Annotated in this window: 391 protein-coding genes, 17 tRNA genes, 1 other RNA gene, 26 pseudogenes and 2 riboswitches (1 of these 437 only partly in view); of the genes and pseudogenes, 237 read left to right on the forward strand and 198 right to left on the reverse strand. The window is 69.6% G+C overall.

Annotated elements, in window-relative coordinates:
- The 5 genes and pseudogenes from M2266_RS15900 to M2266_RS15920 form a co-directional block, all read left to right on the forward strand.
- Positions 1-209, forward strand: the 3' portion of a protein-coding gene (locus M2266_RS15900) for a hypothetical protein (RefSeq protein ID WP_277438791.1). 214 nt of this gene lie to the left of the window's left edge; only the last 209 of its 423 coding nucleotides appear in the window; its start codon lies beyond the left edge, outside the window; its stop codon occupies positions 207-209.
- A 230-nt stretch (positions 210-439) separates the two neighbouring features.
- A complete protein-coding gene (locus tag M2266_RS15905) occupies positions 440-613 on the forward strand; it encodes a hypothetical protein (RefSeq protein WP_277438792.1) in 174 nt (57 codons plus the stop codon).
- Between the two features lie 609 nt (positions 614-1,222).
- Positions 1,223-1,408 carry a hypothetical protein gene (locus M2266_RS15910; protein WP_277438793.1) on the forward strand — a complete coding sequence of 62 codons (186 nt, stop codon included), beginning with the start codon at positions 1,223-1,225 and terminating at the stop codon, positions 1,406-1,408.
- 271 nt (positions 1,409-1,679) lie between these two features.
- Positions 1,680-2,678 (forward strand): annotated as a pseudogene (locus M2266_RS15915) (IS5 family transposase).
- A 79-nt stretch (positions 2,679-2,757) separates the two neighbouring features.
- A complete protein-coding gene (locus M2266_RS15920) occupies positions 2,758-4,197 on the forward strand; it encodes a DNA phosphorothioation-associated putative methyltransferase (RefSeq protein ID WP_277441229.1) in 1,440 nt (479 codons plus the stop codon).
- Between the two features lie 4 nt (positions 4,198-4,201).
- Here the strand turns inward: M2266_RS15920 and dndA are convergent, their stop codons facing one another.
- Positions 4,202-5,344, reverse strand: a complete 1,143-nt coding sequence (dndA, locus tag M2266_RS15925) for a cysteine desulfurase DndA (protein WP_277438794.1) — start codon at positions 5,342-5,344, stop codon at positions 4,202-4,204.
- 77 nt (positions 5,345-5,421) lie between these two features.
- Here dndA and dndB point away from each other — a divergent pair, with 77 nt between their 5' ends.
- From dndB to M2266_RS15965, 8 genes and pseudogenes are all read left to right on the forward strand, one after another.
- A complete protein-coding gene (dndB, locus tag M2266_RS15930) occupies positions 5,422-6,549 on the forward strand; it encodes a DNA sulfur modification protein DndB (protein ID WP_277438795.1) in 1,128 nt (375 codons plus the stop codon).
- On the forward strand, positions 6,546-8,039 hold the full coding sequence (gene dndC / locus M2266_RS15935; RefSeq protein ID WP_266805340.1) for a DNA phosphorothioation system sulfurtransferase DndC: 1,494 nt from the start codon (positions 6,546-6,548) through the stop codon (positions 8,037-8,039). The genes dndB and dndC overlap by 4 nt, the downstream gene beginning before the upstream one ends.
- Complete coding sequence (dndD, locus tag M2266_RS15940) at positions 8,026-10,017, forward strand: DNA sulfur modification protein DndD (protein ID WP_277438796.1); 1,992 nt, start codon at positions 8,026-8,028, stop codon at positions 10,015-10,017. Before dndC ends, dndD begins: the two co-directional genes overlap by 14 nt.
- A complete protein-coding gene (dndE, locus tag M2266_RS15945) occupies positions 10,007-10,384 on the forward strand; it encodes a DNA sulfur modification protein DndE (protein ID WP_266805336.1) in 378 nt (125 codons plus the stop codon). Before dndD ends, dndE begins: the two co-directional genes overlap by 11 nt.
- Before the next feature lie 360 nt (positions 10,385-10,744).
- Entirely contained in the window at positions 10,745-11,215 is a 471-nt protein-coding gene (locus tag M2266_RS15950; protein WP_277438797.1) for a hypothetical protein, read from the forward strand.
- Positions 11,216-11,600: 385 nt separating this feature from the next.
- Positions 11,601-13,343, forward strand: coding sequence for an ATP-binding protein (locus M2266_RS15955; RefSeq protein ID WP_277438798.1), 1,743 nt, complete (start codon positions 11,601-11,603; stop codon positions 13,341-13,343).
- Between the two features lie 220 nt (positions 13,344-13,563).
- Positions 13,564-15,732, forward strand: coding sequence for a DNA sulfur modification protein DndB (locus M2266_RS15960; protein ID WP_277438799.1), 2,169 nt, complete (start codon positions 13,564-13,566; stop codon positions 15,730-15,732).
- A 640-nt stretch (positions 15,733-16,372) separates the two neighbouring features.
- Positions 16,373-16,831 (forward strand): annotated as a pseudogene (locus tag M2266_RS15965) (hypothetical protein); the annotation flags it as partial.
- A gap of 202 nt (positions 16,832-17,033) precedes the next feature.
- On the opposite strand, the gene M2266_RS15970 reads toward M2266_RS15965, so the two are convergent.
- On the reverse strand, positions 17,034-17,780 hold the full coding sequence (locus M2266_RS15970) for a site-specific DNA-methyltransferase (protein ID WP_277438800.1): 747 nt from the start codon (positions 17,778-17,780) through the stop codon (positions 17,034-17,036).
- Positions 17,781-18,358: 578 nt separating this feature from the next.
- Between M2266_RS15970 and M2266_RS15975 the strand changes: the two genes are divergently transcribed.
- The 32 genes and pseudogenes from M2266_RS15975 to M2266_RS16130 all read left to right on the forward strand — a co-directional run bounded on the left by M2266_RS15975 (position 18,359) and on the right by M2266_RS16130 (position 48,274).
- A complete protein-coding gene (locus M2266_RS15975; protein WP_277438801.1) occupies positions 18,359-19,504 on the forward strand; it encodes a C40 family peptidase in 1,146 nt (381 codons plus the stop codon).
- A gap of 86 nt (positions 19,505-19,590) precedes the next feature.
- On the forward strand, positions 19,591-19,899 hold the full coding sequence (locus M2266_RS15980; protein ID WP_266805323.1) for a DUF6112 family protein: 309 nt from the start codon (positions 19,591-19,593) through the stop codon (positions 19,897-19,899).
- Complete coding sequence (locus M2266_RS15985) at positions 19,899-20,588, forward strand: hypothetical protein (protein WP_277438802.1); 690 nt, start codon at positions 19,899-19,901, stop codon at positions 20,586-20,588. Before M2266_RS15980 ends, M2266_RS15985 begins: the two co-directional genes overlap by 1 nt.
- Before the next feature lie 27 nt (positions 20,589-20,615).
- Positions 20,616-22,004, forward strand: a complete 1,389-nt coding sequence (locus M2266_RS15990) for an ATP-binding protein (protein WP_277438803.1) — start codon at positions 20,616-20,618, stop codon at positions 22,002-22,004.
- Between the two features lie 143 nt (positions 22,005-22,147).
- Positions 22,148-23,620, forward strand: a complete 1,473-nt coding sequence (locus M2266_RS15995; protein WP_266805317.1) for an SCO6880 family protein — start codon at positions 22,148-22,150, stop codon at positions 23,618-23,620.
- Positions 23,621-23,654: 34 nt separating this feature from the next.
- On the forward strand, positions 23,655-24,107 hold the full coding sequence (locus M2266_RS16000) for a DUF6238 family protein (RefSeq protein WP_277438804.1): 453 nt from the start codon (positions 23,655-23,657) through the stop codon (positions 24,105-24,107).
- A 26-nt stretch (positions 24,108-24,133) separates the two neighbouring features.
- Positions 24,134-25,639 carry an ATP-binding protein gene (locus M2266_RS16005; protein ID WP_277438805.1) on the forward strand — a complete coding sequence of 502 codons (1,506 nt, stop codon included), beginning with the start codon at positions 24,134-24,136 and terminating at the stop codon, positions 25,637-25,639.
- Between the two features lie 33 nt (positions 25,640-25,672).
- Positions 25,673-26,143, forward strand: a complete 471-nt coding sequence (locus M2266_RS16010; RefSeq protein ID WP_266805313.1) for a hypothetical protein — start codon at positions 25,673-25,675, stop codon at positions 26,141-26,143.
- Between the two features lie 91 nt (positions 26,144-26,234).
- Positions 26,235-26,867 carry a hypothetical protein gene (locus tag M2266_RS16015; RefSeq protein WP_277441230.1) on the forward strand — a complete coding sequence of 211 codons (633 nt, stop codon included), beginning with the start codon at positions 26,235-26,237 and terminating at the stop codon, positions 26,865-26,867.
- 134 nt (positions 26,868-27,001) lie between these two features.
- On the forward strand, positions 27,002-27,583 hold the full coding sequence (locus M2266_RS16020) for a hypothetical protein (protein WP_277438806.1): 582 nt from the start codon (positions 27,002-27,004) through the stop codon (positions 27,581-27,583).
- 97 nt (positions 27,584-27,680) lie between these two features.
- Positions 27,681-28,451 (forward strand): hypothetical protein, encoded by a 771-nt coding sequence (locus tag M2266_RS16025; RefSeq protein ID WP_277438807.1) that lies wholly within the window; start codon positions 27,681-27,683, stop codon positions 28,449-28,451.
- A 105-nt stretch (positions 28,452-28,556) separates the two neighbouring features.
- Entirely contained in the window at positions 28,557-28,778 is a 222-nt protein-coding gene (locus tag M2266_RS16030) for a hypothetical protein (protein ID WP_277441231.1), read from the forward strand.
- A gap of 193 nt (positions 28,779-28,971) precedes the next feature.
- Entirely contained in the window at positions 28,972-30,114 is a 1,143-nt protein-coding gene (locus tag M2266_RS16035) for an AAA family ATPase (protein ID WP_277441232.1), read from the forward strand.
- On the forward strand, positions 30,111-31,910 hold the full coding sequence (locus M2266_RS16040) for a hypothetical protein (protein ID WP_277438808.1): 1,800 nt from the start codon (positions 30,111-30,113) through the stop codon (positions 31,908-31,910). Before M2266_RS16035 ends, M2266_RS16040 begins: the two co-directional genes overlap by 4 nt.
- 208 nt (positions 31,911-32,118) lie before the next feature.
- Entirely contained in the window at positions 32,119-32,610 is a 492-nt protein-coding gene (locus M2266_RS16045) for a hypothetical protein (protein ID WP_277438809.1), read from the forward strand.
- A gap of 59 nt (positions 32,611-32,669) precedes the next feature.
- Positions 32,670-33,179, forward strand: coding sequence for a hypothetical protein (locus M2266_RS16050; RefSeq protein ID WP_277438810.1), 510 nt, complete (start codon positions 32,670-32,672; stop codon positions 33,177-33,179).
- 115 nt (positions 33,180-33,294) lie between these two features.
- Complete coding sequence (locus M2266_RS16055; protein ID WP_277438811.1) at positions 33,295-34,572, forward strand: hypothetical protein; 1,278 nt, start codon at positions 33,295-33,297, stop codon at positions 34,570-34,572.
- A 5-nt stretch (positions 34,573-34,577) separates the two neighbouring features.
- Positions 34,578-35,837, forward strand: a complete 1,260-nt coding sequence (locus M2266_RS16060) for an MFS transporter (RefSeq protein WP_277438812.1) — start codon at positions 34,578-34,580, stop codon at positions 35,835-35,837.
- A gap of 70 nt (positions 35,838-35,907) precedes the next feature.
- The gene (locus M2266_RS16065) at positions 35,908-37,140 is read left to right on the forward strand and encodes an ATP-grasp domain-containing protein (RefSeq protein WP_277438813.1); all 1,233 of its coding nucleotides are present in this window, start codon (positions 35,908-35,910) and stop codon (positions 37,138-37,140) included.
- A 128-nt stretch (positions 37,141-37,268) separates the two neighbouring features.
- Positions 37,269-37,934 (forward strand): hypothetical protein, encoded by a 666-nt coding sequence (locus M2266_RS16070; protein ID WP_277438814.1) that lies wholly within the window; start codon positions 37,269-37,271, stop codon positions 37,932-37,934.
- Between the two features lie 108 nt (positions 37,935-38,042).
- Positions 38,043-39,831, forward strand: a pseudogene (locus M2266_RS16075) (TraM recognition domain-containing protein).
- Between the two features lie 222 nt (positions 39,832-40,053).
- Positions 40,054-41,224 (forward strand): annotated as a pseudogene (locus M2266_RS16080) (DnaB-like helicase N-terminal domain-containing protein).
- A 629-nt stretch (positions 41,225-41,853) separates the two neighbouring features.
- Positions 41,854-42,027 (forward strand): annotated as a pseudogene (locus M2266_RS16085) (hypothetical protein); the annotation flags it as partial.
- A 121-nt stretch (positions 42,028-42,148) separates the two neighbouring features.
- Positions 42,149-42,415 (forward strand): annotated as a pseudogene (locus tag M2266_RS16090) (DNA cytosine methyltransferase); the annotation flags it as partial.
- A gap of 291 nt (positions 42,416-42,706) precedes the next feature.
- Positions 42,707-43,051 carry a hypothetical protein gene (locus M2266_RS16095; RefSeq protein WP_277438815.1) on the forward strand — a complete coding sequence of 115 codons (345 nt, stop codon included), beginning with the start codon at positions 42,707-42,709 and terminating at the stop codon, positions 43,049-43,051.
- A gap of 93 nt (positions 43,052-43,144) precedes the next feature.
- The gene (locus M2266_RS16100) at positions 43,145-43,744 is read left to right on the forward strand and encodes a DUF4913 domain-containing protein (protein ID WP_266805294.1); all 600 of its coding nucleotides are present in this window, start codon (positions 43,145-43,147) and stop codon (positions 43,742-43,744) included.
- Positions 43,741-44,508, forward strand: a complete 768-nt coding sequence (locus tag M2266_RS16105) for a glycosyl hydrolase (protein WP_277438816.1) — start codon at positions 43,741-43,743, stop codon at positions 44,506-44,508. The genes M2266_RS16100 and M2266_RS16105 overlap by 4 nt, the downstream gene beginning before the upstream one ends.
- Positions 44,505-44,987 (forward strand): hypothetical protein, encoded by a 483-nt coding sequence (locus tag M2266_RS16110; protein WP_277438817.1) that lies wholly within the window; start codon positions 44,505-44,507, stop codon positions 44,985-44,987. Before M2266_RS16105 ends, M2266_RS16110 begins: the two co-directional genes overlap by 4 nt.
- Positions 44,984-45,652, forward strand: coding sequence for a hypothetical protein (locus M2266_RS16115; RefSeq protein ID WP_277438818.1), 669 nt, complete (start codon positions 44,984-44,986; stop codon positions 45,650-45,652). The genes M2266_RS16110 and M2266_RS16115 overlap by 4 nt, the downstream gene beginning before the upstream one ends.
- Positions 45,649-46,476 (forward strand): large ATP-binding protein, encoded by an 828-nt coding sequence (locus M2266_RS16120; protein ID WP_277438819.1) that lies wholly within the window; start codon positions 45,649-45,651, stop codon positions 46,474-46,476. Before M2266_RS16115 ends, M2266_RS16120 begins: the two co-directional genes overlap by 4 nt.
- 23 nt (positions 46,477-46,499) lie before the next feature.
- Positions 46,500-47,042, forward strand: a complete 543-nt coding sequence (locus M2266_RS16125; RefSeq protein ID WP_277438820.1) for a hypothetical protein — start codon at positions 46,500-46,502, stop codon at positions 47,040-47,042.
- 56 nt (positions 47,043-47,098) lie between these two features.
- A complete protein-coding gene (locus M2266_RS16130; RefSeq protein WP_277438821.1) occupies positions 47,099-48,274 on the forward strand; it encodes a winged helix-turn-helix transcriptional regulator in 1,176 nt (391 codons plus the stop codon).
- A gap of 163 nt (positions 48,275-48,437) precedes the next feature.
- Here the strand turns inward: M2266_RS16130 and M2266_RS16135 are convergent, their stop codons facing one another.
- The gene (locus tag M2266_RS16135; RefSeq protein ID WP_277438822.1) at positions 48,438-48,704 is read right to left on the reverse strand and encodes a hypothetical protein; all 267 of its coding nucleotides are present in this window, start codon (positions 48,702-48,704) and stop codon (positions 48,438-48,440) included.
- A 219-nt stretch (positions 48,705-48,923) separates the two neighbouring features.
- On the opposite strand from M2266_RS16135, the gene M2266_RS16140 reads away from it, so the two are divergent.
- The 8 genes and pseudogenes from M2266_RS16140 to M2266_RS16175 all read left to right on the forward strand — a co-directional run bounded on the left by M2266_RS16140 (position 48,924) and on the right by M2266_RS16175 (position 52,899).
- Positions 48,924-49,271: a DUF317 domain-containing protein gene (locus tag M2266_RS16140; RefSeq protein WP_277438823.1), complete on the forward strand. Its 348-nt coding sequence runs from the start codon at positions 48,924-48,926 to the stop codon at positions 49,269-49,271.
- 30 nt (positions 49,272-49,301) lie between these two features.
- Positions 49,302-49,562 (forward strand): hypothetical protein, encoded by a 261-nt coding sequence (locus M2266_RS16145; RefSeq protein ID WP_277438824.1) that lies wholly within the window; start codon positions 49,302-49,304, stop codon positions 49,560-49,562.
- Between the two features lie 52 nt (positions 49,563-49,614).
- The gene (locus tag M2266_RS16150) at positions 49,615-49,827 is read left to right on the forward strand and encodes a hypothetical protein (protein ID WP_266805277.1); all 213 of its coding nucleotides are present in this window, start codon (positions 49,615-49,617) and stop codon (positions 49,825-49,827) included.
- Positions 49,828-50,097: 270 nt separating this feature from the next.
- Complete coding sequence (locus M2266_RS16155) at positions 50,098-50,241, forward strand: hypothetical protein (protein WP_277438825.1); 144 nt, start codon at positions 50,098-50,100, stop codon at positions 50,239-50,241.
- Between the two features lie 104 nt (positions 50,242-50,345).
- Positions 50,346-50,564, forward strand: a complete 219-nt coding sequence (locus M2266_RS16160; protein ID WP_277438826.1) for a MarR family transcriptional regulator — start codon at positions 50,346-50,348, stop codon at positions 50,562-50,564.
- Positions 50,565-50,629: 65 nt separating this feature from the next.
- A pseudogene (locus M2266_RS16165) lies at positions 50,630-51,835 on the forward strand (ISAzo13 family transposase); the annotation flags it as partial.
- A 481-nt stretch (positions 51,836-52,316) separates the two neighbouring features.
- A complete protein-coding gene (locus M2266_RS16170; protein ID WP_266805271.1) occupies positions 52,317-52,640 on the forward strand; it encodes a hypothetical protein in 324 nt (107 codons plus the stop codon).
- Between the two features lie 28 nt (positions 52,641-52,668).
- The gene (locus M2266_RS16175; RefSeq protein WP_266805269.1) at positions 52,669-52,899 is read left to right on the forward strand and encodes a hypothetical protein; all 231 of its coding nucleotides are present in this window, start codon (positions 52,669-52,671) and stop codon (positions 52,897-52,899) included.
- A 73-nt stretch (positions 52,900-52,972) separates the two neighbouring features.
- Here M2266_RS16175 and M2266_RS16180 read toward each other — a convergent pair whose 3' ends face one another.
- The 9 genes from M2266_RS16180 to M2266_RS16220 form a co-directional block, all read right to left on the reverse strand.
- Positions 52,973-53,377 carry a hypothetical protein gene (locus tag M2266_RS16180; protein ID WP_124284364.1) on the reverse strand — a complete coding sequence of 135 codons (405 nt, stop codon included), beginning with the start codon at positions 53,375-53,377 and terminating at the stop codon, positions 52,973-52,975.
- Between the two features lie 103 nt (positions 53,378-53,480).
- On the reverse strand, positions 53,481-55,250 hold the full coding sequence (locus M2266_RS16185) for a relaxase/mobilization nuclease domain-containing protein (protein ID WP_277438827.1): 1,770 nt from the start codon (positions 55,248-55,250) through the stop codon (positions 53,481-53,483).
- A complete protein-coding gene (locus M2266_RS16190; RefSeq protein WP_266805263.1) occupies positions 55,250-55,717 on the reverse strand; it encodes a MobC family plasmid mobilization relaxosome protein in 468 nt (155 codons plus the stop codon). Before M2266_RS16190 ends, M2266_RS16185 begins: the two co-directional genes overlap by 1 nt.
- Positions 55,718-55,911: 194 nt before the next feature.
- Entirely contained in the window at positions 55,912-56,136 is a 225-nt protein-coding gene (locus M2266_RS16195) for a hypothetical protein (protein ID WP_266805261.1), read from the reverse strand.
- 101 nt (positions 56,137-56,237) lie between these two features.
- Entirely contained in the window at positions 56,238-57,299 is a 1,062-nt protein-coding gene (locus tag M2266_RS16200) for a DUF2637 domain-containing protein (protein WP_277438828.1), read from the reverse strand.
- The gene (locus M2266_RS16205) at positions 57,296-57,862 is read right to left on the reverse strand and encodes a WhiB family transcriptional regulator (protein WP_266805257.1); all 567 of its coding nucleotides are present in this window, start codon (positions 57,860-57,862) and stop codon (positions 57,296-57,298) included. The genes M2266_RS16200 and M2266_RS16205 overlap by 4 nt, the downstream gene beginning before the upstream one ends.
- Before the next feature lie 117 nt (positions 57,863-57,979).
- Positions 57,980-58,687, reverse strand: a complete 708-nt coding sequence (locus tag M2266_RS16210) for an ATP-binding protein (protein WP_277438829.1) — start codon at positions 58,685-58,687, stop codon at positions 57,980-57,982.
- Positions 58,687-59,706: a hypothetical protein gene (locus M2266_RS16215; RefSeq protein ID WP_277438830.1), complete on the reverse strand. Its 1,020-nt coding sequence runs from the start codon at positions 59,704-59,706 to the stop codon at positions 58,687-58,689. The genes M2266_RS16210 and M2266_RS16215 overlap by 1 nt, the downstream gene beginning before the upstream one ends.
- A gap of 1 nt (position 59,707) precedes the next feature.
- Complete coding sequence (locus M2266_RS16220) at positions 59,708-60,034, reverse strand: transcriptional regulator (protein ID WP_277438831.1); 327 nt, start codon at positions 60,032-60,034, stop codon at positions 59,708-59,710.
- 568 nt (positions 60,035-60,602) lie between these two features.
- Between M2266_RS16220 and M2266_RS16225 the strand changes: the two genes are divergently transcribed.
- A complete protein-coding gene (locus tag M2266_RS16225; RefSeq protein WP_277438832.1) occupies positions 60,603-61,478 on the forward strand; it encodes a helix-turn-helix transcriptional regulator in 876 nt (291 codons plus the stop codon).
- Positions 61,479-61,700: 222 nt separating this feature from the next.
- Here the strand turns inward: M2266_RS16225 and M2266_RS16230 are convergent, their stop codons facing one another.
- Both M2266_RS16230 and M2266_RS16235 read right to left on the reverse strand, forming a co-directional pair.
- Entirely contained in the window at positions 61,701-62,327 is a 627-nt protein-coding gene (locus M2266_RS16230) for an HAD-IA family hydrolase (protein WP_266805247.1), read from the reverse strand.
- Positions 62,328-62,574: 247 nt separating this feature from the next.
- The gene (locus tag M2266_RS16235) at positions 62,575-63,810 is read right to left on the reverse strand and encodes an MAB_1171c family putative transporter (RefSeq protein WP_277438833.1); all 1,236 of its coding nucleotides are present in this window, start codon (positions 63,808-63,810) and stop codon (positions 62,575-62,577) included.
- A gap of 340 nt (positions 63,811-64,150) precedes the next feature.
- Between M2266_RS16235 and M2266_RS16240 the strand changes: the two genes are divergently transcribed.
- The 3 genes from M2266_RS16240 to M2266_RS16250 all read left to right on the forward strand — a co-directional run bounded on the left by M2266_RS16240 (position 64,151) and on the right by M2266_RS16250 (position 66,223).
- Entirely contained in the window at positions 64,151-64,486 is a 336-nt protein-coding gene (locus M2266_RS16240; protein ID WP_266805244.1) for a hypothetical protein, read from the forward strand.
- Positions 64,487-64,963: 477 nt separating this feature from the next.
- Positions 64,964-65,470, forward strand: a complete 507-nt coding sequence (locus M2266_RS16245; RefSeq protein WP_277438834.1) for a restriction endonuclease — start codon at positions 64,964-64,966, stop codon at positions 65,468-65,470.
- 237 nt (positions 65,471-65,707) lie between these two features.
- Complete coding sequence (locus tag M2266_RS16250) at positions 65,708-66,223, forward strand: hypothetical protein (RefSeq protein ID WP_277438835.1); 516 nt, start codon at positions 65,708-65,710, stop codon at positions 66,221-66,223.
- A 17-nt stretch (positions 66,224-66,240) separates the two neighbouring features.
- Here M2266_RS16250 and M2266_RS16255 read toward each other — a convergent pair whose 3' ends face one another.
- From M2266_RS16255 to M2266_RS16345, 19 genes and pseudogenes are all read right to left on the reverse strand, one after another.
- Positions 66,241-66,624 carry a hypothetical protein gene (locus M2266_RS16255; RefSeq protein ID WP_277438836.1) on the reverse strand — a complete coding sequence of 128 codons (384 nt, stop codon included), beginning with the start codon at positions 66,622-66,624 and terminating at the stop codon, positions 66,241-66,243.
- A gap of 49 nt (positions 66,625-66,673) precedes the next feature.
- A pseudogene (locus M2266_RS16260) lies at positions 66,674-67,671 on the reverse strand (IS5 family transposase).
- A 65-nt stretch (positions 67,672-67,736) separates the two neighbouring features.
- Entirely contained in the window at positions 67,737-68,126 is a 390-nt protein-coding gene (locus M2266_RS16265) for an NTP transferase domain-containing protein (protein ID WP_277438837.1), read from the reverse strand.
- Between the two features lie 38 nt (positions 68,127-68,164).
- Positions 68,165-68,716 carry an NUDIX domain-containing protein gene (locus M2266_RS16270; RefSeq protein WP_277438838.1) on the reverse strand — a complete coding sequence of 184 codons (552 nt, stop codon included), beginning with the start codon at positions 68,714-68,716 and terminating at the stop codon, positions 68,165-68,167.
- Between the two features lie 6 nt (positions 68,717-68,722).
- Complete coding sequence (locus M2266_RS16275; protein ID WP_277438839.1) at positions 68,723-69,844, reverse strand: adenosylhomocysteinase; 1,122 nt, start codon at positions 69,842-69,844, stop codon at positions 68,723-68,725.
- 31 nt (positions 69,845-69,875) lie between these two features.
- Entirely contained in the window at positions 69,876-70,874 is a 999-nt protein-coding gene (locus M2266_RS16280; RefSeq protein ID WP_277438840.1) for an NAD-dependent epimerase/dehydratase family protein, read from the reverse strand.
- 37 nt (positions 70,875-70,911) lie between these two features.
- Positions 70,912-71,748 carry an aminoglycoside phosphotransferase gene (locus M2266_RS16285; RefSeq protein WP_277438841.1) on the reverse strand — a complete coding sequence of 279 codons (837 nt, stop codon included), beginning with the start codon at positions 71,746-71,748 and terminating at the stop codon, positions 70,912-70,914.
- On the reverse strand, positions 71,745-72,392 hold the full coding sequence (locus M2266_RS16290) for a histidine phosphatase family protein (RefSeq protein ID WP_277438842.1): 648 nt from the start codon (positions 72,390-72,392) through the stop codon (positions 71,745-71,747). The genes M2266_RS16285 and M2266_RS16290 overlap by 4 nt, the downstream gene beginning before the upstream one ends.
- Positions 72,389-73,150: a phosphotransferase gene (locus M2266_RS16295; RefSeq protein ID WP_277438843.1), complete on the reverse strand. Its 762-nt coding sequence runs from the start codon at positions 73,148-73,150 to the stop codon at positions 72,389-72,391. Before M2266_RS16295 ends, M2266_RS16290 begins: the two co-directional genes overlap by 4 nt.
- Entirely contained in the window at positions 73,147-73,995 is an 849-nt protein-coding gene (locus M2266_RS16300) for a class I SAM-dependent methyltransferase (protein WP_277438844.1), read from the reverse strand. The genes M2266_RS16295 and M2266_RS16300 overlap by 4 nt, the downstream gene beginning before the upstream one ends.
- A gap of 31 nt (positions 73,996-74,026) precedes the next feature.
- On the reverse strand, positions 74,027-74,536 hold the full coding sequence (locus tag M2266_RS16305; protein WP_277438845.1) for a topology modulation protein: 510 nt from the start codon (positions 74,534-74,536) through the stop codon (positions 74,027-74,029).
- Between the two features lie 96 nt (positions 74,537-74,632).
- A complete protein-coding gene (locus tag M2266_RS16310; protein ID WP_277438846.1) occupies positions 74,633-75,685 on the reverse strand; it encodes a hypothetical protein in 1,053 nt (350 codons plus the stop codon).
- Positions 75,682-77,400: a carbamoyltransferase C-terminal domain-containing protein gene (locus M2266_RS16315; RefSeq protein ID WP_277438847.1), complete on the reverse strand. Its 1,719-nt coding sequence runs from the start codon at positions 77,398-77,400 to the stop codon at positions 75,682-75,684. The genes M2266_RS16310 and M2266_RS16315 overlap by 4 nt, the downstream gene beginning before the upstream one ends.
- Positions 77,401-77,408: 8 nt before the next feature.
- Complete coding sequence (locus M2266_RS16320) at positions 77,409-78,359, reverse strand: thymidylate synthase (protein ID WP_277438848.1); 951 nt, start codon at positions 78,357-78,359, stop codon at positions 77,409-77,411.
- Positions 78,356-80,206 carry a hypothetical protein gene (locus M2266_RS16325; RefSeq protein WP_277438849.1) on the reverse strand — a complete coding sequence of 617 codons (1,851 nt, stop codon included), beginning with the start codon at positions 80,204-80,206 and terminating at the stop codon, positions 78,356-78,358. Before M2266_RS16325 ends, M2266_RS16320 begins: the two co-directional genes overlap by 4 nt.
- Positions 80,203-80,925, reverse strand: a complete 723-nt coding sequence (locus tag M2266_RS16330) for an HAD family hydrolase (RefSeq protein ID WP_277438850.1) — start codon at positions 80,923-80,925, stop codon at positions 80,203-80,205. The genes M2266_RS16325 and M2266_RS16330 overlap by 4 nt, the downstream gene beginning before the upstream one ends.
- Positions 80,926-80,971: 46 nt before the next feature.
- Positions 80,972-81,454, reverse strand: a complete 483-nt coding sequence (locus M2266_RS16335) for a DUF6082 family protein (protein ID WP_277438851.1) — start codon at positions 81,452-81,454, stop codon at positions 80,972-80,974.
- 44 nt (positions 81,455-81,498) lie between these two features.
- A complete protein-coding gene (locus M2266_RS16340) occupies positions 81,499-81,753 on the reverse strand; it encodes a hypothetical protein (protein WP_277438852.1) in 255 nt (84 codons plus the stop codon).
- Positions 81,754-81,882: 129 nt separating this feature from the next.
- A complete protein-coding gene (locus tag M2266_RS16345) occupies positions 81,883-82,506 on the reverse strand; it encodes a hypothetical protein (RefSeq protein WP_277438853.1) in 624 nt (207 codons plus the stop codon).
- Positions 82,507-82,865: 359 nt separating this feature from the next.
- Here M2266_RS16345 and M2266_RS16350 point away from each other — a divergent pair, with 359 nt between their 5' ends.
- Positions 82,866-84,104, forward strand: a complete 1,239-nt coding sequence (locus M2266_RS16350) for an IS256 family transposase (protein WP_277438854.1) — start codon at positions 82,866-82,868, stop codon at positions 84,102-84,104.
- A gap of 196 nt (positions 84,105-84,300) precedes the next feature.
- Here M2266_RS16350 and M2266_RS16355 read toward each other — a convergent pair whose 3' ends face one another.
- Positions 84,301-84,843, reverse strand: coding sequence for an ATP-binding protein (locus tag M2266_RS16355; protein ID WP_277438855.1), 543 nt, complete (start codon positions 84,841-84,843; stop codon positions 84,301-84,303).
- Between the two features lie 324 nt (positions 84,844-85,167).
- Here M2266_RS16355 and M2266_RS16360 point away from each other — a divergent pair, with 324 nt between their 5' ends.
- Positions 85,168-85,977, forward strand: a complete 810-nt coding sequence (locus M2266_RS16360; protein WP_277438856.1) for an SDR family oxidoreductase — start codon at positions 85,168-85,170, stop codon at positions 85,975-85,977.
- Between the two features lie 9 nt (positions 85,978-85,986).
- On the opposite strand, the gene M2266_RS16365 is transcribed toward M2266_RS16360, so the two are convergent.
- Positions 85,987-87,372, reverse strand: a complete 1,386-nt coding sequence (locus M2266_RS16365; RefSeq protein WP_277438857.1) for a hypothetical protein — start codon at positions 87,370-87,372, stop codon at positions 85,987-85,989.
- Between the two features lie 211 nt (positions 87,373-87,583).
- On the opposite strand from M2266_RS16365, the gene M2266_RS16370 reads away from it, so the two are divergent.
- The 7 genes from M2266_RS16370 to M2266_RS16400 all read left to right on the forward strand — a co-directional run bounded on the left by M2266_RS16370 (position 87,584) and on the right by M2266_RS16400 (position 93,316).
- Entirely contained in the window at positions 87,584-89,104 is a 1,521-nt protein-coding gene (locus tag M2266_RS16370; RefSeq protein WP_277438858.1) for a radical SAM protein, read from the forward strand.
- Positions 89,085-89,798 carry a hypothetical protein gene (locus M2266_RS16375; protein ID WP_277438859.1) on the forward strand — a complete coding sequence of 238 codons (714 nt, stop codon included), beginning with the start codon at positions 89,085-89,087 and terminating at the stop codon, positions 89,796-89,798. Before M2266_RS16370 ends, M2266_RS16375 begins: the two co-directional genes overlap by 20 nt.
- Positions 89,795-90,619, forward strand: coding sequence for a hypothetical protein (locus tag M2266_RS16380; protein WP_277438860.1), 825 nt, complete (start codon positions 89,795-89,797; stop codon positions 90,617-90,619). Before M2266_RS16375 ends, M2266_RS16380 begins: the two co-directional genes overlap by 4 nt.
- A complete protein-coding gene (locus M2266_RS16385) occupies positions 90,612-91,454 on the forward strand; it encodes a PfkB family carbohydrate kinase (protein WP_277438861.1) in 843 nt (280 codons plus the stop codon). The genes M2266_RS16380 and M2266_RS16385 overlap by 8 nt, the downstream gene beginning before the upstream one ends.
- Before the next feature lie 25 nt (positions 91,455-91,479).
- Positions 91,480-92,433, forward strand: a complete 954-nt coding sequence (locus M2266_RS16390; protein ID WP_277438862.1) for a nucleoside 2-deoxyribosyltransferase — start codon at positions 91,480-91,482, stop codon at positions 92,431-92,433.
- Entirely contained in the window at positions 92,430-92,930 is a 501-nt protein-coding gene (locus M2266_RS16395; RefSeq protein ID WP_277438863.1) for a hypothetical protein, read from the forward strand. The genes M2266_RS16390 and M2266_RS16395 overlap by 4 nt, the downstream gene beginning before the upstream one ends.
- 80 nt (positions 92,931-93,010) lie before the next feature.
- Positions 93,011-93,316 (forward strand): MazG-like family protein, encoded by a 306-nt coding sequence (locus M2266_RS16400; protein ID WP_277438864.1) that lies wholly within the window; start codon positions 93,011-93,013, stop codon positions 93,314-93,316.
- A gap of 91 nt (positions 93,317-93,407) precedes the next feature.
- Here the strand turns inward: M2266_RS16400 and M2266_RS16405 are convergent, their stop codons facing one another.
- Positions 93,408-93,695, reverse strand: coding sequence for a hypothetical protein (locus tag M2266_RS16405; RefSeq protein WP_277438865.1), 288 nt, complete (start codon positions 93,693-93,695; stop codon positions 93,408-93,410).
- A 94-nt stretch (positions 93,696-93,789) separates the two neighbouring features.
- On the opposite strand from M2266_RS16405, the gene M2266_RS16410 reads away from it, so the two are divergent.
- A complete protein-coding gene (locus M2266_RS16410) occupies positions 93,790-94,449 on the forward strand; it encodes a helix-turn-helix transcriptional regulator (RefSeq protein ID WP_277438866.1) in 660 nt (219 codons plus the stop codon).
- Positions 94,446-96,059 (forward strand): tyrosine-type recombinase/integrase, encoded by a 1,614-nt coding sequence (locus M2266_RS16415; protein WP_277438867.1) that lies wholly within the window; start codon positions 94,446-94,448, stop codon positions 96,057-96,059. The genes M2266_RS16410 and M2266_RS16415 overlap by 4 nt, the downstream gene beginning before the upstream one ends.
- 616 nt (positions 96,060-96,675) lie before the next feature.
- Here the strand turns inward: M2266_RS16415 and M2266_RS16420 are convergent.
- From M2266_RS16420 to M2266_RS16440, 5 genes and pseudogenes are all read right to left on the reverse strand, one after another.
- Positions 96,676-96,749: transfer RNA gene (locus M2266_RS16420), tRNA-Thr, on the reverse strand.
- Positions 96,750-96,862: 113 nt separating this feature from the next.
- Positions 96,863-98,458: an alpha/beta hydrolase gene (locus M2266_RS16425; RefSeq protein ID WP_277438868.1), complete on the reverse strand. Its 1,596-nt coding sequence runs from the start codon at positions 98,456-98,458 to the stop codon at positions 96,863-96,865.
- A 160-nt stretch (positions 98,459-98,618) separates the two neighbouring features.
- Positions 98,619-99,365: a hypothetical protein gene (locus M2266_RS16430; protein ID WP_277438869.1), complete on the reverse strand. Its 747-nt coding sequence runs from the start codon at positions 99,363-99,365 to the stop codon at positions 98,619-98,621.
- Between the two features lie 554 nt (positions 99,366-99,919).
- Positions 99,920-101,141 (reverse strand): annotated as a pseudogene (locus tag M2266_RS16435) (DNA polymerase III subunit delta').
- Positions 101,142-101,437: 296 nt separating this feature from the next.
- Positions 101,438-103,777: pseudogene (locus M2266_RS16440) on the reverse strand (asparagine synthase-related protein).
- Positions 103,778-104,759: 982 nt separating this feature from the next.
- Here M2266_RS16440 and M2266_RS16445 point away from each other — a divergent pair.
- From M2266_RS16445 to M2266_RS16470, 6 genes are all read left to right on the forward strand, one after another.
- Positions 104,760-106,175 carry an MFS transporter gene (locus tag M2266_RS16445; RefSeq protein WP_277438870.1) on the forward strand — a complete coding sequence of 472 codons (1,416 nt, stop codon included), beginning with the start codon at positions 104,760-104,762 and terminating at the stop codon, positions 106,173-106,175.
- A gap of 378 nt (positions 106,176-106,553) precedes the next feature.
- A complete protein-coding gene (lhgO, locus tag M2266_RS16450; RefSeq protein WP_277438871.1) occupies positions 106,554-107,801 on the forward strand; it encodes an L-2-hydroxyglutarate oxidase in 1,248 nt (415 codons plus the stop codon).
- A gap of 106 nt (positions 107,802-107,907) precedes the next feature.
- Entirely contained in the window at positions 107,908-108,774 is an 867-nt protein-coding gene (gene trmB / locus M2266_RS16455; RefSeq protein ID WP_277438872.1) for a tRNA (guanosine(46)-N7)-methyltransferase TrmB, read from the forward strand.
- A 108-nt stretch (positions 108,775-108,882) separates the two neighbouring features.
- Positions 108,883-110,355, forward strand: a complete 1,473-nt coding sequence (locus M2266_RS16460; protein WP_277438873.1) for a PrsW family intramembrane metalloprotease — start codon at positions 108,883-108,885, stop codon at positions 110,353-110,355.
- A gap of 92 nt (positions 110,356-110,447) precedes the next feature.
- Complete coding sequence (locus tag M2266_RS16465) at positions 110,448-111,467, forward strand: hypothetical protein (RefSeq protein ID WP_277438874.1); 1,020 nt, start codon at positions 110,448-110,450, stop codon at positions 111,465-111,467.
- A gap of 85 nt (positions 111,468-111,552) precedes the next feature.
- Positions 111,553-111,960 carry a hypothetical protein gene (locus M2266_RS16470; RefSeq protein WP_277438875.1) on the forward strand — a complete coding sequence of 136 codons (408 nt, stop codon included), beginning with the start codon at positions 111,553-111,555 and terminating at the stop codon, positions 111,958-111,960.
- 138 nt (positions 111,961-112,098) lie between these two features.
- Here the strand turns inward: M2266_RS16470 and M2266_RS16475 are convergent, their stop codons facing one another.
- The gene (locus M2266_RS16475) at positions 112,099-113,016 is read right to left on the reverse strand and encodes a M23 family metallopeptidase (RefSeq protein ID WP_277438876.1); all 918 of its coding nucleotides are present in this window, start codon (positions 113,014-113,016) and stop codon (positions 112,099-112,101) included.
- A 90-nt stretch (positions 113,017-113,106) separates the two neighbouring features.
- Positions 113,107-113,252, reverse strand: a riboswitch (cyclic di-AMP (ydaO/yuaA leader).
- Between the two features lie 405 nt (positions 113,253-113,657).
- Here M2266_RS16475 and M2266_RS16480 point away from each other — a divergent pair.
- The 9 genes from M2266_RS16480 (at position 113,658) to M2266_RS16520 (ending at position 124,746) form a co-directional block, all read left to right on the forward strand.
- Positions 113,658-114,308: an N-acetylmuramoyl-L-alanine amidase gene (locus M2266_RS16480; RefSeq protein ID WP_277441233.1), complete on the forward strand. Its 651-nt coding sequence runs from the start codon at positions 113,658-113,660 to the stop codon at positions 114,306-114,308.
- 571 nt (positions 114,309-114,879) lie between these two features.
- Positions 114,880-117,117 carry a hypothetical protein gene (locus M2266_RS16485; RefSeq protein ID WP_277438877.1) on the forward strand — a complete coding sequence of 746 codons (2,238 nt, stop codon included), beginning with the start codon at positions 114,880-114,882 and terminating at the stop codon, positions 117,115-117,117.
- 174 nt (positions 117,118-117,291) lie between these two features.
- Positions 117,292-118,848, forward strand: coding sequence for a GT4 family glycosyltransferase PelF (gene pelF, locus M2266_RS16490; protein ID WP_277438878.1), 1,557 nt, complete (start codon positions 117,292-117,294; stop codon positions 118,846-118,848).
- Complete coding sequence (locus M2266_RS16495; protein ID WP_277438879.1) at positions 118,845-120,266, forward strand: hypothetical protein; 1,422 nt, start codon at positions 118,845-118,847, stop codon at positions 120,264-120,266. Before pelF ends, M2266_RS16495 begins: the two co-directional genes overlap by 4 nt.
- A 50-nt stretch (positions 120,267-120,316) precedes the next feature.
- Positions 120,317-121,309 (forward strand): SDR family NAD(P)-dependent oxidoreductase, encoded by a 993-nt coding sequence (locus tag M2266_RS16500; RefSeq protein WP_277438880.1) that lies wholly within the window; start codon positions 120,317-120,319, stop codon positions 121,307-121,309.
- A gap of 73 nt (positions 121,310-121,382) precedes the next feature.
- Entirely contained in the window at positions 121,383-122,096 is a 714-nt protein-coding gene (locus M2266_RS16505; protein WP_277438881.1) for a sugar phosphate nucleotidyltransferase, read from the forward strand.
- A 9-nt stretch (positions 122,097-122,105) separates the two neighbouring features.
- Complete coding sequence (locus M2266_RS16510; protein ID WP_277438882.1) at positions 122,106-123,122, forward strand: NAD(P)-dependent oxidoreductase; 1,017 nt, start codon at positions 122,106-122,108, stop codon at positions 123,120-123,122.
- Positions 123,119-123,823: a spherulation-specific family 4 protein gene (locus M2266_RS16515; RefSeq protein ID WP_277438883.1), complete on the forward strand. Its 705-nt coding sequence runs from the start codon at positions 123,119-123,121 to the stop codon at positions 123,821-123,823. The genes M2266_RS16510 and M2266_RS16515 overlap by 4 nt, the downstream gene beginning before the upstream one ends.
- Positions 123,820-124,746, forward strand: a complete 927-nt coding sequence (locus tag M2266_RS16520; protein ID WP_277438884.1) for an endo alpha-1,4 polygalactosaminidase — start codon at positions 123,820-123,822, stop codon at positions 124,744-124,746. Before M2266_RS16515 ends, M2266_RS16520 begins: the two co-directional genes overlap by 4 nt.
- A gap of 168 nt (positions 124,747-124,914) precedes the next feature.
- Here M2266_RS16520 and M2266_RS16525 read toward each other — a convergent pair whose 3' ends face one another.
- The 10 genes from M2266_RS16525 to M2266_RS16570 all read right to left on the reverse strand — a co-directional run bounded on the left by M2266_RS16525 (position 124,915) and on the right by M2266_RS16570 (position 132,621).
- Positions 124,915-125,211: a hypothetical protein gene (locus M2266_RS16525; protein WP_277438885.1), complete on the reverse strand. Its 297-nt coding sequence runs from the start codon at positions 125,209-125,211 to the stop codon at positions 124,915-124,917.
- 256 nt (positions 125,212-125,467) lie between these two features.
- Positions 125,468-125,962, reverse strand: a complete 495-nt coding sequence (locus M2266_RS16530) for a hypothetical protein (protein WP_277438886.1) — start codon at positions 125,960-125,962, stop codon at positions 125,468-125,470.
- Positions 125,963-126,138: 176 nt separating this feature from the next.
- The gene (locus M2266_RS16535; protein ID WP_277438887.1) at positions 126,139-126,411 is read right to left on the reverse strand and encodes a ribosomal protein L7/L12; all 273 of its coding nucleotides are present in this window, start codon (positions 126,409-126,411) and stop codon (positions 126,139-126,141) included.
- 135 nt (positions 126,412-126,546) lie between these two features.
- A tRNA-Lys gene (locus M2266_RS16540) sits at positions 126,547-126,619 on the reverse strand.
- Positions 126,620-126,859: 240 nt separating this feature from the next.
- Positions 126,860-126,932, reverse strand: a tRNA-Lys gene (locus M2266_RS16545).
- A gap of 115 nt (positions 126,933-127,047) precedes the next feature.
- Positions 127,048-128,568 (reverse strand): amino acid permease, encoded by a 1,521-nt coding sequence (locus M2266_RS16550; protein WP_277441234.1) that lies wholly within the window; start codon positions 128,566-128,568, stop codon positions 127,048-127,050.
- 63 nt (positions 128,569-128,631) lie between these two features.
- Positions 128,632-128,799 (reverse strand): hypothetical protein, encoded by a 168-nt coding sequence (locus M2266_RS16555; RefSeq protein ID WP_277438888.1) that lies wholly within the window; start codon positions 128,797-128,799, stop codon positions 128,632-128,634.
- A gap of 175 nt (positions 128,800-128,974) precedes the next feature.
- Positions 128,975-131,281 carry a DEAD/DEAH box helicase gene (locus tag M2266_RS16560; protein ID WP_277441235.1) on the reverse strand — a complete coding sequence of 769 codons (2,307 nt, stop codon included), beginning with the start codon at positions 131,279-131,281 and terminating at the stop codon, positions 128,975-128,977.
- Between the two features lie 334 nt (positions 131,282-131,615).
- A complete protein-coding gene (locus M2266_RS16565; protein WP_277438889.1) occupies positions 131,616-132,080 on the reverse strand; it encodes a hypothetical protein in 465 nt (154 codons plus the stop codon).
- A 190-nt stretch (positions 132,081-132,270) separates the two neighbouring features.
- On the reverse strand, positions 132,271-132,621 hold the full coding sequence (locus M2266_RS16570; protein ID WP_277441236.1) for a metallopeptidase family protein: 351 nt from the start codon (positions 132,619-132,621) through the stop codon (positions 132,271-132,273).
- Positions 132,622-132,830: 209 nt separating this feature from the next.
- Here M2266_RS16570 and M2266_RS16575 point away from each other — a divergent pair.
- The 6 genes from M2266_RS16575 (at position 132,831) to M2266_RS16600 (ending at position 138,006) form a co-directional block, all read left to right on the forward strand.
- Positions 132,831-132,903, forward strand: a tRNA-Glu gene (locus tag M2266_RS16575).
- 38 nt (positions 132,904-132,941) lie between these two features.
- Positions 132,942-133,016: transfer RNA gene (locus tag M2266_RS16580), tRNA-Asp, on the forward strand.
- Between the two features lie 4 nt (positions 133,017-133,020).
- A tRNA-Phe gene (locus M2266_RS16585) sits at positions 133,021-133,094 on the forward strand.
- A gap of 312 nt (positions 133,095-133,406) precedes the next feature.
- On the forward strand, positions 133,407-137,366 hold the full coding sequence (gene hrpA / locus M2266_RS16590) for an ATP-dependent RNA helicase HrpA (RefSeq protein WP_277438890.1): 3,960 nt from the start codon (positions 133,407-133,409) through the stop codon (positions 137,364-137,366).
- A 206-nt stretch (positions 137,367-137,572) separates the two neighbouring features.
- Positions 137,573-137,647 (forward strand) — tRNA-Asp (locus M2266_RS16595).
- Positions 137,648-137,823: 176 nt separating this feature from the next.
- Positions 137,824-138,006 carry a DUF6274 family protein gene (locus M2266_RS16600; protein ID WP_277438891.1) on the forward strand — a complete coding sequence of 61 codons (183 nt, stop codon included), beginning with the start codon at positions 137,824-137,826 and terminating at the stop codon, positions 138,004-138,006.
- 437 nt (positions 138,007-138,443) lie between these two features.
- Here M2266_RS16600 and bldC read toward each other — a convergent pair whose 3' ends face one another.
- The gene (bldC, locus tag M2266_RS16605; RefSeq protein ID WP_003949541.1) at positions 138,444-138,650 is read right to left on the reverse strand and encodes a developmental transcriptional regulator BldC; all 207 of its coding nucleotides are present in this window, start codon (positions 138,648-138,650) and stop codon (positions 138,444-138,446) included.
- 557 nt (positions 138,651-139,207) lie between these two features.
- Entirely contained in the window at positions 139,208-140,053 is an 846-nt protein-coding gene (locus tag M2266_RS16610; protein WP_277438892.1) for a hypothetical protein, read from the reverse strand.
- A gap of 397 nt (positions 140,054-140,450) precedes the next feature.
- On the opposite strand from M2266_RS16610, the gene M2266_RS16615 reads away from it, so the two are divergent.
- Both M2266_RS16615 and M2266_RS16620 read left to right on the forward strand, forming a co-directional pair.
- Entirely contained in the window at positions 140,451-141,563 is a 1,113-nt protein-coding gene (locus tag M2266_RS16615; RefSeq protein WP_277438893.1) for a Glu/Leu/Phe/Val dehydrogenase dimerization domain-containing protein, read from the forward strand.
- A gap of 407 nt (positions 141,564-141,970) precedes the next feature.
- Positions 141,971-142,228: a DUF3073 domain-containing protein gene (locus tag M2266_RS16620; protein WP_269278924.1), complete on the forward strand. Its 258-nt coding sequence runs from the start codon at positions 141,971-141,973 to the stop codon at positions 142,226-142,228.
- A 111-nt stretch (positions 142,229-142,339) separates the two neighbouring features.
- Here the strand turns inward: M2266_RS16620 and purM are convergent, their stop codons facing one another.
- From purM to M2266_RS16640, 4 genes and pseudogenes are all read right to left on the reverse strand, one after another.
- Positions 142,340-143,407: a phosphoribosylformylglycinamidine cyclo-ligase gene (purM, locus tag M2266_RS16625; protein ID WP_277438894.1), complete on the reverse strand. Its 1,068-nt coding sequence runs from the start codon at positions 143,405-143,407 to the stop codon at positions 142,340-142,342.
- A 153-nt stretch (positions 143,408-143,560) separates the two neighbouring features.
- Positions 143,561-145,078 (reverse strand): amidophosphoribosyltransferase, encoded by a 1,518-nt coding sequence (purF, locus tag M2266_RS16630; RefSeq protein WP_277438895.1) that lies wholly within the window; start codon positions 145,076-145,078, stop codon positions 143,561-143,563.
- Between the two features lie 165 nt (positions 145,079-145,243).
- Positions 145,244-146,049 (reverse strand): annotated as a pseudogene (locus tag M2266_RS16635) (sterol carrier family protein).
- Positions 146,050-146,132: 83 nt separating this feature from the next.
- On the reverse strand, positions 146,133-146,336 hold the full coding sequence (locus tag M2266_RS16640; RefSeq protein ID WP_269278912.1) for a DUF4177 domain-containing protein: 204 nt from the start codon (positions 146,334-146,336) through the stop codon (positions 146,133-146,135).
- A gap of 220 nt (positions 146,337-146,556) precedes the next feature.
- Between M2266_RS16640 and M2266_RS16645 the strand changes: the two genes are divergently transcribed.
- Positions 146,557-147,507, forward strand: a complete 951-nt coding sequence (locus tag M2266_RS16645; protein ID WP_277438896.1) for a VCBS repeat-containing protein — start codon at positions 146,557-146,559, stop codon at positions 147,505-147,507.
- 854 nt (positions 147,508-148,361) lie between these two features.
- Here M2266_RS16645 and M2266_RS16650 read toward each other — a convergent pair.
- From M2266_RS16650 to purS, 4 genes are all read right to left on the reverse strand, one after another.
- The gene (locus tag M2266_RS16650) at positions 148,362-149,183 is read right to left on the reverse strand and encodes a PIG-L family deacetylase (protein WP_277438897.1); all 822 of its coding nucleotides are present in this window, start codon (positions 149,181-149,183) and stop codon (positions 148,362-148,364) included.
- 62 nt (positions 149,184-149,245) lie between these two features.
- Positions 149,246-151,495, reverse strand: a complete 2,250-nt coding sequence (gene purL / locus M2266_RS16655) for a phosphoribosylformylglycinamidine synthase subunit PurL (RefSeq protein ID WP_277438898.1) — start codon at positions 151,493-151,495, stop codon at positions 149,246-149,248.
- Positions 151,492-152,172: a phosphoribosylformylglycinamidine synthase subunit PurQ gene (purQ, locus tag M2266_RS16660; RefSeq protein ID WP_277438899.1), complete on the reverse strand. Its 681-nt coding sequence runs from the start codon at positions 152,170-152,172 to the stop codon at positions 151,492-151,494. The genes purL and purQ overlap by 4 nt, the downstream gene beginning before the upstream one ends.
- Positions 152,169-152,414, reverse strand: coding sequence for a phosphoribosylformylglycinamidine synthase subunit PurS (purS, locus tag M2266_RS16665; protein WP_277438900.1), 246 nt, complete (start codon positions 152,412-152,414; stop codon positions 152,169-152,171). The genes purQ and purS overlap by 4 nt, the downstream gene beginning before the upstream one ends.
- 353 nt (positions 152,415-152,767) lie before the next feature.
- Between purS and M2266_RS16670 the strand changes: the two genes are divergently transcribed.
- The 8 genes from M2266_RS16670 (at position 152,768) to M2266_RS16705 (ending at position 157,488) form a co-directional block, all read left to right on the forward strand.
- Positions 152,768-153,085, forward strand: a complete 318-nt coding sequence (locus M2266_RS16670) for an Lsr2 family protein (RefSeq protein ID WP_269275772.1) — start codon at positions 152,768-152,770, stop codon at positions 153,083-153,085.
- A 186-nt stretch (positions 153,086-153,271) separates the two neighbouring features.
- Positions 153,272-153,343, forward strand: a tRNA-Gly gene (locus tag M2266_RS16675).
- Between the two features lie 58 nt (positions 153,344-153,401).
- A tRNA-Gly gene (locus tag M2266_RS16680) sits at positions 153,402-153,474 on the forward strand.
- Between the two features lie 173 nt (positions 153,475-153,647).
- Complete coding sequence (locus tag M2266_RS16685) at positions 153,648-154,574, forward strand: ABC transporter ATP-binding protein (RefSeq protein ID WP_277438901.1); 927 nt, start codon at positions 153,648-153,650, stop codon at positions 154,572-154,574.
- Positions 154,575-154,651: 77 nt separating this feature from the next.
- On the forward strand, positions 154,652-155,440 hold the full coding sequence (locus tag M2266_RS16690) for an ABC transporter permease (RefSeq protein ID WP_277441237.1): 789 nt from the start codon (positions 154,652-154,654) through the stop codon (positions 155,438-155,440).
- Positions 155,441-155,460: 20 nt separating this feature from the next.
- The gene (locus M2266_RS16695; protein WP_277438902.1) at positions 155,461-156,732 is read left to right on the forward strand and encodes a histidine kinase; all 1,272 of its coding nucleotides are present in this window, start codon (positions 155,461-155,463) and stop codon (positions 156,730-156,732) included.
- Positions 156,729-157,382, forward strand: a complete 654-nt coding sequence (locus M2266_RS16700) for a response regulator transcription factor (RefSeq protein WP_277438903.1) — start codon at positions 156,729-156,731, stop codon at positions 157,380-157,382. The genes M2266_RS16695 and M2266_RS16700 overlap by 4 nt, the downstream gene beginning before the upstream one ends.
- Before the next feature lie 33 nt (positions 157,383-157,415).
- A tRNA-Gly gene (locus M2266_RS16705) sits at positions 157,416-157,488 on the forward strand.
- Positions 157,489-157,585: 97 nt separating this feature from the next.
- Here the strand turns inward: M2266_RS16705 and M2266_RS16710 are convergent.
- From M2266_RS16710 to purD, 4 genes and pseudogenes are all read right to left on the reverse strand, one after another.
- Entirely contained in the window at positions 157,586-158,485 is a 900-nt protein-coding gene (locus M2266_RS16710) for a phosphoribosylaminoimidazolesuccinocarboxamide synthase (RefSeq protein WP_277438904.1), read from the reverse strand.
- A 104-nt stretch (positions 158,486-158,589) separates the two neighbouring features.
- Positions 158,590-160,130 (reverse strand): annotated as a pseudogene (locus M2266_RS16715) (N,N-dimethylformamidase beta subunit family domain-containing protein).
- 166 nt (positions 160,131-160,296) lie between these two features.
- The gene (locus M2266_RS16720) at positions 160,297-162,036 is read right to left on the reverse strand and encodes a hypothetical protein (protein WP_277438905.1); all 1,740 of its coding nucleotides are present in this window, start codon (positions 162,034-162,036) and stop codon (positions 160,297-160,299) included.
- A gap of 228 nt (positions 162,037-162,264) precedes the next feature.
- Positions 162,265-163,524: a phosphoribosylamine--glycine ligase gene (gene purD, locus M2266_RS16725; protein WP_277438906.1), complete on the reverse strand. Its 1,260-nt coding sequence runs from the start codon at positions 163,522-163,524 to the stop codon at positions 162,265-162,267.
- Between the two features lie 208 nt (positions 163,525-163,732).
- On the opposite strand from purD, the gene M2266_RS16730 reads away from it, so the two are divergent.
- Positions 163,733-164,476: an SLATT domain-containing protein gene (locus M2266_RS16730; protein WP_277438907.1), complete on the forward strand. Its 744-nt coding sequence runs from the start codon at positions 163,733-163,735 to the stop codon at positions 164,474-164,476.
- A gap of 73 nt (positions 164,477-164,549) precedes the next feature.
- On the opposite strand, the gene M2266_RS16735 is transcribed toward M2266_RS16730, so the two are convergent.
- The 3 genes from M2266_RS16735 to M2266_RS16745 form a co-directional block, all read right to left on the reverse strand.
- Positions 164,550-165,200 carry a hypothetical protein gene (locus M2266_RS16735; RefSeq protein WP_277438908.1) on the reverse strand — a complete coding sequence of 217 codons (651 nt, stop codon included), beginning with the start codon at positions 165,198-165,200 and terminating at the stop codon, positions 164,550-164,552.
- Positions 165,201-165,259: 59 nt separating this feature from the next.
- Entirely contained in the window at positions 165,260-165,961 is a 702-nt protein-coding gene (locus M2266_RS16740) for a GntR family transcriptional regulator (RefSeq protein ID WP_277441238.1), read from the reverse strand.
- 162 nt (positions 165,962-166,123) lie between these two features.
- Positions 166,124-167,497 (reverse strand): aspartate aminotransferase family protein, encoded by a 1,374-nt coding sequence (locus tag M2266_RS16745; RefSeq protein ID WP_277438909.1) that lies wholly within the window; start codon positions 167,495-167,497, stop codon positions 166,124-166,126.
- A gap of 221 nt (positions 167,498-167,718) precedes the next feature.
- On the opposite strand from M2266_RS16745, the gene M2266_RS16750 reads away from it, so the two are divergent.
- On the forward strand, positions 167,719-169,392 hold the full coding sequence (locus M2266_RS16750; RefSeq protein ID WP_277438910.1) for a serine/threonine-protein kinase: 1,674 nt from the start codon (positions 167,719-167,721) through the stop codon (positions 169,390-169,392).
- Between the two features lie 85 nt (positions 169,393-169,477).
- On the opposite strand, the gene M2266_RS16755 is transcribed toward M2266_RS16750, so the two are convergent.
- Positions 169,478-170,761 carry an adenylosuccinate synthase gene (locus tag M2266_RS16755; RefSeq protein WP_277438911.1) on the reverse strand — a complete coding sequence of 428 codons (1,284 nt, stop codon included), beginning with the start codon at positions 170,759-170,761 and terminating at the stop codon, positions 169,478-169,480.
- A gap of 137 nt (positions 170,762-170,898) precedes the next feature.
- On the opposite strand from M2266_RS16755, the gene M2266_RS16760 reads away from it, so the two are divergent.
- Positions 170,899-171,828, forward strand: coding sequence for a diacylglycerol kinase family protein (locus tag M2266_RS16760; protein ID WP_277438912.1), 930 nt, complete (start codon positions 170,899-170,901; stop codon positions 171,826-171,828).
- A 15-nt stretch (positions 171,829-171,843) separates the two neighbouring features.
- Here the strand turns inward: M2266_RS16760 and M2266_RS16765 are convergent, their stop codons facing one another.
- The 5 genes from M2266_RS16765 to M2266_RS16785 form a co-directional block, all read right to left on the reverse strand.
- Positions 171,844-173,085 carry a cytochrome P450 gene (locus tag M2266_RS16765; RefSeq protein ID WP_277438913.1) on the reverse strand — a complete coding sequence of 414 codons (1,242 nt, stop codon included), beginning with the start codon at positions 173,083-173,085 and terminating at the stop codon, positions 171,844-171,846.
- Positions 173,082-173,921 (reverse strand): MBL fold metallo-hydrolase, encoded by an 840-nt coding sequence (locus M2266_RS16770; protein ID WP_277438914.1) that lies wholly within the window; start codon positions 173,919-173,921, stop codon positions 173,082-173,084. Before M2266_RS16770 ends, M2266_RS16765 begins: the two co-directional genes overlap by 4 nt.
- Positions 173,918-174,922 (reverse strand): NUDIX hydrolase, encoded by a 1,005-nt coding sequence (locus M2266_RS16775; RefSeq protein ID WP_277438915.1) that lies wholly within the window; start codon positions 174,920-174,922, stop codon positions 173,918-173,920. Before M2266_RS16775 ends, M2266_RS16770 begins: the two co-directional genes overlap by 4 nt.
- Positions 174,923-175,059: 137 nt before the next feature.
- Entirely contained in the window at positions 175,060-175,521 is a 462-nt protein-coding gene (locus M2266_RS16780; RefSeq protein WP_277438916.1) for a RidA family protein, read from the reverse strand.
- A complete protein-coding gene (locus tag M2266_RS16785) occupies positions 175,518-175,679 on the reverse strand; it encodes a DUF4177 domain-containing protein (protein WP_138358698.1) in 162 nt (53 codons plus the stop codon). Before M2266_RS16785 ends, M2266_RS16780 begins: the two co-directional genes overlap by 4 nt.
- Before the next feature lie 197 nt (positions 175,680-175,876).
- Here M2266_RS16785 and M2266_RS16790 point away from each other — a divergent pair, with 197 nt between their 5' ends.
- Positions 175,877-176,887, forward strand: a complete 1,011-nt coding sequence (locus tag M2266_RS16790; RefSeq protein WP_277438917.1) for an ArsA-related P-loop ATPase — start codon at positions 175,877-175,879, stop codon at positions 176,885-176,887.
- A gap of 51 nt (positions 176,888-176,938) precedes the next feature.
- Positions 176,939-178,303 (forward strand): ArsA family ATPase, encoded by a 1,365-nt coding sequence (locus tag M2266_RS16795; protein WP_277438918.1) that lies wholly within the window; start codon positions 176,939-176,941, stop codon positions 178,301-178,303.
- On the opposite strand, the gene M2266_RS16800 is transcribed toward M2266_RS16795, so the two are convergent.
- Entirely contained in the window at positions 178,285-178,668 is a 384-nt protein-coding gene (locus M2266_RS16800) for a WhiB family transcriptional regulator (protein ID WP_277441239.1), read from the reverse strand. The genes M2266_RS16795 and M2266_RS16800 overlap by 19 nt on opposite strands.
- A 333-nt stretch (positions 178,669-179,001) precedes the next feature.
- Here M2266_RS16800 and M2266_RS16805 point away from each other — a divergent pair, with 333 nt between their 5' ends.
- Positions 179,002-181,287, forward strand: a complete 2,286-nt coding sequence (locus M2266_RS16805; RefSeq protein ID WP_277438919.1) for a transglycosylase domain-containing protein — start codon at positions 179,002-179,004, stop codon at positions 181,285-181,287.
- 91 nt (positions 181,288-181,378) lie between these two features.
- Here the strand turns inward: M2266_RS16805 and M2266_RS16810 are convergent, their stop codons facing one another.
- A complete protein-coding gene (locus tag M2266_RS16810) occupies positions 181,379-181,846 on the reverse strand; it encodes a GatB/YqeY domain-containing protein (RefSeq protein WP_277438920.1) in 468 nt (155 codons plus the stop codon).
- Positions 181,847-182,082: 236 nt separating this feature from the next.
- Here M2266_RS16810 and M2266_RS16815 point away from each other — a divergent pair, with 236 nt between their 5' ends.
- The 8 genes and pseudogenes from M2266_RS16815 to M2266_RS16850 all read left to right on the forward strand — a co-directional run bounded on the left by M2266_RS16815 (position 182,083) and on the right by M2266_RS16850 (position 193,950).
- Entirely contained in the window at positions 182,083-183,027 is a 945-nt protein-coding gene (locus tag M2266_RS16815; protein WP_277438921.1) for a hypothetical protein, read from the forward strand.
- Positions 183,024-183,857, forward strand: coding sequence for an alpha-L-glutamate ligase (locus tag M2266_RS16820; protein ID WP_277438922.1), 834 nt, complete (start codon positions 183,024-183,026; stop codon positions 183,855-183,857). The genes M2266_RS16815 and M2266_RS16820 overlap by 4 nt, the downstream gene beginning before the upstream one ends.
- Positions 183,824-184,773: pseudogene (locus M2266_RS16825) on the forward strand (metallophosphoesterase). The gene M2266_RS16820 and the pseudogene M2266_RS16825 overlap by 34 nt, the downstream one beginning before the upstream one ends.
- Before the next feature lie 78 nt (positions 184,774-184,851).
- Positions 184,852-184,925, forward strand: a tRNA-Pro gene (locus M2266_RS16830).
- A 189-nt stretch (positions 184,926-185,114) separates the two neighbouring features.
- Entirely contained in the window at positions 185,115-186,020 is a 906-nt protein-coding gene (locus M2266_RS16835; protein WP_277438923.1) for a nucleotide-binding protein, read from the forward strand.
- A 1-nt stretch (position 186,021) separates the two neighbouring features.
- Positions 186,022-186,486 (forward strand): hypothetical protein, encoded by a 465-nt coding sequence (locus tag M2266_RS16840; protein ID WP_277438924.1) that lies wholly within the window; start codon positions 186,022-186,024, stop codon positions 186,484-186,486.
- Between the two features lie 380 nt (positions 186,487-186,866).
- A complete protein-coding gene (locus M2266_RS16845) occupies positions 186,867-191,894 on the forward strand; it encodes an ATP-binding protein (protein WP_277438925.1) in 5,028 nt (1,675 codons plus the stop codon).
- Positions 191,895-192,636: 742 nt separating this feature from the next.
- A complete protein-coding gene (locus tag M2266_RS16850) occupies positions 192,637-193,950 on the forward strand; it encodes a PE-PGRS family protein (RefSeq protein WP_277438926.1) in 1,314 nt (437 codons plus the stop codon).
- Here the strand turns inward: M2266_RS16850 and M2266_RS16855 are convergent.
- From M2266_RS16855 to M2266_RS32360, 3 genes and pseudogenes are all read right to left on the reverse strand, one after another.
- Positions 193,936-195,140 (reverse strand): IS3 family transposase gene (locus M2266_RS16855; RefSeq protein WP_277438927.1). Its coding sequence is split into 2 segments (ribosomal slippage): positions 193,936-194,900 and positions 194,900-195,140, totalling 1,206 coding nucleotides; the frame shifts between segments, so codons are not numbered across the junction. The two genes, M2266_RS16850 and M2266_RS16855, sit on opposite strands and share 15 nt — an antisense overlap.
- A 412-nt stretch (positions 195,141-195,552) precedes the next feature.
- A complete protein-coding gene (locus M2266_RS16860) occupies positions 195,553-196,395 on the reverse strand; it encodes a PE-PGRS family protein (protein WP_277438928.1) in 843 nt (280 codons plus the stop codon).
- Between the two features lie 62 nt (positions 196,396-196,457).
- Positions 196,458-197,235: pseudogene (locus M2266_RS32360) on the reverse strand (restriction endonuclease).
- A gap of 317 nt (positions 197,236-197,552) precedes the next feature.
- On the opposite strand from M2266_RS32360, the gene M2266_RS16870 reads away from it, so the two are divergent.
- A complete protein-coding gene (locus M2266_RS16870; RefSeq protein ID WP_277438929.1) occupies positions 197,553-198,899 on the forward strand; it encodes a hypothetical protein in 1,347 nt (448 codons plus the stop codon).
- 67 nt (positions 198,900-198,966) lie between these two features.
- Here M2266_RS16870 and M2266_RS16875 read toward each other — a convergent pair whose 3' ends face one another.
- The 3 genes from M2266_RS16875 to M2266_RS16885 form a co-directional block, all read right to left on the reverse strand.
- Positions 198,967-200,481 carry a LacI family DNA-binding transcriptional regulator gene (locus tag M2266_RS16875; protein WP_277438930.1) on the reverse strand — a complete coding sequence of 505 codons (1,515 nt, stop codon included), beginning with the start codon at positions 200,479-200,481 and terminating at the stop codon, positions 198,967-198,969.
- 30 nt (positions 200,482-200,511) lie between these two features.
- Entirely contained in the window at positions 200,512-200,862 is a 351-nt protein-coding gene (locus tag M2266_RS16880) for a helix-turn-helix domain-containing protein (protein WP_277438931.1), read from the reverse strand.
- A 184-nt stretch (positions 200,863-201,046) separates the two neighbouring features.
- Positions 201,047-201,316 (reverse strand): helix-turn-helix transcriptional regulator, encoded by a 270-nt coding sequence (locus M2266_RS16885; protein WP_164607290.1) that lies wholly within the window; start codon positions 201,314-201,316, stop codon positions 201,047-201,049.
- A gap of 616 nt (positions 201,317-201,932) precedes the next feature.
- Between M2266_RS16885 and M2266_RS16890 the strand changes: the two genes are divergently transcribed.
- The 8 genes and pseudogenes from M2266_RS16890 to M2266_RS16925 all read left to right on the forward strand — a co-directional run bounded on the left by M2266_RS16890 (position 201,933) and on the right by M2266_RS16925 (position 209,587).
- Positions 201,933-202,850, forward strand: coding sequence for a hypothetical protein (locus tag M2266_RS16890; RefSeq protein WP_277438932.1), 918 nt, complete (start codon positions 201,933-201,935; stop codon positions 202,848-202,850).
- The gene (locus M2266_RS16895; protein WP_277438933.1) at positions 202,847-203,545 is read left to right on the forward strand and encodes an ATP-binding protein; all 699 of its coding nucleotides are present in this window, start codon (positions 202,847-202,849) and stop codon (positions 203,543-203,545) included. The genes M2266_RS16890 and M2266_RS16895 overlap by 4 nt, the downstream gene beginning before the upstream one ends.
- Before the next feature lie 95 nt (positions 203,546-203,640).
- A complete protein-coding gene (locus tag M2266_RS16900; RefSeq protein ID WP_277438934.1) occupies positions 203,641-204,936 on the forward strand; it encodes a hypothetical protein in 1,296 nt (431 codons plus the stop codon).
- A gap of 534 nt (positions 204,937-205,470) precedes the next feature.
- On the forward strand, positions 205,471-205,758 hold the full coding sequence (locus tag M2266_RS16905) for a mobilization protein (RefSeq protein ID WP_277438935.1): 288 nt from the start codon (positions 205,471-205,473) through the stop codon (positions 205,756-205,758).
- The gene (locus M2266_RS16910) at positions 205,755-207,494 is read left to right on the forward strand and encodes a relaxase/mobilization nuclease domain-containing protein (protein WP_277438936.1); all 1,740 of its coding nucleotides are present in this window, start codon (positions 205,755-205,757) and stop codon (positions 207,492-207,494) included. Before M2266_RS16905 ends, M2266_RS16910 begins: the two co-directional genes overlap by 4 nt.
- Positions 207,495-207,607: 113 nt before the next feature.
- Positions 207,608-207,988, forward strand: coding sequence for a hypothetical protein (locus M2266_RS16915; protein ID WP_277438937.1), 381 nt, complete (start codon positions 207,608-207,610; stop codon positions 207,986-207,988).
- A gap of 426 nt (positions 207,989-208,414) precedes the next feature.
- Positions 208,415-208,534, forward strand: a pseudogene (locus M2266_RS16920) (helix-turn-helix transcriptional regulator); the annotation flags it as partial.
- A gap of 72 nt (positions 208,535-208,606) precedes the next feature.
- On the forward strand, positions 208,607-209,587 hold the full coding sequence (locus M2266_RS16925) for an XRE family transcriptional regulator (protein ID WP_277441430.1): 981 nt from the start codon (positions 208,607-208,609) through the stop codon (positions 209,585-209,587).
- A 104-nt stretch (positions 209,588-209,691) separates the two neighbouring features.
- Here M2266_RS16925 and M2266_RS16930 read toward each other — a convergent pair whose 3' ends face one another.
- Positions 209,692-211,047, reverse strand: a complete 1,356-nt coding sequence (locus M2266_RS16930) for an IS110 family transposase (protein WP_277438938.1) — start codon at positions 211,045-211,047, stop codon at positions 209,692-209,694.
- Between the two features lie 435 nt (positions 211,048-211,482).
- Here M2266_RS16930 and M2266_RS16935 point away from each other — a divergent pair, with 435 nt between their 5' ends.
- The 4 genes from M2266_RS16935 to M2266_RS16950 all read left to right on the forward strand — a co-directional run bounded on the left by M2266_RS16935 (position 211,483) and on the right by M2266_RS16950 (position 217,138).
- Positions 211,483-212,691 (forward strand): hypothetical protein, encoded by a 1,209-nt coding sequence (locus M2266_RS16935; protein WP_277438939.1) that lies wholly within the window; start codon positions 211,483-211,485, stop codon positions 212,689-212,691.
- Positions 212,688-215,300 (forward strand): hypothetical protein, encoded by a 2,613-nt coding sequence (locus M2266_RS16940; protein WP_277438940.1) that lies wholly within the window; start codon positions 212,688-212,690, stop codon positions 215,298-215,300. The genes M2266_RS16935 and M2266_RS16940 overlap by 4 nt, the downstream gene beginning before the upstream one ends.
- 8 nt (positions 215,301-215,308) lie before the next feature.
- A complete protein-coding gene (locus M2266_RS16945) occupies positions 215,309-215,989 on the forward strand; it encodes a hypothetical protein (protein ID WP_277438941.1) in 681 nt (226 codons plus the stop codon).
- 171 nt (positions 215,990-216,160) lie between these two features.
- Entirely contained in the window at positions 216,161-217,138 is a 978-nt protein-coding gene (locus tag M2266_RS16950; protein ID WP_277438942.1) for a DUF3962 domain-containing protein, read from the forward strand.
- On the opposite strand, the gene M2266_RS16955 is transcribed toward M2266_RS16950, so the two are convergent.
- Both M2266_RS16955 and M2266_RS16960 read right to left on the reverse strand, forming a co-directional pair.
- The gene (locus M2266_RS16955) at positions 217,072-217,989 is read right to left on the reverse strand and encodes an IS3 family transposase (protein WP_277438943.1); all 918 of its coding nucleotides are present in this window, start codon (positions 217,987-217,989) and stop codon (positions 217,072-217,074) included. The genes M2266_RS16950 and M2266_RS16955 overlap by 67 nt on opposite strands.
- Positions 217,986-218,294: a transposase gene (locus M2266_RS16960; protein WP_277438944.1), complete on the reverse strand. Its 309-nt coding sequence runs from the start codon at positions 218,292-218,294 to the stop codon at positions 217,986-217,988. The genes M2266_RS16955 and M2266_RS16960 overlap by 4 nt, the downstream gene beginning before the upstream one ends.
- Before the next feature lie 69 nt (positions 218,295-218,363).
- Between M2266_RS16960 and M2266_RS16965 the strand changes: the two genes are divergently transcribed.
- Positions 218,364-220,394 carry an RNaseH domain-containing protein gene (locus M2266_RS16965; protein ID WP_277438945.1) on the forward strand — a complete coding sequence of 677 codons (2,031 nt, stop codon included), beginning with the start codon at positions 218,364-218,366 and terminating at the stop codon, positions 220,392-220,394.
- A 128-nt stretch (positions 220,395-220,522) separates the two neighbouring features.
- Here the strand turns inward: M2266_RS16965 and M2266_RS16970 are convergent, their stop codons facing one another.
- The 8 genes from M2266_RS16970 to M2266_RS17005 form a co-directional block, all read right to left on the reverse strand.
- Positions 220,523-221,344 carry a DUF317 domain-containing protein gene (locus M2266_RS16970; RefSeq protein ID WP_277438946.1) on the reverse strand — a complete coding sequence of 274 codons (822 nt, stop codon included), beginning with the start codon at positions 221,342-221,344 and terminating at the stop codon, positions 220,523-220,525.
- Between the two features lie 329 nt (positions 221,345-221,673).
- Entirely contained in the window at positions 221,674-222,480 is an 807-nt protein-coding gene (locus tag M2266_RS16975) for a hypothetical protein (protein ID WP_277438947.1), read from the reverse strand.
- Between the two features lie 194 nt (positions 222,481-222,674).
- Positions 222,675-223,697, reverse strand: coding sequence for a glycosyltransferase (locus M2266_RS16980; protein ID WP_277438948.1), 1,023 nt, complete (start codon positions 223,695-223,697; stop codon positions 222,675-222,677).
- Position 223,698: 1 nt separating this feature from the next.
- A complete protein-coding gene (gene serS, locus M2266_RS16985) occupies positions 223,699-224,991 on the reverse strand; it encodes a serine--tRNA ligase (protein ID WP_277438949.1) in 1,293 nt (430 codons plus the stop codon).
- Positions 224,984-225,700, reverse strand: coding sequence for a histidine phosphatase family protein (locus M2266_RS16990; protein ID WP_277438950.1), 717 nt, complete (start codon positions 225,698-225,700; stop codon positions 224,984-224,986). The genes serS (M2266_RS16985) and M2266_RS16990 overlap by 8 nt, the downstream gene beginning before the upstream one ends.
- Positions 225,697-226,623 (reverse strand): aminoglycoside phosphotransferase family protein, encoded by a 927-nt coding sequence (locus tag M2266_RS16995; protein WP_277438951.1) that lies wholly within the window; start codon positions 226,621-226,623, stop codon positions 225,697-225,699. The genes M2266_RS16990 and M2266_RS16995 overlap by 4 nt, the downstream gene beginning before the upstream one ends.
- A complete protein-coding gene (locus M2266_RS17000) occupies positions 226,623-227,873 on the reverse strand; it encodes a methionine adenosyltransferase (protein WP_277438952.1) in 1,251 nt (416 codons plus the stop codon). Before M2266_RS17000 ends, M2266_RS16995 begins: the two co-directional genes overlap by 1 nt.
- Positions 227,874-227,952: 79 nt before the next feature.
- A complete protein-coding gene (locus M2266_RS17005; protein ID WP_277438953.1) occupies positions 227,953-228,846 on the reverse strand; it encodes an aminoglycoside phosphotransferase family protein in 894 nt (297 codons plus the stop codon).
- 273 nt (positions 228,847-229,119) lie between these two features.
- On the opposite strand from M2266_RS17005, the gene M2266_RS17010 reads away from it, so the two are divergent.
- Positions 229,120-230,394, forward strand: coding sequence for a transcriptional regulator (locus M2266_RS17010; RefSeq protein ID WP_277438954.1), 1,275 nt, complete (start codon positions 229,120-229,122; stop codon positions 230,392-230,394).
- Here the strand turns inward: M2266_RS17010 and M2266_RS17015 are convergent.
- Positions 230,375-231,034 (reverse strand): HAD family hydrolase, encoded by a 660-nt coding sequence (locus M2266_RS17015; RefSeq protein WP_277438955.1) that lies wholly within the window; start codon positions 231,032-231,034, stop codon positions 230,375-230,377. The two genes, M2266_RS17010 and M2266_RS17015, sit on opposite strands and share 20 nt — an antisense overlap.
- A gap of 104 nt (positions 231,035-231,138) precedes the next feature.
- Here M2266_RS17015 and M2266_RS17020 point away from each other — a divergent pair.
- From M2266_RS17020 to M2266_RS17055, 8 genes and pseudogenes are all read left to right on the forward strand, one after another.
- A pseudogene (locus M2266_RS17020) lies at positions 231,139-231,303 on the forward strand (IS30 family transposase); the annotation flags it as partial.
- Positions 231,304-231,459: 156 nt separating this feature from the next.
- Positions 231,460-234,450 carry a helicase-related protein gene (locus tag M2266_RS17025; RefSeq protein WP_277438956.1) on the forward strand — a complete coding sequence of 997 codons (2,991 nt, stop codon included), beginning with the start codon at positions 231,460-231,462 and terminating at the stop codon, positions 234,448-234,450.
- A gap of 13 nt (positions 234,451-234,463) precedes the next feature.
- The gene (locus tag M2266_RS17030; protein ID WP_277438957.1) at positions 234,464-234,637 is read left to right on the forward strand and encodes a hypothetical protein; all 174 of its coding nucleotides are present in this window, start codon (positions 234,464-234,466) and stop codon (positions 234,635-234,637) included.
- A 5-nt stretch (positions 234,638-234,642) separates the two neighbouring features.
- Positions 234,643-235,404, forward strand: a complete 762-nt coding sequence (locus M2266_RS17035) for a DUF4391 domain-containing protein (RefSeq protein WP_277441240.1) — start codon at positions 234,643-234,645, stop codon at positions 235,402-235,404.
- A gap of 49 nt (positions 235,405-235,453) precedes the next feature.
- On the forward strand, positions 235,454-236,632 hold the full coding sequence (locus tag M2266_RS17040) for a site-specific DNA-methyltransferase (RefSeq protein ID WP_277438958.1): 1,179 nt from the start codon (positions 235,454-235,456) through the stop codon (positions 236,630-236,632).
- Complete coding sequence (locus tag M2266_RS17045) at positions 236,587-237,438, forward strand: DNA methyltransferase (protein ID WP_277438959.1); 852 nt, start codon at positions 236,587-236,589, stop codon at positions 237,436-237,438. The genes M2266_RS17040 and M2266_RS17045 overlap by 46 nt, the downstream gene beginning before the upstream one ends.
- Positions 237,439-240,540 (forward strand): DEAD/DEAH box helicase family protein, encoded by a 3,102-nt coding sequence (locus M2266_RS17050; protein WP_277438960.1) that lies wholly within the window; start codon positions 237,439-237,441, stop codon positions 240,538-240,540.
- 1,051 nt (positions 240,541-241,591) lie between these two features.
- Positions 241,592-241,972 (forward strand): hypothetical protein, encoded by a 381-nt coding sequence (locus tag M2266_RS17055; protein WP_277438961.1) that lies wholly within the window; start codon positions 241,592-241,594, stop codon positions 241,970-241,972.
- A 93-nt stretch (positions 241,973-242,065) separates the two neighbouring features.
- Here the strand turns inward: M2266_RS17055 and M2266_RS17060 are convergent, their stop codons facing one another.
- From M2266_RS17060 to M2266_RS17070, 3 genes are all read right to left on the reverse strand, one after another.
- Positions 242,066-243,364, reverse strand: a complete 1,299-nt coding sequence (locus M2266_RS17060) for a site-specific integrase (protein ID WP_277438962.1) — start codon at positions 243,362-243,364, stop codon at positions 242,066-242,068.
- Positions 243,361-243,579 carry an excisionase family DNA-binding protein gene (locus tag M2266_RS17065; RefSeq protein ID WP_277438963.1) on the reverse strand — a complete coding sequence of 73 codons (219 nt, stop codon included), beginning with the start codon at positions 243,577-243,579 and terminating at the stop codon, positions 243,361-243,363. The genes M2266_RS17060 and M2266_RS17065 overlap by 4 nt, the downstream gene beginning before the upstream one ends.
- A gap of 122 nt (positions 243,580-243,701) precedes the next feature.
- The gene (locus M2266_RS17070; RefSeq protein WP_277438964.1) at positions 243,702-244,241 is read right to left on the reverse strand and encodes a helix-turn-helix transcriptional regulator; all 540 of its coding nucleotides are present in this window, start codon (positions 244,239-244,241) and stop codon (positions 243,702-243,704) included.
- A 273-nt stretch (positions 244,242-244,514) separates the two neighbouring features.
- On the opposite strand from M2266_RS17070, the gene M2266_RS17075 reads away from it, so the two are divergent.
- The 4 genes from M2266_RS17075 to M2266_RS17090 all read left to right on the forward strand — a co-directional run bounded on the left by M2266_RS17075 (position 244,515) and on the right by M2266_RS17090 (position 249,846).
- Positions 244,515-246,044, forward strand: a complete 1,530-nt coding sequence (locus tag M2266_RS17075) for a DnaB-like helicase N-terminal domain-containing protein (protein ID WP_277441241.1) — start codon at positions 244,515-244,517, stop codon at positions 246,042-246,044.
- 247 nt (positions 246,045-246,291) lie between these two features.
- The gene (locus M2266_RS17080) at positions 246,292-247,233 is read left to right on the forward strand and encodes a DUF2637 domain-containing protein (protein ID WP_164607323.1); all 942 of its coding nucleotides are present in this window, start codon (positions 246,292-246,294) and stop codon (positions 247,231-247,233) included.
- A 340-nt stretch (positions 247,234-247,573) separates the two neighbouring features.
- A complete protein-coding gene (gene mobC / locus M2266_RS17085; RefSeq protein ID WP_277438965.1) occupies positions 247,574-248,134 on the forward strand; it encodes a plasmid mobilization relaxosome protein MobC in 561 nt (186 codons plus the stop codon).
- Positions 248,131-249,846, forward strand: coding sequence for a mobilization protein (locus M2266_RS17090; protein ID WP_277438966.1), 1,716 nt, complete (start codon positions 248,131-248,133; stop codon positions 249,844-249,846). Before mobC ends, M2266_RS17090 begins: the two co-directional genes overlap by 4 nt.
- Positions 249,847-249,910: 64 nt before the next feature.
- On the opposite strand, the gene M2266_RS17095 is transcribed toward M2266_RS17090, so the two are convergent.
- Positions 249,911-251,236, reverse strand: a complete 1,326-nt coding sequence (locus M2266_RS17095; protein WP_277438967.1) for a tetratricopeptide repeat protein — start codon at positions 251,234-251,236, stop codon at positions 249,911-249,913.
- A 252-nt stretch (positions 251,237-251,488) separates the two neighbouring features.
- Here M2266_RS17095 and M2266_RS17100 point away from each other — a divergent pair, with 252 nt between their 5' ends.
- Complete coding sequence (locus M2266_RS17100) at positions 251,489-251,818, forward strand: DUF6415 family natural product biosynthesis protein (protein ID WP_277438968.1); 330 nt, start codon at positions 251,489-251,491, stop codon at positions 251,816-251,818.
- Between the two features lie 459 nt (positions 251,819-252,277).
- On the opposite strand, the gene M2266_RS17105 is transcribed toward M2266_RS17100, so the two are convergent.
- Both M2266_RS17105 and M2266_RS17110 read right to left on the reverse strand, forming a co-directional pair.
- The gene (locus M2266_RS17105) at positions 252,278-252,730 is read right to left on the reverse strand and encodes a hypothetical protein (protein ID WP_277438969.1); all 453 of its coding nucleotides are present in this window, start codon (positions 252,728-252,730) and stop codon (positions 252,278-252,280) included.
- Positions 252,731-252,823: 93 nt separating this feature from the next.
- Positions 252,824-253,072, reverse strand: a complete 249-nt coding sequence (locus M2266_RS17110; RefSeq protein WP_277438970.1) for a hypothetical protein — start codon at positions 253,070-253,072, stop codon at positions 252,824-252,826.
- A 382-nt stretch (positions 253,073-253,454) separates the two neighbouring features.
- Here M2266_RS17110 and M2266_RS17115 point away from each other — a divergent pair, with 382 nt between their 5' ends.
- Genes M2266_RS17115 through cyaB form a run of 3 tightly spaced genes read left to right on the forward strand, consistent with a single transcriptional unit; the run spans position 253,455 to position 255,981 of the window.
- Positions 253,455-254,294, forward strand: coding sequence for a hypothetical protein (locus tag M2266_RS17115; protein ID WP_277438971.1), 840 nt, complete (start codon positions 253,455-253,457; stop codon positions 254,292-254,294).
- A 10-nt stretch (positions 254,295-254,304) separates the two neighbouring features.
- A complete protein-coding gene (locus M2266_RS17120; protein ID WP_277438972.1) occupies positions 254,305-255,381 on the forward strand; it encodes an aldo/keto reductase in 1,077 nt (358 codons plus the stop codon).
- A 30-nt stretch (positions 255,382-255,411) separates the two neighbouring features.
- Positions 255,412-255,981, forward strand: coding sequence for a class IV adenylate cyclase (gene cyaB, locus M2266_RS17125; protein ID WP_277438973.1), 570 nt, complete (start codon positions 255,412-255,414; stop codon positions 255,979-255,981).
- 415 nt (positions 255,982-256,396) lie between these two features.
- Here the strand turns inward: cyaB and M2266_RS17130 are convergent, their stop codons facing one another.
- A complete protein-coding gene (locus M2266_RS17130) occupies positions 256,397-257,464 on the reverse strand; it encodes a helix-turn-helix domain-containing protein (protein WP_277438974.1) in 1,068 nt (355 codons plus the stop codon).
- A gap of 414 nt (positions 257,465-257,878) precedes the next feature.
- On the opposite strand from M2266_RS17130, the gene M2266_RS17135 reads away from it, so the two are divergent.
- Together M2266_RS17135 and M2266_RS17140 are read left to right on the forward strand one after the other, a co-directional pair.
- Complete coding sequence (locus M2266_RS17135; RefSeq protein ID WP_269275686.1) at positions 257,879-258,388, forward strand: hypothetical protein; 510 nt, start codon at positions 257,879-257,881, stop codon at positions 258,386-258,388.
- A 71-nt stretch (positions 258,389-258,459) separates the two neighbouring features.
- Positions 258,460-259,890 carry a flotillin family protein gene (locus M2266_RS17140; protein WP_269275684.1) on the forward strand — a complete coding sequence of 477 codons (1,431 nt, stop codon included), beginning with the start codon at positions 258,460-258,462 and terminating at the stop codon, positions 259,888-259,890.
- Positions 259,891-260,540: 650 nt separating this feature from the next.
- On the opposite strand, the gene M2266_RS17145 is transcribed toward M2266_RS17140, so the two are convergent.
- Complete coding sequence (locus tag M2266_RS17145) at positions 260,541-260,963, reverse strand: hypothetical protein (protein ID WP_277438975.1); 423 nt, start codon at positions 260,961-260,963, stop codon at positions 260,541-260,543.
- A 34-nt stretch (positions 260,964-260,997) separates the two neighbouring features.
- Between M2266_RS17145 and M2266_RS17150 the strand changes: the two genes are divergently transcribed.
- Positions 260,998-261,669: an LAETG motif-containing sortase-dependent surface protein gene (locus M2266_RS17150; RefSeq protein ID WP_269275680.1), complete on the forward strand. Its 672-nt coding sequence runs from the start codon at positions 260,998-261,000 to the stop codon at positions 261,667-261,669.
- 216 nt (positions 261,670-261,885) lie between these two features.
- Here M2266_RS17150 and M2266_RS17155 read toward each other — a convergent pair whose 3' ends face one another.
- The 5 genes from M2266_RS17155 to M2266_RS17175 form a co-directional block, all read right to left on the reverse strand.
- Positions 261,886-262,263 (reverse strand): STAS domain-containing protein, encoded by a 378-nt coding sequence (locus tag M2266_RS17155; protein WP_269275678.1) that lies wholly within the window; start codon positions 262,261-262,263, stop codon positions 261,886-261,888.
- A gap of 45 nt (positions 262,264-262,308) precedes the next feature.
- Positions 262,309-262,620 carry a hypothetical protein gene (locus M2266_RS17160; RefSeq protein WP_269275676.1) on the reverse strand — a complete coding sequence of 104 codons (312 nt, stop codon included), beginning with the start codon at positions 262,618-262,620 and terminating at the stop codon, positions 262,309-262,311.
- A 73-nt stretch (positions 262,621-262,693) separates the two neighbouring features.
- Positions 262,694-263,992 (reverse strand): ArsB/NhaD family transporter, encoded by a 1,299-nt coding sequence (locus tag M2266_RS17165; RefSeq protein WP_269275674.1) that lies wholly within the window; start codon positions 263,990-263,992, stop codon positions 262,694-262,696.
- Positions 263,989-264,456: a CBS domain-containing protein gene (locus M2266_RS17170; RefSeq protein ID WP_269275672.1), complete on the reverse strand. Its 468-nt coding sequence runs from the start codon at positions 264,454-264,456 to the stop codon at positions 263,989-263,991. The genes M2266_RS17165 and M2266_RS17170 overlap by 4 nt, the downstream gene beginning before the upstream one ends.
- On the reverse strand, positions 264,443-265,768 hold the full coding sequence (locus M2266_RS17175; protein ID WP_269275671.1) for a cation:proton antiporter: 1,326 nt from the start codon (positions 265,766-265,768) through the stop codon (positions 264,443-264,445). The genes M2266_RS17170 and M2266_RS17175 overlap by 14 nt, the downstream gene beginning before the upstream one ends.
- Before the next feature lie 245 nt (positions 265,769-266,013).
- Between M2266_RS17175 and M2266_RS17180 the strand changes: the two genes are divergently transcribed.
- The 4 genes from M2266_RS17180 (at position 266,014) to M2266_RS17195 (ending at position 269,570) form a co-directional block, all read left to right on the forward strand.
- Entirely contained in the window at positions 266,014-266,166 is a 153-nt protein-coding gene (locus M2266_RS17180; protein WP_277438976.1) for a hypothetical protein, read from the forward strand.
- A gap of 589 nt (positions 266,167-266,755) precedes the next feature.
- Complete coding sequence (locus M2266_RS17185) at positions 266,756-267,406, forward strand: hypothetical protein (RefSeq protein WP_277438977.1); 651 nt, start codon at positions 266,756-266,758, stop codon at positions 267,404-267,406.
- A 452-nt stretch (positions 267,407-267,858) separates the two neighbouring features.
- Positions 267,859-268,596 carry a type ISP restriction/modification enzyme gene (locus M2266_RS17190; protein ID WP_277441242.1) on the forward strand — a complete coding sequence of 246 codons (738 nt, stop codon included), beginning with the start codon at positions 267,859-267,861 and terminating at the stop codon, positions 268,594-268,596.
- A 536-nt stretch (positions 268,597-269,132) separates the two neighbouring features.
- The gene (locus tag M2266_RS17195) at positions 269,133-269,570 is read left to right on the forward strand and encodes a hypothetical protein (RefSeq protein ID WP_277438978.1); all 438 of its coding nucleotides are present in this window, start codon (positions 269,133-269,135) and stop codon (positions 269,568-269,570) included.
- A gap of 4 nt (positions 269,571-269,574) precedes the next feature.
- Here M2266_RS17195 and M2266_RS17200 read toward each other — a convergent pair whose 3' ends face one another.
- The 5 genes from M2266_RS17200 to M2266_RS17220 all read right to left on the reverse strand — a co-directional run bounded on the left by M2266_RS17200 (position 269,575) and on the right by M2266_RS17220 (position 277,806).
- On the reverse strand, positions 269,575-271,086 hold the full coding sequence (locus tag M2266_RS17200; protein WP_277438979.1) for a hypothetical protein: 1,512 nt from the start codon (positions 271,084-271,086) through the stop codon (positions 269,575-269,577).
- A 301-nt stretch (positions 271,087-271,387) separates the two neighbouring features.
- Entirely contained in the window at positions 271,388-274,966 is a 3,579-nt protein-coding gene (locus tag M2266_RS17205) for a DEAD/DEAH box helicase family protein (protein ID WP_277438980.1), read from the reverse strand.
- A gap of 191 nt (positions 274,967-275,157) precedes the next feature.
- Complete coding sequence (locus M2266_RS17210) at positions 275,158-275,961, reverse strand: restriction endonuclease subunit S (protein ID WP_277438981.1); 804 nt, start codon at positions 275,959-275,961, stop codon at positions 275,158-275,160.
- Entirely contained in the window at positions 275,867-276,286 is a 420-nt protein-coding gene (locus M2266_RS17215) for a hypothetical protein (RefSeq protein WP_277438982.1), read from the reverse strand. Before M2266_RS17215 ends, M2266_RS17210 begins: the two co-directional genes overlap by 95 nt.
- A complete protein-coding gene (locus M2266_RS17220) occupies positions 276,283-277,806 on the reverse strand; it encodes a class I SAM-dependent DNA methyltransferase (RefSeq protein ID WP_277438983.1) in 1,524 nt (507 codons plus the stop codon). The genes M2266_RS17215 and M2266_RS17220 overlap by 4 nt, the downstream gene beginning before the upstream one ends.
- Before the next feature lie 494 nt (positions 277,807-278,300).
- Here M2266_RS17220 and M2266_RS17225 point away from each other — a divergent pair, with 494 nt between their 5' ends.
- From M2266_RS17225 to M2266_RS17240, 4 genes are all read left to right on the forward strand, one after another.
- Positions 278,301-279,290: a DUF3800 domain-containing protein gene (locus tag M2266_RS17225; protein ID WP_277438984.1), complete on the forward strand. Its 990-nt coding sequence runs from the start codon at positions 278,301-278,303 to the stop codon at positions 279,288-279,290.
- A gap of 573 nt (positions 279,291-279,863) precedes the next feature.
- Entirely contained in the window at positions 279,864-280,109 is a 246-nt protein-coding gene (locus M2266_RS17230; protein ID WP_277438985.1) for a DUF397 domain-containing protein, read from the forward strand.
- A 133-nt stretch (positions 280,110-280,242) separates the two neighbouring features.
- A complete protein-coding gene (locus tag M2266_RS17235; RefSeq protein ID WP_277438986.1) occupies positions 280,243-281,055 on the forward strand; it encodes a class I SAM-dependent methyltransferase in 813 nt (270 codons plus the stop codon).
- Positions 281,056-281,104: 49 nt separating this feature from the next.
- Positions 281,105-281,440 (forward strand): DUF6191 domain-containing protein, encoded by a 336-nt coding sequence (locus tag M2266_RS17240; RefSeq protein WP_277438987.1) that lies wholly within the window; start codon positions 281,105-281,107, stop codon positions 281,438-281,440.
- Here M2266_RS17240 and M2266_RS17245 read toward each other — a convergent pair whose 3' ends face one another.
- The gene (locus tag M2266_RS17245; protein WP_277438988.1) at positions 281,441-282,118 is read right to left on the reverse strand and encodes a methyltransferase domain-containing protein; all 678 of its coding nucleotides are present in this window, start codon (positions 282,116-282,118) and stop codon (positions 281,441-281,443) included.
- Between the two features lie 84 nt (positions 282,119-282,202).
- On the opposite strand from M2266_RS17245, the gene M2266_RS17250 reads away from it, so the two are divergent.
- Entirely contained in the window at positions 282,203-283,987 is a 1,785-nt protein-coding gene (locus M2266_RS17250) for a prolyl oligopeptidase family serine peptidase (protein ID WP_277438989.1), read from the forward strand.
- A 24-nt stretch (positions 283,988-284,011) separates the two neighbouring features.
- Here the strand turns inward: M2266_RS17250 and M2266_RS17255 are convergent, their stop codons facing one another.
- The 10 genes from M2266_RS17255 to ffs form a co-directional block, all read right to left on the reverse strand.
- Positions 284,012-284,857 (reverse strand): SURF1 family protein, encoded by an 846-nt coding sequence (locus M2266_RS17255; protein ID WP_277438990.1) that lies wholly within the window; start codon positions 284,855-284,857, stop codon positions 284,012-284,014.
- Positions 284,858-284,989: 132 nt separating this feature from the next.
- Positions 284,990-286,192 (reverse strand): hypothetical protein, encoded by a 1,203-nt coding sequence (locus tag M2266_RS17260; protein ID WP_277438991.1) that lies wholly within the window; start codon positions 286,190-286,192, stop codon positions 284,990-284,992.
- Complete coding sequence (locus tag M2266_RS17265) at positions 286,189-286,752, reverse strand: SigE family RNA polymerase sigma factor (protein WP_277438992.1); 564 nt, start codon at positions 286,750-286,752, stop codon at positions 286,189-286,191. The genes M2266_RS17260 and M2266_RS17265 overlap by 4 nt, the downstream gene beginning before the upstream one ends.
- 451 nt (positions 286,753-287,203) lie before the next feature.
- Positions 287,204-288,307: an aspartate-semialdehyde dehydrogenase gene (locus M2266_RS17270; RefSeq protein WP_277438993.1), complete on the reverse strand. Its 1,104-nt coding sequence runs from the start codon at positions 288,305-288,307 to the stop codon at positions 287,204-287,206.
- Complete coding sequence (locus tag M2266_RS17275) at positions 288,304-289,578, reverse strand: aspartate kinase (RefSeq protein WP_277438994.1); 1,275 nt, start codon at positions 289,576-289,578, stop codon at positions 288,304-288,306. Before M2266_RS17275 ends, M2266_RS17270 begins: the two co-directional genes overlap by 4 nt.
- Positions 289,579-290,031: 453 nt before the next feature.
- The gene (locus M2266_RS17280; protein WP_277438995.1) at positions 290,032-290,724 is read right to left on the reverse strand and encodes a DUF5063 domain-containing protein; all 693 of its coding nucleotides are present in this window, start codon (positions 290,722-290,724) and stop codon (positions 290,032-290,034) included.
- Positions 290,717-291,316, reverse strand: a complete 600-nt coding sequence (recR, locus tag M2266_RS17285; RefSeq protein ID WP_277438996.1) for a recombination mediator RecR — start codon at positions 291,314-291,316, stop codon at positions 290,717-290,719. The genes M2266_RS17280 and recR overlap by 8 nt, the downstream gene beginning before the upstream one ends.
- 50 nt (positions 291,317-291,366) lie before the next feature.
- The gene (locus M2266_RS17290; RefSeq protein ID WP_277438997.1) at positions 291,367-291,699 is read right to left on the reverse strand and encodes a YbaB/EbfC family nucleoid-associated protein; all 333 of its coding nucleotides are present in this window, start codon (positions 291,697-291,699) and stop codon (positions 291,367-291,369) included.
- 118 nt (positions 291,700-291,817) lie between these two features.
- Positions 291,818-294,055, reverse strand: a complete 2,238-nt coding sequence (locus M2266_RS17295) for a DNA polymerase III subunit gamma and tau (RefSeq protein WP_277438998.1) — start codon at positions 294,053-294,055, stop codon at positions 291,818-291,820.
- A gap of 47 nt (positions 294,056-294,102) precedes the next feature.
- Positions 294,103-294,199, reverse strand: an RNA gene (ffs, locus tag M2266_RS17300) — signal recognition particle sRNA small type.
- Between the two features lie 72 nt (positions 294,200-294,271).
- On the opposite strand from ffs, the gene M2266_RS17305 reads away from it, so the two are divergent.
- A tRNA-Ser gene (locus M2266_RS17305) sits at positions 294,272-294,356 on the forward strand.
- A gap of 115 nt (positions 294,357-294,471) precedes the next feature.
- Here the strand turns inward: M2266_RS17305 and M2266_RS17310 are convergent.
- The 8 genes and pseudogenes from M2266_RS17310 to M2266_RS17345 form a co-directional block, all read right to left on the reverse strand.
- Positions 294,472-294,690: pseudogene (locus M2266_RS17310) on the reverse strand (site-specific integrase); the annotation flags it as partial.
- Between the two features lie 187 nt (positions 294,691-294,877).
- Entirely contained in the window at positions 294,878-295,336 is a 459-nt protein-coding gene (locus M2266_RS17315; protein ID WP_277438999.1) for a hypothetical protein, read from the reverse strand.
- A 3-nt stretch (positions 295,337-295,339) separates the two neighbouring features.
- Positions 295,340-296,224: an ABC transporter permease gene (locus M2266_RS17320; protein WP_277439000.1), complete on the reverse strand. Its 885-nt coding sequence runs from the start codon at positions 296,222-296,224 to the stop codon at positions 295,340-295,342.
- Positions 296,221-297,183 carry an ABC transporter ATP-binding protein gene (locus M2266_RS17325; protein ID WP_277439001.1) on the reverse strand — a complete coding sequence of 321 codons (963 nt, stop codon included), beginning with the start codon at positions 297,181-297,183 and terminating at the stop codon, positions 296,221-296,223. The genes M2266_RS17320 and M2266_RS17325 overlap by 4 nt, the downstream gene beginning before the upstream one ends.
- A 134-nt stretch (positions 297,184-297,317) precedes the next feature.
- Positions 297,318-298,811 (reverse strand): HAMP domain-containing sensor histidine kinase, encoded by a 1,494-nt coding sequence (locus tag M2266_RS17330; RefSeq protein ID WP_277439002.1) that lies wholly within the window; start codon positions 298,809-298,811, stop codon positions 297,318-297,320.
- 1 nt (position 298,812) lies between these two features.
- Complete coding sequence (locus M2266_RS17335) at positions 298,813-299,490, reverse strand: response regulator transcription factor (protein WP_277439003.1); 678 nt, start codon at positions 299,488-299,490, stop codon at positions 298,813-298,815.
- A gap of 114 nt (positions 299,491-299,604) precedes the next feature.
- Entirely contained in the window at positions 299,605-300,066 is a 462-nt protein-coding gene (locus M2266_RS17340) for a hypothetical protein (protein ID WP_277439004.1), read from the reverse strand.
- Positions 300,067-300,225: 159 nt separating this feature from the next.
- Positions 300,226-301,335: pseudogene (locus M2266_RS17345) on the reverse strand (ATP-binding SpoIIE family protein phosphatase); the annotation flags it as partial.
- Positions 301,336-303,229: 1,894 nt separating this feature from the next.
- Here M2266_RS17345 and M2266_RS17350 point away from each other — a divergent pair.
- The 8 genes from M2266_RS17350 (at position 303,230) to M2266_RS17385 (ending at position 311,510) form a co-directional block, all read left to right on the forward strand.
- The gene (locus M2266_RS17350) at positions 303,230-305,443 is read left to right on the forward strand and encodes a HAMP domain-containing protein (RefSeq protein WP_277439005.1); all 2,214 of its coding nucleotides are present in this window, start codon (positions 303,230-303,232) and stop codon (positions 305,441-305,443) included.
- A 72-nt stretch (positions 305,444-305,515) separates the two neighbouring features.
- Complete coding sequence (gene pgsB, locus M2266_RS17355; RefSeq protein ID WP_277439006.1) at positions 305,516-306,751, forward strand: poly-gamma-glutamate synthase PgsB; 1,236 nt, start codon at positions 305,516-305,518, stop codon at positions 306,749-306,751.
- The gene (locus tag M2266_RS17360) at positions 306,748-307,230 is read left to right on the forward strand and encodes a poly-gamma-glutamate biosynthesis protein PgsC/CapC (protein WP_138352320.1); all 483 of its coding nucleotides are present in this window, start codon (positions 306,748-306,750) and stop codon (positions 307,228-307,230) included. The genes pgsB and M2266_RS17360 overlap by 4 nt, the downstream gene beginning before the upstream one ends.
- A 25-nt stretch (positions 307,231-307,255) precedes the next feature.
- Positions 307,256-308,359, forward strand: coding sequence for an NlpC/P60 family protein (locus M2266_RS17365; protein WP_277439007.1), 1,104 nt, complete (start codon positions 307,256-307,258; stop codon positions 308,357-308,359).
- Positions 308,360-308,399: 40 nt separating this feature from the next.
- Entirely contained in the window at positions 308,400-309,359 is a 960-nt protein-coding gene (locus tag M2266_RS17370) for a hypothetical protein (protein WP_277439008.1), read from the forward strand.
- A gap of 319 nt (positions 309,360-309,678) precedes the next feature.
- Positions 309,679-310,275: a heavy metal-binding domain-containing protein gene (locus M2266_RS17375; protein ID WP_277439009.1), complete on the forward strand. Its 597-nt coding sequence runs from the start codon at positions 309,679-309,681 to the stop codon at positions 310,273-310,275.
- Position 310,276: 1 nt separating this feature from the next.
- Positions 310,277-311,113 (forward strand): heavy metal-binding domain-containing protein, encoded by an 837-nt coding sequence (locus tag M2266_RS17380; protein WP_277439010.1) that lies wholly within the window; start codon positions 310,277-310,279, stop codon positions 311,111-311,113.
- A complete protein-coding gene (locus M2266_RS17385; RefSeq protein WP_277439011.1) occupies positions 311,106-311,510 on the forward strand; it encodes a hypothetical protein in 405 nt (134 codons plus the stop codon). The genes M2266_RS17380 and M2266_RS17385 overlap by 8 nt, the downstream gene beginning before the upstream one ends.
- Positions 311,511-311,582: 72 nt before the next feature.
- Here M2266_RS17385 and dacB read toward each other — a convergent pair whose 3' ends face one another.
- From dacB to M2266_RS17420, 7 genes and pseudogenes are all read right to left on the reverse strand, one after another.
- The gene (dacB, locus tag M2266_RS17390) at positions 311,583-313,184 is read right to left on the reverse strand and encodes a D-alanyl-D-alanine carboxypeptidase/D-alanyl-D-alanine-endopeptidase (protein ID WP_277439012.1); all 1,602 of its coding nucleotides are present in this window, start codon (positions 313,182-313,184) and stop codon (positions 311,583-311,585) included.
- 198 nt (positions 313,185-313,382) lie between these two features.
- Entirely contained in the window at positions 313,383-316,070 is a 2,688-nt protein-coding gene (locus M2266_RS17395; protein WP_277439013.1) for a SpoIIE family protein phosphatase, read from the reverse strand.
- A 156-nt stretch (positions 316,071-316,226) separates the two neighbouring features.
- A pseudogene (locus tag M2266_RS17400) lies at positions 316,227-317,342 on the reverse strand (ATP-binding SpoIIE family protein phosphatase); the annotation flags it as partial.
- 231 nt (positions 317,343-317,573) lie between these two features.
- Positions 317,574-318,053: pseudogene (locus M2266_RS17405) on the reverse strand (ATP-binding cassette domain-containing protein); the annotation flags it as partial.
- A 246-nt stretch (positions 318,054-318,299) separates the two neighbouring features.
- Positions 318,300-319,643 carry a mannosyltransferase family protein gene (locus tag M2266_RS17410; RefSeq protein WP_277439014.1) on the reverse strand — a complete coding sequence of 448 codons (1,344 nt, stop codon included), beginning with the start codon at positions 319,641-319,643 and terminating at the stop codon, positions 318,300-318,302.
- 642 nt (positions 319,644-320,285) lie between these two features.
- On the reverse strand, positions 320,286-320,846 hold the full coding sequence (locus tag M2266_RS17415) for a SigE family RNA polymerase sigma factor (protein ID WP_277439015.1): 561 nt from the start codon (positions 320,844-320,846) through the stop codon (positions 320,286-320,288).
- Between the two features lie 130 nt (positions 320,847-320,976).
- Complete coding sequence (locus tag M2266_RS17420) at positions 320,977-322,662, reverse strand: helicase HerA-like domain-containing protein (protein WP_277439016.1); 1,686 nt, start codon at positions 322,660-322,662, stop codon at positions 320,977-320,979.
- 98 nt (positions 322,663-322,760) lie between these two features.
- Here M2266_RS17420 and M2266_RS17425 point away from each other — a divergent pair, with 98 nt between their 5' ends.
- From M2266_RS17425 to M2266_RS32365, 3 genes are all read left to right on the forward strand, one after another.
- Positions 322,761-323,057 carry a type II toxin-antitoxin system VapB family antitoxin gene (locus M2266_RS17425; protein WP_188284476.1) on the forward strand — a complete coding sequence of 99 codons (297 nt, stop codon included), beginning with the start codon at positions 322,761-322,763 and terminating at the stop codon, positions 323,055-323,057.
- A 174-nt stretch (positions 323,058-323,231) separates the two neighbouring features.
- Positions 323,232-323,690 (forward strand): LytR C-terminal domain-containing protein, encoded by a 459-nt coding sequence (locus tag M2266_RS17430; protein ID WP_346780898.1) that lies wholly within the window; start codon positions 323,232-323,234, stop codon positions 323,688-323,690.
- 43 nt (positions 323,691-323,733) lie between these two features.
- The gene (locus tag M2266_RS32365; protein WP_346780899.1) at positions 323,734-323,877 is read left to right on the forward strand and encodes a hypothetical protein; all 144 of its coding nucleotides are present in this window, start codon (positions 323,734-323,736) and stop codon (positions 323,875-323,877) included.
- 91 nt (positions 323,878-323,968) lie between these two features.
- Here M2266_RS32365 and upp read toward each other — a convergent pair whose 3' ends face one another.
- Positions 323,969-324,604: a uracil phosphoribosyltransferase gene (gene upp / locus M2266_RS17435; RefSeq protein ID WP_277439017.1), complete on the reverse strand. Its 636-nt coding sequence runs from the start codon at positions 324,602-324,604 to the stop codon at positions 323,969-323,971.
- A gap of 275 nt (positions 324,605-324,879) precedes the next feature.
- Between upp and M2266_RS17440 the strand changes: the two genes are divergently transcribed.
- The 9 genes from M2266_RS17440 (at position 324,880) to M2266_RS17480 (ending at position 330,041) form a co-directional block, all read left to right on the forward strand.
- On the forward strand, positions 324,880-325,059 hold the full coding sequence (locus M2266_RS17440) for a hypothetical protein (RefSeq protein WP_277441243.1): 180 nt from the start codon (positions 324,880-324,882) through the stop codon (positions 325,057-325,059).
- A 221-nt stretch (positions 325,060-325,280) separates the two neighbouring features.
- The gene (locus M2266_RS17445; RefSeq protein ID WP_277439018.1) at positions 325,281-325,820 is read left to right on the forward strand and encodes a hypothetical protein; all 540 of its coding nucleotides are present in this window, start codon (positions 325,281-325,283) and stop codon (positions 325,818-325,820) included.
- A gap of 62 nt (positions 325,821-325,882) precedes the next feature.
- On the forward strand, positions 325,883-326,338 hold the full coding sequence (tadA, locus tag M2266_RS17450; protein ID WP_346780900.1) for a tRNA adenosine(34) deaminase TadA: 456 nt from the start codon (positions 325,883-325,885) through the stop codon (positions 326,336-326,338).
- Between the two features lie 10 nt (positions 326,339-326,348).
- Positions 326,349-326,435 (forward strand) — tRNA-Ser (locus M2266_RS17455).
- 242 nt (positions 326,436-326,677) lie between these two features.
- On the forward strand, positions 326,678-326,842 hold the full coding sequence (locus M2266_RS17460; RefSeq protein ID WP_277439019.1) for a hypothetical protein: 165 nt from the start codon (positions 326,678-326,680) through the stop codon (positions 326,840-326,842).
- 28 nt (positions 326,843-326,870) lie between these two features.
- Positions 326,871-327,164 (forward strand): Dabb family protein, encoded by a 294-nt coding sequence (locus M2266_RS17465; protein ID WP_277439020.1) that lies wholly within the window; start codon positions 326,871-326,873, stop codon positions 327,162-327,164.
- A gap of 304 nt (positions 327,165-327,468) precedes the next feature.
- Positions 327,469-328,224, forward strand: a complete 756-nt coding sequence (locus M2266_RS17470; protein WP_277441245.1) for an RNA polymerase sigma factor SigF — start codon at positions 327,469-327,471, stop codon at positions 328,222-328,224.
- A 168-nt stretch (positions 328,225-328,392) separates the two neighbouring features.
- Complete coding sequence (locus M2266_RS17475) at positions 328,393-329,223, forward strand: RNA polymerase sigma factor SigF (RefSeq protein ID WP_277439021.1); 831 nt, start codon at positions 328,393-328,395, stop codon at positions 329,221-329,223.
- A gap of 44 nt (positions 329,224-329,267) precedes the next feature.
- Positions 329,268-330,041 (forward strand): hypothetical protein, encoded by a 774-nt coding sequence (locus M2266_RS17480; RefSeq protein ID WP_277439022.1) that lies wholly within the window; start codon positions 329,268-329,270, stop codon positions 330,039-330,041.
- A 36-nt stretch (positions 330,042-330,077) separates the two neighbouring features.
- On the opposite strand, the gene M2266_RS17485 is transcribed toward M2266_RS17480, so the two are convergent.
- Positions 330,078-330,266, reverse strand: coding sequence for a hypothetical protein (locus M2266_RS17485; RefSeq protein ID WP_269274867.1), 189 nt, complete (start codon positions 330,264-330,266; stop codon positions 330,078-330,080).
- A 139-nt stretch (positions 330,267-330,405) separates the two neighbouring features.
- Here M2266_RS17485 and M2266_RS17490 point away from each other — a divergent pair, with 139 nt between their 5' ends.
- The 4 genes from M2266_RS17490 to M2266_RS17505 all read left to right on the forward strand — a co-directional run bounded on the left by M2266_RS17490 (position 330,406) and on the right by M2266_RS17505 (position 335,675).
- Entirely contained in the window at positions 330,406-331,347 is a 942-nt protein-coding gene (locus M2266_RS17490; protein ID WP_277439023.1) for an aldo/keto reductase, read from the forward strand.
- 229 nt (positions 331,348-331,576) lie between these two features.
- The gene (locus tag M2266_RS17495; protein WP_346780901.1) at positions 331,577-332,116 is read left to right on the forward strand and encodes a MarR family transcriptional regulator; all 540 of its coding nucleotides are present in this window, start codon (positions 331,577-331,579) and stop codon (positions 332,114-332,116) included.
- Positions 332,117-332,127: 11 nt separating this feature from the next.
- On the forward strand, positions 332,128-334,590 hold the full coding sequence (locus M2266_RS17500) for an MFS transporter (RefSeq protein ID WP_277439024.1): 2,463 nt from the start codon (positions 332,128-332,130) through the stop codon (positions 334,588-334,590).
- A gap of 257 nt (positions 334,591-334,847) precedes the next feature.
- Positions 334,848-335,675, forward strand: a complete 828-nt coding sequence (locus M2266_RS17505; RefSeq protein ID WP_277439025.1) for a YceI family protein — start codon at positions 334,848-334,850, stop codon at positions 335,673-335,675.
- 5 nt (positions 335,676-335,680) lie between these two features.
- Here the strand turns inward: M2266_RS17505 and M2266_RS17510 are convergent, their stop codons facing one another.
- The 6 genes from M2266_RS17510 to M2266_RS17535 form a co-directional block, all read right to left on the reverse strand.
- Positions 335,681-336,145 carry a PPOX class F420-dependent oxidoreductase gene (locus M2266_RS17510; protein ID WP_277439026.1) on the reverse strand — a complete coding sequence of 155 codons (465 nt, stop codon included), beginning with the start codon at positions 336,143-336,145 and terminating at the stop codon, positions 335,681-335,683.
- A 123-nt stretch (positions 336,146-336,268) separates the two neighbouring features.
- On the reverse strand, positions 336,269-336,898 hold the full coding sequence (locus tag M2266_RS17515) for a TetR/AcrR family transcriptional regulator C-terminal domain-containing protein (protein WP_277439027.1): 630 nt from the start codon (positions 336,896-336,898) through the stop codon (positions 336,269-336,271).
- A gap of 329 nt (positions 336,899-337,227) precedes the next feature.
- Positions 337,228-339,492: a glycosyltransferase family 39 protein gene (locus tag M2266_RS17520; RefSeq protein ID WP_277439028.1), complete on the reverse strand. Its 2,265-nt coding sequence runs from the start codon at positions 339,490-339,492 to the stop codon at positions 337,228-337,230.
- Positions 339,489-340,856 carry a bifunctional glycosyltransferase family 2/GtrA family protein gene (locus M2266_RS17525; protein WP_277439029.1) on the reverse strand — a complete coding sequence of 456 codons (1,368 nt, stop codon included), beginning with the start codon at positions 340,854-340,856 and terminating at the stop codon, positions 339,489-339,491. Before M2266_RS17525 ends, M2266_RS17520 begins: the two co-directional genes overlap by 4 nt.
- A 25-nt stretch (positions 340,857-340,881) precedes the next feature.
- On the reverse strand, positions 340,882-342,609 hold the full coding sequence (locus M2266_RS17530; protein WP_277439030.1) for a HAMP domain-containing sensor histidine kinase: 1,728 nt from the start codon (positions 342,607-342,609) through the stop codon (positions 340,882-340,884).
- On the reverse strand, positions 342,606-343,352 hold the full coding sequence (locus M2266_RS17535) for a response regulator transcription factor (RefSeq protein WP_277439031.1): 747 nt from the start codon (positions 343,350-343,352) through the stop codon (positions 342,606-342,608). Before M2266_RS17535 ends, M2266_RS17530 begins: the two co-directional genes overlap by 4 nt.
- A 185-nt stretch (positions 343,353-343,537) precedes the next feature.
- On the opposite strand from M2266_RS17535, the gene M2266_RS17540 reads away from it, so the two are divergent.
- Positions 343,538-344,431 carry an LLM class F420-dependent oxidoreductase gene (locus M2266_RS17540; protein ID WP_277439032.1) on the forward strand — a complete coding sequence of 298 codons (894 nt, stop codon included), beginning with the start codon at positions 343,538-343,540 and terminating at the stop codon, positions 344,429-344,431.
- Between the two features lie 228 nt (positions 344,432-344,659).
- A complete protein-coding gene (locus M2266_RS17545; protein WP_277439033.1) occupies positions 344,660-345,535 on the forward strand; it encodes an MEDS domain-containing protein in 876 nt (291 codons plus the stop codon).
- A gap of 36 nt (positions 345,536-345,571) precedes the next feature.
- On the opposite strand, the gene M2266_RS17550 is transcribed toward M2266_RS17545, so the two are convergent.
- The 4 genes from M2266_RS17550 to M2266_RS17565 all read right to left on the reverse strand — a co-directional run bounded on the left by M2266_RS17550 (position 345,572) and on the right by M2266_RS17565 (position 346,598).
- The gene (locus tag M2266_RS17550; RefSeq protein WP_277441246.1) at positions 345,572-345,934 is read right to left on the reverse strand and encodes an MmcQ/YjbR family DNA-binding protein; all 363 of its coding nucleotides are present in this window, start codon (positions 345,932-345,934) and stop codon (positions 345,572-345,574) included.
- 99 nt (positions 345,935-346,033) lie between these two features.
- Positions 346,034-346,107: transfer RNA gene (locus M2266_RS17555), tRNA-Met, on the reverse strand.
- Positions 346,108-346,239: 132 nt separating this feature from the next.
- A tRNA-Arg gene (locus M2266_RS17560) sits at positions 346,240-346,312 on the reverse strand.
- Between the two features lie 195 nt (positions 346,313-346,507).
- Positions 346,508-346,598: transfer RNA gene (locus M2266_RS17565), tRNA-Ser, on the reverse strand.
- 188 nt (positions 346,599-346,786) lie between these two features.
- Here M2266_RS17565 and M2266_RS17570 point away from each other — a divergent pair.
- Together M2266_RS17570 and M2266_RS17575 are read left to right on the forward strand one after the other, a co-directional pair.
- The gene (locus tag M2266_RS17570) at positions 346,787-347,584 is read left to right on the forward strand and encodes an SSI family serine proteinase inhibitor (RefSeq protein WP_277439034.1); all 798 of its coding nucleotides are present in this window, start codon (positions 346,787-346,789) and stop codon (positions 347,582-347,584) included.
- A gap of 228 nt (positions 347,585-347,812) precedes the next feature.
- Positions 347,813-351,574, forward strand: a complete 3,762-nt coding sequence (locus M2266_RS17575; protein ID WP_277439035.1) for a PAS domain-containing protein — start codon at positions 347,813-347,815, stop codon at positions 351,572-351,574.
- Positions 351,575-351,630: 56 nt separating this feature from the next.
- Here the strand turns inward: M2266_RS17575 and M2266_RS17580 are convergent, their stop codons facing one another.
- The 8 genes and pseudogenes from M2266_RS17580 to M2266_RS17615 form a co-directional block, all read right to left on the reverse strand.
- A complete protein-coding gene (locus M2266_RS17580) occupies positions 351,631-353,295 on the reverse strand; it encodes a long-chain fatty acid--CoA ligase (protein ID WP_277439036.1) in 1,665 nt (554 codons plus the stop codon).
- Positions 353,296-353,364: 69 nt separating this feature from the next.
- Complete coding sequence (locus tag M2266_RS17585; protein ID WP_277439037.1) at positions 353,365-353,880, reverse strand: SigE family RNA polymerase sigma factor; 516 nt, start codon at positions 353,878-353,880, stop codon at positions 353,365-353,367.
- Positions 353,881-354,140: 260 nt separating this feature from the next.
- Positions 354,141-354,986, reverse strand: a complete 846-nt coding sequence (locus M2266_RS17590) for a DUF1906 domain-containing protein (protein WP_277439038.1) — start codon at positions 354,984-354,986, stop codon at positions 354,141-354,143.
- A 62-nt stretch (positions 354,987-355,048) separates the two neighbouring features.
- Positions 355,049-356,233 (reverse strand): lipid-transfer protein, encoded by a 1,185-nt coding sequence (locus tag M2266_RS17595; protein ID WP_277439039.1) that lies wholly within the window; start codon positions 356,231-356,233, stop codon positions 355,049-355,051.
- Positions 356,230-356,679 (reverse strand): MaoC family dehydratase, encoded by a 450-nt coding sequence (locus M2266_RS17600; protein WP_277439040.1) that lies wholly within the window; start codon positions 356,677-356,679, stop codon positions 356,230-356,232. The genes M2266_RS17595 and M2266_RS17600 overlap by 4 nt, the downstream gene beginning before the upstream one ends.
- Positions 356,676-357,698, reverse strand: a complete 1,023-nt coding sequence (locus M2266_RS17605; RefSeq protein WP_277439041.1) for an acyl-CoA dehydrogenase family protein — start codon at positions 357,696-357,698, stop codon at positions 356,676-356,678. Before M2266_RS17605 ends, M2266_RS17600 begins: the two co-directional genes overlap by 4 nt.
- Position 357,699: 1 nt before the next feature.
- Positions 357,700-358,595: pseudogene (locus M2266_RS17610) on the reverse strand (OB-fold domain-containing protein).
- A 32-nt stretch (positions 358,596-358,627) separates the two neighbouring features.
- Positions 358,628-359,788, reverse strand: a complete 1,161-nt coding sequence (locus M2266_RS17615) for an acyl-CoA dehydrogenase family protein (protein ID WP_277439042.1) — start codon at positions 359,786-359,788, stop codon at positions 358,628-358,630.
- 171 nt (positions 359,789-359,959) lie between these two features.
- On the opposite strand from M2266_RS17615, the pseudogene M2266_RS17620 reads away from it, so the two are divergent.
- Both M2266_RS17620 and M2266_RS17625 read left to right on the forward strand, forming a co-directional pair.
- Positions 359,960-360,821 (forward strand): annotated as a pseudogene (locus tag M2266_RS17620) (bifunctional DNA primase/polymerase).
- A 165-nt stretch (positions 360,822-360,986) separates the two neighbouring features.
- Entirely contained in the window at positions 360,987-361,217 is a 231-nt protein-coding gene (locus M2266_RS17625) for a hypothetical protein (protein WP_277439043.1), read from the forward strand.
- A 91-nt stretch (positions 361,218-361,308) separates the two neighbouring features.
- Here M2266_RS17625 and M2266_RS17630 read toward each other — a convergent pair.
- Both M2266_RS17630 and M2266_RS17635 read right to left on the reverse strand, forming a co-directional pair.
- Positions 361,309-361,395, reverse strand: a tRNA-Ser gene (locus M2266_RS17630).
- Positions 361,396-361,460: 65 nt separating this feature from the next.
- Positions 361,461-363,185 (reverse strand): trypsin-like peptidase domain-containing protein, encoded by a 1,725-nt coding sequence (locus M2266_RS17635; protein WP_277439044.1) that lies wholly within the window; start codon positions 363,183-363,185, stop codon positions 361,461-361,463.
- A 180-nt stretch (positions 363,186-363,365) separates the two neighbouring features.
- On the opposite strand from M2266_RS17635, the gene M2266_RS17640 reads away from it, so the two are divergent.
- The 3 genes from M2266_RS17640 (at position 363,366) to M2266_RS17650 (ending at position 366,036) form a co-directional block, all read left to right on the forward strand.
- Positions 363,366-364,196 (forward strand): glycerophosphodiester phosphodiesterase, encoded by an 831-nt coding sequence (locus tag M2266_RS17640; RefSeq protein ID WP_277439045.1) that lies wholly within the window; start codon positions 363,366-363,368, stop codon positions 364,194-364,196.
- A gap of 143 nt (positions 364,197-364,339) precedes the next feature.
- Positions 364,340-364,912: an ATP-binding protein gene (locus M2266_RS17645; protein ID WP_277439046.1), complete on the forward strand. Its 573-nt coding sequence runs from the start codon at positions 364,340-364,342 to the stop codon at positions 364,910-364,912.
- A gap of 161 nt (positions 364,913-365,073) precedes the next feature.
- Complete coding sequence (locus tag M2266_RS17650; RefSeq protein ID WP_277439047.1) at positions 365,074-366,036, forward strand: DUF5926 family protein; 963 nt, start codon at positions 365,074-365,076, stop codon at positions 366,034-366,036.
- A 280-nt stretch (positions 366,037-366,316) separates the two neighbouring features.
- Here the strand turns inward: M2266_RS17650 and M2266_RS17655 are convergent, their stop codons facing one another.
- Together M2266_RS17655 and M2266_RS17660 are read right to left on the reverse strand one after the other, a co-directional pair.
- Positions 366,317-366,946 (reverse strand): hypothetical protein, encoded by a 630-nt coding sequence (locus tag M2266_RS17655; RefSeq protein WP_277439048.1) that lies wholly within the window; start codon positions 366,944-366,946, stop codon positions 366,317-366,319.
- A gap of 247 nt (positions 366,947-367,193) precedes the next feature.
- Positions 367,194-367,880 (reverse strand): bifunctional DNA primase/polymerase, encoded by a 687-nt coding sequence (locus tag M2266_RS17660; RefSeq protein ID WP_277439049.1) that lies wholly within the window; start codon positions 367,878-367,880, stop codon positions 367,194-367,196.
- A 570-nt stretch (positions 367,881-368,450) separates the two neighbouring features.
- Between M2266_RS17660 and M2266_RS17665 the strand changes: the two genes are divergently transcribed.
- The 3 genes from M2266_RS17665 (at position 368,451) to M2266_RS17675 (ending at position 372,148) form a co-directional block, all read left to right on the forward strand.
- Entirely contained in the window at positions 368,451-369,914 is a 1,464-nt protein-coding gene (locus M2266_RS17665) for a PP2C family protein-serine/threonine phosphatase (RefSeq protein ID WP_277439050.1), read from the forward strand.
- A 108-nt stretch (positions 369,915-370,022) separates the two neighbouring features.
- Positions 370,023-371,504 (forward strand): aminopeptidase P family protein, encoded by a 1,482-nt coding sequence (locus M2266_RS17670; RefSeq protein WP_277439051.1) that lies wholly within the window; start codon positions 370,023-370,025, stop codon positions 371,502-371,504.
- Between the two features lie 68 nt (positions 371,505-371,572).
- Complete coding sequence (locus tag M2266_RS17675) at positions 371,573-372,148, forward strand: winged helix-turn-helix domain-containing protein (RefSeq protein ID WP_277439052.1); 576 nt, start codon at positions 371,573-371,575, stop codon at positions 372,146-372,148.
- Here the strand turns inward: M2266_RS17675 and M2266_RS17680 are convergent.
- Positions 372,135-372,578: an ATP-binding protein gene (locus tag M2266_RS17680; protein ID WP_277439053.1), complete on the reverse strand. Its 444-nt coding sequence runs from the start codon at positions 372,576-372,578 to the stop codon at positions 372,135-372,137. The genes M2266_RS17675 and M2266_RS17680 overlap by 14 nt on opposite strands.
- 205 nt (positions 372,579-372,783) lie before the next feature.
- On the opposite strand from M2266_RS17680, the gene M2266_RS17685 reads away from it, so the two are divergent.
- The 10 genes from M2266_RS17685 to M2266_RS17730 all read left to right on the forward strand — a co-directional run bounded on the left by M2266_RS17685 (position 372,784) and on the right by M2266_RS17730 (position 383,928).
- Positions 372,784-373,566, forward strand: coding sequence for a hypothetical protein (locus M2266_RS17685; RefSeq protein WP_277439054.1), 783 nt, complete (start codon positions 372,784-372,786; stop codon positions 373,564-373,566).
- 105 nt (positions 373,567-373,671) lie between these two features.
- On the forward strand, positions 373,672-374,394 hold the full coding sequence (locus tag M2266_RS17690; RefSeq protein ID WP_277439055.1) for a YcnI family protein: 723 nt from the start codon (positions 373,672-373,674) through the stop codon (positions 374,392-374,394).
- Positions 374,395-374,544: 150 nt separating this feature from the next.
- Positions 374,545-375,189: an SCO family protein gene (locus M2266_RS17695; protein ID WP_277439056.1), complete on the forward strand. Its 645-nt coding sequence runs from the start codon at positions 374,545-374,547 to the stop codon at positions 375,187-375,189.
- Positions 375,190-375,209: 20 nt separating this feature from the next.
- Positions 375,210-375,671, forward strand: a complete 462-nt coding sequence (locus tag M2266_RS17700) for a copper chaperone PCu(A)C (protein ID WP_277439057.1) — start codon at positions 375,210-375,212, stop codon at positions 375,669-375,671.
- A gap of 12 nt (positions 375,672-375,683) precedes the next feature.
- Positions 375,684-377,567 carry a copper resistance protein CopC gene (locus M2266_RS17705; protein ID WP_277439058.1) on the forward strand — a complete coding sequence of 628 codons (1,884 nt, stop codon included), beginning with the start codon at positions 375,684-375,686 and terminating at the stop codon, positions 377,565-377,567.
- Complete coding sequence (gene efeB / locus M2266_RS17710; protein WP_277439059.1) at positions 377,564-378,865, forward strand: iron uptake transporter deferrochelatase/peroxidase subunit; 1,302 nt, start codon at positions 377,564-377,566, stop codon at positions 378,863-378,865. Before M2266_RS17705 ends, efeB begins: the two co-directional genes overlap by 4 nt.
- Before the next feature lie 27 nt (positions 378,866-378,892).
- Positions 378,893-379,819: a prephenate dehydratase gene (gene pheA, locus M2266_RS17715; RefSeq protein WP_277439060.1), complete on the forward strand. Its 927-nt coding sequence runs from the start codon at positions 378,893-378,895 to the stop codon at positions 379,817-379,819.
- Positions 379,820-380,382: 563 nt separating this feature from the next.
- Positions 380,383-381,660 (forward strand): serine--tRNA ligase, encoded by a 1,278-nt coding sequence (gene serS / locus M2266_RS17720; RefSeq protein WP_277439061.1) that lies wholly within the window; start codon positions 380,383-380,385, stop codon positions 381,658-381,660.
- On the forward strand, positions 381,657-382,475 hold the full coding sequence (locus M2266_RS17725) for an HAD family hydrolase (RefSeq protein ID WP_277439062.1): 819 nt from the start codon (positions 381,657-381,659) through the stop codon (positions 382,473-382,475). The genes serS (M2266_RS17720) and M2266_RS17725 overlap by 4 nt, the downstream gene beginning before the upstream one ends.
- A gap of 7 nt (positions 382,476-382,482) precedes the next feature.
- A complete protein-coding gene (locus M2266_RS17730) occupies positions 382,483-383,928 on the forward strand; it encodes a PLP-dependent aminotransferase family protein (protein WP_277439063.1) in 1,446 nt (481 codons plus the stop codon).
- On the opposite strand, the gene M2266_RS17735 is transcribed toward M2266_RS17730, so the two are convergent.
- Both M2266_RS17735 and M2266_RS17740 read right to left on the reverse strand, forming a co-directional pair.
- On the reverse strand, positions 383,873-384,673 hold the full coding sequence (locus tag M2266_RS17735) for a rhomboid-like protein (RefSeq protein ID WP_277439064.1): 801 nt from the start codon (positions 384,671-384,673) through the stop codon (positions 383,873-383,875). The two genes, M2266_RS17730 and M2266_RS17735, sit on opposite strands and share 56 nt — an antisense overlap.
- 45 nt (positions 384,674-384,718) lie before the next feature.
- Positions 384,719-385,345: a YceI family protein gene (locus M2266_RS17740; protein WP_277439065.1), complete on the reverse strand. Its 627-nt coding sequence runs from the start codon at positions 385,343-385,345 to the stop codon at positions 384,719-384,721.
- A gap of 124 nt (positions 385,346-385,469) precedes the next feature.
- Between M2266_RS17740 and M2266_RS17745 the strand changes: the two genes are divergently transcribed.
- Complete coding sequence (locus M2266_RS17745) at positions 385,470-386,183, forward strand: FadR/GntR family transcriptional regulator (protein WP_277439066.1); 714 nt, start codon at positions 385,470-385,472, stop codon at positions 386,181-386,183.
- Between the two features lie 55 nt (positions 386,184-386,238).
- Positions 386,239-387,498 carry an MFS transporter gene (locus M2266_RS17750; RefSeq protein WP_277439067.1) on the forward strand — a complete coding sequence of 420 codons (1,260 nt, stop codon included), beginning with the start codon at positions 386,239-386,241 and terminating at the stop codon, positions 387,496-387,498.
- A 30-nt stretch (positions 387,499-387,528) separates the two neighbouring features.
- Here M2266_RS17750 and M2266_RS17755 read toward each other — a convergent pair whose 3' ends face one another.
- From M2266_RS17755 to M2266_RS17770, 4 genes are read right to left on the reverse strand one after another with little or no spacing between them, the layout of a single operon-like run.
- The gene (locus M2266_RS17755; RefSeq protein ID WP_277439068.1) at positions 387,529-388,248 is read right to left on the reverse strand and encodes an ABC transporter permease subunit; all 720 of its coding nucleotides are present in this window, start codon (positions 388,246-388,248) and stop codon (positions 387,529-387,531) included.
- 30 nt (positions 388,249-388,278) lie between these two features.
- Entirely contained in the window at positions 388,279-389,196 is a 918-nt protein-coding gene (locus tag M2266_RS17760; RefSeq protein WP_277439069.1) for an ABC transporter ATP-binding protein, read from the reverse strand.
- A complete protein-coding gene (locus M2266_RS17765) occupies positions 389,193-390,125 on the reverse strand; it encodes an ABC transporter permease subunit (protein ID WP_277439070.1) in 933 nt (310 codons plus the stop codon). Before M2266_RS17765 ends, M2266_RS17760 begins: the two co-directional genes overlap by 4 nt.
- Positions 390,115-391,158, reverse strand: a complete 1,044-nt coding sequence (locus M2266_RS17770; protein ID WP_277439071.1) for an ABC transporter ATP-binding protein — start codon at positions 391,156-391,158, stop codon at positions 390,115-390,117. The genes M2266_RS17765 and M2266_RS17770 overlap by 11 nt, the downstream gene beginning before the upstream one ends.
- Before the next feature lie 250 nt (positions 391,159-391,408).
- Between M2266_RS17770 and M2266_RS17775 the strand changes: the two genes are divergently transcribed.
- From M2266_RS17775 to M2266_RS17790, 4 genes are all read left to right on the forward strand, one after another.
- Positions 391,409-392,236: a M24 family metallopeptidase gene (locus M2266_RS17775; RefSeq protein ID WP_277439072.1), complete on the forward strand. Its 828-nt coding sequence runs from the start codon at positions 391,409-391,411 to the stop codon at positions 392,234-392,236.
- A complete protein-coding gene (locus M2266_RS17780) occupies positions 392,233-394,032 on the forward strand; it encodes an SDR family oxidoreductase (RefSeq protein ID WP_277439073.1) in 1,800 nt (599 codons plus the stop codon). Before M2266_RS17775 ends, M2266_RS17780 begins: the two co-directional genes overlap by 4 nt.
- Positions 394,033-394,056: 24 nt before the next feature.
- Positions 394,057-394,998, forward strand: coding sequence for a MerR family transcriptional regulator (locus M2266_RS17785; protein ID WP_277439074.1), 942 nt, complete (start codon positions 394,057-394,059; stop codon positions 394,996-394,998).
- A gap of 107 nt (positions 394,999-395,105) precedes the next feature.
- Positions 395,106-395,972 carry a Cof-type HAD-IIB family hydrolase gene (locus M2266_RS17790; RefSeq protein WP_277439075.1) on the forward strand — a complete coding sequence of 289 codons (867 nt, stop codon included), beginning with the start codon at positions 395,106-395,108 and terminating at the stop codon, positions 395,970-395,972.
- A 28-nt stretch (positions 395,973-396,000) separates the two neighbouring features.
- Here the strand turns inward: M2266_RS17790 and M2266_RS17795 are convergent, their stop codons facing one another.
- The 5 genes from M2266_RS17795 to hisC all read right to left on the reverse strand — a co-directional run bounded on the left by M2266_RS17795 (position 396,001) and on the right by hisC (position 405,127).
- Positions 396,001-397,695: a GAF domain-containing protein gene (locus tag M2266_RS17795; RefSeq protein ID WP_277439076.1), complete on the reverse strand. Its 1,695-nt coding sequence runs from the start codon at positions 397,693-397,695 to the stop codon at positions 396,001-396,003.
- A 64-nt stretch (positions 397,696-397,759) separates the two neighbouring features.
- Entirely contained in the window at positions 397,760-401,224 is a 3,465-nt protein-coding gene (cydD, locus tag M2266_RS17800) for a thiol reductant ABC exporter subunit CydD (protein ID WP_277439077.1), read from the reverse strand.
- A 53-nt stretch (positions 401,225-401,277) separates the two neighbouring features.
- Entirely contained in the window at positions 401,278-402,279 is a 1,002-nt protein-coding gene (gene cydB / locus M2266_RS17805) for a cytochrome d ubiquinol oxidase subunit II (protein ID WP_277439078.1), read from the reverse strand.
- Between the two features lie 17 nt (positions 402,280-402,296).
- Positions 402,297-403,811, reverse strand: a complete 1,515-nt coding sequence (locus M2266_RS17810) for a cytochrome ubiquinol oxidase subunit I (RefSeq protein WP_277439079.1) — start codon at positions 403,809-403,811, stop codon at positions 402,297-402,299.
- A 242-nt stretch (positions 403,812-404,053) separates the two neighbouring features.
- Entirely contained in the window at positions 404,054-405,127 is a 1,074-nt protein-coding gene (hisC, locus tag M2266_RS17815) for a histidinol-phosphate transaminase (RefSeq protein ID WP_277439080.1), read from the reverse strand.
- A 293-nt stretch (positions 405,128-405,420) separates the two neighbouring features.
- Here hisC and M2266_RS17820 point away from each other — a divergent pair, with 293 nt between their 5' ends.
- From M2266_RS17820 to M2266_RS17840, 5 genes are all read left to right on the forward strand, one after another.
- Entirely contained in the window at positions 405,421-406,521 is a 1,101-nt protein-coding gene (locus tag M2266_RS17820) for a LacI family DNA-binding transcriptional regulator (protein WP_277439081.1), read from the forward strand.
- A gap of 484 nt (positions 406,522-407,005) precedes the next feature.
- Positions 407,006-408,064: a metallophosphoesterase gene (locus tag M2266_RS17825; protein ID WP_346780902.1), complete on the forward strand. Its 1,059-nt coding sequence runs from the start codon at positions 407,006-407,008 to the stop codon at positions 408,062-408,064.
- Positions 408,065-408,212: 148 nt separating this feature from the next.
- Positions 408,213-409,112, forward strand: coding sequence for a hypothetical protein (locus tag M2266_RS17830; protein ID WP_346780903.1), 900 nt, complete (start codon positions 408,213-408,215; stop codon positions 409,110-409,112).
- 723 nt (positions 409,113-409,835) lie between these two features.
- Positions 409,836-410,792: a hypothetical protein gene (locus M2266_RS17835; protein WP_277439083.1), complete on the forward strand. Its 957-nt coding sequence runs from the start codon at positions 409,836-409,838 to the stop codon at positions 410,790-410,792.
- Positions 410,793-410,947: 155 nt separating this feature from the next.
- On the forward strand, positions 410,948-412,402 hold the full coding sequence (locus M2266_RS17840) for an amino acid permease (protein ID WP_277439084.1): 1,455 nt from the start codon (positions 410,948-410,950) through the stop codon (positions 412,400-412,402).
- A gap of 143 nt (positions 412,403-412,545) precedes the next feature.
- On the opposite strand, the gene M2266_RS17845 is transcribed toward M2266_RS17840, so the two are convergent.
- The 3 genes and pseudogenes from M2266_RS17845 to thiC all read right to left on the reverse strand — a co-directional run bounded on the left by M2266_RS17845 (position 412,546) and on the right by thiC (position 415,517).
- On the reverse strand, positions 412,546-412,677 hold the full coding sequence (locus M2266_RS17845; RefSeq protein ID WP_277439085.1) for a thiamine biosynthesis protein ThiC: 132 nt from the start codon (positions 412,675-412,677) through the stop codon (positions 412,546-412,548).
- Between the two features lie 52 nt (positions 412,678-412,729).
- A complete protein-coding gene (locus M2266_RS17850) occupies positions 412,730-413,470 on the reverse strand; it encodes a DUF4241 domain-containing protein (protein ID WP_277439086.1) in 741 nt (246 codons plus the stop codon).
- A 141-nt stretch (positions 413,471-413,611) separates the two neighbouring features.
- Positions 413,612-415,517, reverse strand: a pseudogene (thiC, locus tag M2266_RS17855) (phosphomethylpyrimidine synthase ThiC).
- Positions 415,511-415,623, reverse strand: a riboswitch (TPP riboswitch). (Overlaps the previous pseudogene by 7 nt.)
- A 61-nt stretch (positions 415,624-415,684) precedes the next feature.
- On the opposite strand from thiC, the gene M2266_RS17860 reads away from it, so the two are divergent.
- A complete protein-coding gene (locus tag M2266_RS17860) occupies positions 415,685-417,025 on the forward strand; it encodes a YibE/F family protein (protein ID WP_277439087.1) in 1,341 nt (446 codons plus the stop codon).
- Between the two features lie 88 nt (positions 417,026-417,113).
- Here the strand turns inward: M2266_RS17860 and M2266_RS17865 are convergent, their stop codons facing one another.
- Positions 417,114-417,332, reverse strand: coding sequence for a DUF5326 family protein (locus M2266_RS17865; RefSeq protein WP_269273576.1), 219 nt, complete (start codon positions 417,330-417,332; stop codon positions 417,114-417,116).
- Between the two features lie 153 nt (positions 417,333-417,485).
- A complete protein-coding gene (locus tag M2266_RS17870) occupies positions 417,486-417,803 on the reverse strand; it encodes a cupin domain-containing protein (protein WP_277439088.1) in 318 nt (105 codons plus the stop codon).
- A 58-nt stretch (positions 417,804-417,861) separates the two neighbouring features.
- Here M2266_RS17870 and M2266_RS17875 point away from each other — a divergent pair, with 58 nt between their 5' ends.
- The 4 genes from M2266_RS17875 to M2266_RS17890 all read left to right on the forward strand — a co-directional run bounded on the left by M2266_RS17875 (position 417,862) and on the right by M2266_RS17890 (position 421,317).
- On the forward strand, positions 417,862-418,239 hold the full coding sequence (locus M2266_RS17875) for a phage holin family protein (RefSeq protein ID WP_277439089.1): 378 nt from the start codon (positions 417,862-417,864) through the stop codon (positions 418,237-418,239).
- Between the two features lie 126 nt (positions 418,240-418,365).
- Positions 418,366-419,550 carry a cystathionine gamma-lyase gene (locus M2266_RS17880; RefSeq protein ID WP_277439090.1) on the forward strand — a complete coding sequence of 395 codons (1,185 nt, stop codon included), beginning with the start codon at positions 418,366-418,368 and terminating at the stop codon, positions 419,548-419,550.
- A 211-nt stretch (positions 419,551-419,761) separates the two neighbouring features.
- Complete coding sequence (locus M2266_RS17885; protein WP_277439091.1) at positions 419,762-420,661, forward strand: LysR family transcriptional regulator; 900 nt, start codon at positions 419,762-419,764, stop codon at positions 420,659-420,661.
- A 143-nt stretch (positions 420,662-420,804) separates the two neighbouring features.
- Positions 420,805-421,317: an NUDIX hydrolase gene (locus M2266_RS17890; protein WP_277439092.1), complete on the forward strand. Its 513-nt coding sequence runs from the start codon at positions 420,805-420,807 to the stop codon at positions 421,315-421,317.
- Positions 421,318-421,475: 158 nt separating this feature from the next.
- On the opposite strand, the gene M2266_RS17895 is transcribed toward M2266_RS17890, so the two are convergent.
- The 5 genes from M2266_RS17895 to M2266_RS17915 form a co-directional block, all read right to left on the reverse strand.
- Positions 421,476-422,255, reverse strand: coding sequence for a pyridoxamine 5'-phosphate oxidase family protein (locus M2266_RS17895; protein WP_277441248.1), 780 nt, complete (start codon positions 422,253-422,255; stop codon positions 421,476-421,478).
- Between the two features lie 37 nt (positions 422,256-422,292).
- Entirely contained in the window at positions 422,293-423,741 is a 1,449-nt protein-coding gene (locus M2266_RS17900; protein ID WP_277439093.1) for a globin domain-containing protein, read from the reverse strand.
- 324 nt (positions 423,742-424,065) lie between these two features.
- Positions 424,066-424,710: a haloacid dehalogenase-like hydrolase gene (locus M2266_RS17905; protein ID WP_277439094.1), complete on the reverse strand. Its 645-nt coding sequence runs from the start codon at positions 424,708-424,710 to the stop codon at positions 424,066-424,068.
- Positions 424,711-424,890: 180 nt separating this feature from the next.
- Complete coding sequence (locus M2266_RS17910; protein WP_277439095.1) at positions 424,891-425,532, reverse strand: DUF4097 family beta strand repeat-containing protein; 642 nt, start codon at positions 425,530-425,532, stop codon at positions 424,891-424,893.
- Positions 425,533-425,750: 218 nt separating this feature from the next.
- A complete protein-coding gene (locus tag M2266_RS17915) occupies positions 425,751-427,169 on the reverse strand; it encodes a serine hydrolase domain-containing protein (RefSeq protein WP_277439096.1) in 1,419 nt (472 codons plus the stop codon).
- 98 nt (positions 427,170-427,267) lie between these two features.
- Between M2266_RS17915 and M2266_RS17920 the strand changes: the two genes are divergently transcribed.
- Positions 427,268-428,092: a MerR family transcriptional regulator gene (locus M2266_RS17920; RefSeq protein ID WP_277439097.1), complete on the forward strand. Its 825-nt coding sequence runs from the start codon at positions 427,268-427,270 to the stop codon at positions 428,090-428,092.
- 72 nt (positions 428,093-428,164) lie between these two features.
- Here M2266_RS17920 and dnaB read toward each other — a convergent pair whose 3' ends face one another.
- Positions 428,165-429,661, reverse strand: a complete 1,497-nt coding sequence (dnaB, locus tag M2266_RS17925; protein ID WP_277439098.1) for a replicative DNA helicase — start codon at positions 429,659-429,661, stop codon at positions 428,165-428,167.
- A gap of 503 nt (positions 429,662-430,164) precedes the next feature.
- Here dnaB and M2266_RS17930 point away from each other — a divergent pair.
- A complete protein-coding gene (locus M2266_RS17930; RefSeq protein ID WP_277441249.1) occupies positions 430,165-431,451 on the forward strand; it encodes an MATE family efflux transporter in 1,287 nt (428 codons plus the stop codon).
- Here M2266_RS17930 and M2266_RS17935 read toward each other — a convergent pair.
- From M2266_RS17935 to rpsF, 8 genes are all read right to left on the reverse strand, one after another.
- Positions 431,429-432,499 (reverse strand): hypothetical protein, encoded by a 1,071-nt coding sequence (locus tag M2266_RS17935; RefSeq protein WP_277439099.1) that lies wholly within the window; start codon positions 432,497-432,499, stop codon positions 431,429-431,431. The two genes, M2266_RS17930 and M2266_RS17935, sit on opposite strands and share 23 nt — an antisense overlap.
- Positions 432,496-433,611 (reverse strand): hypothetical protein, encoded by a 1,116-nt coding sequence (locus tag M2266_RS17940; RefSeq protein WP_277439100.1) that lies wholly within the window; start codon positions 433,609-433,611, stop codon positions 432,496-432,498. Before M2266_RS17940 ends, M2266_RS17935 begins: the two co-directional genes overlap by 4 nt.
- Positions 433,608-434,165 (reverse strand): DUF4188 domain-containing protein, encoded by a 558-nt coding sequence (locus tag M2266_RS17945; RefSeq protein WP_277439101.1) that lies wholly within the window; start codon positions 434,163-434,165, stop codon positions 433,608-433,610. Before M2266_RS17945 ends, M2266_RS17940 begins: the two co-directional genes overlap by 4 nt.
- Positions 434,166-434,168: 3 nt before the next feature.
- Positions 434,169-435,770 (reverse strand): phenylacetate--CoA ligase family protein, encoded by a 1,602-nt coding sequence (locus M2266_RS17950; RefSeq protein WP_277439102.1) that lies wholly within the window; start codon positions 435,768-435,770, stop codon positions 434,169-434,171.
- A gap of 212 nt (positions 435,771-435,982) precedes the next feature.
- Complete coding sequence (gene rplI / locus M2266_RS17955) at positions 435,983-436,429, reverse strand: 50S ribosomal protein L9 (RefSeq protein ID WP_277439103.1); 447 nt, start codon at positions 436,427-436,429, stop codon at positions 435,983-435,985.
- 17 nt (positions 436,430-436,446) lie between these two features.
- Entirely contained in the window at positions 436,447-436,683 is a 237-nt protein-coding gene (gene rpsR / locus M2266_RS17960; protein WP_031512678.1) for a 30S ribosomal protein S18, read from the reverse strand.
- Between the two features lie 43 nt (positions 436,684-436,726).
- Positions 436,727-437,335, reverse strand: a complete 609-nt coding sequence (locus tag M2266_RS17965; protein ID WP_277439104.1) for a single-stranded DNA-binding protein — start codon at positions 437,333-437,335, stop codon at positions 436,727-436,729.
- A gap of 65 nt (positions 437,336-437,400) precedes the next feature.
- Positions 437,401-437,691 carry a 30S ribosomal protein S6 gene (gene rpsF / locus M2266_RS17970; RefSeq protein WP_138351152.1) on the reverse strand — a complete coding sequence of 97 codons (291 nt, stop codon included), beginning with the start codon at positions 437,689-437,691 and terminating at the stop codon, positions 437,401-437,403.
- A 255-nt stretch (positions 437,692-437,946) separates the two neighbouring features.
- On the opposite strand from rpsF, the gene M2266_RS17975 reads away from it, so the two are divergent.
- The 3 genes and pseudogenes from M2266_RS17975 (at position 437,947) to M2266_RS17985 (ending at position 440,537) form a co-directional block, all read left to right on the forward strand.
- A complete protein-coding gene (locus M2266_RS17975; RefSeq protein WP_277439105.1) occupies positions 437,947-438,249 on the forward strand; it encodes a hypothetical protein in 303 nt (100 codons plus the stop codon).
- 97 nt (positions 438,250-438,346) lie between these two features.
- Positions 438,347-439,469: pseudogene (locus M2266_RS17980) on the forward strand (peptidoglycan bridge formation glycyltransferase FemA/FemB family protein).
- A gap of 36 nt (positions 439,470-439,505) precedes the next feature.
- Complete coding sequence (locus tag M2266_RS17985) at positions 439,506-440,537, forward strand: alanine racemase (RefSeq protein WP_277439106.1); 1,032 nt, start codon at positions 439,506-439,508, stop codon at positions 440,535-440,537.
- Between the two features lie 18 nt (positions 440,538-440,555).
- Here the strand turns inward: M2266_RS17985 and M2266_RS17990 are convergent, their stop codons facing one another.
- Both M2266_RS17990 and M2266_RS17995 read right to left on the reverse strand, forming a co-directional pair.
- Complete coding sequence (locus M2266_RS17990) at positions 440,556-442,085, reverse strand: glycosyltransferase 87 family protein (RefSeq protein ID WP_277439107.1); 1,530 nt, start codon at positions 442,083-442,085, stop codon at positions 440,556-440,558.
- 93 nt (positions 442,086-442,178) lie between these two features.
- Positions 442,179-444,941, reverse strand: coding sequence for a transglycosylase domain-containing protein (locus M2266_RS17995; protein WP_277439108.1), 2,763 nt, complete (start codon positions 444,939-444,941; stop codon positions 442,179-442,181).
- Positions 444,942-445,322: 381 nt separating this feature from the next.
- Here M2266_RS17995 and M2266_RS18000 point away from each other — a divergent pair, with 381 nt between their 5' ends.
- The 4 genes and pseudogenes from M2266_RS18000 (at position 445,323) to M2266_RS18015 (ending at position 449,328) form a co-directional block, all read left to right on the forward strand.
- Entirely contained in the window at positions 445,323-445,973 is a 651-nt protein-coding gene (locus tag M2266_RS18000) for a PadR family transcriptional regulator (protein WP_164295679.1), read from the forward strand.
- A gap of 20 nt (positions 445,974-445,993) precedes the next feature.
- A pseudogene (locus M2266_RS18005) lies at positions 445,994-447,074 on the forward strand (inositol-3-phosphate synthase).
- A 91-nt stretch (positions 447,075-447,165) separates the two neighbouring features.
- Positions 447,166-448,455, forward strand: coding sequence for an MFS transporter (locus M2266_RS18010; RefSeq protein WP_277439109.1), 1,290 nt, complete (start codon positions 447,166-447,168; stop codon positions 448,453-448,455).
- A gap of 48 nt (positions 448,456-448,503) precedes the next feature.
- Entirely contained in the window at positions 448,504-449,328 is an 825-nt protein-coding gene (locus M2266_RS18015; RefSeq protein ID WP_277439110.1) for a hypothetical protein, read from the forward strand.
- A gap of 124 nt (positions 449,329-449,452) precedes the next feature.
- Here M2266_RS18015 and M2266_RS18020 read toward each other — a convergent pair whose 3' ends face one another.
- Positions 449,453-450,868, reverse strand: a complete 1,416-nt coding sequence (locus M2266_RS18020; RefSeq protein ID WP_277439111.1) for a CCA tRNA nucleotidyltransferase — start codon at positions 450,866-450,868, stop codon at positions 449,453-449,455.
- Between the two features lie 121 nt (positions 450,869-450,989).
- Between M2266_RS18020 and M2266_RS18025 the strand changes: the two genes are divergently transcribed.
- The 8 genes and pseudogenes from M2266_RS18025 to trxA all read left to right on the forward strand — a co-directional run bounded on the left by M2266_RS18025 (position 450,990) and on the right by trxA (position 460,466).
- Positions 450,990-453,239, forward strand: a complete 2,250-nt coding sequence (locus M2266_RS18025; RefSeq protein WP_346780904.1) for a DUF6049 family protein — start codon at positions 450,990-450,992, stop codon at positions 453,237-453,239.
- Entirely contained in the window at positions 453,148-453,435 is a 288-nt protein-coding gene (locus tag M2266_RS32370; RefSeq protein WP_346780905.1) for a hypothetical protein, read from the forward strand. Before M2266_RS18025 ends, M2266_RS32370 begins: the two co-directional genes overlap by 92 nt.
- Before the next feature lie 43 nt (positions 453,436-453,478).
- Positions 453,479-455,591, forward strand: a pseudogene (murJ, locus tag M2266_RS18030) (murein biosynthesis integral membrane protein MurJ).
- Between the two features lie 124 nt (positions 455,592-455,715).
- Positions 455,716-457,419 (forward strand): protein kinase family protein, encoded by a 1,704-nt coding sequence (locus M2266_RS18035; protein ID WP_277439112.1) that lies wholly within the window; start codon positions 455,716-455,718, stop codon positions 457,417-457,419.
- Between the two features lie 21 nt (positions 457,420-457,440).
- Positions 457,441-458,118, forward strand: a complete 678-nt coding sequence (sigM, locus tag M2266_RS18040) for an RNA polymerase sigma factor SigM (RefSeq protein ID WP_277439113.1) — start codon at positions 457,441-457,443, stop codon at positions 458,116-458,118.
- The gene (locus tag M2266_RS18045; RefSeq protein WP_277439114.1) at positions 458,115-459,026 is read left to right on the forward strand and encodes a hypothetical protein; all 912 of its coding nucleotides are present in this window, start codon (positions 458,115-458,117) and stop codon (positions 459,024-459,026) included. Before sigM ends, M2266_RS18045 begins: the two co-directional genes overlap by 4 nt.
- Before the next feature lie 101 nt (positions 459,027-459,127).
- Complete coding sequence (trxB, locus tag M2266_RS18050; protein WP_277439115.1) at positions 459,128-460,078, forward strand: thioredoxin-disulfide reductase; 951 nt, start codon at positions 459,128-459,130, stop codon at positions 460,076-460,078.
- Between the two features lie 49 nt (positions 460,079-460,127).
- Positions 460,128-460,466 (forward strand): thioredoxin, encoded by a 339-nt coding sequence (trxA, locus tag M2266_RS18055; protein ID WP_138351167.1) that lies wholly within the window; start codon positions 460,128-460,130, stop codon positions 460,464-460,466.
- Positions 460,467-460,565: 99 nt separating this feature from the next.
- Here the strand turns inward: trxA and M2266_RS18060 are convergent, their stop codons facing one another.
- On the reverse strand, positions 460,566-461,183 hold the full coding sequence (locus tag M2266_RS18060) for a GNAT family N-acetyltransferase (RefSeq protein WP_277439116.1): 618 nt from the start codon (positions 461,181-461,183) through the stop codon (positions 460,566-460,568).
- Between the last annotated feature and the right edge of the window lie 190 nt (positions 461,184-461,373).

The raw sequence follows: 461,373 nt of genomic DNA on the forward strand, positions 1-461,373 counted from the left end.
AGGCCCCGGACCACCCCGCCTACCAGCAGATTCTCGCGGCCTTCACCGACACCGGCCATCCGATGCGGGCCCGGGACCTGTGCGAGGCACTCGACCTGCCGATCCTCCCGAAGAACACCGAAGGCATCCGGTCCAAGCTGAAACGCCTGGTCACACGAGGCATTCTCACCGAACCCGAACCCGGCCTGTTCGCTCAGCCCCGCACCTGACTACCAGTCCGACCCGCCGACCAGGACTCCTCACCCAACCCCAAGCACCAACCGGACATCAGGTCACGTACCGCACTCTCAGACTCCTACACACCGCACCAGGCACTTCTCCTCCGGCAAGACCCGTACCTGCTTGTGCTACTGCCAGCAGGAGCGGCGGGCGAGACAAGGGTCATCCAGGTAGGAACGCCCCAGGGATCCGGGGCGACTATCAGACGTTTTGGCAGGCCGTGATCCGGGCCCTCGCGTTGTGCGGATACACGCTGATGCGGCTGCGGCTGACGGTTCAGCCGTGGGAGGCGTTGGGCGAGGTGCCGGATCCTGCCCTGGATGGTGGGATGGCTGCAGCGAAGGCGGAAGGCTGGGGGCTGCGGCAGATCGGCGCGCAGGCGGTTGCGCTCTGATCGCGTTCTGTCGGACCGTGCGCGCGGCGGCGAAGCATCACGAGGCGGGTGCCGGGATGGAGCCAGAAGCATGCCCTTCTCGACGAGAAACAGTCGCTCGGGGTGCCCGTGCCGACGCCAGATAGGAGCTCGATCCCCGGGAGGCGTAGGCCGAGGGTCGCCGACCGGGAGACCGGTGCCACGCTTTGACGGTCGAAACCGTGGTCAAGACCATCACGGGCTGCAGCGGCACGACCATGACGCCGTCGCGCGCTCCGCAACTTCTGGCGGAATATGCGCCACGCGTTCAGGCGGCAAGGATGCGTACGAGGTCGAGTTCCACGCCAGCATCCCGTGCCTGCTTCAGGGCGACTTGGTTGAGGTGGCGGCCGCAAGCGTGGAACCAGTTTCGGTCCAGAGAGTCGCCTTTCCATCGGACCCTCCAGATCGGCCACGCTCGGCAGCCATGCGGCACCCCACCCTCGCAACTCGGGCGAAGACTCATTGGATCCCCTTGTCCGTGGTCAGAGGCAATTAATGTTTAACAACAATGGCAAAGCCCGCCTTTCTTGTCAATCCATCTACACAGGTGAGTGCTAGGTTCTGTTAAACAAAAATCGAAGGGGCGTCATGGTCGGCAGGCCACGCACAGGACAGACGAAGGTCATGGGCTTCCGCCCGCCCAAGCAGCTCCGCGAGGAGTTCGAAGCGCTCGCCGCGAGCGAGAAGCGCAGCCCGTCCGACGCGCTGATCGAGGCTATGCACGACTGGATTGCAAAGAAGCGCCGCGAGCGTCAGACCGTCAAGAAGGAATAGCCGGCGCGGTTCGACTACCGGCGCACAAGAGCGAAGCAGTGGAACTGACCGAACAGGACGTCAGCCAGGTTGTGGCTGTCCACCTGGGGTGACGGCAGCAGCACCGGGGCAGCCACTGCACAACTTCGTGGGACCGGCCCCGGCTGGTTCGGGATCACGCAGCTCATCCGTTGAGCTTCCTCGAAGAGCTTCTAGGTCCTGTCTGAGATTCAGATCATGAGTTAGGTGGATCGCCTGCGTGCGGAGGCTCGGTCTTGATAGGTCATGAGTCATGGCGCGAGGCGATCTCACCGATGAGCAGTGGTCCCTGGTTGAACCCCATCTCCCGTATGCCGCGGTCGGGCCCATCCCCGACCTGCGGAAGTACTTCAACGCGGCGATGTGGCGGTTCCGCACCGGGAGTCCCTGGCGTGATCTGCCGACTGAGTTTGGGCCCTGGCAGAGTGCGTACGACCGCTTCCGGATCTGGGCGAAGCGGGGCACCTTCCAGCAGGTGATGGAAGCGATGATCGCCGAGGCCGCCGCCCGTGACCAGGTCGACATGGGTCTGGTCAGCGTGGACTCGGCAACCTCCCGTGCTCACCACCATGCCGCCGGGATGGTCCTCGATCCCGAGCAGCTGGCGGCCCTTGAGGCCGCCGCCGAAGCGGAAAAGGGGGCGGCAAGGAGGGACAACAGCCGCAGGACGGACAAGGTGACGCCCAAGGCGAAGACGAGGCGCGCACCGAGCGGCGACGGATCCGCAGACGGCGCCGGGCCCGGTTGAAAGCCGCTGCACTGGGACGTTCCCGAGGCGGACTGACCAGCAAGATCCATGTTGCGGCCGATCGCCGGTGCCGACCGCTGGTGTTCGTCCTCACCCCCGGACAGGCTGGTGACAGCCCGCAGTTCACCGCGGTCCTCAAGCGGATTAAGGTCCGCGGCCCCCGCCGGACGCCCCCGGACCCGGCCGGATGCCGTGGCCGGGGACAAGGCGTACTCCTCCCGGAAGAACCGCCGCTACCTGCGCATACGCGGGATCAAGGCGGTCATTCCGGAGAAGGCCGACCAAGCCGCGAACCGCAAGAAGCGCGGCAGCGCCGGCGGCCGACCCGTTTCCCACGACGCCGAGCTGTACAAGGACCGCAACACCGTGGAGCGCTGTATCAACCGGCTCCGCAACTGGCGTGGCATCGCGACCCGCTATGACAAAACCCCGCAGAGCTACGAAGCCGGACTCCACCTCTGCGGCGCGATGCTCTGGATTCGCAGCATCACACCGCACTCATGATCCGAATCCCAGACAGCGCCTAGCTCTGGAGCAGCCACCGCTACCCTCGTTTGTCACCAAGTTGTGCGAGGGCGTGAGCATGGTAGAGAAGGCTTGGAGCAGTGACCGCAGACTGACTGCGATCAGTCGAGCGGGCCTCTCGGTGCCGGCCAGGCAGGCGATGATCGACAAACAGCTGGCCCCCGGGCGCACGGTCCTTGACTACGGCTGTGGCCGAGGCGGCGACGTACGCGCCCTCCAGCAGCTGGACGTTCAGATCGCCGGATGGGACCCGTTCTACCAACCCGGCACCGCGCTGGAGTCAGCAGACGTTGTGCTCCTCACCTACGTACTCAACGTCATCGAAGACCCACACGAGCGACGCAATGCGTTAAAGGAAGCGTGGGACCTTGCTGGCAAAGTGCTCGTCGCTTCTGCGCGACTGACGTGGGAGAAGCCGAAGGTCAAGGGAGAGGCGTTCGGTGACGGGCTACTCACCAGTCGGCGAACATTCCAACACCTCTATGCAACAGGCGAACTACGTTCGTACGTTGAGGCCGAAACTGGCGTGCGGACGGTCTCTGCGGCACCCGGGATTGTCTACGCATTCAAAGATGAGCGGGAACGGCTTCGCTACCTTGCTCAGCGCATCATCCCCGACGCGGAGTGGCTTGCCTCCGATGACACGACTTCAGCGATCGCTGCGGTTGTGGATCATGCTGAACGGCGAGGCCGCCTACCGCGCATGGAAGAAGTCCCCCAGCCGATGGCCGAGCTACTCGGCCACCTGCGCCCAAACGAGGTCCGCCGGCTCGTTCGCGACTCCGCCAACCACGCCAAGATGCAACAGGGCTCCAAGCGGACGACGCTGAACACGCTGCTCTTTCTCGCCGTCGAACTCTTCAACGGCCGCTGCCCGTTCAGCAGCCTCCCGCTCAGCATCCAATTCGACGTCCGGGCATTCTTCGCCTCATACAAGGAGGCCTGCCAGCGATCCGATCGGCTGCTGCTCAAGCTGCGCGACGACGCATACATCCGCGGGGCCATGAACGCTTCAGCAGTCGGAAAGCTGACGCCGTCCGCGTTGTACGTACACCGCCGGGCTCTCGACCGCATGCCCACAGTGCTACGCCTCTACGAGCACTGTGCCTCGATCGCAGCCGGCCGCCCTCAAGCATGGACTCTCGCCAAGCTGCATCATCAGGGCCGGGCAGTGAGCTGGCTGGACTATCCGGACTTCGACCGCGATCCGCACCCCCGTATCCTGTCCTCCTACCAGGTGCAACTAAGAACTCTCGACACGTCCCACACTTCCTACGCCGACGCCAAGAACCGACCGCTGCTCCACCGTAAGCACGAGTTCCTCAGCCACGACGATCCGGATGCGGATCGGTACAGGCGCTTGACAGCCGCAGAGGTGAGGGCGGGGCTGTACGAGCACCCTCACCTCATCGGCACAGAGGAGGGGTGGGAAGCAGAGCTCATCCGCTGCTGCCGCGCTCTTCGAGGGCATCGGCTGGTGCGCCGACCGTCAGGTTGAAGTGTCAGACGGAGTCAGGCTGCATCCTCGCGATTCGGGCCGCCAGTTCCTCCACATCAAGGTCGACTGCTTGGCTCGGGAACCAGGACAGCCGGAGCCCATTCTCGGCCACCTCCTCGGGCAGCCCCATCGCAGTGAGAACATGGCTAGGGGTGTACGACGCGCTCGTGCACGCAGAGCCTGTCGCGACAGCTACCTGCTGCTTCAGCATGACGATGAGCGCTTCAGCGTCCACACCGTCGAAGGACAGGTTGAGGATGTGTGGAACGGCATGATCCTGGTCCCCGTTGATCCGGAATCGCGTCTTCGCGAGGGCCTCCAGAAGCCGGTAGCGGAGGCTCTCCGCGTTCCTACTCCACTCAGCATGGCCCTTCTCGAAGATCTTCGCTGCTTCAGCAAGTCCCATGATCAACGGCACCGGCAAAGTCCCCGGCCGCAGCTTACGTTCCTGACCGCCACCAAACATGATCGGCTGCAGCGGCAGCCTCTCCCAGCCCCGGCGGCGCATAACCAACATCCCCACACCCTTGGGAGCTCCGATCTTGTGGCCGCTGACGCTCATCATGTCGATCGGTGCGGTCAGATCGTGAGGGACCTTCCCGTATCCCTGCGCTGCATCCACATGCAGGTATGTCGGGGTCTCCCTCAGAAGCTCAGCAAGTTCGGCCACCGGCTGGACGACACCCGTCTCGTTGTTCACGTGCATCAGTGACACAAGGAGCGTGTCCGGACGCAGACGCTCCTTCACTGCCTCGAGAGAGACCCGACCCGACGAGCCTGGCTTGATGAATTCGACCTCGAAACCGCGAGACTGCAGGTGCTCCAGGGGCTCGATCACCGCCTTGTGCTCGATTGCCGAGGTGATGATGTGACGCCGACCACTCTGCTCTCCGTGGGGGGCAAGGCCAAGCAAGGCGATGTTGTTGCTCTCGGTTGCCCCACTGGTGAAGATCAACTCGTCTGGTTCGGCACGTACGGTGCCGGCGAGGTACTCCCGCGCCTGTTGCACCGCACGCTTCGCGCGGGTCCCGTACTCGTGCGTTCGGGACCCCGCGTTACCAAAGTCCTCAGTCATCCAGTGCATCACCACGTCGGCCACACGTGGGTCCACACGCGTCGTCGCCGCAACATCGAGATAGGTCACCACGAGTCCCACCACACCTCTGCACGCTAATTGGGCACATCCTGTACGTCATTTACCTGACGTACGATACCGTTGCGCGTGTGGGATCATCCTCTTCGCAGCTCGCTGACACCGCCACCTCCGCTGGCTTCGACTACATCTTTCCGGCCATCCGGGGCGTACAGGCGGGGCGCGAGTTCTACGTGTCCATGTGCCCCTTGCGCCTCATCCCGAAAATCTTCCTCTTCGACGAGGACGAACTGGGGCCAGAGGTTCGTGCCCAGCGCACCCTGAACAAGGGGCGCCTCCCCGCGCTTACTCGCTACATCGTTGAGAATCCGGACGACTACGTCTTCAGCGCGCTCACCGCATCCGTCGATGGAGAGATGCACTTCGAGAGCATCTCCGACTCCGGCATGGGGATGCGCGCCGGCCAGGTCCGCATCCCCATGGCCGCTCGCTTCTTGATCAACGACGGGCAGCATCGGCGCGCAGCCATCGAGCAGGCGCTGAAGGAGAATCCCGACCTCGGCGAGGAGACGATCGCCGTCGTGTTCTTCCATGACGCTGGACTCGCCCGCTGCCAGCAAATGTTCGCGGACCTCAACCGGCATGCCGTGCGTCCACAGCGTTCAATTGGCGTTCTGTACGACCACCGCGATGAACTAGCCATCATGACCCGTTTCTTGGCCATGACGTCCCCAGTCTTCAAGGGGCACATCGACTTGGAAAACAGCAACCTCGCTCAACGTTCACGCAGGCTCTTCACTCTCAGCGCCCTCTGCTCTGCCACCCAGTCGCTTCTCCAGGGACTGGACGTCGAGAAGGACAAGGCCCAACAGCTGGCCGAAAAATACTGGGAGGCAGTCGACGCAGTCGTGCCCGAGTGGGGGATGGTGCGGCGCCGCGAGCTCGTAGCTCGGGAGGCACGCAAGGACTATATCCACAGCCACGGGATCGCCTTGCATGCCCTCGGGCGGATCGGTAATTCACTCCTGCGCAACTCCGACTCTCCCAAGGTGTGGCAATCGAAGCTGAAGCCCTTGACTTCGGTTGACTGGTCACGCACAAACCCGGACTGGGAAGGTCGCGCGATGATCGGCGGTCGCGTGTCGAAGAGCCATCAGAACTTGACCCTGACTGTGAACTACCTGCGTCATCACATGAAGCTCGAGCTCAGTCCGGAAGAGCAGCGTGTAGAGGACGCATACCTGCAAGGAGTTTCATGAGCACCCCAAAGCCGACGGCGCCCTTCCAGGGCAAGGTCCTCGCTGAAGTGGTCAGTGAACTCACGGCAGAAATCCGTGAGCTCTATACAGCTGACGAAGTGCCTTGGGTCATCGGTTACAGCGGTGGCAAGGACTCCACTGCCGTGCTGCAACTCGTCTGGCTGGCCCTTCAGGGGCTGCCGGCTGAGCAGCGCACCAAACCAGTGCATGTGATCAGCACGGACACACTTGTCGAAAATCCCGTCGTGGCTGCCTGGGTCACTCAGTCTCTCGACACCATGGGGAAGGCTGCGTCGGAGCAGCAGCTCCCCATCGAGCCGCACCGACTGATTCCGGAGGTCAAGGACACCTTCTGGGTAAATCTCATCGGCCGCGGTTACCCAGCCCCTCGCCCCAAGTTCCGTTGGTGCACAGAGCGATTGAAAATCAAGCCGTCGAATGCGTTCATCCGCCGCGTCGTACGGCGTCACGGGGAGGCGATCCTCGTTCTCGGTATTCGAAAGACGGAGAGCCAGGCACGCGCCCGGTCAATGGAGAAGCACGAGAAGCGCCGGGTTCGGGACCGCCTCTCGCCCAACGGGAACCTGCCGAACTCACTCGTCTACAGCCCCATCGAAGCGTGGGGTACTGATGAGGTGTGGATGTTCCTGATGCAGTACTCCAACGCGTGGGGACATCGGAACAAGGATCTACTGACCATGTACCAGGGTGCCTCTGAGGACTCCGAGTGCCCTCTGGTTGTGGACGACACCACCCCTACCTGCGGTGACAGCCGCTTCGGGTGCTGGACCTGCACTCTCGTGGACAAGGACAAGTCCATGACTGCCATGATCCGCAACGACGAGGAGAAGGAGTGGATGCGGCCCCTGCTCGATCTCCGCAATGAGCTCGACGATGTGTCCAAGGAACGGGAGACCAGGGACTTCCGCCGTATGAACGGTAGTGTCCAGCTCTTCAACGACGGCGTCATCCACGGGCCCTACACGCAAGAAGCGCGACAGACATGGCTCAGGAAGCTTCTTGAAGCGCAGACTCTCGTGAGGCGGATCGCCCCAGAGAGCGTACGTGGCATCGAGTTGATCACGATGGAGGAGCTGCACGAGATCCGCCGCATCTGGGTCTTCGACAAGCACGAGGTCGAGGACACGTTGCCAGCAATCTATGAGAAGGCCACGGGTGAGACGTTCCCGGGGCGGCCCCTCGATGAGCAGCTTGTCCTTGGGGCGGAGGAGATTGACCTCCTCAAGGAAGTATGCGATGGCGACGATATCCACTTCACGATGACTCGTGAACTTCTCGCGGTCGAGCGGCAGCATCGAACGATGACTCGACGCTCGGGACTGTTCAAGGAGCTGGAGAAGACCATCAAGAAGGGCTTCTACGAGAACGAGGATGATGCCCTGGCGTTCGCGAAGCGTAAGCGGGAGATGCGTGAGACCGCCCCGACCTATCTGACGCTGAACGAAGAGATTACTGATGCACCTTCATAACATCGAACTCCGCGACTTTGGCGCCTACCGCGGCAAGCAGTCCCTTGATCTGAGAGTTCAACCGGGGCGGCCGATCATCCTGATCGGTGGCCTCAACGGATGCGGCAAGACGACCTTGCTCGACGCCATCCAGCTGGTTCTCTATGGTCCGAGGGCACGCTGCAGCGGTCGGGGGAGTCGCTCATACGACTCCTACCTGCGCGAAAGCATCAATCGTAAGGCGGACGCTGCCGAGGGCTCGGAGATCGCTCTGGAGTTCTCCGTGGTCGTGGATGGCCACGAGAGGCATTACCGCGTAGTCAGGAGCTGGCGTCTGAGCGGCAAGCAGCTCAAGGAGCACTTGAACGTCCTTGTCGACGGCCAGTATGACCGGATTCTCAGCGATGGCTGGCCGGATCACGTCGAGGACATCCTCCCGCTAGAGGTGGCCTCACTTTTCTTCTTTGACGGGGAAAAGGTTGAGTCTCTCGCGGACCCCGAGCGTGCAGCCGCCGTGATCGAGTCCGCAGTCCATTCCCTCCTGGGCGTGAACACGGTTGAGCAACTCCGCACTGATCTCCTGGCGCTACAGCGCCGACAGCGGTTGTCCAACGAGGACCAGGCCCTCATCGACCAGATCCGAGCCCAGGAAGCCGAGCACGAAGCGGCGACGGTGTACGTCGCGGACCTCACTCAGACGCTCGGCAGCACACGGTCCAGGTGCGATCGCCTGCAGGTTCGCCTTAACAAGGTAGAGAAGTCATTCATGCGGGCAGGCGGGAAGCTCTTCGAGCGGCAGAAGGAGCTGGAAGGTGATCGAGCAGCCGTGGCCGATCGCCTCACGTCAGAGCGCCAGGCCCTGCGCTCTCTTGCTCAAGGTCCTCTTCCTCTCCTCATGCTCCCGCAGCAGCTTGCCACGCTCCGGGACCAGGCAGAGCGCGAGAAGGAAGCTGACGATGCCACCCGAGTCGTCGGCGTTCTAGAAGAGCGCGATGCCTGGCTCCTTGACCAACTTCCTGCGTCCGTTCCGGCTGCTGCCCGCACGGCCTTGAAGCGGAAAATGACCGCTGACCGCAACAAGCGCGAGAGTTCAGCCGAGCTCAAGCACAGCCTTGACCTGCCCCCGGACATGCTCCAGCAACTCTCGGCGCTGAATGAAGCACTCACCCGAGACGCGTCCCGCGCGCGAGAGCTCCTCAGAGAGTCTGCAGGCACAGCCGATCAGCTTGACACCGCCGATCGCCTCCTAGCGAGTATTCCAGACCAGGGGCTCATCAAGGACCTTGTCGAAGAGCGCAGCGAGGCCATGGATGCGCTCGCAGTAGCCAAGGATGAACTCAGGCGCGGTGAAGAACAGTTGGCGGAGGCGAGGGGCCGACGCGATCGGATTGCCGCCGACCTGGAACGAGCACAGCAGAAGCGGATTAAGACGCTGATCGAGGTCGAGGAGCTGGAGCGCATCGTGACCTATGCCGACAAGGCACGGGACACACTGGAGAAGTTTGGCGCTGCTCTGCTGCGGCGGCACATCAGCCGTCTGGAAGTTGCCGTCCTTCAGAGCTTCAAGGCATTGATGCGCAAGACTGGCCTCATCCACGACCTGCGGATCGACACGGATAAGTTCAACCTCACTCTTGCGGACTCGGACGGAGAGGCCATCGACCCCGCACGACTCAGCGCCGGCGAGCGGCAGCTACTGGCCATCTCTCTGCTCTGGGGTCTGGCCAAGGTTGCCGGTAACCGGCTGCCGAGTGTGATCGACACGCCCCTGGGCCGCCTCGACAGCCGACACCGTCAACATCTGGTTGATCGCTACTTCCCCAACGCTGGACGGCAGGTACTCCTGCTGTCCACAGACGAAGAGATCGATGAGAAGCTTCTGGCTCGATTGAAGCCGTCCCTCGCGCACACCTACACCCTTGTTCACGACGACACGACGTTCACCACCACCGTTGAGCCTGGATACTGGTGGACAGCAGGAGTCCCGCATGCCGCTTGAGACGGTTCGCCTTTCACAAACGGCGAAAGAGCAGCTCATCTGGCTGAAGCGCAACACTGGTCTGACCCAGTGGAATGAGCTGTGCAGGTGGGCACTTGCCCTGTCACTACGCGACTCATCCACACCACTGGTCAAGGAAGTCACCACCGACTCCAACGTCGAGATGTCGTGGAAGACGTTCTCCAGTCCCTATGGAGACATCTACCTCGCTCTCCTCAAGCAGCGGTGCCTGATGGACGGTGAAGAGCTGACGGACGAGGCGATCTCCAGGACGCTCACAGTCCACCTTCACCGCGGTGTCGGCTTCCTGGCCGGCCGTAGCGATCTGCGTTCCATCGAGCAGCTCGTCTCCACGGCCACAGGGTAGCCGCCTAGCATGCATGCACGAGGGCCCGCTCTTCCTCCTCGGAAGAGCGGGCGGCCCTCGTGCATGCATGCTAGGAACTCCGCCAAAATCCGGCGGCTCCCACCAACTCAGATCTGCGATCAGCCCTGGCTGTAGCACCTCGCGACAGGGTGAAGAAAACTCCCCAGGCCGCTGCAACAACGAGGACTGCCACCCGACCATTACAGGTGAGGCGCCGTCACATGCCGTTCGTGAAGCGTGGGTTCGCCCCGCGCTCGCCGGCGTCGTCGAGTATCCTCACAGGACAACCGCACAAGCACTGCTTCACCTTCGGACGCGAGCCACCGTATGGGGCTCGCCGCCAGACAAGACGGAGCGAACATGATCAGCCACCCCGTCGAGGGGGCCGTTATTGCGCTGCAACTCCGCGCCCTCGGCACCCGCGATGCCTATCAGCTCGACAGGATCGACCGCGCACTCGACGAACTTCTGCGCAACCCCTCTGACGAGTCCACGCCTGCGGAGTACCGCGTACGGTCAGCCATGGGTCATGCTTACGAAACGTTGGAGCGCCGCAAGGCCATCACCCCCTGCGTCGCCCTCGAAGGGGACTACTCCGAACATGGAGTCGTGGACCAGGGCTATCCAGTCGTCGAGTTCCGTGAGTGGCTCCGCATGGAGCCTGGCATCTCACCAGCCCACCGCGCCGTCCTCCAGGCACTCGCGCAGGGAGATGACGCCGAGATCCTGGCCACTCGACAGGGGCTGCCAGTGACGCGCATGCGGGAGAGAATCAGTCGTGCACGAAAGAGCGCCCGTCAGCTCTGGACCGCATCGGCGGGAGTAGCGTGAGGGCCCGACTCGTGCGTATGAGCCCCTGGCTCATACGGTCGCTCATCCCGGCCCGCGTAGTCGGCACCTACGTGCTCTACACGGCCACGGGTGTGCCCCGCTATGTCGGGCGCAGTGACACAGACATCCGGCGGCGCCTGCTTCGGCACTGCACCGATCGGACCGGGGCCTACTTCACCTACGACGTGCACCACAACCCCGCGAATGCCTTCGAGGTGGAGTGCGCTCTATTTCATTCACTCTCACCCCAACTGGCAAACCGCATCCATCCGGATCGCCCCAACTTTCATGAGACCGCTTGTCTCTTCTGCCTACCCACACGACGAGCAGCACAGAACTTTCGGTGTCTGCCCGAGAATGCCATCCTGAGGAATGAGGCCGCACGATGACGAATCCCATTTTCCTGGCGCCCGACAATCAGCGTGCCAACATCATCCAAATTGACCGCGCCCTGGAATCAATGCGCGATGCTGGCTTCGACCTCACGGCGGCTATCGGCGAACCGCTAGATAACTCGATCCAGGCCGAGGCAACACTGATGCGGGTTCTCCCGCTCTACGGGCCGAAAAAGAAGTCGATCCACAGCTTCATCATCGCTGACAACGGCGTGGGAATCGATCCGTCGATCATGCACAATGTCCTGTCAATGGGCTACAGCGCCCGCTACAACCAGCGGGATGGTCTAGGTCGCTTCGGGATGGGCCTCAAGCTCGCCGGGCTCAGCCTGGGTGAACGCATCGACGTCTACAGCAAACGTGCCGGCGACCCCCAGATCCATCACAGTTACATTGACCTTGAGGAGGTACGCGCCGGCAAGCAGCAGTACATTGCAACCCAGGAGGTCTCGGACTGGCCCGAAGAAGCAGGCAAGCTCATGGTCGGCCGGGATGGACGGCCGCTGGCCTCTGGCACTGTGGTCATTTTCGGCAAAGTCGACCGCCTGCAGAGCGGAGGAACCTACGGAACTTCCCTGGATGAGAAGCTCTCGGACCTGCGTAAGTTCATCGCGCGCGCCTATCGCACCTACATCGACACGGGACGCACTTTCGAGCTTGAGAACAAGGTAGTCACATTGCACGACCCGCTGTTCCTCCGGGACAACCCTCGTATCATTTCCAGGTACAAGTCTCAGAAGCTTGACCCTCGTGGCCATCTTATCGAGGAAGGCGACTTGGACGTCGAGGGTCACAAAGTACATGTTGCCGTCGCGCTGGTTCCGGCAGAATTCCGCCCCTGGAAAGGCGCTGGTGGCGAATGCGACCACCGAGGCGAGGATATCCGAGAGTTCCAGATCAACGCCGAAAATGCGGCTAGGGTCAGCATTCTGCGCAATGGTCGGGAAATTTACTACGACGTCGTTCCGCGGCTTCTCGACTCAGTAAGCCGTAACGACAAGGTTGGCCGATACATCGGTATCGAGGTGACCTTCCCGGCCGACCTGGACGACTACTTCCAAGTGCGAAACGTCAAGCGTGGTGCCGAGCCTGTGACGAAGCTTCGCAACCAACTGCACGACTGGCTCAAACGCCCGATGTCTCAAGCTCGCATGCAGATTCGCCAGTACTGGGGAGACGTTGAAGCTCGCGAGCGCCTCAGCAAGGGCGAGCACAGCAGCAGCATGGCCGTAGCAGAGCGCACGGATCCCAGCCTCCCCCGGGGTCTTGCAGGCCGGGACGTCACGGCAGAGCAGGAAGAGGAGGTTGTCCAGCACGCGGCGGAAGACATGGGTCTGAGCCCCGAGACAGACGCGACCAAGATCGCTGAGCTCCGAGAGCAGATCCGTACCAAGCCCATCACACTGCTTGACGGTAGCTGGCCCGGTAAGGAGTTCCTTGAGGTCCATCACCTCAACGGCAAGTCGGTTGTGAAGTTCAACCACCGGCATTCGTTCTTCCGCGATGTGTATGGACCGCTCAAGAAGATCGCCGACGATGGCGCCGAGGGCATGAGTCCGGAGGACGTCCTCGACCTGGCACGCCGAGCCGAGGCTGCGATCGACCTCCTGTTCATGGGCTACGCGCGTGCCGAAGCCCAGCACCCTAGCCCCGACGAGCAGTACAGCGAACTGCGCACCTACTGGGGCATGTTCACCGGTGCCATGCTCAAGGAAGAGCTGAAGGACGAGTGATTTGCGGTTCGCGCCGGGGCGCAGTTCCCCGGCGCGGTCGCGCTAAATCAAGCCGCTGTGGCTCGTTTTGCCAGCCGCAACAGCATCAATTGCTGTATCGAGCCCCATAAGAACCTCGTGACCTGCAAGATGTCGTCAGAAGACTTGACGTCACCCCATCGCGATCGGGCAGCCGAAGCTGCCGACGCGCAACTGGTACAGCGTAGGAAGGCAGTGAAGAATGTTCGGCTCGGGTAGCAGGCTCACGTTCCGTGATTACGTGCAGGGGACGTGGGGCAGCTTCGACACTCCTGCGGGACGAGTCGACTACATCATGACGAAGGCGCGTCTCGGCGGTGAAGCAGACACGCCAGAGCGTCAACTCACCAAGAGCCTCGCTCCCGTCCGCGAAGTCATGGACGCCGGCGACCTGGACTTCAACCAGCTTCTCCAGCGCGACCTCGACGATCACCGCGTGGCGGTTAACCTGATCCCCTACCTGCTCAAACCTCAGACGACAGGCCCCGCCTTCTTCCCTCCGATCGTGGCCGTTCTGCTTCCCTTCCGTAGCAAACGACCCACCTCCTTCCCAGCGCTCGGGGAGCTGGCGTCTGTCAATGCCGACGAGGCCAGCTGGCAGGAGCAACGTGCAGGCAGCGCCTTCCAAGTCCATCGCCTACTCGCCTCCGACGGACAGCCGCACGGTGCGAACGTGGGCAAACTATGGTGGAACCGTTCTGAGTCGAGCCTGGTTGTCCTTGACGGCCAGCACCGCGCAATGGCTCTCCTTGCAATTGAGCGCACTCTGACCAACTCATGGCAGGACACGTCTGCGGTCAAATACCGCTCCTTCTACGAGCATCAGGTCCGGCGAGTGCTGGAGCAGCACGGCGCCGGTGAGCCCGACCTCTCGAAGGTGGAGGTCCCGGTCACCGTGTGCTGGTTCCCGGAGCAGACCGGAGAAGGTTCCCGGCCTCACGAAGCTGCCCGAAAGCTCTTTGTTGACGTCAACAAGGAGGCCCGGCCCCCTAGCGAGTCCCGCATCATCTTGCTCTCAGATGCTGAACTCTCCAATGTTCTTACTCGGAGCATGCTCAGCGAGCTTCGAAGCCGCAGCGACGAATCTTACCTTCCCCTTTACGCCGTGGAGTACGACAACCCCGAAGTCAACAGCCACAGGCCTGCGCGGTGGTCGGTCCTTACAAACATCAACCTTCTCAAGATGGCCGTGAACCGCTGCATCTTCGGTCCCTCGAAGTACCTCACCAACGTCGCACAAGGCATCTCGGGGAAAGAGAGCGAACTGCAGCGCGATGAGTTCATGCGCAACCAGCTCGACCTCGCAACCCTTTTCGAAAGGTACTTCGAGGACGGCGGCATTCCCTTCGATCGGGACACTCTCGGGGACAAACAGTTCCCTCTCGGTAGGATGGAGGCAATCAGCGCACGATTCAAGGAGACGTGGGGCAGGGCAATCCTGACACTGCTCTCTAAGACCACGCCCTATGCAGCACATGCCAGTGCCTTGACCAAGCTCAAGGACGACTGGCATGTCGCCGATACCTTTGCGGCGCTGGCTCACGATGCTCTGTTTGGTGGCGTGGGAGTTTTCTGGACGCTCCGAGACAGCCACGATCACTACCTGGAGCACAGAGATAACACTGAGCGCCGGCTACCCAAATCGGACGTCATCCGGGCCTGGGAGGCACTCAAGGGGAAAGAGGAAGACTTCGATCAATACCGTGCTCAGGAGTATCTGGCGTCGACTCGCCCTGAACGCGTCAAGCGTTGCAAGGATGCCTACAACGTGCTCAACACCCACGCGTGCCAACTCGGGCTTGTTATGACGATGGGCTCACTGTGGGAAATGCGGAAATCGCAGCCGGGCGGCGTGGATCTACAGGATCTTCCAGCCTTCGCTGAATCTCTCGTAGACGCCTGGAACTCATTCTTCCAAATCGAGCACAGCCGCGCACGTGACCGAAAAGCCGCCTTCAACAAGACCGGCATCACAAACCCGATCAATCAGATCGGGAACATGGAGTCAGCTCAGGCTGTCTACTTTCGCTATTTCTGGATGCAGGCGTTGGCGGTTTCCACGGCATGGTCGCACGTGGCCTCGTGGGTACCGGACCGTGGCGAGTTCGACAGGAAGCTCGGCGAGGCCCGGCGCATGTACCTGGATCTATGCATTAAGCAGCAGCTCAGAGCCCTGAAGACGAACCAACCGACAGCGAAGGATGAAGATCTCCGCCCTGTTGCGGAGAAACACGCGAATACTGCACTGAAGAAGGCTCTCAAGGACTGGTTTTCCGTGTCGGACAACGACTTCGATGCCTGGCTCAGCCAGCCGATCCGCCGCAGTAAACAGGGGGAACTTAGCCTCGATGACGCGGTAGCTGGATCGTAGCGGACCTCTACGAAACCGGAGAAAACACAGGTGCGGTGGTTTACGATCGGCGCTGTTCTGCCGGGGCGGTGATCACGGCATCTACGCTGATCTCCGGGATACTGGTGCACCGCTGCTGGGTTACCGTCGATGCTGTCGACCAGTCAAAGGTATGAGCATAGGTCACTACGAAACTCATAGCGGCCACTGGCACTTTCGCCCCGGCCACGGAATATTCGCGGGCCGCCGTCGATTGTCTCTCCTGTAGTGATCGCGGGAGGGGATGTCGGTGATTGACCTAAAGTTGTTTCGGCTGGATGCCGCTGGCCGGGACATCGAGCTTCGGAGTTCAACGGTGGCCCTGGAGGTGGAGCTGCAACGCCGCGTCGAGACTGGGATGGAGTCCATGCTCGGGATCCGCTTCCTGGCTTCGGAGTACCCGACGGGACCGTGGCACCGGGGGCGGATCGACACGTTGGGGTTGGACGAGAACGGCGCCCCGGTGGTGATCGAGATGAAGAAGGGCTCCGACAGCGGGGTGCTGTCGCAGGCCGTGTCGTACCTGTCCTGGCTGGAGTCGGCGCACCACGAGTTCGAGGCGCTCGTGCGGAAGGTGCTGGGCGCGGAGGCTGCCGGGTCGATCGACTGGCGTCGACCGCGGATGGTCTGCATCGCGGCTAGCTTCTCCCACCACGACCGTGTGGCCGTGCAGCGACTGCCCGAGCGGATCGATCTGGTGCGCTACCGGATCTTCGAGGGCGGCCTGCTGAGCTTGCTGCTCGTCGACTCCTCGCCCGGCTTCCCGACCGCCGCTTCCTCCCGGCGAACTCGGGTGCGGGAGACCACGGTCGACGTCGCGGCGGCGGTCCCTGTGGCTCCTTCGCCGACGGATGCCGGCCTGGTACCGCAGTGCCTGCGGGACCTGTACGCGGAGGTGGACGACGCGCTCACGGCATGGGGCGAGGTCGAGGTGGCACCGCTGCGCCACTACATCGCCTACCGGCGGCTGGTGAACGTAGCAACGGTGATCTTCCGCCCCAAGCACGAGGCGATCCTGGTCTATCTCAGACTCGACCCGGACACGGTCGAGTTGGAGGAGGGCTACACCCGGGACATGCGCGGCATCGGGCACCTCGGGACCGGGGACCTGGAGGTACGCCTCGCTTCGGCAGCCGACCTGGAGAAGGCGGCCCCCGTTGATCCGGCGGGCCTTCGAGGCGGCTTGACGCAAACAGAAGGGCGGCTGGAGCATCGGTTACTCGATACTCCAGCCGCCCTTTGGCGTCTGCGGGGCGCGGACCCCGGGCTCCCCGCTCTCATGCTCACACCTCCGGACCGGCCAGCTCGAAGTCGTCCTTCGTCAGTTCGGCGCGCAGCCGCTCCTCGGCGACATCGGCGTAGTGCGCGGACAGCTCGACGCCCACGAAACGGCGTCCCTCGCGCAGGGCCGCGACCCCCGTGGAGCCGCTGCCGGTGAACGGATCGAGCACGGTGCCGCCCTCGGGGCAGACCTGGACGAGCTGCTGCATCACCTCGACCGGCTTCTGGGTGATGTGGACACGGCCCTTGCGGGGCTGGGAGGCGATGTAGTGCCCCGGCAGGTAGAGGTCGCGGGTGTTGTCGAGGGAGCCCTTGACGCCCCAGACGATGAACTCCGAGTCCTGCTTCGGCCCGCCCTTGCGGGGCCGGCTGGAGGGCTTGATCCACGGGATGGTGCCACTCCAGGTCCACCCGGCCATCTGCAGGGCGTCCGAGGTGGTCGGTTCCTGGCGCCAGTCGGTGAAGACCATGGCGACCGCGTGCTCGGTCGAGGCCCGGTACGCCTCGGTGAGCAGTTCGGTCAGCCAGGATCGGTAGGAACGCTGGTCGCGGTTCTCTCCGGGGAAGTTCTGCAGGTCGTGCGCACTGTTGCTGGTGACGTACTTGGCTCGCGCGGTGCGACCCGTGCGGTCCGAGCTGGTACGTCCGCCGGAGTTGTACGGCGGGTCTGTGATGACGGCGTTGACGCTCTCGTCCGGGAGGGTCTTCAGCACGGTGAGGGCATCGCCTCGGTGCAGCGTGTAGCTCATGTGCGGGGCCTCTTTCAGGGCACGGTGGGACTGAACCCGCTCCGGACGTCGCTCAACAGCGGTCGTTTCGAGCGGGGTTGCGCCGGACGTTAACCGCGAATTCCGGCCGCACCTAACGAGCCGTGTCTCTGTCCGGGGCCGGGCCCGAGAGCCGTTTGGTGCGGCCGGATTCCCGGTCTACTGTCTCGCCATGTCACCGGGGCAGAGCAACGCTCCACCCCTGCTGACCTGTGCTTATCCGTGTTGTCTCGTCCGAATGGGCAGCACGGCGGGCCCGTTAGCCCTTCGTCCGAAAAGCCGTGAGGAGAACCGGTGCTCTGCCTGAGATTACGAGCGCGGCTGGCTGCCGCGCTTGACCCAAAACCGGCGTCTGGGAGCTACCAACTCCCCTGACCCGGGCTCGCCCTGAGAGGCGGATTCACATCGGTGCGGTGCCGACGGCTTTGCACGAGAAGTCGGCACCGCGCCTCCTACGAACCACGAGGAGCCGCTGCGATGCAGCATGCCCTGACACCCCCACGCCCCGACCCAACACCGCTGTCCGTCGGCCACCGCCGAACCGGTGAACGGCAGCGGCGATGAAGAAGACCACCGGAGCCGTCGTCGGTCTCTTCGCATCCGGCCCGCTGCTGCTGGCCGTTCCCATCCTCGCCATCGGTGCGGGTTCGGCTTCGGCCTCCTGCTCGACCGGCGGTGCACAGTCTGTGGATACCGCTGCCGTTGCTTCACAGGTGAAGGCCATCCTGGACGGTGGCGACAAGGGCGCGGTCTCCGTCGCGGGGCTTGATGACCCTGCCGACCAGGTCCCCAACGCCAAGACGATCCAGGCCACCGGCGTCGCGATGAACATTCCGGCCCGGGGGCAAGTCGTGGCCCTGGCAACCGCGCTACAGGAAAGCGGCCTGCGGAACCTGACCTACGGCGACCGCGATTCGCTGGGACTGTTCCAGCAGCGGCCGTCGCAGGGATGGGGCACGGCGAACGAGATCCTCGATCCGGTGCACTCCTCGACCAAGTTCTACGAGGGGCTGCAGAAGGTCTCGGGCTGGCAGTCCCTGTCCGTCACCCAGGCCGCTCAGGCCGTACAGAGGTCGGGCTTCCCGGAGGCGTATGCCAAATGGGAGCCGCTGGCCACCGCCTTGCAGAAGGCCATCGCCCCCCTGCTGTCGAAGTCCGGCGGCGGGTCGCCGAGCCCGTCTCCGTCTGGCTCTGCTGCCACCGAGACCGCTCCGTCCGATACCGCGGGCGGTTGTACGGCCGGCGGGGACGGAACCGACTTCGGGACCATCCCTCCGGGCGCGGTGCCTGCCGAGTACAAGATCCCAGCCGATGCTCCGGCGAAGGTCCAGACGGCGATTCGCTGGGCCCTCGGCCAGCTCAAGACGCCGTACCAGTGGGGCGGGAGCTGCACCGACTCCCACGGGCCCGACCCCATGGGCCGGTGCGACTGCTCCTCTCTCATGCAGCAGGCGTACAAGGCCGCCGGAGTCACCCTGACGCGCACCACGTACACGCAGGTCAAGGAGGGCAAGGCGACGTCGGCCGATGCCCTCAAGCCGGGTGACCTCGTCTTCACCGAGGGAACGGCCGAAGTCCCCGAGCACGTCGGGATGTTCATCGGCCAGGGCCTGATCGTCAACGCCCCGCACACCGGTGACGTGGTGCGTATCGCGACGCTCGCGTCCTGGAAGTCGCAGATTCTCGCGGCCCGCCGAGTCGTCTGACCGGCCCTTCTCCCTCCCCCTTCTTCACGCACCGCCGCTCCGCCCTCTCGGGCTTCAGCGTGCAATAAATAGAACTGGAGTTCGTAATGTATCTCGCCGACAAGGTCATCCAGCTCGCCTACGACCCCGGGATCAAGCCGAACGAGGGCGGGCTTCCTGGCCTCGCCGTCCTCAAGCAGGTGATGGGCTCGATCAACCTCTTCGGGATCATCGCCGTGGTCGGTGCGCTCGCCGTCAGCGCGGGCGTGTGGGCGTGGGGCCACCACTCTGGTGGCCACCAGGCCGAGGCCAACGGCAAGAAGGGTGTGCTGGTCAGCGCTGGTGCGGCCCTTCTGCTGGGCGCCGCAAACGGCGTGGTCGCGTTCTTCAGCACGCTGGGGACGCAGGTCCACTGATGCCCTCCCACTCCTCGAACCCCGGCGGCGCATCTCGCGTGCGCCGCCGGGCGCTGCTCGGCACTGCCGTTCTGGTGGTGCTCGTCGCCCTCGCCGGCCTGGCTGCCTACCTCACCCGCGACGGCAGGGGCTCCTCCAAAGCTGAAACCCCACCCGCGAGTTCGCCTTCTCCTTCCTCGTCGGCCACTTCGCCGTCCGGATCGTCCTCGCCGAGGTCGCGCCCTCACTCCCTCCCGACTCCACCGGGCACCCACGATCCGATCGCGTTCGGGAAGGCAGCCGCCGAAGCGTTGTGGTCGTACGACACCCGTGCGTACTCCCAGGCAGAGCTGCTGACCGCCCTGCATGGGTGGCTGACCACCGAGACCAAGTACGCCGATCCCGCCTCGGTCGACGCGATCGTTCCCTCGCCCGTGCTGTGGAAGGAAATGGCCGCCAACGGCCAGTTCGCCACCGCCAAGGTCAACGAGGGGCACTTCCCGGACTCGTTCACCCAGGCCCTTCAGGCGAATCCCGGAACGATCACGCAGGCGTACGTATATGCCGTGACCGTCTCCGGCAAGCAGTCGATCGCTTGGAAGGGCTCGCCTGCCGGTGGTGCGGAGAACCGCGTCACCACCCTCGCGGTCCAGTGCCGCCCTTCCCACCCGTGTGCCCTGGCCGGCGTCATGCCGTCCGTCGCGCCCTGACCACCAACCCAGAAAGGAGGTATCGCCATGGGAGTCTGCGACTTTCCGCTGATGGACAAGGTGTGCGGTGCTGTCGACTTCGCCACCAACCCCGCCGGGGCCGTCACCGACGGCATCGGAGCGTGGATCGCGAAGTCGGCGGGCGAATTGGCCGCCAGCGCCGCTGATCTCGCTGCGAAGGCCGTCAACCAGACCACCGCCATCGATCTCAACGCCGGATGGTTCCGGGACAACTACGAACTTCTGCTGCCCATCGGGCTCGCGTTGACCGTCGGCACGTTCTGCATCCAGTTGATGTTCGCGGCCTGGCTGCGAGATGAACGCGCCCTCGCTCAGGCAGCCATCGGCACTATGACCGGCATCCTCTTCAGCTTCTGCGCCATCGCCTTCACGACCGTCGCCATCACCGTGGTCGACGCCCTGTCCGACGGCCTGTTCCAAGCAGCGAACAGCTCAGTCGACGATGCGATCCGCCGTGTGGTGAAGGTCAACGAACTGGGGGCGATGTACGGCCTCGGCTGGGGAGTCCCAGCCATGGTCGCCCTAGGATGCGCGATCGGCGCGTTCATGTACTGGGGCGTCATGGTCGCCCGCAAGGTCGGCGTCCTGGTGCTGGTCGCTCTCGCCGTCTTCGCCGGAGCTGGCGGAGGCTGGGAGGTCGCCAAGCGGTGGCGACGTGGCTGGATCGAGGCCACCGCCACCCTGGTCGTCTCGAAACTCCTGATGACCGTGGTCTTCCTCATCGGCGTCTCAGCGATGGGCAAGTCGGATGCCCACGACGGCATGGCCGCGCTGTCCGACGCGATGGCAGGCATCGTCGTGATGGTGCTGGTCCTGCTGTGCCCGTACGCCACGTACAAGTTCGTCCACTGGGCCAGCGACGGCGGGGGCCACGACGACCTGCACCGCACCGGCGTCGCGGGCATGGCGGTCGCCGCTGGAGCTGCCAAGACTGCGGGCAGTCTGGCGATGCGGGCCAGCAGCGGTGCACCGGCACCGCAGGGGCCGAGCCAGGTCCCCGGCGCGGGCAGCGACGGCGTTGCCTCCGGCATCAGCCCCTCCGGCGGCACCCTCAGCAAGGAGGGCATCGACTCCGGACCGCCCAAGCCGCAGACCAGCTTCCGGTACGGCGAAGACCCGAACGCCTCCGGCGACAAGGGTCGGGCCCTGATCCAGCGCCCCGGTATCCCGCCGCTCATCAACCGACCCGACGAGGGCGAATCGGGAGGCGCCGAAGGAGAAGCGGGCGGCCAGTTCGTTGCCGCTCAGGCTGGAGGCGGCAACATGACCCGCGCTGGCGCCGCGCCGCCGCCGGCCCCCGCTGCAGCGCCGCCGTCCTCCACGGGGCCTTCGGCAACCGGTTCCCCGACACCGACGAACTGGGTGTATCCCAGCCAGTCGCCGTCGGATTCCTGACACATCACATCCGGGGGCGGGCTGTTACGGCAGCCCGCCCCCCGCGCCCCGCGCAACCGATCCCCAGAAACGAGCCCCGCCATGACCTCCAGAAGAGCGTCGCGCGCCCCGCCCCCGCCCGCTCCCACCGTCTGGAACCCACCATGTCCAACAAGCACCAGGCCGAAGCCACCACGGCCAGCGTCAAATTTCCTCACCGCTCGCGGCGCGGCATCCTGCTCGGCCTGACAGCCTCGCAGTTGATCGTCGTCAGCCTCACCGGTCTTCTTCTGCTCGCCGTGATCCTCACCCGCGGCGTGGTCGGCGCCCTCGAACTCATCCCGGTCTGGGCGGCCATCGCCCTCCTCGTGTTCGTCCGCTACCGGGGCCGCGCCCTGGCCGACTGGGCTCCGATCGTCACCCGGTACGCCCTGCGCCGCATGCGGGGCCAGTTGGTCTGGCTCACCCGGCCTTCCCGCCGCCCGATCCGCGAAGGTCTGCTTCACCTGCCCGGCACAGCGGCGAGCCTGCGCGTGGTCACCGCTCCCGACCGTCGATACGGCGCGGTCCACAACCCCCACACCGGCACCCTGACCGCCGTCGTCAAGGTCTCCTCCCGCGCCTACGCGCTGCTCGACCCGGGCACCCAGAACGCCAACGTCAACGGATGGGGACGTGCGCTGGCCGCACTCGCCCGCACGGGCCAGGTCGCCCGGATCCAGGTGATCGAGCGCACCGTTCCGGACTCCGGCGACGCGCTGCGCCGGTACTGGGAGGAGCACGGCCAGCCCCACGCCCCCATGGCGGGTGCGATCTACAGCGAGCTGATCCAGAGCGCCGGCCCTGCTGCTGCACCGCACGAGGCGTACGTCGCGGTATCCCTGGACGCCAAGGCCGCACGACGGCTGATCAACCAGGCCGGTGGCGGCCTCACCGGATCCTTCAGTGTCCTGGCACAGCTCACCTCGACCTTCGATCAGGCCGCGCGAACGGCCGGACTCAACCCCACCGGCTGGCTCACCGCCCGCGAGATCGCGGCCGTCGTGCGCACCGCGTACGACCCCAAGGCCCTTGCAACGCTTGACCGTTGGTCCACGGCAGGGCATCCCGAGGCTGATCCTGCTGCTGCTGGTCCGGTCGTGGTGGTCGAGAAGGCCGACCACATCGCGACCGACTCGGCCGTGCACGCCACGTACTGGGTGGAGAACTGGCCCCGCACCGAAACGTCGGCCGGCTTCCTGCACCAGCTCCTGTTCACCGCCGGGGTCCGGCGCACGCTGTCACTGTCGTACGAGCCGAAGGGGCTGGACGCAGCCCTGCGCGACGTCCAGCGGAAGAAGTCCAGCGTGATCGCCGACGCTGCCGAGCGAGCCCGGCGGGGCCAGGTCGACTCCGAGGCGGACTCGATCGAGTACCAGGACATCAAGTCCCGGGAGCGCCAGCTCATCGCGGGCCACGCGGATGTCGCCCTGACCGGGCTGCTGACCGTCTCGGCCGACTCGGAGGACGAACTCCGCTCCGCCTGCGCGGTTGTGGAGACCGCGGCCGTCGGCGCCCAGCTCGACCTCCGGCCGCTCACCTGGCAGCAGGCCGAAGCGTTCACGGTCGCCGCCATGCCGCTCGCCCTCGCCGCCTGATGCCGGCCCTCCCTCCCCCTGAAAGAGCACCCCCATGTCCCGCACCGCCAGCCCGCCCGCGCAGGACTTCGTGCCCTTCGCCACCGCCGCGCTCGACTTCCACTGCTCGCTCAACATTCCGGGCGGCCCCCTTGTCACCACCCGGGCCGAACTGGACACCCTGCACGCCCACCTCGTCTCGCTGCACGGCCTGCTCGACGCGCATGCCGCCCGCACCGGCCAGCTCGTGCCGGTCGAAGGCGACCAGCTTCGCGCCACCCGCACCCGGATCTGGCAGGCCGCCGATCACATCCACGCCGCGTACCACGCAGCACCCCGGCCGGACTCCGGCGAGGTGCCTGACCGCGAGGGATGCCAGGCGGGCCTGCCCGAGGGGGCACCGGAGCTGACCATCTGCCAGCGCCACCAGCGCACTGCGCATCTGGTGCGCCGCCGCACCACCCCGGCCGACCTGCACTCGCCCTTCACGGGCCTCGTCCGCCGCTGACCCGCCTTCCGTCTGGAGAAACGTTCATGCCCCGCACCCGCGCCAGCGCCTCCCACCTGTTCGTCCCCCGCAAGGCATCACGCGCCGAGCAGCGTGCCGCCCGCGAAGGCTTCGCCGAGGCCCGCCGCCAGGCCCGCCACGCCGGAGCCCCGCCAAAGCGCCGCGCCGAGGAGCACCTCGACCCGGAACTGCGGCCGATCTACCCGCCCTCCGGACGCCCCGGTCCCTCCTCGGCTCGGGGCGGCAAGCTCAGCCTCCCCTCCCACCGCATGACCACCGCAACTGTCAGCGGCGCCTATCCGTTTCTCGCCGAGGGCGGCCTGGGCGCCGAGGGGATCTTCATCGGCCGTGACGTGCACGCGGAGGCGGCGTTCTGCTACGACCCGTTCTCGCTGTACAGCAGCGGGCGGATCGAGGGCTTCACCAATCCGAACGCCGTCCTGGCCGGGATCATCGGCATGGGCAAGTCCGCGCTGGCCAAGTCGATAGCCACCCGGGCGATTGCCCACGGCTACCGCATCTACGTGCCCTGCGATCCCAAGGGAGAGTGGACGGCCGTCGCCCAGGCCCTCGGCGGCTACAGCATCGCGCTCGGGCCGGGGCTTCCGGGTCGGCTGAACCCTTTGGATGCTCCGGCCCGGCCCGCTTCGGTGAGCGAGGGCGACTGGTCGACCGAGGTCCGCAAGCGCCGCCTCCTGCTCCTGGCGGCCCTGGCGCGCACCGTGCTGAAGCGCGATCTCCTGCCGATGGAACACACCGCCCTGGACCTCGCTCTCGACCTGGTGGTCGCCGAGGCCGACGCCGGGGGCACGGTGCCGCTGCTCGGCGAGATCGCGCACGCCCTCGGCTCGCCCGAGCGCCTCGACCGGGCCCTCGGCGACCAGGCCGGACACATGGGACCGGCCGCACAGGACCTCGCGCACGCCCTTCGCCGACTGGTCCACGGCGATCTGAGCGGCATGTTCGACGCCCCCTCGACGGTGGCCTTCGACCCGACCACGCCGATGCTGTCCATCGACCTTTCCCGCCTCGGCGGCTCCGGTGACGACACCGCCTTGGTGCTGGCAATGACCTGCGCGTCGGCGTGGATGGAGTCCGCGCTCGCCGACCCGGACGGAGGCAGGCGCTGGGTGATCTACGACGAGGCGTGGCGGGTGATGCGGCACGTCGGCCTGCTGGAGCGCATGCAGTCGCAGTGGAAGCTCTCTCGCGGGCTTGGCATCGCGAACCTGATGGTCATCCACCGCCTCAGCGACTTGCTCAGCGCAGGCGATGCCGGCTCGCGCGGCCGGGTGCTGGCCGAGGGCCTGCTGGCCGACTGCTCCACCCGCATCATCTACCGGCAGGAACCCGACCAGCTCGCTGCTGCCGCTTCGCTGCTCGGCCTGACCGGCGTCGAGACCCAGGCGGTGTCCGCCCTGACCAAGGGCCGGGGCCTGTGGAAGGTCGCGGGCCGGAGCTTCATCACCCAGCACATCCTGCACCCCGCCGAGCGAGAGCTGTTCGACACCGACGCCCGAATGTCGGCCTAGCTCAACTGGCCTATAGATAAAGAGAGTTGAGCAATGTCGTCAACCGTACCGCGACCAGACCTCCGAGGCTACGGGGGAGGCGCCGCCTCGGGCCTGAGCCCGCGCACCGCGGCATCGGCCAGCAACTGGATCGACCGCCTTGCCGCCGCCCATCCCGAGGAGTTCGCCGGGCTGTTCCACGAGGCACTCACGGACGACCTTGGCGCGGTGGCCCGGCTGCACCAGCTCCTCGAAACCGCTTCGGAGTGGTGCCGCACACACGAAGCCCGTGACAGCGCCTCCGAGTTGGACGCCCTGGCGGAACGCCTGACCGATCTTGGCGAGGAGCTGCACCTCGTGGGGGAGGGCCTGGACGACGAGATCCACTCCCGCTCCCGACGACCGGCAGCGGCGGCTCGCGTCTCCCCGGCCGTGGCACTCAGCGGGCTTCCCGGCGATCGGCAAATCCCGGCCCCTGCCCCCATCCCGCCCTCCGCCGTCCGCGCACTGCCGCGCTCGCGATGAGCAAAGGCACAAGCACACGAAGCAAGAAGGATCTACCGTGCCCGAAATATCCGCACCCCATGAAGACCAGCCATCCTCGACCTCCGATCACCTGGCGTGGCGCCAGCACATCCCGGCCCTGGCTGCTGCCGCCGCCGGCATCCGCCAGGCGTCCGACGACTGGGATGCGGTCTCGGATTCCTTCTGCGACCGCGACGGCTGGCCCATCGATGACGGCTACGACGACGGCAAGGTGAAACGTGACGCCGAAGCGTGGAAACACGTGGAGGTCTTCCTCGCTCACGGCCCCGAGGTACTGGCTGGTGTGCGGGCCGCCGCCGTCGGTGCCGACTACGTCGAGGGGCCGATCAGCGAGGACCTCCGGCGGCTGCGCGGCATCGACACCAACCTGGAACGAGCAGGCCAGATCCGGCACGAGTGGGATGACGTGTTGGCGCTCATGGACGCCTCGCAACCCGGTTCGCGAGAGCTGTACGTGAGCCGCGCGGAGGAGATCCGCAACGCCGACGGATGGCACTACGCGGACGAATTGTCATACCAAGGTCCGGCGCTCGCGCGGGCTGGCGACTACTTGGTCCGGCGGGCGGACACCGACCAGTCTCCGCAGACCGAACGCACTCAGGTAGCCCTCGCACGGTCCTCACCGGGCAACCGCAGCACTCCTGCTGCTTCGCCTCCTGCACCGCCCGCTCCGAATCTGCCTCCCGCTCATCGTTCTCGCTGACGCCGCTAACACAGAGTTCCGGCGACGCCAAACCGGCCAATCTCCGGATCCTCGTGGAACACCAATACTTCTGCCGTCCCACGGTCTGCGGCTCGCGCCGTCGGCTGCTGGGGCGCCGGGCCAAGGAGAGGTCCATGCAATCCGACCAGCCTTTGGTCTCCCTCAAAAGCGAGAGCACTCGCATCACCGCGCGCGCCAGCGATCCTCCGCCGCGTTTCACAGCGGCATCCGTGGAACGGGAGCACGGGTACGGGCACGTCACCGATCCCCTTCGGCAGCGCGGCCTGGAGTGCACCGTCGAGTACGGCCTCAGCGACTACATCGTCCACGTCGGGCTGCCCGACGGTAGTTCGCTGATCATCTCGCCACCCCAGGAGCCGTCCACCGAGCATCCACCCGGGCATCCGGAGAGCTGGTTGGTGACCCGTGGGCATCCTGACGACTCCGCAATCCACGAAGTGATCTACGACTCGGAGCCGGACGGCCCCCACGCGCGACACGGCGGCAACGTTCCAAGTCTGCTCGCCGCGATCGACTCGCTCCTTGATCAGCTCGGCGTGACTCCGCGGGCGGGCGCTGCCTCACCACGAGCGAGTGCCGCTCGCGCACTCTCGCCAACAGCCCAGCGCACGACGCCGACACCACAGCCAGCCGCGTCGGCCATACGCCCGGCGCTGCCACCCGTTCGTCGCTCCTCGTCTGTACCCGGTCGCTGACCGCTTCCCGCCTCGGAGTCCGCCATGGCCCACCCCACCAGAACCATCCCGACCCTCGACCGCGCCGGCCCCCGAGCTTCCACCGGATGGATCTGCTATGCCCACCCACTACGACTCGCTCCCCGACATCGCAGTCGGCCGCCACCCCGACTACGGCATCGTCGCCGCGAACCCGAAGCAACTCGCCGCAAGCACATGGATGTTGAAGGGCTTCGACTTTCACCCCGTCCCGGACCAGCCGACGCTGTACGCACTGGCCGACCAGCAGCGTGACGGACAGGGTCGCGCCACCCGGGCCGTCGCGCTGCTACGTAAGGCCGGCTACCAAGTTGACGTGGATGCCGCGTTCGACCCCTCGCTGGCCTCCGGTGCGGCTCCGGCCCGTGAGCGCCCTCTACGCATAGATCCCGACGTCGCCTTCGCCGAGCATCCGCGTCTAGGCATCGTCGCGGCCACCAACGACCACTCCTCTGCGCTCGGCGGCCGACTCATCCTGGAGGAACACGGCTGGCGACTGAACCCGGACCTGGACATCTACACGCTGCCGATCACCTCCGACCGCAGCGAAGCCCTGGAAAAGGTCGCCAGCGCCACGATGACGATGCACCGATCCGACCTCCAGGTCGCGGTGCAGCCACGTCTCGCCCAGGACGTAACAGCCCGCCGCCCTCCTGCACCCGCGCCACCCGCACGCCACGAGCGCAGCCAGGGCTTGGCCACGCACAAGTTCCCCATCAGCGCTGCCGCGCTCGCCGCCAGCCCAGCCCGCGCCGGCCTCCCGGGCAAGGCGCCGGTTCCCGCTCCCGCCGCGTCCGCTCCGGCGGCCCGGCCGGTAGACCCGCGCATCGCCTTCTCCCGCAATCGCTGACCCCTAAAAGCTCCGGGCCCTCCTCGCCTTCGCCCAGCACCCCACCGCTTTCCCGCCAACACCGATAGGAGTTCCGCCGTGCCCGACGCACCAGCAGAGCCGTTCATGCCGATCCGGCACACCATCACCGGGGAGATCACCACCACCGGCTACAACGCCGCCGCCCGGCGAATCCTGCTCCAGGACGGCTTCGAAGAGACGCCCGGCTGCGCCTGCCGAGCGACGGAACCCGGTGCGGAGCGGACGCACGGGCCTGCTCGCCAGCCGACGAGCTGCTCGTCGCCGGTCATCCCCTGCCGCTGGACCGCGCCCTCGGTCGGCCGGTGAGCGCCGACGGTACGCCTCGGTTGGCCCGGTCGCCGATGTCGGCACAGTCCGTGATCCGCTCCGAGACCGACCAGCCCCTCCAGCCCACGCCAACCCCGCCCGCCGCCCTACGTGTTGAAGGAGCCTCGTTGTGACCACACCCGGACCGCCTACCAGTCCAGCGCGCACCAAGGGCGGCGAACTACGGGCCAAGGTGGCCCGTCTGCTGGCCGACCGGCCGGCAGATGCGCTCACCATCGGGGGCATGGCCAGGCAGCTGGGCCACTCCCACGGCGCCGTCCGCAACGCCGCCCTCACCCTGGTGCGACGCGGCGAGGCCGACCAAAGCGGAACCGGACAACCGGAGTTCCGCGCGAACGCGAAGACTGCCGCAGCCGCGCAGACCGCTGTGATCAGCCCACCGGGCACCCACGCTCCCCGCGCTCAGGCGGCCATGGCCCGCACGACCATTACCGCAGCGGCCACGCCGAAGCAGACCGGCCCGATCCGCCGCGCGGGGGGCCAGCTCTACCACCCCCGGGAGCTGGCCGATCTGCCCGATGTCGAGGCGTTGAACCGTCTGCGCGACGCCGACGTGCCGGTGCTGCTCTACGGCCCTCCGGGCACCGGCAAGACGTCGCTGGTGGAGGCGGCGTTCCCGGACCTGCTCACCGTCGCCGGGGACGGCGACACCACGGTCGGCGACTTGATCGGCGAGTACACGCAGGCTGACAGCGGGGGTTACGTCTTCCAGTACGGTCCGCTGGTCACCGCGATGACCGAGGGCCGTGCCCTGCTGATCGACGATGCCACCTTGATCTCGCCGAAGGTGTTGGCGGCGCTGTATCCCGCGATGGACGGGCGCAGGCAGATCCAGGTCAAGGCCCACAAGGGCGAGACCATCAAGGCCGAGCCGGGCTTCTATGTGGTGGCGGGCCACAATCCCGGCGTCCACGGGGCGGTGTTGACGGAGGCGCTGTCGTCCCGGTTCAGCGTGCAGATCCAGATCGGCACGGACTATGACCTCGCCCTGGCCTTGAGGATCGATGCCCGGGTGGTCCGGGTCGCCCGGCACCTCGCCCGCCAGGTCGAACTCGGCGAGCTGGGCTGGGCCCCCCAACTGCGGGAGCTGCTCAGCTACCAGAAGACCGAGGCCGTCCTGGGGACCAATGCCGCGCTCGCGAACCTGGTCGGCATCGCTCCTGTGGAGGATCGCGACGCCGTCGCCGACGCCGTCATCAAGACTGTCGGCGTCAAGAAGATCGCACCCCTCACCCTCGGCAAGCAGCTCCCCGCCTCGGCCGTCCGGCAGCCCCCGGGCAGCACCGGCTCCGCACAGCAGGGCCGCTCGCGATGAGCGCCCACCACCACGTCCAGTCCCCCGCCGTCACGCCGGACGTCGACGCCGACCTCGCGCGCTGGGACGACGACGGCGCCCCGCCCGCGCAGCCCCGCACCTCCCCGGCCGCATGGCTGCGCGTGGGTGCCGAACTCGGCGACCGGCTGGTCGCCCTCTCCGGCCGCCAGGACCTCCTCGTCACCTGCCGCCCCGGCACGCGCAGCGGCGCACCGGCCGCGTTCTTCCCCGCTCTGGGCGAGGTCGAGTTCGACGCCGCCCTGTTCGCCCCGCTGAAGCCCCACGAGATCCATCCGCGGATCGTGGGCGACGAGGAGCGGTATCCCGCCGCCTGGGGCGTGTTCGTACACGAGGCCGCGCACGCGGCCCACTCCGTGTGGACACAGCCTGCCGGAGCGGACCCCCGTGTCGTCGAGGCCGCGCTCCTGCTGGAGGAGAGCCGTGTCGAAGGCGCACACCTGATCACGCGGCCCACGGACCGCACGTACCTGCGTACCAGTGCCCGAACCCTGGTCATGCCCGACATCGCCCACCCCACCCTTCAGGGCATCGAGCACGCCGCCGGCGTGGCGGCCCTGATCCTCGGCCGCCGTGACGTCGGCATCCTGGACGCCGGCGAGACCCGGGCCGTCGCCGACCTGTGCGAAAAGGTGCTGGGCGCAGACCTGCTGGACAACCTCACCCGCATCTGGACCGCAGCCCACCAGTGCCCCGACCACGACGCCACGACCATGCTCGCGCACGGTCAAGAATGGTGCGACGCTCTGGACGCCGCTGCCCCCGCCCTGCCCGTGCCGGAGAACCTCACCGATCTGCTGTCCGGCGCCGTGGGGGTCGTCATGGACAGCACGGCCGCCACTGACGCCGCCGACCTCGCGGCACAGGCCGCAGCGGCCAACGCCGTGGCCGCGCAGTCCAAGGCGCAGACTCAGGACCGCGCCCAGCGGGCCGGCCAGCGACGTCAAGCCGCCGCCACCGCCAAGTCGGTCTTCAACGCCCGTGGCACCACCGTCACCCCCGACGGCACACCGGCGCCCTACGGCAACCCGGTCACCGGCACCCGCAGGCCCACCGCCGCCGAACAGAGTGCCGCCGCGCGCCTGAGCCGTGCGCTGCGTGCCGCCGCCTACCGCGAGCGGACCGAGGAGCGGACCACCAGCCCCACCCCGCCCGGCCGCCTCAACATGCGCGCGGCCCTCGCCCGCGACGCCCAGCGCGCGGCCGGGTCGGTCCCCACCGCGGAACCGTTCACACACACCCGCCGCCGCAACTCCCCCACCCCGCCGCTGCGTGTGGGTATCGCCGTCGATGTCTCCGGCTCCATGCGCGCCGCCTGCGCGCCCGTCGCGTCCGCTGCCTGGATCGTGGCCCGCGCAGCAGCCCTGACCGACCCCGACTCCCTCACCGCCACCATCGCCTACGACCAGCACCTGACCGCGTTGACCCGACCCACCCACCGAGCACCAGAGCGCGTGACGACGTTCGATGCCAACGGCGGCCACCACAACCTCGGCGACGCCATCGACGCACTCGACCACGGCCTCGAACTCAGCCGCCCCGGCGCTGGCCGCCTCCTCGTGATCGTCACCGACGCCCATTACGGCAGCGACGAAACCGCTGCGGCCGTCACCCGCGTCAAGCAGCTCACGACCGCCGGCTGCGCCGTACTCCAGCTCACCGTCACCGCGGAGTCCCGCCACTTGCCGGGGACCACCTTGCTGCACCTGACCCAGCCCTCCAGCGCTCCCGCCGCCATCGCCACGGCGGCCACAAACGCCATTCGCAGGACGCGCTGAGACGACGCAGAAGGCGGAAGCGTCCCCGAGACCACCGCCAAGCAGTCCAGACCACCTCCGTCCGCCGCATGAATCGTGCATCTGATGCACGACCCTCCGCAGCGACGCAGGCCACCACCCCAACCGCCAACGAAAGGCACTCGATATGAAGCCCCAGACCAGCAGCCCGACCTCGAACGTAACGCCCATCAAACGGAATTCCCCGGGGGTGGCGACCATCTGGCAGATCACTTACTCCTGCGGCCACTCGGCCGAGCGCGACCTGTCCGACCGCGCAGCCGACCGTCGCGCGGGCTTCGCCGAGTGGCTCGCCAAGCAGGAGTGCACGGATTGCTGGCGGACAGCGAAGGAGGACGACGAGCAGGACAAGGCCGCTTGGCTGGAGGCCAAGCGGGCCGAAGAGCAGGCCGAATCCGAAGCCTGGTCTCAGCAGTACCGGATGCCTCCTCTGGAGGGGACCGAGCGAGCGGTCGCCTGGGGTGTGCGCTGTCGCCACCAGGTCCTGGCGGCTGCCTACACCGCCCTGGTCCTCGAAGGCGAGACCAGCGAGACGGAGTGGGAGGAGATCGAGGCAGCCGCTCGCGCCATCACCCGTGCCGGGTGGTGGATCGACCAGCGCTCCTCCGAGCCCGACGACCTCACGGAACTGCTCCAGGCAGCCACCGAAGCCGACCGGCCGACCGAGAACCCCCACTTCTGACCGCACGGTGCCCCGCCTCGGCGGGGCACCGGCTCCTATTTCAAGGACCTTGATACCCCATGCCCGAGTACCCCCTGCGCTGCGATGTCCGGCGTACCGAGAGCACCACGGACCTCCTCGGCCAACTCCACCGCAGCGAGCCCGGTTTTGCCCCCTACCTCCTCACCGCCTGGTCCTCGGAACTGACCGCCCAGGAGACCGTCGTCCTCCCGCACCTGGCTCTGCTGCTCGACGAACCCGTCGCGCTGCGGAAACCGCGGACCGGGCACACCGCGTCCCAGCGACTCACCTGGCACTGCGCCATTCGCAACACCACCGACGTGGAACTCGACGACGGCGACTGGTTCGAGCTGACGCGCGAGGTTCTCGACGCCACCGGCATAGAGCCGGACGCCGATCCGGCGGCCTGCCGGTGGGTGGCCATGCGTAACCGGGCCAACGGGCTCGACATCGTCGCGACCGTCATCCGCCAGGACGGCCGCTGGGCCCGGTTGCACAACGACGCCTACTTCGCCCGCGCCGCCTGCGCGAATTTCACCTACGACCACGGCCTCGACACCCCGGGATGAGCGGTGGCTTCTACCGGCAATCTCCGGCCTCGCCAAATCGCGAATCCTGCGGATCCTCTCCCTGACAGCCCGGAGACCGGGCTCCTGTTCGCCACTCCCCTTCGAGGTAGCCGCCGTGATCGCCCACCTGCAGCGCGCCAGCAACACCGCTGGCCTGCTCTCGTACCTTTACGGGCCGGGCGAGCGCGGTAGTCACACCAGTCCCCGGCTGATCGCGGGCGACGGCCACGGAGCCCCGATCGACCTGCTCGCCGAAACCGGCTCGCCGCCCTACTTGGCCAGCGCCCTCGACGCTCCCGTGGAACGTCTCGGGGTCCGCGCTCCCGAACAGCCGGTATGGATCTGCTCGGTCCGCTCCGACCCTGGCCGACCGGACCTCACCGACTCCCAATGGGCCACGGTCGCCCGCCGCCTCGTGGCCGTTACCGGTGTCGCTCCAGAAGGCGATCCAGATGCCTGCCGGTGGATCGCTATGCGCAACCAGCCTCGGCAGGTGCACGTCGTGGCCACCCTCGCTCGTGAGGACGGCAGCCTCCACAACGGCTACCGAGATGCCTTCCGCCTCCAAACGGAGTGCCGCCGAATCGCCGCCGAGCTGGGTCACCTGCACACCACGCCAGAACCGATATCCCGAGCCCCGGAGACCAACGTGCCCGCCCCCTCCATCACCATCACCGCCGAGCCCAGCGGGAGCGTCTCGGCGAAGGGCGCCAGCGACGACCTTTCCGCCACGCTCCTCAAGCACGCCGGCTTCCAGCAGATCGAGGACTGGTACGGCCGACGCCATCGCCTGCCCACCACGACCCCGGCCGTCGACCGCGCGGCCATCGCCACCCACGCGGCCGAGATGCTTCGGGCCGCCCGCTACGGAGTCGACCTCGACCCCTCCCTCGACTCCGGCCGCACGGCCACCCCGGCAAACCCGCTCGGGCCCTACATCGCCGGAGCAGAACTCCTCCGGCTCACCGACCAGATCAGGTCTGCCGAGAACGGTGACGACCTTCGACGGGCAGTCGACCACCTCCTCCACCCCGAACACGGCGCGCTGGAGCGTGTGCGGGAGGCGCTGGAGGCGGCAAGCGAGCAGATCACGGACCTCGACGACGAGGCATATCAACTCGCCGACCGGTTTGGGTTCGCTGCTGAGTTCGTCAGCTCGGCGCAGTCGGAACTCCACGACTCGGAGGTCGAGTTGCTCGGCGTCGGCCGTACACAGGAGCCGCAGGCCGAGGCACGGAAGCAGTTTCCGAGGCTCCCCGACCCCCGAGCCGCCGCTCTCGCCACTTCGCCCGCAGCGGCTAAGGCCAAGGTCTCCTCGGCCTTCGGTGGTGGGGCATCAGATACCAGCGCGGCTGTGCGCCCCTCACAGGCCCCCGGCCCTCGGGCGCGGTGACCCAGATGATCTCAACCGCTCCCGTCGCCGGGCTGCCACGCACCTATCTCATGCGGGCCACCGACGCTCTGGCCAGCGCAACGGCCACCTACGCCGTCCCGCTCTTGGTCCTGGTCACCACCGGCTCCACCGCCTTGACCGGCCTTGCCTTCCTCCTCGAATGGGCACCTCGGCTGGCGGCCTTCTCCTTCGCCGGATCGATGGTCGACCGGTGGGGTGCCGGCCGTGTCTTCCGGATGTCCAACCTGGTGCGCACTGCCGTGGTCGCCCTGGCCGGTGCCGTGCTGTTTGTCCTGCCCGGCACCGGGACGATGACAACGAGTGTTGTCCTGACTTTCGGTGCTGTCTCCGGGCTGCTCGCGGAGGTCTCCTTCGTCGCGATGGAGACGCTCGGTGCTGAAGCCAGCCGCCGGTTGGGCAACGAGGCCCACCGGGTACAGGCCGCGCAGACCGGGATCGACCAGTGCGCGATGCTCGTCGGTCCGCTCTTGGGCGGCCTACTGCTTCTCGCCGGCCCGACGTTGCTCCTGACCGCGGTCGCCCTGTTGGCTCTGACCGCTGCCGCGACTGCATCCAGCGCTGGAGGCGTCCCGGGGCACAGGTCAGCGCCCAGCAGTCTCTTGACCGGGTGGGCAACCCTGCGCCGCACCCCAGCCCTCGCGTGGTTGGTCGGCGGCCTGGCCGCCTCCAACTTGGCCACGGGCGTACTGCAGGCCGCCGCCCCGATCACCGTCATCCACCACTTCCACTACTCCACCGCCGCCGTCGGCTCGGTCTGGAGCGCGGCAGCAGTTGCCTCGTTGATTGCCGTGTGGACCAGTCGCCGTGCGATCGATCGCTTCGGTATCTGGCCGGTCGGCGCGGTGACGGCTGCCGTTTCGACGGCGGCGTGTCTGGCGACCGCCCTCGCGCCGAGCTTCGCCACGTACACCGTGGCGGTGGCGGCGGTCATGGCTGGCGAAGGCGCGATGACCGTCGTCCTGCGAACCCTGCGGTCCCGCCTCATCCCGGCGCAGGCGTTCGGCTCCACCCTGGCGGTGACGATCATCCTGGTGCTGCTTCCGCTTCCGCTGGCCGGAGTCCTGATCGCGCTCGTGCCCCCTGCTGACATTCCGCACCTGCTCCTGGCGTGCGCCGCTCTCCAGGGCCTGGCGCTGACCGCGTGCTTCGCCGGTCTGCGACGGCACCGCGCCGCCTGCGACCTCTCCGAGCCGCAGGTTCCTGCACTCCACAAGGAGCCCGCCCCAGCGCCGGATGCCGTGTGAACGGTCGCTGAGCGCCCCAATGCACCTTGTCCTTCCTCCTCTTCCCACCACCACCTCACGGAGGCTCTCCATGTCCCGAACCACTCGCCCGCTGCTGATCGTCGTCGGCGGCACGGATCCCGTCTATCGCGGCTACTGCGTCGAGCAGGTCGCCGCCGCATACCCGATCGCGCTGATCGACACCAAGCCGCCTTCCTGGCAGCAGCACCTGGTGGTCGACCACGAGGTCGCCGACACCCACGACCCGGAGGCCGTGGTCGCTGCCGGCCTGGCCCTGGCAGCTCGTCACTCCATCGCCGGAGTCGTCACCTGGGACGAGTACACGCTCGTGCCCACCGCTGAACTCGCCGCCCGTCTGAACGTGCCCGGGAACAGCGCTGCGGCGATGACTGCCTGCCGGGACAAGGCGACCAGCCGCCGCCTGTTCGACGAGCACAACGTGCCTTCGGCCACGTCCACCCGCGTCGACAACCTGACGGCGGCGGAAACAGCCGCGCTCCGCACCGGCTTCCCGGTCGTCCTCAAGCCTTCCTCCCATGCCGCCAGCATCGGCGTGGTCCGCGTCGATACGCCCGAGGAACTGCCCTCCGCCTGGGAGTTCGCTGCCGCCGGGGCCGGTGAGCAAGGCCCGGAAGGCAGCGGTGTGCTGGTCGAGGAGTACCTGTCCGGCCCGGAGATATCGGTGGAGTGCGTCACTCAGCACGGCATCACCACCGCCCTGGCCGTGACCCGCAAGGAGGTCGCCTTCCCTCCGTACTTCGAGGAAGTCGGCCACACCGTGAGTGCCGGCGACCCGCTCCTGCCCGAGGTCGCCCCCGTCGCTGTTCAGGCAGTGCGGGCGCTGGGCGTGACGACTGGCGTCCAACACGTTGAGATGCGCCTCACCGCGTCCGGTCCACGCATCATCGAGGTCAACTCCCGTATCGGCGGCGACCTGATCGGGCAGCTCGTCCGCCTCGCCACCGGCCTCGCACTGCCCCGGATCGCGGCCGATGTCGCCTGCGGACGGATTCCCGACCTGACGCCCACGGCGCACAGCACTGCTGCGATAAAGATCGTCTATCCCCCGGCTACCGGCACCCTCTCCGCCCGCGACCTGGCGATCCACCCTGGTCCGGAGTCCCCGTGGCTGCACCAGGTGACGTGGCTCCGCGACGTCGGAGAGCGGGTCGTACTGCCGCCGGCGGGCAACCTCGACACCAGCCGGGTCGGCTTCCTCATCGTCACCGCAGACAGCGCCGAAGCGGCCCAGGGCTCTCTCTCGTCTCTCGCCGACGCCCTGACTCTGTCGGTGGCCCCGTGAACCTTCCCACTGCCCTCGGACGCCACAGATCCGAAACGCAGACCTGTGACCGTCCATCCGGGTGGGGAGCACGTCGGTCTCGTGCCCCCACCCAGCCCGGAAGTCCAGTACATGATCGAGGAGCAACCGTGCCCGAGTTCTACCCGAGCATCGGCGAGGCCATCGGTGCCGCGATGCAGCACAACATCCGGCTCGCCCATGGCAGCGAGACGTCGGGCTCCGACAAGCCGCTGCAGGTCCGCCACCTGCCCCATCCTTCCTCCGACCCATACTCCGTTCCCGGGATGATCGCCCGGCTCACCGAGACCGCAGAGCCCAACGAGGTCGCCGGAATCGTCGAGGAGATCAACGGTGCGCTGGTCGGCGCTCTCCCGCAGCTGACCGAACTCGTCGCCGCCGCCGCCGACTGGACCCGCGTCCGCCTGACGTTCGACGACCCGAACCACAACCCCGCCTTCGAGACCTGGACGCGGCTGGCCGCCGCCCACGGCATGCTCCTGGACGTCCAAGAGCAATTGGAGGTCGCCGAGGACGGGATCGCCGCGTGCCCTGCCGAACGCACCGACCCCAGGCACCACGAGATGGTCAATGTCCTGCGAACCAGGGAGCTGCTCAGCGATGTCCTCGGTGCTGGTCCGGTCCCGCCGACCGCCGATGGCACTGCGGAAACGAATCGGCAGCGCGCTGCCCGTACCTCCTCACCGAAGGCTGTCACCCAGCGCACGACGTCACCGGTCGGCTCCGCAGACGCTGCGCCGAGCACTCCGCCGCCCCGAGCCCCTCGCACTCGATAGCCCCGGCCGTCGACTCCCTTCCTGAACAGGAGCCTCCTCGATGATCAGCAGAAGAGCGCCGCGTGCCCCGCCCTCATCAGTCGCCTGCGCTCACTTCCAGGACTCACCATGCCCGCACCGCGTACCAGCGCGCCCTCGACCACCACCGGGTCGGACGCGCTCCTCTACCTCCTCTTCGGCATACTCGGCATCGCGCTAGCCTTCGGTTCGCTGGCCTGGCTGAGCGGTTCTCTCACCAACTCCTTCTTGGGAGCAGGGACTTGGCCTCCGTTCAGGGCCACTGACGCACTGCTTCATCCCGAGGTGCTGTGGCCGCACCTGAGCCCCACCGCCCTGCTGGTCGGCGCGCGGATCATCCCCGGCCTGCTGTCGGTCTGCCTCACCGTCCTCGGCCTGGTGCTGTGGATGCGCCTGCGCGGCGGCACGAAGAACGGCCTTGCCCGGAAGGCCGACCTTGCCCCGCTGCTGGACAAGGAGATCACCGCCAAGGCCAGGAGCCTGCGGCCGTCCTTGAGCGGCCGGGAGTGTAAAAGAGGTCGCCCCTGCCGACCGCGGAATCCTTCTCGGCGCCCTTTCCCCGGGCCGGGCCCCTGTCCGCGCGTCCTGGGAGGACGTGATCGTCGCGATCATGGCTCCGCGCTCTGGAAAGACATCCGGGCTCGCGATCCCCGCGATTCTCGCGGCACCCGGCCCGGTCCTGCTCACCAGTAACAAAGCCGCGAACGACGCCTTCACCGCGACGGTGGACGCTCGGGCCGAGGTCGGTGCGATCTGGACGCTCGACCCGCAGCAGATCGCCCACCACCCGCGCGAGATGTGGTGGGACATCCTGGCCGACGCTCGCGACCTGGCCGGGGCGAAGCGTTTGGCCGGGCACTTCGTCGCCGCCAGCGTGGACGATTCGAATGGCTCCGACTTCTGGTCCACCGCCGCGAGCAACACGCTCGGCGCGCTGTTCCTCGCTGCCGCCAGCCACCGCCGCCCGATCACCGACGTCCTTGCCTGGCTCGCCTCCCCCGCCGACCGGACCCCGGTCGACCTGCTCACCGATGCCGGCCACGACGCGGTCGCGGCCCAGCTCCAGGGGACCGTCTCCGGTGCGACGGAAACGCGCGACGGAATCTTCGAGACGGCGCGGCAGTACGCGAGCTGCCTGCTCGATGCGGACGTCGCAGCGTGGGTAACCCCCGCCAAGGGTCTCCCTGAGTTCAAGCCCTTCGCGTTCGCCACGTCCCGCGACACCTTGTACCTGTTGAGCAAGGACGGCGGCGGCAGCGCGAGCGCGATCATCGCCGCAGCGGCTGACGCCGTGATGCGCGCGGCCGTGGTCGTCGCCGAGCGCTCAGGCGGACGGCTGGACCCGCCCGCGCTGTGCGTCCTCGACGAGGCCGCGAACGTGTGCAAGATCTCGGATCTCCCGGACTTGTACAGCCACTTGGGCAGCCGGGGTGTCATCCCGATGACGATCTTGCAGTCCTACCGGCAGGGTCAGCGGTGCTGGGGCGAGGCCGGCATGGACGCGCTCTGGTCTGCGGCCACCGTCAAGATCATCGGAAGTGGCATCGACGACGCGGACTTCGCCGACCGGCTCAGCAGGCAGGTCGGCGACCACGACGTCCAGACCACCTCGGTGTCGACCAGCGACGGCGGCAAATCCACCTCGGTCAGCATGCGCACCGAGCGGATCCTGCCGCCCGACGCGATCCGTGCCCTGCCCAAGGGCAAGGCTCTGCTCCTGGCCACGGGTATCCGGGTTGCCATGCTTGACCTCCGGCCCTGGTACAAGGAGCCGTCCGCCAAGGTGGTCGGCCCTGCTTCGGCCCGTGCGACGAAGGCGATCACCGAACGGGCCCTCGCGAAGGCCAACGCCCGTGACGACTTCGGGTTGTCGGCATGAGCGCGCCACGCCGCGTCCGGGGCGGCTCGTACGTTCGCCGGTCGTTCTGCGCGACGGGCAGTGGTGGTTGGTCAGCGGCGCCGGTTCGATACTCGCCTCCGATCCCACGTTCACCCGCACTCTGGACTGCCTCGCGCAGGCGATGGCCGCTGCGGACCAAGCGGTCGCCGATCTCCGTGCCCGGGAGGGCGAGCCTCCTGCTTCTGACGCAGGGGGCCAGCGATGAACCCGCTGCTGGGCGCGGAGCAGGCGGTGCTCGGTTCCGTGCTCCTCGACCCGGGCCAGCTCTCGCACCTTGACTGGCTCGCGCCGGATCACTTCTACCGGCCGGTCCACCAGGCGCTGTTCGCCGCGTTGCGCAAGCTCCGGGACGACGGTCACCCCGCGTTGGCCGAAGAGTCCGTACCGCTGTCATGGGTGACCGATGCGGTCGCCGAGGCCAGCACCCACGTACGGGGGCTGACCGCGGTGTACGCCCACACCCTGATCTCGGCCTGCCCGCGTCCCGCGCACGCTCCGGTGTACGGCCGCATGGTGCTGGAGGGCGCGATCCATCGCAGCATCACGGAACACGCGATCCGTCTGCACCAGGCGGCCCGCGCCGACGCCCTACAAGGCGAAGTCGAGGGAGCCCTGCATTACGCGGACGTCCTGACCGGCGTGCTCAGCGATCTCGCACAGCGGTGGGGTACCGAACCGCGCCCGGTCGCGCCTGCTACTCCACCGGCCACCGTCCCGGTCACGCCACCTCCGGTTCGGGCCGAGCAGGTCGCCGAGGACGAGCGGTTCCTGCTGGCCGTCCTCGCCGAGCGACCGAAGGCCATGGACGAGGTAGTCGGCTGGCTGCGGCCCGGCGACTTCGCCGACCCCGCCCACGGGCAGCTCTACCGCTGCCTCGGCGCGCTGCACCACCGGGGTGAGCCCATCGATCGGGTCACCTTGCTCTGGGAGGCCCAGCGGCGTGGGCTTCTGGCCGACGGGACGCTGTCCGGCGATCAGCTCGCCGCCATCTGCGATGGCGTGGGTCCAGGCAGCGCCGAATGGCTCGGCGAGTTGGTGATGCGCTCGTCGGTCACCCGCACGGCGGCGACCTCTGCGCGGACCATCCGGGGCCTTGGCGGAGAACGAGGCTCTGACCCCCGGGCGGCTCATCAATCACGCATTGCACGCGCTCGGTCCCCTCGATGAAGTGCGCTCCCGCTGGCAGGCGGTGAACGGCCGCCCCGCACCGACGCCGACGGCCCCGACTCGCTCGGCGACCGGGCCGCCCCCTGCACAGGTGCACGCGGCACTCGCCCGCAGCGCACCGCGCCCAGCCTCGCCATCCTCGGCACGGCCGGGGTCTGCCCCCAGCCTGGCCGCCCTGCGACCGCCATCTCGCGGGCACGGCTGACCCTCCCTCCCCTTACGTCGCTTGTCCCTCCCTTTGGAATTCACCATGAAGAACACCCCGGTCTCCGACGCCCTGGCCCTGCGCGCCACGGCGTCAGCATTCGATGCCCAGCGCGGCAAGCTCCCGGTCCCCGGAGACCCTCACCGCTCGCCGAGCAGCGTCGCCGTCGCCCGGCAGATCTCCGAACTCGGCGCGTTGATCAACGGTTTAGGGCGACGAGGTCCTCTTCCGCGCCGTCGACCAAGACCAGGAGTCCCGCAGTGCACGGGTCATCACCGGCTTCGCCGCCGCCGTTGGCCCCGCTGGCGAAGCGGCATCCGCGCTCGGGGCAGTAGCCCATCAGCTTGCGTTCCTGAACCAGACCGAGCACCTTCGCGACCAGCCCGATGCCCGGGACGCGCGGGAGGCTGCGGTGCGGGTTACGGAGGACGCGCTCGGTGTGGCGGACACAGCCCTACGCGAAGCAGCCGATTCCCTTCACGCCGCGTCGGCGACGGTCTCGCCCCCGTTGGTTCGGCTGCAGGCAGCCCGTAGCCGGTCCGCGACCGCAGGACTCGCATCCGCTTCGCCTTCGCCTGCCGGCCCGGGAGCACCAGCTCCTGCGGACCAGATCACTCGGGGCCGGTGACATGCAGACCGCTATCGCGCTCCCTCCGCTGATCGGCTCGCTCTGCTCGGGGTACGGCGGGCTGGACCTCGGTGTCCAGTCCGCGCTCGGCGGCACGCTGGCCTGGCACGCGGAGGTCGATCCGAACGCCTCGCGCATCCTGGCCCGCCACTGGCCCGGTGTCCCGAACCTGGGCGATATCACGACCGTCGGCTGGTCCGCCGTGCCCCGGGTGTGCGTCCTGACGGCGGGCTTCCCCTGTCAAAGACGTCTCGGTCGCCGGCCGTCGGGCCGGACTCAACGCCCAGACCCGCTCCGGGCTGTGGCTGCACGTCGCCCGTGCGGTCGAAGCCCTCCGACCTTGCCTGGTTGTGATCGAGAATGTGCGCGGCCTCCTCACCTCACCCGCCGGTTCCCCTGGCGACGTGGAATTCTGCCCGTGGTGTCTGGGAGACACCCCAGGTCAGCCTCCTCTGCGGGCACTCGGTGCCGTACTCGGCTCCCTGGCCGACCTCCGGTACGACGCGAAGTGGCTCGTGCTTCGCGCCTCCGACATCGGAGCCCCGCACCGTCGCGAGCGCACGTTCCTCGTCGCCTGGCCCACCGAACACCCTGTTCAAGACGCCGACCAGCAACATCGCGAAGAACGGCGGCTCGCAACACCCTTCCAAGAGGAAGAGCGGCGGACACGGCCCGAACCTGGCCGACGAGGTGGAGTGGCTCCTGCCCACTCCGAAGGCGTCGGACGGAATCAAGGGCTCGCCCAACCAGCGCCACGGCAACGGGGACATGACCCTGCCGAGCGCGGCGGCGTCCCTGCTGCCCACACCGCGGGCCAGCGACACGGGCACGCCGGGACGCCGACCGGGCAAGGGATGGCGTCCTCCCCTGTCAGCAGTGGTGCTGCCGCTCTGGACGGAATCGGCTCCGGAAACCGGGGGGCCGACCAGCGATGGGGGGCGTACGCAGCCGCCATCGCCCGATGGGAGATGCTCACCCGCCCCGCGCCACCGCCCACCGATGCGGCCGGACGTCTTCGTGCCGACTTCGTGGAGTGGATGCAGGGCCTGGAGCCCGGCTGGGTCACCGCCACCCCGGGGCTCGGACGACCGGCTCAACTCACCGCACTCGGCAACGGCGTCGTGCCTCAACAGGCCACCCGAGCAGTGCAGTTGCTGGCCCCGCCCTTCCCGCGCTGCCCTCGCTGCGCGACGGCGTAACACCCCACTACCGGGTTTTCCCGGCCGGACCAAATCGCGGTTCCTCCGGATCCTCTTCCTCATGTCGCCGTCTCACAGATGGAGCACGCCCCCATGTCCGACACCAGCACGACCGCCCCCGACCCGGAGCCGTTCCGCGTCCCCGACGGGGACCTCGACGACCTCGCCAGCACCCTCGCCAAGACGATGGCCGAGGTCAGGCAGCACGGCGTCATCCTCGACCGCCTGGGCTCCGAGCCTGCTCCCGCTTCCGCCGAGCTTCCGCCGCCTGACGGCGTTCCGGCCGCCCTGGCTGCCTCCACGCAGGTGGATGGCCCCACTTCGGTGTTCATCCTCGCCCTGGGCGGTGAGGCGTACGCGATCGAGATCGCCGCGCTCAGCGACTGGGTGAACTACCTATTCCTCCCGGTGTACGGCCGGGAGATCAGCACCAGCCGCCCGTGGTGCGAGCAGTGGCACGAACACCCCGAGGCCGTCGCCCGTCTCCACGCCCTCTGGCTCGCGTGGCAGCAGCTCACCGACGCCGAGGCCGGCCTGTCCGGTCCTTCGACGTGGCACCGCGACCACCTGGACCAGACGCTGGCCCATCTGCGCGCTCCCGATGGCCCCTTCGCCGCGTGCACGACGAGCGCGACCCGGCCCAACCATCGCGTGCTGGCCACCCCCGCACCGCAGTTGGGGCTGGCAGCATGAGCAACGAACTCGACTTCCGCCTGCAGGACTTCGAGCCCGCTGACGCGGATTCGGAGTACGCGGAGCATCGGTTCTGGGGCAGCGACTTCAGCGTCATGGCCGAGCATCACACCACGCCCAACGGCTCCCACAGTTTTGTCGTCGCCCACGACAGCTCGGTCACCTGGGGTGTACCGGGGGAACCCCAGATCGCTGCCATCAAGGTCGCACGGGATCTCAGCCTGAACACCTTCACCTTCGAGTCGACGTATCACTCCTCGGTGTCCTTCGCTCAGAACTGGCTGATCGGGCAAGGCTGCCCGCCCGAGCAGATCTCCCAGATCAGCGACGGCTTCACACAACCAGCCGATGACCTGTCGACCCGTATCGAGCAGCAGATCCGCTCCTCGGGAAGCCGGTACGAGGTGTTGGAGAGCGACACCACTGACTACGGCCCGGCCGAGAACTGGACGATGGTCCAGGACTCTGCCGCAACCCAGGCCCCGATCCGGGTCTTCCTGGAAGAGGCGGACCTCGAAGCAGGCACCTACACGGTGCGCGAAGGCGCCTTCGCCGACGAGGAAGCCGCCCAACACTGGCTGGAAACCCGCGACAGCCCACTGCCGCAGCCAGCGGAATACCGTAGCGACGCCGCCGCCCTCCGGACCCGTGCTGCCCTCACCCGGTCGGCCGGTGCCTCCGCGCTACCGAAGGCCGGCCCCGATGCCCAGAGTGCGCCGTCGGTAGCAACGGCACAGCGACCGAGCCCCGGGCGGTCGATGTGAGCCGCGCCCGCTTCGCCTTCGCCGCGCACCCCGACGCCATCGCAGACCTCCGGGAACTTCCCGACGAAATGCGCGACTTGGCTCTGCTGGAGCTGCAGAACCTGGTCCACGGCAGCGACGACTGCCTACCGCTGAAAGGTCGCCTCGCGGGCTTCCACAAGGTCTACGTCGACCCGTCCGTCTCCTACCGGATGGTCATCCAGTTCCGCCCGGCCCCTCCGACCTCACACCACAAGCGCGAGATCTATCTCGTCGCCGCCGGGAGCAGGAAGGACTACGCGGTCTACCGCGCTGCGCACCTGCGCACCGGCCCCCACCAGGGCACCGAGACAGCCTCTGCCTCCGAGGCGCGCGTGCAGGCAGCTCGCTCTCGCTCTCGCTCTCCCCACGCGGTCGACCAGCCGACCGCGGTCCCGGCAACTCCTCCCGCAGCAGTACAACCCGCTGCTGCCGCTTCTCGAAAGGTTCCCCAGCGATGACCGCCGACCGCACCCCCCTGGCCCGTACCGAGCTGGCTGGCCTACTCACCGAGGTTGCGCACAGCGTCTCCGGCATCCTCACCGCTGAGTACCCGACGGCCGCTAGCCGCTCCTACCTGCACCCCGTGCTCGGTGCACTGTCCGCCGGGCCCCAGGTCGTCTGCGAGCTGAGCGACCGGCTCGAAGGCTTCGTGGCCGACGATCCGCTCCCCACCACGCCAGCAGGTCTGTTCACCCTGGCCTCCTACGCCTCGGCGCTGGGATGGCTCACCGAGTCGCTCGCCGAGCTGACCTCCTCGGTCGACCGCATCTGCACGCGCGTCGGCATCCCCACGGAGCCACCGGACCTGGCCTTCGCCGCAGCGGCCAGCGTGGAGCAGAACAGCGAGTTCGACTTCGCCTTCAGCGCGCTGGAGTTGGCCGCGATCCGTACTGCGGCCGAGGCCGCCGGCCTCGCGCCGGTCGACTACGTCGAGGTGCTCTCCGAGTCCCTGCTCGCAGCTTCCCGGATCACCGACGCTTGCATGGAGATCTCCAGCGGCCTTCTCGAAGACGCCGCGTATGTCCTCGGCGAGGCGACCGACCACGTCTGGATCGGCGACGGTCCCGAGAGCCTGCCCACTCTGGTCCGCTCCCTGCTCGCCCGGATGGAGACGACGGAGTGAACGCGCAGAACGTCACTGCGCGGCCCGGCGCAGACCTCGTTGCCGAGCTGCTCGGCGTCGAGGACTTCTGGATGCTGAACATCGCGTATCGACCAGGAGAGCCGCTGTACGGTGCCGCGACGCGCGTCATCGGGGCTGCACACGAACTCAACGAACTGCACGGTCGAGTTGCCCGTGCGGCTCAGGCTGCCGTTGAGGTTCTCGGACCCGTCAGCCGGGGCGAGTTCAACGGTTCGGCGCGCTCGTACGTACCACTGCGGTCTGCGGTCCAGCAGATCGGACGGCTCGTCTCGCGGCAGAACGAGGCTCACGAGCAGCTCAACGAGTCCATCTTCGCGTACCGCCAACTTCTGTCCGAGTCGAACAGTTCCCAGGTCACGCAGGTCAAGACCCATGAGCTGGACAACGATCACGGTGCCGGCCGGGACGATGACTGGACCGTCTCGGGCGACCTCCGCCTCCGGGCCCTCGAAGCCGTCGACGCCGTCGAACTGCGAGTCCGCCAGAGCGCGATCTACGGCTACACCTACCTCTCTGACGGAACGGGCCAGCGCCCCAACCCGGAGGTCTGGCCCGAAACCGTCCAGCGGCTGGTCGCCGACGGGCTACTGGCCCAGGACACCAGCGAGGGGCTGTACCGGCCTGGACAGCTCCTCTCACTGACACCGCAGGGCGAGACGGCGCTTCGCGACCTCCGTACGGCCGCGCCACGCGTGTCCGCCGCTCTCAGCCGCAGCGACGCTGCAGCGATCTCCGGCTCCGACGCCGGCCCATCCCCAGCACCTGCGACAAGCCCGACCGCCAAGCCGCTCCGTTCCCGCTGATATCCATCGAAAGGACTCCCCTCATGTCCGCCGCGATCTACACCCGCCGCCTGGTCGAGCACCGGTACGGCCGCCCGCTGGAGAAGCTGCAGCGCGGCAACGCCTCCGCCCGTTCCGACGACCCCGTCCTGCCCATTCTGCTGCGCCGGCTCGACGGACTCACTCAGACCGGCGCCGCTGCCCAGTCAGCTCGCCGTCACCTCGAAGCAGCCTGGAGGGGGCACCGCGCCGGTGGACCCGACCGCGACGATCTGGTGCTGCTGTACGCGACCGAAGTCGTCGACCTCGAACGCCAGGAACAGAGCGAGGCGGAAGCGGTATGGGATCTGCTGGATGTTCGCCTCCTCCTGGACCGCGCTTCCGCTCGGCGGCCGTCAGCTCATCGAGTCGCCCCTGCTCCGGACGATCAGGATCTGCTGGACATCGCCCGCGAGGTCGCTGCCGGCCTGCACCGCCTCAACCGCGAGGCACTGCGGCGGGGCCTGCGTGAGCGCGGCGTCCCCGTCAGCAACCGCCGCCTCGGCGTTGTGCTCCAGAGGCTCCGAACCGAGAGCACCTCCCGCTGAGCGCTCGGTCGCGTCAAGAGGCCGCAACCCCCCTTTGTCTTAATGGAGTTCGTCCCATGCCCGCCACCTCTCCGTCCTCCGCTACCTCGATCGGCTCGGTCGATGCACGGCGTGTCGAGGACGCGTTTTCCCTGATAGCACCGAAGTGGACCACCTGGTCGGCGCAGACCCTGGCGCAGCAGAGCAGCCCCATGCGTGTGCGTGATGTCGCCGCCAGGCTTCCCTTCGTCAGCGAGCAGCTCGTCGGCAAGCGGCTGGCCCAGATGCACGCCGATGGACTGGTCACCCGAGTCGGCGACCGCCACGGGGCTCCGTATCAGCTCAGCGCCTTCGGCGAATCCCTGTCTCGGGTGCACGACGCTCTTGCCGACTGGTCCCAGGCCCACCTCTCGCTAGGCGGCCGGGTAGCCGGTGCCGAACGCGTCGAGGACGCCGTGCGGCGTCTGCACCTGCGGGATTCGACCGCCGTGATCCAGGCCCTCGACACGGGCGGCCCCATGCGGTTCGTCCACATCGCCGAGGAGGCCGGCTTGGACAACGGCTGGACCCGGCAACGACTCAACCGGCTTCAGGTAGACGGCTTGGTCGCCCGTACCGGGCCCCGCCACGGCGACCCGTACGTCCTGACCGACGCCGGGCGGGCGCTCGGCCCCGTATACACAGCCGTCGAGCACTGGAGTGACCCCGTCGCCACGCGGCATCGCTCGGAACCGCCGCCCCTTGTCGCGGCGGCCACCCGGACCCACACCGGCGTGCCGCTGGCGTCGGACAACATCCGCACTGCGGCGGCCCTGCGCCGGAGCGCCGCCGCGCCGAGCGCCCTGTTCAGCCACGCGCCGCAGCCGCAACCGCGGGTGCCCGCAGTCGTCACCGCCCAGTCGACGCCCTCTCGGGGGGCCGGTGATCCGGGTGGCGCTGAGAGCCAGATACGTCTCCGCATCGCCACGGCGCCCGCGTGCAGTCAAGCAGCACTTTCCCGCTGCGCACGCGGGCGCGAGCCCCAGCGAAGACCCCCTCTTGCGCTCGGTCATGCACATCCGCTCGTCCTTGGTCGTCACCGACAACGCCGTGGCTGTGCACCAGGACCGTCAGCACGCCCTTTCTCGGCCCGGCCGTGTGCCGGCCTTCTACGACCTGGAACGGATTACCGGCTCAGCAGCGGACCTTCGCGTCGCTCAAGCCGAGAGCCGGACTTCCCTTCAGGCCATCAGCCACGTGATCGAAGCGCGTGAATCCGCCGCCACCGCGGGCCGGGCCCCGGCAGCTCGGCTGGCCCAGGCCGCTGTCGCCCGCTCGGGGCACGCTCCACGCGCCCTGGCCCAGTCACCCGATCAGCCAGCCCCTTCGGCTGCTTCCGGCCCGTCGGTGGCCGCGCTGGGGCCGCACCGCTGATCGTCAGCTGTGGTCCTCGTCGCGGTGGGCTTCCCAGATTCGGGAGCCCACCGCGCGGGCCAGTTCGTCCAACGTCAACGCGACGCGGCGTCCATCCGCGATCCGACCCTCCGCCGTGGCGTCCTCGTCTCGCCGTCCGTCGGGCTGGACACCGACAGCCCACTGGCCGTCAGCGACCATCGCGATGTCGCCCACCGTCCACGGCCGCCCGGCAGCGCGGATCTTGCGTTCCAGCCCGGCCCCGTCCCAGTGTCTGCTCGGCTCCGACATCCCTGCTCCCCCTTCGATCTTGTGCGGTCCGACGCCGTAACCCAGTTACGACAACCGCGTTCACCGATCCATTCCCAGCGCCAGCGTCGCCCGCCCACGGCCGCCAGTTCGCCCACGGCAGACACCGCTCTCCGGGAAAGGACTACGTACTTCGGGACACTGCATGTCAACGTACGGGTGTTGGGAAAAACCGCAGGTCAACGAAGGGATCGTCCAACCATGAACACCTCCCCCGCTCTCCTTCCCGCCGTCGTCCGCCCGGCCGTGGAAGACCGTCCGTGGCTCTCCTCCGACCACTGCGCAGGCCCGGTGCTCGACCTCCTCGACGCCCTCGGCTGGGCGATCGTGGACACCCCGGAAGCCAACGTCCACGCGACGAGCCCGGACGGCCGGGTCTACGTCGGCTGGCTCCCCGAGGACCCCGCCGCCTGGCAGCGCGACATCGTCTGGCAGGTCCGAGTGCAGCCCACCGAAGGCGGCCCGTGGATACAGGAGTTCGGCCTCTACACCCCCTCCGAGGCCGTTGCCGGATTCCTCGCCGCGCTCATCGCCAGCCCCACCCGCTGACCGCTACCGACCCCGACTCGGAGAAGCCCCGTGGCACACCGCGCCCCGCTCACCAACCACCACGCCGACGGCACTCTCTGCCCGGCGGACCACAAGCACACCAGCTCCGGCAAGCCGCTCCACCCCGACTGTCCTGGCCGCGCGTACACGCAAGCCATCTGCTCCTGCGGCGGCTGGGACATGAAGCAGTCCGGCAAGGGCTACGTCAACGAGAGCCGGAAGCGGCACCTCGCCAGCCACTCCCAGGGGCCGAAGGTCGTTCGCGACCTGCTGCGTCTCGACGTGCCCTGACCCTCACGCACCAACCCCGCACTACCAGTCCGCACCGCTCTCGGAGGATCCCGTGCCCCATTACCTGACCGTCGGCCACCTGCTCCGCCAACTCCAGGACCTTGACCCCAGCCTGCCGATCCGTCTTGCCATCAACCCGGACTTCCCCTTCACCCACTATCTCGGGGCAGAGGTCATCGTTCGGGACGGCAGGGCGTTCATCGCCGACGACGGCCAGGAGGGCTACCTCCCGACGGCGGTCAGCGACGCCCTTGCCTGGGCCTGACCTGTTCCACCGAGAAGACCTGGAGGCTCCGATCTCGTCGCAATCCCGCCCTTCGCACGTCCTTCCTCTACATGGCCTCGCCATACGTCCGATGCCGAGCACCACGCGCGGCGCGCTGGTCCAGCGCGTCTCCGCACTGCCCGACGGGCCGCTCGACGTCACCTGGCTCGACCTCGAAGCCCCGAGACTCCCGCTTGGCCGCATCCGCCTTCACTGGGAGCCCGCCCCCCTCGCAGGCTGGGACGTCACGGCCCACCTGGGCCCACCGAGGTGCATCTCGCCTCGTGGCCCGCTGCCCCGGACGACTGGCCGCGCCTGGTCCGCCCGACCCTGCACGAGGTGCTTGGCCTCTGCGCCGCCCTCGCGGTCGCGACCGCCGCCCTCGACCTCTCGAACCGCCTCGCCCAGGTCTGACCGAACCGCAGAAGGCCGCCCCGTGCCAATCAGGCAGGGGCGGCCTTGCCGTACGCCCAGCCGCGTGTTGCGTACGCTCATCACCGACGAACGAGGAGGACACGATGGCCGACGACCAGGAACTCTGGGGGTACCCCGAGGTCGCCGCTCACCTGGGCATCAGCGTCGGGGCTACCCGTAATCGCAAGAGCCGAGGAAGCCTGCCCGCTCCCGACGACACCACCGTGCCGGACCGGCCCCCGCTGGCGGCCCGCCACGTTGCGGAGCTGGACGCCGGTCGGCCGGGGGTTTCGCAGCGATCTCCATGGCGATTCGGCCTCTGATGCTCCTCCGGGGAGGCGTCGCGAATTTACGGGTTGCTTCCAGGGCTTGGGCTCGTTGATGTGGTATGGGCCGTTTCGATGAGTTGATCAGTCCGTTGCGTGCGAAGTTCGAGGCGGTGACCCCGCATCTCAACGAGCGGCAGTGTCGTCTGCTGTACGCGGCGGAAGCGAGGCAGCTCGGACATGGCGGGATCGCGGTGGTGGCCAGGGCCGCGGGGGTTTCCACGGGGTGCGTCAGTCGGGGCCTGGTCGAGTTGGAGGACGATGCCGAGCCCGATGGCCGGGTACGTCGACGAGGTGCGGGGCGTCCCGCGCTGGTGGCGAAGGACCCGGGGCTCCGGCCTGCACTGCTGGCGTTGGTTGAGGACAGCACGCAAGGTGACCCGATAGGGCCGTTGACCTGGACCACGAAGTCGCTGCGGCATCTGGCCACCGAGCTCGCCGCTCAGGGCCGCACGGTGGGTCGGGACGTGATCGCCGCATTGTTGAAGGAGGCGGGCTTCAGCCTGCGGAGCAACGCAAAGGTCCTGGCAGGCAGCGGCCACCGCGACCGCGACGCCCAGTTCCACCACCTCAACGACAAGGTGCGCCAGTTCCTCGACGCCGGCGACCCCGTGATCAGCGTGGACACGAAGAAGAAGGAACAGATCGGGCTGTTCGCGCAAGGAGGGCGGGAATGGGCACCGCCCGGCAGGCCGGTGAAGGTCCTCGATCACGACTTCCCCTCCCAGGCGGTCGGCACCGCGATCCCGTACGGCATCTACGACGTCGGACGCAACACCGGCTACGTCGTGGTGGGCACCGACCATGACACCGCCGCGTTCGCGGTGGCCGCCCTGCGCCGCTGGTGGAAGGAGGAGGGTCGCGCGGCCTACCCGAACGCGCGCCGCCTGTTGATCACTGCCGACGGTGGCGGCTCCAACAGTTCCCGGGCCAGGGCATGGAAAGCGAACCTCGCCGCTCTGGCCACCGAGACCGGCCTTCAGATCAGTGTGTGTCACCTGCCTCCCGGCACGTCGAAATGGAACAAAGTGGAGCATCGTCTGTTCTCGTTCATCTCGATGAACTGGCGGGCACGCCCTCTGACCAGCTACGAAGTTGCCCTGAACCTCATCGCGGCCACCACCACGAGCACCGGGCTGAGCGTGAATGCCCGCCTGGACGAGGGCACCTACCCCATCGGTATCGAGATCGACGCCCAGCACGCCGCCGCGCTCACCATCACCCCCGACAGCTTCCACGGCGAGTGGAACTACACGATCCCGCCCCAGGCCGGCGTCCCCGCCGTGCCCCTCCAGCCACCCACACGCCGGGCCCACCCCCGTCACGCCCACACCTTCGACACCACCATGGCAACCCACCCCGTACTGACCGGGATGACCCGACACGCACTCGATCAACTCACCACAGAAGTACGCACGTTGATCGATCAAGTGCCCACCGGCCAGCGCCCCCGCCACCGCAAACTCGCCGTGGAAAGCATGATCTGGGCCGCCGTCCTCGATCAGCGCGGGCTGCCCTGCTCACTGACCGCCCACCTCTTCCGCATCGGCGAGAACCAGATGCGCACCCTGATCAAGCAGATCCGGCCCCTGCTCCAGCAACACGGCCACCACGCAGAACCACTGCCCATCCGACTCGTCGACCCCAGCGAACTTGCCGCCTATGTCATGCACGCAACATCAATGACAGGCTGACGTGACACGCTCCATCAATTAATCGACGCCCCCCGGCGTCCGCCGGAGGAGCATCGTGAACAGACTCGTTGTCGCGTCCGCCTTGGTCGCTTCCGCTGGAGCGGTCGCCGCAATCGCCGCCGCTGTTCAGCACAACTACGGCGTCTGCAGCATCGCCTTGTTCGCCGTGGCGGCCGGTGCCTCCGGCGTCTACCTGCTCCGCCGGTCTCAGGACGCCGCGAACGACCGCACCGTCCTCCACCGGCTACGAGTTCGGCCCCAGCTCACCGTCGACGCCCTGGCGAACGAACTTGGGCTTAACCGCGCCGCAGTCCAGCTCAGCATTCACCGTCTGGCCCGTTCCGGCGAGCTGCCCCCGCCCGCCGATTCCGCTGAATGACGGATAGGTTCGCCCCTAGTCTCAAGGCATGACCGACTCACCTATGCCCGCCCCACCGTTCCCTTCGCCTGACAATGCTGCGCTCCGGGTGGTCGTCGGCAACGCTCTCGCATCAGTCCGCAACGGCGAAGCCTCCGTGGAGGACGCGATCCTCCACGCCGCCGTCCACGGCTGGTATGAGGGTCACATCCAGGGCGAGGACGAGTGCCCCGGCTGCGACTTCCGAGGAGGACTGCCGAAGAACGGGAACCGCGGTTGACCATCGCGCAACGCCGAGGAGCGCCACCGACGTATCGGTGGCGCTCCTCGGCGTTCGGCACGCCGCCGCTCGACTAGTCCAGGTAGGTGCCGGCGAAGGCCCCGTCGAAGCCGAGCGCGGCCAGGCCCTGCTCGACGCTGGAGTAAGTCGTTCCGTCCGGGATGGCGATCAGTGCGTCGAAGTCGGCTCGGCTGATCTCCGGTTCGAGCCACTGGTTGCTGCAGCGGCAGCAAACCCAGACGTTCCGTCCGTGGTTGATGAGTAGCCAGTCGCGGCGGGCGCGGCAGGCCGTGCACATCACCGGGATGCCACGAAGGGCCAGGGCACTCGGGTGGCTGAGGCAGCGCGTCGCGCCGGGGCCGCTGGGCGGCTGCGTCTCGTACTCGAGTTGCAGCAGGGGATCGGTGCCGGCGGGGAGGACGGGCAGCACGGGTGTCGGCTCTGCGGGGCGGTCGGTGGTTCTGAGCACGAGCGTCATCTCCCGGTCGAGGTGCTTCTGTTTCCATCCGTAACAGCCGGTGGAGCTGCTTGTCCAGGGGTTTCTCGAAGGCCGGCGGGTCACCCGGCCCGCCGGACCCTCGTCAGCGGCGCGGTGGGCGGTTGCCTGGGTCGGAGGTGGTGGGGCGAGCTGCTGCCGTGGGTGCCGTCCGGTTGTTGGTGCGACTGGCCGGGGCCCTTGTCTGGCTGGTGCCGGCCTGCGGGCGGCGCGTCGCTTCACCCGGGTGAGCGGGAAGCTGGGCAAGGCGGCGCAGTCGCCAGACAAGCACGTCGTTCACGTCGTCAGCCGTGTCGAGTTCGCGCATGTCGATGGCCTGCTGGAGGAGGACCTTGGGGTCGTGGCCTGCGTGCTCGGCCTGGGCAAGTGTGGCGGTCAGGGCATCGACCGTGGACGAGCTGTCTGCTCGCATCACCCCGTCGGGCAGTGCTGCGCGGATGGTGGCTTGGTGGGCGCGACGTTCGGCTTCCGGTAGAGCGCGACCTTGGTCGTGTAGGGCCTGCATGGGAGTGGCAGCGGCCTGTCGGTAGGCGGCGCGCAGATGCTCGGCGGTCTGTCGGGAAGCGCGAGCCTGCTGGGCGTGTCCCCGGGCGGAGTGCCAGCGGGCGGCGGCGATCGTGACCAGGACCAGGGTGGAGAGGAGCATGGCGGTGGTGCCACCGTCCTCGCCACGTCCGAGGGCGCTGCCGGCCTGGATGATGCCCCGGGCCGCCGAGCGGATCGCCCGCGTGTCGGCATGCTCCGCTCGGACGTGGCTGCGGGTGGCACGCTCGAAGGATCGGGCGGCGGCGCCCAGCTCGGCGCGGGTAGCGGCCGGGGAGGTCTGTGTCACCGCGTCCAGGAGTTCGCCGACGCCTACCAGTTGAGCTGCGGCTTCGTCGTCGTCGCTGTCGAGCAGGATGGCGGCGCGCTCGGCGATGCCGGTGGCGTTGCGTCGTTCCCGGGCGGGCGGGGACCAGTCCGTTCGGCCGCTGGTCGCCGCCGGGTGCGTCGTCTGGTCAGCGGTGCCGTCGGCCAGTCGGCGGCGGATCTTGGGGAGTGAGAGGTCGGGGGCCAGCTTGGAGCCGGGGTACCAGATCGGTGCGCCGTCGCGGTTACGGTCACCGGGAAGCGCGACGTTGTAGCCGATGGCGTCGCCGGACGGGGCGTTTCGGACCTTCACGCGGAGGCCCGCCTCCCGGAGCCTGGTGAAGAACTCCTCTTCGGTGGCCGCCCCGGCGAGGGCTTGGCGCACGGCTTCGCGGAGAGTCTCGCGAGGGGCCTCGGACCGACCGGTGCGCTCGGCCTTGAAACGCTCCGCGCTGGTGGGGGACTTCGCTCCGGTGCCGTCGCCGGGCCTGAGCTGGCGGAACCCCATTTCCTTCTCGATGCGGCGGCATTCGGCCTGGGCCTTCTTGAAGTCGTAGTTCATCCTCGGACGGCGCAGGTCGCCTCGGACCATGGTGGCCACGATGTGGATGTGGTCGTCGGCGTGCCGTACGGCGACCCAACGGCAGCCGTCCGGATCGCCTTCAGGGGCGAGGTTGACGGCGTGGACCAGGCGGCGGGCGACGGTGTTCCATTCGGCGTCGGTCAGGCGTCGGTCGCCGGGGTCGGTGCGGACCGAGCAGTGCCAGACGTGCTGGGCAGGTGCCGTGGTGCCGGCCTGCTTGACCCGCAGGTCCAGCGCTGCGGACAGACGGGCGAGGGTGACCTTGGGGTCGGGGTCGGGGCTGGTGTCTCGTCCGGGGTCGGGGGCGAAGCCGTCCCAGCTCCCGACGAGGTGCGCGTCGGTGTGTTCGTCGCGTTTGCCGGGGCCGTACAGGTAGACGAGCAGGCCGTGGGTTCGTGAGCCGCGTCGGATCTTGGGGACCATCAGAGTCGCTTCTTCACCAGGGTGTCGGCCACGTCGTCAATACGGGCCAGGAGTCGGGTCAGGGTTGTGAGGGCGTGTTCGAGTTCGCCGGGCCTGGGCTGCCCCCCGGCGTTGTGGACGTAGGCGATCTGGTTGATGTTGTTGCCGACCCGGGAGAGGGCGGTGCGCAGGGCGGCCAGCTCGTCGATGGCGTCGTCGAGCTGTTCGTTGGTGTGCAGGGTGGTGGAACCGCGGGCGGCGGCGAGGCCGGCGGCGGCGAGGAAGCGCGCGACGGTGACGCTGCGCTGCGCGGCGGCGGCGACGATCTCGGCTTTCTCTGTGTCGGAGAGGCGGGTGGTCGTCTTGCGGGTGCGCTCGGTCGGGTTGCGGCTGCGGCGACGCGGCTTGCGGTCGGGGAAGGGGGACGCGCTCGGGCTCGGCTGCTCTCGGTCGCTGTGGCGATCTGCTTCTCCCCCCGCGTCCGGCACCCCCTGGTGCCGGACGTCCGGTTGGTTCCCGAGCGCCCTCGCTCGGGAACCAACCGGACGTCCCCCGCCCCCCTGGGCGGGGGCAAGTGCGTACGACGGGCCGTAGGACCGTCGTACGCGACAACTTGCTCCGCCAGGAGCCGTCGTGGGGTCACGCTGCTGTCCGGCGGTGGTAACCACCGGATCGTTGGCGGTCACCGACGTGTCTCCGGGTTTTCCTGCCGCAGTTCGCGGACGAGTTCCTCGATCCAGTCCATGGCCAGGACCGGGTGGTGGAGGGTCCAGGGGCGACTTTCCCGGGCCCGTTGCACGATCCAGGTGTTGTCGGGGCCGGATTGGGCGCGGTGCAGGTGGCCGCGCTGGTGCAGGACGGTCAGCCAGGAGTTGACCTCGGCGGGTGTGGCCGGGTGGGTGCGCATGGGTTGCTCTCCGCTTCGCTTCGGAAGGATGTGGGGCACGGGTCCGAGGGCGGGTGACCGGCCGTGGTGTCCGGCTCGGTCACCCGCCTCGTGCTGTCCTGTCAGTTCCGGCCGGAGGTGACCGGCTGTCCGTGCTGGGCGCGGAGCTGGGCCATCAGGGCGGTCAGGGTGTCGCTGGACAGCGGGATCTGCTGGCCTCGGATCGCCTGGGCGACCACCTTGCGGGTCAGCTTGTCCTCGGCCCTGACCGCTGACCGGGCGATTTTCAGCAGCTCCTCGGTGTCCGGGTCACTCCGTCGGTCAGTGGCTGTCCGGGTGTCCCGGTCAGTGACCGGCGAGGTGACCGGGCGGTCGGTGTCCGGCGCGTGGCTGTCCTGATTGCCGGTGACCGGCTCGGTGCCGACCGCGCGGTCAGTGACCGGAGGCGCGGTGTCCGGCTGTCCGGGCAGGTCAAGGGCCTTCTGCGGCTGCTCACGGTCACCGGTGACCGGGCTGCTGTCCGTCGGGGCACTGTCCCCGGTCAGTGACCGAGGACTCGGGGCCTGCTTGTTCAGGGACGATCGGGGCCGGTCAGTCAGGGCAGTGACCGGCTGCCCGGCGCTGACCTGACCGGGCTGCGGCTGCTGCTGACCGACCCGGTCAGCCCGGGTGACCGCGATGCCCTCGGGCCGGTCAGCCTCACCGAGGTGACCGGCCTGACCGAGGTCCTCCCGGTCACCCTCCTTGACCGGGCCCCGGGCGATCAGGATGTAGAGGTGGACCGCTCCGGCCAGCGCGAGGGGGGCGATGGTGGACAGTACGGCGACCACCGTGTCCCCGAGCCGGAGGCCGGTGCCGGCGACCCCTTCGTCGTTGAGCCGGACCGCGTGGAGGGCGTTGGCCCAGATGCTGGCGGCGGTGGCCGTACCGAAGAGGGCCCAGACGTAGAGCCGGGCGCGCAGGGGCGCGTCGCGGAGGACCAGGAGTGCCCGGATGCCGTAGGCGATGAAGCCGTCGATCACCAGGGGGAAGAGGTAGGTCAGGAAACCGCGGACGTGGATGGCGACGGCCATCTGCTGGAGGGCGTCGTACGACAGGGCGCACCCCGCGCCGCCCAGGGCGATGACCACCGCGCGGTCCCAGCCGGTGATGTGCGCCGTCTTCGGCGCGCTCGCGGTGCTCACGCCGCCGTCCCGAAGTCGTCGCGGCCCAAGCGCTCGCCGTCGGTCTCGGGGGGCGGGGTGGTCTTCGTGGTCTGCTCCAGGTCTCGGTTGCGCAGGGCGCGGCGGGTCTCGCGGTAGAGCTTCTGAGCGTGCTCCTCGGTGATCTTCAGGAGCCAGGCCAGGCGCTGCTCGGTCACCCCGTGGCGGTAGGCGGCGTGGACGACCGCGCGGCGCTCCGCCTTGGTGAGGTGGACATCCCGTCCGGCGACGGTGGCGTTGACGCGGCTGTAGTCGAGGCGGTTGGCGAGCTTTTCGTGCAGTGGCCCGCGCTCCTCTTCGGTCAGTCCGCCCCGGATGCCGTCGGTGTCGCCGCTCTCCAGGGCCGCGTCCAGGCAGGTGCGGCGGACCGGGCACTGGCCGCACAACGACTTCGCGGCGGTGATCTTGTCGGTCTCGTCGGGCTCCGGGAAGAAGATTTCGGGGTCCACCGGGTTGTATTCGGTGCTCTGGCAGACGGCCTGGTCCTGCCAGGTCTGGTCGCCGAGCGAACGGTGGCGGGCAGGGCTGATCGTCGTGGTGGTCATGCGGGTTGCTCCGATCGCTCTCCACGCGCAGGGGCGTCGGCGGAGAGGTGCGCTGGGTCGGGAGGTGCATGGGGCGGCGCGCGGAGGGCGCGGCCCGGCGGGGCGGCCTGCGGCGGATCAGGCTGCGGCGCGGTGGCGTCTGCGGTCGACCGGCTCGAACTCGACCCGAGTGGTCATCTGCGCAAGGCGGGAGGCGATGCGGTCACCGACGTAGGCCCGGAGGTCTTTGATCGCCAGGTTGGTGGTGATCAGGGTCGGGAGTTCGTAGTTGTACCGGCGGTTGATCAGCCGGTATGTCACTTCCTCGACCCACTCGCTGGCCTTGGCCGCGCCGAGGTCGTCGATGATCAGGAGCGGGCAGCGGCTGACGGCCGCCAGCTCCCGCTCGCTGTCCACCCCGGGCCGGGGCCGCAGGTCGGCGTACAGGTCGGCGGCGGTGGTCGCGCGCCAGCGCACGCCGACTCCGCTCTGTACCAGTCGCCTGACCGCCCCGTACGCCTGGTGTGTCTTGCCCGCGCCGACGACTCCGGCCATCAGCAAGCTGGGGCCGGTGGTGACCTGTCGCCGGGCTCCCACGCTGGGGGCGATGGCTGCCTCGGCGACGTCTCGGGCCCAGGCCAGGACCTGGGGGTGGTCGGCGACAGCGGCCTGGTAGCGCGGCGGCATCCCCGCCAGCAGGGCATCCAGCGGAGAGAACGGCTCGGGCTCGTCGACCACTGCGGCGACGGCGGCCGGGTCGATGTTGCGCGCGGCCAGGATCCGGGCCATCCGGTCCAGGGTGCCCTCGCTGCCGATGGTCTGCGGTTCGCGGGTACGGGTGCGCATCACAGCTCCTCGGCGTAGGCGGCGGCAGCGTTGGCCGGGTTGGTCCACGCCTGGTGAGCGGGCACGTTAGGCCGGATTCCCGGCCGCGCCAAACCGCCCGAGCGTGCGTTCATGGCCTCGTTGACCATGCTGGTCAGGACGCTCGGGTGCTTGGGGTTGGCTGCGAAGTTCTGCAGTCCGGCCCGGATGTGCTCCGGGGCGATGCCCTCGCCCAGGAGCTTCTTGGCGATCCGCCCGAGGTGCCCGATCACGTCGCTGGGCGGACGCTCGTCGCAGGCAGCGATGTACTCGCCGACGAGCTGGTTGGCTGAGACGGTGGCTGCGGGCGCTGTGCGCCCCGTAGGGATAGAAGATCCAGGATCCAAGATCCTAGATCCAGGCGCCGAGCCCTCTCCGAGGTTTCGGGGAAGGTTCGGGGAAGCCTCGGAGAATGCCGCCTGACCTGCGCTTTTGGAGTCAGGGGGGCTAGGAGTGCCGACCATGTCGTCGAAGGCGTCCTGCTGGATGGTGGGAGCCCGGTCGGCGTTGGTGTGAGGTGTCACGAGGGGCTGCGCGGGCAGATCGAGGGCTCGGGGAGCGTACGGCGAAGCCTCGGCGAGCCCTCGCGTAGGGGTGGGCGACTCCTCGGCCCGCTTGGTGCAGGTCCCCTTGCAGGGCGCGCACCGGTCGGCACCGTGGTGCTGCGGGCAGGTGGGCAGTCGGGACTGGCTCGGCTTGTCGATCTTCTGGTGCGCGGACCAGGTCACGATGTGGAGGTAGCGGCGGCCGTCACAGCCGGTGTACCGGCAGATCAGGCCAGCGGTCGCGAGCTGGTGGAGGTCGTCTTCGACGTGGACCGAGGTGTGCTCGGCGCGCAGGGGCCAGAGCAGCCCGGCGATGATCGCGGCGTTGTCGCGGTGGCGGCCGTGGTCGTCGGCCTGGGTGAGCAGGCCGAAGAAGGTGCGCTCTGCCTCGACGCTCACTTCGGCGAGCGACTCGGAGACGAACGCCTCCGGCTTGATGGTTCGTATCCGCGCCATGTCAGCGGCCCCGACCGGCGGCGATCAGGTCGCTGCGGGTGAGGGTCGCGAAGGCGAGGTCGAAGGTGTGCGGCCGTGTCCAGTCCGCCTCCGGCCAGACCCGCAGGATCCAGCGGGCTGCGACCCTGGCGGTCGTCCGCCCCAGCTCCAGGGTTTCCCCGGCCGCGTCCTTGACGATGGCGTGCGGGTGGGGCCACGCCTCCTTCGGGTCGTTGAGGCTGACCCGGATAGTGGCCGCGCCCGGAATCATGTCGGCGAGCTGGGCGGCAAGGCGGCGGTGGCGGTCGGCGTCCGGGCAGGCCGGGGTTCCGCTCGGCATGGCGAGCATGCGATACTCCGTTGTTCGTAGGAGCGCGGTGCGGCGGTTCTCATGCAAAAGCCCCGCCGCCCGCGAGATGTGAATGGCGCCCCTCGGGGTGCCGGCCCGGCGCTTGGGAGTTAGTAGCTCCCGGGCGCCGGTTTTCTCTGTTGCGCTACGTCACGGACCGTGCGCTCGCATTCGCACCACCTCCTCCTCCTTGCCTTCCACCTGCTCGTTCCGCCCCTCCCCGGGTCGCTGCCCGGCGGGGGACGACGAACATACGTAGACACCCGCGGACAAGTCCATCCCTGTTTTTAACCCATCGCACAGGGCTGGCGACGGCCGGTATTTGGGCAGGCGCCCCCCGCATTCGGTCGGCAACGACTGGGTACCGAATGCGTCGGGGCGTTGCGCGAGTGACCGCGACAACGCAACATGCATAGGGCTCTCCCAGGGGCTGGCACACTTGAGGTCGGGGTCGATCAACAGGTGCGATACAGGAACGTACGTTAATTGTGCGGATGTATCAAGCCTGGATTACAGTTGTCCCAGACACCGCCCCAACCAGCCCGACCGCCACGCCGCAGGAGTTCATGTGCCCCCACGTCAGTTCGACGGCAGTCGCGTGCGCGCTGTCCGGCGGGGCAAGGACCTTGGCCAGAAGGAGTTGGGGGCCGAGGTAGGCGTCACCGGCCCCGCTGTCGCGCGGTGGGAGAGCGGTCAGGATTTCCCCAAAGGCGAGAAGCTCCCCGCGATTGCAGCGGCGCTCGGGCAGCCGCTGGATGTTCTCTTCCCCCACGACGGTCCGCCGGACCTGCAGCTCCTGCGGTGCGACGCCGGCCTCAGCGTGGCGCAAGCTGCTGCGATCATCGGCACGAGCCGCACACCAGTCAGCAACGCCGAATCCGGTCGGCGCAGACTCGCCGACGCTTACGTGCAGCCGCTCGCAGCGGCGTACGAGGTGACCGAAGCAGAGTTGCTGGCCGCTCAGGACTGCTCGTTCGGACACCGCCCCAGGACCTCGCGTGACGACCAGGTATCCGCGCCCCGCACTATCGGAGAAAAGATCAACTATCTCCTGGAGCACGGGTACGTGAGCCAAGAGGCACCCTCTGACGAGGAAATCGCGCGGGCCGTCAATGCCCACGCAGGCGGGACAGCCGTCACCACGGACGACATCGTCGCCCTTCGCACGGGTGCAGCAACCGAGGCTTCCGACGTAGTACGCGCCGGCCTAGCCGATGCGCTTCAGGTCGACGCCGCCCTCTTCCAGGACGATGCCGAGGTCAACCCTGCGGCCCGCGAACTCCTGGAAGCGATCCGCTTCCTCGGCTCGATTCACCGAGGACAGATCCTTGGCCTGGCTGCCCGCGGCAACGGTGGGGGCCTGTCGGCCGAGATGATTGCCAACATCAACGACCTCGTCGGAGAGCTGAAGCACAAGCTGCCAGAGGTGCCGGACGGGGATTGACTGCACCCGCGAGCTCGCGCAACCCGGACGTTCTCTGCTCGGCAGGCTGCACGTCTGCTGCGGCCCGCCGTCCGAGCGTGGCAGGTCCGCTCAAGCTACGCCACAGCTAAGTAGGAGCCGACATAGCGAAGGGACTACGGCGTCGCCCCATGATGGGGCGACGCCGTAGTCCCTTCGCGGTCCTCTTCGCAGAGGACCGGTTTGCGCTCGGCCGATACCGGGCTACGACGCGGCGAGATCCACGCCAAGCAGCTCGGAGAGAGCGGCGACCGTCTGCTTGGGGTCCTTGTTGTGCACCCCGGCGAGGCCGAGCTGCTCCGCTGCCTGAACGTACGCTTCGGTGTCATCGACGAAGATGCACTGCTCAGCGGGCAGATCCATGAGCTTGAGCGTGACCTCGAAGAGGCTCGGGTCAGGCTTGCGCATCAGGTGCTGCTCGGAGATCACCACGACGTCATACAGCGTCTCCAGCTCGTAGCCCTGATACAGGTCCCACGGGGCCAGTCCAACACTGTTCGACAGGATGCCCACCTTGATCCCGGCCCGCCTCGCCGCCGCAGCCGCGTTGATCAGCAGCGGCTCAGGGCGGAGGTCACCGAAGATGCGACCCATCAGGTTGTCGGGGGACACGCCCAGCATCTTGCCGGCGAAGTCGTTCCACTCAGACTGGGAAACCGCTCCGCGCTCAAGATCGCTCGTGATCCGGACGCCTTCGTCGTCCTTGTACAGGGCCGTGAGGCAGGCTCCCTGCGGAAGGCCCTCGCGCTGCTCGAAAGCGAGCACAGCAGGCAGCAGGGGGGTGGTGAGCACGCCTCCGAAATCGAGGATGAGGCCGGTGCGGTTGGACATTCGGGAACTCCATTGCTGAGATTTCGGACGCCCATCCAGACCGGACAGCGTCACGGACTCGCCTGCATACGGTGACGACAGCACGGTGCGTCACGAGGCCGAAGTCCATTCATCATTTACTGGGCGGAGCAGGGCCTATCAGTCCGCTCGACCCACGGTACCAGCCCGGTTCGCGCAGTCGAGGGTGCCGAATCTCACTCACAAGGCACTCGCTCAAGATCAATATGCCGATAGCCCCCGAGCGCAGCTATCGATCCACTTCGGATTCCACTCTTGTGGAGTGCAGGAGAAGCCTCTGCGCTTGATCCGTCGTGATGTTCGAGTAAGCGGTGCTAACTCGCACTAGCCACGCCGCTTCGCTGTCGGTATCGACGAACGGTTTATCTCTCAGGGGTGCAGCGGCATGCGGAAGGACTGGTGTGGTGTCAGCCGCCAGGAGTGCCGCCTTAATCCATTGCGCTTCTGCGGCCGGCTCAGGATCAGAGTGCGAGGCGGTAATGTCCTCTGCGGCGAACATCAGATTCTGTGGAGCGTAATGCCGCAGCTTCTCGCAAGCGTCCGCAATATCTTGAGTCCATCGGTCCAGGCGGACGTCTATGGGGACTCTTATATGCATGAGTTCCGCAATGCGCCGCCCAGGTGGGTACAGGCTTGTCCCAGGGAAAGCCTGTACCAGGTCAAACCAGAGCGGATAAGTCCTGTAGAGGGTTTGCCATGTCTTCCACCGGGCTACTGCGGCACGGGTGGTGGGAATACTCGCCCCTGCGGCGACGATCAGGAAGAGAACGTCCATCCAGATCGATGTGGCGTCCACAAGAAACTGCACCGTGGAGGGACTTAGAGGGAAGGCCACAGCGACCCAAAGGATGGTGATGCGGGCGACTGTATGAAGCAGCCCCATCCACATCGAAATTCCCATCAAACCCAGTCCGATGCGCATGCTTGTGCTCTCGGCCTGTCGCGCCGCCCTCGTCCATTGGTAGCCACAAACCGCGGTCGTGATGAGCGGGAAGAAGTAGAAGACGGTCATGTAGACCGCGACTCCCCATTCTCCCGCATGGTCGATGAGGAAATTTTGGCTGGGCCTCTCGCGATCCACCACGGTAAAGAACAGGATCGTAAGAAGAATTACGCCTACCGCCCCCGCCTTATATGATGCGCGGGCAATCCAGCGTGAGACCGCGACGTGCCGAGGCACGACCGCCGCCGTGCTCTTTCCGTAGCTGGTGGCGACGTAGGTCAGGGCGGCCATGATCGCTGCAGTACTGGCAAAGTGCCTGAGCAGGGCGCTCAGGTCCACCACAGGAATACGGTCGAACGCATCCATTGCCGCTGGCGTGTAGAGGCATAGAGCTACGGCAAACCCCGCATAGCCGCCCCAGAGGGCCCGGCGGTGAGAGTCGCCATACCGAACCGCAGGAAATCGCCAGATGGCGATAACGGTCATGACTGCCGCAGTCAGGTATTGAAAGTATTCGAACACGGAACCAGTGGATCTCTACGCGGGCTGCATTTTGTCGACCCGCAAGGTCGGTTGAGTGCAGACTGGACTGCCGGGGGAATGCGAGGAGCATCGGGAGCCGCTAGGCCGGAATTTCACCTAGGGGCTCGCCGAGCCCTCGCGGCTACACTCGACGCCGTGGAGGAGCCACAGGGTGAGCAAGGGAATTCTCTAGAAGGCTTACCATGTCATCTCCCGTGAACGACTGGCGACGCGCCAGTCGCTTTATCAGCGAGGCCGACAGCTCGGCTTGCTTTTCCTCGGGGCTATCAAAATCTACTCGGCCTTGGACCAAAGTCGACGGAAAACGCCGGAGGACTTCTTGGCGGATTCGTTCAGGGACGTATCGCTCGATCTCGGCGGCCGTCAAGCAAGTCCCATGGTCCAGCCATTCGTGCACAAGCTCATGGAGAATGATGTGCTCGGTTTGATTTCGACTCGAACGACGGCGGTAGAGAATAATCGTGAAGTCCGGCGCTTTTACCCGAAGGCCGCACGCTGCGCCGAGACCTCCGTCGGGGTCGTCCAGTGGCACAAGCCGAATCTGGCGGCCCAGCAAGACTTCCATATTCCGCACCAGGGCCTCAACACTGAAAGGGGTGGGAATAGGGAGACCCACGAGCAGTCTCTCGCATTCCTTCACGAAGGCGCGCTGTGAAGGGCCTCGACGCCAACGCATAGTCGCTCCCTAGAGATTCCGCTGATATTCGCCGCCAGCTCAATCCCGATACTCGTACGCGAGGCGCTGGTAGCCAGGAGCTTGCGTTTTGGGTGCGTGGTGGTTGGCCAGCACACCCGTCTGCGCCTCACCCTACAAGCCGGAAGCCTTGATCCACATGGGAGGCATGTGTAGCGAAGGTCACCTAGGTGCGATAGGCCACAAAGTGAGTACCAAGATCGAAATTGGGTGACGACCCTTAAGTGATCTTCAAATAGCTCTGGGGCGAGACTCCGACCGCCTCGCTTTGTCAGGTGCATTTAACTGGACTTTGTCAGGTCCATTTCGGTTGCAGCACGCGCCTATCGAAGGGATCGCGCCTCAGTCCGCACGCCTCAACCGCCTTTCTGAATACAACTCAACTCCTTTATAAGTTGGGCCACTGGGGTTGTCAGACCCACGGGATACAGTCAACGCATGGGCAGTGTCATGTACTTGAGGAGCGCCCCAGGCGCTGACGGGCACACCGATTGGCGCGGCTTCGAGGAAGTCGTGACCAGGCGGGTGGCAGACCTTGACTCGGCGGCGACGGTCACTCACAACGCACGCCTCAAGGGGCGGTTGAGCGGCATCGAGCGGCAGATCGACGTCTTGGTGACCGGAAAGCTGGCCGGGACGCAGATCAAGATCGTCTTCGAGTGCAAGCGGTATGAGAGGTCGGTAGGACTCGCGACGGTCGAGGAGTTCATCGGCAAGCTCCACGACCTCGAAGCAGATCGGGGTGCGTTGTGCGTCTTCGGCGGCATCACAGCTCCCGCCCTCTCACGCCTCGCTCACGCGGCGCATCCGCAAATCGACCTCTACCTCTGGGAACGGCCGCGCCCCCGATGGGAGGATCTGGAGGAGGACTTCGAGGAGGCCATCCTCAGCCGGGCCCCTGCCACGCGGCGGCTGCTATACGTGAACCCCAAGGCCGGTTTGTAGTCAGCGGCGGCGAGCACTGCGGCCGACTGCTGCTCGGGCCCAGGCTCGTGCAGTTCGATTCGCACTCAGCGCCGGCACCCCTCGGCGACGAGGACTTCGTCGAAGGCGAAGTCGTTCGTCTGGAGCGCCACCGGCTGGGTTCCTCTGCACTGCGCTCTGGCGGGCCGCCGGGCCAGGTGCCTGTCGATTTGAAGGAGGGCCGGGCATGCTCGGCCCTCCTTCGGCTTCAATGGGGCCATGGACAGTGCAGTGGTCGGGTTAATCGGGACTGTCGTGGGCGCGGTCAGTGGCGTGCTGGGGACGCTGGCCACGACCCGCCTCGGTGGTACGGAACAGCGGCGCACGCAGCGCGGTCAGTCCGAGAGGGAAGGCAGATCGATCGCCTATTCAAACCTCGTCAATGAGTGCAGCCGCACCTATCGAATCGGCTACGCCGCCCACGTGGCGGTTCAGGCAGTTCCCGGTGTTCAGCGGTCTCCCCACCTTGCCGACAGCCTCGCTGGGTTCAGGCCGGCCGTCGATACCGCCCTCGAAGCTGTAAGCCTCGTGAGGCTGCACGGCCCGGACAAGGTCGCCCGTGCTGCGAACAACCTGGCCTCGGCCATGACTCGCTGGTGCTGCGAGGTGGAGGATCTGTACGACGGCCAAGGAGACGAGCAACGGGCAAGCGAGGCCATCGAATTGTACGAGGAGATGGAGGAGCGTTTCCTCACGTTGGGGCGAGAGACGCTCAGTCCTGAATTGGTGCGTTAAGAATCGACGGCCCGTCCTTACCGACCACCCGTGATGAGCCCCCCGGCCTGCTGGGCAAGGAGGTTCGCGGCTCGCGCAAGGTCGTCCGGGGTGTCGACTGCTACACCGTCGTCCAGGACAGGGATCATCTGAACGGCGTGGCCGTGTTCGATGAAGCGCAGCATCTCCACTCCCTCGGCGCGCTCCAGGGGCCCCTGCTGGAGCTGTCGGAAGCGTTGGAGAGCTGGGCCGGTGAAGCCGTAGAGGCCCAGTTGCCGGAGGTACTTCGGCCGGTCGCCCTTCGGGTAGGGAATGGGCTGCCGCGAGAACATCAGGGCATCGCCCCGGGCCGCGACGACGACCTTGACAACGTTGTGATCCAGGACGGAGCCGACGTCGGCCAGCTCGGTGAACGCGTTCACGGCGAGCGTGCCCGACGGCAGGTGTTCTAGGCGCTGTCTGGGATTCGGATCATGAGTGCGGTGTGATGCTGCGAATCCAGAGCATCGCGCCGCAGAGGTGGAGTCCGGCTTCGTAGCTCTGCGGGGTTTTGTCATAGCGGGTCGCGATGCCACGCCAGTTGCGGAGCCGGTTGATACAGCGCTCCACGGTGTTGCGGTCCTTGTACAGCTCGGCGTCGTGGGAAACGGGTCGGCCGCCGGCGCTGCCGCGCTTCTTGCGGTTCGCGGCTTGGTCGGCCTTCTCCGGAATGACCGCCTTGATCCCGCGTATGCGCAGGTAGCGGCGGTTCTTCCGGGAGGAGTACGCCTTGTCCCCGGCCACGGCATCCGGCCGGGTCCGGGGGCGTCCGGCGGGGCCGCGGACCTTAATCCGCTTGAGGACCGCGGTGAACTGCGGGCTGTCACCAGCCTGTCCGGGGGTGAGGACGAACACCAGCGGTCGGCACCGGCGATCGGCCGCAACATGGATCTTGCTGGTCAGTCCGCCTCGGGAACGTCCCAGTGCAGCGGCTTTCAACCGGGCCCGGCGCCGTCTGCGGATCCGTCGCCGCTCGGTGCGCGCCTCGTCTTCGCCTTGGGCGTCACCTTGTCCGTCCTGCGGCTGTTGTCCCTCCTTGCCGCCCCCTTTTCCGCTTCGGCGGCGGCCTCAAGGGCCGCCAGCTGCTCGGGATCGAGGACCATCCCGGCGGCATGGTGGTGAGCACGGGAGGTTGCCGAGTCCACGCTGACCAGACCCATGTCGACCTGGTCACGGGCGGCGGCCTCGGCGATCATCGCTTCCATCACCTGCTGGAAGGTGCCCCGCTTCGCCCAGATCCGGAAGCGGTCGTACGCACTCTGCCAGGGCCCAAACTCAGTCGGCAGATCACGCCAGGGACTCCCGGTGCGGAACCGCCACATCGCCGCGTTGAAGTACTTCCGCAGGTCGGGGATGGGCCCGACCGCGGCATACGGGAGATGGGGTTCAACCAGGGACCACTGCTCATCGGTGAGATCGCCTCGCGCCATGACTCATGACCTATCAAGACCGAGCCTCCGCGCGCAGGCGATCCACCTAACTCATGATCTGAATCTCAGACAGGACCTAGGGCCTCGGAGATCGCGTCGATGGCGGACGGCGAGATGAACGGCTCGTCGCCTTGGACGTTGATGTACGCGTCGGCTTGCAGGTGCTCGGCGACCTCCGCGACGCGATCGGTGCCGGTGAGGTGCTCGCCGGTACGGATGCAGTCGATGCCCAGTTGGCGACATGCCGCTTCGATACGTTCGTCGTCGGTCGCCACGACGACTCCGTCGAGACGCTTGGCCTCCTGGCAGCGCTCGTGGACGTGCCAGAGCAACGGCTTGTCGCCGAGGAGGGCCAGTGGTTTGCCGGGGAAGCGCGAAGCGCCCCAGCGGCAGGGTATGACGGCGATATGCCGACGCGGTGTGGTGCCGGTGGGCTGGGCTGTGGTGGCGGCCACGGCGTCCTCCTGGAGCTGGTCGGGTACGGGTGGGGGCTTCAGGCGAGCTGGGCGAGCTTGGCGCGGACGGTGGGTGAGGCGGCGCTCGTGAACGGCCGCCATTCGTAGCCGCCGACCTCCTCTTCCTGGAGCGTCACCGCGTGCTCTGTGGCGAGGCAGAAGACCCAGCGGAAGTCCACGTGGTGGTGGGCCGGTTCGTTCTTCGAGGGGTTCGCGTCGATGGCGTGCACGTCGATGTCGAGGGGGACGTCCTCGTAGCCCGAGAACGGGACGACGGCGCTGGGCGGGATGCCGGCCTCCTCGTGCAGTTCGCGCAGGGCGGCGTCGCGCAGTTGCCGGTCATCGCATTCGTTGTGCCCGCCGGGCGCCAGAGTCTTCCCGGATGCCTTATGGACGATGTGGAGCATGCGCCGGTCGCCGTCGATGAGGATGGCGCTGCAGGTCACGTGGGCGGGGTACGTCTTGCGGCTCGTGGGGTCGTCTGAGGCAGCGAGCGCGGCGAACAGCATTGCGAGGCAGTCGCGTTCGTCCGGGTGCCGGGCGAGGTATGCCTCGGTGACGGAACGGATGTGGTGGACAGCGGGTGCCACTGCGGATCACCTTTCGAAGTGGTGGAGCCAGGCTCTGGCGATGGCGTTGCGGTCGGACGCTGGCATCTCCTGCAGTCCGGGCTGGAATCGGGCATGGCTGAGTGCGGCGATGGCGGCAAGTATTTCGGCCTGGACGAGGTGGATGTACGCGCCGACGGCGGCGCCGTGCACGAAGTTGACGGCACCGCCGTCGGCGAGCACGTAGAAGTAGTGGCCGGTGACCTCGTAGCGCGTCAACTGGGGTCCGATGTTGATCTGTTCGTAGAGATCTTGGAGGCTGCCGAGTTCGAGTTCGTCCTCGGAGGAGGTCACCGATCCGAGGTACGCGCCGTTGCGCAGGGCGGCGAAGTCGCCGTGTCGCAGGGCGAGATTGCCGGTGGCGCACAGGACGAGGTCCGCGTCGTGTACGGCATCGGTGGTGGATGCGCTGGTGTGGAAGCCGAGGGAGTGCGCCTGGACTCGCCTGATCGGATCGCTGTCGTACACGGTGACGCGCAGATCCTGGGCGCGCAGGGTCTGGGCGATGGCCCGGCCGATCTTGCCGAAGCCGATGACGCAGGCGTTGCGGCTCGTGAGGATGTCCCCGCGGGCGCGGACGAGGGCGTCGGTGGAGAACACGATCGACCGGCCCACGAGGTGGTCTTCGCAGTCCTTGAGCGGGGAGCGGGCCACGGACACTACCGGGCACGGCAGGGAGTCGAGCGCGGCGTATCGCTGGTGTCCGTTCTCGGTGTCCTCGACGACGCCGAGGATGCGGCCGGAGAACTTGCTCGCGAGGGTGTCGAGGCTCGCCGCGAAGTAGCCGCCAATGTCCACCAGGACGACGTCTTGGCCGCCGGCCGTGTCCTCCAGGTAGTCCAGAGCCTGGGTCTCGTCGGCGAACCGTTCCCGGGTGAGGTCGTGGACCGGGAGGGTGCGGCGGACGGTGTCGAGGGTCGGCTGGTGGATCGACCGGGGCTTGGGCAGCACGGCGCCGACCGTGGACACCGCGGCCATGGCTCGCAGGAATGCCGGCCTTTCCGGGAGCAGGTGCGTGATGACCAGGGTGGTGATCGCCTCGCCTGCGGGGAACTGCGCGGTGATCTGTCGGAAGAAGGCGTCCAGCCGTGCTCGCTCGGGACTTTCCATTACCTCTCCTCTCGGACTCCGGGGTGCGGGGCTATGCGGCTCGGCTGTAGTTGGGGAGCTGGGCGGCCAGGGCTTGCATGTGAGCGCGCAGCCCGTTGTGGAGGTCGACTCGCGGCTGCCAGCCGAGGACCTCTCGGGCACGGCTGGGGTCGGCGCGGGTGAGGAGGACGTCACCGTTGCGCGCATGGTCCTGCTGGAGCTGGATGTCGCGGCCGGTGAGGCTGGTGGCGATGTTGATCACCTCCAGCAGCGAGGCGTTCGACCCTCCGCCCACGTTGATGGCACCGTTCGCGGTCGGTACGACGGCGGCGGCGATCGTGGCGGCGACCACGTCGTCGATGTATGTGAAGTCGCGTCGCTGGTGGCCGTCTCCGTACAGGCGGAGCGGCTGTCCGGTCAGGGCAGCCTGCAGGGCGCGGTGAGTGAACATGTCGGGGCGCTGGCGGGGGCCGTAGACGGTGAAGTACCGCAGGGCGACGACGCTGGGGCCGATGGGGCGCTCGGCGTAGGCGAGGCAGAGCTGTTCCTCGGCCAGTTTGGTCACCGCGTACGGGGAGGCGGGCTTCGGACGGTCGGCCTCTACGCTCGCGCCGCCGTCGGTCGGGCCGTAGATGCTGGAGGAGGAGGCGACGACCAGTCGCGGGACGCCGATGCGGGTGCAGGCTTCCAGGACACGGTGGGTGGCCAGCACGTTGGACGCGACGTAGTCGCCGAACTGCGGTCCCCAGGACGGTCGTACGCCAGGTATTCCTGCGAGGTGGAAGATGGCGTCCGCGTCGATCAGCACGGGGTCGATCGCGCAGTGGAGCAGGTCGGCGGTGACGTGGTGGTATCCGGAGAGTCCCCGCAGGGCTGCGAGGTTGGCGGCGGCCGTGGGGTCGGTGGCCGGGTCGCGACGGTCGACGCCGATCACGGTGGTGCCGGCCTTGACGAGGGCGTGGGCGAGGTGGGAGCCGATGAATCCGGCGGAGCCGGTCACCACGGCTCGGCGGGGTGCGGCGGTGGCCGGGGGCTGCTCGTGCTGCGGCACGGGATCTCCAGAGAGGTGTGGTCGAAGACGGCGAAGGTCAGGTGAGACGGGACAGGACGGTCCGGCCGTGCGCGCTCAAGGTGAGGTCGTTCTCCTTGTGGCCCTTGACCAGGGCGGTGGCCGCCTCGATGGCACCGAAGGATTCAAGGAGGCGGCGCTCGGAGCCGTTCAGCGGGCGTCCGTACCCGTCAAGAAAGGCGGTCCGGAGGTGAGGCGCGGCCTGCCAGCGCCGGAATTCGAGCCGGGCGAAGTCGCGGATGCGGGCGTCGCGTCGCATGTGTTCGAAGTCGTAGATGCCGAAGGCGTCGCCGACCAACCAGTTGCGCGGCTGGTAGTCGAGGTGGCAGACCGCGCTGTCCATGAGGCTGTTGTCCAGAATGGCCGCGTGGTGGTTCAACAGGTTCCGCTCGGCCGTGTTGATCAGGCCGACGTGAACAGCCTGGCCGATCCAGCCCTGGAGGCGCTGTGCCAGCACAGCACCGACGGCGCCGCCCTGGGGCATGGAGGTGGCCCGGTGGAGCACGCCGAGGACGTGGCCAGCCTCGTGATGGGCCAGCTCCTCCTCGGGTGAGCCCGGTGCCACGGTGTCCGCCCGATCGCCCGCGAGCGCCGTCAGAAGCAGAGTGCGGCTGGCGTCGTATCGGCCGACCAGCGTCGGGGCGTGGCCGCTCAGGTGGGTTCCCCACGTTCGGTAGGCGTGAAGCTCCCGCGCATACCGGCCCTGCTCGGCATGCTGCTTGGCGACGAAGTGCCGCCCACCGGCGTCAACCACGCGCACCACCCGGGGAGGAAGCAGCGGGTCCGTCACGATCTCGACCGCCCCGAGGACGTCGTGCGCCAACTGGATTCGCGGGTCGTCTGCCACCGTGGTCATGAGGAAGCCTCCGGCGCGAGGTGTGCAGTGTCGTTGTGCCGGTCGAGCATCCAGCGGGTCTGTCCGAGCCGGTTGTGGTGCTCCTGCCAACGGGTGATGGAAGCGTGGTTGACCGTGAAACCTGCGGGAGAACCGATCGGGATGTCCAGCAGCAGCGTGTGGGCGGTGATCACGATCTCGCCGTGAGCCGCGAAGAGAACGCGCTGCCCCCGGTGCTGGTCGATGATGTCGCGCAAGGAACTGCCGGCGCGTTCCAGGTAGCCGTTCCAGGTGTCGGAGCCAGCGGCCCACTGCTGGTCTGGGTGAGCGTGGGGGCCACCGTCTGCTGCGGTCTTCACGGCGGTCCAGGGCTTGCCGTCGGCGTCGCCGTGAACGGGTCCATCAAGGCGTTCGTCGGTGGACATGGGTATTCGCAGTGCCTGGCTGATGATCTCGCCGGTCTGGATCAGCCGGATCCGCGGGCCCGTGTAGACAAGATCGAAGGGCTGCTCCTGGTGCTCGGTGGCCAAGCGGCGTGCTGCCGCCTCGACCTGGGCATACCCGAGGTTGGTCAGTCCGGTGCAGGTGTTCGGGCCCCCGACGAGGCCGTCGGCGTTGCACTGGGCCTGGCCGTGCCGTACGAAGACGAGTTCGGTGGTGATCATGAGGCTCCTCGGTGGCTGAAACGGAGGGGCAGGCTGTAGCGGTAGCCGTTGCGACCGACGTAAGGGGCGGTGAGCACGGTGTGCAGGGCCAGAGAGCTGTCGAGTTGGTTCCGGTCTGTCGTGCCCAGCCTGGCGTCGTGTCGTAGAGCTGCCGCGTTGTACGCGAGCAGGGCAGCGTTGACGGCTTGGTCCGTGAGCGGCCCGTAGGTCAGGTGGAGCGTCGCGATGAGTTTGGCGAGGTCGTATCCCAGCGGGGCGAGGGACAAGTCGTCGGTGTCGACGGTGACGATGTCCCCCGTGCTGGTGATGATGAAGTTCCGGGGGTTGCTGTCCTTGTAGAAGGCCCATGGCCCCCGGGCGGTCTCCTCCAGCAGGCCGAGCATCGCGTGCAGAGCCGCCTTATTCGGCAGGTAACCCTGCTCGTGGCGACGCCGGAGCGCGATCTGCCGGGGGCCGAGGTACTCGTCGAACGTCGTGCCGTCCTGGAAGTGATGCGGGATGCCGGGCGACGCGGACTGCAGATCGCTGGCCCAGGCGGCACCGTGTGCGTGGCCCAGCAGTTCCGCCAGGCGCGGGAGGTCCTCGGGGCGTACGGGGCGGCCCTCGATCCGCTCGAACGTCAGGCTGTCGGGTCCGACGGTGTAGAGCGCAGGCTGCTGCAGCGGCTTGGCGTGTTCGTTGATCCACCGGTAGTGCCGCACAGCCTTCGCCGCGCGCTCCGGTGTCGCGTAGTGCTTGGTGAACGACGGGACGGTCATGGCCGGCGCCCTTCGTTCGGCTGGGCGACGACAAAGGTGATGCGGGACCGGGTGACCAGCGGCTGGTCGGGAAGGAACTCGTGCAGGGTCGCGGCCAGGGCACCGGGGTTGCCGTACAGGCCGGGCGCGAGATCGTACTTGGGGTTGGTGGCCAGGTACTGCGCCGTGTGGTCGTGGCCGTCGAAGGTGAAGGAATGCTCCTCGTCCAAGACGGCGATCACGTCGAGCGAGGAGGCGGCCAGGTCCGCAAGGTTGCGGCTATGGGCAGCGGTGTAGAGGCTCTCGTGCTGGTCGGCCTGCGGGTCGAGGCCGGCGGAGGCGACGAGCCGGTCCATCTCCTGGTAGCTGTCGAGGTCCTTGGTGACGAGCACGGCCAGGCCGCCGGGTGCAAGGATCCTCGCGATTTGCGCGATGACGTCCTTGGGCTGGGGCGAGTGGTAGAGGCAGAAGGCGGCGACGGCGATGTCGCACGATCCGGCGGGCAGCGGGAGGTCGTGGAAGTCGCCTTCGATGAAGTCCACCGTGGTGTCGGGCAGCTCTGTAACGCGCTCGCGGGCTTGGGCGAGCAAGGAGGGGGCGGCGTCGAGGCCGACGACGCGCTGCGGTCGGAGCTGCTCGGCGAGGGCGAGGCTGCTCGTGCCGCGACCGCAGCCGATGTCGAGCACCACGCCGAGCCGGTCCGGTCGCGCGTGGTGGGTCTGCACCAGGCTGACGATCGTCTCGGGCACGGGGTGGCCCGAGGTCTTCGCGCGCATCAGGGCGCTGGTCCGCCCGGCCAGCCGGGCGGCGTGCCCGTACAGCTCCTGCTGGCGGGCGAGGTCCAGGAACGGGTTGGGCTTGTTCATGCCGCACCCCCTGTTCGGGGGCACGGGCCGTTCAGGACTGCTCGGCGGCCACCTTTTGCAGCCAGCGGCGCGTCTGGCGCCGGTTGGCCAGCAGCACCACGTCCGCTCCGGCGCCGAACTCCTCGATCTTCGCCATCACGCGGGGCCGCATCTTGCGCCGGTACGTGGCGACGTACTTGATCACGCCCCAGTGGATGCGGTTGTGCACCCCATTGCCCTTGTGCCCGGCCCCGTGCCGGATCTGCCGGGAGAAGATCCCGTACAGCGCTGCCACGGTCGACACGTCCATCAGGACCACCGTGTCGCAGGCTTCGAGCCGTACCTGCAGCGTCGAGTTGTAGTTGCCGTCGATCACCCACCGGGGCTGCGCGACCAACTCGCGCTGCAGCTCGGTGAACTTGTCCATGGGCAGCGCGTTCCACTCGTCGTCGTAGAACGCGGCGTCCAGGTGCGTGACCGGGGCGTCGAGGACCGTGCCCAGTTCGCGGGCCACGTGGGATTTGCCGCTGCCTCCGCAGCCGACGATGGCGACCTTCTTCATGGTGCTCCAGCGTAGAGAGGTTCGGGTGTCCGGCGGGCCCATCCTGCCGGACACGTCCGGATGATCCAGACGGCATGGCCTGTCGAGTGGCGGGCATCAGGCAGCTCCCCGCTCAGTCGCGGTGGCCTGGACGAGGCCGTGCAGGACGGATTCCAGGGTGTCGACCTGCTTGGTCAGGCCGAACAGGCGCAGGCGGTCCACGCACGTGGTGATCAGGTCGGCGTGCTGCTGGGTGCCGGCGATCTCCCGGAAGTGGGAGAGGCGTTCGATCACGTCATGGCCGGAGCCCACAACCAGTTCCCGCGGGACGAACCGGTCGGCGAAGCGAATGTTCGCCGGTACCAGCGGCAGGCATCCGGCGAGGACGGCCTCGAAGATCCGCTGGGTCATCTGCCCGACGGCGGCATACCGCTCGGGCAGCATGAGCACCGTGGCGAGGGATCGCCCGTAGACGCCGGCGGCGGCCTCGAACGGGATCCGGCCCACGAAGCGGACGTGCGGCCAGCGGTCGGTCTTCGTCCACTTCCCGGCGACCAAGTGCTCAGCGTGGGCGGCGGCCGGGGCGAAGAAGCGGTCGAAGGACTCGTCGCGGTCGTACTGGTTGCCCACATAGCCGAGGACCAGATCTCGCGGCTGTGCCGCGAGGGCCTCGGGGTCCGCCTGGGCGAGGAGGTCCTCGGCGACGGGGAAGAGCAGCGAGTGCGCGCCGAGGGTCGGGGCGAGGGCGGCCTCGCAGACACGGGTGTGGGCGGTACGTCTCCACACGCTCTCGGCTCGCAGGGTGCGGTCCTTGTCCCAGATCACGGTGGGTGTCTGGTGCCGCACGGTGTAGTGGTTGATGAGCTGGGCCTGGCGGTGCAGGTCGCAGGCGTGCCCCTCGCTTCCGCACATGGTGGTGTTGCGGCCGGGGATCGCCCAGCGCCACTCCAGGAACAGGACGTCGATGCCTGGGAGGCCGTCGTCGAAGGTGTACGTGCCGCCGAGGTCCTCGCCCGCTTCGAGGCGGTCGCGGTCGGCCTGCAGGAAGACGATGTCGTGACCGCGGGCGAGGAGGGCGTCGATGAAGGGTCGGCGGTGGCTGCGGCCTCCGTCCGGGGTGTCGGTGACGCCGTTGCCGAGGAAGCCCCAGAAGCTGTATCCGATCTTCACTTGGTGATCCACCGCCCTTCGAGGAGCAGGGCGTCGAGCCCGGAGTTGGCCAGACAGTCCAGGGCCATTTCCGGTGTCCCGCAGATCGGCTTGCCCTTGACGTTGAGGGAGGTGTTGATCAGCACGGGCACCCCGGTGCGGCGGCCGAAGGCGGTCAGGACCGCGTGCATGAACGGGTTCTGCGACCTGGTGACGGTCTGCAGGCGGGAAGTGCCGTTGGCGTGCACGATGGCCGGCACCCGCTCGCGCGTCTTGTCCGTTACGCCGGAGGCCATGGACATGTACGGCGCCTGCTGGCCGAGGGTGAAGAACTCGTCGGCGCGCTCGGCCAGGACCATGGGGGCGAAGGGCCGGAACGGCTCGCGGAACTTCACGGTGGCGTTGAGGCGCTCGACGACGCCGGGCTCCAGCGGGGAGGCGAGGATCGAGCGGTTGCCCAGGGCGCGCGGCCCGGCCTCGACTGCTCCCTGGAACAAGCCGACGATGGTGCCGTGGGCGAGCTGGTCAGCGAGGAACTCCGCGGTTTCGATGCCCAAGGTTTTCTGGTGGAGGCCGGGCCAGGGGGCGAGGTCGAGGGGCTGGTCCTCGTAGGACGGGCCGAGGTAGCAGGTGCGGGCGACTCCGGCGAGCGGGCGCGGGCTGCGGACGTCGACGTGCACGGCGAGGGCGGCGCCGATGGCGGTACCGGCGTCACCGGGCGCGGGCGGCACGAACACCTCGTCGAAGATGCCAGCCTCAATGATCTTCCCGATGCTCACGCAGTTCGTGGCGACACCTCCCCCCACGCACAGACGCGGGGAGCCGGTGAGCGCACGGGCGCGACGGGCCAGGTGCACCATGACCTGCTCGGTCCGCTCCTGGAGGGCCGCCGCAAGGTCCTGGTGGACCTCAGCCAGGGGCTCGCTGGGGTGCCGCTCGGGGCAGGTCTCGGCGACGAAGCGGCCGGACGTCCGCTCGTATCCCGACGTGAGGGTGCGCGTGGGGAAGTAGGCGGGGTTGATGTGGAAGCCGGTCGCGGTCGTGCGGACGGCCTGGGCGAACAGGTGGCGGAAGCGGGCGGGGTCGCCGAGGGCGGCCAGTGCCATCACGGTGCCTTCCTCGTCGCCCCGGCGCCAGCCCAAATGCTCGGTGACGGCGCCGTACACGTACCCGAGCGAGGCCGGGTCGTTGATCGCTTCCAGGGTCCGCGTGACAGGGCGGAGCGCGGTGTGCCCGTGGGCGATGGTGGTGGTCTGCCGCTCGCCGAGGCTGTCGACCACGAGCACGGCGGCCTCGTCCCAGCCCGAGGCGGCGAAGGCGGTGAGCTGGTGGGCGCGGTGGTGCAGGACCGGCACGACGCGGGCGGCGGGGAACTGCCGGCCGATCACCCGCAGACGGAACTGGGTGCGCAGGGCCACCTTGGCGAACCCGTGCGCTCGGGCCAGGGCCCGGTCGCGTGTCGCCGGGGAGAGCGCCAGACGCAGGGCGACGGGCGACTCGGCCAGGTAGCGGGCGGGCTGAAAGTTGTAGGCGACGGCGTCCACGTCGGCAGCGGTGAGCTTGGCCTGGCCGAGCAGCCACTCGATGGCGCGGGCCGGGTACAGCTTGGTGTGCTTCTCCTCGGAGAGGCGTTCCTCCTCGACGAAGCCGGTCAGTTCGCCGTCCACCAGCAGGGCGGCCGACGAATCGTGGGTGTACGAGCACAGGCCGAGGACGACCGAAGGGGTGCGCTTCACGGGGGCCGTCACCTCGCCCCGGCGGTCGCGGCGGGCTTGGAGGAGCGGTGCTCCAGCTCGCCGTACCAGGCGGTGAGGGCATGGCCGAGGGGCCCATCGATCGCGTCGGCCGCCCGCCATGCCTGCTGGCGCTGTCCGTCCTTCCACAACCGGTAGCTGCGCAGCGTCTCGGCCATCGTGTCCCAGCCGGGGTGGCCGGTCACGTCGCGGGCCTCGACCTGGTCGAGCAGGCCGTCGAAGCCCTTCCACGGCGTTCGCAGGTCGGGCATGACCGGGCTCGCGGTGAGCGAGGTCAGCTCCTCGGCCCGCTCGACGTGCTCCTCGTAGACGTGCAGCGAGCCCACGTGCAGGTGGAACTCGCCCAGCTCCGCGTCGAGCCATCCGGCGACCAGCTCGTGCAGCACGGTGTAGAAGAACACGTCGTACGGCATGCCGATCCACACGTCCTGGCCGCGCATCATCGTCGCCATGTGGAGACGGCCAGCCCGCAGGTGGAAGCGGAAGCCGAGGGTGCAGGGGACGTCCTTGTGCCCGGCGGCGTCCTGGGCCGGGTCATAGAGCTGGATCAGGGCCCGCCGGGAGTCGGGGTCCTCCTTGAGGATCTCCACGACCCGGGCCAACTGGTCGACCTTGCCGCCCCAGTTCCGCATCCTGGGCCCGTACGCACCGAGCAGGACGCCGTCGTCGGCGTACTGCCGCAGCCGCGCGTTGTAGTCGAAGATCCACGGGGCGTCGGAGCCGGACAGGTGCCAGACGGTCTCGGCGACGGCGAAGGCCGGGTTCACGATCCGGGCCGGGGGTGCGTAGAGCAGGCGGGCGCGCGGTTGGGTAAGCAGCAGGTGGACGTCGCGGACTTCGCGGGTGGCCATGCCTCGGGGGCTGACCTGTTCGCCGGACTTGGCCAGCGTGATGGCGCCGGAGAACAGCTCGGCCATGCTGTCGGCGGTGAGGTGTGTCATCGGGCAGGAACTCCTTCGCCCTGGGGCGCAGAGGTCGCGCTCGGGGCATCGTGGTGGAGGGGGTCGGATGATCTGGCGCTGGTTTCTGCGCGTTGGGTGATGAGGCGAGCGACCTGGACCGCGCTGTCACCGCGCCACCGGCACACCGCGTCCAGGGCCGTCTTCGCGACGGGCACGCCCGGCTCACGCAGGGCGCCGAGTGCTTCGGCGACGTCAGCGGCGTTGTGGCAACGGGTCGCGAGGCCGTGGCCGGCCAGGTCCAGCGTGCGTTCGCCCGGCGGGCCGATTTCGAGGACCGGGACGCCGAGCAGCGCGGCCTCGATCCCGCACGTCGAGTACGCGCTCGCCAGCGCATCGGCCCCGGCGAGGCAGCCCCGAGCGCCGACCCGCGGGTCGGCCACGGCCACCGGCGGCCCGCCGGCCCGCTTCAGTAGCGCGGTGAAGGCATCGGCGCCCTGCGCCGGGTGCGGAGCGATGACGAGACCCCAGTCGCCTTCCGCCTCGTTCAGGCCGTCCAGGAGGAGGTCCGCCTGGTCCTTGAGGTGGCCGGGACTGAACGGCTGGCAGGCCCACACCGCGACCCGGGCGGGGGCACGGCGGTTGCCCGGCGCGAGCACCTTCTCCAGGTACCGCCGCTGTGCCTCACGGCCGAGGGCGGCCAGGGCATCGAAGCGGGGCTGTCCCAGCACGTGCACCTCGGCGTCAGGGTGGCGCACCCACGCTCGGGCCAGAGGAACGTCCCGTTCGCCCATGACGACGATGTCGCGGCTGTGCAGGGCCGGCCAGGCGACCGACTCTGCCGTCCATGCCCCGTGCTGCACGTGGACCGTGTTCGCGCCGTGCCGCTCGGCTGCGTGCGCGGCCAGTGCGCCTAGCGGGCTGGTGTCGTTGCTCAACAGAACGGTGTGCGGCCGGGTCGCGGCCAGGACACCGTCGAGCCAGCGCTCTGCTCCGAGCACGGTCCGCCATGACGGCTGCGTGCACCCGCCGCTGGTTTCGAGGAGCACAGACAAGAGCATGACGAGCCGCGCGAGTTGGAGGCTGTGGCCCTTGACGCGGACGACGTGTTCGTCGTCCGCAGGGTGTAGGTCCTCAGTGGTACCGGAGAGGGTGAAGAGGTCGCTCGGCGCCGAGCGCAGGTCGATGCCCGTAGCCGTCGGTGCGGGGCATCGCTCAGCAGGGTCGGTGGCGAGGTCGAGCAGGAGGCTCGTACCTCCGTCGCGCTCCAGCTCGGCGAGCACCGGCATCAGGGTGGCGGCGTGGCGGGAGGTCCAGGACAGTGCCACGACGTCTCGCTGCTGCAGGTCCGCCGGGAGCGGGCTCGGCTCCGTGTTCGCCGTGCTGACACGGGCTCGGTTGCGTAACTGGGCGGAGCGGGTGGGGTTGTACGGGGCGTCCGCTCCGAGCAGGTAGGCGATGCCGGACCAGGTGACGGTGTACGCGAGGTACTCCCGCAAGGTACTCGACCGCAGACCCACGCGCCCCTCGTACGGGGCGAGGGCCACGGGCCCCGGAGCCGACGCGAACGGTGCCCAGGCATCGAGGGCCAGCAGCTTGCGCAGGATCTCGGCCACGAAGCGCCGCACGGGAACGTGCTGCACGTGAAGCCATCCAGCTCCGCCAGGTGTGGACACGAACGAGGTGCCGTAGCGTTCCAGGGCGTCCATGACGTCCTCGACGAGGGCGCGCAACTCCTGCCGGTCGACGGGGAGAGACTCCAGATCCCCGGTCCGGATGTGGTCGGTCTTCACCTGGGCCAGGGCGGCGCTGCCGACGAGAGCCCATCGGGGCTGGCCTGCGATGTCGGACCGGACCAAGCCCAGGCCACTGGTCGAGCGGGTGCTCACCCCAGGCTCCCCTCGACGAACGGCGTTCCGGAGCGCAGGAGTTGCAGCAGCCCCCGTGGCGCGTCGACGATCTCGGGTGCGGGAGAGGTGGGCTGCCCGTATCCCCACCCCGCGTGGACGTAGGCGACACCGGCGCGGGCCGCCGCTTCCTGGTCGACGGCCATGTCCCCCACGTACACGGCTTCGGCGGGGTCGACTCCGAGGTCGACCAGGGCCAGGAGGAGCGGGTCGGGGGCGGGCTTCGCCCGGCCCGCTCCAGCGGGGGTGCGGACGGTGGCGAAAGGGCAGCCGAGGTGCGCGAGGAGCGGCGCGGCGCGATCGACGTGCTTCGACGTCACGACGCCCAGCCGCCAGTCGGCGGCCACGAAGGCGTGGAGCACTTCGACGATGCCGGTGAATTCGTGCGCGAGGTGCGCGGTGGCGACGGATTCCGTTTCGTATGTCCGGCGGACTGCGTCGATGTCGGCGATGCCCAGCCGCTGCATGATGTCGCTGAACTCACGTCCGAGGTGCCGCTCGTAGTCGGTGAACGGAAGGGTTATGCCGTGGTCCTCCTGGACCTTCCGCCATGCCTTCTGCATCACCGGGCGGGTGTCGAGCAGGACGCCATCGAGGTCGAGGAGAAGGGCACGCTGCGCACGGTCGGCGTGCCGGGGCTCGCCGACTTTGCTTTCGGATGCGGCCGGAGCCGGTAGAGCTATCGGAGCGGGAACGGTCATGGTCGTTCTCCTCATCAGGGGGCTAGTGGCAGCGGGGCGGCGAGACTCAAAGGGCCGAGACCGGGTCGAGTTCGCACTCGGGGTACTGGCTGGGCCCGCCGGCCTCTTCGAACGCCGCATTGAGAAGCGCCACGTGCATGCGGTCGCGGCGGTTTCTGGATTGCAGGGCGCGGCCGTGGCGGGTCAGGGCCCACGCCTTGAGGGCCACGGGGTCGTTCATGAAGTTCTTGGCGTTCTGCCGCAGCACGGCCGACGTGTGCACCCCGAGGTTGAGTCCGGTGCGCCAGAACTCGAGCCACCACTGGCACATCAGCAGCGGACCGGACTCGTCCTCCTTGACGTGATCGGGGTGGTTCCGCACCCAGATCGGGTCCAAGTCCGGATGGGTCGTGGCGACTTCGAGCATGCGACCGTGCGCCTTGTGCATCTCCAGCTCCAGGCGTTGCCGGTGCTGCAGGTGCCGCTGGGCGGTGTGCACCGCGGACGCGACGGCAACGGTGGCGGCCAGAGCGAGAACGGAACGGTTCATCTGTTACCTCACTTGCTCGCGGTTGGGAGTGTCCGTGACCGTCGTCATGCCGCGTCCTGCGGGTTGTCAGGCGAAACCGGAGGCGCCGGATTCCCGGCAGCGGGCAGGCGGGAGAGGCGGTGGAAGCGGGAGAGGTCGAAGCCGCTCCCCCGAACCTCGCCAGCGGGCACGGCGAAGAGATCGATGCCGGCCTCGCTGGGTAGTTCCGGAGTGGCCTCATGGATGGCGAGCAGGGCCTCGCCTTGCTCGCGGTGCGGGAGCAGGCCCGGTGGCCCGTCGATGTGTTCCTCGAACGGCATGGCGTCCCCAGATCAGGTGGAGCGGTAGGCGATGGCGAGCACGGCAAACGTGGCGAGGACCAGGAGGACCTGGGCGCTGGCCTGTCTCCAGCCCCACCCCCTCGCGTCCATCCAGCGCAGCGGACGCCTTCAAGTCGGTACGGCAGGCTCCTCTGGAATCACGAGATGTATGAACGCTTGGTATCGCTCGCCGAGCTGCCTGATCACGGCGTGGTACTCGTCGTCATCAGAGCTGATGTTGTGCCGATCGAGGACGATCACGCCGGTCGCGAATCCACCTCGGATCAGGCGCTCCACCTCGCCCCAACCGGGGCGCTTCCAAGGGGGCGTGTAGACGCCACGGCTGTCGCGCGTACCAGGGAAGTAGCCCGTCGCCGCAGGGACGGCCACGTCGTGGAGCCTGGCTCCTATCGCATAACCGTGCTGCTCGGCCTCGGCCTGGAGGGTGTTCCAGTCCTCGTCGGGGCTGGCACCCGCGCCAAGGACCAAGCTGTATGCCAACAACCGAAGTTGCCGATCACCGGCTCCACGAGCATGTCGTTCGTTCGCCTCCCGCCGAAACTGCTGACGGAGCCGACAGAGCTGTCCGCTGCGGGACGGGCGCACCAGCGGAGCGCCGAAGTGCCACCTTCGGGTGGCTGCGTTGTCGATGTCCATCCAGTCGCTGGACTCCGGCATCTCCAGCACCGCCTCGCGGTGATCCGTATGCGTCAGCGCGGCTGACGGGGAACGTATTTGGTCGTGCGGCGACATGGGAATGCCTCCATATGTCGGGATCGGGTCAGGTGCTCGACTGCCATCACCGGAACCGCGGTCAGCCGGGGAAGGCTCGCCAGGAGGAGCTGCCGGCGATCTGTGGGGCCTGGCGGACGACTACTCCGCGTCGCGCCGATCACTGGCCGTGCCACTCAGCCGTTGGCCGTACCAGTGGGACTCACCAGGCGACGCGGCTCGAATGGAACCGTCCGGGCGGTGGCGGTTGCGTCCAGGGAAGTGGTGTACCGGTTCTCACCTGATCCGGGTGTTTGTCCCGGCGTCGGAGTGAGGGTCCGGATATGAGAACGGCCACCGGCTGATCTTCGAGATGTCTAGGCTCGAAGGAGATCAGCACGATGACCGCACCAGACAGTTTGCCCCTGCACGCCCTCGTCGAAGACAACCTCGCCGCGGCGAGTCCCGATCTGCTGCGCGCGATGGTCAAGACATTCGCCGACGCACTCATGTCCGCACAGGCCGACGCCCTCTGCAACGCCGAATACGGGCAGGTCAGCGACGAACGCGTCAACCACCGCAACGGCTACCGCCCACGCGAATGGGACACCCGCGCCGGCACCGTCGAACTCGCTGTCCCCAAGCTGCGCCAGGGCAGCTATTTCCCGCACTGGCTCCTCGAACGGCGCCGCCGGGCCGAGCAGGCCCTCATCTCTGTGGTCGCCACCGCCTACCTGCTCGGCGTCTCCACCCGCCGGGTCGAAAAACTCGCCGAGTCCCTCGGCGTCACCCAACTGTCGAAGTCTCAGGTCAGCACGATGGCCAAGCACCTGGACGAGCAGGTCACCGCCTTCCGCAACCGCCCCCTGGACGCCGGCCCATACTCGTTCGTCTGGGTCGACGCGCTCACCCAGAAGGTTCGTGAGGGCGGCCGGATCATCAACGTCCACGCCCTGGTCGCGGTCGGCGTCAACGCCGACGGCCACCGCGAGATCCTCGGCCTGGACGTCGCCACGGCCGAGGACGGCGCCGGCTGGCTCGCCTTCCTGCGCTCGCTGACCGCCCGTGGCCTGTCCGGCGTCCGGCTCGTCGTCTCCGACGCCCACACCGGCCTGGTCAACGCCATCGGCGCGGTCCTGCCCGGCGCCTCCTGGCAGCGCTGCCGCACCCACTACGCGAGAAATCTCCTGAGCCAGGTCCCGAAGTCAGCCCAACCGTGGGTGGCCACGTTGCTGCGGACCGTCTTCGAACAGCCCGACACCGACGCGGTGAAAGCCCAAATGACCCATGTCCTGGACGCTCTGGAGACCAAGTTCCCCAAAGCGGCAGCCCACTTGGACGCTGCACAGCACGACCTGCTCGCCTTCGCCGCGTTCCCGCGCGAGCTCTGGCGGCAGATCTGGTCGAACAACCCGCAGGAACGGCTGAACAAAGAAATCCGCCGCCGCACCGACGTCGTCGGCATCTTCCCCGACCGCAGCGCCGTCATCCGTCTCGTCGGCGCGGTCCTGGCCGAGCAGAACGACGAATGGACCGAGGCCCGCCGCTACATGAGCCGCGAACTCCTCGCCAAGGCCCGACTCCACCCGATCGAGTCAGAAACAGACGACCCCGCCCTGCCCACCGAACTCACCGCATAACCTCAAAACGAGATCACCGAGTGGCCGTCGATACACCACTCCTGCGGACGTGACCGCGGTGGCGGGGCGTCGCGGCTATCTCCGCCTGCTCGTCGGCGCTCACCATGCGCACTCCGTCGAGGAGACGTTGTTCCCAGGAGGAAAGCTCCCTGCCGAGCTTGGGCGCCGGGCTAACTTCTTCTGTCTCGTCCACGGCTCAGATGCGCCCGACCCCTACGAGCACGCGGCCAATCAGGTTCGGATCGACTCGTGGTGGCCTCAGCTTCCCTGGGCCGGCTATCGGAGGCCGGTCCGGAGAGCGCGCCGACCTCTCGTCTTCACCAACTCGGTGAGCGGGGTTGAGGCCGACCTCGGCCCACACCACTTTGCCGGGCATACCGCGCGCCGGATAGTGACCCCAGCGCCTGCTCATCACTGCAACGATGAAGATGCCTCGGCCCCCCGTCGCCTCCACGCCAACCTGTTTCAACACCGGCGGCCTCGTGTCGCGATCCCACACCGATACCGTCACCGCGTCGCCGAGGATCTCCAGCGTGAGTTCGAAGGTCTGCGCCGTGTTCCGCACCGAGAACGGGGAGGTCTCCTCCTCGCCCTCCTTGGGGTGCCGGACGGCGTTCGTGGCCAGCTCCGACACCAGAAGCTGCACGGTCTCGACAATGCCGGCGTGCACGCCCCAGCGGGACAGAACATCTGCGGTGTGCAACCGCGCCAAGCCGACGGCGTTGGGGATGTCGGCCAACGTGAGGCTATTACGCGGGTGTGGTGCCTGGGACACGGTGTACCTCCCGAGTTGGGAGAGGAGCGCGGGGTGCGTTCGCTGGCTCTCGCTCGTTTCGTGATGGGGCCGCCGAACCCGGACTCGGCGTTTGAGTAGCGACAGACGGCATCCCGGGCTCGCGCCGTCTCCGGATCCGCGGGACCGATGCCGACTGATCGCCGACTGCACGGTTGTCCCCGGGCCGGGTACGTCCATAAGGGAACCGCTCCGGCGCCCCGGTAAGAAGGGTGCGCAGAGGATGTCTCCGACCACACGGGTCGGCACGGTTGGTGAAGGGTTGTACGGATGGCGAGCACAGAACGTGACCAGGGGAAGCAAGCGGCGGCGGGACGTTTCGAGGGCCGGCGGATTTTGGTGACGGGGGGTTCCAGGGGGCTGGGCGAGCACGTCGTGCGCCTGCTGCTGTCGGAAGGAGCACGAGTGGCGACGTGTGCGCGGAAGCCCGAGCCACTGGAGGCGCTTCGTAGTTCACTCGTTTCGCCGGACGCGCTGTTCACACGGCCTCTGGACGTCGCTGCCCCGGAACTGCTGGAACGGTTTGTGGACGATGCCGCGTCAGCACTGGGGGGCCTGGACGGTGTGGTCGCTTGCGCGGGTGGCGCACGTGGTCGGGGTATCGCCCAGGCAACGGCTCAAGACTGGTCGGCAACGTGGGAGATGAACGTCGGCCATGTCGCGCGGCTGGTCGCCACGGGTGCACCGCACCTGCGGACGGCTGGTGGCGGCCCGATCGTCGTGGTGGCCTCGGTCTCCGGTTGGAAGCCGGGTCCACAGGCTCAGTACGGCGCGGCGAAGGCGGCCCAGATCCACATGGTGTCGTCGTTGGCGAGGGAGCTGGCCACAGACGGCATCCGTGTGAACGCGGTCTCTCCCGGGTCGATGCTCATCCCGGGCAAACGATGGGATCGGATGCGCCGAGAGAACCCATCGGCCTTCGACCGTTTCCGCGCCGAGTTTCCCGGGGGCGAGCTGGTGCGTCCGGAGGAGGTGGCGGACGTGATCGCGTTCTTGCTTTCGGACGCCTCCCGGGCGGTGACCGGGGTCAATCTCCCTGTCGACAAGGGGCAGAATGCGCCGACGCCGGAAGGGTACTGACTGAGAGGGTCAGGCCGCAGTGCCGAGTATGGGCCTAGCCCGGAGTTCGAATTCGCGCACGATCGGCTCGCCTCGGTGAGGAGCAAGGCGCGTGCGGAAGTCGCGCAGTGCCTGGACTGATCGCTCGCTGTGGACTCCGCTGAGTAGCTCCAGGGCGTTGCTGGCGGTGCCGACTGCCTCGTCCAGCCTGTCCTGCTGGAGGAACGCCGTGGCGAGTACCGAGCGGCTGATCGCCTGGCGGCGGCGCCGGTCGCTGTTTGCCTCCACCGACGCGCTCGCGAGGCGCTCGGCCTGGGCTGCCTCGCCGAGGTCACGGTGGACCAGGGCGGCCTCGGCTTCCAAATAGTGGTGGTCCAGAAAACGGACCCACGGCGATTCCTCGGCCGGCCCCCGGCTGGTGTCCAGTCCTCTGCCAGCCGCGTGGAGGGAAGCCGTGGCCTGGCGAGTGTCGCCGAGAGCGGCGTAACCGCGGGCGGCCATGGCGTGCAGCCGCATGAGGCCCAGCGGGCTGCCCGACGACTTGGCGGTCGCGATGCCCGCTCGGGCGAGCGAGACTCCTTCAGCGGGGTTGCCGAGGCTGGTGGCGAGGTGGGACATGCCCGCCAGGATCTGTCCACCGAGCACTCGGTCGCCGCCTTCGGCGCACAGTCTGAGTGCCTGGATCATGTAACGCTCGGCGAGTCCGTAGTCGGCGGTATCGTACGAGCACCAGCCAGCGGTCGCTGCCATCTTCGCGGCCGACGTGTACAGGAGTCGGCGCTGGTGGCTGGGCAAGTTGCGCTGTTGCAGCATCGGTGCGAGCTGGGTGCTCAGGTAGTGCACGATGCTCGCTCGGACTCCTCCGCCGCCGAAGCGGTTGTCCATCTCGTCGAACATCTCGATCATCGACTGGACCTGCTCGACGGGGCCTCCGTCGGCGACAGCGGCTAGGCGTGGAGCCTGATCGTCCTCAAGGAGCCAGAGGAGCCACTGCCGCTGGGGGTCCATGAGGGCCGTCGCGACGAACGGCACGGCCCCGAGCAGGCTGCGCCGCGAGATGTCGGTGGAGCCGAGCTCCGCGAGCGTGTGCAGTGTTTCACCCACGTCTTCACGGTACGTCAAGGCCCTTGCAACGACCGGACGCTGGCCCTGCTCCGAGAACCCGATGTCGGCGGGCGCGATGGGGCGTCCTAAGAAATCGGCCAAGGCAGCGGCGATGAACTCCGGGGCACGATCACGAGGCGTCATACCATGCAGCCACCGGGTCACGGACGCCTTGTCGTAACGCGTGACCACGCCCTGCAGCGCGGCCAGTACGTTGACCTTGCGGGCAAGGGCGGCATGCGAACGACCGGCCTCCGAGATCACAGCCGCCAGCGCGGCGTTGGTCCCGCCGGCCCCCTTTGCACTTCCCATGCGTCGATGATGCCCTGTCGATCACGCTCTGTCCCAGCCTTCCGACACAGGGGCATGAAAGAACAACCCCCGTACAACCGAACAACCCCGCTGCCCCCTCCTCGCGGCCGGTGACAGCACTGAGACTGGAAGGGCTGCGGGCCGACCGCCCCTCCCAGCGGGGACTCTGCTGGAACGTCGCCGATGCCCTCAGCACCGGAGGGAGAACACCATGCAGCCAGTAGTCGTGTTGGACTGCTTCACCGTCGAACCTAGCGGTCTCGGCGTACCGCCGTACCTGTCGACCTACGTCCGGAACGCCTGGTCGGCACTGCGTCGGGCAAGGCCGGAGGCGGACGTCCGATATGTGACCATCGACGACGTCCGCTGGTGTCTCGCGGGCAGAAAGCCCACCGTCGAACCGCCCCAGAGCGATCCGTTCACGTACTCGACCACCGTCAACCGGGACTCCGCCATTCAGCTTCTGCGGGATGCCGAGATCGTGGTCGTCATCGCCGGAGACGCCGTTCCCTCCGTCCATCTGCACGCTGTGAACGGGTCGTTCGCGGAGATCGCCCGTGCGCTCGCCTGTGCACGAGGCCGTCGGTACCTCCTCGGGCCGTTGTCCACCTACGCCCTGGCCGCTCCTGCGGAGTACGCCGGGCTGTTCGACGCCGTCCACACCCACACGGTGACGTCCGGCGACCTCCTGCTCGGTAGCCAGCGCCCCGCCGCTTACGGGCAGATGCAGCGCGAGCGCGACTCCTTCGCCGGCCTCGTCGAGCAGATGCCCTGGCGGCCGATCGCCGAGCTGGAGCTGTACCGCGGCTGCACCCGGCGCAAATTCTGCGACTTCTGCAACGAGCCAGCGAAGTCCCCTCTCGTCGCCTTCCGCGAGGTCGACGATGTCGTCGCCGAGGCTGACCAGCTCTACGCCGCTGGCGTCCGGAACTTCCGACTCGGGCAGCAGACCTGCTTCTTCTCCTATCGAAACCGGGACGAGGACGCGATCCGCGCCCTGCTCGGCGGCATCCGTGAGCGCTGCCCCGAGCTGGAAGTGCTCCACATCGACAACGCGGACCCCCTCGCTGTGGCCGCGCCGGTCGGCCTGCGCATCGCCAAGCTGGTGGCGGACTACTGCACCGAGGGCAACTGCGCGCCGATGGGCATCGAAAGCTTCGACCCGGTAGTTATCGCGAGGAACACTCTCACCTGCACGCCCGAGGTTCTGACCCGTGCGGTCGAGCACGTGAACGAGGCGGGTGCCGCCCGTGGTCCCGGTGGTCTGCCGATGCTGCTCCCGGGCCTGAACTTGATCTACGGTCTGCCTGGCGAGACCCACGGCACCCACGTGGCAAATCTTCGGGGCCTGGCGGAAATTCTCGATGCCGGCCTTCTGTGCCATCGGACGAACGTCCGCCTGGCGCGGGCCTTTCCCGGTACACCGTTGGCCGCGCTCGGCGAGCTGGAACCGCTGCCGTCGGCGGAGCACTTCGCCTCCTGGAAGGCGGACATCGACTTCACCTGGGACCAGCCGATGAAGGAGCGGGTCTATCCGACTGGTCTGCGCGTGCCGGGACTTCACTCCTACTTCATCGGCCAGGGCGGCACCTGGTGGCGACGGCTGGGCTCGTACTCGATCCAGATCGTCGAGCGCGACGCGGCGGTGCCGCTCGGCACTACCGGCGACGTGGTGGTGACCGGCCACGCGCCTCGCATGATCTACGGAGAACGTGTTGCATCAGCTTCCTGACGGGACGCTCGCGACGTTGGCAGCCCTGGATGCGGCGGCGGACCGCACCGTCCGTGCAGGGCTGCTGCTGCCCTGGGCCAACGTCGCTGTGGAGACCGAATTGACCCGCCTCGGCCTGCGCCACACGGTCTTCCACCATGCGCGGCTTGTGCCTGCGTCCAGGACGACGGCGATCGACGCCTCATTCTGGCTCGGGCTGCGTGAGGCGTCAGCGCAGGCCCTGGACTCCCTGTCCCATATTCCTCTCGACGCAGTGATGCTGGCGTGCACGTCAGCAGGCTTCACCGATGGTCCGCCGCTACCGGGCGGAGTGTTCACCGCTTTCGACGCCCTTCTGCGGGCTCTCGCCGAGGCAGCCGTGGTGCGCGTGGTACTGGTTACGCCCTACCCCGCCCTGGTGACCGAAGCGGAGTCGACAGCATTTGCCGAGGCCGGCGTGGAGGTCTTGGCTCATGCGAGCCTGGGCCTGGCCGACGGCTATCCCGCGATCACCCCGGATCAGATCCTGTCCCTGGTAGGGCAGCTACCACAGGAAGCGATCGGGGCTGCCGAAGCGGTGGTCTTCTCGTGCACCGGATGGCACACCCTGCCGGTGATCGCTGAACTGGAGCACCGGTTCGGGAAGCCGGTCTTCTCGTCCAACCTCGCCATGGCACTTCTGGCAACCCGAGCCCGTGCTGGAGTCAGTTCATGACGATCGAGAGAGCGAAGGCGACGCCGCTTGAGATCCGGCGCGTCCACCGGCTGGTGGCCCGTGCCGCCGGTCTCCCGGGTGTGCAGGCCGAGGTGGAGGCCAATCACGACGAGAACCGGTGGTGGCCGACGTCGATCAGCGATCCACGGGTACGGATGCTCGCTGCTGGCTGGTCCACCCGGGTCTCCTATCGAATGGTGGAGACGTACGCCCGGGTGATCGCCTCGGCGAACGCCCGTGGCTTCGATAACCTCGTTGCCGCCTCCGACGCCGAGCTTGCATCACTTGTGCGCCCCATCGGCCTGCCGCAGACCCGGATCGACTATCTGCGCTCCCTCGCGGAGCTTCTCCGTGGCTGGGAGAAGGAGGGGACCGACCCGACTGGGGATACGGCCGACTGCGATGCCTTGATCCTGGACTTCGCCACGCGGGTGCGAGGTGCGTCCTACAAGGTCGCCCAGTGCGCACTGCTCACCGCCCGCGGGTATCACTGCGGCATCATCCCCGTGGACTCCGGCATGGTCACCAAGCTCGCACCCGCCTTGGGCCTCGCCCTTCCGACGGGAGCCGTGGCACACGAACGTATGCGGCACGTCCTTGAAGCGGCCGTGCACGCCCGCTCAGCCGAGTTCCGCTCGCTGGCCACCGACAACGAGTACCTGGTGACCATCCCCGAGGGGTCGGAGCCAACCTGGTTCGCACACCTCGTCTTGATCTACTTCAAGCGCCTGTACCTGAACGGTCCCGCTCAGCAGCTCTGCCGTCGGCGACCGGTCTGCTCGAAGGTCGTCGACTGCGCACATCGTGCCCGCCGTGCTTGACCTTCTGGAGGACACCGTGGAACGGCTTGACGTGATCGGCAACATCAGCCGGGACCGGACCCGCTATCCCGATCACCGTGGTGGATCCCGGCTCGGCGGAGCGGCTCTGTTCCTGTCCCTGGCGGCGGTAAGGGCCGGCCGCCGGGCGGCCCCGGTCTGCATCCTCGGCGGCGATCTCGCGCATCTTCCGGAGTCGCTGGGTCTGGACACGCTCGACTGGACGGCCCGGATCCAGGCCGACGGCGTGTCCACCACCTTCGACCTGCAGTACGACCTGCAAGGCGAGCTGGTGGAAGTAGGCACCGACTACGGGGTGGCCGAGGGCCTGACCGAGCATGCGCTCAGGCACGTGGACCTGCACCCGGGCGGCACCTACCACGTCTGCTGCCGCCGGCCGTTGGGCGTCGCGGCTGTACTCGACCGACTCGCCTTGAACGGGAGCGACTTCAGTGCGGACTTCTTCCTGCCGAGCGCGGAGGAGATGATCCGCGCTGCCGCCCCATGGCTGCCGAAGGCGACCACGTTGTTCGTCAACGCCGCCGAGCACCGGCTTCTGGAGCAAGTGATCGATTCCGCTGTGCTCCCGGAGGTGGTCATCACCGATGGCCCCCGGGCCGCAGTAGTTCACCGCTTCGGGCGCCAAGTCGCCTCCGCCGTTCCGCCGCCGCATCCTCCGCGCGAGGTCTCCGGTGCCGGAGACACCTTGGCCGGGACCTTTCTGGCCCATCGTTCGCAGGGTGCGACAGCCGCCCAGGCGCTGGCGGAGGCGACTGGAGCTGCGGCTCGGTACGTCGCGGCCCCGTCCCTTCCGATCCCCGCGCCCCGTCGCGGCTGACCTAATGACTTGGGGGCCATTCCCGGTGTCCGTCTACGTAGCCCACCGGCTCTTTGCCGCGCACGACCGCGCTCTCGCCGCCGACCTCGCTGATCGACTCGCCGCGAAAGTCGGACCCGAGCGCGTCTTCCTGCCGTTCTGCGACACCGACGAGGAGGACCTGATCGCCGAGGTCAAAGGGCGCCGCCTGTTCGAGCTGGACCGCGAACGCCTCGGCCGCCTCGACGCCATGGTCGCCATCCTGCACGGACCAAGTCTCGACGACGGAGTCTGCATGGAAATCGGGTACGCCGCTGCATCGGGTGTCCCGGTCATCGTGCTCACCACCGACTTCCAGACCTACTCGCTGACCGAGGCTGGCCCTCGCCTCGAATTCCCCGACCCCCTCCTCCAGGCCGTAGCCACACGCATCGTGCGCGTCACCAAGCTCGGACCGCCAACCCTGCCGTCGGCTCCGCCCCAGTCCCGCTTCCCGGGCTTCCAGGTGCGCAATGTGGCCCAGACGAACACGGCACTCGACGCGGCCGTCGACGCGCTGCTCGACCTCCCGGATCGTGCTCCCCGTCTCTTGGGTGCACCTGCCGTAATCGGCGCACCCGTCTACGTCGAAGCATCGCCGTACACGGCATGGGGTCGAGATCATCTGGCCAAGTCATGTGTGGACGCCGGCCACACGGTGATGGTGCCCCAGCGCTTCACGTCGTCGGACCCGGTAGCAGGGGCCTTGGCCGACCTGACCGCGGTGTGCTCGGCTGCTCGGCTACTGGCCGATGTCTCCGGCCCGGAAACGCCGCCCGGAACCGCCCTGCTCATAGGTGCGGCTGCGGCCAGCGGCGTACGGATCGCAGCCTTCCAACCGCGCCCGACGTTCACACACGCCCATGGCCGGGAGCCCAACTGGCGGAACCTCATGATCCAGTACGCCGCCGACGCTCACCTCGACAATGGCGACGCCGTCCTGTCCTGGCTGGCCACATGAACCTCGACGAGATCGCCGGCGACTACCAGACCTTGGTCCTGGAAGGCTGCGACGGGGTCGGCAAGAGCACGCTCGGCGAACGCTTATCGACGGACCACGGCTTCGTCGTAGTGCACTCCCCGAAAACGCCCGACCATCTCGACCTGGCCACCCGCTACAGGAACATTCTCGCTGGCCCCGGACGGATCCTCTTCGACCGGTGCTTCATCAGCGAACTCGTCTACGGCCCCCTTCACCGTGGCCAGTCCCGGATCAACTGGAGCCAGGCGATCGACCTTGCCGAGAGCGTCATCGAGCGCTCCGGCGTGCTCGTCCACCTGACCGCATCGCCAGCCATCATCCGCAAGCGACTCCTTCAGCGCGACGGCGAGGCGGTCAGCTTGGAGGAAGTATCCGCGCTAGTGACGGGGTACGACAGGGTCTTTTCCACCCTCGCTGACTACACCCGCGTGCTCAGCATCGACACCACGGCCCTCGAACTCCCTTCGGCAGGGTGACGGCCTGCCGAAGCCAGCACGCCGACACTCTGCTCCCGCTAGGCTTCGAAGGCACCTGCTGTACCGCCGCTGGAGGAGTCTTGGAGATCGGGTCCGCCCAGAAGCTCGCCTGGGAAAATAAGACCCTCAAGGGGTTCAACACCGCAGACGTGGCCTTGGAGTTCGGCCTTCTCACCGCCGAGGTCGGCGAAGCCTTCACCGCCTGGCGCAAGGGGCTTCCCGATCTCGGGGAAGAACTGGCCGACGTCTTCCTCTACCTCACGGCCCTGGCCGAGATGAACGGCGTGGACCTGGACTCCGAGGTCGCCCGGAAGATCGAAAAGAACACGCGGCGTACGTACGAACGAAACGAGCATGGGGCTCAGATCCGGACGAGCGACGTCTAAGTCTTCCCACTCAACGACGGCGGGCCCCCGACACTGGTCGGGGGCCCGCCGTCGTACAGGTCAAGGTCAGCACATCGCTCGGTTGACGCTTCTAGGCGGCGAGGCCGTGACGCTCGCTTCTGCCGTCGCCCAGATCTCCACCTGCCTGCGGGCGCTCCAGGCCCAGCAACTTCAGCAGGTCAGCCGTCACCACCCGGTAGGCGTTGCCGAGACGCAGCACCTTGACCGGATACTCCCCCTGCTTCGCGAGTCCGTATCCCGTTGATCGGCCGATCATCAGCGCTCGGTTTGAGGTGTCGAGGTCGATCACAGCAGGCAGGGCCAGCAGCTCGTCGCCCGTCAGTCCTCGTGCCTCACGGGACGAATCAGATGCCGCCATGGTGGTGCCCTCCTGGGAATATCTCGTGTCGTGGTGACGCCGTAGATGTATCACGAAGTTGCGGCAGCGCCTTTTGACTGCCTAAAGTGTCGCCATGACACCTGATCAATGGCCGACAGCGTTCACCAGTCGGATCGCCCGGCGCCTGCGGGACTCACGTAAGGCCGCCGGCCTCACGATGGCCGAGGTCGCCCAGGGCTGTGCTGACCGCGGCTTGCCGGAGTTCACCGAGCACTCGATGAAGAATCTGGAGTCGGGGCGCAAGACGAGCATCACCGTCGCGGAGTTCGTCGTACTGGCTGACGTCCTCGGCGTCCCGCCGGTGACTCTCCTCTTCCCACTCGGGTCCTCAGCCACGGTCGAAGCCCTCCCCGGCCACGAAGTCTCCACCTGGGATGCGGTCGCGTGGTTCACCGGCGAGTCTCCCTTGGCCGAGCCCGCGCCCGAGGGCTCCGCTCGGGAGGTCCTCGACCTCTTCCGTCAGCACGGTGACCTGGTGGCTGGCGCGATGGCCTCCTACGCCCTGGCTCGGGAAAGGCGTCGGGTGGCCAGCACCACCCTGGACCGGGCCCGCAGAACCACCCTCCTGCAGCGCGCCGAGGGCTACGAGGAGCACGCGTTCGAGGACTGCCAGGAGCTGCGCACGTTCCGTGGCCGGATGCGCGACCGCGACCTGGCTCCTCCGTCCCTGCCTGACGAGCTGGCCTTCGTCGACCAGCCCGAAACACTGACCCCCTCGGAGGACAGCGAGTGAAGAACGGCAACCTCATACGACGGTGCCGCTGCACGGACCCGAAGACCAAGAAGGAGTACGGCGCTTCCTGCCCCAAGCTCAAGTCTTCGCGCCGACACGGCACTTGGAGCGCTGTCCAGGAACTCGAACCCAACCAGAACGGCGGCCGCAGGCGGTTCCGCCGTGGCGGCTTCGAGACCTCCACCAAGGCCCAGGAGGAGCTGGACAAGGTCCGTGCCCTCATGGCCATTCCCGAGGAAGACGACGCCTGGGGCAAGACCCAGATCAGCGACCTCCTGGAGAACTGCGTCAGGGACAAGGACCCGGTCCCGGACTACGACGAGACCCGCCGCCGCTTCAAGACCGGGCAGTCCCTGAACTCCAAGGTCACCGTGGCCGAGTGGCTCGACACCTGGCTGGCGGGACGCAAGCGGCTGCGGCGCGGTGGCGCGACCCGCTACGAGTGCGATATCCGCGTCCATCTGAAGCCCCATCTCGGGCACCTGCGCCTCGACAAGCTCCGCGTGCACCACATCGATTCGATGTTTGACGCGATCAACGAGCGCAACATCGAGGTCCAGGAACAGAACGCCCAGCGGCGCGTAGTGCGCGACGACCTCAAGGCCACGCCGAACAAGGGTGCCGAGAACCGCGCCCGACGCCATTGGCTGCGTGCCCAGCTCGACGCGATGCCTCCCTTTCGCCGGATCACCGGCCTCAACACGCAGCCGCATATCCGGGACACCCTGCGCGCCGCGCTGAACGTCGCCATCGCGCAGCAGGTGATGCCCGCCTTCAACCCAGCGGCGCACGTCGAGTTGCTGCCGGGCACGAAGCCGAAGGCCCTCGTCTGGAGCGACGAGCGCATCGCGCGCTGGAAGGAGACCGGCGAGAAGCCTTCGCCGGTCATGGTCTGGACCCCCGAGCAGACGGCCACGTTCCTCGACTTCGTCGAGCAGGACCGGCTGTACGTGCTCTGGCGGCTCATCGCCTTCCGGGGGACACGACGCGGCGAAGGGTGCGGCGTCCGCTGGGAAGACCACTCGGCCAAGGCTCGCTCGCTCGCCATCGCCACCCAGCTCGTGCAGGACGGCTGGGAAGTCCACGAGGGCGCCCCCAAGACCGACAGCGGCATCCGGCTGATCGCCCTCGACCAGGAGACGAACCAGGACCTCCTGTCTCACAAGGCCCGCCAGCAACGGGAGCGGGAGGCATGGGGCGAGGGCTGGCAGGACACCGGCCGGATCTTCACCCAGGAGGACGGCTCCCTTCTTCACCCTGGCAAGGTCAGCGACCTCTTCGAGCGCCTGGTGGAAGCCGCTGGCCTCCCTCCGATCCGCCTCCACGATCTTCGCCACGTCGCAGCGACGCTGATGCTCGCTGCCGGGGTCGACATCAAGGTGGTCTCCGAAACTCTCGGCCACTCGGACACGCGGATCACCCGGGACATCTACCAGTCGGTCCTGGACGATCTCGCGCGTGACGCCGCCGAGAAGGTCGTACAGCTCGTGCCGCACGCCCGGAGGCCCTTGGCGGCGGTGAAGGACGGGAAGCCGACAGCCTCTCCCCGCCGGCCCAGGATGACGCCTCCTCGCAAGAGCGAAGAGGGCAAAGAGGAACGCTCCGCCTGATTCAGGCGTGAAGGAGCCCCGGTCAGCGGGAATCTGACCGGGGCTCCGGCATGTGATGAACGTCACGCACTAGCCACAGTTGGCCGCGATTGATCGCATAGCGTGACCATCTTCCTCATTAGGTGCTGCCGTTCCAAGCGTGCTTCAACAGCGGGGATACCCCTGGCGACCACCGAGCAGCTTTGGGCGAGCCTGCCAGCGCACCGGCTTCCCGCAGCCCCCGGCTTACCTCGCCCCCTCGCACTCCAGCCGCTGCCGCCACGGCCGAAGGTGCGGCACAGCATCCCTGCAGCCGAACACAGAGAAGGCTCCTTGGCGGCGGCTCGGAGCCACGCCCCTCTACACGCCCGCCCCAGGGCTACTGGACCTGACCGAAGCCCTCGCCGACAGCACTGTTGGACGACGGCTTGTAGGGATGGAACAACAACAGGACCGCCGCCCGCCCGCTTCCGCCGACGCTCTCGGCCACCGCCGATGCACGCCGTTTGCACGTTTGGCCACCGGTCGGCCACCGGGGGCCGCATCTCGGAGCCTCTGGGCTGACACACCAACAGAAGTAAGGTCAAGAAAAGGAAAAAGCCCCAGGTCACGGCGAGTGAGTCCTGGGGCTAATCCGAGCCGCCTTCGGGATTCGAACCCGAGACCTACGCATTACGAGTGCGTTGCTCTGGCCAACTGAGCTAAGGCGGCATGCTGCGCTCGGCCAGTGTGGCTTGAGCAGCGGCGCCAAGTCTACAGGGTTGTCGGGGGTGCTCCGTGCCGGGGTGGAGCGGGCGGAAACGCAGGTCAGCGGGGCGGGTGGGTCAGTCGCATTTTTGGTTCTCCGGCGGGGTGGTGCCTTCCAGGAGGTAGAGGTTCACGGCGGTGTCGACGCAGTCGGAACCGCGGCCGTAGGCGGTGTGGCCGTCGCCGTTGTAGGTGAGGAGGTGGCCGGAGGTGAGCTGGGACGCGAGGGACTGGGCCCAGGCGTATGGGGTGGCCGGGTCGCGGATGGTGCCGACGACGAGGATCGGGGCCGCGCCCGCGGCTTCGATGCGCTGCGGCTTGCCGGTGGCCGGGACTGTCCAGTAGCCGCAGATCAGGCTGGCCCAGGCCAGGCCCGTGCCGAAGTGCGGGGAGGTGGAGCGGAAAGACGGGAGGGCGCGCTCGACGTCTGCCGGGGAGGAGAGCGCCGGGGGGAGGTCGAGGCAGTTGACGGCGGCGTTGGCGTACATGAGGTTCGAGTACCTGCCGTTGGCGTCCCGCTCGTAGTACTCGTCGGAGAGCTTGAGGAGGCCGGCGCCGTCGCCCTGCCGGGCCTTGGTGAGGGCGGCGCGCAGCGTCGGCCACGAACCCTCGTCGTACAGGGCGGAGATCACGCCGGTGGTGCCGAGCGCCTCGGTGAGGGTGCGGGCCTGGCCGGTGGGGAGGGGCTTGGCGTCGAGGGCGCGGAAGAAGTCGTCGAGGCGGCGGCCGGCGTCTTCGGCGCTCGTGGTGCCCAGGGGGCAGTCGGTGTGCTGGACGCAGTCGCCGGCGAAGGCGGTGAAGGCCGTCTCGAAGCCGCCCGCCTGGGTGCGGCTGCTGTCGAGGGCGGAGACCGCGGGGTCCATCGCGCCGTCGAGGACCAGCCGGCCGACGCGCTGCGGGAAGAGCCCAGCGTACGTGGCGCCGAGGAAGGTGCCGTAGGACTTGCCGACGTAGGAGAGCTTGTCGTCACCGAGCAGCGCTCGCAGGACGTCCATGTCACGGGCCGACTCGACCGTGGAGACGTGGGCCAGGAGCTTGGCCGAGCGCTTCGCGCAGCCGGCCGCGAAACCGGTGTCGGTGGCGACCAACTTGGCGGTCTCGGCGGCGTCGTCGGGGGTCGTGTCGACGGCGGTAAAGGCGTCCATCTGCGCGTCGGTGAGACACGCGACGGGCTCGCTGCGCGCGACGCCGCGCGGGTCGATGGCGGCCATGTCGTAGCGGGAGGTGACCGGCGCGGGGTAGCCGAGGGCCGCGTACTGCAGGTAGTCGATCGCCGAGCCGCCGGGACCGCCGGGGTTGACCAGGAGCGAGCCGAGCCGCGCGCCGGGGCCCGCGGCCTTCTTGCGGGCGACGGCCAGCTTGAGGTCGTCGGCCGCGACGGGGTGCGCGTAGTCCAGCGGCGCCTTCATCGTCGCGCATTCGAAGCCGGGGACGCCGCACGTGTGCCAGCTCAGCTTCTGTTGGTAGTACGGCGCCAGGTCGGCGGACAGGTCCGCCGGGAGCGGGCCGAGCGAGCGGGTGGCCGTGGTGGAGGCGGCCGCACTGTGGCCCGGAGCCCCGCTGTCGCATCCGGAGAGGAGCAGGCCCGTCACGACCAGGGCGACGGCGGGGATGCGGAGCGGGCCTCGGAACAGGCTTCGGAGCGGGCTCAGGAGCGGGCTTTTGCGGTACATCGGCGGCTCGGGTCCTCCCCGTCGGGTGATCGGGAGCGTATCCGTCCCGGCGGGGTGGGGCTGGGTCGAGCCGGTCACTTATGGGCTATTCGTCTGATTTTTGTGCGCCGAACGAGTGGGAACGGGTGGAGCGCGCGACGCCCGCGTCCCGGGCGCCCGGCTACCGGCGCTCCGGCCCGTCGACCTTCTCCGTGAGGTAGCCGGCGATGCGCGCGTAGAGATCACGTCCGCCGCTCACGCCGCTGATGACGCGCACCTCGCCGGTCCGGGGCCGCAGCTCCGTACGGAACCTGCGGGCCGAGTCGCGGGCGGCGCTCTCGCCGGTGCCGTAGGCGAGGAGGAGCGCGAGCTGCCCGCGGCCCGTCGGGGACGGGACGGCGACGTCCCCGTACGCGCCGGAGACTCCGGCGACCGCGCGGTAGCGGTCGGGGTGGGCGAACGCCTCGCGGACGGCACAGGCCGCCCGGTCGCCGACGCCCAGGATCGCGCGGCCCGAGCGGGACGTCAGGGTGCGGTAGTGGTGGGCGACGGTGTGGAGGTCGGGGCCCGCGGCGGCGCAGTCGCGCGGCAGTACGAGGAGGAACGGATCGGCCTGGCCGCGCCGGACCTGGGCGGCGAAGCCCGCGTAGATCCGCTGGTCACCGGCGTTCCCCTGGACGACCACCACGGGGAAGGAGACCTTCGCGGAGCGCGGGTAGGAGTACTGCGCCGGTGTCCAGACGCGCGTGCCGTCGGCGAGCTCCTGCAGGACGCCGCCCGACGGACGGGAGATCGTGCGGGGCGGCGCGGACCAGGACGCGGGCGGCGCGGGTGCCCGGGCGGGCGCCCGGCGAGGCGCGGGCGGCCGGACGTCCGCGGCGACGGGCGTCACCGTGCCCCCGCCGCCGTCCTCCGACAGCAGCGGCACGCCGACGGCGACCGCCGCCAGGACGGCCGCACCCGCGGCCGCCGCGCGCAGCGTGGTACCGAGGCGGGTCCTGCGACAACTCGTAGACGCGGCCGCACCGCTCCGACCACCAGTGCCGCAGGGCGGAGCGCACGAGCACCAGGGCGGCGGCAGTGGTGAGGAAGAGGAGCGCGTACAGGACGGCATCAGCCACGGTAGGGACCACCTCGGGGACGACTGCGGCCCCCGGGTGGGCTCCGGCGGCACTGTCTGCAGCCTGCAACGCGGCACGACGGGTGGGTGGGCGGCGTTACGGGTCCCGGTCGTCGATCACCCGAAGGCACCAAAGTATGAAACACACATTGGTCCGGACGGGGAGGTGGAGGGCCTGGCCGGACGGGGAGGTGAGGGCGGTTCGGACGGGGAGGTGGAGGGCCTGGCCGGACGGGGAGGTGAGGGCGGTTCGGACGGGGAGGTGGAGGCCGGTTCGGACGGGGAGGTGGGAGGCGCGGCCGGACGGGGAGGTGGAGGGCGTGGCCGGACGGGGAGGTGGGCGGAGCGCGCGGCCTCCCCCGTCAGCCCGCCCGCAGCGACAGCGTCATCGCCTCCACCGCCAGCAGCGGCGCCACGTTCCGCTCCAGTGCCTGCCTGCAGGCCAGGATCGACTCGATCCGGCGCAGCGAGTTCTCCGGGCGGGACGACGCCGCGATGCGCTCGATCGCGTCGCGCGCCTCGACGTTCGCGATGCCGACCTTCGAACCGACCTGCACCGCGAGCACGTCCCGGTAGAAGCCGGCCAGGTCGATGAGGGCCAGGTCGAGCGTGTCCCGCTGGGTACGGGTCGATCTGCGCTTCTGGCGGTCCGCCAGATCCTTCATGGCGCCCGCCGTGCCGCGCGGCATCCGGCTGCCGGCGCCCGCCGCCGCCCCGAGCGCGGCGCGCAGCTCCTCGGTCTCCTTGCCGTCCACGTCCACCGCGACCTGCTTGGCGTCGTCCGCCGCCGCATCCACCAGCTCCTGCGCGGCCTTCAGGCAGCCACCCACGTCGTCCACCCGCAGCGGCACCCGCAGCACGGTCGCCCGCCGCGCCCCGCGCCTGCTCGTCGGTGGCGAGCCGGCGGGCCCGGCCGATGTGGCCCTGGGTCGCCCTCGCGGCCGTCGCGGCCAGCTCGGGGTCGATCCCGTCCCGCCGCACCAGGACGTCGGCGACCGCCTCGACGGACGGGGTCCGCAGGCTCAGCAGCCGGCAGCGGGAGCGGATGGTCGGCAGCGCGTCCTCGACCGAGGGGGCGCACAGCAGCCAGACGGTGCGGGGCGCGGGCTCCTCGACCGCCTTCAGGAGCACGTTCCCCGCACCTTCGGTGAGGCGGTCCGCGTCCTCGAGGACGATCACCTGCCACCGGCCGGTCGCCGGCGACATGGCCGCCCGCCGCACCAGGTCACGGGTGTCCTTCACGCCGATCGACAGCTGATCCGTCGCCACGATCTCGACGTCGGCGTGCGTCCCGATCAGCGTCGTGTGGCAGCCGTCGCAGAACCCGCAGCCCGGCACCCCGCCCAGCGCGCGGTCCGGGCTCGTGCACTGCAGCGCCGCCGCGAAGGCGCGGGCGGCGGTGGAACGGCCGGAGCCCGGCGGGCCGGTGAACAGCCAGGCGTGCGTCATCTTGGACGCGGCCGGCAGATCCGCGCCCTTCGCGCCCGCCGCATGAGCCGTCACCAGCGCGTCGGCGTCCCGCGCGGCCGCGGACAGCTGCGCCGTCACCGCGTCCTGGCCGACCAGGTCGTCCCACACCGCCATTGCGAGTCCTCTGCGGTTGCCCTGCGTTCCTTGCCGTGGCCATCCGGTGATGACATCGGGTGATGCCATCGGCCCTGGGCACCATTGTCGGGCATCGCACTGACAACGGATCGCAGCCGACTCCGCCCGCGCCCGCACCCCTCGCGCAGTAAGGCCGCGAACCCCGCACCTCTCGCGCAGTGAGGCGGCGAACCCCGCACCCCACACATAGCGAGGCGACGAACCCCGCACCCCACACGTAGCGAGGCGACGAACCCCGCACCCCACACGTAGCGAGGCGACGCACCCCGCACCCCTCACATAGTGAGGCGACGCACCCCGCCCGCCACAGCGCGCTGCTCCGGAGCGTCCGCCCCCGTCCAGCACGATCCGCGGCGGGCCAGCAACCGGCGGAGCCAGACCTCCGTCGCGACCAGCTCTCCGAGACCGTCCAGCGGGAGCGCCTCCCCGTCGGCGGCGGCCCGCAGGGCCTGGCGGACGACGCGGGGCCCTCCACGAGACCCGCGTCGGCGAGCAGCGGTGTGTCGAACAGTTCTATGAGCTCGTCGACGGAGGACCGCAGCCCGATGCGGAACGCGGCGGCGGTCGAGACGTGGGAGTTGGCGCCCCAGCCCGGCGGCAGCTCCCGGATCCCTGAACCGTCCAGGACCGCCCGCAACACCGAGACCCGCGCCCCGGGCTGGACGCGCAGCGCCTCGGGCAGCGCCCGGCAGGCGCGGACGACCTGGTTGTCGAGGAAGGGGGCGTGCAGCCGCTGGCTGCGGACCTCGACGGCCTGCTCGAAGACCCGGTTGGTCGGCGGCGTGCCGGGCCAGCGCGGCTCGTGCGCGCAGGTCGCCCGGCCGCTCCGTCGGCGCCGGCCGGGCCGCCGCCTCCTGGAGGCGAACCGATACTTCGGCGAGGGCCTCGCCGGTGAGCCAGCGGGCGGCCGGGCCCGGCCGCACCCAGGCCAGCGCGGCGAGGGAGGCGTTGAGCGCGGCGCCGGAACCCGCGTCGGATCCCGGGCCCGAGCCGGGACCGGGGCCGTTGCCCGACGACCCCGCGGAGGATCCGTAGCCGTAGCCGTACCCGAAGTCCCGCCGCAGCAGCCGGGCCGCGGCGTCCTGCACGCCCTGCTGGTAGGGCGTACGGGCCAGCCGCCGCGCCGCCCGGTAGACGGTGAAGGGGACGAGGACGGAGCGGCCGGTCGGGCCGTCCGCCGTGGCGAGCGCGGCCACCGGGCGCAGCATGTGCCGGCGGTGCCGGTCCAGGAGCAGGTCGGCGAGGCGCGCCGGGTGCGCGTCGAGCACCTGGCGGGCGCCGTGCCCCACGAGGTGGTCGGCGCCGCCCGCGGCGAGCCGGCGGCGGTGGCGTTCGGCGGTGATGAGGGACGGTCCCGGCTCGTCGGTGAGCGGGCCCGAGCCGAGCTCGGCGTACGGGAGCGCCTCGGCGCCGCCGGGCACCACCACATGGTGCAGCCGTGGGTCGGCGGCCATGGCCCTGGCCCGTTCGAGTTCGGCGTCGCGGGACTGCACTCCGCCGCCCGCCAGGTCGTTGAAGGTGACGGCCAGCAGCCGCTGACCGGCCGAGGAACCGTGCCCGAGCGGCGTGCCGGGCATGCCCGGCAGTCCGGCGGCGAGCAGCGCGAGGGTGGCGGAGGCGCTGCCTCCCGACAGGTCCGCGCCGATGCCGGGGGACGGCGCCTCTCCTGCGTCGGGGATGAAGCGCGGCTGCGCGAGCCGGGCCCGCACGGCGTCGACGAGGGCGTCACGGACCCCGGTGATCGCCGCCTCGGTGTCGGAGGCGGACGTCTGGTTGCCGACGGCGAGCGACGCGGTCGCCTCGTAACCGCTGATCTCGGGGACGCCGTCGCGCAGGATCAGGGCGTGGCCCGGCGGCACCCGCCGGACGCCGAGGTACGGGGTCCCGTCGCCGAGCGCCTCGGGCGAGTCCGGGCAGGCGAGGGTGGCGGCGAGGTGGGTGACGTCGAGTCCCGCCTCGGTGAGGTCCGCGAGCGGGAGCGCGGCCGTCGCGAAGGCCGTGCCGCCCGCCCAGCGGGTGTGGAAGACGGGCCGGGCACCGGCGAGGTCGCCCAGGATCGTGATGCGGCGGCCGAGTTGGAGGACGGCGGTGTAGCTGCCGGGCCACGCGGTGAGGTGGCGCAGGGCGCCGCCGCGGGCGGCGAAGAGCCCGACGCGCAGTTGGGCGTCGCTCGCGTGGCAGCGGCCGAGGATGGCGATACGGGCGATGGCGGGGTGGCTGCTGCCGTAGCCGCTGCCGTGACCGCCGCCGTAGGTACTGCGGTTGCTGTCCCCGTAGCCGTTGGCGCCCCGGTAGCCGTTACCGGTGCCACGGCCGCTGCCGTTGTAGTCGTTGCTGCCGCTTCCGTAGCCGTTGCCTCCGTAGGCCGCACCGGATCCCGAACGCGGACCCGAGCCGGATCCCGAACCGGAGTAGGTGCCCGCGCCGCCCGGGAACGTGGCGCCGGCCGGGTCCGCGTCGATCACCCGGACCTCGTCGGGACGCCAGTCGCCGACCGCCCAGAGCGGATCCGGGTCGCCCCACAGGAGTTGCGCGCCAACCGGGAGGACCGTACGGGCCGTCGTGCCCGGAAGTGATCCCGCCGCGGCACTGCTCCACCCCACCAACCACCGCATCGCCGCCTCCACAGGCCGTGGACCACTGGCCGCGCGGCATGCGAACTGCCGCTCCGCCTGAGGAACATGCTGCCATGGCACGGCGCACAAGGAGGCGCATGGGCGCAGGGAGGAGCGCCGGGTCGTCCGCGCGAAGCCAAACGTCGGTTTCACGCCAAAGTGGCTGGCACATGCCGGAGTTGATATGCCGTTCGCCGGATGCGCGTTCGATGCGGTGCATATACGCGACATAAGCCGCGTAGAAGTAACAGTCCGGGAGGCGTCCGCACGCCTCCCGGACCGGTCCGCCGCCCGCGGGGATTGTGGCGGCGGAGCCCCCTGGCCCGCCGTCTCTTGCCATTGCCGCTTGTCGAGGCCACGGGCCGACCCACCCGTCCATGGAAGCGCCCCCGCTCAGGGCCGCACAGAGCGCACGGGCAGGCGCACAGCCACATATACCGGGAGCACGGGCACTTTTTGGGGGCCGCAATCCCGCCATCCGGGACAGGCCCCTTAACGGTCGGGATGCGGCGAACTACGCTGGGTGTACCCGAGTAGCGAGCGTCCTGGCATCTCGGGGCCCGATTTGTCCGCGACATTGGCCGAATCGGGCTCCACAGACATCGCAGCCTCCACAAGAGGGGCTGGGACGGCCGTTCTTTGTGTCGAGGGGGTGGCAAAAGGGCGTGGTCCACGTGCGCGGCCCTCGCGTGTCCGGACGGCCCGGCTCGTCCAGCCCTCCCGGCACCTCCCGGGTTCCCGGCGGGTCCTCCGTTCCCGGCGCCTCCGACGCCGGCGGTCCGGTCCGCCCCGCCGTACGACGCCCCCCGGCCGACGTTCCCGGCTCAGACGAGGAGTGGCCATGCTGTGCTCTCCCGGGAGGCAGCCACCGCCGCCCCCCGCTCCCACACCGGTTCCCGCCCAGGACTCCGTTACCACCGACCCCCCGAGATCCGACCGGGCCGTCCGGCCTGCCCCCAGCGGCATCGCGAGGTGAACCGCAGTGAACAAGGAACATCGCGGGCCGAACGAGAAACTCGGCACCCTACTCGCCCTGGCCGCCATCAGTAACGCGGGCCTCGCCCGCCGGGTCAACGACCTGGGCGCGCAACGGGGCCTGACCCTCCGCTACGACAAGACCTCGGTGGCTCGCTGGGTCAGCAAGGGCATGGTGCCGCAGGGTGCCGCGCCGCACCTCATCGCCGCGGCGATAGGGAGCAAGCTCGGCCGTCCCGTCCCGCTGCACGAGATCGGGCTCGCGGACGCCGATCCGGCGCCCGAGGTCGGGCTCGCCTTCCCGCGCGACGTCGGCGAGGCGGTGAAGTCCGCCACCGACCTGTGGCGGCTCGACCTGGCCGGCCGCCGCGGCGCCGGCGGCACCGGCATCTGGCAGAGCCTGGCCGGCTCCTTCGCGGTCAGCGCGTACGTGACCCCCGCCTCGCGCTGGCTGATCACCCCGGCCGACGCCCTGGTGGCGCGCGACGCCCCCGCGCCCGGCACCGCCCACGTCGGGCACTCGGACGTGGCGAAGCTGCGTGAGGCCGCCGACGACGCCCGCCGCTGGGACTCGAAGTACGGCGGCGGCGACTGGCGCTCCGGCATGGTCCCCGAATGCCTGCGGGTCGAGGCGGCGCCGCTGCTGCTCGGCTCGTACAGCGACGAGGTCGGCCGCTCCCTCTTCGGCGCCACGGCGGAGCTCACCCGGCTCGCCGGCTGGATGGCCTTCGACACCGGCCAGCAGGAGGCCGCGCAGCGCTACTACATCCAGGCGCTGCGGCTGGCCCGCGCGGCGGCCGACGTCCCGCTGGGCGGCTACGTCCTGGCGTCGATGTCCCTGCAGGCCACGTACCGGAGCTTCGCCGATGAGGGAGTCGACCTCGCGCAGGCGGCCCTGGAACGTAACCGCGGCCTGGCCACCGCCCGCACGATGAGCTTCTTCCAGCTCGTCGAGGCCCGCGCGCATGCCAAGGCCGGCGAGGCCGCCGCGTGCGCCACGTCCCTCGCGGCGGCCGAGTCCTGGCTGGAGCGCTCCCGGGACGGCGACGCCGATCCCGCCTGGCTCGGCTTCTACTCCTACGACCGGCTCGCCGCCGACGCCGCCGAGTGCTACCGCGACCTGCGGGTACCCCGCCAGGTGCAGCGTTTCACCGAACAGGCGCTGGCCCGGCCCACGGAGGAGTACGTCCGCTCACACGGACTGCGCCTCGTCGTGTCGGCCGTCGCCGAACTCGAATCGGGGAACCTGGACGCCGCCTGCGCCGCGGGCACCAAGGCCGTCGAGGTCGCCGGGCGCATCTCGTCCGCGCGCACCACGGAGTACGTCCGTGACCTGCTGCACCGGCTGGAGCCGTACGGCAACGAGCCGCGCGTCGTCGAACTGCGGGAACGGGCCCGGCCGCTGCTGGCGGCGCCGGCGTGACGCCGGCCGGGTCGTGTACCGGATCGTGGCTCGGGTCCCGGCCCGGATCGTGGCTCAGGTCCCGGCCCGGATCGTGGCTCCGGTCGTAGCGGGGGCCGCGATCCGGTCATAGCGGGGGCCGCGGCCGGACCGCCCGTGGGTCGCCGCGCGGTCCACGGAGTGCGCAATCGGGCCACACACCTTGCCCCGCAAGGGTTTGCGACGATTGTCAGTGGGCCAGTTCATGATGGGGATGTCTTCGGATGAGGCTCGGCGCGGCACGGCGGGGCCTCATGGCGAGGCCCCCATCGCAGGGGCTTCATGGCGGGGGCTCACGATGGGGGCCCATGATGGGGGCGACCGGCCGGCCGGCCGGGGACGCGGAGTGGGGGAGGTGGCATGGGACCGTACGCCGATGACGTGAACGACGTCGTCGTCATCGGGGCGGGCATCGTCGGCCTGTCCACGGCCTACGCGCTGACCCGCGCGGCGCCCGGCACCCGCGTGACGGTCCTGGAGAAGGAGCCCGGCCCCGCCCGGCACCAGACGGGCCGCAACAGCGGGGTGATCCACAGCGGGATCTACTACCCCCCGGGTTCGCTCAAGGCGCGCTACGCCCTCCAGGGCTCCGCCGAGATGGCGAAGTTCTGCGCGGAGCACGACATCGCGTACGAGATCACCGGCAAGCTCATCGTCGCGACGGAGCGGGACGAGCTGCCCCGGCTGCACGCCCTGGTCCAGCGCGGCCGGGAGCACGGCATCGTGGTGCGAGAGCTGGGCCCCGCCCAGATCCAGGAGTACGAACCGGAGGCTGCCGGCCTGGCCGCCATCCACGTCGGCTCCACCGGCATCTGCGACTACGGCGCGGTGGCCGCGACCATGGCCCGGCTCGCCACCGACGCCGGCGCCAGGATCCGGTACGGCGCCGAGGTCCGCTCGATCACCCGCACCACCGGCTCCGGTCCCGACGGCGCCGGCATCGTCGTCGAGTCCACCGCCGGCGAGATCCGCACGAAGACCCTGGTGAACTGCGCGGGACTGCACTGCGACCGGGTGGCCCGCCTCGCGGGCGACGAGCCCGGTATGCGCATCGTGCCGTTCCGCGGCGAGTACTACGAGCTGAAACCGTCCCGTACCGGCCTGGTCCGCGGTCTGGTCTACCCGGTCCCCGACCCGGCCTTCCCGTTCCTCGGCGTCCACCTCACCCGTGACGTCCACGGCGGGGTGCACCTCGGTCCCAACGCGGTCCCGGCGATGGCCCGCGAGGGCTACCACCGCCGCACGTTCCGCGCCCGGGACGTGGCGGAGGTCGCCGGCTACCCCGGCACGTGGAAGATCGCCCGCCGCCACTGGCGGTACGAGATCGGCGAGATCCACCGCTCGCTGTCCAAGCGCGCCTTCACCGCCGCCGCGCAGCGCCTGCTGCCCGCGCTGCGCCCGTCGGACCTCATACCGGCGGCCGCCGGCGTCCGCGCGCAGGCGGTGCTCCGGGACGGCACCCTGGTCGACGACTTCCTGTTCGGCGGCTCCGGACCCTTCGTCCACGTGCTGAACGCGCCCTCGCCCGCCGCGACGGCGTCGCTCCCGATCGGCCGCGAGGTGGCCCGCCGGGCCCTGTCGGCGCTGGCCGCCCTGCAGGCGGCGTAGCGGGGTCCCCGGGGCCGCGCCACCCCCGCCCCGGGCTGTGCACCGACCCGGGCGGCTTCTCCCGCCGATCCGGGCGGCTTCGCCACGCCCGTAGAATCACCCCATCGTGTCTAGCTCACCCATTCCCCCCAGCACCCCCGCGGCCGCCGCCCCCGACGTGGCCGTCCTCGACGCGCCCGCCACCGCCGAAGCGGCCGTCCCCGACGCGGCGGCCACCCCGGAAGCGGCTGCCCGGGCCCGGCGCGCCGCCCGGCCGGTGAAGTTCCCCGACGGTCCGGCACCGGACCCGGCCGGCTCCCGCGAGGAGCACCGCATCCGGACGTTCCACGCCCGCCGCGGCCGCGTCACCGACGCGCAGGCGGGCGCGCTGGAGCGGCACTGGGCGGAGTGGGGCGTGGAGCTGGACGGCTCGCCCCTCGACCTGGCCGAGCTCTTCGGGGACCCGGACCTGCCCGTCGTCCTGGAGATCGGTTTCGGGATGGGCGACGCCACGGCGCGGATGGCCGCCGACGACCCGGCCACCGGCATCCTCGCCGTCGACGTGCACACCCCCGGCCAGGGCAATCTGCTGAACCTGGCCGACCAGTACGGCCTGACGAACGTCCGGGTAGCCAACGGCGACGCGATCGTGCTGCTCCGCGACATGCTCCCGCCGGCCTCCCTCGCGGGGCTGCGGATCTACTTCCCGGACCCGTGGCCCAAGGCCAAGCACCACAAGCGCCGGATGATCCAGCCCGCGTTCCTGACCCTCGTGGCGCCGCTCCTGCGCCCCGGCGCGACCCTCCACTGCGCGACCGACTGGGAACCGTATGCGGAACAGATGCTGGAGGTGCTTTCCGCGAGTCCGGATTTCACCAACCAGTACGGCGACGGTTACGCCCCACGCCCCGATTTCCGTCCCATGACCAAGTTCGAGCGCCAGGGACTGGCCAAGGACCACATCGTCCACGACCTGCTCTTCACTCGCCGCTAACCCCTGGTGGAAGCTAAGCGGAATCCGAATCGGCCTCGATCGGACCGCCGGCGAAGACGTGAGGGGAAGGGCATCGCGTACACCCGGTCTCCCCCGTACTGTCGACTGGTGTCCTCGTACTCGCATTCGCCCGACTCCTCGGACCATCCGGTCCCCGAGTACCCCGACCACGCTCGCCGGACGCCCGAGTTCACCACCGTCCCGACCGCTCCGGAGCAGTGGCACTACACGCCGCGCCGCGCCTTCTGGGAAAGCAAGGCGGTACGCGCCGGAGCCCTCTTCACCCTGCTCGCGCTGTGCGGGGTGATCATCCTGGCGCTGGTGCGGCAGCAGATAGGCACGGAGGGGTTCTTCGTCGGCCTCGCCCTGTCGATCCTGCCGGTGCCGGTGCTGATCTGGGCGTTCGTGTGGCTCGACCGGGTCGAGCCGAGTCCGTGGAAGAACCTGGTCTTCGCCTTCGCGTGGGGCGCGTGCGCCGCGACGCTGGTGGCGATACTGGCGAACGAGTACGCGACCGAGCTCCTCGCGACGACCTTCACGGCGAGTCCGTCCCAGACCGACACCTGGGGCGCGACCTTCGTCGCCCCACTCGTCGAGGAGACGGCCAAGGGCGCCGCGATCCTGCTGCTGTTCCTCTTCCGGCGCCGGCACTTCGAGAGCGTCGTCGACGGCATCGTGGTCGCCGGCCTCACCGCCACCGGCTTCGCCTTCACCGAGAACATCCTCTACCTGGGCTCGGCCTTCGGTGAGGACCAGGCCTACGGCTCCTCCGGCCTGCAGTCCTCCACCGCGGCGACGTTCTTCGTCCGGGTCGTGATGACGCCCTTCGCGCATCCGCTCTTCACCGCCATGACCGGCACCGGCTTCGCGATCGCCGCCATGACCCGGCCGGGCCGCCCCTGGCGCTGGCTCGCCCCGATCGGCGGCTGGCTGCTCGCGATGCTCCTGCACGGCGTGTGGAACAGCTCGGCGTCACTCGCCCCGCTCGGCTTCCTGGCGATGTACGGCGCGGTCATGATCCCGGTTTTCGCGCTCGTCGTGTGGCTCGCGATCTGGTCGAGGTCGAAGGAGCTGGCCACCATCCGCGCCCAGCTCCCCGTCTACGCGATGGCCGGCTGGCTGACCCCGCCGGAACCCGTCGTCCTCGCCTCGATGAAGGCCCGCAGCGTGGCCCGTGCCGCCGCCCGCCGCGCGCACGGCGACGCGGCGGCCCGTACGGTCCGCGAGTACATCGCCTTCGCGACCCACCTCGCCTTCCTCCGCGCCGCCGCCGCCCGCGGCACCGCTGGTCCGCACTTCACGGCCCGCGAGCAGGAACTCCTCCACCACCTGTGGCAGCGCAAGGACGTCGCCCAGCCCGCCCTCACCCACGCCGCCTGGGCCACCCGCCCCGCAGGACCGGCGGCCTGGGGCCAGTGGCAGCAACAGCAGATCGGTCCGTACCCGCAACGCCAGTACGGCCACCAGTACGGCCCCCAGCAGCCCCCGGCGCAACCCCAGCCCCAGGACCAACCCCAGGCCCAGCCCTACGCCCACCCGTACGGCCGGCAGCCACCCCCCTACGGCGGCCAGAACCTCTGACCCGCCCGACGGATCCCCGGTGCTCCCCTGCGCCCGGCCCGCGCCCCACCCGCACTCTGGCCCGCGCCGGAACATCGCAGTAGCGTCCAACCATGTCCGAGCAGCGCGAACATGCCGCCGAGGCCGAGCGGCTCCTGCGAAAAGTCCTGGAGTACCCCGACGACCGCGAGGAGCTGCTCCTCGCCGCCGCCGCGCAGTGGATCCTCGCCGAGCGCCCGGCCGAGGCCCTGGCCCTCTACGACGAACTCCTCCACCCCACCTCGGACCCTCCCTCCGACCCCGTCTCGAGCCCCGCCCTCGTCCAGGCGCTCAAGGTCTCCGCCCTGTGGGACACGGGCGCCGAGCAGCAGGCCCGCGAGCTCGCCCTGAGCGTCCGCGCGCAGGCCCCGGCGACCCTGCCGCCGTGGCAGATCATCGGTGAGACCTTCGAGGTTCATGACGACCTGCCGGCCGCCGCCGCGTGGCTCGAGGACGCCACCGACCACTTCCTCACCCCCGACGAGGTCACGTACGAGGCCCGCCGGATCCTCATCACCCGGCACCGCGTCCGCCGGCTCCTCGGCGAGTCCCACGACGACCGGGACCACCTCGCCGACTACGTCCACAGCGCCCCGGTCCCCCTCGACGAGCTGCACGACCCCAAACGCCTCTGGTCGCTGGGCTCCGACGACCCCGCCGAGGTCCGCCGCGAGATCGAACGCCTCCGCACCGAACTCGCCGACCACCGGGCCGCCCTCTCCCGCCCGTACCCGCTGGCCGTCCTGTACTGGCCGGAGGCCGAACTCGTCGCGCTGCTCACCCGGTACCCGGTCTTCGCCGCCGACTACGGCAGCTACCCCGAGCACCTGCGCAGCGTCGAACAGGCCCTCCACGCCCTCTCCGCGACCGGCGTCCCGCACCTCGGCGTCGTCACCGCCACCCTCCCCACGTACGAGGCCTACGCCCGTACCCAGGCCCTCCCCCCGGCCACCCCGTCCCTCCCCGCGGCCTACGCCACCTCCCTGGCCGCCCGCGGCCACGCCACCCCCTGGCCCCCGCCCCGCACCAGCCCCTGCTGGTGCGGCGCCCCCGTCCCCTACGCCGAGCACTGCGGCAGACCGGGCACCGCCTAAGGGCTGCCGGCGGTCGGGCTGGAGCAAGGGGTGCTGCCCCGGTGATTGCGGCTGTCGCGGCTACTACGATGCAGACTCACGCCACATGAGGTGCGGGCGGGTCAGCGGAGGATGGGGGCGGTCGGTCGTGGGCTGGTACGTGTGGGCCATTGCGTGGGTCGTCCTGTCGGGCGGCGGCTGGTGGGGCAACCGGTTCCGGCACGCCATGCGCACCCGGCACGAGCGGAAGGTCGAACTGATCTCCGCCGAGGGCGAGAAGCAGCGGGCGCTGCAGGCGGCGAACCGGCCGCCGGAGGCCATCTGCGGCTGCACGCACCATCTGGCCAAGCACGACAAGCAGGGCAAGTGCCACGAGGTGGTGCAGGCGCCGACCGCGTGGGACGCCGAGAAGAAGCCCGTCTCGTACGAGGCCCGGCCCTGCAACTGCCAGCAGTACATCGGCCCCCGGCCGCTGGAGACGCTCTACGCCGAGGACATCGTCGACCTGTCGTAGCGTCCGGAGCGGTCCGGGACGGTCAGGGGCGGTCCGCAACGGCCAGGGCACTCGCGGTCATCGGGGCATGCCGGCGGCCCCGGTGCGGGGGGTCGCCGGGGCCGTCGGGTTTCGCGGGTGGTCTGTGGTGGCCGTCCGTCAGACGTCGATGCCGTGGCCGCGCAGCCACGGCATCGGGTCGATCGGGTCGCCGGCTCCGGGGCGGACCTCGATGTGCAGGTGCGGGCCCGTGACGTTGCCGGTGGCGCCGACGCGGCCGATGGTCTCGCCCGTGCCGACCTTGCCCGAGGTGCGCACCATGGTGGAGAGGTGGCAGTACCAGATCTCGGTGCCGTCATCGAGGGTCAGGATGACGCGGTAGCCGTACGAGCCCGCCCAGGCGGCCGAGGTGATGGTGCCGCTGTGGATCACGGAGACCGGTGTGCCGGTGGGGGCCGCGAAGTCCTGGCCGGTGTGGGTGGTGGCCCACAGGGAGCTGGACTGCCCGAAGCCCGCGGTGAGCGAGTACGAGGCGACCGGCTTGGTGTACGAGGCCGCGAGTACGGCGAGGCGTTCCGCCTCGGCCTTCGCGGCGGCGGCCTCGGCGGCCTTCTTCTTGGCGGCGGCCTCCGCCTTCGCCGCCGTCGCGGCGTCGCGCACCTTCTGCGCGGCGGCCTCCTTGGCGGCCGTCGCCGCCGCTTCGCCGGCGGCGGCGTCGCGCACCGCCCGGTCCGCCGCGTCCCGCTCCTGGGCCACGTGGTCGAGGATGCGGACGCGCAGCGCCTCGCCCGCGTCGGCGGACCATGAGGGGCTGACGGCGCCGGCGGTCCGGGCGTTCGAACTCGCGGGCGCGGACACCGCGGGCGGCGGCGCGTCGTCCGTGACGAGGGCGTCGATCCCCGGCAACTCGGGCAGATCAGGGAGCGAGATGGGCACCGGCGATTTGTCGGCGGCCGCCGCCATTCCGCCCGCGCCCATCGCGGCCACGGCCGCGACACTCAATACGGTCGAACCACGGGCTATGGAACGCTGCTTGGGAAGCCGGTGCCTGTTCCGGTCCGAGGCGGCGGAGTCCACGGCGGGGCTCCATTCGTCCCATTCCCCGGCTTCTGGAGCCTCGGGTGTAGGGGCGTAGGCAGGGTGATTCGACGCCACGGGTGGCGCTCTCCTTTCCTTCCTTCTCGCCTACCGGGTTAGCTGACGGGTTCGGAGCAGGAAGGTCTCCTACGGGCCGGCTCGTGACGAGGTCGGCCCGATTCACCCCAAGTAGTGGGTCCCCGGTTCCCGCGGACGGGATTCGGCAAGCGCACGGTGCCGCCTCTACGGCGGCAGTGACGACCGCGCTGCGTTATCGAACGGTAATTGAGCGGGGGGTGTTTTCCAAGCCGAAGTGGGGAGTTGGCGAGGGTGATTAATGGGGTGGAATGGATGCAATCGGGCGAACGAGGATGATCGGAGTGATCCGACGGTGATGTGAGCGTTCGTCAGTCGTTATGCGGAGCGAGGTGACTCCATCACGGAACGTGACAACCGGATATCTGACGACGTCGCACGAGGGCGCGGCGGACTTCATCCGGCGCGAGTCTTCACCGGTCTGGACCACTGCCAATTCGCCTGGCCCTTGGCAGCGTTGACGCGCCGGGCCCACCATGGTCGGGCCCCACCCGATGGTCATGCACCCACCCACCATGACGTCCCAGGGAGCCCCCATGGACCGCATGCCCGGCACGCCCGGCACCCCCGGCGCTTCCGGTACCCCCGCGACCACCGCGACGTCGCGGCGCACACTGCTGCGCGGCGGCCTCGCCTTGGGAGCCGTGGCGGCGGCCGGCCTCGCCAACTCGATACGCGCCGACGCCGACGCGGATGCCGCGGCCGCGTCGGTCGACTACCCGTCGGCTGTCTGGTCCCCCGCGAGCACGGGCAACTACACGGCGTCGAACCGGACCACGAGCTATCCGATCGACCTCGTGGTCATCCACGTCACGCAGGAGACCTACACCGACACCATCCGGCTCTTCCAGGACCCGGCGCACGCGGCGAGCGCGCACTACGTCGTCAAGTCGTCGGACGGGTCGATCGGGCAGTGCGTGCGCGAGCACGACATCGCCTGGCAGGCGGGCAACTGGGGTTACAACACGCGCGGTATCGGCATCGAGCACGAGGGGTGGGTGGACCAGCCGGCGTACTTCACGACGGCGATGTACCACTCCTCCGCCGCGCTCACGGCCGCGATCTGCGACAAGTACGGGATACCCAAGGACCGCGACCACATCATCGGCCACGTGCAGGTTCCCGGCACGGACCACACGGACCCCGGGCCCCACTGGGACTGGGTGCGGTACATCCGGCTCGTCAACGGCGTCTGACGCCCCCGCCGCGAGCACCGCCGCGAGCACCGCCGCCGGCCCCGCCCGCAATCGCGAATCGACGCGGCAGCCCTAATGCCCAACCTCCGCATGCCCACCCTCCGCCACGCCTCCCGCTGTTACACAACCAGAACACAGCGAAGACAAATCCTGGACAGTAACTTATTCGGGAATTCCAGTCCGCCGAGGGCCGGCCACGAGAGCACCCCACCTCGTAACTCAATGCCCCCGCCATCGTATTCCCGCTTTAACGTTTCCGCTGACTACTAATCGCTCATGCGTACGTCAACCTGCGAAAACCCACCCCCCACCCGGCTCGCTCCCGCCCCACCCGCTACTCCGAAGGCCCGAGATCCGCTTTCGGAAATGAGCAGTGTTGTGTTTTTATCACCGCCTTCTCGATTCCCCTCCACAAAGTCTGCCCTTTGCTCCACGATGTGACACGGGCGACCTCATGACGGGGAGATCTGAAGGTCGTGCCTATCCCACCGCAACCCAGTTCATTGGAATTAGGGAGGGCCGGGGGCGCCTCAGAGGGCTGTCCTGGCATGCCCTCCCGGGGGAGGAATCCATGGGTCGAACAACCCGCCTTGCCACCGCGTGTACCGCCGCGGCGATGCTCAGCCTCACCTGGCCCGCGGCCGGAGTGAGTTCCGCGGCCACCGCCGCGGCCGTCACACCCAGGATCGATCTGCGGGTGCTCGTCGTCGACGACGGCGGGCCGGCCACGCAGGCCATCACCGCCGAACTCGACAGCGCGGGCACGCCCTACACCACGGTCGACCTGAACAGCGCCGGCCGGCCGCAGATCACCGCGGCCTATCTGAGCGACACGGTCAGCGGCAGGCCGCGTGCCAAGTTCCAGGCCGTCGTCCTGCCGAACGACAACCCGTTCGGCGCCGGGTCCGCGGAAATGGCGGCGCTCGCCGCGTACGAGACGGCCTTCGGCATTCCCCAGGTCGACGCGTACACCTACGCCCGGCCCGAAGTCGGGCTGAACTACGCGCAGGACCCCGGCTACATCGGCTCGCTCGACGGGGTCACCGCCGCGGTGACGGCCACGGCCGGGCCCTTCGGCTACCTCAAGGGCGATGTGCCCTTCGAGGACAACTCGCCGACCCAGGGGGAGAGTTACGCCTTCCTCGCCACGCCGCTCGCGACCCAGACCGCCGGCTCCTCGTTCACCAGCTACGTGGACGCCCCGATCCAGGGGAGCACCGCCCGTGGTTCGCTCGTCGGGCAGTACAGCCACGACGGCCGGCGCGAACTGGTCGTGACCTTCGTCTACAACCAGTACCAGCAGCAGTTCCGGCTGCTCGCCCGCGGCATGGTCGAGTGGATGACCCAGGGGGTCCACCTCGGCGCCGACCGGAACTACTTCGCCCTGCACATGGACGACGTGTTCCTCGGCGACGACCGCTGGAACCCCACCCTCAACTGCACACCCGGCGACGTGGACTGCGCCGTCGGCACCGACCAGTCGGACCCGGACCCCATCCGGATGACGCCGGCGGACGCCACCTACCTCAAGCAGTGGTCGACGGCCAACGGCTTCGCCCCGGACCTGATGTACAACGGCGGCGGCAGCGAGGACTACAAGGCGGAGCACGACGGGACCGACCCGCTCGCGACGCAGCTCCTCGCCGACAAGAGCGCGTACCGCTGGGTCAACCACACCTACACGCACCCGTACCTCGGCTGCGTCCAGGACGTCTCCGTGGTGCCGTGGAAGTGCCAGACCACCGCCACCGGCGCCACGGTGTGGACCAGCAAGGCGGACATCACCGCGCAGATCAAGGACAACACGACCTGGGCCACGCAGCACGGCCTCACCGTCAACAAGCAGGAGCTGCTCACCGGGGAGCACTCCGGCCTGAAGATCCTGCCGCAGCAGCCCGTCGACAACCCGAACCTCCTCACCTCGCTGACCGCGACCGGCGTGACGGTGCTCGGCAGCGACAACTCGCGCGACCCGCAGCAGCGCAAGGTCGGACCGGCGCTGACGGTGCCGCGCTTCCCGATGAACGTCTTCTACAACGCGGGCCGGGCGAGCGAGGAGGTCGACGAGTACAACTGGATCTACACCAGGGCGGCCGACGGCGGCAGCGGCATCTGCGAGGGCTCCGCGACGTCCACCTGCCTGGACGCGCCGCTGGACACGGCGACCGGCTACGCGTCGTACATCGTGCCGCTGGAGGCACGGACGGACCTGGCGCACGTGCTGTCCAACAACCCGCGCCCGCACTACGTCCACCAGTCGAACTTCGCCGAGGACCGGATCGCCTATCCGGTCATGGAGAAGATCCTCGGCGACTACAAGAACCTGTACGCCGCCTCCACGCCCATCGTGACCCTCAAGATGGCCGACATCTCCGCCGAGCTGGCCAAGCGCACGGCCTGGGACGCGGCGGTCAAGGCCAACAAGGTCACCGCCTACCGGATCGGCGACACCGTCACCGTCACCGCGCCGAGCGGCCTGCAGACGACCGCGAGCATGCCCGCCGGCACCCGCCAGGCGCAGCTCATCGGCACCACCGCCTTCGGCGCCGGCTACGCGGGACAGCTGTCCGGCTGGGTCGCGCCGGGAGCGCTGCAGGGCTCGGTGACGCTCAAGCTCACGGCCGCCGCCACACCCGCCGCCGTCACCGCGACGCCGGCCAAGGCCGCCCAGAGCGCCCAGACCGCCAAGGCGACGGACTCGGCGCAGGTGCTGCCCGTGCCGACGGGGGCGACCGACCCGGTTCCGTACGGCCCCGGTGACACCGCCAAGAAGAAGCAGCACCGCAACACCAGGTCAGCACGGCGGTAGCCGGCCCGGCGGCGGCTTCGCGCCGTTGCTGAGCGACCTCGCAGAGAGCACGGAAACACCGATGCAGCGGCGCTGGAGCCGCCGGCACACAGCCGGCGCTCCAGCGCCCTCCAGCGCCGCGAAGGACCGTACGCGGCGCATTCACCGACGGACCCGTGGGGGGACCGATTCGCCATGCAGACCCAGGTGACCTTGCTGACCGAAGGCACATACCCGCACAGCCACGGCGGAGTGAGCGTGTGGTGCGACCAACTCGTCCGCGGAATGCCGGACTTCGACTTCCGCCTGATAGCCGTGACCGGCACCGGGCGGGAGGCTCTTACCTGGGATCTTCCGGGCAATGTACGGGACTTCACCGAAATACCGCTGTGGGGGAACCAGCCGACGGGCCGCGCGCCCCGCGGCCGCCAGTCGCAGCTGTTCCGGGCCGGCTACGAACGCTTCCTGCTGTCGCTGCTCGACCCGGCCGCCGAAACGGAGTTCGCCCCCCAGCTGTACGCGCTGGCGGCACTGGCCCGCGAAGGCTCACTCTCCGCGGCACTCCGCTCCGAGGACGCACTGCGCACCCTGACCCACGTCTGGAACCGGCCGCATGTCGCCGCCGCGGCCTCCCGGCCCACCCTGCACGATGCGCTCACCGCCACTGACCTGCTGGAACACGCGCTGCGTCCACTCCGCGCGGTACCGGAACCGGGAAGTATCACGCACGCCGTCAGCGGCGGTCTCGCGACCCTGCCGGGGCTGATGGCGCACCACGAGCACGGCACACCGTTCCTGCTCACCGAGCACGGCGTCTACCTGCGCGAGCGGTACCTCGGCTACCGGACGGGACCGTACGGCTGGCCCGTGAAGGCCCTCATGCTCGGCTTCTACCGGCTGCTCGCCGAGGAGGCGTACCGCCGGGCCGCGCTCGTCACCCCGGGCAGCCGCTACAACCGGCGCTGGGAGGAGCGCGGCGGGACCGCGCCCGAGCGGATCCGCACTGTCTACAACGGCGTCGACCCCCATGCCTTCCCGATGGCCGGCCCGGAACCGGCCGTGCCGACCCTCAGCTGGGCCGGGCGGATCGACCCGATCAAGGACCTGGAGACGCTGATCCGCGCCTTCGCCCTGGTGCGGGCCGAGCTGCCGCAGGCGCTGCTGCGGCTCTTCGGCGGGACACCGCGGGGTGGTGAGGGGTACCGCGACCGGTGCGTCGCGCTGGCGGGCGAGTTGGGCGTCGGTGACGCGGTGACGTTCGAGGGGCGCGTCGAGGACATCCGCGACGCGTACGCGGCCGGGAACGTCGTGATGCTCTCCAGCATCAGCGAGGGCTTCCCGTTCACCCTCATCGAGGCCATGTCCTGCGCGCGCGCCACCGTCTCGACGGATGTCGGCGGCGTACGGGAGGCGGTCGGCGAAGCGGGTCTCGTGGTGCCGCCGCGCGATCCCGCCGCGATGGCGAAGGCCGCGCTCGCGCTGCTGCGCGACCCGGCGACCAGGGCGTCGATGGGGTGGGACGCGCGGCTGCGGGTGATCGACCAGTTCACGCTGCGCCAGACGATCGAGACGTTCCGCGGCATCTACACCGAACTGTCGGCCCAGCAGCCGTGGCTCGTCCTCACCCCCGTCGGGGTGGAATGGCAGGCGCGCAGCCACCACGGGCCCGGTATCCAGGGTCCCGGCCTGCACGTCCAGCCGGTCCTGGAGTCCGGGGCCGACGACGACACCGTCACGGAGGCCGCCCAGTGAGCGGCCCGCTGCGCCTCGTCCCGCAGGACGGGAGCACGCTGCCGACGGTGCCCAGGCAACGGCAGCGCCGTCGGCCTTCCTGGGCCGAGGATCCGCTGGAGGAGCTGGCCGAGCGCCTCGACGAGGTGTGCGCGGCCGCGGTGCACGCGGACGAGATCGCCGCCGTCCTGGAGTCCGACGGGCTGACGCACGAGCTCATCGTGCAGCGGTACGGGCGGTCCGATCTGTTCGAGCTGGCCGAGGAGTTGCACGCGCGGAGCGCGGGCAGGCGCCGGCACCCCGCGCCGGAGCCCGGCCCCGACCCCTGGCGCATCAACCCCTGGCAGTGCCTGCTGCGGGGGATCGTCTTCGGGCTCCCGGGGCTGGCGTACGTGCTGGGCGGGACGCTCCTGGCGGGTCCGCCGGACGCCTTCGGGCTGCCCGCCGGAACGGTCGCGCTGTCCGCCGCCGCGCTCGCCGGTTGGGCCTGGAACCAGGCGCTGGCGCACCGCGCCTATCTGCGCCTCGGCTCGGACGGGCGGCGGGCGACCGCCCGCTGCCTGCTGCGGGGCGCGCCGGCGGGGGCGCTGCTCGCGTCGGCGATCGCCGTCGGGTTCGCGTCGCGGGGCAGTGACGCCGCCTTCGCCGTGGGGCAGTCCGGCTACCTGGCGGCGGCGACGGCGCTGCTGGTGCTGGGCCGGGAGCGGGATCTGCTGCTCGCGCTCGCCCCGACGACGGTGGGCGCCACGTTGCTGCTGGTGTGGGATCTGCCCCCGGCGCTGCGGGCCTGCCTGGTCATCGCGACGCCGGTGGCGGCGCTGCTGGTCGCCGGCCGGCAGGTCATCCGCGGGCTGCGCACGCCGCCCGAGGTGGGCGCACCCGCGCCCCCGCCGCTCACCGCCTCCGTTCCGTATGGGCTGTACGGGCTGGCCAGCGCGGTGCTGGTCCTCGTGCTGGCCCTGGGCGCGGGTGTCTCGGCGGTCGCGCTGACGCTGAGCATGGGCGCCGCCGAGTGGCTGCTGTACCGGTTCCGCGGCCGCGGCGTCAGCGCGCTCCGGCGCAGCGTCGACGCCGGAGGCTTCAGGACGCGGTCGGCCTCGGCCCTGCTGCGGTGCCTGGCCGGGTACGTGACCGTCCTCGCGGCGCTCGCGGCGGCCCTCACCGCGCTGTGGCCGGGCGCGCCGGCACCCGGCCCGCTGCGGCTGTGCGCGCTGCTGACGCTCGGCGCGGTGCTGTGGCTCTCGCTGCTGCTCCAGGCGTTCGGCGCCGCGTGGCCCGCCGCGCTGGTCTGCCTGGCCGCCGCCGTCATCGAAGTGGCCTTCCTGTGCTGGAAGTTCGGTGACCATCCGGTCGTGCAGGTGGTCGCCTGCGCCAGCGCGGCGGCCGTACTGATCGCCATCGCCTGCTCGCTGCTGGGCCGTGCCACGTCCCACCGCTGAGAACCGGAACCGTCCCCTTGCAAACGATTCGAGAAACCGGAGCATCCGACATGACATTGGTAGCCGTCACCGGCGCCGAGGGCTTCATCGGCTCACACCTGGTGGAGGCGCTCGTCGCCTCGGGCCACCGGGTACGCGCCATGGCCCAGTACAACTCGTTCTCGTCCTTCGGCTGGCTGGAGACCCTGGACGCGGAGACGATGAGCCAGGTGGACGTGGTCCTGGGTGACGTCCGCGACCCGGGCTCCGTCCGCGAGCTGGTGGAGGGGGTGGAAGCCGTCTACCACCTGGCCGCGCTGATCGCGATCCCGTACTCGTACCGGGCGCCCCACTCCTACGTGGACACCAACGTCACCGGCACGCTGAACGTGCTGGAGGCCGTCCGTCACCTGGAGATCCCGCGGCTGGTGCACACCTCCACCAGCGAGACGTACGGGACCGCGCAGACCGTACCGATCTCCGAGGACCACCCGATCAACACCCAGTCCCCGTACGCGGCCTCGAAGGCCGGCGGCGACCGGCTGGCGGACAGCTACTTCGCGAGCTTCGGGACGCCGGTGGTGACGCTGCGGCCGTTCAACACCTTCGGGCCGCGGCAGTCCATGCGGGCGGTGATCCCGACGGTGATCGGGCAGGTGGCCGCCGGGGAGCGGACCATCACCCTCGGCGACCTGCGGCCGACGCGCGACTTCAGCTACGTGCGGGACACCGCGCGCGCGTTCCTCGCGGTGGGGACCGCGCCCGCCGGGAGCGTGGTCGGGCGGACCTTCAACGCCGGGACGGGCGGCGAGATCAGCGTCGGCGACCTGGTGCAGCTGATCGGCAAGCTCATGGAGACCGAACTGGACGTCGTCGAGGACGAACAGCGCATCCGGCCCGCGGGCTCCGAGGTGATGCGGCTGGTCTGCGACGCCACCCGGCTGCGGGACGCGACCGGCTGGGCGCCCGACCACAGCCTGGAACAGGGGCTGGAAGCCACCATCGCGTTCTTCCGCGACCCGGCGAACCTCGCCCGCTACAAGACCGCGCTCTACAACATCTGACTCCGCACCACACCTGACCCGACGCCTACCAGCACACGACGTCTGGCCGCCAGGCCAGAAGGGGGCCCACCACATGCACGCAGTCATTCTGGCCGGAGGCAAGGGCGTCCGGCTGCTGCCGTACACGACCGCCCTGCCCAAGCCGCTCGTGCCGATCGGCGACCAGCACGCGATCCTGGAGATCGTGATGCGGCAGCTGGCGAACGCCGGCTTCACCACCTGCACCATCGCCATCGGCCACCTGGGCCACATCATCCGTGCCTATGTCGGCAACGGATCGCAGTGGGGAATGCGCGTCGGCTACTCCACCGAGGACAGCCCGCTCGGCACGATGGGGCCGCTGCTCACCATGCTCGACCGGCTGCCCGAGCACTTCCTCGTGATGAACGGCGACATCCTCACCGACCTCGATTTCGGGGACGTGCTGCGGTACCACGAGACCACGGAGGGCCCGCTGACCATCGCCACCTACGACCGCAAGGTGAACATCGATTTCGGGGTGCTGACCACGGACTCGGGCAACGTCGTGGCCTTCACCGAGAAGCCGAGCATCGACTACCGGGTCTCGATGGGCGTCTACGGCCTGTCCCGTTCGACGCTGCTCGACTACACGCCGGGGCTGCCGCTCGGCTTCGACGAGCTGGTGATCGACCTGCTGAACGCCGAGACACCGCCGAGCGCGTACGACTTCGACGGCTACTGGCTCGACATCGGCCGTCCCGACGACTACGACCGCGCCAACGCCGAGTTCACCACCCACCGCGGCCTGCTGCTCAAGGGAGCGTGAGCCGACACCATGCGACGTGTCCTCTGTCTGGGTTCCACCGGATTCCTCGGCGCCCACGTCGCCGGGCAACTGCGCGCCCTCCCGGGCGTGCGGGTGCTCGGCGGCGGCCGGACCACCCCCACTCCCCCATCCCATGATCTGCCACCGGGTTCGCCGCCGGGCCCGTTGGTCGACAGCCTGCCGATCGACCTGGCCACCATTTCCGTCGAAGCGCTGACGGAGGCGCTGCGGGCGCTGGACCCCCACGCCGTCGTCAACTGCGTGGGAGCGGTGGGCAGCAGTCCGCTGCGGCTCGCCGAGCTGAACACCCGTGGGCCCGCCGTCCTGTGCGAGGCGCTGCGGCGGGCCGCGCCCGCCGCCCGTCTCGTCCACCTCGGCTCGGCCGGCGAGTACGGTGCCACGGCCCCCGGCCGGTCGATCGACGAGTCCGCGCCGACGCTGCCGCAGGGGGCGTACGGGGCCACGAAGCTGGCCGGCACGCTCATCGTCTCCCAGTCGCCGCTGGACGCCACGGTGCTGCGGGTCTTCAACCCGGTCGGCCCGGGGTCGCCGGAGGCGAGCCTCCCCGGCCGGCTCGTCGCCGAGCTGCGCCGGGCGCTCCCGGACGGCGCGGACGGCGTGATCCGCGTCGGCGACCTGTCCGCGTACCGCGACTACATCGATGTGCGCGACGTGGCGCGGGCCGTTGTGCTGGCCGCCATGGCCCCGGGGCCGCTGCCACGGCTCCTGAACGTCGCGGGCGGCGGCGCCACGCCGGTGCGCGCGATCGCGGACGGGTTGATCGTCGCGTCCGGCTTCCAGGGCCGGATCGAGGAGAGCGGGCAGGGATCACACCGTTCGGCGTCGGTCTCCTGGCAGCGCGCGGACGTCTCGGCGGCGGTCGCGGCCCTGGGCTGGCGTCCGCGCCTCACCCTCGCGCAGTCGCTCGCGGACCTGTGGAACGAGGGGTCGCCGGCGCCGGTTGCCGCGGTGGATCCGCCCCGGGCGGTGGTCTCCGCGCCGATCTGGGTCCCGGCCGCGCCATGACCGGCGGGAAGCTCCTCGTCCCGCTCTACGTCCACCCGGCCGTCGACCCCGGCGCCTGGCGGACGCTGGTGGGGGCGGCCGACCTGCTCTACGGCGTCGTGCTGAACGTCGCCGACGGGCCGGGCACGGTCCGCGACCCCGCCTTCACAGCGGTGGCCGGGGAGTTGCGGGCGGCGGGGGTGCGCGTCCTCGGATACGTGGACACCGCGTACGGCCGCCGCCCCACCCACGCGGTCGTCGCCGACCTGCGCCACCACCGCACGTGGTACGGCACGGACGGCGTCTTCTTCGACCAGGCGGCGGCCGACATCGGGCTGGTGAGTTACTACCGCTGGCTGGCGCGGACCGCGCGCGTCGGCGGGTCCCGGACCGTCGTCCTCAACCCGGGCGCGCACCCCGCGCCCGGGTACGCCGAGATCGCCGACCTGCTGGTGACGTTCGAGGGCAGCTGGGCCACGTACCGCGCGGCGGCGGCCGTGCCGGCCTGGACGAAGCGGTATCCGGCGGAGCGCTTCTGCCATCTGGTGTACGACGTGCCCGTCAAGTTCTGCGGCCTCGCCTCCCGTACCGCCGGGCTGCGCGGCGCGGCCGTGCACTGCGCGGTCCCGGGAAGCGGGGCCAACCCCTGGCAGGGTGTGTCCCCGGATCTCATCGACGCTTCCCACGGTCGGCACCGGCACCCTCAGGAGGAACGCCGTTGAAGCGCAGGTCCACCACCGGCCGCCGGCCTCTGGCACTCCTCCTCCCGTTGCTGCTCCTGCCGCTCGCGGCCTGCGCTTCCGCATCCGGTCCAGGTCCCGACCACGGCCCCGCCCCGGACGCCCGCCGCCCCTCGCCCGTCCCCGCTCCGGACGTCCGCCGCCCCTCCCCCGTCCCCTCTCGCGTTCCTTCCCCTGTCCCCTCCCCCATCCCCGCGCCGCCGGCCGACCGCTGGCGGCCGCACCCGGGCACCGCCTGGCAGTGGCAGCTCAGCGGCAAGGTCGACACACGTATCGACGTACCCGTCTACGACATCGACGGTTTCGAGAACGACGCGGCCACCGTCGCCCGGCTGCACGCCGCCGGCCGCAAGGTCATCTGCTACGTCAACGCGGGCGCGTGGGAGGACTACCGCCCCGACCGGACGACATTCCCCGCCGCGCTCCTCGGGCTCGGCAACGGCTGGGACGGCGAGCGGTGGCTCGACATCCGCCGCGTGGACCTGCTGCGCCCCCTGATGGCGAGGCGTTTCGACCTGTGCCGCGCCAAGGGCTTCGACGCGGTCGAACCCGATCTCATGGACGCGTACACCAACCACACCGGCTTCCCGCTGACCGCCGCCGACCAGCTCGCCTACAACCGCATGCTCGCCGGGCTCGCCCACGCGCGCGGGATGGCGGTCGGTCTCAAGAACGACCTGGAGCAGATCCCCCAGCTGGTCGGCGACTTCGACTTCGCCGTCAACGAGCAGTGCGCCGAGTACGACGAGTGCGACGAGCTGACCCCGTTCATCACCGCGGGCAAGGCGGTCTTCCACGCCGAGTACTCCGTGCCGACGGCCACGTTCTGTCCCACCGCCCGCCGGCTCCGCCTCACCTCGATGCTCAAGCACCTGAACCTCGACGCGTGGCGAGAGCCCTGCTAGGCCGGAAGGGTTTGCCTGGTTCGCGGCGTCCGGCGCGGTGCGTCGCACGGCGGAGGGTCGTCCTCGTACCGGGCTTCTCGGACGACTCCGACAACGCAGCGAAGTGCCGTGCCGGGCGTCGCGAACCGGTGAACCTTTCCGACCAGAGCACCAGGGCGGCGTCGTTCCTCAGGCGTTGCAGGTGAGCGCTGCGGTGGACTTCCAGAGGGTCGGGCTGATCCGGAAGGCGACCGGGGCAAGGGTCAGCGAGCACTGGGCGGTGGTGTAGCCCGCTGCCGTGGCCTGGGCGCGGGCGCTGTTGTAAGCGGCGAGGCTCGAGGCGAAGGCGCTGCCGCTGTACGCCTTGCCGACGAAGACCGCCTGGCCGGTGACGGCGGTCTGGGCGCCGGCCGGCAGGGCGCCGACGGTCAGCAGGAGGGCGCCGGCGGCAAGGGTGGACCCGAGTGCGCGCTTGAGCACGGTCATGGATGAGGCCCTTCTGGGGAGAGTGGTTCCTCGTCCGAGGAGCCACGACGTCGAGGATCCGTCCCCGCCTTCGAGGATCTGTGGAGCCTCGGTGCAGATCGGATTCTTGTCGTGGCGGTGGGATGCGAACAAGGGCCGTACTCGCCTTCCGCGCGCGGGCCGGCCGGTAACCGTCGGCGCCGGGCCGATCGCGGCGGCCCTGGTACCCGCCGCGACGACCCTCCCGGCCCGGCTGCGTGCCTGAGGCTCCGGCCGACTACGCGGCGACGGCGACCGCCCGGCGGGTGAGCAGGGTCTTCCTGCCGACCGGGCGGGTGGCGGTCGCGGACCGGGCACCGTGCGCGAAGACCATGACCCGCAGGACCACGAAGCGTCCGATGCCCGCCAGGCCGGACGCCGACAGGTAGACGGTCTGCTCCAGCAGCGGCCCGGGGTTCGGGTGGACCGCGTGCAGGGCGAGCAGGGCGCCGGTGGTGAACAGGTAGCAAATGGTGGCGGTGAGACCGGACTTGAGGTGGTCGGCCGGTCGGGCGTGGCCTGCCCTGAAGGTGAAGCGGCCGTGCAGCTCGGTGGCGAGCAGGGTGGACAGGACGGTCACCACCGCGTTCGCCAGCGCGATCGGCGCGTGGCCGGAGGCCAGCAGCATCGCCCCGCTGGACAGCAGCCCAACTCCCCCTCCACAGACGACGAAGCGCACGAACGCCGCCAGCGGGCCGGTGGGGGCCGGGGCTGGTACCGAGATGGCGGCCATGTCGAACTCCTTGTCAGTGGCTGGTGTCACTGACTCTGCCGCACCGGACTCCCCCGACCCATCCGGCTCATGCCCCATAACTCCTGGGGGTTATCCCTACCCCGCCCCCTAGGCCGTGTCTGAGGATCTTCGCCGCCGGGCTCGGGCGCGGGAGCTCTCCCGCAGGTCGGAGCAGGTCAGGCGTTACCCGGCAGCCGCTCGACCGCTTCCTTGGCTTCCTTCAACCCGGCGCCGGTCAGGTCGCGGTAGGCCTTGATCGCCTGGATCTTCTTGCCCTCGCGCAGCAACGCGTCGATCCCTCGCAGATCGGGGGAGGTCGGGTCCTCGACGCCGAGATGCGTCAGGATCAGTTCCTGACGGCGTTCCATGAACTTCACCCGGCGCTCGACCCGGTCGACCTTCCGCTCGATCGCGGAACACATCGCCCCGAAGCCGACCAGCGCGAACATCACCACTATGTACGTCACGGGGAACGAGCCTACCGAAGGGTCACCACCGGGCTGGAACAGAGGCGCGCCCCGGTCGGGAAACCCGACCGGGGCGCTCTCGCAGGACGCCGGTGGCGAGACCGGTACGCCTGCGGGTAGGCCATGTGGGACTCGAACCCACAACCAATGGATTAAAAGTCCACTGCTCTAACCATTGAGCTAACGGCCCGTTGTTCCTCCCAGCATAGCCGGGTGCGGAGCGCGGTCCGCGCCGCATCACCGCCGGTCAGCCGTAGGAAGGGGCGCGGAAGGGGGCGCCTGGAGGGGCCCGGAGGGACGGCGGACGGGGGGCGGCTCGGGCCAGGGCCCGGCGGGTCCGGCCGGGAAGGACCGCCCGCGGGACCGGATCCGGCCACTCCGGACGCAGAGAAACCGCAGGTCATCCGGGGATGACCTGCGGCTCTCGCTGTGGGCCATGTCGGACTCGAACCGACAACCAATGGATTAAAAGTCCACTGCTCTGCCAATTGAGCTAATGGCCCGCAACCCGCAGCATAGCCCGGCGAGGGGCGCAGGTCCGAGTCTTATCGGCGGTGGATGATCTGTGCCCGGACCGGGCAGGACGCCACCCCCGCCCGCGCCCGGCACACGGCCGGCTCAGTCGGCCCGGGTCCGTGCCCCGCCACCGGCACCCTCGGTGGCCGGTTTGAGGAACCAGTGACGGGCGGAGACCAGCCACCAGGTGGCGGCGAAACCCAGGACGACGAGGACCGCCACCGGCGCGTAGTTGAAGCTCTTCGCCGTGACGGGACTCACCTGCGGCAGCATGAACAGCACGGTGATCAGCGCGACCCACCCCAGCGCGAGCAGCCCGACCGGCCGGCTCCAGCGCCCCAGGTGCCACGGGCCGCGCTCGAAGGCGTCGCCCTTGCGCAGCCGCAGGAACGTCGGGATGACGTAGGCGATGTAGAGGCCGATCACGGCGATCGACGTCACCGCCGCGTAGGCGGTCGGGTTGATCAGGTACGGCAGGCCGAGCAGCATCGCGCCGAGGGCGGCGAGCCAGACGGCGTTGGTGGGCGTGCGGGTGCGCTGGTTGATCCGGTGCCAGACACGGGAGTACGGAAGGGCGCCGTCGCGCGAGAACGCGTAGATCATGCGGCTGTTGGCCGTGACGGACGCCATACCGCAGAAGAGCTGCGCGATGATCACGACGAGCAACAGCGCCTTGCCGCCGGTCGCGCCGAGCCCGTCGATGAGGATCTGCGCCGGCGGCACGCCCGTGTCGCTGTCCAGGGCTCCGGTGTAGCTGTGGATGGAGTAGGTGAACCCGAGCAGCAGCACGAAACCGGCGACCCAGGACGTCCAGATCGACCGGACGATGCCGCGGGGCCCGGCGACGGAGGCGTCGTGGGTCTCCTCGGTCATGTGGGCGGAGGCGTCGTAGCCGGTGAAGGTGTACTGCGCCATCAGCAGGCCGATGAGCACCACGTAGAGACTGCTGTTCCACCCCGTGTTGTTGACGAACTCGGTGAAGACGAAGGACGTGGACTGGTGGCTGTCGGGCACGATCGCCAGCGCTCCGACGATGACGACGACGCCGATCACGTGCCACCACACGCTGATGTCGTTGAGCAGGGCGACGATGCGCACCCCGAAGGTGTTGAGCACGCCGTGCAGCACGAGGATCGCCGCGAAAAGGATCATCGTGTGGCCGGGGGTGGCGGGCCAGTCGAACTGCAGCGTCAGGTAGGCGTTGAGGAAGCTCGCCGCCCCGAAGTCGATGCCCGCGGTCACCGCGACCTGCCCCAGCACGTTGAACCACCCGGTGAACCACGCCCAGGCGGCGGCGCTGCGCTCCGGCGCCAACGCCCGCGCCCAGTAGTACAGCCCGGCCGAGGTCGGATACGCGGAGCAGACCTCCGCCATCGCCAGCCCGACCACGAGCGTCATCAGCCCGACGCCCACCCAGCCCCACATGATGACCGCCGGGCCACCGGTGTTCATGCCGAACATGTACAGCGTCAGACACCCGGACAGCACCGAGATGATCGTGAACGACACCGCGAAGTTCGAGAACGCCGACATGCGCCGCGCGAGCACTTGGGTATACCCCAGTTGCCGCAACCGCTCCTCGTCGGACCCCTCGGGCGGATCCGGCGGCTGATCCGTACGCATTGTTGTCATGCCCCCAGCAGTTCCCACGCCGGGGGCCCGACATGCGCCCCACCCACCGCCGGTTCACGGCAACCGCAACTCCACCGCCCGGTCACGTACCGGGGCCGAGCAGCCGAAGCGCTCGCTGCACGCGCCGTACGTCAGCAGCGCCCTCGCCACGCCGTCGACGCCCGCCCGCCGCACGGGGAGTTCGAGCGTTACCGGGCCGTCCTCGGAGACCGGCAGGTGCACGTCCAGACTCTCCGCCCGCAGCAGCCGCGTGCGCGCCGCGGTCGACGCTCCCCCCGCGGAGCGGATCGAGCCGTCGACGCGCAGCTTCGTGGGGATCGAGCAACACAGAAAACGGGCCCGCCCGATGCCGGTGGCATCGGGCGGGCCCGTCGGGGTCAGACGCGTTCAGGCCTGGTCAGTTGGCCTTCCAGCGGGGCTTGCGGTCGATCGAGCCGGTACCGGTCTGGCCGGGGCGGCTGTCACGGCGCTCGAACGTGCGGCCGGCGGGGCGCTCGTCGCGGCGGTCGCGGTTGAACGGGCGGTCGCCGCCGGTGCGGAAGCCGCCGCCGGTGGCCGGACGCTCTTCGCGGCGGTCACGGTTGAAGGCCGGACGGTCGGCGCCGCCGGAGCGGTAGCCGCCACCGGTGGCCGGACGGTCGTCGCGGCGCTCGAAGGAACGGCCGCCGGTCGGACGGTCACCGGTCGGGCGGTCGCCGCCGGAGCGGAAACCACCGGAGGACGGACGGTCGTCACGACGCTCGAAAGAACGGCCACCGGAGGGGCGCTCGTCACGACGGTCACGGTTGCCCTGGTAGCCACCGGAGGACGGACGCTCGTCGCGGCGCTCGAACGGACGGCCGCCGGTCGGGCGGTCGCCGCCGGAGCGGAAGCCACCGGAGGACGGGCGGTCGTCACGACGCTCGAAAGAACGGCCACCGGTGGGACGGTCGCCACCGGAGCGGAAGCCGCCCGAGGACGGACGGTCGTCACGACGCTCGAAAGAACGGCCACCGGAGGGGCGCTCGTCACGACGGTCGCGGTTGCCCTGGTAGCCACCGGAGCCCTGACGGTCGTCACGACGGCCGTAGTTGCCCCGGTCGTCACGGCGCTGCGGCTCCGGCTGGACCGGGATGGCCGCGATGCGGGCGGCCTCGGCCGCTGCGGCCTCGGCGATCTCCAGGGCCTTGGCGGCGACGGCCTCTTCCGGGTCCTCGCCACGCTCGCGGGCGGAGCGCATGGTGAGGCGGTCGGCCTCCTCGCGCAGCTCGGTGGCGCGGCGCTGCAGCTTCTCCAGCTCGCGGGTCATCTCGGCGACCTCACGCTCGGCCTGGGCCGCCGCGTTCTGGACCGAGTCGGCCTGGACGTCGGTCATCGAGCGGGCGCCGGTGATCGTGGCGACCTCCTCGTCGAAGACGCCCGAGCCACCGATGATGTGGCGCGAGGCGTCGACGCCCGCGTCCTCCATCAGACGGAAGATGGTCTTGCGCTGGTGCGGAAGCGCCAGCGACACGACCGTGCCGGACTCACCGGCACGGGCGGTACGGCCCGAACGGTGCAGGTAGTCCTTGTGGTCGGCGGCCGGGTCGACGTTCAGCACCAGGCCGATGCCGTCCACGTGGATACCGCGCGCGGCCACGTCGGTCGCGACGAGGACGTTGACGAGACCGCCCTTGAAGTCCTCCAGCACGCGGGTACGCGCGCCCTGGGTCATACCGCCGTGCAGCGCGTCGGCCTTGACGCCCGACTCGATGAGCTGCTCGGCGACGCGGTCCGCGCCCATCTGGGTGCGGACGAAGATGATCGTGCGGCCCTTGCGAGCCGCGATGGCGGCCGTGACCGGCGCCTTGTCCTTCGGCTTCACGACGAGCACGTGGTGGGTCATGGTGGTGACCGCGCCCTGCGCCGCGTCGACCTCGTGCGTGACCGGGTCCTTGAGGTAGCGCTTGACCAGCGAGTCGATCTCGTTCTCCAGGGTGGCGGAGAACAGCAGGCGCTGGCCGCCGACCGGGACCTGGTCGAGGATCTCGGTGACCTCGGGCAGGAAGCCCATGTCGGCCATCTGGTCGGCCTCGTCGAGGACCGCGATCTGGATCTTGTCGAGCGAAGCGGCGCCACGGTTCATCAGGTCGCGCAGCCGGCCCGGGGTGGCGACGAGGATGTCGACACCGCGCTCCAGCGCGTAGATCTGGTTGGACATCGAGGTGCCGCCGCAGACGACCTTCATCTTGAGGCCGAGGACGTCGCCGTACGGCTGCAGCGCGTCGGCGACCTGCATGGCGAGCTCACGGGTCGGCGTCAGGATGATGCCGCGCGGACGCTTCTTCTCGGTGTGGCCACCGGAGAGCAGCGTCAGCAGCGGCAGGCCGAAGGAGAGCGTCTTGCCGGAGCCGGTACGGCCACGGCCGAGGATGTCCTTGCCGGCCAGGGCGTCCGGGATGGTCGCGGCCTGGATCGGGAACGGCTTGGTGACGCCGTTCTGCGCGAGCTTGCGGACGATGCCCTCGGCGAGCCCCAGCTCTCCGAAGGTGACGCCGGTGTACTCCTCTTCCTCGGCCTCTTCGGCCTCGTCCACGGTGTCCGTGTCCGCGGTTTCGGCTGCCTCGGTGGAGGGGATGTCGTGGGTGTCGGCCTCGACGGCGTCGGTCTCGAGGGACTCGACGGCGGTCGTCTCGGCCGTGGTGTCGATCGTGGTGTCGTCAGTCACGGAGTCGTCCGTGGACATGGCGGTACGGTCGGCGGTGTTAATGGGCATGCTAAAGCTGAACCTCTCGGAGACTCGGCACGCGCCAGCTCCGGGGTTCGCATACAACCGCCTCGATGCGGTCAGCAGCCTGGAGAAAAGGAACGCGCCACGCGGCGCTCTTCGGATTCGGCGCCGGGCATTAGGATCAAACGATCTACCAGCATACGCATGTCCGGCCCGCTTGACCAATCGGGCCGTCGTGGGGCCGGGAACACGCTGCTGGCTTCCTACTTTACACCGGATACGGCCGATTGGGCGGGCTCGGCCGGTGATGCCGGTTACACCCGACGAGCCGACTACGCCGGGGGCGCGCTTACGCCGCGGGCGCCGACTCGACGGGGGACGCCGACGGCGAGGCCGGCGTGGTCGTGGGCGGCGCCGGGGCTTCGGTGGTCGCCGAAACCGTGGCGGTGGGCGTCGGGCTGGAGGCGGGGACGGAGGGCGCGGTCCCGCCCGGCCCGGCGGACGGCTTGCCCGGGGCCGGCGTCGGCTTCGCGGCCGCCGGGGCGCCGCCCAGCGGCGGCACCCCACTGGTGGAGGCGGAGGGGGACGGCGAACCGTTCGGCTTGGCCTTGTGCCCACCGGACGCGGGCCTGCCGCCCTCCGCCCGCGTTCCGTCCGGGCCCGCGTCGACCCGCGCCGACGGCGAGACCCCCTGCGGCCGCGGGTCGTCCCGCGACTCCCCGGTGCTCATACAACCGGCCGTCAGGAGGACGGCGGTGGCGGCGAGTAGGGCTCCGGCGGTCCGCGAGGCGACGCGGGAGGAGGAAGGGGGCATGTGCATGCACCTCGGGGAGTCAGGACGCGGCGGGCAGGGTCTCTGGTGCCCAACGCCCGCGCGGCCCCCCAGGACACGCCCGGCCCGGCACCGCATCCGCGCCGCGCCACCGGCCCGCGACCTCACCGGCCCGGTCCATCCCCTCCTCCCCACGCCCCGTCCGCCCACTGCCCGGCGCCCGCCGAAACCGTCACCCGTAGCCGAGCGCGTGCAGCCGTTCGTCGTCGATGCCGAAGTGGTGGGCGATCTCGTGGACGACCGTCACCTCGGTCTCCGCGACCGCCTCCTCCCGGTCGGCGCACATCCGCAGCGTCGGCCCCCGGTAGATCGTGATCCGGTCCGGCAGCACCCCTGCGTACCACTCGCCCCGCTCGGTCAGGGGTGTCCCCTCATAGAGACCGAGCAGATCGGGGTCCTTGGGGTCGGGCTCGTCCTCGACGAATACGGCGACGTTGTCCATCAGCCGTGTCAGCTCGGCGGGAATCCGGTCGAGCGCTTCGCCGACCAGTTCCTCGAACTCCTCGCGCGTCATCTCCAGCACTCGCCCATTGTCGGTCATGGGCGGCGGATCTCCCGGTGCGCGGCACCACTTCCGGACCACCTTCCCGGCACCCCCTCCCCCCCACCGCGGCCCGGTCCCCGCCCGCCCCCGCGACCGGCCGGTAACCGTTTTGGCGATACCCGGCGGCATCCCATATGCTTCTCACGTCCCCGACGGCGCCGAGAGAAGCGCCCAAGGCGGGCCAATTAGCCCTCATCGTCTAGTGGCCCAGGACGCCGCCCTTTCAAGGCGGTAGCACGGGTTCGAATCCCGTTGGGGGTACGCTTTACCGTGTGTGAGACTCGTCTTACACATAGCTAGGTCCTGTGGAGCAGTTTGGAGTGCTCGCCACCCTGTCAAGGTGGAGGCCGCGGGTTCAAATCCCGTCAGGACCGCTGCGGCTGGGTAGCTCAGTTGGTACGAGCGACCGCCTGAAAAGCGGTAGGTCGCCGGTTCGACCCCGGCCCCAGCCACCGCACGACGAAGGCCCCGTCTCCGGACGGGGCCTTCGTCGTTCCCCGGTTTGTCGTTCCCCGGTTCGTCGTCATCCCGAGGCCTTCGTCGTCCCCGGGCATTCGTCGTTCCTCAGGACCTTCGGCCGGTGTCCGATGCGTCACACTCCCCGGCCCCGGACCCGCGCCGGGCACCCCCGCGGATAGACCCGGATTCAACGACTTTCGCCGGATCTCCCGCTCGACCGCGCGCCGCCCCCGGGTCGAGCCCGGCTCGCACCGCCGCGAAATGATTCGCGGACTCTTCGAACCGGGTGCGATCCTGGGGGCCGTATGTCTACCCAGCCTGCTTCCGCCTCCAGTGCCGCCGGCCAGCCCGGCCCCGCCACCCTCGCCGACCTGGGATCCCGTCTCTCCGCACTGTCGCTCCGCGACGAAGTGCGGCTCGGCCGCCGTCTCGAAGGCGCCCGCCGGATCCGCAAGACCGAAGCCCGCGCGGCGGTGCTGGCGGAGATCGCCGGCCAGATCGAGCAGGGCGAGGCGCGGGTGGAGCGCCGGCGCGCCGCCGTGCCCACGATCACGTATCCCGAGCAGTTGCCGGTCAGCCAGAAGAAGGACGAGATCCTGGCGGCCGTCCGCGATCACCAGGTCGTGATCGTCGCGGGGGAGACCGGTTCCGGCAAGACCACCCAGATCCCCAAGATCTGCCTGGAGCTGGGGCGCGGGGTGCGAGGCCTCATCGGCCATACGCAGCCACGCCGGATCGCGGCCCGCACCGTCGCGGACCGGGTCGCGGAGGAGCTGAACACCCCGCTCGGCGAGGCCGTCGGCTGGAAGGTCCGCTTCACCGACCAGGTCGGCGACCGCACCCTGGTCAAGCTGATGACCGACGGCATCATGCTCGCGGAGATCCAGACCGACCGCGAGCTGCTGCAGTACGACACGATCATCATCGACGAGGCGCACGAGCGCAGCCTCAACATCGACTTCATCCTGGGCTACCTCGCCCAGCTGCTCCCCCGCCGCCCCGACCTCAAGGTGATCATCACCTCGGCCACCATCGACCCCGCGCGCTTCTCCCGGCACTTCGGGGACGCCCCGGTCGTCGAGGTGAGCGGGCGGACGTTCCCGGTGGAGGTCCGCTACCGGCCGCTGCTCGCCGAAGAGGGCGATGACGACGACCGCGACCAGGTCACCGCGATCTGCGACGCGGCGGAGGAGCTGCAGCGCGAGGGGCCGGGCGACATCCTGGTCTTCCTCTCCGGCGAACGGGAGATCCGCGACACCGCGGACGCGCTCAACAAGCTGAACCTGCGCTCCACGGAGGTGCTGCCGCTGTACGCGCGGCTCTCCTCCGCCGAGCAGCACCGGGTCTTCCAGAAGCACGCCGGCCGCCGCATCGTGCTGGCCACGAACGTCGCCGAGACGTCCCTGACCGTGCCCGGCATCCGGTACGTGATCGACCCGGGCAACGCCCGCATCTCCCGCTACAGCCACCGCACCAAGGTGCAGCGGCTGCCGATCGAGGCGATCTCGCAGGCCAGCGCCAACCAGCGCAAGGGACGTTGCGGGCGTACCTCGGACGGCATCTGCGTACGGCTGTACTCCGAGGAGGACTTCGAGTCCCGGCCGGAGTTCACCGACGCGGAGATCCTGCGGACCAACCTGGCGTCCGTCATCCTGCAGATGACGGCGGCCGGCCTCGGCGACATCGCCAGGTTCCCCTTCATCGACCCGCCGGACAGCCGTCACATCAAGGACGGCGTCCAGCTCCTGGAGGAGCTCGGCGCGCTCGACCCGAAGGAGAAGGACCACCAGAAGCGGCTGACCCCGCTGGGCCGCAAGCTGGCCCAGCTGCCGGTCGACCCGCGGCTCGCCAGGATGGTGCTGGAGGCCGACCGCAACGGCTGTGTCCGTGAGGTCATGGTGATCGCGGCCGCGCTGTCGATCCAGGACCCGCGTGAGCGGCCCGCGGAGAAGAAGCAGCAGTCGGACGAGAAGCACCGCCGGTTCGCCGACGAGACCAGCGACTTCCTGGCGTACCTGAACCTGTGGCGCTACGTGCGCGAGCAGCAGAAGGAACTGTCGTCCTCCGCGTTCCGCCGGATGTGCCGGTCGGAGTACCTGAACTACCTGCGGATCCGCGAGTGGCAGGACATCTACAGCCAGCTGCGCTCGGTCGCCAAGACCATGGGCATCCATCTGGAGGAGAAGGAGAGCGACGCGGCTCCCGACTCCCAGCGGCTGCACTCGTCGCTGCTGGCCGGGCTGCTGTCGCACCTGGGTCTCAAGGACACCGACAAGAACGAGTACCTGGGCGCCCGCAGCGCCAAGTTCGCGATCTTCCCCGGTTCTGCGCTGTTCAAGAAGCCGCCGCGCTGGATCATGTCGGCCGAGCTGGTGGAGACCTCGCGGCTGTGGGCGCGGGTCAACGCGAAGATCGAGCCGGAGTGGGTCGAGCCGCTCGCGCAGCACCTGGTGAAGCGCACCTACAGCGAGCCGCACTGGGAGAAGGACCAGGCCGCGGTGATGGCGTTCGAGCGGGTGACGCTGTACGGCGTGCCGATCGTCGCGCAGCGCAAGGTGAATTACGGACGGATCGACGCAGAGGTCTCACGGGATCTGTTCATCCGCAACGCGCTGGTCGAGGGCGACTGGCGTACCCATCACCAGTTCTTCCACGACAACCGCAAGCTGCTCGGTGAGGTCGAGGAGCTCGAACACCGGGCCCGCCGCCGGGACATCATGGTCGACGACGAGACGCTCTTCGACTTCTACGATCAGAAGCTGCCTCAGGACGTCGTATCCGGCGCCCACTTCGACTCCTGGTGGAAGCAGAAGCGCCGGGACGAACCAGAACTGCTCAACTTCGAGCAGTCCATGCTGATCAACGAGGCCGCCCAGACCGTCACCAAGGACGACTACCCGGACTCCTGGCGCCAGGGGCGGCTCAAGTTCAAGGTGACGTACCAGTTCGAGCCGGGGGCGGACGCCGACGGCGTGACCGTCCACATCCCGCTCCAGGTGCTCAACCAGGTCACCCCCGACGGCTTCGACTGGCAGATCCCGGGCCTGCGCGAGGAGGTCGTTACCGAGTTGATCCGGTCGCTCCCCAAGCCGATCCGCCGCCACTACGTCCCCGCGCCGAACTACGCGAAGGCGTTCCTCGACCGGGTGGTGCCGGTCCAGGAGCCGCTGCCCGACACGCTCGCCCGCGAGCTGCAGCGGATGGTCGGCGTCCGGATGGACGTCGAGGACTTCGACCTCGGCAAGGTCCCCGACCACCTGAAGATCACCTTCCGGGTGATCGACGAGCGCGGTCGCAAACTCGCCGAGGACAAGGACCTGGAGGCGCTGACCCTGCGGCTCAAGCCGAAGACGCGCGAGGTGATCTCCAAGGCCGCCGACGCCATCGGCATCGAGCAGCGCACGGGCCTGACCCAGTGGACCGTCGGCAGCCTGCCGCGCACCTTCGAGACCCGGCGGGGCGGCCAGCCCGTGAAGGCGTACCCCGCGCTGGTCGACGAGGGCGCGAGCGTCGGCGTGCGGCTCTTCGACACCGAGGCCGAGCAGAGCGCCGCGATGTGGGCAGGCACGCGGCGGCTGATCCTGCTCAACATCCCCTCGAACCCGTCGAAGTTCGCCCAGGGCCGGCTGAACAACGAGGCCAAGCTGGCGCTCTCGCGCAATCCGCACGGCAGCATCCAGGCGCTCTTCGACGACTGCGTCACCGCCGCCGCCGACCAGCTGATCGCCGCGCACGGCGGCCCGGCGTGGGACGAGGAATCGTTCCGCAAGCTCTTCGACAAGGTCCGCACCGACCTGGTCGACCTGACCGTGAAGACCGTGAGCCGGGTCCAGCAGGTGCTGGCCGCCTGGCAGGCCTGTGAACGCCGCCTGAAGGCCACCACGAGCCTCGTCCTGATCGCGAACCTGGCGGACGTCAAGGAGCAGCTGGCGGCCCTCGTACCGGCCGGCTTCGTGACCACCACGGGCCTGCGGCGGCTGCCCGACCTCATGCGGTACCTGGTGGCGGTCGACCGCCGGCTCCAGCAGATGCCCACCAACGTCCAGCGGGACACCATGCGCATGGAGAAGGTCCAGGAGATCCAGCGCGAGTACGCGGAGCTGCTGGCGTCCCGGCCGGCCGGGCGCCCGGTTCCGGACAAGGTTCGGGACATTCGCTGGCTGATCGAGGAGCTGCGCGTCAGCTACTTCGCGCACGCGCTGGGCACCTCGCAGCCCGTCTCCGACAAGCGCATCTTCAAGGTGCTGGACGAGGCCTGGGGCTGACGGTCCGGGTCACGGGGGCGGGCGGGCCGTCCGGCCGGGGGACGCTCCGCCGGGGGCCGTCGGCCGCGCCCGGTGCGGGTCCGGTGCCGGTCCGGTGCCGGTCCGGTGCCGGTCCGGGGACGTGCCTCCGAACGAGTTCGACCCCACCCCCTGACCTGCTGTACAGTCTCACTCGCAGCGCAGGAAGGTTCAGCGCCGCAAAGCCTGGTCCTGTGGAGCAGTTTGGAGTGCTCGCCACCCTGTCAAGGTGGAGGCCGCGGGTTCAAATCCCGTCAGGACCGCATTATCGAGAGGCCCGGATCCCTTGTGGATCCGGGCCTCTCGCGTTGCGGCCGGTCCGCGCCGCCCGCCCGTCCACACCCCCCGACCCGCCCCCGTTCCGCTCCCGTTTCGCCCCAGCGGGCGGGGCTGTGCGCCGTCTTGACGGGTCCCGGCGGCCGCCGGTACGCCTTGCGGTATGACGTCGACTCCCAGGCACGAGACGAGGGCGCTGCTCCGTGCCCACCTGGCGGCCGCGTCGGGTAGCAGGCACCTCACCCGACACTGCGTCACCTGCCACCGCCTGTTGCGCCTTGCCCTCCTGAGGCCCGATCCCCCATTACCGCAAGGATCTGAGCACCCACAAGACCCGTGCATGTGACGGGCGTCACTCAAAGATTTCCAAGACGTGGGGAACTGGACCCCCTTCTGGAGGGTGTCAATTTAATATGTGCAATTGCACCCGTGCCCGATCTGCCCGCGATGCGCACCGGACGGCAGCGACAGGTCCGCGCAAGATGGCCACAAGACTCCACAGCGGACCCCACAGAGACGCTCGCGCCACGCCGGCGGGCAGTCGGCGCAACTGCCCCCGAAAGCCCCGCAACGTCCCGCAACGCCTCCGCAGCACGGCCCCCAGCGCCCCTCAAGGGCCCCTGGGGGCACAAAAAAGATCGCATCGGACCCGGCGGAGTCCGATGCGATCTCTGTGTCCTTGTGGCGTCCCCGATGGGGGCAGGGAGCCCGTGGAACGGTGGAGCAGGTGACTTATGGGGTGGGGGCCCCAAAAGTCGGCCCTAAAGGGCATGTAAGGGCTTGTCAGGCCTCGCTGCGCTGCTGCGGAATGCCCGCCAGAAGTGCGCGGACCTCCGCCTCGCGGTAGCGGCGGTGCCCGCCGAGCGTGCGGATGGACGTGAGCTTCCCAGCCTTGGCCCACCGCGTGACCGTCTTCGGGTCCACGCGGAACATCGTGGCGACCTCAGCGGGGGTCAGCAGCGGCTCGGCATCAGGGGTGCGAGCGGTCATGAGCGGCCTCCTCGAGAGAACCGAACCAGCGCGGTTCTACCTCTAAATTCTGCACCTTGACCCGTGTTGCCCGAAATGGCGGACGCGGGCCGAGTCGGTAATAGGACGAACGGCTTGTCCTCGGCACTACAACTACACCATCCGTCCAGCCTCGTCGGCCAAACCGATGGAATTGCCCTCTCAGGGGTTCAAGCTCTACGGAAGCCGATGGACCATGCCATAACGGACAGTCACTCCAGAGTGACGATCAGTCACAGCTGGATCACCAGCCCCATCCCCACCCTCAAGATATGCAATACCGGACAACCCACCCATTGCTGGACGGAACCAGCTCTTCCAGGACTCGTTGTCCCATATTGGCACGACCGGTAGGGATGTCCGCAAGAGTCCCCTTACGTGCTCTCCGTCACGCTTGAGCCAATGGCCCGGATCGGGACCATCGTCCCGGGCAGGCCCACGGCCCCTCGTCCGGCCTCGTGGGGTGCCTCTGACGGCGCGTCGGCAGCCGCCGGGATCCGCACACCGGTGTCGGGCCGCCGGGGCTCGCCCCCCGAGGGTCAGCTGGCGAACTGCAGCTCGCGGATGGTCCGCCAGCGCTCGGTGAGCCGCTCGTACGCCTCGGAGGCCGCGGCCCCCGAGCCGTCCTTGAGCGCGGCGAGACCCTCGGCCACGTCGGCAGCCGAGCGGTCCTCCGCGAGATCGGCCTCGGGGATCGCGTGCACCAGGCCGCCGTAATCCAGCTCGACCAGGGAGCGCGGGTGGAACTCCTCCAGCCAGCGGCCCACGTCGATCAGGCCGTCGATCAGCGGGCCTTCCTCCAACGCGTCCTTGAGCACCCGCAGTCCGCGCGCCACCCGGCGGCGGGCCTGCACCATCGGCGTCCGGTACCGCATCAGCGGCTCCTTGGCCTCGCCGAGCCCGGCCGGCTCGTACTCGCGCTCGTCATCGCCGAACAGGGCGAACCAGCGCATCGGCACGTGCCACGTCGCGGAGCGGATCCACGGCCGGGCGTCCGGGTTGCGCTCCCGCCACGCCTCGTGGTCCGCCTCCGCCTGGGCGCGCACCACGGCGGGCAGCACGGCGTCCAGCAGGACCTCTGGCAGCTCCTCGGCGAGGGCGTCCAGCGCCAGCCAGCCGCGCAGCCGGGTACGCCAGGGGCAGATGTGCGTCACGCCGTTGACGACGGCCACGAAGGCGTCGCGACTCTCGTGCACCGGGACGGCCACCGGCGGGACGGGCAGCAGGTCGGCCAGCGACTGCCGCAGCTCGTCCTGTGCGGTCCGCACCTCGCCCGCGGCCGCGTAGCGGTTCCAGTGGGTGCGTTCGGGTTCGGGGAACGCCGCCAGCGGCTCGTAGACCCGCAGATACGCCGCGTACGGGACCAGCACCGACGACAAGCCCACACCCGCTCCCTCGTGACCGGCTCTCACCCGAATCGTCCCACGCTCCGGCCCCCGGTGGGGGTGATCCACAGCACTGTGCCCGACCGGCTTGTTCTCTCGGTCCGGTCGGGCTCGTTCCGCCGGTACGAACCCGACCGCGGACCGACCACGGACCGACCACGGACCGATGCGTTCCGGCCGGATGGAACGGCACGTTCCGGACCTTCGGCCGCAAACACGCAGCCCACGGGGGACGGATGGGGGACGGATGAAGGACGTACGGTGCGCAGCGGAGGCCGTTCGCGATCAATCGGTCGGGCCCTACGGCCGTGCGGGTCGCCTGCGGGCAATACGCTTGCGCCAACCGGCCCTCCCCACCCGCACGGAGGGCAACCTCTGGACTGCAGGAGTCACCACCGTGACCGACGTTCTTCAGACTTCCAGCGTCGTCTCCAAACTGTTCCGGTCGGAACAGGGCGGACACGAGCAAGTCGTCTTCTGCCAGGACCGTGCGAGCGGCCTCAAGGCCGTCATCGCGCTCCACTCCACCGCTCTGGGCCCGGCCCTCGGCGGTACCCGCTTCTACGACTACGCGACCGACGAAGAGGCCGCGCTCGACGCCCTGAACCTCTCCCGCGGCATGTCGTACAAGAACGCCCTGGCCGGTCTCGACCACGGTGGCGGCAAGGCCGTGATCATCGGTGACCCGGAAGCGATCAAGAGCGAAGACCTGCTGCTCGCCTACGGTCGTTTCGTGGCCTCCCTCGGTGGCCGTTACGTCACCGCCTGCGACGTCGGCACCTACGTGGCCGACATGGACGTCGTCGCCCGCGAGAACCGCTGGACGACCGGCCGCTCCCCCGAGAACGGCGGCGCCGGCGACTCCTCCGTACTGACCGCCTTCGGCGTCTTCCAGGGCATGCGCGCCGCCGCCCGCAGCCAGTGGGGTGAACCGACGCTGCGCGGCCGGCGGGTCGGCATCGCCGGCGTCGGCAAGGTCGGCCACCACCTGGTGGAGCACCTGATCGAGGACGGTGCCGAGGTCGTGATCACCGACGTTCGCGCCGAGGCCGTCGACCGGATCCGTGCCCGCCACCCGCAGATCAGCGCCGTCACCGACGCCGACGTCCTGATCCGCACCCCGCTCGACGTCTACGCGCCCTGCGCGCTCGGCGGCGCGCTGAACGACGAGACCGTGCCGGCCCTCACCGCCACCATCGTGTGCGGCGCGGCCAACAACCAGCTCGCCCACCCCGGCGTCGAGAAGGACCTCGCCGACCGCGGGATCCTCTACGCGCCCGACTACGTGGTGAACGCCGGTGGCGTGATCCAGGTCGCGGATGAGCTGCATGGCTTCGACTTCGACCGGGCCAAGGCCAAGGCAACCAAGATTTTTGACACGACCGCCGCCATTTTCGATCGCGCGCGGACCGACGGCATCCCGCCGGCCGCCGCCGCGGACCGGCTGGCCGAGCAGCGCATCGCCGACCGGACCCCGGCCGCCGACTGGCTGCGTCCCGAAGCAGGCTGATTCCAGCCACTTACCCGCCGGTCACCCGCCGCTCACCTGGTGTGCGGCGGGCGGCCGCCTGTCCAGGAGTCCGCCAGGAGTCCGCCCGGGGACAGGCGGCCGCCCGCCGCACGGGATCTTCCGCGGAACCGCCCGGTGGTCCACCCGCCGACGCGGTGGGTGACCGAACGCACGAAGCGATAGCAAGTTCGCGCTAGAACCAGGTAAAATCACGGCTGACCAGCCAGGACAGGGCCCACTTCGGCTCCCGCTCCGACGCGCGTCGTGCGGGCGACGTACCGTGCGGCTCCGGAAGCAGGTACCGTTGAAGCCCTACGGACCGGTCTCTCAGCTGAGAGACCGCTCCGATTCATGAACGCGTGTCAAGACTCGGGGCCATCGAGCCCCGCCGTTGAGGGGGTCGAGCCATGGGGCGCGGCCGGGCCAAGGCCAAGCAGACGAAGGTCGCCCGCCAGCTGAAGTACAACAGCGGCGGAACCGATCTCACACGTCTGGCCGACGAGCTGGGCGCATCGTCACCACTTCCGGTACTTCCGCCGGAGCCTGTTGTGGACGATGACGACGAGAACGACGACGACGATCCGTACGCACAGTACGCGAGTCGTTACAACGATGATGACGAGGACGAGGACGCGGAGCCCTCGCCGCAACGTCGTCACTCTTGACGCTGCATTTCTACAGACCCGGTCCGGGGCCCGCCCCGGACCGGGTTTCGTCGTGGCCCGCGGCTCCCGGAGCCCGTCCGAAGGACTGACCCCGGGAGCCCGACCTCTCGACTACTTCGCGTAGTCCCCGGTCAGGGTCACGGCTTCGGCGTGGTCACCGCGTTCGACGACCTCGCCGCTCACCCATGCCTCCACCCCGCGGTCGGCAAGCGTGGCCAGCGCCACGTCCACCGACTCCTGCGGCACGACCGCGATCATGCCGACACCCATGTTCAGCGTCTTCTCCAGCTCCAGCCGCTCCACCCCGCCGAGCTCACCGACAGTGGTGAAGACCGGGTCCGGCCGCCAGGTCGAACGGTCGACGGTGGCGTGCAGGTGGTCGGGGATCACGCGGCCGAGGTTGTTGGCCAGGCCGCCGCCGGTGATGTGCGAGAACGCGTGCACCGGAGCGAGCCGGGTGAGCGCGAGGCAGTCCAGCGAGTAGATCCTGGTCGGCTCCAGCAGCTCCTCGCCGAGGGTGCGGCCGAATTCCGGAACGTCCCGGTCCAGCTCCCAGCCGGCCCGGTCGAAGAAGACGTGGCGCACCAGCGAGTACCCGTTGGAGTGAAGTCCCGAGGACTCGATCGCGATCACCGCGTCACCCGAACGGATACGATCCGCGCCCAGCACCTGGTCGGCCTCGACCACACCGGTGCCCGCGCCCGCGACGTCGAAGTCGTCAGGACCCAGCAGCCCCGGGTGCTCGGCGGTCTCGCCGCCGACCAGCGCGCAGCCGGCCAGCACACAGCCCTCGGCGATGCCCTTGACGATCGCCGCGACCCGCTCGGGGTAGACCTTGCCGACGCAGATGTAGTCGGTCATGAAGAGCGGCTCGGCGCCGCACACGACCAGGTCGTCCACGACCATGCCGACCAAGTCGTGGCCGATGGTGTCGTAGACGCCCATCTTGCGGGCGATGTCGACCTTCGTGCCGACGCCGTCCGTGGCGGAGGCGAGCAGCGGCCGCTCGTAGCGCTTGAGGGCGGAGGCGTCGAAGAGCCCGGCGAACCCGCCGAGGCCACCGACGACCTCGGGGCGGGAGGCCTTTTTGACCCATTCCTTCATCAGGTCAACGGCGCGGTCGCCCGCTTCGATGTCCACGCCGGCGGAGGCGTAGCTGGCGCCGGTATTCTCAGGCATGGCTGGGAACTTTCACGTCGTCGAATGGGTGCGGGGCGATCGCCGGGGCGGCGATCAGGGGAGCCGGATGCACGAACACCGGCTCCCGGGTTGCGTCGGCGGGGGCTTCCGCAACGGGGAACTGCAACAGCGAACTGCCTTCAGAGTGCCCGACTAGGGACGGCGCAGCGCGTCGGCGGCGTCCGCGCCACCGGCCAGCTCGGTCTCCAGGAGCTGCTTGCCGAGCAGCTCCGGGTCGGGCAGGTCCATCGGGTAGACACCGTCGAAGCACGCGCGGCACAGGTTCGGCTTCGCGATCGTCGTCGCCTCGACCATGGCGTCCAGCGAGATGTACGCGAGCGAGTCCGCCCCCAGCGACTTGCCGATCTCCTCGACGGACATGCCGTTGGCGATCAGTTCGGCGCGGGTCGCGAAGTCGATGCCGAAGAAGCACGGCCACTTGACCGGCGGCGACGAGATCCGGATGTGGACCTCGGCGGCCCCCGCCTCGCGGAGCATCCGCACCAGCGCGCGCTGGGTGTTGCCGCGGACGATCGAGTCGTCCACGACGATCAGCCGCTTGCCGCGGATGACGTCCTTGAGCGGGTTCAGCTTGAGCCGGATACCCAGCTGCCGGATGGTCTGCGACGGCTGGATGAACGTCCGGCCGACGTACGAGTTCTTGACCAGGCCGGTCCCGTACGGGATCCCGCTCGCCTCGGCGTAGCCGACGGCGGCCGGCGTGCCGGACTCCGGGGTCGGTATCACCAGATCGGCTTCGACGGGCGCCTCGGCGGCCAACTTGCGGCCCATCTCCACCCGGGACAGGTAGACGTTCCGCCCCGCGATGTCGGTGTCGGGACGCGCCAGGTACACGTACTCGAAGATGCAGCCCTTGGGCTTGGCCTCCGCGAATCGGGTGGTCCGCAGACCGTTCTCGTCGATCGCGATCAGCTCGCCGGGCTCGATCTCCCGGACGAAGCTTGCACCGCAGATGTCGAGGGCTGCGGACTCCGAGGCGACGACCCAGCCGCGCTCCAGCCGGCCGAGCACCAGCGGGCGGATGCCCTGCGGGTCACGCGCCGCGTACAGCGTGTGCTCGTCCATGAAGACGAGGCTGAAAGCACCCTTGACTTGAGGCAGCACCTTGCCGGCGGCGAGTTCGACGGAGAGCGGCTTGCCGTCCTCGTCGACCTGGCCGGCCAGCAGCGCCGTCACGAGATCGGTGTCATTGGTGGCGGCCACCCGCGTGGCCCGGCCGTTGCCCTGGGGCAGGTCGGCGACCAGCTCGGCGAGTTCCGCCGTGTTGACCAGGTTGCCGTTGTGACCGAGCGCGATCGACCCGTTGGCGGTGGCGCGGAAGGTGGGCTGGGCGTTCTCCCACACCGAGGCACCGGTGGTCGAGTAGCGGGCGTGACCGACGGCGATATGGCCGGTCAGAGAGCCGAGAGAGGTCTCGTCGAAGACCTGGGAAACAAGCCCCATATCCTTGAAGACCAGGACCTGGGAGCCATTGCTCACAGCGATGCCCGCGGACTCCTGTCCGCGGTGCTGCAGGGCGTACAGACCGAAATAGGTGAGCTTGGAGACCTCTTCGCCGGGGGCCCAGACTCCGAAGACGCCGCAAGCGTCCTGGGGGCCCTTCTCGCCGGGGAGCAGGTCGTGGTTGAGTCGTCCATCACCACGAGGCACACCACGAGTCTAAGGCAGATTCGACCCGCGTCCGAACGGGGGACGCCCAGCGAACCCGGCGATCACGGGTGTGACCACGGGTGTCTCACCGCAGGTGAGGCGAGGATCACGTGCTTTACGCCCCCCGGGCGGACAGGGCGTGAGCGCCCCGCTACGGGCAGGTGGTCAGCCCAGCACGGGAAGGTGGGCCGCAAGATCGGCCCGCTCGCCGGAGGCGGAGACGGCCGCCTCGTCCAGGGCGGTCTTCCAGTCGGTCCGACCGGTGGCGAGCCGGATCCACGTCATGGGATCGGTCTCGACGACGTTCGGCGGGGTCCCACGGGTGTGCCGGGGGCCCTCCCCGCACTGGACGGGCCGCGTAGGGCGGGATACGCACCTCGACGGAGTTGCCCGGCGCCTTGACGGCGAGCGCGTCGGCCAGCAACCGGGTGACGGCCGCGACGGCCTGCCGGTCGTGCGCCACCTCAACACCGGTGGCGCGCGCGAGGTCGTCCCCGTGCACGACGAGCTCCACGAGCCGGGTGACGGTCATGTCCAGCGCCCGCATCGCCCCGAACACGTGCGGAACGATCCTGTCGGCCCGCACCGCCTCGTCCAGGAACGGCTCCAGCCGTTCGGCCGCCGCGTCGATCGCACCCGCGGGGTCACCCATCCCGGCAGCGGTCTCCCGCGTGGAGGCATCCAGTCGGTCCGCGATGGCGGCGGTGGACACCGCCCACACCGACAGCCCGGTCACCGGGGGCGCCGGATCCGGCTCGGGCTCGCCCAGCAGCATTCCGACGGCATCGATCTGTCGCACGATGTGCGCCACCAGCAACCGCACATCCCACCCGGGCAGCCCGGAGGGAGCCGCCCAGTTGCTCCGGACCCAGCGCACGCACCGCCGCCCGCACGGCTCCCACCTCCGCAACGAGCGCGGCTCGCGTCCTGGCAGGGTCATAACTACGGGCACGGCGACCGGCAGACGTCATGGAGCGAGCGTATGCGGCTCCCTCGGGCTTGTCCCCGGGGTTGTCCCCGGGGTTGTCCCCGGGGACAGGAGTCCGCTCGGCGCTCAGCCCTGGCGGGGGCGCTCGAAGGTCAGCAGCAGACCCTCGACGGCGCCGGGACCGATCCGGCCCTTGACGTCGGCGGCGGTGATCGCCTTGAGCGCCCAGCCGTCACCGGCGTGCTTATTGAGCGTCTTCTCCAGCTTGTCGCCGTCCAGCGCGTCCCCGATCAGCGATTCACGGAACGAAACAACCTTGTACTCGAACATGGCCCAGCCCCTTGCGCGGTCGTACGGAATCCGTCGGGCGCCAGCCAACCACGCCCGTGCGGGCCCGGGGCGGCAGGGGTGAAACCGCGGGTGCGTCACGTCGATCCCCAAAAGGGGACCTCCTCGAACATCCGTACAACGAATGTGCAAAGATCGCGGGGAATTGGGGGGCACGGCAAGGAAGATCGTGCCGTCCAGTGAGATTCAGGGGGCATTTTTCATGACATTCATCAAGCGCGGCCGCGCGTTCAAGCGCGCGCTCGCCGCCACCGCGATCACCGTCGCGATGGCCGCCACCGCAGCCGGCACCGCCAGCGCAGCCGGGGGCCCGGAAGACGCCGTCAGCGCACAGGCCCAGGCCGTGGCCAAGCAGCACCCCAAGGCCGCCAAGAACGCCAAGACCGCGTTCGCGGCCCCGCGCGCCGACGCCGCGGGCACGGCAGCGCCGCACTTCGCGATGTCGGCCGTGAACAAGCAGGACAAGCAGCTCAGCCTGTACTTCCCGAACGGCACGGGTGGCTTCGAAGCCCGTTACCCGGTCAACGTCAACTACGACTTCGCGGCCGGCGTGCAGAACGTCGACAACGACAAGGACGGCTTCACCGACGGCACCTACACCGTCGTCAAGGACGGCCGGCTGCTCTACGCCGACGCCGACGCCAACGTCACGACCATCGGTGGCGGCTGGCAGACCTACAACACGATCCTCTCCCCCGGTAACCTCGGTGGCGCGCCGGAAGCCGATGTCTTCGGCATCGACAAGTCCGGCGTGATGTACGTGTACCTCGGCTACGCCGACGGCCACCTGAACCCGCGCCTGCGCGTCAGCAGCGGCTGGGGCCTGTACAACCAGATCGCCGGCCAGGCCGACCTGACCGGTGACGGTCGGGCCGACATCGTCGCCCGCGACAAGGCCGGAACGCTGTGGCTCTACAAGGGCACCGGCAACTACAAGGCCCCCTTCGCCAACCGCGTCAGCATCGGTGGCGGGTGGAACATGTTCGACCGCCTGCTCTCCATCGGCGACATGGACAGCGACGGCATAACGGACCTCATCGCCCGTACGCCCAGCGGCGAGGTGTACCGGTACTCCGGTACCGGCAACGCGAGTGCCCCGCTCAAGGCGCGCGTCAAGATCGGTGTCGGCTTCCAGAACTGGACCCTGCTCTAAGAGTCCCCACGGCCGGCGACACTTTCTCGCCGGCCCCCCGTGGACGCAGCCCGGCCCCGGCCCTCGAAAGAGGTCCGGGGCCGGGCTGTTTCACGGGGCGGCGCCGGGCTACGGGGTGGCGGGCCCGGAGTCGCCGGCCTTGACCGGGCGGTGGCTGCGGTTCGAGCAGTACGAAGTGGTGCTTCTGCGACGCTGCGCGCCTTGACCGCGCGGAGGGGCGGCCCCCGGCGCTGCGCGCCTGCCAGTGGGGCGGTCCGCTGCGCTTCCCGGGGCGAAGCCCGGAGTTGGCTGGGGCAGGTGCGGCGGCGCGGGCGAGTGAGAAGGCCTCGGCATCCGGTTCGGGCCCGGAGGATCAGCTCGTGTGGCCGGAGCCTCGCTAAGTGAAGCTCTAGCCACCCTTAGGGATCCACGTCTCCCGAAAGGCCGCCTCGTTGACCCCACCAGACAACGCTCGTCACAACCGCCCCACCTTCCGGCAGGATGGGCGGATCAAACGCCACCCGCCCCCGGGGCGGGAAACGAACCCGGTCCCCTTCCAACCGCACCACCCGCAGGGCACCGCCGAAGCCGGCCCACCCCGACCCCGCCCGGGGAGCGCAGCGGACCGCCCCACTGGCAGGCGCGCAGCGCCGCACCCTCCCCCCTCCGCGCGGTCAAGGTGCGCAGCGCCGCAGACGCACCACTCCGCACTGCCCGAACCCCAGCCCCCGAACCCGCCCGAGCCCCGCCACCCGCCTCAACCACCCGGCCACCTCCCGGGCAGCGCAGCGGACCGGAATCCACTCCGCCTCCCGGACCGCGCAGCGGGCCAACCCCCTGGCAGAGCGCGCAGTGCCGGGCCGCCCTCCGCCCGGTCAAGGCGCGCAGTGCCGGGCCGCCCTCCGCGCGCCCGAACTCCAGCCACGACCCAGCCGGCGCAGACCCATAGATCTGCCGAAGCCAGGCCGTACGACGGCCGCCGGCTCCCTGAACCACTCGGTCCCCAGCAGCAACCCGAAGACCGGGACCGGTAGCCGCACCAGCAGGCGGAACAACGTCGCCGCGCGGCCCCTACCCGCCGCCACCTGGGATCGGTGGGCCGCGAGGGCCGCCCGCTTCTGGCGTGCGTACGGGCGGACGTCGAACCGGTGGGTGATCTCCGCTGAGGGGGTGTACGCCGTGCGCAGCGCCCGTGCGTCATAGCCGAGCAGACGCAGAAACCGCGCCGCGCGGGCGATCGGCTCTCTCGGCCGCGTCGCTTCCAGGACGCGAGTGCCGGTCAGGCGGGCGGCCGTCGCGGCCACTTCGTGGACCTTCACGTGGTCGCGGTGGCCGTAACCGCCCTGGGCGTCGTAGCTGAGCAGGAGGGCGGCGCGCTCCTCACGGAGCAGTGCCGCGAGCTTCGATGCGGCCTCGTCGAGGTCCGCGCGGGCGAACCGCACGCGGCCCGGCGGGTCGGGGAAGAGCAGCGGGCCGTGGCCGCTGTCGGCGTAGCCGAGGTGCACCACGCGGGCGACGCCCAGCACCGCGGCGCTCGCCCGCAGTTCGTCCAGGCGCTCCGTCGGGGCGCCCGTCATCCCGTCGCAGGCGACAGCCACGACCACCCGGTGGCCCTCCGCGGCCAGTCGCGCCAAGGTTCCGCCGGTGAGGACCACCTCGTCGTCCGGGTGGGCGTGAAAGGCGAGGATCGTCTTCATCCCCGCCATCCTGGCAGGTCCCGGCCCCCCTTCCGAGGGGCCGGGACCCGGCACGGACGGGATCAGGCCAGCAACGCCGGGATCGTCGCCTCGTGCGCCTGCTTCAGCTCACTCAGCGGGATCGTGAACTGGTCCTGGACCTCGATCACGTCGCCGTCCACGACACCGATGCGCGCCGCCGGCAGGCCCCGTGCGCCGCACATGTCGTTGAAGCGGAGCTCCTCGCTGCGGGGGACGGCGACGACCGCGCGGCCCGCCGACTCGCTGAAGAGCAGGACGAACGGGTCGACGTCGTCAGGGACGACGATCCGGGCGCCCTTGCCGCCGCGCAGGCACGACTCGGTGACGGCCTGGATGAGGCCGCCGTCCGAGAGGTCGTGTGCGGCGTCGATCATGCCGTCGCGGGAGCCGGAGATGAGGATCTCGCCGAGCAGCCGCTCGCGCTCCAGGTCCACCTTGGGGGGCAGTCCGCCCAGGTGCTGGTGGATGACCTCGGACCAGGCCGAGCCGCCGAGCTCCTCGGCCGTGTCACCGAGGAGGTACAGCAGCTGTCCCTCTTCCGCGAACGCCATCGGCGTACGGCGGTTGACGTCGTCGATGACGCCGAGCACCGCGACCACCGGAGTCGGGTGGATGGCGACGTCGCCGGTCTGGTTGTAGAGCGAGACGTTGCCGCCGGTGACCGGGGTGCCCAGGATCAGGCAGCCGTCGGCCAGACCGCGGGTGGCCTCCGCGAACTGCCACATGACGTCCGGGTCCTCGGGGGAACCGAAGTTGAGGCAGTCCGAGATGGCGAGCGGCTTGGCCCCGGTGGCGGCGACGTTGCGGTACGCCTCCGCCAGCGCGAGCTGCGCGCCGGTGTACGGGTCGAGCTTGGCGAAGCGGCCGTTGCCGTCGGTGGCGATGGCCACGCCGAGGTTGGTGTCCTCGTCGATGCGGACCATGCCCGAGTCCTCGGGGTACGACAGCACCGTGTTGCCCTGCACGAACCGGTCGTACTGGTCGGTGATCCAGGACTTCGACGCCTGGTTCGGCGACGAGACGAGGGCCAGCACCTGACGGCGCAGTTCGTCGCCGCCCACCGGGCGGGGCAGCTTGTTCGCGTCGTCGGCCTGGAGGGCGTCCTGCCAGGACGGGCGGGCGAACGGGCGGTCGTAGACCGGGCCCTCGTGGGCGACGGTGCGCGGCGGGACGTCCACGATCTGCTCGCCGTGCCAGAAGATCTCCAGCCGCTCGCCCTCGGTCACCTCACCGATGACGGTGGCGATGACGTCCCACTTCTCGCAGATCTCCAGGAAGCGCGCGACCTTCTCCGGCTCGACGATCGCGCACATGCGCTCCTGGGACTCGCTCATGAGGATTTCCTCGGGCGAGAGGGAGGAGTCGCGCAGGTGGACGGTGTCGAGCTCGACGCGCATGCCGCCGGAACCGGCCGAGGCCAGCTCGGAGGTGGCGCAGGACAGGCCCGCGCCGCCGAGGTCCTGGATGCCGTTGACGAGGTCGGCCTTGAAGATCTCCAGGGTGCACTCGATGAGGAGCTTCTCCTGGAACGGGTCGCCGACCTGCACCGCGGGGCGCTTGCTGGGCTTCGCGTCGTCGAAGGTCTCCGAGGCGAGGACCGAAACGCCGCCGATGCCGTCGCCGCCGGTGCGGGCACCGTAGAGGATGACCTTGTTGCCGGCACCGGACGCCTTGGCGAGGTGGATGTCCTCGTGCTTCATGACGCCGACGCAGAGCGCGTTGACCAGCGGGTTGCCCTGGTAGCAGGCGTCGAAGACGACCTCGCCGCCGATGTTCGGCAGGCCGAGGCAGTTGCCGTAGCTGCCGATGCCGGACACGACGCCGGGCAGCACGCGCTTGGTGTCGGGGTGGTCCGCGGCACCGAAGCGCAGCGGGTCCATGACGGCGATCGGCCGGGCACCCATCGCGAGGATGTCGCGGACGATGCCGCCGATGCCGGTGGCCGCGCCCTGGTGGGGCTCGATGTACGAGGGGTGGTTGTGCGACTCGACCTTGAAGGTGACCGCATACCCCTGGCCGACGTCGACGACGCCCGCGTTCTCGCCGATGCCGACGAGCATGGCGTCGTTCTCGGGGGCCTTCTCGCCGAACTGCTTGAGGTGGACCTTGCTGCTCTTGTACGAGCAGTGCTCGGACCACATGACGGAGTACATGGCGAGCTCGGCGCCGGTCGGGCGGCGGCCGAGGATCTCGCGGATGCGCGCGTACTCGTCGGGCTTGAGGCCGAGTTCCGCCCAGGGCTGCTCGGCCTCGGGGGTCTTCTCGGCGTTCGTGACGGTGTCGAGGGTCATGCGTTGACCAGCTTCTTCAGGATCGAGGTGAAGAATCCGAGGCCGTCGGTGCCACCGGTGCCGATCAGCGGCTCGACGGCGTGCTCGGGGTGCGGCATGAGGCCGACGACGTTGCCCGCGGCGTTGGAGATGCCGGCGATGTCGCGCAGCGAGCCGTTCGGGTTGACGTCGAGGTAGCGGAAGACCACGCGGCCCTCGGCTTCCAGCTCGTCCAGCGTCCGCTCGTCGGCCACGTAGCGGCCGTCGATGTTCTTCAGCGGGATGGAGATCTCCTGGCCGGCCGCGTAGTCGGCGGTCCAGGCGGTGTCCGCGTTCTCCACCCGCAGCTTCTGGTCGCGGCAGATGAAGTGCAGGTGGTTGTTGCGCAGCATCGCGCCGGGCAGCAGGTGCGACTCGGTCAGCACCTGGAAGCCGTTGCAGATGCCGAGGACCGGAAGGCCGTCCTTGGCGCCCGCGATGATCGACTCCATGACGGGGGAGAAGCGCGAGATCGCGCCCGCCCGCAGGTAGTCGCCGTAGGAGAAGCCGCCGGGCAGGACGACCGCGTCGACCTGGTGGAGGTCCTTGTCGCGGTGCCACAGCGGCACCGGCTCGGCACCGGCGACGCGGATCGCGCGCTGGGTGTCGCGGTCGTCGAGCGTCCCGGGGAAGGTGACGACGCCGACGCGTGCGGTCACGATTCCACCTTCACGATGAAGTCCTCGATGACGGTGTTGGCAAGGAAGGTTTCGGCCATCTCCCGGACGCGGGCGAGGACGGCGTCGTCAACCGGCCCCTCCACCTCCAGTTCGAATCGCTTTCCCTGGCGGACGTCCGCGATCCCTTCGAACCCGAGACGCGGCAGTGCGCGATGCACAGCCTGGCCCTGGGGGTCGAGGATCTCCGGCTTGAGCATGACGTCGACTACGACGCGTGCCACTGGCACTCCCGGTGTTGTGGTGGTGCGTGAAGTGACTTCAGCGTACCCGCCACAAAAATCTACGCGGGTAGATATACCGTTCTCCGACGGTTGTCGCTCATCACGTTTAAGTATCGGCCGTCCGATTCCCTAGGGGATGCGATTCAAGAAACGTAGGGTCCCATTGCGGCGGGACACGCGGAGGAATAATCCTCCGGCTTCCCGGCGTAATGCATGGCATCGTACAAATGAAAACTTATTGTCCCCGACTTCTCGGCTTCATCTCATCGGCCCAGCTCAACCGTTGATCAGTGGCGATCGGCGGGAGCCAGGAAGCCGACGGAAGCCGATTCCGCACGAAAGGACCGACACCCATGGCGCAGCGCGTAGTGGTCAGCCTCTCCGACGATCTCGACGGCGGCGAGGCAGCGGAGACGATCGTTTTCGGCATCGACGGAAAGTCCTTCGAGATCGACCTGTCGGCCGTCAATGCCGACAAGCTGCGGAGCGCCCTGTCGCCGTATGTCGGCGCCGGCCGGAAGCACGCCCGCTCGGGAAAGGTCTACCAGCGCACGGCCGTCGCGCCCGACCCGGCCGCGGTGCGCGCGTGGGCCCGGTCGAACGGCTTCGACGTGCCGCCGCGCGGCCGCATCCCGAAGAAGGTCTACGAGGCGTTCAACGAAGCGAGTTGAGCCGGCGGGCCGGCCCGCACGGGTCGGCGGCCGGTTCTGCGCGAGCCGCCGGCCGATCTTGCGCGAGCGGACGAGTGAACCGGCCGCGACCTGCCGCCCTACCGACTGGACAGGCACCCCCTGTGTTCCGCTAGTGTTTGGAGCGCGCCGAGGGCCGGGTCGAAAGACCGGGTCTTCGATAGTCACGCGGGTGTAGCTCAGTAGTAGAGCGCCCCCCTTCCAGGGGGGAGGCGCAGTGTGCGATCCCTGTCACCCGCTCTGACTGTTCTGACCGGTCCAATGGATCGGGTAGAGTAGTCCTGCGCAAGAGCGCGGCGCGGACGTAGCTCAGTTGGTAGAGCGCAACCTTGCCAAGGTTGAGGTCGCCAGTTCGAACCTGGTCGTCCGCTCAGTTCAATGAAGTCCCCGGTCGGATCCTCGACCGGGGACTTCATTGTTTTCGTCTTCCCGTTGCCTTCCCAACACCTTCCCAGCACCTCCGTCGGCCTCTCATGACATTCGTCATCAATGCCGATGACAGCGCGCACTGACGTCACGTCCCCGCCGGCGGAACGCTGGATATATGGACACGTACAGCGGGGACACCCACGACAAGGTGATCGATGTCGCCGGATTGCGCCGCCGGTATGACGGCCGGTTCGAGGCGGTGCGGGGAGTGACGTTCACGGTGGCGCGCGGCGAGCTCTTCGCGCTGCTGGGGACCAACGGAGCGGGCAAGACGTCCACGGTCGAGGTGTTGGAGGGGCTGGCCCGGCCGAGCGCCGGCCAGGTCAGGGTGCTGGGGCACGATCCCTACCGGGAACGGGCGCTGGTGCGGCCGCGGGTGGGCGTCATGCTCCAGGAGGGCGGCTTTCCCGCCGACCTGACAGTGGCTGAAACCGCTCGCATGTGGGCGGGCTGCACGAGCGGCGCCCGGCCCGTCGGGGAGGCGCTGGACATGGTCGGCCTCGGCGGCCGCCACAAGGTGCGCGTCAAGCAGCTGTCGGGCGGTGAACGGCGGCGCCTGGACCTGTCGATGGCGCTGCTCGGCCGCCCCGAGGTGCTCTTCCTGGACGAACCGACCACCGGACTGGACGCGGAGGGCCGGCACGAGACCCAGCGGCTGGTGCGCGAGCTGCGGGACCAGGGCACGACCGTCCTGCTCACCACGCACTACCTGGAGGAGGCCGAAGGCCTCGCCGACCGGCTGGCGATCATGCGCGACGGGCAAATCGTCGCGACCGGCACGCCCGCCGAGGTGACGGCGGCCCGGCCGGCCCGGATCCACTTCACCCTGCCGGAGGGGGTCACTCCGGACCGGCTGCCGCTGTCCGTCCCGTCGGCCGCCGACGGGCGCCGGATCGAGGTGCGCACGCAGCGGCTCCAGGAGGACCTGCTGGAACTGCTGACGTGGGCGCGCGACCGGGACGTGACGCTCCTTGGACTGGACGCGCGGACCGCGTCGCTGGAAGAGGCGTTCATGGACATCGCGAAGGGGGACACACGATGAGCACGGGCACGGGCACGGGGACCGTAGCGGGCACCGGAACGGGCACGGGCACCGGAACGCTGGAGGGGACGGGCACGATGCGCGCGGTGGACGTGGACGCCAGGACCGGGAGCGGCAGCCGGCTGCTGGCCCTCGGGCGGGCGGAGCTCACCCTGCTGTGGCGCAACCGGACAGCGCTGTACACCGCGCTGCTGCTGCCGGTCGCCATGGTCTGGGCGACGCGCTCGGTGATCCCGGCCGACGACCTCAGGGAAGCCGGGCTGACCCGCAACGCCCAGACGATGAGCGGCGGCATCGGCGTCATCCTGCTCCTCGTCGTCTACTACAACCTGGTGACCGCGTACGTGGCGCGGCGCGAGGAGCTGGTGCTCAAGCGGCTGCGGACCGGGGAGGTGTCGGACCTGGAGATCCTGGCCGGGACGGCGCTCCCCGCGGTGGCCGTGGCGCTCGCGCAGTGCGCGGCACTGGTCCTGACGGGTGCGGTGCTGCTGGACCTGCCGGCTCCCCGGCGGCCCGAACTGCTGGTCGCGGGCGTGCTGGCGGGGGTGCTCCTGCTGGCCGCGCTGGCAGCGGTCTCGACCGTCTTCACCCGGAGTGTGGAGGTGGCGCAGCTGACCACCCTGCCGCTGTTCATGGCGTCGCTCCTCGGTTCCGGGCTCTTCGTCCCGGTGGATCTGCTGCCCGACCACGTCGCCGCCGTGTGCGGGCTGCTGCCCGTCACCCCCGTCACCGACCTCGTACGGTTCGGCTGGCTGGGCGGCGCCGGGGCGGCCGAGGTGCTGCGCACGCTGGGCCTGGCGGTGGCCTGGGCAGCGCTCGCGGTGTTTGCTGTACGCCGGTGGTTCCGCTGGGAACCGCGCCGCTGACCAGGCCCAGGGGGACGACCGTGGCAAAGCTGACGGGATGGTGGGAGGGGCGCAGCGATCCGGCCCGCTTCGAGCTCTACACGCGGTGGTCGCTCTACTCCTTCGCGGCGATCGAGATCTTCCTCGTCCTCGGCGCGGTGCAGCGCTCCGACAGCCCGACGGGTGCGCGCGTCGTCCTGTGGGCGCTGCTGGGGCAGTCCGTGCTGTGCGGGGTGCTGGTCTCGCGGGTGCTGGACTGGGCGCTGGGCCGCCGTGAGCGGCCGACCGGGCTGCTCGCCGTCCTCGGCGGGGTGACGGCCCTCGCGGTCCTGTTCGTCGTGGTCCTGCGGGCGCGGGGCACGCTGTCACCGGGCGGCGAGGCGGTCCAGATCATCATCGGCTTCACCAGCTTCGCGATCGGCCCCGCGGTGCTGAACATCCGCCGACCGCGGTGGATCCTGCTGCTCATCGCGGGCACGGCCGCGCTGGTGGCGGCGCTCTCCGCGGTGGCGGGACTGCCCGGGGCCGAGACCTTGGGCTACGCCGTATCCGTGGCGGCGGGGGGCGCGGGCATGGCGTTCACCTTCCGCGGCTCCGCGTGGATCCTGGTCGTCGTGTGGGAATTGGACGCGGCCCGGGAGGCGCAGTCCCGGCTGGCGGTCGCGGAGGAGCGGCTGCGGTTCGGCCGGGACCTGCACGATGTGATGGGGCGCAACCTGTCGGTGATCGCGCTCAAGAGCGAACTGGCCGTCCAACTAGCCCAGCGGGGGCGACCGGAGGCCGTCGAGCAGATGGTCGAGGTGCAGCGCATCGCGCGCGAGTCGCAGCGCGAGGTGCGCGAGGTCGTCCGCGGCTACCGGTCGGCGGATCTGCAGGTGGAGTTGGCGGGCGCGCTGTCGGTACTGCGGGCCGCGGGCGTCGACTGCCGTGCCGAGGGCGACGACGGGACGACGCTGTCGCCCGCCGTCCAGTCCGTGATCGCCTGGGTGGTCCGCGAGGGCACCACCAACGTGCTGCGGCACGGGGACGCCCGCAGCTGCGTCATCCGGCTGCTGGTCCCGCCGTCCGGTCCCGCCGTCCTGACCATGGAGAACGACGGGGCGGCCGACGACATCGCGGCGGCCGGTCCGACGGGTCCGGGGACGGGGCTGACCGGGCTGCGCGAGCGCGTCGGCGCGCTGGGTGGCACGCTCACGGCCGAGCCGGACGCGGGCGGGGTCTTCCGGTTGACCGCGCGCGTGCCGCTGCCACGCGCCGCCGGCATCCGGGACACCCAGGCCCTTGGTTCACCGAGCACGGAAGGCGCCGCATGACGCATCGACCCGGAACCGTTGTAGCCGCCGGGACCGGCGGGGCGCGCGTGCGCGTGCTGCTCGCCGACGACGAGCACCTCATCCGGGGCGCGCTGGCCGCGCTGCTGTCCTACGAGGACGACATCCTCGTCGTCGCCGAGGCCGCCTCCGGACCCGAGGCGCTCGCCATGGCGCGGGCCCACCGGCCGGACGTCGCGGTACTGGATCTGGAGATGCCGGGCGCCGACGGTGTGGCGGTCGCCACATCCCTGCGGGCCGAACTGCCCGGCTGCCGGACGATGATCGTGACCGGCCACGGGCGTCCCGGCCACCTGAAGCGGGCCCTCACGGCCGGGGTCAGGGGGTTCGTCCCCAAGACCGTTTCCGCCCAGCGGCTCGCGGAGATCATCCGCACGGTGCACGCCGGAGGCCGTTACGTGGACCCGGAGTTGGCGGCCGACGCGATCAGCGCCGGGGACTCCCCGCTGACCGTCCGCGAGGCCGAGGTCCTCGACCTCGCGGCGGACGGCGCGCCGATCGCGGAGATCGCCCGGCGGGCCGCGCTGTCGCAGGGGACGGTGCGCAACTACCTCTCCTCCGCCGCCGCGAAACTCTCGGCGGAGAACCGTCACGAGGCCGCGCGCATCGCCCGGGAGCGCGGTTGGGTATAGTGGCTCTCGCGCAACGCACACAGCGGGCGCGACGCGGACGTAGCTCAGTTGGTAGAGCGCAACCTTGCCAAGGTTGAGGTCGCCAGTTCGAACCTGGTCGTCCGCTCAGCGATACGAAGGCCCCGGTGGATTCCTCCGCCGGGGCCTTCATCGTGTTCCGGGGGGCGGTGCCCGGCCGCGCGTCGCGCGGCCGGGACGAGTCCTCAGGACCAGGGCGTGCCGGTGAGGCGCTCGTAGGCCTCGACGTACTTGGCGCGGGACTGCTCGATGATCTCGGCGGGCAGCGGCGGCGGGGGCAGTTCGCTGTTCTTGTCCCAGCCGGAGGCGGGGGACGTCAGCCAGTCGCGGATGAACTGCTTGTCGAAGGACGGCTGGGCGTGGCCCGGCTCCCACTGGTCGGCCGGCCAGAAGCGCGAGGAGTCCGGGGTGAGCACCTCGTCGGCGATGACGAGCTCGTCACCGTCGAAGCCGAACTCGAACTTGGTGTCCGCCAGGATGATGCCGCGGTCGCGGGCGACATCGCGGGCCCGGCCGTAGACCGCCAGGGTCGTCTGACGCAGCAGGGCCGCGGTCTCGGCGCCGACCTGGCGGGCCACCTCCTCGTAGGAGACGTTCTCGTCGTGCTCACCGACCTCGGCCTTGGTGGCGGGCGTGAAGATCGGCGCGGGCAGCTCGGAGCCGTCGACGAGGCCCTCGGGCAGCGCGAGGCCGCAGACCGTGCGGTGCTTCTCGTACTCGACGAGGCCGGAGCCGGTGAGGTAGCCGCGGGCCACGCACTCCACCGGGATCATCCGCAGCGACTTGCAGATCATGGTGCGGCCGGCCCAGTCGGCGGGGGCGCCGTCCGGCACGTCGGTGGAGATGACGTGGTTCGGCACCAGATCGGCGAGCTGGTCGAACCACCACAGCGACAGCTGGGTGAGGATCCGGCCCTTATCGGGGACCTCGGTGGGCACCACCCAGTCGTACACGGACGTGCGGTCACTGGCCACCATCACCAGCTCACCGGCCGCGTTCTGGTACAGGTCACGGACCTTCCCGGTGTGCAGATGCACCAGTCCCGGTACCTGGACGGGTTCAGGTTTCTCGACGAATCCGGACATGGGTCCTCCCCACTCGGTGGCTCAGCTCCCGATTCTCCCGTACGGAAGAGGGTGCGACCCGACAGGGTGTGCGGCCGGAGCGGACCTACGGGTCCTGCCGGAACCTAGTCGTGCTTGCAGATCCGGTCCAGGAGGTTGGCCGTGGCGCGCTGGATCCGGGCGTCCACGTAGTGCGGCCGGTCGAGCGCCGGGGACCAGGCGAAGGTGCCGGAGGCGAAGACGTAAGCGCCGCTGGGAGCCCGGTACAGCGAGGTCTCCTGGTGTCGGCGGCGGCCGGTGGCGTCCTCGTACGGCGAGTGCGCGAGCAGGATCCGGTCGGTGGAAGCGGGCAGCGCGGTGCGCGGGAAGTAGCGGTCCGCCTCACCCGCGACCAGGCCCTCGATCTCGTCCCCGTCGGACGCGCCCGTCGCCTCCCACAGCCAGTGGTCGGCGTTGCGGACGACGAGCGGGGCGGGTTCGGGGACGCGGCCGGCGTACTGCACACCCAGCAGCAGTTGCTCCGGCTCGCCCAGGTCACGCCACAGGGCGCTGCGGCCGCGGGCGTCGCCGCGGCGCTTGCGGCAGGAGAGCAGCCGGTCGGGTTCGCCGGCCGCGGAGGGTCCCAGCTCGACCTGCCAGTACATGGAGTTGGCGGAGAGGAACACCAGCGAGGTGCCGCCGTCCCTGGCGGCCTCGGCGGCGCGGCGCATCGGGACCGACCAGTACTCGTCGTGCCCGGGGAAGACCAGGCCGCGGTAGCGGGTGGGGTCGACGCGGCCGGCGTGCAGGTCGCGGGCGTCCGCGAAGGCCAGGTCGTAGCCGTACCGCTCCGCCCAGCGGATGAAGTCGTAGGCGTGGCCGACGTGCAGCGGCAGGCCGGCGCCCGCGTACGGGCGGTCGAAGGAGACCGTGGTGGGGGCCTCCTCCTCGCCGAGCAGCCGGCCGTCGGCGTCCCAGGCGTGGTAGAGGCTGGCGCCGGTCCTGCCGTCCTCCGGATACAGGTTGTACGCCTGCCAGGTGACGTCGGGCATCAGCAACAGCAGGTCCGCGTCGAGCGCGGCGGCACGGGGCGGCTCCTTGGACGGGTACCGGCGCGGGGTCGGCGGCCGTTCGTCACGCACAGTGAAGGGGATGTGGCTGCGGTATCCGCCCGCGGTGGTGAGCACCGCCACGTACGCGCCGGTCTTCCAGTACCCCGGCACCTGCAGCCGCCAGGACTGCCACCAGTGGTGGCAGGAGACCGTGCGGCCGGCGGCGAGCGGAGTCGACTGGACGATGCCGGACAGCCGCGGACTGGCCGTCATGTGGCAGGCGCCGTCACCGCCGTAGTGGCCGATGCGGTAGATGTCGACGGTGAACTGCTGGGGCGGGTCCACCGTCACCCGGAAGTCGATGGCCGCGCCCGGGGCGACCGCGCCGGCCGACGCGAAGCCCTTGACCTGGCAGTGCACGTCGTCGGCGGTGCGCGGGGGCCCGGCACGTGCGGCCTGGCCGGTGCCTCGCCGCGACTCGCGGAGAGGTCCACGTACCAGGGGACGACGTTCCCGTCGTCGTCCAGATACTGCTCGGCACCGCGCAGCCACGGCAACGGGCCTTGCCCGAACGGGTCGGTCACGCCATGTGCGAGGGCTCCCGACTGCCAGCGCCGGATCTGTTCCGTCCCCACGTGTGCCTCCCTTCCTCGCCACGCCCGCGGGCAGAATGCTCCGCGCCCGAACCCAGCACATCACATAACGCACTCTCATGGTTACTGATCGTGGCGGATAATCGGAACAGTTTCGCTCTGACTGGGGCACAAACGGTCACAGGGTGGGAGCGCCGTGGCCCCTGCGTCAGACGAGGCGGACGGGCTTCTCCAGCCGGACGCCGACCGCGGTGAGCCATGAGCGCAGCGGCGCGGCGTCACCGTTCTCCACGAGGCGGAGCACCGGCCACGCGAGGTCGGCCCGGCGGGCGCCGTTGACGAGCAGGGCCGGGCCGTCCAGCCAGTCGAGGCCGGCCGTCGCGCCCGCGGTGTCGACGGCGGCGCAGCAGACCATCGCCGTGACGTGTTCGGTGAGCAGCTCGCGACCGGTGCGGGGCGGGAGCAGTTGGTAGACGGGGGCGAGGGGGGTGCCGGCGGCCAGGATCCGGCCGGCGTCGCGGGCCGCCTCCTCGCGGGCTACATGGCCGGTGATCCGGGCCGCCAATTCCTCGCTGCCGCCCTGGGAGAGCCGGTCTATCACCCGGGCGATGGTGGCGCGGCCGAGCTCGTCGGGCAACTCCGCGGCGCCGGTCGCGGCCGCCTGGCGGGCGGCCTGGCCGCCCATCAGCAGCCCGGCGCCGGAGCGGCTCTCGGTGCTTGCGGTGTGCCCGGCGTGCTCGGCGGTCTGCACCGTGACGACCGGGGGCCGGTCGCGCTCGGGGCGGGGCACGGCGCTGCCCGGCTCGTCCAGCACGCGGATCAGCAGGGCGGCCTCGGAGCGCCAGATGCGGTCCACGACCTCCTCGGGGTACGAGTCCCAGTCGACGGGCGACCAGTCGGGGCCGTGGTCCTCGGGGCCGCCGTGGAAGAGCCGGGCGGCCAGCAGGGAGGCCGCCTCGTCGATGCTGCCGGGCTCCTCGAGCAGGTCGCAGGCGGGGCGCTCGCCCAGCCGGGACTCGAAGCCCTCGGCCAGCCGGTCGCGGCGGGAGAGCTCGGTGAGCGCGGCCACCACTCCGGCGTCGAGCCGGGACGGCCAGCGGCCCATCCGCCAGGCGGGCAGCGCGACCCGCGTCAGCAGCCGGTCCCAGCCCGCGTAGGCGAGGCCGACCTGCTCCTGGGCGACGATCCGCAGCCCGTAGTCCACGGCCTGGGCGCGCTCGGAGGCGGAGGCGGCCACCCCGCGCTCCATTTCGGCGGCATGCGCCCGGCAGCCGCGCAGCAGCAGCCGGGCGACCCAGCCGAGGAAGGCGTACGCGGGCCGCGCGACACCGCGGGAACGGGCGGCGGCGACGGCCGCCGCCGCGTCCAGGCCCCGGATGAAGCGCCGGGCCGCGGCTATGTCCGGGTCGGCGGACGGTCCGGTGCCGGCGACGACGGGGGCGAGCAGGGCGCGCAACTCGGCGACCCGCATCCACCACATGAAGGGCGAGCCGATCACCAGCACCGGGGCCAGCGGCTCCCGGGGGCGGCCCCAGCGGCCCGTCCCGGCCCGCTCCGGGCGGCGGTCCTCCAGCCAGCTGTCGCAGTCCGGGGTCAGTTCTATCGCGGAGGGGGTGGGGACCTGGAGCCGGACCGCGAGGTCGTGGACCATCCGGTACAGGTCGGGGGCGGACGACTCGGCGACCGGCACCGTCGGGCTGACCGCGGGGCGGGCCCTGACGACGACGGCGGCGACGGCACCCGCGAGCACCAGCACCACCACGGCTCCGGCCACCACCGACCAGCGCAGCGCGTCCCAGCTGTCGCCGACGCGCCCGGTGGCGCCGCCCACGAGCAGGACCACGGCCGCGGCGGCGGGCAGCAGTGCCACGGCGAGCGCGGTGCTGCGGATCCGCAGCACCGCGAGCGCACGGGAGCGGGCGACTCCCTCACCTGTTTCTCCGGCCATCGGGCGGCTCACCCCCGTCTCACTGTCACGACCGCCGTCGGCGGCCTACCCCACTGTCGCACCGCCCACGGACAACGCAATGTCTGTACGGCTACTTGCCGCACAGCACCACGCCGTCCGGCAGTGCGCTTCCGGGGCACAGTAGTTGGGGACCGCTGCCACGTCAGCCGGATGGAGAAGCCATCACCCCTTGGGGTGGCTTTGGGTAAAGCCACCCCAAGGGGCCTTTCAGGACTGGCCGGTTTTCGCCGCCTCGGCCGCGATGTCGGTCCGGTGGTGCGAGCCGTCCAGCCGCACCCGGGCGACCGCGCGGTACGCCCGTTTCCGGGCCTCGGCCAGGTCAGCGCCGGTGGCGGTGACGGACAGCACCCGGCCGCCCGCGCTCACCACCCGGCCCTCGTCGTCCAGCTTGGTGCCGGCGTGCAGCACGTACGCGTGCTCGTCCTGCTCCACGACGTCCGCCAGACCCGTGATCTCGTCGCCGGTGCGCGGGGTGTCCGGATAGTTGTGCGAGGCGATGACGACCGTGACGGCGGAGCCGTCGCTCCAGCGCAGCGGCGGGACCTCGGACAGCCTTCCCGTCGCGGCGGCGCGCAGCAGACCGGCCAGCGGGGTCCTGAGGCGGGCGAGGACGACCTGCGTCTCCGGGTCGCCGAAACGCGCGTTGAACTCGATGACGCGCACGCCCCGCGAGGTCATCGCGAGCCCCGCGTAGAGCAGCCCGGCGAACGGGGTGCCGCGGCGGCGCAGCTCGTCGACGGTGGGCTGCAGGACGGTCCGCTCGACCTCGTCGACCAGCTTGGGGTCGGCCCACGGGAGCGGGGAGTACGCGCCCATGCCGCCGGTGTTCGGGCCCTGGTCGGCGTCGAGCGCGCGCTTGAAGTCCTGGGCGGGCTGCAGCGGGACGACCGTCACACCGTCGGTGACGGCGAACAGCGAGACCTCGGGGCCGTCGAGGAACTCCTCGATGACGACGCGGTCGCAGGCCAGCGCGTGCGCGCGGGCGACGGCCACGTCGTCGGTGACGACCACGCCCTTGCCCGCGGCCAGACCGTCGTCCTTGACGACGTACGGGGCGCCGAAGGCGTCCAGCGCCACGTCGATCTGCTCGGCGGTGGCGCAGACGTACGAGCGGGCGGTGGGCACCCCCGCGCCGGCCATGATCTCCTTGGCGAACGCTTTGGAGCCCTCCAGTTGCGCGGCCTCCGCGGACGGGCCGAAGCAGTCGATACCGCGGGCCCGGACCGCGTCGGCGACGCCCGCCACCAGCGGGGCCTCCGGACCGACGATCACGAACTCCGCGCCGATCGAGACGGCGAGGTCGGCGACGGCGGCGCCGTCGAGGGCGTCGACCGGGTGCAGCTCGGCGGCCTCCGCGATCCCGGCGTTACCGGGGGCGCAGTGCAACGAGGTGACATCGGGGTCGAGGGACAGAGAGCGGCACAGGGCGTGTTCGCGGGCGCCGCCGCCGATGACAAGGACCTTCACGTGCCCAAGGGTAGTGGCCGCGTGCGGAGCCCCGTGCCGCGGACGGCGTCTCACTCTTTCGAGTGGGACGAATGTTCGGCCTATACCTGACCACGGGGCGTTTTAGGGCTGAAATCAAAAGATCCTGCCCACACGGTCAGCCGTTCGGCGGTAAGAAGGGAGCTTCGTCAGGTCGGAAGACGAGCGCCGGAATGCGAGGGAGCGCGCAGTGAGCCAGCCGGACATGTATCCCGAGGAGGCTCCCCGGGAGGAGCCCGTTCAACGGGCTCTGCATCGCCAGGAGGACCTGCGGGCGCTGCCTTTTCCGCTCGGCGACTGGGGTGAGCCCGCGGAACGGCTGGAGGAGCTCTACCGCTGGGCCGAGTCCGGAGCGCTGCAGACCACCGACTGGTACCTCGCCGAGCGCGTCTGGAAGCGGCACGGGGCGCGCGGGCTGCGGCTGGCCACCGCGTTATTCGGCACCGTGGGGGCGGCGCTGCCGCTGATCGAGCTGACCGGGGTCGCGGGCGGCGCCGCGCGCTGGGGCTATGTGGCGCTGCTCCTCGCCGCGGTCTGCGTCGGCCTCGACCGCCTCTTCGGGCTGACGTCCGGCTGGATGCGGGACGTCGCCACCGCCCAGGCGGTGCAGCGACGGTTGGAGGCGCTGCGCTTCGACTGGGCGTCGGAGTGCGTCCGGGAGGTGCTGGGCCCCACCGAGGGCACGGCCGCCGAGGCGGCCGAACGCTGTCTCGCGGTGCTGCGCCGGTTCTGCGAGGACGTCTCGGACCTGGTCAGGATGGAGACGGCGGACTGGATGACGGAGTTCGGCACGCGGAGCGCGCCGCTGCGCGCGCAGGCCACGGTGCCGTGGGCCGCGCGCACCGAGGGCGCCGCCCACGGCCGCTTCCCGATGACGCCCGGCGGCCGTCCGAACATGCCGCGCCAGCGGCCCCCGGAGGGCCCGGCCCGCTGAGGGCCCGCAGCGGGCCGGCCCGCTGCGGAGCCGTCCCGCCGGGGTGGGAGCCGGTCCCCCGCGGAGCGTCCCGTCAGCTGAAGACCACCATCGATCCCTGCGCCAGCGAGCGGGTCGCCGCCGCGTGCAGGCCGAGCCAGACGTGCCGTTCGCGGGCGAACGGACTGGGGTCGTACGACGGCTGGGCGGCCGGCTCCTCCAGCCCCGTGGGCCGGTCCGGCGGGGCCGGCGCCTGCGGCGGGTTGGCCGCGTCGATGCCGATCGCCGCCGCGACGGACTGGAGGTCGCGCAGCAGACCGTGGCTCGAACCCAGCGGGCCGCCGCCTTCGAGGAGTTCGTCGTTGACGACCGGATACGGGAAGTCCAGCGGGACGTAGGCGCCCGCGTGGTCGTAGTGCCAGACGAGGTGCGACCGCTGGGCGGTCGCCTCGAACATCTCCAGCAGCTGCTCGTAGTCGCCGCCGAGCGCGTCGACCGGGGTGACCTCCAGGCCCTGCAGGTTCAACAGGAAGGCCCGGCGCAGGAAGTGCAGTGCGTCGTAGTCGAAGCCGGCGACGGGGCCGACGTCGCCGGAGAGCCCCGGCATGTAGGTGTGCACGGGCACCGGCGGCAGGCCCGCGTCGTTCAACGCCTTGTCGTAGCGCGCCAGTTCCTCGGAGAAGGGGTTTTCGGGGCTGTGACAGAGCACATCCACCAGCGGAACCAGCCACAAGTCGCAGGCCACAGGCGCTCCAAGTCGTCAAGCGAATCGTCGGGCCAGCGTAGTGCGAGGCGCGGTCGCCGTCAGGAGGTGGCGTCGTTTCCGGCTCCACCGGGGGGCGCCAGCTTCGCCATCAGCGCGAGGGCGTGCTCGTTGTAGTCCGCGACGATGCGGCGGGCCGCGGCCAGATCGCGCTCCCGGACGGCGTCGACGAGCTCGACGTGGTCCGACCAGCAGACGCCCGCGAGCATCGGATGGGCGCGCAGGTACGGGATCGAGTACATCCAGGTCTGGGTGCGGATCCGGTCGAGGAACTCGCAGACGTGCGGATTGCCCGACAGCGCCGCGACCTCGCGCCAGAAGCGGATGTCGCAGCCGATGAGCACGTCGAGCATGCCGGAGCGCGCGGCCCGCGCCGCGGCCTCGCCGCGGCGCTGCACCGACGCGAGGACATCGGCCGGAACCTCGCGCAGCCGATCGCCCTCGATCCGCCGGAAGATCCCCTCGGTCACCAGGTTGCGGGCCTCGACCATGGAGACGAAATCCTCGGGGGTGAAGCGCCGGACCTGGAAGCCGCGGTGCTGCTCGACGTCGAGCAGGCCCTGCGCCGCCAGGTCGACCAGTGCCTCGCGCACGGGCGTCGCGGAGACGCCGTACAGCTCCGCTATCTCCTTGACGGTGAAGTCCCGGCCGGCCGGGAGTCGGCCGGTGAGCACCTCGTCGCGGAGCGCGTCGGCGATCTGCTGCCGCAGGCTGTTGCGCTTCACCGGTGTGGTGTCCGCCAGCACTGCCGCCCCCTCGCCCGAACGTACGTTTCCCTCCGACTGCTCCGCACACGATAGGCGAAGGTTCGGAAATCAACGGCACGTCCGGGGCGGGAAGCGTGTGGGGGTTATGTGCGTTTCGCGACGGCCCCGCACACGGGCGGAACCCAAAGGGGGCAAGCGCTATCCCCTGACGGCGTACCGGTCGGCCACCGTCAGCGCCTCGTCCAGCGCCGCCAGGCCCTCCTTGGCCTCGGCCTCGGTCACCGTGCACGGCGGGACGACGTGCGTGCGGTTCATGTTCACGAAGGGCCACAGACCGCCCTTCTTGCACGCCGCCGCGAACTCGGCCATCGGCGCGTTGTCCGCGCCGGCCGCGTTGTACGGCACCAGCGGCTCGTGCGTCGCCTTGTCCTTGACGAGGTCCAGGGCCCAGAAGACGCCGAGGCCGCGCACCTCGCCGACCGAGGCGTGCCGGGCGGCGATGTCGCGCAGCGCGGGCCCGATGATCCGCTCGCCGATCGCGGCGGCGTTCTCCACGATCCGCTCCTCGCGCATCGCGTTGATGGTCGCGACGGCGGAGGCGCAGGCCAGCGGGTGCCCGGAGTAGGTGAGTCCGCCCGGGTAGGGGCGGGTGGCGAAGGTCGCGGCGATCTCCGGGGAGATGGCGACGCCGCCGAGCGGCACGTAGCCGGAGTTGACGCCCTTGGCGAAGGTCAGCAGGTCCGGGACGACGCCCCAGTGGTCGGCGGCGAACCACGCGCCGGTGCGGCCGAAGCCGGACATGACCTCGTCGAGGATGAAGACGATCCCGTACCGGTCGCAGATCTCCCGGACGCCCGCGAGGTAGCCGGCCGGCGGCACCAGGATGCCGGCGGTACCGACCACCGACTCCAGGATGATCGCGGCGACGGACTGCGGGCCCTCGAAGGCGACGAGCTGCTCCAGGTGCTCCAGCGCGCGCTCGCACTCCTGCTCCTCGCTCGTCGCGTGGAACTGCGAGCGGTACAGGTACGGGCCCCAGAAGTGCACGACGCCCGCCGAGCCGGTGTCCGACGGCCAGCGGCGCGGGTCGCCGGTGAGGTTGATGGCGGTGGAGGTGGAGCCGTGGTAGGAGCGGTAGGCGCTGAACACCTTGTGCCGGCCGGTGTGCAACCGGGCCATGCGGACGGCGTTCTCGACCGCCTCGGCGCCGCCGTTGGTGAAGAAGACCTGGTCGAGGTCGCCGGGGGTGACCTCGGCGATCAGCCGGGCCGCCTCGGACCGCACGTCGACGGCGAAGCCGGGCGCGATGGTGCAGAGCCTGGCGGCCTGCTCCTGGATCGCGGCGACGACCTTCGGGTGCTGGTGGCCGATGTTGGTGTTCACCAGCTGCGAGGAGAAGTCCAGGTAGCGGTTGCCGTCGTAGTCCCAGAAGTACGAGCCCTCCGCCCCGGCCACGGCCATCGGATCGATGACCGCCTGCGCGGACCACGAGTGGAAGACGTGCGCCCGGTCGGCGGCCTTGACGGCGGCTCCGGTCCCGGGATCGGCGGCGGCGGCGAAAGGAGGGGTCATGAGCCCAGGCTAGGGAGCACCGCCGGCCGGGGACACGGTCACCTTGTATGGCACTGGGCACGTTCTCCGACAGGCTGTCATCGGCGGCCGCGCGCGGGACTCCGTCCCGGGCCCCGGGGCGACCCGGTCCACCCCCGGCCGCCCGCGCCGGGATTCCCCTCGAACGATCGGACTATTCTTCGCCTACGGGGCGGCCGACAGGCCGGGAGGAGGCGCGCGGCATGGAAGAACTCAGATCCGACGATCCGCAGTGGATCGGCGCGTACCGGCTGTTGGGGCGGCTCGGCACCGGCGGCATGGGACGGGTCTACCTGGCCCGGTCGGAACGCGGCAGGACCGTCGCGGTGAAACTCGTGCGGGCCGAACTGGCCGCTCAGGACGAGTTCAGGGGCCGCTTCCGGCAGGAGGTCCAGGCCGCCCGCCGGGTCGGCGGCGCGTGGACGGCGCCGGTCCTCGACGCCGACACCGAGGCCGAGATCCCCTGGGTCGCCACCGGCTACATCGCCGGGCCGACCCTGCAGCACGTCATCGCCAAGGAGCACGGCCCGCTGCCGGAGCGTTCGGTGTGGGTGCTGGCGGCCGGGCTGGCCCACGCGCTCAAGGACATCCACGCCGCCGGACTCATCCACCGCGACCTGAAGCCGTCGAACGTCATGATCACGATCGATGGCCCCCGGGTCATCGACTTCGGCATCGCCCGCGCCCTGGAGACCGTCGCCGGCGGCCTGACCCACACCGGCGCGCTGGTCGGCTCCCCCGGCTTCATGTCGCCCGAGCAGGTGCGCGGCGACCGCGTCACCCCGGCCTGCGACATCTTCTGTTTCGGCTCGGTGCTGGCGTACGCGGCGACCGGGAAGCAGCCGTTCGGCGCCGCGAGCAGCGGGGTGCACGCCCAGATGTTCCGGATCGCGCAGGAGCCGCCGGAGCTGGACGAGCTGCCCGCGGCGCTGCGTGAGCTGGTCGCGGCGTGCCTGGCCAAGGACGCCGGGCTGCGGCCGGACCTGGACGCGGTGCTGGAGCGGATCGCCGACCACCCGCCGCAGGACGGCAGGTCGTGGCTGCCCAGCGCGATCGTCGCGCAGCTCGGCCGGCACGCCGTGCGGCTGCTGGAGGCGGAGAACCCGCACGACGGCGGTTCCGCCCCGGCGCCGACCGCTGCCGTACGGCCGGAGCCCGATCCGCAGCCCGCCCCCACCCCCGTTCCGGTCTCCGTCCCCGTCCCTCAGTCGCCGCCCGCCCGGCCGACCATGGTCGAGCCGACCGCACCGCCGCTGTCCCCGTACGCGCACGGCGGCTACGGCTACCCGCACCCCGGTTACGGACCCCCGCCGGGCTACGCCGGTGGCCGGCCGCCGGGTCGGCGGCGGCAGGGTGTGCTGATCGCCGTCGCGGTGGCGGTCGCGGTGCTCGCCGGCGCCGGGGCGGCCGTCGTCGCGCTCGACCTGGGCAGGGACAAGGGCGACAGCACGGACGCCAAGGGCCGCGACGGCCTGCCGGCACCCGTGACGGGCACCCCGTCCGGCTCCGGGACCCCGTCCACCTCCACCTCACCGACCGGCGTCACCGCCCCCGGCGAGGTGCCGGAGCGGTTCGTCGGCACCTGGCAGGCGGGGTTCGACAGCAACGGCACCAACACCCGCACGCTGACCATCGGGCGGAACGGCAGCGTCACCCTGACCGGCACGGGAAGCACCTATCAGTGCGAGTGGACCATGCACATGACGTCGGCCGGGCCGCCGCTGGCGCTCAGCCCCTCGCTGCTGACCAGCGCGGTGCCCGCCGCCTCCTGCAACCCGGGGGTGGCCTCGACCCTCACCGTGATCGACGACTCCCATCTGCTGCGCGACTCGCGCGAGGCGGGCAAGGCGCCGCTCACCTACACGAAGATCAGCTGACGGACGCGAAACGCAGCGAAACGCGGCGCGCCCCGGTGGTCCTGCCACCGGGGCGCGCCGCGTCGGACTGCCGTGCCCGCTACCGTCAGATGAACGAGTTGATCTCGATCGTCTCGGTACGGCCGGGACCCACGCCGATCGCGGAGATCGGCGCGCCCGACATCTCCTCGAGCGCCTTGACGTACGCCCGCGCGTTCTTCGGCAGGTCGTCGAAGGTCTGCGCCTTCGTGATGTCCTCGGACCAGCCGGGGAGCATCTCGTAGATCGGCTTCGCGTGGTGGAAGTCGCTCTGGCTGTAGGGCAGCTCCTCGACGCGCTTGCCGTCGATCTCGTAGGCCACACAGACCGGGATCTGCTCCCAGCCGGTGAGGATGTCGAGCTTGGTGAGGAAGAAGTCCGTCAGGCCGTTGACGCGGGTCGCGTACCGCGCGATGACCGCGTCGAACCAGCCGCAGCGACGGTCGCGGCCGGTGGTGACCCCGCGCTCGTGGCCGATGACCCGCAGCTTCTCGCCGTCCTCGTCGAACAGCTCGGTCGGGAACGGACCGGCGCCGACACGCGTCGTATAGGCCTTGAGGATGCCGATCACGCGGCTGACCTTCGTCGGGCCGATGCCGGAGCCCGTGCAGGCACCGCCGGCGGTCGGGTTCGACGAGGTGACGAAGGGATAGGTGCCGTGGTCGACGTCGAGCAGAGTGCCCTGACCGCCCTCCATCAGCACGACCTTGCCCTCGTCCAGCGCCTTGTTCAGGATCAGGCCGGTGTCGGCCACGAAGTCCTTGATCTGCTCCGCGTAGCCGAGGTACTCCTCGACGACCTGGTCGACGCTGATCGCACGCCGGTTGAAGAGCTTGACCAGGAGTTGGTTCTTCTCGTGGAGAGCGGCCTCCACCTTCTGGTGCAGGATCGACTCGTCGAAGAGGTCCTGGACACGGATCCCGACGCGGTTGATCTTGTCGGCGTAGGCCGGGCCGATGCCGCGCCCGGTCGTGCCGATCTTGCGGCTGCCGAGGAACCGCTCCGTCACCTTGTCGATGGTCTGGTGATACGGCGTGATCAGATGAGCGTTACCGCTGATCAGGAGCTTGGACGTATCGACTCCGCGGTCGTTCAGCCCGCTCAGCTCGGAGAGCAGGACCGCCGGGTCCACGACGACACCGTTACCGATGACCGGGGTACACCCCGGCGACAGGATTCCGGAGGGGAGGAGATGCAGTGCGTACTTCTGGTCGCCGACGACGACCGTGTGGCCGGCATTGTTGCCGCCCTGGTAACGCACGACATAGTCCACGGAGCCACCGAGCAGGTCAGTGGCCTTCCCCTTGCCTTCGTCACCCCACTGAGCACCGAGCAGCACAAGTGCGGGCACAGGCGTACACCCCTTCCGGGCGGGGCATGTCCAACGTGCAGAGAGCCGTCGAACGCGGTGCCCCGGAATAGACGAAGCCCCTGACGCATCGGCGCAAGGGGCTCTTGCACCGAGATTTTACCTGAGGAAGGACCAAGGTGTCGGCTCAGCGACCTTCCGGGCAGCAATTGCTCGTGGTCATCGACCCCGCCGCACGTGCCGTGGACGGCGAATCCGTCCGCATCGCGAAGGATGTCCTGTGTGCGGGCGCGTCCTCCGTAAAAATCGCTCTACCGGATTCGGCCGAAGAGGTGGCCCGGGTGCTCGCGCACCGCGGGCGGCGCCGTCCGGTGGTGCTGGGCGACGACCGGAGCCTGCTGCGGGCGGTGCGGGCACTGCACCATGAGCGGGCACTCGGCGAGGCCCCGCTGGCGCTGGTGCCGATCGGACCGCATTCCTCGCTCGCCCGGGCGCTGGGCGTGCCGGGCCAGGTACTGCCGGCGGCGCGGGCGGTGCTCGACGGCACGGACCGCGAGCTGGACCTGCTGGTCGACGACAGCGGCGGCATCGTGCTGGGCAACCTGCGCATCACCTCCGACGGCCACGGGCACGCGGCGCACTGGTGGTCCGCGCACCGGGACGTGGACCGGGCCGTGGAGCGGAACGCCGAGCGGGACATGGAGCGGAACGATTCGCCGAAGGGGTGGTGGCGGTCGACGGGCGGCTGGACCGCCCGCTCGCTGGGCCGCACCCTGAACATGCCGGCTCCGTCGCACACCCACGGGCCGGGGCACGGCCACGGGCACGCGCCGCGCCAGCGGCTGCGCATCGAGGCGGACGGCGTGGTGCTGGTGGATCTGGACCATCCCGTGCACGAGGTGGCGTTCCGGACGGTGGACCCGGGGCTCATCGAGGTCCGGGTGCACCACCCCGACAGCCCGGAGCCGCTGTGCGTACGGGCCGCCACCGTCACCGTCTCGGGCCGGGACTTCCGCTACCGCGCGGATTCCGCCGTCGCCGGCCCGGTCAGGACCCGCACCTGGACGATCCAGCCGGCCGCCTGGCGGCTGACGGTGCCGCGGACCTGACCCGGGCCTGACCGGTCACCACGTGACGAGCAGTTCCTCCAGGCCCCGGATGACGTAGCCGGGCTTCCAGCGCGGCTCGGCCGCGAGCCGCAGGCCCGGCGCGCGGCGCAGCAGCGTGCCGAAGGACGCGGCGAGCTCCAGGCGGGCCAGCGGCGCGCCCAGGCAGTAGTGGATACCGGCACCGAAGGTGACGTGCCGGTTGTCGGCGGCCGGGCGGCGCAGGTCCAGCCGGTCGGGATCGGGGAAGCGCGACGGATCGCGGTTGGCGGACCCGAAGAGCAGCGCGACCTCGGAACCGCGCGGGATCACCGTGTCGCCGACCTGGATGTCGTCCAGCACCCAGCGCTCGAACATCTGCAGCGGCGTGTCGTGCCGCAGCAGCTCCTCGACGGCGTCACGGAGCAGCCCGGGTTCCGCGCGGAGCAGATCGAGCTGGTCCGGGTGGCGGAAGAGGGTGAACCAGCCGTTCGCGGTGGTGTTCACCGTCGCCTCGTGCCCGGCGTTGAGCAGCAGCACGCAGGTGGAGACCATCTCCTGCTCACTGAGGGTGTCCCCGTCCTCGTGCGCGGCGATCAGGGCGCTGATCAGGTCCTCGCCGGGGGCGAGGCGGCGCTCGGCGATCAGCCCGCGCAGATACGCCGAGAATTCCTCACTCGCCCGCACGGCGCGCCGCGCGGTCTCCTCGTCCGGATTGAGTTCGAACATCCCGCAGATGTCCGCTGACCAGGGCCGCAGCGGCTGCCGGTCCTCCGGCGGGATGCCCAGCATCTCCGCGATGACCGCGACGGGCAGCGGTTCCGCGACCCGGGCCAGCAGGTCGCCGCCGCCGTCCGCGTACAGGCCCTCGACCAGCTCGGCGGCCAGCCGGTCGACGGTCGGCGCGAGCCGCTCGACGGTGCGCGGGGTGAACGCCTTCGCGACCAGCCGGCGGATCCGGGTGTGGTCGGGGGCCTCCAGGTCGAGCAGGCCGTTGTCGTTGAGGACGTGGAACGGCTCGTGCCCGGCCGGGGGCGCCTCGCGGCCGAACTCCTCGTGCGTGAAGCGGTGCAGATACGTCCGCCCGAGGCGGCGGTCGCGCAGCAGCGAGCTCACGTCGTCGTAGTGCGGGATCAGCCACTGCCGGGTCGGCTCGAACCAGTGCGCGCGGCCTGCGGCGCGCAGCGCCTCGTACGCGGGGTAGGGGTCCGCGACGAACGCGGCGGACCACGGGTCGAACCCCCCGGTCGTCGGGTCCGCCGTGCCCCGGTCCGCCGTCATTCGAACCGCCGGTCCTCGATCAGCCCGTGCTCCCGCAGGTAGTCCAGCTGCGCCCGCACCGACAGCTCCGCCGCGGGCCAGAGCGACCGGTCCACGTCGTAGTAGACGTGCGCGACCACCTGGGCGGGCGTCAGGCAACCCGCCTCCACGGCGGTCTCCACCTGCGCCAGCCGGCTGGCGCGGTGCGCCAGGTAGTACTCGACGGCGCCGCGCGCGTCCTCCAGCACCGGGCCGTGGCCGGGCAGCACCGTGTCGACGCCGTCCATCGTCATGGCCTGCAGGCGGCGCAGGGAGTCGAGGTAGTCGCCGAGCCGCCCGTCCGGGTGCACCACGATCGTCGTACCGCGCCCCAGCACCGTGTCACCGGTCAGCACGGCGTTGTCGGCCGGCAGGTGGAAGGAGAGCGAATCCGCGGTGTGGCCGGGCGTGGCGACCACGCGCAGTTCCAGACCGCCGGTGGTGATGACGTCGCCCGGCGCCAGCCCCTCATCGCCCAACCGCAGCGCCGGGTCGAGCGCCCGGACGTCCGTCCCCGTCAGTTCCGCGAAGCGGGCGGCGCCCTCCGCGTGGTCCGGGTGGCCGTGGGTGAGGAGCGTCAGCGCCACGCGCTTGCCGGCCGCCTCGGCGGTCGCGACGACGTTGCGCAGGTGCGCGTCGTCGAGCGGGCCGGGGTCGACGACGACCGCGAGGTCGGAGTCGGGCTCCGACAGCAGCCAGGTGTTGGTGCCGTCCAGGGTCATCGGCGACGGGTTCGGGGCCAGGACGCAGACGGCACGCGCCGTCGCGGGACCGCCGACCGTCGGCTGCGGCCTGCCGGGCAGGATCGCCGAGGTCATTGAGCAGCTCCTTGTGACGAATCGGATCCCCGCGAAGTGCCGGGCTTCTGCGAAGTGCCGGGTCCCGGCGGGATGTGCTTGGTGAACTCCTCGTGCCCCGGCCAGCTCAGCACGATCCGGCCCTCCTCGAGCACCGCCCGCGCCAGCACCGGTTCCAGATCCCGGTCGGCCGCGCCCGCCAGGGCCGCCTTCACCGAGTCGTACGGGAGCAGCGCGCGCAGCGTCGCGATGGTCGGCGGCATCATCACCATCTCGCCGCGCCGGTACCCCTCCACGGCCTCCTCCGGCCGCAGCCACACCGTGTGGTCGGCCTCGCCCGAGACGTCCAGGGTGCGCTGTCCCGCCGGCATCATCGCGACGAAGAACCAGGTATCGTACCGGCGCTCCTCGAACTCCGGGGTGATCCAGCGGGCCCACGGGGCGAGCAGGTCCGAGCGCAGCACCAGCTCGCGCTCGGCCAGGAAGTCCGCGAAGGACAGCTCCCGGCTGACCAGCGCCTCCCGGTCGGCCTCCCAGCCCTCGCCGGTGGTGTCCGCCACGACACTGTCGCCGTCGGGTCCTGCCAGCAGGACACCCGCTTCCTCGAACGTCTCGCGGACCGCCGCGCAGACCACCGCCTGCGCCGACACCGGGTCCACGCCGAGGGCGGCCGACCACTGTTGGAGCGACGGCCCGGCCCACCGGACCGGCTTCTCGTCCCGCGGGTCCACACCGCCGCCGGGATACGCGTACGCGCCCCCGGCGAAAGCCATGGAGGCGCGTCTGCGCAGCATGTGGACGGCAAGGCCCTCGCTCGAACCGCCGGCGCCGTCCGAACCGCCCGCAGGACCCGAACCGCCCGCAGGACCCGAACCGCCCACGCCGTCCCGCAGGAGCAGGACGGTCGCGGCCCTGCGCGGGGTCACCGGGGTCAGTTCCCCGTTCGCCAACGCCCGGATCCGGTCCGGCCAGGAGGCCGGGAACCACTGTCCGTCACTCGTGCCGCCGCTGCTGGTGGTCATGGGCGGGATCGTACGGCCTGCCGCCCCGATGTTCGAGGGTGAGTCTCCGCTGTTCGAGGACGAGTCCCCGCTGTTCACGGGTCGGTCCCCGCCGATCGGCCCCCGCGGCCGGGCACCCGGCCCGGCCTGCGGAGGACTCAGACCAGCTCGACCTGGATCTCGACCTCGACCGGCGCGTCCAGCGGCAGCACGGCCACGCCGACGGCGCTGCGCGCGTGCACGCCCTTCTCGCCGAGCACCTCGCCGAGCAGCTCGCTCGCTCCGTTGATCACGGCCGGCTGCCCGGTGAAGTCCGTCGCCGAGGCGACGAAACCGACGACCTTCACGACGCGCTTGATGCGGTCCAGGTCACCGATGACCGACTTGACCGCCGCGAGCGCGTTCAGCGCGCACGTACGGGCCAGGTCCTTGGCCTCCTCCGGCGTCACCTCGGCGCCGACCTTGCCGGTCACCGTCAGCTTGCCGCCCACCATCGGCAGCTGGCCGGACGTGTACACGTACACACCCGACTGCACGGCCGGCTGGTACGAGGCCAGCGGCGGCACCACGGCCGGCAGCGTCATCCCGAGCGAGGCGATCCTGTCCTCGACCGCGCTCACGCCTGCTTCTCTCGCTTGAAGTAGGCCACCAACTGTTCCGCGTTGTTCCCATTGGGTACGACCTGGACGAGCTCCCAGCCGTCCTCGCCCCACGTGTCCAGAATCTGCTTCGTCGCGTGCACAAGAAGCGGCACGGTCGCGTATTCCCACTTAGCCATGGAGCCGACTGTAATGCCTGCTCCCGCCTCTCCCGCTCCAGGCCCGCTCCCGGTCCGGTGCGGGTCCGCCCCGGCGTCCGCTTCGGGGCCCGGCGCGGGTCCGCCCCGGCGTCCGGTTGCGGGTCCGGGCGGGAGATAGACGCCACACCTGGGTGGTGGGCTGCTTGAGCCGTACACCGAGTGGTTACGCTCGAAGTGTGAGCCCACAACAGTCCACACCCACCCGGCTCCATATCGTCACGGGCAAGGGCGGCACCGGTAAGACCACGGTCGCCGCCGCCCTGGCGCTCGCCCTCGCCGCCGAAGGCCGCCGCACGCTGCTGGTCGAGGTCGAGGGGCGGCAGGGCATCGCCCAGCTCTTCGAGACCGGCGCGCTGCCCTACGAGGAGCGGAAGATCGCCGTCGCGCCCGGTGGCGGCGAGGTGCGCGCGCTCGCCATTGACCCGGAGCTCGCGCTCCTGGACTACCTGGACATGTTCTACAAGCTCGGCCGCGCGGGCCGCGCCCTCAAGAAGCTCGGCGCGATCGACTTCGCGACGACCGTCGCCCCCGGCCTGCGGGACGTCCTGCTGACCGGCAAGGCGTGCGAGGCCGTGCGCCGCAAGGACAGCGCGGGCTGGCGGGCGTACGACGCGGTGGTGATGGACGCCCCGCCCACCGGCCGGATCACCCGCTTCCTCAACGTCAACGACGAGGTCGCCGGGCTGGCCAGGATGGGCCCGATATACAACCAGGCGCAGGCCGTCATGCGGGTGCTGAAGTCCACCGAGACCGCGGTGCACCTGGTGACGCTGCTGGAGGAGATGCCGGTCCAGGAGACCGTGGACGGCGTCGCGGAACTGCGGGCGGCCGGGCTGCCGGTGGGAGCCGTCGTGGTCAACATGCTGCGCCCGGTGCTGCTGGACGACGCGGACCTCGAATCGGCCGCCAACGGCCGGCGGACCGCCGTCGCCAAGGCGCTGTCCCAGGCCGGACTCGGCGGTGCCCGCAAGGGCGGCCAGGCGGAGCGGCTCGTCGACCCGCTGCTCGCCCAGGGGCACGAGCACGCCCAGCGCGTCCTGCTGGAGCGCCGCGAGCGCGCCGAGATCGCCGAGCTCGGCCTGCCGACGTACGAGCTGGAACTCCGCGGCGAGGGCATCGACCTCGGCGGCCTCTACCGGCTGGCCGACAGCCTGCGCAAACAGGGCATGACGGGCGGGGAGAGCTGACGTGGGCGCGGTGACTGGGGGCAGGGGCACGGTCCGATGGGGAGAACTGACATGAGCCTGGAGAACCCGGGGGATCTGGAGAGTCCGGTGCTGGCGATCGACCCGCTCCTCGACGATCCGAAGACCCGCATCATCGTCTGCTGCGGATCCGGCGGCGTCGGCAAGACCACGACCGCCGCCGCGCTGGGCGTGCGCGCCGCCGAACGCGGGCGCAAGGCCGTCGTGCTGACGATCGACCCGGCGCGCCGGCTCGCGCAGTCGATGGGCCTCACCGAACTGGACAACACACCGCGCCCGGTCACCGGCGTCGACGAGTCCGCGGGCGGCACGTTGCACGCGATGATGCTCGACATGAAGCGGACCTTCGACGAGGTCGTGCTGCAGCACTCGGACCCCGAGCGGGCCCGCGCCATCCTCGCCAACCCCTTCTACCAGTCCCTGTCGGCCGGCTTCGCGGGCACCCAGGAGTACATGGCGATGGAGAAGCTGGGCCAGCTGCGCGCGCTGGACGCCTGGGACCTGATCATCGTCGACACCCCGCCGAGCCGTTCCGCGCTGGACTTCCTGGACGCTCCGCAGCGCCTCGGGTCGTTTCTGGACGGGAAGTTCATCAGGCTGCTGATGGCGCCCGCGAAGGTCGGCGGCCGGGCCGGGATGAAGTTCCTCAATGTCGGCATGTCGATGATGACGGGCGTGCTGAGCAAGGTGATGGGCGCGCACCTGCTGAGTGACGTGCAGACCTTCATCGCCGCCATGGACACCATGTTCGGCGGCTTCCGCAAGCGCGCGGACGCCACGTACAAGCTGTTGCAGGCCCCCGGGACGGCGTTCCTCGTGGTCGCCGCACCGGAGCGGGACGCGCTGCGCGAGGCCGCGTACTTCGTCGAGCGGCTGGCCGCCGAGGACATGCCGCTGGCCGGGCTGGTGTTGAACCGGGTACACGGCAGCGGTGCGCCGCAGCTCACCGCCGAGCGGGCGCTGGCCGCCGCCGAGGCCCTGGAGGAACCCCGGGAAAATCATGGGGACGGCGGCATTGTGGATCGTGAGGCCGGGAAGGCTGACTCCATTGCCGAGGGGGCCGAGGGAACGGACCCGAAGATCCGGGCCGAAGAGGCCGACGACATGACGAGCGATGCGTCGACCGATACGTCGATCGACGTGGCGGCCGATGCGACTGATGCGACGACCGACAGGACGATTTCGCCCGAGCAGCGGCTCGCCGCCGGGCTGCTGCGACTGCACGCCGAGCGCATGCGCGTGGTCGCGCGCGAACGCCGCACCCGGGACCGTTTCGTCTCCGTGCACCCTGAGGTGCCGATGGTTGACGTAGCGGCCCTACCGGGCGACGTGCACGACCTGGACGGCTTGCGCTCGATCGGCGAACGGCTTGCCGGGGATTACCCCGCGGCGGCGTAGTCGTCCTCGTCGTCCAGCGGCAGGATGCCGGTGCTCCGCTCGTACTCGGTACGCGCGGTCTCGAGCAGCCTGCGCCACGAAGTGACCGTCGGGCGCCTCCGCAGCAGTGCCCTGCGCTCGCGCTCCGTCATCCCGCCCCACACGCCGAACTCGACGCGGTTGTCGAGCGCGTCCGCCAGGCACTCGGTTCGCACCGGGCATCCGGTGCACACCGCCTTGGCCCTGTTCTGGGCCGCTCCCTGGACGAAAAGCTCGTCCGGATCAGTCGTCTTGCACGCTGCCTGCGTGCTCCAGTCGGTAACCCAGCTGCTCATGCTGGCGCCGTCCTCTCCCGAATCGAGGCTCCCCCACGGCGGCACCGGCATATTCACCGTTGCCAGTTGAGGACGTTACGGAAGGTAGGCGTGACGCAACAGCCCTTTCAGGCCCAATCTTCGATGGCCCGAATGGACTATGGGTGCGCGTCAGATCACCCAACGGAGTGAGCGGCACCCATTACGGACTTATGGGGCAAAGCAGTCACTGCGCCTGACATATCGCCCAAGTCACCCGGCATATGACAGGAATTCGGGCAGTTCTCATCACCCACAAGAGTGACGATGGAGGGCAGGCGCGCGCTCAGCGATCGCGCCCTGTCCGTTACAGAGTAGGCGAACAGGTGGGCGCACGTCCGGGGAATCGCAACGTAGGCTGCCCCCATGCCTCACAAGCGATCGGGCGGGGGTCTCTCGACGGCCCAGCAGGCCGCCAAGTTCCTCGGTGTCAGTGTCCTGTCCGGAGTGGTACTGGCGGGGATCGCCCTGCCGGCCGCCGGCGCCCTCGGCCTGTCGGCGAAGGGCACGGCCGCGGGGTTCCAAGACCTGCCCGGTGAGCTGAAGCGCCCGCCGCTCAGCCAGGCGTCGAAGATCCTCGACGCCAACGGCGGACTGATCGCGACCGTCTACTCGCGCGACCGCACCGTCGTCCCGATCCAGCAGATGAGCCCGAACATACTGAAGGCCATCGTCGCGATCGAGGACGCCCGCTACTTCGAGCACGGGGCGATCGACCTCAAGGGCATCCTGCGCGCGCTCAACAAGAACGCGCAGGACGGCGGCGTCTCCGAGGGCGCCTCCACGCTCACCCAGCAGTACGTGAAGAACGTCTTCATCGAGCAGGCCGGCGACGACCCGGACAAGGTCGCGCAGGCGGTCCAGCAGACCATCGGCCGCAAGATCAAGGAAATGAAGTACGCGATCCAGGTCGAGAAGGAACTCGGCAAGCAGAAGATCCTGGAGAACTACCTCAACATCACGTTCTTCGGTGAGCAGGCCTACGGCGTCGAGGCCGCGGCCAAGCGGTACTTCAGCAAGCACGCGAAGGACCTGACCGTCGGCGAGTCCGCGATGCTGGCCGGCATCGTCCAGTCGCCCAGCCGCTTCGACCCGGTCAACGACGAGCAGGAATCGATCAAGCGCCGCAACCTCGTGCTGCAGCGGATGGCCGACCTGGGGGACATCACCCCGGCCGAGGCCGAGGCCACGAAGAAGCTGCCGCTCGGCCTCAAGATCAGCAAGCCGAAGAACGGCTGCATCACCGCCGTGAACGGCGCCGGCTTCTTCTGCGACTACGTCCGCAACACGTTCCTGCAGAACGCGGCCTTCGGCAAGACGAAGGAAGCCCGCGCGAAGCGCTGGCGCGAGGGCGGCCTGACGATCAAGACGACGCTGGACCCGCAGGCGCAAGCGTCGACGCAGAACGGCATCGCCAAGCACGTCTACAAGGACGACCCGGTGGCGACCGCCGTGACGCTCGTCGAGCCGGGCACGGGCAAGATCCGCGCCATGGCGCAGTCCCGGCCGTACGGGTTCGGCAAGAACCAGACGCAGATCAACCTGTCGGTCGACCGGGGAATGGGCGGCGGCGCCGGCTACCAGTCCGGCTCGACCTTCAAGGCGTTCACCGCGGCCGCCGCGCTGGAGGCGGGCTACCAGCCGAGCCAGACCTACCTGTCACCGAACGAGATGCCGTACCCGGCGGTGACCGACTGCTCCGGCGGCCGGTACACCAGCACAGACACGGTGCCGAACGAGAGCAAAGACGAGTTCGGGCCCTACGCGATGCCCGAAGCGCTGAAGAAGTCCGTCAACACGTACTTCGTGTCGCTCGAGGCCGACGTCGGCCTGTGCCCGGTGACCGAGATGGTCGGCAAGCTCGGCATCACCAAGCGGGCCGGTGGTACGCGCTTCGGCATGGGCGCGTCCTTCACCCTCGGCGTCAACGAGATGTCCCCGCTCAACATGGCCGCCGCGTACGCCGCCTTCGCCGCCCGCGGCACCTTCTGCGCACCGACCGCGATCGAGTCGGCCACGGACGCGAACAAGAAGCCGATCACGGTGCCGAAGGCGCTGTGCTCCACGGCCATGTCGCAGACGACGGCGGACACCATCAACACCATGCTCAAGGGCGTGGTCGACGACGGCACCGGCCAGGCCGCCGGGCTGACGGACCAGGACAGCGCGGGCAAGACCGGTACGACCGACGACCGCAAGGCCGCCTGGTTCGTCGGGTACACCCCGAACATGTCCGCGGCGGTGTGGATCGGCGACCCGGGCGTCAAGCCGATCGAGATGAAGGACATCACCTTCGGCGGCCAGTACTACGACAAGGTGTTCGGCGCCACCGGCCCGGCGCCCATCTGGAAGGACGCCGTCAGCGGCGCCCTCGAGGGCAAGCCGGTCGCATCGTTCAACGAGATTCCGCTCAACATCCCCGACAAGCCCAAGGGCACTCCCCCGGCCAAACCCGGTAACCCGGGCAAGCCCGGCCACACCACCGGGGCCACCACCACGGGCGCGACGACGGCCGGCGGGACGACCCGCGGGACGACCGGCGGGCCTGGCAAGCCGAACCCGTGGCCCACGTTCACCATCCCGCCGGGCATCATCGGCGGCGTCAACGGCGGGAACGGCCACTCGGGCGGCGGGACGGGCGGCAACCGCTGACGGTTTCCGGAATCCTCCGGAGCGGATGAGGGGCGCGACCCGAAACGGGTCGCGCCCCTCATCCATGTCTACAGCTTTCAGCCCACGAGTTTCAGCCCGCGAGCTGCTTCTTCACCTCGGCGGCGACGCGGCCGCCCTCGGCGAGCCCGGCGACCTTGGGGTTCACGATCTTCATGATCGCGCCCATGGCACGCGGCCCCTCGGCGCCACCCGCCCTGGCCTCGGCCACGGCGGCGCTGACGATGCCGACCAGCTCCTCGTCCGAGAGCTGCTTCGGCAGGTACGCGTCGAGCACCTCCCCCTCCGCCAGCTCGCGCTTCGCCGAGTCGGGACGATTGCCCGCGGCGAAGGCTTCGGCCGCCTCGCGGCGCTTCTTCGCCTCACCGGCGATCACCTTGAGCACCTCGTCGTCGGAGAGCTCACGGGCGGTCGTGCCCGCGACCTCCTTCTTGGTGATGGCGGTGAGCGTGAGGCGGAGCGTGGCGGAGCGGAGTTCGTCGCGGCCCTTCATGGCCGTGATGAGGTCGTCGTGCAGTCGCTGCTTGAGCGTGGTGGTCATGCCGTCGAGTCTCGCACCCGTACGGCGGTGCTGCCGCACATTAACCGCTGGGGGTCCATCGGCCGCTCCCGTCAGACCCCTCCACATCTCATCCACGCCCCATCCGCGTACCGTCCAGGTCCCGGAGATGTCCCGGACCGGTCCCGCGCGGCGAAACACCGACCACCCCGTGGCATCCTGTTCGGTCACAGCTCTGCCGGACGGATCGGCGGACGTCCGGGGGGCAAGGGGACCTGATGAGGCTCTGTTTCCTCGTCGAGGAGCACTACCGTCACGACGGCATGCCTCTCGACGTGGTCGGACAACTGGCCGCCTGGGGACACCAGGTGGATGTCATCCGCCCCGGCGGTTCCCTCATCCGGCTGTCCGAGTTCTCCGAACTGTCCGGGCTCTCCGCCGCGGTGCGCTCGGGCGCGCACGACGCCTGGGTCCTCAAGACCGTCTCCGGCGGCCCTGGCCTGACCCTCCTCGAAGGCGCGGCGGCGCTCGGCCTGACCACGATCAACGACGCCCGCGCGATCCGGGCGGTCCGCGACAAGGCACTCACGGCCCTCATCGCGCAGCAGCACGGCCTGCCGATGCCGGTGACGTACGCGGCAGCCCGGCCCGAACTCTTCGCGGAGGTCCCCGAAGAGCACTTCCCGCTCGTCGTGAAGCCTGCGGCGGGGAGCGCGGGGCGCGGGGTACGGCTGGTCCTCGGCCCGGACCGGCTGACGGAACCCGACGCCGAGACGCCCCATGGGCCCGGACCCGGACCCGGTCCTGAGGACGAAGGCCTGCTCATCGCCCAGCCCTACGTGCCCAACTCCGGGACGGACCTGAAGGTGTACTGCGTCGGCGGTGAGGTGTTCGCGGCCGTCCGGGCCTCGCCGCTCTGCCCGGAACTCGCCGTGGACGAGCGGCTCGTACCGCTCCCCCGCGAGGTGGCGGAACTGGCGGCCGAGATCGGCGCCGTCTTCGGCCTGGACCTGTACGGGATCGACGTGCTGCTCGGGCCCGACGGCCCGGTCGTCGTCGACGTCAATGACTTCCCGAGCTTCCGGAAGGTGCCCGACGCCGTCGCCCGGGTGGCGCGGGCCGTCCTCGACCTGGCCCGGACGGGTGGCGCGACACAGCACCCCGGACGTGGCGCCCTGCGTCCGGAGACCGTGGACTTCGTCCCCGCGCAGGCCGGCACGTGACCACCGCTCCGTCCCGGGTCTGCTTCCTGACGGACAAGCCGGACCATGCCCTACTGGCGGCGACGGCAGCCCTGCTGACGGCACGCCACGACACGCGGGTCGACTTCACGGACCCGGCCGCCGTCTCGGACTTGGGGACGGAGCTCGCGGACGTCTACCTCCTCAAGTCGCACACGCCGCACGCGATCCGGCTCGCTGGAACTCTGGAACGGCGCGGCGCGCGCGTCGTCAACACGGCCGCGGCGACCGAGCTGTGCCAGGACCGGGTCCGGATGGCGGAGACCGCGCTGGCCGCGGGCCTCCCTTTCCCCGTGACCCGAGCCCTGGTGCCCCTGTCACGAATAGCCGCCCCGCCGCCGTCGGGCTACCCGTTCATCGTCAAGAGCCGGGCCAACCGGCGCGGGGACGTCGTCGCGAGGGTCGACGATGCCGCTGACCTGCGGGAACTCGCTCAAAGGTGGCCGGACGAACAGGTGGTCGTCCAGGACTTCACGCCGGGCGACGGCTGGGACCACAAGCTCTGGGTGATCGCGGGCGAGGTCTTCGCGGGCGTGCGCCCGACCCCCCTGGGAGCTCCGGGGACCGCCGGGCGCCGGCCTCCCCCACCCCCGGGAGCCCACGACCTGGCGCTGCGCGCGGGCACGGCCTTCGCCCTCGACGTCTACGGCGTGGACGTCATCGCGGACGGGTCCGGAGCCCCGCTCATCGTCGACATCAACGCCTTTCCCGGCTTCGGGGGCGACAGCGGAGCGCCGCATGCCCTGGCGACCCTCATCTCATCTGCGACGATGGACGCATGCGAGCGCGATACGGAGTTCCCCTCGGCGTAACGGCAGTCGGCGCGGCCTGTGTGGCCTATGCGGCCGGAATCGAACCGCGGGCCTTCAGGCTGCGCCGCTTCGAGGTCCCGGTGCTGCCCGCCGGGATGCGGCCGATCCGGATCCTGCAGGTCTCCGACATCCACATGGTCTCCGGCCAGAACCGGAAGCGCCGCTGGCTGCAGTCCCTGGCGGGTCTGCGCCCCGACCTGGTCGTCAACACCGGTGACAACCTCTCCGACCCGGAGGGCGTCCCCGAGGTCGTGGACGCGCTGGGGCCGCTGATGCAGTTTCCCGGCGCGTACGTCTTCGGCTCGAACGACTACTACGGTCCCCGGTTCCGGAACCCGGGCCGCTACCTCCTGGAGAAGTCCCGCAGGCAGCACGGGCTGAACGGCAAGTCGGAGCCGGTCAACAACGTGATCCGCAACCCGTGGGGTGACCTGCGCGACGCGTTCGATGCCGCCGGCTGGGTGGGCCTGAGCAACACCCGCGGCCACCTCAAGCTCGAGGACGGCATCGAGATCGCCCTCACCGGCCTCGACGACCCGCACATCAAGCGCGACCGCTACGCGGCCGTCGCCGGCGGGGCCCGGACCCCGCCGCGGACCTCAGCCTCGCCATCGTCCACGCCCCGTACCTGCGGGTCCTGGACGCCTTCGCGGCCGACCGCTACCCCCTGATCCTCGCCGGCCACACCCACGGCGGCCAGCTCTGCATCCCCTTCTACGGCGCCCTCGTCACCAACTGCGACCTGGACACCCAGCGCGTGAAGGGCCTCTCGACCCACACCGCGGCCGGCGAGCGCTCCTACCTCCACGTCTCCGCGGGCTGCGGCGCCAACCGCTACACCCCGGTCCGCTTCGCCTGTCCCCCGGAGGCCAGCCTCCTCACCCTGACCGCCCGCAAGCCCGGCCGCCCCACCTGACGAGGCGACCCCGCCATCCCCGCCGGAAACCGGATTTCGTCTCCGGCTCCCGGTCCGCTAAAGTAAACCTCGTTGCACCGGGGTGTGGCGCAGCTTGGTAGCGCGCTTCGTTCGGGACGAAGAGGCCGTGGGTTCAAATCCCGCCACCCCGACGGTATAGCAGCAGGTCAGGGCCCTGATCCTTCCGAGGATCGGGGCCCTGAGTCGTTCCCGGGATCCTCTTGGGAGCCATTTGGGAGCCGACCTGAGGCTGGCCCCCTTCGTCGGCCTCCCGACTGTCAGTCCCTGCCGCTAGTGTCACTGGGGACAATTGCCCCTCAATGGCGAGTGGTGAGCATGACATGACAGACCAAGTGGTCGAGGGCGGCGCGGACCCTCGTAAGGTGTTCGTGATCCACGGACGAAACGACCTTGCCCGTAGGGGACTCTTTGAGTTCCTGCGCGCTATCGGCCTTGACCCGATCGAATGGTCCGAGGCCATCCAGATGACAGGCAAGGGCTCGCCGTACATCGGTGAGGTCCTCGATACTGCGTTCGCCAACGCCCAGGCGGTGGTCGTGCTGCAGACCCCTGACGATGTCACCTACCTGCACGAGAGTCTCACGTACGCCGGTGATCCCGAATGCAGCCCGCAGATGCAGCCCCGACCGAATGTGCTGTTCGAGGCCGGGATGGCCATGGGCCGCGACGAAAACCGCACCGTCATCGTGGAACTCGGGCAGGTGAAGACCTTCAGCGACATCCATGGCCGGCACGTCGTACGCCTCGACAACAGTGTGAGGAAGCGACAGGAACTTGCAACACGTCTGAAAACCGCAGGGTGCGCCACGAGACTGACCGGGTCGGACTGGCACGATGCCGGAGATCTGACCCCGCCCGCCCCACCAGGGGGCGGCCTCCCGCTGGGCCGAAAACTGCCGTCTTCGCAGGCGTCGGGCATGCCCCGGTTGGATGCGCGGTACATCGACAACGGGCAGAGCAGGCTAGGCGAAATCCAGATCACCAACCACGGGCCCGGTGACGTGTTTGACCTAGACATAGACGCGGACGCCAATGTGGGGCTCGTCCCACGGAACGAGGCCGAGTTCCCCGTTCCGAAGCTGCCCGCCGGCAAGTCCGTGCGCGTGGGGCGCATGTCGTCGGACTCTCTCGGGTCACGCTCGAACTCGTACTTCAACATCACCATCACCTACAGGACCGCCGATGGGACACCTGTCGAGCTCGACGAGTTCGTGAGCGGGGCGTGACGTGGACTTCCCGATGACCTTGCCCTTGGACCACGACGGATTTCTTCGTCGAGAATGCCCGCATTGTGTACGCCAGTTCAAATGGCATCACGGGCCAGCGAACGAGGAGGCAGAGGAACAGCCTGCTCCGACGGCCTACTACTGCCCCCTGTGCGGGCAGCCGGCAGGAATGGAATCCTGGTGGACGCAGGAGCAACTCGACTACGCCCAGGGCGTGGCCGCTCCTGCCGCCGTCCGGGAGATCGAGCAAGGACTGCGAGACGCGTTCAAGGGCGCCAGCAGCAAGTATGTGAAATTCGACGTCAAAGGTGGCACCGACGCACCAGATGTACCCGCGCCGCTCACCGAGCCGGACGACATGGGCATCGTGACATCCTCCTGCCACTCATACGAGCCGGTGAAGGTCCCCGAAGACACGTCAGGCCCGTATCACTGCCTCATCTGCGGTCAAGCCTTCGCTGTCTGACCTCAGGCAATCGAAGCGGAAACTGTGGGAAGCAGATAGCTGTGCCCTTCCTGGTAACCAGGCAGGGCACAATAGATTCCCGGCGAGGCCGAAAGGGCCAGAAGTTCCCAACTCCAGAGGCACAGAGATGCCGTTGGCCCAATCCGCAGCTCGTCTGATCGGACGTGGAGCGCGTGCGGTGCGACCAGTAGTCGAGTCACCACCCCCTGGCAGAAGTCTTCCATCTGTTTCAGAGTTAGCGACGAAATCCTTCGCGTCCCCATCTCACTCAGTAGGATCACCGACAGAGCGGACCGCGAGCCACGAGGGGGAGAAATCGTATGGCACATGGGGGGCGTCGACCGTCGGCGGAGCACTTACATCTGCGCAGGTCAGCTGGGATGCGCAAGCGCATCCAGGACCAGGCCCTGATTGAAGTTCGGGGATGCCTGCGGGACTGGGACGACGGTCGCGAGGCAGCACGCGAGGCCAAGGCCGTGGCCGAGACGATCATCTCGCCCGAATACGAGGGCCGGGTGCTCATCGAACTGCTACAGAACGCGCACGACGCCCACCCGGCGCGATCCACCGACGGTCGCATCGAGATCCTGTTCGACGAGAACGAGGGAGAGCACGGCACTCTTTACGTAGCCAACGGCGGCAAACGGTTCGATAGCAAAGACTTCAAATCGCTCTGCAGCATCGCCCTATCCAGCAAACGTGCCGATGCCGGGATCGGCCACAAGGGCGTCGGCTTCAAGAGCGTGCTGCACCTGTGCGACGCTCCCGAAGTTTATAGCGTGGCGCGGGAAGGGTCTCGGATTCTCAATGGGTTCACATTTCGCTTCGCCCGACTCGACGACTTCGACGAACTCGCCCGAGAGGTGGCGCCCGAACGCGAGCTTTTCTCCTCCTACTTGAGGGAGAACCTGCTCACGCTGAAAGTCCCTGTCTACCTGGAGAGCGTACCGCCGATCGCCCAACGTCTGGCGCGCCGGGGCTTCGTGACCGTCGTACGCCTACCGTTGAAGTCGGACGACGCCCGATCGGCTGCCGGCGTGCAGTTGCGGGAGTTCATGGACGACACGGCCCCGTTCGAGCTGTTCCTGGACCGACTGGAACGTGTACGGCTGGAGTGGCGGTCGGCGAGGGAGACCCTGCGCAGGACGTTCGACCGTCAGGTGGAGGTCCTACACAACTCCCGTGGTCTGAAAGTGCAGCAGGTTACGTTGCGTCGGCGGATGCGGCTGATCGTCGTAGGTATAAAGGCTGACGCGAACCGTGCCCGGGACGCGATCGCAGCGTCGGTAGAGAAGAGCGGGATGCGGCGCGACTGGGCGGCTTGGGAGAAGAAAGCCGAGGTACGGGTGGCGGTCCCGCTCGGCGATCCCTTGGAGGATGGGCGGCTCTACACGTTCCTGCCGATGGGTGAGCAGATCCCCGCACCCATGCGGGGGTACGTCCACGCACCGTTCTTCGCAGAGATGAACCGCCGTTCGTTCAATGAGGCAGTGCCGTGGAACAGCCTACTGCTGGACACAGTGGCCGAGCTGTGCGCCCGCGCAGTGCTTGCTGCGGCGGACGGGAAGGCACCGATTCCGCCCGGCGCGCTTGTCGACCTCATGTGTTGGCGGACGGACACGCTGACGCTGTTGATCTCGGCTTTCGAGCGGCTAGACCAGGGCATCGCTCAAGTACCGTTCATCCCGGCGATCGGGACGACCCACGAGGCACGGACTTCCTTGCACCGTGCCGTTCTGTGGGAAGGGAAGCTGGGGTCCACGGTCTTCACCTCATCGGAGGTCGCCGCCGTTGGGGTCACGGATCTCGTCGACCCGAAGCTGCACTCCACTCGGCTGAAGCGGCTAGCGCCCTTGGCCAGGGCTGTGGGCAAGCGCCTCGAACTTCCTGTCGAGCGGCTCGCGTCCTGGGCCGAACGGCTCGCCGAGGCCGCGGCACGTGCCCCCTTCGACCCAGAATGGTGGGCGGACTTCTACTACGACCTCTCCCAGGCGTTCCCTGACGGGTCCGCACTGGTCGGCAGGCGGATTATCATCACCTCCCGGTTGACGACGGCACCAGCCGGCGGGGAAGGCGTCTTCTTCGACCGCGATGTCCTCCAGGGCAGCGCACTTCCACCCCTGCCCGATGGGCTTTCCGACTACCTGCACTTCATCCACAAAGGCATCGCCTGGTCGGGAAAAGGCCGCAAACGTAGAGTCCAAGGCCAGAAGTGGCTCAGGACCGCGAACCTCGTGCACGACTACGGGGCTGACGAGGTGCTCGAAGTTGTCGCCTCCGCGTTGGGTGCGACGGGCGAGGACGACGTTTTGCGCCTTTCATGCTTGCGCTACGTCTGCGGAGTCTCCCACGCATTGGAGCTCGAGGGCCGCAAGGTGCCCCTTCTCAAGAAGCTCCAGGTACCGACCCAGGCGGGCTGGGGGCACGCAAGCCAGGCCATGTTCGGGTCGGGCTGGCCCGGAGAGCACGCCGCGGTCGACGACACGCTGACCCTGTTTCTGGAGCGCGTTCGGGCACTGTCATCCGTCCTCGCCGAGACGGCAGGGCAGCTCCTCGTCTGCCCAGAGGAGCTGTGCGGAGACGCGATCCCCGCGGAAGTGATGCGGCGCTTCCTCGAAAGGCACCAGGTGGCGCACGGACTTCGCCCCCGCAACGAGACCTTCAGGGCTGGGGTCCGGGGAGAGGATCTCAACCGGCCCAACCGTTTCTGGGCCCCAGACCAGACGAGGCGGCTCCCGCAGTGGAGGAGCACGGCCGAGCGCTGGCCGAACCGACGTCAGCTCACCTATACCAGCGTCGAATACCATCCACGGGTCTCCTCCGCAGCCACGCTGCCCGGCCAGGATGACTACGCCGCCTTCTCTGAGGAGGACCGGCGACTCTACGCGGAGCTCATCGTGCACGGCCTCGCTGTCGCCTGGCCCGATGGAGCGCTAGAGATGCATTTCGTCCGCCACAGCGACCGTGTCGGCACCCCGTGGCCCACCCCGCTGGCAGCCTTCCTCGCCTGCGCACCCTGGATCCCACAGACGCCCATTCCGACCACGACGTCTCAGGGGACGACCACGTTCGCCACTGCGGGTACGGCCTGGTGGTGGCGCGGCGTACAACCACCGCCCGGGTTCCTCGTAATCGTGCCGCCTACGCTGCGCAGCAAGCGGTCCACCAAGCTATCGGTACGGCTTGGCTTGCTCCGCATCCGTGCCTGGGACGATCCCGGTACCGCCGGCGTCCGGCTCCGTCAACTGCCCGACCTCGTGCGGGCCGACGCCCGCTTCCGGGATGGCAGACTTGCCCACGAGGTCGGGCAGGAATACGAGAAAGCGTGGGCGCAGCTGCTTTCGCCGGGGGCTGGGACAGGCACCGTGGCCGGTACCCTCACCGCGCCACGCCAGGTACTCGTCACCCGCGCTGGCATTCTTGAATCGCTCGACCCGGCGGAGGCCGACGAGGCGGTCTTCGTCCCAGATCCAGACGGGGCCCAGAACCAGGCCCTGCTGAACCGTGTCCCCGTGCCCATGATCCCGATCCGGGACAAGGCACTCGGCGGCCGGGTCCATACCTTTCTCGGTCAGAGGACAACGTTTGACGTCCAACGGTGCAGCGATGCCGAACACGACATCCAGACCGACCAACTGCCTATCTGTGACGCACCCTGCGTCCCGTTGACGGAGTACGCCGGACCCTGGCTGCGTACCCTGGTCGCTGCCCTGGTGGAATTCGATGACGAACGCACCTCCCGTCTGGAGCCGGTGGCCGTGACCGAAGTGGACGGCCTGCTGCGCCGCTGCGACGTAACGGTGGCCGACGAGGCCATCGTCTGGATCGCTGGCCACCGCCTTACCGAGAACGGGGCAGACCGCGTCCTGCTGCACCCGCACCCCGACAGGCCCCGCATCGTCGTCGTGCGCAACGGGCCACGCAGCGGCTGGCGGATTCTCCGCGCCGCCGCTCCCGCCATGGCCGCGTTCATCGGCGCCCCCTACCTCGAACATGGACTGTGGGCTGCGCTGACCAAACTCGAAGAGCGCGGACTCAAGACCGACAACGTTCCCGACGAGGAACTCGGGGCTGTCCTGGACATCCAACCGCACCAACTGCAGGCCGTCCTCGCCGAGCGTGCCTCGCAGCGCTCCGGCAGCGCGCGGATCGTCCCCCTCCTCGCCTGCCTCGATCTCAACCTCGCGGAGGAACTCCGTCGAAGCGCCGAGGACTTCTCCGACCGCGCCTCCCTCCATGTCTGGCTCACCAGCCGAATCGGCGCACAGGACGCAGAACTCCTCACACGGCTGCTCGAGGACGATGACCGCGAGCGGCAACTGACCGCCCTCTCCGTGCCGCTGGCCGACGCCAATCGCGCATGGCGCGCACTGGGACTTGCCGAGATCGACAACAGGGAACGGCACGAGCGGCAGTTCGCGGCCTGGCTCCAGCGGAACCGCCCCGCACTCGCGTCACGGATCCGAGACTCCTATGCAGACGTTCACCGGTCCGGGCGCTCCCTATCCGGGTATGTAAAGCTGCGGGACCTCTCCCCGCTTACGCCTGACCTGGCCTGGCACACGACGCTATGGCACCTCTCCGACGAACTCCTCCAGGGCCACGCGGACGCGTGGCTGGCGAAACACGTCCCCACCCCTTCGCAAACGTCCCGCCCGCTGCAACCGCTCGCCGAAGTACGCGAGGCGTCCAGCACAGCGGTCCACAAGCAGGTGCCACGGCTGCGCCCACTGATCGAGGAATGGCAGCAGCTTCACCTCTCAAGCCACCGTGCGGAACTGCCACCCGCCCAGGATGTTCTCCGAGAACTGGACGACGACGGGCTGCTGGACTTCGAGGTCCTCTCCGTGAAGGCGTTGATCACCCAGCTCAGAACCCGTGGCCACTGGCCCGAGGACATGCCGCTGTCAGATCGGCGCACGGACCTCGGCCTGACCGCGACGCGTCCGTCGGCACCAGCCGGAAACAACGGCGGATCCCCGGGCAGCGGCCGATCAGGGGTGCCCGCCCCCGGCCCTCAAGTGCTGCTGAATGGCCAGCCCATGTCGGCGAGGCCCGACGATCTCGCAGCGCTCGCCCGCGAGGTAGCAGCCGACCTCACGCCAGAGCAGCAGGCCACCTCGGCCACGTCCGCCACGACGCTTGCGGCACGGGTTCCGGGGCCTCGTACCTCGTTGTCGCCCGGTACGAGGTCACACGGCGGTTCGTATCAAGCCCCCGTAACCGACCGGGACCGGACCCTGGCGGTGGGGCTTGCGGGCGAGGGCCGCCGTAGCCGTGTGGCTGCACGGGCAGTTCGGCGTCGAACCACAGGACTCCTGGAAGTCCGGCCTGCGGGTCCATGGGCTCGTAGGCGGGCAGCAGGGGGACGATCGGCTCGGCTACGACTTCCTCATCCACGACGGTGACGCGACCTACCTCTATGAGGTCAAGGCATCTACCAGCAACAGTGGCGAGATCATTCTCGGCGAGTCCGAGGTACGACGCGCTTCCCAGCTGAAGCCGAGCGAGACGTACTTCATCGTGTACGTCTCCCATGTCCTCGACCGTGACAGCCGCGCCATCACTGTGCTACCCAACCCGTTCGGTGCCCCTGACCTCGCCGGCTTCGAACTGGTCAGTACCCAGCTGAGGCTACGTTTCAACATTCGTTGAGCTATCGCGTTCGTGCACGGCTGGCCGCCGGCGACGAGGGCTGCCTGCATCAGACGGGCCAACCTGCTAGCAAAGAACTTGGTACCTGATTCAGGGGCACCGCAGTCTCTCGCCGCACGAGCACGCAGTTAAGGATCGTCCGCCGCCACGCCCTCTCCGCCCGCGGGAGCGCGCAAAGTACAGCAGCGAAGTACAGCAACCAGCCCGACCGACAGCGACCCGTGCGGCACTTCTGACCTGCACACATGACCTCAGCAACCGCCCCGCCGAGAATTCGGGACGAAGCGGCCGTGGGTTCAAATCCCGCCACCCCGACGGTATAGCAGCAGGTCAGGGCCCAGATTCTCACTGAGAATCTGGGTCCTGTCTCGTTTCCGGGGGATCTTGGGAGCCGTTTGGGAGCCGTTTTCGGAATCCGGCTCCCAGGGAGCGACCGACGGGCAGAGCTCACCGCACAGCTTGTGTCGGCATGAGCTCTGACGGTACGACCATCACATGCACCGTTGGTCACCGCTCAACGATCGCCAACTCGTCCTCCTCACCCGAATCGGGGAGGGTGTCGACCCCGTCACATCAGACACCCCTGAACTTGCCGTCACCGCCAAGGCCCTCAAGGAGCGCGGGCATATCGTCATGCCCAAGGAGGGCGGGAAGTGGCGGGCGGAGATCACCGATGCCGGGCGCTTCTACCTCCAGCACGGGCATCACCCGGACCGGCCTGAGCCGGCACCACGGAAGTCCCGGCCGGCGAACCCCGAGCCTGGGCAGCCGGAATCGGACCGCCCCGAGCCGACGGCCGCCGCTCAGCGGAAGCCCTCTGCGCGGAGCGTCGCCAAAACGCCACGGCCTTCTCCGGTAGCCGTTGGGCCGGCTCTGATCGCGGAGGTGCAGCAGGCCGGGCGCTTCCTGCGTATCCCTGATCCGGACGAGGCGGTGCGGGCCCGATACCGCAGGGCTTTCGACGCGGCACGTCAGTTTGCGCCTGCCGGATACCACCTGAAGTACAGCGGACGGGCCAAGGGGGATTTCTTCCTGGGGCTGCTCCGGGTGACCGGCGAGGACGACACGGAGTGGAATCGGATCCGGCTGGCCCGCAGCCGGGTGATCACCGACTTGGACGACGTCATCGCCGCCGTGACCACGGACCACAGCGCTTTCGAGGTCTCCGACGAGGTGCTTCCCCGAGTGCTGTCCCTGCTTCGCCTCCTCGCCGAGCAGGTACTTCCTCTCCACGGGGAAATGTCGGTCTCAAAGAAGCGCAAGCAGCCCAGGCCACTGCTCACCGTCCACGGCCGGACATACGAGATCGGCTTCAAGGAGCGGCAGAAGCAGGTCCGGTACGTGCCCAAGAAGGGGGACCGCCGCACGTATGACTGGCAGAGGGTCACCCCGGCGCATCGGTTCGAGCCCTCCGGCGAGCTGGAACTGCAGCTCGCCCAACAGCAGGGTTACAACTACGGCTGGAAGAAGGAGTGGGGCGACACCGCCAAGAAGCCGCTTGAGGACCAGGTCGGTTCGGTACTTCGGGCACTGAAGGTCCGTGCCGAGGAACAGGAGCGGGCTCGCCTTGAGCGTGAAGCGGAACAGGAGCGGGCCCGGCTCGGGCGTGAAACGGAACAGCGCCGGCAGCAGGAGGAGCGGGAGCGGCAGGAAGCTGAGCGTCGTCAACTGGAGGCCGAGCAGCGGGAGCGCGCTCAGCGGGAGTGGGAGGCTGCAGTCGGCGTGGCTTCAATCAAGGCAGTGGATGCCAATCGGGCCGAACTGAGGTGCCCCCCGGAGTGTGGACACAGGGGTTCATGCTGCGAGTGAAAGTTTAGCTGTCTTGTGGTGCTGCTGTTCGAACTCCATCGGGGAGAGGTAGTTCAGCGCGCTGTGGCGTCGGCGGGCGTTGTAGTAGGTGAGCCACTGGAAGATCACCAGCCTCACCTGACGGAACGTCGAGAACAGCTTCCGGTGCATCGTTTCTCGCTTCAGTCCCTGCCAGAAACTCTCGGCGAGGGCATTGTCGTAACTCGAGCCGACCCTGCCCATGCTCCTGCGGATGCCGTTCCGGTCGCAGACCTGGGCGAACGCGGCCGAGGTGTACTGCGACCCGCGGTCCGCGTGGAAGATCACTCCGGTGACGTTGCCGCCGCGGGTCGCGACCGCGGCCTGGAGCGCGTTGATGACGAGCTCGGCCCGCATGTGCGGGGCCATCGACCATCCGAGTACCCGGCGGGAGCGGATGTCGATGACGCAAGCGAGGTAGAGCCACGCGGCTCCGACCTGCACGTAGGTGATGTCGCCGCACCACTTCTCGTCCAGTGTGCAGGCGGTGAAGTCCCGCTGGACCAGGTCCGGCACCTGCGGCGCACGGCGGTCCGGGACCGTGGTCCGCCTCTTCTTGCGCAGGTGGCGGCCGATGATGCCGTGCTTGCGCATCAGCCTGGCCACCCGCTTGCGGTTGACCGTGTGGCCGAAGCCGCGCAGTTCGGCATGGACTCGAAGCGCGCCGTAGTTCCCACGGTGATCAGCATGGATCTCGCGGATCTCGGCGACCAGGGCGTCCTCGGCTCCCTGCCGCTCCGACCGCGCCTGGGCACCGGCGATCCACCGGTAGTAGCCCGAGCGGGAGACTTCCAGCACCCGGCATATCCGCTTGACGCCGAACATCCCGGCGTGGGCGGAGACGAAGTCCCAAGCGGTGGTCTTCACTTCATCTCCCGCGCGAAATACGCTGCTGCCCGTCGCAGGATCTCCCGCTCGAGTTGCCATTCCTTCTCCGCCTTGGCCAGCCTGGCGTTCTCCGCCCGCAGCCGGGCCAGCTCGGCCTCGGTGTCCTGCGACGCGCCGGAGGCGACCGGACGGCCGTCGGCGTCACGCACCCAGGTCCGCAGCGTCTCGGGGTTGACGTTCAGATCGGTCGCGACGTCCCTGAACGTCCGCCTGCCGGCCGAAGCCCGCCACAACGCGATCGCGTCGGACCGGAACTCCGCACTGTACTTCGAGGGCCTTGCCACGTAGATCTACACCTTCCAGGATCAACAAGATCCATTGTCAGGTGTGTCCACACCACGGGGGTCACCTCAGAACACTTCGGGACAGCCCTGGAGCAGTGGCGAGCCGCCGGGGAGATCCGGGTCTTCTGTACCGCCCTGGACGCGGCCGCCGCGCAGACCAGCGACCACTTCGAGGCCGAGAGGCTGCGGGAGTGGTCGTCCTGGGGCAAAGCGGAGGCCGACCGGCTCGACCCCACCCTGAACGGGAGGGGCCTCGGCGCCCGCAACTTCCACGCGAAGCCGACCGGAGACGAGTTGCGGCCGTTCCTCGACGGCTGGCACCCGCAACGCCCGGAGAAGGTGAAGCCACCGGCGAAGCCCGCACCACCCAGGGCGGAGCCCGAGCGCGAGCCCGAGCGGTCGCGTGACGGCTTCAACGACGCACGTCAGGACCAAGGCTGGAGATATGGACGCCAAGGTCGCGCTCAATGGTGGAGGCGATGACACCATGCCCCCGGTCGCGGAGCGCCTTCACCGCCCGCTCGCCCACTTCTCCGAGTCGCAGCACCTCAGCGCGGAGGGCGACTAGCTCGTCGTAGCGCTCTGCCTTCTCCTCCCCGCACCATTCCCGGACCGTGCGCAGGGAGGCCGCCTCAGCATCGAGCTTGCGGTCGTCCCGGCGCCGGTGTCCATACCAGGAGGACTGGGCGCGCTCCTCATCCATGGCCTGCTGCAGCCGGTCCACCTCCGGCAGGATCTTCTCGGCCAGGCGCTGGGCGACCTGCCGGGCGATCCGCTCGGTGACCGGCCAGCCGACGGTGCAGAAGCCGTTGCGGTCCTCGTAGACCATGGGATCGTCCCGTAGCTCGCTGGAGTCCATGCCTACGAGCGGCGCGGTCTCGTCGAGGCGGCCAAGCTCCAGCACACCCGCGTCAGCCACCGCTTTGCGCAAACGCACCCGCCCCTTGGGCCGGACGAACCCCAAGATCAACCGGGCCGCCTCGAACTCGGCGCTGCCCCGAACCCATCTCGACACCTCGACCAGGGCCAGCTCGGCCGCGTCATCCACCCGGAACGACTCGACGTCCGTCCAGAGCACAGCCAGAGAATCGAGGCTCACCCACTCCTGCAGTCCGGCCTCATCACCGTCCAGGAACCGCACGTGAACCCGCCCGGCTCTGCCCGAGGCGCCTACCCGGACGATCTCCACCCGGCGCAGGGCGCCGCCAAGCTCCTTCGGTCTCGCCCGATAGGCCCAGTACTCCCCGGTTTCCATGTCCCTATTGAGCCAGGTCGATGGCGCCGCCGGATGCCCATCAACGAGATCTCGTCATTCCGCTACTCGTACGTCTCCTTCCAGCGAGCACGATGTTGACGATCTCCCTGGCCTGAGCCGTTCACTCCGCTCAGAGACGGGAGCGCGGCACCGTTGTTCCAAAGGCCGAGGTGGTCGCGGTGAACAGCGAGGACACCGTTCTGAACGGCGCAGCTTTCGGCCGGGCCGCTGAAGTAGGTGGTGGTCACGAAGATGGCGACATCAGCGCCGAAGTGCACTTGGGAGCCCAGGAGGTTACGGACCTCGCTGTTGGATCTTCCGTTTCGGGCTGTAACGCTTGCACTGGATCACCATGGTCCGGCCGTCGGGGAGTCGTCCGCGGACATCGGCCCCATCGTCATGCGAGCGGCCGACCTGGCGGACTTCCGTGCAGCCATCCCGTCGGCACAGATCAGCCACGAAGTTCTCGAACTCCGGGCCTTCCATCGCGTCGACCTCGGCGAGCGTCCGACGGCCCGCCTCGACTGCATTCTCATGGCGCCATCGCCGGTCGCCGCCCCGAATGCTCCGGTCGGTCTTCCACAGCCACCAGCCACCACCGGCTATCGCGCCGAAGAGCAACCCACCAATGAAGTACGGCCAGACGGCCGACCAGAACAGCATGAGCAGTGCCACGACGCTTATGCCGGCGATTGCTCCCCATTGGAGCCGGGTCTCTTGGCGTTTCCGTGCGGCAGAACGACGTCGCTTCCTTCGAGCTGCCACTCCGCGTCCTCCCCGTGTCTCCCAGAAGCAGTCTGGGCAAGACAACACATGCTGGTAAGAGCGCCCGTTGGCCATGGCTTGTTTCTTGCAGCACGCACTCGAAGCTCCGACGGGCAGCAGGGCAGTCGCGGGGGAGACGGCGCCAGAGCGGCGGGCAGTTGAGGAGCCGCCACATGGGCGAAAGCGCCCAGGAGAGCCATACCCTAACGGCGCTCAACGACGGGCAGAGCATGGCCGCCGAGCGGACATCGGTCAGCCGATCGCTGGTCGGCCGCCACTCCTCTGGGAGCGGAGCTGTTCGTCATGCGCCTGTATACGCCCTGTGTGCGCCCCTCCTGCAGCACGTAACTTGCGACGGTGCGTAACACCGTGCGAGCCATTGGGGGAACAGGTTGAAGCCAGCCGGAGATGTACTGAAGGACCTCACGCAGCCGTCGAACATCTCGGCCCATTCCAGCCTCGCGCTGGTCGGCAGCGTGGATGAGGCCGCCGCCGATGACGATCAGGCACGTGACGAGAAGGAGCTCGACCAACTGCGGCGCAAGCCCGGCCTCCAACCCATACCCGTGAAAGACCTGAAGCAGACGACCCAGTTGAGGCCCTGGGACGTGCTGCACACGCTCGGCCAGGCCATTGCCCTGTCGCGGCGGGGCGCCGGACGCGGCCTGGCCGAGCACTGGGGGTGCCTCAAGTACAGCCAGGCTCTGACCGGCGGTATCGACTCCTTCATGACCCTCTCTGCGGAGGGTCGGGAGACGGCGGACTATTACAAGGCGATCCAGTCTGGGGAGCTCAGTACCGGATTCGCCCTGACCCTGGCCCGGCAGTTACTGAGCCGCCGCTATCCGGACCACTCTGTCTCGATCGTCCCTGCGGACACTGCGCTGCGGGCTGGCTGGGCCTTGACCAGCCGGGACTCAGGGCCTCGATCGGGATACCGCTACCGGCCGCAGTTCTTCGCCGAGATCTGGAAGCCCGGAGAACCGTCACGGGTCATCCCGATCGCCTGCAAGGGCAACCACAGCAACGCCGCCAGCTCATACATCCAGCTTGCGTCCGCCTCCGCGCACGTCGAAGCGGTCCACATCGGGGCGTGGAATGAGACTCCGAGCCTCGTGTTCAGCACGGAACTGCCCACCGACGGAGCGCTCACCGTGCACGCCTTGCAGGCACGGGGAAGCGGTGGCCGACTGAGCGGTTCGGCTCCTGGCACGGGGCTTGACCAGCGAACCGAGGAGGACAACATCTTTCCGGGCATTCAACCGCCCGCCGATGGCGAGACGACCCCGAAGTCCGAGCCCGGTTTCCACGTCCAGCCCGAGCACTTTCCCTGGTTCCGGCAGGTCCTCGCCCGCACTGGCGCAGCCGGACTGACGGCCTTCGCCGGCGACAGCGCCGCTACAGCCCAGTACCTGACCAAACGGCAGGGCCAGCGGCACTTCACCGGCTTCACGCACGCGGCCACCGACAGCACCCAGGACGCGAATCAGACCCTCCTCGACATTCCCTGCGTCGGCACGGACCATGTCTTCCGCCTCAACAGGACACGGGTCGAGGCATTCTCTGGAATGGATAAGCACCTGTTCCGTCATCTCGCAGCGGGCCGGGTGGAGCAGTACCGCACCGAGGTCCATGACCTTCGGAAGACCTGGCCTCTCCTCGCGTGGGATTCGGAGTGGAACGGTCCCGTCTCCGTCCATCATGACGGCTCCGTGCTCGCGATACGTGTGCTGCCCTGACATACGCGTGACAACCGGCCGGCAGGGTGTTGCGCCCTGCTCCGAGGGCGCAACACCCTACGTGCCGCTAATGCACAGCCGCGCGTGCTCGAAGGAGTCCGCCGAGTACGCGGACCGGTGAGCGGGGGCTCATCTCCAGCCGGGCGTCGAGTGCCTCCTCCCACTGCTCGGTGAGGCCGACCAACAGCCGCTTGCGCATGCCCGCTGTGACGTGGGCGTAACGGGCGGAGACCGAGCCGTCGATGTGGCCCATGCGCTCGTCCATGAGCACCTTCTCCGTGCCGATGTCCTCCATGTGGGTCCGGTGGGAGTGGCGGAGACCGTGCGGGGTGAGCCCCCTGGCGATCGGGACCCAGCACGCGTCAGCCCGTGCCGAGGCATTGCGCCCCCGGACCGGGATGCCGGGCCATGGCTCGCCAACCAACGGCACTGGTCGTGCCTCCTGGGGCGCCTTCTTCGGATAACAACCCGAGACGGCCGGGGTGAAGAGCCAGGTGGCGAAGCCGTTCCGGCGCCAGTGCGCGGTGTGCCCGACTACCGCGCCCCCACGTATGAACCCGAGATCCGCGATAGCCGCCTCCACCTTGGTGCGGGTGGCTTGGGTCACGCGATCGGGGTGGTTGAGAACGTTGGACACCGTCCCCGTGGAGACATCGGCGCGCCGGGCGACGTCCACGAGCTTCGCACCGTGGTGTCCACCGGTGCGCGCCGCACCGTGGCCACAGAAGACATACGTCCTGCCGTGGCAGGCGCAGGGGGTCAGCTTGGCGCGGGCGATGTGGTTGGCGACCAGCGCTGACAACCAGGGCGGGGCGTCGATGGTTCGGTAGCTGTCGTCCTTGGGCGGGCAGCGCACCATCTCACCCGTGTCCAGCTCGTACAGCTGCCATTCCACGCGGACCGCGCCGGGGCGGGCGAACTCGGTCTCCAGCCCCACGATCTCGCCCCAGCGCATCCCGGTGTACGCCTTGAGGATCACGGCAACGAACTCGTCGTCGCGGCCGGACAGCAGGGCAGCCCGTTCGGCGATGAGCAGGATGCCGAGCGGATCGGTGACGACCTTCTCGGGGCCCCGGCCACGGGAGCGGCCCGCGCGCTTGCCCCGCCCGCGTCGCCTGGTCGCCGGGTTGGACGTGATCAGCCCTTCGTCGATCGCGTCCTCGAAGATCAGGTGGAACGTGGAGCGCCAGGTCTTGACGCTGGAGGCCGCGTACAGGGCCCTTTCCTTCTTCTCCCACCGGTCGACGTCCGAACGCAGGATGCCGGCGAGCGCATGGTCCTCGAAGTCGGGGAGGAGGTGCTCCTCGATGTGGCGCTTGTAATTCTGCATGGTCGAGGCCGCCAGATCCTGGGCCCCGTACCAGCGGCTCGCGTACTCGCCGAACGTCTCCTGCCCCAGTGCGGGGTCGCGCCAGTCGCCGCGTCGGTACTTGTTCTCGGCCTCGCCCGCCGAGCGTTGGGCCTCACCCTTGGTGGCGAACTTGATCGCCTTGCCATGCTCGTCGACGACGGTGAGGTGCTTGCCGGGAGCGGTCTTGTATCGGGCACGCCAGTAGCTTCCGCGCTTCTCCGCGAAACCCAAGTGCGTTTCCTTCCTCTTCGGTTCGGGGTCCTATGCGGCGGTGTCGAATTCGGATCGGTTGGACCGGCGCGGCGGCCTGGCGCGCAGGCGAGGCGATGGTGCAGCCGGTTCGGGTGCGCCGGACCGTCGGGCAGCCACCGCAGGTGGGGCACCAACTGCCGGCGGCCGTGCAGCAGTGGTCGGTCGCTCCTCGTGGAGGCGGATGATCTCGGCGAGATGGCCGGCGGTGAAGCGGTAAGCACGGCCCACGCGAGCAAAGGGGATCTGGCGACGGCGGGCCCGGTCCTTGACCCACCAGGCAGAGCAGCCGAGCACGGCGGCCACCTCGTCGGGGCGGTAGAGGCGGGACAGCGCAATCTCGGTGCCTGGCTGTTCAGCCACGCTGGATCGCCTCCTTCGCGGTACGGAGGCGAAAGGGCAACAGGGCAGGGGGCATGGCCTCTCGGCGCAAGGAAGTTCCTTCTCTGGCGCGCCGGTGCGACTTATGACGCGCCGGTTGATCACTTGGGTATGGAGCGGGGTGAAGTACGTTGCACCTGCCGGGTGTTGACCCACCCGGGGAGCGCTATGAGGGCTCGTTCCGCCAACTCGTCTCGGCGAGCAGAGCGAGCGGTGAGACGTCGAGGGCGGCTGCGATGGCGACGAGGTCGTCGACGTCGCAGCGGCGCTGTGTGCGTTCGATGCGGGACAACATCGTGATGGTCATGGGGCGGCCGAGCGTGGTCACCCGTTCGACCAGCTGGCGCTGGGCGAATCCGCGCGCTGTGCGGGCACGGGTAATAGCGCGGGCGGTCAGCACGCCGGCCGGACCAATTCCCAGAGGGCATTCAGGCATGGGTCAGTTGTAGCTCTGCATTGCCGGTTTGGGTAACCGGCGATCTGCTGCTATGTTGCGCGTCATTTTTGTCAGATCCGGTCCCCTGACTCCCGCGAGCGAGGCAACATAGCCTGGAATCCGCCGTTGACCAAACACCTCGAACGGCGTTGATGGCGCGGCGTCTGCGACGCCTCTCACGTGGGACTCTGCATCGCCCGACCAAAACGCGCACCCATCAAAGCCCTCCAGAGGGCAATTTACCGATTGCCCCTTTTATGCCGCTTCTAGGTCAGCGGCCAATTCGGGTCTATCGTTTTAGGGAAGCCGTGCACGATGCGTTCGCCGAGAGCTGTTTGCTTTCTCGGCATAATGCTGGACTTGTGCGGAGAGGGTGTGGCTGTCTTGGCCATACGCCCGGAACCCCTGGGGTCGAACACATGAAAGACCCCCGGCGGGCCAACGCCGGGGGTTCAAAGTCCCTTATCAACCGAATTGGGACGATCAAGACGGTGGCGGCCACAAGGCCACCGGGTGAGGAACCGTCTATGCCACAACAAGCTACAGCCCCCGCGGCCGTAGTCGCGTACCCGTCGCCGAACTCCCCTGCTCTGCCTACGAAGGCGGGGCGATAGACATGGCGCGGATACGCACCATTAAGCCGGAAGCCTTCATCTCCGAGTCGCTCGCCGAAGTGAGCGTCCATGCGGAGCGGACCTTTTTCGGCCTGCTCACCCAGGCAGACGACCACGGCCGCTTCCGCGACCAGGCCGCCGTCATCGCCGGCGCTCTGTGGTCCCTGCGCCCCGAGCACGGCCCGCTGGAAGTCGAGGACGACCTCACACAGCTCGACGGTGCCGGTCTGATCTGCCGATACGAAGGCGCCGACGGCAAGGGATACCTGCACATCGTCGCCTGGGCACGCCACCAGAGGATCAACCGGCCCAGTGGCAGCCGCTGCCCGGCCTGCCCCCGCCACCAAGGCGGTCGATCAGCCGAGACTGCCCCGTCAGCTCACGGTGTCCTCCGCGAACAGGCCGGGAGCCCTCACGGAGGAGAGCCTGAGGGCTCCCGAAGACGTAGCGAGTCATCCGTGAACAGGGGAGCTGCAGGTCAGGGCAATTTCAGTGAGCCCTCACCACAACAACAGGAGGGTGCGGTGAGGACTCAGGGTCCGGATCTAGGACCTAGGATCCTGGATCTAGGATCACCTCCGGTGGGGAGCGCAAGCGCCCCCGCGCCCCAGACTGCCTCGGGTTCGGTCTCGGCCAAGAGCCTGGTCGGCGAATACGTCACCTCATGCGAACACCGGCCGCCCGGCGACGTGCTCGGCCACCTGGGCCGTGTGGTCGGCAAACTGCTCGGCGAGGGCCTCGCACCCGACCATATCCGCGCCGGGATGCGACGGATGCGCACCAAGGGCCTGTCCGTGCACCTGCTGCCGAGCCTGGTCAATGAGGCCATGAACGCTCCGCAGGCAGCTGCCGCCCCACACCGGGCGTGGACCAATCCAGCGCCAGCTGACGTCGAGGCGGCCTACGGAGGCCAGCTGTGACCACAGCCACCACCAGCCGCGAACCGCAGCGCATCAGCACCCTGGCCGCCCGCCTTGGCACGATCCTCGCCGACCGCGGCATCGACGCAACCGCCACACCCGCCGAGGCCCCCTCGGAGCGGGTGACCGCGCTAGAACTGGCCGAAGCCCGCATCCCGCCCCGCTACCGCCACGCCCTCGCCGACCACCACCAGGTCGCCGCCTGGGCCGACGAGGTAACCCTCGCCGCGCGGCCCGGCCCGAGCGGTACCCGCGGCATCGCGCTCGGACCATCCCTGCTGATCGCCGGACCTACCGGCACCGGCAAGACGCACCAGGCATACGGCGCGGTGCGGTCGCTACTGACCGCCGGGGTGCGACTGCGGTGGGAGGCAGCCACCACGGCCGACCTGTACGCCCGCCTGCGCCCACGCGCCGGCCACGACGCCGAGCGAGACCTCGCCACTCTCAGCACCTGCCCGCTGCTGATCCTGGACGACCTCGGCGCAGCCAAACAGTCGGAGTGGACCGAGGAGATCACCTACCGGCTGATCAACCGCCGCTACACCGAGCTGCTCCCCACCCTCATCACGACCAACCTGCCGACCGCCGCGCTGCGCGACGCCGTCGGCGACCGCGTCGCCTCCCGTCTCGCCGAGATGACCACGACCGTCGTCCTCACCGGCGCAGACCGCAGACGCCAGCCCGGCGTCTGACCGCACGCCGCCGCCTCGCCTGACCGCTTCCTCACACCGCCCGCCTGCGCCCACGCCTGCCCACCCGGCGCGGCGGGCCTCTGGAGACCCCCTGTATGACGCCATTCCCCCTGCCCGCACTGGGGCGCTGGACCCCGACGTCGCTCGCGTTTACCGCCCTCCTGGCCGCCTGCACGGTGCTCCTGGTCGGCCTGCTGATCTACCGACGCACTACCCGAAACCGCAGCAAGCGACAGCCCGGAACGCCCGCCGTCAGGGTCGCCGCACTGGCCGCGGTCGGCTGTACCGCCTACAGCGCCGACACCAGCTGGCGGTTCGCCGCCGACTACCTGGACATGAACGGAACCATCGAGCGCACCGCGATGTTCGCCGCCGCCGAACTCGCCCTCTTCGCCACGGCGCTGCTCGCGCGGCAGAACCTCCAGGGCCCCAAACAGACCCCCGGCCTGCCCGGCATCCTCACCTGGGTGATCACCGCTGTGCAGGTGATCCCCGCGTACGCCGAGTCGGGCACGGCCGGCGGCACGGTACGGGCCTTCGTAGGACCGGTCATGGCCGCGCTGCTCTGGCATCAGGCCATGGGCATCGAACTGCGCATCCGCACGCCCGAGGCCACCTCTCACAGCGTCCTCGCCCGGGTCGGCCGCGAAGTACGCGAACGCCTGCTCTCCCGCCTTGGTATCGCCCAACGCGATCGAGATGCCGCGCAGATCACCCGCGACCGAGCCACCCGCAGAGCTGTCGCCCTGGCAGCCTGCCTTGCGGAGCGAACCGAGAAGCAGCGCGCCAGCTGGCGAGGCCGGCGCACTGCACGGCGGCTGTCACGGGCTATCGCCCAGGCTTCGGTGGGCATCGACCAGCGCCAACGGGAAGTGCTGCTGCAACAGCTCGCCGTCCGCCGTCACGCGACAGCACTGGCGACGATCGAACTGCCATCGCCCTGGACTGCTTTCACGCCGGACGGGCTCACCACGCGTCATGTCGAACCGACGACGCCCCAACACAGCCCACCAGGTGCCGACTACGCCTCCGAGACCGAGGAAGCCACGGAGCACCTCGGTGCCGACCTTCCCCCCGAGTCTGTGGCTCACCGATACGTGCGGAAACAACTCCCCCTGCACGATTGGGCACCCGCCCCCGCACCCGCCGAGCCGTCCCACGAGGAAGACGTCCCCGCGGCGCAACGCTACGGCCGCCCTCCCGGTGCCGAAATGGACGAGCTGCTCGCCATCGGCCGCGAGGCCGTCGCAGTGCACGGAACGGCCACCCGCGTCGTGCTACGCAACGCCATCCGGAAGGCCGACCTCACCATCTCCGAGGACCGGCTCACCGAACTCAAGGCGCTCCTAGCCGCAGAGCAGGGCGCCCAGACCAGCCTCCCAACGGCCTGACCGGATATCCGGTCAGCCACAAACGACGGCACGGGGATCCGCGGACCATCGACTCCGCCTGACCGCAGCCCCACGTTCACGCCGCCATGCCCGGCGCAGCACTCCCCCGCGATCACCCTCTCGCACCAGCAGGACGCGGGGTTACTGCCCAAGCGCCGGCCTGATCCGCTCATTCCCCCCTCCCATCAGGAGCCTTCCATGCAGGATCCGTGCACCACCAGCCCGGACCACCACCAGAACGAGACACGACCCACCCCAGCCTCAGACGGAGCAAGATGGAGGTTCGGACACTCCCCCGCCGGGGGAGCGTCCGAACCCGACCCCGCCCCAGGGGTAGCGGGGCCCGACCAGCGCCAGGGGGCGCCGGACGGGAAGGCTGCGACCGAGGGCGGATCGCAGCCAAGCGCGGCCGGGCGCAAGCGCCGGGCCAGGGGGAAATCACGACCGCGTGACAAGAAGCAGCGTCCCGCCCAGAGCGTCCGCCTCAGCGAACGCGAACACGCCCTCATTCAGGCCGGCGCTGACGCCGTCGGCATGAGCATCGCCGGTTTCCTCGCGCACTCCGCCTTGGCCGCCGCCCGCGACCAGACCCGCACCGCCGCCACCATCGCAGCCGACCACGATGTCCTCACCGAACTGTTCGCCACCGGCCGCAAACTCGGCTGGGCCGGCAGCAACCTCAACCAGATGACCAAGACCCTCAACTCCGGCGGCGACGCCACCCACGTCGAGGAGACCCTCGCTGACGTCCGCCATGCGGCCACCGCCACCAAGGCTGCCGTCGAGCGGATCATCTCCCGCGCGAAAGGCGAGGCCGCTTGATCCCTCGCATCCACAAGCAAGGCAGCAACACCCGGGGCCTGCTCAACTACCTCTACGGCAAGGGCACCCGGGAGGAGCACGTCGACCCGCACCTGGTCGCCTCCTACGACGGCATGGCACCCGATCCCGGTCGGGATCCCTCCGCAACGAATGAAGACCTCCAGCGGGTCCTCGACCAGCCCCTGCACCTGCTCGGAGAAGACCAGCGGCCCGAGCAGCACGTGTGGCACTGCTCCGTGCGAGCCGCAGGCACCGACCGCATCCTCCGCGACGAGGAGTGGGCCGACATCGCCCGCCGCATCGTGGCCGCCACCGGCATCGACCCCGGCAGCGCAGACAGCGCCGGGTGCCGATGGGCCGCTGTTCGCCATGCCGACGACCACATCCACATCATCGCCACCCTCGTACGCGAGGACGGCCGCCGCCCCGACCACCACCGCTCCGGCCAACGCGCACAAGCCGCAGCCCGCCTCATCGAAGCCGACTACGGCCTGCACCGCGTCACGCCCGGCGACGGCACCGCAGCCAAACGCCCCACCAGCGCCGAACGCCACAAAGCCGAACGTGCTGGGCGGGAGCACACTGTGCGGGAGGAGCTGCGCGAGACCGTGCGCGGCGCAGCAGCCGGCGCGGCCTCCACGGATGAGTTCTTCGACCGGCTGGCCGCCGGCGGTGTCCTGATCCGCAAGCGGATCGCACCGTCGGGTGACCTCCTCGGCTACAAGGTCGCACTGCCCGGTGACCACAACAAGGACAACGAGCCGGTCTTCTACGCCGGCTCCACCCTCGCCCCCGACCTGTCCCTGCCCCGCATCCGAGAACGCTGGACCCAGCAGGCGCAGGCTGTCCCCGAAGGCGGCTCCGAGACCGCGCAGCCCGCCCTGCCGTCCGTAACCCATCCCGCGTTCGCCCGACGTCGCGCCACCGCTGCCACCTGGCGCGCCCTGCTGATCATTGATCACGGTGACGACGGGATAGCAGCAGCGCAGATCGCCGCCACAGGGGAGATCCTGGACGCGCTCGCCCAGAGCTCTGCCGCCCAAACCCGCACCGAACTCCAGCACGCAGCCTCCGCGTTCGAACGGGCCGCCCGCTCCCACGTCCGTGCCATACGCGGGCACGACCGCGCCCTTCGCCAGGCCGCCCACGATCTGGTCCACAGCGGCCCCGCCCTCGGTCACGGCGAGGACGGCGCCACCACCGCCATGGTCATCGACATGGCCGTCTTCCTCGCCATCACCGTGGCGAACTGGCACGCCAAAAGGCACCACCATCAGCAGGCCGCCGCGGCCCAGCAAACCGCCGAACACCTGCGTGCCGCCTACCAGGCTGCCGCGGCCCACCCCATGGCCACCCTCCGCCGGCGAGGCCAGCGTCAGGCACCACGTGTCCGGCAACGGCAAGCCGACCTCCTGCACCAAGCTCTGCCAGAGCTCGCCGAACGCATCCAGGCCGAGCCCGGCTGGCCCGCTCTGGCCGCCACCCTCGCCGACGCCCAACAAGCGGGACACGACCCGGCGTCCCTGCTCGCCGACGCCACCCAACGACGCGAGCTCGGCACCGCTACCTCCATCAGCGACGTCCTCGTCTGGCGCCTGCGCGCCACCGCTCACCTGCCCGCCGCACCCGAAAACCCGCAGCCCACACCCACCCGAGGCAGCCGGCGCACCCCGGCCGCAGCACCCGCCGCATCACCGGTCGCCAGGGCGTCGAGCCACTCCAGCCGTCGGCACTGACCCCGGGGAGGCGGGCGCAACATAGCAGACGATCGCCGGTTAGCCCAACCGGCGATTCTCCAGACGATTGATGTACCCCAACCAACCGATCCCACAAGGAGCCGCACACCCCTATGACCGAACTAGAAGTAAACCCCTCCGTCGTCGCCCTTCTCTGCGACTCGGACTTCACGTACCGAAAGGACACCCGTACCTGGTCCCACAGCGACGGGCGACCGTTCAGCAACGAGGAACAGACCACCGCCTTCCACGCAAACCGCGAAGAATTCTTCGAGTTCCATGCGCAGTTCGAGCGCTACATGGAGTACAAGCGGGGAGTGTACGACGCCCCAGAAGTCATGAACCGGTTCCTCGCTCCGTTCATGAACCAGCTCGCTAAGAAGACCTTGGGCAACGCCGTCGAGCTTATGAGCCAGGACGAACGGGTCGAGTTCGATCGCTTGCTCGCCCTCCAGATGGAACCGGTGCGTCCCTTCACCCCCTACACCTTTTAGTGAAGGGCCACGTCACATATTGGCCCAACGAGGGGGTGACCGGGGCCGGAGAGGTTCCCGGTCCCGGCGATCGTGGCCAGGGAAGATCAAATAAGCGCCATCTCCCAGCGGTGCCATCTGGCAGCTCCGGTCTGTAGCGGACTTTTGATTGCCGGAGCGGGAGCGTGCCAGTACTGGATGCTGTATCCAGCCTGATCAGTACGAAGCCGGGCCTCCCATAGGGGAGGCCCGGCTTCCTGGCGTGGGGCACGGTGGTCCCAGGCGGGCGGTTTATGGGCTCGTCGCCCATTTTTAGGGCCCATCAGCAGCCGCCGTCCAAGGTTGGCGGTCAGAGCAGTTGCGGTGAACTGTTCACTGCGTTTTGCTTCTGGTATGGCGCAGTCCCTACGTACCCAGGCCCTGGAGCATCAGCGCTTGTTCAGAGACATGAGCGTTGAAGAGTTGGCCGCAGCTGTGGGAGTCACTCCGCGTGCCGTACGTCACTGGGAGGCAGGAACACGGGCCGTCGGGGACCGGGCTTTCGGTCGGCTCCTGAAAGTCCTGCAGTGCGATGCGCAGGTCTTGACAGGCCGCGACCCCGGTACTGAGAGCCTGTCCGACTTGCGCCGCGACGCGGGCATGAGCACCGAAGAGGTCGCCGCAGTTCTACGAAGCAAGCGGGGTGCACGGGGCCTGCATATCGACGCAGAGAAGATCCGCGATCTGGAACGTGGCAGGCGTGTGCGCGGCTGGGCATGGGGGTCCCCGGAGACCCTTGGGCGGGTGGCGCGCATGCTCGCCCAGGTCTATCGGATTCCCGACCGGGTGGTGATGGATGCCTGGCGCCGCAGCCGTACGGAAGATCCGCTTCCGCTGCTTCCTGTCCGACGCGCCCGTCAGCCGTCTGGCAAATCGCTGGACGCCTGGAGTTCTCTCAACGACCGGCAGCGAACTTATCTGACCTGCATTTTTCAACAGGACCAGGAAACGGAGGAAGAACAGCGCCACGCCCGCCATCTGGGTGCGGAGCGACGGCCGGCAAACGAATGGCGGCGCATGACGTTGGCGCTTTCTGCCTCCTCCGATGCAGTCGGTTACACCCGCATCCAGGAGCGGCTACGCGATGCTGGGGTGCACGATCCCGGTGCCGGGTCTTCCGTGGCAGCTTTGGAGCGGCGCGGTCTGATCTTTGTGTACCGAGACCGCGTCTATGTCGACGGGCTCGGGGACTTGCCTCGTACCCGGGTGGAGATGACCCGTCCCGGGCGAGCGGTGGTCCGCACGGCGCTTGGTGTTCCCCGCGAGATGGGACCGCCCGCGCCCTTGTTGTCGTTGTGGCTCTGGAAGATCGTGGTCCGTGTCGCGGGCGCTGGTACGCAGGGGGTAGACGGCAGTCTCGCCGGGCGTGGGCCGCATTACCTGGCGGTGGGGCAAAGCCCTGACGGACGGAGCCCAAGCCGGGGCTTCATTGTGTTGCGGCATCCCGACGGAGTGACTCACGGGCCGTACCGGTGGTTCCTTACGGATTCGGGGCAGCGCCACATCGCCGATCATCTTGACGCCTACCGGAGCCTGTATCCCGGAATCGGTACCGAGGGCGTCGGCGAGAGTTCTGGCTAAGCGTTCTCGGGGCCATTGATGCTGAACGGAAAATCCACGCTCCCGTGGGCAGGTGGTAGCGCCGTGCGGCGGAGCCGGACGGTCTCTCTGCGGACTGGGTGGGGTCAGGCTAAGGCCGTGGGGGCGAGCGTGACCTGGTGGCCGAGGGCCTGGAGTTGGCGGACGAGGTCGCGGGTCTTGCGGGCGGGGTTGAGATGGCGTTGGTGCCAGTCGGTGCCGAGCTCCTGGTATCGGGCGTCGGGGTCGTTGATCAGGTGCCAGGCGATGACGAGTATCGAGCGGGCGACGGCGACCAGGGCCTTGGCGTGGCCTCGGCGTTTGACGATGCGCCGGTAGCGGGCGCCGAGGAAGGTGTTGGTGCGGGCGGCGGCGTTGGCGGCCTCGCCGAGGGCGCCCTTGAGCCATGGGTTGCCCTTGCCGGCCGGGCCGGCGGTGTTCTTTGCTCCGGACTGGATCGTGCGGGGACACAGCTTCGCCCACGAGACCAGGTGTTCTGGGGTGGGGAAGCGGCTCATGTCCAGGCCGATCTCTGCGAGGATGATCTGGGCTGTGGCCGGCCCGATGCCGGGGACCGCGTCCAGATGCTCGGCCAGTTCCTGCGCGGTCGCATCGCCGCGGGCAGGACTGCCGGTGTCGTCGGTGTGGGGCGGTGCGGTTCCCGGGCCGTCGTGCGAGGCCGTGGTCTGTTCCATGAGGTCGGCGATCAGCCGGTCGAGCTCCCTGACCTGCGTGGTGAGGTGGTCGACGGTGCCCAGAAGCACGCCCAGCAGTCGGCCATGGTGGTCCTCGAACTGCCCGGTGAGCGCTTCGGCCAGGGCCGGCTTCTTCTTCACCAGGCTCCCTTTGGCGAGATCCGCCAGGGCTCTGGGGTTGCGTTCGCCGGCGGCCAGGGCATCGAGCATGGCCCGCCCGGACAGGCCGAACAGGTCCGAGACGACGTCGGACAGTTTGATCTGCGCGTCCTGCAGGGCCTTGTCCACGCGGTGCTTGTGTCGGGTGCGTTCCTGGATGAACACCGTGCGAGTGCGAGTGAGGTCCCGTAGTTGCCGGACCGGCTTGGGCGGGACGAACGAGGGTCGGACCATGCCGCGTTCGGCGAGCTTGGCCAGCCAGACCGCGTCCAACTTGTCGGTCTTGGGGCGGCCGGGGACGTTCTTCACATCGCGCGCGTTGACGAGCCAGCAGTCCAGCCCGCGGGACTCCAGCAGGTAGAAGAATGGGCGCCAGTACGAGCCCGTCGCTTCCATGACGACCCGCTCGACGCCCTGGCAGACCAGCCGGTCGCCGAGCTCGAGGATCGAGTTGGTGGTCGAGGCGACGTTCCAGACCTGCTGGATGCGCCGGCCCTCGATGGTGTCGTGCGGGACGCGCAGGCAAACCATCCCGGATGCCTTGGCGATGTCGATCGCCGCGACCCGTGCGACCGTTCCGTCGTCGTGGTCTTCTCTCAACTCCTCCATGACATGCTCCCTGTTGCGATGGTGCGGGCAGGGGCTGCCCGGGGAGCCAGAGGGGAACGGAAAAGCTGATCGGCGTGCTCAAAGCGACAGTGTGCGGCCCCTCGGACGGCTCCCTCACCAGACTCCTATGCGGGCTCACAGCCCAAACATCAAGCGGCGTCGGCGGACAGCCCCTGTACCGATTTTCACGCCCGCGGGGCGTCACCGCAGGTGAACGGTCGACTCCTATCAGGTCATGTTCCGCCCGGCCGGAGCCATGAGAACGGGTCCCGGCAACCGGACAGAACAACAGGAGGACAGCCCAGCAGAGCGTCAGTCAGTGCCCGAGCCACGACCACCGGAACCCGCTACGAGTATCAATGTCAGTGCCCTGCAGTAGGGTCCGCGCCCGTGAAGCAAGCTGAGGACACAACAGACATTCAGCAGACTCACTCGTTGCTGGAGATCGTCAAGGCGTTCGCCGTGTGTGAGCACGCGATGGCCAACGAGGAACTGGACGGGCCCAGACGGCTCGACCGTCTCATGGAGGCCCACGGCATCCTGATGGCTGCCTGCGGTCCGGGGCACCTGATCCGGTTCGAGGAACTGATGGGCAGGCTTACCGGCGACCGGGCCGGCTCCCTGGAGGGGCTGCTGCCCGACTGGATCGACGGCAAGGCCCTCGCGGGCGTACGCCTCATGGACAGTGAGGGCGTGGCCACCGAGGAGGGGTTCGACTTCCGGCACGAAGCCCAGCGCGTCATGCGGGCCGCCCAGAAGGTAGGCAAGTTCGCCGGACAGGTGACGAAGCCGAAGCTGGACGACGAGTACAGCCAAGAAGCCGTCTTCAGCTCGATCAAGGGCCCCTTCTACGAGAGGCACCGCACCACACTGGTGGAGAGCCCGACGGCACCGACCGGCAACCTCGCGCAACTCAACCTGCCGTCCCGGTCGAACGACTTCTACAAGCCGATCCCCCAGCACGCGCAACACAACGGCTGGTGGTGGCCCTGCCCCGCCTGCAAGTGGCCCATGAAGGTAGCGGCTTCCCGCACCGGCGGACGCACCCGAGGAAGGGTGCGGTGCCTGTACCCCTGGCACGAGGAGACGGGAGCGTCGTACGAGTTCGTCGTGACCGCTCGGAAGAAGACAGCGCCAGTGCTGAGCCCGACGTTTGAATGCCGGATTCCGTCAGGACGGTTCGCGCGCCTATGGACCGGGGCCGTGCCGCAGGTGCCGGAAGCGCAGCCAACTGCGGACTACCTCGCACTGGTGCGGCCCGTGTGGCGCTACACGGTTATCCCGGGCCTCCCCGAGCTCGCCCTGCACCGAGCCGCCGCGGCAGCCTTGGAGGGAACGGCCTGGTCGTCGCACCTGTGGCCCAACGGGGATCAGTGTGACCTGTGGATCACCGGCGAAGGTAGCGAAAAGCCACGGTTTCCTGCCGACTTCAAGGACTACACCTGGCCGAATTACCTGGTCAGCAAGCTGCACATGGACGGCGGCGATCAGGGTGGCGCGGAGTACCTGGTGGTCCCCGACCACCGCCAGGAACAGGTGGACCAACTCCACGCAGTATGCCGCACCTACAAAATGAAGGCAGCGATGACCGCAACGGACTACCTGGAGATGATCATCAGGCAGACCAAGGAGGATCGGTCGTGAGCGGGGAGATGACCGGGCAGGAAGCCGGCCTGGCAGGAGCACTCGCGCTGGCCGCGCACTACTTTCCCCGCAAGGACGACGAGGGGCACGTCCTGGCCGGTTTCGAAGAGGCCACGTTCTTCGCCTACCGCAAGCCGCGGGCATGGTCGGGATGGGCAAGCCTGCCCGTGGCCGAGCGGAACCTGATCCGCCAAGTGATGATCTTGATGGCTCAAGAATGGACGGACGCGAAGAAACTCAGGGCCGCGATCCTCACGCTGCTCGGCACCCTGGCTCCCGATCCCGACCTTGCAGACAGGTCAGGCGGTTCGCTTCGACTACCGGTCGGAGATCCGCATCTGGCGGACGCGGTGATTCCCCGTATGGGAGGGGACTTCCTCGCCTACGCGCAGCGTGTCACCGGCCCGTTCTTCACCTTCGGCAAGCGTCCAAAGGCGCAGGCGTTCGCCGGCCCGGGAACACTTAAGACGCGGACGGCCTACCTGGGCAAGGAACATGGAACGACCAGCAGGGAAATCTATATCCAGGAGACTCCCGGCTTCTTCGAAGCACCGGGCCATGAGGTTCTGCCGCAAGTGCACACCCGTCCGCAGCGCGACGAGGTCACGCCGACGGTCAAGCAACTTTTGGTCGTCGCCAAGATCCTCAGCGGGCAGGACAAGAGCGTCGCCTACCTCTATCGCGTACTCAAGCGCTTCTTCGAGAGCATGAAGACCGCCGACGGCGCCCTGACAGAACTCAACCTGACGAGCGGAGACCTACAGGTCCTCAACGCCCCCACCGGGAGCGGCAAGACGGTCCTGGTGCGGGTCCTGGCATCCTGGGCGGCGATGAACGACCGGCGAATTGCACTCGCCGTCACCGATGTCCGCGCGACCTTGGACATGGCCTGGGACATCAATAACGACCTGGCCTACCTGCACCGGAAAGAGCATCTTCCCGAGCCCGCTCACTGCACTCCGCTGCTGTCTCCGTCGAGCATGCACCGCCGGGCCATGGACTACGCAGCCCTTGGCTCCTCCACGCAGATCGACGAGTGGGACCGGCGTGCCAGGACCGACATCGGGCTTCTGTCGACCGGATGCGCGCAGCGGGCATTGATGGACCCGCCAACCCTGTATCCGTACGGTGAGGAGAACTGCACCTCGCTGACTTCCGCAGCCACGGGGTCCACACGGCTCACCTGCTCCTTCGCCCCGGTGTGCGGTAAGTTCCAGCAGTTCTACCAGGCCGCCGACGCGGCCATCATTGTCACCAACCACGCCAACCTGCTGGAAGGTCAGACACGCATCGGCGTCGTCCTGGACGGGCAGGAGTTCCGTGGTAAGGCACGCGGGACTAGGGGCATCAGCGTCCTGGAGATGACGCTGCGAGCCTGTGATGCGCTCGTGATCGATGAGATCGACGCTTTCCAGACGACCGCCATCAGCAGCTGCACGTCGGAAATCACTCTGGCCTCACGGAAGCGGGTGACCGCGCTGCGGGAGATCGACTCCGATGCCAAGAATCTTCCCGTCGTTCATGAGATGGGGCTCGTAGCGCCGGTCAGCCACGCCCGGCTCATGGCCGAGATGCTGCTGCTGTGGCTGTGCTCCGGAAGCGGGCTGAAGCTGAACCCGGGAAACGAGGCGGACAGCCCCGACGGCGCGAGCCGCGACAACACCGGCTGGCGCCTGGCCCGTTCAAGGGACCGCGAAATCCTGCAGCTCCTGTTCCCCGACCAGACCGCGGGCGAGCAAGTTTCACCTGAGCTGTTCGCCTTCCTCGACGAGATCATGCCCGCCCCCTGGTACGACTCCGAACCCGATGAAGCAATCGACCTTCCCGAAGGAGCCGACTGGGACGCCGTCGAAACAGCCCTGACCACCCTCACCGCACAGCGCGGTCAAGACCATCTCACCGATACCCGCGACGCGATGCGCACCCTCCTACGCGATCTCGTGCCCGACGCGCATCGGCAAGCCGCCGTGGTAAACCTGTTGGTCACCCGCACCGTGCTCCGAGAGCTCGATGGTGCGCTGGACGAGCTGCGCATGCAGGCGCAGACCCTGCGATACCTCGACCTGGGATCGGTTCGCAAGATCCTCGAAACCATGCGGAACAAGACGGTCGCCACCCTCTATCCCCTGGCCATGCTGGGCCGCTCCATCCACGGCTACCAGGTGAAAGGAATGGACAACAAGGAGAAGGAAGCGGAGCTCCTGTCCCGCTCCTTCGGCGGCGACCCCCATACCTTCGTCAGCGAACTCGGTGGCCTCACCGCTCTGCTGACCGCCGGCGTACAGCGCCCGGTCATGGGTCTGTCCGCCACCGCATACCTGCCCCAAGCCGTAAAAGAACACATCCATGCCCCGGTCCGCTGGTGGCTTCCCGATACTCGCCCCGAGTCCATCGTCACCGTCGCCACCCCAGTGCGGGGAAACAACGGGGACGCCATGAGAGTCGGAGGGCTCCCGCAGGAGCTGAAACCCAAGGCACTCCGCGATCTTGGCAGGGGTCTGTACGAGCAGCAGCTCGCCAAGCGCCTGGCTCACCTGAAGGAGCGGGAACCGGAACGGGCCCCCGCGTCATCCTCGCCGTCAACTCGTACGAGCAAGCGGCGCACCTAGCCTCTGGAGTGGCGCAGGCGGACGGGCTGAACCACCGGATCTGCCTCCTTGTGAAGAAGGCGGAGAAACAGCGCTACGAGGAACACCTGCCCGCTCACGTGGACCGGATGGTCCGCGAAGAACTCAAGGACTTTCCAGATCGGGGAGAGATTCTCATTGCCCCTCTGGCCGTGATCGGGAGGGGCCTGAACATCGTCGTCGGCACGCGTTCGGCGGTCCGCGACATCTACCTGTGTGTCCGGCCCGTCCTCAGCATCGAGGACACCAACTGGCTCCACGCAAGCGTCAACGCCTCCGGCTTCAACACCCTTCCCGTCGGCGGCAGTGACGAGCCCCTGGCCGTCCTGCGCACAGCGAGCGAAGCCTCCTGGAAACAACTCACCAAGATCCTCCGCTCCCCCGCCCGGTTCTCCAACATGGACCACGACCTACGCAAGGAACTCGTGGCAGGCATGCTCGTCCTGCTCATCCAGCTCGCCGGCCGCGCCCGGCGGGGCGAGACCGACATGACCCTCCACATCGTGGACCACTCCATCCATGACAAGAAGTTCAGCTCTGACCTGGCCTCGATTATCAAGCAGATCTACTATGACTGGACTCCGGAGCAGCGAATTATCATGAATGAGCTCTACGGTCAAGCACTTCAGGCATTCCTGACCTATGCGGGGCTGGACCAGGAGATGCTCTGAACTGCCCATGTCCGCCTCCGCCTTGCTGTAGTGGAAGCAGACCCGTATTCCTCTCCCTATTAGGAGAGACCGAGAGACGAGGTACCCCTGCTCATGGGGCGAAGCAACACGCAGCGGGATCTCACCGCACACACGACATCGATCCGGTGCACCTCAGAACTCCTGGACGGCATGACCGCCCTGGTCTGGGACTTCGGCGACTACCACTCGCCGATCCGCAGGGCCTGGCGAGAGCTGGGAAGCACTGCAGCAAGAAACGGAAAACGGACCAGGGACGGTCAGGAGTCCGACCCGTTCCTGATTCCCTATTCCATCGCTGTCACCGTGCTCCAGCAGATCACCGATGGCTACGTCCACCTGGACAAGTACATGGCCTTCATGGTGACACTCAATCCCGTGGAGCCCGAGATCCTCAGGAAGGTCTTCACCTACCTGGAAGGCATCATCCGAAAGGTCCCGCTGGACGAGATCCCGTTCATGGACCAGCCCACCCTGGCCCGACTGGTAGCCGACGCCACTCCCCGGCGCCACTGCCTTGCGGAGAACATTCTCCAGCCGGAAGACGGCAAACCTGCCAGCCCGGACAGCTGGGCCTATGAGGCGGTGAAATGGCACATGGCCAAGATGCTGGCTTCCAAGCCCTTCCTCGACCAGGAGGTGGAGCCAGTCCTTGAGTCGTACGAGGCGGCGAACGGTGAAATTAAAGAGCGGACCGCCGACTGGCGGCCCTCCAAAAACGTCGCGGCAGTACAGTACAGGCCGACCAGCACCGGCGAGCTGATCGCCTGGGACCAGCCCATCGGGCCTGTCTTCGCCGACCTTGCTCACCCGGTCGACCTTGGTGAAGCGGCCAAGACCCGTCCCGAGAACCCCACCCGCAGCCAGGTCCAGTACGCGCTGTCCCGCCTATCGGTAAAGATGGCCACCTATACGGCCGAGCCGAATCCCGTTCTGAATCTCGACGTCCACATCCGGCGCGTCAACAACACGGTGATCCACGCTCGCACCGTTCTCGTGGACCAGGGAACAGGCAGGCCACTCATGTCCGTGTTGAGGTTCCCCCGCTGTGCGGGAGGTGCTGATCAGCTGGTCAGAGCGGGTTGGCGGGGTTTCAGGTTCGCTCGTTCGGCCGTTGCCTGTTCGGCGTAGTGCTTCTCCTCGAACTCGATCGGGCTGAGGTAGCCGAGCCGTTTCTGGATGCGTCGGCTGTTGTAGAAGCCGTCGATGTACTCGAAGAGCGCGAGGTTCGCCTCGGCTCTGGTCGCGAAGACGCGTCCGCGGACGCACTCGGTCTTGATCAGCATCCACAGATTTTCCGCGAGGGCGTTATCGTAGGAGTCCCCGACCGACCCCATGGATGCCTCAATTCCCGCTCGCACCAAGCGAGTTGTGAGCTTAATGGATGTGTATTGACAGCCGTGGTCGGCGTGATGAACGAGCGTGCCGGGCTCGACCTCGCGGGACGCGAGGGCGTACTCCAGACTGGACAGCACCAGGTCGGCGTCCGCGCGGGCGGAGGTCTCCCAGGCCACCACCCGGCGTGAGAAGGCGTCGCGGATCGCGGAGAGCCACAGTGGGCCCTCGGCGGTGGTGATCATCGTCAGGTCGGTGACCCACAACCGGTTCGGCGCCGGCGCGGTGAAGTCGCGGTTGACCAGATCCGGGGCGAGCGTCGCCTGGGGATCGCGGCGCGTGAAGCCCTTCCGGCGCGGGCTGACGCCCGCCAGATCGGCCTCCCGCATCAGGCGTTCGACCCGTTTGCGGCCGACACGGACGCCTTCACGTTTGAGGACGGCGTGCACGCGCGGAGAGCCGTAGATCCCACGTGAGTCCGCGTGGATCTGCCGGATCTGCCCGGTCAGCTCGACGTCCCGGCGGAGTCGTTCGCACGGCTCGCGCTCGGCACGGCGCCGGCGGTAGAAGGTGGAGGAGGCAAGGTGCAGTTCCCGAAGTACGCACTCGACTCCCAGGTGGGGGTGCTCGTCGACGAGCGCGGTCACCTGGGCCGGGTCGGGTCGAGTTGCGCCGCGAAAAACGCCGAGGCCGTCCGCAAGACCTCGTTCGCCCGCTTGAGCTGGGCGTTCTCCTTGCGCAGGGCGGCGAGCTCGGTGCGTTCGTCTGTGGTGAGGCGGTCATCGCGCTCACCGTGGTCGGCCTCGGCCTGGCGGATCCAGCCGCGGAGGGCCTCGGGATGCACGCCGAGGTCGATGGCGAGCTTCTTGATCTGCGGCTTCGGCTCGGTGGTGCGATACATCCGCACCGCACGCTCACGCAACTCCAGCGAGTATTTCCTGGGGGCGGCCATGGTAGATGTTCCTCTCATGAGAACCATCTGACCCTCGGTCAACCTCTTCCGCATCCCGGGGGAACCTCAGTGTCCCTGGATGGGCGCGGCCTGCGGCAGACCAACAAGCACGCGTTGGAAATCCTGGCGAAGATGGACGCCGACCGGGCATCGCTCACCGCCATCGAGGAACGCGTCACCGACGAGCGCAACCGACTGAATGCCAAGGACGAAAACGGTAAGAGGATCGACATCCTCACGCCGCCGCCTGGAGCGATCAGGCCCACCATGCCCAAGACCGACTCCTTCGCCGTCGGAACCGGCGCCGGCATCTACCACCTCACGTTGTTGCGGGACCACGTCCAGCGCACCTGCGGCGACACGGTCTCCCTGCTCGACCTCAAATCGAAGGGGAATGTTTTCGGTAAGCGTTCCCACGAGCCCGCCTCGGCCACCCAGGCAAAGGACAAGAAGCAGAAGAAGGACGACGGTGAGTACGTCGACCTCATCGGCAAGCCCTCCTCCGAAGGCATCCGCCGTTCCATCCAGGCAGCCGGGTACAAGAAGCTCCGTATCCTGTGCCTGTGGTACCGGGACGAGACCCTCACCCGGATGATCCACGGCCTCGCGCACCCCTACGGTATCGAGCCCCACGACATCGATCCGAAACCCGGTGGAGAGGACACCTTCCCGCTCGCAGACGGCATCGAAGCCGTCTTCTGCAACGCCGAAGCCCTGCTGGAGCACGGCCCCGGCACTCAGCGCACCGCCGACGTCCAGGCGATCATCGGTAAGTTTGCAGAACCCGGGGTACTCCTCGCCGCCTGGTGTGAAACGGAGATCCCCGTGCGCGGCGAGGAGCACGAAGGCATGAAGTCCGCCGAGGTGAAAGCCGCGCTTGCGGAGAACGATGCCAAGCACCAGGTCGTGCGGGAGCTCGCCAAGGCCGCAGTCCCATCCCAGTTTCTCGTCGGCCGCGAGTACGACTCCTTCACCAAGACCTTCAGCATCATCAAGAAGCCCGCGAAAGCCTTCGAAGACCACCGCGTCCACATGGGGGTGCTGGACCTCTACCGTTCCTGTGGCGTCGTCGACGACCGCTTCGAGCGGGCCCTCTACCCCGACGACGATCCCTACCCGCTACCCCGTATGGCGTTCTGCGGCATCCACATTCGCAAACAGGCCACGGACAACAAGTACAAGGGCGCACCCAAAAGGATCATCACCGCCAGCGCAATCATTCCGTCCCCCGAACCCGGCGGCCCCTGGCGCGTGATCGGCTGGAGCAACATCCACCCGAAGTGGGAGCACTACGCCCTCGCACAGAGCAACTTCCACGCCGCCAACTACCCTCTTCACACTGAGAACGGGGACAGCGACTTTCAACGCTGGGCGCAGGCCGGCGACGACGTCCGCACCGCACTCCAGGAACTCCACGACGAACTTGACGGCCTGCCCTACGCCTTGATGATCGATGGCCACGCGAGTCGCCGCGTATGGCCCGGCCTTCACAACAACAAGCAGGGCCTCGGAAAGGACCCGGATGATCCGCGACTTTGGCTTCCCGCAAGCGGACTACCCCAGTCCTGGAACCCTGTCAGCATCATTCGCATGAACTGCGCGCAGGCAGAGATGCCCCGCCTCGTCGCCGTCACCGAGAAGCAGAAGAACGGCAAGACCGTCACGCTCAAGACCTCGAGTGACCTGTACTACTCGGAGGACCGACCCGAAGGCCACCCGTGGTTCCTGTTCACCGAACCCCGTAACTACGGCAAGAAGCGCCTCGGGCAGTGGAAGACCCGCTGGCGGGCCAAACCCGGAAAGGCATCGAAGAACGCCGACGAACGTAAGGAGAACGAACTCAACTCGCCGTGGTACAGCATGACCACGCGGGAGATCACCCCGATGCACACGCGGGACGGCTATGACCGAGAAGCTCTCGCGGTTGCCGCGGCACGGCTCAGCCACCAGGCGCTCTCCTGGTCAGACCGGACGCGATACCCCGCCCCGCTCCACGCCGCACTTCAAATGGACCTTGGCCACCCCCAGTACCGACGTTCCGAGCCGAAGGACCGCGAGAGTATCGACATTCTGAAGGAGGCCCGCGGCACTGAGTCGTAGAACGTCAGCATCAGCCGAGGCTCCAGCGTTCCTTCGTGTCAAGACCCGGCTGCACGGCTGGCCTTCGAGACCTTCGGTCTCGAAGGCCAGCCGTGACCAACCACCCGAGTCACACGGAGCGGGGACGCTCAGCTGGAAGGGGCCCATAGGAGCTGATCCCGCGTGCTCTCTGGCAATACTCGGCGCAGCACCGGTGCGGTGGAGCTGAGCGAGGTGGCAAACGCGGCGACCAAACTGTGCGGCACGCTGGCGCTGAATGAAGCAGCCCACAGATACGGGGTCCCCATGGCTGGCTCGGCCCACGCCTGCCAGCCCATAGCCTCCTGCTCCTTCACCTCGGCTGTCAGTGCGCGGGGGTCGGCGTCCTGGATGAAGGGCGGCACCTCGCCGAGACTGATGCGAGCAGTGAAGGTGGGGTGCATTGCCGCCGTCTGGGGCTGTTCTGCGTCGCGGAACCAGCCGTGCGCGGTGACCGCATCGAGGACCACCCCGGGTCCGGCGGACGCAAGAGTGGGCTGGCCGCATGCGTCGAGTGCGAGGAGAAAATCGGCGATGATTTCACCCGGGACGTCACGGGTGAAGTAGGCGGACCAGTTCGCGAGAGGGCTGCTCGCGTCCGAGCGGGCAGAGACCTGCCACGCGATCGGCAGCCCACCGAGGTAGAACGGCTCGTCCGGCAACACCCACTGCGCCCACCGAAGAGCATCGGGACTGATGTGCAGGACCGTGCTGCGCAGCACCTGAAGGTCCTCCAGCGGCTCATCGAGCTCACGCCGCCCTCGAACGACTGTCAGGCTCGTCCAGCCAAAGCCGGCAAGGTTGTCCGCGACGGCATCGTAGGGACGACCGTCGTCACCGGCCAGGTGTCGGGGGCCGGCCCAGTACGTGGGAAGGACGCCGGTCGCGAGGGACGGATCGAACGGGAAATGCGGATTCAGGAACGCCTCCATGCAAATTGAAATGGGCCCATCGACCACCGACGCAGCGAGCGAAGGCGGCCTGAAGATCTCTGGGAGGTCGTTTACCTTGACATGCCTTATCCCATGTGGCCAGTCTTTCTGCGCTCTTCCTTGTCTGCCTCCAGCGAACTCCTCGCTTCCGAAGAGCTCGGCAGTCGATGGCTATTCAGAGGTGGTTCGATACCGGTCCGAGAGCGGCCGTTGCGCCGCGATCACGCACCTGCCCTGGATATACGAAACTGCAGACAGATCCCGGCATGAGCCACGAGAGCTACAACAGGGCCGCCCTGGCAGGCGCTCACTTCATTTCGGAATTCTCTTCAGCTGTCCAACTCCTCCTCAATCGCCATGGCCACCGCCGGCCATGGAACATTCGGCTCGCCGAAAAGGCGCCAATAGCGGTAGGACGCACGCACCAGGGAGCTGACGCCCAACCTCGCCACAGCAGGGTCGATCGCTCCGATGACCCGGCGAGTGATCCCGCCGGCCCCTCGCGCGGCGGGGCTGACGCCGTGCGCGAGAAGAAGAGTGGCCGTGCGGACGGCGTCGAGTGTCGCCGGTGGCACATGGGTCGCGAACCTGCCGAAGACGAGGTCCACCCACTCAAGCCGCGTCAGCGCCCAGGCCAGACGTTCCAGCCCGGTGCCGAGGTCTACCGCCATGCGCTCAGGGTTGTCGGCGTTCCACAGGAGAACGATGTCGCCGAGAGGCAGGTCGAGGTGGTCGAAGCGAAGAGTGATACCCACGACTTGCCGGCGGTGCCAGGCCAAGAGCTTGCCGTGAACGCTGATGTGGCGCGCGTGGAAGCCCAAACTCGACAGCACGCTGAGCCAGCCGTCCAAGATCGTCCCGAACTCGTCCAGGCACTGGATCGGCTGGACTTGGGAGACGTTGACGAATGAGGTCAGAAAGCCGGCCTGGAGGTCCCCCGACGCGTCACGCCGCCCGGTGAAGCGGACGACAGGTTGGGGCAGGAAGCCGCTGCGGTACGTCAGTGGGCGACCGTCCTTGAGGAGGGGGTCAAGGGCTTGGACAGCCGAGATCATCAGCTCGGTCTCCCGGCCCCACCGAAGGGGCAGACAGGCGGCCTGCGGGACGCCCTGCGCCGCGAAACCCGCCTTCAGCACCGCCAGCAGCTCCTCCCACGACGGGGGGCGGCGAGGCGGGCAGTACGGAGAGCCTCTGTGTGCGTGCTCGATCCTGATCCGACCGGCAGAAGAAGTGAACTCCCATTGTGGCCCGAGCACTTGTCGCAGCACGGCAGGTATTTGGTTCCCCCGTGAGGATGACTCCCCGAGCACGTGTTCCCGAGTCCTGTCCGTCAGCATGGCCGTGTCGACATCGCCGTGAAGTGGCGGGCTGGATCGAAGCGTTGCATCCCGATTTCCTGGACCTGCGTGTGGTCAAGGTCCTCGGCTTCTTCGATCGCCCGAGCGAGAAGTCCTGCGGCCATCTCATCGTCCAGGTTGGGGTCGCCCACCGTGATCACCCCGGTCTGATCGCACAGGGCCGCCTCGGCGCATGTTCCCCCGCGCCACGTGAGCGCGGCCATGGGAGTGCCGGCACGGAGGGACTCGCCGAAGACTGCGGCGCCAGCCTCCACATACGTCCGGGCGTAGGTGTAGACGAAGACGGAGGCATCGCGGATAGCGGCGGTCTTGGCGGGGCCGCCGAGCTCGCCCACCCATTTCACGTGGCTCGCACTGAAGAGGCGCTCGTGGTGTCGCACGTACGCCTCATCAAAGACGGGCCCGACGATCTGTATTCGGCGGCCGAGCATCTGGGCGGCGCGGACGGCGATGTGCGGAGCCTTCTCCTCATCTATGCGGCCGAGCCACACGAGGTCGCTGCCGGCCACAGCCGGAGGTTCGTCCTCGTCCAGGCCGAGGTGGACAGCAAGTTCAGGCGCAGGCTGGTAGTCCGCGTACCGCTCGATCATCTCGGGCGAGTAGCAGTAGAGGCGTGACCGCCTGCCGTCGAAGGCGGTGCTGGTGTGGTGGAAGACGGGTGAGTGCTGGAACGTGGCGACGTCGCATTCCAGCGCGTTCCAGGTGCGGGTCCAGGCGGGCAGCGAGGGGTACTCGTGCCCCACGACCAGGAGGTCGTATCCGGCGCTCCGCAGCTCGCGCTCGGCGAGTGATCCTGCGGTGATGTCTTCCAGGCGGTCCGGCTTACGGACCCAGTCGGGCTCCAGGTCCGCGAGCCAGCCCGGCCCGAGGAGGTGTACGTCGGCGCCTGCGACACGGGCGCCTACGGCGACCGCCCACAGCCATCGTTCGATCCCGCCGTACCCGGCGGGTGGAAAGGCGTAGCTACCAGGGAAGTCGCAGACGCCGACGAGCATCTTATGCCTCCGGTGTTCCGTCCGCCGAGATACGGCGGAAGCCGAGGTACGGGAAGAGAGATTCGGGAAGGACGAGGGAGCCGTCCTGCTGCTGGCACTGTTCGAGGAGCGCGGCCACGGTGCGGCCGATGGGGAGGCCGGAGCCGTTGAGCGTGGCGACGAGCTTGGGCTTGCCGTCCTCGCCTCGGGTGCGGATGTTCGCGCGGCGGGCCTGGAAGGTGCCGAAGTTCGAGATCGAGGAGATCTCCCGGTAGGTGTTCTGGCTGGGGATCCAGACCTCGATGTCGTAAGTGAGCTGGGCGGAGAAGCCTGTATCGCCTGCGGCCAGCTTGACGACGCGGTAGGCGAGGCCGAGCTCCTTCAGGCACGCCTCGGCGTGGCCGACCATCGTGTCCAGCGTGGCGTCGGCGTCCGCGGGGTCGACCATCCGGACGATCTCGACCTTGGCGAACTGGTGCTGCCGGATGAGGCCCCGGGTGTCACGGCCGTAGGAGCCGGCCTCGGAGCGGAAGCACGGCGTGTGCGCGGTGAGGGCCATGGGCAGCTCGGCCGGCGGGATGATCTCGTCGGCGTAGAGGTTGGTCAGCGGTACTTCGGCGGTCGGGATCAGGAACAGTTCGCGGTCGGCCACACCGGTCTTGAACAGGTCCTCCTCGAACTTCGGCAGCTGCCCGGTGCCGGTCATCGTCTTGCGCGTGACCAGGTAGGGGACTGCATGCTCGACGTATCCGTGGCGGCGGGTGTGGATGTCGAGGAAGAGGGTCGCCAGTGCCCGTTCCAGGGCGGCGCCCGCACCACGGGAGACCACGAACCGGGGGCCCGACAGCTTCGTCGCCCGGCCGAAGTCGAGGATGCCGGTGCTCTCACCGAGGTCGACGTGGTCCTTCGGCTCGAAGAGGAAGGACGGCGGGGTGCCGACGCGCCGGACCTCGACCGCGAACTCGTCAGAGTCGCCGTCCGGGGCCGAGTCGTCGGGCAGGTTCGGGATGCTGAGCAGCAGATCGCGCAGCTCTTCCTGGCTCTGCTCCTGGCCGGCCTCAATCTCGCGGACCTGGTCCTTGAGCTCGCGGGCGCGCTCCTTCAGCTTGGAGATATCACCGCCCTGCTTGGCCGTCTGCTGGACTTCGCTTGCCACCCGCTTGGCCTCCGCCCGCAGCTCGTCGGCTGAGCGGATGCTCTGGTTGCGCCGCGACTGGAGGTCTTCCAGCCGGGACAGGTCCAGGGAGTAACCGCGACGAGCGAGCCGACGAACCGCTTCGGCACCCATCTCAATGAGGGCGCGGGCATCATGCATGAGGAAGATCCTTTTTATCCAGCGAGCGGGGTGGGGATGCAGAATCGACGGTAGCAACCGTCGAGCCCCCGCTGATCCGCAATATCGTCGCATCACCGTCGCCGGCAGGTTCTTGGTGAGCGCTCGCGTCAAGATCGTCCAGCAGCGTCGTGATCAGGATCGGGAGCTCGTCGTCGGGTATGGCGACCGGCTCGACGTATGGAGCCTCCGGGAAGAACAACGGCATCCGGTCGTTCGCAGAGCGGCTCTGGTGCCATAGCAATACAGAGACCAGCAGCCCGTGGCTGACGAGTACACGGGGGCCAGGGTGATTCAAGGCGGCGAGGACCCCTGAGAGCATCCTGCGGATGCCCTCGCTCTGCGATTCCGTGGCGCCGGGTGGACGTCGGCTCGCGCCCTGGCTGTCGAGCCATACCGCATATTCCAGAAACGGGCTGCTCTCGAATTTCCCGTAGTCGAGTTCATTCAACCGGGCGTCGACGACCAGTTCGGCCGCCGGAACGCCCATCAGCAGGAATGCCGTCTGCTGGGCTCGTGGGAATTCGCTGGCCAGCCACGTCGCCACGGCATGCAGAGGCAGGGTCGCCCAGGCACGGCTCAAGGACTGCCGACCTTCATCGTTGAGCTGGATGGGCTTGGCCGGGTCGCCATTGACGAGGTACCGCTTGCTGTAGTTCGTCTGGCCATGGCGAACGATGTAGGAGATCACGTTCCGCTCCGTCGAGTCGATGCCGAGAGGTCGGAGAGCACTTCCGTCATCCGCGGCGCTCTCGGATCGCCGGTCTCCGCGTAGAAGAGGAGACCGTCAAGGGCGAGCAGGCGGCACCACCGTGCGAGTACGGGTACAGGGATCCGGGATACGCGCGAAGCAGCTGTGAGCCGACCGCTGGTCCCGTGGCCGAGGTCGTAGTAGACGGTCCAGAACGCCCAGTCGAAGGCCGGGTCGCCCAGCATGGGCAACGGGTCAATCAAGCGCGGGCGCGCCAGCCAGTCGAAGGGAACGTTCTCCCGATACAGGTCCGCGTGCAGGACCGTCGTCCGGCCCGGGTCTTCCTCAAGGTCGGCGAGAGATGGAAGCGTGGCGTCAATGAGAGGGCTCCACCGGCCGACGTCGAGGGCGTGCGCCCGCCTGCGGATCCGGGGGAGGATTTCCCCATGGAGGTAGCCGGCCAGCCGGGGAAAACGGTTCGGTAGGTTCCTGCGCCGCCCGACGATGTGCAGGCCCTGAAGGGCGGCGGCGACCATCTGTGTCTCACGGGGTGGTCGGTCCGCACCCCCAGGCCGGCCTCCGACGAGTTCGAGGGCGGCCACTGCGAGATCGTCCGCAACTTCGAGGACATCGGCCGTGGGTCCACCGGCCCACAAACGTAGAGCGTCTACTTCGTGGTGGTACCGGTCGGGATCGGCCCAAGCTTTGAGGACAAGTGGACGCTCGTCGAGGTCGGTCGCCACCGCGATCACCGAGGCGTGTCCGGAGTCGACGTAGCCTCTGAGCGAGAGCTTCCAGCGTTGCGCAGCCGTGGCTAAGAGATCAGGCGCTGTGTCGAGCCAGCCTTGAACTCCGAGGCCGTAATGAGCGAGCAGGCGCTGCCGACAGCCCGAGGGGATATCGCCGAACGACCGCATCGTCATCAACTCAGCACGATTCCGCCGGAGACCAGCTCGTCTGTGAGAGCCGGGAACTCGGTGAGAATCTCCGCGACCAGGGCCTGCACCTTGTCGATCTCGGCGTCGGCAGCGGAGAGACGGACGAGGATGCGCCAGGGCTCGTCGAGGCGCTGGCCCGTGGTGCTGACCAGGTGCACCTCCGCGTAGCCCGCGGTCGCCTCGTGGAGTCGGAAGGCGAGCCGTTGAGCGGCGATGTTGTACAGCTTGCCGACGTGGTAGACGGGGTTCTTGCCGTTCGCCCCCTCCAGATTCATCGGGCGCAGCGGCGTGATCAGCCCATTGACGCGGTTACCCCGACCGACGACGCCCTCGTCACCGGACTCGATGGAGCTGCCCGTGTAGGTGAGGTACAGCTCGTCCTTGTCCGGGACATCACGGGCGTTCAGCCGGAAACGAGCTTCGGCACCAGGCAGGCGAACGCCAGCCAGGCGATGGCACTCGGCCAGTACGGACTCCGCGTTGCGGACGTACTGCCCTCGGCTGCCGACCCGGCGGGACTTCTGCGGGACACACAGCACGACATCCGCACGCTCGCCATCCCAGTAGCCCATGAGCTTCACGTCCGAACCGCACCAGGCGTGAGCTCGGGTGAAATCGCTCTCGCCGGAGAAGTGGTTGACCAGCTCCCTCACGAACGACTCGAAGGAGTTCTCCGGCGCCCAGCCGGTACCAAGAGAGGTGTCGTTCGAGAGCCTCACGCGCCGCTCGCGGAGGTCATCGATGGAGCGCGGGCTGAACCACCGGGTCCGGTCCGGTAGCTCGTCACTGGTGAGCACCGCCCCCGGGCTGGAATTGCTGGTGATATTGAAGACGATGTCGAGACTGTCCGAGACTTCGGGAAGCCGAGCGGCGAAGAAGGACCTCACTTCCGCCTCGACGATCTCTGTGACCGGGATGGAATCGCCCCCGCACATCGGCGCGGCTCGTCCGTTGACCAGGACCCGCACAGGAGAAGTCATCCGGCCTCCCCCGTATCGGACTTCGCTGGCTCCGCCGAGGAGGGCGAGCTTGTCGAAGTTGTGGTGGAGCACGGCGCCGAAGTGGTCGACCGTGTAACGGCTGTAAGCACGCGACAGCCGCTCCGCGAGGTGGTCGGCCAGGGTGTCCGGATGACCGAGGCCCTTGCGCTCCACAATGGTCGTCGCGCCCGGTGTGGTCATGCCGGTGTCGATGACGAGGTGGCTGTTGCCGAGGATCGTGCTGGTACGAGGCATCGCGAACTCCCTTTCAAGGGTGGACAGAAGAGGATGGGCGCAGGCGTCAGCACGCCTGGACGAGCGGTGAAAAAGGGATTCAGCGAGGAACGCCGGCAGCGCGGAGGAGCGCGACGGCCTGGGCGAGCGACCCGTACGCGGAAGCGGCATGTTCTTCGGCAGCGAGTTCGTAGACGGCGCGGGTGGTAACGAGGTCGATGTCCTGGGCCCGACGGCGATCGAGCCAAAGAAGCAGGCGCCAGGTGAGAACCGGCCCGCTGAACGGCAACCAGGTCACGAGATCAACCGGGATACGCCAGGGCCGGACACCCTCGTACAGCAGGTCGCGTACGAGGTGGAAGACCACGTCGGTGTAGTCGAGGACGGCTGGACCGCAGGCGCTGGCTTCCCAGTCCACGATGTGCAGGCTTTCGCCGTCGACAAGGAGGTGCTCGGGCTTGAGATCACCGTGGAGGTGAACGACCGAATATGAATCGATCGACCGGAGAGCTCTATTCAGCACCGGCCACCAAGGCAGCCGCTGGCAGCGAGAAGAGAGCTGATCAAGCAGGAACTCACGCGGGGAAGTGAAGCCGGCCCGCTCCGCACCCCAACCTGGGCCAGGAGTGATGCCTGCACCAGGCCGATGCAGCCTGCCGCTCACGGCCACGACGTGACCGACGTACTCCTCGATCGCCGTGCGCGTACCTATCGAACAAGGCAGCCCAGGCAATTTCCCGAAGGCCGTCCAAGACCCGGCGTTGCCCTTTCCCGTGGCCAGGACGGCCGGGACCGAGATTCCCTGGCGGGCGGCGCGCTCGACCGTCGCGGCCTCGCGCTGGCGCCGGCCTTCGGGGTCGATGCCCACGTAGACCTTCAGCAATGCACTGCCGTCAGTCGCGTACCGCGTTCTGCTGTGCGGCTTGCAGAACGCCGGGCCGAATGGACCAAGACCATGCTCGACCCACGGCTCTGCCGTCTTCGTGCTGCGCACCTTCTCACCTCCATCCTGTCGATTCCCAGGGCAAGCAATCTGGCCGTCAGTCCTGACGTCGTGCTTGCGTTGAGCAGGCCCAACTCCTGTCTACGCGGCGGCGCTGGACCCGGGAGATGCCATCATCTGGGTTCGCCAGGTCCTGTTCGAGGGCTCTGACAGGTCATCACAAGGACTTCTAAAGGGCTTTGTTGCCCTACCCAGGACAATTTTGCGCCGCTACGGGGACATCGCATGTCACTCTCTGACGAGAGTTCGTCCTGGAGGAGATCCATGTCCCGTCCCGCAGGCAATACCAGACTCAAGGCCGCCCGCCTGGCTGCCGGATACACCTCTCAACAGGCCCTGGCCGACGCCATCACCAAGACGGCACCCAAGCTGGGCATAAGAGGTCTCGCTGTCGGTGTCCGTCAGATCCGCCGCTGGGAATCCGCCACACCACCCTGGCCACAGCCTGACGCCCACCGAGTCCTGACCCACCTCCTGGGCCAGAGCATGGAGGACTTGGGATTCACCCCGCCATGGGGGATGGAGAAGCGCCACGCGGCCACGACGGCCCGAGACACCCCGCGTGCGCCTTTGGCTGGAGCGCGGCTAGCTTCTGTCCCGGCCCAGGCAGGCGCCGCGAGGCAACCAGCCACTGTAGGCGCGGACTTCGAGGCGGTCACTCGTTCTCATCGGCACCTCTATTGGTCCGTGGCCCCCGCCATCCTGCACCCTGCGGTCCTGGAGCACGCCCGTCTCGGATGCGCTCTCCTGCCGGAGACGGCGAACCCTGTCCGCCGAACGCTCGCCAGCGCACTCGCCGAGTCCTACCTGCTTGTCGGCCGCATCGAGTTCTTCGACCTACGCCAGCCCGACCAAGCTTCGGAAACCCTCTTGCGAGCCTTGCAAGCGGCGGGCGAAGCGGATGACCCGATTCTCGGATCGGCCATCCTCGCGCACATGGCCTTCATCCCTGGCTGGACCGATGACAGGGAAGCGGCGATCGAGCGCATGATGGCCGCCCGTACCTACGCCCGGCGCGGAGACGCCTCCGCGGAACTCTGGGCATGGCTGGATGCCGTGGAGGCGGAATGCGAGACCCGCTGCGGTGATCCTCGTGCCGCGCTCCGCCTGATCCGACACGCCGAGGACACCCTCTCCTCAGGCTCCGCACACCCCACCCCTGCCTGGCTGGACTGGTTCAGCCCAGTGCGCCTGTCCGCCTTTAAAGGGAACACGCAGCTGAAGGCCGACCACCTGCCACAAGCCCGCCAGACCCTTCAGGAGGTTCTCGACTACCTGCCACCCGAGTCGGACAAGCAGCGCACCGTCGTCCTCGGCGATCTCGCAGCGGTTGAAGCTGCGGACAGCCACCCGGAGGCGGCATGCCGGTACGCCGTCCAAGCCCTCGACCAGCTCGCCATCACCTGGTACGCCACGGGTATGGACCGCATCCGCGAGGTCCGGCGCACGCTCGCTCCGTGGCAGAACGAGCAGTGCGTCCGGGACCTGGACGATCGTCTCTACGACTGGGGCACGACGATCAGCGCTCTTCAGCGTTGAACTTGGCGATCTTCTCCGGCAACTCCGCGAGCGAGTCGATGCGCATCGTAGTGATCGAGTCCGCATCCGGATCACGCTGCTGAATCGTGCCCCAGGGCCCGCGCCGAATCAAGGCCGTCAGAAGCCGCGCCTGAACGGCCGGGCGGATGTCGTTGTCGAGCCTGTCACCGACGTACAGGATCTCGCCCGGCTCGGCAGGCGTTGCCTCGATTACGTGCTCGAAGAACTTCACGTCCGGCTTCGACGCTCCCCAGTCGTCACTGGTGGCAATCAGGTCGGAGGGAAGGTCCAGCCCCCGTAGCAGGCCGCCGGCCCGCACGGTCTGATTCCCGGCGATGCCCACCCACAGCCCAGCCTCCCGCAGTGCGGCCAGCGTGGGCCGCACGTCCGGATACAGATCATCTTCGCCGAACCATTCCGGCTTCCCGGCCGCCGCACGCTTCTCGCGCTCTTCGGTAAGGTCGAACTCCGGCCGGAACTCCTGAAACGTCTCGCGATAGTCGCGCCCCTGCGCGATGACCGCTCCGAACATTGCCGCGAAGGTATGCCGCGGCACCCCCAGCCAGTCCGCCCAGGTCCCGTACTCCCGGGTCTCGTCAATAAGACACTCGCCCACGTCGAACACCACCGCACGAATCATGTTCCGCAGGTTACCTCCGGGCGCAGGTTGGCTGGCAGTTCCTCCTCCAGAACGCTGCTGATCGCAGACCATGGGACCGCGGACCAGGGCGGTCAGGCCAGCTTGGCACGAACGAGAACACCAACCGCCTGTTGCGGCAGTATTTCCCCAAGGGCACCGAGATCACCGCTCACGCCCCCTACCTCCAGGCCGTGGCCGAGGAACTCAACGCCCGCCCCCAACGTATCCTGGGCTACCGCACCCCCGCAGAAGTCTTCGCCGAGCAACTGACCAGCGACACTGGTTCCACCGGCTGCCATCACCGAGTACAGGTACCTCAGTCAACGGTTGATAGACCCCCGTCCCGGCGCAAGAGCGTCATAGCATCAGCACGGCTCACGCCCCGAGCAGCAATGGATCCATGCCCACTCCGGAGGTTCAATTTCATGGTCCCCAGCGACGCAGGCCATGCGATCGACCGGTTGCGCAAACACCTGACCGGCGCCACCCGCCTGGACTCACTGTCGGAGTCGTTCTCCCTCTTTGTCTACGAGGCGCTCCAGGACGAGCTGACCGACGTCGAACTGCGTCTGCTCCTGCACGGCCACAGCCTCGAAGAGTTCCCCCTCAACGGGCTTGAGGAGGAGAACCTCAAGCGTGCACGGCTGGACCAGCACCGCATCGCCCATGCGTTCGTGGTCTGGGCCGAAGAACACCTCCGGGCAAGAACACTCAAACGGCGCACTCGCGGCACTTGGACGAGCGTCGACGGCCCGTTCCCCTATGTAGTCGACGGCGTGGGTCTCGAGGCAGAGAGCCTTGGCCTCGTGGCATCCCAGGATCTGTATTTCCCCCTGGAGACCACAGACGAAGACAAAGTGGCACAGACCGTCGTCAACTTCGAGCGCATGTGGTGCGACGATGCGACCACCGGCTCCATCCAGGAGGAGTTCCTCACCGCTGCCAAGGCTCTCTGCGAAGACAGGGCCCCCGAGTCCGTCTACCTGCGCGTCCTGACCTCCCTGTTCAGGGACTTCGTCGAGGAAGCCGGAGAGGAGACTGCCGAGCGCGGCAAGACCGGATTCTACGACTCCGCTGTGTGGAACAAGCTCTACAAGTTCCAGCGCGACGGTGTGCTCGGCGCCATCGAGAAGCTTGAGCGCCACAACGGCTGCATAATCGCCGACAGCGTGGGCCTGGGGAAGACCTTCGAAGCCCTTGCGGTAATCAAGTATTACGAGCTGCGCAACGACCGTGTCCTAGTCCTGGCACCCAAGCGGCTGCGGGAGAACTGGACCATCTACCGCGGCAACGACAACCGCAACCCGCTGGCCGAGGATCGGTTCCACTACGACGTCCTCAACCACACCGACCTCAGCCGGACCAGCGGGTTGTCCGGTGACATCGACCTGGCCAACACCAACTGGGGCAACTACGACCTCGTCGTGATTGACGAGTCCCACAACTTCCGCAACAACCCGCAGGTTAAGGGCCGGATGACCCGGTACGAACGCCTCATGAACGAGGTCTTCAAAAGTGGTGTCAAGACCAAGGTCCTCATGCTCAGCGCCACGCCGGTGAACACCCGCCTGGCCGACCTCAAAAACCAGGTCCTGTTTGCCACGGAGGGTGACGACCAGGCTCTGGCCGCAGACGGGATCAAGAGCATCGCGGCGACCCTGGTCAAGGCGCAGAAGCGCTTCAAGGAATGGGAGCGCACGCCTGCGGTCACCCAAAGCACGAAGTCCCTGGTCGGCACACTCGGTATGGACTACATCCGCCTGCTGGACCTGGTCACGATCGCCCGCTCGCGCAAGCACATCCAGAAGTACTACGGAACCAAGGACGTAGGAAAGTTCCCCGACCGACTGGTCCCAATCAACCTCATCCCGCCCATTGACACGACCAACACCATGATCCCGCTGGAGCAGATCAACCAGTCGATCCTGCGCTTGAACCTGGCGGCCTACAAACCCACCTCCTACGTCAGCACGAAGCACGAGAGCAAGTACGCCGCCATGTACGACCAGAAGGTCCGCACCGGCGGTCAGCGCGTGTGGAAGCAAACCGACCGCGAGAACAACGTGGTTCACCTGCTGCGGGTGGGGCTGCTCAAGCGTCTGGAGTCCTCGGTCAACTCCCTGGGCAAGACCCTCGCCAAGATCCTCGCCACCATCGACAGTGCGATCGCCAGCATCGACACCTACGAGGCAACGGGGAGTGAGGGGAACTCCATCGACGGCTTCGCCGACCTGGAGAACATCGACCTGGACGACCCCCAGTTCGAGGACACTGTGGGTGGCAGCGTCAAGGTGTTCCTCGCCGACATCGACCGGATCAGGTGGAGGCAAGAACTCCAGCAGGACCGAGACACCGTGGCCGCCCTGCTGTCCGAGGTGAAGGCAGTCGACGTCGCCCGCGACGCCAAGCTGGCCCGGCTCAAGGAGTTCCTGCGCAACAAAGTTGAGCACCCCACCAACGACGGCAACCGCAAGGCCCTGGTTTTCACCGCGTTCAGCGACACAGCCAACTATCTCTACGAGCATGTGGGCCGCTGGGCAATCGAGGAGCTGGGTGTGCACGTGGCCCTGATCACCGGGCAGACCACCCGGACCACCCTCCCGATGAAGCGCACCCACATGATCGACGTGCTTACCGTGTTCTCACCACGCTCCAAAGGCGGCGACCTGGTTTCGCCGCAGATCGACATCGTGATCGCCACCGACACCATCTCCGAAGGCCAAAACCTTCAGGACTGCGACACAGTGATCAACTACGACATCCATTGGAACCCTGTGCGCATCGTCCAGCGCTTTGGGCGCGTAGACCGCCTGGGTACTATCAACACCAGCGTCCAGCTCGTCAACTTCTGGCCCAACATGGACCTGGACGCTTACATCAACCTCGAGAAGCGCGTGTCCAGCCGCATGACCCTCCTGGATGTCTCCGCAACCGGCGAGGAGAATGTCCTGGACGTCACGTCCGGTGACATGAACGACCTCGACTACCGGCGCAGACAGCTGCAGCAGATGCAGGACAGCGCCCCCACCATGGAAGACCTCGCCGGCGGCCTGAGCATCACCGATCTGACCCTCTCCGACTTCCGCATGGACGCCGCCGCACGCCCCCGCAGGGAGATCCAGGAGATCACTGGGTGGCCCCTGGCCCTGTTCGGCGTCACCCGCTTCGACAAGGCCCCTGGCCGAGGACGGGCTCGCCCCTGGAGCGGTGTTCCTCCTGCGCGTGCGAGACGACGCCTTCACCTTCTCCAAGGCATATCCGCTAGCCCCGTACGTACTCGCCTATGTGACCGAGGACGGCAAGCTCGCCCACGCGATCGAGGAACCCAAACTGGCCCTCGACGTCCTGCGCCACCACTGCCTGGGCGATTCCGAACCCGACATCGCCGTCCTCGCGGAATTCGAGAGGACAACTAGGTCGGGCAAGTCCATGACGCACTACCGCGGCCTACTGGACGTGGCGGTCCGAGCGGCTTCCGGCAGGGCCGAGGAGAGCATGGTGGCCTCCCTGTTCTCCGCAGGCCCCTCCCAGCTGGGCACGGACGCCACCGCGCCCGGCCTGGAAGCCGTGGACGTGGTCGCCTGGGTGGCGGTCATCCCGTGACCGACATGCCCCATGAGTACAACGGTGTCAGCCTGCTCGGCTTGCCCGAGGCGGCGCGCCAGCAGCACCGCATCACCAAGAAGATGCTCGCCGCTCAGTTCGAGGACCAGGCACCTGCCGATGCACGCCTGATCACCAAGGCCGTGACCTTGGCTCAGCTGGTCGGGATTCTGCGACCGGAGACCATCCAGGTGCCCAAGCACCAGGACACCGACCGCACCGTCGTCGATATCCCAGTCTTGGAAGTCGTACTGGCAGACAAGACAACAGCGGCCGACCGCACCCGTGTGACCGAGCTCGTTCACCGCAGCATGGCCAAGCCTGTGGTGCTGCTTGCCCACCTGCCTGACAGCACCACGACGCTTTCTCTGGCACTCAGCCATGTAAGTCGCACGGACCCCACCGGGTCGACCTCCGTGATCGACGCGCACGTCGTGGTGCCCGCCGAGCAGATCAAATCTGGAGCCCTGCACCTCGACCGGCTCGACCACACAGACATGTGGGCGCTGTACCGCGACCTCGTACGCACGGCCGCAGCCGATGGGCGCCCCGCCAGCACAACACTGCAGGCAGCCGACGCCATCGTGCTCCGCCGACGGATGACCGACCTGGAGATCGAGCTGACCACCGTCGTACGGGACGCCAGACAGGCAAAGAACCAACAACGCCGTATCGAACTCAACACCCAGGCACGGACATTGCGCGCACAGGTCGAACGTGTCAGAGACACCCTCTACAGTCCCGATCACGACCACGGCGCCACCTGACGAGACGGCTCCCGACTCCATCCCCTTTCCGCAGAAGAAAGACACTCCTGTGACCCTGGAATTCGAACCGGTCAGCGGCCTGACCGGCCCCGGCGAGGCAAAGTCGAACATCGATCTTTTGGCCCGGTTCTTCCCTGACGCCGTCGTCGACGGCACCGTCGACGTCGAGGTGCTGCGTGACCTGCTGGGTGACGATGCCGTCCCCAACACCGCCGAGGCTTTCGGCCTGCGGTGGCCAGGCATGGCCGAGGCCCGGCGACTTTCCACCCTCCCTCCGACGGGGACGTTCCTGCCCAAGCCCGAAGAATCCGTGGGCTGGGACGACACTCGCAACCTCGTGATCGAGGGGGACAACCTAGAGGTTCTGCGTCTGCTCCGCCGCGGGTATACCAACAAGGTCGACGTGATCTACATCGACCCGCCTTACAACACTGGCAACGACTTCGTCTACGACGACAAGCGCACGACCTCTCAGGCGCAGCACGAGGCAGTAACCGGTCAGCGCGACGACGAGGGCGTGCTCCAAGTCGGCGAGGGGTCCGACCGGGCACAGGACCGCAAGGCCGGTGCCTCGTTGCATACGAAGTGGCTATCGATGATGTACCCGCGCCTTCTCATTGCTCACCACTTGCTCAAGGAGACGGGTGTCATCATCGTCGCCATTGATGACACAGAGCATGCGCGCCTCAAACTCTTGATGGACCGGGTTCTCGGCGCCGAGAATTTTATTGCTAATATTACTTGGCAAGGTGGCCGGAAGAATGACTCCAGATATGTTTCGGTCGGCCATGACTACATGCTTATTTACGCAAAGAACGAGGGTTCACTCAGCGCGAATAGTGTACGCTGGCGAGAAGAACGTCCAGCAGATAACGTGATTCGCGAGGCTGCAAAGAAGGTATGGATCGACTCGGGGCGTAAGCCGGAGAAGGCGACTGAGCTCATGAAGGCATGGATTAAGTCGCTGCCGGAGGGACACCCAGCCAAGGAAAACAACAGATTCTACGAATTTGAACCGGACGGCAGAGTATTCCGCAAGAATAACATCTCCTGGCCTGGCGGGGGAGGTCCTCGGTATGATGTCATCCACCCGACGACCGGTCTCCCCGTGAGGGTTCCAGGAAGTGGGTGGAGGTTTTCCCCGGAGCGCATGAAGCGCGAGATCGACGCCAATCTGATCATGTGGGGAAAGATCACACTGAGTACATCAACCGGAAGACATATCTAGACTCCGAGGACGGCGTAGTTCCGACATCGGTTTTTGAGAGGAAAAGGACAAGTGCTTCGCATTCATTGGAGACTCTTTTGGACTCCGACGTGTTTCCATTTCCCAAGGACGTCAATGTAATTTCGCGCTGGCTCGGACTTGTTACTCAGAATGCTACGGAAGCCCTCGTCCTCGACTTCTTCGCGGGCTCTGGGTCCACAGGTCACGCGGTCATGGATCTCAATGCTGCTGACGGCGGCGATCGCCGATATATCCTGGTGCAGCTTGATGAATTCGTCGGTACAGACGGCTACGACACCATCGCAGGCATCACGCGCGAACGGCTGCGCCGCGCGGGTAACCTGATCGCGTCCAAGCGGACCCTCGACGCTGCGGACATCGACACCGGATTCCGGTCGTACCGCCTCGCATCCAGCAATGTGAAGGCGTGGGACGGTACGCCCGACCAACTCGACCTTCTCGGAGCCGTGGACAACCTCGTCACTGGGCGCACCACGGACGACCTGTTGGTCGAGACGATGCTGCGCCTGGGCGTGGACCTGACCACGCCGCTGGAGACGCGTGAGGTCGCTGGCAGCACGTTGTACAACCTCGCTGGCACGCTGTTCGCATACTTCGGCACCGACATCACGGTCGGGCGCGCGAACGAAGTCACCAAGGCCCTCGTGGCCTGGCGCGACGAAATCCAGGGCGACGCTGACACCACGGTCGTCGTCCGTGACACAGGCTTCGTCGACGCTGCCGCCAAGCTCAACTTCGCCGCTGCCCTCGAGCAGGCCGGCTTCACCACGCTGCGGAGCATCTGAATGAAGTTTTCCTTCGATGCGGGCCTCGACTACCAGCGTCAGGCCATCGACGCGGTCACGGGCCTGTTCAGGGGCCAGGAGGTCATGGCCTCCCAGTTCACCGTGCACGCCCACCCGGCCGCCCACGCCGGCTTCGAGGGGTTCTCCGACCGGGGCTACGGCAACATGCTGCGCCTGGACCCGGAGACGATCTTGGCCAATCTGCACGAGATTCAGAACCACACCGGTCTGGCTCCAGAGCCGTCACTGGACTCGATGAACTTCACCATCGAGATGGAGACCGGCACCGGCAAGACGTACGTCTACCTGCGCACCATCTACGAGCTCCACCAGTTTTATGGGTTCACCAAGTTCATGGTGGTAGTGCCCTCGGTGGCCATTAAAGAGGGTATCGAGACGTCCATCCGGATGCTGCACGAGCACTTCGGATCCCTGTACGGCAACCCGCCGATGAGCTTCTTCCAATTCGACGGCGGCAACCTGTCCCGCGTGCGTTCATTCGCCACCTCGTCGAGCATCCAAATCATGATCGTCACCGTCGCGGCGATCAACAAGAAGACCAACAAGATCTACCAGCCGGCCGAGGTCCTCGACTTCGAGATGCCCGCTGACCTGATCAGGGCCACGAACCCGATCATCATCGTCGACGAGCCGCAGAGCGTGTACGGCGACACCGGTACCGGCAACAAGAAGGGTGCAGGTCGCAGCGCACTGGAAGACCTCAACGCTCTAGCCACCCTGCGCTACTCAGCCACCCACGCCAAGAGCGACAAGGCCAACCTCGTCTACCGCTTGGATGCCATCGCCGCCTACGAAAAGCAGCTGGTCAAGCAGATCGAGGTCGACTCCCTGGTCACCTCCGCCAGCGGGACAACCCCGTACGTCAAACTGCTCGGAGTGACGCGAGGCAAGGGCGGAGCGTTCACGGCACGGGTCGAAGCGGACGTCGAGCAGGGCAACGAGATCAAGCGCAAGGCTGTCACCGTGGACACCACGTCACGCAGCAACCTCGCGGACGTGACCGGCCGTGACCTGTACAAGGACCTCACCGTGGTCGCCATCAACGCGGCCCAGGGGCAGCAGAGCATCTCCTTCGACACCGTCGCGCAGCCGCTGAAAGTCGGCGACAGCGTCGGCGCCGAGGTCAGCGTCCGCGAGCGTGCCCGCCAGATGATCGCCCAAACCATCCGACAGCACCTGCTCAAGGAGCAGGAGTTCGCAATCCACGGACGCGATATAAAGGTACTGAGCCTTTTCTTTGTCGACTCTGTGGCCAAGTACCGCGAGTACGGCTCTGACGGTGAGGCACTTCCCGGTGAGTATGTGCGGATCTTCGAGGAGGAGTACGCGCGCATTGCTTCCGAGCCGCAGTTCAACACCCTGCTGGGCGACTGCGCTGCCAACACCGTCGCCAGAGAGGCCCACCAGGGGTACTTCTCCGTGGACCGTCGCAAGGGAGGTTCCGAGGTACTGGTGGAAACCAAAGAGACCACCGACAAGGGACGCCAGCAGGCGAGTCTGGCCTACGAGCAGATCATGCGAGACAAGGTCGGGCTGACCACTCCGGGCACCCCCCTCCGGTTCATCTTCAGCCACTCCGCGCTGCAGGAAGGTTGGGACAACCCCAACGTCTTCCAAATCTGCGTCCTTAGGAACATGGGCACCGAGCGGTGGCGGCGCCAGTCCATCGGTCGCGGCCTGCGCCTGTGCGTGGACGGGTCCGGCAACCGTGTGCACGGCTTCGAAATCAACCGTCTGACCGTGATCGCGAACGAGTCCTACGAGGAATTCGCCGACCGCCTCCAGCGCGAGATGGCAGAAGACCTGGGCATCCAGTTCGGTGTCATCACCGCGGACAGCTTCGCGCGCCTGTCCTTCAAAGCGGAGAACGGGGAAGTCATCCCCGTGGGCTCGGCCGCCGCACAGTTGCTGTACCAAGCCCTGTTCTACGAGGGGTACATCGACGCAAAGGGAAAAGTGCAAGACGGACTGCGCCAGGCCGTGCAGAGCGGCGACGCAAACCTCGCGAAGATTGTCGGCGATTCCGTTGACTCGGACGCCGCGGCCAAGGCAGTACTCGGGCTCATCAAGCGCCTGGCCAAGCCATTGGACGTCAAGAAGGCCGGCGAACGCATCGCGGTGCCCCTCGTCCAGGAACGCCTAAAGAGCCCCGAATTCCAGGAGCTGTGGGATCGCATCCAGCACCGCACGGAGTACCGCGTCGAGGTCGATGAAGCCAGCCTGCGTGCCTCTATGGTCAAGGCGCTGCGGGGCATGCTTCCCGTACCCAAACGTCGAGGCGAGTGGCTAACGCACCGTGTGAAGCGCATCGACCAGAGTGGCTTGACCGCGGAAGCCACCGCAGCGCGCCGTGCGGACGTCACCTACGCCGACAGCGAGGACCTGCCCGACATTCTGTCCGTCCTTGCAGACCGCACCCAGCTAACCCGTGCCACGCTCGCCCACGTCCTCACCGATTCCGGCACGCTCGGACAGTTCCGGGACAACCCGCAGGCGTACATCGATCAGGTAGGCCGCCAACTCAATATCACCAAGGCTGCCTTCCTGGTGAAGGGACTGCGCTACGAGCTGGTGGACTCCTCCCGCCCCGAAGCAGACCGTCGTTACGCGCTCAGCCTGCTTGGCGAAGCCGACCTCGCCGGGTACACCGGCCCCGGAGGGAACATCGTCACCGATGCAGACGGCAACGCGGTCTCCTTCGAGAAGAAGTCCGTCTACCGGTACATGGTCGTCGACTCGAAACCCGAGAAGAACTTCGCGCTCGCACTTCTGCAGCGCCCTGAGGTCAAGACCTTCGTGAAGCTACCGTCCTCGTTCAAGATCCCGACCCCACTGGGAAGCTACAACCCCGACTGGGCCCTGACCGCTGAACGGGCCGACGGGAGCCGCTACATTGTCTTCGAAACTAAGGGCGTCAACGAGCTCGAACTGCTCCGCCCCATGGAGCAAGACAAGATCGCCTCCGCACGAATTCACTTCGACACGGTTAAGGACAGAGTCGGGATTAACGACCTCGAGTACGAGGTCGTTAGCGGCATCGAGGCTGCGACTGCCGTAATCGAACGAGACACTCGGCCGTAGCCCCACCCAGTTCATTTCCGGCGCAGGGCCTCGGCCAGATCGGTCGACGCCCTGCGCCGGTACTGCCTTCAGAACACCTCGCTCGTCAGACCTCCGCGTCTCCGTACTTGCCACGGTCCACAGCCTGTGCTCGAGCCTCGGCGAACGCGCCGGCAACAGCCTCCGCGTTTCCACCTCGAACCTGGGACTCGACCTCCTGGCCAAAGCAAACGGGTGGCGTCCAGCGCACCGACAAGTCCGTGTAGATGCCGGGCTCGAACGCCCATGCCACCGTGGTCCATCGCCCGGGAATGCCGACGTTCATCCGGTCGCATCCCGGCAAGAACAAGGCGTGGGCGTGGGTGTGAACCATTCCAGACGAAGGGTCGGCCTGCTCGCCGCAGCGGCCTCGGCGAACACGGCGGGCAAGCCGGGACTCAGCGGCCCATGCCTGAGGTCCCGCTGGGAGCCATCTGGGAGCCGACCCGCTCCCCAAGCCTCTGCGAGACCACCCGAGACCACGACAGCCCGACCCTCTGAACAGGGAAAACTCCATCCGGGCTGGTGTCGATCTTGATCGAACCTCATTCGGGACGAAGAGGCCGTGGGTTCAAATCCCGCCACCCCGACCCAGGTCAGAGGCCCTATCGGAGAGATCCGATAGGGCCTCTTTCGCGTTGTACCGCAGGAAAGTACAGCAACCACTCCGGCCGTTGGCGACCTTCACCGACCGCCGGGGCGGACGGCCGCCTCTTCCAGCTCAGCCGCCGCCAGCCCGCCTTCGCGCGTCGCCCCGAGCTCGCGCAGGTCGCCGCGAATCTCCTCGGACGGCTCGCGGGGAGCGAGCCATGCGGGTCGCGCTTGTGGCGCAGCAGCAGCGCCGCCCCAGACAGCACCCTGGCGAGATGGCTGGCGGCCTTAACCGCAACAGCGGCCGCCCGGGTCGAACCCCTCCAGCTGTCGGCATTGGCCCGGGGAGGCGGGCGCAACATAGCCGACGATCGCCGGTTAGCCCAACCGGCGATTCTCCGAACCATTGGTGTTCCCCAACCAACGAGGAGCATCACCCCGCATGACCACGCCCACACCCCGACCCGACATCATCGCCCTTCTCTGCAGCGCGGACTTCACGCGCCTTTCCGACACCGGCATATGGACCCACCGCGACGGACGCCCGTTCAGCCGGGAGGAACAGGCTCGTGTCCTTGAGGCAACCCGTGCCGAACGTGAAGAAGTAGGAATGCAGCTCACCCGGTACCGGAACTACGTACAGGAAGCGGTGAACGCGCCGGAGACTCTGCAGCGCTTCCTCGCCCCGTTCATGCAGCAGCTCACCCAGAAGAACCTCGGCAACGCCGTCGAGCTCATGAGCAAGGACGATTACACCGAATTCGAACGTCTGCTCGCCCTCATAGTCGAACCGCCGTGCCCCTTCACCGCTAACACCTTCTGACGGAGGGCAGCGAAGTCCTGACCTAGGCCAGAGGCCCCATCGGAGACATCCGATGGGGCCTCTGGCCTGTGGTCACGCAGCGGGGTACAGCCACTACTCCGGCTGTTGGCGACCTTCCTCGGCTACCGGATCGGGCAGGCCCTCGTCCAGCTCGGCCTCCGCCAGGTCCGCCAGCCCGCCTTCGAGCGTCGCCCCGAGCTTGCGCAGGGCGTCACGGGTCTGCTCGGACGGGATGTGCGTGTAGACCTCCATGGTCACCGAGATCTGGGTGTGCCGGAGGATCTGCATCGCGATGCGTGGGTGGACATCCAGGGCCGCCAGCAGCGAGCCGCAGGTGTGGCGGGTGTCATGGACGCGGATCAGCCGGACCCCGGCTTCGGCGCAGCGGAACGCGAAGCGCCGGTTGAAGTTCCGGGGCTCGACCGGAGTTCCGTAGCGGGTGGTGAAGACCATGTCGGACTCGGTCCACAGCTCGCGGGCAGCGAGCTTGTGCGCGTCACGGCTCTTCTGCCGGAGCAGCAAGGCGGCGCGGCAGATGTCCGGCAGGGGGAGCAGTGCCTCCGAGGCGTCGGTCTTGGTCTCCGAGTGCAGTAGCTGCCGGCGCACCCGCTGGAGCTGCTTCTGGATGAGGACCTCGTTGCGGTCCATCAGCACGTTCGACCACTCCAGCCCCAGCACCTCCCCCTTACGGAGCCCCAGGACCAGGATCATCACGTACGCGCCATAGAGCGGGTCGCGGGCGGTGCGGGCGGATTCGAGGAAGCGGCTGGCTTCCTCCACCGACCAGGGGACGACCTTGCGGCTGCGGGGCTTGGCCATCTTGACGAGCTGGGCGACGTTGCGGGAGATCATCTCCTCGCTCATCGCGTACGTCAGAGCGCTGCGCAGCACGGTCCGTGCGTCGCCGACCGACCGCTTGGCCAGCACCTTGCCGCAGCATTTGCCGGTCGCGCAGCAGCGGCGTCGCTCGTCGGGCCGGGCCTCGTCCTTGCCCTGCGCGCAGCATTGGCAGGTGGCGGCGAGCTTGTTCAGCCACTCGCGCACATCGCGGACGTTGAGCCGGTCAACGCGCTTGGCGCCGAGGTGGGGCGTTATGTAGAGGCGGACCACCGTCTCGTAGGTCGCGGCGGTGAGCGGCTTGAGGTTGACCTCCACCTCGGCCTTCAGCCAGTGGGCGAGAAAGCTCTCCAGCGTCGGTGTGCTGGTGGCCACCGGGCCGGCCTTGGCCGCCGTGTGGAGCTTGAGCCACTTGTCGTGGACCTCGGGGCGGGTCTTGCCATAGACGTACTTGCGGGCGCGCTTGCCCATGGGCGTGGTCACCCAGACGTAGGCGGCGAAGCCGTTCTTGTAGGGGTAGATGGACCCCTCGCCGTTACCGCGTTTGCCGCTCAAGCCGTCAGCTCCATGTCGTCGGCGACGACCCGGGCGACGTACTCGTCGACCCAGACGGGCAGGATGCGGCGGCTGCGGCCTATGAGGACAGAGCGGATGGCGCCCGAGTGGACGAGAGCCTTGGTCTTGGACAGGCCGAAGTTGAGCATCACGGCGACCTCGGCGGTGGTGAACCACTTCCGCTCGATGACGGTGGTGGCAGTGCTGGCGGGCATGGAAGGTTCCTCTTCTGGCTGACCGTGGGACGGCGAATCCCGGGGTCGGCCGGTGAAGTCGTTCAGGGATGGGCGACTGGTTCGAACAGATGCTGCGCCGTTCGTAGCAACGCGGCACCGTTTCAGCTGTCGGTCGGGCCGTTCATACGGTCGCCGAGGTAGCTGCGGAGCCTGGGGGGAGCGGCGTTGTGGTGGTGAAACTCGCCGTTGGAGGCGACTGCCATCTCATGTGTGAGAAGGCCCTTGACCATGTCCTCCTGGTTGGGGTTGGCGTCGGTGTACGCCTTGAGGTCGTCCTGGATCCGGCGCATGTCCTTGCCCAGCGCCCGCCACTCCTTCCATCTGTCGACGTACTCGCCGATAAGACGGCGGACCAGCGGGTTGGCAAGCTGGCCGGGCGGACTGCTCAGCTCTTCGAGGGTGAGGTCAAAAACCTTGCAGAACCCGATGGCTTCATCGAGGTTGACCCTCCGACGGGGCTTGCCGCTCTCGATGCGCCAGATCGCGGACTGGTTGACGACGTGGCCGGCCTCGGCCATCCGCTCGGCGAGCGTGACCGTGCTCCAGCCGCGCGCCTCGCGTTCGAGCTTGATGCGCTCGGCGACGTACTCCTCCGGCAGCGGCCGGTCCTGCCCTGCGCGAGACGCGCCTTCGTCGCTCACGGCTCCACCTCCTCGACCGGGCCCGGCGGACAGCCGGGGCGATGATGACAAGGAAACACCATTGCGGAGGCGAATGCAAGCGTTGCAATGCGGAACGTTTCCGGTACCGTGGTCGTTGACCCCGTACGGAGGTGAACGCAAAAAGCCCCCGGCGCTACGAACGCCGAGGGCCAAGCTCGCACACTCACAACCGCCCATCCCTGAACGATTTACCCGCGTGGCCTGGGATTCGCCGTCCCGTATGGCCCGCGAGCGAGGAGCTTCGTGTCCAGTATGGACGAACCCCGGTCGAACGCGCCACACCTCCCGGAGAACAGCGACCACCCGCCATCTCCGGACATAAGGGCAGCACCCCCGCACGACGTGGCCGCCGAGGCCGCTGTGCTCGGCGCCTGTATGCACCACCCGGACGTGATCGACGCCGTGCGTCACCTGCTCGACGGCGCCGACTTCTACCGCCCCGCCCACGAGACGATCTGGCGCGCCCTCCTCACCTTGCGCAGCGAGGACAAGCCCACCGATCCGATCATCCTGTGCAACCAGCTGCGCGAGCAGGACGATCTGCAGCGGGTCGGCGGCGCCTCCTACCTGCACCAGGTCGCCGGTGCCACACCCTCGGTCAGCGGCGCCGAGCACTACGCCGGCATCGTGCGCAAACTCGCCGACCTGCGGCGCCTGCGCACCTCCGGCATCCGCACCGTCCAGCGCACGATGGAACCCGGAGCGGACCCGGACCTGATCCGCAGCGAGGTCGAGGCAGAGATCCGGGCCGAGCGAGAGCGCGCCCTGGCCTCAGGACAGGGACGGCTGTCGCGCTACATCGTCGATGGCTGGCGGTTCGTCACCGAGACCGGCGCCGACAAGCAGCCCCTGTGGGGGACGAGCGCGCAGACGGTCTGGGCGTCCGGTGAGAGTCTGATGATCGTCGGAGCTCCTGGCGTCGGGAAGACGACCCTGGCCCATCAGGTGGTCATGGCCCGCCTGGGTCTGGCAAGCAGTGTGCTGGACATGCCGGTAGCGCCGGGCAAGCGCGTGCTGTACCTGGCCATGGACCGGCCCCAGCAGATCGCCCGAGCCCTGGCCCGGCGGATCGAGCCCGCGCACGAATCGCGCGTGCGCGACGGGCTGGCCGTCTGGCAGGGCCCGCTGCCCGCCACCCTGGACAGGGAACCCGACCTCCTCGCCGACCTCGCCGCCGCCCACCAGGCCGACACGATCGTGATCGACAGCCTCAAGGACGCGGTCAGCACCCTGGTCGACGACGCCCTCGCCGTCGCCTACAACAACGCCCGCCAGCGAGCCATCCGCAGCGGCGTAGAGGTCATGGAACTCCACCACCAGCGCAAGGCCACCGAAGGCGCACCCCGCGCCCAGCGGCCGACCCTCGACCGCGTCTACGGCTCCACCTGGCTCACCTCCGGGGCAGGCAGCATCCTGTTCATCGGAGGAGAGGCAGGTGACCCCGCCGTCACGCTCCACCACCTCAAGTGCCCGACCGGTGAAGTCGGCCCCCTCCAAGTCCTCCACGACCACGAACACGGCACCTCGCAGGTCGACCCAGCCCTCGACCCGATCGCGATCCTGCGCCAGCGCCCCGACGGCCTGACCGTCCGCGAACTCGCCACGATCCAAAGCGGCGACAGCAACCCCGACCGCGCCGCCAGCGAGAAGGCCAGGCGCACCCTGGATCGCCTCGCCAAAGCCGGACTCGCGGTCAAGGCCGAAGGCGCCGCAGGCGGCAGCGGAGGCGGCCAGCAGGCCCGCTACCGCGCCTCGGTCCGCCACATCGGCGCGGTGTCCTAGCCCGCCCACCAGGCGTCCGGACCGTACACGGGGGCGTACACGCACCCCTCCCGCGCACACGGGTCCACACCGCGCCCAGAGCGTCCACGCTCGCCGCAAAACCGCAGGTCAAACGTTCACGCGACCGTACACGCCGTCCACGCACCCCAGCGTTCACGCGCGAGCCCCCCTTTAGAAGGGGGCTCGCGTGTACGCCCCTGCCGTGAACGCCGTGAACGCCCCTGAAAGCAGCCACGGAGGACCCCGCATGACCCCGCTCGCCCTACCCACCAACACCGGCACCAGCCAACGCGCCACCGGCTGGGACCGTATAGCGATCTTGACCCTCGGCGCCGCCGGATGCGCCTTGTCCTACGACGCCCTCCAGCAGATGGCCGTCGCCATCCACGTCCGCGGGATCCTCACCTACCTCTTCCCGCTCGTGATCGACGGCTTCATCGCCTACGGCGTCCGCGCACTCCTGGTCCTACGCACCGCGCCCTTCCACGCCCGCCTGTACGTGTGGGCGCTGTTCGGTATCGCAACCACGGCAAGTGTCTGGGCCAACGCCCTTCACGCGGTGCGGCTCAACCAGCAAGCCACTACCGGCGATCTCCACCTTGGAGACGCCACCGTCGGCCTCCTGGCCATGCTCGCCCCGCTCGCCCTGGCCGGGGCCGTCCACCTCCACATCCTCATCGCCCGCCACACGACGGACGCTCCCCTGCACGGAATCCCTGCTGACCACAGCAGGGGGCAAGAGGGGCCAATCGGAATCCTGCCCGGCAGCGACGGACCGACGGCCGCCACCGACACCCCGCCCGCTGACGAAACCGCCAACGACCTCGCCGAGGACAGGGACGCTGACCGCCAGCCCCCTGCCTCGCCGCAAGGCTTCTCGGTTCAGAAGGTGCCCGGACCCCCCGCTGTGGGCGAACCCCAGGACAAGGTGACCTCAGCAGGTGACAGCCCGACCGGAAGTTCCGGTGGAGTGACCGCCGGCAAGCCCGCCGGGCGTCCGCCGGGGGCGTCCCTGGACGACCTGCTCGCCATCGGCCGCCAAGCAGCGACCGACGCCGGGATGCTGAGCCGGACCGTGGTCACCAAGGCCGTAAGGGCGCACGGAATCACCTTGTCCAGCGACCGGCTCACCGCCGTCATGGACCGCCTCCGCGCGGAAGAGAGCGCCGAGCAGCTCACCCTCCGCTGACCAGGGACCGCGCGGTGCGGCTCCCAGTCAGCCGGAAGCCGCGCCGCCCCTCTATCCCATCGTTCGGGCCGCACCAAACCGCCAGGCATCCGGACCATCACCACGGGTCCACCCGTCCGAATCCGCCTCGTTCGCAACACCGAACCCTCCGCCAGGAGACCCCAAGATGACGAAGGACCAACACATCGCAGACGACACCGGAGAGGGACGCGAGCAGGTCTCCAAGCGCCCTACGATGAAAGAACTCTTGTGGTCGGCGTTCGGGAAGACAGCCCCTGGCGGAGCCAGTAGTACCCCGAGTCCGACTCGCGGCCGGAATCGGGGGATCTCCGCCCCAGGGGTGGCGGAGACGGCCCGGCGCCAGGGGGCGCCGGACCAGGAAGCCGGGACCGAGGGCGGCCCCGACCCCGACACCCTCCACGCCGCGCAACAAGCGATCCTGCACCCCGTACGCGCCGATGCCCCTGCCGCCGGCGAGTCGCCGGTGCAGGGTGTACAGCCCACGATCCGCCGCTTCACCGGCGATAAACGAACCATGCGCGTCGGCCCCTTGCGTTTCACCGACCAGCAGCGCACCCGCCTCCAGGAGGCCGCCGCCGAGCACAACTACAAGGGCGAATCCGGCTTCGCCGCCGACATCGTCCTCGCCTTCATCACCGGCCGGTTCACCGCCAATCTCCCCCTCAGCGAGGACCGGCGTCGCACGCATATCTTCCGCGCCCAGGTGCTGCGCGCACTCAACCGCACCGGCTCGAACGTCAACCAGATCGCCCGCGCCCTCAACACCGGCTACACCCCGCCCGACATCACCCAGCGCCTCGACGAACTGCACCACCTGCTCACGGACATCGCCCAGGCTCTGTGCCAGCCCTCCGACCCGACGGAGGGCCGACCGGAATGATCGCCCCCATCAAGCCCTCCGGCGCCAAGACCCGCGGTCTGCTCGCCTACCTCTACGGCCCCGGAACCCACGACGAACACCTCGACCCACACCTCGTCGCCGCCTTCGCCACCCTCGGCATGCCCGATCCCGGCCGCGACGAGAACGCCACCCTCACCGCTCTCGCCCACCACCTCGACGAACCCGTCACCTTGCGCAACAGCGAGTTCGGCAAGCCCGTCACCGACCACGTCTGGCACTGCCCGGTCCGCGCCGCCCCCGAAGACCGCTACCTGTCCGACGCCGAATGGGGCCAGATCGCGCAGCGCATCGTCCAGGCAGCCGGCATCGCCCCCGACAGCGACGACCTGGGATGCCGCTGGATCGCCGTCCGCCACGCGGAAGACCACATCCACATCGTCGCCACCACCGTCCGCGAAGACGGCCGCCGCCCCAAGCTCCACGACAGCGGCCTGCGGGTCGGCGCCGAGTGCCGCAAGATCGAGGAAGACTACGGGCTACGGCGCCTGAACAAGGGCGACCGCACCGCTGCCCGGCGTCCCACCCAGGGCGAGATGCACAAAGCCGCCCGCCTGGGCTGGGAGCAGACCTCCCGCGCCTGGCTCCAGGACCGCCTCCGCGCCGCCATCCCCCACACCACCACGGCCGAGGATCTCCTCGCCTACCTCCAAGCCGACGGCGTCGAGGTCAAACCTAGGCGCGGACCTTCCGGCGACCTCCTCGGCTACGCCGTCGGCCGCCCCGGCGACCTGAACAAGAACGGCGAGCAGATCTTCCACCCCGGCGGGAAGATCGCCCCGGACCTGTCCCTGCCCCAGCTCAAGGCCCGCCTGGAAACCAGCACCCCTGAGGAACACCCCACCGCCCGCCGCGACCGGCCCAGCACACCCTGGCAACGCGCCACCGACGCCCTCGACGGTGTGACGGCTGCCCTCACCGACACCAACGCGAGCGGCAGGACGGCACAGGCGCAGATCGCCGCGCTCGGCGAACTCATCGAAGCCACCTCCCAAGCCGCCCCAGCGGAACTCCGGGCCGAACTCCGGACTGCATCGGAAGCGTTCGCCCGCGCCCAGCGCTCCCAGGTCCGCGCCGAACACGCCGCCGCAGCCGGCCTGCGCACCGCCGCCCGTGACCTGCTGAACACCGCAGGCGGCAAGGACAGCACCACAGCGGTCCTGCTCGCCGCCCTAGTCTGGGCCACCATCCTCGCCAGCCGCTGGCACCAAGCCCGAGGCCACGCACAGCAGGCCGCCGCCGCCCACCTGACCCTCCAGCACCTGCAAGCCGCCTACGACCAGGCCGCCGCACCGCAGCTCGCTGAACTCAGCAGGCGCCAGCCCCAGCAAGACAGCACCAAGACCCTCGCCAACGACGTAAGGGCAGCCATCCCCGACCACGCCACCCGCATCCTCACCGACCCCACCTGGCCCGCCCTCGCCACCGTCCTCGCCGACGCCGAAGCCGGCGGACACAAACCCCACCAACTCCTGAAGGAAGCTGCCGCACAGCGTGAACTGACCACCGCCCGCCAACCCGCCCGAGTCCTGATCGCCCGCATCCAACACACCGCCCGCAACCCCGCACCCAACCCACGAGCCGCAGCCGCCCGCCTCCGCTCAACCATTGCAGGAGCCCAAACCCCCACCCACCGGCCCCGAGACCCCCAGGCCGCCCCACCGACGCCCCGTTCCCATCGGCATCGGCGATAAGTCCCGACAACAACTGCCGGGGCCGTTACCTCAAGGGCCCCGGCTATCAGTTTCCGCAATTCCGTCAGGCTTCCGCTGCGGGCCGCAGAGGTTCTGCTCTCTGCCGGAGCTCTTCTGCCTCAGGCATGTTCCTGTAGCGGTCCAGCCGGGCGTACATGTCCTCGACCGCCTCGCCGACCTTCACCGACCTGAGGCCGTCCGTGCAGTCGAGGAACGCCGTCCATGTGGACAGGGCCGCGTCGAGGTCGCCTTGCCGCACGTGGACCTGTCCGAGGTCGGCGAGGACGATCGCGCGGCTGCGGCGGCGGTCGAGGCCGTGGATCTCCAGGGACTGGTGCAGGTGTTCGGTGGCCCCGTCGAGGTCGCCGAGCCTGGCGAGGATCATGCCCGAGTGGTGGGCCCACCGCCCGATGCTGAAGTGCGAGGCCCACGAGTCCCCCGGCGGTGCGTCGGGGGATTTCTCAATCGCCGTCTGGGACGCCGCGAGCGCCCTGGTCGCGAGGCGGCGGTCGCCGTCCAGCGCGGCGGCATCGGCGAGGGTGGTCTGGTAGTACGAGACGGCTCGCGCGTCGTCCAGGGTCTTCGCCGCGTCGACGCATCGTTCGGACAGCCGCAGGGCGACGGCGTGGAACCTCGGGCCGAGGTCGATGGCCTGCACGGCCAGGCCGCGAAGGGCCGTCGCGGACAGTTCGGGGTCGCCGGCTTCGGCCGCGAGGCGGTAGGCGTGCGCGTAGTAGCGCTGGGCCATTCCCTGGTTGCCTTCGTCCTGGGCCATCCAGCCAGCGAGGTGGACGAGTTGGGAGGTCGCGGCGAACAGTTCCCGGCCGGTCTTCTCGGTGTAGTTGCCGTTGAGCCAGGGGTCGACGTCTTCGATGAGGTAGCGCACGGCCAGGTGGCGGGCGTGGCCGCCGCCGAGTTCGGCTGCCGCGTCGCCGAGGACCTGGGACATCTGCCGGACAGCGGCGACCTCGCCGGTGCCGACCCGTACGGCTCCGGCACGGTTGGTCCGGCGCGCGATGCCCTCCGGGTCCGGAAGGTTGATGGCGCCAAGGGCGTATGCGCTCGTCGCGGCGAGGAAGTTCCGCCGTTGCACGTCGCTCCTTCCCAACTCGATGACTGACGCCACGGTATCGGCGACCGCTGATCCGGGCTCGGCGAATTCCGGTGCTGCAACCGGGTGATCGTTCAGTTCGAGAACGTCGACGATGTACGGCATCCAGTAGTCCGGCTTCCGTTTGCCCACCATCCACCGGCGGACGGATTGCCGGTCGAGGCCGGCGGGACCTCGCCCCTCGGCGATCCCCAGCTCCCGGGCGAGCTTGGCCGGACCCCAACCGCGTGCCGCACACGCCTGCTGGATCAGTAAGCCGATCTCCGGGCTGTCGGGCACCTCGCCCCTCCCTCCCCTGGCACGGGGAGGACCTCATGTCCGCCCTGAGCTGGCCTACACGGGCCTACGACTGGCCTACAGCCTGGCACCTCCTCACCGTGCGTACCCACCCGTTGACTGAACAGCACAGAGAACGTGCTCGCTCATCGAACGGAAAACGGTGATCACGCCCGTGCACACCACCGACAAACCCACCACTGAAAGCGCCTGTACCCCCACAACCCACGTGGTGTTCCTGCCCGCGGAGTCCCGATGACGACCCCGGCTGGCGTCGCCGACATGGCCAGTGACGTCCGGCTCGCCCTCGCGCTGGCCGAAGGCCGGCCAACGGGACCCGCCACCGATGTGCTGCGCGGTCGCCTCCGTACCTACATCGGCGCGCTCCTGGACCCGGCCGACGCCTACGCCGCGAACCTCGCGGATTCCCGGGCTCGCGACATCGCGGTGAACACCGTCCGCCATGCCCGAGCCGTAGTGCAGGACCCCGTACAGGACCCTGCCGCGAACCTCCGCTTGCTGGCCAAGGCCGTTGACCATCTGGCCCGCTATGCCGCCGCGTCGCAGGAAGGTGGCCGGCGGTGAGCGGGGTGCACGCGGCAGTCCCACGATCCTCGAAACCCGGGTTGGCCATGGCCCTGCTCGGCTTGCTGGGTCTGCTCCCGCCAGCCGTGATCCTCGCACCGCACGTAACGGAAGCGGCACGACTCCCCGTGGCAGCCGCCCGCCCTGACCTGCCGCCGCTCGACGAACCCGCGCACCTGCCGGTGTGAAACCCGGCCCTTCGGTGAGGTGTGCTCCGGCTGTGCGTCCTGCTCCTTCACCTCCCGCCGCAGACCCCGGCGGCCGCGCGGTGTCACTTCCCGCCCGGCCGCGGGGTTCCACCTCCCGCCCCCTCCCTCCCAGGAAGGACCCCAGTCCATGTCTCTCGACACAGGCGCCAGGCTGCGAGAAATCCTCCGGCTGGCCGGATCACCCGACGGCCAACACCGTTTGGCGGACCAGGACATACACGGTCTGTCGATCGCCCCCGAAGCACTGCGTTCAGCCCTCGTGTCCTGCCACACTGGGCGGGTCCACGTCACCGGCACACTGGAACGACGCCTGACGCTCCTGGAGCGCGCCGACGGGCAATGGGTCGTCGCGGACCTGTCCGGACAGCCGCACGAGACGCGGGTCTGGCCGGCTTGGCTGGACGGGCACCTCCACCTCGCGGACGCCGGATCCTGGCTGTCGCTGGCAGATCTGGACGAGCACGCCATCGGCCGCTTCAGCCGCCCGCGTGTGCTGCTCGCCGCCCTGTACCACCCGGAGTACTTCCCGCTGCCCCGCTTCCCATTGGGCATCTCCGACGTGGCACGCGCTGCCCGCTCCACCCTCCTGGGCACCGTGTCCCTGGCAGACATGCAGTTCGGCGTGACCCTGGAGGACCTGATCGCCCGGGTGCGGATCGAGGCTCCCGACATCCTGGGCGTGTCCGCAACCTTCGGCCAGCATGACCTCTTGATCAAACTGCTAGATACGGTCTTCGCCCTCCCGGAGCCGCCCGTCATCGTCGTCGGCGGAAGCCTCACCGCGCGGAACGAGGGTTTACTGCTGGAGCAGTACCCGGACCTGCTGGTGGCCCGTGCCGGCGGGGAAGCCACGATCGAAGGGCTCCTCGGGCACTGGCACGGTGACCTTGAACGCCAGCACATCCCGGCGCTGGGCTACAACGGAACGGCCCGAGGGGGCGGCATAGCCATCGCCCGGCGTCGCACGGCCAAGCCGATTGCGCGAGACGCGACGGCGGACATCTTCCCCGAACTCGATCTTCTCCCCGCCACGTTCGAGCACCACGGGGTGGCCCAGCTGGAGGCGAGCCGGGGGTGCACCAATTTCTGCTCGTTCTGCCCGCGCGGCCACAAGGGGACCTGGTCCGGAGCCGCCCCGGAGCGGCTGCCGTGGATGCTGGGCGAATTACGGAAGGTCTACGACCGCTACCCGGATGTGTCGCGGACCCTGTACCTGGTCGACGAGGAGTTCATCGGCCGTGGTGACGATGCGGTCTCCCGGGCGCTGGACGTCGGCCAGGTGCTGCACGAAGCCGGGTTCGCCTGGGAGTCGAGCTGCCGGGTGGACCAGGTCGTACGGACCGACCGGGACACGGCATGGCATGTGGAGCGGGCCGACATGTGGCGCACGCTGGTGAACCGGGGGCCTGCGTCGGATGCTGTTCGGCGTGGAATCGGGCGTCGACTCCATCCTGGCCCGGTTCAACAAGGAGACCAGCGGCGAGCAGAACACCCTGGCCATCCGCACCCTGTCCGCGCTCGGCGTCCCCACACGCTTCACGTACATCACCTTCGACCACCTGATGACCCTGGAGGAGCTGAAGGCCACCTACGCCTTCCAAGGCCGCACCGACCTCCTGCTGGACCCGCAGCCACACCTGGCGCCGGCCGACATCGTGCGAGGAGTACGGGACGAGGCGTTCGTGGCTCAAGCAGCGACCGGCCGCCCTCTGCACACGGGCATCTCCTACATGCTCGTCTCGATGGAGTGCCTGATCGGGGCCGCCTACACCCGCAAGGCTCAGGAACGCGGCCTGACCGGCGACATTCGGCCGTCGATGGGCCGAGTCGATGCCCGGTTCGCGGACTGGCGCATCGGCGTTGCCAGCACGTGGGCACAGCGCTGGGTCGACCGGAACTTCGCTCTGGACTACACGCTCAAGTCGCTGGAGAAGATCCTCGACGGTGACCAGCGGGACGCGGTGCGCGCAGCCCGGGTCGTCCTCAAGGACGCCGCCTTTACCGTCCTTGGCGAGATGATCGCGGTCATCGAGACCCACCCCGTGATTCCGGTCGACGAGCACGCCGAGCAGCAGCTCACCGTCCTCATCGGCACCCTGCTGGAAGCCCGGGTTGACCGGCTGCGCGAGCGCATGGCGTCCACCGTCGAGCAGGTGGGAGCGCGACTGCGCGGGGAGCACGCCAAGATGCTCCGTCACGAACACGGTCGGTGGGAGTCCGCCACCGGCTGGCAGCTGATCAACGCCTCAGACCCCTGCGGAACCTAGGGAGGATCAGATGGACCACCACGACATGCCGGGCCTCGGCCGGCGGGTGTCCCGGTTCGGCGCGGGCTGCTGGACCATCGGCGGTCCCGCCGTCAACAACGGGACACCAATCGGCTGGGACGGAGTCGACGAGGACGCCGCCTACGAAGGACTGGTCCGCGCGCACGAACTCGGTGTCACCGTCTTCGACACCGCAGACGTCTACGGGCTCGGCCGCTCCGAACGCCTCATCGGCCGTCTGCTGCGCGAGACCACCCGCAAGAACCTCGTGATCTCCAGCAAAGTCGGGTACTTCGCCGGCACCGCCCGACACCCCTACCTCCCCAGCCAGATACACCGCCAGTTCGCCACGACCCTGGACAACCTCGGAACCGACTACCTGGACCTCTATCACCTGCACAGCGGCGACTTCGGCGACCGCGACACCTACCTACAACCAGCGATCGACACCGCCGTCCAGTTGCGCGATCGGGGTCTGATCCGCGCCATCGGGATGCGCGCGCCCCACCGGTTCGCTCTGGAATGGGCCGACCACCCCAGCCACCCCCACGCAGCCGATACCCGACGCTTCCTACACCTGCTCCGCTCCGTGCGCCCGGACGTGCTCACCGTCCGCCACAACCTGATGAGCCCTCGGTACTCACCCGGCGAGACCGACATCTTCGCTTTCGCGCGCGCCGAAGGAATCGGTGTCCTGATCAAGCAAGTCCTCGGACAGGGACTCCTCCTGGGGACCCGCCGGACCGGCTCCGAACGCGCCTTCAGCGCCTGCGACCACCGCTCGTCCAAGCCGGTCGATCCCGACCTTCTGCGCCTGCTGGATGACGCGGTGGACCGGATCGGACGACGGTTCGGCGCCGCCCCTCATGACCTGGCCAGAGCCGCAGTGCAGTACGCGCTGCACGACGCTCCGAAGGCCGTCGCTCTCATCGGATTCCGAGACGCCTCCCAGATCAGCACCACGCTGGCCCGAGCCGACGAACCGATCACCGACGAGGACATGGACTTCCTGCACGACGTCATGTCACCCGTACGGGAGAAGATGACCGATTCCCAGCCGGACACCGACGCCCATCGAAAGAATTGACCCACGCCCCCCAGCAGCAAAGGACACACCGTGGAGTACACCGAGGTCGAGCAGAAGTACCGGCTCGCGGTCCCGGCCCAGACGGTCAAGGACACCTTGACCCGCATGGAAGCCAAGCCCGGCCAGGCGTCCCGCCAGATCGACACCTACTACAACGCTCCCCATCGGGACTTCCTCGCCCCCACGACGATCTCCGAATGGCTACGGGTCCGCGTCGAGGACAACACCGCGTCCCTGAACTTCAAGCGGTGGCACCCGATCGAGGCCGAACTGAAGACGCACTGCGACGAGTACGAGTCGGCCGTCACCGATCCGAAGGCCGTCACCATGCTCCTGGACGCACTCGACTACAAGGAGATCGCCACCGTCGACAAGATCCGCGAGGAGTGGACCACCAGCGACGGGGACATCGCCGTCGCCTTCGACGAGGTGGCCGACCTCGGCACCTTCATCGAGTTCGAGTTCAAGGGCGAAGCCGCCAGCATCGAAGCTGCCACCACCCGCCTGGACGAGTTCATCGCCACCATCTGTGCCGAGCTCGGCGAACGCATCCACGCCGGCTACCCGCACCTGGTCCTCGGCCGCCACACCGCATCCTGAGCGGTTGACACACCGCAGGCTGTGCGAGCCTGAGGCAACATCGCCAGCTTGGTGACCCCTGTGCGCTTTCCGCCTCCGAAGCAGCGGCCTAAGCGACGATGAAGGCGCGCCAGAGAGACACATCAAGGGCACACGAGAGCCACAAACGTCGGTGATCAGCGGGAACTACTGAAGGTAGTTCCCGCTGATCACCGCGCCTGCGTCGAGGCCCGCCCAGATGGCGACCAAGTTGGGCCGGCTTCGTCGCAGGTTCGTACCAGCCACTGAACTCGCCCCACGAAATCCCCGCTGCTGCGTCCAAGCCTTCCAAAGATCAACGTCTCGGCCACAAAGGTGCGAACAGACTTCTGATCGGTCGGATCGAAAATCCGCCGATACGCCTTGCCGTGCTTCGACGTGCGGGGTTCTAACTGGGCTAGATTTCGTTGCCAGGCCAGTCCAGGAGCCGGGCACCGATCACGGCGGTCTGAAGGGTGTAGCGATGCATTGGCTCGGCGGGGTCGGAGCCGGTGAGCTGGTGAATGCGATGGAGACGGTAGGTCAAGGCCCGTACGCTCAGGCTGAGGCGGCGCGCCGCCTCAGCCGAGACGCAGCCTGAGTCGAAGTAGGCGGTCAAGGTCTCCAAGAGCGGTTCAGCCCCGCCTCGGGCCTGCCGGAGCGGGCCCAAGGTACTGCTCACCAGGTCGGACATGGCTTGCCGGTCTCGGGTGAGGACTGGGAATACCAAGAGGTCGGCTGCGCGGAGAAGGGCATCGCAGAGGTTCATGCGCTCCGCGAGATCGAGTGCGCTGAGGGCTTCCTCATATGAATGGACCACACCGCCCGCTCCCGAGTGGGAGCGGCCGATCGCCGTCCTCCCCCCGCCGACCGCCGCGTATGCCTGCTGGGCGAAATGCGTCAGGACATCGGCCTGGTCGCCTGGGGCGACGCAGACCAGCCGGCCCTCCTTGGTGGTGAGCAGGATCCGGCGATCACCGAACCGGCTGATCAAGGCGCGCTCCACGCGCCGGGTGACCGGGTCGGTGTCGTCGTACGCCGCCGGGCCCTCCGCAACTGCGACGGCGTGCGCCTGGGACAGCAGCAACCCGAAGTGCTTGGCCCGCTCCGCGAGACGGCCCAGATCGCTGCGACCGTAAAGTAGATCATCAATGAACTCGCGCCGGGCCGCCTCTTCCTGGCGCACCGCGAGCCGCTGCGCACGCTCATGGCCCTCCGCGAAGGCGTCGACGGCCTGCTCGACGGCGGCCAGGACGCTGTCGACCCGGCCAGTGATCTTGGGGAGGTTCGGCAGAGCAGCCCGCGTGGCGGCCAGATGGGCGCGGACGAGGGCTCGCAGGCCGTGCCCGTCCTCGGCCGCTTGTTCTCCCAGCGACCGGCGAGATTCGAGCTCGTCGCGGGTCAGTCGCCGCCCCGTCGAGGACACTTCGGCCAATATGTGGCCATATTCGTCTAGGTAGTGCTCGGGTATCTCCCGCTGCGCCACGTGGTCTCCTGGATCTTGACGGGCTTGTGACGGCTACTTGACGCACGAAGGGCAACAATGTCAGAACGCCAGACGAGCACGGCACCCGGCAGCGGGAGTCCATCAACATTGTCGGTGTGCCGCGGTGCAGCATCGGCGGCATTCGCAGGGGAACGAGGACGAACCCGGTGTCGGAAGCGGCCCTGCGCCGCACCCGAGAACGTGACCTGGGCCGCGGTGCACAAGGGATCGGAGCACCTGTCTCCTCTGCGGGCCCTGTGAGCGGCCAGCGTTGCGGCGAGAAACATTCGGAAGGGCAAGGCGGCATCAAAGACGGGAAAAAATTGCCGGGAAGCGGCAATGTGTCTCTCCCCGCTCCGGTGGGACCATCCATCCCCCGACCCGCGGATCAGCAGGGCAGAAGGGGTGGAACGGATGACCGTGTTTCTTTGTCTCGGAACGGCGGGAATCGTCCTGCTCGCGCTTTCGTTGATCTTCGATGGTGTAGCCGAGGGGCTCTTCGACGGCGTCCTGGACGGGGTGTTCGACGGCTTGCTGTCGCTCCCGGTCGTCGCGGGGTTCGTCTCCATGCTGGGCTTCGGCGGCGCCATCGTGCTGGGCACCACCTCACTCGGGCCCATCGGCGCCACTCTCACGGGCGCTCTCGCGGGTGTCGCGACCGGCTGGTTGACTTTGAAGCTCAGCCGCACGCTGATGCGCGGGCAGACGGCCGTTACTCCGCGCGGTAGCGATCTCGTGGGCATGGCTGGTTCGGTTGTCACCGCCATCCCGGCCGACGGCTATGGCGAGGTGCTGCTGCGTCGCGCGGGCCAGCTGGCGAAGTTCGCGGCCAAGAGCCCGGTTCCCGTCGAACGAGGTGCCGAGATCTGGGTGGAAGCAGTGCTGTCGACCACTTCGGTCGCGGTGCGCCCCGTCCACCCCTGACAAACGTTCCTGCATCACCTGAATCCGACCGCATCGATCTGCCGTCCCCCGGGAGGCAGGGGGGAACCATCATGAGTCCAGTCGCCGGCGCCGTCGTGGGAGTCGTCGTACTCCTCGTCCTGCTCGCCCTCGTCGTCATCACCCGCTACAAAGTCGCAGGCCCCAGCGAGGCATTCATCATTACCGGCCGCCGCGGGAAGTCGTCCACGAACCCCGAGACCGGCCAGATCAGCACCGACAACAGCGGCCAGAAGGTCGTCGTGGGTGGCGGCGTCTTCGTCGTCCCCTTCGTCCAGCAGAAGTTCACCCTGGACCTCTCCAGCCGGCACATCCCGATCGCAGTTCGCGGAGCCGTCACCCTGCGCGGCGTCAAGGCCAACCTCGAAGGCGTCGCGATCGTCAAGGTCGGCGGCAACGAGGACGCCATCCGGGCCGCCGCCCAACGCTTCCTGCAGCAGCAGGACGGCATCGTCGGCTTCACCCAGGAAGTACTCTCCGGCGCCCTGCGCGCCATCGTCGGCCGGATGTCCGTGGAGGACATCATCCGCGACCGCGCCGCCTTCGCCGGGCAGGTCGCCGAGGAGGCGGAGGCGAGCTTGTCCGGGCAGGGCCTGGTCCTGGACGCCTTCCAGATCCAGGACATCACCACCGAAGGCTCGTACCTGGAGGACCTCGGCCGCCCGGAGGCCGCCCGCGCCAAGCAGGAGGCCGACATCGCCGAGGCGATCGCCCGGCAGGCTTCCGAGCAAGCCCGGCTGAAGGCCGCTGAAGAGATCGCCATCGCGGAACGGACCTTCTACCTGAAGCAGGCCGAGATCAGGGTCGAGACAGAAGCCGCAGCCGCGAAGGCCAACGCGGCCGGACCGCTCGCCGACGCAGCCCGCCAGCAGGAGGTCCTCGCCGAACAGGAGAAGGTCGCCCAGCGACAGGCCGCACTGACCGACCGCCAACTGGACACCCAGGTCCGCAAGCCCGCGGACGCCGCCCGCTACCAGGCCGAGCAGGAAGCCGAAGCCCGCAAGATCGCCCTGGTCAAGCAGGCCGAAGCAGATGCCGAACGTGCCCGCCTGACCGGTCTCGGCGAGCAGCAGCACCGCGCCGCACTCGCGGACGCGGTACGGATCGAGGGCGAGGCGGAAGCCTCCGCGATCGCGGCGAAGGGCTCCGCCGAAGCCGAGGCCATGCAGAAGAAGGCCAACGCATTCGCCCAGTACGGCGATGCAGCGATGATCCAGATGTTGGTCGAGGTGCTGCCCCAGGTCGTCGCGAAAGCCGCCGAGCCGCTCAGCGCCATCGACAAGATGACGGTGATCTCCACCGACGGAGCAAGCCAGCTCTCCCGCACGGTCACCAACAACGTTGCCCAGGGCTTCGAACTACTCAGCTCCACCACCGGCGTCGACCTCGCAGAGCTGCTCCGGAGCATCACCCAGCGAGGCACCACAGCCTCGTCTCCCGCCCCCGCCGAATCATCCAACGGCAAGATCGAGATCTCCGAGTAGTGCGGCGGCGTCCGGTGATCCCGCGATACGGCTTGGCCGTAGCCTTCCCCGGTGAAACCGCGTGGATCGTCGCCCTGCGGGCCAGGAAGACAGCCCAGCCTCGTCGGATGGCCGGACTCTGTGCTGACCTCGCGACGAGGAAAGCTGCCGCGTCAATCCACGTTCACCCGGTCCGCGCCCCCTTTGCCGGCGCTCGTACGAAAAATCGCAGGAGGGCAAGGAAAGACAGTTCACACGAAAACGGCTGGCTGGACGATATGCATGCGGGCGTTGAATTTGCGGTCGACGATACCGTCATGATGGCCGCACCGGGATCCTGGCGACGCGCTACGTCCCGGGGTCCTGGGCGCCGCCTGAAAAGGGGGCCCGGCGTTGCGGCCATCGTCGCGTACTCCGGGCTCGCCAGGGGCTCGCACCTGATTTCAGGGACATTTCGGCCACTCCCTCGCGGAGGGCGAATCGGACCTAACTCGCCTGGGGCATCTAGGACTTTTCATCGAAGGAACGGGCCGCTCGGCGATATCGCCGAACAATCCAATCCATTACCTTCTCATCGCTGCTCCTGCCCCATGACATAGGTCACAGCCTTCTCATGGGAGGCGTGGGCAACTTTCCCAAAAAGGTTGATTTGTACTTCGCTGAATGCATGGTCAACTGTCAGCCCGACACGAAATAGCTCGCACATGTAGCACAATTGGCAGTAAGATCAGCCGAGCCGTTCTGTGTGACCCTTCCCACGGCGGCTTCTCCCTTTCTTTCCTGGACCCGAGAGGTCTTGTCATGAAGCTTCGCCGCTCTTTGGTGACGGTCGCTGCGACCGCTGTTATAGCGCCCGCCGCGCTCCTGTCCGCTACCGCCGCCTTCGCCGACACCACGGTCCCCGGTGCCGACGTGTCCGCGACCACCTCGGCGTCCCCGAGCGCCTCCGCCTCGCCGTCGGCAACCGCCACCACGAAGGTCGCCCCCACCGCGTCCGCCACGACCTCTGCCTCCCCGACGGCCACGGCCTCCGCGTCAGCAACGGCGACCACCTCCACCAAGCCGACGGTCTCACCGACGCCAACGAAGTGCACGGACACCAGTGACCCGGAATCCGACGGTCCGCCGGTGGACAAGACGTTTACCACGACTCTCACTGGTCTGCCCTCGAAGATTGTCGCAGGCAGCGGCTGGCACGGCCTCACGATCGACGTGTCGAACAACTCGGCCAGGAGCTACCAGCGCGTCGACTTCGGTGCGTTCGCCGTCGCGGTAGGCGGCAAGGACTTCTCGGACACCTCCCGGCACCTGAAGCTTCAGTTCAAGAACTCCGACACCGGTGCCTGGCAGAACGTCTCGCTCAACGAGGAGAACCCGGACTTCGGCGGCCTGGGCTGGACCGACGTCCGGGCTCACGAGAAGTTCAAGCTGAGCTTGCGGATCGCGGCCGATGCCTCGACCCCCGCAGGTTTCGGCGTCGTGATCGGCATCGGCGCCTACGCCGACGAAAAGGGCAACTGCGTCTTCTCCAGCGGTCAGAACTTCTACGAGTTCAACATCCTTAAGGCCAACACCAAGCCGGGTCACGTACCGGACTCCAAGCCGCAGACCGGTGGCACTAAGCCGCTGCCGACCGTGAAGCCCGCCAACACCATCCAGGTGACCCCGGAAGGCCGACTGGCCGAGACCGGTTCCTCCTCCGCCATGCCGCAGCTCGCCCTCGCAGGCGGCGCGGCCGTGGCGGTCGGTGTGGGCGCGATGTTCATCGTGCGCCGTCGCAAGGCCAGCTCCGCCGTCTGATTCAGCTGACCGGCTAGCAAACACCCACCGCTCGTTGCCCTCCCCCATTCCCGGTCGTGGGCCGCGGCACCGGTCGCTCGTGAGTCCCGTCGCCATCAGGCGGCGGGACGCTGTGCTCAGAGCGGATGATGGATACGTGCACGCCGACACGCAAGGCGTCCAACTCACGGCAGCGCCATCGACTCGATGCACCTGACGCGCGCCGACCCCGCATGGTCATGACCGCGGCCAGGCCGGTTCGTCGTCGTAGAACAGCGCTCGATCCAGGCCGAGGCCGCGGAGACTGGTGCGCAGGGCTGGGCTGGCGCGGTGGACGATAAGGGTGGTGCCCTGTTCGCGGGCGGTTGCCATGAGAGGGAAGAACAGCGAGCCTGCCGCCGTCCCCAGACCCGAGATTTCCGCAAAGTCCAGATGGGCCTCGTCAGGTGATGCTTGAAGGAGCTCGGCCAGGAGGCGTCCGATCGGCGCGGCGTTGTCGTGGTTGATGTCGCCGTGCAGGCTCACCACGACGCTCTCGTGATCACAGCGGTGGACATGCACGTTGCGGCGCAGGGCGCGCGCTGCGCGCCATGCTTTCCATCCTCGTTCCGGCACGGTGGTTTCCCTTGGCTACGTCAGGTCCCGCTGGCCTCGGCCCGATCAGGGCCGTGGACGGGCGGACCCAGGTTGTACGACGGCGGCGATGGTGGTGAGGGTCAGTGTCAGGAGCGCCATGGCTATGCCGATGCCGGTGCAGAGCATGAGAATGTCCACTTGGGCGTGGGCCAGTCGCGGAATGGTGTTGACGGCCACGACCCCGTTGTACAGCAGCGCGCACAGCCTGAGGATCCGGCGGTGGGTGAAGCGGGATGCCAGCTGTGGCAGCGGGGCGCCGAGGAGCGGCAGGATACTGAGGGGGAGCAGGACGGCGCTGCTGATGGCCAGGGCCGACCAGTTGATGGTTGGGTTCATCGGGGGCCTGTCGTGGTTGCGATGTGGTGAAGGGGGGCCGGCCGGGGTGCAGCGGTGGCTGCCGACCGGGTCGTTAGGCGAGGGCGAAGTAGCGGAGCCAGATGTAGAGGGCGGAGACGGTGATGGTGACGGCGGCGACGGGGGCTCCGTAGCGGGTGAAGGTCCAAAAGCTGATGGGGGTGCGGTTGCGCTCTGCGATGCCCAGGACGACGACGTTGGCGGAGGCGCCGATGGCGGTGGCGTTGCCGCCCAGGTCGGCGCCTGCGGCCAGGGCCCACCACAGGACGGGTCCGTGGGGGTCGCCGACGGTGTGGACGAGGTCGGCGGTGATGGGCGCCATGGTTGCGACGTAGGGGATGTTGTCGACGATGCCGGACAGGATCGCGGACGCGCCGAGCAGCAGCATGGTGGCGCCCAGCGGGTTGCCGCCGGTGGCGTCGGCCAGGGCGGTGGAGACTTCGGTGATGACGCCGGTTTCGATCAGGGCGCCGACCATGATGAACAGGCCGGCGAAGAACGCCAGGGTGGGCCATTCCACGTCCGCCAGGACGTCGTTGGTTTTGACCGGGCTGATGGCGACCAGCAGTCCGGCGCCGAGCAGGGCCACGACGCTGGGTTCGTAGTGCAGCACCGGGTGCAGGACGAACGCGGCGACCACCAGGCCGAGCACGATCAGGCCCTGGGCGAGCAGTCGGCGGTCGCGGATGGCTTCGCGTTCGCTGAGCGCCATCACCTCGGCGGCGCGGTGTTCGTCGTAGATGAACGCTTTGCGGAACATGAACCGGCACATGCCTACCAGTACGGCGGTCAGGATCACGGCCAGTGGGGCGAGGTGGACGAGGAAGTCGTTGAAGTTCAGGCCAGCCCGGCTGGCGATGATGATGTTGGGCGGGTCGCCGACGAGGGTGGCGATGCCGCCGATGTTGGAGGCCAGCACTTCGGCGATCAGGAACGGTGCCACCGGCAGATTGAGGCGCTCGCACACCAGGAGGGTGACGGGGGCGACGAGCAGCACGGTGGTGACGTTGTCCAGCAGCGCGGAGGCTACCGCGGTGATGACCACCAGCATCACCATGACGCGGAAGGGTTTGGCGTGGGCGCGTTTGACCGCCCAGATCGCCAGGAACTCGAACAGTCCCGTGCGGCGCAGCACGCCGACGATCATCATCATGCCCAGCAGCAGGAAGATGACGTTCCAGTCGATGCCGGAATCGGTGGAGAAGAACGCGGCGTCCGCGTCCGTGGCGCGCAGCGCGAGCATGAGGGCGGCGCCGCCCAGGGCGGCAGCGACCCGGTGCACCCATTCGGTGATGATCAGAACGTAGGCGCCGGCGAAGACCGCCAGGGCTGCCCAGGCGTGCCAGTTGTTCATACCGCACCCAGCAGGCGCTCAAGGAGGCGGGAGGCGGTGATAACCCCCAGCAGCCGGCCCTGCCCGTGCCGGTCGGCGGCGTGTTCGACGACGGCGACCAGCGGGCTGCGGGAGGTCGCCATCAGTGCGGCAACCTCTACTGCCGTGTCGTCGGCATCGGCGACCGGTGGCGGCGTGGCGCCCGTGGGCAGAACCTGGCCGACCGTGCGACCGGCCAGCGCCTGACACAGCCGGTCGGCGTGGGCCTCATCGATCACCGCCGCCAAGGTGGGGTCCTCCAGGACGTAGTTCGGCACCAGCAGGCGTACCAACTGCGAGGCGGGCAGGATCGCCTTCGGCAGGCCGTAGGCGTCCAGGACCAGAACAGCGGGCAGGCGTTGCTCGGCCAAAAGCCGGGCTCCGGCCAGCGCGTCATCGCTCTCCCCGATGCTGGGGTAGGGCTCGGCGAGGTCACGTGCGCGCACGTCGGGACTCCTTGTCCTGTGAGGTGTCCGCCCCCGCGGGGCGGGGTGCAGGGTCAGCGGCCTGGGACGGCAGGGGTGGTTGCGGGTTGCGGCCTTCGACGACGTCGGCCGTGATGTCGTCCTCGTCGTCCGGGATGCCGATCAGGTCGTCGACGTGGAAGAGGCGGGCGATGGGGACATCGCTGCTGGAGTGCACCGCGATGGACACCGCGATACACACCGCGATCAGGGTGTATGCCTGTTCGCCGTGCGGGATTCCGGCCTGCAGCACCAGCAGCCCGTAGACCACTGACGCGAAGCCCTTGGGACCGAACCAGGCCGCCACCCACCGCTCCCGGCGGTCGATACGCGTGCCCAGCAGGGCGATCAGCAGCGAAGCCGGGCGGATCAACACGATCGCCAGGACCACCACCACATACCCGCCCACCGACAGGCTCCCGAACAGGGCCGGGGTCAGCAGCGCGCCGAAGACCAGCAGGGCGGCGAACTTGCTCAGCTCCGCGAGCGCCTCGCCCAGGGCTTCGAAGGCGTGGGTGGTCTGCGGGGCGGCGGAGGCCAGCACCGCTCCGGCGGCGAAAGCCGCCAGGTAAGGGTTCGCACCGGTCAGGTGGCAGGCCGCGTACAGGACGATGCCGATCGCCAGCGGCCCCAGCGGCTGCAGACGCGGCTCCGCACCCAACCCCGGCAGCCGCACCACGGCCGTGACCAGCAGCGGCACCACCACGCCCAGCGCCAGGCCACCGGCCAGCTCCAGGCCCACCACACCCAGCGACCCGCTGCCCTCGGCGTGCAACGGACCGGCTGCGGTGATCAGGACCAGCACCACCGGCAACGCCAGCCCGTCATTGAGGCCCGACTCCACGTTCAGCAACTGCCGCAACCGAGCCGGCACCTCTTTGCGGCCCACGATCGCCGAAGCGAACACCGGATCGGTCGGCGACAGCACCGCACCCACCAACAACGACGTCGTCCAGTCCAACCCCACCAGATAGTGCGTCAGCACCGCCACACCGCCGAACGCCAACGGCATCCCGATGCCCAGAGCGCGGGCGGGGTGACGCCACGCACTACGCAGGCTGGGGAACGAGACGTGCATGCCGTCGGTGAACAGCACCGTGAACAGCGCCAAATCCGCGGTCGCGGTCACCAACGAGCTGTCCGGGGCGATGTGCACCAAGCCCAACGCCCCATCACCCACCACGGCGCCGGCGAGCAAGAACAGCAAGGACGTGGAGAGAACGGAACGGGCGGCCAGGCCGGACACCAGCACCGCAACCAGCAGCGCAACACCGAACACCGCGACAAGTACCACAGGAAACTCCCTGGATCGGCAGAAGGATCGCCAAAGCGATCGCCGACCAGACTTCCCGGCACACCGTCACCGAACTTACACGATCTTTACGCGCCCGACGACGAATATCCGATGGCCACTCCCCGCGCCGGGTACCGCAGGTCCCCGCCGCGGTGAGCGCGAGCGGGCCACGCTGGACGTTGCGGCCGCGAATGGTGTGCCAACCTCCTCGATCTGCAAACCCCCGACGAAACGGACGTGACTCGGTGAGCGACTTCCCCAGCAACATCCTCGCTCTGTTTTGGATCATGGGCTGTGCCCTCGGCCTCGGCGACTTGGCGCTCGACGTCCATCACGTCGTCAACCACGCCGATTCCGCGACGCTCCCGCTCTCCGCCCCGGACAACGCCGTCACGTGATCAGCCGCCAGAACGCCGGTCCCGACCGGAGACAACTTCACCGCGCACTCCCCCGCGTCTGGATGCAGTCTTCGGGCGGGACCGGTTCTACGAACATCAGGCGCGCCCGCCGGCCACGTACCGACGATTAGCCATGGAGTACTGACTGCACTCCCGAGCCGGTACTCGACGTTCAGGCAGTGCCGGAAGTACAGCAGCGAAGTACAGCAACCAGGGCGGCCAGCGGCGACCCTTAACGACCCTTGCGCTGCCTCTGACGTGCGTAGATGACCTCACCGACCGCGGTGCCCGTGATTCGGGACGAAGAGGCCGTGGGTTCAAATCCCGCCACCCCGACGGTATAGCAGCAGGTCAGGGCCCCGATCCTCATTGAGGATCGGGGCCCTGTCTCGTTTCCGGGGGATCTTGGGAGCCGTTTGGGAGCCGTTCTCGAAACCCGGCTCCCGGGTCGGAACCGCCCTGCCGGGCGGAACGCCTGAGCTGGTCCCCGTGTCGGCGCTACGGTCGCCACGACGGATACGTCGGCAGCTGGGGGAAGCATGCGCGGTACAAATCAGCGAGAGCAGCGTCACAGGGTATGGGGGCCACGATGAGTGCCGAGCCTCTGATAGCCGGAGAAATGCCGCTGGCCGAGGTCATGGCCCGGCTCCGGCACGACCGGCCGGTGTTCCACTCGGAGGCGGACCTCCAGCACAGCTTCGCGCGCGTGCTCTGGGAACTGGCGCCCAAGATCCAGTCCAGGCTGGAGGTGCGCCAGAACGCACCAGCCGCCGTCGGCGCCGAGTACCTCGACCTGCTCTGCATCGGCCCCTCGGCCCGCACGGCCATCGAGTTCAAGTACTTCACGGCGAACTGGACTGGAGCAGCCGGATCCGTCCCGGAGGAGTACGCGCTGAGGTCGCACGCAGCCACCGACCTGGCCCGGCTCGGCTTCGTCTCCGACATCGCCCGGCTTGAGCGCTTCGGCAACCGCCCCGACCAGAACGGCTTGGCCCTCCTCATCACCAACGCAGCCGGCCTGTGGACGCCTCCGAAGCCAGGCAGCAAGCCCACCCGGGACCGCGACTTCCGTATTCATGAGGGCCGCGCCCTGGCAGGCCAACTCCTCTGGGGTGGCGGCGACTACGAGTCGAACACACGAGCCCTGCACGGCTCTTACCCCCTCAACTGGCAGCCGTACTCACTGCAAGACGGACCTCAGGGCGAGTTCCGCTACGTCGCCGTATTCACCGACTCGTGACGTGGACGGCAGGCCGCCCCACCCAGCACCGTCGCCTGCCGGCAACGCTCCTTCGGCGTTCTCGCGCAGCCCTGGTGGCCGTCTCGCCTGCCGCAACCGCGGCACCGACCCCCGCCCGGCAGTAGCCTTCCCGCCGCTCACCCCAGCACAGAAGCCTGAATCTGCCCTCCTCGGGTAAACGATGTCGAGACGTGGGCGACGGAATCCCCTCCGCCATCCGGAAAGCGGCGCCTCGGCAGGGGAGCTTGGGACGTTCGGCACTCTCACTGCGCTTCGGAGTGCGCCAGCGCATGGAGCGCGTGCAGTTGTGCCTCCGCGCGCTCCCGCACGCACCCTCCAAGCGCCCCGTGCTCCCTTCGTACCCTCCTTGAGAGCGAGGGTCGGAACTTAGTCCGACCCCGACGGGGAGCAGGGTGCGGCAGGTGACCGCACCGGCCTGACGTCGGCCGGATCTGGTCTTCAGCGCCCTCATTACCGACATGGACTACTACAACAACCGAAGCGGTTGCGCCCGACCTCTCTATCGCAACGCGGCCGGTACGCTGCCCAACCTGGCCCCCGGGTTGCTCTCCCTGATCACCGAGCGACTCGGCGTGCCGCTCACGCCAGAGGATCTCCTGGCCTACATCGCCGCAGTCGCGTCGCACCCGGACTACTCCGCGCGGTTCAAGGAAGACCTAGAAGTCCCTGGCGCGCGGATACCCCTCACAGCCGATCCGCGCCTGTGGGAGCAAGCAGTCGGCATCGGTCGACGTGTTCTGTGGCTGCATACCTACGGCGAACGGTACGCCGACGATGCGGCCGGACGTCCCTACGGGAGAGTGCTGTTGCCGCGCGACCGCCCCCGGTGCGTGGAGGAGATCCCGGACGATCCCGAAGCGATGCCGGAGAAGCTGGAGTACGACCCGGTCACCCAGGATCTGTGGATCGGCGCCGGGCGGATCAGCCCGGTTCCCCGCACAGTCCGGGAGTACGAGGTGTCCGGAATGAACGTCCTCGACAAGTGGTTCGGATACCGCAGAAGGATCCCGCCGGTAAACGACGCCTCGAACTGGACCGCGTGGTCGCTCAGCGCTGGCTCCCCGTCTGGACCACTGAACTACTCGAACTGCTCAACGTCCTGGGCCTGCTCATACGCGAGGAACCTGCACAGGCCGCGCTCCTCGAGGACGTGTGCGCGAGCCCGCTGATCACAGTGGCGGACCTGACCACGGCGGGGATCCTTCCCGTCCCCCCGGAGGCGGCCAAGCCATTGAGGGCGGCATCGGACACGGGAGACGGACTGTTTGAGCTATGAGGCCGGCTGGTGAAAAAAGGACGCCAGGATGGCTGACGGCACCGCCGACCTCCGATCCTGATCCGACGCGGCGCAACAAGCCCAACGGAAGCGGATGGGGGTGAGGTGGTGGCGATACGCCTACTGCGTGAGACCCCGGGCTGGGAGCCACAGGAGCCGATCCGCTCCCCGAATCCATGGGACGCCACCTCAGACTCATCCACCCCAACCCGCTGACCAGCAGCAACGCCAACCGCCCAGCTAGCGATCTTGGCCCGATCACGTCGAACCGAAAAGGCCGATCCCGCGTGATGAGGGCAACGACGACGCGATGGCAGCGCCAGGCGCTGGTCGAAGTCAGAAACGTGAGTCGGCGTCTATGCCGGAACCGCTTGGGGAGGCGGCGAGGCAATCTAGGGTGGGATCCGACACCGAATGAGGGAGCCCCACATGGACCCGATCACCGCAGCGGCCCTCACCGCGCTGGCCGGCGGACTCGGCGGCGAAGGCGGACGTCAGGCGTGGCAAGGACTCACCGCGCTGGTGCGGCGCCCGTTCGGGCGAGCCGCGGCACAGGGAACGCAGGACGACGGAACGCCCCCGGTCAGCTCCGGCGAACTGGAAGTCGCTGCGCTGGAGGGAGTGCCTGCCGACCCGATGCGCGCGCAAGTGCTGGCCACCGCTCTCGGGGTACGAGCAGCTCTGGATGGAGAGTTCCGCGTGCTGCTCGATGAGTGGTGGCAGCAGGCACAGGCCTCCTTCTCGGGCGGCGCCGTGCACAACAGCATCAGCGGTGGCACCCAGAATGGGCCGGTACTTCAAGGGCGGGATTTCTCAAGCATCACCTTCAACACGACGCGCACTGCGGCATCCACCGAAAGGGAATGATCGATCACTCCGAGGGAAATTTTTCAGACTGCGCATTCAGCCAAGCCTCGATAAGCATCGATGCCTCCTTTTCCTCGGCCGCAGATTGTTCCAAATCTTCTTCCCACTCCACGCTGCGAAACAACCCTCCCTGACGCCATTCATTCAACGGTGCTTCGAGGTCTTCGCCATTGGCCTCGTCGAGAACACGCCTTGCCGCACTATAGACCAGCCGCAATTCGGAACCCGCGACATGGTAATCATCGTGGGCTGGGAGAAGCCGCTCATGCAAGGGCAAGTTCCTATCTACCTCGACGCATCCGAGATAACTGGAAACTTCTTCATGCATCGCCTCGTGCAGGTCCGCCGCCTGCTCCTCGTTGAGCCCAGAAACGGTACAGACGGCGAGGTTGTAGGACCCGATAAGAGTAGTAAGTCCAGGCACTGTGAGGGACTTCCAGAGCGCGGGTTCCCGGGCAAGGAAATAGGCGGCGAGGTCAGCACGCGTAACACCGTCACCGTTGAAGAGTAGACTTGCGACGGCCACGCCCAGATCACGCCGATATTCGGGGACAACCCGCGAGACCTGGGTCAGCACATCTCGGTCGATCTGCCCGGGCAGCACCGCGTCCTCATTAAACAGCAGGGCAATTCTCATACGATTCACAACTCCTCCCCTTTCTCGCAATTGGTTCCCCTGAAGCTGCGTTAGCTCCGAACTCGACAGCTCGTTTTGAAAGTCCGCCCCTGTCAAACCGGGTGGGGCCGGCAAAAGAGAGTTCCTCATATACTCAAACTGAGCCTGCACCAGGGTCTCCGGCTGCCCGAGCACAAGCGCGGAGATTCGGATCTGACCTCCATCCGACACCGACGCTACAGTTCCGATACCCGAGAAGATCAATGGATGCTCGGCAGCGTCATGGAGCGTTGTGGTCGCCGTCGATGTCGTCAGCCAACGCGGGTCGAAGGTGATGACCACCCTCCTTGCCCCGAGAGTGAAGGCCAGGTGGGGATCCTTTGTCAGGACTCCGGTCGGTTCCTTCAGCGGAACCTCGGGCGGATTGCTGCAGCGCATAGCGCTCTCGAAGGAGACCAGAAGGCCACGATGCACCTTCTCCACCGTGCTCTCACCGAGCGTAACCGCCTCCGCATCCCATGTTTCGAACAGAGGGCGAACGATCCGAACGAACTCCCCCGGCGCTAGCCCCTGTCCGCCAAACGGCCTGGTGCCATCGAGTCCGGCTCTCCTTGCCGCAGCCGCCACCGCATTACTCTGCGCGAGCATCGCCATTCGTGGCAGGTTGACCAGGTCAACACTGGAGAGCCGGGCTCGCCAAGCCTGTGACGACCTGCGCAGTTCCTCGGCGAGGGCATCGTCGGTGGGCTCGGCTACCGACGATGAGCCCGTCATTGTGATGTTCACGTCGCCATGGATCGCCCCGGCTTGGATGGCCGGGCCGGCCACCTGCCCGGAGAGCTCGTTCCTGACATTGGAAGGTTTCGGGAAGACGCCCTCTCCGCCTTCTACTTGCTCCACTGCCGCCTCCCGCTCATCCTGCGTGATCAGCCCACCTGACAGGAAGTCAACACCATCTGCCGTACCCGCAGAGGATGTTCAGGGCGACTCGAAGACTGATAGCGACCCGGCTTGCAACTGGCAAGGCCGCTCGTAGCGCTGTAGAGGAACGGGCCAAGGGCGAACGGGCCACTGGGAACAACTTGCCGAGCCCACACCGCAGGGGCAGCCGGCGCTGCTCGTCTCAGTTCCTACAGCCGCAGCAGCAGGGTGGGCCCGTATCGACGTTCAGGCGCCGTCCTTGATCGCCGCGGCGCCGAACCTATGCCGCGAGGGTAATGGGCTTGGCCGTCTGCTCCAGTTCCTTGAAGATGACCTCGAGGCGTTCGAGTTCGTCATCGGTGAACAGGTCGCCCGGACCGCCGGGGGCGAGGTCGGCGAACGAGTCCTCGTAGAGGTCCCCCAGGCTGAGGATTCCGCGCCTGACAACCGTGTCGATGATCAGTGTCAGGAAGTCAAGCTGGCGGGAGCTGCGCTGCTTGTCCGGGCAGAAGGCCTCGAATGCCTTCTGCGCGGCCTGCCGGTCCAGCCCGCACAGCCCGCGCACGAACAGACCGAGGCCTCCGGAGGAGCGCACGTCGTCCAAGTCTTCGGGCGAGGCGACAGCCTCTGCGAGGAAGATCTCTTCCAGACTTTCAAGATCGAATTCGGTGATCTGCTCGTTGCGCCGCAGTTTGCGCACCACCGGCTGGTCCTCGTGGCGAAGAAGATAGGCTCGCGCCTTCTGCTTGAAGCGCTGCTCGTCCGTGCCCTGAGGCATCCCCTGGATCTCCGCCTCGCTTATGTCCCCGAACTGGTCGATGAAGTCGGTGTAGACGACGTTGCGCTTGATCTTGGGGTCGGTGAGCCGGACGAGCCGGCGCATACGGCGGCGCATGTCCTCCAGCATCGGGAGCGTCACATCGTTCCACCACTCCTCGCCCGCCACCGCTTCCAGAAGTTCGGCCTGCTCGCCGACCACCCAGATGTTGGTCTTGGTAAGCAGGTTGGAGGCGATGTCCTGGATCTTCGTGCGCAGCTTGGCGAACTCCTTTCCTCCTTCCAGCGCGGCGAGCTGGAGACCGTACGCCATCAGGTCGAACCGCTTGGCCTCTTCGCCCATCTCCTCGTCGTCGGGACGGAACTCGCTGGGGAGACCGAGCAAGTGGTCACGGATCGCGGTGTCCGCCGTGTCGTCCACCCGGTGCCAACTGCCGAACTCGCCGAAGACCTCGATCTCCCGGCGGTGCGGGCGCACCAGGAAGTTGTCCAGGTTCATACCGGCGACAGTCCGGTGCAGCCGGTGCGCCAGTGACCAGCGGATCTCAGCCTCGGTACCGATCGCGGCGGGACCGCCGTCGCGTGCCGGATCGGGCTGCTGCCGCTTGTCCAGGACCCGAACCAGGTCGAGTTGGCGCTGCAGGAGCCTCTCGGCGAGGGTAACGGCCCTGCGCCCCTCCGACCGGTCGAGTTGGCTGTTGAAGAAGTCGATGTTGCCGCAGAAGTCGAAGACGTAGAAGTTCTGCTTGTTGTGCTCGGGGTTGTCGGGGTCGGGGCCGTAGAGGGCCGGGCGCAGGCGGGTGCCGCGGCCGATCATCTGCCAGAACTTGGTCTTGGAGAAGACCGGCTTGGCGAAAACCAGGTTCACCACCTCGGGCACGTCGATGCCGGTGTCGAGCATGTCAACGGAGATGGCGATGTCGGGAGCGTTCGGCGGGTTCTTCGGGTCGGAGAAGTCGTCGATGAGGGACTGGGCGTACGTCTCCTTGTACGTGATCACCCTCGCGGAGTGGCCGGCGCCCTGCGGATAGTTGAAGTTGTAGCGCTCTTCGATGTACCGGGCGTGGTCGTTGTTCTTCGCGAAGATGATCGTCTTGCCGAGCCGGTCGCCACCCTTGACGCGGTGACCCCGCGTCATCAGCGTCTGCAGCATCTTGTCCACGGTGTCCTCGTTGAAGAGGTACTTGTTCATATCATGGCGGCCCACCGCGTCCGGGATGTCACCGTCCTCGGTCCATTCCTTGGCGTCCCACTCGGCCTTCTCCTCCTCCGAGAGGTCGGCGTAGCGAATGCCGTGTTCCATGAACTTCAGCGGCACCTTCACCGCTTTGGGAAGGACGAGGTAGCTTTCGGCGGCGGCTTCCTGAAGGCCGTAGGAGTCAGTCGGGACCCCGTCCTCCATGGCGAACAGCTTGTACGTGTTGTGGTCGATCTCGTCCTTGGGCGTGGCCGTCAGGCCGAGCAGCAGCGAGTCGAAGTAGCGGAACAGCTCGCCGTACTTCGCATAGACGGAGCGGTGTGCCTCGTCGATGACGATCAGGTCGAAGTGCCCCGGTCCGAAGCGGCGGCGGCCCGTACTGTCGGTGACGTCGATCTGCTTCATCATCGTCTGGTACGTGGAGAGGTAGACGCGGGCTGAGGCGGCCTTGTCGTCGAGGAGGCTGGCCGCTGGTGTGTTCGGCAGGTTCTCCTTGAACGCCTTCATCGCCTGGGTGACCAGAGCCTGCCGGTCGGCGAGAAACAACACCCGCTGCGCCCATCCCGCCTTCATCAACTGGTCCACGAGGGCGACGGTGGTACGGGTCTTGCCGGTGCCGGTCGCCATGACGAGCAGCGCCTGCCGCCCCCGGTCACGCTCGAAGGTCTCGCCCACCCGCTTGATCGCGCGGAGCTGGTACGGGCGCCCCGCGATCTTCTCGTTCACCGGTGTGGCCGTAAGGGAGAGACGGCCGGCGCGCTGCCGGATGTGCCAGTGCAGCTCGTCCTTAGTGAGGAAACCCTGCACCTGGCGGGGCGGGTAGCCGAGGCCGTCATCCCAGAGGTAGGTCTCGTATCCATTGGTGTAGAAGATCACCGGACGGCGGTTGAACTGCTTTTCGAGCGCGTCCGCGTACAGCTTCGCCTGCTGCTGCCCGTCACGGGCGTCGCGCCGGGTCCGCTTGGCCTCGACGACGGCAAGGGCTTTGCCGTCGTCGCCCCAGAGCACGTAGTCGACGTAGCCCTTGCCCGTCTTGGTGGGCATGCCGGAGGCGATCGGGTACTCGGTGTCCTTGCCGCGGGTGAGGACGTCCCAGCCTGCTTCCTTGAGGAGCAGGTCGATGAACGCGTCGCGGGTCGCCTGCTCGTCGTAGTCGTGGGTGTCCTGCACGGACTGGTTGGCGGCCTTCGCAGCTGCGATCTGCGCCTTGAGCTCTTCGAGCTGCCGGGCAAGGTCCGCGTTCTGGGCGCGCTCGGCCGCGAGCTGCTCGGCCTGTTCCTTGAAGCGTGCGGCGTCCTCTTCTTCCTTAGCCTTGAGCTCAGCCTGCTTCAACATGCGGGCCTGCGGCGAGAGGGGGCGCGGCACGGCGCTGGTGTCGAACTCCAGACCGGCGGGCGGCAGCGCGGCAGGCTGGCGAGTGTAGGTCCGGGCGAACCAGTAAAGGGAGTGGAACAACTCCTTGACGCTGGCCTCGGCGACGGCCCCCGAGACCGGGGCGGCCTTGTGTACTGCGTTGTTCCCGTGCCGGCGGATGAGGTCCATCTTGGCGTTGACCGTCGGCCCGACAAGATGCCGGAAAGTCGGCTCGTGGAGCATCGCCGCGAGGTCATTCTTGTACGGCGCGCTGAGGCTGCTGTCCTTGTCGTACATCCAACGGGCCGCGATCTCGATGGCACGGCGGGCGTAGAAGCAGGCGGTTCGGGGGTCGTGGTGGATCAGCCGCTCGGCGCGGGTCGCTTCATCGTAGAGGGCGGGCCATTCGGCGCGGAGGAAGGCGAAGTTGCCGCTCGCGGCGCGAGCGACGCTGTCGGCGGCGGCGCGGTCGCGGGCTTGCTTGTCCTGCTGGGCCTGCCCCTGGTCGTCGCTGTTCTGCTCGTTACCCATGCCGGTGTCCCTCCCCTGTTGCGCGGCCCTGTCGTGCGGACCCGGGCGTCCCGGGCCCGCACGAGGCCGGCGCATTGTCCGTCCCCTACGGCAGAACCACCCCTGGGCTGGGCTCCCCTGCCCGGCCGTCGAGGTGGCGTGTGGTGCTGGTGGTGCTGGTGGTGCTGCGCACCGGGTATGGCGGAAGCAGCTTACGCAGCTCCGCCGGTGGCTTCATGATCCCAGAGGGTGCCGGAGAAGGCACGGTGCTGGAGAGAGGTGAAGAGTTCGTCGAGGGTCGCGAGGTGGGTGCGGTGGGCATCTTTGGAGACTTCAATGACCTTTACACGTTCCGAAAAGACTCGGATCAGATCCTCGCCAGGGTAGGGAATCTCCAGATTGCGAAGGACGGCAAGATTGATATTTTTCTGCGCAGACTCGGGAGCGGAAGCCTCCAGCGCCTCCTGAAGGAACGACAGCCAGGCTCGAATATACTCAACTCTCGCCGGACTTGCGGTGAATCCGACGACACTGTCAGGGAAGCAAGCATCGAAGGTCAGAATCCCCGTCTTGGCGATGTTTGCCGCAATGGTGATACACAAGGTCCCTGCAGGCCAGAGCCTGCTCTGATTCAGGCCGAGATCAGAATAAGTGGAAGTAAACCTGGTGATATATCCACCGGAACCAGCAACGTCTCCCGTTTGAATCAGAGGAAATTCTCCCCCCAACAACGCCGGATCATTCCGGGGACGATGTTTGGAGACGCCTCGATCGAGGGTGCCCATTTTCTCGAGCTTCCGCACTGGCCAGTCTTTCGCATTGACGACCGGGTCACCGAACATGTCAAGGAAGATGGACTGGGCGAGGTCGTCGAGGAGGGCGATGGCCTCGCGGCGCTTGGCGCGGACCGCGTCCACCCGGTCAAGGGCGAGGGCGATACGCTTTTGTTCCGCCAGCGGTGGCTTGGCTACCGAAAATCCCTTGAAGAAACTTGTAATGTCTAGAATATCCAGCACTGGGAATGTCGAGCGACGTCAAGAACCAGAATACGTATTTCGGATCGAATCCATCTTCCACGGCGAGGATCTTCACGCCGTCAGCGCCCACCGCGAAAGGGAAATCGATGTACTTGAAGCACCGCGTGTGGTCACCGAACACGATGACTGGCAACTCATTGCATTGTGCCAGATCCGGATCCGACACATATCCCGCAATGTTCCTCCGCCCCTGATCCACAACGGGCAGCGCACCAGAGTTGCGGAAGTCCGATTTAGGAACCTTGGCGTTGCCGCCGGAAACATCCCGCAAAGCCTGCAGGAAAGGAACCTCGGGCCACGTCATTTTGCCAGCATCCCCTTAAGCTCCTCCGTGCCCTTGGCGATCTCCTCGTTCAATTGCTCCAAGTCCGCCAAAACCTCCGCCGGAGTCCGCGTCACGATCTCCCGATGGAGAATCTCCTTGTAGCGATTCAGGGAGAGGTCGTAGCCCTGGGCCGCGATGTCCGCCTTGGGTACGCGGAAGCTCTGCTCGGTCCGTGCCCGGTCCCTCTCCGTGCCGTCCCGTTCCTGCCAGCGGGCGAAAACGTCCGGGAGGTTGTTCTTCAGCAGCTCATCCGCCGTCAGCGGATCGCCTTGCGGGCGGACGCCCAAGCGCTCCTCCGGAAGCAGCGGGTTGCGCTTGTCGTCCAAACTCAGGCCGTCCGCCTGCACGTCGTAGAACCAGACGTGGTCCGTGCCACCCGAGTCCGTCTTCGTGAAGAACAGGATCGCCGTCGAGACACCGGCGTACGGCTTGAAGACCCCGCTCGGGAGCTTGACCACTGCCTGGAGCTGCTGGTCCTCCACCAGGATCCGACGCAGCTCCCTGTGTGCCTTCGTCGAGCCGAAGAGCACCCCGTCCGGGACGATGACTGCAGCCCGGCCACCGGGCTTCAACAGCCGCAAGAACAAAGCCAGGAACAGCAGTTCCGTCTTACTCGTCTTGACGATGCGCTGAAGATCCACCGCCGTGGACTCGTAGTCCAGACTCCCCGCGAAAGGCGGGTTCGCGAGGATCAGGGAGTAGCGCTCAGCCTCGCCGGCCGCGCTCTCCGCGAGTGAGTCGCGGTGCCGGATGTCCGGGTTCGCCACGCCGTGCAGCAGCATGTTCATCGATCCGATGCGCAGCATCGTGTTGTCGAAGTCGAAGCCGTGGAACATCGACTCGTTGAAGTGCTTGCGCTGCTCCACCCCCAGCAGCGCGTCGCGATGCACCCGCCGCACGTACGACGCCGCCTGCACCAGGAAGCCAGCCGTGCCGCACGCCGGATCGCAGATCTCGTCGCGCGGCCCCGGCTGGGTCATCTCGACCATCAGGTCGATGATGTGGCGCGGCGTGCGGAACTGGCCGTTCTGACCGGACGTGGCGATCTTCGCGAGCATGTACTCGTAGATGTCGCCCTTGGTGTCGCTGGTGTCCATGGAGATGTCGTCGAGCAGGTCGACGACCTTCGCCAGCAGATTGGGCCCCGGAATCGTGAACCGAGCACCCTTCATGTGATGGGAGTACGTCGAGTCGTCCCCGCCCATGCGGCGCAGGTACGGGAAGACTCCGTCAGCGACGAGCCCGTACAGGATCTCGGGGTCCTTGACCTTGAAGTTCTGCCAGCGCAGATCCTGCTGGTCGTTCGAGAAGAAGGGATTCGGGTCGGGCTTGCCCGTTGCCGTTGCCTTGCGGTCCTTGCGGGTCTGGATCTCATCCAGCCGCTTGACGAAGAGCAGGTACGTGATCTGCTCCATCACCTCCATCGGGTTGGCGATGCCGCCCGACCAGAACGCATCCCAGACGCGCCCCACCTTGCTCTTCAGTTCGCCCGTAATCACATGGCGGATCCTACGACGCCCGAGTCTCAGGACGGACCCGCTTGAGGTTTCCGTGACAGCCCCACCCGACCGTTCGTACGTCGACCTCCGCGCGCACCAACTTGCCTGAACCTCCGTCCATACACGGCACCACCGCCAGCGGGCTCGCCGGGACTGAGACCAGGCACAGGCCGCGCGGCCGGACTCCGCTCCAGCTCGGGCGGCGACGAGGGTGCCTTCGGCGGCATGCCGCCGTCCCGGGTGTCCGTCATTTCCGCCCGCACGAGCCCTGGGGCCGGTCGAGCCACAGGCACAGTTCAAGATCTTCCGCGAACCGGCCAGGCACACCCAGGCCGCCGTGCATATGGATGGCGTTCTCGGCTTCGTCCACCGCGGCCGGCCGAAACCCGACTCACCGGTCAACCGAGCGTGACTCCCGTCTTGACCGCCCGTAGCCGCCTTGGCAGGATCAGACTCAGCAAGCAAAACATCGCGCATATGGCTGCGCAGACCCTGTGGCCGTCCCTTCGGGGGCGGCCACAGACGTGTTTACGGGAGGTTCGGTGCATCTGTGCTACATCGACGAAGCAGGCAACGGGCAGACACTAGATCCCGCGCGGCCTGACGCCCCTCCGGTCCTCGTCGTCGGCGGATTCACCGTACCCAGGAACCACGTCAAGTCCCTCACCTGGGCCTTTCTCGACGTCAAGAAGCACTACCGGCCGCAGCTACGGAACGCGGACCAGCTCTCCGACGTGATTCAGCACGAGATCAAGGGCTCGGACGTGCGCAAGAACCTGCGCGCCGGCAACCACAGCTGGCGGCGTGCGGCCATGGAGCTGATCGCATCACTCCTCGACATACTGGAAGCTCACGAGACCCGCCTCCTCGCTCGTGTGTGGATCAAGGAGGAGGGGCTGGCGTTCGACGAGTCCGGGGTCTACCCGGCCTCGGTCGCCGCGCTGAACGAGACCTTCCAGGCGCAACTCGCCCACGAGCACTCGCGCGGCATGATGGTTCTCGACAGCCGTACGAAGGTGAAGAACGCCCCCAACGTGCACTGCGTGACCACCCGCAAGTACCGTGCGGGCGGGGACAGCCTGCGCGGGATCATCGAGTCTCCGGTCTTCGGTCACAGCGATACGCACACTCTTCTTCAGCTCGCTGACCTCGTGGTGTCCTCGCTGCTGTTCCCGATCGCGTGCCACGCCTACCTGAGCGACGTGACGTGGAACGTGCACTGCGACGACGCTTATCGGCCGCTGCAGGAGCAGTTTGGAGAGCGGCTGAAGAAGCTGCAATTCCGCTACCAGGACCCCGGCGGGAAGTGGCGCGGCGGGATCGTGGTCTCCGACCGACGGACACAGCAGCCGTCGAACCTGATGTTCGGCCCTCGCAAAACCGCCGTCGTCCCTTCGTCGTCCATCCCAGGCCAACAGAGCATGCGACATGACGTCACGCCGCCTGAGGTGGGCGCAACCGACGGTCTGCCGTCGACGCCCTGACCTGCGCAAGGGATCGAGGACAGGCGGCAGAGGTACCCAGCACCGTATGGCCGCAGGGGCCGGTCGGTGTGCCGGTGCCGGACGTGCAGGACGCCGGACGGCGGCGCGTCGCTGGGGATCTGGTACGCGGGCAGGGCCGCGTTAGACTGGCGGTCAGCCATCGGGAAGCTACTTCTTCCTAGGTGGTCAGGCCCTCGACCAGGATTGCCGTCCTGCCGGGGGCCGTATCTCTGTTTGCGGTTGTCGCGGCCGACCCTACCGGCCCCACCCCTTCTCGTAACACTCCGTTACCCACACGAGTGACGGCCTGCTGCGGGCCGGTTCGGGTTTGGTTTGGTGGGTGGTTCCTCCGTTCCTTTCAGGAAAAGGTCGCGTGGCCGACCGGGGCGTGGCCCACCGCGTCCCGGGGCAGGTCGAGTTCGACACGTAGGGTCGTGCCGACGGCGTCCCTGGCCACCACCTACCAGCGGTCCACCAGCGCCTCCACCAGATGCAGGCCACGCCCGGAATCGGCGCGCAGGCTCTCACCCCTGACGGCTCCAGGAGCCTGATGTTGCGACTGCGACGAGCGCTATGAGCACCCCCGAATTGGTCTGGCACAAATCCAGCTACAGCAGGGGCGGTGATGGCGACTGCATCGAGGTCGCCCTCACGTGGCGCAAGTCGAGCCACAGCGGCTCGGAGGGCGACAACTGCATCGAGGTGGCGCGCTCCCCCGACACCGTCCACCGCCGGGACTCCCAGGACAAGGAGGGTCCGCAGCTCCCCTTCTCCCCCGGCGCGTGGGCCGCCTTCGTCACGTACGCCCGCCGGCTCTGACCTCCCGCGCAGCCGCCCCACCCGGAAAACCGCGCGCCCTTTGGTGATCCCTCACCTACCGTCGGTGCGGCGGGGGCGGCAGGGCTGAGCAGGGAGATGGTTTATGGGTCGGGTTGAGGCAATTGTGGGGGCTATGGCGGCCTCCGTGGGGCACCCTCAGGTGCAGCGGGATCAGACGCGGTTCCGGGTGGGGCTGGTCGACGGGTGGGGGATTCCGGCCGGGGCCTCGGTGCTCGAAGTCGGTTGCGGGCAGGGGGATATGACCGCCGTGCTCGCGGACGCGGTCGGGCCTGACGGCCGGGTGGTCGGGGTGGACATCGCGGAGCCCTCGTACGGGAGTCCGGTCACGCTGGGGGAGTCGGCGGCGTTTCTGGCCGACGGACCGCTCGGGGCGCGGATCGACATCCGGTTCGGCGTCGATGTCCTCGACGAGGCGGTCTCGTTTCCCGATGACACGTTCGACTACGTCGTGCTGTCGCACTGCTCCTGGTACTTCGCCTCCCTCGACCAGCTGCGCGCGACGCTGACGCGCGTCCGGCCGTGGGCGCGGCGGCTGTGTTTCTCGGAGTGGGATCTGCGGCCCCGCGGGGTGGGGCAGCTGCCGCATCTGCTCGCCGTCCTGGTGCAGGGCCATGTCGAGGCGGTCGGGGCGCGCGGCGAAGGGAACGTCCGCACGCCGTTCTCGCACGAGGCGCTGCTGCGGATCCTCGCGGAGGCCGGATGGCGGGTGGCCTCGGAGCTGGAGGTGGACACGGCGGGTCTGCAGGACGCCGACTGGGAGGTGGACGCCGCACGGCGGATGGCCGGCTCCGACCAGCGGTTCGCGGATCTGGCTCCGCCGGCGCGGGAGTTCCTCGTCAGCCAGCTCGACGTACTCGGCTCCCTGGCCAAGGACAAGGGCAACGAACCGCTGCCGTCGTACGCCCTCACCGCGGATCGCGCCTGACCGGCTCCCGCCTCTCGCCCTCCGGGGCGCGGTGGGGGATGCTCGGGGCATGGCCATGCTCTTCTTCATGACGCTGCCGGGCCTGGTGGTCCTGCTGACGGTCGCCGCGTTCGTCGACCAGGTGATGCTGCGGGCCGGACGGGCCGGGGTGCTGCCGTGGCGGGGGGACGGGCGGCAGGGGCAGGTGGCGTCGACGGGGTTCGAGCTGCTGCACGCGACGTTGTCGGCGGGCAAGCAGGAAGAGCTCAAGCAGCGCAGGACGTCACTGGTGCTGAGGGACGAAGAGGGTGACGGGGCGCCGCCCCGCTCCCGGGTCGACCTGGACGGCGGGACGGCCATTCTCCGGATCCCCGCTGCCGGCGACGCTCCCGCACGCTCCTTCTGATCAGCTTCCGGCCGCGTGCGACGCCCGCAGCGAGTACATCAGCGGCACGCTCGCGTGCGTCCCGTCGTGCTCATGCAGGAAGTCCAGTCGCAGGCCGGTGGCGGCGACGGCGGTGACGACGTCGCCGAGCGTGTGCTGCCTCCCCCAGCCTTCGAAGTCCGGGTAGCTCCCGTCGCCGCTGAAGTCGTCGGCGATGAGGGAGCTCGCCAGGGGGTGGAAGTCGGCGAGGTACAGGAAGCCGCTGGGCGCGACGAGGGACGCGGCCGTCTCGGCCCAGCGCACGAGGTCCGGGAGCCGGCAGAGGGCGCCGGGGCCGGTGTACACGATGTCGTAGGCGGAGTCGGGGACGGCCCCGGCCGCGTCGTACACGTCGGCGGCGACGAAGGAGGCGCGGTCGGGCGGTAGGCCGAGGTCGGCGGCCAGGTCGCGGGCGGCTTCGACGGCGGACTCGGAGGAGTCCAGTCCGACGACCCGGGAGGCGCCGCGACGTGCCCACGCCAGGGCTTCGTGGCCGAGGCGGCACTGCAGGTGCAGCAGCGACTTCCCGGTGACGGAGCCCATCTCCGCCGCTTCGAAGGGACGGACCATGTCCTCGCCGGCCCGGAAATCCTCCAGGTCGTCGTGTTCGCTCGCGGCGCCGAACGGCGCGCTCTCGTCCCACCTGGCACGTTGCGTCACTCGTCAGCCCGCCGGGGCCCTCGTGTCCATGAGGAGTGACCCTAGTCGGGGTGAAGGCGACCGGCCATCGGGTTTGATGGAGCCATGAGTGAAGTCACGGCTGCCATGCCGGAATGGGAAAAGCGGTTCCGGGCGCCTCGCGTGGGGCTTCCGGAGTGGGCGGAGGACGCGCCGCAGCGCTGCCTCTTCGTATCGAACGCGACCGGCACGTACGAGTTGTACGCCTGGGACCGGACCACCGGCGAACGCCGCCAGGCGACGGACCGGCCGAACGGGACGACGGAGGGCACGCTGTCCCGCGACGGCGAGTGGGTGTGGTGGTTCTCCGACACCGATGGGGACGAGTTCGGGGTGTGGATGCGCCAGCCGTTCGGCGGCGGCGAGGACGAGCCGGCCACGCCCGGCCTCGAACCCTCGTACCCCGCCGGCCTGGCGCTCGGCGCGGACGGGACCGTCGTGATCGGCCGGTCGACGGACGACGAGGGCACGTCCGTGCACGTCGTGCGGCCCGGCGCCGCACCCGTGGAGATATACCGGCACGCGGAGTCGGCCGGGGTCGGCGACCTGTCGGAGGACGGCACGCTGCTCGTCATCGAGCACACCGAGCACGGCGACGCGATGCACGGCGCGCTGCGCGTGGTTCGGCTCGACGGCTCGACCGTCGCCGAGCTGGACGACTCCCGTGGCGGCACGGAGGAGCTCGGACTGGACTGCCTGGGCTTCGCGCCGGTGGCCGGGGACACCCGGCTGCTCGTCGGGCACCAGCGCGCCGGGCGCTGGCTGCCGATGGTGTGGGACGTGCTGACCGGCGAGGAGACCGCGCTGGCGATCGACCTGCCCGGCGATGTCTCCGCCGAGTGGTATCCGGACGGTTCCGCGCTGCTGGTCGTGCACTCGTACCAGGCCCGGAGTGAGATGTTCCGCTTTGACCTGGCGTCCGGCGAGCTCGCTCGGCTGGAGACCCCGCGGGGGACGGTGGGCAACGCGACGGCCCGCCCCGACGGGACGGTGGAGTACCTGTGGTCGTCGGCGGAGCAGCCGTCGGTCGTGCGGTCGACGGCGGGCGGGATCGTGCTGGAGGCGCCGGGCCTCAAGGCTCCGGCTTCGGTGCCGGTCGAGGACGTGTGGGTGGACGGCCCCGGCGGGCCGGTGCACGCCCTCGTCCAGAAGCCCGAGGGCGACGGGCCGTTCCCGACGGTCTTCGAGGTCCACGGCGGCCCCGCCTGGCACGACTCCGACGCCTTCGCGGCCGGGCCCGCGGCCTGGGTGGACCACGGCTTCGCCGTCGTCCGGCTCAACTACCGCGGCTCCACCGGCTACGGGCGGGAGTGGACGGACGCGCTCAAGCACCGCGTCGGGCTGATCGAGCTGGAGGACGTGGCGGCGGTCCGCGAGTGGGCCGTCGGCTCGGGGCTGGCCGACCCGGCGAAGCTGGTGCTCTCCGGCGGCTCGTGGGGCGGCTACCTGACGCTGCTGGGGCTCGGAACGCAGCCCACCGCCTGGACGGCGGGGCTCGCGGCCGTTCCCGTCGCCGACTACGTCACCTCGTACAACGACGAGATGGAGGCGCTGAAGTCGCTGGACCGCACGCTCTTCGGCGGCTCGCCCACCGACGTTCCCGCGCGCTACGAGGCCTCGTCGCCGATCACGTACGTCGAGCGGGTGACCGCGCCCGTGTACATCTCGGCGGGCATGAACGACCCGCGCTGCCCGATCCGGCAGATCGACAACTACGTCGAGCGGCTGGTGGCGCTGGGGAAGGTCCACGAGGTGTACCGGTACGACGCGGGGCATGGCTCGCTCGTCGTCGAGGAGCGGATCAAGCAGGTCCGGCTGGAGCTGGCCTTCGCCATGAAGCACGCGCTGTGATCCAGGTCCGGATCGGGTGAGGCCTCAGTCGCCCGGCAGGGCTTCTTCCAGCTTGCCCGGCGCTGCCTTGGCCTCCGTCTGCTCCGGGACGAGGCCCAGCGCGGTGTCCTCGCGCAGCTCCGCCTCGCGGCGGACCAGCCGGAACCACATGAAGACGACGAAGCCGGCGAAGACGAACCACTCGCCGGTGTAGCCCAGGTTCTGGAAGGCCTTGAGGTCGAGCCCGGAGTTGCCGGTGGCCGCCGGCGGGACCGCCTTGAGGGGGGCGGTGGCGTCGCCGACCGTGATCCAGCCGCTGTAGACCTCGTAGGGCAGTACGTTGACGAGCGACGCGGCACTGATCATCCCGAGCTGTCCCTGCGGCAGACCGCCGGCGGACTGGACGCCCTGGGTGCCGGTGTTCTCGGGCGCCTGCAGGGCGCCGGAGACGGTGACGTCGCCGGCGGGCGCCGCCGGGATGCCGGCGCGGCTCGCGGACGAGGCGGCGCCGGGAAGCCAGCCGCGCACGACGGGCAGAGCCGCGCCACCGGCCGTACGCAGCGGGGTGAGCACGTAGTAGCCGGTGCGGTCGCCCAGGTCACGGCCGGGGACGAGGAGCTGGTGAGCGGTGTCGTAGCGGCCGGTCACGGTGACGGTGCGGCCGGTGGTGTCCTGGGTGACCTGCGCCCTGGTGTCCGGGAGGACGGTCGCGAGCGGGACCGGGGCGGCGGACGCGGCCGCCTTGGGCGCCTGCTCCGCGACGTGGTGGCTGTTCATCCGGTCCTCGAAGCGGCTCAGCTGCCAGCTGCCCATGAAGACGCAGAACGGCACGGCGAGCACGACGAAGAGGTGGACTCCCACCCAGCGCGGGGTCAGCAGAAACCGGTACACGCCCCAACGGTACGGGGAACGGGGCGGGTGGACGCCACCGGGCCCGGGGGCGCGGGGCGGATGGCCGCCGTCGGGCCCGCCCCCCGCCTCGCCTACTGCGGCGCAAGGGCCGTCACTGCGGCGCGAGGACCGTCACTGCGGTGCGAGGGCCGTCGTCTTGTAGATCGTCCCCGCGCATGCGTCCGGGATCGTCGTGTCGGCCACCGCCGGCGCCCCGGCCTCCGGGGTGTGGCTGACCTCGACGCTCGCCGGGGCGGGCGTCGGCGGCTCGTCGGCCGCCGCCGGAGTGTTCTCCGAGGCGCTGGTGCCGTTGTTCGCGCCGCTGCCGCTGGTGGTTCCGCCGACGGTGGTCGGGGTGGGCGGCACCGGGCAGCCGTTGGGGCCCGCCGAGTCCGGCACCCAGGCGAAGCGCACCTCGTACGTGTCGCCCGGCTGGAGGACCAGCGGCTCGACCGCCACGTCGGGCAGTCCGCTGGCCGGATCGCCCGTCGTGTGCTGCAGGACCTGGATCTTCGACGCGTCGGCGCTGCCCTGCGCGAGCACCGTGAGGGCGCCGCCGCCCTTGACCAGACAGCCCTTCGCGGAGACGTTCGCGACCCGGAACCAGCCGTACACGGTGCCCTTGGAGTCCGGGGCATCGGTTTTGCCGGCGCCGCTGCCGAGCTGCGAGCGGTGGCAGGTCGGGGCGGTGCGGCCGGTCGAGCTGCTGGGCTTCGGGGCGACGGTGGCGCCGGGCACGTTCGTGAGGGTGCGGGACGGCGACGGGGTCGCCGACGGAGTGGGGGCGCTGCCCTGGCTCGTCCCGGTGTCGGCCGGGCCGCCCGTCTCGTCCTGGCTGCTCTCCCCCGCGCCGCCGGTGTCCTGCCGCGGCTCGTTGGGGTTGGCGACGCCGGCGGCGGTGGTGTCCTGCTGGTCTGCCGTGTTGGCGGCATGCAGCAGGGCCGGGACGGCGGTACACGCCAGCAGGAACGCGGCGGCGGCGCCGGCCATGGCCTGGCGGCGGCGCGTACGGCGGGCGGGAACGGCGTGCCGCAGGTGGTCGAGCGCGTCGGGGGCGGGCTTGAGTCCCGCGACCGCGTCCTGCATCAGCCGGCGCAGCGCGAGCTCGTCGAAGCTCGCTCCGGACCCGGCTCCCGTCCTGAGAGGGCCGGCGCCGGCGGGTCCGTCGCCGCGCCCTGCGTTCGATTCGGCCCGTTCGGCCCGTTCGGCCCGTTCGGCTCGTTCGGCCCGTTCGGCCCGTTCGTTCGGTTCGTTCAGGTCTTCGCGGATTTCAGGGTTCTCGCGGATTTCAGGGTTCTCTGGATCCATGCCACGTGAGTCGTAGGGGGTGGTCATACGGTCGCCTCCATCGCGATGCGAAGCGCCGCGAGGCCACGGGAACCGTACGCCTTCACCGAGCCCAGGGAAATTCCGAGCGTCTCGGCGACCTGTGCCTCGGTCATGTCGGCAAAGTAGCGCAGCACGAGGACTTCGCGCTGACGGCGCTGGAGGGAACGCATGGCGGTCTTGAGCTGGTCGCGCTCCAGGATCTCGTAGGCGCCCTCTTCCGCACTCGCCATGTCGGGCATGGGCTTGGAGAGGAGCTTGAGACCCAGGATGCGCCGCCGGAGCGCCGACCGGGAGAGGTTGACCACCGTCTGCCGCAGGTAGGCGAGGGTCTTCTCGGGGTCACGCACGCGGCTGCGCGCGGAGTGGACGCGGATGAATGCCTCCTGGACGACGTCCTCGCAGGAGGCCGTGTCGTCCAGCAGCAGCGCGGCGAGGCCGAGCAGCGACCGGTAGTGGGCGCGGTAGGTCTCGGTGAGGTGGTCGACCGTGGTGCCGACGGGCATCGCGGCCTCAGCACCCAGCTCGGACGGCACGCGCACGATCGGCCAGGGCGCTATCACGGGCATCCCGCCGGGAGTACGGGCCCGGCCGGCCGTACGGATGGGCGTACGGGAGCGCGGCACACGTGTCGGAGCTCCGCTCCGCCCAAGTGCCGTCTCGATACCCAGTGCCTCTGCCACGACTGTTGGACACGCGTCCCCCCGTCAGGGTTGTACGCGCAAGGCTTCGCCTTTGATCTGGCGCCGAACATCCCCATGCGTACCAACTCTTCCCCAATGCGCCCATTTGCCCAGGCACGAACCGCGCCTGCCCAACAACCCCCGGCACGCAGCACATTAGGGCAGTGTGCTGACACAAAGACGCTCCCCGTCTACTGCCGGTTGCAGCGGCCAGGGAGCGAATTGTCCATTGGTGGAGGGGCCACTTCAAGTGGTCCAGACCAAAAGTTGATCACATGATGTGCATTTCGGACGTCACACGTGTCCGCGCACCATGCGCGTCATACGTGCCTGCCCGTCACGTGTGCGAACCGACGAACTCGGCCGCCACCACTTCGGCGATCTGGGCGGTGTTCAATGCGGCACCCTTGCGCAGGTTGTCGCCGCACACGAAGAGTTCGAGCGCGTTCGGGTCGTCCATCGAGCGGCGTACCCGGCCGACCCAGGTCGGGTCGGTGCCCACCGCGTCCGCGGGGGTCGGGAACTCGCCCTGGGCGGGATCGTCGGTCACGACGACACCGGGAGCGCCCCGCAGGATCTCGTGCGCCTTCTCCACGGTCACCTCGTTCTCGAACCGCGCGTGCACCGACAGCGAGTGCGTCGTGATGACCGGCACCCGTACGCAGGTCGCGGTGACGCGCAGCTCCGGGAGGTCGAGGATCTTCCGCGACTCGTCCCGGACCTTGAGCTCCTCCGAGGACCAGCCGTCCTCGCGCAGCGAGCCCGCCCACGGCACCACGTTGAGCGCGAGCGGGGCCGGGAAGGGGCCGAAGTCGCCGACCGTGCGCCGCACGTCGCCCGGCTGGGTCCCCAGGTGGGTGCCGGCGACCTTGGACAGCTGGTCGCGCAGGGTGTCCACGCCGGACTGACCCGCACCGGAAGCCGCCTGGTACGAGGAGACGATCAGCTCGCTCAGCCCGAACTCGGCGTGCAGCGCGCCGATCGCCACGATCATGGACAGCGTCGTGCAGTTGGGATTGGCGATGATGCCGCGCGGACGCATCCGGACCGCGCGCGCGTTGACCTCCGGCACCACCAGCGGGACGTCGGGATCCATCCGGAAGGCTCCGGAGTTGTCCACGACGACCGCGCCCTTGGCGGCGGCGATCGGCGCCCACTGGGCGGACACCTCGTCCGGGACGTCGAACATCGCGACGTCGACGCCCTCGAACGCCTCCTCGTTCAGCACGACGACCTCGGTCTCCACGCCGCGCACCACGAGGCGGCGACCGGCCGACCGCGCGGAGGCGATCAGCCGGATCTCACCCCACACGTCCTGCCGGGTGGAGAGCAGCTCCAGCATCACCGTGCCGACGGCGCCCGTCGCACCGACGACGGCGAGGGTCGGCTTGGACCGACCGCCGGCCGCGGAGCCCGCGGCCGTGGCCGGGCCGTAGCTCATCGTCCCGTACCGCCGTAGACGACCGCTTCGTCGCTTTCCGTGTCGAGCCCGAACGCGGAGTGCACCGCCTGGACGGCCGGCTTCACGTCGTCGGCCCGGGTGACCACCGAGATGCGGATCTCGGATGTCGAGATCAGTTCGATGTTGACCCCGGCGTTCGACAGCGCCTCGAAGAAGGTCGCCGTGACGCCCGGGTTGGTCTTCATCCCCGCGCCGACCAGCGAGATCTTGCCGATCTGGTCGTCGTAGCGCAGCGAGTCGTAGCCGATGCGGTCCTGCGACCGGGTGAGCGCGTCCATCGCCTTGCGGCCCTCGGTCTTGGGGAGGGTGAAGGAGATGTCGGTGAGACCGGTGGCCGCGGCCGACACGTTCTGGACGACCATGTCGATGTTGACCTCGGCGTCCGCGATGGCCCGGAAGATCGTCGCCGCCTCGCCCGGCTTGTCCGGCACCCCGACGACCGTGATCTTGGCCTCGGACGTGTCGTGCGCAACCCCGGAGATGATCGCCTGCTCCATCGGCTTGCCTCCTTGCGGTGCTTCGTTGCTCACCCAGGTACCCGGCAGACCGGAGAAGGACGAGCGGACGTGGATCGGGATGTTGTAACGACGGGCGTACTCGACGCAGCGGTGCAGCAGCACCTTCGAACCGGAGCTGGCCAGTTCCAGCATGTCCTCGAAGGAGATCCAGTCCATCTTCCGGGCGCGCTTGACGACCCGCGGGTCGGCGGTGAAGACCCCGTCGACGTCCGTGTAGATCTCGCACACCTCGGCGGCGAGCGCGGCGGCCAGCGCCACCGCAGTGGTGTCGGAACCGCCGCGGCCCAGGGTGGTGATGTCCTTCTTGTCCTGGGACACGCCCTGGAAGCCGGCCACGATCGCGATGTTGCCCTCGTCGAGGGCGGTCCGGATCCGGCCGGGCGTCACGTCGATGATCCGCGCCTTGTTGTGGACGGAGTCGGTGATCACCCCGGCCTGGCTGCCGGTGAACGACTGCGCCTCGTGGCCGAGGTTTTTGATCGCCATCGCCAGCAGCGCCATGGAGATCCGCTCACCGGCGGTCAGCAGCATGTCGAACTCCCGGCCGGCGGGAATCGGTGACACCTGCTCGGCGAGATCGATCAGCTCGTCCGTCGTATCGCCCATCGCGGACACCACGACGACGACCTGATGGCCGTTCTTCTTGGTGTCGACGATTCGCCGGGCGACGCGCTTGATGCCTTCGGCATCGGCGACGGAGGAGCCTCCGTACTTCTGCACGACAAGGCCCACGTGCGCTCCTCGGGAGGTCTGGAACTGCGGTCGGCTCAGTCTAACGAGCGGGCCGGGGCGGCCTCCGCAGTATCGGATATTGAGACAGGTGGCCCACTCGGTGGGCCCATGCCCAGGACAGAACGGAATAACCCCAGATCAGGCGCGGATGCGCGGCCGGGGATAAATCATCGAGATCCAGGGGATCGGCGCAGCAGGCGGTCAGGGTCCGGCGGCTCGGCAGGCCACGACCCGGCGGCCTGGCCCGTCGGGGTCCGCCGACTCGGACGTCCGGGATCCGGGTCCGCCGACTCAGACGTCCGGGACCGCCGGCCCAGCGCCGTCCCAGACCAGCGACATAGCCGCCCCGGGTTGCCGACTCAGCCGTCCCAGACCAGCGACGTAGCCGCCCCGGGCCGCCGAATCAGCCGTCCGGATCGCCGAATCAGCCGGTCGCGGGCTGGGCGCGGGCGCTCACGGGGTACCCAGCTCGGCCGCCATGACCTTGCCGGCCTCCTCGGCCAAGCGCTCCTCGTCGTCGGCCGAGTCGTCGGTGTCCAGGCCGTCCAGCTCGTCCAGCGGGCTGTCCAGGCGGACGTGGGCGACCAGGGACTGCAGCGCGCGCAGCGAGGCGCTGGCCGTCGGCCCCCAGTTCGACAGGTACGAGAACTGCCACCACCACAGCGCCTCGCTCACCCGGCCCGCGCGGAAGTGCGCGAGTCCGTGCGTGAGATCGGTCACCACGTCGGCCATATCGTCCGAAATACGGCAGGCGACAGGCGTGCTGCGCGGCACGTAGGGGTCGAAGACCTCCGAGTACACGTCGATCGGCTCCAGCAGCGCCGCAAGGTGCTGCCGCAGCTCGTCCGCGTCCGGCTCGGGGCCGATGTCGGGCTCGTAGCGCTCGTCCGGAACGATGTCCTCGTGCGCGCCGAGTCGGCCGCCGGCCAGCAGCAGCTGGGAGACCTCGAGCAGCAGGTACGGGACCGCGCTGTCCGGGTCGTCGCCCTTGGCGACCTCGCGGACCGAGAGGATGAAACTCTCGATCTGATCGCAGATCTGGACGGCGAAGTCGTCGGGTTCCTGGACGTTCGGATCGCTGAGGTCGCGCTGCGGAGTGCCGGGCGCGCCCTTCGAATCCTTTGCGGTTACCGCGGTGTCAGACATCGAGCAGTCGTCTCCCTTCGAAGGCACGACCCAGCGTGACCTCGTCGGCGTACTCCAGGTCTCCCCCCACGGGCAGACCACTGGCCAGTCGCGTCACCTTCAGCCCCATGGGTTTCACCATGCGGGCCAGGTACGTAGCGGTCGCTTCACCTTCAAGGTTGGGATCCGTCGCCAGAATCAGCTCGGTGACGGTGCCGTCCGCGAGCCGCGCCAGCAGTTCCCGGATCCGTAGATCGTCCGGACCGACGCCCTCGATGGGACTGATCGCGCCGCCGAGCACGTGGTACCTGCCGCGGAACTCACGGGTGCGCTCGACCGCGACGACGTCCTTGGGCTCCTCGACCACGCAGATCACCGCGAGGTCGCGGCGCGGGTCACGGCAGACCCGGCACTGCTCGTCCTGCGCGACGTTCCCGCAGATGTTGCAGAACCGCACCTTGGCCTTGACCTCGGCCAGTACGTGCGCGAGGCGCCGCACATCGGCGGGATCCGCCTGCAGGATGTGGAAGGCGATCCGCTGCGCGCTCTTGGGACCCACGCCGGGCAGCCTGCCCAGTTCGTCGATGAGGTCCTGAACCACGCCTTCGTACACGGGGCGCCTTCCTTGGGTCGTCGCTTACGCCGACTTACACCGGCTGGGAACTAGAACGGCAGGCCGGGCATGCCGCCCAGCCCCTGGGCGAGCGGACCGAGCTTCTCCTGCTGGAGCTCCTGCGCGGTCGCGTTCGCATTGTGCACGGCGGCGACGACCAGATCGGCCAACGTCTCCGTATCTTCAGGATCGACTGCCTTGGGGTCGATGACCAGCCCCCGGAGCTCACCGGCCCCGGTCACCGTGGCCTTCACGAGGCCGCCGCCCGCGGAACCCTCGACCTCGGCCTCGGCCAGCTCCTGCTGGGCCGCGGCAAGGTCCTGCTGCATCTTCTGGGCCTGCTGGAGCAGCTGCTGCATATTGGGCTGACCACCGGGGATCACGGGTTCACTCCTGCCTCACGACAACGTTGCGGGGTAGGGCGAGCCTACGTGCTCGGACGGCCCAGCGCCCTACGCCGTACGGAGGATCGGACGACGTGCCGCGGAACACCGCGTGACATCAGTCGTTCGGAATCTCCGCGATCACTGTCGCACCCATTTCGCGCACGAACAGCTCGTATCCGGACAGCGGGGATTCGACCAGATCCACGTCGTCGTCCTCCGGAATGTCGTCCTCCAGGGGCGGCGGCGTCTCGTCCGACATCAACGGCGGCGGGCCCTGGGGCCGGCCCGGGGCCGGCTGGGGCGCGGCCTGAGGAGCCGCCTGCTGGACGGGCCCGCCCTGGGGCGCGGACGGAGCGGGCTGCGCCGGTGGGGCCGGGTCGTACGAGACGGAAGGTGCGGGTGGGGCGGCCGGACGGGATCCACCGCCCCCGCTTCCACCACTGCCTCCGCCGAAACCGCCACCAGGGCCGCCGGACGCTCCCCCGCTCGGGGTTCCGCCTCCGGACGGGTCCACGATGGCCTCGATCCGCCACTCCACCCCGAGCGCGTCGACGATCGCCTGCTTGAGGACGTCCTCGCTGCCGCTGTTGGCGAAGCTGTTGCGCGCCCCCGGATTGTCGAATCCGAGCTGCAGCGTCTGTCCGTCGAAGCCCGCGACCTGCGCGTTGTTCAGCAGGAGCATCCACGTCAGCCGGCGGCGGTTCTTGACCGCCTCCAGAATGTCCGGCCACATCTGCCGGACGCGCGTCGAGTCCCCGGCGAACCCGGACGCGGCTGGGGCGCCGGGCCCGGCGGGTCCGGCGGGCGGCGCGGTCCTGGCGGCGGGGGCGGCCGGAGTGGCCGGGGCGGACGGGGCGGACGTCGGCCAGGCGCCGGGGCGGGCGGCCTCGGCGGGCGCGACGGACTCGGCCGGCGGAGCGCTCGGAGCGGCCGTGGTCGGCCAGGCGCCAGGCCGCTGCCGGGCGCCACCGTCCGAAGGAGCCGGAACAGGAGCGGGAGCGGGTTCGTGCGGTTCCGGGGCGGGCGCCTGCTGAGCGGCCGGAGCCGGACGTCCACCTGCGCCACCACCACCGCCCACGGCCGCACGGACGGAGGCCGCGCCCCCTGGGTTACCGGGGGCGTGGTCGGCGCGCGCGGGCTGGTAGGCGAAATCCGGCACCTGAGGGGCCTGGGAAGCCTGGGGGGCGCCGGGGGCGAAGCCCCGCCGCTCCAGCTTGTCGAGCCGGGCCTGCACGGAGCGCTCGTCGGCGTACGCCGCGGGCAGCAACACCCGGGCGCAGATCAGCTCCAGCTGGAGCCGCGGCGACGTGGCGCCGCGCATCTCCGTCAGCCCGGTGTTGACCAGGTCCGCCGCACGGCTCAGCTCGGCCGCGCCGAAGACGGACGTCTGGGCCCGCATCCGCTCGACCACGTCACTCGGGGCGTCGATGAGCCCCTTGTCCACCGCGTCCGGGACGGCCGCGATGATCACGAGGTCGCGCAGCCGCTCCAGCAGGTCCGCGACGAAGCGGCGCGGATCGTGGCCGCCCTCGATGACGCGGTCGACCATCTCGAAGACCGCCGCCCCGTCACCCGAGGCGAACGCGTCCACCACCTCGTCGAGCAGCGCCGCGTCGGTGTAGCCGAGCAGCGCCGTCGCCATGGCGTACGTCACACCGTCGGCGCCGGCGCCCGCCAGCAGCTGGTCCATCACGGACATCGAGTCCCGCACCGAACCCGCGCCCGACCGCACCACCAGCGGATACACGCCGTCCTCGACCGGAATGTCCTCCCGGGCGCAGACCTCGGCGAGGTAGTCCCGCAGCGTGCCGGGCGGCACCAGACGGAAGGGGTAGTGGTGGGTACGCGACCGGATCGTGCCGATGACCTTCTCGGGCTCGGTCGTCGCGAAGATGAACTTCAGATGCTCCGGGGGCTCCTCGACCACCTTCAGCAGGGCGTTGAAGCCCTGCGGGGTGACCATGTGTGCCTCGTCGATGATGTAGATCTTGTACCGGCTGCCCGCCGGCCCGAAGAACGCCTTCTCCCGCAGATCACGCGCATCGTCCACACCACCGTGCGACGCCGCGTCGATCTCGATCACGTCGATGGACCCCGGCCCGTTCCGCGCCAGGTCCTGGCACGACTGGCACTCCCCGCACGGCGTCGGCGTCGGCCCCTGCACACAGTTCAGACACCGCGCCAGGATGCGCGCGCTCGTCGTCTTCCCGCAGCCGCGAGGCCCACTGAACAGGTACGCGTGATTGACCCGGTTGTTGCGCAGCGCCTGCTGCAACGGGTCGGTTACGTGCTCCTGCCCGATGACCTCGGCGAAGGACTCGGGACGATAGCGGCGGTACAGAGCGAGGGACACGCCTACGAGGATATGGGGGCCCACTGACATCCGACGCCCCCGGAAAACGCAAAGACCCCTCACGCACCCGCCAGAGCCCACCTACCCTTGCTGCCTTCCGGCCCTGGGGGAGTTCAGCGAGATAGCGCCACGTGAGGGGCTGCACACAGCGTACCCGATCGGATCACCCACTTACGAGTTCGCGAGCACCCCTCCGAGTCTTGTAGTGTTCGTCGCGGAGGATTCGCCTAGTGGCCTAGGGCGCACGCTTGGAAAGCGTGTTGGGGGCAACCCCTCACGAGTTCGAATCTCGTATCCTCCGCACCCGCCCGCCAGGGCAGACGAAGGCCCCGACCGGTTCGCCGGTCGGGGCCTTCGTCGTTCCGTGGTTGCGGTTGGGTTGGTTGCAGTCGCCCGGATCGGGCCGCCGGAGGCTGCTGGTCGGGCCGCCAGCGGAGGCCGCCGACCTTGGCGGCCGTGTCCTTGAGGACGCGGGCGATCAGGTGCTGGTAGTGACGGCGCATGCGGGCGGACTGGCCGGGTTCCCCGCCCATGATCGCGTCCGCGACGGTGTCGGAGACTCCGAGGATCAGCAGGTTGGTGCCCGCGGTGTGACGGGCGTCATGCAGTCGGCCGTCCCGCAGACCGGCGGCCTCCGGCGGCCAAGGACTGCGTCGCCGGCATGCTCCATGTCTCCGTGCCTTCACCACCAAACTCCGCACCACCGCACCCCACGCCTGGGACCGGTACGCCCACGACACTCTCGACGCTGCCAACTGGGCGAAGCCGAAGCGGGAGTGAGATAGCGAGGACGACCCTCAGGGTCGGGCCGAGGGCCGGATGCTAGCCGTTGGGGTTGAGGGCGCCGTCGAATTCGAAGGCGGGGTTGGGGACGTCCTGGCCGGTCTTGTCGGTGATGGTGGCCAGGCCGATGAGTTTTGAGGGGCCGCCGGCGACGTAGGTGGAGTCGGCCTTGATCTGGAGTTCGAACTTGCCGGTCTGGACCTGATGGTGGGCGTCGTGGAAGGTGATCTTGCAGATCCAGTCGGCGCCGGAGCCGACGTCGGCGACTTTCGGGCCGCCGCGGTCGCATGTGGCGGAGGCGTCGATCCCGGCGACGGTGATGCCGGGGATGCCGAGGATGTGGGATTGCTGGACGTAGAGGTTGGCGAACGTGGGGGCCAGGGCCTGTTCGACGCGGGTCTTGGTGACATCGGGGCTTCCAGCGGCGGTCGTGGCGGCGATGGCTGCGGCGGCGACGGCGAGGCTGAGACCGAGCTTCACCAGGCGGGTGGGGTTCATGGGTCAGCCTCCGGTGATGTCGCGACGGCGCAGTGAGAAGTAGGCGAAGGCCAGGCACCCGATGGTCCACGCGGCGCTGACGGCCAGGCCGAAGGTCAGGGGGGCGTAGAAGGGGTGTGCGGTGAGCAGGCCGTGCCAGGAGTCCAGGCCGGTGGTCAGCAGGAACCTGCGGGTCAGGTCGATTCCGCCGATGGTGCCGAGCAGCCCCATGACCAGTCCCAGGACGACGGGGGCGGCGACCCCGGCGGAGGGGTTGCGGGTGACGACGGACAGCAGGATGGCCAGCGCCGTGAAGCCGATCAGGGGTGGCAGGGCGGTCGCCCAGCTGACGATGACCAGTTGCAGTGCGGCGCCGGGCGCGATGACCTGACCGCTCAGGCCGGTCAGGGGCTGGGTGCCGATGAGCAGCATGCCGGCGATGATGGTGGTGGTGGCGAGCACGATCACCACGGCGACGGTGAACAGGATCGCGGTGACGGTCTTGGCCCAGAAGATCTGGCTGCGGCTGACGGAGCGGGTCAGGATCGTCTTCCAGGTGCCGTGCTGGTCCTCGTTGGCGAAGATGTCTCCGGCGACCAGGGAGGCGAGCACAGGGAAGATCCACTGAGAGGCGAAGGCGAGCAGGAACAGCGGCATCGCGTAGCCGCTGGTGTGGATCTGCCGGCCGTAGATCGTGTCACTGGGGGTCGTCTGCTGGCCGTTGAAGATCAGTACGATCGCGATGGGCGCGAGGACGCAGGCCAGCAGGGTGTAGCGGCTTCGGGCCTGGGCGGCGAGTTTGGTGATCTCCCAGCGCAGGACGGTGGCGGTGCCGGGCCGCCGGGCCGGAGCCGATACGTCGGGGACCGCCGGCGGGACGCGGGACGCGGTCGTGGTGGGTGCGTTCACTGGTGCGCTCCGCTGGTGGCCGGGGTGTCGACGTCGACAGTGACTGCGTCGGGGGCGGGTTCGGTGAGCATGAAGAACAGCGCTTCCAGCGGGGTTTCGTCCAGGCTCAGGCCGCGCAGGGCTATGCCCGCGCCGATGATGTCGGCGAGAAGGGCGTCGATGCGGTCCTGCGGTCCGCGTACCGCGAGGGTGTTGTCGGTACGGGTGACGTCCAGGCCCCTGGCGCGGGTGAGTTCCTCCGCCGCGTCGGCGTCGGTGGTCGTGATGCGGTGCGCCTGGGCCGGTGCCTGTTCCCGCAGGGCGGTGATCGAGCCGTGGTAGACGACCGATCCGGTGCGCATGATGGTGACGTCGTCGCAGATGTGCTCGACCTCGCCCATGTCGTGGCTGCTGAGCAACACGGTCAGGCCGCTGGAGGCGAGGCGTTTGACCAGGGCACGCATATCGCGGATGCCTGCCGGGTCCAGGCCGTTGGCGGGTTCGTCCAGGACGAGCAGGCTGGGGTTGCGCAGCAGGGAGGCGGCGACGCCGAGGCGTTGGCGCATGCCGAAGGAGTAGCCGCTGACCTTGCTGCCCTGCCGTTCGGTGAGGTCCACGGCGTCGAGGACCTCGTCGACGCGGGCGGCTGTGGCTCCGCCGTCGAGACCGGCGAGGAGTTGCAGGTTCTTGCGGCCGGTCAGGCCGGGGTAGAACCTGGGGCTCTCGATGAACCCGGCTACTCCCTCCAGCACCCCGATGCCGTGTGACTGCCAGGAGCGGCCGAAGACTTCCAGGGTGCCGCTGTCGGGGCGCAGAAGCCCGAACAGCATGCGCAGGAACGTCGTCTTGCCGGCGCCGTTGGGGCCGAGGATTCCGTAGACCTCGCCCTGGGCGACTTGGATACTGATCCGGTCCAGGGCGGTCAGGGCCCCGTAGGTTTTGGTGAGGTCGGCGGCATCGACCGCCAGTACTTCGCTCATGCGCCGGACGCTAGAGATCACACATGAAAGCGCGATGAAGTCCGGTTGGGTTGGGGCCGGGGGGACGTATGGGGCGTGCGGTGGCGCCCGGATACATCGACCGTTTCCGGGGCTCAGCGAGCCCGCGCTCGGGGTCAGGTGGTCGCGATCGGCAGGAGCGCGGTGACTGTGCTGCCCGAGTCCGGATGGCGGCAGACCGGCGCGCGATGCCCGGCGCCGTGGTGGTGTGCTGTGCCGGAGTAGATGCGCAGTTCGCCGTGGTGCGCGCGCACGATGGTGTCGACCAGGGACAGGCCCAGCCCGGAGCCCGGTGAGGTGCGGGCCGCGTCTGCGCGGCTGAAGCGTTCGGTGGCCTGCGGCAGGAACCGTGGGTCCATGCCCGGGCCGTTGTCGTGCACCGTGAGCAGGGCCCAGGCGTGCTCCCCATACGTGATGACGGTGACGGATCCGGCGCCGTGGCGCAGGGCGTTGTCCAGGAGGTTGGTGAGGACCTGTCCCAACCGGACCGGATCCCCGCGTACGGTCAGCCCGGGCGCGGTGTCGGTGAGTATCGCTGCGTCCCGGTGGCAGGCGGAGGCGCGGTAGCGGTCGACGAGGCCGTCCACGAGCCGGCCGAGATCGATCACAGCCGCGTCGTGGTCCGCGACGGTCTGGACACCGACGCTGAGCAACGTATCCGCCAGCGCGATGAGTCCGGCGGTGTCCGAGGCCGCTGCCAGCAGCGCCTGCTGCATCTCCTGTGCGGTCCGTGGCCGGCGTAGCGCGAGCTCCAGCTCGGTGGACAGCAAGGTCAGCGGGGTGAGCAGTTCGTGGCTCGCGTCGTTGACGAACCGCCGTTCACGTTCCACCGCAGCTTCCAGCGCGGCGAGCATGTCGTTGAGAGTGCGTCCGAGGCGGGCGACCTCGTCGTGCGTGGTGTCCGCCACGGCCAGGCGCACTCCGGTGGCGCCATCGGCAATCCGGGCGGCCTCCACCCGGTAGCGCTCCACAGGCAGCAGCGCGGCGCGGGCCAGCCGATAACCGACCAGCGACGCAATGACGAGGGTGGCGAGGTCGGCCAGCGCCAGTTGGCCGATGAGTTCACGCAGCGCCTCGTCGCGCTGGTCCCGGCGCGCCGCGACCACCACCACGGCAGGCCGGCCGGCCGGCGGCCGGGTTCCCGCTGCCAGCGGCTCCGCGTACAGGCGCAGCGGCCTGGCACTGATCGGAAGCAGCGCGCCACGATCCCGTCGTTGGGGCCGTACGAGCGCCGAGGCCAGCTCCTGCGGGCGCAGTAGCGACGTGCCGGGCACGCCGGGACCGTGGGCCAGGACCCGGTTGCCGGTATCGAGGACCTGGAAGGAGGAGTGGACGGCCGCCGTGCCGACTGCCGTTTCGTGGAGCGGCGAGATGTTGCCGGCCACCTGCTGCGCCTGCTCGCTCAGGTCTTCGTTCAGGCGCAGGTCCAGCGCGTACTGCACGCGCAGGTACACGAACGCTCCAGCTGCGCTGAGCACCAGCAGGATCGTCACGGAGAAGCCCGCCACCAGCCGGATCCGCAGCGGGAGGCGGCCCCAGGAGGGCGGGAGGGGTGCCCGGCGGGACCGGAGCCACCGGCGATAGCGCGGTGCGGCCGTCGCGGTGGGCACGTCAGCCGCCGTCGGGCTGGAGGCGGTAGCCGGCGCCGCGCAGCGTCTCGATGGCGTGCCGTCCGAAGGGTTTGTCGACCTTGGCGCGCAGCGTGGCGATATAGACGTCGATGACGTTGGAGCGCAGGTCGGTCTCGCCGTCCCACACCTCGCTGAGGATCTCGTAGCGGGTGACGCAGCGGCCGGCCCGGCTGAGAAGCAAGGCCAGGACGTCGAATTCCCGGGCCGAGAGGACCACTTCTGTCGCGCCGCGGAAGACCCGGCGCCGGGCGGGGTCGAGGACCAGGTCGCCGGCGTGCAGACCGGCGGCGGTGGCGTCGGCCGCCCGACGGTGCAGCGCTCGCAGCCGGGCGAGCAGTTCATCGAAGGAGAACGGCTTCGGCAGGTAGTCGTCGGCTCCCGCGTCCAGGCCGGCGACGCGATCCGGCACGCCGCCGCGAGCGGTGAGCATCAGCACCGGCAGGGTGCGGCCCCGGCGGCGTATCGCCTGGCACACGGCGATGCCGTCCAGACCGGGCAGCATCACGTCCAGCACCACACTGTCGTAGTCGCCGCTCAGCGCCGCCTGCAGCCCGTCGGTGCCGGTGAGGCATACGTCGACGATGTGCCCGGCCTCGCGCAAACCGCGGGCGAGCAGGTCGGCCAGACGCCGTTCGTCTTCCACGACGAGAACGCGCACCGTTTTCCCCTCCCGTCCCGCACGACGGCATCCCGCGGGCGGACGGGACCCGCCGCAAGGCCATCCGTCGTGGCGCGTCATCCGCCCGACCCGGGTCGGCAGCCGACGAGCATTCTAATGAAGAGGCCGTGCCGGTTCGCACGTGCCGAGGCGCCGCGGCATGACGGGCTGGTAAAGGTCGGGAGCCGTCCGCGAGGAGTAGCCGCTCACATCCGCGATCAGGTTGATCGTGCCGCCCTTGTCGGCGAGGTAGATGTATCCGTCACGCCCTACGGGCACGGTGACGAGGTTCGCGACGGCCTGACCCGGGACGTAGCTGAGGCTTGAGGCGCCGGGCACCGCAGGGCCGCCGTCGCTGGGGTACGCCGTGACGAAACCGGCTCCCGCGACGGTGACGGCCGTCAGGTTCAGCACCACCGCGGTCACGCCGCTCGATGGCACCGGTCCGGCGCCCTCGACCCGCAGCTTCACGATCGAGTTCGGTACCACCGTGTGCTTGGCGGCACCGGTGCCGTTGCGCGTGTCCAGGAGCCGGGTCGGCGTCACCGTGGAGTACGCCGAGCCGAGCGTGTTCACCTCGAGGGAAGCGGTGGCCGGAACCACTCGGCGTGAATCCGCTCACAGTGCCCTGCCGTCGGCGATGCCGGCGACGACTCGAACCCCGATTACCGCCAACGCAGTTCGAGAAGCGCGTCCACCATCCGCACGGGCGACCTCATGACCGGGCTGCCCTGTTCAAGCATGCAGGGGCAGCTCACACCAGACGGCCTTGCCGCCGCCAGGGGTGCGACGCGAGCCCCAGGCCGAACCGATAGTCGCGATGACCGCGATACCGCGGCCGGAATCGTCGGTCGGCCCGGCGTGGTGGCGGCGTGGCAGGTGGTCGTCCCCGTCGGTCACCTCCACGATCAGGCGGCGATCGGTTCGGCGCAGCCGGAGCCTCATGGGTGGGGAGCCGTGCTGGAGGGCGTTCGCGACGAGCTCGCTCGCGGCCAGCACGCCGAGGTCAACCTGCTCGACCGGGAGGTGCCAGGAGGTCAGGACGCTCCGGGCGAAGGCTCGGGCGCTCGGGGCCGCCTCGAAGCCGCCGAGGAGCTCCAGCGCGGCGTTGTGGAAAAGCTGCGCATCCAACCCCGTGCGGGCGGGCTGCTGGAGGACCATCACAGCGACGTCGTCATCGTGATGCTCCTCCGCCCCCAGGGCACGCATCAGCAGGTCGCAGACGGCGGCCGGGGTGCCCTGAGCACGGGAGAGAGCGCGTTCCAGGGTGGCCACGCCTTCGTCGATGTCATTGCCCCGCCAACCGACCAGGCCGTCCGTGTAGAGGACGGCCGTGGAACCGGAGCCCAGCGCGATGGTGCCCGAGGAGTACAGCCAGCCGCCGGTCCCCAAGGGCGGACCGGCGGGTTCGAGGGCCCGGCGGACCGTGCCGCCCGCGTAGCGCACCAGGACGGGTAGGTGCCCGGCGGACGCGTAGACAAGCTGTTCCTCGTTCGGGTCATGGACCGCGTACACACAGGTGGCGATCTGTCCGGCGACGATCTCGGCGGCCAGTCCGTCGAGGAGCTGGAGGACCTCGTGCGGCGGCAGGTCCAGGCGGGCGTACGCCCGGACAGCGGCACGCAGCTGACCCATGGCCGCGGCCGCGTGGACTCCACCTCCCATCACGTCGCCGATGACGAAGGCCGTACGGCAGGCTCCCAAGGCGATGACGTCGTACCAGTCGCCACCGACTCTGGCTCCACTGCGGCCGGGCTGGTAGATGGCGGCGATGCGCAGGTCGTCGGACTGCTCGAGGTCCTGCGGAAGGAGAGAGCGCTGGAGAGTGACAGCGGTCGACCGCTGGTCACTCTCGACGAGCGCGAGCCGCTCACGCAGTTCCGCGACGATCTCGTCGGAGTGGGGATCGCGCCCCTCGGCCATCCTGCTTCGCTGCCCGTAGGAGTTGTTCAGGGTTGTCCGGAACAACCCCCGGTGGACGTCTCCCGCGATGTGAACCCGGGCGGAAGCATCGCGGTCCGAGGCGAGACCCAGTTCATCCGCGGCGTCCTGCACGGCCTCCTGTTCGCGATCCAGGGCATCGTCCGCCTGTGCCAGGATCTCGTCGATCTGATCAAGCGCACGATCACCACCCAGCCCTTCGTGAGCCACGAGGTCGGAGGGGGCGGCAGGAAGGACTTCGGCATCGCTGCCCGGCGGCCTTTGTCCGGCATCCAGCAGATACGCCTCCAGCGTCTGGACACGACGGGCAGCGAGATCGGCAATGCGGTGGGCTTCGTCACGTTGCCTGACAGCGCGTTCCAGTTGGACGCTGAGGCGCACCTCTTGGCCACGTGCACGTTCAAGCTGCGGACGAAATACCCGCGCCGGGTCACCCGAGGACACGCCGACGCCCGTGAGTGCGTCCACACGGCGCGACAACTCCGCGACTTTGGCCTGCGACTGGCCCAGTACGAGGAACAACATCGAAGCGATCCTGAGAGCCTGCTGACGCCCCTGCTCGCTCGCGTCGTATGCCTGGCGCGCCCGGACAAGGTCCCGATAGACCTGGATCGTGCGTTCCTTCTCCTCAATGAGTTCACGGGGCGAAACAACCGGGCGCCCGTCCGAATCGACGGAAGTCGGGGCCGTGTCGGCCTTATCCCAGAAGGCTCGCGCGGTGCGCACTCGTGCGAGTCCCTGCTCTCCCGACTCGTCCGGGAAGCACACATCCGCGATGGCCTCCACCAGATCCCAGCTCAGGCATTCACCTGACAACTGGATACGTAAGCGGCGGAGGTCCGGCACCGTCCTGCTCTCGAAATGTTCAAGGGTCAGGCGGCCTTGGACCTCGCGGACACTCAACCCGGCTTCATCGATCCACCCTCGCATCATGCGCACCAATGCGTTGGCTTCGACGCTGGCACCTTTGGGCGCCGACCAGGGACGTCCCGGGCGATTCTGTCCCTCTCCCACCGCTACCCCCACCGAATAGTTCCGCGACAACCCGCCGTTGTCGCCCGAACAACATCCAACCGGTCCTATCAGGCACGGCGCAGCCGGATCGTGTACTCACCCGAGCGGAAGCCCGCCGCGGGAACCGGGATCGGAGACTGCTCGTGCACCTCACTCACGCTGGACTACTTCTCGTCACTCTGCTGGTGATCAGCCTGTTGGCCATGGGAGCAGCCGGCGCGGCGGTGGCTCTCGCTCGTTGGGACGGACACACGGTGCCCGCCTCGATCTGTCGAGGGGGCATCGCCTTCGCGGGCACCATGACCCTCGGGGCGTCACTGGCCGGTCTCTTTTTGATGCTCAGGTGAGACCGGGAGCCGGATTCCCTTTGCCACCCGTCCACCAACGAAATCGCCCGTGAGATCGCAACGGGCCATGGGCGGGGAGAGGTGGTGAGGCCCCGGCCTCGTCGTCGCACGAACCGGTGCGGGGGCGCGGAGCCCGTGCAGCGGAGCGCCTGCGGGCTCGCGGGTGGGCGCCCGGTGGGATCTCAGCGGGCGCTGGGGCGACACTGAGACATTTCTAACCAGAGTTGTCGCACTCTTTGGCCATTCGATACTTAAAAGTGATCAGATTCGCCGTTTCGTCCGGGACACTGCAACGTCGAACCTCATACCCGCCGCAGCTTGCCCAACTGCATGCCGTCCACATGATTGTGCGCGAAGCGCGCCCCCAGAAGGAGCCCCTTGTGGTCAGCGCTTCGCGCGCACCGGTCCGTCGCCACCGCATCAGGCGGCGGGCGGACATGCCTCTGCTCGGTGGGATCCGGCCGCCGGTCGCCGCGCTGCTGGTGCTCCTGCTGTCGGTGGCGGCGGCCACCGCCCTGATCCTCGGCCGGACGGATTCCTCCAGCGTGTCCCGGGCGGTGCTGGCCTCGCAGCAGCACGTGGCCGAGGACGGGGCGACCGCGCTGCGCGCCTCGCTCGACGAATCCACCAGCGACCTGCAGCGCGCCGCCGCACTGGCGAACGCCGCCACGCCCGCCGCACCGGACGAGGTGCTCTCCACCCTCGGATCCGTCTACCAGAAGTGGCGCGGCACCGCGGTGGTGGACCCGTCCAGCGGGGCGCTGTTGGCCTCCCGGGGCGAGAACGTCCCCCTGGCCACCGTCGACGTCAAAGCGCTGCCCGCGGGGCTGCCGCCGCGTCTGGTCACCACCAAGTCCGGGGAGACCCGGCTGCTGGTCTTCGCGGTGCTCAGCCAGCCGGCCGGGAAGCGGCTGCTGATCGCCTCGGACACCTTGAGCGTGCCGAGCATCACCACCGGCGACGGCCGCTCGCTCATCGTCCTCGACGCGTCGGGCACCATCCTCGCGTCCAACGGACCGGACGCCCGGGGCAAGGCCGCCCGCCAGCTCTCCGTCGACGCCGCCCGCAGCGCCCATGGCAAGCGTCCCTCCGAGACCGCGGCCTCCGGCGGGTTCGACAGCCCCAGTGGGAGCCTGCTGGGGGAGACGGCCAACGGACGCCGCACCGTGGCGGGGTACGCCTCCATCACCTCCGGGATCGACGCCAACGGCAAGAGCGCACAGCAGAAGGCCGCCAGCTCCGGGCGGCTCGGCCTCAGCGTCCTCACCACGGTGCAGGTTCCGCAGGACGGGGCGGCGCGCGACCACCGGCTCTTCGCCGTCATCGCCGCCGGTGTGCTGCTGTTCCTGGCCGCCGCGGTCACCTGGGTGCTGTACGCCGTGCTGCAGCGACCGCTGCTGCGGCTGCACCTCGAAGCGCGCCGGCTCGCCCGCGGTGAGCTGTCCCGGCCGGTCGACGCGCCCCGGTTCGCCGAGTCCGCCCGGATCGGTGCCGCCCTGGAGTCGATGCGCCGCGAGCTGACCGGCGCGCCATCACATCCCGCCCCCAGGGCGCGCACGGGCAGGGGTCTGGGCGGGACCCGGACCGTCCTGATCGTGTGCGGCGTCGTACTGCTGTCCTGGGCCGCGCCGTTGCTCTTCCTGTTCAACCGGGCCGAGCAGGTGGCTGTGATTCCGCAGCAGCTCGTCACCGACCAGCGGCAGCGCACCGAGACCGCCGCGGACCGGGTCCGCGAAGGGCTCAACGAGGGGTACGCGGACGTCGCCGCCATCGCGACCGTGGTCGGGGACGGAGCCAGCGCCGAACAGGCGCACAGCGTCCTGGTGAGCACCCTGGCCGCGCACGCCCGCTACCGCTCCTTGTACGTGGTGGACCAGAACGGGGCGGTCGTGACGCAGGCCGGCGACTCCCCGCACACCCCGACGGGTCTGCGGACGAAGCACGGCGTGGGCCTCGTGGACGACACCCTCACCCAGCCGGTCATCGCCGCGCGGGCGCCGGTCGCGGGCAAGACGCGACGCACCGTCGTCGGGGAGTTCGACATCCCCTACCTGGGCGCCATCATGGACCGGCCCGGGCTGGGCAAGGTGTGGCTGGTCGACGCCGACGACCGCATCGTCGCCTCCAACCAAGGGTTCCGCGCCTTCCAGGGCCTGCACTCGGGCCGTCTGGAGAGCCTGGCGAAATCCGCCACCAGCAAGTCCTCCGGGGCGCTGTTGACCAACGGCCAGCACGCCCTGGCGGCCGCCGCGCCGCTCACCGGCGGGGGCGAGGCCAACGCTCTGAAGACCTGGCACGTGGTCTCCGAGCAGCCCGCCGGGTGGCTGGACCTGCCGGAGTACGTGGCCCAGCGGCGCACCATGCTGGCCGGAATGCTGGGGCTGGCGGCGGCGGCGACCTGTCTGGGCTGGCTGCACATCGTGATCGTCCGGCCCCTGCGGGCCCTGGCCGACAGCGCCGAAGCGCTCGCGGGCGGGGACCGCAAGACCGTGCTGTACCCCGCACACCATGACGAGGTCGGCTCTGTGGTCCGCAGCCTGGAGCTGATCCGGCAGCAACTCGTGGAGCGGCACCGGGGCCACACCGCCCCCCGCGTCCCCCGCCCGCGGACCGCCCACGCCGGCCGCAACGCGCGCAGACCGCACGCCTAGCGTCCGGCCGTACGCACGCCCGGCGTCCGCCCGTCCCGCACACCGACCTCACCGAGAAGACACCGAGACCCTGTGCTGTTCCTCTACTGCGTCCTGCTGATCTGCTGCACCGTGCTGCTCGTGGCCGGCGTCGTCGAGCAGCGGCGGCACTTCGTCAACCTCGACCAGATACCCACCCGGGTGCTGGTCAACGGCATCCGCGGCAAGTCCTCCATCACCCGCCTGTGCGCGGGCGCGCTGCGCGGCGGTGGCCTGGTGACCGTGGCCAAGACCACCGGTACCGCCGCCCGCTTCATCCACCCGGACGCGACCGAGGAGCCGGTCTACCGCAAGTTCGGGATCGCCAACGTGGTGGAGCAGATCGGCATCGTGCGCCGGGCCGCGAGCTACCGGCCGGACGCGCTGGTCATCGAGTGCATGGCCGTCATGCCCGCGCTCCAAGAGGTCAACCAGACCAAGCTGATCCGCTCGACGATCGGTGTGCTGTGCAACGTCCGTGAGGACCATCTCGCCGAGATGGGCCCGACCCTGGACGACGTGGCGCGCTCACTGTCGCGCTCCATGCCGGTCGGCGGGATCTGCGTCACCGCCGAACGCGACCGCTTCCCCATCCTCCAGGAGGAGGCCGCCGACCGGAACTGCGAGCTGATCCTCGTGGAGCCGGAGACCGTCAGCGACGCGGAGCTGCGCGGATTCTCGTGGTTCACGTTCAAGGAGAACGTCGCGATCGCCCTGAAGGTGGCCGAGCTGCTCGGCGTCGACCGGGACGTGGCCCTGCAGGGGATGTACGACGCACCGCCGGACCCGGGCGTGCTGTCGGTGGAGCGCTACACGACGCCGGACGGCAAGCGGCTGCGCTTCGCCAACGTCTTCGCCGCCAACGACCCCGAGTCGACGCTGATGAACGTGAACCAGCTGCTGTCACTGGGCGCGATCCACCGACCCCTGCACGTCGTGATCAACTGCCGTCCGGACCGCGTCGAGCGCAACGGCCAGATGGGATCGATCATCCCGCAGCTGGACCCCGACACCGTCTTCCTCATCGGCCACCCGACCAAGAGTGCCCGTGACGGCATCCCGGCCGGCTGGTCGGGGCGCGTCGTCGATCTCGGCGGCGACCGGCGCGACCCGGCGGCCCTCACCGGCGAACTGCTGGCCGAGCTCGGCCCGGACTCGTCCCTGGTCGCCATCGGCAACATCCACGGCCAGGGCGAGCTGCTGCTCGAACACCTGGCGGAACTTCCCGCGGACGCCCCGGCCACCCCGACGGCCGCGACGGACTCGTACGGCTACGGAGAGCACCAGTGATCCCCACCATCCTCACCCCCGAGATCGCCGCCATCGGCATCGCGCTGGGGCTCCTCTTCTCGCTGGTCTGCTACCTGACGACCAACCTCTCCCCGGGCGGCATGATCACCCCGGGCTGGCTCGCGCTGACCCTCATCGAAGACCTCCAGCGCGCCGCCATGGTCGTCGGCATCACGCTGCTGACCTACCTGTGCACCCGGCTCCTGCAGCGGAACGTGATCCTCTACGGAAAGCGGCTGTTCGCCGCGGTGGTCCTGACCGGCGTCGTGCTCCAGGCCGGCGTGTACCTGGTCATGCAGACGCAGTTCCCGTTGATGTACGCCAACCAGACGCTCGGCTTCATCGTGCCGGGCCTCATCGCCTATCAGCTGGAACGGCAGCCCAAGGGCGCCACCTTGCTGTCGGTGTCCACCGTCACCCTCGCCAACTACGTGGTGCTGATGTCCGGGCTGCTGCTCGGTCTGTTGCCCAGCGCGTGACCGTTCCCCGGACAGGAGTATGCCGATGAGCCCGAAGAAGCGCCGCAGCAAGGGCCGCACCGCCCTGAACACGACCGTCCTCCTCGCGCTGCTCGCCACGAGCGGCTGGCTGACGGTGGAGATGCGGCAGCGCGCCGACACCGGGCGACTGCCGGCGCTCGGCTCGCTGCGCGCCGACCCCACGGCCTCGGACGGCGCCACGGACGCACCGGCAGCGGCGGGCCGGGTGACGTACCTGCGTTTGACCCACCCGGCGCGCACCGTGGCGCGGGACAAGGACGGCGACGTTCTGGCCACCTTCACCGACGGCGCCCGCACCGCCGTCCTGACCGGTCCCAGCCGTACCTTCGCCGAGCCGCGGACCACCCAGGCGACCGTGGTGACCGACAGCTGGGTGCGGTTGCTGCCGCGCGCCTGGACCAAGGGCGCCGAACAGCAGAAGTGGTTCACCACCTGGTTCCACAAGTACCTGGGCAGCACGGCCGAGGACGTGTTCGCGGTCGCCCTGCAGTACGGCGACGGCGCGAAGCCGGCGAAGAACGCCCTGGGCCAGCGCTTCCGGGGGGACTCCCAGTTCGGCCCGGTCGACGTGGTGAACCAGCGCAAGGAGCAGTCCGACTTCTACGACTACCTCGGAGCGAGCTTCACGTTCAAGGACGGTCTGCGGGAGACCCCCGAGAAGAGCAAATACGGCTCCCTCGACTGCTCCGGCTTCGTCCGCATGGTCTACGGCTACCGCAGCGGCTACCTCCTGAACGCCACCGACCAGTCCACCGGCGCCGGACTGCCCCGCACCGCCAACGGCATCGCCACCGGCAAGCCCGGGCTGCCGATCCTGCCCCTCGTCAAGACCGGCAACACCACGAACCCCCTGTACTACTACGCCCGTCCTTCGACCATCGACGCCCTGCAACCCGGCGACCTCGTCTTCTTCGAACTGGACAAGCGCACCGGGACCCGCCTGGACCACATGGCCATCTACCTCGGCCTGGACACCGACGGGCACGCCCGGTTCATCTCCAGCCGCAAGGAGGCCAACGGGCCCACCCTGGGCGACCTGGGCGGCGATTCCCGGTTGGACGGCGACGGTTTCTACGCCAAGTGGCTGCGCAGCGCCAAGCGGATCTGACGACGCCGCGGCGCGCACCCGCCGCGGAGGATGGGACCACATGCCCCTCGGGAACCCGAGCCCAGCACTCCGGCGCGCGGCCCTGCCGGCCGCCCTGGCGCTGCTGGCGATGACCGCCATCGCCCTCGCCGTCGTCGTCCTCCCCCGTCCGCACGGAGCCCCGTCACCGGTCCGCACCAACACGAGCCCGCCACCGGTCGATCTGGTCGACCGGGTCGGCTCGTTCGTCGCGGGCTTCTCCGGGACCGACGGCTACCGCACTCCCGATCCGGCCGAGCGCGCCCACCTGAGCCGGGGCGTCGAACTCGTCCTGAACGGCAGGACGGCCGCGGCACGCGAGGAACTGTCGAACATCGGTTTCACCGTGCGCGTCCTGCGCCTGACGGGATCGAACCGCCAGGTCGCCGAGGTGTCCGAGGAATCGGTCACGGAACAGGGCTGGGGACGGGTCTACGTCGATCTCAGCCGCCCGGCCCGCTGGAGCGTCCAGGTTCCCCATCCCCGCTCCGACCTGCGCAGCGAACTGATCGGCGCGGACCTGTTCGAACGCGTGCCGGGCGGCGTCCTGGTCCTCGCGGGCGCGCCGCGCGATGTCGGCCGGGGCAATGCCGCCGATGTCGCGCACCGCCGCGACAGCGCCTTCAACGCGGTCTGTGACCTGCTCGTCGCGCGCGGACTGCCCGCCGTCCAGGTGCACGGATTCGCCGACGAGAGCTCCCCGGGCCACGATGTCGTCGTCTCGCCGGGCGCCGCCGCCCCCGGCCCCGACGTGCGGCGCGCCGCCGACCTGATCGCCGCGGCGGGAGAGCGCGTGTGCCGGGTCTGGGAGCAGTCGTGCGGCCGTCTCGAAGGCACCACCAACGTCCAGAGCGCCGCCGCCGTCGAGCACGGCGTCCCGTTCCTGCACATCGAGAACAGCCGCGGCGTCCGCGACGACGAGGCGGCCCGCGCCCGCGTCGCCGGGGCGCTGGCCGACGTGGTCGAGCGCTGGAACAGGTAGTTCGCGGTCGGGATCGGTGGGGGACCCGGGGAGGTCGTGTCGTGGGGTGTGGGGGTGTCGTACGCTGCCGGGGCTATGGCTTGGTCCGCTGGGTGGGTCGCGAGAGGTTGACGGCGCAGAGCTGATGACACGCGGTAGTTGGGGGTCGACGCTTTCGGCTGGGGAGTTCGCGGCGGTTGAGGGGGTTGGGTTCGAGCCTGTGGGGGCGGTGCTCGGGACCGCTGTCTTCACCATCGGGTACGGCGGCGCTTGGGGTTGTCCGGGGGCGTGGTCGGGCGGTGGTCCGGCGCGGGCGGCGTTCTCGCCGTTGGTGAGGGCGATGTACGCGGCGCGCCGGCTGGCGCTCGCCCGAGCGGTGGCCGAGTGCCGTGCGCTGGGCGGCGACGGGATCGTCGGGGTCACGCTGCGGGTCGGCGGGTTCCCGGCGGGGGGTCTGGAGTTCACCGCGCTGGGCACCGCGGTCCGGGCCCGGTCGCGCATCCGGCCGCGGCAGCCCTTCACGTCGCATCTGAAAGGCCAGGACTTCGCCAAGCTCGTGCACGCCGGGTGGGTGCCCACCGGGCTGGCCTTCGGCATCTCCATCGCGTCCCGGCACGACGACTGGCGCACCTCGCGCCGGGTCCGCTGGACCGCCGGGAACCAGGAGGTCGACGGCTACACCCGGCTGATCAACCACGTCCGCCACGACGCCAGGACGCAGCTGGCACGGGAGGCGGTGGTGCACGGCGGCGACGGGGTGGTCGTGGACGACATGGAGCTGCGGGTGTGGGACAGCGAGTGCGTCACCTACGGGAACACGCAGGACCACGTCGCGGAGGCGGTCCTCGTCGGCACCTCGATCGCCCGGTTCGGCCGCGCGAAGCGGCCCGCCGTGCCCAAGCCACTGACCATCATGAGACTGGATCGGGAGCGCTGACATGACTGAACCATCCAGCCTGCACTCGGCCGGGGTGCCGGAGGACGCCATGCGGCGGCTCGCGCAGCCCCAGCCCGGGGAGAAGGCCGCCGTCTTCACGTCGGACCTGACGGTGAACGAGTTCCTGCTGGTGCGCGAGGCCGGCTTCCGTCCGCTCGGTCTGGTCCTCGGCTCCTCGGTCTACCACGTCGGCATCCAGCTCGGCCGGTGGTCGAAGAACCAGGAGCTGACCAAGCTGTCGCAGGCGATGTACCACGCGCGCGAACTGGCGATGAGCCGCATGGAGGCGGAGGCGTCCGCGTTGGGGGCGGACGGGATCGTGGGGGTGCGGCTGGACATCGAGTTCAAGGAGTTCGGCTCGGACGTCGCCGAGTTCATCGCCGTCGGCACGGCGGTGAAGGCGGACGGCGCGGACCCGGGGCCCGGCGGGAGCTGGCGCAACAACAAGGGCAAGCCGTTCACTTCGGACCTGTCCGGCCAGGATTTCTGGACACTGGTCCGGGCCGGATACGCGCCGCTGGACATGGTCATGGGGTCGTGCGTCTACCACGTGGCGCACCAGCGCTTCGCCCAGGTGCTCAGCAATTCGGGCCGCAACGTCGAGATCGAACCGTTCACCCAGGCGCTCTACGACGCACGCGAGCTCGCGATGAGCCGCATGCAGGCGGAGGCGGAGGAGCTCGACGCCGAGGGGGTCGTGGCGGTTCAGTTGCGGCAGCACTCGCACACCTGGGGGGCGCACACCACCGAGTTCTTCGCGATCGGGACGGCGGTGCGACCGCTGCGGGACGACCACGTCATCGACCGGCCGACCATGGTGCTGGGCCTCGATGACTGAGGCGGAACCCGAGAGGGAGGTGCAGCTGCTCGCCGCGGCGCTGCGCCGGGACAGCGCGGACCTGGACCTCTACGCCGAAGTGCTGTCGGTGACCCTGGTGGACTCGCTGCCGCCCGGCGCGGTGCGGGTCAGGCGCAAGCGCTCCGTCGCGGACCGGATGGCCGGGCGGCCGGGTTCGGTCACCGAGCTGGACGTCGCGCTGGGAGAGCGTCTGCTCTCGCTGCGGCGGGACCGGGACTCGCTGGTCGCGGAGATCCGCAAGGAGGTACGCGGCATCGTGCTCTCACGGCGCCCGGTGGGCCTGGACGAGTGGATCGACGCCCTGGCCCGGTCCCTGGCCGACGCCGCGGCCTCGAGCGCCCGTGCCCGCGACGCGGTCGAGCGCTTTCTGAAGTGACGGTGCGACGGCCGGTAGCCCGGACCTGGTCGAGGTCCGGGCCACCGGCTGGGCTTCCGGCCGGCGCAAGAGTCACGAGCGGCTTCTGGCCTCCGCCTGCTCTTGCAGGAGGCCCGCGATGCGGGCCAGGTCATTGCCCAGGTCGATGACCCCGTTGATGTCCGGGGTGGAGGCGCCGTTCACGACCAGGTAGAAGGTGTTCAGCCGGCCGTGGCCCGCGGCGAGGTAGCCGCCGATGGAGAGGCCGCCGACGGCCAGTCGATCGTTGACGGCGTCGCCTCCGACCACGGTGCCGGTCTTGGCCCACACCTTGCCCTTGCCCGGGCAGGTGCGGGACCCGTCGCAGACCCAGGCCAGCGAGCCGTCCACGCCCATGATCGGCAGCGCCTCGCGGAAGCGGTCGGCCTCGGGGGTCGTCTGCCAGTAGTGCAGGATCTCGTCCTCCACCCGCGGCGTGACGCGGTCGTTCGGGTTGCCGCCGCGGCCGTCGAGCAGTTGGACCTGCGTCGGGTCGATGCCGGCCGTGCGCAGGAAGTCGCGGAGGACGGGGAAGCCGTCCGCGCACTGGTGGCTGCCCGCCGTGACGGCCATCAGGCAGATCGCGAGGTTCGCCCCGAGGTTGTGACTGACCTTGAAGATCAGCTTCGCGTACTCGGCGAACACCGGGGACACGTACGCGGCGACGCGCCGCGTACCGTCGTAGGAACGCGGCAGCAGACCCGACGGGTTGCGTCCGGTCGGCCGTGCGGTGACCGTCACGCCCGCCCTGGCGAGTGCCTCGATCAGGGCCGTGCGCCCGAACGCGTCCGGGTCCTTGACCTGGGAGATCCGCAGCACGGGCTGGGCGCCGGCCGCGATCGTCCCGGACAGGGCGATGCGGGTGCCGTCCGGCGAGGTGGTGACCGCGATGTCCGTCGTGCCGCCCGCCGGGACCGTCTTCACGGTCGACGTCACCCGGTAGGGCGCGACCTGGGGCCGCCAGCTGAGCTCGGCCGGGCTGCCGGGGGAGGTGGGCGTGGTCAGCAGGTCGATGACGTTGTCGTTGATGATGAGCGGGGTCGGGCTTGGGTCCAGTTCGGGGGCCGAGGCGGCGCTGAAGAGCCGGGAGTCGATCGCCACGTCGCCCTGGACCTTGGTGATGCCCGACCGGCGCACCTGGTGGGCGATCGTGTCGATTCCCGCGAGCGGGTCCTCGGGAGTGAGCGTGGCGCCCGGGACGTCGTTCGCGTAGGTGTGGTCGATCGGCGTGTAGTCGACGGAGCCGTCGGGCTTCGTACGGCCGCCCATCGTGAGGTCGCCCTGCGCGACCAGCGCCAGCGAGCCCTCCAGGACGCCGCCGGCCCGGTGGCCGACGGCCTGCACGGGAGTGGTGAAGCGGTGGTCGCCGCCCAGCGCGTGCCAGGCGCCCGACACGCTGATCAGCTTGGCCGTCGAGCCGGGGATGAAGAACTGGTCCGGGTACCGCGAGTGGACGACGTGTCCGGTCGAGCCGTCGACCTCGAGCCAGCCCCACTGGGCGTGCTCATAGGCCGGCTTGTGCATGATCGCCGCGATCTCCGGCCCGAGGTCGTCGTGGTGCCCGGGCGGAGCCGCGGCCCCCGCCGTCGCGACCATGGCCAGCACCGTGGTGACGATGCCGGCCCAGGTACGGCGGCCTCGCGGAATCGATCTCAATGAACCCTCCAGTGCAGGGCCGGCGCACCAGCCGACGACTGACGACCCCTCAGTGGGGTCGATCAGCATGGTCATTCAGCACGGGGAGGCATACCGCGCCGAGACCCGGCGGCGAACGTCCCGGCGAGCCCGTTCACCCGCATGGACGGTCATCGTGCGCGAAGTCCCCGCTCGTGCGACTATCCGGCAGCGGCGGCGTCAACGCTCCGCCGCGAACGCGGTGAGCAGCAGCGCCACGTCGTCCGCGCGGTGTGTCGAACGGCGGGCGTCGCCCAGCAGCCGGTCGGCGAGTTCCTCCAGCGAACTCGCGTCGGCGTGGGCGAGCGAGACCCGCAGCCGGTCGATGCCCTCGTCGATCGGTGTCCCCGACTCCTCGACCAGGCCGTCGGTGTACAGGGCGAGCACCGACCCCGGCGGCGGCAGCAGTTCGCTGACCGGGTACTCCGAGAGCGGATCGACGCCGAGCAGGGCGCCGCCCGGGCACTCCAGCACGTCGGTGTGGCCGTCGGCGTACCGCAGCAGGGGCGGGAGGTGGCCGGCGCGCGCGATGCGGGCCCGCCCCGCGGTCCTGTCCAGCTGGATCAGACAGCAGCTGGCGAGCAGACCGGGGTCGAGGTCGGCCAGCAGCCGGTTGGTGCGCACCAGCACTTCGTTCGGCTCGCAGCCGCTGGTGGCGAAGGCCCGCACCGCGCTGCGGAGCTGTCCCATGGTGGCGGCGGCCGCCACGCTGTGCCCCTCGACGTCGCCGATGACCAGGCACAGTCCCTGCGCGGTGACGATCGCGTCGTACCAGTCCCCGCCGATCTCCATGCTCTGCGTCCCCGGCAGGTAGCGGGCCGCGATGGAGACGCCCGGCACGTCGGGCAGCCGGTGGGGCAGCAGTGCGTTCTGGAGGCCGCGGGCGAGGGCGAACTCGGTGTCGTACAGGCGGGCGCGCTCCAGCGCCTGGGCTATCAGGCCGCCCAGCGCGGTCAGCACGCTGCGTTCCTCGGTCGTGAACGGGTGCGGCTCGTCGAAGCCCAGGATGCAGCTGCCGACGGGGCGGCCGGAGGCGATCAGCGGGAGGAAGGCCCAGGCGCACATCTCGTCCAGCGGCAGGTCGGGGTAGGCGTCGGCCAGCTCGTCGACGGACGCGAAGAAGATCGGCGCGCCGGTGCTCAGCGTGTCCACCCCGGGCAGCCTGGCCCCCATCGGCGTGCCCTCGAAACTGTCCAGGAACGCCTCGGGGTAGCCCACCTGGTGGGCGAGGTTCAGCCGATTCCCGGCGACGACGTAGATCGCCAGCTCCTGGCCGCCGAAGGCCGGCAGTATCTGCTCCGCGATGGCGTTGCACACCTCGCGGACGGTGACGGCCTGGGTCAGCGTGCTGGCCAGTTGCAGCAGGCGGTAGATGGCCCCGACGCCGGCGCGCCGCGCGGGCGTCGGCGGCTCGAAGGCCGCGGGCGGGGTGGGCGCGGGCGGGGTCGTCCCGGAGGCCGTGGTGGGCGGGGTGGGCGGGGCCGTCGTGGGCGGGGGCTTCGTCCCGGTCGCTGTCGGCACCGGCCCGCTCCCGTTGCGCGCGGGCGGCCTGCCGGCCGGGACCACGGTGCCGGTGACCCCGTGCGCGTCGGGGTAGAAGGCGAAGGCCAGCCACCGGTCGGGCGGGCGGCAGGCGAGGTACGCGGTGGACTGCCGGGAGATCATCGCCGCGCGGTGGCGGTCCTCGTAGGCGGGGTCGGAGAGCCAGCCGAGGCAGTCCCACAGGTGCCGCCCGAGCATCTCCTCTCGATGGGCGCCCAGCAGCAGCTCGGCGCCGAGGTTCGCGTACGTGATCCGGCCGTCGGGATCGAGCGAGATGATGCCTTGCCGCAGCCGCTCGACGGCCTCGGCGGCGGCGACTCCGGTACCGGTGTCCAGGACGGTGCCCACCAGGTGGTCAGGGGTTCGGCCGGGCGCCGCCTCGGCCGCCCGGCCCCGCACCTCGACGGATCGCGACCGGTTGCCGGTCGTCACCCGCAGCCGCATGGCGAGGACGCGCCCCTCCAGCAGGGCGCCGCGGGCGGCCGAACAGAAGCCCGGTAGGTCGTCGGGGTGGAGCCGGGTGGCCACGGTCTCGGTCTTGCCGTCGAACCGGTCGGGGGCCCAGCCGAGGATCGCGCACAGCTCGTCGTCGGCGGAGACGGTGCCGGCGGTGAGGTCCCAGTCGAACAGCCCGAGCCGGATCGCCGTGCCCGGCGCGGTGGGCAGCTCGACCACCGCCGTGTGCCCGCCGCCCTCCACCCGCTCTCCCCCGGCCGCCAGCTCCGCCAGCAGGCCCCCCAGCCGGTTGGCGGCGGTCCGCAGGTGCCGGCGGGCGCTCGTCGGCAGCCCGGTGGAGGAGGGCGTCCACAGCCCGCACAGCACCCCGAAGGTCTCCGACCCGGAGACGATCGGCGCGCAGACGGAGGCGAACGAGTACGGCAGGCCCACCAGCAGCTGGGGGAAGCGCCGCAGCGTCTCCTCCGTCCCCGACAGGCAGACGCTGCGCCCGGTGCGGTAGGCCATCGGGGCAGGCAGCGGGCTGCGCACGGAGACACGGCGGAACGCGCCCAGCGCCGACACCGGGACGCCGGCGACGGTGCTCAGCACGAGCGAGCGGCGGTCGCGGGAGCGCAGGTACACCAGGCAGCTGTAGGCGTCGGTGTCCCGGAGCACCCTCCGCACGGCCGCCGCGAGCAGATCGTCCCGCTCCTGGTTCGCGGCGGGCGCCCGGGCCCGCAGGACGCCGTCCACGGGGATCTGCGGGGGTGCCGCCTGCCGGGCGGGCCGCGCCGGATCGGACTCATCGGACGGATCGGGGCCGCGTCGAAAACGGCGAACGCGATCGGGACCGATCCCGGTGCGCGCCGCCGCGGTACTGCCGGTCACTTGCGTCCCTCGCGGGTCCGCCGGCACACCCTGGCGCATGTCTTCTCTGTACGCCCGCCCACCAGGGGTGTCAAGGCGAACCGGAGTGGCAGGGGTCGCCTGGCGGGACGCGACCCCGCAGTGGCCCCCGCCGGCCACGGGCGGTCACCGCCACCGTCACCGCTCGGCCGGCACGTGCCCCGCCGGGACCGGCTGCTCGGACCAGATGATCTTGCCGTCGCTGGTGTAGCGGGTGCCCCAGTGCTCGGCCAGCTGAGCGACGAGGAACAGGCCGCGGCCGCCCTCGTCCGTCGTGGCCGCGTAGCGCAGGTGCGGGGCGGTGCTGCTGGCGTCGCCGACTTCGCAGATCAGGGTGCGGTCCAGGAGCAGGCGGACGGTGATCGGTCCGGCCGCGTGCCGGATGGCGTTGGTGATCAGCTCGCTGAGGATCAGCTCGGTGGTGAACGCGAGCTCGTCCAGCCCCCACCGCTCCAACTGCCGGACCGCGGCGGCCCGTACGGCGGAGACCTCGGACGGCTCCGACGGTACGGACCAGCGGGCGATCCGGTCCTCCGGCAGCGCGCGGGACCGGGCGACGAGCAGTGCGACGTCGTCCTTCGGTTCCGCGGGGAGCAGCGCGTCGAGCACCGCGTCGCAGGTCTGCTCCGGGTCGCGGTCGGGGCCCGCCAGAGCAGTCCGCAGGAGTTCGAGACCGACGTCGATGTCGCGGCTGCGGTCCTCGACCAGGCCGTCCGTGTAGAGGACCAGCTTGCTGCCCTCGGGCAGTTCGTGTTCCACCGCCTCGAAGGGCAGGCCGCCCAGGCCCAGCGGCGGCCCGGCCGGCACCTCGAGGTACTCCACCGTCCCGTCGGGGTGGACGAGCGCGGGCGGCAGATGGCCGGCGCGGGCCAGCTCGCAGCACCGCGAGACCGGGTCGTAGATCGCGTACAGGCAGGTGGCGCCGGCGGCGGGGGTTCCGCCGCCCGGGACCGCGTCGTCCTTGTCCATCCGGCTCACGAGGTCGTCCAGGTGCGCCAGGAGGTCGTCGGGGGGCAGGTCCAGCATCGAGAAGTTGTGCACCGCCGTCCGCAGCCGTCCCATGGTGGCGGCCGCGTGCATCCCGTGCCCGACGATGTCCCCGACGACCAGCGCGACGCGGGCGCCCGGCAGCGGGATGACGTCGAACCAGTCGCCGCCGACGCCCGCCCGCGCGGGCAGGTACCGGGAGGCGACGTCGAGGGCGTCCTGGTCGGGCAGCCCGTGCGGCAGCAGGCTCTGCTGGAGGGTGACGGCCGCGGCCTGGTTGCCGGTGACGGCCGAGTCGATCTGCTCCTGGGTGGTGTACTTCGTGTCGAAGAAGCCGGTGTTGCGGCCGACGCGCAGCACCGCCACCCGGTCCGTGACCGCCCGGACCTCGTCCATCTCGTGGCTCACCAGGAGCACACCGAGGTGCTGGTCGCGCAGCCGCTGCACCATGGCGAGGACCACGGCGGCCTGTTGCGGGCCCAGCGCGGCGGTGGGCTCGTCCAGGATGACGAGCTCCGGCTTCCCCAGCAGCGCCCGCGCGATGGCGACGCCCTGGCGCTGCGCGGCCGAGAGCGAGGCGACCGGGACGCGCAGGTCGGGGATCCGGACGGACAGGACGTTGAGCAGCGCGCGGGAGCGCTTCTCCATCTCGACCTCGTCGAGCCTCCAGAACCGGCGGACTTCGCGGCCGAGGAAGAGGTTTCCGACGGTGTCCAGGTTGTCGCAGAGCGACAGGTCCTGGTGGACGGCGACGATGCCGAGTTTCTGCGCGTCGAGCGGCGTACGGAGCTCGACCGGCCGGCCCTTCCACTCGATCACGCCGCTGTCCGGCGGTTCCACCCCGGCGATCACCTTGACCAGGGTGGACTTGCCGGCCCCGTTGGCCCCCACCAGGCCGATCGCCTCGCCCTCGTGGATCTCGAGGTCGACCTCGCTCAGCGCCTGCACGGCACCGAACCGTTTGGAGGTGCCGCGCACGGCCAGCAGAGGGGTGTCCCGCTCCAAAACTGCCTCCTACGTGCCCGGCCGACTCCGTGGTGCGCCGTGACGCACTTCGTCGGTGCACCGTGACACACCTCATCGGCGGGCCTTGACGCACCTCGTCCGTGCACCGTGGCGCACTTCGGCGTTCGGATTGGCGATCGTAGAGGACATCGGCACGGATCGGCCCCATCTGGATGATCCTGTGGCCGAACAGATGAGGGCGCCGGCCGGAGGCGTCGGTCAGCCGGCCCAGCGGCCGGAGGTGAAGGCGACGGCGAGGATGGTCATCAGGGGGGCGGACAGGCAGAGGTGGGCGGTGCGGATCCAGGGGCGGCGCAGCGACCAGTGGGCGAGCCCGATCCACAGCGGCCACCACAGGAGGGTTGCCCGGGGGATGGACATGTACCAGTACGAGGTACCCAGCGCCCAGAGCGTGAGGGCGATGTAGACCGCCTCCGGCCACCGCCGCCGCTGCAGGAGGCGGGCGAGGACGAGGACGCCCAGGACCATGGCGACGAGTTCGGCCCGGAACATGAAGGCGTATCCGGTGGTCTGGGTGTGCGCGAACGCCGAGTCCCAGGTGTTCTGCCAGGCCTCCCACGGGGTGTGGAACTGCCGGTACCAGCCGCGTTCCTGGGCGTGCTTCCAGGCCATCCAGTCGCCGGTCCCGGCGTGCAGGTACCAGGTGTAGACGAGGGCGGGCAGGACGGGGACGGCCAGCCAGGGGAGCGCGCGCAGCCGCCGGCGGCGGTCGGTGGCTGCCGGCAGACTCGTCAGGAACTCGACGACCAGGGCGGCCGCGAGGAACAGTCCGCTGACCCGGACGGTGGTGGCGCAGCAGGCCAGGACCGCCGCCAGCGGCCAGCGGCCCTTCTTGGCCGCCAGCCAGGCGGGCAGGGCGAAGGCCAGGAAGAGGGCCTCGGTGTAGCCGACGGCCAGGAACACCGCACAGGGCGACAGCAGCAGGAAGAACACCGCGTGCTCCCCCGCGTCGCCGTTGTGCGGCCTGCCGTCCGCTCGCGGTTCCGCGACCCCGGCCACGTACATGCGGGCTATTCGGGCCAGGGCCAGGACGGCGACGGCCCCGCCGACGAATGAGATCAGCAGGCCCGCCACCGTCCAGTCGGGCACGACGGTGTGCACGGCGCGGAGCACCAGGGGCAGGCCGGGGAAGAACGCCTCGCGGTTGTCCGGGGGCGCGGCGCCGGACCCGTCGGGGCCGCCGGAGTAGCCGTACTCGGCGATGCGGATGAAGTACGACCAGTCCCACTGCTCCCACCGCGAGAGCAGCGGCGGTGCCTCCTTGGCACGGCCGTCCCCGGTGAACAGCCAGCCGGCGCAGTAGGCGGTCATCCAGACGCCGATCCGGGTGACCAGGTAGAGCGTGAGCACCGTCCGGTCGGCGGCACTGATCGAGGAGAGCAGCCGGCGTGCGGCCGAAGGCACCGGCGGACGGCGGTCCCGCGCGCCGCCGTCCCCCCGCCGGGGGGAGGGCAGCACGCGGCGCGGGTCCACCGCGGCTCCGCTGCCGAACCCGGCTGCGGCCTCGGCCCCCCGCGTCCGCGGGGCAGGTACGACGGACATGGTTCGGCTCCAGACGGTGGGGGTGAACGCGGGGACGGGAACGGAGACGTGACGGTGTTTCGGGGCACGCGGGGTCGCCCGGTGGCGCGACCGGGTCCTTCGGGCGGGGGCAGAGGGTCAGGCGGGTGGCGGGGCGGGCGGTGGAGGTCAGCCGGGCGGTGAGGTGGTCCGCAGCGTCGTGTGTGCCCCGCCGCCCAGCGTGCTGCCGGGCGGGGAGGTCGCCGAGCCGTGGCCCGGCGCGCGCGTCGCCGAACCGCGGTCCGTTCGGCTCGTTCCGAGCCCGGTCGGCGGTTCCGCTGCTGTGCGACATCGTCGGCTCCGCCGTGGATCGCTGCGGGGTGGGCGTGCCCCGCTCGGGGTTCGGCACGGACGGGGACGTCGCGGGAGCGACCGGTCCGGCACCGAACGGCAGGACGGCCGCCGCCGCGATGCCCGTACCCCCGACCGCCAGGCAGGCGGCGACCGCGTAGGCGACCGTCCGACGGCGCCGGACCCGGTCGCCGCGCGCCATGATCAGGGCGACGGGGGCGGGGGGCCGCCGCGGTCTGCCCGGCGGCGGCGGCGTTCTTGAGGGCATTCGTCAGCGCGTCCTCCGGCCCGTCCGAACTCTGGGGACGGTGCGGGTCGCCGGGGTTGTGGAGCTCAGGCACCGGGAGCCTCCTCGGCGTGCGAATCCTGCGCATCGTGCGAACGATGCGACGCGATGGGGTCTTGGGGAGCGGTCTCCTCCGACCGCTCCGTCAGGCGGTCGGCCAGCGCCGCCCGCCCCCGGTGCAGATGCGTCTTCACGGTGCCGCTGGAGACGCCGGTCTCGGCCGCGATCTGGTCAACGGACAGATCGCAGACGTAGTGCAGGACCACCGTGCGCCGCTGGCGCGGCGACAGTTCGCGCAGCGCCGACACCAGCGCCACCGGCTCGGGGCCCGGCCCTTCGACGGTCGGCGCGCCGCCGTGCCGCTGCCAGGCGTCGTCGGAGCGCCGCCGTCCGCGCCAGCGGCTCACCGCGAGCCGCCAGGCGACCGTACGGATCCACGCCTCCGGCGCGCCGTCGCCGTCCAGCTGCCGCCGCCGGCTCCAACCGCGTACGAAGGCCTCCTGCACGACGTCCTGCGCCTCGTGGAGGTCGCCGAGCATCACATAGAGCTGACCCGTGAGGCGTCCCACCGCATGCGCGTAGAACTCCTCGAACTCCTCGACGGTCAACACTCACTCCAGATTCTCCGCGGACTCACCAGGCATACGCCTGGGACCCCGCGTCCGGTTGACAGGGGAAGCCGAGAACTTTCGCGGAGTTCCGGGACGGCCTGTCGGACGTGGAGAACTGCCGATGGTGTCAGCGCTTGCGTGTACCGAACAACGAGCGGCTGATCTCGCGGCCGAGCTGGGTGCCCACCGAACGCGCCAGCGACGTGAACACACCGCTGTCGATCACCTGCCCCACGACGCTCCCGGCAGCCTTCTCCGACGGTTCACGTTTCTCCGACGGTCCACGCTCCCCCGACGGCTCACGCTTCCCCGACGGTTCAGCGGGCGGGGCCATGGCGACGGCGTCGGCGGCCGCGTTCAGCTTCTCGAAGGCCGATTCGCGGTCGACGGCCTGCGCGTAGCGGGCGTAGAGCGGCGACGACCTGACGGCCGTGTCCATCGCGGGCGCGTCGATGGGCCCCATCAGGGACTGCGGGGCCCGCAGCCGCGTGGCGGCGACCGGGGTCGGCGCGCCCTTCTCGCTGAGGACGGTGACGACGGCCTCGCCCGTGCCCAGCGCGGTCAGCAGTTCGCCGAGGTCGTAGGCCGAGTTGGGGAACGTCGAGACGGTCGCCTTGAGGGACTTGGCGTCCTCGGGGGTGAAGGCCCGCAACGCGTGCTGGACGCGGTTGCCGAGTTGGGCGAGGACGTCGGAGGGCACGTCCTTCGGCGTCTGCGTGACGAAGAAGATGCCGACGCCCTTGGAGCGGATCAGCCGCACCGTCTGGGTGATGGCGTCGAGGAAGGCCTTCGACGCGCCGTTGAAGAGCAGATGGGCCTCGTCGAAGAAGAAGACCAGCTTGGGGCGGTCGATGTCGCCGACCTCCGGGAGGTCCTGGAAGAGGTCGGCGAGCAGCCACATCAGGAAGGTGGAGAAGAGCTGCGGCCGGTCCTGGACGGTCGGCAGTTCCAGCACCGACACCATCCCGCGCCCGTCCGGCGCCGTCCGCAGCAGTTCGGCGGTGTCGAACTCGGGCTCGCCGAAGAACGGCTCGGCGCCCTGCGCCTCGAACGCCGTCAGGGTCCGCATGAGGACCCCGGCGGTGGCGGACGAGATGCCGCCGATGTTCTTCAGCTCGCCCTTGCCGGTGTCCGAGGTGAGGAAGGCGATGACGGCCCGCAGGTCCTTGAGGTCGACCAGCTCCAGGCCCTTGGTGTCGGCGTAGTGGAAGATCAGGCCGAGCGACTGCTCCTGCGTCTGGTTGAGCCCGAGCACCTTCGACATGAGGATCGGTCCGAAGCCGGTGACCGTCGCCCGCAGCGGGATGCCGGCGCCGACGCCACCGAGCGCGTAGAACTCGGCGGGGAAGCCGGACGCCGCCCAGCTCTGGCCGACCTCGGCGGTGCGTTGGGCGACCCTGTCGTTCGGCCGGCCGGGTGCGGAGATCCCGGAGACATCGCCCTTGACGTCGGCGAGGAAGACCGGCACCCCGTTGGCGGACAGCTGTTCGGCGATGAGTTGCAGCGTCTTGGTCTTGCCGGTGCCGGTGGCGCCCGCGACGAGGCCGTGCCGGTTGAGCATGCCGAGCGGGATACGGATCTGCGCGTCGGCGTGGCAGGTGCCGTCCCACAGCAGCGCGCCGAGGTCGAGCGCCGGGCCGGTGAAGGAGTAGCCGGCCAGGATCGCGGCGGCGGGGGCCGGCAGACTCGCCGGCACGGCCGGAGGACGGGGCGCGTCGGCGGACCCACCGGCGGACTCCGCGGGCGACGCGCCGACCGGAGAATTCGCGGGAGGATCGTCCGGAAGTGCCGCCTGCGCTTGCGGATCGGTCATGACAGGCTCCCGCTAGGTCCGGCTATCGACGTAAATACCACCTTTGCACTCCTCCGCCACTGCTGCGCCCGCAGGGGCTTGCCCGGTAGGCTTTCCGTGTGATCTTCAAGCGCATCGGAAACGGGCGGCCGTACCCCGACCACGGCCGGGTCAGCACGCGGGAGTGGGCGGATGTCGCTCCGCGTCCGGTACGCCTCGACCAACTGGTCACCACCAAGGGCCAGCTCGACCTGGAAACCCTGCTCGCCGAGGACTCGACGTTCTACGGCGACCTCTTCGCGCACGTCGTGAAGTGGCGCGGTGACCTGTATCTCGAGGACGGCCTGCACCGGGCGGTCAGAGCGGCGCTCCAGCAGCGCCAGGTCCTGCACGCCCGCGTCCTGGAGATGGACTGACGCGGGCACGGACCGACGCGGGCCGCTCGACGCGGTCCCCCCACTACCCACCGTGCGCGGGACATCGCGCGGAGGCAGCTGTTCGGGGGTCGGAGTTCGCCCTTTCGGGTTCGGCGCTCCGCCATTCGTTGATCATTTAGTACGCTCCGGCGATGAGCGCACTACGCTGCGCCCATGAGCATGCTCACCCCTTCCGGCATGGGCGGGAAGTACCGGATCACCGGAAACCAGTACCCGCGACTGGGTCGGCCGCGACGACGCGGCCGCATCGTCCTGGCCGTCGTCTCCTCGGTGGTGGTACTCGGCCTCATCGGCTGGGGGACGCTGCAACTCGTCGACGTCTTCACCGGCGGCAAGGGCAAGGGCCCCGCCCAGGCCCACGCCGCCCCGGTCAGTTGCAAGCCGACGGCCGCCGCCACGCCGAAGCCGACCGGCAAACCCGCCCCGCTGCCCTCGCCGCCCACGATCGGCCTCACCGTCTTCAACGCGACGCCGAAGGCCGGCCTGGCCAAGGCCACGGCCGACGAAATGGCCAAACGCGGCTTCCACGTCCTCAAGTTCAGCAACGCCCCGTTCGAGTACGACAAGAAGGTCGCCGTTTCGGCGCTCGTCGTGGCCGGCCCCCGCCGGTGAGCGGGGGGCACGGGTCGTCAGCACGCAGGTGGCCGGCTCCACCGTGAAGATCGACCCGAAGCGGGCCGGCCCGGCCGTGGACCTGGTGATCGGGACGGCCTACACGAAGCTGGCCGACCCGAAGGACGCCGCGAAGGCACTGACCGCCGCGGCCACCCCGACCCCGGCACCCTCGCCCAGCTGCTGAACCGTCCCGCTAACGACGAAGGAGCCCCGGACCACCCACTGAGTGGTCCGGGGCTCCTTCGCGCTGGTGCGGGCCGCCTGCGGCTAGTGCTCTAGCCGGCGGTCCCGTAGAGCCGGTCCCCGGCGTCGCCCAGGCCCGGGACGATGTAGCTGTTCTCGTTGAGCCCCTCGTCGACCGAGGCGGTCACGACGGTGACCGGCTTGCCCGCCAGCTCCCGCTCCATGACCTCGATGCCCTCGGGCGCCGCGAGCAGCACGATCGCGGTGACGTCGTCCGCGCCGCGCTCGATGAGCAGGTTGATGGCGGCGACGAGGGTGCCGCCGGTCGCCAGCATCGGGTCGACGACGTACACCTGGCGGCCGGAGAGGTCCTGCGGCATCCGGGTGGCGTAGGTCTTCGCCTCCAGGGTCTCCTCGTCACGGATCATGCCGAGGAAGCCGACCTCGGCGGTCGGCAGCAGCCGCACCATGCCGTCCAGCATGCCCAGACCGGCCCGCAGGATCGGGACGACGAGCGGGCGCGGGTACGAGAGCCGGACGCCGGTGGTCGGGGCGACCGGGGTCCGGATGTCGACCTGCTCGGTACGCACGTCACGGGTCGCCTCGTAGGCGAGCAGAGTGACGAGTTCATCGGCCAGCCGACGGAAGGTCGGCGAGTCGGTGCGCTCGTCGCGCAGGGTGGTGAGCTTGTGCGCGACCAGTGGGTGGTCGACTACGTGGATCCGCATGCACCCGACATTAACCGAGTCCCGGGGGTCCCCGCCGCCGCTCCCTCCCGCGCCCCCTCCTTCCACCGATCACGCATCAAACCGGCCGGTCGAGGGAAACTGTGCACATACGCCCGGAGCGCCCCCGGGTGACCCGACCCCCACGGGTGGTGCACATGCCGGAGCCGAGCCAGAACCGCGACAAGCCGGGAGGACCCGGTCAGCCGAAAGCGCAGCACGCCGCTCAGGACCCTGCTCAGAACGCCGATCAGGACAAGCCGGCCGGCCGCGCGAAGCTGGACAAGAAGAGCAAACGCAAGACCCAGGAGGAGCGCGACGCGGAGCGCCGCAGACGCCGGGTGATGTTCCTGCGCGAACTCAACGAGGCCAAGGAGCTGCGCGAGCGCGTACAACCGCGCAGGGCGCGCGCGGCGCGGATGCGGCAGGCCATGCGAATGCGCACCTTCCGCTGGTAGCCGCTCCGCCCTCCCCGAACGCCCCGGAACCGCTGCGGGAGCGGGCTCGAGGACGCCTCGAGAGGGTGGCCGACGGGGGGCTCCGCGGGCGGACGTGACGAAGACCTGGCACGTCGGACTGCGGAAGACCCTTCGCAAAGCCCAGGTTTCTGCCACGATGCCGAGTGGGTGGGGTACTCCCCGCCCGGTCCGGACGGCCTGAGACCTGTGGGAGAGTCCCGGTGTACTTCGCCGCACTGCTCGCGCGCAACGAGAACGGTTGGCAAGCGAGCGAACCTGATCTCGACGATGTGGAAACCCTCGGCGACCTGAGCGACCTGGCCCGTGCGGCCATCGCCGAGGAGGAAACGGTTCTGGTCTTCATCGAGCAGGAGGACGCCTGGTTCGGCGTCATCCGCGTCGATGGGGAGGAGGACCCCAGGATCTATGTGTCCGATGCCGCCGCGGCATCCCGCAGTTCGTACGGGGAGATCCTGCTCACCGACGAACTGCTCGGCCGGGACCCCGAGGACCCCCTCGCCCTGGTCGACCTCGACGGCACCGAGGACGGCGACGACGACGGTGAGGAGGACGCGGTCCCCGGCCCGGCCGAGGATCATGTGCCGACCGGTCCGCTCGGCGAGGCCGGTCTGCTCTCCGATCTCGGCATGAGCGAGAAGGCGCTGCTGGACCTCAGCGGCGACGGCGCGCTCACCGGGGAGGCGCTCGGCGAGATCGCCGAGGCGATCGGCTGTGCCGACGTTCTGGAGGCGGTCCGCTGAGCACGCCCCCACCCCCGCCCGGTCCCCCGCGCGACCCGCTGCGCGACCCGTGGACCGGGCCGATGCGCCATGCCCTGGAAGAGGCCGGGCTCGCCCCGCGCACCGGCGACGTGCCGGTGGGCGCGGTCGTGCTCGCCCCGGACGGCGAGGTCATCGGCCGGGGCCGCAACGAACGCGAGGCGACCGGCGACCCGACCGCCCACGCCGAGGTCCTGGCGATCCGCGACGCGGCCGAAGCCGTCGGGGAATGGCGGCTGGCCGGCTGCACCCTCGTCGTCACGCTGGAGCCGTGCACCATGTGCGCGGGCGCGATCGTCCTCTCCCGTCTCGACCGTGTCGTGTACGGCGCGGTGGACGCGAAGGGCGGCGCCGTGGGCTCCCTGTGGGACGTCGTCCGCGACCGCCGCCTCAACCACCGCCCCGAAGTCATCGAGGGAGTACTCGCCGAGGAGTGCGCCTCCCTCCTCACCCGCTTCTTCCGCTCAGGCGATTTCGGAGCACGGCCCCCGGTGGGCTAAGCTCTCTCTCGGTAGCGTGTCCGAGTGGCCTAAGGAGCACGCCTCGAAAGCGTGTGTGGGGGCAACTTCACCGTGGGTTCAAATCCCACCGCTACCGCTCTTGAGCAGTACACACGAAAGCCCCGCCTCGTGAGAGGTGGGGCTTTCGTCGTTCGGCGGGGCTTGTGGGCATGGTCCGGGGGCGGGTGGGCGGGCCGATCTTGGGGACCTTCTTCCTAAAGCGCCGGTTGGGCCGCTGGCAGGCCGCTCATTGGGCCGTTCGATGGATAGACTCCACCGATCGCACGCTCGGGGCAGCCGGTTGGGGGCTGCCCACTGCTGCCGGGGAGGGCAAGGGGCATGGCGCAGGCGAAAAAGGTCACTATGTACATTCTCGTGGTCTTTGTGCTGTACACGATCATCACGCAGCCGGCGCGCGCCGCCGATCTTGTGCAGGTAGGGTTCGAGGGCATTTCGAACGCCGCGAGGGGTATCGGAGAGTTCATGCACGAGCTGGTCAACTGACCGGCACGGCGCCGGTGAGGAGTTCCGCGTGATCCGCCATCTGGTTCTGTTCAAGCTCAATGACGGGGTCGGCCGGGACGAGTCCCGCGTCGTCGCCGGCGCCCGGGCGTTCGAGGAGCTGGGCGGGCTGATCCCCGAGCTGACCTCGTGGGAGTGCGGCTGGAACGTCACCGATCGGCCGATCGCGTATGACTTCGCGATCAACTCGTCGGTCGCGGACGCCGCCGACCTGAAGACGTATCTGGAGCACCCCGCACACCAGGCGGCGGCGGGCCAGTGGCGTGAATTCGCGACCTGGGTGATCGCCGACTACCCCTTCTGACGGTGCGGGCCCGCCGGCCCGTCCGGTAGCCGCTCAGCCCGTCCCGGCCGGTCCCTCCGCCGGTCACACGGCGTGTCGCTCAGCCCCCCGCCTACCGGGCGGGGGGCTTTGGCGTGTCCCGTCAAGGTCAACTCACCGCTCAACACGGCGTTATCGGGTGCTTGCGTACAGTGCACATGAATTGTGATGCTATGACCGCTTTTGCCGGATGAGTGGACCGATGAGGGGTGGTGTGTCCGTGTCGGCCCGAGCGGCGTCAACAACTTTCGCCCGCAGCAGGACGAGTACGCCGAATGCCAACGCTCTGGAGGCGCGGGCGCTGACGACCGTACTGTTCGAGGAGATCTCCGGACTCGAACCCGGGACGCCCGAACACGCACGCGTGCGGGCCGCGCTGATCGAGGTCAACCTGCCCCTCGTCCGCTACGCGGCGGCTCGCTTCCGGAGCCGGAACGAGCCCATGGAGGACGTCGTCCAGGTCGGCACCATCGGGCTGATCAACGCCATCGACCGGTTCGATCCGGAGCGGGGTGTGCAGTTCCCGACCTTCGCCATGCCCACGGTGGTGGGGGAGATCAAACGTTACTTCAGGGACAACGTGCGGACCGTCCACGTGCCCCGCCGACTCCATGAGCTGTGGGTCCAGGTGAGCGGGGCGATCGAGGACCTGACGGTGCTGCACGGGCGCACGCCGACCACCGGGGAGATCGCCGAGCGGCTGAAGCTGGCCGAGGAGGAGGTGCTGGCCTGCCTGGAGGCGGGGCGGGCGTACCACGCGACCTCCCTGGAGGCCGCTCAGGAGGGCGACGGGGCTCCGGGGCTGCTGGACCGGCTCGGGTACGAGGATCCGGCGCTGGTCGGGGTCGAGCACCGCGATCTCGTCAGGCATCTGCTCGTACAGCTGCCCGAACGGGAGCGGCGGATCCTGATGCTGCGCTACTTCGGCAATCTGACGCAGTCCCAGATCAGTGCCGAGTTGGGCGTCTCGCAGATGCACGTGTCCCGGTTGCTCTCCCGCAGCTTCGCCCGGCTGAGGTCCGCAAACCAGCTCGAAGCGTAACCCTTGAGGAGGAACCGTCCTGCAGAAATATGTCGACTTGGCGCTACAGCGTGTTGCCGACATGTGACATTCTGCAGGAACCGCGTTTGTCGCGACCCGGCCTCCGGTATTCAGGTGGAGGAACAAACCGTCGTTCGCGACACCCGTCCGCGACCTCAAGGGGGTGGCATGTCCGTTCAGGTGGGCAGTCCTCAGGTGCGCCGTACCAGCGCGCCAATCGATGCACGCACCGGCGAAGCCATCGACACCCGCACGCTGTCCCGTTCGCTGTTCCTGCGCCTCGCGGAACTGGCACAGGACAGTCCGGAAAGAACCTATGTGCGTGACACGCTCATCGAGCTGAATCTGCCACTTGTCCGGTATGCGGCGGCTCGCTTCCGCAGCCGCAACGAGCCGATGGAAGACATCGTCCAAGTGGGCACGATCGGCCTGATCAAGGCCATCGACCGCTTCGACTGCAACCGCGGCGTGGAGTTCCCGACCTTCGCGATGCCCACCATCGTCGGCGAGGTGAAGCGGTTCTTCCGCGACACGTCGTGGTCGGTGCGGGTGCCGCGGCGGCTGCAGGAGCTGCGGCTGGCGCTCACCAAGGCGAGCGACGAGCTGGCGCAGAAGCTGGACCGGTCGCCGACGGTGGCCGAACTGGCGGTCTGCCTGGGCGTGTCCGAGGAGGACGTCGTCGACGGCCTCGCGGTCGGCAACGCCTACACGGCCAGCTCGCTGGACTCGCCGCCGCCCGAGGACGACGGCGGTGAGGGCACCCTCGCGGACCGCCTCGGCTACGAGGACACCGCGCTGGAGGGCGTGGAGTACCGCGAGTCGCTCAAGCCGCTGCTGGCCCAACTCCCGCCGCGCGAGCGCCAGATCATCATGCTGCGGTTCTTCGCGAACATGACGCAGTCGCAGATCGGCGAGGAGGTCGGCATCTCCCAGATGCACGTCTCCCGGCTGCTCACCCGCACACTGGCGCAGCTCCGGGACGGCCTGACAGCCGAATAGACCGGTCCGCCACCCTGCTGACGTTCCGTCAGTAGACTGGCGCGATGGTCGCGATGGTACGGATGTCCGGCCGCCGGGGCGCGGCACTCGCCGTCCCGGCGGTTGGCGCGGTCCTGCTGCTGGCGATGACGACGGCCGGCTGCGGAGCGGCGGGCGACGACGGGTACGTGGCGGTCGGCGGGGTCGGTCCCTCGCAGGGCGGCGCGACGGGGGACGTACCGCCGGTCGGACCGGTCGTGATGGTGCCGCTGGACGGCCCCGCACCGCCGGGTCCCGGCAGACCGTCCGCGTCGGGCGAACCGTCCGCGCCCGGAACGGCTCAAGGATCGCCCGGATCGGTTCCAGGATCGACAAGGACCCCGGGCACCGCGCACGGTGGCTCCGCCTCGGCCGGGAACGGCTCCCCGGGGACATCGGCGCCGGGAGACAGCGGTTCGACGGCGCCCGCGCCGCCCGGAACGACGCCCGGAACCACACCGCCGCACACGTCCCCACCGGGCACGACCCCGCCGGCGACGCCCGCACGGCTGACCGTGAGCACGCCGAAGCGCGCTCCGGCCGCGGACCGGTGGTGCGAGAAGGTGACGGTCACCTTCACCAATTCCGGCGGCAGAGCGGCGACTTCCGGCAACGTCACGTTCGGCACCCACATCATCGGCGGCCTCGGCATCGACTGGGCGACGATCGAGACCACGAAACCGGTGCCGGTGCCCCTGGCGGGCGGCGCCTCCAAGGCGCAGACCTGGGAGGTCTGCGTGGACGCCTGGCGCGTTCCGCTGGGCATGCACGTCGAGACCCGGGACGTCACCCTCACGTGAGCGACGTGCCCCGGGCCGTTGCCGTCGGGCGGTGCGTCAGCGCATCGCGAGCGCGACGACTCCGGCGATCACCAGGACGGCGACGACGATGCCGATGATCAGGCCCACGCGCTTGCCGGACCCGGTCTGGGCCTGCTGCTGCTGCAGTTGCTGCGGCTCCTCGACGAAGGCGCGGAACATCTGGGTGTCGCCGGCGGGGTCGTAGTTGTTCTCAGGGTTCGACATGCTGCCCGACCTTAGCGAACAAGCGGAATCACGGGCACCCCCGGGTACGTCTCCAGCCACTCCTCCGGCCGTACGCCCCGGGCACATTCAGGGCTATTCGGCCGGCGCAGGAATACCACCCGCCGCCGCCCGGTTGACGATGCCCATGGCACGCATCGGAACATCTGATCTGGACGTCTTCCCGCTCGCCCTCGGCGGCAACGTGTTCGGCTGGACGGCCGACGAGGCGCAGAGCTTCGCCGTGCTGGACGCGTACGCGGCGGCGGGCGGCAACTTCGTCGACACCGCCGACGGGTACTCGGCGTGGGCTCCGGGCAACTCCGGCGGTGAGTCGGAGACCCTCATCGGGAAGTGGCTGGCCTCACGCGGCAACCGTGACGCGATCGTGGTGGCCACCAAGGTGAGCAGCCACCCGCAGTTCAAGGGATTGCGGGCCGCGAACATCCGGGCCGCCGCCGAGGCCTCGCTGCGCCGGCTCGGCACCGATCACATCGACCTCTACTACACGCACTTCGACGACCCGCAGGTCCCGGTCGAGGAGATCCTCGGCGCTCTGGACGCGCTGGTGCGCGAGGGCAAGGTGCGGCACATCGCCGCGTCGAACATCTCCCCGGAGCGGCTGTCGGCCTCGCTGGCCGCCTCCGAGCGGGAGGGGCTGCCCTCGTACGTCGCCCTGCAGCAGCTCTACAACCTGGTGGAACGCACGGAGTACGAAGGCGCGATGGCCGAGGTCGTCGCCTCGCACGGCCTGTCGTCGGTCCCCTACTACGCACTGGCCTCGGGGTTCCTGACCGGCAAGTACCGTGCCGGCGTCACGGTGGACAGCCCGCGGGCGGGCGGCGCGGGGAAGTACCTGGCGACCGAGCGGGGGCAGCGGGTGCTGGCGGCGCTGGACGAGGTCGCGCAGGCGCACGACGCCGAGGTCCCGACCGTGGCGCTGGCCTGGCTGGCGGCGCAGCCGACGGTGGCGGCGCCGATCGCCAGCGCGCGCACGGTGGAGCAGCTGCCGGCGCTGCTGGCGGTGGCGGACCTGAAGCTGACGGCGGAAGAGCTGGACCAGTTGACGGCCGCATCGGCCTGACCTGCAGCCGGCGTAACGCCTGACCTGCGGGCCGGTGCAACAAAGGCACCTCCCACCCTGAGAACCGCCCGTCCCGCTTTACCGGCGACGGGCGGTTCTTTTGGGTTTTCTTGACCCGATTCAGTCGTGATTCATTTGCCTGTAGCAACCAACCACTTTACAGTTGCTTAGGGCAACCAATAAGGCCAGCGAGAGGATCGGCGGGACCGTGGCGACGAAGGAGCACTGCGTGGAGCTCGCGCGCCAGCTGCGCGTCGTCGTCGGCGTCGGCAGGGAAGTGGGCCGGGCACTACCGCCCGAGACCCCGCCCGCGATCGTCGGGGCGCTCATGGCTCTCGGCCGGTACGGCGAGATGCGAATGAGCAAGCTCGCCGAATATCTCGATATCGACATATCGGTCACCAGTCGACATGTCGCTCATCTCGCCGAGCGCGGCTGGATCGTCCGCACGGCCGACGCCCTGGACAAACGATCCCGGCTGCTGCGCCTGAGCACGCACGGGGAAAAGGTGCTGGCCGCCTCTTCCGACCGTGCCGCCGAGGTGCTGGTGGCCCACCTGAGCGATTGGTCCGACGACGACGTCGACCAACTGTCCGGCCTGCTGGAGCGGCTGCGCCTGAGTTTCGGCGACTGCCGGCCCCAGCACCGTACGAGTGCCGCTGACACGACGAGCGCGGCCGGCGCGACGAGTACGGCCGGCGCGACGAGCGCGGCCGGCCCGGCCGTCCTGGCCGGAGCACCCCACCCACCCCGTACACACGCGAACTGACAAGGACGAAGATGGCTACAACCACACCCACCGGTGTGCGGGAGGCGGAAGCCCACGGCGGGCACGCGGCCCCCATGTCGCACCGGCAGATCATGGAGGCGCTGTCCGGGCTGCTGCTCGGCCTGTTCGTGGCGATCCTCTCCTCCACGATCGTCTCCAACGCCCTGCCCACCATCCTCGCGGACATCGGCGGCGGCCAGAGCGCGTACACCTGGGTGGTCACCGCCGCCCTGCTCGCGGTCACCGCCACCACCCCGCTCTGGGGCAAGATGTCCGACCTGGTCAACAAGAAGCTGCTGATCCAGATAGCCCTGGTCATCTACGTACTGGGTTCGATCATCGCCGGGTTCTCCACCAACCCCGGCATGCTGATCGCCTGCCGCGTGCTCCAGGGCGTCGGCGCCGGCGGTCTGTCGGCCCTCACCCAGGTGATCATGGCCGCGATGATCTCCCCGCGTGAGCGCGGCCGCTACAGCGGCTACCTCGGCGCGGTCTTCGCCGTCGCGACCGTCGGCGGCCCGCTGGTCGGCGGCGTCATCGTCGACACCGACTGGCTCGGCTGGCGCTGGTGCTTCTACGTCGGCGTACCGTTCGCGATCATCGCGCTCATCGTGCTGCAGAAGACGCTGCACCTGCCGGTGGTCAAGCGGAAGGTCAAGATCGACTGGTCCGGGGCGTTCTTCATCTCCGCGGCCGTCAGTCTGCTGATGATCTGGGTCTCGCTCGGCGGCACCAACTACCCGTGGATGTCCTGGCAGACCTACGTGATGGTGCCCGGCGCCGTCCTGCTCGGCCTGATCTTCCTGTTCGTCGAGTCCAAGGCGTCCGAGCCGATCATCCCGCTGCGGCTGTTCCGCAACAAGACGATCACCCTCACGTCGATCGCGTCCCTCTTCGTCGGCGTCGCGATGTTCGCCGGCACCGTCTTCCTCAGCCAGTACTTCCAGCTGGCGCGCGGCAAGACCCCGACCATGTCCGGCGTCATGACCATCCCGCTCATCGCGGGTCTGTTCATCTCCTCCACCGTCTCGGGCCAGGTCATCACCAGGACCGGCCGCTGGAAGGGCTTCCTGGTCGGCGGTGGCGTCTTCCTGACGGCCGGCTCCGCGACGCTGGGCCTGCTGCGCTACGACACCCCGTACTGGCAGGTCGCCGTCTACATGGCGCTCCTGGGGCTCGGCGTCGGCATGATGATGCAGAACCTCGTGCTCGCCGTGCAGAACCAGGTCACGCCCGCCGACCTCGGCGCGGCCAGCTCGCTCGTCACGTTCTTCCGTTCGCTCGGTGGCGCGGTCGGCGTCTCGGCGCTCGGCGCCGTCCTCGGCAGCCGCGTCACGAACCTGGTCTCCGACGGCCTCGCGGCGCTCGGCATCAAGGGCGGCGACGGCGGCGGCATCCCGGACGTCGCCACGCTCCCGGCCCCGGTCAAGGGCGTCGTGGAGAGCGCGTACGGGCGCGGCATCGGTGACGCCTTCCTGTACGCGGCACCGTTCGCGCTCGTCGCCCTCCTCCTGGTGATCTTCGTCAAGGAGGTCGCGCTCAAGACCAACAGCGGCCTGCAGCAGGTCGCGGGCGCGGAAGCGGCCTCCGCCGGCGGCACGGAAAGCACCGGTGGCGCCGAGACGGCCACCCTGCCCGCGACCTCCTTCGCCAAGGAGGTGGCCGCCATGACCCCGGTGGCGGTGCTGGATGACCGGCCAGGCGACGGCGGCACGGCCGTCTTCGGCACCGTCAAGATCACCGACGGTACGGCCATCCACCACGCCAAGGTCACGCTGATCTCGCTCCAGGGACAGCAGCTGGGCAAGTCCGTCACCGGCACCGACGGCCGCTACCTCCTCCAGGCGCCCGGCGCCGGCTCGTACGTCCTGATCGCGGCGGCCGACGGCCACCAGCCGCAGGCGTCGACGGTGCTCGTCGGCGACACCGCACTCGCCTTCGACGTGGTGCTCAGCGGCGCCGGCGGACTCGCCGGCACCGTGCTGGGCGCGATCGACGGCCTGCCGGTCGTCGAGGCGATGGTCGTCGTGACGGACGTGCGCGGCGAGGTGCTGGGCACCGGCAAGACCGGCGACAGCGGCTCGTTCGCCTTCGGTGAGCTGCCCGCGGGCGACTTCACCGTCGCGGTGAACGCCCCCGGCTTCCGGCCCGCCGCGCTGCCGGTCGAGGTCGCCGGCGCCGGCGCCACCCGCGTCGAGGTCGTGCTCCAGCCCGGCGCACAGGTGCGCGGCGTCGTGCGGGCGGGCGCCGACCGGCGACCGCTGCCGGACGCCAAGGTCGTCCTGGTCGACGCGGCGGGGAACGTGGCCGGCACCACGACCACCGGTGCGGACGGCGCGTACGCCTTCACGGACCTCGACTCGGGCGAGTACTCGCTCGTCGCGAGCGGCTACCCGCCGCTGGCCACCGCGTTGAGCCTGCAGGGGCGCGGCGCCGAGGAGTTCGACGTCGAGCTCAACCACCCCGAGGGGTAACGGGAACGGCCCCGGACTCCGGCGAATACCGGACTCCGGGGGACAGGCTTCCGGACGCTCGGCCCGCGCTCCTGCGGAGAGGCGCGGGCCGGTCCGGAGGAATCGGGATCCGAGCGACGGCCGGAGCAGGGGACGGCCGAGGCCGTCGCCGGGTCCCCTCGCCGGGCGTGCTCCGTCCAACGGGGCCGCCCGGCGGTCAACGGCACCACGGCCGGGCCCACGGGCGACCGGCGGAACTCCACGGAAGGCGAACCTCGATGAGCAGCCACGGCCTGCGGGCCCGCGTACGCACCAGGGACGGCTGGGCCGTCTCCCACGCGGTGCTGACCGTCACCGATATGATGGGCAGTCAAATCGACCGCCAGGAGGCCGACTCCGACGGCGTCGTCCGTACCGGACCACTGCCCGCCGGCGCCTACACCGCCATCGTGACCGCGATCGGCTACCTGCCGACGGCCTCGACCGCGATCGTCACCGCGTCGGGTTCCGCCGACGCCGGCACCGTGACGCTCTCCCGCGCGGGCGGCGTGGAACTGCCGCCGCCCGGCACCTGGACCATCGACCCCGCGCACTCCTCCGTCACCGCGACCGCCCAGCACCTCGGGATCTCCAGCGTGCAGGGCCGGTTCACGGCGTTCGACGGCCGGATCGAGATCGACGGGCGGACGACCGCGTCATCCGTCGTCGCCATCATCGAGGCCGCGTCGATCGACACCGGCAACGCCCTGCGGGACGCACATCTGCGCTCCCCCGACTTCCTCGACACCGAGGCCCACTCGAAGATCGTGTACCGCAGCACGGGCGGCCTGGAGCCGGCCGGCGAGGAGCGCTGGACCGTGCAGGGCGAACTCACCCTGCACGGGGTGACGCGGCCCGTCGACCTCGACCTCGCGTACCTCGGCACGGGCCCCGACCCGTGGGGCGGTGTGCGCACCGCCTTCCGCGCCACCACCGAGCTGCGCCGCGCCGCCTTCGCGATGAACTACAACCAGGTCGTACAGGCCGGGATCGCCGCCATCGGCACCACGCTGAAGGTCGAACTGGCCATCCAGGCGGTGCGCGGGAGCGAACTGCCCGCCGTGTAGGGGCCCTACGCGAGCCGGGCCGGGAAGCCGCCGGTCGCGATCGGGCTCCAGCGCTCGGGGGTGATGCGGATCAGGGACTTGCCCTGCCGGATCATCGCGGCCCGGTACTCGTCCCAGTCCGGGTGCTCACCCGAGATGTTGCGGAAGTACTCGACGAGCGGCTCGACGGAGTCCGGGGCGTCGATGACCTCGGCCGAGCCGTCGACCTGCACCCACGGGCCGTTCCATTCGTCGGACAGGACGATGACGCTGGTCCGCGGATCCCGGCGGGCGTTGGCAGTCTTGGCCCGCTCCGGGTACGTCGATACGACGATCCGTCCGGAGTCGTCGACACCGCAGGTCAGCGGCGAGCCCTGGGGGCGTCCGTCCGCGCGGATGGTGAGCAGGATCGCGCGGTGGCGTGGGCGGACGAACTCCAGCAGTTCGTCGAGGGACGCCGTGGTGTTGGTGGCAATCGTTTTGGGAGCCATGCCGAAACCCTACGTGGCACACTCCCCGCCGCTCCGGTGCGGCGGCCCGGCGTGCCGGGCGGTCCTCACGTCCGCAGGTGCCGGGCGCGTTCCCTCGGGTCCGCAGGCGGCGGTGGCGTGCCCTCAGGTCCGCAGGTGCCGGTCGCGCATCGTCTCGATGCCCGCGATCACGCAGTCCAGCCCGAAGGCGAAGTCACGCTCGCGCTGCCGCTCGTTCCATCGGCCCTCGACGGCGCCGTAGCCGTAGACGTACTGGAACACGCAGCCGACCGCGCCGGTCATCTGCTCGGGCGCCAGCCCGGAACGGGCCATGGCGCGCATCGACTCGTTCGTGAAGTCCAGCGAGAGCGGGCCGATGTTCAGGTACTCGCCGATCAGGTGCGCCGTCCAGGGATGGCCCACCAGCATGGCGCGGTAGCCGCGGGCGAGTTCGCGTACCTCGTCGCGCCAGTCGGCGTCCGGCTCCTCGGCCGGCAGCACGATCTCACCGTGGACCGCGTCCAGGACGCGCTCCAGCAGGTCGCCCTTGGTGTCGACGTACCAGTAGACGGACATCGCGGTCACCCCCAGCTCGGCGGCTAGCTTGCGCATCGAGAACTTGGCGAGACCGTCGGTGTCGAGCAGCCGGACGGCGGTCGCGACGATCTTGTCGCGGTCCAGACCGGTCGGCTGCTCGCTGCGGCGTCTGACCACCGGACGCTCACGCAGCCACACGCTGGCCCCTTGCGTGGTCGCGCGGCTGTCCTCGGCCATGGCGGGCGTTCCCTTCGGGTGTTCCGGATCGGCGGGCCCGAGAGCTGCCCGCACCCGATGCTATGCCGGTTGTGAACGCCCGGCCCCGCGCGGCGGAAACACCGTGAGGGCGCCCCCGACCAGTGCCGGTGCCGGCCTTCGCCGGCGGCCGGGCGCCGACGCCCGCGAGGATTCCGCACGCCGGTGCTCGGCGCGAGCGGCGCGGTGCGCAGCCCCGCCCGCAACGGCGGGAGGACGCGAGAAGGGCGGCGTTCGCAGGTCAAGTGACCTGCGAACGCCGCCCTTTCGGCCGTCCTGGCCGCGTCGGACAGGCGTCGGACGGGTGTGCGTCAGCTCTTCGCGGGGGCCGTCAGGTCGTAGACGGTGGTGGTGCCGACCGTCTTCGCGGTGAACGTGGAGGTGACCCAGGTGGTGATGGCCGAGGACGTGCCTTGACCGCCCATGCCACCGCCGCCCATGCCACCGGAGGAGATGAAGTAGTGGATCCTCCCCTCGGCCACGTACTGCTGGAACTGCGCGAGCGTCGGCGACGGGTCGCTGCCGTTGAAGCCGCCGATGGCCATGACCGGGTCGCCGGTGGCCAGTTGGTAGCCGGCGGAGTTCTGCGAACCGATGGCCGCCGCGACCCAGGTGTAGTCGGAGGCGTTCTGCTCCAGGAGGGCCTTCATCGCGGAGCTGACGGTGACGCCGCCGAGCAGCCCACCCATCCCGCCGTTCCCGCGCCCACCGGCCGTGCCGCCGTCGCCGCCGGTCGTACCGCCACCGGGGAAGACCTGCGTCCCCTGACCGGGCTGACCCTGTTGGCCGGGCTGCTGACCGGCCCCGCCGTTCTGTCCCGGCTGCCCGCCGTTCCGGCCACCGCCCTGCATGCCCGGGGGCCGCTGGCCGCCGGGCAGGGTCCGGCCGTTCTGGCCCGCCCGCCCCGGCATGCCGTCGGGGCCGCCGCCGCGCATCCCGCCGGGACCGCCCATGCCGCCCTGGACGGCGGGGCCCGCCGTCACGATCGAGCCGCTGTGCCCGGTGTCGACGGTGTTCAGGGTGTACGCGAACGGTGCCGCGAGCGCCGCCGCGATCCCGAAGCCCGCCACGGCGGCCGCGGCCCGCCGGCCCAGCCGTACGGCGAGCAGCAGTCCGGCCGCGGCCACCAGGCCGGCGACCAGCACCGTCCAGCGCAGCCACGGGTGCCAGTCCGACGCCCGGCCCAGCAGGACGTACGCCCAGTAGCCGGTGCCCGCGGCGGTCGCGGCCAGCGCCGTCGCCGCGGCGATGTGGGCGCGCTTCTCCCACAGCAGCGTGGCGCCCATGCCGACGACCGCGGCGATGTAGGGGGCGAGGGCGATGTTGTAGTACTGGTGGAAGATGCCCGACATGAAGCTGAAGATCCCGAAGGTCATCAGCAGCGAGCCGCCCCAGACGAGGAACGCGGCACGCCGGGCGTCGGTGCGCGGGGCCCGCCGGGTCAGCCACAGCCCCGCGAGGAGCAGGGCGAACGCGGCCGGCAGCAACCAGGCGATCTGACCGCCCATGTCGGCGTCGAAGAGCCGTGTGATGCCGGTGGAACCCCACATTCCGCCGCCGCCTCCCGCACCTCCTCCCCCGCCGCCGACGCTGCCCGTCTCGTCACCGGTGATCCGGCCGAAGCCGTTGTAGCCGAAGGTCAGCGACAGGAAACTGTTGTCCTGCGAGCCGCCGATGTACGGGCGGGACGAGGCCGGCCACAGCTCGACGATCGCCACCCACCAGCCGCCGGAGACCAGCAGCGCCAGCCCCGCCAGCGCCAGTTGGCCGATGCGCCGGCGGAACGCCGTCGGTGCGACGACCGCGTAGACGATCGCGAGCGGCGGCAGGATGAGGAACGCCTGCAGCGTCTTGGTCAGGAAGGCGAGACCGAAGGCGACGCCGGCCCAGACCAGCCATGTCGTTCGGGCGCCTTCCAGGGCGCGCAGCACGCAGTAGACGGCGACCGTCATGAGGAGCGCGAGCATCGCGTCCGGGTTGTTGAAGCGGAACATCAGCGCGGCGACCGGGGTGATCGCCAGTGCGGCGCCCGCGATCAGTCCGGCCGCCGGGCCGAAGCGGCGGCGGACGGCGGCGTAGAGCACGCCCACCGTCGCGACGCCCATCAGCGCCTCGGGGACCAGGACCGACCAGGAGTTCAGGCCGAAGATCCGGACCGCGATCTCCATCGGCCAGAGCGACGCCGGGGGCTTGTCGACGGTGATCGAGTTCGCCGCGTCGGACGAGCCGAAGAACATCGCCTTCCAGCTCTCGCTGCCCGCCTGGACGGCGGCGCTGTAGAAGGAGTTGGCGTAGCCGGACGCGCTCAGGTCCCACAGGTACAGCGCGGCGGTGACAGCCAGCAGCGCCAGGAAGGCGGGACGAACCCAGCGGGCGTCCTCGGAACGGCCCCGCCGGACCCGCGCCGCGAAGCCGCGCGGGCCGTCAGGACCGGGTGGCCCGGCCGCCGGCGGTGCGCCGGGCGGCGGCGCGTGCTCGGGCACCGGGGTGCGGGTCACCGGGCCGGGCAGTTCCGCGGGGTGCGGGGGCGGTCCGGCTGCCGGGAGGTCGGCCGGGGTGCTGTACGGCGCGGTCATCGTGTGCTCCTCGGGTCGGAGTCGGAGTCGTAGTCGAATGCGTCGGTGGAGCCGTGAACGGCGGGGTCGGTCCCGTGGTCGCCGGCGACCGGGAACTCGTACACCCGGGCCGGCTCGGGCCCCGCGGCCGCTGCCGCTCCGGACGGGAAGACCCAGGCGCGGAAGAGCAGGAAGCGCAGCACCGTGGCCGCGAGGTTGGCGGCGATGAGGACGGCGAGCTCCGTGCTGTGGGCCGGGCGGGTGTTCGCCGCCTGCAGCGCGGCCAGCGAGCCGCTGGTCAGCGCGAGGCCGATGGCGAAGACGACCAGGCCCTGCGCCTGGTGGCGGACGGCCTGGTCCCGGCCGCGGACGCCGAAGGTCAGCCGGCGGTTGGCGGCGGTGTTGCCGACCGCGGAGACCAGCAGCGCCGCCGCGTTGGCGGGCTGGGAGCCGAGCCCGAGCCGGAAGGCCGAGTACAGCACCAGGTAGACCAGGGTGCTCAGCACGCCGACGACGCAGAACCCGACCAGCTGGCGGGCGAGGCCCGGTGGCACGTCGCCCAGTTCGCGGTCACGCGGGTCGTCGCCGAAGGGCCGGCGCAGGCGGTCGAGCGCGAGGGCGCCGGTGGCGAGCGCCCGGCCCACGCGCCAGACGCCCCTGAGGTCGTCGGCCGCCGTGCGGACGATGTCCACGGTGCTGTCGGGGTCGTCGACCCAGTCGACCGGCACCTCGTGGATCCGCAGCCCGGCGCGTTCCGCGAGCACCAGCATCTCGGTGTCGAAGAACCAGCCGGTGTCCTCCACCATCGGCAGCAGCCGCTCGGCGACGTCCTTGCGGATCGCCTTGAAGCCGCACTGCGCGTCGGAGAAGCGGGCGGCGAGCGAGCCGCGCAGGATCAGGTTGTACGTGCGGGAGATGAACTCGCGCTTGGCGCCGCGCACGACACGCGAGCTGCGGGCCAGCCGGGAGCCGATCGCCAGGTCGGAGTGGCCGGAGATCAGCGGGGCGACCAGCGGCAGCAGCGCGTTCAGGTCGGTCGAGAGATCGACGTCCATGTAGGCGAGCACCGGCGCCTCGGACTCCGTCCAGACGGCCCGCAGGGCCCGCCCGCGCCCCTTCTGGTCGAGCCGGAAGGACGCGACCTCGGGGATCTCCGTCGCGAGGCTCTTCGCGACGGCCTCCGTGAGGTCGGTGCTCGCGTTGTCCGCGATGGTGATCCGGAAGGGGTAGGGGAAGGTGCCTGCCAGGTGCGCGTGCAAGCGTCTGACACAGGGCTCCAGGTCGTTCTCCTCGTTGTAGACGGGGATGACGACGTCGAGCACCGGGTCGCTGTGTGCGACCGGCAGGTGCTGCCGTGACGGCAGAGTGCCGAGGTGGGTTCGCATACCCCGACGCTCCACCGCCGCGCTGTCACGACCTTGTGGTGAACCTGAGGCTCCGCTGTGGGTCCGGGAGCCCGTGCGGTGCGGGGTCCTGGGGGAGCGCGGTCCGGACCGGGGAGGGGAGTTGGACGGTGAACGCCGTACGCCCCGGCACGCTCTCGACCCACACCCGGCCGCCGTGCGCCGCGACGACGGAGTACACGATCGCCAGTCCCAGGCCGGTGGAGCCGGTGGAGCCCGCGCCGGAGCTGCGGGCCCGCGAGGCGTCGCCGCGCGCGAACCGTTCGAAGATGTACGGGGCGAGGTCGGCCGGGATGCCCGGCCCGTCGTCCACCACCTGGAGCAGCATCCCGTGGTCCCGGGCGCCGTGCTGCCCGTCGCCGTGGCCCTGGGCACCGTGGCTCCGGGCGCCGTGGCCCTGGGCACCGTGGCCCTGGGCACCGTGGCCCTGGGCACCGTGGCCCTGGGCACCGTGGCCCTGGGCTCCCTGGCTCCGGTCGCGGGTGACCCGCGCGGTCACGGTCGTACCCGGTGGGGTGTGGGTGCGGGCGTTGGCCAGCAGGTTCGCGAGGACCTGCTGCAGCCGCTCCGCGTCCCCGTGCACCGTGGCCGGCTCGTCGGGCAGGTCCAGCCGCCAGACGTGGTCCGGTCCCGCGGCCCGGGCATCGCTGAGGGCGTCCACGACGAGCGGTGACAGGTCCGTCGCGGCGAGGCTCAGCGGCCGCCCCGAGTCCAGCCGGGCCAGCATCAGCAGGTCCTCGACCAGCGACGTCATCCGCCCGGCCTCGGACTCGATACGGCCCAGCGCGTGCCGGGTGTCGGGGCCGACGCGCTCCCGGCCGCGCCGGGTCAGCTCCGCGTAGCCGCGGATCGAGGCGAGCGGCGTCCGCAGTTCGTGGCTGGCGTCGGCGACGAAGCGCCGGACCCGCGTCTCGCTCTCCTGCCGGGAGTGCAGCGCGGAACCGACGTGGCCGAGCAGCCGGTTGAGGGACGCGCCGACCTGCCCGACCTCGGTACGCGGATCGGTGTCCGCCTCCGGCACCCGCTCGTGCAGCGCCACCTCACCCCGGTGCAACGTCAGTTCCGACACGCGGGAGGCGGTGGCGGCGACCCGCCGCAGGGGCTGGAGGGAGATGCGGATCAGGGCGGTCCCGGCGAGTCCGGCCGCCGCGAGACCCGCCGCGGTCACGCACACCTCCACCCAGACGAGGGTGTTGAGGGTGTCCTGCGCGCCCGAAGCCCTGATGCCGACGAGGTACGTGCCGTCCTGCGTCGTGACCGACTGCATGCGGTAAGTGCCCAGCCCGGGGACGTCGATGCTGTGCGCGGCGCCGTCGAGCGGCAGGCCGGCGACCGCCGCGCTCTGCGCGGTGTCGAGGTGCTCGGGCGTCACCTGCGGGCCCACGTCACTGCTCTCCCGCTGGGCGCTGATCGCGGTGTCGATGATCTGTCCGTCGCTGACCTTCACGCCGATGGTGCCGAGCGGCTGGCCGCCGCCGATGACGAACCCCAGGTCGCCGGCGACCCGCGGGTGCGGCATCGCGGTCGCGCCGGGCGGCGGCCCGGCGCGGTGGGCGACGGCGGCGAGCTGGGTGTCGAGCTGCCCGTACAGGTAGGTGTGCAGGGCGATCGCGGTGACCGTGCCGATCACCGCGCACACGACGGCGACCAGCGCGACGGAGGACACCACGAGCCGGCGCCGGAGCGACCACGGGCGGCCCTTCAGCGACCGGAAGCGCCGGCGGCCCGTCCTCACGCCGCCTCGCCCGGCTTGATCAGGTACCCCGCCCCCCGCCTGGTGTGGATCATGGGGGCGCGTCCTGCGTCGATCTTGCGTCGCAGGTAGGAGATGTAGAGCTCCACCACGTTGGCCTGGCCGCCGAAGTCGTAGGACCAGACCCGGTCGAGGATCTGCGCCTTGCTGAGCACCCGGCGCGGGTTGCGCATCAGGAAGCGCAGCAGCTCGAACTCGGTGGCGGTGAGGTGGATCGAGTCGTCAGCGCGGTGCACCTCGTGGCTGTCCTCGTTCAGTACGAGATCGCCGACGACCAGCAGGGACTCGCTGCGTGCCGTGGCGGCGCCCGAGCGGCGCATCAGCCCGCGCAGCCGGGCGACGACCTCCTCCAGGCTGAACGGCTTCGTGACGTAGTCGTCGCCGCCCGCCGTCAGTCCGGCGATCCGGTCCTCGACCGCGTCCCTCGCGGTGAGGAAGAGCACCGGCACGTCGGGGGCGTCACGGCGTAGCCGGGCGAGCACCTCGAGGCCGTCCATGTCGGGCAGCATCACGTCGAGGACGACGGCGTCCGGCCGGGTGTCGCGGGCCGCGCGCAGCGCGCCGGCGCCGTCGGCCGCGGTACGGACTTCCCAGCCCTCATAGCGCAGGGCCAGGGACAGCAGGTCGGAGAGGGCCGCCTCGTCGTCGACAACGAGGACACGCACCGGAGACCCGTCGGGACGGGACAGGTCGGCGGAGGCCGCCGCAGGGGAGGAGGAAGGCATGGGACCAGCCTGTGGGGGAGCCCTGAGAGCAGTCTTTCGGCTACCTGTGAATCTCCTGAGAAAGGTCCGCCGAGAGCCGCCGGTGCTCGGAATACAGCGGTCGATCCGCGGGTTTCCGCCTGCACGCACCGAAGATCGCACCGCAGTAGCACCGAAGATCACGTCGAGGATCGGGGAGCCGGGACATGGGAAGCAACGGCAGCGGCGGCGTCGCGGACGCCCGGAAGTCCGTCGGCCGCCACGGGATCTGGAACGCCGGGCTGCGCTCGGACGATCCGGGGCTGCGCGGCGAGATCGCCGAGGCGGCGGCCGAACTGGACGAGCTGGGCTTCGGCGCGATCTGGCTCGGCGGCAGCAGCTCCGTCGAGCACGCGGCCCGGGTCCTCGACGCGAGCCCGCGGATCACGGTCGCCACCGGAATCCTCAGCATCTGGGAGCACGAGGCGGACGCGGTCGCCGCGCGCACGGCCGAGGTGGAGGCCGCCCACCCGGGCCGCTTCCTGCTCGGCCTCGGGGTGAGCCACGCACAGCTCGCCGACCGGTACCGGCGGCCGTACTCGGCGATGGTGGCCTACCTGGACGCGCTGGACGCCGCGCCCGCCCCCGTGCCGGCCGGGCGCCGGGTCCTGGCGGCGCTGGGTCCGAAGATGCTGGAGCTGTCGCGCGACCGGGCGGGCGGCGCGCACCCGTATCTCGTCACGCCGGAACACACCGAGCAGGCCCGCGCGCTGCTGGGCCACGGTCCGCTGTTGGCCCCGGAGTTGAAGATCGTGCCGGAGAGGGACGCCGGTGTCGCCCGGGAGATCGCCCGCGGGTATCTCGCCATGTATCTGGCGATGCCGAACTACACCAACAGTTTCCTCCGACTCGGCTTCGAGGAGGCGGACTTCACCGGCGGCGGCAGTGACCGCCTGATCGACACCGTCTTCGCCTGGGGGGACGACGATCGCATCCGCGAGCGCGTCGGGGCCTTCCACACGGCCGGTGCCGACCACGTGGCCCTGCAAATCGTCACCGGGCAGGACCGGTCGGTGCTGCCACGTGCCGAATGGCGGCGCCTGGCCCAGGTGTTGGTTTGACACCCGTCGCCCGTTCCCAACTGATCTGCGGCGCGCGGGACTTGGCCAACCGATGTCGCGGCGTGGGCGAGTTGCCCAACTGTCGTTGTTTGTCCGCTTTGTGATGTATCGTCATAATGGTTACACATAAGGGTAGTTGTTTGCGCGCGTACGGTCAGGCCATGTCGTATTCGTACGAATTTGATCGCCACACCTCCACCACGCGACAAACGGAGGTACGTTCCCCGCATGGACAGTGGCGGCGTCCCTTACACCGTTTCCGTCGACCGCATGGCGTCCGGCGATCACGCCTGTCTGGGCTTCGACAGCCACCGGGCCCGCTGGGCGGTCCGGGCCGCCTTCACCGAGACGGGCCTGCTGCGCGGCGAACGGGTGATCCTCTTCGTCGGCCCCGGCACCACCCCCGGGGCGGCGGCCGCCCGCCTCTCCGACCACGGCGTCCCCGCGGCCGAGGCCCTGCGCGACGAGCGTCTCCTCGTCGTCAACGAGACGCCCGGCTACGACCCGGAGCGCGGATTCGACGCCGAGACGCGCGCCGCGACCTGGCTCGACCTCACCGAGGACGCGAGCGTCATGGGATTCAGCGGGCTGCGGGCCGTGGGCGACATGTCCTGGGCCATGGAGCCCGGCGTCGACCCCGAGGAGCTCATCGGCTACGAGACCGGGCTCACCCCGCTCTTCGCCGACATCGGCTTCACCGCGATCTGCGAGTACGACCGCCGGCTGTTCCCGACCGAGCTGATGGACCGGGTCGGTGCCTCCCACCCGACCGAGATCCTGCAGTCGCTCGACGCCCTGCACATCACCAGGACCGGCACCATCCTGCATCTCGCGGGGAACGCCGACCTCGCCACCCGGGAACAGTTCGACACGGAGCTGCGCCGGTCCCTGGGCGGGGTGGGCCCGCCCCCGCGCCTCATCGACCTCACCGCGCTGTCGTTCATCGACGCCCACTGCGCCACGACCCTCATCCACCTCGCCGCGGCCCTGCCTCCCCCTGCCAGGCTCGCCGTGCACTGCCCGGCCACCCACGCCCGAGTGCTGCGGCTGTGCGGCGCGAGCGCCGTCCCCCAACTGACGCTGTACGTGGAGGCGGGCTGGTGAACGGGCTGGTGGACGGGCTGGTGGACGGGGCTCCCGTCAGCTCCGGTCGAACGTGAGCCGGACCGCGCGCGGCAGTGACGCCACCACCAGGTCGTAGGAGTCCTCGATCATCTCCCGCACCCTGCGGACCGACAGCGACGCGTCGACCGTCACCGTGTTCCAATGCCGCTTGTTGAGGTGGTAGCCGGGCACGATCGCCGGGTACCGCGTCCGCAGCTGTTCGGCGATCTCCGGATCGCACTTGAGGCTGACCTTGAGCGGCTCGGCCTCCAGCACGCTCAGCGCGAAGATCTTCCCGGCCACCTTGAACACCGACAGATCCGGGTTCCCCGGAAACGGGAACTCCTCCTCGGCGCCCGGCATCGCCAGACACGCCGCCTTCAGTCCCCGCGCAGTCATCGCCACCATTCGGCCGACCCTAGTGCTCCGGCCGGAAAGGTTCACCGGCCGGAGAAACACCAGAGGCCCGACACTTTCGTGTCGGGCCTCTGGTCGTAGTAGCGGGGACAGGATTTGAACCTGCGACCTCTGGGTTATGAGCCCAGCGAGCTACCGAGCTGCTCCACCCCGCGCCGTTGAACCGAACACTACGCCATCCGCAGGAACCTCAACTACCAGTCCCACTCGGCGCAGCCATTCCGAATCACTCCGGAAGAACAAACCAGGACCCCCTCAGACGATCTCCTCGGGGGCCCTGACCTGAGTGCACTCGGCAGGATTCGAACCTGCAACCTTCTGATCCGTAGTCAGATGCTCTATCCGTTGAGCTACGAGTGCTTGTGCTTCCCGGCGTTTTCTCACCGGTCGGCGTTGCGAGAACAACATTACATGACCTGCGGCTTCAGGTGAAATCCATTGCCCGGACCCTGCCTGGGCTGCGGAAACAGCCCCCGGAGGGGGTCGTCACGCACAGCGCTCCCACAGACGACGGAGCCCCGGTCGTCCTGAGACGACCGGGGCTCCGGAAACGAGCGGAGGCTCGGGGATTTGAACCCCGGATGGGATTGAAGTCCCAAACCGCATTAGCAGTGCGGCGCCATAGACCAGACTAGGCGAAGCCTCCATCCACACCCGCGCGAGCGAGGGCGTGTGGAGATGATGGCACAGCCCGGCAGGCTGTCACCAATCGCAGACCAGAGTACAAGCCCGCCGGCGTGGACGGCAAAGAGGTTGCGCGGCACCCGAGGGCGACTCGCCCACGTTCGGGTCAATTGCGGTGAAAGCCGCGTTCGCGACGGTAAGGACTGGGGCATGCGACTCAACGACATCGCCCGACTCGACCGCCCCTCCTCCCGCCCCGCGACCCCTCCCCCTGCCCGGCCCCGGCCCGCGACGCGGCTTCCGCTCGCCGCCGTCCTCGGCGTGGTGCTCGCCGCCGGCTTGCCGCTGCTCCTGGCGAGCGACGCCGGCGCGGTTCCCACGCCGCCCCCCGCCTCCGGGGACCCCGCTCCCCCCGCGAACAACCAGCTGACCATCACCGTCGACGACGGCACGGGGAGGATCACCACGAACAAGCTCGACTGCGGACCCGACCAGGACCCGGCGCCGGCGGCGGGTCCCGCGACGTCCGGTGGCCCGGTGACGGGGCCCGCGGCCTCCGGACCCGCGACCTCCGGCGGCCCGGTGACGGCGTCGACCCTCCCCGCCCCTCTCACCGCCACCGCCTCCACCCCCTCGAACCCCACCGCCTCCACCCCGTCGACCCCCTCCCCCTCGAACCCCAACCCCTCGACCTCCACCCCCTCGACCTCCACCCCGTCCCCCGCCCCCTCGACGTCCCTGTTCCCCTCGGGCTCGCCCGCCGGCATGGGTCCGGCCAAGGCCGCGAAGGACTCCTGCGACCAGCTGAGGCGGCTCAGCGGCCCCGTAGGCCCCGTTCCGACCGGCCAGATGTGCTCGATGATCTACGGCGGCTCGCAGACCGCGCAGGTCACAGGCGTGTGGCACGGCGCGCCCGTCAAGGAGAAGTACAGCCGGAGCAACGGCTGCGAGGTCGCCCGCTGGAACCGGATGGCGCCGGTTCTGCCCGCCGGTCCCGGGCGGGCGTGACGCATGCCACATCGGGGATGATCTCGCACCGTATGCGCTTGAACACCGAATCACTCAGGGGTACATGGGCATCCGAGGCCGCTCGGCCAACCGCTGCACGTACACTCGCTCTAGTGACATGCCATGGGGTCAGCGGCAAGATGGGCCGCCGGTGAGAGCCGATCGCGCGGGTTGCGCGGGGCCACCGCAGGAAGTGCGGTAAGTGCGGTAACAGGGAGGACGCGTCTCGTGAGCAGCAGGCCATCCAGAGGCGCTGCTCGCCTCGCCTCAATACTCGATGCCCTCCCCGATGCGCTCCTGTTGGTCAACGGCAATGGCACGGTCGTCAACGCCAACGCCATCGCGATCGAGACCTTCGAGTCACCGGGGACGGCGTTGGTCGGGCGGGGTCTGTTCGACCTGCTGCCCGCGTTCGACTCCAAGCGCATCCCCGGCTCGATGCGCAGCGCGCAGAAGGCCGAGGACGACAACGGCCGCACCAAGCCCACCCGGATGGTCGCGCGGCGCACCGACGGCACGGAGTTCCCCGTCGAGGTGACCAGCGCCAACCTCGAGGACGGTCGCACCCCGTACGACGAGCCGCAGAGCTACACCGGTGACGAGCTGCTGATGCTGGTCGTGCGGGACCTCAGCGGCACGATGGACACCGAGGCGGAACTCGCCCGCCAGCAGCGCCAGACGGAGATGATCCTGCGCGCGGCGGCCGAGGGTGTCGTCGGCGTGGACACCGAGGGCAAGGTCGTCCTCGTCAATCCGTCCGCCGCGCAGATCCTCGGCTACCGCGCGACCGACCTCGGCGGCCAGGAGCTGCACCCGCTCGCGCACCACACGCGCGCCGACGGCACGCCGCTGCCGTACGAGGAGACGCCGCTCGCGGACACGCTGCGCTCCGGGCGCAAGCACCGGGTGCGCGGCCAGGTGCTGTGGCGCAAGGACGGCCGGGCGGTCCCCGTCGACCTGACGACCGCTCCCGTGCGGGACGGCGAGCAGCTCGTCGGCGCGGTCATGACGTTCACCGACCGCAGCGCGTTCGACGCCGCCGTGGCCCGCGCCGATCAGTTGCAGGCGGTGCTGGACGAGGCGCTGCGCGGCCCGTTGGCGGAGCTGCGCGGTGAGCTGACCGGCCTGGCCGCCGATCCCGCCGGGCAGTTGTGGCCCGAGGCGAACCAGATCCTGCACCACCTGGTGGCCGGCTACGCCCGCATCACCACACTCATCGACAACGTGCTGGCCTACCAGCGGCTCGACCGCGGCGAGGACCGGCTGCGGCGCGAGCCCGTCGGGCTCGACAAGGTCGTCTCGGCGGCCGTCGAGGGCGCCGTCGAGCTGATCGGCCCGGGGCGCGCGCAGTACGCCGTGCACGCTCCGCCGATAGAGGCGGCGATCGACGGCGAGCGGATGGCCCAGGCGCTCGCCCATCTGATCGCGGACGTCGCGGGGGTGGACGCGGCGGGCAACGCCACCGTCGTCACCGGCGGCGGCGACTCGACGATCGTGGTCGCGGCGGCACAGCGCGGCGACGTCATAAGGATCGACGTGCGGGGCCCGCACGCGGGCGGCAACGCGGTGCACCTGCCGATCGCCCGCGGCATCGTCGAACGGCACGGCGGCGTCCTGCAGACGCACGAAGTACCGGGCCAGGGCAGCGCGTACGTGCTCGAGGTGCCGCTGGGGTCGGCGGCCGTCGCGGCCGCGGGCCGTGCGGCAGCGGCCGCCGCGTCGAAGGACGGGGCGCGCGAGTCCGAGACGACCGTCATGCCGATGCCCGCGAAGCCCGCACGCGGTACGGGCGGCGCGGCCGGCAACGGCGCGACCGGCAACCGGGTGAAGGCTCCGGGGCGCGGCGCGTCCGCGGCCGACACCACCGGCACCACCGGCCAGGGCTCTCCCGTCGCCGGGACACCCGCGGGCGGTGCGCCCGCGACGGGTTGGGCCGGAAGCGGTGAGCCCGGGGTCCCGGGCACCGACCGCGCGGCGCGGCCGCGCCGGGCCGGGGACGACGACGGCACGGTGGTGGCACCGTGGGCGATCCCGACCGAAGGACCGGACGAGGAGGCACGCGCCCGGAACGAGGGGCACAGCCAGGCGCAGCCGGGCGAGCAGGAGACGCCGACCGGTCGCCGGCGCGCGCTGCGCCTCCCGCTGCCCGACGAGCCGGACGCGGGGGACACCGCGGGCGGCGCCCTGGCGGCCGGCCCGACGCCGACCGTGCGGCCGGATGAGCCGGGCCGGCAGCCCAGCGGGCGTCGGGCGCGCCGGACGCTGTCCGACGGTCAGCAGCCCGCACCCGAACTCCCCGCGGCACCCGTCCAGCACGCCCTCCCCGCGGCCGCCGAACCGGCCGCGCCGCAGGGAAGTGACGGCACCGGCGCCGCTCTCGCCGGGCAGGAGCAGGCGGCAGGGCGTCGCGCGCGGCGGATCGCGCCCCCGCAGCCGGGGGAGCAGGACACGAACGGCGGCGGCCCCATCGCGCTGCCCGCCCAGCACGTCCACGAGGCGTCAGCACCGCTGCCCGCGGAGGAGCGCGACGCCGGGCTGCCGATGGCGCCGATCCCGCCGGTTCCGCACCAGGGTGGGCCGCAGGATCAGAACGGCGCGGCCCAGCCGGTGAGCCCGCAGTGGCCGGACGCCGGCCGGCCGGTGGCTCCGGCAGCGCCCGCGGTCGAACCGGGCACGCGGCCGCACGCCCAGAACCCGGGACAGCACCCGGCCCAGGGGCAGCCCTCCCAGGCCATTCCGGTACAGGGACAGCGCTCCCCGATGCCGCCCGCGGCCCACAACCCGAACCCCGGTCAGACCCCGGCGCAGCAGCAGGGCCAGAGCCACGGCCGGGCGATCAGCGTGCGCACGCTCGGCCAGGGCGTCGCCTTCGTCCAGCCGGTGCCGACGCAGGCGACGCCCTCACCGCGGTCCCAGCCGCAGCCCGACGCGTTCCCCCAGCAGAACCCCTCCGGGTCCGGCCGCCGGCGCAAGCTCAACGGACCGCAGGACGACGGCACCGACGGGGAGGGCCGTCGGCACCCGCAGGCGGACCCCGACAGCGGCGGCCGCGGGATCTCCGGATCCCCCGCCACCGAAGAGCGGAACGACGACCGGAGCAACGGCCAGGGCGTCGAGCACCAGGACCCCGACCAGCAGACGGCGCTGCTCCGTACGGTCGCTCCGGGCCGGGCGTTCGCCATAGGGGCGCCGGCCGAGGGCGACGAGGGCCCCGAGCCGCTGGACGGCCCGAACGGCGCAGTCGAGGTCATGGCGGAACCGGCGGGCGAGCCCGGCCCACTGCTGGACGAGCCGCGCCGGCTGCTGGTCTGGCCCGAGCCGGACGTCTCGACGCGCCAGGCGTTGACCGACCGCGGCTACCGCCCGGTCATCGTCAGGTCCCGCGCGGAGGTGGACGCGCAGGTCGCCGAGCCTCCCGCCGCGCTCTTCGTCGACCCGCTGACCGGCCCGATCACCCGTACGGCGCTGCAGTCGCTCCGCCAGGCGGCCGCCGAGGCCGAAGTGCCGGTCCTGGTGACCGCCGGGCTCGGCCAGGCGACGCGCGAGGCGGCCTACGGCGCCGACCCGGCCGTCCTGCTCAAGGCGCTCGCACCGCGCGACAGCGAGCAGCACCCGCCGCGGGTCCTGCTGATCGAGGGCCACCCGGACATCGCCCGCGCCTTCACCGCGACGCTGGAGCGGCGCGGGATGCAGGTCGCGCACGCCTCCTCCGAGGTCGAGGCGATGACGACGGCCGCGCAGGTCAGGCCGAACCTGGTGGTGATGGACCTGATGCTGGTGCGCCGCCGCCGGCAGGGGATCATCGACTGGCTGCGCGGCAACGGCCAGTTGAACCGCACCCCGATGGTCGTCTACACCTCCGCGGACATCGACCCGGCCGAACTGCCGCGGCTGGCCTCCGGCGAGACGGTGCTGTTCCTCGCGGAGCGCTCGACCAGTACGGACGTGCAGTCACGCATCGTGGACCTGCTCGGCAAGATCGGCTCATAGCCGCCCGGGTGGGCCGGCCGGCGGAACCCCGCCGGCCGGCCCGACCCGCCCTGAGGTCACTCCTTCGCGGCCGCGGCGACGTACGTGACGTCGATCTGCTCCAGCCGGTACTGCTCTCGGATCACCTTCTTGTCGAACTTGCCGACCGAGGTCTTCGGCACGGCCGGGATGATCGCCCAGCGCTCGGGCAGCTGCCAGCGCGCGACGCGCCCGGCGAGGAACTCCCGCAGCTCCTCGTACGAGACGGTGGCGCCCTCCTTCAGCACGACGGTGGCCAGCGGCCGCTCGCCCCAGCGCTCGTCGGGCACCGCGACGACCGCCGCCTCGGCGACGTCCGGGTGGGCCATGATCTGGTTCTCCAGATCGACGGAGGAGATCCACTCGCCGCCGGACTTGATGACGTCCTTGGCCCGGTCGGTGAGGGTGAGGTAGCCGTCGTGCGTGATGACGCCGACGTCGCCGGTGCGCAGCCAACCGTCCGCGCTGAACTTGTCCTCGGGGCGCAGCGGCTCGGATCCGGCGCCGCCGAAGTAGGAATTGGCGATCCAGGGGCCGCGTACCTCCAGCTCACCCGCGGACTCACCGTCCCAGGGCATCGGTTCGCCCGCCGGCCCGACCAGCCGGGCTTCGACGGAGCAGGGGAAGCGGCCCTGGCTGACGCGGTACGGCCACTCCTCCTCGGGGGTGAGTCCGGCCGGTGGGTGGGCCATGGTGCCGAGCGGCGAGGTCTCCGTCATGCCCCAGGCGTGACACAGGCGCACGCCGTGCTCCTCGTACTCCTTCATGAGGGAGGGCGGGCAGGCGGAGCCGCCGATGGTGACGGTGCCCATGGAGGAGATGTCGCGCGGCTTGGCCGCGAGCTCGGCGAGCAGCCCCTGCCAGATGGTCGGGACGGCCGCCGCGTGGGTGGGGCGCTCGCTCTCGATCATCTCGGCGAGCGGGGCGGGCTGGAGGAAGCGGTCCGGCATGAGCATGTTGATGCCGGTCATGAAGGTGGCGTGCGGCAGTCCCCAGGCGTTGACGTGGAACATCGGGACGACGACGAGGGTCGTGTCGCGGTCCGTGAGGCCCATCGACTCGGTCATGTTCACCTGCATCGAGTGCAGGTAGATGGACCGGTGGGAGTACACGACGCCCTTGGGGTCGCCGGTGGTGCCCGAGGTGTAGCACATGGCGGCGGCGTCCCGCTCGTCCAGCTCGGGCCAGTCGTACGTGGTCGGGCGGCCGGCCAGCAGCTCCTCGTAGTCGTGCACGGCGGGTCGGCAGCCGTCGAGCAGGGAGCGGTCCCCGGGGCCGACGACGACGATGTGCTCGACCGGCTCCAGGGCGGGCAGCAGCGGCGCGAGGAGCGGCAGCAGCGAGCCGTTGACGAGGATGACGCGGTCGGCCGCGTGGTTGACGATGAACGTCAGCTGCTCGGTCGGCAGCCGCAGGTTCAGCGTGTGCAGCACCGATCCCATGGACGGGATCGCGAGGTATGCCTCGAGGTGTTCCGCGTTGTTCCACATGAGGGTCGCGACCCGCTCGTCACGGGCCACCCCCAGCTCGTCGCGGAGCGCGTTCGCGAGCTGGACGGCCCGGACCCCGATCTCGCGGAAGGAGCGGCGGTGCGGCTCGGCGTCCCCGGTCCAGGTGGTCACCTGGGACCGGCCGTGCACCAGAGCACCATGGACCAGGATGCGGGTGACGGTCAGCGGTACGTCCTGCATCGTGCTCAGCACCGGAAGCCTCCACGGGTTACGTGCGGGTAGAGTCCCGGTGATTCTGCTTCCATACCGCTCGGTATGTCACTACCTGGCGCGCAATTCGGGGTCATCCCGCATTTTTCCGAGGGCCCGGGAGACCGCGCTCTTGACCGTGCCGACCGAGACGCCGAGGGCCTCGGCCGTCTGCATCTCGCTCATGTCCTCGTAGTAGCGCAGCACCACCATGGCGCGTTGCCGGGCCGGAAGCCGGGAGATGGCCCGCAGCAGCGCGTCGCGCTGGGCCTGCTGCTCGGTGTGGTCGGGGTCGGTGGACAGCGGCTCGGGGACGTCCTCGGTCGCGAATTCGTCGATGCGGCGCTTGCGCCACTGCGAGGTGCGCGTGTTGACCAGCGTGCGGCGGACGTAGCCGTCCAGCGCCCGGTGGTCGTCGATGCGGTCCCATGCCAGGTACGTCTTGGTCAGCGCGGTCTGCAGAAGGTCCTCGGCATCGCACGGGTTCGCGGTGAGCGAGCGCGCGGTACGCAGCAGCGTCGGGCCCTTGGCCCGGACGTAGCTGGAGAACTGCATCGTGCTGGTGCTGGTGCACACAGGCGTGGTCATGTCCACAACGCTATGAGCGCCGTCGGCCCGGCGGATCCGCCGGAGGTGCCGAAACGAGATCACCCTGAAGTCGTAGGACGGGGGCTGTCCCCACCTCCCGTAGGCGGACCCGCCCCTGAGGAAGACAGGCCCGTGGGCGGGGTCGGGAGGTGGGGCGCGGGGGTCGTCGGGTGGTGCCGGGGTCGAGGTGTGACTGCGGGCGGGGTGTGCCGGGGGCGGGTGTGCCGGGGGCGGGGGCGGGTGTACTGGGGGCGGGCGCCCTAGCCGATCACGGCGACCGGGGCATCGACGAGGTCGCGGTCGATGGTGATCGTCCGGCCGCCGTACTCCTCGGTGGTGTTCCCCACGTACTGGTGGATGCGGCTGTGCGGCTGCCAGGCGTCACGGGGGAGCACCGGCTCGTTCTCCAGGGTGGCCGGGACGTTCCAGCGGGCGTACCAGACGACGGTCGGCAGGTCCTCGGACCCGGTGGCGCGGGCCTGCTCCATGTGCGCGATGCCGGAGTCCGCGCTGCTGTAGAAGCCCGGGATGTAGCCGAGCCGGCGCACCTCCCGGTCCCAGCCCTGGACGAAGGCGAGCGTCGTCGCCGTGCAGGACGCGGAGCGGATGTCGTACGCCTCCATGTCCAGGTACAGGGCGCTGTTCTCGACGAAGCCCAGGTCCTGGGCGCGCTGGACGGCGTCCTTGCCCTCGTTCGTCCCGGCCTGGCCCGGGTCGGCTTGGTCGATCGAGAACGCCTTCTTCGCGTCGTTCAGCGTGCAGGGCGCCTGCGAGCCCACGTAGAGCGGCAGGATGCTCCACCCCCCGCTGTCCACCGTCCGCACCCAGGAGGGGGTGAGATTCGGCTGCTGCGCGCAGGCGCGGGCCCGGCCGCCGAAGTAGACGCCGACGGCGCCGTACGGGGAGGTGCCGTGCCAGGCCTGCATCGTGTCGGCGGTCGGAGTCCCGCAGGTCTCGAAGCCGGCGCCCTGGAAGAACCGGGCCCCGCGCAGCGAGTCGGCGTTGGGGTCGGCCGTCGCGACTCCGGCGCCGACCAGGCAGGCCAGCGACACCAGGGCCGACAGGGTCGGAAGGAAATATCGAATAATCCGCTTTTGTCCACGCATGGCGCGAGTCAACGCGTCGCTTCTGGTCGCCTCCGGCAGACACGCCCGCCCCGTCACCCGTTTCAGCCGTCTGCCGTCAGCACCAGCCCCGACGTCGGAACGCCCGTCCCGGCGGTGACCAGCACGCTCGAAGCGCCCGCCACCTGGTTGACACTGCTCCCGCGCACCTGGCGGACGCCCTCGGCGATGCCGTTCATCCCGTGCAGATAGGCCTCGCCGAGCTGGCCGCCGTGGGTGTTGACCGGCAGCCGCCCGTCGATCTCCAGACCGCCACCCGCGGCGAACTCCGCCGCTTCGCCCCGGCCACAGAAGCCGAACTCCTCCAACTGCATCAGCACGAACGGGGTGAAGTGGTCGTAGAGCACGGCCGTGTCGATGTCGGACGGCGTCAGCCCGGAGGTGCGCCACAGCTGGCGGGCGACCACCCCCATCTCCGGCAGCCCGGTCAGATCGTCCCGGTAGAAGCTCGTCATCTGCTCCTGCGCCCGGCCCGCGCCCTGCGCGGCGGCGGCGATCACGGCGGGCACGTGCCGCAGGTCGCGCGCCCGTTCCGGTGACGTCACGACGATCGCCTGGCCGCCGTCCGTCTCCTGGCAGCAGTCCAGCAGCCGCAGCGGCTCGACGATCCAGCGCGAGGCGGCATGGTCGGCGAGAGTGATCGGCTTGCCGTGGAAGTACGCGGCGGGGTTGTTGGCGGCGTGGCGGCGGTCGGCGACCGCGACGGGGCCGAACGCCGACGGGTCGAGCCCGAAGGCGTGCAGGTACCGCTGCGCCGCCATCGCGACCCATGACGCGGGCGTGAGGAGGCCGGACGGCAGGTTGGCGCCGAGCGCGACGCCTTCGGCGGAGGGGTCGCGCTGCTGCACGCCCGATCCGAACCGCCGGCCGGAGCGCTCGTTGAACGCGCGGTAACAGACGACCACGTCGGCCACGCCGGTCGCGACCGCCATCGCCGCCTGCTGGACGGTCGCGCAGGCCGCCCCGCCGCCGTAGTGGACGCGCGAGAAGAACGACAGCTCACCGATGCCGGCCGCCTGGGCGACCGTGATCTCCGGGCTGGTGTCCATGGTGAACGTGACCATGCCGTCGACATCGGCGGGCGTCAGCCCCGCGTCGTCCAGCGCCGCCCGCACGGCCTCCACGGCGAGCTTCAGCTCGCTGCGGCCCGAGTCCTTGGAGAACTCCGTCGCCCCGATCCCGGCGATCGCGGCCCTGCCGCCGAGGCTGTCGCGCTCGCGGACGCTCATGCGGTCGCCTCCGGACGGGTGGGGAGGACGGCGGTCACGGTGCCGGTGACGTGGTGGCCCAGCCGGTTGGCACCGAGGACGGCGATCTCGACGGTGGTCGTCGCGGTGTTCTCGTCGACGGAGGTCACCCTGCCGGTCAGCACCATCTCGTCACCCGGATAGTTCGGCGCGCCCAGCCGGATCCGCACCGACCGCAGCACCGCCTCCGGCCCGGCCCACTCGGTGATGTAGCGGCCGACCAGGCCGTTCGTGGTGAGGATGTTCATGAAGATGTCCGGCGAGCCCTTCGCCCGGGCGAGTTCCACGTCATGGTGCACGTCCTGGAAGTCCCGCGAGGCGATGGCACCCGCGACGATCAGCGTGCGGGTGACGGGGACGCGCAGCGGCGGCAGTTCGTCACCCGCTTGTACGGGACCGGAAGCTGCCCGGACCGGGGACTGCGTCATACGCCGTTCTCCTTGTCCTGGTCAGGCGCGCCCAGCAGCGCGCCGAGTTCGGCGAGCACCTCGGCGCCGCCGCCCAGATACGCGTCCAGCTGCCGTCCCCAGAGGAAGTGCCGGTGGACGGGGTGTTCGAGGTCCGCGCCGATTCCGCCGTGCAGATGCTGCCCGGCGTGGACGACGCGTTTGCCGCCCTCGGACGCCCACCAGGCGGCGGTCAGGGCGTGCGAGTCGGCGGGGAGCGCGTTGTCGAAGCGCCAGGCCGCCTCGTAGGCGGTGACGCGGATCGCCTCGGTGTCCATGTACGCGTCGGCGGCGCGCAGCAGCACCGCCTGGTTGGTGGACAGCGGACGCCCGAACTGCTCGCGCACCGACGTGTACGCGACCGCCCGCGCCAGCGACCCGGCGCAGACCCCCGCCTGCAGCCCCGCGAAGGCGGTACGGGCCCGCGCGAGGACCGGCCCGTAGGCGGTCCCGTCGCCGAGCGGCTCGGCGGGCGTGCCGTCCAGCACGAGCCGGCCGGCAGCCCAGGGGGCCGTGGTCCCGACGGGCTCGACGCCGCCGGGGACCGGCAGCCAGAACAGCCGCGTCCCTTCGCCGTTCGCGGCCGGGACGAGGACGTGTGTGGCGTCGCGCAGCCACGGCACGGCGGGGAAGGTGCCGGTGAGCCGCCAGCCGTCCCCCTGCTCCTCGGCGCGAGCCGACCCGTGCGGGAAGGCTCCCGTGGCGACGGACGAACCGTCGCGCAGACCGGGCAGCAGCCGGGCACGCTGCTCGTCGGTGCCGTGCGCGCCGACCGGCAGCAGACCGTACGCGCACGTCGCCGCGAGCGGGATCGCGGCGGTCCTGCGGCCCGCCTCCTCCAGCAGCAGCACCAGGCCCAGCAGCCCGATCTCCTCGACGGCGGCCACCAGTCCGGCCTCGCACAGCGACTTCCACGCCTTCGACGGGTCGGCGCTGCGGTCGAGGATCTCGGCGAGGAGCTCGCTCGCCGCCCGCTGCTCCTCGGTGGGGGTGAAGTCCATGTCAGTCCTCTCCGGCTTCCACCGACCGGAAGACGGGCAGCGTGAACTCGTCGTCGACCGTCAGGAATTCGAGCGTCACGGGCAGCCCCGCGCGGACCTTGTCGTACGGCACTCCCGTGACGTCGCCGAGGACGCGCACGCCCTCCGCCAGCTCGACGAGGGCGACCGCGTACGGCGGGTCGAAGGCGGGGAACGGCGGATGGTGCATGACGACGTAGCTGAAGACGGTTCCGACTCGCCCGAGGCGGCGACCGTGTCCCAGTCGGGGGAGCCGCACGCGTTGCAGCCCGGCAGCCACGGCAGCCGCAGCGTGCCGCAGCCGGAGCAGCGCTGGATGAGCAACTCGTGCCGCTCCAGACCCTCCCAGTAGGCGGCGTTGTCGCGGTTGACGACCGGGCGGGGACGGGTGGCCTCGGCCGTGGGTTTCCTGGTGGCCGCCGGCGCGTACTTGAGGATGCGGAAGCGGTGGGTGCCGGACAGCTCGCCGTTCGCCCGGACGTCCATCCGTGTCGTGACGAAGTGGCCGGTGCCGAGCTTGGTGGTCTTGCGCGGCGAGATGGACTCGATGACGGCGTCGTACGTGATCCGGTCGCCGGGCCGCAGCGGCCGGAGGTACTCCTGCTCGCAGTCGGTCGCGACGACCGAGGTGTAGCCCGCGTCGTCGAGGAGCGTGAGGACGTCGTCGTAGGCGCCCGCGCGGGCGGTGCCCGCGGTGTGGCCGGAGAGCCCGGCCATGGTCCACACCTGGAGCATGGTGGCCGGGGCGGAGCCGTCCGCGGGAACGGCGTGGCCCGTCGCCTCGCACCAGTGGCGGATCATCGGCTCGTTGACCGGGTCCCTGCCCTCCCCGCCGGCCGCGGCGATCTGCCCCACGTGGACGGCGAGCCGCCCGTACAGATCGTCCGGACCGTTGCCGGCTGCCGCGTCCGTCACCGCTTGCCCCTCTTCATCCCGAGCCGCATCGTCGCGACGATCTCCCGCTGGACCTCGCTGACGCCGCCGCCGAAGGTGTTGATCTGCGCGGCCCGGTTCATCCGTTCCAGTTCGCCGTTCCCGCCGCCCCTGATGAGCGCCGTCTCGCCGACCGCCTCCTGCAGCGCGCGGTAGACCTCGATCGCGCTCTCGGTCCCGGCGAACTTCACGCCCGACGCGTCGCCCGGGGTGAGGGTGCCGGCGCCGACGTCCTGGACCAGGCGCCAGTTGAGCAGCCGGGTCGCGGAGAGCCGGGCGTGGGCCTCGGCGAGCCGGGACGCGACCCAGGGGGTGTCGATCCGGCGGGTGCCGTCCGGACCGGGCGCGCGGGCGCTCGCGAGCGCCGCGTCGTAGAAGTCCTCCGCCTGCATGCCGATGGCGGCCAGCGCGACCCGCTCGTGGTTGAGCTGGTTGGTGATCAGCGACCAGCCGGCGTTCTCCTCGCCGACGAGGTTGCCGTACGGGACGCGGATCGCGTCGTAGTACGTGGCGCTGGTGGTCTGGCCGCCGACGGTGTGGATCGGGGTCCAGGAGAAGCCGGGGGCGTCGGTCGGGACGAGGATGATCGAGATGCCCCGGTGCTTGGGCGCCTCGGGGTCGGTGCGGCAGGCGAGCCAGATCCAGTCGGCGCCCTGGGCGTTGCTGGTGAAGGTCTTGGCGCCGTCGATCAGCCATTCGGATTCGGCGCGGGTGGCGCGGGTGCGGAGGGAGGCGAGGTCGGTGCCGGCTTCCGGTTCGGTGTAGCCGATCGCGAAGACGCAGTCGCCGGCCAGGATCCGGGGGAGGAAGTACTCCTTCTGCGCGGCCGTCCCGTACTTCATGAGGGTCGGGCCGACGGTGTTCAGCGTGACCATCGAGACGGGGGCGCCGGCCCGGTAGGACTCGTCGAAGAACACGAACTGCTCGTCCGGGCCGCGTCCCTGACCGCCGTAGTCGGTGGGCCAGCCGAGGCCGAGCAGACCGTCGGCGGCGATCCGCCGCAGGAGGTCCCGGGCGAGCGGACCTCCCGGCGGCTCGGCCCGCAGGGCCTCGCGGGTCTCCTCGGGTATCAGGCGGGCGAAGTAGTCGCGCAGCTCGGCCCGTAGCCGGTGCTGGCGCGGGGTGGGGGCGAGGTGCACGGCAACGGCCTCCACGGGTTCGCAGATTTCTGACTGACCGTCAGATTCTCCGTCCCGGACCGCCCCTGTCAAGGCATGAGAAGTTGTCCACAGGCTGTGGATGAATGCTCATACTCGCGAACCGGCGCACTTCCTCTCCCATTTTTCGAACGTATGTACGAAACTAGGGGTATGGCCACCTCTATCCTGCACACCGCGGCGCTCGCCAACGCCCTCGCCGCCGCTTCCCGGCAACTGGCGGTCATCCCGCTCTCCCGCACCAAACTCCCCGCCGTGCGCTCCCCGCACCGCGGCGACTCGGCGCCGGTCCGCTGCACGGGCGAATGCGGCGGGATCGGTCACGGGGTGCACGACGCGACGAACGAACCCGGCGCCGTCCGCGCGCTGTTCGCCGCCGCCCCCTGGGCCACCGGCTACGGCGTGGCCTGCGGACTGCCGCCGCACCACCTCGTCGGCCTCGACCTGGACGTCAAGCACGGCCTGGACGGCGTGGCGGCCCTCGCCGCGCTGGCGCGCGAGCACGGCTTCGCCGTCCCGGCCACCGTCACGGTCCTCACCCCCAGCGGCGGCCGCCACCTGTGGTTCACCGGGCACGCGGAAACCTCCGTCCCGAACTCGGTCGGCAGGCCGGGCACCGCCCCCGGGGCCCGGCATCGACGTCCGCGGCCACGGCGGCTACCTCGTCGGCCCCGGCTCCGTCACCAACGCCGGCCGCTACCTGCTGGACACGGGCTCCCCCGGCCTCCCGGCGGCTCCGGTCCCCGCCAGGCTGCTCCGCCTCCTCACCCTGCCGCCGCCCGCATTACCCCGCCGCCCCGTCCCCCGGCACTCGCTCGCCCTCGTCCAGTTCGTCCGCGACTCCCCGCCCGGCCGGCGCAACTCGCGCCTTTACTGGGCCGCCTGCCGCGCGTACGAGTCGGGCAGCGGCGACGCGCTCGCCCCCGCGCTGATCGAGGCCGCCACCCGGACCGGCCTCTCCCGCCAGGAGGCCGCCGCCACCGTCGCCTCCGCCGCGCGCCAGGCTGCGCTGTAATTCGAACACGTGCTTGAATTACCAGGCCGTGACACGTTCGGGCCCGCGCCCGCGCCATGCACGGCGCTGCGCCGGATCACCGCTCCACGGAGTCCGCCGTCAACCGACCACCCGGGCCCCGGCCTTGGACCCCGTAAGAAGCGTGACGAACGAGAGGGCGCGGCCATGAGCGCGGACGCGCCCCGGTACCTGACCGATCGGCAGGAGCAGATCGCGAAGGTCATCGTCGAGTGGACGGATCTCTACGGCTACCCGCCGACCGTCCGCGAGATCGGCGCGGCCGTCGGCCTGCGCAGCCCCGCGACGGTCGCCCACCACCTGCGGATCATGGAGAGCACGGGCGTCCTCACCCGCGTCCCGGGCCACCACCGCTCCTACCAGGTGCACCGCCCGTGACCCCGGAGACCACGAAGGGGCCCCCGCACAGGCGGGCGCCCCTTCGTGAACCGGTCCTTCGCGATACCGCTGTGTCCGCCGTACCGCGCCGCGGAGGATGTGAGATTCGAACTCACGGTGACATCGCTGCCACGACGGTTTTCAAGACCGTTCCCTTAGGCCGCTCGGGCAATCCTCCCGCGCCCCGCCACCTGCGGTGGAGCGGCTACAGCCTAGCGGGTCGCGGGGCGGGGGCGGCCAGGGTCAGTTCTTCTCGTCACCGTCGCGCTTGCCGAGGGTGAGGGTGGCGGTGGAGGTCTTGCCACCGCGGGTGTAGGTGATGGTGACCTTGTCGCCGGGCTGGCGCTGCCAGATCGCGCCGATCAGGGTCTGGCCGCTGTCGATGACCGTGTCGTCGAACTTGGTGATGATGTCGCCGGGCTTCAGGCCCGCCTTGTCGCCGGGGCCGTTGGGGACGATGGCCGGGTTGCCGCCGTTGCCGTTCTCGGTGACCTTCGCGCCCTCGCCGCGGTACTGGGTGTCCAGGGAGACGCCGATCACCGGGTAGACGGGCTGACCGGTCGCGATGAGGTTGGTGGCGACGCGCTTGGCCTGGTTGATCGGAATGGCGAAGCCGAGGCCGACGCTGCCGGCCTGGGTCTGGCCGTCGTTGTTGCCACCGGCGGACTGGATGGCCGAGTTGATGCCTATCACCGCGCCGTTGGCGTTCAGGAGCGGGCCGCCCGAGTTGCCGGGGTTGATCGAGGCGTCGGTCTGGATGGCGCTCATGTACGAGGCGCTGGCGCCCTGACCGTCGCTGGAGGCGACCGGACGGTGCATGGCGCTGACGATGCCGGTGGTGACGGTGCCGGAGAGCCCGAAGGGGGCACCGATGGCGATGGTGGCGTCGCCGACCTTGGTGCTGTCGGAGTCCCCCAGCGGTATCGGGTCGAGCTTCGCGTCACCGGCGTTCTTCAGCTTGATGACGGCGACGTCGTAGCCCTGGGCGCGGCCGACGACCTCGGCGTCGTACTTCTTGCCGTTGGAGAACGTCGCGGTCAGCTTGCCGCCGTCGGCGGCCGGGGCCACCACGTGGTTGTTGGTGAGGATGTGGCCCTGCTTGTCGAAGACGAAGCCGGTGCCGGTGCCGCTCTCGCTGCCGCCCGACGCCTCGATCGTCACAACGCTCGGCAGCGCCTTCGCGGCGATGCCCGCCACGGAGTTGGGCGCGCGGTCCAGCACCTTCGGGTCCGAGGACGAACTGACGGTGGTGGACCCGTTGTTGTCGTCGTGCTCCGCGGCCCAGTAGCCGACGCCACCGCCGACACCGCCGGCGACGAGCGCGGCCACCAGCACCGCGGCGACCATCGCCCCCATGCCGCGCGACGTGCGCTCACCGGGCGGCGGCGCGGGCACATGGGTGCCCCACACCGGGCCGCCGCGGCCGCCGGGCCCGCCGGACTGCGGGAGCGCGCCGGCGTACTGCGGGTACTGCGCCGACTGCGGGGCGCCCGGGTACGGCTGGTGGGCGTGGGCCTGCGAGGGGTCGGAGTGCGGCTGGGCGGCATGCGCGGTCAGCACGCCGGCCGGCGCCGCGTACGGGTCCGCCGCGGCGGGCTCCCCGTAGGACGCGGCCGGTTCGGTGTACGACGCGGCCGGTTCGCTGTACGACGCCGGCTCGCTGTACGCGGACGACGACGCCGCGGGCTCGCGGTACGGCACGGGCGGCGTCGGGTCGCCGTGCGACACGGAGGCCGGGGACGGGGACGGCAGGGAGTCGGCCACCGGCGCGGCGGGCGCGGGGATCCCGGTCGGGGCCGGCGGCACCTGCGGCAGGACGGCGGTCGGCGGCTCGGCCGGGGGCGCGGGCGGGCCGGCGGGTTCGGCCGGGAGGGCCGCCTTCGAGAGCTCGCCGTGCTCCGGCGCGACCGACTCCGCGCCGGGCTCGGGCGCAGCCGGGACCTGGCCGGCCTCGTTCTCGGTGCTCACAGCGGTTCTCCTATGGTGTCTGAGCGCGGGTGTCGGACTGGATACAGCATTTCCCACGGGGTGTCGGACCGCCGTAAGCGGTAGCTGTGTATGGTCCGCGTATGGAGTTGGGGGTCTGATGGTGCCCCGCGCGCGTGGTCGGCTTTACGTCGCGACACGCAGCGATGGCACCATAGCCCGGTGACTTCTGCGCATGCGGCCCGGGATGCGTTCCCGGACGGGAACCCGATCCAGGTCGTCGCCCACCGGGGGGCGTCCGAGGACGTACCCGAACATACGCTCGCGGCCTACCGCAGGGCCATCGAGGACGGGGCCGACGCCCTGGAGTGCGATATCCGGCTGACGGCCGACGGCGAACTGGTCTGCGTGCACGACTGGCGCGTGAACCGCACGTCCAACGGCCGCGGCGCCGTGTCGTCCATGGAACTGGCCGACCTCGCGACGCTCGACTTCGGTTCGTGGAAGGGTCAGCACTCCGACGCCGAGGCCCCGGACACCACCGATGACGAGCGCAGCAGCGTGCTGACCCTGGAGCGGCTGCTGGAGCTGGTGGCCGACACCGAGCGGCGGGTGGAGCTGGCGATCGAGACCAAGCACCCCACGCGCTGGGCCGGCCAGGTCGAGGAACGGCTGCTGGAACTGCTGCGCCGTTTCGGCCTCGACGCCCCACCGCCGGGGGAGCGCTCCGCCGTGCGCGTCATGAGCTTCTCGTCCCGTTCGCTGCGCCGCGTGCACACGGCGGCGCCGGCGCTGCCGACCGTCTACCTGATGCAGTACGTGTCGCCGCGGCACCGCGACGGGCGGCTGCCCGCCGGGGTGCGCATCGCCGGTCCGAGCATGCGGATCCTGCGGGCGAACCCGGGCTACGTCGCACGGCTGCACCGGGCCGGCCACCAGGTCCACGTGTGGACGGTGAACGAACCGGCGGACGTCGAGCTGTGCGTGCGGCTCGGGGTCGACGCGATCATCACCAACCGGCCGAAGCAGGTGCTGTCCCAATTGGGGCGGTAAGTAACGCTATTACGGGGAGTGCACCGGCGCGTTCGGACCGTGTTCGACCGATGTGAGTGCCCCAATAGATCGCAGTTGGCTTGTTTCCGGCCCAGTCCGGGAGGGCATTCATCCCGTGGCGAGGGGTCAAGGAGGTCTCGGGGGTGGCGTTGGTGGTGGCACAAGGGATGCCGACGTCCTCGACCATGGCCCTGTCGCATGGTCCGATGGGCGTGGCGGACGCACGGCGCAGGCTCCGGAGCGAGCTGTGCGCCAACGAGGTGCCGGAGCCGGTGGTGGACGACGCGGTGCTGATCCTGTCGGAGTTGCTGAGCAACTCCTACCGGCACGCCCGCCCCCTCTGCGACGGTCCGGACGAGGGAACCGGCCGCACGGCCGTTTCGAACGAGGGTGACGTCCCTTCGCAGACCCCCGACCCCTGCGGCATCCGCGCCGCATGGCGCATCGGTGACGACGGCCTGCTCAGCGTGGAGGTGACCGACGGCGGCGGCCCGACCCGCCCCCTGCCGGCCAGTCCGTCGCTGACGGCCCGCGGCGGCCGCGGGCTGGGCATCGTCAGTAACCTGTCGCTGAGCTGGGGCGTGCGCGACGCGCCCGGCGAGGTCACCGTATGGGCCCTGCTGCCGGTCAGAAGCCGGCACGCACGGCGCGACGACCTGGCGCCGCGGCGGGACATCCCGATCGATTTCGCGGATCCGTTCGACGATCTGCCCTGACGACCCGGGGCGGGGCCGCCCCGCGGGCCGGGGTTCGACTGTCGGCCGTCCGCCCCGTTTTCCCCGATCCGTCGAAGGTTTCCCCCGCGCGTTTCCGGCTCGGGGCCCCGCGAGCGCTAGGCTCACGGCCGAAACGTAGCCGTACCGGGAGAGATCGAACCATGGCCAAGAAGCGCCCGACGAAGACGCATGCCCCGCAGATCGTCGACGGGGAGATCCCCGTGGTCGGCGCGCGGGAGCCGTGCCCCTGCAACTCCGGCCGCCGGTACAAGGCGTGCCACGGCCGCGAGGCCTCGCACGCGGTGACCGAGCTGGTCCAGCGGCCCTTCGAGGGACTGCCCGGCGAATGCGACTGGGTGGCGCTGCGCGAGCTGGTGCCGGCCGCCACCGTCGATCTGACGCTCAAGGGCGGGCTCCCCGCGGACGTGCCGTCGCTGACGCTGGCGACCGTGCTGCCGATGGCGTGGCCCGGCCTGCGCCGCGACAGCGGCAAGGTCCTGCTGGGCCTCCAGAACGACACGGCCTCCGGCGACCTCAGCCGCGGTCTCGCCGACATCCTGCAGCGTGCGCTGACCGCTGACCCGGGCTCGCCCGTCGAGGGCGCCCGCACGGACGGCGACGGGCCGCGCCTGCAGGACCTGCTGGACCTGGACGCGCCGTTCGAGCCGGTGGTGCACAACGGGTTCGAGTTCTGGCTGGAGAACGCCGCCGACGCCTCCGGCGAGATCGCCGCCTCCCTGGAGCGAGCCAACGCCGCCGCGATCCCGACCGTCCGGCTGTCGGGCGTGGACGCCGCGTACTGGTGCGAGACGCCCGACAAGAACCACCTGCGCTGGGTGATGTCGCACCCGGAGGAGCAGCTCCTCGACGCCATGGCGCGGCTGCACGCCGCCGGCGCGTCCTCGCTCGGCGACGACACCCGCCTCGTCGGCTCCTTCCGCGCCCACGGGCTGGTCGTACCGGTGTGGGACCTGCCGGTGGGCAGGGCCGCGGACGAGGTCGAGAAGCCGGCCGCCGCCTTCGGCGAGCGGCTCCTGGAAGCACTCGGCGCGACCGCGCCGCTCACCGGTGACGAGCGGCGCGCCCGCAGCGGTTTCATGAACCGCCAGATCACCCTGAGCTGAACCCGGACGGGCGGGCGGGACGGGGCGGAACGGGGGCCCGGAACGGGGCGCGGGGAGGCCGAGTGACAACGGTCACAACTCCGCCTGCCCACCGGCAATTACGGGTTCCGCTTCCTTCTCCGGAATTTGCGTACGCAGAAAAACTTGTTACCGTTTAAACAGCCCGGTCGCTGGTGCATCCCCCGTCGCCAGCGACCGGGTTTTGCCATGCCCGGACCCGCCCCTCACCAGGCAATGTCCGGAAGTTGATCTACATTGGCTGATTTCTGTTCAGCTATTGCTACCGATTGCTACCGGCTCGTAGCAGCATTCGCTCACTTCCCGCCGAAGCGAACTCCGCGACCGCGCTGTAGACCTGCGTCACACCGTCATCCGGAGAAACCGCTGTCACGGTCCGTTCGCGCGGGGTCTCACAGGAACCGGGAGCCGTTCCGGCTCCGACCGGGCACTCCACCCGCACCGTCCCGCCGTCCGGCCGCATGAGGATCAGTACGCCGTCGAGCGGGTCGCCGGTCCCGTTGCGGTAGTACGACCGCGCCCAGGTGTCGCCGCCCACCGCGATCGTGCAGGTCTGCGCCTGGAGACCGTCGGGCGAGGTGAGTTGCGGCCCGCAGGCCGTGACCGGCCGCACCGCGCCGTTACCGGCGCCGGGAGCCCCGGACGACCTCGGAACCGGCCCTGGAACCGGCCCGGTGGCCGGGGAGGCGGGCCCGAGCGCCGGGAGCAGCCCGCCGAGGGCCCCGGCACCCGGACCGTCCGCCACGCCGGGCACGGCCTGCGGCCGGTCGCTCCGCGCGGCCCGGCCCGGGGGGCCCGCGGGCCCCGCGGTGGCGGCGGCCAACGGCAGGACCACCGCGAGCGCGATCACACTGGTGAGGGCGATCATGCGCAGATTCGGGGCGCGCTCCATCGGATTCCACCTGTCAGGGATTGCGGCTGGTGCGGTACGCCGAACATATCGGGCCCATCACGCCGAAAAGGGGGCCGTTGGCCCGTATACCGGGCCACGACCCCCTGCTGCTACCCGAACGAGTGACACCGCCAACGGCCCGGCGCACCGGGCCGACGCAGGTCTCCCGCCGCCCGTCCCGTCAATACGTGAGGCGCGTCCCGTCAATACCTGAGGCGCGTCCCGTCCGTACGTGAGGCGCGTCCTGTCAATACGTGAGGCGCGTCCCGTCCGGTGCCGTCCGGCCCGCGCGGACGAGGGTGTCCACGATGAGCGCGACGCTCGGCAGCCACGGCGAGCCGGCGCCCGCGTCGACCACCGGCGGCCGGATCCACCGCAGTTGCGCCGCGCCGCTGCCCGACGGCGGCAGCGCCACGTAACCGCCCTGCCCGTGGTACCGCAGCGAGCTGGGCACCCATTCGTGGGAATCGAGCAACTCGCCCAACTCCTCCAGGGAGTACGGGGCGACGAGCAGCACCAGGCGCGTCGGGGTGGCCACCACCGGGCCGAGCCGCACGCCCAGCCGGTCGAGGGTGTCCAGGGCTCGCGCACCGGCCACGGCCGGCAGGCTGACCGCTGAAACGCGCTCGCCCGTGGCGAGCACCACGGGCGCGTCGGGGCGGGCCGTCCACCACCAGCGCACCATGCGCGGGTCGCGGGTGGCCGCCATGAGTCCGGGATCGTGCGGGTGCACGCCGGGAACGGGGCAGTCCGGGCGTGGACAGGCGCACGGCTGCGCCCCCGCCGCCCGCCAGGAACCACGGCGGTCGTGCCCGACACCGGGCACCACCGGCCATCCCCACTGTTCGGTGTAGGTGAGAACCGCGCTGAGCAGCGCGGACTGGCCCCTCCATCGGAACGAGAGCTTGCGTCGCCTTCCGAGGATCTCGCGCATAGCGCAAAGTTCCTTTCCGTTAACGCTCAGAGGATCTGCCCATGACACAACGTAATCTCGAGCACACCGCTTACAAGGCAGCGCATCACGCTGCTAGCCGAGCGTGGAACGTGGCGAGGGGTGGCGCACGCATGGCGCTTCGTGTTCTGTCTGCCGCGCTGTGCGCTTCCGCTGGGTGTGTGAGCACCCCGCCACTCGGGGGTAGGCCGGCCGTCATCTACTAGTAGGACGCTGAAGCCAGACACCGGGTTCCTACCCACCACCGTGAATATGACGCGCTGTTGGACGCCATCAGTCGACCGGCAATTGTCGTCGGGTGTGGTCATTTTCGGCCAAGCTTTTCGAGCGCGACACCACTCCTTCTACCAGCACAATCCTGGACATGCCCACGATCAGGCGTGTACAAGTGGAAACCTGGTAGCGGCGCAGCACGATATGGGGGTTTGCGATGCTATTGACGCACTTGACCTGCTTCATCAAGCCCCGCACGCGAGTCGGCAAAAATCCTGAATCGCCGACAACTGGCACTGTTTCCCGCTCAGCCCGTGATCTCACGCGAAGCCGCCGGCCATGAGCACCACCCGGGTTCCAAAAGTGGCCGGAACCAAGCCTCCCATTCCTGCCGCGCCACACACTTCGGCCCCTGCGGCCGAATGCCGCCCCGTGGACCGCCTCGCGGCCGTCCAGGACCGGCTGGCCTGCTGGATCTCCGATCTCACCACACTTCACGAGCTCACCGAACGCCTCGCGGGCACCGCCGGCCTCGAGGACTCGCTGCGCGAAGTCCTGCGGGCCGGCGCCGCGTTGGTCGGCGCCCGCCGCGGTCTGCTGGTCCTGGAACCCGCCGACCGGCTGGGCCCCGACACCACCGTGGGTCTCGGCCTCGGCCACGCCGATCTGGGCACCATCGAGACCGTGCCGCACGGCGCGGCCTCCTACGGGATCCTGCTCGACGACCCGACCGGGAACACCGGGAACACCGGGACCGCAGACACCACCGCCGAGGACGCCCCTGACGGGAACGCGCCCGCGCCCGCCTCCCCCCACGTGCCCGCGGACGGCGACGAGATCATCCACGCCGACCTGCCGCACGAGCCCGGCCTCGACCCGCGCCACCGTGAAGTCGCCGCGCACCTCGGCTTCGACGCCAGCTACGCGTTGCGGCTCACCACCGAGCGGACCGGCCATCTCGCCGCGGCCGTCTGGCTGTACGACGAACCGGCCGAGCCGGTCGAACGCCAGCGCCACCTCGTCGGCCTCTACGGCCGGTACGCGGCGGAACACATCGCCCGCCAGCTGGAACTGAGCCGCTCCCGCTCCACCCTGGCCACCCTCGCCGAGGAGTTGCTGCCCGCCCGGCTGCCGCGGGTCGCCGGCGTACGGATGGCCGTACGGCACGACACGGGACCGCGGGGCGGCGGCGACTGGTACGACGCGCTGCCGCTCCCCGAGGGCGCGCTCGGCCTCGCCGTCGGCGGCGTCACCGGATCGGGACCCAGCGCGGTCGCCGCGATGGGCCGGCTGCGGGCCTCGCTGCGGGCCTACGCCGTCATGGAGGGCGAGGACCCGGTCGCCGTCCTGTCCGACCTGGAGCTGCTGCTGCGGCTCACCGAGCCCGCCCGATCCGCGACCGCTCTGTTCGCGTACGCGGAGCCGGACCAGCACAAGCTCGTGCTGGCGGGCGCGGGACACTGCCCGCCGCTGATCGTCGGCGACCACCGGATCGAGTACATCGAGACCTCGCTCTCGGCCCCGCTGGGCATGCTGAGCTGCTGGGAGGCGCCCAGTGTCGAGGTCCGGCCGGAGTCGGGCGAGACGCTGCTGCTGTACACCGACGGCCTGCTGCACCGCACCGGCGAGCCGATGGACCGCGCGCTCGCCCGGCTGCACAGCGCCGCCCAGAGCGCGCCGCGCGCCACCCGCGACGACCCGGACCTGCTCGCCGACCACGTGCTGCGCACCGTGCTGCCGGACGGTCTCGACACCCTCGACAGTTCGGAGGACGTCGTCCTGCTCGCCGTCCGCTTCGACTGAGCCCCCGCACCCGCACCCGCACCCGCACCCGAACCCGCACCCGCTGGTCCGCTTTGCCGGACTTCGTGACCTAAGCCCCCTGTAGTCGACCTTCCGTACGCACATACGATGGATCGGTCTATTGCGAGGAGGCAGGACGTGTCCGAAGAGGTCGAAGCGGCCGAAGAGCAGCCGATCAAGCAGCGCAAGAACGGCCTCTACCCCGAGGTCTCCGACGAGCTCGCCGAGCTCATGAAGTCGGACTGGGCCGACACCGAGCTGCACGACCTGCGGCCGATCGCCCAGGCGCCCCACGCCGCACGCCGCCGGGCCGCGCTGTCCGCCCGCTTCCCGGGCGAGCGGCTGGTCATCCCGGCGGGCAACCTCAAGACGCGCGCGAACGACACGGAGTACTCCTTCCGGGCGTCGAGCGAGTACGTCCACCTCACCGGCGACCAGACGCAGGACGCCGTCCTGGTCCTGGAGCCCGCCAAGGGCGGCCAGGGGCACGACGCGACCGCGTACCTGCTCCCCCGCTCCAGCCGCGAGAACGGCGAGTTCTGGCTCGACGGCCAGGGCGAGCTGTGGACCGGCCGCCGCAACAGCCTCAGCGAGGGCGCACAGCTGCTCGGTCTGCCGTGCTCGGACGTCCGTGAAGTCGTCGCGAAGCTGGCCGTGGCGACCGGCCCGGTCCGGGTGGTGCGCGGCTACGACGCGGGCATCGAGGGCGCGCTGCACGACAAGGTCACCGCCGAGCGCGACGCCGAGCTGAAGGAGTTCCTCTCCGAGCTGCGGCTGGTCAAGGACGAGTGGGAGATCGGCGAGTTGCAGGCGGCGGTCGACTCCACCGCCCGCGGCTTCGAGGACGTCGTCAAGGTGCTGGACAAGGCCGAGGCGACCTCCGAGCGCTACATCGAGGGGACGTTCTTCCTCCGCGCCCGCGTCGAGGGCAACGACATCGGCTACGGCTCGATCTGCGCCGCCGGTCCGCACGCCACCACCCTGCACTGGGTGCGCAACGACGGCCCGGTCCGCTCCGGCGAGCTGCTGCTCCTGGACGCCGGTGTGGAGACCCACAGCCTCTACACCGCCGACGTCACGCGCACCCTGCCGATCAGCGGCCGCTTCAGCGACATCCAGCGCAAGATCTACGACGCGGTGTACGAGTCCCAGTCGGCGGGCATCGCGGCGGTCAAGCCCGGCGCCGCCTACCGCGACTTCCACGACGCCTCGCAGCGGGTGCTCGCCGAGAGGCTCGTCGAGTGGGGCCTGCTCGAGGGCCCGGTCGAGCGGGTGCTGGAACTCACGCTGCAGCGCCGCTGGACCCTGCACGGCACCGGCCACATGCTCGGTCTGGACGTCCACGACTGCGCGCACGCGCGGACCGAGACGTACGTGGACTGCGTGCTGGAGCCCGGCATGGTGCTCACCGTCGAGCCCGGTCTGTACTTCCAGGCGGACGACCTGTCGGTGCCGGCCGAGTACCGCGGCATCGGCGTCCGCATCGAGGACGACATCCTCGTCACCGCCGACGGCAACCGGAACCTGTCGGAAGCGCTGCCGCGCCGCTCCGACGAGGTCGAGGCGTGGATGGCCGGCCTCAGGGGCTGATCCGCGGACGGACACGTAACCCGCCTCGGGCGCCGCGATCCGGCACCCGGGGCGGTTTACTGGCCGCCGTGACGACAACCGACCCCGCGCTGCGCGCCCTGGCCCATCCGGTACGGCTGCGCATGCTGTCGCTGATGTGGGCCGCCCCGCTCTCCGCGGCGGAGCTCTCCCGGGAGCTGGACATCTCGCACGCGCTGGCCAGCCAGCACCTGCGCCGGCTCGACGCCGCCGGGCTCGTGGAACTCGCCGAGGTCCGCTCGCACCGCGGCGGCAGGGAGCGGCGCTACCGCACCGTGCACGGCACCCCGCTCTCCGACCGGCAGGACGGCACCCCGCTGCTCGCCGAGGCGCTGGCGCACAACCTGCGCGACCGGGCCGCCCGCCGGGTTCCCGGGCAGGAGGGGGTGACCTCCGACGTGGAGCTGTGGGTGGCGCCCGAGGCATGGGACGCCTTCCGCACCCGCATGGCGGAGCTCCTCGCGGACCTGCACGAAGCCGCCCGCGCCCCGCGCGCCCCCGGTTCCGTCCTGCTCGGCGCCACGGTGATGGCGTTCCTCGTGCGGGCCGATGGGACACCCGAGGGGGCAGCCGGAGGGGCGGCGGAGGCAGCGGACGAGGACCCCGCGGCTCTTACGACGCCTTGAGCAGCGCGTCGTCCCGCCACTTGAGGATCTTGTCGATCGTCACCACGGCGCCCCGGCCGGGCCGGTTGTGGAAGTGGACGTGATCCACCAGCGCCTCGATGAGGAACAGTCCCCGTCCGTCCTCGGCATGCCGGCCCTTCAGGGCCAGCGGCCGGGCGAGTTGGTGGCGTGGCCGGTCGGGCGCGAAGCCCGGACCGGAGTCGGCGACCTCGATGCGGCAGCGGTCGCCGTCGATGCGCGCCGTCACGCTGTAGTCACCCTCGCCCGCGTGTTCCACGGCGTTGGCACAGGCCTCGGACAGCGCCACGGACAGGTCGTAACAGATCTCCGGATCGACCCCGGCGGTCTGCATCGTTCCCAGCAGCAGCCGTCGGGCGAGCGGAACGCTCGCGGCCTCGCGCCGCAAGTGGAGAGACCACCAGATGCTCATGCTCCAGCCTCCAGGCCACGGCTCGACTTACGGATACCTATAGCCACGAATTGCGCCCCGTAAGCGTCCTCTTGACGTGATGCCGCTCATTCGGCGGATGTGGGACCCCGGCGTACAGGTGTATTGGGGCGACTCGTCCGCACCCCCTCAAGCCGGACACCCCCCGTATGCGCCGGTTCCCGGCGGTGAGAGGATGACGCCCGTCATGGCTTCCCCTTCACCCGTTTCCCCCGTGCGCGCGGGCGCCGGACTGCGACTGCTGCGGGCCGCGGTGTTCACCGCGGTCTGTGTCGCGCTGTCCGCGGCCGGGCACGCGCTGGCGTCCCGTCACGGGGTGTCGGCCGCCGCGCTGGTGATGGGCTGCCTCGCGGTGTTCGCCGTGGCAGCGCCGCTGGCCGGCCGGGAACGGTCGCTCCGGGGCATCGTCACGACGCTCGCGGTGGGACAGGTCGCGCTGCACGCGATCTTCGGCGTGGGACAGGCCTGCGGGGACCCCGCCACGGGCCAGGACGGCGGCGCCGGCGTGCTGGCGCTGGCCGGTCGTCTGCTGTGCGGCGGCCACACCTCCGCGGTCGCCCTCACCCGGCAGAGCGCGGAGCGGATCGTGCGCGACGCGGGCATCGACCCGGCGTCCGCGATGCCCATGGGCCCCGTCACTCGACCGGGTGACACCGGCTTCACCGGAATGCACGCGGCGATGGCGTACTCGCTGCCGATGCTCCTCGCCCACCTGTTCGCCGCGCTCGCCGTCGGATGGCTGCTGCGGCGCGGCGAGGCCGCCCTGTGGCGGCTGGTGCGGCTGTCGGCCGACGTGCTGCGCGGCGTGTTCGTCGCACTGGTGCGCGTCCTGGTGGCGGGAGCGGCCGACGACCGGCTCGCCGCGCTCCGGCCGCGCCGGTTCACCGCCGGGCGGGGAAAGGCGCGCGGCGTACGGCTGCGCCACAGCCTGGCGCGGCGCGGGCCACCGGCGTACGCCCTGGCGGTCTGACGCGAGCGGTCTCCACCGGCCCGGTTCCCACCGGACCACGGGGGCGGCGGTCTCGCGCGTTCCGCCGACGCGCCGACCCCCTTCCCCCTCACCGTGGAGTGCCCCGTGAACAGTTTCCGCACGCGCCGTCTGACCACCGTCGGCGCGCTCACCGGTGCCACGCTGCTGATGGCCGCCGTACCGGCCTTCGCGCATGTCTCCGTCACGCCCAACAGCGCCCCCAAGGGCGGCTACAGCACCGTCGCGTTCAAGGTCCCCAACGAGCGGGACAACGCCTCGACGATCAAGCTCGAAGTGAACCTGCCGGCGGACCACCCGATCGCCTCCGTCTCCACCCAGGCCGTGCCCGGCTGGAAGGTGGAGGTCACCAAGACCAAGCTCGCCAAGCCGATGACCATGCACGGCAAGCAGGTGACCGAGGCCGTCACGAAGATCACCTGGAGCGGCGGCACGATCGAGCCCGGCCAGTTCCAGCAGTTCCCCGTCTCGTTCGGCCCGCTTCCCGACGATACGGACGAGCTGGTCTTCAAGGCCCTCCAGACGTACTCGAACAACGAGGTCGTGCGCTGGATCGAGGAGGAGAAGGCCGGCGCGGCCGAGCCGGCGAACCCGGCGCCCGCGCTGAAGCTGACCGCGGCGGTGGCGGACGAACACGGCTCGGCGGCCCCCGCCGCCGACACCAAGGCGAAGGACACGACGACCGCCGCGGCCGCCGACTCCGACAGCAGCGATACGACGGCGCGGATCCTCGGCGTCGCCGGAATCGTCGTCGGCGTCATCGGCGTCGCGTTCGGTGTCCTGGCCGGACGCCGCCGCACCTCCGCCTGACGCACCCGGCCGGGCGGCCGTAAGGCACGTTCTCGACGGTGGTGACGCTCGTCGCTGCCGGGACCCCGCGGTCCCGGCAGCCGCCGCGTCGGCCCGCCGCCGACCCGTACGGCCGCCCGGCCCCGCCATCGCACTCCCCGGGAAACTCTCATGCGCACCATGATCAAGATCGGCATCGCCCTGGCGGCCGTCGCTACCCTCGCCGGATGCGGCGCCTCCGACGGCGACTCCAAGGAGCCGGTCGCCGTCGTCTCCGGAGGGGCGTCCCGGCCGGGCACCCTCCTCGACGCCCCCTTCAGCAAGCCGGCCCTGACCCTCACCGATACCCACGGCACGCCGTATGACCTGGTCAAGGAGACGGCGGGCCGGCCCGTCCTGCTCTTCTTCGGCTACACCCACTGCCCCGACGTCTGCCCCACGACGATGAGCGACATCGCCATCGCCAAGTCGCGGCTGCCCAAGGCCGACCAGGAGAAGCTCCGGGTCGTGTTCGTCAGCACGGACCCCGCGCGCGACACCCCGCAGCGCCTCGGCGAGTGGCTGGCCGCCCAGGACAAGGACTTCGTCGGCCTGACCGGCGACTTCGCCACGATCCAGAAGGCCGCCAAATCCGTCGGCGTCGGCATCGACAAGCCGGTCACGGAGAAGGACGGCAGCGTCACCGTCACGCACGGCGCCGAGGTCCTGGCCTTCTGGCCGAAGGACGACAAGGGACACGTGCTGTACATGTCCGGCACCACCGCCGACGAGTTCGCCGCCTACCTGCCGAAGCTCATGAAGAGCGAGGCCCCGTGAGGCGCCGGAGCTCTTGTGCGGTGGTTCCCGGCCTGCTCGCCGCCGCCCTCGCGCTCACCGGGTGTTCATCCGCCTCCGACGCGTCCGACGCCGCGGCGCACGTCGGAGCGAAGGGGCCGAGGCTGTCGGTGACCGGGGCGTACATACCGCAGCCGGTGATGGCCGACATGGCCGCCGGCTACTTCACGGTCACCAACACCGGCGACACCGACGCGGAACTCACCTCGGTCAGCAGCGACCTGGCCGCCGATATCACCCTGCACGCCACCGCGGAGAACCGTATGCGCAAGGTGAGCTCCCTGACCGTCCCGGCGGGCGGGCGGCTTACGCTCAGCAACGGCGGCAACCACCTGATGCTGACGGAACTCACGCACAAGCCGGTGGCCGGCGACAAGGTGTCCATGCAACTGCACTTCGCCACCGCCGACCCGATCGGCGTCACCGTGCCGGTCGAGCCGGCCGGCTACCGGCCGAAGGGCTGAGGAGGAGCGACGATGACCATCAGGCGTGCGCTGGTCGTACTGGGCGCCCTGCTCGCCGTCGTGCTGGGAGCCGCCGCCCCGGCCTCCGCGCATGCCGCGCTGGTGAACACCGACCCCGGCGAGGACGCGATCGTCAAGACCGCGCCCCAGCAGGTGCTGCTCACCTTCTCCGAAGGCGTGCTGCTGTCCGCCGACTCGCTGCGGGTCCTCGACCCGGCCGGCGGCCGGGTGGACAGCGGTCCGCCGCAACACGCGAACGGCAACACCGCCACGGCCGCGGTCGCGCTGCGCGCCGGGCTCGGCGACGGTACCTACACCGTCGCCTGGAAGGCCGTCTCGGAGGACAGCCACCCGGTCGCGGGCGCGTTCACGTTCTCCGTCGGCGCCCCGTCCAAAACCTCCGTCGTCCTCGCCGACCAGGCGCAGGCCGTCGGCGGCGGCCCCGCGGGCGTCCTCTACGGCATCGGGCGCTACATCGCCTACGCCGGATTCGCGCTGCTCGTCGGCGCCTCCGTCTTCCTCGCCGTGTGCTGGCCGCGCGGCGCCCTGCTGCGCCCCATGCAGCGGATCGCGGTCGGCGGCTGGGTCGCGCTCGTCGCGTCCACCATCGCGCTGCTGATGCTGCGCGGGCCGTATGTGAACGGCAGCGGGCTCGGCGACGCGCTCGACCTCGGCGTGATGCGCGACGTGCTCAACACCCGCCCGGGCGCCGCGCTGCTCTCCCGGCTGCTGCTGCTGGCCGCCGCCGCCGTCTTCCTGGCGGTCCTGTTCGGCTCGTACGCCAAACGCGGGACGCCCGCCGACGAGAGCGAGCGGGCCGAGCGCGCCGACCTCGCCTGGGGGCTGGGCATCGGCGGCGGGGTCATCGCGACGGGCATCGCCGCGACCTGGGCGATGGCGGAACACGCCTCCGTCGGCATCCAGTCCGGCCTCGCCATGCCGGTCGACGTCGCGCATCTGCTGTCGATGGCGGTGTGGCTCGGCGGCCTGACCGCCCTGCTGACCGCCCTGGTGGCAGGGCTCGGCATCGAGCGCGAGGCCGTCCAGCGCTTCTCGCGCATCGGTTTCGCGGCGGTGGCGACGCTGGTGGCCACCGGCGTCTACCAGTCCTGGCGGCAGCTCGGCTCGTGGGACGCCTTCGTCTCCACCTCCTACGGGCAGCTGCTGCTCGTCAAGATCGGCCTCGTCGTCCTGCTCGTCGAACTGGCCTGGCTGTCGCGGCGCTGGACCGCGCGGCTCGGCGCCCCCGCCGTCTCCGTGACGGCCGCGGCGGCCGCCAAGCGGCCGGAGCGCGTCGTGGCCGGCTCCTCCACGGACCCGGCCCGGCAGGCGCAGCTGCGGCTGCAGCGCACCGCCCGGGACAAGGCCCAGGCGAAGAAGACCAGGGAGGCCGACCCCGAACGCGACGGGCTGCGGAAGTCCGTGCTGGCCGAGGTCGCCGTCGCCGTGGTCGTCCTGGCCGTGACGACGCTGCTCACCGGCACGCAGCCCGGCCGCGCGGCGCAGGAGAAGACCGGCTCGGCGCCCGCGCCCGCCGCCCCCTCCTCCGGGCTGCCGCTCAGCGTGCGCATCCCGTACGACACGGGTGGCCCCAAGGGGAAGGGCCAGGCCCTGATCACCGTCGATCCGGGACGGGTCGGCCAGAACGAGGTGCACGTCCTGATCTCCGGCGCGGATCCGGTGCCGGTCGACGTGCCGGAGGTGAAGCTCGAATTCACCCTCAAGGCCAAGAACATCGGGCCGCTGCCGGTGGCGCTGCAGCACCTCGACGTCGGCCACTGGACCGCGGCCTCGGTGCAGCTGCCGATGGCCGGGACGTGGCAGGTGTCCGTGACCGTGCGGACCTCCGACATCGACCAGGTGACCGAGACCAGGAACGTGGAGGTCACCTCATGACCGAACAACGGACGCTGGACGAGCGGGTCGCCCCCGAGCGTCCCGCCGGGCCCGCCCTCAGCCGGCGGCGGCTGCTCGGCACGGCGGGCGCGGCCGGCGCGGCGGGCCTGGTCACCGGCGGCGCGGGCGCGGCCTTCGGCGCCGCCGCCCTGCGAGACGACCCGACGCCGCTCACCTCGGTCGGCGCGACCGGCGTCCCCTTCCGGGACGGCACGCACCAGGCCGGCATCACCACCCCGCGGCAGGCCCGCGGCCATCTGATGGCCTTCGACCTCGCGCCCGGGCAGGGGCGCGAGAACGCCGCCGCGCTGCTCAGCCGCTGGACGAATGCCGCCCAGGAGATGACCGTCGGCCGGCTCGCCACCGACGACGACCAGATCGCCTGGGACGCGGGTCCGAACTCGCTCACCATCACCTTCGGATTCGGCAGGTCCCTCTTCACCAGGACCGGCCTGGAGGCCCAGCTGCCGGCGGCCCTCGCCCCCCTCCCCGCCTACTCCGCGGACGCGCTGGACCCGGCCCGCAGCAACGGCGACCTGTGGGTGCAGATCGGCTCGGACGACGCGCTCGTCGCCTTCCACGCCCTGCGCGTGCTGCAGAAGACGGCGGGGGACACCGTCCGGGTGCGCTGGCAGATGAACGGCTTCAACCGCACGCCGGGCGCGACCCTCGAGCCGATGACGTCACGCAATCTCATGGGCCAGGTGGACGGCACCAACAACCCCAAGGCCACCGACCCGGACTTCGACGCGCGGATCTTCGTTCCGGCCGGTGGCACAGCCCGTTCCCCGGAGTGGATGGCGGGTGGCTCGTACGCGGTGGTGCGCCGGATTCGGATGCTCCTCGACTCCTGGGACCACCTGTCCGTGGAGCAACAGGAGAAGGTGATCGGCCGCCGCAAGGGGAACGGCTCACCTCTGTCGGACGGCGTGCACTCCACGGACAGCAGCGAGACGGCCCCCGTGGACCTGGACAAGCGGGACGACCTGGGGGCGCCGGCCATCGCGGGCGACGCGCACATCCGGGTGGCCGCACCCGCCTCGAACGGCGGAGCGGCGATGCTGCGCCGGCCGTTCTCGTTCCACGACGGCATCGGCTCCGACGGGAGCCCGGACGCCGGCCTGCTCTTCGTCTGCTGGCAGGCCGATCCGCAGCGCGGATTCGTCCCCGTCCAGCGGAAGCTGGACCGCGGGGACGGGCTGTCCCGCTTCCTGCGCCACGAGTCGAGTGGCCTGTTCGCGGTCCCCGGCGCGCCGGGGAGCGGGGAGTACGTGGGGCAGCGGCTGCTGGAGTCGTGAACCCTTCCGGCGCATTAGGGTGACGGTATGTCGGCGAGCCGCTACACGTACCTGGGTCCTGAAGGCACTTTCACGGAGGCAGCGCTCAGAACGCTGCCCGAGGCGGCGACCCGGGAGCTGGTCCCGATGGTGTCGGTGCCGGCGGTGCTGGACGCCGTCCGCAACGGCGAGGCCGGTGGGGCGCTGGTGCCCATCGAGAACTCGGTGGAGGGCGGCGTGACCGCCACCCTGGACGAGCTGGCCACCGGCGCGCCCCTGATGATCTACCGCGAGGTGCTGCTGCCGATCGCGTTCGCGCTGCTGGTGCGGCCGGGCACGAAGCTCACGGACGTGAAGACGGTGACCGGCCACCCGGTCGCTCAGCCGCAGGTGCGCAAGTGGCTGCGGGCGCAGCTGCCGGATGCGCTGTGGGAGTCGTCGGCGTCGAACGCGGACGGCGCGCGGCTGGTGCAGGAGGGCCGGTTCGACGGGGCCTTCGCGGGCGAGTTCGCGGCGTCCACGTACGGACTCGAGCCGCTGGTCACCGAGATCCATGACGCGAAGAACGCGGCGACGCGCTTCGTCCTGGTCGGCCGGCCGGCCCGGCCCGCGGCGCCGACCGGCGCGGACAAGACCTCGGCGGTGTTCTGGCTGGGCGACGACCACCCGGGCGCCCTGCTGGAGCTGCTGCAGGAGTACGCGGTGCGGGGCGTCAACCTGGTGCGCATCGAGTCCCGGCCGACCGGCGAGGGCATCGGGCGGTACTGCTTCTCGGTGGACTGCGAGGGGCACATCACCGACCGCCGGGTCAGCGAGGCGCTCATGGGGCTGAAGCGGATCTGCCCCCAGGTCCGGTTCCTGGGCTCGTATCCGCGGGCCGACGAGGTGCGCCCCCAGGTTCGCCCGGGCACGACGGACGACGAGTTCACCGACGCGGCGGACTGGCTGGGCCGGGCGCTGGACGGGCGGGGCTGAGAGCGCCCCGATGGGTCCCCACCAAGGCTGCCCTGTTGTCCACCGAGTTATCCACAGGCCTGAGGTCCAGCCTGGGGATAACTGGGGATAAGTCGACAGACCAACCCGACCTAGTCGACAAATCGGTACACAGGTACCAAGGTCGGCCACAGCGGTCCAGGTCACCCTTCGTCAGCTCAATTCCTCTGATCAACTCTATAGAGGGAACACTTCTCACTCGAAAGTGCGTGTTAAGAGCGTTTGGACCGGGAATCCTTCGCCGAACACCGGGGGCCCGGAATGATCAACTCCGTCTTCCACAGTTCGCACACACAACCTGTGGACAAAGGAAAAGAATCCCCATCCGCCTGTGGATAACCGGGGTTCGAGCGGCGTCCGCACCCCCTCCCAACTCCCCTTCTCCACAAGGGCGGTGCCTCGATGGAGGGATGCGGTGAATTCGGTTGACGGCGACCTTTTGTCCGTTATTGCATTTCACACGCCCTTTCCTCGAAACGGACATAACGTCACTAAAAGCCCTTAACTTGTCGCGTTGGACCCCACCGCCCCGGTAGCCTGTAGCCGTGATTGACCTTCGCCTGCTTCGTGAGGACCCCGACCGTGTGCGCGCCTCCCAGCGCGCCCGTGGAGAGGACGTCGCGCTCGTCGACGCCCTCCTCTCCGCCGACGAGCGGCGCAGGTCGTCCAGTCATCGCTTCGACGAACTGCGCGCCGAGCAACGCCAGCTCGGCAAGCTCATCCCCAAGGCCCAGGGGGATGAGAAAGCCGAACTGCTGAAGAAGACCGGCGTGCTCTCGGCCGCGGTCAAGGCGGCGGACGCCGAGCAGAGCGAGGCCGCGCAGGAGGCCCAGCGCCTGCTGCTCAAGCTCGGCAACCTGGTGCACCCGGACGCGCCGATCGGCGGCGAGGAGGACTTCGTCGTCCTCGAGCAGCTCGGTGCCCCGCGCGACTTCGCCGCCGAGGGGTTCGAGCCCAAGGACCACCTGGAGCTGGGCGAGATCCTGGGCGCCATCGACGTGGACCGCGGCGCCAAGGTCTCCGGCTCGCGCTTCTACTACCTCACGGGCGTCGGTGCGCTGCTGGAGCTGGCCCTGGTCAACGCGGCCATCGCGCAGGCCACCGCGGCCGGCTTCGTCCCGATCCTGACGCCGACCCTCGTCAAGCCCGCGGCCATGGCCGGCACCGGCTACCTCGGCCAGGTCGACGACGACGTGTACTACCTGGAGAAGGACGACCTGTACCTGGTCGGCACCTCCGAGGTCCCGCTCGCCGCCTACCACATGGACGAGATCATCGACGCGGCCAAGCTGCCGCTGCGGTACGCGGGCTTCTCGCCCTGCTACCGCCGCGAGGCCGGGTCGTACGGCAAGGACACCCGCGGCATCATCCGGGTGCACCAGTTCGACAAGGTCGAGATGTTCGTCTACACCACGCCGGAGGACGCGGAGGCCGAGCACCAGCGCCTCCTGGAGTGGGAGAAGGAGTGGCTCACCGCCCTGGAACTGCCGTTCCAGGTGATCGAGCTGGCCTCGGGCGACCTCGGCTCCTCGGCGTCGCGCAAGTTCGACTGCGAGGCGTGGATCCCGACCCAGGGCAAGTACCGCGAGCTGACCTCGACGTCGAACACCACCGAGTTCCAGTCCCGCAGGCTGTCGATCCGGATGCGTGACGAGAAGGGCACCCGCCCCCTCGCCACGCTCAACGGCACGCTGTGCGCGGTACCGCGCACCATCGTGGCGATCCTGGAGAACCACCAGCAGGCCGACGGCTCGGTCCGCGTCCCGGAAGTCCTCCGCCCCTACCTGGGCGGCCGTGAGTTCCTGGAGCCGGTCGGCAAGTGAGCTCCTCCACGCTGCTCCCGTACCGCCTGATCGCCACCGACCTGGACGGCACGCTGCTGCGCGGCGACCACACCGTCTCGGAGCGGTCGCGGGCGGCGCTCGCCGCGGCCACCGCGGCGGGCGCCGCCCACATCGTCGTCACCGGCCGCTCCGTGCCGTGGGCCCGGCAGATACTGGACGACCTCGGCTACGACGGCCTGGCCGTGTGCGGCCAGGGCGCGCAGGTCTACCACGCGGGCGAACACCGGCTGCTGACCTCCGTGACGCTGGACCGGCAGCTCGCCGGGCTCGCGCTGGCCAAGATCGAGGCCGAGATCGGGCCGCTCTTCCTGGCCGCGAGCCAGGACGGCCTGGACGGCGACGTGCTGGTCGGCGCCGGGTACCAGTACCACCCCGAGCTGCCGGTCATCCACATGAAGGACGACAGCCGGCTGTGGAGCTCCCCGCTCAACAAGCTCTACGTGCAGCACCCGAACTTGGACGACGACGCTCTGGCCAAGGTCGCGCGCGAGGTCGCGGGCGACCTGGTCGGCGTGACCATGGCCGGCGAGGGCATCGTCGAAATCCTGCCGCTCGGCCTCAGCAAGGCCACCGGCCTCTCCATCGCCGCCCGCCGGCTGGGCCTGAAGGCCGCCGACACCATCGCCTTCGGCGACATGCCGAACGACCTGCCGATGTTCGCGTGGGCCGCGCACGGCGTCGCGATGGCCAACGCGCACGACGAGCTGAAGGCCGTGGCCGACGAGGTGACCACGTCGAACGAGGAGGACGGCATCGCCGTCGTCCTGGAACGGCTCCTCGCGGCCGCCGCCTAGCCGGGCCATGACGGTTCCGGGGGTCGGTCCGGCGGACTCGGGCCCCGGCGCGGGTTCCGCCGGTTCCTTCGGCCGCGACCTCCACCTGGAGCCGGCCGGCCCGGGCGGCCGGCGCGCCTCCCTGATGCGGGCGCTGCGCGAGGCGATCCGCTCAGGGCGGCTCGCCCCCGGCACCCGGTTGCCGCCCTACCGCACGCTCTCCGCGGACCTCGGCATCGCCCGCAACACCGTCGCGGAGGCGTACGCCGAACTCGTCGCCGAGGGGTGGCTCACCGCCCGCCAGGGCTCCGGCACCCGCGTCGCGCCCCGCACCGCGCCCGCCAGGGCCCGGCCCTCCTCCGTCGCCCCCTCCCCGCACGCCCCCCGACCCGCGTACAACCTGCTGCAGGGCCAACCGGACGCCGGGAGCTTCCCCCGCGCCGCCTGGCTCACCTCCGCCCGCCGCGCGCTGACCGCCGCCCCCACCGAGGCGTTCGGGCCCGGTGACCCGCACGGCCGCCCCGAGCTGCGCGAGGCGCTGGCCGAGTACCTCGCCCGCGCCCGCGGGGTACGCGCCGACCCGGCCGCGATCGTCGTCTGCTCGGGCTTCGCCCACGCCCTGCGGCTGCTGGTCCGGGTGCTGCGCGGCCCGATGGCCGTCGAGGCGTACGGGCTGGCGTTCCATCGCGGCATCCTGGCCGCGGCCAGGATGCGCACGGTGCCGCTGACGGTCGACGCGGAGGGCGCCCGTACCGGGGAGCTGGCGACGAGCGGCGCGCGAGCCGTGCTGCTCACGCCCGCACATCAGTTCCCGACCGGTGGTCCGCTGGGGCCGCTCCGGCGGGCGGCCGTCGTCGACTGGGCCAGGACGACGGGCGGCATCGTCCTGGAGGACGACTACGACGGGGAATTCCGCTACGACCGACAGCCGGTCGGCGCGGTGCAGGGGCTCGACCCCGAGCGCGTCGTCTACCTCGGCTCGGTCAGCAAGAGCCTGTCACCGGCGGTGCGGCTGGGCTGGATGGTGCTTCCCGGGGCGCTCGTGGAGGACGTGGTGGCGGCCAAGGGTGAGCGGGAGGCCACGGCGAGCGCCCTGGACCAGCTGGCCCTCGCGGACCTCCTCGCCTCCGGCTCGTACGACCGCCATGTCCGCCGGATGCGGCAGCGGTACCGCCATCGGCGCGACCAGCTCGTCTCCGCGCTCGCCGAGCGGGCCCCGCACATCGGCGTTTCCGGCGTCGCGGCCGGGCTCCACGCGGTGCTGGAGCTTCCGCCCGGCACCGAGGACGCCACGGTCCGGGCGGCGCTCGACCACGGTCTCGTCCTCGACGGGCTGGCCGGATACCGCCACCCCGACAGCACCATGGCACCGCAGGACGGGCTGGTCGTCGGCTACGGAACCCCGTCCGAGCACACGTTCAGCGGCGCTCTGGAAGCGCTGTGCCGGGCTCTTCCGCCGACAGCCGCCCGCTGACCGGCCGCCGCGCGGAGGGCTCGGACCGCCGTGCGGCGGGCTCGGACCGCCGCGTCGGGGGCGCGGGCCGTCGCGGGCTCCCGGGCATCCGCGCGGTCGGCGTCAGCGCGTAGCAGGCCAGGCCGATGAGGACGGCCGTGAGGTGGCCGAGGTCGGTGAAGGTGCGGCTGGTGAGGACCGGCACCGTGAAGAACGTCAGGATCCCCAGCAGGTATCCCCACCGCCAGGGGCGCGGCACCAGGTACGTCAGCACGCCGACGACACCCGCCATCCCGTAGCTGACGCCCACATCGACGGTGTGGGCGAGCGAACGCGGCAGCCGGTCGTAATGAATCCCGAACAGTACGGCCTTCTGGCTGACGAGCGTGGCGCCGATGTGCGCCGTGGCGACGACGACGAGCCAGCGCCAGGTGCCCAGCCAGCGTTCCGCGGGCGCGTGGACCGTTTCGTAGAAGACGAAGTAGATGGCGAAGCCGGACGGCGTCGCCACCCACAGGGCACTGGCGAGCAGCACCCGGATCGGATGCTGCCGCAGTTCGATGAGGTTGGTGCTGACGTGGTGCAGCAGGTACGCCCGCACGTGCGGCGACACGACGGCGACCACACAGGTCGTGATCGTCAGGATCAGCAGCCAGATGTGGGTCCCGGGGGAGGAACGCACCCAGGAAGCGCCGAAGCGCCCCACACCCTTGAGGGTGATGCGGCGGCGCTCGGCGGGCGTTGGGGTGATCTGCTCTGCGGCCATCACCCACATCATCTGTCAGGGCCGCTCGACGCGGCCAATCGTGTTTCAGGCGTTCTTGATGGCGGAGATGTCGAAGCGCAGCTTCACCTGCTCGCCGATGAGGACGCCACCGGTCTCCAGGGCGGCGTTGTAGTTCAGGCCCCAGTCGGTGCGGTCGATCTTCGCGGTGCCCTCGAAACCGACGCGCTCGTTGCCGTACAGGTCCTTCGCGGAGCCGTTGTAGGCGAGGTCGAGCGTGACCGGCAGGGTGGTGCCCTTGACGGTGAGGTCGCCCGTCATGCGGTACAAGTCCTCGCCCAGGCGCTCGGCGGCGGTGGAGCGGAAGGTGATCTCCGGGAAGGTCGGGGCGTCGAAGAAGTCGCCGGTGCGCAGGTGCTCGTCGCGCTGGGCCTGGTTGGTGTCGACGCTGGCGACCTTGATGACCAGCTCGGCGGTGGAGAGGTGCGGGTCGGCGCCGTCGAGGTGCAGCGATCCCTCGTACTCGGCGAACTGGCCGCGGACGGTGGTGACCATCGCGTGCCGGACGGAGAAGCCGATCTCGCTGTGGGTCGGGTCGACGGTGTACTCACCGGTGAGGTGCGACAGGTCGGTCCCGACGGGGGCGGTCGCGACGGGGGCGGTCGCGACGGCGGTGCCGGCGTCAGCGGTCCTGGTGCGGTTGAAGAGGCCCATGATGTGCTCCTTACGAGTAGTTCAACGTTCAACTTCATTCACCATAGCTCTGTTCCATTGAACTTTCAACAAGGTCGGGAAAGAAGTTTTCCGAGGAGGCGGGATGGAGTTGTAGGATGACCGGATGACACTCCACGCAGCCGACCGCAGATCCCTGGTCGACACCGTCGTCGACCAGCTGCGCGAGCAGCTCGCCGCCGGCACCTGGCAGGTCGGAATGCGCATCCCGACCGAGCACGAACTGGCCGACCTCCTCGGCGTGGGCCGCAACACGGTCCGCGAGGCGGTCCGGGTGCTCGCGCACGCCGGTCAGCTGGAGTCGCGCCAGGGGCAGGGCACGTACGTGATCTCCCGGGCCGACCCCGCCGCCGTGCTCCGCGGCATGCGCAGGGCGGGAACGCGCGACGTGCTGGAGCTGCGGGTCGCGCTGGAGGCGGAGGGTGCCCGGCTGGCCGCCGTCCGGCGAACGCCGGAGGACCTGGAGCGGATGCGCTCCGCGCTCGGCAGCGTGCACGAGCACGGCGCGGAGCTGACCGGCGGCGCCCAGGCCGACGACGACGTCCGCTTCCACCAGTTCGTGGTGGAGGCCGCGCACAACACCGCGCTGACCGAGGTCTACCGCTACTTCAGCTCGTCGGTCCGCGAGACGCTGCTGGCCGCGGTCGGCGACAGCGACATGCCGCCGATCGACCTCGCGGCCCACACCGCGCTGCTCGACGCCATCGAGGCGGGGGACCCGCAGGCGGCCGACAGCGCCGCGCGGGCGCTGTTGGGAGAGCCGCTGCGCGCGGTCGAAGCCCTCCTCGCCGTCGAACCGGACGGCCCGCCCGCCCGCTGACCGACCTCCCTGACACACCGCGCACCACGTACCACGCTTGGGAAAGGCCCCTGTTTTGCCACGTACGACCGCCGCCACCGTCCCGCTCATCGACGCGGAGCCCGGCCACCCGCCCGAGTCGTCCCGGCTGCTCTCCCACCCCGTACTGCTGCTGGCCGGCATCGTGGTCGCGTCGCTCAACATGCGGGGCGCGCTGGCCAGCATGGCGCCGCTGGTCGGCGACGTCAGCGCGCACTACGGGCTCTCCTCGACGGTGAGCAGCCTGGTCACGTCGGTGCCGGTGCTCTTCCTGGGGCTGGGTTCGATGGTCGCCCCCCGGCTGTCGCAGCGGTTCGGCACCGAGCAGGTGCTGTTCACCGCGCTGGTGGCACTGGCCGCCGGGATCGTGGTGCGCTCGCTCTCCTCGATCCTGGCGCTCTTCGCCGGCAGCATCCTGCTGGGAACGGCGATAGCCCTGCTCAACGTCCTGATGCCCGGCCTGATCAAGCGGGACTTCCCGCACCGGGCCGCGAGCATGACGTCGCTCTACACGTGTGCGATGGTCATCGGCGCGTCGACGGCGGCCGGGGTGTCCGTACCCCTGGAGAAGTCGTTCGGCGGCAGCTGGCAGGCCGCGCTGGCATTCTGGGCCCTCCCGGCGGCCGTCGCCGCGGCGGTCTGGTTCCCGCAGGTGGTGCTGTCGCGCCGGACGCGTTCGGCGACGGGCGCGCACGGCACGTCCGCCGCGTCCGCTCCGGTGCCGGGCTCCGGTATCTGGCGGGCACCGCTGGCCTGGCAGGTCACCTGCTTCATGGGCCTGCAGTCGCTGCTCGTCTACGTCGTCATCGCGTGGATGCCGACGATCCTCACCGACCACGGGATGAGCAAGGCCACCGCCGGGATCGTCTTCGCCGTCAGCAACCTGATCCAGGTGGCGGGCGCGTTCGTCTTCCCGCTGCTCGCGGGCCGGATGCGGAACCAGGGTCCGCTAGTGGCCGTCGCCGTCGGCCTGACCGCCGCCGGATACGTGGGACTGCTGGTGAACCCGGTCGGCGGTGCCTGGGCGTGGGCCGCACTGCTCGGCGTCGGCCAGGGCGGCTCGGTCGGGCTGGCGCTGACGATGATCGTGCTCCGCAGCCGGAACGCGTACACCGCCGCGCGGCTGTCGGGGACGGCGCAGGGCGTCGGCTATCTGCTGGCCGCCGCCGGACCGCTCGCCGCAGGCGCGCTCTACCAGAGCAGCGGCGGCTGGACCGCCCCGATCGTGCTGATGCTGCTGCTGTGCGGCGCGCAGCTCGCCGCCGGACTGGGCGCGGGCAGGGACCGCAAGGTCTGAACCCCGGCCCCCACCCCCGCCTCCCGGCTGCTACTCCTCGCCCGCCAGGGTCAGCGACCGCAGCCGCTGCGCGGCGAACCAGGTGGCGGCGACGGTCACCGCGACGAGCAGGACGACCGCGACCGGGAGCCCGACGTCGGACTGCACGATCTCACCGCCGCCGATCTTCTCCGCCAGCGCCAGCGCCCACTGCTGGACGCTGAGGGTGCGGGCGCCCGGGACGAGGTTTCCGATGAGGGACTCCCAGACCAGCGCGTAGACGAGTCCCGCCACCACCGCGTGCCGGGTGACGACGCCCAGCAGCAGGAAGACCGCGGCGTAGGTGACCGACGCGACGGCCGCGGCGATGCCGTAGGCGACCGCGAGCTGCTGGCTGTTGCCGTTCAGGATGAAGCCGGCGATGAAGGTGGGGATGGCCGAGAACGCCATGGCGACGCCGATCGCGACGACCAGCTTCGTCAGGATGATCGACGGCCGCTTCAGCGGCTTGGCCAGCAGGTAGACGATCGAACCATCGTCGATCTCCGGCGCGATGGCGCCCGTGCCGGCGATGACGCCGATCAGCGGCACCATCGTCGCGAGCGCGAAACCGCCCAGCAGGTCGCTGGTGACGCTGTCGTCCGTGCCCGCCAGGGCGCGCACGGCGCCCGCGATGACGAGCAGCAGCGCGGGCAGCGCGAAGAGGATGAGTGCGCGGCGCCTGCCGAGCAGCGCCCGGAAGGTGAGCCGGGCCACGGTGGGGTTATACATCGGTGGGCTCCTTAAGGCCGGGTGGGCCGCTTACGCCGTGACCAGGTAGGAGAAGACGCTCTCCAGGGACTCGTCGGACGGCGAGACCGTGTACAGCCGGATGCCCTGTTCACGGGCGACCCGCGGCAGCAGCTCCGTGAAGCCGGAGAAGTCGATCGCCTGGATGCGCAGCGCCTTCTCGGACCAGTCGAGTTCGATCGCGGCGGTCGACGCGTCGGCGATGAGCGCGGCGGCCAGCTGCCGGTCGTCGCTGGACCGTACGAGGTAGCGGTGCGGGCGGTCCGTCATCAGGCGGCGGATCTTGCGGAAGTCGCCGGAAGCGGCGTGCCGGCCGGCCACCACGACCTCGATGTGGCTCGCGAGCTGCTCGACCTCCTCCAGGATGTGTGAGGAGAACAGCACCGTGCGGCCGTCGGCGCCCATCTGCCGGAGCAGGTCCATGAGGTGCAGCCGCTGGCGCGGGTCCATGCCGTTGAAGGGCTCGTCGAGCAGGAGCACCGACGGGTCGTGGACGAGGGCCGAGGCCATCTTCACGCGCTGCCGCATGCCCTTGGAGTACGTGTCGATCTTGCGGTCCTGCGCGTACGCCATCTCGACGGTCGCCAGCGCGCGGTGCGCGGCGGCGCCCGGGTCGGGCAGGCCGTGCAGCTCGGCGTTGGCGAGGACGAACTCCGCGCCGGTGAGGAAGTCGTACATCCCCTCGCGCTCGGGCACGATCCCGATGTGGTGGTACACCTGCTCGTTGCGCCAGATCTGCGTGCCGTCGAGGGTGACGGAGCCGGTGGACGGGGCGAGGAAGCCGGCCATCATGTTGATGAGGGTGGACTTTCCCGCGCCGTTCGGGCCGAGCAGGCCCGTCACGCCGGGGCCGATCGACATGGTGACGTCGTTGACCGCCACCACGTTGCCGAACCAGCGCGAGACGTTGTCGATGGTGATCGTCGTCACGAGAGTCCGACCTTCCGGTAGCGGCGCATCAGCAGGCCGAAGCAGCCGGCGATCACACCGAGGAGCACGATCAGGTAGACGATGCCCGCGAGGGCGTCGGGCGGGCCGTAGTTGCCCGGGTTGGAGACGGTGGCGCCGAGCCACCAGGACTGCGCGCCGTCCAGCAGGCTGATCGGGGAGAAGAGGCCGAACCAGCCCTCCGCCTCGAAATTCTCCTGGGCGTAGGCGACGCCCTGGATCGCGGTGACCGCTCCGTACGAGATGGCGATGACCGCGATGATCGCGGCGACGCCGAACCCGCGGCGGGGGGTGATGGCGGCGATGACCATGCCGATGCCCGCCAGCAGCAGGGAGAGCAGGAGAGCGGCCACGATTCCCTTCCCGAAGCCGGCCGTCTGGGACGCGAAGCCGAACTTCCCCAGCAGCGCGCCGACGTAGAGGATGACCAGCGGCACCGCGGTGAGGATGAACAGCGCCGCCGTCATCGCCGCGAACTTGGCGGCGACGTAGTCGATGCGCTCGATGGGGCGCGAGAAGTACAGCGGCGTCGTCTTGAACCGCAGGTCGCGCGAGACGGACTGCGGGGCCTGGGCCGCGACGAAGAGCGCGATGACCATCTGCAGGTAGATCGTGTACTGCATGTACTGCAGGGGCAGTTTGGTCATCTTCGTGCCGATCGCGACCGCGACGATGATCAGCGCCGGGGCGCACATCGCGGCGAACAGCAGCATCGGCAGCACCTTGGACTTCGCCGACCGGCCGAGCCCGTAGGCGCCGCGCAGGCTCTGCGAGAAGAGGGAGAGCCGGGCGTAGCCGCGGCCGAGGCGCGGGCCGTCGTAGTGGCGGTAGCCGATGTTGTGGATGACGTCGGCGCCGCGCTGGGCCTCTTGCTGCGCGGGTACGGAAGCGGGAACGGTTTCAGGCTGCATCTCGGCTGCCTCCCTTCTGCGGCCGGCTGCCGGTGGCGCCTGCGGCCTCGAGGACGGCGGAGTCGTCATCCGTGCTGAAGACCTCCGCGATCCGATGACGTCTCTGCTCCATCCGGACCAGGCCCAGGCCCAGTTCGGCGACCGCGTCCCTGATGAGGTCGTAGGTGGCCTCGCCGTCCATCTCGACGAGCAGGATGTGGCCGATGTTCGCGCCGGCGGAGCCGGGGCCCTCGCCCTGCACGGAGACCCCCGCCTCGGTCAGCGCCGCGCGCAGCGCCTCGGTGCCGTGCGGGTGCTGGTCGGTGTCGGTGACCTCGACCGCGAGCGAGGCCGTGGCCTGGGTGAAGTCGCTGGTGGAGGAGGAGCGCAGCAGCTTTCCGCCGTCGACGACGACGACGTGGTCGCTGATGCGCTCCAGCTCGCCGAGCAGGTGCGAGGTGACCAGGACGGAGATGCCGAAGTCGCTGTGGACCCGGCGGATCAGCCCCAGCATCTCGTCGCGGCCCGCCGGGTCCAGCCCGTTGGTCGGCTCGTCGAGGAGGACCAGCTTCGGGTCGTGCACGAGCGCCTGCGCCAGCTTGACGCGCTGCTTCATGCCCGTGGAGTAGCCGCCCATGGCGCGGTACCGCTCCTCGTACAGCCCTACGTGGCGCAGGGTGTCGGCGGTGCGCTCGCGGGCCGCGGCGGGCGGCAGCCCGGACATCCGCGCCATGTGGACGACGAACTCGGTCGCCGAGACATCGGGCGGCAGGCAGTCGTGTTCGGGCATGTACCCGACGAGACCGCGGATCGCCGCGCCTTCGGTGGCCACGTCGAGTCCGAGCACGGCGGCACGGCCCTCGGTGGCCGGGGACAGACCCAGCAGAATCTTGATCAGGGTCGACTTGCCGGCTCCGTTGGCACCTACCAGCCCGGTCACACCGGGGGTGATGTCCACGGAGAGCCGGTCCAGGGCGGTCACCCTTGGGTACCGCTTGCTCAGGCTTTCGGTCACGATCACAGTCACGTTCCCGACGGTAGTGGCGCAGACCACACCGGGGCGTCCCTCTCGGGGCTCCAATCCGCGTAGTCCTGGGGGCTGACCTCCCGTAGGGGATCTCCTCCGAGCGCGGGACGGATGTCAGGGTCATGGCGGTCCGCAGCTCCCCCGGCCGCGGTTTTCCACAGGCGGCGGAGGCGCCCTTGACCCTGCCATGGAGTGATGTCACATTCATCGGTGTCAGGGTTGATGCGGGCCGTGCCGGGTGCCGTTCCGGTGCCTTCCGGGGATGGGGGCGGTAGAGATGAGTCATCCGAGTCATCCGGATGGGTTGGACGGGTTCCGGAAGGTGCAGCGGCTGGCGTACGCGTGCGCCGAGGCGGTCGCGGCGCAGCTGAGACCGGGCGTCACCGAGCGGGAGGCCGCCCGCATGATGCGGGAGTGGCTGCGCGAGCGGGGCGTGCGGGACTGGTTCCATCTGCCGTTCGCCTGGTTCGGCGACCGGACGGCCTTCACGGGCTTCAAGGTGCCGCTGCAGTTCTTCCCCACGCAGCGCCGGCTGGAGCCGGGGATGCCCTTCATCCTGGACGTGGCCCCGATCCACCGGGGGTTCACCGCCGACATCGGGTACTCGGGCTGCCTGGGGCTCAACCCCGTCCACGACCGGCTGCTGGCCGATCTGCGCGAGCACCGCGAGCTGATCCTGCGCGAGGTGCGCGAGCGCCGCCCGCTGCGGGCGATCTACCAGGACGTGGACCGGTTGATGGTGAGGCAGGGGTACGCCAACCGCCACCGCGCCTATCCGTTCGGCGTCATCGCGCACAAGGTCGACCGGGTCCGGGAGCGGCGCTGGGCACCGCGGATCGCCGGCTTCGGCGCCCAGAGCCTCAGGGGACTGGCGAAGGACGCGCTGCACGGGCACCGGGACGGCTGGTCCCCGCTGTGGAGCCCGTACCGGATGTCCGACCATCCGCCGCGGCCGGGGCTGTGGGCCGTCGAGCCCCATCTGGGATTCCGCGGGACCGGCGCGAAGTTCGAGGAGATCCTCGTGGTCACCGACACGGACGCGTACTGGCTGGACGATGAACTGCCGCATGTGGAGCGCTGGAAGGAAGCGGGGCTGACCGTATGAGCCGAGACGGCGCGGGAGACGGGACCGTGAACCCGGAGGGCGGGGTGCCGCGTGAGCGACGGGTGGCGGGCGACGGGGTGGAGTTGTGCGTCGCCGAGTACGGGGACGCGTCGCTGCCGACCGTGGTGCTGCTGCACGGCTACCCCGACAGCAAGGAAGTGTGGTCCCAGGTCGCCGACCGGCTCGCGGACCGGTTCCATGTCGTGCTCTACGACGTGCGCGGCCACGGCCGCTCGACCGCGCCGAAACCGCTGCGCGGCGGATTCCGGCTGGAGAAGCTGACGAACGACTTCCTGGCGGTCGCGGACGCGGTCAGCCCGGACCGGCCGGTCCACCTCGTCGGCCACGACTGGGGATCGGTCCAGGGCTGGGAGTTCGCCACCGTGGGGCGCACCGAAGGCCGGATCGCCACCTTCACGTCCATCTCCGGCCCCTCCCTCGACCACTTCGGCCACTGGATCAAGCAGCGGGTCGCGCGGCCGACCCCGCGCCGCGTCGCCCAGCTCCTCGGCCAGGGCGCCAAGTCCTGGTACGTGTACGCGCTGTACACCCCGGTGCTCCCGGAACTGGCCTGGCGCGGAGTGCTCGGCAGGCAGTGGCCCAAGCTGCTCGCCCGCGCCGAGAAGATCTCCTCGGCCCAGTACCCGACCGCCTCACTGCCCGAGGACGCCGCACACGGCACGTGGCTCTACCGGGACAACGTCAAGGAGCGGCTGCGCGCACCGCGGACGGACGCCTACGCCCATGTGCCGGTGCAGCTGATCACCCCGACCGGTGACCCGTTCCTGTCGGAGAAGCTCTCCGACGGACTGGAGCAGTGGGTCCCCGACCTGCGGCGCCGCACCATCGCGACCAGGCACTGGGTGCCGCGCACCCGACCGGACCAGCTCGCCCAGTGGATCGGTGACTTCGTGACGTCCAACGAGGAGGGCCGTCCCGCCCGGACCACCCCGGACAAGCCGGGACCCGCCGGTGAGCGCTTCGCCGGCCGGTTGGTGCTGGTGACGGGCGCCGGCAGCGGCATCGGACGGGCCACCGCCTTCGCGTTCGCCGAGGCGGGGGCGCGGATCATCGCGGTGGACCGGGACGCCGAGTCCGCGGCCCGCACCGCGGAACTGGCGCGGCTCATCGGCGCGCCGGAGGCGTGGGCCGAGACCGTGGACGTCGCCGACGAACAGGCCATGGAGAAGCTCGCGGAGAAGACCGCCGCCGAGTACGGAGTGCCCGACGTCGTCGTCAACAACGCGGGTATCGGCCTGGCCGGCTCCTTCCTCGACACCACCACCGAGGAGTGGAAGCGGGTGCTGGACGTGAACCTGTGGGGCGTCATCCACGGCTGCCGGCTCTTCGCCCGGCAGATGGTCGACCGCGGCCAGGGCGGCCATATCGTCAACATCGCCTCCGCCGCCGCCTTCCAGCCGTCGCGTGCGCTGCCCGCGTACAGCACCTCCAAGGCCGCCGTGCTGATGCTCAGCGAATGTCTGCGGGCCGAGTTGGCCCCCCACGACATCGGGGTGACCGCCATCTGCCCCGGCATCGTCAACACCAACATCACCTCGACCGCCCGCTTCGCCGGGGCCACCGACGCGGAGCAGGACCGGCGCCGCGCGAAGTCCGCCCGGCTGTACGGGCTGCGCAACTACCCGCCGGAGAAGGTCGCCGACGCGATCGTGCGCGCGGTCATGCGCAACTCCGCGGTCGTCCCGGTCACCCCCGAGGCACACGGCGCCCGGCTGCTGGGCCGGCTGTCCCCCAGGGCGCTCCGCGGCCTGGCCCGCCTCAACCCACCCCTGTAGGCCGTGTCAGGAAGTCACCACACCATGAACCACGCGACCGCCGAGCACCGCGCCTACCGGATCGAGGACCTGGCCCACCTCAGCGGCACCACGGTCCGGACGATCCGGGGGTACCAGGACCGGGGGCTGCTCCCGAAGCCGGAACGCCGGGGCCGCGCCAACGTCTACGACGACACGCACCTGGCCCGGCTGCGCCAGATCGCCGACCTCCTTGAGCGCGGCTACACGCTGGCCAGCATCAAGGAGCTGCTGGAGGCGTGGGACGCGGGCACCGGGCTCGGCGGAGTCCTCGGCCTGGTCAACGAGGTGGACCGGTCCTGGTCCGACGAGACGCCGGCCCGGATCACCCGTTCCGAGCTGACCGAGGCGTTCGGCGGTGTCCCCGACGAGGCCGCCATCACCGACGCCCTGGACCTGGGGGTGCTCGAGGCCGTCCCGGACAGCGAGGACGAGTTCCTCGTCCCCAGCCCCCAGGAGCTGGCGGCCGCCGCCGAACTGTACGCGGCGGGCGTCCCGCTCTCCGCGATCACGGGTCATCTGCGGGAGCTGCGGATCCAGGTCGAGTACATCTCGGAGCGGTTCCTGCAGTTCACCACCGAGCACGTCTTCCAGCGCTATCTGGACCATCCGCCCACCGACGCGGAGGCGGCGTCCCTCGTGCGGCGGCTGCGACCGCTCGCCCGGCAGACCCTCGACGCGGAACTGGCGCGCGCGATGCGCATGATGGCCACCGAGCAGGTCAGGAGGCACATCGGCGACCTCGCGGCGGACGTGGCGCCCTCGATGGGCCCCGCCGTCGTTCCGGTCTCGCTGCCGGCGGACACGGTGGGCGCCGTCCGGGAGCTGGTCGGCCGTCGCAACGTCCCGGCCTTCGTCGCCGCCGCCGCCGAACGGGAGGTCCGGGCCCGCACCCTGGACGCCCTCGCGGGCCGCGCCGCCGAGGAGTACCCGCGCGGCCGGGATTGATCTTCGCCACGGCCCGCCCACCGGTCCCCACCACCGAGGCCGCGTCCGGTGGCGGGGGGCAGACGCGGGCGTACCTGTGTGCGGGCGGCGCGGGCGTATACGGGAGGATGGGGGGTGTGACCTCAGCCCCCGAGCATCTCCAGTCCCAGGACGCCCGCCCGTCGGCCCGCACGCCCCGGCTGATCGCCACCGACCTCGACGGCACGCTGCTGCGTGACGACAAGACGGTCTCGGACCGGACGATCGCCGCGCTCGCGGACGCCGAGGCGGCCGGGATCGAGGTCTTCTTCGTCACCGGGCGGCCGGCCCGTTGGATGAACGTCGTCGCCGAGCACACCGCCCGGCACGGGATGGCGATCTGCGCGAACGGCGCCGCCGTCTACGACCTGCACCGCGGCCGGCTGCTCGCCGCGTACCCGCTCGACACGAAGGACGCACTCGCCATCGTGGACGCGCTGCGCACGGCCGTGCCCGGCACGACCTTCGCCGTGGAGCGCACCAACGGCTTCTCCTACGAGCCCGCGTACCCTCCGTACGCCCCGATGCCCGACGCCGTGATCGCGCCCGCCGAGGAGCTGCTCGCCGACATCGGCGCCCCGGTGCTCAAGCTGCTCGCGAAGCACCCGGACGCCGATCCGGACGCGTTCCTGGCAACGGCGCTGAGCGCCGCGGGCGAGCACGGCGAGATCACCCGCTCCAGCGCTTCCGCGCTGCTGGAGATCAGCGGCCCGGGCGTCAGCAAGGCCACCACCCTCGCCCGGTGTTGCGCGGAGCGCGGGGTGTCGGCCGAGGAGGTCGTCGCGTTCGGCGACATGCCGAACGACCTGGCGATGCTGAGCTGGGCGGGCACCTCGTACGCGGTCGCGAACGCGCACCCCGCGGTGCTGGCCGCCACCACCCACCGCACCACCGCCAACCAGGACGACGGCGTCGCCCGGATCATCGAGCGGATCCTGCGGACCCGCGACAACTGACCCCGGCGTCCGCTGACGGGGGCCGCCGCTACAGCGGCGCCTCCCAGACGACCGTCGTCCCCACCCCGTCCCGCCCCGGCCCGTGACGGCTCGACCCGCCGAGGGCCTCCGCGCGGCGCGCCAGGTTGCGCAGTCCGCTGCGGCGGCCCTCCGCCGGGATGCCCACGCCGTCGTCGGTGACCGTCAGCCGAACCCCGGTTACGACGCCGTCGCCCTCTGCGGTGCCGGGCAGAGTGACCGTCGCGTCGATCACGACGTCGACGCGGCTCGCACCCGCGTGCCGGAGAGCGTTCGACAGCGCCTCGCGCAGGGCGGCGATCAGGTTTTTCACGGTCAGCTCGCCGACCAGCGCGTCCACCGCCCCGATGAAGCGCACCGACGGCTGGAAGCCCAGCGGGACGGCCGCCGTGCCGATCTCCCGCAGCACCCGCGTCCGCAGGCCGGCCGGCGCGTCGGCGGGGACCTGCTGGAGCGCGAAGATCGCCGTGCGCACCTCCTGGATGGTGGCGTCCAGTTCATCGACGGCCTTGCCGATCCCGTCCCGCACCTGCGGGTCCACCGAGCGGCGCTGCGCGCCCTGCAGCATCAGACCGGTCGCGAACAGCCGCTGGATGACCAGGTCGTGCAGGTCACGGGCGATCCGATCACGGTCCTCGTAGACCGCCAGCCGTTCCCGGTCGCGCTGTACGTCGACCAGCAGCAGCGCCAGCGCGGCCTGCGCGGCGAACTGGGTGGCCAGGGTGCGTTCCACCTCGGTGAACGGCTTGCCGCCGCGTCCGCGCGGCAGCGCGAGGGTGCCGATCACGCGGCCGTTGCTCTTGAGCGGAAGCATCATGCTGGGCCCGAACCTGATCGCCAGGCGGGTGGTCATCCGCACATCCATCGAGGAGTCGTCGACGAAGACCGGCTCCCCGTTCAACAGCAGTTCGGCGACCGGGCTCTCCGGCTCGATGACCGTGCCGAGCATCCCGGCCGGTTCATCGGCGGAGACCGCGACGACCTCCAAACCGCCGTCCTCGGTCGGCAGCAGAACGAGCCCGGCGGCGGCTTCGGCCAGCTTGCGGGCCTGCTCGGCGACGACGTCCAGCGCGTGCTCGGCGGCGTCGCTCGTCAGCAGGGCGGTGGTGAGGGCCGCGGAGCCGTTGATCCAGCGCTCGCGCTGGCGGGTCGCCTCGTACAGCCGCGCGTTGCCGAGCGCGATCCCCGCCTCGGTTGCCAGGATCAGCACCACTTGCAGATCCTCCTCCGTGAACTCCCCGCCGCCGCGTTTCTCGGTCAGGTAGAGGTTCCCGAAGACTTCCTTGTGGACGCGGATCGGCACCCCGAGGAAAGCCTGCACCGGGGGATGGCCCGGCGGGACCCCCGCCGACCGCGGATCCTTTGTGATGTCCGCGATCCGCAGGGGCACCGGATGGCGAATGAGTTCGCCGAGCAGCCCCGTGCGACCGTCCGGGATCGCGCCGATGCGTTCGACGTCCTCATCAGTGATGCCGTAGGTGACGAAGTCGGCGAGGGCGGTGCCGTCGGCGTTGAGCACGCCGAGCGCCCCGTAGCGGGCGGACGCCAGCTCGGCCGCGGTCTCGACGATCCTGCGCAGCGTCGTGTGCAGTTCGAGGCCGGTGCCGACGGCGACGACGGCCTCCAGCAACTCGGGCAGGCGCATGGTGATCCGGGAGGCCACGCCCTGGAAGCTGAAGGTCGTCGGCTCACTGTCGTCTGCCATGCGGATCAGCGTATTTGGTCCGCTTTGTCCCTGCCGGTCGGACCGGTCGGCTCAGCCGGCCCGGTCAGACCACGGCCAGGCCCGCGGCGCGCTCGCGCTCCAGCGTGCGGCGGAACGGTCCTTCGAGCGCTGCCAGCTCCTCGTATGTTCCGCGCTGCGTGACGCGGCCCCGGTCGAGGACGACGATCTCGTCGACCGCGTCCCCCGCCAGGCCGGCCAACCGGTGTGTGATCAGCACGGTCGTCCGGCCCCGGGTGGCGTCCAACAGATCCGCGGTCAGCGCGTCGGCGGTCGGCAGGTCCAGGTGCTCGGCCGGCTCGTCGAGCACCAGGACGGGGAAGTCGGCGAGCAGCGCGCGGGCCAGCGCGAGGCGCTGCCGCTGCCCGCCGGAGAGCCGGGCGCCGTGCTCGCCCACGAGGGTGTCGAGGTCGGCGTCCAGCCGGGCGGCGGCGAGCGCCGCACGCAGCGCGTCGTCGTCGGCGGCCGGGCGCGCCAGCCGCAGGTTCTCGCGGACCGAGCTGTCGAACACGTGCGCGTCCTGCGCGCACAGCCCGACCAGTCGGCGCACGTCGTCGCCGTCCAGCGCGGCCCCTTCGGTGCCGCCGAGCGTGTAAGAACCGCTCTCCGCGTCCAGGAAACGCAGCAGCACCTGCGCCAGCGTCGTCTTGCCCGCCCCCGACGGGCCGACCACGGCGATCCTGCGGCCCTGCGTCAGTTCGAGATCCAGCCCCGCCAGCGCCGGCCGCCCCTGGCCCGGGTAGCGGGCCGTCAGATCGCGGACGACCAGCGGGAACGGCAGGGCCGGCGGCTCCACCGGCCGCTCCGGCTCGCGGACCGGCTCCGGCGCGTCCAGCACTTCGTGTACCCGTAGCGCCGCCGCCCGGCTGCGCTGCCGGTACTGCGCCGCGAGCGGCATCCCCGCGACCGCTTCGAACGCGGCGAGCGGCGTGAGCACCACGACCGCCAGCGCGACCGGGTCGAGCCGGCCGTCCCGTACCGCCTGGATCCCGGCGTAGGCGCAGGCCACCACCGTCAGACCGCACACCAGTGCGGTCAGCCCCGCGCCCAGCGCGGTCGTCGCGGCGGACCGGGCGGCGAGCCGGGTGAGTGTGCGGTCGGAGCGCGCGGCACGTTCCCGTCGGCCCGGCAGAGCGCCGGCGACCGTCAGCTCGGCGGTGCCGGTCAGCAGGTCCACGACCTGCGTCGCCAGTTCGCCCCTGGCCGGCGCGAGCCGCCGCTCGGTGCGCCGCGACAGCACGGCGGACAGCGCGGGGACGCCCGCGCCCGCGGTCAGCAGACCGACGGCCAGTGCCACGCCCGCCTCGGGCAGCAGCCAGCCGGTGAAGGCCGCCGACGCGACGCAGACACCCACCGCCGTGCCGGCGGGCAGCAGCCAGCGCAGGAAGTAGTCCTGCAATCCGTCGACGTCGGCGACCAGCCGGGAGAGCAGGTCACCGCGCCGCGTCTCCTTCAGGCCCGCCGGGGCGAGCCGTTCGATCCGCCGGTAGACGGCCACCCGCAGGTCCGCGAGCGAGCGGAAGACCGCGTCGTGCGACACCAGCCGCTCCGCGTACCGGAAGACCGCCCGCCCGATCCCGAACGCCCGCGTCGCCGTGACCGCGACCATCAGGTACAGCACGGGCGGTTGCTGCGAGGCGCGGCTGATCAGCCAGCCGGACGTCGCCATCAGACCCACCGCGCACCCGAGCGCCAGCGCCCCCAGCAGCAGCGCCAGCGCGAAGCGCCCGCGCAACGGCCCCGCCATCCGGCGCACCCGCCGCAGCGGACGTCCTCCGCCGACGGCGGTCGGCGCCTCCCCCGGAGGCAGGACGCCCGCCGGACGGAGATCCTGACGGACCGCCGCCGGAGCACGGTGCGTCTCCGCGCCGGCGTTCGCGACGGCCGGTGCCGGTTGCAGCCGGATCGTCCGGTCGACCACCGCGAGCAGGGCCGGCCGGTGGACGACGAGCAGGACGGTGCGGCCGACCGCGAGTCGGCGGACGGCGTCCACCACCGCCGCCTCGGTGTCACCGTCGAGGTTGGCGGTCGGCTCGTCGAGCAGCAGCAGTGGGCGGTCGGCCAGGAAAGCGCGGGCAAGGGCCAGCCGTTGGCGCTGGCCTGCGGAGATGCCGGAGCCGCCCTCCCCGAGTGCAGTGTCCGGGTCGGCGAAGTCGAGGGCGCCGGCGTCACGGAGGGCGGTCTGCACCTGCTCGTCGGTGGCGTCCGGCCGGGCGAGGCGGACGTTCTCCGCGACGGTCCCGGCGAACAGGTGCGGCCGCTGCGGGACCCAGGCGATCTGCCGGTGCCAGCTCTCGGGATCGAGTGACGCCAGGTCGGCGCCGTCGACCAGGACCCGGCCGCCGGACGGCTGCGCGAAGCCGAGCAGCGCCGTCAGCAGAGTGGTCTTGCCGACCCCACTGGGGCCGACGACGGCGATCGCCTCGCCGGGGGAGACGGTGAAGGAGACCTCGGGGAGCGAGGGCCGCTCACGACCGTCGTGGTGCACCGTCAGACCGTCCACGGTGATGGAAGCCCGCCGCAGATCGGGGGCGGGCAGCGTCCCGGCGGCGGCCGGAGCCGTCTCCAGGACGGCGAAGACCTCGTCCGCCGCGGCCACTCCCTCGGCCGCCGCGTGGTACTGCGCGCCCACCTGCCGCAGCGGCAGATACGCCTCCGGCGCGAGCACCAGGACGACGAGCCCGGTGTAGAGGTCCAGGTCCCCGTGGACCAGCCGCATGCCGACGCCGACGGCGACCAGCGCCACAGAAATCGTCGCGAGGAGTTCCAGGGCGAAGGACGACAGGAACGCGAGGCGCAGCGTCCGCATGGTCGCGCGCCGGTACTCGTCGGTGATGGCGCGGATGGACTCGGCCTGCGCCTTGGCGCGGCCGAAGACCTTCAGGGTGGGCAGGCCGCCGACCACGTCCAGGAAGTGCCCGGACAGCCGCGCGAGCAGCCGCCACTGGCGGTTCATCCGGTCCTGGGTGGCCCAGCCGATCAGTGCCATGAAGAGCGGGATGAGGGGGAGGGTCAGCGCGATGGTGAGTGCCGAGACCCAGTCCGAGGTGACGATCCGGGCGAGCACCACGACCGGTACGACCACGGCCAGACCCAGCTGCGGCACATAGCGGGCGAAGTAGTCGTCGAGCGCGTCGACCCCGCGGGTGGCGAGCGTGGTGAGTTCGCCGGTGCGCCGGGTGGAGAGCCAGGAGGGGCCCAGCACGGTGGCCCGTTCCAGCAGCCGGCCGCGCAGTTCGGACGTGACGGCCGCGCTGGCGCGGTGCGCGCAGAGCTCGGTCAGCCAGGCGACGGTGCCCCGACCGGCCGCGACGGCGGCGAGCAGCAGCAGCGGAGTGCGCAGCCCGCCGGCGTCGAGGCCGTGCTGGAAACCGCCGACGACGATCTCGGCGATGAGCATCGCCTGGGCGACGACCAGCCCCGCCCCGGCCAAACCGAGGGCCACGGACGCCACGAGGAAGACGCGGCTGGCGCGCGCGTACCGGAGCAGACGCGGATCGACTGGTTTCACGTGGAACATTCCCTTCGGCGAGGCGAGGCGAGGGCGAGTCGGGTGGCGGGGGCTCAGTGGGTCTCGGCGATGTGCTGGGTGCCGATCCGCTTGCGGAACACCCAGTACGTCCACCCCTGGTAGATCAGCACCACCGGCGTCGCGACCGCCGCGCACCACGTCATGATCTTCAGCGTGTACGGCGTCGCCGAGGCGTTGGTGACCGTGAGGTTCCACGTGTCGTTCAGCGAGGACGGCATGACGTTCGGGAAGAGCGCCAGGAAGAGCATCGCCACCGTGGCCGCGATGGTGACGCCGGAGAACAGGAACGACCATCCCTCACGGCCGATCCGGATCATCCAGACCGCCGCGACCAGCGCCACCACCGCGACGGCGAGCGCGCCGAGCGTCGTGGCGTCGCCGCTGTCCCGCTGCGTCCAGCCCAGGAAGAGCACCGCGAGCACCGTGGCCGCGATGCCCAGCCGGAAGGCGAGCCCGCGGGCCCGCGTCCGGATGTCGCCGACCGTCTTGAGCGCGGCGAACACCGCTCCGTGGAAGGTGAAGAGCGTGAGGGTGACGAGGCCGCCGAGCAGCGAGTAGACGTTCAGCAGGTCCCCGAAGGTGCCGACGTACTCCTTGCTCGCGTCGATCTTCACGCCGCGCACCATGTTGGCGAACGCGACGCCCCACAGCACCGACGGCAGCAGTGAGGCCCAGAAGATCACCTGCTCCCAGCTGGTCTGCCAGCGGTCGTCCGCACGCTTGGAGCGGTACTCGAAGGCGACGACGCGGACGATCAGGCAGAGCAGGATGATCAGCAGCGGCAGGTAGAAGCCGGAGAAGAGCGTGGCGTACCACTCGGGGAAGGCGGCGAACGTCGCGCCGCCCGCGGTGAGCAGCCATACCTCGTTCCCGTCCCAGACCGGCCCGATGGTGTTGATCAGCACGCGGCGCTCGGGGCGGTCGCGGGCCAGCAACTTGGTGAGGATCCCGATCCCGAAGTCGAAGCCCTCCAGGAAGAAGTAGCCGGTCCACAGGACGGCGATGAGTACGAACCAGACGTCGTGGAGGTGCATGTCGCGCTCCTTCCTTCTCAGTACGAGAAGGCCATGGGCCGGTCGGCGTCGGCGTCGGTGGAATCGCCGCCGATCTTCGTTGGCGGGTTCAGGTCGGACTCGGTCAGCTCCGGCGGTCCCGCCTTGGCGTACTTCAGCAGCAGCTTGACCTCGACGACGGCGAGCACCGCGTAGAGCAGGGTGAAGGCGATCAGCGAGGCGAACACCTCGCCGGTGGAGACACTGGGGGAGACCGCGTCGGAGGTGCGGAGCAGCCCGTAGACGGCCCAGGGCTGGCGGCCGGTCTCGGTGAAGATCCAGCCCCACGAGTTGGCCAGCAGCGGGAAGACCATCGTCCACAGCGCGATCCGCCAGTACCAGGCGGTGAACCGGTCGCCGAACGGCCTGTTCCCGGTGAGCATCAGCTTCGGCGCCTCGTCCTCGCCGGTGCGGTGCTCCTCGGCGACCCAGAGCCTGCGGCGGGTGAGCCACAGCCCCGCCAGGCCGACCGTGAAGGACGTCATCCCGAAGCCGATCATCCAGCGGAAACCCCAGTAGGCGGTGGGGATGTTCGGCCGGTAGTCACCGGGGCCGTACTTCTGCTGCTCGGCCTTGTTGACGTCGTTGATGCCGGGCACGTACGAGGAGAGGTTGCCGTCGGCGAGGAAGGACAGGACCCCGGGCACCTCGACGGCGACCCTGTTGTGGCCCTTGTCGACATCGCCGATGGCGAAGATCGAGAACGGGGCCGGCCCCTGGCCGTCCCACAGCGCCTCGGCGGCGGCCATCTTCATCGGCTGCTGCTTGAACATGACCTTGCCCAGCGAGTCACCGCTGATCGCGGTGAGCAGCCCCGCGACGACCGCGACGGCCAGGCCGAGCCGCAGTGAGGTGCGCATCACGGCGATGTGCTTCTTGCGCGCCAGATGGTAGGCGGAGATGCCGATCATGAACGCGGCGCCGGTGAGGAAGGCCGCGGTGATGGTGTGGAAGACCACGACCAGGGTGGTCTGCTGGGTGATGACCGCCCAGAAGTCGGTGAGCTCGGCGCGGCCGGTCACCTTGTCGTAGGTGTAGCCGACCGGGTGCTGCATCCAGGAGTTCGCGGCCAGGATGAAGTACGACGACAGGATCGTGCCGATCGAGACGATCCAGATGCAGGCCAGGTGGATGCGCTGCGGGAGCTTGTCCCAGCCGAAGATCCACAGCCCGATGAACGTGGACTCGAAGAAGAACGCGATGAGCGCTTCGAAGGCCAGCGGCGCCCCGAAGATGTCCCCGACGAAGCGGGAGTAGTCCGACCAGTTCATCCCGAACTGGAACTCCTGCACGATGCCGGTGGCCACGCCCATGGCTATGTTGATCAGGAAGAGTTTGCCCCAGAACTTGGTGGCCCTGAGGTACTTCTCGTTCCCTGATCGGACCCACGCGGTCTGCAGGGCCGCGGTCAGCGCGGAGAGGCTGATCGTCAGCGGGACGAAGAGGAAGTGGTAGACGGTGGTGATGCCGAACTGCCACCGTGCGACGTCGACGGTTTCCAGCGAGAGCTGCACGTCACGACTCCTTGCCTGTACCTGTCCAAACCTGGGCTTCGCGCCCATATACGTTCGCTTGTGAAAGTGAACGCATTCACAAGCTAAGTATCGCGCACACCAGTTCGCCCCCTCCCACCGGGGGGGTGGAAGGGGGCGAAAACGGCAGGTGGCAGGGGGCCCGGAGAGCTGTTCCGCACCTCGATCCGCGGCTCGATCCGCAGGTCAAGCCGTGTGTCGAGCCGCAGGTCGCTCCGGTCCGGCTACAGCTCCTTGCGGAACTCGTCCGCGGTCTCGAGCAGCAGGTCGTTGGCCGCGGTCTCGCCGATGGTGATCCGCACGCCCTCGCCCGCGAAAGGACGTACCGACACGCCGACCCGCTCGCACGCCGCGGCGAAGTCCAGAGTGCGCTCCCCCAGCCGCAGCCAGACGAAGTTCGCCTGCGTCTCCCCGAGCGTCCAGCCCTGCGCGGCCAGCGCCCCGACGACCCGGTCCCGCTCGGTGACCAGGCCGGCCACCCGCTCCAGCAGGGCTTCCTCGGAGCGCAGCGAGGCGACCGCCGCGTCCTGGGCGAGCTGGCTCACACCGAACGGCATCGCGGTCTTGCGGAGCGCGGCGGCGACCGGCTCGTGCGCGATGGCGAAGCCCACCCGCAGGCCGGCCAGGCCGTACGCCTTGGAGAAGGTGCGCAGCACCGCGACGTTCGGGCGGTCGCGGTAGACCTCGACGCCGTCCGGCACCTCGGCGTCCCGGATGAACTCCCGGTACGCCTCGTCCAGGACCACGAGCACGTCGGACGGAACCCGGTCGAGGAAGCGCTCCAGCTCGGCGCGCCGGATGGCGGTGCCCGTCGGGTTGTTGGGGTTGCAGAGGAAGATCAGCCGGGTCCGGTCCGTGATGGCGGCGGCCATCGCGTCCAGGTCGTGTTCCTCGGTGTCGGTGAGCGGCACCTCCACCGGCGTCGCGCCGCTGATCCGCGTGATGATCGGGTACGCCTCGAAGGACCGCCACGCGTAGATGACCTCGTCGCCCGGGCCCGCGGTCGCCTGCAGCAGCTGCTGCGCGACGCCGACCGAGCCGGTACCGGTCGCGATGTGCGTCTGCGGGACGCCGAAGCGGTGCGCCAGCTCGGCGGTCAGCGCGGTGCACGCCGCGTCGGGATAGCGGTTGAAGGAACCCGCGGCGGCGGTGGCCGCCTCCAGCACGCCGGGCAGCGGCGGGAAGGGGTTCTCGTTGGAGGACAACTTGTAGGCCGGAGCACCCTCGTCCATCACCGGGGGTCGCCCGGGCTTGTAGGTGGGGATGCCGTCCAGTTCCGCGCGCAGCTTCGGGGTCATGACCACACCATACGAGGGGGCGTGAGGGCGTGGGAAAGTGCCGTGCGCCACACCGTGCGCGGGTGGCGCACGCGGTAGTGCGCATCCCTCGTAGGAGTGAGTTGATACGTCCCAGGGATACGAACCAATAGACGGAAGATCGTCCTCAGGATGCCGAGGGCTGACCCGAGAAAGCGCTTGCGAGCTGCACATTCATCTCCGCAAAGCACTTTCGATCTTGCAAAAACGTATTGCCAGAATGCCTATTCGGGGCCCCAGCGGACGGACCAACCCCGCCCTACTATCGGGTCGCCATGACAGCAGCAGGGAACCACCAGGCGAGCCGGCCCATCGGACGCCGGCTCGAGCGGGCAGGCATCAGAGATGTCGCCGCTGCCGCCGGTGTCTCGATCACGACTGTCTCCGACGCACTCAACGGCAAGGGCCGACTGCCCGACGCCACCCGCCGACATGTCCGGGAGGTCGCCGAACGGCTGGGTTACCGCCCATCGGCGGCCGCCCGCACACTGCGCACCGGCAGATCGGGCCTCATCGGCCTGACGGTCACCACCTACGGCGAAGAACCCTTCACGTTCACCGAGTTCGCGTACTTCGCCGAAATGGCGAGAGCCGCGACCTCGGCCGCCCTCGCCCGGGGCTACGCCCTGGTCATTCTGCCCGCCTCCTCGCGCCATGACGTGTGGAGCAACGTCGCACTCGACGGCACCGTGGTCATCGACCCCTCCGACCACGACCCCGTCGTCATCGAACTCGTCCGCCAGGGCGTACCGGTGGTCAGCGACGGCCGGCCCGCCGGCAGCCTCCCCGTCCACGCCTGGGTCGACAACGACCACGAGGAAGCCGTCCTCGGCATCCTCGACCACCTCGCCGACGCCGGAGCCCGCCGGATCGGCCTGCTCACCGGTACCAGCACCGACACCTACACCCGGCTCTCCACCACCGCGTACCTGCAATGGTGCGAGCGGGTGGGCCAGGAGCCGGTCTACGAGTCCTATCCCGCCCATGACCCGTGTGCGGGCGCGGTCGCCGCCGACCGGCTGCTCGCCCGCCCGGACCGACCCGACGCCGTCTACGGCCTCTTCGACCCCAATGGCACCGACCTGCTGGCAGCCGCCCGGCGCTACGGGCTGCGGGTGCCGGACGATCTGCTGCTGGTCTGCTGCAGCGAGAGCGTCGTCTACGCGAGCACCGAACCTCCGATCACCACGCTGTCCCTCAAACCGGGGAAGATCGGCACCGCGGTGGTCCAGCTCCTCATCGACGCCATCGAGGGCGTGGGCTCCGCCCAACCCGTCCAGCAGATCATGCAGACCGACCTCATCGTCCGCACCTCCTCCCAGCGCCGCACACACCGCACCACGGTCAGCCCACCGCGCAGTCCGGCCGGAAGCTGAGGCCGGACGCGCACGGCAGGACCCGCAGCACCGCACTCATACGCGAGCGTCCGCGTGGGGATCCGGAACCGGAACCCCACGCGGACGTCCACGCGGACATCCGCACCGGACTCCGTGCGCGAACCCCTTCAGGGGTCGTCGCAGGAGTCCGAGCGGAACCCGATTCAGCTGCCGGACCGCCCCAGGACGCCGATTTAGGGGGTGTTTGTCGGTACCGGCCGAAAACCCGGCACCCAGGTATGTCACACCACGACAGCGTCATTCCTATGATGGGCGGATGGCGGCGCGATGGTGGAGGGGTCGATGACACAGGGGGCAGGTCACGGGCCCGTGCTCGAGGCGATGGTGAGCTGGCGTCCGGCGGGTCCGGACGCGGGTCCTGAGGCTGGACCGGAAGGCGGTCGGGAGACCGGGTCACCCAGCCGCGCCCGGCGACGGGCCGTACGGCTTCGCCGGCGCCCCCGACGTTCCAGGCGCCCCCGGGGTGCCGGGAACGCCAGGCGTCTTCGGCGCACCCGGCGTCGCCGTCGCGTTCGCTCAGGACGGGCCGGCGGCCGCGCCCGCGGGCTTCGCCGCGCCGACGGCTCCGGCCCAGCCGCCCGTCGCCGCACCCCCTGCCGGGTACGAGGCGACCCAGCTGGACACTCCGCTGGTGCCGGAGGAGTACACCCCCACCGCCCACGACCTCCCGGTGATAACTGCCGTCGACTCCGAGCGGCCCGGTCCGCTCTACGTCGTCGGCGACGTCCACGGGTACATCGACGAGCTGCGGACGGCGCTCCACGCCCAGGGCCTCATCGACGCCGAGGGCCACTGGTCGGCGGGCACCGCCCGGCTGTGGTTCCTCGGCGACTTCACCGACCGCGGTCCTGACGGCGTCGGCGTCATCGAGCTCGTCATGCAGCTCTCCGCCGAGGCGGCCGCCGCGGGCGGCTACGCCAAGGCCATCATGGGCAACCACGAGCTGCTGCTGCTCGGCGCCCACCGCTTCGGCGACACCCCCGTCAACTCCACCGGCGGCACCGCCTCGTTCCTCGCCGCCTGGCGGCTCAACGGCGGCCAGCCCTCCGACATGGACCGGCTGGAGGACCGCCATCTGACGTGGATGTCGCGGCTCGACGCCGCGCACCTGACCGACGGTCACCTGCTGCTGCACTCCGACACCACCGCGTACCTCGACTACGGCACCACCATCGACGCGATGAACGACGCCGTCACCGGCATCCTCCAGCGCGGCGACGCGGACGAATGCTGGGACCTGTTCCGCAAGCTCACCAAGCGCTTCGCCTTCCGCGGTGACAACGGCCCGCAGGCCGCCCGCGAACTGCTCGACACATACGGCGGCCGGCAGGTCGTCCACGGCCACAGCCCCATCCCGTACCTGCTCGGTGAGGTCGGCGGCGAATACACCGCGGACGGAGAGGAACGCACCCCGGTCGTCAACGGCCCGATGGCATATGCCGAGAACCTGGCTTTGGCAATGGACGGTGGCGTAACCATGGATGGCCGTCTACTGGTCGCCGAACTCCCGCCGCTTTCCTGACCGCCAGATTTCCGGGAAGCACTCTGTCACGCCCTCACCTCCGCGCTCTACCATCGCTATATCCGTAAGGCACGCTCTCCTCCGCTTCACCGGCCGACCGGCTTCAGACAGCGGGGAGGCACCGGAGACGGAGCATCGGGGGATGCACATGAACAGCGCTCCACACCTGCTCAACGAAGACCGCCCGGACTTCGAACGAGTCCTCGACGACGCACTGCACACCGCGGACACCGGGTACGACGACCACAGCGGGCACGGTGGGCATGACGGCATGCTCAACACCGAGCAACTCCGCACCATGGCGCTGAGCGCCGCGGAGGCCATCTCCGCCTGCGCCGCGCCGGAATACCAGCAGTACCGGAAAGTCCGCGACCAGATTCGCGAGGCCCTGGAGGAATCCGCCCTCCTCCGCCGGACGGACCCCGTGACCGCCGCCGACCACCGGGCTTTCAGCTACGCCGCCATGGGCGTGGCCGACTCCGCCGGCTCCGGCGCCGGGCTGTTCGCCGTGGTCGCCGTGCTGACGCCCATCCTGGCGGGTACCGCCGCCCTGATCTTCCTGTTGATCGGCTACGTCCTGCACGCCATGACGCCCGAACCCGCCATCGCGGCCCCGCTGCGCACCGCCGGCTGGCTCTTCGCGGGCGTCACCACGTGCGGCATCCTGATCGGGATGGTCGGCCTGCTCCTCACCGCCCTGCGCGACAGCGCCGGCGCCATACATGACGACGACGCGGACTCGCTGCCGCCGGAGGTAGCCGCCGCCCGCGAGGCCTGGAGACGCGCCCTGCGCGACCGCGGCGTCCTGCCCTTCCTCGCCGACGCCAGGGCGAACGCCGCCCTGGCGCCCCATCCGGACGTCGAGCCTCCGCGCTCCAACGGCACCCAGCCCTCACGAATGCCGCGACTCGGCTATTCACGACCGGACTTCAGCAGTCCCGGTCCCGAGGAATCCCCAGGACCGGGTCACCGATTCTCCAGTCCCGATTTCTCCAGCCCGGACTTCTCGAGCCCCGACTTCACCGGTCCTGACGAGGGCCCGAGATAACGTTCGCGATTGTGCATATGGGCGGAATGCTGGAGTCCGCACCCATAGGCAGAAATTGTGGGCATCCGCACCCTTGCGGCGCACGGGGCGGCCTACGACGCGCGTCGGACGCGGTACGACGTAGCCCGGCTCACCCCGGTGTCGACGCCGGCGAGCCGCCGGGCCGGGTGACGTCCCCGACTACGCGGACAGCGGAAGGAACCTGAACTCGCCACGGAAAGGCGCGACTTCGGGGACCTCCAGTTGCTCGACTGGTTGAAAGGTAAACCCGTAGCGGCGCCCGATGCCCTTGGTCCAACCCGTGGACACTTCCGCCTCGGGCCCGTTCCGCGTGGGCGCGCTCCCAGCCGCCGCCTCCACGACTCCCCAGGTCAGCGCCGCATCCACGTCCTCGCCACATCGGCCGGTCACGGGACGAGGAGACATTCCCATCTGTTCCGGCATATGCCAGAGACATAGTTTTCGGGACGATATCCCTCCTCTCGAACGCCCGTGGTCCGACGGAACCGTTCGACCCCGACTCCATTGCGGGAGAGGGCAATTGACGCGGAGGCGGTTACTCCGGGCGACTGGTTTCTATACGAGTTGATGATGAGTAGGGTGTGACCCGCCACGGATGGATCTACGGAGGGTACGTGGCCGAATTCAGACGGTCAGGCTGAATTCAAGTGACCGGAATGTGCGGGTGCGGGTGGTGTCGTCTGCGGGATCTGGAGGGGGATAGTGGCTGCTGGCTCGTTCGAGGGGCAGTACGTGTGGCATCCGGCGGCCGATGATCGTCAGTTGGCGCAAGCGTGCATGGATGTGAAGGCCGGGCGGTACCGCAGCGCGAGCGAGATCCTGAAGGAGACCCGAGGGGATTTCGAAGTGCGGGCCCACCGCTCCCTCGTACTCGCCTCCGAGGCAGCAGACTCCGACCTGGCGGAACGCTGGCTGGCGGAGGATCCGTGCGCCGAGTCCGCGCTTCTGTGGGCACGGGTCGCGATGCTCCGCGCGTTACGTATGGCCGACGCGGGCGACCTCCGTGAGGGCGCGCTGCTCCGCATAGCGCAGGGCGCGTGCGAGCGGGCCTCGGAGCTGCTCCCCTCCGACCCGACCCCCTGGGTGACCCAGTTGGCGCTGACCCGGCTCCAGCGGCCCCGCGACCCCGCCCCGCGCGGGCTGCTGACGGAGCCGACCGGCCCCTGGTACCTGTTCGCCCACATCCTGCGGCTCGACCCCTGGCACCGCGAGGCGCACCACCGGTTCCTCGCCTTCTTCTTCACGCGCAACGGCGGCTCGGCGAGCGCGCGGTGGGACGTCGCCTCGTTCCTGAGCCACCGGGCACCGACCTCCTCCCCCCTGCGGCTGCTGCCGTTGGTGGCGCTGGTCGAGGACTACGACTCCTCCGCCCTGCTGGCGGACCGCACGTGGGAACAGCCCCAGTGGAAGGCGACCACGATGGGGATCTACACCCACTGGTTCCCCGAGACGGCCAAGTACCGGTTCACCCCGGTGCTCGATCTGGCCTACCTGGCGCACGCCCTGGTCATGGGGAAGCTCGAGTTCGAGGCCCGGGAAGTCCTGACGACGTCGGGACCGTATGCGTCCCGCATGCCCTGGAGTGCGTTCGGCGCACCCGAGGAACAGCTGACCAGGGCCAGGAAGCTGTGCGGGCTACCGGTACCGAGTGCCGCCTGAACCATTTTCCGCTCCACATCGCACGACGAAGCCCCCGCCATCCCCTCCTCAGAAAGGCTGCGGTTGTGACCGAGCAAAGATCTCTCTCACATTCGAAGAACCTTCGTCCACCAGCGCCCGACGCCGCCCTCGACGACGACGCGACGCTGCATGCCATGGGTTATCCGCGGAAACTCACCAGGCGGTTCCGCGCGTTCGACAACTTCGCGATCTCCTTCACGATCATCAACATCATCGCGGGAATCTTCTCCTCGTTCGGCTTCGGTATGGCGGCCGGCGGCCCGCGGATTCTCATATTCGGCTGGATAGGCGTGTCCATCATGGTGCTGTTCGTGGGCGCCTCGATGGGGGAGATCGCCTCCGCCTATCCCACCAGTGGCGCGCTGTACTTCTCCGCGGGCAAGCTCGCCAAGCGGCACCGCGGCGCCTGGTCCTGGTACACGGGCTGGCTGAACTTCGTCGGCCAGGTGGGCGGGACGGCCGCCACCGGCTATGCCGCCGCCACGTTCATCCAGGCCTTCATCGCGATGCAGTGGAACGACTACGAAGTGACGGCGCAGCGCACCGTGGGCATCACGGCGTTGATCCTCCTGCTGCAGGCACTGGCCAACACCTACACCGTGCAGCTGATCGCCGTGCTGAACCGTATCTCCGTGTGGTGGCTGTTCATCGGCATGGTCGTGATCGTCGTCTGCCTGACCTTCATCCCCGACCACCACCAGTCGGCTTCCTTCATAACGCATTTCGAGAACAACACCGGTTTCTCCAACGGCATTTACGGCGCCATGCTCGGCCTGCTCGTCACGAGCTGGACCTTCACCGGCTTCGACGGCAGTTTCCACATGTCGGAAGAGACCGTGCAGGCCACGGTCAACGCGCCCAAGGGCATCATGCGGTCGATCGCCTACTCGGCGGGTATCGGCCTCATTCTCATGCTCGCCCTGGTGTACGCGATTCGCGATTACGCCACCGAAGCGAGCTCCGCCGCCCCGCCGGTGCAGATCCTCATCGACGCGCTCGGCATGGGCACCGCCAAACTGCTGCTGCTGATCGTGATCGGCGCCATGCTGTTCTGCGGTCTGGCCAACATGACGAGCAACACCCGGCAGATCTTCGCGTTCTCCCGCGACGGTGCGATGCCCGGTTCGCGGTGGTGGCACTCGGTCTCGCCGCGCACCCGTACGCCCGTCAAGGCGGTCTGGCTCGCGGCGGCCTGCTCCATCGTGCTGGTGCTGCCGGGCTGGTGGTCACACACCGCGTTCACCGCCATCGTGAGCGTCAACGTCGTGGGCCTGTTCCTCGCCTACGCCGTGCCCATCTTCCTGCGGCTGTGCCTGGGCGACGAGTTCGTTCCCGGCCCCTGGAACCTCGGGCGCTACAGCACGATCGTCGGAATCGTCGCCGTGACCTGGATCGTCCTCAGCAGCGTGCTGTTCATGCTGCCGCAGACCTCCCCGATCAACTCGACCACGTTCAACTACGCCCCCATCGCGCTGGGTGTGGTGCTGATCATCGCCACCGTCTGGTGGTTCGCCACCGCGCGGAAGCGCTTCCAGGGCCCGGTCAGCTACGGCCGCCCCGACGAAGTGGCCGCCATGGACCTGATCTGACCCGGCGGTAACCGATCCACCCGAATGACCTGAACGACCTGAACGACCCGACGTCCGTGCCGTACAGAGGTCCCGGTGGGAATCGCCCCCACCGGGACCTCACGCGTGTACGCCGTCGACCGGCCGTCCTCAGCGGACTGTCGTCAGTCCGCCAGCGGCAGGTAGACCCGGTTCCCGCTCGCCGCGAACTCCGCGGACTTCTGCCGCATCCCGGCCTCCGGGACCAGCAGCAGATCCCCGCCGTGCTCCTTGCGGATGTTCCGGCCGATCTTCATCGAGGACAGTCACCGCCCGGACATCGCCGACACGGGAGGAGGCCGAAGGCGCTCACAGGACTCGCAGGTCGGGGAGGAACTCGAGGACGACGACCACGGACACGAGCTTCCCGGCGTCCGAGCGCCCCAGCCAGACCGGGAACGTCCCGTCTCCCGCGGTGCAGAAAGACACGAGGTCGGTGCCACTGGCGTCGTTCGAGATACGCATGTACCCCTCGTCGATGGTCTCTCCCTCATCATCGTGGCCATCCACGAGATACCGGCGGAACTTGTCCGTGAGCAGGTTCCACTCCGAGGCGTCGGCGAAGCATCCGGTGGCGCCGTCGGTGCCGAATCCGAAGATCTCACCTTCCCGCAGCAGCCTGGGATCGTCGCCACCGGACAGCGCCAGTTCCCAGGAAGCCGGCGGTTCCGCGTCGACCAGCAGACGGATGGCCACCTCCTCCTCGACCGGGAAGCGATGGTCCTCGTACTCCCCCTCGTACGCGACCACAGCGGCCTGTAGCGGATACACGCCGGGTGGAATCCGCTCGGACAGCTCACGGCAGCCGACCTTCCCTCCCGTGAGGGGATCGGCGACGGCAAGTCTGCCGCTGGGCACCCGCAGCGCCGCGATCTCGCGCACCGCTTCGACCGTCATCTCGGGCTGGAACCGCGTCGCAAGGCGTGTTCCGGGTTCGAAGAGCTCGCGCAAGTGGGCGAGATCCCGCGCCTCCGCCTCGGACCGCGAGAGCAGCCCGATAGTGGTGGCGGAGGACAGATCCCACCCCTCCGCGTACGACACCGTCACCATGGCTGCTTCGCCGCTCACCGCCGTGCCCCTCCGCATCTGGCAGCCCGCCTGCCATCGGCTTTTGGGCGAACCGTAGCGGGTGGCTACGACATGCAGAGGCGGTGCCCACGGCCCACGACCGCGAGCACCGCCGTGAGCCTGTCAGTCAGCGAGCGGCAGATAGACCCGGTTGCCCGCGGCTGCGAACTCCTTGGACTTCTCCAGCATCCCTGCCTCGATCTCCTCCTCTGAAGCGGAAGAGGCCAGATCAGGAGCGAACTGCTCGGTGATGCTTCTACTGATCTTCATCGAGCAGAACTTGGGACCGCACATGGAGCAGAAGTGCGCGGTCTTGGCGCCGTCGGCCGGCAGCGTCTCGTCGTGGAAGTCCCGCGCCGTGTCCGGGTCCATCGCCAGGTTGAACTGGTCCTCCCAGCGGAACTCGAAGCGGGCGTCGGACAGCGCGTCGTCCCAGTCCTGCGCCCCCCGGGTGGCCCTTGGCCAGGTCCGCCGCGTGGGCCGCGATCTTGTACGTGATGACGCCGGTCTTGACGTCGTCGCGGTTGGGCAGGCCCAGGTGCTCCTTGGGCGTGACGTAGCAGAGCATCGCGGTGCCCCACCAGGCGATCATCGCGGCGCCGATGCCCGACGTGATGTGGTCGTAGGCGGGGGCGACGTCGGTGGTGAGCGGGCCGAGCGTGTAGAACGGCGCCTCCTCGCAGATCTCCTGCTGGAGGTCGATGTTCTCCTTGATCTTGTGCATCGGGACGTGCCCGGGGCCCTCGATCATCGTCTGCACGTTGTGCCGCTTGGCGATGGTGTTCAGCTCGCCCAGCGTCCGCAACTCCGCGAACTGTGCCTCGTCGTTGGCGTCGGCGATGGAGCCGGGGCGCAGGCCGTCGCCGAGCGAGTACGTGACGTCGTAGGAGGCGAGGATGTCGCAGAGCTCCTCGAAGTTCTCGTAGAGGAACGACTCCTTGTGGTGCGCGAGGCACCACGCGGCCATGATCGAGCCACCGCGCGAGACGATGCCGGTCTTGCGGCGGGCGGTCAGCGGGACGTACCGCAGCAGCACGCCGGCGTGGACCGTCATGTAGTCGACGCCCTGCTCGGCCTGCTCGATGACGGTGTCGCGGTAGACGTCCCAGGTCAGCTCCTCGGCCTTGCCGTCGACCTTCTCCAGCGCCTGGTAGAGGGGGACGGTGCCGATGGGCACGGGGGAGTTGCGCAGCACCCACTCGCGGGTGGTGTGGATGTTGCGGCCGGTGGACAGGTCCATGACCGTGTCGGCGCCCCACTTGGTGGCCCACGTCATCTTGTCCACCTCCTCCTCGATCGAGGAGGTGACCGCGGAGTTGCCGATGTTGGCGTTGACCTTCACCAGGAACCGCTTGCCGATGATCATCGGCTCGATCTCGGGGTGGTTCACGTTCATCGGCATGACGGCCCGGCCGGCCGCGATCTCCTCGCGCACCACCTCGGGGGAGACGTTCTCGCGGATCGCGATGTACTCCATCTCCGGGGTGACGTCGCCGCGGCGGGCGTACGCCAGCTGCGTCACCGCCTGCCCGTCCCGCCCCCTGCGGGGCGTCCGGGGGCGGCCGGGGAAGACCGCGTCGAGGTTGCGCAGACCGCCGCGGGGGGAGGTGTGCTTGATCCCGTCGTCCTCGGGGCGGACCGGGCGGCCCGCGTACTCCTCGGTGTCGCCGCGGCCGATGATCCAGTTCTCACGCAGCGGCGCCAGGCCGCGGCGGACGTCGGTGGTGACGTTCGGGTCGGTGTACGGCCCCGACGTGTCGTACAGCGTCACGTCACGGCCGGTGGTGAGGTGCACCTGGCGCACGGGGACCTGGATGTCCGGCCTGGTGCCGGTCAGGTAGCCCTTGTGCCAGCCGGGCTCGCGCTTGCGCGGAGCGACGGACTGCTCCGTCGGTACGGGCTGCTCCGTCGGTACGGGCTGCTCCGTCGGTACGGGCGGCTCCGCGGCGACGGACCGCTCCGTCGAAACGGGCTTTTCCGTCGAAACGGACTGAGCGGAGACAGGCATGCGTGCATCCTGCGTGGTCATGAGACCCAACTCCCTACGCCGGCATTACCCGGTAACAGGTTCAGCGGTCGGCGCAGATCTTCAGCGCCCTCTCAGCCCGGTGCTCCGAGCTCCCGCGATTGCAAAGGTGCCCCCACGGTAGCGGTTGCGGACGAACGCACACCAGGGGGTCTTGCGATGATCGACCCGTGGACACCCCGCAGACGTCGCCGCACACCCACTCGCCCACCCCCGGCCACTCCCACGGCCACGGTCCGGTGCCGCCGGTCTCGAAGCACCTGCGCAAGGTCGTCGCGGTGGTTCTGGTCCCGTTCGCCGCCGCAGTGCTCGCCGGGCTGATCCTGCTGTGGCCCGGCGGGGTCCCGCAGCACGCGCACACCGGCGTCGGGTTCGACCAGCAGACGCAGCAGGCGCGGGTCACCGGGATCGACGACATCGCGTGCGCCGACGCGAACGGCGGCGGGGCGAACGCACCGCAGGCGGCCCCGTCGGCACCGGGCACCGCCACAACCGCGTCGGAACGCTGTGCCAAGGCGACCATCGAGGTCACAACGGGGAAGGACGCGGGCCGGACGTTCACCGAGATCGTGCACCCCGACCAGACCCGCCGCTACACGGTGGGCCAGGGCGTCGTGGTGGCGTACGCGCCCGACGCCCCGAAGGAGTTGCAGTACGCGGTGACCGACGTCGACCGCGGGTTCCCGCTGGCACTGCTGGCCGGGATCTTCGCGCTCGCCGTGATCGCCGTCGGTCGGCTGCGCGGGCTGATGGCCCTGGTCGCGCTGGTCATCAGCTTCGCGGTCCTGACGCTGTTCATCCTCCCGGCCATCCTGCACGGCCACGACCCGCTGCTGGTGGCGGTGGTCGGCGGCAGCGCGATCATGCTGATCGCGCTCTACCTGTGCCACGGGCTCAACGCCCGTACGTCGGTGGCCGTGATCGGCACGCTGTGCTCGCTCTTCCTGATCGGGATCCTCGGCTCGGTCTTCATCTCCTGGGCGCATCTGACGGGCAACACCTCGGACGAGACCGGGCTCGTCCACGTCCTCTACCCGGGCATCGAGATCAAGGGGCTGCTGCTGGCCGGCGTCATCATCGGCTCGCTGGGCGTCCTGGACGACGTGACCGTCACCCAGACCGCGGCGGTGTGGGAGCTCAAGGACGCTGACCCCGAAGCGAGTTGGCGCAAGCTCTACGGCGCCGGCATGCGGATCGGCCGCGACCACATCGCGTCCGTGGTGAACACGCTGGTGATGGCGTACGCCGGTGCGGCGCTGCCGCTGCTGCTGCTGTTCTCGGTGGCGCGCAGCGGGGTGCTGCGGGTCGCCGGGAGCGAGCTGGTGGCGGAGGAGATCGTACGGACGCTGGTCGGCAGCATCGGCCTGGTCGCGTCGGTCCCCCTGACGACCCTGCTGGCGGCGCTCGTCGTCAGTGCCGATCGGCACGATACGAAGACGAGTCCGCCGAAGGCGGGGGAGATTCCCCCCGCGAGGACCGGCGGAAGCCACCGGCGCAGGGGGAGGTCGTAGCGGCGGGGGCGGGGCGCGTCATCGCGCCGCGCCGCCCCCGCCCTGGCGCCCACCAGGCGCGATGTACGGGTTCCGGCCCCCCGACGGATTACCAGTCACGGTGCGAGGAGGACGAGGACCCCGAGGTGAACTTCTTCACCAGGAAGATCAGCCCGCCGACCAGCACGGCGAAGACCAGCACCTTGAACAGCAGACCGATGACGAATCCGATCAAGCTCATGATCAGGCCGCCGAAGACGACGAGAGCGATCACCGGGATCGCGACCCACTTGATCCACCAGGGCAGACCCTTGACCAGCTCTTCCATGACTGTTTCCCTCCAGGTTCCTTCGTTGTCCCCGTGCTTCGACTCTAGAGCCGCGGAGGGGGCCGGCGGAGGGGTGACGGACCCGATCCTTCCCTGACCGTCCCCCTACGGAGCCTCGGGGTACGACCCTCAGTAACCCCCGGCCGCGGGGGCTCAGGCCTCCGGCGGCGAGAAGACGACCATGACCCGCAGGTCCTCCGTCACGTGGTGGAAGCGGTGTGCCACCCCGGCCGGCACATAGACGACGCTGCCTCGTGCCACCGTCGTCGTCTCCTCCCCCACGGTGATCGCCGCCCGGCCGCTCACGACCAGGTAGATCTCGTCCTGTCCGTGCGGCGCCTGCGTGTCCAGCTCGCCTGTCTGGAGCGCGTACAGGCCCGCTGACATGTTCCGTTCCCGCAGGAAACTGAGGTAGGCGCCGTTGTTGGCGGCCCGCTCCGCCTCCAGGTCGTCCAGCCGGAACACCTTCATCGCAGCTCTCCTTCGTCGCAACTCTTGCCCGGACGATCAGTTCTGCCACGATCACACCATGAAGAATTTCGTCGTCAAGACGCTCGCCAACGCCGGGGCCCTCGGTGTGGCCATCTGGCTGGTCAAGAACATCACCCTCACCGGCGACGACACCTGGCACAAGGTGCTCACCGTCATCCTGGTCGCCGTGGTCTTCGGACTGGTGAACTGGCTGGTCAAGCCGGTCGTCAAGCTGCTGTCGTTCCCGTTGTTCATCCTCACCCTGGGCTTGATCACGCTGGTCGTGAACGCCCTGATGCTGCTGCTCACCTCGTGGCTGGCGGGGAAGCTCAGCCTCGACTTCCACGTCGAGGGCTTCTGGGCGGCGCTGCTCGGCGGCCTGATCATCAGCATCGTCTCCTGGGCGCTGAACATGCTCCTGCCGGACGAGGACTGAGCGATGCCGTTACGCCCGCAGACGGGGGCCGGGCCCGGGGGGCTCGGCCCCCGCCCCGCATCGGGTTGACTGGACCCAGCGCGCACGCGCGAAACCGTGGCGCGACCCCAGTCCCAGGAGGCACCGATGGCCGAGTACGACCGCGACGAAAGCGCCGCCACCGCCGGTGATGACGCCCCCGGTGGCGACACCGCCGGAGGCGACAGCACGCGCAGCGTCCACGCCGGGCGCCCGCCCGCGCGGCCGTATGAGCCCTCGCTGCCCGGCCCCACCTTCGTCTCGCACTTCCACCTGCCCGGCGACGCGACGGGCCCGTACACCTACGGCCGGGACCAGAACCCGACCTGGACCCTGCTGGAACAGGCGATCTCCGAGCTGGAGTCCCCCGCCGACCCGTCCGCCAGGACCACCGTCTTCGCCTCGGGAATGGCCGCGGTCTCCGCCGTGCTCCTGTCGCAGCTGAGCGCGGGCGACACCGTCGTCCTGCCCTCCGACTGCTACAACACGACCCGGACGCTGCAGAAGCGGCTGGAGTCGTACGGCGTCACCGTGCGGCTCGCGCCGACCCGCGGCGACGCCCAGCTGGACGTGCTGGAGGGCGCGCGCCTGCTGTGGCTGGAGACGCCGTCCAACCCCGCCCTGGACGTCTGCGACATCCGCCGGCTGGCCGACGCCGCGCACGCGGCGGGCGCCCTCGTCGCTGTCGACAACACCCTGGCCACCCCGCTCGGCCAGCGCCCGCTCGACCTCGGCGCCGACTTCTCGGTCGCCAGCGGCACCAAGGCCCTGACCGGCCACGGCGACCTGCTGCTCGGCTACGTGACCACGCGCGACCCCGAGCTGCACGAGCAGACCCTGCTCTGGCGCAAGACCGTCGGCGCCATCCCCGGCCCCATGGAGACCTGGCTCGCGCACCGTTCGCTGGCCACCCTCGCGCTGCGGGTGGACCGGCAGGCCGCCAACGCCCTGGAGCTGGCCACGGCACTCGCCGAGCGCCCGGAGGTGACCGAGCTGCGCCACCCCGGCCTGTCCACCGACCCGGCGCACCCGCTCGCCGCCGCCCAGATGCGCCGTTTCGGCAGCGTCGTCTCCTTCACGCTGCCCGACAAGGAGCATGCCGAGCGCTTCCTCGCCGCGCTGCGGATCACCGTCGAGGCGACGAGTTTCGGAAGCGTCCAGTGCACGGCCGAGCGTCGGGCCCGCTGGGGCGGTGACGCGGTTCCGCCCGGTTTCATCCGCTTCTCGGTGGGCGTGGAGGACGCGGCCGACATCGTCTCCGATGTCACCCGCGCCCTGGACGCCGCCAAGTAGAGCCTCTACGCATATATGCAAGAAGCTGTACGCAGAAGGGACGGTTCGAGCCTCCCCCCTCGTGGCTCGAACCGCCCTGGCGCAACGCGCGAAGATGCGCTCGAACTAGGCTAGTTGACTCTGCGTCAGTGTCCAATCACAGTAGTTGGTACGACCTATCGATAAAGTTATACTTGACGGTTTGTCAGGTTTTGGCGGTGAGGAGACCAAGGTGGACCTGGCTCTCCTGCGCACCTTCGTGACCGTCCACCGGGCCGGCTCGTTCACCCGGGCCGCCCAGCTCCTGGGCCTGTCCCAGCCCGCCGTCACCGGCCAGATACGCACGCTGGAACGGCAGGTCGGCCGCCCGCTCTTCCTGCGGCTGCCCCGCGGCGTGGCCCCCACCACCGTCGGCGACGAGCTCGCGCACAAGGTCGCGCCGCACCTCGACGCACTGCTGGAGATCACCGCGGCGGCCCCCGACGAGGACGGCCCCGGCGCCCACAGCCTGCACCTGGCCGGCCCGTCCGAATTCACCGCGCTGCGCATCCTGCCCGCCCTGGCGCCGCTGGTCGCCGACGGACTGCACCTGCGGGTCTCGCTCAGCGGCGACGACGAAGCGCTGGCCGGGCTCGCCGCCGGCCATCACGACCTGGCCGTCGTCAGTGTGCAGCCCCGCGACCGGCTGATAGCGGCCGTACCGCTGTGGGACGAGGAGTACGCCCTGGTCACCTCGCCCCGGTGGCTGGAGCAGTCCGGCGGCCCGCACGGGGTGCGCGACCATGGCCCGCAGCTGCTCGACGACCTGCCCGTCGTCACCTGCGACGAGGAGTGCCGGCTGCTGTCCCAGTACTGGGCGGCCGTCTTCGACGCCAGGCCCACCCGTAATCCCGCGGTCGTCGTCCCCGACCTGCGCGCCGTCCTGGACTGCGTGCGCGACGGGGTCGGGCTGGCCGTCCTGCCGCGCTACCTGTGCGCTGCCGCGCTCGCCGCCGGTGAGATCACCCTGCTGCTGGAGCCTCCCGTGCCACCGCTGCGGACCTACTTCCTGGCCACCCGGGCCGGCACGCTCGCCCTGCCCCGGCTCGCCCGGGCGCACGAACGGCTGCTGACCGCCGCGCAGGACTGGTGACCCGTTCCGGCAGCTCGAGGACGTGATCAACACGCCTCGGCACGGATCCGGTGAGGCCGGGTACGGCGCCAACAGGAACCGATAGCTCCGATTCACCGCCCCCGGTGTGTTTGTCGATCCCCGTGTCGCGGCAGATCTCAACCATGCCCCAGGAGAACGAAGCTCCGGTCGAAGTCCCGGCCACCCGCCCGGTGGTCAAGCGCACCGCCCGGGCGATCCTGTTCGACGGCGACTGCATGGTCCTCATCAAGCGCACCAAGCCCGGCCTCGCCCCGTACTGGATCACTCCGGGCGGCGGTGTGGAGGACGACGACCCCTCGGTCGTCGACGCGTTGCACCGTGAAGTGGACGAGGAGCTGGGGGCCAAGATCACCGACGTGGTCCCGGCCTTCGTCGACTCCGTCGAGCACATCGCGGAGAACGGCGCCCACGGTGTGAAGGTGCAGTACTTCTTCGCGTGCCGGCTCGCCTCGATGGACCCGGCCCTCCGGCACGGCCCCGAGATGGACGACCCGTGCGGGACGTATGACGTCGTCCGCGTGCCGTTCACCCGGGTCGGACTGGCCTCGGTCGAGGTGGTCCCGCTGACACTGCGGCACTACCTCGACGCGAACATCGAAGGCGTACTGGGACTGATCGGCCCGGACCTGGGCTGAGCGGCCGAGACCGGGGCCGAGCGCTCCCGACCCGGGCCGAGCGCTCCCGACCCCGGCTGAGCGGCCGAGACCCGGGCCGAGCGCTCCCGACTCGGGCCGAACGGGGCCGGAGGCCGCCCGGCGGAGCCTCCGCCGGGCGCCCGTTCGGCTGGAGCCGGTCAGCCTGCCTGCCGGGGGAACCAGCCGCGAAGCCATCCACCGCGCCGGGCCGACGGCCGCTCCGCCGGTCCGGGCTGTGCGGACGCCGTCCGCCGCCCCGCGGCTACCGGCGCGGGTTCCGGAGCCCGCGGCACGGAGACGTGCCCGGGGACCGGCACAGGCACCGGCACCGGGGCCTCCACCGGCTGCACCGGCCGCCGTTCGGCGGCCGCCCCGAAGTGGTCGCCGCCCTTGCGGCGCACGTCGTCGGTGCCCCACGACCGGCCGCCGCCTGTGGCGAAACCTTTCTGCAACGGCGCTTTGACGAGCCGCGGGATGTGCTTCGAGCAGTGGATGTAGGCCTCCTCGACCTCCACCGCGACCCACATCTGCGGACGCCGACCGGGCACCGGATCCTCCGGCAGGTCGGGGTGCTCGGCGCGCATCCGCTCGTCCGGGACCAGCAGCGCGCGGCCGTTGATGTGCAGCCCGATCCGGTCCTGGGCGAAGTCGATCAGCAGGATCCCGACGTGCGGGTTCTCGCGGATGTTGCCGAGCGAGGCCATGACACCGTTGCCCCGGTACTCGGGGTACGTCAGCGTCCGGTCGTCGAGGACCCGCACGAAGCCGGCCGGTCCGGCCCGGAAGGTGCTGTCGCACTCCCCGCGCCGGTCCGCCGTGGACAGGAAGAACATCTCCTGCCGGGCGACGAACTCCCGCATCCTCGGATTGAGCCGGTCCCGCACCTGATCGTCGTAGAACCGGTCGGCACGTCCGCCCGTGCCCAGCTCGGTCTGCATCAGGTGCTCGCCGTCGCTGCCGGGTCGCTCCGCCCGGCTAGTCACCCGCCGCCACCAGTTCCTCCAGTGCGTCGTGCCGTATCCGATGCGAGGGCATACCGCCGCCGACGAGCGCGTCCATGCTGCTGCGGATCATGCCGGGCGGCCCCGAGAGGAAGGCGTCGTACCTCTCCCACGGGCCGTACTGCCGCACGATGTCCGGCAGGGGCCCCGACAGGCTGCCGCTCGGGGTGTCGGCGACCACCGGCCGCACCGAGAGCCAGGGGTGCTCCTCCGCCATGCGGAGCATGGTGTCGAGGTCGTACAGGTCGTGGTCGTGGCGCGCACCGTAGAAGACCTCGACCGAACGCCTGCGGCCGTGCTCAACGACGTCCTCGACCAGCGCCTTGATCGGCGCGATGCCGGTACCGCCCCCGACGCACAGCAGTCCGCTGTCCGTGGTGTGGTCGATGACCATGGAACCGGCCGGCGGCCCGAGCCGGATGACGTCGCCCGGCCGCGCGCGGTGCACCAGCGCGTTGCTGACCCAGCCCGCCGGGACCGCCTTGACGTGGAAGGAGAGCAGACCGTCCGAGCGGGGCGCCGACGCGAAGGAGTAGTGCCGCCACACCCGTGGCCACCAGGGGGTTTCGAGCGACGTGTACTGGCCGGCCAGGAACGGGTACGGCTGGTCGGGCCGCACGGTCACCACGGCGATGTCTGAGGTGCGGGGCTCGTGGGAGACGATCTCGGCCTGCCACCACGGCGGTGTGGAGCGCTCGTCGGCGGCGGCCGCGTCGATCATCACCTGCGAGATCACCGTATAGGCGCGCACCCACGCGGCCTCGGTCACCGGGTCCCAGACCGCCGCGGCGTACTTGCTGAGCGCCCCGATCAGGGCCTCGCCGACGGCGGGGTAGTGCTCCGGCCGCGTGCCGTACTTGCGGTGGCCGCGGCCGAGGTTGGACAGGTACTCGACCAGGTACTGGGTGTTGTCGATGTTGTCGGCCGCGGTCAGCAGCGCCTTCAGGATCCGGTCGCGCTGGGCGTCCATGGCCGCGGGGAAGAGCTCCCGCAGTTCCGGGTGGCGGATGAACAGCAGGGCGTAGAAGTAGCTGGTGGTCCGGTCGGCGACCGGGCCGATCTCCTCCATGGTCCGCCGGATCAACAGCGCGTCCGGCGAGGCCGGGGAGGTCGGCGCGGCCTCCTGGACGGTGGGGCGCGGCGCCGCGGGCGCGGGGTCCGTCAGGAAGGCCGGGACGGGGTCCGGGGTGGACGGCGGCGCGGCGCCGGGCGCCTGCTCCGCCCGCTCCTGGGCTTCGTCCTGCGCACGCTGCTTGCGGGTGGCGGCCCTGCCGACGGGTCTTATGGCGGCCGGGGACCTGCTGGGTATCTCGGAATCACCGCCGTCCGCCGTGCCGTGCGGCGCGTCGGGTTCCCGTTCCGGCGGCGTGAACCAACCCCGGTTCGGATCCGTCTCGGCCGCGTTGGTGGTCAGAGCGTCCATCGTGAGCTTCGCCTCGAACTTCCCCGGTCGATTTCCCGACGTGTGTCACGCGTAGTGGGGTGAGAGCGTGTCACGCAGGGGCGGCGCATCGGACAAATAGCCGGAAGTGCAGGAAACGGGGATGCATGCGGGTTAGGATCCATCGGCTTACGGCGGAGGCCCGAGGCGCTCGAACGGAGTCGACCATACCCGGAACCTGCTGTTCAGCAACCCCAGTTGGCCAATTCATCCCAGCACGTTGGCCGAACTTCGTGACCCTTCCCACAAACTCGCGGAATTCGGTTTGCGCAAGGTCATCCGGGTAGCAGAAGCGGCCACATTTTGTCATCTGCGGTCGAATTGATTCACCAGCTCATAAGCCTCACGCAAGTCGCGTCCTGTATAGGCATGAGTGGCCAGATCCCGCACATAGTGGTCACCATTTACCGCCACCGAAGTCGGCACCACCCCGAACAGCGCCGCGTCCGACAGCGAGTCCCCATAGGCCACGCAGTCCGCCCGCGTCACCCCGTACTGGACGCAGAGCTCATCGGCGATGCTCACCTTCGACTCGGGCACCAGGATCCCCGCCGGATCGAGCACCGCCTCGGGCGCGAAGGGCACCGGGGGGAAGACCGAGGAGCGCGCCTCGTGCACGCCCCACGCGCGCAGCCGCGTCACGAAGAAGTCCGGCGACAGGGAGATCACCGCACAGTGCTCGCCACGATCGGTGATCTCCGTCCAGACCTCGCGTATGCCGTCCAGCCACGGCGCACCCTCGAAGGCGGCCTTCAGCCGCTCCTCGGTCAGTGTCGTCCACATGGCGTACACCCGCTCCGCGAACCCCGGCGGGTCCAGCGTGCCGCGGATCAGCCGGAGCTCCAGCTCCGTGATCTCCTCGACCATGTCCAGCTCCCGGGCCAGCTCCAGACTGGCCGAGGATCCGTGCATCAAGGTGCCGTCCATGTCGAAGATGTGCAGCCGTGCCACGCGGGCGTCTCCTCTTGCCTCGCCGATCCCGCCGGTGCGGGGGTGCGCTCCCAGCGTGCGACGGGGAGCCCCGGTCAGGCCACCTGTTTTGCGCGACAGATCGCCGTACGAACGCGCCCCGGGCGATGTTCCACGTGGAACATCGCGGCCGTGGAACGTCACCGCCCCCTTGGGGCTGGATCAGGATTGCACGCGGCTGAGCGTGACATCACCGGAGCCCGTCTTCACCTGGATGCGCGCGGCGGCCGACGGATCGGTCGGCACCGACACGTGCTCGTCTCCCGAACCCGTGCTGACATCGGTCGCGTACGGACCGCCAGGCAGGTGAACGGTGACATCGCCCGATGAAGCCTTGATCGCGAGCTTCTGCGGCGCCCTGACGAACGTCAGCCGGATCTCGCCCGACGCCGCGGTCGCGCTGACATCGGATCCGCCGAGCCCGGTGGCGGTCAGATCACCCGAACCGGCCGAAGTCGTCAACGCACCCGCGATCCCGGAGACATCGATATCGCCCGAACCCGTCCTCAGGTTCGCCGACGCCACTCCCTGCACATCCACGTCCCCGCTGCCGGTGCTCACCGTCACGCTCACCCCGGCGGGCACCGTCAGTTCGTAATCGATCGAGCAGTCGTCACACCCGTCGGTGAACGTCAGCCGGCCGTTCTCGACCTTCTGCCCGGGAGCCGGCTTGCCGTCACCGTGGTAGCGCACGGTCCGGTGAATGGTGGCACCGCCACCCGTGCCCGGCCGGATCCGGACATCACCGCTTCCCCTGCCCACCTCGACGGCGCTCACCGGCCCCGCGACCTTCGCGTCGTCCACGGCCTTGTGCTCCGGAGAGCGATGGAGGCTCACCCCGTCGCAGCCCGTCAACGCGGCTCCCAGAACCAGCGCGGACACGATCAGTACGGCGGAACGCTTGGCTGTCATCGCAGTCTCCCCGATCGCCGGAACCCTCGTCCGACGCTCCACAGCCAACGTAAGGTCCGCTCTCGCTCCGTCCCATGCGGGCATCAGGCCTCTTGGTAGGGGTGCTAGCACTACCTCCAGCCGTCGGGATCCACGCCTCCCGGCACGTCGGCGGCCGCGTCGTAGGGCTCCCGGGTGAACACGAAGGACCCCAGGTCGAGATGGCGCACCTCGCCGTCGTCGCCCCTCACCACGCGCAGCGTCTCGCCCGCGTAATAGCCGTCGAGACCGGTCCATGTACCGTCGGGCTCCGCCCTGAACCGGGCGCCGCGGCCCCGCTCGTCCAGCGCCGCCAGCTCGACGTCGCGCTCCGCGCCCAGCCGCAGCACGAACGGGTTGGTGCCCCAGTACCAGGGGCCGGTGAGCGCCAGCAGGGCCGGTTCCGCCGACGACCGCGGGCGCCACGGCACGGGGAAGCGCGGCTCGTTGTCCGCCACGATCGCCACCAGGTCGGCCGCGGCGGCGGTCACCTGCGGCCCGGACGTGGCGTTGGTCAGCACCAGTGCTCCCACGCCGTCCTCGACGCTCACCCACAGCGCCGCCAGGAAGCCCGGCATCGACCCGGTGTGCCCCGCCAGCAGCCGGCCGTCACGGCGCAGCAACTGCAGGCCCAGCCCGTATCCGGGGTCCCAGTCCGCCCCGGCCGGCGCCGCGGCCGGGGTACGCATCTCGGCGACGGACGCGGCGCTCAGCACCCGCTCGTCACCCGCGCTCAGGAACACCGCCCAACGGCACAGGTCGTCCGCCGTGGACCACAGCTGGCCGGCCGGTGCCATCCGCCCCGTGTCATGCAGCGGTTCCGGCTGCATCACGTCGGCCCACGGGTGCACCGCCCAGCCGCCCGCGTGCGGCGCCCGCGGCAACAGCGTCGTCCGAGCCATGCCCAGGGGTTCCAGCACCTCGGCGCGCAGCACCTCGCCCCACGGCTTCCCCCGCAGCCGCTCCACGAGAGCGCCGAGCAGGGCGAACCCCGGGTTGGAGTAGTGGTGGACGCGGCCGACCGGATGCTTCAGCGGCGCCGCGCCGAGCACGTCGGCCAGCTCCGGCCGCAGCTCACCCGAGGTGCGCTCCCACCAGGGACCGGGGGTCTCGGCCGCCAGTCCCGAGGTGTGCGCGAGGAGTTGGGCGATCGTCGCACCGCCCGGCGCGGCACCGGGCAGGTGCAGCTCGAGGGGGTCCACCAGGTCCAGCAGGCCCTCGTCCCGCAGCCGCATGACCAGCACCGCGACGAAGCTCTTGGTCAGCGACCCGATGCGGTACTGGGTGTCCCCGTCGGGGCCGTGCCCTTCCACCATGCTGCGGCCGCTCGTCCAGACCGTGGCCCCGTCCCGCACCACCGCACCCACCATCGACGGTGTCCGGCCCTCGGACTGTGCTCTGGCGAGCCGGTGCAGCAGGGCGCGCCGGGTGGAGGGAAGCAGTTCCTCGGCGGCCGGTACGGCGGGCTGAGCCGCGGACGGTGTGGCCGGTGGTTCAGGTGTCTCGGGCATGCGGGACAGCCTCGCAGAGACGCTGCCGGCGCCTCCATGGATTTCCGATGGCGGAGCTTGACTCTCACACTGTGTGAGGGCCTGCACTGGGAGACGTCATGTTCACCATCGGAGATTTCGCCAAGCACGGCCGGGTATCGGTCCGCATGCTGCACCACTACGACGCGATCGGGCTGCTGCGGCCCGCCCGTGTCGACCCCACCAGCGGCTACCGCTTCTACGAAGCCGGTCAGCTGTCCCGCCTCAACCGCGTCATCGCTCTCAAGGACCTCGGCTTCAGCCTCGAACAGGTGGGGTCGATCCTGGACGAGCAGGTGAGCGCCGAGCAGTTGCGCGGCATGCTGCGACTGCGGCGGGCAGAGCTGGAGGAGGTCATGGCGGCCGCCGCCACGCGGCTGACCCATGTCGAGGCGAGGCTCCGCACCATCGAGAGTGAGGGACGTATGGCTTCCGACGACGTCGTGGTCAAGCGCATTCCAGCGGTCCGGGTGGCCGAACTGACCGGCACGGCCGCCGGTTTCGGACCCGAGCACATCGGGCCGGTGATCACTCCGCTCTACGACGAGCTGACCCGCCGGCTGGCGGCCGCGGGCGTGGCCGTCACCGGGCCGGGGGTCGCCTACTACGAGGACGCTCCCCAGGGCGACGGCGCGATCACCGTCCACGCGGGACTGACCGTCTCCGCCGAACCGGCGGCCGGCCAGGACTTCGCGGTCGTGGACCTGCCGGCGATCGGGAGCGCCGCCACGATCGTGCACCGCGGGTCCATGGAGAACATCGTGTCCACGGCCCAGACCCTGGGCCGGTGGATCGACTCCGCCGGCGCGCGCTCCACCGGCTATGCCCGTGAGCTCTACCTCGAATGCCCGGAGGACCACGACAAGTGGGTCACCGAGCTGCAGGAACCCATCGCCCAGGATTGACCCTCCGCGACCGGGTGCGCCCGACGTCCCGGAACGGCGTGGACCGCCGCTCCGGGACATCGGGCACGGGAATCAGGTCTGCGCCATGTCCACGAAGCGCGAGTAGTGGCCCTGGAAGGCCACGGTGATCGTCGCGGTGGGGCCGTTACGGTGCTTGGCGACGATCAGGTCCGCCTCGCCCGCGCGCGGGGACTCCTTCTCGTAGGCGTCCTCGCGGTGCAGGAGAATGACCATGTCGGCGTCCTGCTCGATGGAGCCGGATTCACGGAGGTCGGAGACCATCGGCTTCTTGTCCGTGCGCTGCTCGGGACCACGGTTCAGCTGCGAGAGCGCGATGACGGGGACTTCGAGCTCCTTGGCCAGCAGCTTCAGGTTTCGGGACATGTCCGAGACCTCCTGCTGACGGCTCTCGGGGCGCCGGGAGCCGCCGGACTGCATCAGCTGCAGATAGTCGATGACGACCAGCCGCAGGTCGTTGCGCTGCTTCAGGCGCCGGCACTTGGCGCGGATCTCCATCATCGACAGGTTCGGCGAGTCGTCGATGAACAGGGGCGCCGCCGAGACGTCCGGCATACGCCGCGCGAGCCGCGTCCAGTCCTCGTCGGTCATGCTGCCCGAGCGCATGTGATGCAGCGCGACGCGTGCCTCCGCCGACAGCAGGCGCATCGCGATCTCGTTGCGGCCCATTTCGAGGGAGAACACGACGCTGGGCATGCCGCTCCCGATCGAGCAGGCGCGCGCGAAGTCCAGTGCGAGGGTCGACTTGCCCATGGCGGGACGGGCCGCGATGACGATCATCTGGCCCGGGTGCAGCCCGTTCGTCAGCGAGTCCAGGTCCGTGAAACCGGTGGGGACGCCGGACATCCCGCCGCTGCGGGACCCGATCGCCTCGATCTCGTCGAGGGCGCCCTCCATGATGTCGGAGAGCGGGAGGTAGTCCTCGGACGTGCGCTGCTCGGTGACCGCGTAGATCTCCGCCTGGGCGGAGTTGACGATCTCGTCCACGTCGCCGTCAGCCGCGTATCCCATCTGGGTGATGCGGGTGCCGGCCTCGACGAGGCGGCGCAGGACGGCGCGCTCGTGCACGATCTCGGCGTAGTACTCGGCGTTGGCCGCCGTGGGGACCGCGTTGACCAGGGTGTGCAGGTACGGGGCGCCGCCGACGCGGGTGATCTCGCCGCGCTTGACCAGTTCGGCGGCGGTGGTGATGGGGTCGGCCGGCTCACCCCGGGCGTACAGGTCGAGGATCGCGGTGTAGATGGTCTCGTGCGCCGGGCGGTAGAAGTCCTGGCCCTTGAGCACCTCGACGACATCGGCGATCGCGTCCTTGGACAGCAGCATGCCGCCGAGGACGGACTGCTCGGCGTCGAGGTCCTGCGGGGGTACGCGTTCGAACCCGCCGCCGCCTTCGGACCAGTTGCCGCGGTCCTCGCCGTCGTCCTTCTTGTTGCGCTTGCCGCCCTGTCCTGAGCGGAAGTGGGTGACCGGCAGCCGGTCACCGGGACCGCTGTCGGGGGGGAACGGCGGTTCGTCCCCCCAGTGGTCGTCCGCGGGTTCGGGTTGGGTCACCCCGCCACCTCCTCCGTCCGACCTGACGCCATACCGTGCGTCTCTTTCTTACGCCACGGCTCTGACAATTGAGACACCCGGCTCCTCGTGCGGCGCGTCGGGCAGGGGGCTCACGGTAGGGCCATGGGGACCGTTGGCCAAGACGGTTATCCACAGGCCCTGTGGACGGAGGCACCCAACCTGTGGAGAAGCCGCCTGAACCTGTGTACAGGCCTTGGGAAACCGCTGTGGACAAACACACAATCAGCCGAGCCGAACCGCCCTGACCTGGTGTTTCAGCATCCTCAGGCTGTGCAGAAGAAAAACTTTCGGCATTGGGCCAAGATCGCGACAAACCACGCGGAGGAGATCACTCTGCGCAGTCACCGGTAATAGCTAACCAGCCCTTGCAGCTATTACTTGTGGATGACTATCCTGGCGCTGTGAATCCGGTCGCCGAGCCCCCTCAGAAGAGCCGTCCCAGCCATCTCGCCAAGGAGACCCGGCGGCGGCACGACCGGGAGATCATCGCACTCGCCGTGCCCGCCTTCGGCGCGCTCGTCGCCGAACCGCTCTTCGTCGTGGTCGACAGCGCCGTCGTCGGTCACCTCGGCACTCCCCAGCTCGCCGGGCTCGGCGTCGCGGCCGCGCTGCTGACCACCGCCGTCAACGTCTTCGTCTTCCTCGCCTACGCCACCACCGCCGCCGTGGCCCGCCGGGTGGGCGCCGGCGACCTCCCGGGCGCGATCCGCCAGGGCATGGACGGCATCTGGCTCGCCCTGCTGCTCGGCGTGGCCGTCATCGCCGTCGTCGCACCCACCGCGCCGGCGCTCGTCGGCCTCTTCGGAGCATCCGACACGGCCGCACCGTTCGCCGTCACCTACCTGCGGATCAGCGCGTTCGGCATCCCGGCGATGCTCGCCGTCCTCGCCGCCACCGGTGTGCTGCGCGGCCTCCAGGACACCCGGACGCCGCTCTACGTGGCACTCGGCGGCTTCACCGCCAACGCGGCTCTCAACGCGGCCCTGGTCTACGCCGCGGGACTGGGCATCGCCGGCTCCGCCTGGGGCACGGTCATCGCCCAGAACGGCATGGCCGCCGTGTACCTGTACGTCGTCGTCCGCGGAGCGCGCCGGCACGGCGCGTCCCTGCGCCCCGACGCCGCCGGCATCCGCGCCTGCGCCCAGGCGGGTGTCCCGCTGCTGATCCGCACCCTGAGCCTGCGGGCGGTGCTGCTGATCGCCACCGCCGTGGCCGCCGGTCTGGGCGACACCGAGATCGCCGCCCACCAGATCACACTCACGCTCTGGTCGCTGCTGGCCTTCGCCCTCGATGCCATCGCCATCGCGGGGCAGGCCATCATCGGCCGCTACCTCGGGGCTGACGACCCCGCGGGCGCCCGAGCCGCCTGCCGCCGGATGTTGCAGTGGGGCATCGCCTCCGGCGTGCTGCTGGGGCTGTTGGTGGTCGCGACCCGTCCTTTGGTCACGACGCTCTTCACCTCCGACCCGGCCGTCCGCGGCGCCCTCATGCCGGTCCTCCTGGTGGTCGCCCTCGGCCAGCCGGTCTCCGGCATCGTCTTCATCCTCGACGGTGTCCTGATGGGCGCCGGCGACGGGCCCTACCTCGCCTGGTCCATGCTCGCCACGCTGGCCGTGTTCGCCCCCGTCGCGCTCGCGGTCCCGGCCCTGGGCGGCGGCCTCACCGCCGTGTGGTGGGCCATGACGCTGATGATGCTGTCCCGGCTCGTCGCGCTCCAACTGCGGGCCCGTTCCGGCCGCTGGATCGTCACCGGGGCGGTACGGGCGTAGTCCCCCTCCTCGGCACGCGGGGCGCGGAGTCGGGCCGGGACCGCTTCGCGGTGACGCCGACCCGTGCCGACCGTATGGGCGGTCCGGTCGGACGGCCCGCCCGGAAGACGGCGAGCGGCCGTTCGCGGCCTCCCAGCCGACGTGCCAACTCCTGCTCCGTCCGCGGACAGTCGAGGATCTGACTCAGCGGGTGCACGGCGATCCCCCGCTCCGCGAGCGCGTACCAGGCCCGCACGAGCTCCTGTCCGGCCCGGACCACAGCGCCCGGTCCGCCCGTGCCAGGCTCATCGGTCCCGGCAGTCGTGGTGAGCACCAGGACACTGCCCTCGTAGCGCAGCAGCCCGCTCTGCGAGGCTGCCAGCAGCCTCGCCAGCCCTAGACGCCGCAGCACCCCGTGGACACCCGGTACGAGCACCGCCCGCAGCCCCGCCGCCTCGGCACGCGACATGGCCAGCGACTCGTACGTCAGACCGTCGGCCCCATAGCGCGGATGGTTCCTACTCAGTCGCAGCCACGTACGCAGTTCCCGCACGACCGGCGGGGTGCCGAAGAGCCACCGGTCGGCGCGTACCGCGAGGCCCGCCAGCCGCCGCGCGGGCATCTCCGTCAGGCCCGTCCCTTCCAGCCCGGCCCTGGCGGCGCCCAGGTCCGCCGCCGTGAGCCGTCCACCGGTGTGTGCGCCCCGCGCGCAGCCGCGCAGTTCAACGGTCCGCGCGTCGAAGGGCGTCACGTACAGGTCGGGTGCGGGCAGCAGCCGGGCCGCCGTCCGCCGCTCCTCGTCGACCGTGATCTCGGCCCGTATCGCCAGCCCGGCGTCCGCGGCGACGATCAGGCACGTCTCCACGAAGGCGCCGAGGGACAGGAACAGATCGCGCCGGCCCGGGTCACCGTCGGGCAGCTCCCGGGCCGGGTCCCAGCCCACCTCGACGGCGTCGTTGTCGTAGCGCAGCGCCCAGGGCTGGGTGTTGTGTGCGCTCGGCGCGCGGCGGCACAGCTCCTCGCGCTCCCGCAGTACCGCCGTCCAGTGGACCGAGTCCCGGTTGCTCACCGCATTGCCCTCTCGTAGAAGGTGTAGCCGTGCAGCGGACGCCCGCCGGCGCGCCGGTACTGCGCGGCCGACGCGGCGTTCCCGTGCTCGACGAAAGTGCTGCGCAACGTCCGGTAGCCGCCGCTGCGCAGATTGCGGTGCAGCTCACGGGCGAGGAGCGTCAGATAGCCCTTCCCCTGGTGAGCCGGCACCGTCCCTTTGATGATCAGTACGGCTTCGTCGCGGTACCTGCCGCGGGTGGCCAGCAGCCGCAGTTGTTGCGGCAGTCCCATCCGGCCGCGGGCCGCCATGACGAAGTGCGAGATGTCGGGGACGGCGAGCACGAACGCGACCGGCTCCCCCTGCGCCGTCAGGTAGAGCAGCAACCGCTCGTCGAGAAGATGCGCCAGCCCATCCGTCTGGGCCGCGAGGTCGGCCGCGGAGATGTGCGTGTAGTAGCCGAGTTGGGCGAAGGAGGCGTTGAGCATGGCGCGCAGCAGCGGCAGTTGCCCGGCCAGCTTCCGCCGCGATCCGTGGTGGATGCGCAGCCCCTCGGCCGCGATGCGGCTGTCGTCGAACAGGAACGCCTCGTCGGGGTCGACGGCGCCGGGCCCCTCCAGGTCCTCGCACACCCAGGTGTCGGCGGCGAACCTCCGGGTGAATCCGTGCTGTTCATAGGCGGCCGGGTAGTACGCCGGGTTCCAGGCGGAGTCGATGAACCCGCGGTCGCCGAACCCCGACGTGATGACGCCGCCCGACTGGTTGGGCAGCAGACTGACCGGACCGAACACCACATCCGTCCCCGCGCCGGCCCGTTCGGTCAGATCGAAGAGCTCCTTGGCCACGTCCTCCCCGGCGTCCTGCGGATCGGCGAACTCGGTGAGCCCGAAGAGCTGGGCGCGCTTCCCGATCCTGCTGTCGAACCCGGAGTGGCGGTGCACACAGATCCGGCCGACGGGCGTGCCGGCCGCGTCACGTGCGACGTAGAGCTCGGCGGCCCGCTGCCGGTACCACGTGCGAATCTGGGGCTCCACGGTCGGCACGTAGCGGTCACGCGGGTGGATCCGCAGCGGCAGCTCGCAGAACTCCCGCAGCCCGCCGCGCCCGTCGACCCTGGTCACGGTAATGGTCACGGCCTGCCGTCCTGGTGTGCCGGGCACCGTTCGGCAGGCGTGGCGCCGGACATCACGCGTGGCTCCGTACCACGCCGTACGCGTCGTTTCGCATGCCGCACGTGCCGGACGGGGCGCGGTGCGCGTCCCGCGGAGAGCTCGGTACTCAGCGGCTCGAAGGTGTCGACGTGGGACAGCACACCGTCCTCGGCCCGCCAGACGCCGTTGGTGTACCCGGCCGCGTCCGCGGTGTAGATGCGGATCCAGCCGCCGGTCGCGCGGCCCTTCCCCTCATCGGTCAGCCAGCACATGAGCTCGTGATGGGCCTTGCCCCGGGCGAACTTCAGCAATTCGTCCCGGTCGGCGAAGAAGGCGATCGTGCCCAGGGTGAAGGGGAAGCGCCAGTACACCTTGTGCCAGACGTACCCCTTCATCCGCCGCATCTCGCGGACCATCCGCACATAGCCGGGGCCCAGCGTGATGATCGCGCGCAGCCCCGAGTACCGGGTGGCGCCGACGAACATCGCACCGGCCTGTCCGGGTGCCGGGGTGAGGGAGAAGTCGGTACTGCGCATGGTTCAGGCACCGCCCTTCGCGGTCGCACCGAGCAGGTACGTGTTCTTGATGCGGTGGCCGCCGGCCGCGGCCCCGGTGCCCGTGACGAACGGCCCCGAGCCGTACGCGTGCACCCGCGCGGCCACCTCGCCCGCCGAGGAGTCCTCCGTCAGCGACTGCGCGAAGTCGCGGCTGCAGGCGGCGAGATGGCGCAGCACGCCCGCCCGGCACACCTCGGTGAGCTTCGCGGTCTCGTCGGCGTCCAGCACCGTCCCCGCCCGCAGTTGCACATGGACGACGGGCCGCGCCTCCAGGTCGTCGCCCTCCTCGATGGCCAGGCAGAAGCTCTCGATGCGGTCCGCCATCGGATTGCCCTCGTACAGGCCGTACTCGACGTCCTGCGGGTAGATGTTGGCCCCCATGTACGAGACGGTCGAGTCGGCCCGCCCGTACAGGAACAGCAGCGGCAGCCGCATCTTCTCGCGCAGGGCGGCGGCCTCCGCGCGCTGCAGCAGGACCGGGCGGTCCGCGAACAGCTCCCGCAGGATCTCCCAGACCTGGGGGAAGGACATCAAGGTGCCCTCGTCGCCGATGTTGTAGCGCAGCTTGGGAGCCATGACAGCGGTGGAGTTGATGGTGCAGAGCACCTCACCGGTCCGACCGTCGCCGGCGGTCTCCAGATAGGTCTCCAGGGGGTTGTACTGGAAGACCATCGGCAGCCGCTGTTCGTCCGGCCCCAGGAAGGCCGCTCTGACGGTGGCGTCCTCGCGCATCATCCGGCGCAGCCAGACGCTGAAGGTGGTCTCGCCGCCCATCCCGATGGTGAGGTCGGACGCCCCATAGCCGGAACGCACCTTGCCGAACACATCGCCCACGTAGTCGCGCAGCGCCTCGGTCATGCCCTCGCCGCCGACCATCGCCGCGAGCCGGTAGCTCTTCTCCTCGAACCAGGGCTCACCGGCCAGCCGATCCCGCAGGTGCTTGAGGAACGGCGGATACGCCGTGACGAGGTAGTCGTAGCGCGGCCCGAAGTGCCGCAGGGTATCGACGATCTTCTCGAGATCGGGCCCGGTGTTCTTCACCGTGGCTATCCGGGCCATGGCGATTCCGGTGTTGGTCCCGGTCGCCCAGGCTCCCATCGAGTAGGCGTTGATCACGAAGAGCCGCTTCGAAGGAAAGACCAGGCTGGTGTAGCCGGCCACGTTGCGGTGCACGGTGTTCAACTCGCGGCGGCTGCGCACCCAGTTGTACGGAGTGCCGGACGACCCCGAGGACTCGTCGACCACGCTGCCGGCGATCTCCACCCGCCCCTTCCAGCACCGCTCCTCCTCCGGGTACGCCTTGACGTACGTCTCCTTGTCCGTGGCCGGGTACGAATCGAGCCGGAACCAGCGGAACCGCCAGCCGCCCTTCTCCAGGTGCGCGATGTACGCCGGTACGTCCAGCGCCGCGAACTGGCAGGTCATCCATGCGTGGAGGCGGGCGAAACCGCTCATCCACGGACGGTAGTTACGGGCCATCACCCGCCATACGAAGGGGTGCACCCGGTAGAGCCGGTACAGAGCGGTGAGCCCGAAGCTGATGATTCTCAGCAGCCACTGCCGCGCGAAGCTTCCCATTGCCATGCCGCACATCCTGGCCGTGCCGGCCGGGCCCCGGCATGGGCTGTGCTACTCACTCCTGGCCCGGTACCTACCTGAGTACGCCGACGGCCGATGTTTCACGTGGAACATCAGGCGCCCGGCGGGATGTTCCACGTGAAACATCGCGGAACGAACGAAGGACCGGCACCCCCTGCGGGGTACCGGTCCTTCGCACTGCGCCGAAGCGCGGCAGATCAGGCAGCAACGACCTCAAGGTCGAGCTTGACCTCGACCTCGGGGTGCAGACGCACCGAGATCTTGTGGGCACCGAGGGTCTTGATCGGCGTACCGACCTCGACACGACGCTTGTCCACGTCCGGGCCACCGGCGGCCTTGATCGCCGCAGCGATGTCGGCCGGCGTGATGGAACCGAACAGTCGGCCCGTGTCACCCGCGCGGGTGGTCAGCTGGACCTTGACGGACTGCAGCTTCGCCTTGACGGCGTTCGCGTCCTCGAGCGTGTGGATCTCGCGGATCCGACGCGCGCGGCGGATCTGCTCGACGTCCTTCTCGCCACCCTTGGTCCACTGGATCGCGAAACCGCGGGGGACCAGGTAGTTGCGGGCATAGCCCGACTTGACCTCTACGACATCGCCTGCGGCGCCGAGGCCGGAGACCTCGTTGGTGAGGATGATCTTCATGATTCGGTCACCCTTCCTTAGCGAGCGGTCGACGTGTAGGGCAGCAGTGCCATCTCACGGCTGTTCTTGACGGCCGTGGCGACGTCACGCTGGTGCTGCGTGCAGTTGCCGGTCACGCGGCGGGCACGGATCTTGCCGCGGTCGGAAATGAACTTCCGCAGCATGTTCGTGTCCTTGTAGTCCACGTAGACGGTCTTGTCCTTGCAGAACGCGCAGACCTTCTTCTTAGGCTTGCGCGGAGGCGGCTTCGCCATGGTGTCTCTCCTGTTTGATCAAGAAGTTGGTGTCGTGACGCCCTTAGAAGGGCGGCTCGTCCGAGAAGCCGCCGCCGGAGGAGGAACCGGAGTTCCCTCCCCAGCTTCCGCCGCCGCCCTGCTGGGCACCGCCGGCCGGAGCACTGGTCGCCCAGGGGTCATCGGCAGCGTTGCCGCCGCCGCCCTGCTGGCCGCCGCCGGAGCTTCCGCCCCAGTTGCCGCCACCCTGGCCGCCCTGTGCGCCACCGCCACCGCTGTAACCGCCCTGCTGGCCGCTTCGGCCGCCGCCGGTCGTCTTGGTGACCTTGGCGGTCGCGGTCTTCAGGCTGGCGCCGACTTCCTCGACGTCCAGCTCGTAGACCGTCCGCTTGACGCCCTCGCGGTCCTCGTAGGACCGCTGCTTCAGCCGGCCCTGCACGATGACGCGCATGCCTCGCTGCAGCGACTCCGCTACGTTCTCCGCCGCCTGACGCCAGACCGAGCACGTGAGGAAGAGGCCGTCGCCGTCTTTCCACTCGTTGGTCTGCTTGTCGAAGATGCGGGGTGTGGACGCGACACGGAACTTCGCGACCGCCGCACCGGACGGGGTGAAGCGCAGCTCGGGGTCGTCGACGAGATTGCCGACGACCGTGATGACGGTCTCGCCTGCCATGGTGGTGACCTCTCGGCGGTGTGCTGGCTGCTTCTCGGAACCGGTACTGCTCTAAGCCCGTGGGCTCAGTGCAGTTCCGGGCGGAGGACCTTGGTCCGGAGAACCGACTCGTTCAGGTTGAGCTGACGGTCGAGCTCCTTGACGACCTCGGGCGAAGCCTTGAGGTCGACGACCGAGTAGATACCCTCGGCCTTCTTCTTGATCTCGTACGAGAGGCGACGACGGCCCCAGGTGTCGACCTTCTCCACGCTGCCGCCGCCGTTGCGGACGACAGTGAGGAAGTTCTCGATCAGCGGGGAGACAGCGCGCTCCTCGAGATCGGGGTCGAGAATGAGCATGAGCTCGTAGTGACGCATTGTGGAACCCACCTCCTTTGGACTCAGCGGCCACGGCGGTTCCGTGGCAGGAGGGTTTGCATTGCGTCGCAACGGTATCGCCGACCACTGACAATCACGGTGGATCGTTGTGGACAGCGCAGACACCGGTGCAGACCGTACAGACTACCCGGACAACCGCCTCCGGTTGAAATCCGGTCCCTAATGCCCTCAATCTGTACACATCGGGTATGAACGGCGCTACGATGCGCTACTGCTCCGTTACGGAGGTGTCCCATGGCACAGCAAGCGGCTCGGACCCATCACCTCACCTTCAACACCGACGGCCAGGCCCATCCCCTGGAGAACACCCTGGTCGCGGTGACCCTGGTCCTCGGTGGCATCGCCATCGTCACGTCGATCTTCGACCAGCTGCACCTGCTCAGCTCCCTGACCGGCCTCGCCGGGATCATCACCGGGGGATACGGGCAGTTCATCTCCGTCACCACCGCCGAGCGCTTCGCGCTGATCATCGGGCTCGGGGCGGCCGCGGTCGGCTTCTACCTGGGTATGGCACATGGAGGGTTCTTCGGCGGCTAGCCGGAGAGTTGTCCACAGGGCTGGCGGGGCGGTTCCCCGATCGCAGTAGGCTTCGGCGCAGATAAGACCGCAGCCGCAGCGATGGGGAGCGCCCCGCATGAGCTTGACCCTGAGGACCATCAGCCGTGAGCAGCATCTGGCTTTCATCCAGAGCCTGCCCTCGGCCAGTCACTGCCAGGTTCCGGACATGGGCGGATGTCAAGAACGAATGGCGCTCCGAGAACCTCGGCTGGTTCGACGACAGAACCGGCCAGATCGTCGGTGCGGGCCTCGTGCTGTACCGGCAGATCCCCAAGCTCAAGCGGTACCTCGCGTACCTGCCCGAGGGCCCGGTCATCAACTGGTACGCCCCGAACCTGGATGAGTGGTTGCAGCCGATGCTGGCGCACCTCAAGCAGCAGGGCGCCTTCACGGTGAAGATGGGGCCGCCCGTCGTCATCCGCCGCTGGGACGCGCCCGCCATCAAGGCCGGGATCTCGGACCCCGACGTCAAGCGGCTGCGGGATGTCGAGGCGACGTTCATCGAGCCCCGCGCCTTCGAGGTGGCCGACCGGCTGCGCCGGATGGGCTGGCAGCAGAACGAGGACGGCGGCGCCGGCTTCGGTGACGTGCAGCCGCGCTACGTCTACCAGGTGCCGCTGGAGAACCGTTCGCTGGACGACATCCTCAAGGGCTTCAACCAGCTGTGGCGCCGCAACATCAAGAAGGCCGAGAAGGCCGGTGTCGAGGTCGTGCAGGGCGGGTACGACGACCTCCCGGTCTGGCAGCAGCTCTACGAGGTGACCGCCGAGCGCGACCACTTCAGGCCCCGCCCGCTGTCGTACTTCCAGCGGATGTGGACCTCGCTCAACAACGAGGACCCCAACCGGATGCGGCTCTACCTGGCCGTGCACGAGGGCGAGGCGGTGGCCGCCGCCACCATGCTGATCGTCGGCGGGCACGTCTGGTACTCCTACGGAGCCTCCGCGAACCACAAGCGGGAGGTCCGGCCGTCCAACGCGATGCAGTGGCGGATGCTCAGGGACGCCTATGCCCTCGGGGCGAGCGTGTACGACCTGCGCGGCATCAGCGACTCCCTGGACGAGACGGACCACCTTTTCGGCCTGATCCAGTTCAAGGTGGGCACAGGCGGGCAGGCAGCCGAATACTTGGGCGAGTGGGATTTCCCCCTCAACAAACTGCTCCACAAGGCACTCGACATCTACATGTCCCGCCGCTGACCGGCGAGCAGACGAAGGAAAGGTCCTGACCAGGCCATGGCGCTCACCCTGTATGTCGACACCGCACGCTGGCGTGCGCACCAGCAGTCCGTCGCCGAGCAGTTCCCCGGCATAGTCCCGGTCTGCAAGGGCAACGGCTACGGCTTCGGACACGAGCGGCTCGCCGACGAGGCGACCCGGCTCGGCAGCGACATGCTCGCCGTCGGCACGACCTACGAGGCCGCCAGGATCAAGGACTGGTTCGGCGGTGACCTCCTGGTCCTCACCCCGTACCGGCTCGGCGAGGAGCCGGTGCCGCTGCCGGACCGCGCGATCCGGTCGGTCTCCTCCGTCGAGGGGGTGCGCGGGCTGGTGGGCGCCCGGGTCGTCATCGAGGTCATGAGCAGCATGAAGCGCCACGGCGTCGCCGAGGACGACCTGGTCAAGCTGCACGCCGCCATCGACGACGTACGGTTGGAGGGGTTCGCCATCCACCTGCCGCTGGACCGCACCGACGGTTCGGACGCGGTGGAGGAGGTCTTCGGCTGGATGGAACGGCTGCGCGCCGCCAGGCTCCCGCTGCACACGATGTTCGTCAGCCACCTCAAGGCCCATGAGCTCGCCCAGCTGCAGCAGCAGTTCCCGCAGACCAAGTTCCGCGCCCGGATCGGCACCCGGATGTGGCTCGGCGACCACGAGGCCACCGAGTACCGCGGTGCGGTCCTGGACGTCACGCGCATCGCCAAGGGCGAGCGCTACGGGTACCGCCAGCAGAAGGCCTCGGACGACGGCCACCTGATCGTGGTCGCGGGCGGGACGTCCCACGGCGTCGGTCTCGAGGCGCCCAAGGCCCTGCACGGCCTGATGCCCCGCGCCAAGGGCGTGGCGCGGGCGGGCCTGGCCACCGTCAACCGCAACCTGTCGCCGTTCGTGTGGGCCGGCAAGCAGCGGTGGTTCGCGGAGCCCCCGCACATGCAGGTCTCCATCCTGTTCCTGCCCAACGACGTGGCCCCACCGGCGGTCGGCGACGAGCTGGTGGCGCACCTGCGGCACACCACCACCCAGTTCGACCGCGTCCTGGACCGCTGAGGCGCCGCGGAAGGCCGCTCAGTCGCCGGTGGCGGCCCAGCCCTCCGCGGGCGGTGGGCCGGCCGGCTCACGCCGTTCCACGCCCCACTGCACCGGCGTCCCCACGAAAGGGGCGGCGTGCCGCGGTTCGTGGGTCCGGCCCAGCACGAACACGTCCGGAGCTCCGTCCAGCACGCCGCCGGAAGGGTCGTCCTCGCCGTCCCAGCGCACCGCGTCGCGTTCCGGCAGCAGGATGTCCCGCACCACCACTCCGCACAGGTAGAGCGTGCCGAGGACGTGGACGACGATCGCCAGGTGGTACCCGTCCTGGGGCAGTCCGTGGTGCTTGTTGCCGCCCGTCACGTAGGCGAGCTGCATCCAGATGCCCAGGAAGTACAGGACCTGGGAGCCCTGCCACACCAGGAAGTCCCGCCAGCGCGGCCTGGCGAGCACGGCCAGGGGGAGCAGCCACAGCACGTACTGGGGTGAGTAGACCTTGTTGGCGAGCACCACGGCCGCCACGACGAGGAAGGCGAGCTGCGCGAAGCGCGGACGCCGGGGTGCGTGCAGCGCGAGCCCGGCGATGGCCGCGCAGAGCAGCAGCATCAGCGCGAACGCGTAGGCGTTGACCCCGTCCAGCGGCCTGCCGGTCTGCTGGCTGATGACCAGCCAGACGGACCCGTAGTCGATCCGGCGCTCCTGGCTGAACGAGTAGAACTTCGCCCAGCCGTCGCGCGCGAGCAGTATCACCGGCAGGTTGACCACCAGCCAGGCGCCCACCGCGCCCGCCACGGCCGTCCGGAAGGCCCGCAGCCGGCCCGCCCGCAGGCAGAGCACGAACAACGCGCCGAGCAGCAGGAGCGGGTAGAGCTTGGCGGCGGTGGCCAGGCCGAGCAGGATGCCCGCCGCCAGCGGACGGCTGCGGGACCACATCAGCATGGCTCCCGCGGTGAGCGCCACCGCGAACAGGTCCCAGTTGATGGTGGCGCTCAGCGCCAGCGCGGGGGAGAGCGCGACAAGCAGCGCGTCCCAGGGGCGGCGCCGGTGGGTGCGCGCGACACACACCACGAGGGCCACGGCGCAGACCATCAGCATGCCCGCGTTGATCAGCCAGTAGACCTGCTCGCGGTGCTGTTCGGAGCCGCCGTCCGGGGTGAACCAGGACGCGACCTCCATGAAGAGGCCGGTCAGGACCGGGTACTCCAGATAGTGGAACTCGGTCGAGACGTCGTCCGGGATCCGGTCGAAGTACGGCACGGTCCCGGTGGAGAAACCGCGACCGCCGAACAGGTGCGGAATGTCCGAGTAGCAGGCGTGGACGTACTGCGCGTCACCCGACTGGAACCAGGCGCTGTTGTAACAGGGCACCTTCTGCGCCATCCCGAGCGCGAACATGCCGATGACCACGATCACCAGGACGCGCAGCGGGTTCCACCAACGGTGTCCGCCGGTCTCCGCCCGGCGTCCCAGGGGTCCGCCGATGACCTCGCTGGCGGATTCGGCCACCGGATCCTCGTCGGTCGGCGGCACGAGTGCCTCCAGGTGGTCTTCTTCGCGCACGCTCGTCATGCCGGACATCCTGCCCCATGGCCCGGGAAGGCAGGAGGCCGCGGAGGGCATTGGCCCTCCGCGGCCCCGGCCGCACCGTTAAGCGCTCATCCGTCAGCCGCCGGAATCGCTGTTGTTACCGCCGCCACCGCCCTTGTTGGGACGGGTCGGGGTGGTCGTGGCCGACGGCGACGTACTGCCGCCGGTGGGGGGCGTCGGGTGGTTGCAGTTCCAGTCCAACGGCGAGCAGGGCGTCGTCGTGGAGGCGCTCGGCGAGGTCGGCGGCGTCGTGGGCGCCGTCGTCGTGGGCGTCGTCGGAGCCTTGCTCGTCGGCGGGGGCGTCGTCGCGGTGGGCGTCGTCTGCGTCGGCGTGGGCGTGGGGCTGGTGCCGGGGGCGTACATCACTTCACCGGGATCGCTCGACGGCTCCTCGAAGCTCTGCTTCGGGGTGCCCTTGAGAGCCTGGCTCATGTAGTCGTGCCAGATCTGCGCGGGGAAGGAGTTACCGTGCATCTTCGCCTTGCCGGCGGTGCCGTACATCGACAGGAAGCCCTTGCCGGTGGCCTTGTCATCCAGGCGCCACATGCCGATCGAGGTCGACAGGCTCGGCGTGTAGCCGACGAACCAGGCCGACTTGTTGTCGTCGGTGGTACCGGTCTTGCCCGCGGCCTCCCGCCCGTCCTCGAGCCTCGCCGGCTTGCCGGTGCCGTCCTTGATGACGCCCTGCAGCACGTTGGTGACCGTGTCGGCGACGTTCGCCTCGAAGGCGACCTTGGCCTGCTTCTCGTGCTTGTAGACCTGCGCGCCGTCCTTCACCACCGAGGTGACCGAGTACGGGTCGTTCTGGGTGCCGTGCGCGGCGAACGTCGCGTAGGCCCCGGCCATCCGGATCGCGCTGGGCGACGAGGTGCCGATCGAGTACGTGACGCTGTTCTTGTAGTCCTCCAAGCCGTTCGTCGAGGACTTCCGCAGGCCTGCCGCGACCGCGGCGTCATGCACCTTGTCCGTACCGACGTTCTGGCCGAGCTGCACGTAGGGCGAGTTCATCGACTTTTCCATCGCCTCGCGCAACGTGACCTTCGCCTCGGACTCGCCGTCGTCGTTCGGCTGCTTCCACGGCCCCTTGGTCTCGTTGTTGATCCAGGGGGTGCCGTCGTACTTGTTGATCACCAGGTTGTTCTTGCCGCTGAACACGCTCTTCGGCGAGACCTTGGTGCGCTCGTCGTCGCCCTGGTTCTCGCCGCCCTTGGGGTCACGCGCCCCGTGGGTCATCGCGGCAGCAAGGACGAACGGCTTGAAGGTCGACCCGACCTGGGCGCCGGTCTCGTTCGCGTTGTTCGTGAAGTGCTGCGTCGCGTCGGTACCGCCGTAGATGGCGAGGATCTTGCCGTCCTTGGGATCGACGGAGGCACCGCCGAACTGCACGTACCTGTCGACGAACCCGCCGTCCTTGTCCAGGGTGGTGTTCTTCCCCGACGTGTCCTTGCGGGTGTCCACGAGGTTCTTCTGCCGGACCGACTTGATCGACGCCTCCAGCTCCGCCACCTTCTTCTTGTTGAAGGTGGTGTGGATCTGATAGCCGCCCTTGGCGAGGTCGTCGTTCGTGATCTTGAGGCCGGTGCTGTTGACCACGTAGGCCTTGGCCAGGCTCACCAGATAGCCGATCTGACCGGCCATCTGTGCGTTCTTCTTCACCGCGTCCGGCATGGGGTATTCCGTGTACTTCGCACGGTCCGTGGCGCTGAGGCGGCCGTCCTTGACCTCTTCGTCAAGGATCCACTTCCAACGTTCCTTGGAGTTGCGCGTGTTGCTTTCGGGGGTGGCGCGCTGGTCGATGTCCACCGCGCCGGCCGGGTCGAAGTACGTCGGGCCCTTGAGCAGCGCGGCGAGGAACGCGGCCTGGCTCGGGTTGAGCTTGTCGGAGTCGACCCCGTAGTACGTCCGAGCGGCCGCCTGGATCCCGTAGGCGCCCCGGCCGAAGTAGGAGGTGTTCAGATACCCCTCCATGATCTTCGACTTCTTCAGGGTGGTTCCGACCTTTATCGAGATGAACAGCTCTTTGAACTTACGAGAGATCGTCTGCGACTGGTCGAGCCGGGAGTTCTTGACGTACTGCTGGGTGATCGTCGAACCACCCTGCACCTCACCGCCGGTGGCCATGTTCTTCACAGCCCGGGCGATACCCATGGGGTCGACACCGCTGTCGGTCTCGAAGGTCTTGTTCTCCGCGGAGATGACCGCGTCCTGCATCGTCTTCCGGATCGACTCGATGGGCACGATCTGGCGGTTGATCTCCCCGCCGGTCGCGATCATCGGGGTGTTGTCGTCCCAGTAGTAGACGTTGTTCTGCGCCGTGGCCGACAGGTTGACGTTCGGAACCTGCACCATCGCGTACGCGATGCCCGCGATGCCGACCAGCGTTCCGAAGAACGCGATGGTCAGCGAGGTGACCTGCTTCCAGGACGGCATCCAGTGGCGCCAGCCCGTCTTGCCCCAGCGCGGGTAGTCGATGAAGCGCTTCTTCGGGGGACGGGCGGGCCCACGACCACCGGGGCCACTGCCACTGCCGCCACCGCCGGTCCTGCGGCGTCCGCCGCCACCGGCCCCGCCGGCCGAACCGCCTGTGACGTCCGCGACACCCGCGCCCTCGGAGGCGTTCTCCGCGCGGCGGCGTCCGCCCTGCGCGGCGCGGCGTGCGGCCGCGCGACCGGGATGGGAACGCCCGTCACCGGCGGGCGCGCCCGGGGACGGTACCTGCGGCGGCGGGTTGGCGGCGCGCCGGCCGCCGGACGTCGGCGGCTGCTGCTGCGCTCCGCGCCGGGCGGCTGCGCGGCCGCCGCCGGGCGACTGCGGCGGCTTGCGACGGTGATCGCTCATGAACAGCTACTCCTAGAACAGGCGGGATCGCCTGAAAGCGGCAGTGAATATCCGTGGGTCCCCCTGAGCGCGGCAGTGTCAGGCCGCACTGCACCCAGGACCAAGACGCTCACGCGCGTCACAGGGTTCCCGGTGCTCTGCATGGCGAACAGAGTACGCAGGCTCAAAAGCCCTGTGACACCAGCCTTCGCCACATAACGGGCGCCTGGACCTTCACAGGTTTCTCGATGTGACGCCGGTCACCGCGGGTCGCCTTGCCAGATAGATCAGGCCGTTCTATCGTCGCGATGTATCGACTCGATACATCGGGTCGAGACAAGCACCACCACACACCGGGGCGGACCCGGGTTCAGCGGTGGCCGGGACGGAGAGGCGGGGACAGTGAGCAAGCGCTCCGGGATCCTCGAGTTCGCTGTCCTCGGCCTGCTGCGCGAATCCCCGATGCACGGTTACGAGTTGCGCAAGCGGCTCAACACCTCGCTCGGTGTGTTCCGTGCGTTCAGCTACGGCAGCCTTTACCCCTGCCTGAAGACGCTGGTCGCCCAGGGCTGGTTGATCGAGGAGACGGTTCCGGACGTGGATCCGCTGGCCGCTCCCCTCGTCGGCCGCCGGGCGAAGATCGTCTACCGGCTGACCACGGCGGGCAAGGAGCACTTCGAGGAGCTCCTCGCCCACTCCGGGCCGGACGCATGGGAGGACGAGCACTTCGCGGCTCGTTTCGCCTTCTTCGGCCAGACGTCGCGGGACGTCCGGATGCGCGTCCTCGAGGGGCGGCGCAGCCGCCTCGAGGAACGCCTGGACAAGATGCGCGCGTCACTGGTGCGCACCCGTGAGCGACTCGACGACTACACGCTCGAGCTGCAACGGCACGGCATGGAATCGGTGGAGCGCGAGGTTCGCTGGCTCAACGAGCTGATCGAGACCGAGCGCAACGGACGCACCACGCGCCCGTCCGCCGAGCAGGACGACAACACACAAGACCGCAACACTCAAGAACATGGCGGCCAACCCGGAGACCGGGGAACCGCGTGACGATTACACAGGGAGCAACCGTGGGTTCGGTTCGCGTAGCCATTGTTGGCGTGGGCAACTGCGCCGCGTCGCTGGTGCAGGGTGTCGAGTACTACAAGGACGCCGACCCGAACGGCCGCGTGCCTGGCCTCATGCACGTGCAGTTCGGCGACTACCACGTACGTGACGTCGAGTTCGTGGCCGCCTTCGATGTCGACGCGAAGAAGGTCGGCCTCGACCTCGCGGACGCCATCGGCGCCAGCGAGAACAACACGATCAAGATCTGCGACGTTCCGCAGAGCGGTGTCACCGTCGAGCGCGGTCACACCCACGACGGCCTCGGCAAGTACTACCGCGAGACCATCGAGGAGTCCGACGCGGCCCCCGGTCGACATCGTCCAGATCCTCAAGGACCGCCAGGTCGACGTTCTCGTCTGCTACCTGCCCGTCGGTTCCGAGGTCGCCGCGAAGTTCTACGCGCAGTGCGCCATCGACGCCAAGGTCGCTTTCGTCAACGCCCTCCCGGTCTTCATCGCCGGCACCAAGGAGTGGGCGGACAAGTTCACCGAGGCGGGCGTGCCGATCGTCGGTGACGACATCAAGTCCCAGGTCGGCGCCACGATCACGCACCGCGTGATGGCGAAGCTCTTCGAGGACCGCGGTGTCCTCCTTGAGCGCACCATGCAGCTGAACGTCGGCGGCAACATGGACTTCAAGAACATGCTCGAGCGTGACCGCCTCGAGTCGAAGAAGATCTCCAAGACGCAGGCCGTCACCTCGCAGATCGACCGCGACCTGGGTGCCGACAACGTGCACATCGGCCCGTCGGACTACGTGGCGTGGCTCGACGACCGCAAGTGGGCCTTCGTCCGCCTCGAGGGTCGCGCCTTCGGTGACGTTCCGCTGAGCCTGGAGTACAAGCTCGAGGTCTGGGACTCCCCGAACTCGGCCGGTGTCATCATCGACGCCGTGCGTGCCGCGAAGATCGCCCTGGACCGCGGTATCGGCGGCCCGATCCTCTCGGCGTCCTCGTACTTCATGAAGTCCCCGCCGGTGCAGTACTTCGACGACGAGGCCCGCGACAACGTCGAGAAGTTCATCAAGGGCGAGGTCGAGCGCTGATCACGGCTGAACCGCTGACCACGTACGACGCGTAGCCGTCAGGCCCCGGGTGTTGCACCCGGGGCCTGACGCGTCATGTGAGGCTGTGCCCATGGCTGTTGTGCGCGATCTCCGCGTGCTGCTGCGGCTGCGCGACTTCCGGCGGCTGCTCGCGGTGCGCCTGCTGTCCCAACTCTCCGACGGCGTCTTCCAGGTCGCGCTCGCCACGTATGTCGTCTTCTCCCCCGAGAAGCAGGCGTCCCCCGCCGCCATCGCCTCCGCGATGGCGGTGCTCCTGCTGCCCTACTCCCTGCTGGGGCCTTTCACCGGAGTCCTGTTGGACCGCTGGCGGCGGCGCCAGGTCCTGCTGCACTGCAACCTGCTGCGCGCGGTGCTGTCCTGCGGCACGGCCGCGCTGATCCTGGCCCACGTCCCGGACTGGCTGTTCTACCTGTCGGCGCTGTCCGTCACCGCCGTCAACCGCTTCGTCCTGGCCGGACTGTCGGCCGCGCTGCCGCGCGTCGTGGACCAGGACCGGCTGGTGATGGCCAACTCGCTGTCGCCGACGGCCGGGACGCTGGCGGCTACGGCCGGCGGCGGGCTCGCCTTCCTCGTCCACCTCGGACTCACGAAGGGTGCCGGAGCCGACGCGACCGTGGTGCTGCTCGCCGCGTTCGTTTACCTCTGCGCGGGCCTGGCCGCCCTGACACTCGACCGCGACCTGCTCGGCCCCGATCCCGGTCTTGTGCAGCCGCGTCTGGCCACCGCGTTGACCGGCACCGTGCACGGCCTCGCCGAAGGGCTGCGGCATCTGCGCGGCCGTCCGGCGGCGGTGCGCGCCATGACCGCCATGACCGCCCTGCGGTTCTGTTACGGCGCGCTCACCGTCATGCTGCTGATGCTGTGCCGTTACGCCTGGAACACCACGTCGGACAGCCCGGGTGACGACGGCAGCGGCGGTCTGGCCCTGCTCGGGCTGGCGGTCGGCGTCTCGGGGGCGGGCTTCTTCGCCGCCGCCGTCGTCACACCCTGGGCCACCACCCGCTTCGGCACCGCCGGCTGGATCACGGTCTGTGCCGGGTCCGCCGCCGTGCTGCTCCCGCCGCTGGCCCTGCCGTTCGACCCCGCGCCCATGCTGATCGCCGCCTTCGCGCTGGGCATCTGCACCCAGGGCGCCAAGATCGCCACCGACACCGTCGTCCAGTCCTCGATCGACGACGCCTACCGGGGGCGGGTCTTCTCGCTGTACGACGTGGCCTTCAACGTCGCCTTCGTCGGCGCGGCGGCCGTCGCCGCCGTGATGCTCCCGCCGGACGGCCGGTCCGTACTCCTGATCGTCCTTCTGGCCCTGCTCTATGCGGTGGTGGCCCTGGCGATGCTTCGTGTCAGGGCGCTCCAGTAGTGTTCGCCCGTTCTTACCTCGCTCATACATCCCAATCGGGGGACACCCATGACCACTCCACCGCCACCGCAGTACCAGCAGGGCGGCAACCCGTACGGCCAGCCGCAAGCGCCGCAGGGCGGCAACCCGTACGGCCAGCCCCTGCCCCCGCAGGGCGGCAACCCCTACGGTCAGCCGCAACCGCCGCAGGGCGGCGCCCCGTTCGGACAGCAGGGGCCCCAGCCGTTCCCGCAGCAGGGAGCCCAGCCCGGCTCCTGCACCTTCTGTGGTGGTCTCCCCGCGGTTCACGCCACGGTCCGCGGACACCAGGGCTTCCTGGTCATCATGCGGTTCCTCAAGCTGAAGGCCAACTACTGCCGGTCCTGCGGCATAGCCACGCACCGCGACATGACAACCAAGACCCTCTGGCAGGGTTGGTGGGGCCTCGCGTCGTTCGTCATCACGCCCATCACTCTGCTCGGCAACCTGGGCGCGCGTGCGAAGTTCAACAAGCTCCCCTCGCCCACCGGCGGTTGGGGACCGCCCCGCGACGCCGGTAAGCCGATCTTCGGACGCGTGGGTGCCTACGGCATCCTGGCCCCGCTCATCGTGATCGGCGCGATCGTGGGCGTGAACGCGCTTGACGACAGCGCCGACACGGCCGTCGTCGGCGACTGCATGCACCGCGGTAGCTCCAGCACCAGCCAGCCCGACCTCACGGTCGTCGACTGCACCGACGCCAAGGCGCAGTACAAGGTCCTCGCCGTCATCAAGGGCAGCTTCACCTCATCCGAAGCCGAGGAGAAGTGCACGGCGGCGGCTCCGGACTTCCGCTACGACTACGTCGAGACCGGCAGCGGCAGCAGCTTCCTGCTCTGCCTGAAGGACAAGTAGTCCCGACGGTTCCCTGACGTCCGCAGGGGCGATGTTCCACGTGGAACATCGCCCCTCACGTCGTTTCACCGCTGCCATGTTCCACGTGGAACATGGCAGCGGTGAACTGGTGGAACCCGCGCGGTCAGCCCTGCGCCGCCCACCACTGCTTCAGAGCGGCGGTCGCGTCCTCCTCGGACATCGGGCCGTTCTCCAGCCGCAGCTCCAGCAGGAACTGGTAGGCCTTGCCGATCACGGGGCCGGGCCGGACATCCAGGATCTGCATGATCTGGTTGCCGTCGAGGTCCGGGCGGATCGAATCGAGCTCCTCACGTTCCTGGAGTTCGCCGATGCGCTCCTCCAGCCCGTCGTAGGTACGGGAGAGTGCCGCGGCCTTGCGCTTGTTCCGCGTCGTGCAGTCGGACCGGGTGAGTTTGTGCAGCCGGTCCAGCAGCGGGCCGCCGTCCCGTACGTAACGCCGGACCGCGGAGTCGGTCCACTCGCCGGTGCCGTACCCGTGGAACCGCAGATGCAGCTCGACGAGCCTCGAGACGTCCTTGATCATGTCGTTGGGGTACTTGAGCTTGGCCATCCTGGCCTTGGTCATCTTCGCGCCCACCACCTCGTGGTGGTGGAAGGAGACCCGGCCGTCCGACTCGAAGCGCCGGGTCCGCGGCTTGCCGATGTCGTGCAGCAGCGCGGCCAGCCGCAGCACCAGGTCGGGGCCGTCCGCCTCCAGGTCGATGGCCTGCTCCAGAACGGTCAGCGAGTGCTCGTAGACGTCCTTGTGCCGGTGGTGCTCGTCACGCTCCAGGCGCAGCGCCGAGAGCTCCGGGAGTACCCGCTCCGCCAGCCCGGTGTCGACCAGCAGCCGCAGACCCTTGCGCGGGTTGTCCGAGAGGATGAGCTTGTTCAGCTCGTCCCGCACCCGCTCCGCCGAGACGATCTCGATACGGTCCGCCATCGCCGTCATCGCGGCGACGACCTCGGGGGCGACCTCGAAGTCCAGCTGGGCCGCGAAGCGCGCGGCGCGCATCATCCGCAGCGGGTCGTCGGAGAAGGAGTCCTCCGGCGTACCGGGAGTGCGCAGCAGCCGTCCGGCCAGGTCGTCGAGACCGCCGTACGGGTCGACGAAGACGCTGCCGGGCAGCGCGACGGCCATCGCGTTGACCGTGAAGTCTCGGCGGACCAGATCCTCCTCGATGGTGTCGCCGTAGGAGACCTCGGGCTTGCGGGAGGTGCGGTCGTAGGCCTCGGACCGGTAGGTGGTGACTTCGACCTGGAAGCCGTCCTTCCTGCACCCGACGGTGCCGAAGGCGATACCGACCTCCCATACGGCCTCCGCCCAGGGGCGGATGATCTTCAGCACCTGCTCCGGGCGGGCGTCGGTCGTGAAGTCCAGGTCGTTGCCGAGCCTGCCGAGCAGGGTGTCACGGACCGAGCCGCCGACGAGGGCGAGCTTGAAGCCGGCTTCCTGGAAGCGGCGGCCGAGGTCTTCGGCGACCGGCGCGACCGTGTGAGGGGCCTGCTGGGTCTGGGGGTCATTGTTGGCATTCGGCACAACGCAAAAGGGTACGTGGCCGCGAGCCTCCCGGCCTCCTCGTTATGCCGCCGCTCCCTATGGAGCAGTCCGCAGCACTTTGCCTCGCGCTCGATCGTTAACATGCCAGGACGCACATCCGATGGACGACAGGACGGGCACACGAGTGGGCGAGGCGGCACAGTCACCCGGTACACCCACGGCGCGTCCGCGGCGGATACGCCGCGCGGCCGCGCTGATCGCCGGGGCGTCGCTCTTCGCGGGCCTGCTGCAGGTGCACGCGGCGCCCGCCGCCCAGGCCGCGGCGCCCGGTACCGGATCACGGACGGCCCAGGTCTCGGTGGAATCCGTTGACCCGCTCACTCCGGCCAAGGACGGCACGATCACCGTCGCGGGCACCGTCACCAACACCGGTCGGGGCACGATCACCCATGCCGAGGCCGGACTGCGGATCTCTTCCAGCAGCCCGTTGACGAGCCGCAGCGCGATCAGCTCCGCCGCCACGCGCACGGGCTCCACCGGGGACGACGGCAGCCTGATCACCGATCACACGGCCAAACTGGCGAACATCCCGTCAGGCACGAGCAGCGCCTTCTCCCTGAAGGTGCCCGTGAGCGCCCTGGGACTGGACGCTGACGGCGTCTACCAGCTCGGGGTCACCCTCAACGGCCAGACCGCCGACGAGGCGTACAACCACGTCCTGGGGATCCAGCGGACCTTCCTCCCCTGGTATTCGAAGGCCGACGCCAAGCCGACCCAGTTCACCTTTCTGTGGCCGCTGGCCGACCGACCGCACCTGGCCGTGCGCAGCGACACCGACGACCAGCAGAGCCCGATCTTCCTCGACGACGACCTCGCGGCCGATCTCGCGCCCGGCGGCCGGCTGCAGGAGCTCGTGGAGCTGGGCAGGACGCTTCCCATCACCTGGGTCGTCGATCCCGACCTGCTCGCCACCATCGACTTCATGACCCGCAGCTACCGGGTGCTGGGGCCGGACGGTGACATCGCGCACACGACGCCGGGCAGGGGCACCGAGAACGCCAAGCAGTGGCTCAACGACCTGAAGTCCGCGACCGCGGGTCACGAAGTGGTCGCGTTGCCCTTCGGCGACACCGACATCGCCTCGATCGCCCACCACGGCAAGGAGGTCCCGGCGACGCTGGGCCACCTCAAGACGGCCACCGATCTGGGCGTCAGGACCGTCGACACGATCCTCGGTCTCGATCCCATCGCCAATGTGGCATGGCCGGCCGACGGAGCCGTCGATCCGTCGATCGTGGACGTCGCCACCGCCGGCGGCGCCGACACCGTCATCGCGCGCAGCGACAGCTTCGGCGAGGCCGGCTCACTCGACTACACCCCCACGTCCGCCCGCCCGATCAGCGGCGGCACCACGGCGGTGGTCAGCGACGCCGTTCTGTCCAAGGCCTTCCAGGGAGACATGACGGGCGCCTCGGCGTCCGCCCTCGCCGTCCAGGAGTTCCTCTCCCAGACACTGATGATCAGCATGCAGGCGCCGACCAAACAGCGCAGCATCGTCGTCGCCCCCCAGCGCATGCCCACCGCGTCCCAGGCCCAGGAGATGGCCCGGGGCATCGCCGCGGTCGGTCACAGCTCCTGGGCGCAGACCATCAGCTTCGACGCGGCCACCAAGGCCACCGCCGACCCGGCCGCCAACCAGAAGGTGCCCGGCCCGTCCGCGTACCCCGACTACCTACGCAAGCAGGAGATCAGCACCAGCGCGTTCCAGGACATCCAGCGGACGCAGGGCCAGCTGAACGGGTTCACGGTGATCCTCAGCCGCAAGGACCGGGTCACCGTCCCCTTCACCGCCGCGGTTCTGCGCTCGATGTCCAACGCCTGGCGCGGTGACCCCGGGGGCGCCTCGCTGTTCCGTGACTCCATCGGCTCGTACCTCACCGACCTCATGGGCGCGGTGCACATCCTGGACAAGACCAACCTGACCCTGTCCGGGCGCAGTGCCACGATCCCGGTCACCGTGAAGAACGAACTCGGGCAGGCCGTCACCGGCCTGGAACTTCGGCTCACCTCCAGCGCGCAGATCCGGCTGGACGTCGGCGACCCCCAAGCCGGTCACCGTCGAGGGCGGGCACACCCGCTCCCTGAAGTTCCCCACCAAGGCGGGTGCGAACGGACTGGCGCAGGTGACCGCCCAGCTCTATACCGCGGACGGCGTCAAGTACGGCGACCCGATGTCGTTCAACGTCAAGGTCACCTCGATCACCGACACGGTGATGCTGGTGATCGCCGGCGGCCTGCTGCTCCTCGCACTGGCCGGCGTGAAGATGTACAACCAGCGCAAGCGCAAGGCCGCGGCCGGAACCGATGCAGACGGAGACGACGGGGACGACGTCGACGACACGGCCGGTGACGGCGACGACGGTACGGACGGCGCGGACGGTACCGACGACACCAGCGGTACGGACGGCGCGGGCGGTACGGACGACGGCGTGGAAGAGGGCGGCGGTGCGCCCGGCCCCGAAGCCGGGCAGCCGGGTGACCCGGCCCCGGACACCGCACCCGAAAGCACGGACCCGTCCGCACCGAGTGAGAAGGTGGACCGATAGCCAGGGCGTGTCCCGACAGCGGACAATCAATAAGGTGGGGCAGATGAACGCGCCGTACGACGGTGACCGCGACCGGGAGACTCCGGCCGGAGATCCGCGCGCACAGGTACCGCCGCCTCCCCCCGGCCACCACCAGGCGCCGCCGGATCCCTACCTGCAGAACACCTACGCCTACGATCCGTACCAGCAGCAGGACCCGACGGCGCAGGACCCGGTCGACGAGGCCCTGTACGACCGTGCCGCGCACCCTCCGCCGCCCCCGCCCTACGGGCAGCAGTGGCCCCCGCAGCAGCAGTACCAGATGCCGTACGGCGACGACGCCACCACGCAGTACGTCGGGGTGGACGACCTGGTGACCCACGCGGCCGAGGAGCCGGCCCCGTACGACGCGTACGCGCACCTGTACCGGGACCAGCAGCCGGCCGCGGAGCCCTTCGCACCCGAAGGACCCGCCGGACCGCCCCTCGCGGCCGAGCCGGAGCAGCGGACGGCCCCGGTCCCCGCGCCCCGCTCCGCCGGCCGCGGCGCCAGCATCCTGAAGTCCAGCGCCCTGATGGCGGCCGGCACCCTGGTGTCCCGCCTCACCGGCTTCGTCCGCACCCTGGTGATCGCCGCGGCGATCGGCGTCGCCACCCTCGGCGACTCCTACGCGGTGGCGATGGTCCTGCCCACGATGATCTACATCCTCACCGTCGGCGGCGGCCTCAACTCCGTCTTCGTCCCGCTGCTGGTCCGCGCGATGAAGGACGACGAGGACGGCGGCACGGCCTTCGCGAACCGGCTGCTGACGCTCGTCATGGTCATCCTCGGCGGCATCGTCACGCTCACGGTGATCGCGGCCCCCGCTGCTGGTCCGCATGATGTCCACGAAGATCGCGGACAACCCGGCCACCTTCGACGTCGCGGTGACCTTCGCCCGTTACTGCCTGCCCACGATCTTCTTCATGGGCGTGCACGTCGTGATGGGCCAGATCCTCAACGCCCGCGGCAAGTTCGGCGCGATGATGTGGACCCCCGTCCTCAACAACATCGTCGTCATCTTCACCTTCGGCATGTTCATCTGGGTCTACGGCTCCTACGGCACGACCAACATGGACGCCACGACGATCTCCCCCGACGGCATCCGGCTGCTCGGTATCGGCACCCTGCTCGGCCTGGCCGTGCAGTCCATCGCGATGCTGCCCTACCTGCGCGAGGCGGGCTTCAAGTTCCGGCTGCGCTTCGACTGGCGCGGCCACGGACTCGGCCACGCCGCGAAGCTGGCCAAGTGGACGTTCTTCTTCGTCCTCGCCAACCAGGCCGGGCTCATCGTCGTCACCCAGCTCGCCACCTGGGCCGGATCCGAGGCCGACAAGCTCGGCTTCCAGGGCACCGGCATCACCGCGTACAACAACGCGCTGCTGATCTGGCAGATGCCGCAGGCGATCATCACGGTCTCCGTCATGGCCGCCGTGCTTCCCCGGATCTCCCGCGCCGCCCACGACGGGGACTCACCCGCGGTCCGCGACGACATCTCCTACGGCCTGCGCACGTCGGCCGTGGCCATCGTCCCTGCCGCGTTCGCCTTCCTCGCCCTGGGCGTCCCAATGTGCAGCCTGCTGTACGCCGGCACCGGAACGGACTCCGCGCGCAACATCGGATTCATCCTGATGGCCTTCGGGATCGGCCTGATCCCGTTCTCGGTCCAGTACGTCGTGCTGCGCGGGTTCTACGCCTTCGAGGACACCCGCACTCCCTTCTACAACACGGTCATCGTCGCCGCGGTGAACGCCGCCGCGTCCGCCGTCTGCTTCGTCGTACTCCCCTCCCGCTGGGCCGTCGTCGGTATGGCCTTCTCCTACGGACTGGCCTACGCGGTCGGCGTCGGGGTCGCCGTCAGGCGGCTGCGCGCCCGGTTGGGCGGCGATCTCGACGGCAAGCGCATCACCCGGACGTACGCGCGCCTCACCGGCGCCTGCGTCCCCGCCGCCCTGGCCGCCGGAGCCGCCGTCTACGGCATCACCCGGACCCTGGGCAGTGGGGCGGCCGGTTCGCTCGTCTCCCTCGTCATCGGCGGCGCGCTGCTGCTCGGCGTCTTCTTCATCGCCGCCAAGCGCATGCGGATCGAGGAAATGACCGCGATGGTCGGAATGGTGCGCGGCAGACTCGGCCGCTGATCGAAAAAGCACGGCGGGCAACCATCGGCTCCCGCCGTGTGTCGTGCAGAGAGCTGGACTGTGGGCACAATTGCCCTTGGCTCTGCAGTGGGATCGCGTAACGGATGGGGAGGCAGGAACGACGGTGGCGGATCGGAGTACGGCTGCCGTCGGAGTGGCCAACGAGGGCGGCGAACCGCCGCCCGCCGTCCAGCAGGACGGGGCCACACCCGACGAGACGACGGATCAGGACATCCCCCAGGACGCGCGGGACGAAACACAGGACGAGACAGCGGAACAGCACCAGGGTGAGAGCAAGCCGCCGGAACTCCACAGCGGACACAAGCTCGCCCGCCGGTACCAGTTGGAGGAGTGCGTCACCCGTCTCGACGGCTTCAGCAGCTGGCGGGCGGTCGACGAGAAGCTGCGGCGTGCCGTGGGCATCCACCTCCTGCCCTCCGACCACGCCCGGGCCCGCCAGGTGCTCGCCGCCGCCCGTTCGGCCGCGCTCCTCGGTGATCCCCGCTTCGTCCAGGTCCTCGACGCGGTCGAGGAGAACGACCTCGTCTACGTCATCCACGAATGGCTTCCCGACGCGACCGCGCTCAGCGACAGCCTGGCCGCCGGACCGCTGGAACCCCACGACGCCTACCAGATGGTCAGCCAGGTCTCCCAGGCCATGGCCGCCGCCCACCGCGAGGGCCTGGCGCACCTGCGGCTCAGCCCCGGCTCCGTACTGCGCACCAGCTCCGGTCAGTACCGCATCCGCGGACTGGCCGTCACCGCCGCCCTGCGCGGCCTGAAGTCCGAGCGACCGCAGCGCGAGGACACCCAGGCGATCGGCGCGCTGCTGTACGCCTCGCTCACCCGGCGCTGGCCGTACGAGGAGAACGCGTACGGCCTCACCGGGCTCCCCAAGGACGTCGGACTCGTCGCACCCGACCAGGTGCGTGCCGGAGTCCACCGCGGGCTGTCCGAGATCGCGATGCGCGCACTCGTCAACGAGGGTGCCACCGCCTCCCGCGAGGAGTCGCCCTGCACCACGCCGGAGGAGCTGGCCCGCGCGGTCGCCGGTCTGCCCCGGATCCGGCCGCCTGAGCCCGACATCTCGCCGTACCAGCGCACCACCTACCAGCAGGGCCCCTACCGGCAGGCGCCCGCCGCGCCCCGGCCGGCCCCCGCGCCCCCCGCCGCGCCGCCGGCCCTTCCCGGCCGCACCGGCAAGGCACTCAAGTGGGCCGTCTCCGCGCTGCTGATCGTCGCGCTGGGCCTGGGCAGCTGGCAGCTCGCGGACACGCTCATGGGCCGCGAGGCCCAGAGCAAGGACGACACGGGCACCTCGCAGCGGGCGGGCCAGGATCCCACCGGCACCGGCCCCGGCACGCCCCTGGCCATCTCCTCGGCCAGTGAGTTCTCGCCCCTGGACAAGCCGACCTGGCCCGACAAGGTGCGGTTCACCATCGACGGCAAGGCCGACACCGCCTGGACCACCAGCAACTACAAGGGCCAGTCGAACTTCGGCAACCTCCCCAAGCGCATCCAGGGCAGTGGCATCGTCGTCGACCTCGGCAGCCGTCGGAAGGTCACCGGCGTCGACGTCACGATGTGGGCCCCCGGGCAGACCGTGGAGGTGCTGGCCGCGGCACCGGACGCTTCCCAGCCCACCGCCTTGGCAGCCTTCCCGCAACGGATCTCCGCGGCGTCCAAGGCCGGGAGCACCGTCAAGGTGACCCTCGCCGTGCCGGTGGAGACACGCTACGTACTGATCCACATCACCGATCTGCCGCCCGAGTCGGTGGGCGGCTTCCGTGGCGGCATCACGGAGATAAAGGTCCTCGGCACCAGCTGAGCGGCGAACGGGGAGGCGCTTGTGGACGAGGGCAGCAAGCCGGGGGAGGAGGCCAGCGACGCTGATCTCCTCGCCCGGCACGTCGCGGGAGACCCCGACGCTTTCGGAGAGATCGTCCGGCGCCACCGCGACCGCCTGTGGGCGGTCGCCCTGCGCACCCTGGGGGACCGCGAGGAAGCCGCCGACGCCGTCCAGGACGCCCTGGTGTCCGCCTTCCGTGCCGCCCACACCTTCCGCGGCCAGTCCGCGGTCACGACCTGGCTGCACCGGATCACCGTGAACGCGTGCCTGGACCGGGCGCGCAAGACCGCTTCCCGCCGCACCTCGCCCGTCGTCGACGAGAACCGCTTCGAGACACTCCTCGAACCGCATGAATCCGCCGCCGCCCCCGCCGAGCGCGGCGAGCTGCACCGCGAATTGGTCACGGCCCTGGCCACCCTGCCCCCCGAGCAGCGCGCCGCCCTCGTCCTGGTGGACATGCAGGGCTACCCCGTCGCAGAGGCCGCCGCCGTGCTCGATGTGCCGACCGGCACCGTGAAGAGCAGATGCGCGCGCGGCCGGGCACGGCTCCTTCCGCTCCTCACTCATCTGCGCGCCGACCAGGGGAGTAACGCGGACCCCAGCCGGGGAAGGAACCGGACGGAGGGGACATCCGTCCCAGAGACGGCAACGGAAAAGGGCGGAGGTGGCCACCAGTGACTTCGACGACGGGGATGGACGCGCACCCCGAGGTCTCGGAGATCTCGGACCTGGCCGAAGGCCTCCTTCCACCAGGCCGCTCCGCGGACGTACGCGACCACCTCGACGGGTGCGATCTCTGCTCCGACGTGCGCACCTCGCTCGACGAGATCCGCAACCTGCTGGGCACCCTCCCCGGCCCCCCGCGCATGCCTGCGGACATCGCCGGACGCATCGATGCCGCCCTTGCCGCCGAAGCGCTGCTCGACTCGACGGCGCCCGCGACTGTTCCACGTGGAACAGTCGACGCTTCGCTTCCCCAGGGAACGGTACCGACAGCAGCCGATCGCCCCAGCGGCCACGCCCCGGCCTCGACGGGACCCGGACGCGGCCACCGCGCCCGCCCCCGGCGCCGCTGGGCCAGGACACTGCTCGTCACGGCCTCCACGGCCGCGGTCCTCGGCCTCGGCGGCGTTCTGCTGCACTCTCTCGACGCGGGTTCGGCCCCGCACGACGCGGCCCAGAAGGACATGGCCACCAACGGCGTCGCACAGCGGCCCGGAGGCTCGGCCGAGGCGAAGAGGAACTCCTCGGGCGCCGGCGATCTGCAGACACGTGTCCGGGATCTGCTGGGAACGCAGACCAGCGTCGCGGGAGTGAACCCGGAGTCCCCGGCGAACGGCTCCGACACCCCCGCCCTCACGCCGCTGCGCACCCACTCCGTCCCACTACCGCCGTGTGTAAAGAACGGCATCCACCGCACCGAGCAGCCGCTCGCCTCCGCGCACGAACCTTACGAGGGCACCGACGCGTATCTGGTGGTCCTGCCTCATCCCGGCGACCCGGCCCATGTCGACCTGTATGTCGTGGACGCCTCCTGCACCACCGAACCGGGCCAGGTACTCCGTCAGGGCACGTACGCCCACTGACGGCGTACCGGCGCGGGAATGCCGGACCCGTAGGATCCGTTAGGCAGGACGAGAGTCCCGCCAGGGCCCCGCAGTAGTCGGTAGAGACGAGGAAGACACCCGTGAGCGACGTCCGTAACGTGATCATCATCGGATCCGGGCCTGCGGGCTACACCGCCGCGCTGTACACAGCGCGTGCCGCTTTGAAGCCGCTGGTCTTCGAGGGATCGGTCACCGCAGGCGGTGCGCTGATGAACACCACCGAGGTGGAGAACTTCCCCGGTTTCCGCGAGGGCATCCTGGGTCCGGACCTCATGGACAACATGCGCGCCCAGGCAGAGCGCTTCGGCGCCGAGCTGGTCCCGGACGACGTGGTCGCGGTGGACCTCAGCGGCGACATCAAGACCGTCACCGACACCGAGGGCACCGTCCACCGGGCGAAGGCCGTCATCGTCACCACCGGCTCCCAGCACCGCAAGCTGAATCTCCCCAACGAGGACCAGCTCTCCGGACGCGGGGTCTCCTGGTGCGCCACCTGTGACGGCTTCTTCTTCAAGGACCAGGACATCGCCGTCATCGGTGGCGGCGACACGGCGATCGAGGAAGCGACGTTCCTCTCCCGCTTCGCCAAGTCCGTGGCGATCGTCCACCGCCGCGACAGCCTGCGCGCTTCGAAGGCCATGCAGGAGCGTGCCTTCGCCGACCCGAAGATCTCGTTCGTGTGGGACAGCGAAGTCGCCGAGATCCACGGTGAGAACAAGCTGACCAGCCTGACGCTGCGCAGCACGAAGACCGGTGAGACCTCCGAGCTGCCCGTCACCGGGCTGTTCATCGCCATCGGCCACGACCCGCGCACCGAGCTGTTCAAGGGCGTCCTGGAACTGGACGGCGAGGGATACCTCACGGTCGACGCGCCCAGCACCCGTACGAACGTCTCGGGTGTCTTCGCCGCCGGTGACGTCGTGGACCACACCTACCGTCAGGCGATCACGGCAGCCGGCACCGGCTGCTCGGCCGCGCTGGACGCCGAACGCTTCCTCGCCGCCCTCGCGGACGCTGAGAAGACCGCCTGACCGTCAACACCCTCCCCCCCCCACACGTATCGAGCCTGAGGAGACTGCCGTGGCCGGCAAGACCAAGATTGTGACCGACGCGACCTTCGCCGAGGAGGTCCTCGCCAGCGACAAGCCCGTGCTGGTCGACTTCTGGGCCGAGTGGTGCGGCCCGTGCCGGCAGATCGCCCCCTCCCTGGAGGCGATCGCCGAGGAGCACGCCGAGGACATCACCATCGTCAAGCTCAACATCGATGAGAACCCGGTCACCGCTGCCAAGTACGGCGTGATGTCGATCCCGACGCTCAACGTCTACAAGGGCGGCGAGGTCGTGAAGACCATCGTGGGCGCCAAGCCGAAGGCCGCCATCAAGCGCGACCTCGCGGACTTCATCGGCGACGCCGTCTGAGTCGACGCCGTGCGGTGTTCCGCCGCTCGACTGTTCCACGTGAAACAGGCCCGCTCCTCGAAGGAGCGGGCCTGTTCGCGTTCCGGGATTCCGGCGCACTCACAGCGGCCGGAGGACCGGCTCCTTCTGTACCGCTCCCAGTAGTCGGTCGATCGCCATCTCGACGTCTTCCTTCCAGGAGATCGTCGATCGCAGTTCCAGCCGCAGCCGGGGATAGCGCGGGTGGGCGCGCACCGTCTTGAAGCCCACCGCCAGCAGGTGATCAGCCGGCAGGATGCATCCCGGTTCGGCCCACTTGGCGTCACCGAACGCCTCGATCGCCTTGACTCCGCGCCGCACCAGATCCTTGGCGACGGTCTGCACCAGAACCCGCCCGATGCCCTGCCCCTGGTACCCGGGCATGATCCTGGCGGTCATCAGTTGCACCGCGTCCGGCGACACCGGGCTGGTGGGGAAGGCTGTGGCACGCGGGACGTACGCCGGTGGAGCGTAGAGGACGAAGCCGGCCGGGACGTCGTCGACGTACACCACCCGGCCGCACGAGCCCCACTCCAGCAGAACCGCGGAGATCCACGCCTCCTTCTCCAGCTCCGGCTTGCCCGCCTGGACGGCGGCCTCACCACTTACCGGATCGAGTTCCCAGAAGACGCACGATCTGCAGCGCTTGGGGAGATCCGAGAGGTTGTCCAACGTGAGCGGAACGAGCCGACGCCCCATGTGGCCAGACCCTCATTTCTGTCGCGAACCAAACTGCCCACGAATCCCCCCACCGCCCCCAAGCTCAGTCCTGCGGCTACGAGAGCGGCCAGATGCCGCTCGTGCTCCAGTCCTACCTTCGCCGCACGCATGGGCTTCCCTCCCCAGAGAGGCTCCCTACCTTCTAGGCATCGTAGTCTCGCCCCCGGTC

It is taken from the genome of Streptomyces sp. SPB162 (assembly GCF_029504575.1).
Classification (GTDB): Bacteria; Actinomycetota; Actinomycetes; order Streptomycetales; family Streptomycetaceae; genus Actinacidiphila.

Bases quoted from the DNA above. Each gene is read 5' to 3' on its own strand.
- M2266_RS16245 (WP_277438834.1), top strand. From the start codon at position 64,964: ATGGGCAGTGTCATGTACTTGAGGAGCGCCCCAGGCGCTGACGGGCAC.
- M2266_RS16835 (WP_277438923.1), top strand. From the start codon at position 185,115: ATGACAGACCAAGTGGTCGAGGGCGGCGCGGACCCTCGTAAGGTGTTC.
- M2266_RS17120 (WP_277438972.1), top strand. From the start codon at position 254,305: ATGGACCACCACGACATGCCGGGCCTCGGCCGGCGGGTGTCCCGGTTC.
- M2266_RS17380 (WP_277439010.1), top strand. From the start codon at position 310,277: ATGACTGAACCATCCAGCCTGCACTCGGCCGGGGTGCCGGAGGACGCC.
- M2266_RS16885 (WP_164607290.1), bottom strand. From the start codon at position 201,316: ATGCCTGAATGCCCTCTGGGAATTGGTCCGGCCGGCGTGCTGACCGCC.
- M2266_RS17520 (WP_277439028.1), bottom strand. From the start codon at position 339,492: ATGACCGCGCCGTACAGCACCCCGGCCGACCTCCCGGCAGCCGGACCG.
- M2266_RS16345 (WP_277438853.1), bottom strand. From the start codon at position 82,506: ATGTCGCCGCACGACCAAATACGTTCCCCGTCAGCCGCGCTGACGCAT.
- M2266_RS16175 (WP_266805269.1), top strand. From the start codon at position 52,669: ATGACCGACTCACCTATGCCCGCCCCACCGTTCCCTTCGCCTGACAAT.
- M2266_RS17990 (WP_277439107.1), bottom strand. From the start codon at position 442,085: ATGACGAGCGTGCGCGAAGAAGACCACCTGGAGGCACTCGTGCCGCCG.
- M2266_RS17545 (WP_277439033.1), top strand. From the start codon at position 344,660: ATGGACAGTGGCGGCGTCCCTTACACCGTTTCCGTCGACCGCATGGCG.
- efeB (WP_277439059.1), top strand. From the start codon at position 377,564: ATGACCGAACAACGGACGCTGGACGAGCGGGTCGCCCCCGAGCGTCCC.
- M2266_RS16395 (WP_277438863.1), top strand. From the start codon at position 92,430: ATGAACCTCGACGAGATCGCCGGCGACTACCAGACCTTGGTCCTGGAA.
- M2266_RS17055 (WP_277438961.1), top strand. From the start codon at position 241,592: ATGACCACGCCCACACCCCGACCCGACATCATCGCCCTTCTCTGCAGC.
- M2266_RS17740 (WP_277439065.1), bottom strand. From the start codon at position 385,345: ATGGGCCTCTTCAACCGCACCAGGACCGCTGACGCCGGCACCGCCGTC.
- M2266_RS17075 (WP_277441241.1), top strand. From the start codon at position 244,515: ATGGACGAACCCCGGTCGAACGCGCCACACCTCCCGGAGAACAGCGAC.
- M2266_RS16065 (WP_277438813.1), top strand. From the start codon at position 35,908: ATGTCCCGAACCACTCGCCCGCTGCTGATCGTCGTCGGCGGCACGGAT.
- M2266_RS17785 (WP_277439074.1), top strand. From the start codon at position 394,057: ATGAACCACGCGACCGCCGAGCACCGCGCCTACCGGATCGAGGACCTG.
- M2266_RS17705 (WP_277439058.1), top strand. From the start codon at position 375,684: ATGACCATCAGGCGTGCGCTGGTCGTACTGGGCGCCCTGCTCGCCGTC.
- M2266_RS16670 (WP_269275772.1), top strand. From the start codon at position 152,768: ATGGCGCAGCGCGTAGTGGTCAGCCTCTCCGACGATCTCGACGGCGGC.
- M2266_RS17235 (WP_277438986.1), top strand. From the start codon at position 280,243: ATGGCGGCCTCCGTGGGGCACCCTCAGGTGCAGCGGGATCAGACGCGG.
- M2266_RS17625 (WP_277439043.1), top strand. From the start codon at position 360,987: ATGAGCGCGGACGCGCCCCGGTACCTGACCGATCGGCAGGAGCAGATC.
- M2266_RS16290 (WP_277438842.1), bottom strand. From the start codon at position 72,392: ATGATCACCACCGAACTCGTCTTCGTACGGCACGGCCAGGCCCAGTGC.
- M2266_RS16005 (WP_277438805.1), top strand. From the start codon at position 24,134: ATGCCCCGCACCCGCGCCAGCGCCTCCCACCTGTTCGTCCCCCGCAAG.
- M2266_RS15920 (WP_277441229.1), top strand. From the start codon at position 2,758: ATGGTAGAGAAGGCTTGGAGCAGTGACCGCAGACTGACTGCGATCAGT.
- M2266_RS17870 (WP_277439088.1), bottom strand. From the start codon at position 417,803: ATGAAGGTGTTCCGGCTGGACGACCTGGAGGCGGAGCGGGCCGCCAAC.
- M2266_RS17250 (WP_277438989.1), top strand. From the start codon at position 282,203: ATGAGTGAAGTCACGGCTGCCATGCCGGAATGGGAAAAGCGGTTCCGG.
- M2266_RS17410 (WP_277439014.1), bottom strand. From the start codon at position 319,643: ATGTCCGTCGTACCTGCCCCGCGGACGCGGGGGGCCGAGGCCGCAGCC.
- M2266_RS16010 (WP_266805313.1), top strand. From the start codon at position 25,673: ATGTCGTCAACCGTACCGCGACCAGACCTCCGAGGCTACGGGGGAGGC.
- M2266_RS17660 (WP_277439049.1), bottom strand. From the start codon at position 367,880: ATGCGCGAGATCCTCGGAAGGCGACGCAAGCTCTCGTTCCGATGGAGG.
- M2266_RS17365 (WP_277439007.1), top strand. From the start codon at position 307,256: ATGAGCCCGAAGAAGCGCCGCAGCAAGGGCCGCACCGCCCTGAACACG.
- M2266_RS16800 (WP_277441239.1), bottom strand. From the start codon at position 178,668: ATGCCGGTGCCGCCGTGGGGGAGCCTCGATTCGGGAGAGGACGGCGCC.
- M2266_RS17840 (WP_277439084.1), top strand. From the start codon at position 410,948: ATGGGTTATCCGCGGAAACTCACCAGGCGGTTCCGCGCGTTCGACAAC.
- M2266_RS17325 (WP_277439001.1), bottom strand. From the start codon at position 297,183: ATGAGCGAAGTACTGGCGGTCGATGCCGCCGACCTCACCAAAACCTAC.
- M2266_RS17755 (WP_277439068.1), bottom strand. From the start codon at position 388,248: ATGTATAACCCCACCGTGGCCCGGCTCACCTTCCGGGCGCTGCTCGGC.
- M2266_RS17100 (WP_277438968.1), top strand. From the start codon at position 251,489: ATGACGACCCCGGCTGGCGTCGCCGACATGGCCAGTGACGTCCGGCTC.
- M2266_RS16340 (WP_277438852.1), bottom strand. From the start codon at position 81,753: ATGCCGTTCGAGGAACACATCGACGGGCCACCGGGCCTGCTCCCGCAC.
- M2266_RS16775 (WP_277438915.1), bottom strand. From the start codon at position 174,922: ATGACCACCAGCAGCGGCGGCACGAGTGACGGACAGTGGTTCCCGGCC.
- M2266_RS16900 (WP_277438934.1), top strand. From the start codon at position 203,641: ATGACGCCATTCCCCCTGCCCGCACTGGGGCGCTGGACCCCGACGTCG.
- M2266_RS17890 (WP_277439092.1), top strand. From the start codon at position 420,805: ATGCCCCAGGAGAACGAAGCTCCGGTCGAAGTCCCGGCCACCCGCCCG.
- M2266_RS16795 (WP_277438918.1), top strand. From the start codon at position 176,939: ATGAGCCTGGAGAACCCGGGGGATCTGGAGAGTCCGGTGCTGGCGATC.
- rpsR (WP_031512678.1), bottom strand. From the start codon at position 436,683: ATGGCGAAGCCGCCTCCGCGCAAGCCTAAGAAGAAGGTCTGCGCGTTC.
- dndC (WP_266805340.1), top strand. From the start codon at position 6,546: ATGAGCACCCCAAAGCCGACGGCGCCCTTCCAGGGCAAGGTCCTCGCT.
- M2266_RS16505 (WP_277438881.1), top strand. From the start codon at position 121,383: ATGCACGCAGTCATTCTGGCCGGAGGCAAGGGCGTCCGGCTGCTGCCG.
- M2266_RS17830 (WP_346780903.1), top strand. From the start codon at position 408,213: ATGAACAGCGCTCCACACCTGCTCAACGAAGACCGCCCGGACTTCGAA.
- M2266_RS16380 (WP_277438860.1), top strand. From the start codon at position 89,795: ATGACGATCGAGAGAGCGAAGGCGACGCCGCTTGAGATCCGGCGCGTC.
- M2266_RS17490 (WP_277439023.1), top strand. From the start codon at position 330,406: ATGCCCATGGCACGCATCGGAACATCTGATCTGGACGTCTTCCCGCTC.
- M2266_RS15980 (WP_266805323.1), top strand. From the start codon at position 19,591: ATGTATCTCGCCGACAAGGTCATCCAGCTCGCCTACGACCCCGGGATC.
- M2266_RS17985 (WP_277439106.1), top strand. From the start codon at position 439,506: ATGGCGCTCACCCTGTATGTCGACACCGCACGCTGGCGTGCGCACCAG.
- M2266_RS17015 (WP_277438955.1), bottom strand. From the start codon at position 231,034: ATGATTCGTGCGGTGGTGTTCGACGTGGGCGAGTGTCTTATTGACGAG.
- M2266_RS16220 (WP_277438831.1), bottom strand. From the start codon at position 60,034: ATGCTCGCCATGCCGAGCGGAACCCCGGCCTGCCCGGACGCCGACCGC.
- M2266_RS16295 (WP_277438843.1), bottom strand. From the start codon at position 73,150: ATGACCGTCCCGTCGTTCACCAAGCACTACGCGACACCGGAGCGCGCG.
- M2266_RS16365 (WP_277438857.1), bottom strand. From the start codon at position 87,372: ATGGGAAGTGCAAAGGGGGCCGGCGGGACCAACGCCGCGCTGGCGGCT.
- M2266_RS16810 (WP_277438920.1), bottom strand. From the start codon at position 181,846: ATGACCACCACGCTCAAGCAGCGACTGCACGACGACCTCATCACGGCC.
- M2266_RS16465 (WP_277438874.1), top strand. From the start codon at position 110,448: ATGTCCGAGCAGCGCGAACATGCCGCCGAGGCCGAGCGGCTCCTGCGA.
- M2266_RS17605 (WP_277439041.1), bottom strand. From the start codon at position 357,698: ATGGACTTCACCCCCACCGAGGAGCAGCGGGCGGCGAGCGAGCTCCTC.
- M2266_RS17995 (WP_277439108.1), bottom strand. From the start codon at position 444,941: ATGAGCGATCACCGTCGCAAGCCGCCGCAGTCGCCCGGCGGCGGCCGC.
- M2266_RS16620 (WP_269278924.1), top strand. From the start codon at position 141,971: ATGGGGCGCGGCCGGGCCAAGGCCAAGCAGACGAAGGTCGCCCGCCAG.
- M2266_RS17375 (WP_277439009.1), top strand. From the start codon at position 309,679: ATGTACGCGGCGCGCCGGCTGGCGCTCGCCCGAGCGGTGGCCGAGTGC.
- M2266_RS16230 (WP_266805247.1), bottom strand. From the start codon at position 62,327: ATGTCCAACCGCACCGGCCTCATCCTCGATTTCGGAGGCGTGCTCACC.
- M2266_RS16370 (WP_277438858.1), top strand. From the start codon at position 87,584: ATGCAGCCAGTAGTCGTGTTGGACTGCTTCACCGTCGAACCTAGCGGT.
- M2266_RS16205 (WP_266805257.1), bottom strand. From the start codon at position 57,862: ATGACCACCACGACGATCAGCCCTGCCCGCCACCGTTCGCTCGGCGAC.
- M2266_RS17685 (WP_277439054.1), top strand. From the start codon at position 372,784: ATGGCTTCCCCTTCACCCGTTTCCCCCGTGCGCGCGGGCGCCGGACTG.
- M2266_RS16980 (WP_277438948.1), bottom strand. From the start codon at position 223,697: ATGCTCGTCGGCGTCTGCGACTTCCCTGGTAGCTACGCCTTTCCACCC.
- M2266_RS17240 (WP_277438987.1), top strand. From the start codon at position 281,105: ATGGCCATGCTCTTCTTCATGACGCTGCCGGGCCTGGTGGTCCTGCTG.
- M2266_RS17595 (WP_277439039.1), bottom strand. From the start codon at position 356,233: ATGAGCGTCCGCGAGCGCGACAGCCTCGGCGGCAGGGCCGCGATCGCC.
- tadA (WP_346780900.1), top strand. From the start codon at position 325,883: ATGCGCCATGCCCTGGAAGAGGCCGGGCTCGCCCCGCGCACCGGCGAC.
- dndD (WP_277438796.1), top strand. From the start codon at position 8,026: ATGCACCTTCATAACATCGAACTCCGCGACTTTGGCGCCTACCGCGGC.
- M2266_RS16960 (WP_277438944.1), bottom strand. From the start codon at position 218,294: ATGGCCGCCCCCAGGAAATACTCGCTGGAGTTGCGTGAGCGTGCGGTG.
- M2266_RS15970 (WP_277438800.1), bottom strand. From the start codon at position 17,780: ATGAGCTACACGCTGCACCGAGGCGATGCCCTCACCGTGCTGAAGACC.
- M2266_RS17670 (WP_277439051.1), top strand. From the start codon at position 370,023: ATGGATCGGTCTATTGCGAGGAGGCAGGACGTGTCCGAAGAGGTCGAA.
- M2266_RS17270 (WP_277438993.1), bottom strand. From the start codon at position 288,307: ATGAGCTACGGCCCGGCCACGGCCGCGGGCTCCGCGGCCGGCGGTCGG.
- M2266_RS16050 (WP_277438810.1), top strand. From the start codon at position 32,670: ATGCCCGAGTACCCCCTGCGCTGCGATGTCCGGCGTACCGAGAGCACC.
- M2266_RS18025 (WP_346780904.1), top strand. From the start codon at position 450,990: ATGGACGACAGGACGGGCACACGAGTGGGCGAGGCGGCACAGTCACCC.
- M2266_RS17775 (WP_277439072.1), top strand. From the start codon at position 391,409: ATGAGTCATCCGAGTCATCCGGATGGGTTGGACGGGTTCCGGAAGGTG.
- pheA (WP_277439060.1), top strand. From the start codon at position 378,893: ATGTCGGCGAGCCGCTACACGTACCTGGGTCCTGAAGGCACTTTCACG.
- M2266_RS17515 (WP_277439027.1), bottom strand. From the start codon at position 336,898: ATGGCCGAGGACAGCCGCGCGACCACGCAAGGGGCCAGCGTGTGGCTG.
- M2266_RS16300 (WP_277438844.1), bottom strand. From the start codon at position 73,995: ATGAACAAGCCCAACCCGTTCCTGGACCTCGCCCGCCAGCAGGAGCTG.
- M2266_RS16405 (WP_277438865.1), bottom strand. From the start codon at position 93,695: ATGGCGGCATCTGATTCGTCCCGTGAGGCACGAGGACTGACGGGCGAC.
- M2266_RS17920 (WP_277439097.1), top strand. From the start codon at position 427,268: ATGTTCACCATCGGAGATTTCGCCAAGCACGGCCGGGTATCGGTCCGC.
- M2266_RS17185 (WP_277438977.1), top strand. From the start codon at position 266,756: ATGAGTGCCGAGCCTCTGATAGCCGGAGAAATGCCGCTGGCCGAGGTC.
- M2266_RS17215 (WP_277438982.1), bottom strand. From the start codon at position 276,286: ATGACGTGGCCCGAGGTTCCTTTCCTGCAGGCTTTGCGGGATGTTTCC.
- M2266_RS16130 (WP_277438821.1), top strand. From the start codon at position 47,099: ATGCCCGCCACCTCTCCGTCCTCCGCTACCTCGATCGGCTCGGTCGAT.
- M2266_RS16925 (WP_277441430.1), top strand. From the start codon at position 208,607: ATGAGCACCGAAGAGGTCGCCGCAGTTCTACGAAGCAAGCGGGGTGCA.
- M2266_RS16745 (WP_277438909.1), bottom strand. From the start codon at position 167,497: ATGACCCCTCCTTTCGCCGCCGCCGCCGATCCCGGGACCGGAGCCGCC.
- M2266_RS16335 (WP_277438851.1), bottom strand. From the start codon at position 81,454: ATGAACCGTTCCGTTCTCGCTCTGGCCGCCACCGTTGCCGTCGCGTCC.
- dndE (WP_266805336.1), top strand. From the start codon at position 10,007: ATGCCGCTTGAGACGGTTCGCCTTTCACAAACGGCGAAAGAGCAGCTC.
- M2266_RS17915 (WP_277439096.1), bottom strand. From the start codon at position 427,169: ATGCCCGAGACACCTGAACCACCGGCCACACCGTCCGCGGCTCAGCCC.
- M2266_RS16105 (WP_277438816.1), top strand. From the start codon at position 43,741: ATGAGCAACGAACTCGACTTCCGCCTGCAGGACTTCGAGCCCGCTGAC.
- M2266_RS16535 (WP_277438887.1), bottom strand. From the start codon at position 126,411: ATGTTCGCGCTGGTCGGCTTCGGGGCGATGTGTTCCGCGATCGAGCGG.
- M2266_RS16195 (WP_266805261.1), bottom strand. From the start codon at position 56,136: ATGCGCACCCACCCGGCCACACCCGCCGAGGTCAACTCCTGGCTGACC.
- M2266_RS16860 (WP_277438928.1), bottom strand. From the start codon at position 196,395: ATGGAAACCGGGGAGTACTGGGCCTATCGGGCGAGACCGAAGGAGCTT.
- M2266_RS17900 (WP_277439093.1), bottom strand. From the start codon at position 423,741: ATGGACGCTCTGACCACCAACGCGGCCGAGACGGATCCGAACCGGGGT.
- M2266_RS17865 (WP_269273576.1), bottom strand. From the start codon at position 417,332: ATGGAAGAGCTGGTCAAGGGTCTGCCCTGGTGGATCAAGTGGGTCGCG.
- M2266_RS16025 (WP_277438807.1), top strand. From the start codon at position 27,681: ATGCCCACCCACTACGACTCGCTCCCCGACATCGCAGTCGGCCGCCAC.
- M2266_RS16770 (WP_277438914.1), bottom strand. From the start codon at position 173,921: ATGACCTCGGCGATCCTGCCCGGCAGGCCGCAGCCGACGGTCGGCGGT.
- M2266_RS17165 (WP_269275674.1), bottom strand. From the start codon at position 263,992: ATGAACAACTGGCACGCCTGGGCAGCCCTGGCGGTCTTCGCCGGCGCC.
- M2266_RS16710 (WP_277438904.1), bottom strand. From the start codon at position 158,485: ATGTCCGGATTCGTCGAGAAACCTGAACCCGTCCAGGTACCGGGACTG.
- M2266_RS16215 (WP_277438830.1), bottom strand. From the start codon at position 59,706: ATGGCGCGGATACGAACCATCAAGCCGGAGGCGTTCGTCTCCGAGTCG.
- cydB (WP_277439078.1), bottom strand. From the start codon at position 402,279: ATGCACCTCCACGACGTCTGGTTCGTACTCATCGCCGTCCTGTGGACC.
- M2266_RS16160 (WP_277438826.1), top strand. From the start codon at position 50,346: ATGGCCGACGACCAGGAACTCTGGGGGTACCCCGAGGTCGCCGCTCAC.
- M2266_RS17480 (WP_277439022.1), top strand. From the start codon at position 329,268: ATGGTCGCGATGGTACGGATGTCCGGCCGCCGGGGCGCGGCACTCGCC.
- M2266_RS17845 (WP_277439085.1), bottom strand. From the start codon at position 412,677: ATGAAGATCGGCCGGAACATCCGCAAGGAGCACGGCGGGGATCTGCTG.
- M2266_RS16720 (WP_277438905.1), bottom strand. From the start codon at position 162,036: ATGGCCGGAGAAACAGGTGAGGGAGTCGCCCGCTCCCGTGCGCTCGCG.
- M2266_RS17500 (WP_277439024.1), top strand. From the start codon at position 332,128: ATGGCTACAACCACACCCACCGGTGTGCGGGAGGCGGAAGCCCACGGC.
- M2266_RS15995 (WP_266805317.1), top strand. From the start codon at position 22,148: ATGTCCAACAAGCACCAGGCCGAAGCCACCACGGCCAGCGTCAAATTT.
- M2266_RS15950 (WP_277438797.1), top strand. From the start codon at position 10,745: ATGATCAGCCACCCCGTCGAGGGGGCCGTTATTGCGCTGCAACTCCGC.
- M2266_RS16690 (WP_277441237.1), top strand. From the start codon at position 154,652: ATGCGCGCGGTGGACGTGGACGCCAGGACCGGGAGCGGCAGCCGGCTG.
- lhgO (WP_277438871.1), top strand. From the start codon at position 106,554: ATGGGACCGTACGCCGATGACGTGAACGACGTCGTCGTCATCGGGGCG.
- M2266_RS16275 (WP_277438839.1), bottom strand. From the start codon at position 69,844: ATGGAAAGTCCCGAGCGAGCACGGCTGGACGCCTTCTTCCGACAGATC.
- M2266_RS15975 (WP_277438801.1), top strand. From the start codon at position 18,359: ATGAAGAAGACCACCGGAGCCGTCGTCGGTCTCTTCGCATCCGGCCCG.
- M2266_RS16060 (WP_277438812.1), top strand. From the start codon at position 34,578: ATGATCTCAACCGCTCCCGTCGCCGGGCTGCCACGCACCTATCTCATG.
- M2266_RS15910 (WP_277438793.1), top strand. From the start codon at position 1,223: ATGGTCGGCAGGCCACGCACAGGACAGACGAAGGTCATGGGCTTCCGC.
- M2266_RS16915 (WP_277438937.1), top strand. From the start codon at position 207,608: ATGACCGAACTAGAAGTAAACCCCTCCGTCGTCGCCCTTCTCTGCGAC.
- M2266_RS16890 (WP_277438932.1), top strand. From the start codon at position 201,933: ATGGCGCGGATACGCACCATTAAGCCGGAAGCCTTCATCTCCGAGTCG.
- M2266_RS16530 (WP_277438886.1), bottom strand. From the start codon at position 125,962: ATGGCCGCCATCTCGGTACCAGCCCCGGCCCCCACCGGCCCGCTGGCG.
- M2266_RS16425 (WP_277438868.1), bottom strand. From the start codon at position 98,458: ATGTACCGCAAAAGCCCGCTCCTGAGCCCGCTCCGAAGCCTGTTCCGA.
- M2266_RS17090 (WP_277438966.1), top strand. From the start codon at position 248,131: ATGATCGCCCCCATCAAGCCCTCCGGCGCCAAGACCCGCGGTCTGCTC.
- M2266_RS17650 (WP_277439047.1), top strand. From the start codon at position 365,074: ATGGCCAAGAAGCGCCCGACGAAGACGCATGCCCCGCAGATCGTCGAC.
- M2266_RS17975 (WP_277439105.1), top strand. From the start codon at position 437,947: ATGGCACAGCAAGCGGCTCGGACCCATCACCTCACCTTCAACACCGAC.
- M2266_RS16030 (WP_277441231.1), top strand. From the start codon at position 28,557: ATGCCGATCCGGCACACCATCACCGGGGAGATCACCACCACCGGCTAC.
- M2266_RS17780 (WP_277439073.1), top strand. From the start codon at position 392,233: ATGAGCCGAGACGGCGCGGGAGACGGGACCGTGAACCCGGAGGGCGGG.
- M2266_RS16550 (WP_277441234.1), bottom strand. From the start codon at position 128,568: ATGCGTACGGATCAGCCGCCGGATCCGCCCGAGGGGTCCGACGAGGAG.
- M2266_RS15955 (WP_277438798.1), top strand. From the start codon at position 11,601: ATGACGAATCCCATTTTCCTGGCGCCCGACAATCAGCGTGCCAACATC.
- M2266_RS16180 (WP_124284364.1), bottom strand. From the start codon at position 53,377: ATGACGCTCGTGCTCAGAACCACCGACCGCCCCGCAGAGCCGACACCC.
- M2266_RS16135 (WP_277438822.1), bottom strand. From the start codon at position 48,704: ATGTCGGAGCCGAGCAGACACTGGGACGGGGCCGGGCTGGAACGCAAG.
- M2266_RS18010 (WP_277439109.1), top strand. From the start codon at position 447,166: ATGGCTGTTGTGCGCGATCTCCGCGTGCTGCTGCGGCTGCGCGACTTC.
- M2266_RS17205 (WP_277438980.1), bottom strand. From the start codon at position 274,966: ATGGGTAACGAGCAGAACAGCGACGACCAGGGGCAGGCCCAGCAGGAC.
- rplI (WP_277439103.1), bottom strand. From the start codon at position 436,429: ATGAAGATCATCCTCACCAACGAGGTCTCCGGCCTCGGCGCCGCAGGC.
- M2266_RS17795 (WP_277439076.1), bottom strand. From the start codon at position 397,695: ATGGCAGACGACAGTGAGCCGACGACCTTCAGCTTCCAGGGCGTGGCC.
- M2266_RS17265 (WP_277438992.1), bottom strand. From the start codon at position 286,752: ATGCCCGTGATAGCGCCCTGGCCGATCGTGCGCGTGCCGTCCGAGCTG.
- M2266_RS17510 (WP_277439026.1), bottom strand. From the start codon at position 336,145: ATGGCTCCCAAAACGATTGCCACCAACACCACGGCGTCCCTCGACGAA.
- purM (WP_277438894.1), bottom strand. From the start codon at position 143,407: ATGCCTGAGAATACCGGCGCCAGCTACGCCTCCGCCGGCGTGGACATC.
- M2266_RS17895 (WP_277441248.1), bottom strand. From the start codon at position 422,255: ATGCAGACCGAGCTGGGCACGGGCGGACGTGCCGACCGGTTCTACGAC.
- M2266_RS17525 (WP_277439029.1), bottom strand. From the start codon at position 340,856: ATGCGAACCCACCTCGGCACTCTGCCGTCACGGCAGCACCTGCCGGTC.
- M2266_RS17460 (WP_277439019.1), top strand. From the start codon at position 326,678: ATGGCGCAGGCGAAAAAGGTCACTATGTACATTCTCGTGGTCTTTGTG.
- M2266_RS17880 (WP_277439090.1), top strand. From the start codon at position 418,366: ATGGCCGAGTACGACCGCGACGAAAGCGCCGCCACCGCCGGTGATGAC.
- M2266_RS17050 (WP_277438960.1), top strand. From the start codon at position 237,439: ATGAAGTTTTCCTTCGATGCGGGCCTCGACTACCAGCGTCAGGCCATC.
- M2266_RS16970 (WP_277438946.1), bottom strand. From the start codon at position 221,344: ATGGAGGCGTTCCTGAATCCGCATTTCCCGTTCGATCCGTCCCTCGCG.
- M2266_RS17570 (WP_277439034.1), top strand. From the start codon at position 346,787: ATGCGACTCAACGACATCGCCCGACTCGACCGCCCCTCCTCCCGCCCC.
- M2266_RS16525 (WP_277438885.1), bottom strand. From the start codon at position 125,211: ATGACCGTGCTCAAGCGCGCACTCGGGTCCACCCTTGCCGCCGGCGCC.
- M2266_RS17540 (WP_277439032.1), top strand. From the start codon at position 343,538: ATGGGAAGCAACGGCAGCGGCGGCGTCGCGGACGCCCGGAAGTCCGTC.
- upp (WP_277439017.1), bottom strand. From the start codon at position 324,604: ATGCGGATCCACGTAGTCGACCACCCACTGGTCGCGCACAAGCTCACC.
- M2266_RS15960 (WP_277438799.1), top strand. From the start codon at position 13,564: ATGTTCGGCTCGGGTAGCAGGCTCACGTTCCGTGATTACGTGCAGGGG.
- M2266_RS17680 (WP_277439053.1), bottom strand. From the start codon at position 372,578: ATGAGCATCTGGTGGTCTCTCCACTTGCGGCGCGAGGCCGCGAGCGTT.
- M2266_RS16650 (WP_277438897.1), bottom strand. From the start codon at position 149,183: ATGAAGACGATCCTCGCCTTTCACGCCCACCCGGACGACGAGGTGGTC.
- M2266_RS16285 (WP_277438841.1), bottom strand. From the start codon at position 71,748: ATGACCACGGTGGCAGACGACCCGCGAATCCAGTTGGCGCACGACGTC.
- M2266_RS16125 (WP_277438820.1), top strand. From the start codon at position 46,500: ATGTCCGCCGCGATCTACACCCGCCGCCTGGTCGAGCACCGGTACGGC.
- M2266_RS17695 (WP_277439056.1), top strand. From the start codon at position 374,545: ATGCGCACCATGATCAAGATCGGCATCGCCCTGGCGGCCGTCGCTACC.
- M2266_RS17025 (WP_277438956.1), top strand. From the start codon at position 231,460: ATGGTCCCCAGCGACGCAGGCCATGCGATCGACCGGTTGCGCAAACAC.
- M2266_RS17485 (WP_269274867.1), bottom strand. From the start codon at position 330,266: ATGTCGAACCCTGAGAACAACTACGACCCCGCCGGCGACACCCAGATG.
- M2266_RS17370 (WP_277439008.1), top strand. From the start codon at position 308,400: ATGCCCCTCGGGAACCCGAGCCCAGCACTCCGGCGCGCGGCCCTGCCG.
- M2266_RS16360 (WP_277438856.1), top strand. From the start codon at position 85,168: ATGGCGAGCACAGAACGTGACCAGGGGAAGCAAGCGGCGGCGGGACGT.
- M2266_RS16185 (WP_277438827.1), bottom strand. From the start codon at position 55,250: ATGGTCCCCAAGATCCGACGCGGCTCACGAACCCACGGCCTGCTCGTC.
- M2266_RS15985 (WP_277438802.1), top strand. From the start codon at position 19,899: ATGCCCTCCCACTCCTCGAACCCCGGCGGCGCATCTCGCGTGCGCCGC.
- M2266_RS17280 (WP_277438995.1), bottom strand. From the start codon at position 290,724: ATGTCTGACACCGCGGTAACCGCAAAGGATTCGAAGGGCGCGCCCGGC.
- M2266_RS17260 (WP_277438991.1), bottom strand. From the start codon at position 286,192: ATGACCACCCCCTACGACTCACGTGGCATGGATCCAGAGAACCCTGAA.
- M2266_RS17550 (WP_277441246.1), bottom strand. From the start codon at position 345,934: ATGACTGCGCGGGGACTGAAGGCGGCGTGTCTGGCGATGCCGGGCGCC.
- M2266_RS16845 (WP_277438925.1), top strand. From the start codon at position 186,867: ATGCGCAAGCGCATCCAGGACCAGGCCCTGATTGAAGTTCGGGGATGC.
- M2266_RS17080 (WP_164607323.1), top strand. From the start codon at position 246,292: ATGACCCCGCTCGCCCTACCCACCAACACCGGCACCAGCCAACGCGCC.
- M2266_RS17965 (WP_277439104.1), bottom strand. From the start codon at position 437,335: ATGGCAGGCGAGACCGTCATCACGGTCGTCGGCAATCTCGTCGACGAC.
- hisC (WP_277439080.1), bottom strand. From the start codon at position 405,127: ATGACCCCGAAGCTGCGCGCGGAACTGGACGGCATCCCCACCTACAAG.
- M2266_RS16500 (WP_277438880.1), top strand. From the start codon at position 120,317: ATGACATTGGTAGCCGTCACCGGCGCCGAGGGCTTCATCGGCTCACAC.
- M2266_RS17135 (WP_269275686.1), top strand. From the start codon at position 257,879: ATGACCGTGTTTCTTTGTCTCGGAACGGCGGGAATCGTCCTGCTCGCG.
- M2266_RS16100 (WP_266805294.1), top strand. From the start codon at position 43,145: ATGTCCGACACCAGCACGACCGCCCCCGACCCGGAGCCGTTCCGCGTC.
- M2266_RS17430 (WP_346780898.1), top strand. From the start codon at position 323,232: ATGAGCATGCTCACCCCTTCCGGCATGGGCGGGAAGTACCGGATCACC.
- M2266_RS17590 (WP_277439038.1), bottom strand. From the start codon at position 354,986: ATGCGTGGACAAAAGCGGATTATTCGATATTTCCTTCCGACCCTGTCG.
- M2266_RS17010 (WP_277438954.1), top strand. From the start codon at position 229,120: ATGTCCCGTCCCGCAGGCAATACCAGACTCAAGGCCGCCCGCCTGGCT.
- M2266_RS16750 (WP_277438910.1), top strand. From the start codon at position 167,719: ATGGAAGAACTCAGATCCGACGATCCGCAGTGGATCGGCGCGTACCGG.
- M2266_RS16000 (WP_277438804.1), top strand. From the start codon at position 23,655: ATGTCCCGCACCGCCAGCCCGCCCGCGCAGGACTTCGTGCCCTTCGCC.
- M2266_RS16930 (WP_277438938.1), bottom strand. From the start codon at position 211,047: ATGGAGGAGTTGAGAGAAGACCACGACGACGGAACGGTCGCACGGGTC.
- M2266_RS17535 (WP_277439031.1), bottom strand. From the start codon at position 343,352: ATGCCTTCCTCCTCCCCTGCGGCGGCCTCCGCCGACCTGTCCCGTCCC.
- M2266_RS17140 (WP_269275684.1), top strand. From the start codon at position 258,460: ATGAGTCCAGTCGCCGGCGCCGTCGTGGGAGTCGTCGTACTCCTCGTC.
- M2266_RS16685 (WP_277438901.1), top strand. From the start codon at position 153,648: ATGGACACGTACAGCGGGGACACCCACGACAAGGTGATCGATGTCGCC.
- M2266_RS16995 (WP_277438951.1), bottom strand. From the start codon at position 226,623: ATGACGATGCGGTCGTTCGGCGATATCCCCTCGGGCTGTCGGCAGCGC.
- M2266_RS17385 (WP_277439011.1), top strand. From the start codon at position 311,106: ATGACTGAGGCGGAACCCGAGAGGGAGGTGCAGCTGCTCGCCGCGGCG.
- M2266_RS16815 (WP_277438921.1), top strand. From the start codon at position 182,083: ATGAGGCTCTGTTTCCTCGTCGAGGAGCACTACCGTCACGACGGCATG.
- M2266_RS17735 (WP_277439064.1), bottom strand. From the start codon at position 384,673: ATGGCCGCAGAGCAGATCACCCCAACGCCCGCCGAGCGCCGCCGCATC.
- M2266_RS17765 (WP_277439070.1), bottom strand. From the start codon at position 390,125: ATGCAGCCTGAAACCGTTCCCGCTTCCGTACCCGCGCAGCAAGAGGCC.
- rpsF (WP_138351152.1), bottom strand. From the start codon at position 437,691: ATGCGTCACTACGAGCTCATGCTCATTCTCGACCCCGATCTCGAGGAG.
- M2266_RS17475 (WP_277439021.1), top strand. From the start codon at position 328,393: ATGTCCGTTCAGGTGGGCAGTCCTCAGGTGCGCCGTACCAGCGCGCCA.
- M2266_RS17350 (WP_277439005.1), top strand. From the start codon at position 303,230: ATGCCTCTGCTCGGTGGGATCCGGCCGCCGGTCGCCGCGCTGCTGGTG.
- hrpA (WP_277438890.1), top strand. From the start codon at position 133,407: ATGTCTACCCAGCCTGCTTCCGCCTCCAGTGCCGCCGGCCAGCCCGGC.
- M2266_RS16785 (WP_138358698.1), bottom strand. From the start codon at position 175,679: ATGGCTAAGTGGGAATACGCGACCGTGCCGCTTCTTGTGCACGCGACG.
- M2266_RS16350 (WP_277438854.1), top strand. From the start codon at position 82,866: ATGACCGCACCAGACAGTTTGCCCCTGCACGCCCTCGTCGAAGACAAC.
- M2266_RS16040 (WP_277438808.1), top strand. From the start codon at position 30,111: ATGAGCGCCCACCACCACGTCCAGTCCCCCGCCGTCACGCCGGACGTC.
- M2266_RS17505 (WP_277439025.1), top strand. From the start codon at position 334,848: ATGAGCAGCCACGGCCTGCGGGCCCGCGTACGCACCAGGGACGGCTGG.
- M2266_RS17950 (WP_277439102.1), bottom strand. From the start codon at position 435,770: ATGGCAATGGGAAGCTTCGCGCGGCAGTGGCTGCTGAGAATCATCAGC.
- M2266_RS16850 (WP_277438926.1), top strand. From the start codon at position 192,637: ATGCACCGTTGGTCACCGCTCAACGATCGCCAACTCGTCCTCCTCACC.
- M2266_RS15990 (WP_277438803.1), top strand. From the start codon at position 20,616: ATGGGAGTCTGCGACTTTCCGCTGATGGACAAGGTGTGCGGTGCTGTC.
- M2266_RS17195 (WP_277438978.1), top strand. From the start codon at position 269,133: ATGGACCCGATCACCGCAGCGGCCCTCACCGCGCTGGCCGGCGGACTC.
- M2266_RS16115 (WP_277438818.1), top strand. From the start codon at position 44,984: ATGACCGCCGACCGCACCCCCCTGGCCCGTACCGAGCTGGCTGGCCTA.
- M2266_RS16095 (WP_277438815.1), top strand. From the start codon at position 42,707: ATGGCGTCCTCCCCTGTCAGCAGTGGTGCTGCCGCTCTGGACGGAATC.
- M2266_RS17000 (WP_277438952.1), bottom strand. From the start codon at position 227,873: ATGCCTCGTACCAGCACGATCCTCGGCAACAGCCACCTCGTCATCGAC.
- M2266_RS16560 (WP_277441235.1), bottom strand. From the start codon at position 131,281: ATGTCCACGGACGACTCCGTGACTGACGACACCACGATCGACACCACG.
- M2266_RS17420 (WP_277439016.1), bottom strand. From the start codon at position 322,662: ATGACCGATCCGCAAGCGCAGGCGGCACTTCCGGACGATCCTCCCGCG.
- M2266_RS17945 (WP_277439101.1), bottom strand. From the start codon at position 434,165: ATGCGCAGTACCGACTTCTCCCTCACCCCGGCACCCGGACAGGCCGGT.
- M2266_RS16210 (WP_277438829.1), bottom strand. From the start codon at position 58,687: ATGCGCACCCGTACCCGCGAACCGCAGACCATCGGCAGCGAGGGCACC.
- M2266_RS16480 (WP_277441233.1), top strand. From the start codon at position 113,658: ATGCCCGGCACGCCCGGCACCCCCGGCGCTTCCGGTACCCCCGCGACC.
- M2266_RS16140 (WP_277438823.1), top strand. From the start codon at position 48,924: ATGAACACCTCCCCCGCTCTCCTTCCCGCCGTCGTCCGCCCGGCCGTG.
- M2266_RS17315 (WP_277438999.1), bottom strand. From the start codon at position 295,336: ATGAACCCCACCCGCCTGGTGAAGCTCGGTCTCAGCCTCGCCGTCGCC.
- M2266_RS18015 (WP_277439110.1), top strand. From the start codon at position 448,504: ATGACCACTCCACCGCCACCGCAGTACCAGCAGGGCGGCAACCCGTAC.
- M2266_RS16020 (WP_277438806.1), top strand. From the start codon at position 27,002: ATGCAATCCGACCAGCCTTTGGTCTCCCTCAAAAGCGAGAGCACTCGC.
- M2266_RS16600 (WP_277438891.1), top strand. From the start codon at position 137,824: ATGACGTCGACTCCCAGGCACGAGACGAGGGCGCTGCTCCGTGCCCAC.
- M2266_RS17875 (WP_277439089.1), top strand. From the start codon at position 417,862: ATGAAGAATTTCGTCGTCAAGACGCTCGCCAACGCCGGGGCCCTCGGT.
- M2266_RS16485 (WP_277438877.1), top strand. From the start codon at position 114,880: ATGGGTCGAACAACCCGCCTTGCCACCGCGTGTACCGCCGCGGCGATG.
- M2266_RS16905 (WP_277438935.1), top strand. From the start codon at position 205,471: ATGAGCATCGCCGGTTTCCTCGCGCACTCCGCCTTGGCCGCCGCCCGC.
- M2266_RS17035 (WP_277441240.1), top strand. From the start codon at position 234,643: ATGCCCCATGAGTACAACGGTGTCAGCCTGCTCGGCTTGCCCGAGGCG.
- M2266_RS18060 (WP_277439116.1), bottom strand. From the start codon at position 461,183: ATGGGGCGTCGGCTCGTTCCGCTCACGTTGGACAACCTCTCGGATCTC.
- purL (WP_277438898.1), bottom strand. From the start codon at position 151,495: ATGACCCTCGACACCGTCACGAACGCCGAGAAGACCCCCGAGGCCGAG.
- M2266_RS16765 (WP_277438913.1), bottom strand. From the start codon at position 173,085: ATGACGGCGGACCGGGGCACGGCGGACCCGACGACCGGGGGGTTCGAC.
- M2266_RS16305 (WP_277438845.1), bottom strand. From the start codon at position 74,536: ATGAAGAAGGTCGCCATCGTCGGCTGCGGAGGCAGCGGCAAATCCCAC.
- M2266_RS17745 (WP_277439066.1), top strand. From the start codon at position 385,470: ATGACACTCCACGCAGCCGACCGCAGATCCCTGGTCGACACCGTCGTC.
- bldC (WP_003949541.1), bottom strand. From the start codon at position 138,650: ATGACCGCTCGCACCCCTGATGCCGAGCCGCTGCTGACCCCCGCTGAG.
- M2266_RS16410 (WP_277438866.1), top strand. From the start codon at position 93,790: ATGACACCTGATCAATGGCCGACAGCGTTCACCAGTCGGATCGCCCGG.
- M2266_RS17230 (WP_277438985.1), top strand. From the start codon at position 279,864: ATGAGCACCCCCGAATTGGTCTGGCACAAATCCAGCTACAGCAGGGGC.
- M2266_RS16510 (WP_277438882.1), top strand. From the start codon at position 122,106: ATGCGACGTGTCCTCTGTCTGGGTTCCACCGGATTCCTCGGCGCCCAC.
- M2266_RS17665 (WP_277439050.1), top strand. From the start codon at position 368,451: ATGAGCACCACCCGGGTTCCAAAAGTGGCCGGAACCAAGCCTCCCATT.
- M2266_RS16250 (WP_277438835.1), top strand. From the start codon at position 65,708: ATGGACAGTGCAGTGGTCGGGTTAATCGGGACTGTCGTGGGCGCGGTC.
- M2266_RS16565 (WP_277438889.1), bottom strand. From the start codon at position 132,080: ATGCCCCCTTCCTCCTCCCGCGTCGCCTCGCGGACCGCCGGAGCCCTA.
- M2266_RS17850 (WP_277439086.1), bottom strand. From the start codon at position 413,470: ATGGTGACGGTGTCGTACGCGGAGGGGTGGGATCTGTCCTCCGCCACC.
- M2266_RS16515 (WP_277438883.1), top strand. From the start codon at position 123,119: ATGACCGGCGGGAAGCTCCTCGTCCCGCTCTACGTCCACCCGGCCGTC.
- M2266_RS16950 (WP_277438942.1), top strand. From the start codon at position 216,161: ATGACCGCCCTGGTCTGGGACTTCGGCGACTACCACTCGCCGATCCGC.
- M2266_RS16700 (WP_277438903.1), top strand. From the start codon at position 156,729: ATGACGCATCGACCCGGAACCGTTGTAGCCGCCGGGACCGGCGGGGCG.
- M2266_RS16805 (WP_277438919.1), top strand. From the start codon at position 179,002: ATGCCTCACAAGCGATCGGGCGGGGGTCTCTCGACGGCCCAGCAGGCC.
- M2266_RS17030 (WP_277438957.1), top strand. From the start codon at position 234,464: ATGACGCACTACCGCGGCCTACTGGACGTGGCGGTCCGAGCGGCTTCC.
- M2266_RS16470 (WP_277438875.1), top strand. From the start codon at position 111,553: ATGAGGTGCGGGCGGGTCAGCGGAGGATGGGGGCGGTCGGTCGTGGGC.
- M2266_RS16330 (WP_277438850.1), bottom strand. From the start codon at position 80,925: ATGACCGTTCCCGCTCCGATAGCTCTACCGGCTCCGGCCGCATCCGAA.
- M2266_RS17600 (WP_277439040.1), bottom strand. From the start codon at position 356,679: ATGACGCAGTCCCCGGTCCGGGCAGCTTCCGGTCCCGTACAAGCGGGT.
- M2266_RS17160 (WP_269275676.1), bottom strand. From the start codon at position 262,620: ATGAACCCAACCATCAACTGGTCGGCCCTGGCCATCAGCAGCGCCGTC.
- M2266_RS17820 (WP_277439081.1), top strand. From the start codon at position 405,421: ATGACAGCAGCAGGGAACCACCAGGCGAGCCGGCCCATCGGACGCCGG.
- M2266_RS17730 (WP_277439063.1), top strand. From the start codon at position 382,483: ATGACGGTTCCGGGGGTCGGTCCGGCGGACTCGGGCCCCGGCGCGGGT.
- pelF (WP_277438878.1), top strand. From the start codon at position 117,292: ATGCAGACCCAGGTGACCTTGCTGACCGAAGGCACATACCCGCACAGC.
- serS (WP_277438949.1), bottom strand. From the start codon at position 224,991: ATGCATGATGCCCGCGCCCTCATTGAGATGGGTGCCGAAGCGGTTCGT.
- M2266_RS17585 (WP_277439037.1), bottom strand. From the start codon at position 353,880: ATGACCACGCCTGTGTGCACCAGCACCAGCACGATGCAGTTCTCCAGC.
- M2266_RS17790 (WP_277439075.1), top strand. From the start codon at position 395,106: ATGGGGGGTGTGACCTCAGCCCCCGAGCATCTCCAGTCCCAGGACGCC.
- M2266_RS17065 (WP_277438963.1), bottom strand. From the start codon at position 243,579: ATGCCCGCCAGCACTGCCACCACCGTCATCGAGCGGAAGTGGTTCACC.
- M2266_RS17105 (WP_277438969.1), bottom strand. From the start codon at position 252,730: ATGCTGGCCGAAGGTTGCGGACACGCCCAGGATGTCGGGAGCCTCGAT.
- M2266_RS16645 (WP_277438896.1), top strand. From the start codon at position 146,557: ATGACATTCATCAAGCGCGGCCGCGCGTTCAAGCGCGCGCTCGCCGCC.
- M2266_RS16320 (WP_277438848.1), bottom strand. From the start codon at position 78,359: ATGACACACCTCACCGCCGACAGCATGGCCGAGCTGTTCTCCGGCGCC.
- M2266_RS17655 (WP_277439048.1), bottom strand. From the start codon at position 366,946: ATGGAGCGCGCCCCGAATCTGCGCATGATCGCCCTCACCAGTGTGATC.
- M2266_RS16640 (WP_269278912.1), bottom strand. From the start codon at position 146,336: ATGTTCGAGTACAAGGTTGTTTCGTTCCGTGAATCGCTGATCGGGGAC.